Below are 444,650 nucleotides of genomic sequence, written 5' to 3'. Positions count from 1 at the left end.
GGCGCATGGCACGCGCCAAAAGCCATTGACGGCGGGCGCGCAGCATCAGCTTACGCCGAAAAATCCTGAACGGGCGCGGCACGGGGGCCTCTTTTACCTTTTACACCCCGTCACATAGCCGCCACATCCGGGCTGCACAATATTTCACGCAGCGTCGCATAGAAATACGCAAAATGCCCTTGCCAGGCCGGCACCGGCAAGGCCGGCCGCCGCAGCGGCGGGGCGGCCGCCAGCCGCGCGATCTCGGCCGCCCAGTCGGCCGGGGCGTCGGGTGACAGCCAGGTCGCGTAATCGCCCAGCATCTCGCGCGCCGCCGGCAGGGGCGTGGCCAGGACCGGGACGCCGCGCCGGGCCGCCTCGGTCAGCGGCAGGCCGAAGCCCTCGGCCCGGCTGGGCATCAGCAACCCGTGGCTGCGGCCCAGCAGCGCCGCCACCGCGCCATCGTCCAGGCCGGAAAGTTCGCGCACCGGCCCGCCCGGCGGCAGGCGGTCGAGCCGGGCAAAGACCTCGCGGTTCTCCCAGCCGCGGCGGCCGATGACGAAGAGCTGCGGCGGTTCCGGCCCGCGCTCCAGCATCTGCCAGGCATCCAGCAGCAGGGCGTGGTTCTTGCGCGGCTCGATGGTGCCCAGGGTGACGAAGAAGGGGCGCGCCAGGTCCAGGCCGGCCGGCAGCCCGGAGGGATCGGGCGCGGCCAGCCGCGTGCCGATGGGCGCGGCGACGACCGGCGCATGGCCCGGCAGCCCCAGCCGCCCGCGCCAGCGCAGCACATCGGCGCGGGTGGCGACCGAGACGGTCAGGATCAGCTCTGACTGCCCCAGCGCGGCGGTGAAGCGGTCGCGGAACCTGTCGGCCTGGCCGGCGCGGGTGAATTCAGGATGGTCGAGCGGGATGGTGTCATGGATCAGCACCGCCCGCGGCAGGGGACGCAGGTTCGCCAAAAGCCCCGGTTGCAGGTTGGCATGGCCGACGTTGACGTAGACGCCCTGCCCCAGGCGCGCCTGCGCCGCGCGGCCCAGGCCCCGCCCCTCGCGGCCGGCCCGCGCCAAGGCCATCCGCCGCAGCGCCGCCTCGGCCCGCGCGGCCAGGGTGCGGCGGCCGCGCAGCCGGTCCAGCAGGTCCGGCGGCGGCAGCTCGTCCAGCGCGCCGCCCAGCCAGCGCAGGATCGCCGCCCCGGCCTGGGGCGGCAACAGCAGCTGCCCGCGCCGCACCCGGCACAGCAGCAGATGCGGCCGGTCCTGCAGATGGGCCAGCCATTCCGCCTCGACCCGGTCGATGCCCGTCGCCGGGCCGCCGCCAAGCCGCGAGATCAGCCGCGAGACATCCAGCAGGACCGCCGGATCAGGCCTCATATCCGCCGTTCTGGTGCCAGCGCCAGGCATCGCCGATCATCTGCGGCAGGGTCGAGCGCGCCGGGTTCCAGCCCAGCACCGAGACCGCCTTCTCGCTGCCCGAAACCAGCTTGACCGCATCGCCGCCACGGCGCGGCCCCTCGGTCAGCGGCACCGGGCGGTTGGTGACATGCCGGGAATGGTCGATCACCTCGCGCACGGAAAAGCCGTTGCCGGTGCCTAGGCAAAACACCTCCTGCCCGCCATCGGCCACCTTGCCGTCCAGCAGGTATTGCAGCCCCAGCACATGCGCATCGACCAGGTCCATGACATGCACATAGTCGCGGATGCAGGTGCCGTCCGGCGTCGGGTAATCGGTGCCGTGGATGGTCAGCGCCGCGCGCTTGCCGTCGATGGCATCGAGGATCAGCGGGATCAGATGCGTCTCGGGCTGGTGGAACTCGCCCACCTCGGAATCCGGGTCGGCACCGGCCACGTTGAAATAGCGGAAGATCACCGAACGCAGCCCGTCCGAGGCGCCGAAATCCTTCAGCATGTCCTCGATGGCGCGCTTGGAGGCGCCATAGGCGTTCAGCGGCGTCTGGGGGGTCGCCTCGTCCAGCACCACGCCGTCATGGTCGCCATAGGTGGCGCAGGTCGAGCTGAAAACGAAGTTCCGCACCCCCGCCGCCAGCGTCGCCTCGATCAGGTTCAGCGAGGCGCTGACATTGCCGCGCCAATACTTGCCCGGCTCGCGCATCGCCTCGCCCACCTGGCTCAGCGCGGCGAAATGCATCACCGCGACGGGCTTGTGGCGGGCAAAGACCTCGTCCAGCCGGGCCCGGTCCATGAGGTCGCCCTGCTCGAAGGGGCCGAATTTCACCGCCTGTCGCCAGCCGGTGCAGAGATTGTCATAAGTCACGGGCTCGAAGCCCGCCGCGCGCAATGCCTTGCAGGCGTGCGAGCCGATATAACCCGCGCCGCCGGTCACCAGAACCTTGTTCGTCATGCTGCTTATTCCGCCGCCTTGCGCATTGCCAGGACGTCGGAAAGATAGTCCGCAAATTCACCCTTGAGATCGTCGCGCGCCAGGCCGAAGGCCACGGTCGCTTGCAGGAAGCCGGCCTTGGAGCCGCAGTCGAACCGCTGGCCGCGGAAGCGCAGGCCGAACACGTCGCGGCCCTCGGCGATCTCGTCGGCGATGGCGTCGGTCAGCTGGATCTCTCCGCCAGAGCCCTGCTTGAGCTTGTTGAGATTGTTGAGCACCGAGGGCGCCAGGATGTAGCGGCCGATCACCGCAAGGTTCGAGGGCGGATTGTCCTTGGGCTTTTCCACCATGCCCCGGGCGCGGACGATGGCGCCCATGTCCTCGGCCACGTCCAGCACGCCATAGGCCTTGGTTCTTTCGGGCGCCACTTCCATGGTGGCGACCATGCTGCCGCCGGTTTCCTGATAGGCCTCGATCATCTGCTGAAGGCAGGGCGGCTCGCCCATGATCACGTCGTCGGTCAGGATGACCGCAAAGGGCTCGTCGCCGACCAGGCGGCGGGCACACCAGACCGCATGGCCGAGGCCAAGCGCCTTGTGCTGCCGGACATAGGCGATGGCGCCCGATTCCATGTTGGTGGAACGCAGGATGTCCAGCAATTCGGTCTTGCCGGATTTCTTCAGGCTCGATTCGAGCTCGTGCGCGTGATCGAAGTAATCCTCCAGCGCGCCCTTGCCGCGCGAGGTGACGAAGATGAACTCCTCGATCCCCGCCGCCCGCGCCTCGTCGATGGCGTATTGGATCAGCGGTCGATCCACCAAGGTCATGATCTCCTTGGGAATGCTCTTGGTGGCGGGAAGAAAGCGGGTGCCCAGTCCAGCCACGGGAAAGATGGCCTTGGTGACTTTGCGAGTCATGAATTCGGTCTCCTGATTTCTGCACCGACGCAGGGTATTTATCCCTTTTTGCGGGCGCCTGCGCAACAAGCGCCTGGCGGGCACAGTCGTTCCTTTAAAATATCAAAGCGATTCAATTTTTGCGTTTTGCGGCGACTTTCCGCTGATCTCGCTCCGCCGTCTAGGCAAATTTCCTCGCTCGCGCAAAATGCGCGCATTCTTGCTCAGAAATATGACGGGCGGGTCTTCGGGCTGCGAGGCGCCCCAAAGGCCGCCCCATTGCTCCCACCAGCCGCCGGCGGCAAGGGTCAGTCGATGCGGCAGGAAGCTGGGGGTCAGCAGCAGCAATCCGGTCGGCCGCCCCTGGGCCACGGCCCGCGCCGCGCGGGCGCGCAGGCTGCGCGCCTGCCAATGCCAGCCGGCAAGGAAAAGCGGCTCGCCGGCCGGCGCCCGGCGCGGCAGCGGCCGAAACGGCGGCGGCGGCGGCCGGTTCCAGACCGGCAGGGCGGGCATCTGCCCCCGGCCCAGGGCCAGGCCGCGGTCCAGCGTCGCCAGGATCGGCGCGATGGCGAAAGGGTCGAGCCGGCCGGCCACCATGTACCGCAGGAGGCGCCGGCGCTGGCCTTCGCGCAGCCAGCCCGCATCGCCGCCGTGCCGCGCGGCAAAGATCGCGGCGGAACGGCCGATGGCGGTCAGATCCCGCGGCACCCCGGCCTCGCCCCGGCCGGCGCCGGGGGCGGCGCCATGGATCACCTGCGCCGCCGGGACCACCGCCGTCAGCCCCTGCGGAAACCGCGCCGCCATGCGCAGGTTCACGTCGCTTTCGTCCAGGTAATAGGCGAAGGCCGGGTCGAAGCCGCCGATCTCAAGCAGCGCGGCGCGGCGAAAGCCGGAATTGGTGCCGATGGTGCTGACCGGGCAGCCGTTCTCGGGCGCAAGCAGCGCGGTTTCGGCGACATGCAGCGGCAGGGTTTCGCCCGAAGGCGTGATCCGCTCGGCCCGGACCTGCCAGCGCAGCCCGTCGGGCCCGCGGGTAAAGCCGGTGGCGGCAATGACGCGCGGATCGGCAAAGGGCGCGGCCAGCGCCCCGGCCCAGCCCGGCTCGGCCAGCGCGTCGTCGTCGATGAACAGCACCACCTCGCCCGCCGCCAGCGCCAGCCCCTCGTTGCGCGCCGCCGAGATATTGGCCTGGTCGAAGGCCAGCCGTTTCGCCGGCAGCTCCGGGCAGATGCCGACGGCGGCGGGGTCGGCCACCAGCACCAGCTCGAAATCGGCATGGACCTGGCCCGCCAGCGAGGCAAGGCAGCGGGCTAGCGCCTGCGGCCGGTGGCGCGAGACGACGATGATGCTGATCGAAGGCAGCCCGCCTTCGGGCATCAGGCGATGCCCATGCGGCTCATCATCGCTTCCAGCTTGGGCACGTCCGAGGGGTTGTTCAGCTCCCAGAACTCGCGGCCCTTCGCCTCGACCTCGACGCAAAGGATGCGGCGGCCGCGCTCCAGGAAGCGCAGCTGCTCCAGCCCCTCCAGCGCCTCCAGCCGGCCCTCGTCCCAGTTCGGGTATTCGGCCAGCGCCGCCGGGCGATAGGCATAGACGCCGACATGGTGAAAGACCGGCGTCGGCTCGCTGGGGCCGAAATCCGCCGCGGCATAGGGGATCACTTCCTTGGAGAAATACAGCGCCCGCCGGTCGTGGCCGAAGACGGCGGTGGTGCCGCCGACGCGCCCCGCCACCCGGTCGGCGATCAGGTCCGAGCGCATGGCGCCGGAACAGCGCAAGACCGGCGTGGCCACGTCCGCGCCCGGATCGGCGCGCAGCCCGGCGACCAGTTCCTCGACGAACCAGGCGGGGGTCAGCGGCGCGTCGCCTTGCAGGTTCACCACGATCTCGGGCGCAAGGCCCAGATTGGCCACCGCCTCGGCGCAACGCTCGGTGCCGTTGCGGGCGCCGGTCGAGGTCATGGCGACCTCGGCCCCGAATCCCTCGGCATGGGCACGGATGCGCTCGTCATCGGTGGCGACGATCACCCGGTCGATGCCCCGGACGGCCCGCGCCGCCTCCCAGCTGCGGCGGATCAGCGACAGCCCCTCGCCGGTCGCGCCGCGCAGCTCGACCAGCGGCTTGCCGGGATAGCGCGTCGACGCATGGCGGGCGGGAATCACGATGACGACGGCCATGGGCTCAGTCCTTGACCAGCAGCACGCCGGGGGCGAAGGCGATGAAGAACGGGTTCTCGAAACCGGGCTTGCCGTATTGCAGCGGCGTGTGATCGTCAAAGCGCACCACCTCGCCGCCCGCGCCGCGCAGCACCGCGTCGCCCGCGGCGGTGTCCCATTCCATCGTCCGGCCCAGGCGCGGGTAAAGATCGGCCTCGCCCGTCGCCACCAGGCAGAATTTCAGCGAGCTGCCCGCCGAGGTCATGTCGCGCACCCCGTAGCGGGCGATATAGTCGTCCGTCGCCGCGTCGCGATGCGATTTCGAGGCGACGACCATCAGCGCCCGGTTGTCGGGCATCGAATTGACGCCGATGGGCACGACCTCGCCCGGTTCCTCGCCGAAGGGGCCCTTTTCCTCGACCGAGCCGCCCTGCGCGGTGGTATAGAACAGCCGCTCCCTGGCCGGGGCATAGACCACGCCCAGCCGCGGCACGCCGTTTTCAACATAGGCGATGTTGACGGTGAAATCGCCGCGGCGCTGCACGAATTCCTTGGTGCCGTCCAGCGGATCGACGATCAGGAAGGTCGACAGGCTCTGCCCATGGGTCGCGGCCTGCTCCTCGGTCACCAGCGGGATATCGGGGAAGGCCGCGCGCAGCCCGGCCGAGATCAGCGCATCGGCGGCCTCGTCGGCCTCGGTCACGGGCGAGGCATCGGATTTGGCCCGCACCTCGAAATCCTCGGCGCCATAGATCTGCATGATCTCGTCGCCCGCCCGCAGGGCAAGACGTCGCATTTCGGCAATCATTCGATCACATTGCATGGTTTTTCCTTTCCGACCCGAGGCCTCGGGGATGCGGCGCCGATTGAATACGGCTGTCGGCCTCCTTATGATGCGGCGGATCGCGCAGGGCAAGCACCCCGCGAGAGCCGCAACCGAAACCGCAACCAGAGCCACCCGCCCATGTTCACCCAGCACCGCAGCCGCAACATGGTCGAGGCTGCGTTCACCACGCTGTCGCTGATCTATCACGTGACGGTCAACAACCTGCGCAAGGGCCAGCGCAACGCCGTGGTCGGGCTGATCATGACGGTCGTGCAGGCCGTCAGCATGATCCTGGGCTTCTATCTGCTTTTTGCCATCATGGGCGTGCGCCACGCGCCGATCCGCGGCGACTACATCGTCTATATCATGTCCGGGATCTTCATGTTCATGGCCCATTCCCAGACCATCGGCGCGGTGGTCCTGGCCGGCAACCCCAGCAACCAGATGATGAAGCACGGGCCGATGAACACCGCGGTGATGATCTCGGCCGCGGCACTCGCCTCGCTCTACAAGCAGACCTTCTCGGCCGTGGTGGTGCTGAGCAGCTATCATTACCTGATCCAGCCGATCCAGATCGACAAGCCGCTGGCCTGCTATGCCATGCTGGTTCTGGCCTGGTTCTCGGGCTGCTGCATCGGGCTGATCTTCCTGGCCTTGCGACCCTGGTGGCCGCAGGCGGCGCAGGTGCTGACGCAGTTCTACCAGCGCATCAACATGGTGTTTTCCGGCAAGATGTTCGTGGCGAACGTCATGCCCAGCGCCGTGCTGCAGATGTTTTCCTGGAACCCGCTGTTCCACCTGATCGACCAGACCCGCGGCTTTGCCTTCATCAACTACTCGCCGCGCAACTCGTCGCTGGACTACCCGCTCTATGCCACGCTGACGCTGCTGATGATCGGGCTGATGGCCGAATATACCACCCGCAAGGCGGTCTCGATCAGCTGGGCGGCCGGCCGGTGAAGACGGCCCCCGCACCCTGCCCCGCCCGGCACCCTGCCGGCCTGTCCCCGCTGTCGCGGGGGTGCCCCGGACACCGGTTCGGGCAGCATGTTTTCTGCCCTCCGGTCTGCTTGCAGCCCGACAGACCCCTTCCTATATAGGCCCATGAAGTTCGAAGGGTTCCCGAACCAGGCGCCCTTCGGTCAAACCAGGGATCGGGCTTCGGGGGCCGCTTGTGGACCCAAGGCCCAGACTATCGCCGCAAGAAAGGTTATTGCATGTCCAAAGTCATCGGCATCGACCTCGGAACCACCAACAGCTGCGTCGCCATCATGGATGGCAGCCAGCCCAAGGTCATCGAGAATTCGGAAGGCGCGCGCACCACGCCCTCGATCGTCGCCTTCACTGACAGCGAACGTCTGGTCGGCCAGCCGGCGAAGCGTCAGGCGGTTACCAATCCGTCGAATACGATCTTTGCCGTGAAGCGCCTGATCGGCCGCCGCACCACCGACGCGGAAGTCGAAAAGGACAAGAAGCTCGTCCCCTATGCCATCGTCGACGGCGGCAATGGCGACGCCTGGGTCGAGGTGCGCGGCGACAAGTATTCGCCCAGCCAGATCTCTGCCTTCATCCTGCAAAAGATGAAGGAAACCGCCGAATCCTATCTGGGCGAGCCGGTGACGCAGGCCGTCATCACGGTGCCCGCCTATTTCAACGACGCCCAGCGTCAGGCCACCAAGGACGCCGGCAAGATCGCCGGGCTTGAAGTGCTGCGCATCATCAACGAGCCGACCGCGGCCGCGCTGGCTTACGGCCTCGACAAGAAGGACAGCAAGACCATCGCGGTCTATGACCTCGGCGGCGGCACCTTCGACATCACCATCCTGGAAATCGACGACGGCCTGTTCGAGGTGAAATCCACCAACGGGGACACGTTCCTGGGCGGTGAAGACTTCGACATGCGCATCGTCAACTACCTGGCCGACGAGTTCAAGAAAGAGCATGGCGTCGACCTGACCAAGGACAAGATGGCGCTCCAGCGCCTGAAAGAGGCGGCCGAGAAGGCCAAGATCGAGCTGTCGAGCTCCAGCCAGACCGAGATCAACCAGCCGTTCATTTCGATGGACAAGGATTCGGGCACGCCGCTGCACATGGTGATGAAGCTGACCCGCGCCAAGCTGGAAAGCCTGGTCGCCGACCTGATCAAGCGCACCATGAAGCCGGTCCAGGACGCGCTGAAGGATGCCGGCATGTCCAAGGGCGACATCGACGAGATCGTGCTGGTCGGCGGCATGACCCGGATGCCCAAGGTGGTCGAAGAAGTGACCGCCTTCTTCGGCAAGGAACCGCACAAGGGCGTGAACCCGGACGAGGTCGTGGCGCTGGGCGCCGCGATCCAGGCCGGCGTGCTGCAGGGCGACGTCAAGGACGTGGTGCTGCTGGACGTGACGCCGCTGTCGCTGGGCATCGAGACGCTGGGCGGCGTGTTCACCCGGCTGATCGACCGCAACACCACGATCCCGACCAAGAAGTCGCAGATCTTCTCGACCGCCGAGGACAACCAGAACGCCGTGACCATCCGGGTCTTCCAGGGCGAGCGCGAGATGGCCGCGGACAACAAGCTGCTGGGCCAGTTCAACCTGGAAAACATCCCGCCGGCGCCGCGCGGCATGCCGCAGATCGAGGTGACCTTCGACATCGACGCCAACGGCATCGTCTCGGTTTCGGCCAAGGACAAGGGCACCGGCAAGGAGCAGAAGATCACCATCCAGGCCTCGGGCGGGCTGTCGGATGACGAGATCGAGCGGATGGTCAAGGATGCCGAGGCCAATGCCGAGGCCGACAAGCAGCGCAAGGAGCTGGTCGAGGCCAAGAACCAGGCCGAAAGCCTGATCCACACCACCAGAAAGTCGCTGGAAGAGCATGGCGACAAGGTGGACGGCTCGACCGTCGAGGCGATCGAGCTGGCCGTGGGCGCGCTGGAAGAGGCCGTCAAGTCCGAGGATGCCGGCAAGATCAAGGGCGGCATCCAGAACCTGATGGATGCCTCGATGAAGCTGGGCGAGGCCATCTACAAGGCCAGCCAGGCCGAGGCGGGCGCCGGCGAGACCGAGCGCGACGCCGGCCCGCGCGACGTGGATGACGAGATCGTCGATGCCGACTTCGAGGATCTCGGCGAAGACAAGCGCAAGTAAGCGCGATGTGAGCCACCCGGCCGGCCCGATGCAGACCCGCACGGGCCGGTCATTGCTTGAAAGACCCCGGACGCGATGAACATGGCGAAACGTGACTATTACGAGGTGCTGGGCGTTCCTCGGGGCGCCTCGGCCGACGAGATCAAGAAGGCCTACCGCGCCAAGGCAAAGCAGTTGCATCCCGACCGCAACAAGGATTGCAAGGTGTCCGAAGCCGCGTTCAAGGAAGTGAACGAGGCTTACGATTGTCTGAAGGACGACCAGAAAAAGGCCGCCTACGACCGCTTCGGCCATGCCGCCTTCGAGAATGGCGGCGGCGGTTTCGGCCGTGGCAACGGCCATGGCGATTTCGGCTCGGCCTTTGCCGATGTGTTCGAGGATCTGTTCGGCGACATGATGGGCCGCCGCGCCGGGGGCGGCGGACGCTCGCGCGCCAGCCGCGGCCAGGATCTGCGCTATAACCTGCGCGTCTCGCTCGAGGAAGCCTATAACGGCGCGCAAAAGACCATCACCGTGCCCGGCTCGGTCGCCTGCGGCGCCTGCAACGGCACCGGCGCCGAGGGCGCGGTCGAGCCCGCCACCTGCCCTACCTGCTCGGGCATGGGCAAGGTCCGGGCGACGCAGGGTTTCTTCACCGTCGAGCGCACCTGTCCGACCTGCAACGGCCAGGGCCAGATCGTCAAGAATCCCTGCCAGGAATGCCGCGGCGCCGGCCGCGTCCAGAAAGAGCGCACGCTTTCGGTGAACATCCCCGCCGGGGTCGAGACCGGCACCCGCATCCGCCTGGCCGGCGAGGGGGATGCCGGCATGCGCGGCGGTCCGGCAGGCGATCTCTATATCTTCATCGAGGTCAAGGAACACCCGATCTTCATGCGCGATGGCCGGATGCTGGCCTGCCAGGTTCCGGTCAGCATGGCCACCGCCGCCCTGGGCGGCGAGATCGAGGTGCCGACCATCGACGGCGGCCGCTCGCGCGTCAAGGTGCCGCCGGGCACGCAATCAGGCAAGCAGCTGCGGCTGCGCGGCAAGGGTATGCCGCCCCTGCGCCACGGGCCGGGGCTGAACGGCGAAGCCGGCGACATGCTGATCGAACTGGCGGTCGAAACCCCGGTGAACCTGACCGCGCGCCAGAAGGAGCTTTTGCGCGAGTTCGAGGCGATCAATGCCGACAACAACCCGCAGACCCATGGATTTTTCCAGAAGATCAAAGGCTTCTGGGACGAGATGAAAGGGTGATCAGGCGTTAACCGCCCGTTCATCCTTCCGTGCCAGTCTGGCGGCATGGAACCGAATCGCGCCTTTCACGAAGCTCCGCTTCCGCTTTTCGCCCCCGAGCCAGGAACCGCGGGGGACGAAGCGCCGCCCGCCGGGACTGCCATCCCGGCGCGCGGCAACCGCCTGCCCAGCTATATTGCCGATCACCGCGCCCGGCTGCGCGACCGCTTCATGCAGGGCGGCGCGGCCGCGATGCCCGATTACGAGTTGCTGGAACTGGTGCTGTTCCGCGCCATTCCGCGCCAGGACGTGAAGCCGCTGGCGCGCCGGCTGCTGGACCATTTCGGCGATTTCAACCGCGTGCTTTCGGCCCCGCCAGCCCGGCTGGCCGAGGTTGCGGGCGCAGGCCCCGCCGTGGTGCAGGAGTTGAAGATCGTCGAGGCCGCGGCGCAGCGGCTGGCGCGCTCGCGCGTGCTGCACCGCCCGGTGCTGACCAGCTGGGACGCGCTGTTGGACTATTGCCACACCGCCATGGCGCATCGCGAGATCGAACAGTTCCGCGTGCTTTACCTCGACCGCAAGAACGTGCTGATCGCCGATGAGGAACAGGCCCGCGGCACCGTCGATCACGTCCCGGTCTATCCGCGCGAGATCATGCGCCGGGCGCTGGAGCTGACCGCCAGCGCGCTGATCCTGGTCCACAACCACCCCTCGGGCGATCCAACGCCGTCGCAGGCCGACATCTCCATGACGGCGCGCATCACCGCCGCGGCCGAGGTGATGGGAATCGCCGTCCACGATCACCTGATCATCGGCCGCTCGCGCGAACTCAGCTTTCGCAGCGAAGGACTGCTTTAGCGCAGATACCCCCAAACCCGTCGCTTCCCGCGCAACCAAAATCCCACACCTGCGGCGATTTGCGGCGCTGGCGCGCACCGGGGCCGCTGGACTGACGCGGATTTGATCGCTAGAACCGCCCGGCGAGGGCTGTGCGATAAACACGACCCGTTCCGTCGTATCGCCCCGATTCCGGGGCATAAATGGAGATCAGAACCGTGTCCCACGCAGACGAACACGCAGGCGACCACGGCGCCACCCGGAGGGACTTCCTCTACTACGCGACCGCCGGTGCCGGCGCCGTCGCGGCCGGAGCCGCAGCCTGGACCCTTGTCAACCAGATGAACCCCTCGGCCGACGTCCAGGCGCTCGCCTCGATCCAGGTCGATGTCAGCGGCGTCGAGACCGGCACCCAGCTGACGGTGAAATGGCTCGGCAAGCCCGTGTTCATCCGCCGCCGCACCGAGGAAGAGATCGAGGGGGGCCGCGCCGTCCAGCTGAACCAGCTGATCGACCAGAGCGCCCAGAACCCCAACAAGCCCGACGCGCCCGCCACCGACGAAAACCGCACGATGGACGAGGCCGGAGAATGGCTGGTGATGATCGGCGTCTGCACCCACCTGGGCTGCGTGCCGATCGGCGACGGCGCCGGCGATTTCGGCGGCTGGTTCTGCCCCTGCCACGGCTCGCATTACGATCAGGCGGGCCGCATCCGCCGCGGACCGGCACCGGAGAACCTGCATATCCCGGTCGCCGAATTCCTTGACGAAACCACCATCAAACTGGGCTGAGGAGGCGCACATGGCCGGTATTCCCCACGACCATTACGAGCCCAAGACGGGTTTCGAGCGCTGGCTGCATCGCCGCCTGCCCATCGTCAGCCTGGTCTATGACACGCTGATGATCCCCACCCCCAAGAACCTCAACTGGTGGTGGATCTGGGGCATCGTGCTGGCCTTCTGCCTGGTGCTGCAGATCGCCACCGGCATCGTGCTGGTGATGCATTACACCCCGCATGTCGACCTGGCCTTCGCCTCGGTCGAGCATATCATGCGCGACGTGAACGGCGGCTACATGCTGCGCTACCTGCATGCGAACGGCGCCTCGCTGTTCTTCCTCGCCGTCTATATCCACATCTTCCGCGGCCTCTATTACGGCTCCTACAAGGCGCCGCGCGAAGTGACCTGGATCGTCGGCATGCTGATCTATCTGATGATGATGGGCACCGCCTTCATGGGCTACGTGCTGCCCTGGGGCCAGATGTCCTTCTGGGGCGCCACGGTGATCACCGGCCTGTTCGGCGCGATCCCCGGCATCGGCGAGGCGATCCAGACCTGGCTGCTGGGCGGCCCGGCGGTGGACAACCCGACGCTCAACCGCTTCTTCTCGCTGCATTACCTGCTGCCCTTCGTCATCGCGGCGCTGGTGATCGTCCATATCTGGGCCTTCCACACCACCGGCAACAACAACCCGACCGGCGTCGAGGTCCGCCGCACCTCGAAGGAAGAGGCGAAAAAGGACACCCTGCCCTTCTGGCCCTATTTCGTGATCAAGGATCTGTTCGCGCTGGGCGTGGTGCTGGTGGTGTTCTTCGCCATCGTCGGCTTCATGCCCAACTACCTGGGCCACCCCGACAACTATATCGAGGCGAACCCGCTGGTGACGCCGGCGCATATCGTGCCCGAATGGTATTTCCTGCCCTTCTACGCCATCCTGCGCGCCTTCACCGCCGATGTCTGGCTGGTGATGCTGGTCAACTGGCTGTCCTTCGGCATCATCGACGCCAAGTTCTTCGGCGTGATCGCGATGTTCGGCGCCATCCTGGTCATGGCGCTGGTGCCCTGGCTTGACACCTCGCGGGTGCGCTCGGGCCAGTATCGTCCGCTGTTCAAGTGGTGGTTCTGGCTGCTGGCGGTCGATTTCGTGGTCCTGACCTGGGTGGGCGCCATGCCGGCCGAGGGGATCTACCCCTATATCGCGCTGGCCGGGGCGGCCTATTGGTTCGCCTATTTCCTCATCATCCTGCCGCTGCTGGGCATTATCGAGAAGCCCGATCCCATGCCGCAGACGATCGAGGACGATTTCAATGCCCATTACGGGCCCGAAACCCATCCTGCCGAGTAAGGAGAGGCAACAATGACCCTGAGAAACGCATCGCTCACGGCTGTTGCGGCCCTGACGGTTGCCCTGGCAGGCGGCGCCGTGGCGCAGGACGCCAGCACCGCGCCCGGTACGACGGCCCCCGCGGGCTCGAGCTACCAGACCAACGACACGGCCGCCCCGGCGGCCGAAACGGCGCCGGCGGCTGACACCGCCGCGCCCGAGGCCGGAGCCGCAGGAGGAGCCCCCGCGGAAGAATCCGCCGCCGAGGAACCGGCGGCATCGGAGGCTCCAGCCGCCACCGAAGAGCCGGAAGCGGCCATCGAGGCCGAGCCTGCTGCCGAGGAACCGGCCGCAACCGCCGAGGAGGCCCCCGCCGCGGCGGCCGAGGAGCCGGTTGCTGAAGAGCCTGCCGAGGCGGCCGAGGAGGCCCCTGCAGAGGAACCGACTGCCGAAGAACCCGCTGCCGAGGAAACTCCGGCGGAAGAGGCAGAGCCTGCCGCCGAAGAGCCCGCCGCCGAGGAACCGGAAGCGGACGCCGAGGAAGCCGCCGAAGAGGCGGCTGTCGAGGAGGAAGCTGCCGAGGCAGCCCCGGCCGAACACGCCGAGGAGGCCGCCGACAGCCATGCCGTCGCGCATATCGAGGACATCTCGTTCAGCTTCGAGGGCCCCTTCGGCACCTTCGACCAGCACCAGCTGCAGCGCGGTTTGCAGGTCTATACCGAGGTCTGCTCGGCCTGCCACGGCCTGCGCTACGTGCCGCTGCGGACGCTGGCCGACGAAGGCGGCCCGCAGCTGCCCGAGGACCAGGTCCGCGCCTATGCCGCGAATTTCGACATCACCGATGCCGAAACCGGCGAGGATCGGCCGCGTGTTCCCACCGACCACTTCCCGACCGTGACCGGCGACGGCATGGGCCCGGACCTGTCGCTGATGGCCAAGGCGCGCGCCGGCTTCCACGGCCCCTATGGCACCGGCCTTGCGCAGCTGTTCAAGGGCATCGGCGGCCCGGAATACATCCACGCCGTGCTGACCGGCTATGACGGCGAGGAAAAGGAAGAGGCGGGGACGGTGCTTTACCACAACGCCGCCTTTGCGGGGAACTGGATCCAGATGGCGCCGCCGCTCAGCGACGACCAGGTCACCTATGAGGACGGGACCCCGGCGACGGTCGACCAGATGGCGCGCGACGTGGCCGCCTTCCTGATGTGGACCGCCGAGCCGAAGATGATGGACCGCAAGCAGGTCGGCTTCGTCTCGGTACTCTTCCTGATCGTGCTGTCGGCGCTGCTCTACCTGACCAACAAGAAGCTGTGGCAACCGATCAAGCATCCGCGCAAGCCGGAATGATCGCCCGCCCCTGATCCTGGAACGCGCCCCCTCGGGGCGCGTTTTTTCATGGCCGGTCGCGCTTCCCGCCCCGGCCGATATGGACAAGCCGGCCGCGCCTCGTTCAGATGGCCTGGCAGGGCACTGGCAAGGGACGGGACATGGCGATCTATAATCTCGGCTCGATCAATATCGATCATGTCTATTGCCTGCCCGCCCTGCCCCGTCCGGGCGAGACGCGGCACGCGCTATCCTATGCGCAGGGGCTGGGCGGCAAGGGCGCGAACCAGTCGGTCGCCGCCGCCCGCGCCGGGGCCGATGTCATCCACCTGGGCGCCATGGGCACGGGCGACGACTGGGTGCCGCGGCGACTTGCCGCGGCAGGGGTCGGGATCTCGGCCATCACCCGGCTGCCCGGCATTGCCACCGGCCATGCCATCATCATGGTCGATGCGGCGGGCGAGAACTCGATCGTGGTGCATGGCGGCGCCAACATGGCGCTGCCGGCCAACCTGGCCAGCCCGGCCGGCCTGGGGCGCGGCGACATCCTGCTGATGCAGAACGAAACCAACCTGCAAGCCGAAGCCGCCCTGCACGCCCGCCGGGCCGGGGCGCGGGTGATCTATTCCGCCGCCCCCTTCAGCATCGCCGCGCTGCGCGAGGTGCTGCCGCATGTCTCGATCCTGGCGGTGAACCAGATCGAGGCCCGCGACACGTTCGCCGCCTTTGGCGAAGACCTGCCGGTCGAGGGCATGCTGATCACCCGCGGCGCCGAGGGGGCCGAGTTCCGCGACCTCGGCAGCGGGCAGGTCTGGCGCCAGCCGGCCTTTGCGGTGCAGGCGGTGGATACGACCGGCGCCGGGGATTGCTTTACCGGCTGGTTCGCCGCCGGGCTGGCGCGGGGCGAGGACATGCCGACCGCATTGCGCCACGCCGCCGCCGCCGCCGCGCTGCAAGTCACCCGCCAGGGCGCCGGCGACGCCATGCCTGACCGCGCAGAAGTCCTGGCCTTTCTGAAAGCCCGCGGCTGAGAGCTTGCCCGCAGCCCCGCATCTGCCTATCTGGAGCCCATGAGAATACCGTTCCTGAACCGCCCGGCCACCGTCGCCGTCCTGCGCCTGCAAGGCGCCATCGGGGTTGCCGGCCGCGGCGGCCCCGGCCTGTCCGATGCCGCCCTGGCGCCGCTGCTGGAGCGCGCCTTCAAGCGCCGCAAGCCCGCCGCCGTGGCCTTGGCGCTGAACTCGCCCGGCGGCTCGCCGGTGCAGTCCAGCCTGATCGGCGCCCGCATCCGCCGCCTTGCCGAGGAGCGCGAGATCCCGGTCCATGCCTTCGTCGAGGACGTGGCGGCCTCGGGCGGCTATTGGCTGGCGACGGCGGCGGACTACATCTGGGCCGACGACAGCTCGGTGCTCGGCTCGATCGGGGTGATCTCCTCGGGCTTCGGTTTTGCCGAGTTGATCCAGCGCCACGGCATCGAGCGCCGCGTGCATACCGCCGGCCGTTCCAAGTCGATGCTGGATCCCTTCCGCCCCGAAACGCCCGAGGATGTCGCGCGGCTGAACCGCCTGCTGGGCCCGATCCACGACGCCTTCAAGCAGCAGGTGCGCGCCCGCCGCGGCAGCCGCCTGCCCGAGGACAGCGACCTGTTCACCGGCGAGATCTGGACCGGCCGCGAGGCGGTGGAACTGGGCCTTGCCGACGGCATCGCCCATCTGGTGCCCAAGATGCGCGAGCTTTACGGCAAGGAGGTGCGCTTCCTGACCTATGGCCAGCGCGTGCCGCTGCTGCGCCGCTTCGGCCTTTCCGCCGATGACCTGATCGACGGGATCGAGGAGCGCGCCGCCTTCGCGCGCTTCGGGGCGGGACGCGGATGATCAAGACCGTCATCCTGTGCCTGCTCATCATCATCGCGCTGGCCTTGGCCGCCGGTCCGGCGGTGCGCCGCGTGATCGCGCGGCTGCTGGGGATCGGGCGGAAATGACCGCGCTGGTGACCGGAGGCGCCCGCCGGCTGGGGCGGGCCATCACCCTGTACCTGGCCCGGCGCGGGCTGGACGTGGCGATCCATTACCAAAGTTCGGCCGCCGAGGCCGAGGCCACCGCCGCCGAGGCCCGCGCCCTGGGCGTGCGCGCCGAGATCTTCGCGGCGGACCTGCTGGACCTGGACCAGAGCGAGGCGCTGGTGGACCGCACCCAGGCCGCGCTGGGACCGCTGGCGCTGCTGGTGAACAATGCCTCGATCTTCGAATATGACAACATCGCCACGGCGACGCGCGACAGCTGGGACCGGCACATCGGATCGAACCTGCGCGCGCCTTTCGTGCTGACCCAGGCCTTTGCCCGGCAGGCCCCCAGGGCGGATCGCAGCGGGACCGAGCCGGTGGCGCGCGCGCTGGTGGTCAACATGATCGACCAGCGCGTGCTGAAGCCGACGCCCGAATTCATGACCTATTCGCTGGCCAAGGCCGGGCTGTGGTGGCTGACCCGGACCTCGGCCCAGGCGCTGGCGCCCGAGATCCGCGTCAACGCCATCGGCCCCGGCCCGACCATGCAGGGCACCCGCCAATCCGACAGCCATTTCGCCAACCAGCGCGCCGCGACCATCCTGCAACGCGGCGCCGGGCCCGAGGATGTCTGCGCCGCGCTGGGTTACCTGATGGATGCGCCATCGGTCACCGGACAGCTGATCTGCGTGGACGGCGGCCAGCACCTTGCCTGGCGCACCCCCGACGTCCTGGGCGTCGAGTAAGGCGGAAAATCGCTCGTCTGCGGCAAGTTGTCCACTTTGCGGAAGGCATTCACGCAATCTTCACGATTCTGGTAAGAATTTCAGTCGATTGCACAGGAGAGAAAAAATAGTGATATTAATCATTGGCTTACAATACTGCCTAGAATTTGTGCAAAGTGACGAAACCCCAAGAAACGCTAATTGAACATGTGATACTCCCAAGCTGACTCACAGAGTTATCCACAGATTCCGTGGACAGGATTCAGCTTGAACTTTCCTGCCCGAACTTGCAGCCGAGGCTGAGAATCATTTCGTTAGCAGCATGACCGATTCCACCCCAGAAACGCGCCCTGCCAAGACCGGCCATGCGCTGATCCAGGACTATCTGCGCACGCTCGACGGCTCGCCGGGGGTCTATCGCATGCTGGATGCGCAAGGGGCGGTGCTTTACGTCGGCAAGGCCCGGAACCTGCGGGCCAGGGTCGCGAACTATGCGCGCGGCACCGGGCATTCGGCGCGGATCGCGCGGATGATCCGCGAGACCTGCTCGATGATGTTCCTGACCACGCGCACCGAGACCGAGGCGCTGCTCTTGGAGCAGAACCTGATCAAGCAGCTCAAGCCGCGCTACAACGTGCTCTTGCGCGACGACAAGAGCTTTCCCAACATCCTGGTCGCCAAGTCGCACCCCTTCGCGCAGATCAAGAAGCACCGCGGCGCCAAGGCGGAAAAGGGCGACTATTACGGCCCCTTCGCCAGCGCCGGGGCGGTGAACCGGACGCTGAACCAGCTGCAGCGGGTGTTTTTGCTGCGGTCCTGCACCGACGCCACCTTCTCCAGCCGGACCCGGCCCTGCCTGCTTTACCAGATCAAGCGCTGCAGCGCGCCCTGCGTCGGGCGGATCGGGCTGGAGGAATACAATGCCCTGGTCGCCGATGCCGAACTGTTTTTGCAGGGCAAGACCACCCGCATCCAGGCCGACCTGGCGCGCGAGATGGCCGAGGCCGCGGAAGCGATGGAATACGAACGCGCCGCCGCGCTGCGCGACCGCATCAAGGCGCTGACCGCCGTGCAATCGGTGCAGGCCATCAACCCGCGCGGCGTGCCCGAGGCCGACGTGATCGCGCTGCACATGGAGGGCGGGCAAGCCTGCGTGCAGGTCTTCTTCATCCGCGGCAACCAGAGCTGGGGCAACCGCGACTTCTATCCGCGGCTGAACGGGGTGGAATCGGCCGACGAGGTGATGCAGGCTTTCCTTGCACAATTCTACGACGGCAAGGTGCCGCCGCGGCTGATCCTCTTGTCGCATGGCATCGAAGACCCGGACCTGATGACCGATGCGCTGTCGGAAAAGGCCGGGCGCAAGGTCACGCTGGGCGTGCCCCGGCGCGGCGAAAAGGCCGAGCTGGTGGAAAACGCCCTGCGCAATGCCCGCGAAAGCCTGGCGCGGCGCATGTCGGAAAGCGCCGCGCAGCAGCGGCTGCTGGAGGGGCTGGCCGAGGCCCTGGACCTGCCCGCGGTGCCGCAGCGGATCGAGGTCTATGACAACAGCCATATCCAGGGCACCAATGCCGTCGGCGGCATGGTCGTCGCCGGCCCCGAGGGCTGGATCAAGAGCCAGTATCGCAAGTTCAACATCAAGGGCACCGAGATCACCCCGGGCGACGATTTCGGCATGATGAAGGAGGTGCTGACCCGCCGCTTCTCGCGCCTGCTGAAAGAGGATCCGGATCGCCAGACCGACACCTGGCCGGACCTGTTGCTGATCGACGGCGGCGCCGGGCAGGTCTCGGCCGTGCATGAGATCATGGCCGAGATGGGGGTCGAGGACATCCCCATGGTCGGCGTCGCCAAGGGCGAGGACCGCGACCACGGCAAGGAAGAATTCCACCGCTACGGCCAGCGGCCCTTCGCCCTGCGGATGAACGACCCGGTGCTGTATTTCGTCCAGCGCCTGCGGGACGAGGCGCATCGCTGGGCCATCGGCACGCATCGCGCCAAGCGGGCCAAGGCCACGATGGCCAATCCGCTGGACGAGATCCCCGGCATCGGCGCCGCCCGCAAGCGCGCGCTGCTCCAGCATTTCGGCAGCGCCAAGGCGGTCAGCCGCGCCGGTCTGGCCGACCTGGTCGCGGTCGAGGGCATCAGCGAATCCATGGCGCAGAAGATCGTCGACCATTTCCACAAGGGCTGACCGGAGGAAGCCATGGAGGACAGCATCCGCGCCTTCTTCGCCCGCTACGAGCGGCTGTTCGCGCAGGCGCTGGCCGGCGAGGCGGATATGGAGGAGCTTGCCGCTCTTTACGCGCCGGAGTTCATCGCCGCATCTCCGGCGGGGGTGAAGGCGGGCCGGAACGACGACCAGCTAAGGCAGGCGATGGCGCAGGGTTATGCGCATTACCGCACCATCGGCACCAAGGCGATGACGATCCGCGCGATCCGGCTTTCGCCGATGGACGCGCTGCATTGCCTGGCCCATGTCGGCTGGCGGGCCGTCTATGACCGGGGCAAGGCGCCCGATGTGACCATCGACTTCGAGGTGCATTACCTGGTGCAGATCCTCGACGGGACGCCCAGGGTCTTTGGCTGGGTGACGGGCGACGAAGAGGCGCTGCTGAAGCAGCGCGGCATCCTCTGATCAGCGGCAGCGCGCCGGGTTCACCCCCACCGCGTTGAGGCCCCAATCGGTCATCTGCGCGACAAGCTGCTGGCCGGCCGCGTCGAAGGCCGGGATCAGGTCGGCGGTCTTCGTCGTCGCCGCCTGGGCCGTGGCGGTGAAATGCCCGCGCGAGACGACGCGGGCGTCCATCTCGCGCACCATCTGCGCATCGACCGTCAGCTTGATGATGGCGCCCTGTCCCGCGACCTCGGCGTTGAAATCGTTGATCTCGGAGATCAGCGCATAGTCGCCCGCCGCGCCCAGCGGCGCGCGGCCGACATGGGTGAAGGCGTCATAGACGGCAAAGCCCCGCACCAGCAGGGTTTGCAGCGTCACCGGCACCGTGTCGCCCCAGCGCGCATCGGGCAGGTATTGCGTCTGCAACTGGTTCGGCCGGATCATGATGCGGTCGGTGTCCAGCGTGCCGCGCGCCTTGGGCGGCTCGATCACCAGCTCGGCCAGCCGGCCGCGGCCGCAGCTTTGCGGCACGTCCGAAGGCGGGCGCAGTTCGAACACGTCGCGGTCGGGCTCGCCCTCCAGCGCGCGCAAGGCGGCGCAGCCCGGCAGGGTCAGGGTCAGGACAAGCAAGGCGGCGGCAAGACGCATGGCGGACCTCTCAGCGGCGGAATTCGGGCGCGCGCGGCCCCGAGAAGATTTGCGAGGGGTTGCGCCGCAACGCCGAGACCAGCTCGTTCACATTGCCCACCAGCCCGCGCAGATCGCTGGCCATGCGGGTGAATTGCGGCAGCCCCTCGCGAGTGAAAGCCTGCACCGGGACGCGGGCGCTGTCCAGCATCCCGCGCAGGCTGGCAAAGGCGGTCTCGGCGCTGTCGGCGGCATTGCGCAGCCGCTCGGTGATCTCGGGCAGGTCGGCGACCACGCGGTCGATGGCCTCGTTCGCCTTGCCCAGCGTCACGCGTAGATCGGCCACCACCGGCTCGACATTGCTGTTGATGACCCGGTCGGCGCCGTCGAAGGCGCGCTCGGCCGAGGCCAGCGTGCGGCTGCCGACCTCCAGCGCCGCGTCCAGGCTGTCGAGGCTTTGCTCGGCGCGCCCGGCCAGCCGGGCCAGGTCGGATTGCAGCATAGCGGCGGTCTGGTCCAGCCGCTGCGTCAGCGCCTTCAGGTCGTCCGCGACATAGGCGCGCATCTCGTCCAGCGTGGCGGTGCCCGAATCCAGCGCCGTGTCGGCATTGCCCAGCGTCGTCTCGGCCGCGGCGCCGAGCCCGTCCAGCCGCTCGCCGAAGCCCGAAATGTCGGATGCGGCCGAGGCGATGGATTCGGTGGCCGTGGTTACATCGGCCAGCGCCTTGTCCAGGTTGGCGCTGGAGCGTTCGACATTGTCCAGAATGCTGCGCACCCGGTCCTGGTTCTCGTCGCCCAGAAGCTGCGTCAGCTGCTCGGCCACGGTGTTCAGCCGCGAGATCATCTCGGGGCCCTGGTCCGACAGGGTTTGCAGCGCCGAGCGGTTGGCGGTGATCACCGGGATCGAATCGGGGTCCACGTCGCGCAGCAGCGGCGAATCGGGCTGGCCCGAGGTGATCGCCACGCTGGCGACGCCGGTGACGCCCTGGATCTCGATGGCGGCGCGGGAATCGATGCGCACCGGCGTGTCCTCGGCCACCTCGACCCGGACCCGGACCGCGCCGTTCACGCTTTGCGACAGCTGCATGTCCACCACCTTGCCGACGGAAAGCCCGGCGAAAAGCACCTCCGAGGATATACCCAGGCCCGAGACTTCCGGGAAATAGATGTCGTAATAGGCGAATTGCCGGTCCAGCTGCAGCTTGGCGAACCACATCAGGAACAGCAGCATCCCCAGGAAGCCGGCGATGGTGAAGGCTCCGATCAGGACGTAATTGGCCTTGGTCTCCATCGCTTCACTCCTTTGCGCGGCCGGTGGCCATGGCGGCGCGGGCACGGGGCCCGTGGAAATATTCATGCACCCAAGGGTGATCGACCCGAAGCATCTCGGCCATGGTGCCGCTGACCAGCACCTTGTTTTCCGCCAGCACCGCGATGCGGTCGCAACAGGCATGCAGCGTATCCAGGTCATGCGTGACCAGGAACACCGACAGGTCCAGCGCATCGCGCAGCTCGACGATCAACCGGTCGAAGGCATCGGCGCCGATCGGGTCCAGCCCCGCCGTGGGTTCGTCCAGGAACAGGATCTCGGGGTCCAGCGCCAGCGCGCGCGCCAGCCCCGCGCGTTTCCTCATGCCGCCCGACAGGTCCGAAGGGTATTTGTCATTGGCGCTCCACGGCAGCCCGGCCATCGAGACCTTGAGTTCGGCCAGCCCCTGCCGTGCCTCGGGCGACAGGTCCGGCACGGCGCGCAGCGGCACCTCGACATTCTCGCGCACGGTCAGCGAGGAAAACAGCGCGCCGCCCTGGAACATCACGCCCCAGCGCCGCTCTAGCGCCTCGCGCGCGGGGCCGCTCAGCGCCGCCACGTCCTCGCCAAAGACCCGCACCGTGCCGGCGGTCGGCCGGTTCAGCCCGACGATGGTGCGCAAGAGCACCGATTTCCCGGTGCCCGAGCCGCCGACCACGCCCAGGATCTCGCCCCGCCGCAGGTCGAGGTCCAGCCCGTCATGCACGACATGGCGGCCGAACTGGGTGCGCAGGCCCCGGACCTCGATGATATTGCCGCTCACAGCCCCACCTCGGAGAAGAAGATCGAGAACAGCGCGTCGGCGACGATCACGGCGAAGATGGCGTTGACCACGGCGCGCGAGGTCTCGGCCCCCAGCGATTCCGCGTCCTTGCCGACCTTCATCCCGGCATGGCAGCCGATGACGCCGATGATCAGCGCAAAGACCGGCGCCTTGGACAGGCCGACGATGACATGGTCGACGCTGGTATCCGCCAGCAGACGATAGCGGAACATCGAGGGCGAGATGCCCAGCTCGATCCAGGACATCAGCGCGCCGCCGACCAGCCCGGCGATATTGGCGATCAGTCCCAGGATGGGCAGGGTGATGATCAGCGCCAGCACGCGCGGCAGGATCAGCACCATGTCGGGGTCCAGCCCCAGCGTGCGCATGGCGTCGATTTCCTCGTTCATCTTCATCGAGCCGATCGAGGCGGTCAGCGCCGAGGCGGTGCGGCCGGCGACGATGATCGCGGTCAGCAGGATGCCCAGCTCGCGCAGGATGGAAATGGCGATCAGGTCGATGACAAAGACCTCGGCCCCGAACTGGCGCAGCTGGACGGCACCCTGGAAGGCCAGCACGATGCCGATCAGAAAGGACATCAGCGCCACGATGGGCACGGCGCGCAAGCCCGTCTCCTGGCAGTGATAGACCAGCGAGGTCAGGCGGAAATCGCCCGGATGCCGGATGCCGCGCGCCAGGGCGGCCAGGAAGCGGCCCAGGTATTCGGCGATCTCGCGCAGGAACAGCAGCGCCGCGGCCATGCGCCGCCCGGTCTGTTCCAGCACCCGCCGCCAGCCGGCCAGGCCGGCGGTTTCGGCATCGGGCCGGGGCAGCGCCTGGCGCACGGTGTCCAGCAGCCGGGCCTGCGCCCCGCTCAGCCCGTCCAGCTGCGCGCCCTGGCGTTCGCGCCCGACCAGGTACCAGGCGGCGGCGGTGTCGATGCGCGTCAGCCCCGACAGATCCAGCCGGTCTGCCGCGCCGGCCTCGGGCGGCAGTTGGCCCAGCGTCCAGACCGTGAACTCGCCCGCCAGCCGCAATGCGCCGCCTGAAACCGCGGCGCTGAACTTGGGATCTGCGGAAAGGCTGGCCATGGCGGTCCCGTTCGCAAAGGGTAAGTGGGATTCATCCAGCGATTGCGCGGGTTTGTCAAATCCGCCGGGCGGTTCCGGCCCAGGGCTGTGGCCGATCCGCCCCGGCCCAGGCGGTGCGCCCGGCCCAGGGCGAAAATTCAACCAAGGCCTTCCAATTGCATGGATTGACCGAAATACCCGCACTGGTTCAGTTGGCGCATCCCGTTTTCTCCGCATGGGCGGCAGAGCCGTGCCGGCGGGCCGGGATGAAACGCGCTGCGGCCCCTCTGGTCCAAGGGACGTGGCCGGCCCAGTAAATCGCTTGCGGCCTGGCCCGCGACCCCTGCGGCCAAGGCCAAGCCGGAAAGGCGCCTCGGGATCCGGCTGAACGGGTGCCATTTTGACCATGATCGGGGGCGCGACCGCCCCTAGCCTTGCGCCAGGGCGCGCATCATCCTGACCGGCTCGGTCCGGGCCAGGCGCAGCACATGCGCCATATAGGGCTGTTGCAGATCCTCGGTCCGCAGCGCGGCGTAAAGCCGGCGCAGCGTGCCCTGGCGGCCCAGGGGCAGCAGCGCCAGTTCGGGATTGCCGGCCTGGGCGCGCAGCACCCAATCGGGCATCACCGCCACGCCGCGTCCCGATGCGATCAGCATCAGCGCAATGGCGGGCTGCTCGACCTGGCGGACATGGGCCGGCTCGACCCCGGCCGGGTCCAGGAATTGCGAGAAAACGTCCAGCCGCGCCCGCTCCATCGGATAGGTGATCAGCGTCTCGCCCGCCAGGTCGGCCGGCTCGGCATAGCCCTTGGCGGCAAGCGGATGGCCGGCGGCCACGACCATGGTCGGCGCATAGTCGAAGAGCGGCTGGAAGGTGATGCCGGAAATCTCCTCGGGGTCGGAGGAGATCACCATGTCCACCTGCCCCCGCTGCAAGGCCGGCAGCGCCTTCAGCGCCAGGCTGGAGCGGATGTCCAGGTCGACCTCGGGCCAGGCGCGGCGGAACTGGTCCAGCACCGGCAAGAGCCAGTCGAAGCAGTGATGGCATTCCATGGCCACATGCAGCCGCCCGGCGCGGCCCAGTTCGACGGCGCGGAACTCGGCCTCGGCCGCGTCGATCAGCGGCAAGACCTGCTCGGCCGTGCGCAAAAGCCGCATTCCCGCTGCCGACAGTCGCAAGGGCTTGGTCTTGCGCAGGAAAAGCTCGACCCCGGCCTGTTCCTCCAGCGCCTTGATCTGATGCGACAGTGCCGATTGCGTCAGGTTCAGCACCTCGGCCGCACGGGCCAGGCCGCCCTGTTCATGGATGGCGCGCAGGCTGCGCAAATGGCGAAGTTCAAGGTGCATCTTGACTGGAACTCATGACGATCTTGAGGATTATGAATTTGTCTCACGTCGCGACGCGTGTCACAAGGCCTGCGACAAAAGGATGGCATCATGACGACACCCGCGATCAGCTTCGAGTTCTTTCCGCCCCGGAACCTGGACCAGTCCTTCCGGCTGTGGGAGACGGCGCGGGCGCTGGCGCCCTTGGGGCCGGATTTCGTCTCGGTCACCTATGGCGCGGGCGGCACCACCCGGCAGCTGACGCATGAGGCGGTGACGGCGCTGGCCAGCCATTACGGGCTGAACGTCGCCGCGCACCTGACCTGCGTCGATGCCACGCGCGAGGAGACGCTGCAAATCGTCCAGGATTACGCCGCCGCCGGCGTGCATGAGATCGTGGCGCTGCGCGGCGATGCGCCGCAGGGACAGGACCGCTTCACCCCGCATCCCGAGGGTTTCGCCAATTCGGTCGAACTGATCGAGGCCATCGCGGCGCGCGGCGACATGACCATCCGCTGCGGCGCCTATCCCGAGCCGCATCCCGAAAGCCCCGACACCGCCGCCGACGTGGCCTGGCTCAAGCGCAAGGTCGATGCCGGCGCGACTTCGGCGATGACGCAGTTCTTCTTTGACGCCGAGACCTATTTCCGCTTTCGCGACGCCTGCCAGGCGGCGGGGATCGCGGCACCGATCATTCCCGGCATCCTGCCGATCCAAAGCTGGGCCGGCACCCGCCGCTTTGCCGAACGCTGCGGCACCTCGGTCCCGCAATGGGCCGAGGACGCCTTCGCCGCCGCCGGCAAGGAGGGCGAGGCGCAGCTGGCGCTGGAGACCTGCGTCAAGCTGTGCGAGCGGCTGGTCGAAGGCGGCGTGGACAGGCTGCATTTCTACACGCTGAACAAGCCCGATCTGGTGCTGAAGGTCTGCGCCGCGCTGGGGATCGAGCCCAAGGGCGAATTTTCGCGCGTGGCCTGAACCGGGACGGACGCATGGGGCGCCGCCGCGCGGCATCAGCCGTCCGGCCCCTGCCCCGCCGGCGTGGCGATTTCCGGCTGCGGCGCCGTCGCCGGCCGGGCCGCCGCATCCTTTGCCTTGGGCCTGGCCCGGACCAGCCGGCGATGCGGGCGCGGCGGCGCGGCCTCGGCCAGCGCCCCGGCCAGCAGCGCCGGGCCGGTATAGGGCCGCGGCACGGAAGGGTGCAGCATCTCGGACGGATCGGCCCCGGCAAGGCGCGGCGCGCGCGCCAGGAAGGCCTTGCCCCAGTTGCGCCACGACCCGACCGAGGGCGCGGTGGCGTCGCAGGCGAAATGCGCACGCCAGCCATCCGGCAGCGGCAGGCCAAAGGCCTCGGCCCGCGACATCATCCAGACCAGCGGGATATTGGCCAGCGGCCGGGCATATTCCAGCCCCGAAAGCTGGCCACCCACATCCGGGTGGCAGCCGCGAAACCACATCTGCTCGATCCGGCCGGGGGCCGAGGCGCTGTCCCAGATCAGCGGCTGGAAGGCCGCCCGCGTCTCGTCCAGCGCCAGCGCCTGCACGCCGCGCTCGACATGCGCGCCCAGATGCGCGTCGTGAAAGCGAAAGCGCGGCTCGGTCAGCATCCACAAAAGCGGCAACCGGATCCCCAGCGCCATCACCGTGTCAAAGACCCCGATCATGCGGATCGGCACGACCGGGTGGCACAGCGCGGGATCCAGCCGGCCGACCATGCGGTCGCGGCCCTGCCGGTAAAGCTGCCAGGCCTGCTGGACGTTGCGGCGCGTGGCATGGGCATGGGTCAGCAACCCCACCCGCCCGATCATGCCGGCAAGCGAGCGCGCGGCAAAGGCGCCACGGGAATAGCCAAAGAAGAACAAGGGATTGCCCGGCCGCCATTCGCGGGCAAGCCAGGCATAGGCACCGCAGATATGCCGCTCCAGCGCCGAGCCCATGGCCAGTTCCGGCAAGGTGCGCCAGGCCTCCCATTGCTGGCCGGGGGCGTAATGCACCGCAAGCGGCACCGGCAGCGCCCCGCATTCGCCCGACAGCAGGGCGTGGATGCGGGCGATGGACGACCTTCGCCCCTCGGTCAGCGAGGCGAAGGTGCCATCCATCAGGACAACCTGGCATATCGGCGGGCGGGATGATTCCATGGTCCGACGCTAGCATGGAAACGCGAAGCGTCGATTAATCCCTATTCAAGCGCGTTCACGGTCAGGTGTGCCATCAACCCGAAGCCGTTGAAGCGGGTGTTGGTGACGGTCGAATAGGCGCCGGCACCGTGGAAGACGACATAGTCGCCCTCCTGGATATTGGCCGGCAGGGACAGCTCGCCCGGCAGCCGGTCCACCGAATCGCAGGTCGGGCCGAAGATGATGCGCGGCATCGGCTCTTCCTCGCGCGCCGTGCCCTCGGGCGTCAGCACCTGCAGCCGGTCGAGATTGCCGACGATGGGCAGTTCGAACAGCCCGCCATAGACGCCGTCGTTCAGGAACACGTTCTGGCCGTCGCGCACCGCCTTGACGCGGGTGATCAGCGAAAAGGCGTCGGCGCAAAGCCCGCGGCCGGGCTCGCAGACCAGCTGCGGCGCATCGGTGCCGAAGGCCTCGTCGGTCACGCGGCGGATCAGGCCGAAGATCGCGGCCAGGTCCGGCTCGACCCCGGTCACGCGATGCGAGGGGAAGCCGCCGCCCACGTTCAGCCGCCGCGCCCTGACGCCGGCCATGGCGCAGATCTCGGCCGCGGTGGTGATATAGCTTTCCCAGGCATGCGGATCGACGCATTGCGTGCCCGGATGGAAGGTCAGCGAGGGGATATAGCCGCGCTCCGCCACCGCGCGCAGCAGCTCGGCCGCCAGTTCCGGCGTGGCGCCGAACTTCGAGCCGAAATCATAGGCCGCGCCCAGCACCGGCAGCTTGAAGCGCGGCGAGATCTCGCAATGCTCGGCCGGCACGCGGGCGAAAAGCTTGTCCAGCTCCGAGCGGCTGTCCACCGACCAGGCCTTGATCCCCGCCTCGACGGCATGGGCGATCTCGGCCTGCGAGCGCACGGGGTTGTGGTAATGGCGCGCCGCATCCGGGGCCAGCCGGCCGATCAGGTCGATCTCATAGGGCGAGGCCACGTCGAAGCCCTTGATCCCGGCCGCCGAAAGCGTGCGGATCACCGCCTCGTCCGGGTTCGACTTGACCGCATAGGTGACGAGGCCGGGAAAGCCCTGCAGGAACCGCTGGGCGGTGGCGCTCAGGACCGAGGGGGCAAAGACCATCACCGGATTTTCCGGCGCCAGCCTGCGGATGATCTCGGCGGGATTGTTCCAGACGGTCTTGGGGCCGCGGCCCTCGGTCAGTCCCATCGGCATGTCCTTCCTGTGCGCGTGTGGGGGTGCAAACAAGTCTGCGCCCTATGGGTTCCGATTGCTGCAATGAAAAGGGTGGAAATGGGCCGCGACTTCGTTAATATGCCAAAAGCTTCGGCAAATCGACAGGTGGGCGGGTGGACGAACTTGATCGCGGGATTCTGGCCCATCTGGCGCAGGACGCACGCATGTCCGTGGCGGTTCTGGCGCGGCGGCTCAAGGTGGCGCGGTCCACCGTGCAGGCGCGGCTGGAGCGGCTGGAAACCTCGGGCGCCATCGCGGGTTACACGCTGCGGCTGGGCGATTCCGCGCGCGAGCATCGCATCCGCGCCACCTGCCTGCTGACCATCGAGCCGCGCGCCCAGGCGGCGATCCTGGCCCGGCTGCGCAGCCTGCCCGAGGTCGAGCGCATCCATACCACCAGCGGCCGCGTCGATCTTTTGCTGCAACTGGCCGCCATATCGACCAGCCAGCTTGACGATGTGCTGGATCAGATCGGCGGTTTGACCGGCGTCCGCTCCAGCGAGAGCCTGATTCACCTGTCCACCAAGCTGGATCGCGCCGCCTGATCGTGTCCCCTGCGCAACAATGTGACAATCGTGTCGCCGTATTTGCGCTGATCGATGCGTTCCAGCCCGGCGACCGGTCCGGGCGGGGCCGATTCCTCCCAGACCACCATGCCGCCCGGCGCGATCCAGCCGCCGGCCAGCGCCGATTCCAGCGCCCGCTCGCCCAGGCCCTTGCCATAGGGCGGGTCCAGGAAGACCAGCCCATAGGGCGCGCCGCGATTCTCGCCCAGCCTTGTCGCGTCGCGGCGCCAGACATCGGTCACGCCCATGGCGCGGGCCTTGTCGATATTGGCGCGCAACAGCGCCCGCGCCGCCACGCCGTCATCGACGAAGGCCACGCGGGCGGCACCGCGCGACAATGCTTCCAGCCCCAGCGCGCCGGTGCCGGCGAACAGGTCCAAGACCCGCGCACCGGGGATCGGATTGCCATGCGTGCCGTTGATCAGCAGGTTGAAGACCGACTCGCGCACCCGGTCGGTGGTCGGGCGCAGATGCGCCGCCGGATCGCCGGCCCCGATCTCGGCCAGTTTCAGCCCGCGCAGGGTGCCGCCGACGATTCTCATGCCATCAGCGCCTTCAGCTCGGTGGCCTCGGCCACCGCCTCGGGCTCGGGCGAGCGGCCGGCCTCGATCAGCCGCTTGCCGATCATATAGGCGCGGGCATCGTTCAGCGCGTCCACGGCGATCAGCCGGCCGCCCCTGAAATACCAGACCGAGCCGCCATTCGCCGCCGGCCGCGTCACCACCCGGTCGTAACCCAGGTTCAGCCCGGCGATCTGCAGTTTCGCATCGAACTGGTCCGACCAGAACCAGGGCTTGGGCACATAGGGGGCATCGGCGCCCAGCATGTTCGCCGCCACCGCCTCGGCCATGTCGATGGCATTGCCGACGCTTTCCAGCCGCAGCCGCCCCCCCGCTGCCGGAAAGCTGGCGCAATCGCCCGCCGCCCAGATCGACGGGTCCGAGCTGCGGCCAAGCGCATCCACGGCGATGCCGTTGTCGATGGCCAGCCCCGCCGCCTCGGCCAGCGCGGTTTCGGGCGCGATGCCGATGCCGCAGATCACCAGATCGGCCGGCAGGCGGCGGCCGTCGGCCAGTTCCACCCCATCGGCAGCCGTGTCGCCGGTGATACGGGCAATGCCGGTGCCCTCGACGATCTCGACGCCATGGGCGCGGTGCAGGGCGCGGATCATGTCCGCGGTCTCGGGCGCGGCGACACGGCCCAGGATGCGCGGCGCCGCCTCGACCAGCGCGACCTCCAGCCCCAGCTTGCGGGCCACCGCTGCGGCCTCCAGCCCGATATAGCCGCCGCCGATCACCACCAGACGGCGCCCGGCCACCAGCGCCGGCCTGAGGCCCGCGATGTCGGCCAGGTTGCGCACCACATGCACGCCGGGCAGGTCGCCGCCCATCGCGGCCGGCAGGCGGCGCGGACTCGCGCCCAAAGTCAGGGCAAGCTGGTCATAGGGATATTCGCCGCGCTCCGTCGCCACCACGCGGCGGGCGCGGTCGATCCGGACCGCACGCTCGCCCAGGTGCAGGGCGATGCCCTGTTCGTCCCACCAGTCCGGGGCGCGCAGCGTCAGCCGGTCCAGCCCCATCTCGCCCAGCAGATAGGCCTTGGACAAGGGCGGGCGCTGATAGGGGGCAGCCGGCTCGTCGCCGATGAGGGCGATGCCGCCCCCATGCCCCAGCGCGCGCAGTTTCGCCGCCAGAGAGGCCGCCGCCTGCCCCGCGCCAAGGATCACGATGTTCATTCTTCGCCCTCGCTGGTTTGCCCGCGGCGCAGAGCCTATAGTTGCGCCCGGAACGATGCAATTGACGGAGGAACCGCGCATGTCCATCGCAAAAGGCGACAAGCTGCCCGAAGGCAAGCTGCTGAAACTGGGCGCCAATGGCCCCGAGGAAGTGGCCGCCGCCGACCTGGCCCAGGGCCTCGTGGCGATCTTTGCCGTGCCGGGCGCCTATACGCCGACCTGCACCAACGCCCATATGCCCAGCTTCGTGAAAAGCGCCGGCAATTTCCGCGACAAGGGCGTCTCGCGCCTGGTCTGCATCACGGTGAACGACCCCTTCGTGGCCGGCAAATGGGCCGCGGATACCGGCGCGACCGATGCCGGAATCGAGGTGCTGGCCGATGCCGACGGCAGCTTCACCAAGGCGCTGGGGATGAACATCCAGGGTGCAGGCTGGATCAACGGCCGCTCGAAACGCTATGCCATGCTGGTCAACGACGGCACGATCGAAGAGCTTCAGGTCGAAGAAGCGCCCAGCGCCTGCTCGGTTTCCTCGGGCGAATCACTGCTGGAACTGGTCTGAGGCGCCAGGCGGAACAGCGCCGTGAACTGCTGCGCGGCGCTGCGGTCGCCGCGCAGCCCGATCAGCCCGGCCGAGGCCAGCGCCACCGGCCCCGGCCCATAGACCGCCGCCGCCAGCGCATTGCCCGAACCCTCCAGCACGAAATCCGCCGCCGGCACCCGCGCCGCCCGGACCAGCGGCAACCCGTCCGCCGAAAGCGCGACCTCGAACCCCTCCTTGCCCGAGACGAAGCCGGCGCGCAGCGGTGATCCGGCAGCAGCCGCGCTGTCCACCGTGGCCGAGATCGAGATCATCAGCGCGGAAATGCTGATGAATTTGCGCGGATCGTGCCCCGGCATCACCAGCGCCCAGCGGCACAGCTCGCGCAGCAGCGGATGCAGCGCCCGGCCGGCCTCGGTCAGCGCATAGACCCCCAGCACATCGTCATGCGCCACCACCCCCGCCTGCACCAGCTGGTTCAGGCGCTGGGTCAGCACGCTGGCCGTGACGCCGGGCAGCCCGGCGCGGATCATCTGGAACCGCTTGGGTGCGAACATCAGTTCGCGCACCACCAGCAGCGCCCAGCGGTCGCCGATGAAATTCAACGCATGGGCGCCAAGGCACCCTTCCTCGTAGCGCAGTCGCGAGATCTTGCCAGTGTTAGTCATGTTTCAATATTAACAGTTGCTTTTTAATACTGCAACTGCCAACCTGCGACTCATTGGCGCATCTTGCGCCCGATGAGGAGGAAGAGAGATGACCTACTACTCCGGTTTCCTGCTGCCGGTTCCGACGGCGAACAAGCAGAAATACATCGACATGGCCCAGGGGGCCTGGTCCATGTTCAAGCGCTATGGCGCGCTGCGCATGGTAGAGGCCTGGGGCGTGGACGTGCCCCGCGGCAAGGTCAACGATTTCTACATGTCCACCCAGGCCAAGGACGACGAGACCGTGGTGTTTTCCTGGATCGAATGGCCGGACAAGGCGACCGCGGATGCGGGCTTTGAAAAGATGATGGCCGACCCCGAGATGCAGGGGCCGCCCGAGATGCCCTTCGACGGCATGCGGATGATGTGGGGCGGCTTCGAGCCCATCGTGGACGAGAAAGCCTGAGGGGGCAGCCATGTATCACGGCAAACCCTGCTGGTTCGAGCTCTCCGCCGCCAGGGGCGGGCTCGACGCGGCCGAAAGCTTCTATGGCAAGGTCTTCGGCTGGACCATCGCGGACTCGGGGATGGAAGGCTTTACCTATCGCCTGGCCAGCCATGGCGGCGACATGGTCGCCGGGCTGATGGAAATGCCCGAGGATTGCGCCGAGGTGCCGCCCTTTTGGATGGTCTATTTCGACGTGGACGATGCCGATGCCACCGCGGCCAAGATCAAGGCCCTGGGCGGCTCGGTGTTCCGCGAGCCGGCCGACATTCCCGGTACCGGTCGCTATGCCGTCGTCACCGACCCGCAGGGCGCCACCTTCGGCATCCTGCAACCGGCGCCGATGGACCCGCAGCCTCCGGTCGAATCCGGGGCCTGGAACCAGGGCAAGGAAAGCCACGGCAACTGGATCGAGCTGATGTCCACCGATCCCGGCGCGGGCTTGGACTTCTATGCCGAGCTGTTCGGCTGGACCAAGTCCACCGCCATGGACATGGGCGAGATGGGCACCTACCAGCTGTTTTCCTGGCAGGGCACCGATATCGGCGGCATGATGGGGCTGGGCAATGCGCCGGTGCCGTGCTGGCTGCCCTATTTCGGCGTGAACGGCGTCGATGCCGCCATCGCCCGCATCCGCGAGGGGGGCGGCGAGGTGCTGCACGGGCCGATGGAGGTGCCGGGTCCGGCCTTCATCGCGGTGGCGCGCGACCCGCAGGGCGCGCATTTCGCCGTGGTCGGGCCCAAGGACGAAATGTCATGATCCGCGCATCCCTGATCGCGCTCGCCCTCTGGGCCGCACCCGCTGCGGCCCAGGAGGTGACGCCGGAGAGCATCCCCCGCGGCCAGCAGGACTATCACGCCGCAGCCGCCGGGGCCTATCGCCTGGACCCGACGCATTCGGCGGTGCAGGCCCGCGTGCCGCATATGGGCTTTTCGGTCAGCGTCTTCCGCTTCGGCACCGTCTCGGGCCAGCTCGACTGGAACCCGGACGACCCGGCGCAAAGCCGGCTGGAAGCCGAGGTCGAGATCGCCTCGGTCATGACCCCGGTCCAGGGCTTTGCCGAGATCCTGACCGGCCCGGACTATCTGGACAGCGCGACGAACCCCACCGCACGCTTCATCGCCGACAGCTTCAGCGCGGAGAGCCCGACCAAGGGCAAGGTCTCGGGCCAGCTGACGCTGCTGGGCAAGACCCAGCCCGCGACATTCGAGGTGACGCTGATCGGCGCGGGCAAGGGCTATACCGGCGACGAATCCGGCAACCCGATCATCCGCGACCTGATCGGGCTGCATGCCCGGACCGATATCGACCCGCAGGCCCATGGCATGAACGAATTCTTCACCGATCCGATCACCATCGAAATCGACGCCGAGTTCGCCCGGCAGGAGTAAGCCATGACATTCGTGATCACCACCTATGACTGGGTGTCGCCCTTTGCCGTCGGCTATGTCCGCGACCTGCGCATCCGCTGGGCCTGCGAGGAAGCCGGCCTGCCCTATCAGATCGAGACCACCAGCGTACGCGAAAAGACCCCGCAGCATTTCGCCCGCCAGCCCTTCGGGCAGGTGCCGATCCTGCGCGACGGCGAACTGTCGCTGTTCGAGAGCGGCGCGATCCTGCTTTACCTGGGCGAACGCTCCGAGGCGCTGATGCCGCGCGAGGCCGCCGCGCGGGCCGAAACGCAGCAATGGCTGGTCGCCGCGCTCAACAGCCTTGAACCGGCGGTGATGGCCATGGCGCTGGCGCGGATCTTCGACCAGGATGCAAGGGCCGAGGAACTGGCCCTGCCCCGCCTGCACGAGCGTCTGGGGCAGCTGGTCCCGGTACTGGAAGGGCGGGACTTCATCGCCGCCGGCCGCTTCACCGTCGCCGACCTCCTGCTGGCCGATGTGCTGCGCGTGGTGGACAGCGTGGGCGAACTGGCGGCCCATCCGGTGCTTTCCGCCTACATGAACCGCATCACCGCCCGCCCGGCCTTCCAGCGCGCCCATGCCGCGCAGGTCGCGCATTTCGCGCAGGCCGCGTGATGCTGACGCTCTATGGCCACCCGCTGTCCTCCTATACGCAGAAGGTGCTGATCGCACTTTACGAACTGGGGACGGATTTCGAGTTTCGCCATATCGACCTGGGCGACGAGGGCGACCGGGCGCTGATGCGGTCGGTCGAGCCGATGGGCCGGATGCCGGCGCTGCGCGAGGGCGATCTGGTGCTGTCGCAAAGCTCGCTGATGATCGAATGGCTGGACCGGCACCATCCCGGACCGCAGCGCCTGCTGGACCCCGACCCCGACGCCTCGCTGCCGGCGCGGCAATGGGACCGCTTCCTGGATTTCCAGGTCATGCAGATGATGCAGCAGATCGTCGATGCCCGCATCTTCATGGCCGAGGGGGCCGAGGAACGGGTCGCGCCCTTCGCCCGCGGCAAGCTGGACCTGGCCTATGCCGCGCTCGACCGCCATCTGGACGGGCGCGACTGGATCGCGGGCGGCTTCGGCCTGGCCGATTGCGCCGCCATGCCGGCGCTGTTCTATGCCGGCGCCATCCATCCCTTCGCGGATCATCCGCGCCTGACCGGGTATTTCGAGCGGCTGGTGGCGCGGCCCTCGGTCCAGCGGGTGATCGAGGGCGCGCGGCCCTTCTATGGCTGGTTCCCGTTCAAGGACGGGATCGCGGCGCGGTTTCTCTAGCGCCTCTTGGCCTTTCGCCGTGGTTTCGCTATCCCCTTTTCGATTCGAGGGGTAAGCGACATGGCCATGGACAAGAATTTCGACGCCGGAACCGCCGAGGCGCGGATCGCGCGGGAATGGGCGGCAAGCAATGCCTTCGCCGCGGGCGCCAATGCGAAGCCGGGGGCGGAAAGCTTCTCGGTGGTGATCCCGCCCCCGAACGTGACCGGCAGCCTGCATATCGGCCACGCGCTGAACAACACGCTGCAGGACATCCTGGTGCGGTGGCACCGGATGCGCGGCTTTGACACGCTCTGGCAGCCGGGCCAGGACCATGCCGGCATCGCCACGCAGATGGTGGTCGAGCGCCGCATGGCCGAGCGGCAGGAGCCGAACCGCCGCGACATCGGGCGCGAGACCTTCCTGCAGAAGGTCTGGGCCTGGAAGCAGGAATCCGGCCATACCATCATCGAGCAGCTGAAACGCCTGGGCGCTTCCTGCGACTGGTCCAGGAATGCCTTCACCATGTCCGGCGCCCCCGGCGCCCCCGCGGGCGAAGAGGGCAATTTCCACGATGCCGTCATCAAGGTCTTCGTGGACATGTATGAGAAGGGCCTGATCTATCGCGGCAAGCGGCTGGTCAACTGGGATCCGCATTTCGAGACCGCGATTTCCGACCTCGAGGTCGAGAACCGCGAGGTTCCCGGCCATATGTGGCATTTCAAATATCCGCTGGCCGGCGGCGAGACCTATGAATACGTGGAACGCGACGCCGACGGCAACGTCACCCTGCGCGAGATGCGGGACTATATCAGCATCGCCACCACCCGGCCCGAAACCATGCTGGGCGACGGCGCGGTCGCGGTGCATCCGGACGACGCCCGCTATGCCCCCATCGTCGGCAAGCTTTGCGAGATCCCGGTCGGACCCAAGGAACACCGCCGCCTGATCCCCATCATCACCGATGAATATCCCGACCCGGATTTCGGCTCGGGCGCGGTCAAGATCACCGGCGCGCATGACTTCAACGACTATGCCGTGGCCATGCGCAACGGCATCCCGCTTTACGTGCTGATGGACGGCAAGGGGCGGATGCGCGCCGACGGGCTGAGCTACGAGGAAAGCGCCGAGATCGCTACCCGCGCCGCCAAGGGCGAGGACGTGGGCGACGTCTCGAACGTGAACCTGGTGCCCGAGGAATTGCGCGGCCTCGACCGCTACGAGGCGCGGGCCCGCGTGATCGAGGCGATCACCGAGGAAGGGCTGGCCGTCACCTATCTGCACAAGTCCATCGACAAGGAGACCGGCGCCGAGCATCTGGAGCGCCGGCCGCTGGTCGATGCCAAGCCGATCATGCAGCCCTTCGGCGACCGCTCGGGCGTGGTCATCGAGCCGATGCTGACCGACCAGTGGTTCGTGGACACCGCCAAGATCGTCGGCCCGGCGCTGGAGGCGGTGCGCTCGGGCCAGACCCGCATCCTGCCCGAGCAGCATGAAAAGGTCTATTTCCACTGGCTGGAGAATATCGAGCCCTGGACCATCAGCCGCCAGCTGTGGTGGGGCCACCAGATCCCGGTCTGGTACGGGCTCGACCTGCGGCTGGAAGGCCAGGTCGAGGACGACCATGACGGCGTGCTGGACGAGGTCGAGATCTTCGCCCTGCTGGAAGAAGGCCTGGTGCATCGCGACGAGATCCACCACGCCGCCCCGAGCTTTGCCGAGGTGGTCGAGAAGTTCCGCGATGCCATCGCCGAACTGCCGGTGCCGCTGGAAATGGCCCGCGTCATCGAGGTCGCCGATCGCGAGGCCGCCATCGACGCCTTTGCCCAGGGGCTGGCCGATTACAACCTGACCCAGGATCCGACCAAGCTGGTCTATCCGGTCTGGCGCGACGCGGATGTTCTGGACACCTGGTTTTCCTCGGGGCTCTGGCCCATCGGCACGCTGGGCTGGCCCGAGGATACGGCCGAGCTGCGCCAGTATTTCCCGACATCGGTGCTGGTGACGGGCTTCGACATCATCTTCTTCTGGGTGGCCCGGATGATGATGATGCAGCTGGCCGTGGTCGGGCAGGTGCCGTTCCGCACTGTCTATGTGCATGGGCTGGTGCGCGACGAAAAGGGCGCCAAGATGTCGAAGTCGAAAGGCAACGTCATCGACCCGCTGACCCTGATCGACGAATATGGCGCCGACGCGCTGCGCTTTACCCTGACCAGCATGGCCGCCATGGGCCGCGACCCCAAGCTGGGGCCGAAGCATGTCGAGGCGAACCGCAATTTCGTCACCAAGATCTGGAACGCCACCCGCTTTGCCGAGATGAACGGCGTGCGCGGCGGCGGGGCGCGGCCCCAGCCGCAACATGTGGTGAACCGCTGGATCATCGGCGAGGTCGCCCGCATCCGGCAGGCCACCGACGAGGCGCTGGAATCGTTCCGCTTCAACGACGCCGCGACCGGGCTTTACGCCTTCGTCTGGGGCAAGGTCTGCGACTGGTATGTCGAGTTCTCCAAGCCGCTGTTCGACGGCGCGTATCGCGAGGAGACCCAGGCCACCATGGGCTGGGTGCTGGACCAGTGCTACACGATGCTGCACCCGATCATGCCCTTCGTCACCGAGGAGCTTTGGGCGCTGACCGGGGATCGCCAGCGGATGCTGGTGCATGGCGACTGGCCGGAATACGGGCCCGAGCTGATCGACGCCGAGGCCGACCGGCAGATGAACTGGGTGATCCAGCTCATCGAGGCCATCCGCTCGGCCCGCGCCCAGATCGGCGTGCCGGCCGGCGCCCGTCCCGACCTGATCGTAACCGAGGCCGACGATGCGGCGCGGGCGGCGCTGGCCGCCAACGCGCCGCTGATCGAGCGGCTGGCACGGGTGAATGCGCCTGTCGAGGGCACCATGGGGCCGGGCATGATCTCGGTCGCGGCGCTGGGGGCGAGCTTCGCGCTGCCGGTGGGCGAGATGATCGACGTCGGTGCCGAGACGGCGCGGCTGGAAAAGGCGGCGGCCAAGGCCGAGAAGGATGCCTCGGGCCTGCGCGGGCGGCTGGGCAACCCGCGCTTTGTCGAGAATGCCGAGCCCGAGGTGATCGAGGAGACGCGCGAGAAGCTTGCCGCGCTGGAGGACGATCTGGCCCGCATCCGCGCGGCCCTGGCGCAGCTGGCGGCGATGTGACCCCCGGCTTTTGCGCCGTGCCGGTGGCGCGGTCGCAAGGGTATTTGGGGAACGAAGAAGATCAGGGCCGCTTGGACAGGGCGGCCTTGATGCTTTCGGCAATCATCGCCGGGACTTGCGGGGCAAGGCCCACCGGGGGCAGGACGAGGCCCTGGAAGCCGGCCTGGGAAAGCGCCGCGGGCAGGTCGTCGGTGACGTGCTCGGCCTGGGTGGCAAAGAGCGGCAGGCAGATCGCGCGTTCGGGCAGGTCGCGCGCGGCATCGGCGATGAAGGGGGCTTCCTCGATGAAGCCGCAGGTCGCGGCGGCGGCATACGGGGCGAGGCCGGCGGCGATCCGGCGCGCCGCCTCGGAGGGCGCGCGCGAGCGGCCGGAGCCGTGGGCGGCGACCAGCAGCCGGGTTCCAGCAAGGGGCCAGCCCTGCGTCTCGGCCGCCTGGGCGATCAGGGCGAGGCAAAGCGCAGGCAGGCCGGGGTCGCTGCCGAAGGGCGGCAGGATGCGAGCCTTGGGCGCGCCGGCCAGTGCCAGGCGGCGGGGCAATTCGCTGCGAGTGAACCAGCCCGTCGCCATGAACAGCGGATAGATCAGCGTTTCGTCATCGGCCCGATCCAGCGCGCCGGGCATGGCCAGCGTCGCGCCCCGGACGCAGGCCTGCGGCACCAGCGGCGCGACACGGGCGGCCAGCGCCTCGATGGCCCGTTGCTGCGGAGCGGGGTCGCCGGGCTGGCCATGGGCGACGATGAGGACGTTACGCACGGAAGGCGGCGGCAAAGGGCTCGGGGATGGCGAATGCCTCCAGCGCCCGGGCACGGGCCATGGCCGACATCTTGCGCGCGGTCTTTTCCACGATGCGCTGCAGCTCGTCCGGGTCGCGGCCTTCGGCGAAGGGCCCCATATACCAGCGGATGAAGGTGAAGCAGGCGACGTCTTCCAGCGCCTGCACCTCGCCGTCGCGCTTGATGCCCTGCTTGGTCAGCATCTTCTCGGCGGCAGCGATGTCCTCGTCGCCATAGCCGGCCTCGCGCATGATGCCGGCGATGCGGGCGGCGTGGCGGCGGCCCTGTTCGGTGCGCCAGGCCAGGTAGCCGGCGCGGTCCATCGGATAGGCGTCGCGCGGCAGTTTCCACCGTTCGACATGCTGGCCGCGGCAGGCAACGCGCAGGGGCTCGGAGGCGTCCGGGTAAAGCGCCTGCTGCTCGGCCGTCATGCGCTGGCCATAGAGCAGCGCCTCGGGCCGGCCCTCGGGGTCGAGATGCGGGTCGGCGGCATTGGCCTTGTCGATGGCGTCGAAAGCTTTCTGAAGGCGGGTCATGCGGTCCTCTTTTTGCGCCATCATGCCGCAGCGGCGCGCGGCGTCAACGCGGATTGCCGTCGCGCGGGCGCGAAGCTAGGCTTTCGGCATGGAATGGGGCGAATTCACCTTGGCGCTGGCGGCCTTCCTGGGCTCGCATGTCATCCCTGCGCGGCTGCGCGGGCCGCTGGTCGCAAGCCTGGGCAAGCGCGGCTATATCGCCGGCTACAGCCTGCTGTCTCTGGCGCTGCTTTACTGGCTGATCCTGGCGGCGGGCCGGGCGCCCTTTGTCGAGATCTGGCCGCAGGAACCCTGGATGCGCTGGCTGGTCAACCTGGCCATGCCGGTCGCCGTGGCCATGGCGCTCGTGGGGGGCATGGCGGGGCTGATGGGCGGATTTGTCCTGTGGGGCGCGGCGCATCTGCTGGCCAATGGCGACCTGGCGCATGTCGTACTGTTCGGGCTCTTGCTGGCCTATGCGCTGTTCGGCCTGGCGATCAGCCTGCGGCAGGGCGTGGCGCTGCGCCTGACCTGGCCGCGCCTGGCCCTGGCGGCGCTGGCCTGGGCGGCGCTGCTGTATCTGCACCTGCCGGTGATCGGCGTCAGCCCCCTGCCCTGAGCTTGGGCCGGAAGCCGGGAGGAATGCGGTCGCGGCGCTCCAGCATCAGGTCGGCCAGCATCGCGGCGACGGCCGGCGCCATGGCCAGGCCGATCTTGAAGCCGCCATTGGCGACGTAATGGCCCGGTCGCCCCGGCCAGGGCCCGACCAGGGGCGCGCGCGACCCGGCGCGGGGCCGGATGCCGGCCCAGCGGTCGATCACCGGGGCATCCGCCAGCGCCGGGCACAGCGCGCGCGCCTTGTCGATCACCGCCTCGAGCTGTTCGTCCGTCCGCCGGTCCAGCACGTCGCGTTCGGTGGTCGAGCCGATCGCCACCGTTCCATCGGCATGGGGAATGACATGGATCCCGTCGGCAAAGACCTGCGGCTGGTCGCGCAGGTCCAGCGCCAGCAGCGCCGACTGCCCCTTGACGCCATTGCCGCCAAAGGGTGCCAGCCCCGCCGCCCCGGTGGCCCAGATCGCCGGAGCGTCCGGCGGCGCGGCCTGGCCCTCGACGATCTCGCCGCCCTGGGCACGGATCGCGGCGGCCAGCGCCGCCCCGGCACGGCGCGGGCTGATCCGTGCCGTCAGCCGGTCCACCAGCCACAGCCCCGAGGGCGAGACCGGGACCAGCGCCCCCTGCGGCCGGTCGGTCAGCTCCATCCCCGCCCATTCCGGCCAATAGGCGCGGGCGGCCTTGATCCGCTCGGCCATGCGCGCCTCGGCACCCTGGGCCACGGGCTGAATGCGGCCGGTGCGGGCATAGCCGGGATCGACGCCGCCCGCCGTTCCGACTTCGGCCCACCAATCCGCCGCCTCGATCAGCGCATCCAGCTGCACCTGCTTCTTGTCGTTCCAGTTCTCGGGCGCATGCGGGGCCAGCGCACCGACATGGCCGCCCGAGGCGCCGGCGCCGATCCGCGCCGCCTCGAACAAGCGCACCTTGCGGCCGCGCCGCACCAGTTCCCATGCGCAGGCCAGGCCGAAAATGCCGCCGCCCGCCACCGTGATTTCCCTTGCCATCCGGTCCCTTTCGCCGCATCTGCCCTGCAAGAAGGAGTTAGCGCGAATGCAGCCATCCGACCAGAGCAGCGCCGACCTGGACTGGCGCGAGGGCGCGGTCCCCGTCTCGCGCCGTTTCGACGATCCCTATTTCAGCCTGAACGGCGGGCTGGACGAGACGCGCCACGTCTTCCTGGCCGGCAACGACCTGCCCCAGCGGCTGCGCCCCGGCTTCCATGTCGCGGAACTGGGCTTCGGCACCGGGCTGAACCTGCTGGCGCTGGCGCAACTCGCCACGGTGCCGATCCGCTTTACCAGTTTCGAGGCCTTCCCGATGAGCGTGGGCGAACTGGTCCGCGCCCATGCCGCCTTTCCCGAACTGGCGCCGCTGGCGCGCCAGTTGCGCGACCATTGGCCGCAGCCGCGCTTTACCCTGGGCACCGTCGCGGTCGAGATCATCAAGGCCGATGCCCGCGAGGCGCTGCCCGGCTGGGACGGCCGCGCCGATGCCTGGTTCCTCGACGGCTTCTCGCCGGCCAAGAACCCCGAGCTTTGGGGCGAGGCGCTGATGGCCGAGGTGGCGGCCCATACCGCGCCGGGCGGCACATTCGCGACCTATACCGCGGCCGGCCATGTGCGCCGGGCGCTGGCGGCGGCGGGCTTTGCGGTCAGCCGCACCCCCGGATTCGCCGGCAAGCGCCACATGAGCCGCGGCCGGCTCTAGCGCCGCACCCGCGGGATGCGCGAGGGGGCATAGGTCGGGGCATGCGGCGGCCGGCCATGGGTGCGGCGCCAGAAGCCCGGCCCGCCCCGGCGCAGGAAGACCGGCACCGCCAGCACGATCCCGGCCAGGAAACCGGCGGCATGGGCGACATAGGCCACGCCGTCATCGACCACGGTGGCGCTCGACAAAAGCTGGATGCCGAACCAGGCCAGCAGCAACACCCAGGCCGGCATGGTAAAGCGGCGGATGATGACGATGATGATCGCGATCACGTCGACGCGGGCGCGCGGGAACATCAGCAGGTATCCCCCCATCACCCCGGCGATGGCCCCCGAGGCGCCGACCATGGGAATGTCGCCCATCGGATCGGCGGCGATCTGCCCCGCCGCCGCCGCCAGCCCGCAGGCAAGATAGAAGGCCAGAAAGCCGAAACGGCCCATCTGGTCCTCCAGATTGTCGCCAAACACCCACAGGAACAGCATGTTGCCGGCGATATGCATGATCCCGGCATGCAGGAACATATGCGTCACCAGCCCCCACAGCCACTCGCCTTGCGCGATGGCGGCGGGATAAAGCGCCAACCGGTACCACAGCCCGACCTGCCCGCCCGCCCAGGGCATGGTGATCAGGAACATCGCCACGTTGAGAAGGATCAGCGCATGGGTGACATAGGGCGTGCGCGCCGAGGGGTTATGGTCGCGGATCGGGAACATGCCCGCAGCCTGAAGCATCGCGGTGGTGCACGCAAGCGGCCCTGTTCGGATGGCCGGACCGCGTATAGCATCGGCTGCGAATCGCATCGAGGAGGGGCCGATGACCAGCCTGACCGACCGCAGGAACGCCGCCATCTCGCGCGGGGTGGGCATGACCACGCAAATCTATGCCGAGCGCGCCGAGAATGCCGAGATCTGGGACAAGGACGGCAACCGCTATATCGACTTCGCCGCCGGCATCGCCGTGGTCAATACCGGCCACCGCCACCCGCGGGTCGTCGAGGCGGTCAAGGCCCAGCTCGACCGCTTCACCCATACCTGCCACCAGGTCGTGCCCTATGAGAATTACGTCGCCCTGGCCGAGCGGCTGAACCGGCTCGTCCCCGGCGACGGCCCGAAAAAGACCGCCTTCTACACCACCGGCGCCGAGGCGGTCGAGAATGCGGTCAAGATCGCCCGCCACCATACCGGCCGCGCCGGGGTGGTGGCCTTCGCCGGCGGCTTCCACGGCCGCACCTTCCTGGGCATGTCGCTGACCGGCAAGGTCCAGCCCTACAAGGCCGGGTTCGGGCCGATGATGAACGACATCTGGCACCTGCCCTTCCCCAACCCGCTGCACGGCGTCACGGCCGAGGAGGCGCTGGCGGCGCTGGACCGGCTGTTCAAGGCCGATATCGACCCCTCGCGCGTCGCCGCGATCATCGTCGAGCCGGTGCAGGGCGAGGGCGGCTTCTACGAGGCGCCGGCGGGCTTCATCCAGCGCCTGCGGCAGATCTGCGACCAGTATTCGATCCTGCTGATCGCCGACGAGGTGCAGACCGGCTTCGCCCGCACCGGCAAGCTGTTCGCGATGGAACACCACGGCACCGCCGCCGACATCACCACCATGGCCAAGGGGCTGGGCGGCGGGCTGCCGATCAGCGCCGTCACCGGCCGCGCCGATGTCATGGACAGCCCCGCGCCGGGAGGCCTGGGCGGCACCTATGCCGGCAACCCGCTGGCCGTCGCCGCCGCCCATGCGGTGCTGGACGTGATCGAGGACGAGGGGCTCTGCGACCGCGCCACCCGGCTTGGCCAGCGGCTGAAGCAGCGCCTGGCCGGCATCGCCGAAACCGTGCCGGAAATCGTCGACATCCGCGGCCCCGGCTTCATGAACGCCGTCGAGTTCAACATCGCCAGCACCGACAGGCCCAGCCCGGATTTCGCCAACCGCGTCCGCGAAGAGGCGCTCGCCCGCAAGCTGATCCTGCTGACCTGCGGCGTGCATGGCAACGTGATCCGCTTCCTCGCACCGCTGACCATCCCCGACGCGGTCTTCGACGAGGCGCTGGACATTCTCGAGGACTCGATCCGCGCCGCCCGCGGCTGATCGCGCGCTTTCACCGTTTCGCAAATACCCCTGCGGCAGCGCCCCTGGGGAGCGTCGCTTGGGTGCTTGGAAAACGGAAACAGCCGCAAAACCGGGCCGGGCAGCGGCGCACGCCTTGTTTCCGTTTCTTAGATACCCGCGCGCGGGCGCGGCTGGGCGCTCAGCCCAAGGCCTTGGAGCCCATGGCCAGGAACTTCTGTCGCCGGTCCTTGACCAGTTCGGCGGGCTTCCTGCCGGCCAGTTCGCCCAGCATGACGGCGATCGCCTCGCCCACCGCCGCAATGGTCTCGGCCGGGGCACGCTGCGCGCCGCCCACCGGCTCGGCGATGATCCGGTCGATCACCTCCAGCTTCTTCAGATCCTGCGCCGTCAGCTTCAGCGCATGCGCCGCCTCGCGCATCTTCTCGGCATCCTTCCACAGGATCGAGGCGCAGCCCTCGGGCGAGATCACCGAATAGATCGAATGCTCCAGCATGGCGATGCGGTTCGCCGTGGCAAAGGCCACCGCCCCGCCCGAGCCGCCCTCGCCGATGATGACCGAGACCAGCGGCACGCCGATCTGCAGGCATTTCTCGGTCGCTCGGGCGATGGCCTCGCTTTGCCCGCGTTCCTCGGCACCCTTGCCGGGATAGGCGCCGGGCGTGTCGACCAGGGTGATCACCGGCAGGCGGAAGCGGTCGGCCATGTCCATCAGCCGGATCGCCTTGCGATAGCCCTCGGGCCGGGCCATGCCGAAATTGTGAAAGATGCGCGACTTGGTGTCATTGCCCTTTTCATGGCCGATGACCACGCAGGGCTGGTCCTTGAACCGCGCGAGCCCGCCCATGACCGCGTGATCCTCGCCAAAGGCGCGGTCGCCGGCCAAGGGCGTGTATTCGGTGAAAAGCGCGTCGATGTAATCGCGGCAATGCGGCCGCTCCGGGTGACGGGCGACCTGCGTCTTGCGCCAGGGATCGAGCTGCTTGTAGAGGTCGCGCAGCATCTCCTCGGCCTTGCGGTCCAGCGCCGCCGCCTCCTTCTCCAGATCGACGCCTTCGCCCTTTCGGGCCAGTGCCCGCAGTTCCTCGGCCTTGCCCTCAAGATCGGCAAGGGGCTTTTCGAACTCCAGGTAAGTCATGCAGGGCTCCGCGCTGTCATCCGGTCGTCTGGTCCGCGCCCTATATGATCGCCGCGGGACGGGATTGCAACGTCAGCCTTGCCACCGCGACAGCGCGTCCTCGTCCTCGGCACGGGCCTCGACCCAGGCGCCGGGGCCGTCGGGGCCGATCTCGCGCTTCCAGAAGGGGGCGCGGGATTTCAGCCAGTCCATCAGGTATTCCGCCGCCTGGAAGGCCGCAACGCGGTGGCGGGCGGCGGTGGCGACCATCATGATCGGCTCGCCCGCCGCCAGCCGGCCATGGCGGTGCAGGATGCGCCAGTCGTCCAGCGCAAAGCGCCGCGCCGCCTCCTCGCCATAGGCTTGCAGCGCCTTCTCGGTCATGCCGGGGTAATGCTCGATCTCCAGCGCCACCAGCCGGCCGCCCTCGTCGCGCACCAGGCCGGTGAAGGTGACGACCGCGCCGGACCCCGCGCCGAAACCCGCCAGTTCGGCGCCCAGGTCGAAAGGCGCGCTCTGGACCCGGGCCGACATCTCAGCCCCCGGTCATCGGCGGGAAGAAGGCAACCTCGCGCGCCCCCGCCAGCGGCGCGTCCAGGTCGGCCAGTTCCTGGTCGACGGCCACGCGCACCGCCGACAGGTCGGCCAGCGCCGCCGCGTGCCATTCGTCCATGGCGGCAAGCTCGGCAACCAGCTCGCGCACGGTCGCGGCCCCGGTCTCGATCCGCTCGCGCGGCTGGCCGATGCGTTCGCGCAGCCAGGCGAAATACAGCACGTCAAGCGCCATGGTCATCCCTCAGGAAGGGCCGGGCCTTGGCGAAATAGTCCCAGCCGGTGATCGCGGTCAGCACCGCGGCGATCCAGATCAGCGCCAGCCCGGCCTGCGTTGCCAGGTCCGACCAGCTGTCGGACCAGGGCAGGCTGGTCTCGCCCACCAGCGGCGGGTGGCCGGTTTCATAATAGTTCAGCCCGGTGCCCAGGAAAAGCACGGCGATGGCCACCATCTGCGCCGTGGTCTTCCACTTGGCAAGCTTCGTGACCTTCAGCAACCGGGCCTTGTCGCCCAGGAATTCGCGCAGGCCCGAAACGAAGACCTCGCGGAACAGGATCACCGTCGCGGGCAGGATCAGCCAGGGGTTCATGCCGGAATAGCCGGTGATCACCACCACGGCGATGATGACCATGGCCTTGTCGGCGATCGGGTCCATGGCGGCGCCGAAGCGGCTTTCCTGGCCCCAGGCGCGGGCCAGGTAGCCGTCGAACCAATCGGTCACGGCCGCGATCAGGAACAGCGCCAGCGCCGCGAAATCGGCGAATGGCCGGCTGAGGAAAAAGAACATCAGCGGAACCAGCGGCGCGGCCGCAAGTCGCAGAACGGTCAGGATATTGGGCAAGGTCCAGCGCATGGGGGCAATCTAGGCTTTCGGCGCGGCGGGGGGAAGAGGCCCCGAGGCCATCGGCCGCATCCCCGCGTCACGCCGGATGCCCCTGCCCCCCTGCGCCATGGTCATGGGCGCAGAGCGCATGGTTGCCCAGGACCTCGATCACCCGGCAATCGGCGATGGTGCCGCAGGCGCAATGCGCCAGCATGCGCTGCAATTCGTCGCGCAGCGCGCCCAGCCGGGCGATCCTGGCCTCGACCGCCGCCAGCTGGCGCCGGGCGATCTGGTCGGCGGCGGTGCAGGGCTGGCCGGGATGGTCCGACAGGCTCAGCAGTTCGCGGATCGCCTCCAGCGGAAAGCCCAGGTCGCGGGCATGGCGGATGAAGGCCAGCCGCTCTTGCGCCTTGGGCGTGTAAAGCCGCTGGTTGCCCGCCGTGCGCTCGGGCGGGGGCAAAAGGCCGATCTGCTCGTAATAGCGGATCGTGGGCACCTTGACGCCGGTGGCCTTGGCCAGCTTGCCGATGGCGATCATGAAAAAACCCCCTTGAAGCTATAGTCGCTAGAGGAATTAGGGTTCCGAATCATCGAAAGGCAACACCCCGCGCAGCGGCGCGGGCAGAAGAAGGATGATGGGTATGGAACAGGCACAGCGGCGCGAATGGACGGTGACGGGCATGGATTGCGCCTCGTGCAGCGCCAAGGTCATGCGCGCGGTCGAGCGGCTGCCCGGCGTCAGCGAGGTCAGCGTCGCCCTGATGGCCGAGCGGCTGGCGCTGACCCTGACGCCCGGTACCACAGCCGAAGCCGAGATCGAGGGGGTGGTGCGCAAGCTGGGCTACAACATCGCGCCCAAGGGGCCAGGGGCGCCCGGCCCGGCGCTGCCGGATGCGCCCGCCGCGGCATCGCACCCCGGCGTCCCCGTCCGCCCGGATCGCGGCGAAAGCTGGCACCGGACCGGCAAGGGCCGGCTGGTGATCCTGACCGGCCTGCTGCTGGCGGTCGCCTGGGGCCTTGAACTGCTGGCCCCGGCGGCGGCCGGCCAATGGGCTTTCCTGGCCGCCTGCCTGATCGGCGTTGCCCCGGTGACGCGCCGCGCCCTTGCCGCGTTGCGCATGGGCCAGCCCTTCACCATCGAGGCGCTGATGACCATTGCGGCCCTTGGCGCGCTGGTGATCGGCGCGGCACAGGAAGCCGCGCTGGTGGTGTTCCTGTTCGCCCTGGGCGAGCTGCTGGAGGGCGTCGCCGCCGGCAAGGCGCGCGACGGCATCCGGGCGCTGGCCGACCTGGTGCCGCGAACCGCGCTGCTGGAAATCGACGGCGGCGGCACCCGCGAAATTCCCGCCGACCGGCTGGCGATCGGCCAGGTCGTTCTGGTCCGGCCTGGCGACCGCATCCCCGCCGATGGCGAGATCGTCGCCGGCATCAGCGGCCTGGACGAAAGCCCCGTGACCGGCGAAAGCCTGCCCCGCAGCCGCGGGCCGGGCGAGCCGGTCCTTGCCGGCTCGATCAATACCGAGGCGGCGCTGCGCATCCGCGTCACCCGCGCGCCCTCGGACAACACCATCGCCCGCATCATCCGCCTGGTCGAGCAGGCCGAGGAATCCCGCGCCCCGACCGAGCGGTTCATCGACCGCTTCAGCCGCTGGTACATGCCCGCCGTGGTGGCGGCCGCCGCGCTGGCCATGCTGGTCCCGCCGCTGGGCTTCGGCGCCGATTGGGACACCTGGATCTATCGCGGGCTGGCGCTGCTGCTGATCGGCTGCCCCTGCGCGCTGGTGATCTCGGTCCCGGCCTCGATCGCCTCGGCGCTGTCCTCGGGCGCGCGGCGCGGCCTGCTGATGAAGGGCGGCGCGGTGATCGAGGCGGCGGCCCATGTCCGGCACCTGGCCTTTGACAAGACCGGCACGCTGACCCTGGGCCGGCCGGCGGTGGTGCGCATCCTGCCCGCCCCCGGCGTGACCGAGGCCGCGCTGCTGGCCGCCGCCGCCGGGGTCGAAGCCGGCTCCAGCCACCCGCTGGCCCAGGCCATCCTGCGCCGGGCGGCCGAGGCGGGGATCGCGCCGCTGCCTGCCCATGCCGCCCGCGCCCTGCCCGGCCAGGGGGTCGAGGCCATGCTGGGCCAGACCCGCGCCTGGGTCGCCGCGCCCCGGCATGCCGCGGCGATGGGCGGGCTGCGTGACGCGTCCGAAGCCGAAGGGATGGAGGCCCAGGGCATGACCGTGGTGGCCGTCTTCGACCAGCACCGGCCGCTGGGCCTGATCGCCCTGCGCGACGAGCCGCGCCCCGATGCCGCCGAGGCGCTGCGGCAGCTGAAGGCCATGGGGATCGAGGCGACCATGCTGACCGGCGACAATCCCCGCACCGCCCAGGCCATCGCCGGCGCGCTGGGGCTCGGCTTCCGGGCCGGGATGCTGCCCGCCGACAAGCTGGAAGCGATCCGCGACATGGCCGCGCAGGGGGGCGTGATGATGATCGGCGACGGCATCAACGACGCCCCGGCCCTGAAGCAGGCCAGCGTCGGCGTCGCCATGGGCTCGGGCACCGACGTGGCGCTGGAGACGGCGGATGCTGCGATCCTGCGCGACCGGGTGACGGATGTGCCGGCGCTGATCCGTCTGGCGCGGACCACGATGGCCAATATCCGCCAGAACATCGCCATCGCGCTGGGGCTGAAGGCGGTGTTTCTGGTCACATCGGTCCTGGGCATCACCGGGCTGTGGATCGCGATCCTGGCCGATACCGGCGCGACGGTGCTGGTGACGCTGAACGCGCTGCGCCTGCTGGGCCACGATCCCGGCAAGGCGGGCTGAGGCCGACGCGCCGGAGGGGCGGGCCGCTTGGCGATCCGCCCGAGGGCCAAGCGCCGTGCCGCCAGCCCGGATATCCGGGCCGCAGCGGAGTTCGATTGCTAGGGCGGTTGCACAAAGGGGGGCGCCCGTTCTCCCCGGACTGTCAAGCCGGACGATTGCCGTATCTTCGTTCGACGCGTCATGGGTGCCCGAAGCCGGACCGGCAATGCGATGGCCCGCTTGGCGCCGCCAAAGGCGGCGGGCCGCGCGCCGGGCGGCCTAGCCGATCCGGCGCTGAACTGATGCCCACCGCTTCGGCTTCCCGAACGGGCAAGAAGGCTTCTAGACGCGCCACGAATCTGACATCTCGATCCGGTGCGCGTCCGGGCTACACGGGTCGCTGAACACCCAGCGAAATCCAGCGGCATCTTTTTTCCGGCTGTCGAGGCCAGCCTGGGGTGACGCGCGGCGGCATCCGCCCAAGCGGCTGATATTTCATCGAAATGTGCGAGAGAATTGGTGGAGCCGAGGGGAATCGAACCCCTGGCCTCATCATTGCGAACGATGCGCTCTACCAACTGAGCTACGGCCCCATCGGCGTGCTATCTCGCCCAAGCGCCGGGGCTTGTCAAGGCCGCTTTCGCGGCTTTTCGCAAGCCCCCGCAAAGACCCCCGCCCGAACAGGGCGGGGCAGGTGCATCACTCGGCCGCCTCGGCATAATCCGCAACCGGCGGGCAGGTGCATACCAGGTTGCGATCGCCATAGGCATTGTCCACCCGCCCGACCGGAGGCCAGTATTTGTCCACCCGGAAGGCGCCCGGCGGGAAGCAGCCCTGCTCGCGCGAATAGGCGCGGTCCCAGTCGGCGACCAGATCCTCGACCGTATGCGGCGCGTGGCGCAGCGGGCTAGCCTCGGCGCCGATCCGGCCCTCGGCGATCTCGGTGATCTCGTCGCGGATGGCCAGGAAGGCGGTGATCAGACGGTCGATCTCGGCCTTGGTCTCCGATTCGGTCGGCTCGACCATCAGCGTGCCGGCGACCGGCCAGCTCATCGTCGGCGCGTGGAAACCGTTGTCGATCAGCCGCTTGGCGATGTCGTCCACGGTCACGCCATGCTCTTGGAAAGGCCGCATGTCCAGGATGCATTCATGCGCCACCCGGCCGCGATTGCCCATGAACAGCACCGGATAGGCGCCGGCCAGACGGCTGGCAACATAGTTCGCGTTCAGGATCGCGACCCGCGTCGCCTGGGTCAGCCCCGCGCCGCCCATCATCAGGATATAGGCCCAGGAGATCAGCAGGATCGAGGCCGAGCCCCAGGGCGCCGCCGAGACCGCGCCCGACCCCGTCCGCGGGTCGGCGGGCAGGAAGGGCGCCAGATGCGCCTTGACCCCGATCGGCCCCATGCCGGGACCGCCGCCGCCATGCGGGATGGCAAAGGTCTTGTGCAGGTTCAGGTGGCTGACATCGCCGCCGATCTCTCCGGGCTTCACCAGGCCGACCAGCGCATTCATGTTGGCGCCGTCGATATAGACTTGGCCGCCATGCTCATGGGTGATGCGGCAGACCTCGCGCAGGGTGTCCTCGAAGACGCCATGGGTCGAGGGATAGGTGATCATCACCGCCGCCAGCCGGTTGCCGGCCTTCGCGGCCTTGTCGGCGAAATCCTCCAGGTCGATATCGCCGTTCGGGGCCGATTTCACCACCACGACCTTCATCCCCGCCATCTGCGCGCTGGCCGGGTTGGTGCCATGCGCGGAAACCGGGATCAGGCAGATATCGCGATCCTCGCCGCGCGCCTTGTGATAGGCGGCGATGGTCAGCAGGCCGGCATATTCCCCCTGCGCGCCGCTGTTCGGCTGCAGCGAGAACGCGTCATAGCCGGTGATCTGGCACAGCTTCTCGGTCAGGTCGGCAAAGACCTCGTGATAGCCGGCGGCCTGGTCCTCGGGCGCAAAGGGATGCAGCGCGCCGAACTCGGGCCAGGTGATCGGCATCATCTCGGCCGCCGCGTTCAGCTTCATGGTGCAGCTGCCCAGCGGGATCATCGCCCGGTCCAGCGCCAGGTCGCGGTCCGACAGGCGGCGCATATAGCGCATCATCTCGGATTCCGCCCGGTTCATGTGAAAGACCGGGTGGGTCAGGTAGTCGCTTTCGCGGATCAGCGCCTCGGGGATCGCCGGCGCCTGGGCCGGCGCGGCCGGATCGCTGATGCCGAAAGCGTCCAGCACCCGCGCGATCACGCCCGCATCCGTGGTCTCGTCGACCGAGATCCCGACCCGGTCGCGCCCGACCTGGCGCAGGTTGATGCCGCGATGCCGGGCGGCGGCCAGGATCCCCGCCTGCCCCACGCCCACCCGCACGGTGATGGTGTCGAAGAATGCCTCGGGCTGGACCTCGGCCCCGGCGGCGCGCAGGGCATCGGCCAGCGTCACCGCGTTCAGATGCACCCGCTGGGCAATGGCGCGCAGGCCCACCGGGCCGTGGAACACGGCGTAGAAGCTGGCCATCACCGCCAGCAGCGCCTGGGCGGTGCAGACATTCGAGGTCGCCTTCTCGCGCCGGATATGCTGCTCGCGGGTCTGCAGCGACAGGCGATAGGCACGGTTGCCCTTGGCATCGATGGACACGCCGACGATGCGGCCGGGCATGGCGCGCTTCATCTCGTCGCGGCAGGCCATGAAGCCGGCATGCGGCCCGCCATACCCCATCGGCACGCCGAACCGCTGGGCCGAGCCCACGGCGATGTCCGCTCCCATCGCCCCCGGCTCCTTCAGCACGCAAAGCGCCAAAAGGTCGGTGGCCATGATCGCCACCGCGCCCGCCGCATGCAGCGCGGCGATCTCGGCGGTATAGTCCCGGACCTCGCCGAAGGTGCCCGGATACTGGAAGATGGCGCCGAAGACCTGCGAGGGGTCGCAGCTGCTACCGCGGATGATCTCGATGCCCAGGGGCGCGGCGCGGGTCTCGATCACGGCAACGGTCTGCGGATGCAGGTTCTCGCTGACGAAGAAGGCGCGGGCCTTGGACTTCGCCGCACGCTGCGCCATGGCCATGGCCTCGGCAGCGGCGGTCGCCTCGTCCAGCAGGCTGGCATTGGCCACCGGCAGCCCGGTCAGGTCCGCGACCATGGTCTGGAAGTTCAGCAGCGCCTCCAGCCGGCCCTGGGCGATCTCGGGCTGGTAGGGGGTATAGGCGGTATACCAGGCCGGGTTCTCCAGGATATTGCGCTGGATCGCCGGCGGGGTCACGGTGCCGTAATAGCCCTGCCCGATCAGGCTGGTCATCACCTTGTTCTTCGCCGCCACCTCGCGCATGCGCTGAAGCAGCGCCGCCTCGGACAGCGCCGGCCAGTCCAGGGCCTCGGCCTGCCGGATGCTCGCCGGCACGGTCTGGCCGATCAGCTCCTCCAGCGTCTCGGCGCCCACGACCTTCAGCATCGCCGCCATCTCGGCCGGAGAAGGCCCGATGTGACGGCGATTGGCGAAATCGTCGGGATTATAGTCGGTCGGGGTCCATTTACCCATCACTGGCCTCGATGCGTCAGAATGTTCACAAGCATTGCCTTCGGGATCGTACGGGCCGGGAACGCCCCGCCTTTCTCCGTTTTCCAAATACCCTCGGGGGGTCCGGGGGGCGAAGCGCCCCCGGCTTCCGCCGGGCCGCAAGGCCCGGCAGCTTCAGCCGATCAGCGCCTGGTAGCCCGCCTCGTCCAGGAAGCCGGACAGGTCGACCGAGGCCGGCTTGATGCGAAAGAACCAGGCCGCCATCGGATCCTCGTTCACCGCGCCGGGCGCATCGGGCAGCGCCTCGTTGACGGCGGTGATGACGCCGGCGACCGGGGCCACGATGTCCGAGGCCGCCTTGACCGATTCGATCACCACGATCTCCTCGCCCGCCTCGACCTCGCGGCCGACCTCGGGCAATTCGACGAAGACGACGTCGCCCAGCTGCTCGCTGGCATGCGCCGTGATGCCGACGACGATCTCGTCGCCGTCCTGTTTCAGCCATTCGTGGTCTTCGGTATATTTCAGCATGCCTGGCCTCTCAGCGCTTGTAGCTCGGTTTGTGGAAAGGAAGCGGAGTAATCGTCACCGGAATGCGCTTGCCGCGCAACTCGGCCCAAAGGGTCGCGCCGGGGACAAGCCCGGCGGGCAGGATCGCCATGGCGATCGGCCCGCCGACCGAGGGGCCGAAACCGCCCGAGCAGACCGTGCCGACCGCCGCGCCGCCCTCGGCCACGTCGAAGATCTCGACCCCCTCGCGGATGGGCGCACGACCCTCGGGGCGCAGGCCCATGCGGCCGCGGGCGGGGCCTTCGGCCAGTTCCTTCAGGATCGCCTCGGCGCCCGGGAAACCGCCCGCGCGCGCGCCGCCCGCACGGCGGACCTTGGGGATCGACCAGCCCAGCCCGGCCTCGCCCGGCAGGGTCGAGGCATCCATGTCATGGCCGTAAAGCGGCATCCCGGCCTCCAGCCGCAGGCTGTCGCGGGCGCCCAGCCCGATGGGCGCCACCTCGGGCTCGGCCAGCAGCGCCTCGGCGAAGGCGACCGTGCGATCTCCGGGCACGGAAATCTCGAACCCGTCCTCGCCGGTATAGCCCGAACGGCTGACCCAGAGCGTGGCGCCATGCCAGTCGAACTCGGCCACGTCCATGAAGCGCATCGCCGCCACGCCGGGCACCAGCCGCGCCAGCACCGCCTCGGCCTCGGGCCCCTGCAGCGCCAGCAGCCCGCGATCCGTCACCGGCTCGACCGAGATGCCGGCGGCTTCCAGCCGGCGCAGATGGGCGATGTCCTGCTCGGCGCAAGCGGCGTTCACCACCAGCAGCAGGTGGTCGCCCTTGTTGGCGATCATCAGGTCGTCGAGGATGCCGCCCGCGTCATTGGTGAACAGGCCGTAACGCTGCCGGCCCTCGGCCAGCCCGGTGATATCGGCGGGCACCAGCCTCTCCAGCGCCTCGGCCACGCCGGGGCCGCGCAGGATCACCTGGCCCATGTGGCTGACGTCGAACAGGCCGGCATGGGCGCGGGTATGCAGGTGCTCGTTCAGCACGCCCATCGGATATTGCACCGGCATTTCCCAGCCGGCAAAGGGCACCATCTTCGCGCCGCGCGAAAGGTGCAGGTCGTATAGCATCGTGCGCCGAAGCTCGGCCATGGGCATCCCCTGTCTTGCGGACGGACCGATCCCGCCCGGTTAGATGCCCCCTCTGTCCCTACCCCGAAACGGGGGCGCCTGAGATCGTTATCCCTTCGGCGGGCGGCATCTGCCGCCTCTCTCCAGAGCGTACATTGGAAAACGGTCCCTTTGCCTGAGAGATTCCCGGGGCGGTTGCTCCTTCGGCCCTGGCATTTCGCCAATGTCTCCCGATTTCCGACCTTCGTCGTATCCGGGCGGCAGGATTCTGGCAAGAGCCTTCTGTCGCCCGGTTTTTCAGACCGTGACGTTCAGCGCGCCCCCGTCCAGCAGGATGTTCTGCCCGACCATGAACCGCGCCTGCTGGCTGCACAGGAAGGCGCAGGCGGCGCCGAAATCCTCGGGCCGGCCATAGCTGCGGGTCGGAATTGTCGCCTCGCGCCGGCGCCGGGCCTCGTCCAGGTCGATGCCCTCGGCCCTGGCCACGCCCGAATCGAGGCTCACGGCGCGGTCGGTGGCATGGATGCCCGGCAGCAGGTTGTTCACCACCACGCCATGCGGCGCCACCTGCCGCGACATGCCGGCAACAAAGCCGGTCAGCCCGGCGCGGGCGGTGTTCGACAGGCCCAGCACCGCGATGGGCGAGCGCACCGATTGCGAGGTGATATTGACCACCCGGCCCCAGCCGCGCTCCATCATGCCGGGCACCAGCGCCTGCATCAGCGCGATGGCGGTCAGCATGTTGGCGTCGATGGCCTTGATGAAATCATCGCGCGACCAGTCGGTCCAGCTGCCGGGCGGCGGGCCGCCGGCATTGTTGACCAGGATGTCGGCCTGCCCGCCCAGGGCCTCCAGCACGGCGGCGCGGCCCGCCTCGGTGGTGATGTCGGCGGCGACCGGCGTGACCGAAACGCCGTGCCGCGCCGCGATCTCCTGCGCGGCGGCCTCCAGCGTCTCGGCGCCGCGGGCGTTGACGACCAGATCGACCCCGGCCTCGGCCAGGGCCTCGGCGCAGGCCCGGCCCAGCCCCTTCGACGCGGCGCAGACAAGGCCCCGCTTGCCCCTGATCCCCAGATCCATGGCTTCCCTCCTGTTCAGCTTGCCGCCAAGGAAGCGCGGGGCGCGCGGATTGTCCAGTTCAGAAGCAGAGGATCTCGGCCTCGGCCTCGGCGCGGCGGAAATTGGCGACGATGTCGTTGACGGCGATGCCCTGGCGAAAGATGCCGGCGCGCTCGCCCGGCGTCTGGCGCATGGCCAGCACCGTCTCGGCCTTGACGTAGTCTTCATAGGGCAGGATCTCGGCGATCTGGTCGATGGCGCAGCTGCACCGCTCCAGCATCTCGCGGGTCTGGCCGTTCGTCGCCATGCAGACGAAGACATAATCGGCCCGCGCATTGGTCGGATAGTCGTTTATCGCCTGCGCCCCGGCCATGCCGGCCGAAAGCGTCAGGGCTGCCGTCAGGGTTGCCCGCATCATTTCAACACCATCTCGCTGTGATAGGCCGGCCGTCCGCCGGCCAGCGGGCCGGTCCCGGCCTGCATGCGCCGGATCGGCCGCTTCGGATCGCCCAGGGTAAAGCGCAGCTCCAGCGTGTCGAAGCCGGCCATGCGCCCGCGGTTCTCGTCCTGTGCGAAAGGCGCGAAGACGGCGACGGTCGCCCCGCCCTCGCGCCGGACCTCGCCGCCGCGGAACAGCGCGTCCTTCAGCCGGTTGCGGATATAGAACGGGCTGCCGCCGGTCAGCGCCGCCATGTCCCGCGCGGTGGTTTCCAGAAAGAAGATCAGCGCCGGATCGCCGCCCGAGACCGGGAAGGGGCCGATCCTGCGGGTGATGCGCGCCGTCTGCTCGGTCAGTTCCAGCGCCGGCTGGCCGTCCGCGGCGTCGGGGACGGCGGCCAGTGTCACGGTGCCCGCGCCCGCGGGCGCAAAGCCCTCGGCCTCGGGCCCGGTCTGGCGCAGCGTCCAGACCAGCGGTCCCTGCGACAGATCCCAGGGGCCGCGCTCGGCAAAGACCAGGTCGCCCGCCTCGCTCGCCGCAAGCGGGCCGGCCAGCAATCCGATCAGCGCCAGGGCTTGCAAGACTTTCATCCCGGTCCTTTCCTCCCTGTCTGCGACCCTGCCCCCGTCCGGGCCGCGGCGAAAGCCCGCCGCCGGCTGCCTGCTGCTTTGGTCTTAGGCCAGCATCCGCTGCAGCATGGCTTGCAGATCCTCGGGGCGCACGGGCTTTTCCAGCACCGGCACGCCCATCTTCTGGCAGGCGCTGCCCAGTTCCGGCCCCCGTCGGGCCGAGACCACGATGGCCGGCACCGCCTGCCCCGCCGCCTTGCGCAGGGCGGCGATGGCCTGCAGGCCGGTATCGCCGTTGTCGAGGTTATAATCGGCGATCACCACGTCCGGCGGCTCGTCGCCCATCTGCGCCAGCGCCTCGGCAATGCCGCCCGAGACGCGGGCCACCATGCCCAGCCGGTCCTGCAGCACCAGTTGCAGGGCGCGGCGCATGGCGTCGTCATTCTCGACCACCAGCGCCACCCGGCCGCGCAGATGCGGGCCCTGGCCGGCGCCCTCGGGCCGCGCGGCCTCGCATCCCGGCGCCACCAGCGGCAGGCTGACGCGAAACACGGTGCCGCGCCCCGGCTCGCTGTCCATGGCGATGGGATGGCCCAGCTTGGCGCAGGCGCGGCGCACGATGGACAGGCCCAGCCCCATGCCCGGCACCCCGCCGTCGCGCCCGATGCGCTGGAATTCGTCGAAGATGCGGGCGCGGTCGGCGGCGGCGATGCCGATGCCGGTGTCGTAGATCTCCAGCCAGGCGCGCTCGCCGCGCTTGCGCACGCCGACCAGCACGCCGCCGCGGTCGGTATACTTGATCGCGTTCGAAACCAGGTTCTGCGCGATGCGCCGCAGAAAGGTCGGATCGCTTTCCACCACCACCGTTGTCGGCGCAAAGCTGAGCCGCAGTTCCTTGGCCTCGGCCATCGGCGCATATTCGACGGCAAGGCGGCGAAACAGATCGCCCAGATCGACCGGCTTGCGCTGGAACTCGATACGCTGGCTGTCCAGCCGCGAGATGTCCAGCACCGCGTGCATCAGCTCCTCGACCGATTCGAAGGCGCCGGTCAGGCGGCCGGTCAGTTCGCGCTGGAACTCGTCCAGCTGCGTGTCCTTCAGCGCCGAGAGAAACAGCTTGGCGGCGGACAGCGGCTGCAACAGGTCATGGCTTGCCGCGCGCAGGAAACGGGTCTTGGAGCGGTTGGCCTCCTCGGCCGAGGCGCGGGCGACGGCCAGTTCGCGGTTGCGCTCCGACAGGTCGGCCAGCGCCTGTTCCAGCTCGCGGGTGCGGACCTGCACCTCCTGCTCCAGCGCCACGGCGGCCTGGAACATGGACCAGGCCGAGCCGCGGCTTTCCTCCAGCCGGTCGATGCGCTCGACCAGCACATCGGCGATGCGCGTCAGCTTTTCGACCCGCCGGGCGGGAGGATCGTCGTCGCGCAGGAACATGGCTCAGCCCGGTTCGGGCGGCATCAGCGCCATGCCGACAAAGGTCTGGTTCACATGCATGCCGCTGTGCTGCTCGCCATAGGTGTTGAAGCCGGCGACGCGATAGCGCGCCAGCAGTTCCGACATCTGCCCGTCCATGCCGGCGCGTTCCAGCGCCAGCCGCCGCAGCACGCAGTCGAAGCCCAGCACCATCAGCGGCGGCCGCGGCAGCGCGTCCAGCGCCTCGGCAAAGCCGCGCGTCATGTCCATCGCCCGGCCCAGCGTCAGGATGTTGCCTGCCTCGATCCCGGAAAGAAGCTGCAAGCCGCCCTCGGGGGTGATGGCGCGGATGGCGCGGACGTGATGGCGCCGCCCGGTGCGCAGCAGCAGGGGATGGCGGGCGAATTCCGTGGGCGTCAGCGCCTCGACCGGGATGCCGGCCAGCCGGGCATATTCCTGGGCCGCCGGCTCGCCGTTCAGCTCCGTGATGACGCGGTTGTGGCGGTCGGCGGCCGTCACCACGGCGCGGCGGTCGGTCGGGCTGAAATGCGAGAACGAGACCTCGGCCGCCGCCAGATCGGTCTCGACCAGCAAAAACAGCGCCGCGCCGGGATGCGCGGTACCGTCGACCATCTGGCAGGTCGGCTCGAAGCGCATGCCCTCGGCGCTGGAGCCGCCGACGATGGGCAGGCCGGGGATCGCCGCATCCAGCGTCGCGGTCAGCACGTCCTCCTGCCGGGCCAGCGCATCGGCCAGCAGCACGCCGAAGCTGGAGCGCCGCAGGTCGGGGCGGAAATCGGCGTGAAAGCGGCGCAGCGTCGCCATCCATTCCGACACCGGCACCAGCGCCTGGTCGCGCAGCACGCAGACCCCGACCCGGAAGCTGGCCGAGGGAAAGCCCAGCGCCGTCACCGTCCGCGCGCAATAGCCGGCGGGGCCGATCTCGCCGACCGAGGAGCAGCCGACGACCCGGCAGCCCTCGCCCAGCAGCTCGCGCAGCGCGGCGCCCAGGGCGGGCAGCCCCTCGGCCGGCATGCCGAACAGCAGGACCAGCGCCGGGCGCAGGGGCGCCATGGCCGCGGCGATGCGCCGGGCGGTATCCGCGCCGGTGGCAGGCACCGAGACGGCGATGGGCGCGGGCGGCGGCACGGCCGGCTGCGCCCCGGACCGTGCGCCCGGCCAGGGTTCGGGCGAGGCCGCGCTCATGCCGGTTCGAACAGCCTGACGCTGTTGGCCAGCAGCACCGCCTGGGTGCGGCGCCGGGCGTTGATCTTGGACATGATCGCGGTGATATGGGTCTTGACCGTCGCCTCGGCGATGGACAGCTCGTAGCTGATTTCCTTGTTCGCCTTGCCCTGGCAGATCAGCCGCAGGATCTTCATCTGCTGCGGCGTCAGCGTGGCGAAGCGGCGGGCCAGTTCGGCGCGGGCCGCGTCCTCCTCGCCGGCATGGTCGGGCTGGTAGCTGTCGGGCGTCACCCGCTCGCCCTCCCACATGCGGCGCAGGCTGTCCACCAGCGCCTCGCGGCCCAGCGACTTGCTGATATAGCCCTGCGCCCCGGCCGCCATCGCGGCCGAGATCATGGCGTTTTCCAGGTCGGCCGAGATCATGGTGATCGGCACGTCCGGGATCTGGCGGCGCAGCGTCACCAGCCCCTCGGCACCCCTGGCATCGGGCAGGTTCAGGTCCAGGATCACCGCGTCGGGCGCGCCCTGGTTGCGGATCTGTTCCAGCGCGGCGGCAAGGCTGCGGGCAGTGCGCACGTTCCTGAGCCCGAAGCTGATCTTCAGCGTCAGGGCCAGCGCGTCGCACATCAGCGGATGGTCGTCCACGATCAGGATCTCGCGGACACGCTCTGCGGAAAGCCTTGGCGATGCGGCGCGGTCCTGCGACTGCATTTCGGCTGAGGCCATCGTTCTCCTCCCCAAGAAACGATAGTGGGTCGGGGCCTTGGCCGCCGACCTTTACGCATCCATCTTAAGACCGCCACCCGCTGGCGCAAGCCCGTTGGACGGCAAGGCCGGTTTCGGGCTACGACTTCGGTTGTATTGGCCGAAGCAGGGGCCCATGGCAATTTGACCGGGGCCAAGGGGGAAATCACCATGCCGTTCAGCCGCAGAATCGCCTTGCTGGCGGGGGCCGCCGCCTTGGCCGGGCTGGCGCGGCCCGCCTTCGCCCAGGACCAGGCCCCCGCGATCCGCGTCGGCACGCTGGAAAACGGCACCGTCGCCTGGGAGATCGAGACGATCCGCAGGGGCGGGCTCGACATCGCGAACGGCTTTCGGCTGGTGCCGATGATCCTGGCCGGCAATCCCGCCACCCAGGTCGCCATGCAGGGGGCCGAGGTCGATACCATCGTCTCGGACTGGTTGTGGGTGGCCCAGCAGCGGGCGCGCGGCACCGGCTTTCGCTTCCTGCCCTATTCGACCGCCGTGGGGGGCGTGATGGTGCCGGCGGACAGTCCCGTGCAGACCCTGGCCGACCTGCATGGCAAGAAGATCGGCATCGCCGGCGGTCCGGTGGACAAGAGCTGGCTGATCCTGCGTGCCTGGTCGCGCGAAAAGCTGGGCGCGGACCTGGCCGAGGTGACGCAGCAGGTCTTCGGCGCGCCGCCGATGATCCTGAACGCGGCCGAGACCGGCGAGGTCGATGCCGCGATCAACTTCTGGCATTTCCAGGCCAGGATGCAGGCGCAAGGCATGCGCGAGATCATGTCGGTCGAGACGGCGGCGGGCGACCTGGGGCTGGACCCCTCGACGCCGCTTCTGGGCTATGTGCTGCGCGACGACTGGATCGCGGCCAACCCGGCGCTGGCAGCGGGGCTGGCGCGCGCCTCCCGCGCCGCCAAGGATCTGCTGGCCCGGGACGATGCCGCCTGGGACGCGCTGCGCCCAATCATGGAAGCCGCCGACGATGCCGAGTTCGAGGCGCTGAAGGCCGGCTGGCGCGCCGGCATCCCCGCGCCCGGCCCAGTCGATGCCGCGAACGCGCAGAAGATGTTCGCCACCATGGCCGAGCTTGGCGGCGAGGAACTGACCGGCGGGCTTGCCACCCTGCCCGAAGGCCTGTTCTGGTGGCCGGAGTAGCCCTGCCTTGGCCGGACCGCCCAGATCTCCTGCGCTGCGCCCCGGTCTCGTGCCGGGGGTGCTGTCGATCCTGGCCATGCTGCTGGTCTGGACCCTGGCCTCGCAGCTGACCGACCGGCCGCAGACCCTGCCGGCGCCCTGGGACGTGGCGGCGCGCATCGGCCGGCTGGCCGCGACCGGGGAGCTGTGGTTCAACGCCGGCATGACCCTGTTCCGCGTGGTCGCCAGCTTTGCGCTGGCCATGGCGGCGGGCATGGCGCTGGGGCTGTGGATGGGCCGCAGCCGCGGGGCCGACCAATGGCTCAACCCCGGCCTCATCATCCTGCTGAACGTGCCGGCGCTGGTCGTCATCGTGCTGTGCTATATCTGGATCGGGCTGAACGAGACCGCCGCCATCCTGGCCGTGGCGCTGAACAAGATCCCGGTGGTCACGGTGATGATCCGCGAGGGCACCCGCGCGCTGCGCCCCGACCTCGACGACATGGCCCGCGCCTTTCGCATGCGGCCCTGGGCGCGGCTGCGCCATGTGGTGCTGCCGCAGTTGGCGCCGCATGTCGCCGCCTCGGCGCGGGCCGGGATCTCGCTGATCTGGAAAATCGTGCTGGTGGTCGAGTTCCTGGGCCGCTCGAACGGCGTCGGCTTCAAGATCCACCTGCTGTTCTCCAGCTTCGACGTGACCGGGGTGCTGGCCTGGGCGCTGGCCTTCGTCGCCGTCATGCTGGCCATCGACCTCCTCCTGCTGCGGCCATGGGAGAGCCGCGCCAACCGCTGGAGGCAGGATGCGGCTTGATCTGGACGCCAAGTCCTTCGGCCCGCGGCAGGTGCTGGGCCGGCTGGCGCTGTCGGTGGCGCGGGGCGAGCGGCTGGCGATCCTCGGCCCCTCGGGCATCGGCAAATCGACACTGCTGCGCATCCTGGCCGGGCTGGACACGGATTATCGCGGCCGGCTGGAAGGCGCCGACCATCTGGCCGTGGTGTTCCAGGAGCCGGTGCTGCTGCCCTGGCGCGACGCGGTGGCGAATATCACCATCCCGACCGGCTGCGGCGCGGCCACGGCGCGGGACTGGCTGGCGCAGGTCGGGCTGGCCGGGCATGAGACGAAATTCCCGCGCCAGCTTTCGCTGGGCCAGCAGCGGCGGCTGGCGCTGGCCCGCGCCTTCGCCGCCGGGCCGGACATCCTGCTGATGGACGAGCCCTTCGCCTCGCTGGATGCCGATACGGCGGCGCGGATGCTGGCCTTGACCGATGCGCTGCTGACCCGCAGCGGCGCCGGGCTGGTGCTGGTCACGCATGACCCGGCCGAGGCCCTGGCGCTGAAGGCCCGCGCCCTGCACCTGGGCGGCGATCCGGCGCGGCTTCAGAAGGACTGATCCCAGGCCCGGCCCTCGGTATCCTCGGCATGGACCGTCACCGGCCCCTGACCTGGCGCATGGGCAAAGCGGAACACCGGGTCTTCGGAGATCGAGATCCCGGCCTCCATGGTGAACAGCGGCGCCTCGCCCTGCTTCACCTCCAGCGTCTGGATGAACTCGGCCGGGATGGTCAGCAGCGTCACCTGGTCGCGTTGCAGGCCCGAGAAATTCGGGTGCCGGATCATCAGCGTGCCGATCCGGCGCCCGTCCCCTTCGGACTGGCGGAAACGCATCTCGCCCATGGTGGCGCGCACCTCGTCCATGCTCTTGCCCGCCGGCGCCGCGCAGCCGCCCGAAGCCTTGACGAAGCGCCCGGCCATGACCTTGCGCCCATCCTCCAGCGTGGCGATGGCGCGCAGGTCGGAATAATTGTCCACCCGCACCCGCACCTCGAAATCCAGCGGCATCAGCGCCGCGCCAAAGGTGAACTCGGCCGCGACCGGGGCGGGATTGCCGTCCACCACCAGCGCCAGCGACCGGATCGCCGGCGCGCCGGGCGGCTGGGTGATGCGCACCGGCACCAGCGCCGGATTGTCGGCCCGCGGCGGCGCGTCGAGGTCGAAGATCGCCGGATCGACCGGCGGCTCCTCATCGGTACCGATCACGGCAAGCCGCATGTCCTCCCACAGGGCAGAGGGCTGCAGGGGATTGGCGACCTCGCCCGCGAGCGCCCCCGGCGCCAGCATCATCGCGGCAAGCAGGCAAGCCAGCCTCATCCCCGTTTCTCCCTTGTCATGCGGCGATAGACCAGCACGGTCGAATCGCTCGCCGCCTCGGCCTCGGCCGCGGCGCGCAGCCGGGCATGCAGGGCCGAGCGCGAACAGACCGGATCGGTGGCCCGCGCATCGCCCGCCAGCGCCATGGCCTGGCAGCGGCAGCCGCCGAAATCGATCTCACGCCGCTCGCAAGAGGCGCAGGGCTCGGGCATCCAGCCGGTGCCGCGAAAGGCGTTGAAGGCGGCGCCGTCGTGCCAGATCCGCGCCAGGGGCACCTCGCGCACGTTCTCGAACACCAGGGTTTTGATGGTCTGGGCGGCGTGGCAGGGCAGCACGGTGCCGTCCGGCGCCACGTTCAGCCCGGTCGAGCCCCAGCCGCCCATGCAGCTTTTCGGGAATGCCGCCAGATGGTCGGCGGGCACATAGTCGATGACCATGCGGCCCTGCAGGCGCCGGCGCGCCTCGTCCACCACCTCGCGCGCGCGGTTCGCCTGCGCCTGCGTAGGCATCAGCGGCCGGCGGTTCAGGTCGGCCCAGCCGTGGAACTGCACGGTCGCGACCTCGATGCGCCGGCAGCCGAACCGCTCGGCAAGGTCGATCATCTCGGGCAGGCGGTCGAGGTTCTGGCGATGCACCACCGCGTTCAGCGTCAGCGGAAAGCCGATGGCGCGGACCCATTCCGCAACCTGCATCTTGCGGGCGAAGCTGCCGCCATAGCCGCTGATCCAGTCGGCCATCTCGGCATCGATGCCTTGCAGGGACAGCTGGATGTGATCGACCGCGCCGTCCAGTTCGCGCAGCCGCGCCTCGGTCAGCCCGATGCCCGAGGTGATCAGGTTGACGTAAAGCCCGGCATCGCGGGCCGCGGCGGCGATCTCGGCCAGGTCGCGGCGCGAGGCGGGCTCGCCGCCCGACAGATGCACCTGCAACACGCCCAGATCGGCGGCCTGGCGGAACACCCCGGCCCATTCCGCCGCCTTCAGCTCGGCGCTGGCGCGGGTCAGCTCGACCGGGTTCGAGCAATAGGGACAGGCCAGCGGGCAGCGATGCGTCAGTTCCGCCAGCATGGCCATGGGCAGGCCGACGCGGACCGGGTTGCCGTCGATATCGCGGGGGGCGGGATCGTCTCTCATGCCGGCCCTCCCGCTTCGCCGTCCAGAAACACCATGCGCCGGTCCGCCAGGTCGCGCAGGAAGTCCTGCACATCGCCCTCGATCTGCTCGGGCGGCGCGTCGTAGCGGGCGCAGAGCGTCGCGATCACCTCGGCCAGGCTGCGCTTGCCGTCCAGCTCGGACAGGATGGCATGGCCCACCGGATCGAGCTGGATCACCCGCTCGGGCGCCAGCAGCACGCGGATGCCGCGCACGCGGTCGTCATGCAGCCGCACGCCCCGCGGCAGATAGGGCACCGCGGCCCCGCTGATGCGATCCGCGGTCATGAGGCCCCCGCGGCCTCGGGGGCCGGCTCGGGGATCGCCGCGTCCAGCAGCCCCTCGCCCGGACGCCAGGCGCCGGGGGGGATGTTGCCCTGGACATAGCCGTGCCACAGCGCGTCGAGCTGCGCCCAAAGCACGTCGGTCTTGAAGACCAGCGCCGCCGCCGCCGCATCCTGCTTTTCCAGCGTATCGGCATGGTCCAGCACGTAGTTCAGCCCGAACTCGACATCCTTCGGTGCCTCGGTCAGCCGGTTGCGGAAATAAGCGAGGCTGGCGTCGTCGGCGAAATCGTAATGCTTCAGCAACCCCTCGATGCGCTCGGCATGGATCTTGGGCGCGAACATCTCGGTCAGGCTGGCGGCCACGGCATCGAGCAGCGGCATCTCGCGCACGAAGCGGACATAGGCATCGACGGCAAAGCGCGTCGCCGGCATCACCCCCACGCCGCTGGCGACATAATCGGGGTCGAGGCCGACGGCGCGGGCCAGCGCCAGCCAGCGCCGGATGCCGCCGCCCTGATCGATGCCGCCGTCGTGATCCTCGATGCGGTGGCGCCAGATGCGGCGCAGCTGCGGATCCTCGACCCGCGACAGGAAGGCCGCGTCCTTCATCGGGATGCGCGACTGGTACTGCCAGCGGTTGACGACCCAGGCCCGCACCTCGTCGGGCGTGCATTCCCCGCCATGCAGGCGTTTGTGGAACGGGTGGCGGTCGTGGTAACGCTCGGCGCCGATGCGCTTCAGGCGCTCGTGGAACTCGGCGCGGGTCTGGGCGCGGTGGTCGGCAAGTTTCATGGCGCGATCTCCATTCCGTCATGGCCGACCTGCCAGCCCGCCGCCTGCGCCTGCGCACGCTCGGGGCTGGCCGGATCGACCAGCGGGTTCGAATTGTTCAAATGCACATAGATGCGGGCACCCAGCTCCAGCTCGCGCAGCGCCTCCAGGCTGCCGCCGGGACCGGAGACCGGCACATGGCCCATGCGCCGCCCGGTCTTGGCGCCCAAACCCGCACGCAGCATCTCGTCATCCGTCCACAGCGTGCCGTCGAACAGCAGCGCATCCGCCCCGGCGATCCGCCCGCGCAGCCAGTCCGGGACCGAGGCACAGCCGGGGATATAGAAGACCCGCCGGCAATTGGCGGCCAGCTCAACCCCCACGGTCTGCTCGCCCATCAGCTCGGTCTCGACCCGCTCGCCCTCCATGTAGAGCGGCACCTTGCCCGGCACGGCGAACAGCGTGGCGGTCAGGCCCGGCGCCAGCTCGAAGCCCTGCTCCAGCGCCACCTCGTGCCGGGCGACCAGCCGCGGATCCAGCGCCGCCAGCATCGGGTTGGCGGCCAGCACGGCATGGATCGCGGGCGTGGCGAACAGGTGAAACCCCTGCCCTTCGCGCAGGGTCAACAGGCCCGCGACATGGTCGATATCGCCATTCGTCACCAGCACCGAGCGGATCGGAGAACCGCGCAGCCCAGCCGGCCGCAGCGCCGGCGTCGCGGCAAGCTGCTGGCGCAGGTCGGGCGAGGCGTTGACCAGCGCCCAATCCCGACCATTCGCGGAAACGGCAATCCCGCTTTGGCTCATGGCGGGAATGCGTCCGTCGCGCGCGGCTTCGCAATTGCGGCAGCCACAGTTCCACTGCGGAACGCCACCGCCGGCGCCGCTGCCGAGAATCACGATGCGCATGGGAAAGGCTCCGGCAGGCCCGGCCCCCGTCAGCCGGGGACCGGGCCGGGGAATATCGCCGGCGGGCTAGAACAGGACCGGCTCGTCCTCGGCCGGGGCATACATGTTGATTTCCATGCCGCAGGCAATTTCCTTCGGCGCGGGTTTGGTCCAGGCCATGAGTCCTCCTTCTCAAGACAACCGCGGGATGCGGCTTCTGTCGATGCTAAGCCGACCGGGCCGCCAGTCAACACGCCAAAGGTCGTAGATGGCACGGGTCGCGGGCTTGTGTTAGCCTTGCGCCGCGAAAGGAAAGCGGATGTTCCATCTGGTCCTTGCCGCCTGCCTGGCGGCCCAGCCCGCCACCTGCCAGCCCCGCCTGCTGCCTGCCGGCGACGCGCCCACGCGCGAGGATTGCGAGGCGCGCGCCGCCCCCATCGCCCGCGACTGGCTGGCGCGGCATCCCGAACTGACCGGCGGCAGGCCGCGCTGCGTCGAGACCGCCGAACTGCCGGCCCTGAGCGTGCAGGAGGTGGCGGCGGGCATCCATGTGCACCAGGGCGCCATGGCGCAGATCTCAAGGCAGAATCGCGGGCGGATCGCCAACCTGTCCTTTGTCATCGGCGCCGAGACGGTGGCGGTGATCGACGCCGGCGGCAGCCGCGCCGAGGGCGAGGCGCTTTACGCCGCGATCCGGCAAGCGACCGACAAGCCGGTCAGCCACCTGGTCCTGACCCATATGCACCCCGACCACATCCTGGGCGCCGAGGTGTTCTCCGAGGCCGGCGCCAGCATCGTCGCCGATGCCCGCCTGCCCGAGGCAGTGGCGCGGCGCGCGGAAAGCTGGATGGTCTCGACCCCGCGCCAGATCGGCGATGCCGCCTTTGCCGGCACCAGGATCGTCGGCATCGACCAGGCCGTCGCGGCGCCGCAGGTGCTGTCGCTGGGCGACCGGCAGCTGCGGCTGACGCCGGTGCCGGCCGCCCATACCGGCACCGACATGACCGTGCTGGACGAGAAAACCGCCACGCTGTTCACCGGCGATCTGGTGTTTATTGGCCTGACGCCCTCGCTCGACGGCTCGCTGGCGGGCTGGCTCGACTGGATCGCCGCGCCGCCCGACCCCGAGCCGGCGCTGATCGTGCCCGGCCATGGCCCGGTCGCGGAAAGCTGGGACGAGGCGGTGGCACCCGTGCGGCAATATCTGACCGCGCTGCGCGACGCCACGCGCAAGGCGATCGGCGCCGGCCTGCCGCTGTCGCAGGCGATCCCGGCCATCGTCGCGGCGATGCAGCCCGTCTCGGAAGGCTGGGCCGATTTCCGCGACACCACGGCGCGCAACGCCGCCGCGGCCTATGCCGAGCTGGAATGGGAATAGATTGCCTCGCCCGCGCGCCGGTGCCACAACTATGCCGAGCGCGGAAGGAGGAAGGTCATGGCACGTCCCATCTGGCACGGTTTCATCGCGGCAGCCCTGAGCGGGCTTCTCGTCACCGGCGCGGCTCTGGCACAGGATGCGCCGCTGCCCGAGCGGCGGCTGTCTTTGCAAGCCGATACCGACCTGCCGGGCGGCGACCTGGGGCCGATCTTCGACACCACCTTGCAAGCCTGCGTGCAGGCGTGCCTTGGCAATGACGACTGCCGCGCGCTGACCTATAACCAGCGGTCCCGCGCCTGTTTCCCCAAGGGCGAGGGCGCAGGGGCCGCGGCGCCCTTTGCCGGCGCGCTGTCGGGCCATGTCGTCGCCTCGACGGCCGAAGAGCGGCTGCGCGCCGAATCCCGCGCCGGTGCCGCGCCCTTCCTCGCCGCGCAGGATCTGGCCGCCGCGCAATCGCTGGCCCGCAGCTTTCCCGCCCTGCACCCGCCCTTGGGCGCGGATTACCCGCAGGGCAGTGCACAGGATGCCGAGAACACGGGCGAGCTGGTGCTGGCCGCCCGCATCCTCGCCGCCGAGGCCGCACGCTTCGACCGGGCCGAGGACTGGACCAATCTGGCCCGGCTGACGCTCTATACCAGCGACCAGAACGACCGCGAGGCGTCGAACGCCATCGCTTCGATGGCGATCAACGGCTATCTGCGCGGGGCCGAGGACGCGGTGGCCGCCCGCGCGCTGTCCTGGCTTGCCATGGCATGGGAGCGACTGGACCGCGGCCGCGACGCGCTGGCAGCCTTGCGGCTGGCGGCGCGGCTGTCGCCCGGCGACAATGCCATCGCCCAGGCGCTGGAGGAATCGCAGGCCCGCAACGGCTTGCGCGTCACCGACACCCAGGTCGAATCCGAAGGCAGGATGCCGCGCTTCTGCGCAGTGATGTCGCGCGAACTGTCCTCGGGCACCGATTACGCGCAATTCCTGCGCCTGCCCGGCCGCGACCTGACCGTCGAGGCCGATGGCCAGCGGCTTTGCGTCGCCGGCCTGACCCATGGCCAGGAGGTGGAACTGACCCTGCGCGCCGGCCTGCCCGCCGCCGACGGCGAGGTGCTGGCCCGCGACGTGACGGTCAAGGGCTATGTCCGCGACCGCGCCCCCTCGGTGCGCTTCCCCGGCCGCGCCTATGTGCTGCCCGCCTCGGGCGACCAGCGGCTGTCCATGGTCACGGTCAATGCCGATACGATCAACCTGCGGCTCTTGCGGATTTCCGACCGCAACCTGATCCGCGCCATGGCCGAGGACATGTTCGCCACGCCGCTGGACAGCTGGCGGGCCGATTATTTCAGCGACCGCATGGCGCGCGAGGTCTGGAGGGGCACGGCGCAGGTCGCCAAGCCGATGGGACAGGACAGCCTGAACCAGGAGCTGACCACCAGCCTTGCCATCCCCGCCGAGGCCGGCCCGCTGGAGCCCGGCATCTATATCGCCGAGGCCGGGATCGAGAACGAGAACGTCCAGGACACCGGGCTGGCGACGCAATGGTTCGTGATCTCGGATTTCGGGATCTCCACCTTCTCGGGCGCCGACGGGCTGACCGTGGCGGTGCGCAGCCTGGCCGACACCTCGGCCAAGGCGGGGGCCGAGGTGGCGCTGGTCAGCCGCTCGAACGAGGTTCTGGCCAAGGCCGCGACCGATGCCGAGGGCATCGCGCATTTCGCGCCGGGCCTCGCCATGGGCAAGGACGGCGCCGCCCCGGCGCTGGTCACGGTAACCGAATGGCAGGGCGAGGGCGCCGAGCGCAGCCCCCGCGACATGGCCTTCCTGTCCCTGTCGGACCCGGAATTCGACCTCTCCGACCGCGGCGTCGAGGGCCAGCCGCCCAGCCCCCCCATCGACCTGTTCGTGACCACCGATCGCGGCGCCTATCGCGTCGGCGAGACGGTGAACGCCACCGTGCTGGCCCGCAATGCCGAGGCCCGGGCGCTGGAGAACCTGCCGCTGACCGCGGTGATCCTGCGTCCCGACGGGGTCGAGGCGATGCGCCTGCCCGCGCAGGATGCCGGCGCCGGCGGCAGCGTGGTCGCCTGGCAGATCCCCGGCAACGCCCCGCGCGGCACCTGGCGGATGGAACTGCGCACCGAGGCGGACGGCCCGGCGCTGGCCACCGCGCGCCTGCTGGTCGAGGATTTCCTGCCCGAGCGCATCGACTTCACCCCGCGCCTGCCCGAAGGCCCGGCCCGCGCCGGCGGCACGCTGGAGCTGTCGCTTTCGGCGCATTGGCTGTTCGGCGCGCCGGCCGCGAACCTGCCGGTCGAGGGGCAGCTGCGCCTGTCCCCGACCCGCAGCCTGACCGGCTTCGACGGCTATGTCTTCGGCCGGCACGATGACGACAGCGCGCCGGTGACGGACAGCCTGCCGCCGGGCACCACCGATGCGCAGGGCCATTACCAGACGCAGATCGACCTGCCGCCGGCTGGCCGGCTCGGCCCCCGCCCGGTTCGGGCCGAGCTGGTGCTGGACATCCGCGAAGGCGCCGGCCGCCCGGTCGAGCGCAGCGAATCCCGCGTGGTCATGCCCGAAGCGCCGGTCGTCGGCATCCGTGCGCTGTTCGAGGGCGACACCGTGTCCGAAAACGCCGAGGCGCGCTTTGCGCTGGTCGCGGTCGGCCCGGACCTGAAGCCCGCCGCAGAACCCGTGCGCTGGGTGCTGAACCGCATCGACACCGATTACCAATGGTATTCGCTGGGCGGGCAATGGAACTGGGAGGCGATCACCACCCGCACCCGCATCACCGAGGGCGTGGCCGAGCCGGGCCAGGCCCCGGCCGAGATCGCCGCCCCGGTCGAATGGGGCCAGTATGAGCTGGTGGCCGAGCCGGCCTCGGGTCAGGGCGGGCAAAGCTCGGTGCGGTTCTATGCCGGCTGGGGTGCGGTCGCCAATTCGGGGACCGAGACGCCCGACCGCTTGCAGGTGGTGCTGGACAAGCCCGCCTATCGCAGCGGCGATGTCGCCCGCGTCCGGGTCGAGGCGGCCAGCGACGGGCTGGGCCTCGTCTCGGTGCTGTCGAACCGTCTGGTGTCCATGCAGACCGTGGCTCTGAAGGCGGGCGAGAACCAGATCGACCTGCCGGTGACCGACGACTGGGGCGCCGGGGTCTATGTCACCGTCAGCGCCATCCGCCCGCTGGGCGAGGCGCGGCCCGGCGACCGCCAGCCGGTGCGGGCGCTGGGCCTGGCCCATGCCGCCGTCGATCCCGGCGACCGCAGGCTTGCCGCCAGCATCACAGCCCCGGCCGAGACGCGGCCGCGCGGCACCATCCCCGTCACGCTGAAGGTCGAGGGCGCGGCGGGCGAGACGGTGCATGCCACCGTCGCCGCCGTCGACCAGGGCATCCTGAACCTGACCCGCTTCCAGCCGCCGAACCCCTCGCAGCATTACTTCGGCCAGCGCCGGCTGGGCGTCGGCTTGCGCGACCTTTACGGCCGGCTGATCCTGCCGACCGGAGCGCCGGACGGCGCGCTGCGCGAGGGCGGCGACGCCAGCCTTGCCGGCAATGCCGAGGCGCCGCCGCCGACCGAAAAGCTGATGAGCTGGTTCTCGGGTCCGCTGACCGTGGGCGCAGACGGCACGGCCACCGTCGAGGTGCCGGTGGGCGATTTCAACGGCGAGGTGCGGGTGATGGCCGTGACCTGGTCGGAAAAGGGCGTGGGCCAGGCCGATGCCTCGGTGCTGGTGCGCGATCCGGTGGTGATGACCGTGACCGCGCCCGCCTTCCTCGCACCGGGCGACCGGGCGCAGGTCGGGCTGCGGCTGACCCATGCCTCGGGCCCGGCGGGCGAGATGCGGCTCTCGGTCCAGCAGGTCGGCGGCGCGGCGGCGCTGACCACCAGCCTGCCCACGGACAGCGTGACCCTGGCCGAGAAGGCCGAGGCGCAGGTGCAGATGCCCGTCACCGCCGGCGATGCCGAGGGACTGGCCAATCTGCGTCTGACCCTGACCACGCCGGACGGCGCGGCGCTGACCAAGGACATCGCCATCCCGGTGGCGCTGAACGAGGCCGACATCCAGCGCCAGGACCGGCTGGTGGTCGAGCCGGGGCAAAGCCTGACCGTGCCCGCCAGCCTGACGCAGGGCCTGCTGCCCGGCGCCGAGGTGACGGCGGCGCTTGGCCCCTATGCCCGGCTGGACGTGGCCGGCGCGCTGATGCGGCTGGCGCGCTATCCCTATGGCTGCACCGAACAGCTGGCCTCGGGCGCGATGCCGCTGATCTACCTGCCCGGCCTGGCCGCCGCCGAAGGGGTCGATGGCGGCGATGCGGCCAAGCAGGTGGACAAGGCGATCACCCGGATCCTGACCCGGCAGGGCTCGAACGGCGGATTCGGCCTCTGGTCGGCGGATTCGGGCGACCTGTGGCTGGAGGCCTATGTCACCGACTTCCTGTCGCGGGCACGGGCGGCAGGCCATCAGGTGCCCGAGACCGGCTTCCGCATGGCCATCGACAACCTGCGCAACCGCGCCAATTACGCCACCGAACCCGCCGCCGCCTCGGCCGAGGAGAACGCGGCGCTGGCCTATGCGCTGGCGGTGCTGGCGCGGGAACGGGCGGCGACGGTGGGCGATCTGCGCTATTACGCCGATACCGCCGCAGGCTCCTTCTCGACCCCGATGGCCGCGGCCCATCTGGGGGCTGCGCTGGCCTCTTATGGCGACCAGCAGCGGGCGGATCGCCTGTTCACGCAAGCGCGGAACCTGCTGAACCTGGGCGCGCCCGAGCCCTATGCCTTCCGCGCCGATTACGGCACCCGGCTGCGCGACGCCACGGCGCTGCTGGCGCTGGCGGCCGAGGCAAGGACGCAGGCGGTCGACGCCACCGACCTGACCAGCCAGATCGCCGAGCGCATCGCCCGGGCCGAGGAGGACGGGCGCAGCCTGTCCACCCAGGAATCGGTCTGGACCGTGCTGGCGGCGCAGTCGCTGTTCGGCGCGGCCCCGCCCGCAACGCTGAACGGCGTGGCGCTGACCCAGCCGGTCGCAAGCCTGCCGGCGGATGCGAGCATCGCCAATACCGGCGAAAGCGCGCTGGAAGTGACGCTGACCGCGACCGGCAAGCCCGCGGGCCCGGTCGCGGCCGGCGGCAAGGGCTATGGCATCGCCCGGCGCTATTACAGCATGCAGGGCGAGGCGCTGGACGCGGCGCAACTGCAGCAGGGCACGCGCATGGTGGTGGTGCTGGAGGTCGCGCCGCAATCCGAGGGCGGCGGACGGCTGGTCATCGCCGATCCGCTGCCGGCCGGGTGGGAGATCGACAACCCGAACCTCTTGCGCGCCGGCGACGTCTCGGCGCTGGACTGGCTGGAGGGCGAGACCGCGGCCGAGATGACCGAGTTCCGCGCCGACCGTTTCGCCGCGGCGCTGACCTGGACCTCGGGTGAACGCTTCCGGCTGGCCTATATCGTCCGCGCGGTGACGCCGGGCGAATTCCGCCACCCTGCCGCCAGCGTCGAGGACATGTATCGCCCCGAATTCCGCGCCTGGTCGGACAGCGGCGCCGTCACCGTCACGCCCTGAAAACCGCAAGCACCCCGGCCGCGAAACGGCCGGGCTGTTTCGCCGCGGGCGCTTCACGAAAGCATTGCTTGCCCGATCGCGTCCCGCCGCGCAATAATCCCGCCACCGCGTAAGGAAGGGGAGGACGCCTTGCCCGAGACCCGCCCGGCACCGCACAGCACAACCCGCCACGAGGATCGCGTGGTCCAGGCCTCGCAATCGCCCGGCGCCGTCACCCGGCTGGCGGCAAGCTGGCGCCGCTCGATGCTCAAGCACGGGCTGGACCCGGCCCGGCCGCCCGAGCCGCGCCGCCTGACCGAGCGCGAGCTGTCCGAGCGCGTCGAGCGCATGGACCGTTTCATCGCCGTCGCCCGGCCGCAGCTGGACCAGCTGTTCCAGTTGGTCTGCCCGACCGGCTGCAACCTGCTGCTGACCGATGCCCAGGGCATCGTGCTGGAACACCGCGTCAGCCAGGGCGATGCCGCCACTTTTCGCGGCTGGGGGCTGTGGCGCGGCATGGACTGGTCCGAGGCGGTGCAGGGCACCAATGGCATCGGCACCTGCCTGGCCGAGGGACGGCAGGTCACCATCCACCGCGACGAGCATTTCTATGCCCGCAACACCGGGCTGTCCTGCATGGACGCGCCGATCTGGGGCCCGGACGGGCGGCTGATCGCGGCGCTGGACATCAGTTCCGCCCGCGCCGACCATACCGAGCGGCTGAACGCGCTGATCGCGGCGCAGGTGGCGCATAGCGCCCGCGCCATCGAGGCGGCCTTCTTCCGCGTCTCCTTCCCCGGCGCGCGCATCGTCACGCCGCAGGCCGAAGGGGCCGAGGACGGCACGCTGCTGATCGCGGTGGATAAGGACGATCTGGCCATCGGCGCCAATCGCGCCGCCCGCCGCGCCTTCGGCCTTGAGAAAGAGGGGCAATTGCGCCCGCGCCCGGCCTCGGACCTGCTGGGCCGGCAGGACGAGGCGACCGGGTTCGAGCGCGCCGAACGCGCCGCCGTGATTCGCGCGCTGGCCAGGGCCGAGGGCAATGTCTCGGCCGCCGCCCGCGCGCTGGGGGTGGGACGCGCCACGCTCTACCGCCGCATGGCGCGGCTGGGCATCGACGAAAACCCCGGCAAACTGTCTCGCCCCTGAAACACATCGGCCCCGCGGCGCGAAGCCCCGCGTTGACCCCAGGGGGTCTCAGGGCACAGGCTCTTGTGCAACCGGCTGGAGGAGCCGGGCTGACAGGAGGAAGATCATGCCGAACGACCAGACGCATCCTTTCCGGGGCGTGAACGCGCTGCCCTTCGAGGAACGCTACGACAACTTCATCGGCGGCGAATGGGTGGCGCCCATCTCGGGCAAGTATTTCACCAACACCACCCCGATCACCGGCGCCGAGATCGGCCAGATCGCGCGTTCCGAGGCGGGCGACATCGAACTGGCGCTGGACGCCGCCCATGCCGCCAAGGACAAATGGGGCGCCACCAGCCCGGCCGAGCGCGCCAACATCATGTTGAAGATCGCCGACCGGATGGAGCAGAACCTGGAACTGCTCGCCACCGCCGAGACCTGGGACAACGGCAAGCCGATCCGCGAGACCATGGCCGCCGACCTGCCGCTGGCCATCGACCATTTCCGCTATTTCGCCGGCGTGCTGCGCGCGCAGGAAGGCTCGATCAGCCAGATCGACGACGACACCGTCGCCTATCACTTCCACGAGCCGCTGGGCGTGGTGGGGCAGATCATCCCATGGAACTTCCCGCTGCTGATGGCCTGCTGGAAGCTGGCCCCGGCGATTGCCGCCGGCAATTGTGTGGTGCTGAAACCGGCCGAGCAGACCCCGGCCGGCATCATGGTCTGGGCCAACCTGATCGGCGACCTGCTGCCGCCGGGCGTGCTGAACATCGTCAACGGCTTCGGGCTCGAGGCCGGCAAGCCGCTGGCGTCCAGCAACCGGATCGCCAAGATCGCCTTTACCGGCGAGACGACGACCGGCCGCCTCATCATGCAATACGCATCCGAGAACCTGATCCCGGTGACGCTGGAGCTGGGCGGCAAGTCCCCGAACATCTTCTTTGCCGACGTGGCGCGCGAGGACGACGATTTCTTCGACAAGGCGCTGGAGGGCTTTACCATGTTCGCGCTGAACCAGGGCGAGGTCTGCACCTGCCCATCGCGCGTGCTGATCCAGGAATCGATCTATGACAAGTTCATGGAGCGCGCCGTCCAGCGCGTGCAGGCGATCAAGCAGGGCGACCCGCGCGAAAGCGACACCATGATCGGCGCGCAGGCGTCGAGCGAGCAGAAGGAAAAGATCCTCAGCTATCTCGACATCGGCAAGAAGGAGGGCGCCGAGGTGCTGACCGGCGGCAAGGCGGCCGATCTGGGCGGCGAGCTGTCGGGCGGCTATTACATCGAGCCGACGATCTTCCGCGGCAACAACAAGATGCGGATCTTCCAGGAGGAAATCTTCGGCCCGGTGGTCTCGGTCACCACCTTCAAGGATCAGGCCGAGGCGCTGGAGATCGCCAACGACACGCTTTACGGGCTTGGCGCCGGCGTGTGGTCGCGCGATGCCAATACCTGCTACCGCATGGGCCGCGGCATCAAGGCCGGCCGGGTCTGGACCAATTGCTATCACGCCTATCCGGCCCATGCGGCCTTCGGCGGCTACAAGCAGTCCGGCATCGGGCGCGAGACGCACAAGATGATGCTGGACCACTATCAGCAGACCAAGAACATGCTGGTCAGCTATTCCCCGAAGAAGCTGGGCTTCTTCTAGGGGAACGGCCGGGCGCGCGTCACCCCGCGCCCGGCACCCTTCCTCCCTCCCCCTTTTCTCCCCCAAGAGCAACTGCAAGGAGTTCCCTCTCATGGCCAAGACCATGAAAGCCGCCGTCGTGCGCGCATTCGGCAAGCCGCTGACCATAGACGAGGTGCCGGTCCCCGAGCCCGGACCCGGCATGATCCAGGTGAAAATCCAGGCATCCGGCGTCTGCCACACCGACCTGCACGCCGCCGAGGGCGACTGGCCGGTCAAGCCGAACCCGCCCTTCATTCCGGGCCACGAGGGCGTGGGCTTCGTCTCGGCCGTGGGCGCCGGGGTGACGCACGTCAAGGAGGGCGACCGGGTCGGCGTGCCCTGGCTTTACACCGCCTGCGGCCATTGCCGGCATTGCCTGGGCGGCTGGGAGACGCTGTGCGAAAGCCAGCTCAACACCGGCTATTCGGTGAACGGCGGCTTTGCCGAATATGTGGTGGCCGATCCGAACTATGTCGGCCACCTGCCGAAGAACGTCGATTTTGTGGACATCGCCCCGGTGCTCTGCGCGGGCGTCACGGTCTACAAGGGGCTGAAGGTCACCGACACCAAGCCCGGCGACTGGGTGGTGATCTCGGGCATCGGCGGGCTGGGCCATATGGCGGTGCAATATGCCAAGGCCATGGGGATGAATGTCGCGGCCGTGGACATCGACGACGACAAGCTCGCGCTGGCGCGCAAGCTGGGCGCGACGGTGACGGTCAATGCCGCGACCGACCCCGACCCGGCCGCCGCGATCAAGCGCCAGACCGACGGCGGCGCGCAGGGCGTGCTGGTCACGGCCGTCGGCCGCAAGGCCTTCGAGCAGGCCATCGGCATGGTCGCCCGCGGTGGCACGGTGGCGCTGAACGGGCTGCCTCCGGGCGATTTCCCGCTGGACATCTTCGGCATGGTGCTGCACGGCATCACCGTGCGCGGCTCGATCGTCGGCACCCGGCTGGACCTGCAGGAATCGCTGGATTTCGCCGGCGAGGGCAAGGTCAGGGCGACCGTGCATCGCGCGAAGCTCGAGGACATCAACGACATCTTCGGCCAGATGCACAAGGGCCAGATCGAGGGCCGCATGGTGCTGGACATGGCGGGCTGAGCATGAAGCCCGTCGCCAATCCCGAGAGGCCTGGCCAGGTCGAGGCCACCCCGGCCGCGCTGGCGCTTCTGACCGAGATCGTCGCCGATCACGGGCCGGTGCTGTTTCACCAGTCCGGGGGGTGCTGCGACGGGTCTTCGCCGATGTGCTATCCGCAGGGCGATTTCCGCATCGGCGAACATGACGTGAAGCTGGGCGAGGTCGGCGGCATGCCCTTCTACATCTCGGCCAGCCAATACGAAACCTGGAAGCACACCCGCCTGATCATCGACGTGGTGCCCGGCCGCGGCGGCATGTTCAGCCTGGACAACGGGCGCGAGCGGCGCTTCCTGGTGCGGTCCGAGATCTGCCGGCTCTGACCGCGGCGCGGGCGCACGGCCTCCCCCAAGCCGTCCGTGCGCCCGCCCTGCCCCCTGCCGCTTGCGGCGATACCGGGACACGCAGGCCCGGCCTATCCGGGGCCTGCGAGCGTTCCCTTCCTCTGCCAAGGCCCGCCGTTTTGCGTTCCGGTCCCTGGGCGCCCGGCTGAATGCAGGCGCGCTCGCGGGTGAAAGGGCATCGTTCCGCCACCGCGCAAGACGACACCTGCAACAGCAAGAGAGACGCAAGCTCTTGAAAAGACTTGGAGGCGGGTACCGCTACGGTAAACCTCTGAAATCAAACGGAAAAGTTGCACTTCTACCCGCGAGTATACCCGCAGTTCAGATGGGTTCTGCGCAATTTGCCCGCCCTGTTGCTCTGCCGCCACGGTTTCACCGGCCCACAAGATAGACCACAACCGATCTTCTGTCACGCGCAGGCGCTGGGCTGGGGGCGATCATGGGTCCCTTTCCATGTGCCACCCCAGCGGGTGCCCTGAACCGCGACTTGTCAGCCTGTGCAGGATTTTCGCAATGCTGGGGCCAATCTTGCTGCCTGAAAATTGAAATCGCGCGATCTTGGCGGGTCGGCGTCCCCGCCCAGCGCACCCCCACCCCAAGAAGGACCCGTAGCCAAGATCGGGCAGGGCCGATGATCGGACAGGGCGCAGTTCAATCGGATCACTGCACGCTGTCACCGCGGTTAGGCGAGGGCGTTTCAGGTGCCTGCATTGCCGCTTCCGGTTCCGCTTCCGCCTGATCAGAAAGCGTCTTGGCGATACCGCGCAGAATGCTCGCGATCTCGGCGTCTGCCGCGTCTTGGCGTTCTGTTTCAGTTTCCCGAGTTTCTTGCATGGCTTCTAGCTGCGCCGCCATCGCATCAAACGAATTTCGCATTTTAACCAAGGCTTCTGTGTTTGCCCGAACGGCGGCGTCCCCATCCGAAAGCCGCGCTTCAAGCTGCAAAGCGATGGTCAGGAAGAACGTCAGGATGCTGATGATGACCTGAATCGTGGCGACCCTGCGGTGAAAGGCAGCCTCTGCTTTGGCGTCAACCGCCGCGCCCTTGTGTTCTTCAAGCAGCGCCTCCTGTGCCGCAAGGCTGCGGGCGAGCATTGCTTCCAGGCTACCCGCAAGATCAAAGTTAAGAGCCGCAACAGAGGTGAGGTCACGCACCCGCGCAAACGCAGACGCTTGATCCGCAAGCGCCGCCGCTACCGACCTGAATTCGTCATGGAAGGTCGGGGTAAGCCCCAACATGTGCACCGCGTTCGCTGCCTCAATCGCGGACCCCATACGGCCGATGCCAAGTGCCTCAATCGCTGAGCCAAAGCGTGGGATGTTCACCGCCTTGGTAAGATCGAAAAGACTGGAAGCCTTTAGCGCCCGCCGCATATCCGCAAACATGTCCATGTGCTGATTGATCAAGCTGGACTGTTCGCGCATGTCCTGAAAAAACCGGGATGCCGCACCCGTAGCGGAGCCAGTGATTGCGTTCAGAAAGCCACCGGGCAGGCCCCCAAGAGCAAGGTTTCGCGCCTGCGCGAATGCATCCTGTTCGATTTTGAATTGGTCTGCGAGTGCAGTTATGCCCGAAAAAGCGGACACATCCGGCAGCGCCAAAGCCCGCATCGCTTTTTGTTGGGCTTTCATCTGTTCAGTGAAAACACTCACCCCGGTCAGGGCGTCTAGCTGATCCTTCAGCATGGTCACGGAACTTGCAGCCCGCGCGGCCTCTGCAAGCGCGCTCACACCACCAAGACCCCGCAAAGCCCCTTGCAAGGCGCGTCCACCCACGGACAGTTGTGCTGTCCTGTCAACGATCCTGCGCACAGGCTCCGACTGATCATCGTTGCCAGCGTTCACTTTGCCAACCTGCGAAATGTCGACGCCCTTGGGCTTTTCATCATCGCCTGACACTGCCTACACCTCGCTCGATCAGTAAGTTCCCCTACTTTATGTAGTATCAGGCATTGCATTTTCCAGATGCAGCGAGTGTCGCGCTTCACTCCGGCGCTTGGTTGCAGCGTTCCGGCCCGCGCCACTCTGCGTAGGGGGTTTATCCTGATCGGTTTGGCGCGTAGCGCGCGGGCATCGGCCAGCTTCACATCCGGGTATGCCCCGAATGACAGCACCTTTTCCTTGCCTTCGAACCTATAGCGCATTCGCCACAGCCTGCCGCCCGATGGCGAGACGAACAAGAGAAGCCCGCCGCCATCCGGTAATTTCCGCGGTTTTCCAGAGGGATCGGGCTTCGCGCCACGACAGGCTGCATCGGTCAAGGGCATCTGAATCGGTCCTGCGGGTGACTGTGGGTATCGGTAGTTCCGAGAATACCCGCATTCGATACCCACACAAGTTGGGTGGCTACAGTCCATCTTCCCGCAGAAGATGGCCTACAGTCTATTTTCTCAATGAAATCAATGACCACTTCTGGCGAAGGTCACGGGAAATCTAGCGAAAAGTGGGGAATGGAGGCGGGTACCGGAATCGAACCGGTCTTCACGGATTTGCAATCCGCTGCGTAACCTCTCCGCCAACCCGCCGGAGCCTTGCGTTTGCTAGGGTTTTCGGTTGATGGGGTCAAGGGGGTTATCACTCCGGCTATCACTTTCTTGTTCTGGTCCTGTTCCGTTCCACGGTCAGGATCGCTTGGCGCAGACCTGTCTCGCCCGGATGATCTGCCGGGCATAGGTCCAGACGCGTCGGCGACGGAGACCTTGCCGGGCACCACCCAGTTTCGATCCACGCCCCCGCGAAGGGGGCGCCTAGGTAGTGCCTTCATTTAAGGATTCCCATACTGTCTGAGTTCTGTTTCAAGATCGAAAACGGAGGCGATCTTGAGCAGGCGGACGCTGACAGACGAGCAATGGGAACGGATCGGGCCTCTGTTGCCCGGCAAGGCTGGTGATCGGGGCCGCAGCGCTGCGGACAATCGGCTGTTCATCGACGCGATCCTGTGGTTGGCACGAGGTGCTTCGCCCTGGCGCGACCTGCCGCCGGAACCGGGGCACTGGAAGAGCGTCTACACCCGGTTCCGCCGCTGGTCCCGCGCCGGGGTCTGGGAGCGTCTTTTCAGGGAGTTGAGCGCCGATCCCGACTTCGAATATGTGCTGGTCGATGCCACCATTTCCAAGGTCCACGCAGATGCGACCTCGCAAAACGGGGGCTTGAGGCTCACGCCACCGGCCGCTCTCGGGGTGGGCTGACGACCAAGATCCATGCTGCGGTGGACGCGCTTGGCCTCCCGGTCCGGTTCGCGATCACGCCGGGCCATTGGGCCGACAGCCCGCAGGCCCGGGGGCTGATCCGCGGCCTTGCGGGCGTCGGCCATGTCATCGCCGACGCCGGATACGACACCGAGGCGTTGCGCCGCTTCATCGCCGGCGACCTGCGCGCCACCGCACAGATCAAGCGCAACCGAAGCCGCGCCGGAAGCCGACCGCTGGATCGGACGCTCTCCGGGGAACGCCACCTTGTGGAGTGCTTCTTCAACCGCCTCAAACGATTCCGCCGGATCGCGCTCCGATGCGAGAAAACCGTCGCCTCCTTAAAGGCATTCGTCGACCTCGCCTGCGCAATGGCAGCGATCGCCTAAATGAAGACACCGCCTAGGCCGGGGCGAAGATGTTCTTGCCATCATCGATGTTTCGATCCACGCCCCCGCGAAGGGGGCGACGATGCGCTTGGGCGACCCGGAAGGTGGATCGCTGGGTTTCGATCCACACCCCCGCGAAGGGGGCGACCGACGCCGCCGCAGACGGCGGCATGATAGGCCGGGTTTCGATCCACGCCCCCGCGAAGGGGGCGACGCTATGGCCAATGGCCGGGCGCTTGCTCATGCGGTTTCGATCCACGCCCCCGCGCACGCAGCTATCCAGCCCCGCCTCGGCCCGCCAGCCCTTTGGGAAGGACAGGTCCACCCCTGCCTCGATCAGGCTGGTCGCGATCAAACGGCAAGGCGCACCGGATTTCAGGCGCGCGCGGATCTCCTCCAGGATCGCCCGCCGATGCACCGGATATTGCCGCGTGGTCAGGTGGACCAGCCCCTCGAGCTCCTCGGCCTTGGCCGCGTTGAACAGTTCCAATGCATGGGCACGGCTGTTGACGATGACCATTCCTTGCGGCGTGTCGCGCAATGCCTCGATGAGGGCGTCGTCGTCCATCTCGCCGCCCTGCACGATGCGGGCGCGGCGCAGCTCGCGGGCGAGCCGCACCGGATCGGGCGCCAGTTCGCGGCCCTCCAGCGGCAAGCCGCCCTGCTTCAGCTGGCGACTGTCGAAGGCGGGTTGCGTGGCCGTGCAAAGCACCACCGAACAACCGTAATGCGCGCAGAGCGTGTCGATCATCCGCAGCGCGGGCATCAGCAGCTTGCGCGGCAGGGCCTGCGCCTCGTCCAGCACGATCACCGAACCGGCGATATTGTGCAGCTTGCGGCAGCGCGAAGGACGCATCGCGAAAAGACTTTCGAAGAACTGCACATTGGTCGTGACGACCAGAGGCGCGGCCCAGTCCTCCATGGCAAGGCGCAGCTTGTCCTTGCGCTCCGGATCGGTCCTTTCGTCGTCGATGGCCGAATGATGCTCCAGCACGGCATCACCAAAAAGACCGCGAAAAATGGCTGCAGTCTGGTCGATGATAGAAGTATACGGAATCGTGAATATGATCCTGCGATGCCCGTGGCGCACCGCGTGGTCCAGCGCAAAACCCAACGAGGCCAGCGTCTTGCCGCCGCCGGTGGGGACGGTCAGCGTAAAAAGCCCCGGCGTCATCGCGGAGCCCTTCCGGACATGCGCCAGGATATCCGCGCGCAGGCGATTGATCGGACCGCTCTGGTCGAACCCCGCCAGATGCGCATCGAAGACGCCTCTCCATTCCGGCAACAGATCGGCCAGGGCCGGCCAGTCGCGATCCGGCCGCGTGCCGTTCAGCCCGGCATAGAAGGACTCGGTATCGCGGAAATCGGCATCGACCAGGCAGGAGAACACCATGCGCGCCGCGACCGACAGATCGAACGGGGCCGAGCCGGGCCGCATCCGCGCAGTCAACTCCTTGGCTATCGGGTTGAAGTCAGGCTTGGCCGCCGCCGAGATTTCTGGAGCGATCAGATCGCGGAAGGCATCGAGCCGGCGTTCCATGCTGCTGTCGGCATTCCGGCGGTCCGGCAGCCCCGCATGATGGCCCAGGATGGCATAGCCGATCACCTCGGCGCAGGGGCGCAGCCCCGCGGGCGCCCGGGCGCAAAGCAGCGCGGCGCCGGCCGTGGAATGATCCACCCGGACATTGTCACCGCAAAGGACGCGATCGAAGGCCGGATCATATTTGCCGAAATCATGGAAGAACCCGGCCATATGGGCCGCAGCCCGCAACCCGAGGGGCGCTGCGCGTTCCGCAGCCAGTGCCGCCGTGTTTTCCAGGTGATGCTCCAACAATTGCCAGTCACTTCGATCCTCGCGATTGCCCGTATGCGCGTAGTGGTTCATCAGTTTCATTCTTCTCCAACCACAGCTACCAACTGAACATAATTCAGGTAATGCGCACTACCTGCACTTGGAGTAGAACCATCTCCAAGCCGCAAGCCAGCGATTTTTCAGGATCCGGGCAATCCGAGGGCGCAAAGCAGAGAATCGCGGTGCCGAAAATCTGGACTCCGCTGCAATTCATGATCCGACCGAGCGCGATCTTGGCCGGGCTCCCAACATCTTGCCGGATCGCCATATCATACGCTGTTGCGGATTCGCCACATTCGCATCGGCGAAGAGCATTTCCGTAGGATATGTCTGCTTGCGTAGAGTGCTGCAGTTGCCATGCGCGCGTGATCGGGCGCATCAGAGGCGCGCTGAGCTTCGAAGCTGTACGTCCTGGCCGATGCCAGGGGTCGCCCGATCCGGATGCTTCTGTCGGCTGGCCAGGCCTCCGACTACAGCGGCGCAAGGGCGCCGCTCTCGCAGATCCCGCCGGCCGGGGCGCTGCTCGCAGGCCGCGGCTACGATGCCGGCTGGTTTCGCAATGCCCTGATCGAAAGCTCCTGGAAAAGTGAGGGCATGACGGCCATCGGTTCGGAGGAGTGCCCGAACGCCGACGACGTCGGCGCGGCGTTTCACTTCTTTGTTGAGACGCTCGATCGGATTTTTAACCGGTATGATGCTCTCGGTGCCAATGCTCGGCCCCAATTCTTGCTCGGGGTATATGCTGAGAGCATCCGAGACAGAGGCACTGGAGGCACGAAGGTGGGCAATGATCGTCGTGACGGTGTTTGTTGTTGTATGCGTTGCCGGCGCAAAGAGGTTCGCCTGATCCGGACTACGGCCAGGCCTCACAACCCATAGATGACGGTCGCGGCGAGGGCGCAGGCCGAGAGAAACAGGATGGGGCAGCGATCGTGGCGGGTTGCGATCCGACGCCAGTCCTTGAGACGGGCAAACATGTTTTCGATCCGGCGGCGCAGGCGATAGAGGCTGGCGTCGCGCGGGCTCGGACCTTTCCGGCCGATGCGGGAGGGGATGCATGGCGCAATGCCTCTTTCGATCATCCGCCTGATAGGGGCCGTCCTGTTCGAGCGAAACGGCAAATGGCAGACCGCCAGCCGCTGCATGATGGCCGAAGCCTTCGTTCGGATCGACAAGGAGGAGATCGGCCCCATTCTCAGCATGATCGTGAAAGCCGCCTGATCATGCCATCAGGCCAGCCGGGAAATTGACGAAGTGACCTGCCTTTGTCAACGTGATTGAAGAGTTCCCCTGAGAACTTGACAATCTACCCTCCACCGACGGAAATGATATCCCGCTGGAACAGAGGGTTGGTTGTCTTTGACATGATCTCTCGCATTTTCCATTATGCGATTTCAAAGCAACCGCTTGGCCGCATATTTCATGTCAGAATGACTCATTCATATTTTTTCGTGACGGCACCTTTTTACAGAATACCAGAAGCAGTACGCCAAACGTGCCGTTTGCGATTGCGAAATAGACTAGGGCGTGTTGACAAAAGGGATTCACCGGGCGCGGTGATCGTGATTCAAGCTGGTATCTGCAATGGAGACCAGCGTGGCACGAAACCTGATGTCGAACGACGAGTGGGCGTTCTTTGAACGCTTCATCCTGGCTGTCCGTTCTCCGAACGGCCGCAAGCCCACGAACCATCGGCTTGTTCTGGATGGGATTTTCTGGATCGCCCGAACGGGGTCGCCCTGGCGCGACCTGCCGGAAGAGTTCGGCAAATGGTCGTCTGTCTATCGGCAGTTCCGGCGCTGGACGTTGGCGGGGCTGTGGGAACAGATCCTGGAGGCGCTGAACGAGAGCCGGATCGTGCCGGATGCGCTGCAGATGATCGACAGCACCGTGGTTCGCGCTCATCATCAGGCAGCGGGCGCAAAAGGGGGACTCCGCGCCAAGGTTTCGGCCGCTCGCGAGGTGGCTTCACGACCAAGATCCATCTGCGGGTCAATGCGGCAGGCCTGCCCATGAGAACCGAGATCACGGCCGGGCAGACATCGGACTACCTCGGCTTCGATCTGGTCATGGCTGACAACCTGCCCGAGCCAAGCGTTCTGCTCGCAGACCGCGGCTACGACTCCGACAACATCCGCAAGACCATGGAGGTGCGCGACGTGGTGCCGGTCATCCCCATGCGCAAAACCCGGAAGCTACGGGTCGCCGTTGACCGCAGGCTCTACCGCCTGCGCAATCTCGTTGAGCGGTGCTTCAACAAGCTCAAGAATGCCCGTCGCGTCGCCACCCGCTACGACAAGACCGCCGAAAGCTTCCTGGGCTTCATCGACATCACGTCGATCCGCCTCTGGCTCCGCCATTTGTCAACATGACCTAAGCGCCGCCTCCAAGCCGGCACGCCGCATGTCGTCCCGGAAACTCCATTATCCTTGCATATCTTTTCGTAGCCGGCATCCTTCAAGGCAGATAGCTGAAGATCGAGATGCTGATCATCCGTCGATGACACATGCACCGCCGACAATCATGAACATCCCTACCTTCCAGAAACTTCCTGGTCGGTTTGTTAGGGAACAAGGGCAGGTTCAATGTGACATTTAGTCCCGAACAGTTCAGTTCGGTTCGTTTGCAGGAGCGGGAGACATCAACTCATCAGGAGGCGGCTGGTCTTTCATGCCATGGCTGCACCGGCTGAATTCGAGAGGGCGCCAATCAATGGGCGCACCGAGACCGGGTTGAATGCTGCCAAGAATATAGGCCGCCGGCTCGGCCGGCCACCTGTTATGCTGAGCGATCAGCAGATCGAATAAGCGCGCGGGGCTCTTGGCGAACAGAAAGGCGATATGGAGGCAGTTGCTGCTAGGGCGAGCTCGAATTGCAGATGGCAAAAAGATCCCCGGCGCAGGTCAACCCCGCAGTGCTGGCCGCGCGAGGCAGCGCCAGGTGCCGGCGCCCGGAGACAGCGGCCGACGGCGCCCCGGCGGAAACCCCTGCCCGGTCGCGCGGGCCGGATCAGCGATAGATATGATCGCGCCGGAAAGGATAGGTGGATTGCGCCCCCGGCAGGTCCGGCGTCGCCAGCGCCGGGTCGGGATGGATCAGCAGGATCTGGTAAAGCGCCACCCAGCCCTGCTCGAAGGCCAGCGCGCAGCCGGCCAGGTACAGCCGATAAGCCTGCAACACCTCGGCCGCACGTTCGGGCGGCATCGAGCGGGCCAGCACCCGCTCGGCCTCGGGCAGCTGCGCCTCGAGCGCGTCGGACCAGGCCCAGAGCGTGCGGGCGTAATGCGGCCGCAGGTTCTCGGTATCGACCATTTCCAGCCCGGCCTGCGACAGGCTGCGGATGGCCTGGCTGACATGGATCAGCTCGCCGCCAGGAAAGATGTATTTCTCGATGAAATCGCCCAGGCCGCCGCCCACCATCGCATCGTCCAGCCCCGAGGCCGCGATGCCGTGGTTCAGTGCCAGCCCGCCCGGCCGCAGCAGCCGGCGCAGCGTGTCGCAATAGGTGCCCATCCGGGCGCGGCCGACATGTTCGAACATGCCCACCGAGGCCAGCTTGTCAAAGGGCCGGTCGGGCACCAGGTCGCGATAATCGCACAGCCGGATGCGCACCCGCTCGCCCAGGCCCTCCTCGGCGATGATCCGGCTGACATGGTCGAACTGGTTCTGCGACAGGGTGATGCCGGTGGCATCGACGCCGTAATGGCGCGCGGCATGCAGCAAGAGCCCGCCCCAGCCGGCGCCGATGTCGACGAACCGCTCGCCCGGTCGCAGGTCCAGCTTGCGGCAGATCAGGTCCAGCTTGGCCTCTTGCGCCTGCGCCAGCGTCATCTGCGGCTCGGCGAAATAGGCGCAGGAATAGACCCGGCGCGGGTCGAGCCAAAGCGCATAGAACTCGTCCGAGACATCGTAATGCGCGCGGATCTGCCTTGCATCGCGGTCGCGGCTGTGACGCAGCAGCGAGTTCACATGATACAAGAGCCGCTGCCAGGGTTTGGGCTGGATCGGCTGGCCGCCGCCGGGCACCAGCGCCGCCACGATCCGCATCAGGTCGCGCATCGAGCCCTCGATCCGGGCGCGGCCGCGGACGATCTCGTCCCCCAGCCGCCCCAGCCGGGCCGAGGCCAGCGGCGCCAGCGCGCCCATGTCCTTGAAGGCGATGGTCACGCGCGCATCGGGCGGGCCCAGTTGCCGCCCCGAGGGCAAGCGGACCGCCAGCGGCACCGAGAGCTGTTGCAGTTTCCGTTCGATCAGAGCTTCCAGAGCCGGCATGATCACCTCACGCTTGGGCTGGCCGCGATTCGGGGGAGGCGTGGTTGCGAGACGCGGCAGCTTGTTCCTGACGACTGTCCCGGATGTGGCAGCCGGGGCAACTCCGGTTGCCATACTAGCGCCGATTCGCCGAAAATGGCCAGAGGCAGGGTGAACGGTCTGCCGCAGGTTGATCCCGCACCCGTGGCTAGATGCGGGAAAAGAGCGGCTGGGATCGGAAAGCGGCAGCCGGAAAAGCCGAAAGCGGCCCGAAGGCCGCTTTTCGCTGTTCCCGAAGGAAGATTTTGGAGCGGGCGATGAGATTCGAACTCACGACCCTAACCTTGGCAAGGTTATGCTCTACCCCTGAGCTACGCCCGCGCTCCGTCCCGATGGCGCTTCGCCTTCGGTGAGGCGTCATTTATGGGAGCGCGCCGGGGGGTGCAAGGGGAAAAATCGCGCCGCCGGGAAAATTTTCGCCGACACGGCCCGGCGAGGAAAATTGCGCCCGGCCGCAGCCTTGGCGGGCTTGACCGCGCCGCCGGCTTGCCGAAACCTGCCGGCCAGACGCCAGCCAGGCAGGGGGTGCCGATGAAACCGTCCGACCAGCTTTCCGACTATGTCCGCCGGGCGCTTGCGCAGGGCGGCGAGCGCGACGAGATCGGCCGGGCGCTGGCCCATGCCGGCTGGTCCGCGCCCGAGATCGACGAGGCGCTGGAGGGCTGGGAAACCGCGCCCGGCCTGCCGCCAGTGCCGCGGCCGCGCCCCTATGCCTCGGCGCAGGAGGCGCTGCTCTACGGCCTGCTGTTCCTGTCCCTGGGCATGATCGGCTGGCATGTCTGCGAGCTGGGCATGGCACTGATCGACCGGCTGATTCCCGATCCGGCCGACAGCCGCTATTACGGGCCGGGCAGCGCGGCGCGCTGGTCCATCGCCTCGCTGATCGCCTTCGTGCCGCTGTTCGTGATGCTGAACCGCAAGGTGTCGCGGATGAGCCTGGGCGACGGCGGGCGGCGGCGGTCGCTGGTGCGCAAATGGTTCGCCTCGCTGACGCTTTTGGTGGTGGCGCTGGTGTTCCTGGCGGACGGGATCTATGTCATCTACACGCTGCTCAACGGCGAGCTGACCGCGCGTTTCGCCGCCAAGGCGGCCCTGGTCGCCGGGGTCGCGGGGCTGGTCTTCGCCTATTACCGGGACGAGCTGAATGACTAAGGGTTGGGCCACCATCGCCATCGCGCTGCTGGCCGCGGCGGCCGTCATCGCCGGGCTGGCCTTGACCGGCGGCCCCGGCCATGCCCGCAAGGAGCGCCGCGACCGCGAGCGCGAAAGCGACCTGGCCAACCTGGGCCGGCTGGTGGTCTGCCTGGCGCGCGAGAACGGCGACCGCCTGCCCGAGACGCTGGAAACCACGCCGCAATGCGACTGGCAGGTGCGGCTGGCCGATCCCTTTACCGGCGCGCCCTATCGCTACGCGGTGACAGGGCCGCGCAGCTACCGGCTATGCGCCGGGTTCGAACTGCCTCAGCCCCCGCGCTCCGGTCCTTGGGATCGCGACGCGGCGGGGTGCAGCACGCGCAGCTTCATCCCGACCGGGCCGCAGCGGCCGGGCGCCGAGGCGACGATCCCCTATCGCGACTAGGCCAAAGCTTTTCCAGATAGATGCGGTGCAGCCCGGCTTCGTGGACGCGGCGGGTCTCGGCATAGCCGAGCCGGGCATAGATCGCCTGATTCTCGACCATGCCACATGGGTATTAAGCCGCAGCCGGAGCAGGCCCGCCGCGCGGGCGCGCATCTCGGCGAAATCCATCAGCCGCCGGCCAAGCCCCAGCCCCTGCGCGGCGGGCGAGATCGCCACGTTCTCGACCAGCAGCGCATCGGCCTGCGGGATGAACACGATCAGGCCCAGCACCGCGCGGTTCCGTTCCAGCAGATAGGTCCGGCCGGCCGCGATGCGCGCGGCATGGTCATCCAGCATCGGCCCCGGCTTGCGGGCGATGCGCGCGACGGAATGGCCATAGGCACTGCTCACCAGTTCCTCGACCACCGCCAGATCGCCGGCCGCGGCAAGGAGCATGTCGTCGCTGTCCATCCTATCCCCTCCTGCCCCTGGGCGCAGTTTGCGCCGGGGCGGTCAGGCCGGCAGGTCCGCCAGCGGCCGCGACAGGTTCTCGGACGCCAGCGCCCCGGCCAGGAAAAGCGGCAGCCCCCGGGCCAGCGCGGCGAAATCCCCGGCCGGGGTCAGGGTCGGGTCGGCCTCGACCAGCAGTTCCAGCCCGCGGGCCTCGCCATCGCCGCGGATGGTGATGTTGAACCCGTCGCCCGGCCCGTTCGACAGCACGTGCCGCGTGGTCTCGCAGCCGGCGAAGCGCGCCTCGTCAAAGGGCAGCACGTTGATCAGCGGCGAGAAGAAGAAGCGGCTGCGCGGCTCCATGCCGTAATCCTCGGCGATCTGCTCGATGCGATAGCGGCCATGCCGGCGCAGCTTGCGCAGCCGCGCGCCCAGCCGGGCCAGCGCCTCGGCCAGCGGTTCGGCCGGGTGCAGCTTCGCGTCCAGCGGCAGGATGTTCACCACCAGCGCCGGGACCGAGACGGCGACGCTGCCCATGCGGCTCATATAGGGCAGCCAGACCGGCATCGCGATGCCACCGCGCTCGTCGCACAGGCGCGAGGCCGAGCCGTCGCGCAGGCGCAGCGCCGCCCAGGCCGCGCAAAGCACGGTCAGCAGGTCCGGCCAGCCCATGCCCACCGCCTGCGCCTGCCGCATCAGCGCCGGGCGCAGGGCCGAGAGGTCATGCGCGGCGCAAAGCGCCTCGGCCGGATAATCCTCGGATCCCTTGCGCAGCACGCGCGGGCGTGGCTCGGCCGCCAGCACCCCGCCCCAATGCCGTCCGTCGGCGGCATGGCGCGGGCTGGCGCGATAGTCGGTCTCTTCGTTCAGATAATCGGCCAGCGGGCGCAGCGGCCGGCCGGGATCCGCGCCCTCGGCCAGGGCGGCGTAAAGCTGGGCGCAGCGCCGCTCGACCAGGCCCATGGCATAGCCGTCCAGCGCGATGTGATGGCCGCGGTTGAACCACAGATAATGCCCCTCGGACAGCCGGATCAGCCATTGCGCCGCAATGGGCTGGCCAAGCAGGTCCAGCGCCGCGTCCACGTCCGCCTGCATCAGCGCAAAGGCGTGATCACGCGCATCGGCGCGGTCCGACAGGTCGATGCGCCGCAGCGCGGGCCGCCGCGCGGGATCGACCCGCTGCACCGGCCGGCCATCGGCGCCCAGGGCAAAGCGCAAGGCCATGATGTCGGTCTCGGCGATGGTGGCCTCGATGGCGCGGGCCAGCGCCTCGGGATCCGCGACCCCGCGCAATTCGATGGCATGGGCGACGGTCGAGACCGCCTCGCCGGGATGGAGCCGGAACTCTTCCCAGAAATCCAGCTGGGCCAGCGTCAGGGGCAGCCAAAGCCCCTCGGCGTGATGATGCGTCATGAAATCCTTGTCCCCGTCGCAGGGTCTGGCGGTCTGAACGAGAGAGGGCTGGCGTGGTTGCATCCGAGATGGATGCGGCTGGCTTGCTTCAAGAGAGAAAGCGGGATAAAAATACTCAACAATTGCCTTCCGTCAAGGCGCCGCAGGCGCCTTCGGCGGCTCATTGCCGTAAAAGCAGGTATCCGCATGATTGAATTCAGCCCTTGGCCGCAAGACCTCGCCCGACGCTATCGCGAGGCCGGTTACTGGATCGACCAGCCGCTGACGCATATCCTGGACGCACAGCTGGCCGCCAACCCCGAGGCCGAGGCGCTGGTCTGCGGTTCGCGCCGCTTCAGCTATGCCGAGCTGGACCGGCTGTCGCGCAACCTGGCAGCGCGCCTGGCACGGCAGGGGCTGGGCCATGGCGATACCGCGCTGGTGCAACTGCCGAACGTGGCCGAGTTCTTCGTCGCCTTCTTCGCGCTTCTGCGGATCGGGGTGGCGCCGGTGAATGCGCTTTTCAGCCATCGCCGGCTGGAGTTGACCGAATATGTCCGCCAGATCGCGCCGCGGGTGGTCATCGCCGCGCGCGACCACGAACTGTTCCGCGACGACGGTTTTGCCCAGGAACTGCGGGCCGGCGGCGTCGCGCATCTGCTGCTTCTGGGCGAGGACGAGCCCGAGCGCAGCCTGACGCATTGGCTGACCCCTGACGGCGACCTGCCCGAGGGCGCGGGGCCGACCCCGGCCGACCAGGTCGCCTTCTTTCAGCTGTCGGGCGGCAGCACCGGCACGCCCAAGCTGATCCCGCGCACCCATAACGATTACGACTACAGCATCCGCGCCAGCGTCCAGATCTGCGGCGTGACCCCGGCCACGCGCTTTCTTTGCGCCCTGCCGGCCGGGCACAACTTCACCATGAGCTCGCCGGGCACGCTGGGGGTGTTCCATGCCGGCGGCACCGTGGTCATGGCCCCCAGCCCCGAGCCGCTGACCTGTTTCGACATCGTCGCGCGCGAGCGCATCACCATGGCGCCGCTGGTGCCGCCCGCCGTGGCGCTGTGGCTGCGCGCGGTCGAGGAGGATCCCGCCCGCCGCGCCATGCTGGACAGCCTGGAGCTGATGCTGGTCGGCGGCGCCAGCTTTGCCGAGGCGATGGCGCGGCGCGTCCCCGAGCTGCTGGGCTGCCGGTTGCAACAGGTCTTCGGCATGGCCGAGGGGCTGGTGAACTATACCCGGCTGGACGATCCCGAGGAGGTGATCTTTACCACCCAGGGCCGCCCGATCAGCCCCGACGACGAGGTCCGCGTCCTGGACGAGGACGGCAACCCGGTCCCCGACGGCACGCCGGGCGCGCTGGCCACCCGCGGCCCCTATACCTTCCGCGGCTATTACCGCAGCCCGGACCACAATGCGAAGGCCTTCGATGCCGAAGGGTTCTATTACTCGGGCGACGTGGTGGTGCGACAGGGCGGCAACCTGCGCGTCGTCGGCCGCATCAAGGACCAGATCAACCGCGGCGGCGAGAAGATCGCCGCCGAGGAGATCGAGAACCTGCTGGTCCGCCATCCCGACATCACCCATGCCGCGCTGGTCGCCGCGCCCGATGCGCATCTGGGCGAGAAAAGCTGCGCCTTCCTGGTGCTGCGCGAGGGGGCGGGCAAGCTTTCCCCGCCGGCGCTGCGCCGGCACCTGCTGGAGCTGGGCGTGGCCGAATACAAGCTGCCCGACCGTTTCCGCTTTCTGCCCGAATTGCCGCTGACCGCGGTGGGCAAGATCGACAAGCGCCGCCTGCGCGACAGCCTCGTGGCCGAAACCGCCTGAAAGGACGAATGATGGATAGTGCCGAAAAGACCGATCTCAGCCCCGAATGGCTGGCCGCCCGCGTAGCCGCGATGATCGAGGACGATTGCGAGATCGAGCCGGGCGAGAACCTCGTCCTTTACGGGCTCGATTCGATCGCGGTGATGACCTTTTCGTCCGAACTGAAGCAGATGGGCATCGAGGCCAGCTTCGAGGAACTGGCCCGCGAGCCGTCGCTGGACAATTGGTGGGCGCTGATTTCGTCGCGGCTGTGAACGACGGGCCGGCCGTGACGGGCCGGCCGTGAAGCGGGTCAGGCGCGCAGCGTCGCGCCGCCATCGACATACAGGTCGGCCATGGTGACATGGCCCGCCTGATCCGACAGCATGAACATCACCGCGCCGGCGATGTCCTCGGGCGTCGCCAGCTTCTTCAGCGGGATGCCGGTGCGATAGGCGTCCAGGCTGCCCTCGATCACCGCGCGCTCGCCGGCGCCGCCGTCCTCAGTCCACATGCCGGTCTGCATCGGCGTCAGGGTCGAGCCCGGCGCGACGATGTTGCAGCGCACGCCCTGCGCCGCCAGTTCCAGCCCCAGGCAGCGGACCAGCATGGTCGCCGCCGCCTTGGACGCGGCATAGGCGCCCATGTTCAGGCGCGGAATCCCCGCCGCGTTCGAGCTGACCGCGACAATGGCGCCGCCGCCGTTGCGCACCATGGCGCGGCCGAAGGCGCGGGTGATGTTGAAGGTGCCCCGGGCATTGACGCCGATCACCCGCTCCCATTCCTCGGGCGCAAGGTCCAGCAGCGGCCCGATGGCCAGCACGCCGGCCGCATGGACGCCTAGCCCCAGCGGGCCATGCGCCGCCTCGACCTCGGCCACCAGCGCCTCGACGGCATCGCCATCGCGCACGTCCAGCGCCCGGTTCTCGGCCCCCGCGACCGGGTTCGCGGCCAGCGCCGACTCGGTATCGCTGGCGACGACCTTCGCGCCGGCGTCCAGCAGCGCGGCGACCACGGCCCGGCCGATGCCGCCGGCCGCGCCGGTGACGATGGCGGTCCGGCCCTGAAATCCGGTCAGGCGCATGACTTCACCTCTTGCGCTTCCAGTGCGGCCAGCGCCTGCCGGGTGGACAGGGCCACGCCGCAGGTGGCGGCGATCCAGCCCATGGCCATGTCCTGCTTCTCGCGCGAAAAATCGGCCTGGGCATCGGCCACGGCAAAGGCCTCGATGTCGCGCTGGAACGCCTCGACGGCGGTGGCGAGACAGCCGATATGGGCATAGACGCCGCAGATCATCAGCTGGTCGCGGCCGCGCGCCCGCATCAGATGTTCCAGGTTGGAACGCTGGAAGGCGCTGTAGCGATGCTTGACCAGCACGATGTCGCCTGCCGCCGGGGCCAGTTCGGGCAGGATCTCCTCATGCTCGGGGACGGCGCTCATGCCCGGCCCCCAGAGATCGGCCTGAAGCCCGCGATCCGGGCGGAACTGGTCGCCCTTCTGCGCGGTATAGAAGACCGGCACGCCCGCCGCCCGCGCCGCATGGATCAGCCGCGCGATATTGCCGACCACCGGCGCCAGCGGCGCGCCCTCGGGATAGGGGCGGCAGAAATAGCGCTGCATGTCATGGACCAGCAGCGCCAGCCGGTCGCGTTCGGGCTGCCAGGGCCCGCGCGCCTTGGGCAGCTCGGCCTCGGTCGGGGGTGCATAGGGGGCAATGCCGGGCAGGGCCATCAGGTATCTCCGTTGCAGGCCACGCCTTGCAGTGCCGCGTCCTGCGGCAGGCCAAGCGCGGCCAGAAGCGCGCCGAACTTGGCGCCGGTCTCGGCAGCCTCGGCCATCGGGTCCGAGCCGGGAACGATCCCCGCCCCGGCGTAAAGCCGAGCCTGCCGGCCGCTGATCTCGGCGCAGCGGATGGCGACATACCAGGCGCCGTCGCCGCTTGCGTCGCACCAGCCGACCGCGCCGGCATAGAAATCCCGCGCCACGGGTTCAAGGGCCTTGATGAAGCCCGCCGCCCGCCCCATCGGCACGCCGCAGACCGCCGGCGTCGGATGCAGCGCCGAGGCCAGCACCACCGAGGGCGTGTCCGCATCCTTCAGCCTGCCCTCGATCCGGGTGCCCAGGTGCCACATGCTGCGGGTCGAGGTGACGCAGGTGCCCTGGGGGCAGCCCAGCTCGCGGCACCAGGGGGCCAGCGTGTCCAGGATCGCTTCGACCACCAGCGCATGTTCGCGGTGGTCCTTGGCCGAGCCGGACAAGGCCGCGGCCGCGGCGTGGTCGGCCACCGGGTCGGCCAGCCGGCGCGCCGAGCCCGCCAGCGGATGCGAGGCGATGGTCCGGCCGCGCTTCTCGACCAGCAGCTCGGGGGTGGCGCCACAAAGCGCGCGGCCCTGCGGATGCTCGGGCCCGGCGGGCAACGCCACGCGAAAGGCGGTCACGCTGCGGTCTGCATGCAGCCGCGCCATCAGCGCCTCGACCGGGATCGGCGCGGCAGATTCGACCAGCAGCGTGCGCGCCAGCACGATCTTTTCCAGCGCATCGCGGCTGCCGGCCTCCTCGGCCATGATGCCGAGCGCGCGGGCGACGGCGCCGGCATAGTCCCGCGCGGCGGGCTCGGCCGTCAGGCGCCAGCCCGGCAGCGGCAGGCCCTGCAGCGCGGCGCCGCCGGGCGCGGACGCCTCGCTGCGCCGGCAATGCCACAGGCAATCCCCCGCCTCGCGGTCGAAGGGCAAGGCGCCGCCGATCACCGCGTCCGGCGCGACCCCGGCCAGGGCCGCAGCCACCCGCGCCTCAAGCGTCGCGGCATTCCCGGCGGCGATCCGCCGCGCGGGACCGCGCCCCTGGATACGCCCCGAAGGGCCGTCGAAACCGAAAAGAACCGGATCAGGCACAGGCGACGCCGTCTTGCGCGGCGCCTCGGACAGGCGGATGTTCATCATGCATCTCGTTTCAAAGGAATTTCGTCCCCGATCCCGGCGGCGGCCCACGGCATTGGAACTGGCGCGGGCCGTGCAGACATGGATGATGCTGCGATCATATCCGGGGCAGAACTCTCCTGCGCAGGGTTTGGCAAACGATGTCTTGGGTGGCGCATCGCCGCGATCCCCAAGGGGCACGGCCAATCGGACGGCGGTCCGGAAATCCCGCCCTTCAGCTTCCCGCCGGCAATCTGTCAAAGCGGACCCGGAAAGGCAAGTAAAAAGATCAGGATTAGCGCGGGCCGGCGAATTGCCGCGACTCCGCCCTCCGCAGAGCCGGAACCGGGCGCCGGGCGGACGGGTTCGGGAAAGGTGACAATGCGGAAGGACCAAGGGGATGAACCGTCAGGACGACCCGGCAGAAGGCCCAGATTTCGACCTCGCGGCTGCACGGGTCTGCGCGATCGTGAACATGGGCTCGGGCCGCGAGGCGGGCGACGACATCGCAGACAAGCTGCGCAGGGCCTTGCAGGGCCGGGTGGCCGAGTTGCAGTTCCGCGGCACCGGACAGGGCGCCGACCTGCCCGCCATGGCCGGCGCGGCGGTGGCCGAGGGCTTCGACCTGATCGTCGCGGCCGGGGGCGACGGCACCCAGGCCGCCGTGGCCGGCGCGATCGCGGGCACGGAGGCGGCGATGGCGGTGATTCCCGGCGGCACCTTCAACTATTTCGCCCGCGACCTCGGCTCGGGCGAGACGGTCGAGGCGGCGCTGGCGATCTTCGATGCGCCCCGCATCCGCCGCGTCCATGTCGGCGAGATGAATGGCATGGTCTTCCTCAACAATGTCAGCTTCGGCGCCTATCCCGAGATCCTGCGCCGCCGCGAAAGCATCTATCGCCGCTGGGGCCGGTCGCGGCTGGCGGCCTATTGGTCGGCGGTGGCGGCGCTGTGGACGCTGCGTCGCCCGCTGCGCCTGACCGTACACGCGGATGGCAAGACGCGGCACTTCACCACCGCCCTGGCCTTCGTGGCGAAAAGCGCCTATCAGCTGGACGCATTCGGGCTGGAGGGGGCCGATTGCGTGCGGCGCGGCCAGCTGGCGCTGCTGGTGGCGCGGGCGAAGCGGCCGGGGCCGCTGGTGCGCTCGGCGTTGCGGCTGGCCCTGGGCAAATCGGCGCGCTATGCCGATTTCGACCTGATCTGCGCCGATGACTTCGAACTCGAGACCGTGCCGCGCCACGAATATGTCGCCCATGACGGCGAAAAGACCTGGATGGATTCGCCCTTTCGCATCCGCGTGCGCCACGACGCGCTGAAGGTGCTGGTCCCGGCCGAAAGCGGCGGGCGGGATGCCGGATGACGCGCATCCTGCATCTCTCGGACCTGCATTTCGGGCTGGAGCGCAAGCCGCTGGTCGAGCCGCTGATCGACCGCATCAACGCCGCCCGCGCCGATCTGGTGGTGGTGACGGGCGACCTGACCCATCGCGGCCGCTCGGCGCAATTCGCGCAGGCCGCGGCCTTCCTGCGCCGGATCGAGGCGCCGCTGCTGGCGGTGCCCGGCAACCACGACATCCCGCTTTACAAGCTGGCGGACCGGATGCTGCGCCCCTGGCGCCGCTGGCGGCGCGCCATCGCCGAGAACCTCGAGCCCGTGGGCCATGTCGGCACCCTGCGGGTGCAAGGCGTCAACAGCGTCGATCCGATGGCCTGGCAACGCGGCATCGTCACGCCCGCGCAGGTGGCGCGGGTGATCGCCGGGCTCGACCCCGCCTGCATCAACATCGTCGCCCTGCACCACCCGATGCAGCAGCGCCCGCAGGTGGACAAGGCGCTGATGCAGGGCGCCGCCCCGGCGCTGGCCGGCTTCCAGGCCGAAGGCGTGCAACTGGTCCTGAGCGGCCACCTGCACCTGTGGTCGATCGGCGCCTTCCTGGGCAAGCGGGGACGGCCGATCCTGCAAGTCCAGGCCGGCACCGCGCTGTGCGACCGGCCCGGCGACCGGCAGAACGAATTCGCCGTGCTGGATTTCGCCGGCCCCGACCTGCTGGTCGAGCGCCATGTCGCGCCCATGACCGAGCCCGGCTTCCGCCCGCCCGAGCATTTGCGATTCACCCGCCGGGACGGGCTCTGGCGCCCGGCCTGATCTTCTTCGTTCCATAAATACCCTGGGGGAGCGCCCCTCGGGCCCCATCGAGGGGCCCGAGGGGCGCGGGGGCAAAGCCCCCGGCCCCGCTCACCCCTTGGGCTCGATGCGGAAGACGGTGCCCCAGGGATCGCACAATTCCTCCACCCCCAGCGCCTGCAACCGATCCGGATCGGCGGCCAGCACCACCTCGGCCAGCCCGGCCGAGCCGGGGCTGCGCCGCCCGGCGCCGCGGCTGTTCCAGACATTGCCCGCCAGGTGGTGATGATAGCCGCCGGTGGCAAAGAAACTCGCGCCGAAGCGATGCGCCATGCGCACCATGCCCAGCCGGTTCATGCAGAAATCCTCGGCCGCGGCCACATCGCCCACCTGAAGATGGACATGGCCCACCACGCTGTCCTCGGGCGCGCCGGTCCAGGCGCCCGCACCCGCCGCCATCAGATCGGGCAGGTCCAGCGCGACGGTATCCATCCGCACCTCGGCGCCGTCATGCCGCCAGGCGCTGCGCGGACGGTCGGCATAGACCTCGATCCCGTTGCCCTCGGGGTCGCGCAGGTAAAGCGCCTCGCTGACCAGGTGGTCCGAGGCCCCGTCGAGCCCGATCCCGCGCCCGGCGACGAAGCGCAGCCAGCGCCCCAGCGCCGCGCGGTCGGGCAGAAGGAAGGCGGTATGGAACAGCCCCGCCTCTTGCGGGCGCGGGCGGGCGGCCCGGTCGCGGCGCAGCTCCAGCAACGGCTTGCCGCCAGCACCCAGCACCGTTTCCTCGCCGCTGCCGGAAATCCGCTCCAGCCCGATGACCGAGCGGTAGAAATCCCCGACCCGGTCCAGGTCGTTGACGATCAGGGCCACCCGGCCGATCTGGATGGGGGCGTCGCTCGTGGCCATCATGCTCTCCTTGATATCCTGTTGCAGCCAAGATAGGCGCGGGGCGCATGGCTGGAAATGGCGCCAATCGGGGAAGACTGACGCCATGGCAGCGACAATATGCGCGGATTGCCTTTGCCCGCGCCCCGGCGCATGATGCGGAGCCTTTTCGTCAGCCGGAACCCGATGAAGCCCCGCGCCCCCAAGACACGCCCCGCCAAGACCCCACCGGCCCCGACCCGGTTGCAGCCCGAACCCGCGCGGCTGGCCGCCGATCCGGCGCGGATGGAGATCTTCCTGGTCGCCACCCCCGGACTGGAAGAGCCGCTGGCAGCGGAGGCCCGCCTGCTCGGCTGGGACGCCCAGGTCCAGCCCGGCGGCGTCACGTTCACCGGCGGCTGGGCGGATGTCTGGCGGGCGAACCTGGAAATCCGCGGCGCGACCCGCGTCCTCGCGCGCATCGGCGCCTTTCGCGCCATGCATCCGGCGCAGCTCGACAAGCGCGCGCGCCGCTTTCCCTGGGCCGACTGGCTGCGCCCGGACGTGCCGATCCGCATCGAGGCCAGCAGCCGCAAGTCCCGCATCTATCACGCCGGCGCCATCACCCAGCGCATCGAGGCCGCGATCCGCGACAGCCTGGGCGCCCCCGTGGCCGAGGACGCGCCGGTCACGCTGAAGATCCGCATCGAGGACGACCTTTGCACCATCAGCCTGGACACATCGGGCGAATCGCTGCACCGGCGCGGCCACAAGCAGGCGGTGGGCAAGGCGCCGATGCGCGAGACCATGGCGGCGATGTTCCTGCGCCAATGCGGCTTCGACGGGGCCGAGCCGGTACTGGACCCGATGTGCGGCTCGGGCACCTTCGTCATCGAGGCGGCCGAGATGGCGGCCGGCCTCGCCCCCGGCCGGATGCGGCCTTTCGCCTTTGAACACCTGCCGGACCATGACGCACAGGCATGGCAGGCGATGCGCGGCGCCCCTGCCCCGCACGCGCCGGCCGAGCCCCGCTACCACGGCAGCGACCGCGACCCCGGCGCGATCCGCATGAGCCGCGAGAACGCCGCCCGCGCCGGGCTGGACCGCTGGACCAGCTTCGAAAACCGCGCCATCGGCGATCTCCTCCGCCCCGAAGGCCCGCCGGGGCTGGTCATGGTCAACCCGCCCTATGGCGCGCGCATCGGCAACAAGGGCCCGCTTTTCGGCCTGCACGCGACGCTGGGCGAGGTGCTGCGCGAACGCTTCCGCGGCTGGCGCGTCGGCCTGGTCACCAGCGAGGCGCCGCTGGCCCGCGCGACCGGCCTGCCGTTTCGCGAACCCGGCCCCTATGTCGCCCATGGCGGGCTGAAGATCCGGCTGTGGCAGACCGGGCCGCTGTAAGGGGAACCCCGGCCGCCGGTGCGCATTGATACGGTTGGTCGCAGGGACAGGCTCCCGGCGGATGATATGCTATCCCGAAACCGCGCAGGAGAATCGCATGGATATTCGTTTCGACAACCAGATCGCCCTTGTCACCGGCGCCGGTTCGGGGCTGGGCGAGGCGATCGCGCTGGAGCTTGCCGCCTCGGGCGCCACGGTGGTGGCTGCCGACCTGCATGAGGAAACCGCCCGCGCCACCGCCGAGCGGATCGTCGCGGCCGGCGGCCGGGCCGAGGCCGTGGCGGGCGACGTCTCTGACCCCGATGCGGTGCGCAAGGCCGTCGAGGTCGCCAAGGGGCTGGGCGGGCTGCACCTGCTGGTGAACAATGCCGGCATCGGCGGCCCCAGCGCGCCGGTCGGGGAATACCCGCTGGACGGCTGGCAAAAGGTGATCGACATCAACCTGAACGCGGTCTTCTACGGCATGCGCTACGGCATCCCGGCCATGCTGGAATCGGGCGGCGGGGCAATCGTGAACATGGCCTCGATCCTCGGCTCGGTCGGGTTCAACGGCGCCGGGGCCTATGTCTCGGCCAAGCATGCCGTGGTGGGCATGACCAAGAACGCGGCGCTGGAATATGCGGCGCAGGGCATCCGGGTGAACGCGGTCGGCCCGGCCTTCATCGACACGCCGCTGCTCGACCAGCTCGACCCCGAGGTCAAGCAGGCGCTGGTCGCCCGCCATCCCATCGGCCGGCTGGGCCGGGCGGAGGAGGTGGCGGGGCTCGTCGCCTTCCTGCTGTCCGACCGTGCCAGCTTCATCACCGGCAGCTATCACCTGGTGGACGGCGGCTATACGGCGCTCTGACGCCTAGTCTTTGCCATGCCGGCTGGCGGGCTTGCGCGCCGGCCAGCGCGGCAGGGCAGGGATCTCCAGCACATCGCCCGGCAAGACGGCCGCGGCAAGCCAGGCCAGGTCGCGCCGCGCCATGGCGATGCAGCCCGCGGTCGGAAAGCCCGGCCGGCGCCATTGGTGCAGGAAAATGGCGGACCCCGCGCCGGGCCGGGCCTGTGGGTAGTTCCAATCCGTCACCAGCACGATATCGTAAAGCGGATCGGCGCGCCGCATCGCCTCGTGGCTGGCGGCGAAGGGCGCGCGGACCGGCTGGTTATAGGCCGGATGGCCCGAGGCGTCGCACCACAAATCGCCCGGCAGGATCGGCCGCGCCCAGGCCGCCGGCCGCGGCACCCGGTCGGGACGATAGAGCAGCCCGACCAGGCGGTGCCGGCCGACGGGCGTCGCCCCGTCGCCTTCGCGCTTGTCGTTGCGGATGCCGCCGCGCCCGACCGCGCAGGGAATGAGCCGCGATCCCGCCCGCAGCCCCATGGGGGTCAAGAGCAACCTCACAGCAGATGGCCCGATTTTGCGGCCTTCACGTCCAGATAACCGGTATTGTGGCGGTTGCGGGGCGTGACCAGCGGCACGCGCTCGGCCACGCGGATGCCGTGGCCCTCCAGCATCGCGACCTTCTTGGGGTTGTTGGTCATCAGCCGCACCGCCTCGAAGCCCATCTTCTTCAGGATGCCGGCGCCGATGCGGAAATCGCGCTCGTCGTCCTCGAAGCCCAGCCGGTGGTTGGCCTCGACCGTGTCGAAGCCCTGGTTCTGCAGCGCATAGGCGCGCATCTTGTTGGCCAGGCCGATGCCGCGTCCCTCCTGGTTCAGATAGAGCAGCACGCCCTCGCCCGCCTGGCCCATGGCGGCCAGCGCGGCATGCAGCTGCGGGCCGCAATCGCATTTCAGGCTGCCCAGCACATCGCCGGTGAAACAGGCCGAATGCAGCCGCGCCAGCACCGGCGCCGCGCGCGAGGGGGCGCCGATCTCGACCGCGTAATGCTCGGCCTCGCCATTGTCGGGGCGAAAGATGTGCAGCTTGGAATTCTCGGCCGCCAGCAGCGGCAGGCGCGCGGCGGCGACGGGGGCCATCGCGGCCTCGGTCGCCATCTGCGCCAGCGCCGGGCCGGGCGAAAGCTGCGTCAGCCCCTCGGCCGGCCCGGCCAGCGGCACCACCAGAACGGCGGGCAGAAGCTGCGCCGATTTCGCCAGGGCGATCCCGGCGCGATGCGGATCGACATCGCCGCCGCGCGGGCTGCGGAAGGGGCCCTTCATCGGCGTCATCAGGTCGCCCGCCGGATCGGCCACCGCGCGCAGCCAGGCCAGGTCCGCATCGCCCGGCACCGCGATCCGCGCCAGGTCGCGGTCATAGACCCGGACCTTCAGCGTCTCGGCCCGCGGCTCGGTGATCGCCAGCACGGCGGGGCCGAGGGCGCGCATCGTCTCCAGCCGGTCGGCCCGCAGCGTCTCGACCGCCGCGACCAACTGGCCGCCGATGACCACGGGCAGGCCGATGCGCAGGTCGGCGCGGGCGCGCGACAGGGTCTCTGTCAGGGTCGGGATCAGGGTCATCGGGCCAGCATGGTTGAAACAATCTGAAACATAGGGCGGATTTCCGACAACTCCATGTGAGAATTGCTGCAAACCGCTGGACGCCTGCCGCGCCGCGCCACAGTTTTCCGCCATAACGCCAAAGGAGGCAAGAATGGCCGGACTGAAAAAGATCCTGCTGGTCGATGACGAGGAAGACCTGCGCGAGGCCCTGGCCGAGCAATTGGTCGCCACCGAGGATTTCGAGGTGTTCGAGGCCGGCTCGGGCCACGAGGCGGTCGAAAGGACCAAGGGCGCCATCTTCGACCTGGTCGTGCTGGACGTGGGCCTGCCCGATACCGACGGGCGCGAGCTGTGCAAGCGGCTGCGCAAGCAGGGGGTGAAATGCCCCATCGTCATGCTGACCGGCCACGATACCGATGCCGATACCATCCTGGGCCTGGATTCCGGGGCGAACGACTATATCACCAAGCCGTTCAAGTTCCCGGTGCTGCTGGCGCGGTTGCGCGCCCAGCTGCGCACCCACGAACAGTCCGAGGACGCGATCTTCCAGCTTGGCCCCTATACGTTCAAGCCGGCGATGAAGATGCTGATCGACCAGAAGGACCGTAAGATCCGCCTGACGGAAAAGGAAACCAACATCCTGAAATTCCTCTACCGCGCCCAGGACGGGGTGGTGCCGCGCGACGTGCTGCTGCACGAGGTCTGGGGCTACAATGCCGGCGTGACCACGCATACGCTGGAGACGCATATCTACCGCCTGCGCCAGAAGATCGAGCCCGACCCCTCGAACGCGCGGCTGCTGGTCACGGAATCGGGCGGCTATCGCCTGGTGGCTTGATAAATGTTCAGCGGCGGAACCCGCGCGCGGCTTGCGGGTTTGGCCTGCGAAGCCCGGTGGTCGGAGGATGCGGCCACATGACGACCCGGCCCCGGCCCAGCCCGGCGGCCGGGTTTCCTTTTTCGCCGCCCGCGGGGGCGCTTCGCCCCCCGCACCCCCCGAGGATATTTCCCCAAGGAAGAAGACCGGGCACGGGGGCCGCGGTTCTCCGGTTCTTTCTTGGAGAAATATCCTCGGGGGTCCGGGGGCAGACAGCCCCCGGACCGGCAGCGATGGACAAGCCGCGCCCGGCCCCCTAGGGTCGCGCACGAAGAAGGAGCCTGCCCCCGTGTTCACCATCGCCACCTGGAACATCAACTCGGTCCGCCTGCGCGAGACGTTGGTCGCCCGCTTCCTGACCGAGGAAGCGCCGGACATCCTTTGCCTGCAAGAGACGAAAAGCCCGGTCGAGAACATCCCGCTGGAGGCATTCCGGGCGCTTGGCTACAAGCATTTCGTCGCGCGTGGGCAAAAGGGCTACAACGGCGTCGCCATCCTGTCGAAACTGCCGCTCGAAGATGCGGGCGACCGCGACTATGCCGGGCTGGGTCATGCCCGCCACGTCGCCGCGCGGCTGGAAAACGGCGTGACCATCCACAATTTCTATGTCCCGGCCGGCGGCGACATTCCCGACCGCGAGCAGAACGTCAAGTTCGGCCAGAAGCTGGATTTCCTGGCCGAGATGCGCGACGTCTTCCATGCCGAGCGGCCGGCACGCTCGATCATGGTGGGCGACCTGAACATCGCCCCGCGCGAGGACGACGTCTGGTCGCACAAGCAATTGCTGAAGATCGTCAGCCACACGCCGATCGAGGTCGAGCACCTGGGCGCCGCCCAGGATGCCGGCAAATGGGTGGACATCACCCGCAAGGACATCCCGCAGGGCCTGCTTTACAGCTGGTGGAGCTATCGGGCGCGGGACTGGGACGCCGCCGACAAGGGCCGGCGGCTGGACCATATCTGGGCCACGCCCGACATTGCCAATGCCGGGCATGACAGCCGCATCCTGCGACCCTTGCGCGGCTGGCAGCAGCCCAGCGACCACGTGCCGGTGCTGGCCAGCTTCGATCTCTGATCCTCCGCTGCGGCGCATGGCCGCAGGGATGCGCGGGGGCCGGCCAATCTTGCATCGGGCCGGTGGCTGCGCCATCTAGGAGGCGACCCTTTCGCATGAGGATACCCGATGCTCGAGCTTGGCTCCGCCCCCAAAGATGCCGCCCCTGCCGATTTCATCAAGGACGTGTCCGAGGCGACCTTCATGGCCGAGGTGGTCGATGCCTCGATGCAGGTGCCGGTCATCGTCGATTTCTGGGCGCCCTGGTGCGGCCCCTGCAAGACGCTGGGCCCGCAACTGGAGGCCGAGGTCGCCCGCCACAAGGGCCGCGTCCGCATGGCCAAGGTCAATGTGGACGAGAACCAGATGATCGCCGGCCAGATGCGCGTGCAGTCGATCCCGACCGTCTATGCCTTCTTCCAGGGCCAGCCGGTCGACGGTTTCCAGGGCGCGATCCCGCAAAGCCAGATCAAGCAGTTCGTCGAGAAGCTGGCCACCATGGGCGGCGATGACGGCGGGCTGGCCGCGGCGCTGGATGCCGCCGAGGCGATGATTGCCGAGGGCGCGGCCGAGGATGCGGCCGAGACCTTCGCGGCCATCCTGGGCGAGGAGCCCGAGAACCCCGCCGCCTGGGGCGGGCTGATCCGCGCCCATCTGGCCGCGGGCCATGCCGACCGGGCCGAGGAGGCGCTGGCGCAGGTGCCCGCCGCCATCGCCAATGCCGCGCCCATCGAGGCGGCCCGCGCGCAATTGCAGCTGGCGCGGCAGGCCGCCAGCGCCGGTCCCCTGGACGAGCTGCGCCAGAAGGTCGAGGCCGATCCCGCCGACCAGCAGGCGCGCTTCGACTATGCCGCCGCGCTGCATGCAGCGGGCGAGGTCGAGGAGGCGATCGAGCAGCTTCTGGAGGCCTTCCGCCGCGACCGCGACTGGAACGAGGGCGCAGCCAAGGCGCAGCTTCTGACCATCTTCGATGCCATGAAGCCCACCGATCCGCTGGCACAGAAGGGACGCCGCCGCCTGTCCTCGCTGATCTTCGCCTGACATGTCGCGCGGCATCGACCTGCCCGAGACCCTCCCGCTGTTCCCGCTGCCGGGCGCGGTGCTGATGCCCCGCACCCGCCTGCCCCTGCAGATCTTCGAGCCGCGCTATCTGCAGATGGTCGAGGACGTGCTGAAGACCCCCTCGCGGCTGATCGGCATGATCCAGCCGGCCGAAGGCGGGCTCGATTCGCTGGCCTCGGTCGGCTGCGCGGGCCGGATCGTGGCCTTTTCCGAGCTGGACGACGGGCGGCTGATGATCTCGCTCCGGGCGCGTTCGCGCTTCCGGCTGAACGAGGTGCGGCCCGGCTTCACGCCCTATCTGCGCGGCCAGGTGGACTGGTCGGGCTATGAGGGCGACCTGGCCGCCCAGCCCGAGGAAGACCCGCGCTTCGACCGCAAGGGCTTCATGGCGCGGTTGGGCCGCTACATGGAGCAGCGCGGCCTGTCCACCGACTGGGATGCGGCCGAGGCATCGGAGGCGGAGACGCTGGTCAATTCGCTGTCGATGCTGCTGCCCTTTGCCCCCGAGGAAAAGCAGGCCCTGCTGGAGGCGCCGGCGCTTGCCGACCGCCGCGAACTGCTGGAGGGGCTGCTGGAATACGCCCTGCACGGCGGCGACAACGAGGAGACGATCCAGTGACCGAAGACACCGCCGAACGCGGCTACGACCGCCACATGCTCGAGGCGCTGGTCTGCCCGGTGACGCATGCGACGCTGCGTTACGACGCGCAGGCGCAGGAGCTGGTCTCGGAAGCGGCCGGGCTGGCCTTTCCGATCCGGGGCGGCATTCCGATCATGCTGCTGAACGAGGCGCGCCAGATCCGCGCCTGAGGAAAAGCCCGCGCAGCCGGCGGGCTGCATGGCCCCTGGGCCCCGCAACCGTGGGCCGGGCCTCCGCCCCCCTCCCGCGCGCCCGGCGAAGGCCGCGTGGCCTTGCGGGACCAAGGCCCGGCGGGAAACCGGGGGAACCGACCCCGCGCACCCTTGCCCATCCGCGGCGTCGGTCGCCGCCCGGCCAAGGCCCGGCCGGAAGCCTGCGCAGCCGGCCTCTTGCCCATCGGCACGGCCGGCCCTGGCCGCATCGCGCGGGACCGGCCTTGCCCTTGCCGCGAATCGGACGCATGGCTAGCGGGACGAAAGGAATCGCGCATGAGCGAATGGACCAAGGGTTTCTGGGCGATGATCGCGGTCTGCGTGACCTGGGGCCTGTCGCCGATCTATTATCGCGCGCTGGCCGGCGTGCCGACCGTCGAGGTGCTGGCGCATCGCACCATCTGGTCGCTGGCGCTGTTCCTGGTCATCCTGGGCGTCCAGGGCCGGCTGAGCCAGCTGCGCGCCGCCCTGGGCGGGCGGCAGCTGGGGCGGATCGCCTTCGCGGCGCTGACCGTCTCGACCAACTGGGGCATGTTCATCTGGGCGGTGCAGGCCGGCCATGTGGTGCAAAGCTCGCTGGGCTATTACATCTTTCCCCTGGCCGCTGTGGTGATGGGCGTGCTGGTCTTCGGCGAAAGCCTGACCCGCCTGCAGGCGCTGGCCGTCCTGCTGGCGGCGCTGGCGGTGGCGCTGCTGACCTGGGGCCTGGGCGTCGCCCCCTGGATCAGCCTGGGACTGGCCCTGACCTTCGTCCTTTACGGCGCGGTCAAGAAGGCGCTGCCGCTGGGCCCGGTGCTTTCTGTCGCGGCCGAGGTGGCGCTGCTGGCGCCGCTGGCGCTTGGCTGGCTCATTGCCCAGGCGCTTGGAGTGATGCCGGCGTCGCTGGCCCAGCCGCTGGGCTTCGGCGCGAATCTGCCCGACACGCTGCTGCTGATCGCCTCGGGCGCGGTGACGGCGGTGCCGCTGATCCTGTTCAGCTATGCGGCGCGGCGGGTCGGCATGGCCACGCTGGGATTGATGTTCTACCTGAACCCGACGCTGCAATTCCTCTGCGCCGTGCTGCTGTTCGGCGAATCCTTCACCGGCTGGCACATGATCGCCTTTGCGATGATCTGGGCGGCGCTGGCGATCTATTCCGTCTCGGCCCTGCGCCAGTCCCGCCACGCCCCGCCATTGGCAAACGGGTGAAACCGCGTATAGAACAGCGCGAAAGAACATCCGGGGGCGACATGGCCAATCAGAACGACAGCTTCATCGACGAGGTCACCGAGGATCTGCGCCGCGACCGGCTGTTCGGCCTGTTCCGCCGCTACGGTTGGATCGCGCTCCTGGTGATCCTGGGCATCGTCAGCGGCGCCGCCTGGCGGGAATATGCCAGCAGCCAGGCGGAAAGCCGGGCCCGGGCCTGGGGCGATGCCGTCCTGGCCGCCCGCCAGGGCCAGGATCCCATCACCGCGCTTTCCGCCGTCGATCCCGCCGGCTCGGCCGGCCGCAAGCTGCTGGCCGAGATGCTGGCCGCCGGCGCCGAGGCCGAGGCCGGCCTGCCGCAAAAGGCCGCCGAGCGGCTGAAGGCCGCCGCGGCGGGCCTGCGCAACGACGCCGTGCTGCGCGACCTGGCGCTGCTCAAGGCGGTGATGGTGGCGGGCGCGGCCATGGATGCGGCAGAACGCGACCAGTTGCTGGCCGATCTCTCCAAGCCCGGCGCGCCCTTCGAACTGCTGGCGCTGGAGCAGAAGGCGGTGGCGCTGATCGGCGCCGGCCGCACCGAGGACGCGGTGATGCTGATCGGCCAGATCCAGCAAAAGGACGGGCTGTCCGAACCCTTGCGCCGCCGCCTGTCCGAGATGATGATCACCCTGGGGGTCGAGCCCGACCACAGCGAAGGGCCCCTGCCCCAGGCCATGCCGGCGCCCGCCGCGAACTGATGGCCGGTCCCGCCGGCAAACCGAACCAACGCGCCCGCGGCCGACCCCAGATGTCACCCCCGGCCCGGATAGAGGAGAAAGCGATGACGAGGCTGTCCCTGATCGCCGCTCTGGCTGGCCTGACCGCCCTTTCGGCCTGCGCCGAGCGCGACACCATCCTACCCGGCGAACGCCTGGACCCGCGCGCCGTGCTGTCCCCCGACAGCCCCGTGGCCGAGGGCGCGCAGGCGCCGACCACCGCCGCGCTGTCTCTGCCGGCGGTGCGCGCCAATGCCGACTGGCCGCAGCGCGCCGGCAACGCCGCCCATGCGCCGGGCAATGCGGCGCTTGGCGCCGGCACGCAGCGGATCTGGGCCGCACCCATCGGCGCGGCCTCGGACAAGCGCCACCGCATCACCGCCGACCCGGTGGTCGCGGGCGGGCTGGTCTTTGCCCTGGACAGCCAGTCCACCGTCACCGCCACCACCACCGGCGGCGGCCGGGTCTGGAGCGTGGACCTGCGCCCGGCCGGCGAAAGCGGCCGCAGCGTCTCGGGCGGCGGGCTGGCCTTCGAGGGCAACCGCGTCTTCGCCTCGACCGGCTATGGCGAGCTGGTGGCGCTGGATGCCCGCACCGGCGGCGTCGCCTGGCGGCAGAAGGTCGGCTCGACCATCGGCGGCGCGCCCACGGTCGCGAATGGCGTGGTCTATGTGGTGGACCGCGAACAGACCGGCTGGGCGGTGCGCGCCAATGACGGCAAGGTGCTGTGGCGCAGCTTCGGCAACAAGGACATGGCCGGGGTGATGGGCGCCCCCTCGCCCGCGGTCTCGGGCGGCACGGTGGTCTTTCCGTCGAACACCGGCGCGCTGGCGGGCGTCGATGCCGGCGACGGCAGCCAGCTTTGGGTCGCCAATGTCGGCGGCACCCGGCTGGGCCGCGCGGTCAGCTATTTCCGCGACATGACCGGCGACCCGGTCATCCTGGGCAATACGCTTTATGCCGGCACCAGCGCCGGCGGCGTCGGCGCCTATGACATGACCACCGGCACGATGAAATGGCACGCGCGCGAGGGCGCGGCCAGCCCGGTGCTGGCCGCCGGCAACTCGGTCTTTCTGGTCAACGACCAGGCGCAGCTGATCCGGCTGGACGCGGCCAATGGCGGCCGGGTCTGGGCGCAGAAACTGCCCTATTTCACCGAACAGGTCATCCGCAAGCAGGACCGGGTCTGGAACCATTACGGCCCGGTGCTGGCGGGATCCAAGCTTTACCTCGCCTCGTCGGACGGCTATCTGCGCGTCTTCGATCCCGCCTCGGGCGCGCTGATCGGCACCGCCCAGATCCCCGGCGGCGCCGCGGCAGGCCCGGCCGTCGCGGGCCAGACCCTTTACGTCGTCACCCATGACGGCCAGTTGATCGCATACAGATGAGCTTTACCCTCGCCATTGTCGGGCGCCCCAATGTCGGCAAGTCCACGCTGTTCAACCGCCTTGTCGGCAAGCGCCTGGCCCTGGTCGATGACCAGCCCGGCGTGACCCGCGACCTGCGCGAGGGCGCGGGGCGGCTGGGCGACCTGCGCTTCATCGTCGTCGATTCGGCCGGGCTGGAGATTGCCGAGGACGACAGCCTGCAAGGCCGCATGCGCCGCCTGACCGAGCGCGCGGTGGACGAGGCCGATGTCTGCCTGTTCGTGATCGACGCCCGCGTGGGCGTGACGGCGGCCGACGAATATTTCGCCGACATCCTGCGCAAGCGGGCGAAACACGTGATCCTGGCCGCCAACAAGGCCGAGGGCCGCGCCGGCGAGGCGGGCGCGATGGAAGCCTATGCGCTTGGCCTGGGCGAGCCCCTGCGCATCTCGGCCGAGCATGGCGAGGGCATGGACGACCTCTATCGGGCGCTGGTGCCGCTGGCCGAAGAGTTCGAGGCGCAGAACGTCCAGCAGGCGCCCGAAACCGATGTCGCCGTCGAGGATGGCGAGGAGGACGAAGACTGGCGCCCCTCGGCCGCCCGGCCCTTGCAGGTCGCGGTGATCGGCCGGCCCAATGCCGGGAAATCGACGCTCATCAACAAGATCCTGGGCGAGGACCGGCTGCTGACCGGACCCGAGGCCGGCATCACCCGCGATTCGATCAGCGTCAGCACGAATTTCATGGGCACGCCGGTGCGCATCTTCGACACCGCGGGCATGCGCAAGAAGGCGCGCGTCACCGACAAGGTGGAAAAGCTTTCCGTCGCCGACGGGCTGCGCGCCGTGCGCTTTGCCGAGGTGGTGGTGGTGCTTCTGGACGTGGGCATCCCCTTCGAGCAGCAAGACCTGCGCATCGCCGATTTCGCCGAGACCGAGGGCCGCGCCGTGGTCGTCGCGGCGAACAAATGGGATCTGGAAGAGGACAAGCCCGAGAAGCTCAAGGAATTGCGCGAGGCCTTCGAGCGGCTCCTGCCGCAGCTGAAGGGCGCGCCGCTGGTCACGGTCTCGGCCCGCACCGGCAAGGGGCTGGACCGGCTGCACAACGCCATCCTCAAGGCGCATGAGGTCTGGAACCGCCGCATCCCCACCGCCCGGCTGAACCAATGGCTTTCCGCCATGACCGAGGCGCATCCGCCGCCCGCGCCCGGCGGCCGCCGCATCCGCCTGCGCTATATCACCCAGGTCAAGACCCGGCCGCCGGCCTTCGTGGTCATGGCGACCCATACCGACAAGCTGCCCGACAGCTATGCGCGCTATCTCGTCAACGGGCTGCGGGCCGATTTCGACATGCCCGGCACGCCGATCCGGCTGACCTTCCGCGACCAGGGCACCAAGAACCCCTATAAGGACAAGGCCGGCAAGATCAGCCAGTCCGGCGCGCTCTCCAAGCACAGGCAGCGGCAAAGGCCCAAGGGCAGCTAGGCGGGCGGGACCGGGAACCGCCTAGGTCATCACCCGCACCAGCGCCACGGCGATGATGGCGATGGCAATGACGGTCATGGTGGCGATGGCCGCGGCGCTGGCGACGGTGGCCGCGGCGATGCCGATCAGCCCCCAGATCAGCGCCACGCTGAAGCCGATCCGCCGCCCCAGCCGCAGCTGCACGCTGACGGCGGCGACCGAGCCGATCAGCAGCGCGACCACCGCCGCCACCTCCTGCGGCACGCCCAGCCGGTCGCGCAGCAGCCCGGTGAAGACGGCAAAGCTGACCAGCAGCCCCCAGCCCGCCACGAAGCCCAGCGCCGAGCTGCGCTGCACCAGGCTGCCGAGCCGGACCCCGCGCAGCGCCGCCGCCAGGAAGCCCGCCAGCATGGCCGCCGACAGCAGGAAGGCGACGACGGGATGGCCGCGCAGCAGCCAGGGCCAGACCGCACCGGCCAGCAGCCCGACGATCAGCGGCGCATGTTCGGCCAGGCTGTCGTCATGGCGGTGCAGCCGCAGCAGGTGGCCGGCGGTCGGCGGGCCCAGGCTTTGCGGCGGCAGCGCGCGCCCCTCCTCGGGCGCCGCCGCCTGCGCCAGGCGCATCCGCCGCAGCTCGAACCAGCGCCGCCCGGCGTGATAGGCCAGCGCCAGCCAGGCCATGCCCAGCAACCCGGCCATCCCCGGCCCCCGAGGCCGCAGGAACAGCGCCGACAGATCGACCGAGGGCGCGGGAAGATCGCCCAGGCCCTGCCAGGGCGACAGGCCGTAGCCCTCAACCGCCAGGGGCGGTGTCGGCGGGCCGGGCTGGACCGCATGCAGCAGCGTGCTGGCAATGAAGACCAGCACCGCCAGGATCAGCAACAGGGCACCCGCGCGAGACATGGGCAGGAAACGCCGCCCGCTCGCAGCGGGTTTCGCGCGATCCGGCTTTTGTCAGCTCACGCCAGCACGCCGTCGGCGCCCAGCCGCGTCTTGCCGCCCAGATAGGGATGCAGCGCCTCGGGCAGGACGACCGAGCCATCGGCCTGCTGGCCGTTCTCCAGCACCGCGATCAGCGTGCGCCCCACCGCCAGGCCCGAGCCGTTCAGCGTATGGACGAACTCGGGCTTTCCGCCGCCGGCCGGGCGATAGCGCGCATTCATCCGCCGGGCCTGGAAATCGCCGCAATAGCTGACCGAGGAGATCTCGCGATACCGGCCCTGCCCGGGCAGCCAGACTTCGAGGTCATGGGTGATGCGGGCGCCGAAGCCCATGTCGCCGCCGCACAGAACGATGGTGCGATAGGGCAGGCCCAGCCGTTCCAGCACCGTCTCGGCGCAGCGGGTCATGCGGGCATGTTCCGCGACCCCCGATTCCGCATCGGTGATCGAGACCATCTCGACCTTCTCGAACTGGTGCTGGCGCAGCATCCCCGCGGTGTCGCGCCCGGCGCTGCCGGCTTCCGAACGGAAGCACTGGCTATGCGCCACCAGGCGCCGCGGCAGGCTGGCGTGATCGACCAGATCGCCGTTCACGGTATTGGTCAGCGTGACCTCGGATGTCGGGATCAGCCACCAGCCCTCGCGGGTCTGATAGCTGTCCTCGCCGAATTTCGGCAATTGCCCGGTGCCCTCCATCATCTCCGAAAGCACGAGGACCGGCGCCCAGGTCTCCTCCAGCCCATGCTCGCCGACATGCAGGTCCAGCATGAACTGCGCCAGCGCGCGGTGGATGCGGGCGACGCCGCCCTTCAGCACCACGAATCGCGAGCCAGAGAGCTTCGCGGCGGTCTCGAAATCCATGCCGGGCCGGACGCCCTCGACCTCGAAATGCTCGCGCGGGGCGAAGTCGAAGGCGCGCGGCTCGCCCCAGCGCCGGATCTCGACATTGTCGCCCTCGTCCTCGCCCGGCGGCACGCTGTCCAGGGGCAGGTTCGGAACGGTCAGCAGCAACTCGCGCAGCTTGGCGTCCAGCGCCGCGGCCTCGGCCTGCAGCCGGGCGGTCTCGTCCTTCTTGGCGGTGACCAGGGCGCGCAGGCGCTGGAACTCGGCCTCGTCGCCGCGGCCCTTGGCGGCGCCGGCCTCCTTGCTGGCCTTGTTCTGCTCGGCCTGCGCGGCCTCGGCGGCCGCGATGCGGGCACGGCGGTCGGCATCCAGCGACAGGATCTCGGACGAAACCGGGGCCATGTTGCGCAAGCCAAGTGCTGCGTCGAAAGCGGCGGGGTTTTCGCGGATGGCGCGGATGTCGTGCATGGCCCATTCCTCTGGCAGGTTACGCGAAACCGGATAACCCAAAGCGGCTGAAGGCGAAAGCCTCAGCCCGCCCTCTCAGCCCGCCTGGGCCAGCATGTCGCGCAAGACCTCGAAAAACCGCTCCCGCCCCGGATAGCCCTCGACGCGCACCTGTTCGACGCCGCCTTGCAGCAGGATGAAGGTGGGCGTCAGCCAGGGCCGCCGCGCCAGCACCAGCCCGTCGGGCCAGGGCCCGTCCCGATCGACCAGCAGCAGCGGCGCCGCCCGCCCCTCGGGATGCCGCCCATAGACCGGGGCGATCTCGCGATCCCATTGCGCGCAATAGACGCAGCCCCGGCGCCGCACCATCAGCAACTGCAACCCGGCGGCCGCCGCCACCGGCCCCGCCGCCATCGCCGCCATCCCGGCCAGAATCGCCCGCCGTGTCAGCATTGCCCGCTCCGTTTCCCGCGCCAGACTTACCCCCCGCGCGCTTCCGCCACAACGGCCCGGCGTTTACATGTCTTCCTTGTGGAAATATCCACGGGGGTGCGGGGGCAGTCGGCCCCCGCGTCGCAAGGATGCAGCCGGGATGGGCATGGACGAACTGACCGAACCCCTGACACAGGGCAATCGCCGCGCGCTGTCCCGCGCGATCACGCTGATCGAAAGCACCCGCCCCGACCACCGCGCCCGCGCCGTCGCGCTGCTGGCCGAACTCCCCGAGCGGCAGGCGCTGCGCATCGGCCTGTCGGGCACGCCGGGGGTCGGCAAGTCCACCTTCATCGAGGCCTTCGGCAAGATGCTGACCGCGCAGGGCCTCAAGGTCGCGGTGCTGGCCGTCGATCCCAGCTCGGCGCGCTCGGGCGGCTCGATCCTGGGCGACAAGACCCGGATGGAGACGCTGTCGCGCGACCCGAACGCCTTCATCCGCCCCTCGCCCTCGCGCGCCGAGCTGGGCGGCGTCGCCCGCCGCACCCGCGAGACCGTGCGGCTCTGCGAGGCGGCGGGCTTCGACGTGGTGCTGATCGAGACGGTGGGCGTCGGGCAATCCGAGACCCTGGTGGCCGAGATGTCGGACCTGTTCATCCTGCTGCTCGCCCCGGCCGGCGGCGACGAGCTGCAGGGCGTCAAGCGCGGCATCATGGAAATCGCCGACATCATCCTGGTCAACAAGGCCGATGGCGATCTGCGCGAGACCGCCATGCGCACGGTGGCCGATTATGCCGGCGCGCTGCGGCTCTTGCGCAAGCGCCCCTACGACCCCGAGGGCTTTCCCAAGGCGCTGCCGGTTTCCGCCTATACCGGCGAGGGGCTGGACAAGGCCTGGACCAGCATGACCTGGCTCGCCGACTGGCGGCGCGAACACGGGCATTTCGACGCCCGCCGGGCCGAGCAGGCGCGGCACTGGTTCCTGTCGGAACTGCGCGCCGGGCTGCTGGCGCGGCTCGACCGGCCCGAGGTGCGCACCCGGCTGCGCGAGATGGGCGACGCGGTGGCGCGGGGCGAAAGCGACCCCGATTCGGCGGCGGCGCAGATGCTGGACTGGCTGGGCGCCGCCGAATGCGACACGCTGATCGCCGGGCGACAGGCGCATGAGCGCCGGGCCTGACCCGCAGGCCGATCCCGGCGCCCTGCTGGCCGCACTCCTGGGCCCGCCGCCTGGGCCGGCCGAGCTGCTGGCCGCATGGTTCGACACGCCCTTGGGCCGCATGATCGCGGTCGCCGACCAGAAGCGACTGCACCTGCTGGAATTCCTCGAACGCCCGGCGCTGCCGACCGAGTTGCGCCGCCTGGCCGCGCGGGGCCGCATCGGTCCCGGCCGCACTGCCGTCACCGACCGGACCGAGGCGCGGATCGCCGGCTATTTCGCCGGCGAGCGGGCGGCTTTCGACCTGCCGCTGGCCCTGCACGGCACCGATTTCCAGCAGCAGGTCTGGCGGGAATTGCAGCGCCTGCCCGCGGGCACGACCATCAGCTATGCCGAGCTGGCGCGGCGCATCGGCCGGCCCCAAGCGGTGCGTGCGGCGGCGCGGGCCAATGGCGCGAACCAGATCGCGGTGGTGATTCCCTGCCATCGGGTGATCGGTTCGGATGGCGCGCTGACCGGCTATGGCGGCGGGCTGTGGCGCAAGCAGGCGCTGATCGCGCATGAATCCACGCATTTCGCGGGATGAAGCGCCGCACCGGCAGGGAACGGCCCGGCGAAAACGCTTGACGCGCCCCCCGTCTCGCTTTATTCCGCGCAAACGGATTTCCGGGCGCTGCCACGCGGCGCCCTTTCATATTGCGGGCAGCCGCCCGTGCAGGATCGAATCGAAGGAACAAGATCATGTCGCGCGTTTGCGAACTGACCGGCAAGGGCCCGATGAGCGGCAACAACGTCTCCCACGCCAACAACAAGACCCGCCGCCGGTTTCTGCCCAACCTGAACGAAGTGTCGCTGCTGTCGGAAAAGCTGGGCCGCAGCTACCAGCTGCGCATCTCGGCCGCGGCGCTGCGCTCGGTCGATCACCGCGGCGGCCTGGACGCCTTCCTGGCGAAGGCCAAGGACGCGGAACTGTCCGACCGCGCGCTGAAGATCAAGCGCGAGCTGGCGAAAGCCTGATCCTTCCGACCGTGGCGCCGATTCGGGGCCGGTCCCATGCGATGCGCCCTGCCGGCAACGGCGGGGCCTTTGCATATCCTTGCGGCCAGCACCCGAATGCGCCGGAGCCGCCCCCCGCGGGTCGGCGGCACCGTTCCGCATGATCCCCAGGGCCAGCGGGCATATCCTTGCCAGCCCCCTCCCGCCCGGCATTGACGGCGGCCGGGGCAGAAAACGGCAAGCGGGCTTTTCCAGACGAGGCTGCGATGGCTGATCCGGTTCGGGAACAGAAGGTCGGCTCCCTGACCGTCTTTTCCAATCACCCCGTCCTCGATCAGTTCGCCCGGGACATGCTGGCCGGCATCCGGGCAGAGAACCTGCCCGCCGCCCGGATCAACCTCTATGTCGGCATCCATCGCAAATTCGGCCCCGCCCTGTTCCGCAGGGGGCTGCGGCTCGGGCTCCAGACCGAACATTACTTCGACGAAAACGGCCGCACGATGTGGAGAAAGCCCCGCCCCCGGCGGTTGCTGAAACAGCTGCTGTTCTATCACCTCATCCTGGATCTCAGCCCCGCCAACGCCCCCTATTACCGATGGCTTCCCCGCTTCCTGCGGCGCCGGGTGCTGTTCGGCCCGCATGTCTTTCCCTGCCGGCCGGTGCCGTATCGCGCCGGGCAGCGCCCGCCGGTGTTCTTCGGCGCCATCAACGACCGCAGGGCAAAGATCCTGGCCGGGCTGCCCAAGGATCATTGCGACCTGCTGTCCGAGACCTATGGCACGGACCTGCACAAGGCCATCTGCGACAGCCGGGGCGTCGTCAACATCCATTTCGCCGATGGTATCTATACCGAATATCCGCGCCTGCTTTCCTCGTATCTCGCCGGCAAGCCCGTCCTGTCCGAGAAGCTCGGCGCCGAGTTGGTGGAGGGGCGGGATTACGGAACGCTGGGCCAGGACCACACCGATCACCAGTTGCGCACGATCTTTTCGTCCTTTTGCAGCGGATTTGCCGCCCGCCACCGGCTGACGGATTTCCTGCGCCGGATCGCCGGGCCGTAGCCCCTCCCCCACGCGCCGCCCAGGCGGATCAGGCCGTGAAAGCCGGTGAATTCGGACCGCGGCCATGCTATCATCGTTCCAGCCGGGGCGGAGGGCTGGGCATGATCGGCGAGGATGTTCGCGGCGGCGTGGCAATCGGCATGCTGCTGGGCCTGGATGAGGGGCGGCCGCTGGTGGTCTTTCCCGGCAATCCCTCGGCCCAGGCGGTTCCGGCGCGCAGCCTGGTGCGCTTCGATCCGGGCGACATCGGCGCCGAGCTTGCCATCCTGTTCGAGGATGGCGACCCGACCCGGCCGCTGGTGATCGGCCGCATCGTCGGGGACCGGCCGCCCGGCCCGGTTGCCGCCGTCGATGGCGAGCCGTTGCGCATCACCGCCCGGCAGCGGATCGAGTTGCGCTGCGGCAAGGCCTCGATCGTGATGGAGGCGGACGGCCATATCACCATCCGCGGCACCTATCTGGTCAGCCATGCCTCGGCAGCGAACCGCATCCGCGGCGGCTCGATCAACCTGAACTGATGTATCCCCCCGCCCCTGCCCTGCCCGAGATCCTGCGCCAGCACGCCGAGCAGGCGGCCTTTCTGTGGACGCTCTACGACCGGGCGATGCTTTTCCCCGAGGAAAACCCCGAGATGGACGCGCTGCGCATCGCCCGCCTGCTGGAACGGCTCGAGGCGCATCTGGACGGGCTGCGCCTGGCCGGCGCCGAGGGGCGGCACATCGCCGAGGCGCGCTTTGCCGAATATCCCGAGCCGGGCGAGCTGTTCGTGCTGCGCATGCTGCAACCCGGCGCCGAGGGGCTGCGGGTGGCCGGGCTGGACCTGGACCGGGTCCGGGCCTATCTGGCCGGGCGGCTGGGTCAGCCTTCGGGCGGAGTCCCGAGGAAGGACATGTCATAGCCCTCGGCCCGATAGCCGTCACGATAGGTGATCTCGATACCGCGCCAATGCGTGCCGTCGAACTGGAAGACGAATTCCCCGGCATCGAGGGTCAGCCAGCGCGGCGTCGCGTTCAGCCGGCAGACATAGCCCAGTTCGGCGACCGGAACGAAGGCATCCCCGGCCAGCCGGTGCAGCCCGAAATCCGAATCGCTGAAATAGATCTGGTCCCGGAAGCAGGCGATCGACAGGATGTCGCTTTCGATGCCGGTGGCGATCAGGCGCAGTTCGCTGTCCCGAAGCTCGGCAGCAAAGCCCCCCTCTCCGCCGACGAATATCCTGTCGCCAACCTGCCTGACGCAGCGGAGCTCGTCGCCGATGCCCAGTTCCACCGCCTGCCATTCCCGGCCTTGCGCGCGCAGGAACGTGCCCTTGCCCCCGACGGCATGAAGCGTCTCGGCCGATGTGCCGTGCATGGCATAGATCGTGCTGTCGGTGCCGGTGGCATCGCGCGACCATGCCCCGCCGGCATCCATGCGAAAGATCTCGCCCCGGTTGCCAAAGACGAATGCCGGGCCGTTCTCGAGTACGAACGCATCGCGCAGGAACGAGGATTCGATCCGCGCCACCCGCCAGCCCGAGGCATCGCGGCTGCGGACATAGCCCCCGATCTCGACAAGAACCTCGCGCAGATGCGGAATGGCGTGGTAGCCCATGAAAAACTGGTCCGCCACATGTTCAACGCGCAGCTCGAAGCTGGTCATCGAGATGTCGAGCATGACCAGCTGGCCGATCTCGTAGTTCGGGTCCGAAAGCCGGCAAGCGACGCGGATGTCGTCGGTCGCAATCTCATAGGCGTTGAGGGAGCCGATGGAGATCAGTTCCGGCGGAAGCTCGGTGGCCGAGCTATATTCGTGCTGTCTGGTCATACGCGTAACCACATTTGCTGGGGATCTGGGCTGACTTCCCAGGCGATCGGATCCTTGACGGCCTTTTTCGCCGAATTGCCTGGGTCTTTTTCCTTCACGGCGCGGTCCAGGTATTCCATGAAGGCCGCGCGCAGGCATTCCATGATGTTTTTCTTTTCCTTGTCCGTCTTGCCCTTGGCGCGGGGGTCGTTGTCCACGACCGCCTGGGTGCAATCGTCGATGGATTCGCTGAGGCTGGGCGTCTGCGTGCGCTTTCGGATCGCGTCGTTGCATTGAAGCGTCTTGGCATGGTGGGGCGAGCCTTCCTTGCTGCCCGTGCCGGACTTGAACTTGCCGCCGGGGCCTTTCTGATAGGCCTGCATGCAGATGCAGGGGGCATCCTCCATGTTGTAGTTCTCGAAATGGGTTGCGGTGGTCTTGCCCCGGCTCCATTGCAGGTATTCGTTCTGCACGAAATGTTCGGATTCGTGGCCCTCGGGGCAATCCTTGTCGCCGTGGCGATGCAGCTTGAAATCCGCCAGCACGGTCTCGCAGTCGAGCCGGTTGGGCGAAAACTTGCAGATCTCGGCCCAGGGCGGCGTCTGCCCGCCCGGCGAGGCGTGGTTATGCGTGGCAAGGTCGGAAAAGCGGATCACCGGCTCGCCGTCGAATTTCACGTCGTTCGACCATGAGGTGAAATATTTCTTGCCGGTGTTCTTCGAGGTGATGATGCCCTTTTTCGCCGCGCAGCCCGCCTCGGTCCCCGAGGTGCGGCTGACGTCGGACTTGTTCTTGATGTTCACCGTCTTGCCGCAGATGAACACCGTCCCGGTGCCGTTCTCCGTGTCCGAAGCCATGCCGAAGCTGGGATAGGGCACTGGCACGCCCGGCGGCGTCGCCGGGTTCTCGGGCGGGGTGAAGCAGGTGTCGGGAAAGGCGGCGATGGTCTGGGCGTTGACCGCCTTGCCGCTGATCTCCAGCCCGTTGGCGAAAACCCCGCTCATCGCATCGCCGCCGTGGCAAGGCGGTCCTCGGCCGAGACGCGCCGGGCCGGGCCCCGCGCCTCGTGCAATACCGCCGCCCCACAGGCGCCGTCGTCGCCCGAGGCCTCGACCAGCACCGGCGAGCCCGGCGCATAGCCCCGGCGCACGGCCGCCAGCGCCATGCCCAGCATGGCCGGCACCACCGCCGCGCCGATATTGCCCAGGCTCTCGGCCGGGCTCCACAGATCCTGAAAGGCGGTGCGGCCGCGTTCCAGCCGCAGGGTCATCAGCGCGGCCTGGCGAAAGAAATGCTGCTCGCCCGGCAGGTCCGAGATGCGGTATTCGACATGGGCCAGGTCGGTCTCGGCCTCGGCCAGGGCGGCGCGATAGGCCGCGGCCATGCCGTCGCCGCGCAGGGGCAGGTCCGACCCGTCCTCGCCCCGGCCGTTGCCCAGGAAGGCCGCCTCGCGCGCCAGGCCCAGCCCGGTCAGCCGCAGGGCGCCGCCCGGCCCCAGCAGCACCGCCGCCGCCGCCTCGCCGGGGATGAAGCCGTCGGCATTGCCGTCCTGCAGCAGCCGCTCCAGCCCCGCGTAATGCGCCAGCGCCGGCCCGGTCAGGTAGCTGTCAAGCCCCAGCAGCAGCACCCGCCCCGCCTGCCCCGCCGCGATCATGCGCCGCGCCCGATCGAGCCCGACGAAGCCCGAAGGGCGGCCATGCGCCACCACATGCGCCCGCCGCTCGGGCAGGTCGAGGATCCGCGACAGCATGCGCAGCAGCACCGAGGGGTCTTGCACCGGGCGGCCGGGGCGGCCCTCCTCGGCCAGGCACAGGATCAGCGCGGCCTCGGCGGCTGCGGGCTCCTGGCGCAGGATGTCGGCGACGGCACCGGCGGCCAGATGCGCCATGCGCCGCTGGCCGATCCAGTTGCGCGGCAAAGGCACCGGCGCGCCGATGCGCCAGCCGCCGGGTGCGGTAAAGCGCGTCTCGGCGAACCCGTCCAGCCGCGCCCGCATCGCCGCCGCCGACGAGGCCCAGTCGAGCCCCACCGCCGTCACCATGCCCGCCGCCAGCACGCCGATCATGGGCCATCCTCCCCGCCCCCGCCCTCACCCAGCACGGCGGGCAGACGGATATAGCCGCGCCCCTCGCGCTCGGCGCGCAGCATGGCGGCGGTCGGCTCGCCGATCCAGGCGCGCGAGAACTCGGCGATGGTGCGGCGGATCGGCACCTGCACGCGCCAGCACAGCATCAAGACCCGCGCCTCGGCGTCGATGGCCAGCGTGTCGGGCAGCGCCACGGTGTCGAGGCAGCAGTCGCGCCCGCGCCAGACCCGGAACGGCAGCCGCGTGTCGGGCAGGCGGAACGCCTCGCGCCCGCGCGGGGTCAGATGCACCAGCACCACCGGGGTAAAGGGCGCGGGCGGCGCGATCTGCTGGTCGGGCGGCGCCATCTGGTAGTAACGCTCGTCGAAGTCCCGCGGCAGGAAGGGCGCGGTTTCCGCCGCCCAGCGCTCGTCATAGGTGCCGCCATAGGGCAGGCGCAGCGGCCAGCCGCGGCCGTAGGGCCCCAGCGCCATCGGCTGCCAGTCACCATAGGGCGAGGTGATCTCCTGCCCCGGCGCCTCGGTATTGGGCAGCGCCAGGCCGGCCGGGCTGCCGCCCGAGGCGGTGGCCCAGCCCAGCCCGACCGGATTGGCGGCATGGACCGGCACCTCGGGGCCGGGCGGGCGGCTGCGGTCCGGGCCGCCGAAGGCGGTGTCATAGGAAAACGGCATCCGCGTGAAGGGATAGGGCCGGGTCGCGGCAATGGCCGGCCCCAGCGTGCGCCATTCGCGCTGGCCGACGACGTCGAACTGCTTGGACCAGTTGCCCACCGCCAGCCCCACGCGCAGCCGCTCGACCGGGCGGCCGCCGGGGGCATGGGCGGCGCCGTTCAGCACCACGTCGCAAAGGGGCTTGCGAAAGGCGAAATCGCTTTCCCAAAGCGGCGCCGAGAACCCCGGCGCGCCGGTATATTCGTCGGCCATGACCAGCGGGCGCTGGTCCTTCAGCGGCAGGGGCGGGTCGGTTTCACGCTCGGGAAAGGCGAAGCTGCCCTTGACCACCAGCAGCATGTAGGCCTGCCCGGCCACATCCATGCCGGTCCCCATCTGATGGGAAAAGCCGGTCTGGTCCAGGATCTGCACGGCGCACCTCAGTCAAGGGCATAGGCAAAGCCGTCCGGCCCGCCGGTCACCGTCACCCTGCCGATGCCGCGCCCTTCCAGCCTGGCGTCCAGCACCCGGCGGCTGAGTTCGGGCAGGATCGCGCCGGTCAGGATGGCGTCGATCATGCGGCCGCCCGATTCGACCTCGGTGCAGCGGGCGCAGATCTGCTCCATGACGCCCTGGCCGATCACCAGCTCGGCCCCATGCGCGGCGGCCAGCCTGCGGCCGATGCCGGCCAGCTTCTGCCCGGCGATGGTCTCGATCATCGCATCCGAAAGCGGCAGGTAGGGGATCGTCACCAGCCGCCCCAGCAGCGCCGGCGGGAATACCTTCAGCAGCGGCGGGCGCAGCGCGGCGGACAGGCTGTCGATCTCGACCCGGCTGCGGCCGGCATCGGTCAGCGCCATGATCTCGTCGGTGCCGACATTCGAGGTCATGAGGATCAGCGTGTTACGAAAGTCGATCCGCCGCCCTTCGCTGTCATCCATCATCCCCTTGTCGAAGACCTGGAAAAAGATCTCGTGCACGTCGGAATGGGCCTTTTCCACCTCGTCGAGCAGGATCACCGAATAGGGCCGGCGCCGCACCGCCTCGGTCAGCACGCCGCCCTTGCCATAGCCGACATAGCCCGGCGGCGCGCCCTTGAGGGTCGAGACGGTATGCGCCTCCTGGAACTCGCTCATGTTGATGGAGATCAGGTTCTGCTCGCCGCCGTAAAGCGCATCGGCAAGCGCCAGCGCCGTCTCGGTCTTGCCGACGCCCGAGGGGCCGCAGAGCATGAAGACGCCCATCGGCTTTTCCGGCGCGCCAAGCCCGGCCATGCCGGTCTGGATGCGGCTGGCGATGGCGGCCATGGCATGGTCCTGGCCGACCACGCGCTGCGCCAGCAGGCCGGCAAGGCCCAGGGCGCGCTCGGTCTGGCTGGCCAGCATCCGGCCCAGCGGGATGCCGGTCCAGTCCTGGACCACCGCCCCCACCGCCAGCCGGTCCACCGAGGGCAGGATCAAGGGCCGCTCGCCCTGCCGCTCGGCCAGTTCGGCCATCTTGGCGCGCAACAGCGCCAGCCGCGCGGCGGGGTCGGGATCGGGGTTCGGGGCTTCGGCACCCGCATCAGCGGCCGGCGCGGCCCCGACGGATGCATCGGGCGCGGCCTCGGCCGCAGCCCCCTCGGCAGCGGCCTGCGCGGCGGCGCTCTCCGCTTCAGCCTCTGCCGCGTCCGCCCCGGTCTCGTCCAGCGCCATGCCCTCGCCGCGCAGCTCGGCCCGCAGGGCCAGGATGTCCGAGACCAGCGCCTTTTCCGCCTCCCAGCGTTCCAGCGCGGCGGCCCGCTCGGCCTCGGCCGCGGCGCGGGCGGCATCGTTGGCGGCCTGGCGTTCAGTGGTGTCGATGCCGATCGCGGCCTCGCGGGCGATGATGCCCGCCTCGATCTCCAGCGCCTGCAAGCGGCGCTCCAGATCCTCAAGCTCGGCGGGCGTCGCGTGCTGGCTGACGGCGACGCGGGCGCAGGCGGTGTCGAGCAGGCTGATCGCCTTGTCCGGCAATTGCCGCGCCGGGATATAGCGATGCGACAGCGAAACGGCGGCGCCGATCGCCTCGTCCAGGATCTCGACCCGGTGGTGCTTTTCCAGCACGCCCGCCACGCCGCGCAGCATCTCGACAGCGGCGGCTTCCGAAGGCTCCTCGACCTTCACCACCTGGAAGCGCCGGGTCAGCGCCGGATCCTTTTCGATATGCTGCTTGTATTCGGCCCAGGTGGTGGCGGCGACGGTGCGCAGCTCGCCCCGCGCCAGAGCCGGTTTCAGCAGGTTGGCGGCATCGCCCGTGCCCGCCGCACCGCCGGCGCCGATCAGCGTATGCGCCTCGTCGATGAACAGGATCACCGATTTCGCCGAGGCCTGCACCTCGTCAATCACCGATTTCAGCCGCTTCTCGAACTCGCCCTTGACGCTGGCGCCGGCCTGCATCAGCCCGATGTCCAGCAGCCACAGATCGACCGCGGCCAGCTGCGGCGGCACGTCGCCGCGCGCCAGCCGCAGGGCAAAGCCCTCGACCACGGCGGTCTTGCCCACCCCGGCCTCGCCGGTCAGGATCGGGTTGTTCTGCCGCCGCCGCATCAGGATGTCGATGATCTGGCGGATTTCCGGGTCGCGGCCGACCACCGGGTCGATCTTGCCGGCCCGCGCCCGCTCGGTCAGGTTGGTGGCGTATTTCGCCAGCGCCCCCTCGGGCGGTTTCGGCACATTGGCCGGCGCCATCTCGGGCGGCTCCGCCGCCTCGGCTTCGGCCGAACCGGCCAGGATGCCGGGCAGGTCCGGCGCCATGCGGTCGGGGTCGATGCGGCCGAACTCGGGGCTGATGCGCAGCAGCAAGCCTTCCAGCACCGGGGTCTTGAGGCAGGCGATCAGGATGTCGCCCGAGCGCACGCGGTCGGTGCCGCCCTCCAGCGCGGCCAGGGTCCAGCCCTCCTGGATGGCGTGGAAGATGTGGTCGGAGAACTCCTCGACCGCGCTGGCCCCGCGCGGCAGGGCGTCCAGCGCGCGGGCCAGGTCGCCCTCCAGCCGGGCGCCATCGGCCCCGGCCGCCTGGGCGATCAGCGCCAGGTCCGAATCCGGCATCCCGGCCAGCGCGGCGATGAAATGCACCAGTTCGACGTAAGGGTTGCCGCGCGCCTTGGCATTGCGCGCCCCTTCGGAAAACGCCCGCAGGCACAGCGGGTCCAGCCGGGCGACCAGTTCCTTGCGCTTGACGGTTTCCCTGGATCCTCGGGCGGGGGCGCGGGGCGTCACGGTCGTCATCCTGGCCATCCTTGCAAAGCTGGCAAAAGAACCGGAGCGATAAAACGGGCTTGCCACGGGCAGGCTCGGGGGAAATGATCCTTGGGAAAGTGTATTTCAAAACCGCGACTTTCGGAAATCTTTTCGCAAGGAGCCGGCCATGGCCAGCCTGCCGCAAAAGGGAACGTCGCCATGATCCCGGCCCTGCCGGGGGACATCTTCCACGAGGGCCAGGTGCTCAACAACACCTGGACCGTCGAGGGCGTGCTGGGCCGCGGCGGCACCGGCGAGGTCTATCGCGCCAAAAGCCTCGTCACCGGCCGGGTGGTGGCGATCAAGGCGCTTTCGGCCGGCTTTTCCGGCGACGAGGGCTATCTGGAGCTGATGCGCCGCGAAGAGGCGATGCGCGACATCCTGCATGATGCCGTGGTGCGCTACAGCGACTGCTCGCGCACACCCGAGGGCCATGTCTTCCTGGTCATGGACTTCATCGACGGGCCGGCGCTCTCCGAGGCGATGGCCGAGCGGCGGCTGGGGATGCGCGACTTGCTGATCGTTGCGCATCGCGTGGCCGAGGGGCTGGTCGCCGCCCATGCCCGCGGCGTGGTGCATCGCGACCTGTCGCCCGACAACGTCATCCTGCGCGACGGCCGGGTCGAAGGCGCGACGGTGATCGACTTCGGCATCGCCAAGGACACCGCCGCCGGCGCGCATACCGTGGTCGGCAACCAGTTCGCCGGCAAATACGAATATGCCGCGCCCGAACAGTTCGACGGCAAGGCCGAGCCGGCCAGCGACCTTTACGCGCTCGGCGCGCTGCTGCTGGCGGCGGCGCGGGGCGAAGTGCCCTTTGCCGGCGCGACGCCCGGCGAGATGATCCGCCGCAAATCCGAGCCGCTGGACGTGACCGGCCTGCCCGAGCCCTTGGCGGGGCTGATCCTGTGGCTTTCGGCACCGCGGATCGCCGAGCGCGCACCCTCGGCCGCAGCGGTGGTGGCGCGGCTGGATGCGCTGCTGAAGGGGGCCGAGGCCGCGCCGGCCCGCAAGGGCGCCGCACCGCGGCCGCAACCGGCGCGAAAGGCGGGTGGCGGCGGGCGGATCTGGCTGATCCTGCTGCTTCTGGCCGTGATGCTGTCCGGCGGGTTCTTTGCCGCAAGGCCGCTGCTTTTCCCCGCCCTGCCGCTGGTCCAGCCCTGGCGGCTGGAGGCGGCGGGGGGCGAGGCGCCGCACCTGTCCGGCCCGGCGCCGGATGCGGCCAGCGCCGCGCGCATCGCCGCCGCTTTTGCCGAGGCCGCCGGGGCCAGCCCACCGCAGGACGCCCTGGCCCCGGCGCGCGGCATGCCGGCGCCGGGCTGGGCCGAGGCGGTCGAGCGGCTTTTCCCGGCGCTGCAAGGGTTGCAGGGCTGGACGGTGCTGGTCACCGACATGCGCGCCGAGATCGCCGGCAGCGCCGCCACCCCGGCCGAGCGCGACGCCATCGCCGCCCGGCTGGCCGAATGGGCGCAGGCCTCGGGGATGGATTTGGTGCCGCGGCTTGCCACCGCCCCCACCCTGCTGATGCCGGCCGATCTGGACGCGCTGCTGGCCCGCGCCGCCAGTTGCGGCCCCTTGACCAGCGACCTGTCCCCGGGCGGCGCCCCGCCCGGTGCCGGCGTGGCGATCCGCGGCGCCCTGCCCGATGCGGCCGCCGCGGCGGCGTTGGCCGAAACGCTGCGCCCGGCCCTGGGCGAGCGCGCCCTGCGGCTGGAGATCGAGACGCTCAGCCCCTCGCTCTGCCGGATCCGCGCCGCGGCGGCGGACCTGCCCGAGGGCGGCATCGGCATTCGCCTGGCCGAGGCAGGCCGGCCCGAACCCTCGCTGACCGGGATATACCGCCCCGGCGACAACCCGGTCGCGGACGTGCTGGTCCCCGCCGAACTGGCGGCGACGCCCGGCGCCGAGCTTTGGGTCGCGGTCGAGGAGACCGGCAAGGTCTTCAACATCCTGCCCAACATGACCGATCAGGAAACCCGGCTGGACCGCATCGGCCAGCCCGAAGGCGCGCTGCGCCGCGTGCGCGTGCTCTGGCCCGCCGAGGAGGCCGCCCTGGGCCAGGGACGCATCGCCTTTCGCGTCAACGACCGCGATTTCGGCAAGGCCGGGATCTTTGCCTTCGTGACCCGCGGCCCGCTTTTCGACGAGCGCCGGCCGGGCGACGAATCCGCCGCCGCCTTTGCCGAGGCGTTGGCAGCGCGGCGCGCGGCCGATCCCCAGCTCATCCTGGCCGCCACCCAGCGCGTCCTGGACCTGCAGCCCTGACGGCGGATGGGCCCGGCGCGCGTCCCGCAAGGGGCATATCGGCCGATCCGCAGGATTTCATTGCGCAAAGCCGCAGTCCATGAGATGATTTTCCCATTTCGAGAAGAACATAATGCGGCCTTTGAGAAGGTTACTCCTATGTTTCTCGCTCCGCTCGCCGTGCCGGATTCCGCCGGGCTGGATCTTCGCAACGACATGAGGTTCCTGGCGCTCGAAAGGGCGCTGGACGGGGCCTCTCGGGCGGCGCGGGCCGAACAGCTGGCCAAGGGCAATACCGGCGACGTGGCGCTGGACTGGGCGCATCTGCTGGACGAGGCCGAGGCCCTGGCCCAGACCGGCCGCGACCTGCGCCTGCTGGTTGTCGTGGCGCGGATCATGACCAACATGCGCGGCCCCGAGGGGCTGGCCGAGGGGCTGGACCTGCTGGCCGAGACGCTGGAAACCTGGTGGGACCACCTGCATCCCGCCCTGCGCGAGGGCCAGCTGGTACGCGAGGCGGCGCTGCGCCGCATCAACGCGCTTTACCAGATCGAGAATGCCGATGCCGGCATCCTGGGCGATCTGGAGTTCAACACCGTCCTGGCCCCGCGTGGCCTGCCGGTGGTCTCGGGCGGGGATCTGGCGGCGGGGGCGGTCTCGGCCTCGATGCTGGCGGCCGAGGGGCCGACCGGGCTTTCCGCCGCCGAACAGGCCGAGCGCGAGGCCCGCCATGACGCCAGGGCGATGCGGGTGCTGACCGCCTGCCGCGCCCTGCGCGACACCGAGCCCGAAACGGTGGCGCGGCTCGAGGCGGGGCTTGCGGCCGCGCTGGCGGCGCTCGACCGGCTGGAGGCGGCCCTGGCCGCGCGCATCGGGGACGACCCGCCGACCCGCTTCCCGGCGCTGCGCCGGGTACTGGAGCGGATGGCGGCGACCCTGGCCAGCCCGCCGGCGCAATTCACCCGCACGGCCGCCCCGGCCACGGCGCAAGCAGCCGATGCGCCGGCCGCAGCGCCCGGCCCGATGCCCGGCCCCATGCCCGCCGCCGCGGCCGCTGCACCGGCATCGGCGGGCCTGCCGTCCCGGCTGGCCTCGCGCGCCCAGGTCGAGGCCTGCCTCGACCTCATCATCGATTTCTACGACCGCAACGAACCCGCCTCGCCCTTGCCGCATCTGGCGCGGCGGATGAAGAAGATGGTGCCGATGAACTTCCTGCAATTGATGGAGGAACTGGCGCCGGGAGGGATGAAGGAATTCCGCAATGTCGCCGGAGTGACCGAGGACAAGGGACGCTGACGGCAGGGCGCAATCGGGGACGGCGCCGGATGGCGCCGCGACAGGGAGTAACCCGCGATGAGCGAGAGCAAGGCCAAGGTAATCGAACGCAATCGCGCCCCAAGGGTGCAGATCGCCTATGACGTCGAGCATTACGGCAGCCCGACCACCATCGAACTGCCCTTCGTCATGGGGGTGATGGCGGATCTGGCGGGCAAGTCCACCTCGCGCGAGGCGCAGAAGCCGCCCGCCGAACGGTCCTTCGTCGAGGTGGATGCCGGCCGCTTCCCCGCCTTCATGGAGGCGCTGTCGCCCCGCGTCACCGCCCGCATCCCGAACCGCCTGCCCGGCAAGGAAGGCGAGGAGGGCGGCGAGGAGGAGATATTCGTGGACCTGACCTTTCGCAACATGGGCGATTTCGCCCCCGACCGCATCGCCGAGCAAATCCCGGAACTGGCCGAGCTGATGAAGATGCGCCGCAAGCTCGAGGAACTGCTGAGCTATATGGACGGCAAGGCCAGCGCCGAAAAGCGCATCGCCCAGCTTCTGAACGACGAGCCGCTGCTGGCCCGCATCGCCGAGCAGGCGGTGAGCCCGGCCAGCGACGGGACGGAGGGCTGAACCATGGCCGAACAGGAACTCAAGGGCACCGAAGCCGCCCCCGAAGCCGAGGCCGTCGACCTGGACGAGTTCGGCGCGCTTCTGGAAAAGGACTTCCGCGTCAAGGAACAGGACGACAGCGCCAAGCTGCGCGAACTGGTCGCCAACCTGGCGCTTGCCGCCCGCGAAAAGGCCGGCAGCGCCACGATTTCCGGCAATGCCGTGCGCTCGATCAAGTCGCTGATCGCCGGCATCGACGAGTTGCTGACCGTGCAGATGAACGAGGTGCTGCACGCCCCCGAGATCCGCCGCATGGAAGGCAGCTGGCGCGGGCTGCATTACCTGGTCAACAACACCGAAACCGACACCATGCTCAAGATCCGGGTGCTGAACATCACCAAGGACGAGCTTGCCGACCAGCTGGAGGATTTCGAGGGGCAGATGTGGGACCAGTCGCCCATGTTCCGCAAGCTCTATACCGAGGAATATTCCAGCTTCGGCGGCGCCCCCTTCGGCAGCATCATCGGGGATTACGAATTCAGCCACCATCCGCGCGACGTGGGGCTGCTGCGCAACCTGTCGGGGATCTGCGCCTCGGCGCATGCGCCCTTCATCGCGGCGGCCTCGCCCCGGCTGTTCCGCATGGAAAGCTGGCAGGAACTGCCCAATCCGCAGGATCTGAAGATGGTCACATCCTCGCCCGATTACGCGGCCTGGCAAAGCCTGCGCGAAAGCGAGGATGCGCGCTATATCGGCCTGACCCTGCCGCGGGTGCTGGCGCGGCTGCCCTATGGGCCGGACACCATCCCGGTCAAGGGCTTCGACTTCCGCGAGGAGATCGACGGCAAGCATGACCATTACGTCTGGATGAACGCCGCCTTCCCCATGGGGGTGAACATCAACCGCAGCCACAAGCTTTACGGCTGGGGCAGCCAGATCCGCGGCGTGGAATCCGGGGGCGCCGTCACCAACCTGCCGGTGCATACCTTCCCCAGCGACGACGGCTCGGTGGTGATGAAATGCCCCACCGAGATCGCCATCGACGACCGGCGCGAACATGAACTGGCCAAGCTGGGGCTGATGCCGATCCTGCATCGCAAGAACACCGATATCGCGGCTTTCCTGGGCGCGCAGACCCTGCAGGATTGCGAGGCCCGCGCCGGGCGGCTGGTCGACCCCGATGCCCAGGCCAACGAGCGGCTGTCGGCGAACCTGCCCTATCTGCTGCCGGTCTGCCGCTTCGCGCATTACCTCAAGGCCATCGCCCGCGACAAGATCGGCACCTTCAAGGAACGCGCCGACATGGAGGTCTGGCTGTCCGAATGGATCAACCGCTACGTGCTGGCCAATACCGCCATGGCCGACGACAAGGCCAAGGCCAAGCGGCCGCTGGCCAAGGCCGAGGTGCAGGTGGACAGCGTCGAGGGCCGGCCCGGCTATTACGCCGCCCGCTTCTACCTGCGCCCGCATTACCAGCTGGAAGGCATCAACGCCTCGCTGCGGCTGGTTTCGGAACTGCCCTCGGTCAAGGGGCCGTGACGCGCTTTTGCCCAGGGGCCGCGGCGGCCCCTGCGGCGCCGGGCCGGCGGGTGCATGACGCGCGCGGCCCCTGACGCGGCCCCGAGGGGCCCCGCCATGTCTGAAACCCGGCTTGCCGAACAGGCCGAACAGGGAGATGTGAGATGGCTTTCACCGGATACCTCAAGATCGACGGCATCGACGGCGAATCGCGCCGGGCCGATCACGAAGGCGAAATCGACATCTGGGGCGCCGACCTGAAGGCCGAGCAGAAAAGCTCGGCCGCGACCGGGTCGGGCCGCGTGCGCGGTCGCGCCACCATCAGCGACCTGACGCTTTACAAATGGTATGACGCCGCCTCGCCCTACCTGGCGCTGGCCTGCATGCAAGGCAAGGCCTTCGAGGCGATGACCTTCACCGTCCGCAAGGATTCGGGCGAGGCGCATCTGGATTACCTGACCATCACCATGACCAACTGCCTGATCTCGTCCTATTCGATGAGCCAGAACCAGCCGGCCCCGGAAATCGACACCATCGCCGAGCAGATCGGCATCTCGTTCGAAAAGGTCGCGATCAAATACGTCGTGCAGGCCGACGACCATTCGAAGGGCGACGAGCACGAGGTCGAGTACGACCTGATGGCGGCCAAGTGACCGCCGGGATGCGCACAGGATCGCCATGGCCAGCCCCGCCCCCGACCGCCCCCCGACCGCCGTGCCCCTCCAGGCGCGGCGCGAGGCGGTGCAGCCGAGCCTGTGGGACCGGCTGATCGACGACCTGCCCGCGCTGTCGGCCGAGATCGCAAGGCGCAAGGCGGCGCTGACCGCGCGCCACGGCGCCGCAGGGCTTCGGGCGCTGCTGACCGGCCAGGGTCGGGAGGGGCTCGACCCCGAGCAGGCGCGCGACCTGGCGGCCTTGGCGCAATTGCAGGCCCGCCACGCCGCCTTGCAGGAGCGCGGCATCCGGGTCACGCCCGATGTCCTGCGCGAGGCGGTGCGCCGCGACATCGAGGATCTGTTCGGCATCGAGCGGCTGGAGGTGCGCTATCTGCTGACGCCGGCCGAGCGCCGCGCCGCGCCCCCCGGCATCGCCGGCGGCGCCGAGGATCCGGCCGAGATGCTGGCCGATTTCCCCCATGTCCGCGCCTCGGTGCTGAATTACGGCGTGCCGGCCTTTGCCGGGCGGCGCGCGGGAGATTTCGACCACGAGGCGCTGGCCCGCGAATTACGCGAGGTGCTGGCGGTGTTCGAGCCGCGCCTGCGCCGCGACACCATCCGCGTCAGGGTCGAGCCCGGCACCCGCATCGGCCTGCGCGTGCGCATCGAGGGGCTGTTGCTGATGGCCCCGGCGCCCGAGCGGCTGCGGCTGCTGACCACCATCGACCTGGACACGGGCATCGCCGCGACGGTGCTGGAGGAGGGCTGATGGACCGCGCCTTCCTTGCCGCCTACGAGGCCGAGCTGGACCATATCCGGGTGCTGGCCGGCGAATTCGCCGCCCTGCATCCCAACGTGGCGCGCAACCTGTCGCTGGACGCCGTGCCCTGCCCCGACCCCTATGTCGAGCGGCTGCTGGAGGGCGTGGCCTTCCTGGCCGCCCGCACGCGGATGAAGGTCGAGGCCGAGGGCCAGCGTTTCACCGCCGGGGTGCTGGACGCGCTCTGGCCCGACCTGGCCGCGCCGGGGCCGGCCATGGGCATCGGCGTGCTGCAACCCGGCCCGCAGGTGCAGGCCATGGCGGGCGGGCATCCGGTGCCGCGCGGCAGCCGCTTCGTCGCCGCCGCGCGCGAAGGCCTGGCCACCCGCGCCACCTATGCCACCGCGCAGGCGGTGACGCTCTGGCCGTTGGCGCTGGCGGCGGCGGATTACCTGCCCGACCGCGGCGCGCTGGCCGCCGCCGGCCTTGCCGTGCCGGGGGCCGAGGCGGGCATCCGCATCGGCCTGAACGCGACGGGTCCGGCCGCGCTGTCGGCGCTGGCGCTGGACCGGCTCGACCTGTGCTTTGCCGGCAGCGCGCGGGCGGGTCCGTTGTTCGACGCGATCTTCGGCAACGGGCTGGGGGCGCTGGCCCGGCCCGCCCGGCCGGGCGCGCAGGCGCTTCCCCTCGACTGGCCCGAACTGGTCGGCACCGGCGACGACGAGGGGCTGACCCCGCGCCTGCGCCGCAGCTTCGAGGGCTTCAGGCTGCTGCGCGACTATTTCCTGATGCCGGAACGCTTTCACTACCTGCGGCTGGACGGGCTCGCCCCCGCCGCCCGGCAATGCGGCGAGGGGGTGGCGCTGGAGCTTGCCCTGCCGCTTGCCCGCCCCGAGCCGCTGCTGGAGGGGCTGGGCCGCGACGATTTCCGGCTGTTCGCCGTGCCGCTGGTCAACCTGTTCGAGAAAGAGTGCAACTTCGTCGAACTCGACCCGCGGGCGACGGCGCATCCGGTCCATCCCGACCGCGCCCGCACCCGCGATTTCGAGGTCTATCGCCTGATCCGCGTCGCCGATGCCGACCGCGAGGGCGCGGACGGGCTGCTCTGCCCCGCCCATGCCCCCGAGGCGCCGCGCCACGCCGGCCCGGTCTGGTGGGCCGAGCGCCGCCCCCGCCGCCCGGCCACCGACGAAATCCGGCGCGGCCAGATGCGCAGCTCCTATGCCGGGCATGACCTGTGGATCTCGGTCTCGCGCGCCGCGGACTGGATGCCGCGCCGGCTGGACATCCGCGCGCTTTGCACCAATCGCGACCTGCCGATCCTGGACGACACGCCGCGGCTGACGCCCGAGGGCGGCGAGCCGGTGATGCGGGTTGACTTGGTCGGCCCGATGCGCCGGCCGCAACCGGCGCTGGCGGGCGCACCGCCGCAGGCGGGTCAGGGCGGTGCGGCGGGGCTGGACGAGCTGACCTGGCGGCTGGTGGCGCAGCTTGCCTCGGGCCATCTGTCGCTGGCCGAGGCCGGGCGCGACGGCGCGCCGCTTTGCGCGCTGCTGGCGCTTTACGCCGATCGCGGCGATCCGCAGCTTGCCCGCCACGCCCGCGCCGTCGCCGCCGTCGCCAGCCGCCCGGTGATCGCGCGGCTGGACCTGCCCGGCCCGCTGGCCTTCGGCCGCGGCACCGAGATCACGCTGGAAATCGACGAGGCGCCGCTGGCCGGGGCCAGCCGGCTGCTTCTGCCAGCGCTGCTCGACCGGCTGTTCGCCCGGCACGCCTCGGTCAACAGCTTCGTGCGCACCCGCACCCGCCTTGTGCAGAAACAGGAGGAGATGTCATGGCCGATGCGGCCCGGCCTGCGCCCCCGGATCTGACCGGGGAACCGCCCCCGCCCCCCGGCATCGAGGCCTTCGCCCTGATGCGGCGGCTGGAAGCGCCCGGCCGCCGCTTCGGCCATGCCGGCGGCCCGGACCAGGAGCCGGCGCGGCTGGGGCAAGAGATCCGGCTGGGCCCCGCCGCCTGCGAGGTCGCGCGCTTCAGCCCCGCCGAAGGCGACAGTCCCGCCCGCATCGCGCTGGAGATCACCGGGCTTTTCGGCCCCGAAGGCCCGATGCCGCTGCATCTCAGCCGCCGCATGCTGGAACGCATGTCCGAACGCTGGTTCGCCGGCTCCGCCCAGCCCGAGCCGGGGGCGGATCGCGCCTTCCTGGAGTTCTGCAACCTGCTCCAACACCGGATGATGGCGCTTTACTACCGCGCCTTTGCCGAGGCGCAGCCCGCCCTCGCCGCCGATCACGGGTGCGAGGGCAGGCTTGCGGCGATGATCGCGGCGCTGGCCGGGCTCGGCCTGCCTGGCAGCGCCGAGACGCTGGACGATCCCGCGCCCGCCCTGCGCCATGCCACCGGGCTGGCCGGCCAGGTTCGCAGCCCCGAGGTGCTGGCGGCGCTGCTGTCGGACCTGCTGGACGCGCCGGTGCGGGTGGCCGAGTTCGTGCCCTATTGGCAGGACATCCCCGCCGCCCTGGCCAGCCGCCTTGGCCGCGCCCATGCCGGGCTTGGCCGGGGTGCGATGCTGGGTCCGCGGGTCTATCAGCCGCAGGCGCGGGCCGAGATCACCGTCGGCCCGCTGCCGCTTGCGCAATACCGCCGGCTGGCCGAGGAAGGCGCGGAACGGGCGGCGCTGCGCCGCCTGCTGCGCTTTGCCATGGGCGAGGAGATCGGCTTCGACCTGCGGCTGGTGCTGGCCGCGCCCGAGGTACCGCCGCCCGCGCTGGGGCGGGGACCGGCGCTTGGCCGGACCGGCTGGCTGGGCAACGGGGCCGCGCGGGACCGCGACGACCTGCGCCTGCCCTTGGACGAAAGGCAGGCCGCCTGATGACCCTGCGCCTCACCGTCCTCACCAGCCCCGTTCCCCAGCCCCAAACCGAATTGCGGCTGGAGGGCGGCCGGGCGGTGCTGGGGCGCGAGCCGGGCTGCGACTGGCAGATCGACGATCCCGAGATGTTCGTCTCGCGCCGCCATTGCATCGTCGAGGCCACGGCCGAGGGCTGGACCGTCACCGATACCAGCTCGGGCGGGCTGTTCATCGACGCGGCGGCCGAGCCGCTGGGACCGGGCCGCAGCACCGCGCTGCGCGACGGGATGCGGTTGCGACTGGGCGACGTGACGCTGGGCGTGGCCGTCGAGGCCGGGGCGCAGGCCGCCGCGGCGGCGCCCACCGATCCGGGCATCGGCGTCGACCCGTTCTTCGCCCCCCGCGAGCCACCGCCGCCGCCGCCGCGGCCCTCGGAACTGCCCGAGCCCTTCGAGCGCACCACCGGCCGTTTCGCGCCGCCGCTGCCGCCCGCACCGCCGCCGGGCTTCGACGATCCCTTCACGCTGGACCCGCTGCCCGCCGCACCGCCTGCCGCGCCGGCCCCGCAAGGCGACGGCTGGAACTGGGGGCCATCCGGCGCGACACCGCCCCAGCCCGACCCCGCGCCCGTCGCGGCAACCCCTTCCCCCGCCCTGGCCCCGCAACCGCAGCCGCCATCCGACGCGGCCGCCGCCTTTCTGCGCGGCGCCGGGCTGGATCCGTCGGGCACCGAGGACGTGGACCTCGAGGCGCTTGGCCGGCGCTACCGCATGCTGGCCGAGGGGCTGGTCGCATTGCTGCGCGCGCGGGCCGAGGAAAAGGGCTCGCTGCGCGTCGCCCGCACCACGCTGGGCGCGGCCCAGGTCAACCCGCTGAAATTCCTGGCCATGCCCGACGAGCAGGTGGCTGCGCTGGTCGCGCCGCGCGGGGCGGGCTATCTGGAGCCCGACGCGGCCATCGCCGAGGCGTTCCGCGATCTCGCCGACCACCGGATGCGCAGCTGGCACGGCTTGCAGGCGGCGCTGCGCCGGATGATCGACCGCTTCTCGCCCGAGGCGATCGAGGCGCAGCTGGCCGATGCCGGGACGCTGCGGGCGCTGCTGGCCGGCGGGCGCTCGGCGCTGCTCTGGGACGCCTATGCCGCCCGCTGGGCCGAGATCGCCCGCGCCGCCGAAGACCGTTTCCTGGGCGAGGTCGGCGCCGAATTCCGCGATGCCTACGAAACCCCCGAGAGGAGCGAGCCATGACCACGATCTTCCCTATCCTCACGCGCCGGGCCACGCTGGCCGGGCTTGGAACGCTGGCGCTGACCGCGGCCTGCGGCGGGCCGGCCGGTCCCGGCTCGGTCAATCTGGCCATGTCGGCCTCGGCCGGGGTCAATCCCGGCCCCGACGGCAGCGACCGGCCGCTGACGCTGCATATCCTGCAATTGCGCGGCACCGCCGGCTTCGACGCCGCCGACACGCTGGCGCTGCAAGACCCCGCCGCCGCCCTGGGGGCCGACCTGGTCAAGGCGGAAACGGTCACGCTGGCCCCCGGCGGCAGCGCCGAAAAGGCGCTGGTGCTCGACCCGGCGACGACGGCGGTGGCGGTGGTCGCCGGCTATCGCGACCCGGCCGGCAAGACCACCCGCGCCAAGGCCGCCGTCTCGCCCACCGGGACCGCCAGCTTCACCGTCACCGCCGGTCCGGGCGGCGTCACCATGACCCCAGCCTGAAGGGAAAGCGCATGACCGAAGGCAGCCGCGTCGTCTGGTCCGAGGGCCTGTTCCTGCGCCCGCAGCATTTCCAGCAGCAGGACCGCCATGCCGCGGCACAGCTGCGCGCGCTGCTGCGGGCGCGGCCGCGGCAGGCCTGGGGCTTTGTCGCGCTGCGGCTGGACCCCGCGGCGCTGGAGGCCGGGCAGGTCGCCGTGGCCGAGGCCGAGGGGCTGTTCCCCGACGGCACCGGCTTTCGCATCCCGGCCGACAGCCCGCCGCCGCCGCCGGTCGCGGTCAGCCGTGCGACACCCGCCGGCGCGGTCCTTTTGGGCGTGGCGCCGCGCCAGCCCGGCACGGCGGCGGTCGATCCCGCCCATGCCGAGCCGGGCGGCGCGCGCTGGCGCGGCGAATGGGCCAGCCTGCGCGACGAGATCCGCGGCGGCGCCGAACCCGCCGAGGTCGAGATCGCCCGGCTCTCGACCCGGCTGTTCCTGCCCGGCGAGGCCACGCAGGGCGCCGTCACCCTGCCGCTGGCGGGCATCGAGGGGCTGGCCGCCGACGGCCGGGTCGCGCTGGCCGAGGGCTGGCTGCCCCCCGCCCTGACCCTGGCCGCCGTGCCCTGGTATGGCGGGCTGCTCAAGGAACTGGTCACCGGGCTCGACCGCATCATCGAGGCGCAGGGCGGCATGGTGCTGGGCGGCGCCGGCCGCTCGGTCGAGAACCTGCTGATCCTGGAACTGGCCAATGCCGCGCGGCCAAGGCTGCAACACCTGCTGGCGCAGAACCTTGCGCATCCGTCCGAGCTTTTCGCAGACCTGGCCGAGCTGGCGGGACGGATGGCGACCTATGGCTCCTCGACCCGGCGGCTGTCGCCCCTGCCGGATTACGACCATGCCGACCCGCAGCCGGGTTTCGCCGCGCTGGCCGATGCGCTGCGCTCGCTGATCCTGTCCCTGCGCCATGTCGAGCCGAAATCCCGCGCCCTGCCGGTCGCCCGCCACGCGCAGAACGTCTGGAAGGTGCGCATCGACAACCCCGAGATCCTGCAAAACAGCCGCATCGTGCTGCGCATCGGCTCCGACATGTCGGACGAGGGGCTGATGCAGCTTTTCACCCGCCAGGTCACGGTGGGCGCGGCCGAGGAGTTCGAGGCGCTGTGGACCTCGCGCCTGCCGGGCATTCCCCTGCGGCCGCTGCATTCGCAGCCGCGCGAGATCCCCTATGACGGCGACCGGCTGTGCCTGGAGCTGGACCGCAAGTCCGAGCATTGGGCGCGGCTGCAAGCCTCGCCGGGCTTCGTGCTGGGCGTGTCGGGCAAGCTGGACCGCGAGCCCGAAATCGACTGCTACGCGGTCAGCAGATAGGGGCGGGGAATGGGCGACCAGAACGATCCATTCGGCCTTGGCGACCCCGGTCGCACCCGGATCCGACCGCTGGGCGCGGGCCGGCCGCAATCCCTGCCCGATCCGCCCGGCCCCGGTCCCGCGCCGCCACGCCCCACTTGGCAGGCCGCCCCCGATCCCGCCGCGCCCGAGGCCGCGCCCCATGCCCGGCGCGGGCGGGCGCATGCCAACCCGCTGGTCGCCGCCCATGCCACGCTGCTGGAACTGGCGCCCGAGCTTGAGCGCGCCAATCCCCCCGCCCGCCCCGAGGCGCTGCGCGCGCGGCTGCAATCGGTGCTGGTCGAGGGGCGCGACGCCTCGGTCGCCGCCGGCGTGCCGCTGAGCCGGGCCGACCAGGGCGCCTGGTTCGTCGCCGCCCTGCTGGACGACCTGGCGCTGAACACGCCCTGGGGCGGGCAAAGCGACTGGCCCCGGCAGCCCTTGGTCACGCAGATGACCGGCGAGGTCGATGCCGGCACCCGCTTCTTCGACCGGCTGGACGCGCTGATGCGCAACCCGGCCGGCGAGCGCGACCTGCTGGAACTGGCCTGGCTGTGCCTCTGCCTGGGCTTTCGCGGCAAGTATCGCGTGCAGGGCGGCGCCGGCGAAGGCGCGCTGGTGGCGCTGCGCGCGCAGATTGCCCGGCTGTTGCGCGACCCGGAACGCGAGGCCATGCCGCTGGCCCCGCACGGCGCCGGGGTGATCGCGCCCGACACGCCGCGCCGTTTCGCCGTGCCGCTGTGGACGCTGTGGCTGGGCGCGCTGGGGCTGGTCCTGGCGATCCACACGGGCCTCTCCATGCACCTTTCGGGCAAGGCGGAAAGCCTGTTCACCCAGGCCGCCGGCCTGCCGCCGGCCGAACGCGCCGCGATCTTCAGGCCCGTGCGCCAGACCGTCGAGCCGGCCCCGGAACTGCCGGCCACCGTGATCGACCCGCTGCTGCCCGCCTTCCAGGCCGCCCTGCCCGCCGCCCTGCGCCCGGCCATGAAGGGGCGCGAAACCTCGGGCCTCGTGGTGCTGGTGGTGCAGGCCAGCAATCCCGAGGTGTTCCGCTCGGCCAAGGCCAGCCTGAACCCCGCCTATCAGCCGCTGGTCGAGGCGATCGGCAAGACCGTCGTGGCCAACGCGCATCGCATCGGCGCGGTCGCGGTCAGCGGCCATACCGACAACGTGCCGGTGCAGCGCAGCAATCCCTTTGCCTCGAACCAGGGCCTGTCCGAGGCGCGGGCCGAGACCGTGGCGCAGGCGCTGGCGGCGGCCGGCGTGCCCGCCGAGCTCATCAGCGCCGAGGGCCGCGCCGACAGCCAGCCGGTGGCCGACAACGCCACCCGCGACGGCCGCGCCCAGAACCGCCGGATCGAGATCCGCATCGAGAAGAGGCAATAGATGCGCGTGCTCAAGGCCATGTTCCGGTTCCTCCTGTCCCGCGGCTTCTGGACCTTCGTCGGGCTGGCGCTGCTGGCGGCGGCGATCTGGTTCTATGGCCCGCTGGTCTCGGTCGGCGAGGCCGCGCCCCTGGAAAGCGCCGAGATCCGCGCGATCTGCCTGGGCGCCATCCTGGTGTTGTGGCTGCTGATCCTGCTGCTGGGCCAGATCCGCGCCGCGCGGCGCAACCGCATGTTCGTCACCGAACTGGCCGCGCCGCCGCCCCTGCCCGACGCGCCCGATGCCGCGGCCGAGATCGGCGGCAAGTTCCAGGAGATCCTGGCGACGCTGGCGCGCTCGCGACTGGGCAAGCGGCGCTTTCTGCGCGAGATGCCCTGGTATGTCATCATCGGCCCGCCAGGCACCGGCAAGACCACGGCGCTGCGCCAGTCGGGGCTGAATTTTCCCATCGCGCTGAACGACGACCTGAAGGGCGTCGGCGGCACCCGCAATTGCGACTGGTTCTTTACCGAAACCGCCGTGCTGGTCGACACCGCCGGCCGCTATACCGACCAGTCCAGCGAGCCCGAGCGCGACGCGGCGGAATGGGCCGGCTTTCTCGACCTGCTCAAGAAGCATCGCGGCCGGCGGGCGCTGAACGGGGTGATCGTGGCCTTGTCGCTGGACGAATTGCTGGGCCCCGAGGACGCGCTGCGCCGCCACGCGCGCGAGATCCGCAAGCGCCTGACCGAGATCGCCGAGCGGCTGGAGATGCAGTTGCCGGTCTATCTGATGCTCACCAAGGCCGACCGGCTGCCGGGCTTCGAGGCGTTCTTCGGCGCGCTGACCTCGGCCCAGCGGGCGCAGGTCTGGGGCGCGACCCTGCCGGTCGATGCCCTGCCCGAGCCCGAGGCGATCACCCGCGAGTTCCGCAGCCTCGCCGCCGTGCTGGAGGGCCGGCTGGACGCACGGCTGGCCGAGGATGCCGACCTGCCGCAGCGCGCCGCGATCTTCCGCTTTCCGGCCGAATTCGAGCGGCTGGAACCGCCGCTGCGGCTGCTGATCGACACCGCCTTCGGCGAAAGCCGCTATGAGCAGACCCCCTGGCTGCGCGGCTTCTACCTGACCTCGGCCACGCAGGAGGGCTCGCCGCTGGACCGAATGCTGGCCGGGATGGCGGCGGGCTTTGGCCTGGCGCCCGCGGCGGCGCCGCATCGGATGATGGGCGAGCGGCGGTCCTTCTTCCTGCACGACCTGCTGGCCGGGGTGATCTTCGGCGAGGCAGGCTTGGGCCTGTTCGACCCGCGCGCCGAGGAGCGCCGGACATGGCTCTGGCGCGGCTCGGCGGCGGCGGCGGCGCTGCTGGTGCTGCTGGCGGGCCTGGGGTTCCTGTTCAACACCATGCGCCAGTCCGGCGCGGTCGCGGATCAACAGCGCCTGCTGGCTGACCTGTCGGGGCGGCTGGCCAACGCCGCCTCGCGCCAGGCGCCGACCGAGCCCCTGGACCTGCCCGTCGCGCTGGATGCCATGACCGAGATCGAGGCGGCGCGGACGCCGGTGCCCGGCGGACCCTTGGCGCTGATCGGCCCCTCGGCCGCGGCCGAGATCGAGGGCGCGGCCCGGCTGGCCCGCGAACGCGGGCTGCGCAACCTGCTGGAGCCGCGCATGGTCGCCTTTCTGGAAGCGACGATGTGGCGGCAGATCCGCGACCCGGATTTCCTGCTGGGCGCGCTGAAGGCCTATCAGATGCTGACCGGGCTTGGCCCCTATGACCGGGCCTGGCTCGCGGAATGGTGGCAGGAGGTGCTGCCCGCCTTTGCCGCCGAGACCCCCTTCCCGACCGAGGCGGCGCGCGCCTGGCAACTTGCCGCGCTGGACCGGCTGGGCGGCGACGAAAGCCGCATCCAGGCCGATCCGCAACTGGTCGAGGCCGCCTTGCAGGCGATCTGCACCGTGCCCTTGTCGCTGCGCAGCTATCGCGCGCTGATGTCCGAGCCCGAGATCGCCACCCTGCCCGACTGGATCCCGGCGGAAAAGGCCGGGCCTTTGGCGGGGCAGGTTCTGACGCGGCTGTCGGGCCAGACCCTGCGCCAGGGCATTCCCGGCGCCTTCACCTGGCAGGGCTTTCACGGCACGGTGCTGCCGATGCTGCCCAGCATGGCCGAGGCGGCGCTGAACGACCGCAAGGTCTTTGCCGGCGGCTGTGCGGAAAGCGCCGATGCCTCGGCCGCCTCGTTGCAGGCCGACATGATGAAGCTTTACCAGGACGATTTCATCAACGCCTGGGAAGGCTTCCTGCGCGACGTGCGGCTGGCGCCGATCCCCGACCTGGCCACCGCCACCGCGAACCTGAAAGACCTTGCCAGTCCCGACAGCACGCTCAAGCGGCTGCTGAACGCCGTCGTCGCCGAAACCGACCTGGCGCGCCCGCCCGAACAGGGCGACAGCCCCGAGATCAATCCCGGCGTGCTGAAGAAGGTGGCCGGCAAGCTGGGCCTTGGCGCCGCGGCGCGGATCGGCACCAAGGTCGCCGCCGCCGCCCGCCGTCCGGGCGAGCCCGAGCCGCCACCGCCCGGCGCCGAGATCGCCCGGCATTTCGCGCCCCTCAAGGCCATCGTCGCCGAGGTGGACGGCAAGCCGCCGCTGATCCTGGATGCCGAGACCGCGCTGGGGGCGCTGTCCAAGGAGCTTTTGACCGTGCAGGCCAGCCCCGATCCGCAGGCGGCGCTGCTGTCGCGCGGCGGGCTGCCGCAGCTGACGGGCGACCTGCGCAATGTCGCGGCCACCCTGCCCGACCCGGTCAACGCCTGGCTGGGCGCCATCGCCGGCGACACGATCAGCGTCACGCGCGAGGCGATCCTCGCGCAGCTCAACGCGCGCTGGCGGGCGGATGTGCTGCCCTTCTGCCGCGCGGCGACGGGCGGGCGCTATCCCTTCGTCGCGGATTCGGCCATCGACGTGACGGTCAGCGACTTCCAGCAGCTTTTCGGCCCCGGCGGCCGCTTCGACGCCTTCTCCAACGAGACGCTGACGCCCTATGTCGACACCAGCGCCCGGCCCTGGCGCTGGCGGGCCGACCTGGGGCTGGACGCGCGAACGCTGGCGCCGTTCGAACAGGCCCGCGCCATCCGCGACGCGCTGTTTCCGGGTGGCGCCGGGCCGGTCATGGCATTCACGCTGGAGCCGAAGGATCTGACCCCGAATGCCGCGCGGGTGACACTGAACGTCGACGGGCAGAGCCTGGTCTATTTCAATGCCGCCTCCCGGCCGATGCCGATGACCTGGCCGGGCAAGGACGGCACCAACCTGATCTCGCTGAGCTTCACCCCTGTCGATGGCACGGGCGAGGCGATCAGCACCGAGACCGGCGCCTGGGCCTGGCTGCGGCTGGTGCGCAAGGCCGGGCTGTCGCCCACCGCGCTGCCCGAGGTCTTTGGCCTGCGGCTGGGCATCGGCCCCTATGCCGCCCGGTTCGAGCTGCGCGCGGCCTCGGTCGAGAATCCCTTCGACCTGAGCATGTTCGGCGCCTTCCGATGCCCGGAAGCGTTCTGAGCGCGCAGGCGGGCTTCTGGGGCAAGCTGCCGGCGCGCGGCGATTTCGTCGGCCGCGGGTTGCCCGAGCCGTTCCGCCGCCGCTGGGACCGCTGGGCCGCGGCGCATCTGGCCAGGCGCGAGGACTGGCCGGAGGGCGGGCTGCGGCTGCGCATCGCCTCGGGCGGGCGGGCGGCGGCGGGGCTGGTGCTGCCTTCGGCCGATGCGGTGGGGCGGCGCTTTCCGCTGGCGCTGTTCCTGCTGGCCGACAGCCTGCCCGGACCCGAGGCGCTGGAGCCCTGGTGCGAGGCCGCGCTGCAAGCCGCCGCCGAGCCCGATCCCGATGCGCTGTGGCAGGCGCTGGCGGCCCTGCCCGCGCCGGCGGGCAAGGCCGAGGCACCGCCGCTGCTGCTGTGGCAACGCGGGCATCCGGCGCTGGCCGCCGATCCCGAGGCGCCGGGGCCTGCGCTGGCAGCGCTCTTCAGTTCAGGTTGACCTTGGAGCCCTTGATCGAGGTCTCGCCCGAGGCCTTCACGTCGATCTTGCCCGAGCCCTTGATCGTGATGTCCTTGCCCTCGATGGTGATGGTGCCGTCCTTCTTCATCACGATGGCGGCCGAGCCGCAGGTCAGCGCGATCGAATCCGCCGCCACGATGGCCAGCGCCGCGCCCACGTCCAGCCCCATCTTGCCGGCGACCTTGTGCAATTCATCCGCACCGACCGTGGTGGCCCGCTTGCCGGCAACGTCCAGCGTCGAATCGCCGCCGACCTTCTCGGCCCGGTTGCCGCCCGCCTTGTGGCTGCGGTTGCCGCCGACCTCGACGGTCTCGTTCCCCGCCACGTTGGTCGAGCGGTTGCCGCCTACCTTCCAGCCGTCGTCCGAGGAGATCGCGTGGTTCTGCCCGGCCAGCACCGTCACGCCGCGCGCACCGACAATGGTATTGGTCTGCGCCGCCCCGACATTGCGCGTCTCGGTCGCGGCCACGCTGTCCACCCGCGCCGCCTTGACGGTGATGGTCTGGATGCCGCCGACGGTCTGGCTATGCGCGCCGTCGATGGTCTCGGTGGAGCTGGCGGCGACATGGATCGTCTCGGTCGCGCCCACGTCCAGGCTGCGATGGCCGCCGACCTTTTCCGTATCGTCCACCCCGATCGAGACCTGGCGGTTCGCGCCGATGGTGGTGAACTTGTCGTTGCCAACGCTTTCGCGGCGGTCGTTGCCGATGGACTGGGTGGCGTCGTTGCCGACATCCTCGACCCAGTCATGGCCGATGCGGCGGGTCTCGTCGTTCTTGATCAGCTCGTTATGGTCCTTCTGCGCCTGGAAATACACCTCCTCGGCGCCGGCCTTGTCCTCGAAGCGCAACTCGTTCCAGCCGCCGCCGCCGGGCGAGCTGTTGGATTTCCAGCCCGATTGCGTGGCATTGCCGGGCAGGCCATAGGGCGGCACCTGCTCGGCATTGTAGACCCGGCCGGTGATGATCGGCCGGTCGGCATCGCCGTCCAGGAAATCGACGATCACCTCCTGCCCGATGCGGGGGATCTGGATGAAGCCCCAGCCCGCCCCGGCCCAGGCCTGGCTGACGCGCACGAAGCAGCTGGAATGCGCGTCGCGCCGGCCCTTGCGGTCCCAGAAGAACTGCACCTTCACCCGCGCATGTTCGTCGGTATAGATCTCGGCCCCCGCGGGGCCCACCACCACGGCGGTCTGCGGCCCGCGCATCGGCCGGCGCGGCGTGCGGCGCTCGGGGCGGAAGGGGATGCGCGCCGGGGCGCAGACCAGCCGGACGTGATAGCCCAAGGGGTCGCGCCCCTCCTGCCCGGCGCGCTGGCCGGCGCGGACCTGGTCGTCCCACATGCGATAGCGGGCGGACAGCACCAGATGGCGGTCGTTTTCCGCCTCGCGCGGGAAACCCGCCAGCGTGAAGCTGCGCCCCGGCCCCAGCGGCCGGGCGGTGCCCTCGGCCGCGACGCGCTCGAAGGCGGCCTGCGCCTCTTCCAGCCGGATGCCGGCCAGCCGCTCGCCGCGCCCCAGGTCCAGGTGCCGGCCGGGATAAAGGTAAGCCTCGCGCCGGTCGCCGGCATGGCCCTCGGGCCGGCTTGCCGTCGCCATCAGGTCCGAGGAGGGTTTCAGGAAATCGTAATCGGTCTGCGCGAAAGCCCCGATGCGCATCGCGGCGCGCGGCACCCAGCCGGTCAGGTAATCGCCCTCGCGCGGGGCGCTGGGGCTGTCGGGCTCATAGGCGATCTCCTCGGCGCCCGGCGCGGGCTTCATCGCCGCATTGGCATCGGCCAGCACGGTGACATGGCCATCCTCGCCATGCTCGAAGAAATAGAAGATTCCCTCCTCCTCCATCAGCCGCTGGAGGAAGTCGAGGTCGCTTTCCTCGAACTGGACGCAATAGTCGCGGGGCGGGTAGCTGCCCTCCAGCCGCTTGTCCAGCACCACGTCGGGATAGGCGCGCAGCACCTCCTCGATGATGTCGGGCACCGAGAGGTTCTGGAAGATGCGGTTGTCGGTCGCCAGGCTTGCGAACCACAGCGCCGGGCGCAGAAGCAGCCGGTAGAAGGCGAAATCGTCGCGGATCTCGGCCAGGCCAAACTCGGCGACATGGCCGTCGAAATGCCGCGGCTCGCTGTCCTCGGGCCCCTTGACGGCGATGGTGGCGCGGGTGCCCAGCACGTCGGCCGCCTTCACGTCCAGCGTCTTGGCCGACAGGCGCAGCTCGAAGGCGAAGGGGGCCGAGACCTGTTCCTCGCCCTCCATGCGCTCGAAGGTGACGGGCTCGCCGATGGCGGGGATGGCGACGGTGATCTCGCGGGCGGATGACATGCTGACCTCCTGCCTCCGGGGCCGATGCGCCGGCCGGATACCGGTTTCAGTATGACGCAAGCCGGGCGGATTGGCGAATGATTACAGCACTTGCGGGCAGGCCAGCCCCGCCAGCAGGCGCCGGGCCGACAGCGGGTTCAGCGGCCGGTCGAACCCCATCTCCAGGAACAGCCGCGCGCCTTCGGTGCGCAGGTCGATCAGGAAGCGCCGGCCGCCGTCGCGTTCGCGCAGCCGCAGGGGCGCCAGCAGGCGCATCAGCCCCCAGGGGCCGGGCTGCTGCAATCGCGCCGCGCCCTCGGGCGTGGCAAAGCTGACCTCGATCCCGGCGGCGGGGTCGGCGCCCGGCCAGTCCAGCGCCACCGCGTCCCCCGCCGCGCCCACCGGCCCGCCATGGCCGCCGATCAGCAGCGTGGCCCGGCCGCGTTCGGCCAGGGCGGCGGCCGAGATGCGCAGCCCCGGCGCCAGCGCCGCCCCCGCCGTCAGCGCGCGTTGCAGAAAGGCGGCGCTGTCGGGGCTGAGCCCGGCAAAGCGCGCCTCGGGCTTCCAGCGCCAGGGATCGGTCTCGCGGTCCAGCAAGGTGGCGGCGCGGGCGCCGAGGAAACGGTCCATCGCACCGCCCGGCCCGATCAGGGCGGCGACCGCGGCCGGATCGGCATCGGGGCCCTGGGCAAAGGGAAAGCGCCCGGCCAGGGCGGGGGCGCAAAGCGGCAGCACCTCGGCCTGCCAGGCGCGGGTCAGCGGGTTGGTCAGGTCGCTGGCCTCGGCCGCGCCGCTTTCGGCCAGCGTGTCCTCGACCAGCCGGCCGATCAGCGGCGGCGCGTCGCGCAGCGCCCGGACCGTGCGCGCCCGCGCCTGCACGCCAAGCAGCCGGCGCTGCGCATCCGCCGCATCCGCGTCCATGGCCCCCAGCGCCACGTTCAGTTCGGCAAACAGCGCCGCGATCTGGGCGATGCGGCCGCTTTCGACATATTGGATCTCGGGGCCGAAGCGGACGGCGACGGCCAGTTGCAGCGCGTGCGGGCGGCTGCGGTCGGTGCCGCCGGCCTGGCGCCAGACCTCGGCGATCAGCGCCGCCAGGGGCGAATCCGGCCGCGACAGCGCCCCCGAGACCAGCACCGCCCGCCGCCGGTCGTCGAAGGAACGCAGCCGCAGGTCGCCCAGCCAATCCTGCCAATGCTGCAAGGTCGCCCCCTGCAGCAGCGCCATCACCCGGTCCGGGCTGTCGTTCCGCTGGGCCGGGGCTTGCGCAAGCAGCGCCGCGCCGGCCTGCCTGGCGGCCTCGACCGCCAGGCCGGCGCCGCGCGTCCGCGCCATGTCCCAGCCGGCGGCGGTGTAAAGCCCCGGCAGCGGCCGATCCAGCGGCAGGCCCGAGCGGCGCTCGGCGATGTCCGCCAGCACCGGCAGCGCCTGCGAGGGGCGCCAGGGCGGCAGCGCCGCCGCCTCGGCCGAGCGGCGCAGTTCCAGAAAGGCGCGCTCGGGCTCGGGCGCCTCGGCGGCCAGGACGCGGGCCTGCGCCAGCAATTCGGCATCGGGCGGCGCGACCGGGGTGCCGGGACGGCGCGGCAGGGCCAGCAGATGCGGGGCAAGGCCGGTCAGGGCGGGATCGGCACCGGCGCGATCCTCGGCCCAGCCGGCCAGCCAGGCGGGCTGCCATGCCGCCGCGCCCGACAGCACCGACCAGGCGCGCAGCGTGTCATAGGCGGCCGCGGGCTCGCCCTCGCCGGCCAGGGCGGCGTCGATGGCGCGGGCCAGGGCAGGCGGCAAGTGGCGGGCACGCGCCTCGGCCAGCGCCGCCGCCGCGCGGCGGGCCGCATCGCGCCCGGTCAGCCAGCCCAAGGGCCGCACCCGCACCCGCGCCATGCCCGCCGCCACCTGCGCCTCGGCCCGCTGCAACCGGTCGAGCCGCGCGCCCAGATCGGCAAAGGGCGCAGCGCGGTCCAGCCCCGCCGCCACCGCCTCGGCCTGGAACAGCCGGTCGAGCGCCCGGCTTTGCCCGGTCTCGACCCACAGCGCCCAGGCCATGGCGGCCAGCAGCCAGGCCGCCGCCAGCACCGCCAGCATGGCGCCCCAGCCCGCCGGCCGGCTGCGGTCCAGCGCCTGCCGCCGCGCCTCGGTCCGGGCCAGGCAATCGTCCACCAGGGCGCGCACCGGGTCCAGTTCCGCCCCGCCGCGGCGCAGCGCCTCGGCCAGGCTGGCGCCGTCCAGGACGCCAAGGCCGCGCGCCGCGCCCTGCCAGCCCGGCAGCGCCGGATTGGCCGCGCCCGAATCCTGCACGAGCAGCGCCAGCGCCGCCCGCGCCGCCGCCACGGCCTGCGGCGACAGGCCCGCCCGCAGCGCCTCGGTCTCGAAACGGTCCAGCAGCACCCGCGCATGGCCGGCCAGCGCCGCCATGTCCTCGGCCACCCAGGGCAGGCGGTCGGCATAGGCCAGCACCGGCCGGGCCAGCCGTTCGGCGGCGGCGGTCAGAGCTTCCCCTCGGCCTGCCATTTGCGCAGCGTCTCCTCGCCGATCTCGAAATGCATCGAATCCTCGCGGCTGTTATAGGCGGCGCCCCAGAACCAGCCCTCCTCGTTGAAATATTCGGCCAGGATCAGCAGCCCGAACTGCGTCGCGCCATCGGCAAAGGGGTCGAGCTGCCCTTCCAGCGTCAGGTCGATGGCCGTGCCCCAGGAATGGTTCGAGATCGACCGGGTCGAGCCGCGGATCAGCCGCGCGCACAGCCCGCCGGCCGTGCCCAGCTTGGCATGGATGTCGGGATCGCTCTGCTCCAGCCGCTCCAGCACCCGCGCCAGGCTGTCGAGCGCGGGCTTGAGCATGGTCACGGTGATCGGCCCGACCTTGCGCGTCTCGAGCAGCGCCCGCAGCCGGGGATTGGTCACCGGCTGGCAATCGGTGTTGTAGCTGTCGCGCGGCTGCCCCAGGATCGCCAGCATGGTCGCGTTGCGCGGCTGGGTGATGCCCTTGTTGAAGCGCGACTTGGCCAGCCGCATCTGCTCGGTCAGCGCCTCGGTCGGCGGCGGGCTTTCGAAATCCTCGCCGCCCAGGTCCGCCGGAGGGGCAAGCTGAAGCTGCGGCGCGACCGGGGCACGGTTCGCCACCAGGCTCAGGTCGTCGCGCAGCTGCGCCAGGTCCGCGCGCAACCCCTGGCGTTCGACCCGCGCCTCGGCCAGCGCCTCGCGCAGCAGGGCGAGTTCCGCCTCTTGCCGGGACAGGCGCAGCTCGGTCGCCTGGTCGGCGCTGTCGAGAAACCAGGTCGTGACCGCAAAGGCGATGGCGCCGATCACCACGCCGATCGCCACGATGATCGGCGCGGCCAGGCTGCCCGCCGGCCGCGGCGCGCGGGACAGGCTGCGCCCCGGCATCGCGCTGCGCGCGGGCGGGGCAGTCGGCGGGGCGGGGCGGCGGCCCATCTCAGCCCGGCCCGATGTCGACAACGATGACCGAGACATTGTCCGGCGCCCCCGCGGCCAGCACCTGCTGGAGCAGCCGGGCACAGGCGGCATCGGCTGGCGTGCCGGCGGCCAGCGCCGTGCCGGGCCGGGTCTCGCGCAGCGCCTCGGCCAGCGCGGCATCGGCCAGCACATGCGTCAGCCCGTCCGAGCACAGCAGCAGCCGATCCCCCGCCACCAGGTCCAGCGCCGCCAGTTCCGGCGCCGCCCCCGCCCCGACGGCGCGGGTGACGATATTGGCCTGGGGGTGGTCGCGCGCCGCCTCGGGCGCCAGCCGGCCGGCATCGACCAGTTCCTGCACCAGCGAATGATCGCGGGTCAGCCGCGCCAGCCGGTCCTCGCGCAGCAGATAGGCGCGCGCATCGCCGGCCCAGGCCAGCGTCAGCCGCCCGCGCCGGATCACCGCGGCGACGGCGGTGGCGCCGATCACCGCGCCCTCGCTGCGGCCCCGCGCCGCGATCAGCGCATCGGCCGCGGCAAAGCGCGCGGCCAGCGCCGCGGCGGGATCCTCGCCGTCGGCCAGGGTCTCCAGCGCGTCGATCACCCGGTCCGCGGCATAGCCGCCCAGCCGGTGCCCGCCCATGCCGTCGGCCACCGCCCAGACCCGGCCCGAGGGATCGACCAGGATCGCGTCCTCGTTCTGGTCGCGCACCGTGCCGCGATGGGTCAGCCCGGCGCCCCGGACCGACAGGCCGCGCCGGGTGGTGGGACCGTTCACCGGGTGATCCTTTGCGGGCAAGGCATCCTCATCCCGAACAATCGCGCAAGAATTGAAAACATCCTTAGTTTAGCGTAAAATATTCTTTCAGGGATGCAGTTTTTTAAGGTGATTCCCGTGCTGCGGACTGGTCTAGCCATATTGTCCGGTATTTGCCTTCTGGCCGGTTCCGCCCAGGGGCAGGACCTGACCGAGGAGCAGATCCTGCAACGCTTCGAGGCCCAGCGCGAAATGTATCGCGCCACCGTCCAGGGCCAGAAGACGCGCGGTCTGGACATGATTGCCGTCACCCCCAGCGGCGAGCCGGCCCAGGCGGACGCCGCGGCAGGCGAGGGCACCGTGGTCTTCGGCGAGTTCGCGCCCGAGCTTCAGGTCAATATCGCCATCCGCTTCGCCTTCGATTCGGCCAGCATCGCGCCCGACCAGCGCCCGGCCCTGGACAAGATGTGCTCGGCCATGCGGCAATCGGACGTGGCGCTGTTCCGCATCGTCGGCCATACCGACGCCAAGGGCTCGGACAGCTATAACGAAACCCTTTCCAAGCTGCGCGCGGAGGAAGTGCGCCGCTGGCTGGTCCAAGATTGCGGCATCGCCGCCTCGCGGTTGGAGGCGCTTGGCATGGGCAAGCGCTTCCTGGCCAATCCCGCCGATCCGGCCGCGGCCGAAAACCGCCGGGTCGAGTTCCAGGCACTGAGTTGACGCGACGGACCGCCGCGGCAGCGGCGGCATGCCGATGAACACGGGACTTTCGACGGGGCTTTCGACGGGCTGACGAAACAAGGGCGCCATCCAGGTCGCCGCATCGTTCGGGGGAGGCAGGAAAGTGACATTTGCAAGACGCGGCATCCGCCCGCCACGCCCGACCGCTCGTCCGACTGCGCTGATTGCGGCGCTTGCCGTGCTGGCGCTGCCGGCGGGGCCGGCGCGGACCCAGCCCCGGCCTCCAACCGCCAGCCAGATCACCCAGGACAGCTATCAGCCACCGATGCAGCGGCTGTCCGGTTCGGTGGTGTTCAGCGGCTCGCCGGGCCTGGCCGCGCCCGAGGGCGCGGACCGGCTGTCGATCCAGCTGGCCGATGTCCGGGTCGAGGGCGCCCTGCCGGGCAGCGAGGCCCGGATCGCCGCGCTGCGCCAGCGCGTGGTCGGCAAGCGGATCGCGGTCTCCGAGATCTTCGCCGCCGCCTCGGACCTTGAGGCAGGCTATGTGCGCGACGGCTATGTGCTGGCGCGCGTGGTGATCCCGGCGCAGACGCTGGAGGATGGCGGCGCGCTGCGCCTGACCGTGGTCAGCGGCTTTGTCGAGAAGATCGACACCAGCGCCGCGCCCCCCGGCCTGCGCGCCCGGCTGGACGCCATGACCGCGCCGCTGGTCGACCGCCCCACGCTGCGGCTGCCCGACATCGAGCGGCGACTGCTGCTGGCCGGCGACATGTTCGGCGTCGCACTGGGATCGGCGCTGTCCACCGGCGCCCGGCCCGGCGGCACGGTCATCATCCTGAATCCGCAATTCCGCTCGGTCACGGGCTTCGTCGGGCTGGACAACAGCTTCTCGCGCGAGCTGGGGCGGTGGAACCTCAGCGCCGGGGTCGAGCTGAACAACCAGCTCGGCCGGGGCGAGGTGTTCTACCTGCGCGCCTCGGGCCATCCCAAGCTGGGCGATGACGGATATTTCGGCGATCGGCCGCAATTGCGCACCCTGGCCGGCGGCGCGGTGTTTCCGCTGGGCAATGACGGGCTGACCTTCGGACTCGAGGCGGCCAGTTCCAAGGCGGGACCGGACACGGGCGGCGTGGCCACGGCCTCGGATTTCGACCGGCTGTCCTTCAGGCTGTTTTATCCGGTGGTGCGTTCGGTCAAGCGCAACATCTCGGTCACGGCGGCGCTGGATCTGCAACGCGACCGGCAGGATCTGGAAACCGGCGCGGGCGCCATCGGGCTTTACAAGGACCGCACCCGCGTCCTGCGCCTGACCGGCGAGGGCAACTGGCAGCTTTCCGACCAAAGCGCGCTGCGCATGGCCGCCGTGCTGTCGGTGGGGCTGGACGCCCTGGGCGCGCGCAGCGCCGCCGAGGCGATGCCGGCCATGCCGCTGTCGCGCGGCGGCGCGGATGCGGATTTCCGCAAGCTGGAGCTGTCCTTCCGCTATGACCGCGACTTCCGCCAGGACTGGAGCCTGGCGCTGTCAGGGCAGGCGCAGACCGGCTTCGGCGACCCGCTGCTGTCCAGCGAGCAATTCGGCATCGCCTCGACCGAGGGGCTGTCGGCCTTTGACCTGGGCAGCCTGTCGGGCGATTCCGGCTGGTTCCTGCGCGGCGAGGTGGCGCGGCATTTCCCGGCGCAGGGCTTCGGGCACCCGCTGGTGGTCAGCCCCTATGTTTTCGCCGCGGTGGGCGCGGTCCACCTGGAAAACCCCACGGCCATCGAGGCTGCGCGCATCGAGGCCAGTTCGTTCGGCATCGGCGTCGATCTGCGGCTGATCCGCGATCCCAGCTATTCCTCGGCGCTTATCAGGTTGGAATACGGCAAAGGGAACAGGGACGATGGCCAGGAAGATCCCTCGCGTTTCACGATCGTCAGCTCGTACCGGTTCTAATCCCGGCCGCCGGCTCTGGGCGGCGCTGCTGATGTGCAGCGCATTGGTGCCCGGGCCGCTGGCGGCCCAGACCCTGCCCAGCGGGCCGAACGTGGTCGGCGGCAGCGCCAGCGTCAGCACGCCGAACCCCGGCGCCATGCGCGTGGACCAGCTGAGCGACCGCGCCATCATCGACTGGACCAGCTTCAGCATCGGCGCCGGCGGTTCCGTCCGGGTGCATCAGCCGGGGCGTGACGCGGCGCTGCTGAACCGCGTGACCGGCGACAGCCCGACCCGCATCGACGGCTTTCTGGGCGCGAACGGCCAGGTCTTCGTCGTCAACCGCAACGGCATCCTGGTCGGGCGCGAGGGGCGCATCGCCACGGCGGGCTTCGTCGGCTCGACGCTGGACATCTCGAACGAGGATTTCACCGCCGGCCGGCTGCGCTTTTCCGGCGACCGGCCCGGCCGCGTGGAAAATCGCGGGCGCATCGACATCATCCCCGGCGGCTATGCCGCGCTCTTGGGCGGGCGGGTCGCCAACAGCGGCACGATCCGCGTGCCGCTGGGCACGGTCGGGCTGGGCGCCGGGCGGCGGGCGGTGCTGAACCTTTCGGGCGACAATTTCCTGTCCGTGGCCCTGCCGCCCGCCGAGGATGGCGAGGCCATGGCGCTGGTCGAGCAGCACGGCCGGATCTCGGCCGATGGCGGCGTGATCGAGATCGAGGCGGCGACGGCCCGCCATGCCGCGCGCCACGCGATCAACCTGTCCGGCGTGACCGAGGCGCGCACCGTCTCGGGGCGCTCGGGCCGGGTGGTGCTGGGCGGCGGCGACGGCGGCCGGGTGCGCGTGGCGGGCCGGGTCGATGCCAGCGGCGGCCGGCGCGCCGCGGCACCCATCACCGCCGAACGGCCCGCGGCGCGGCCCGAGCGCGGCGGCAGCATCACCGTCACCGGCGCCGAGATCGCGCTGGAGGGCGCGGTGCTGGATGCCAGCGGCACCGGCGGCGGCGGGCTGATCCGGGTCGGCGGCGATTATCGCGGCACCGGCGACCTGCCGCGGGCGCGGCGCACCACGCTGGACGCCGGGACGCGACTGCTGGCCGACGGGATCGGCCATGCCGACGGCGGGCGGATCATCGTCTGGTCCGACGACCACACCCGCTTTGCCGGCGGCGTGTCGGTGCGCGGCGGCGCCGAGGGCGGCGACGGCGGCTTTGCCGAGATCTCCAGCCGCGGCGAACTGGCGATCCGCAGTTCCGGCGTGCGGGTCTCGGCCCCCAGGGGGCGGCCGGGCACCGCGCTGTTCGACCCGCAGAACCTGCGCATCGTCGACGAAGAAACATATGACCCCGACGACCCCACGCATGTGCTGGTGACGGACATCTACGGCATGTTGCTGGATGCGGGACATTACATCCTCTCGACCGAGGGCGAGGGCGACGATGCCGGCGACCTGGTGGTCGATACGCCGATGACCCTGACCTTCGCCGCCGGCGCGGCCAGCCACCTGGACCTGCGCGCCGACAACGACCTGCTGGTCAATGCCGCGATGAGCTGGAGCGGGCCGGGCCAGCTGTCGCTGACCGCCGGCGCCGGCCTCACGACCCTTGGCGGGCTGAGCTGGAGCGGCGCCACGGCGCTGAACCTGACCGCGGGCGAAAGCATCGCGCTGGCCGCGCCGGTACAGGGGCCGGCCGGTATGCTGAACCTGCAGGCGCCGCTGGTCACGGCCGGCGCCGGCGTCTCGGTGGACAGCTTCCGCCTGAACGGCGCCTCGCAATGGCGGCAGGTCGCCGCCACGCTGCCGGGCTTTGCGGCGCGCGATTTCGCGCTTTCCGACACCGCGGGCTTCTTGCGCGCCACGGGCGGCGCCGGCACCGCCGCCAGCCGCTATGTCATCACCGATGTCTATGGGCTTCAGGGCATCGGCTCGGCCGGCTTTGCCGGCGCGCATTACGCCCTGGGGGCCGACATCGGCGCGGCGGGCACGGCCGGCTGGAACCTGGGTGCGGGCTTCCGGCCCATCGGCAGCCGCGGCACGCCCTTCTCGGGCAGCCTGGACGGCGCCACGGCGGCGGGCGGGCGCCACGCGATCAGCGGGCTTGCGCAGGTGGTCAGCTCGGGTCCGGGCGGGCTGTTCGGCACCATCGCCGGCGCCACGATCCGGAACCTGCGCCTGCTGGACATCGACCTGGACGCGCAGCAAGGCTTCGCCGCCGTCGCCGGCGGGCTGGTCGGCGAGACGCAGGCGGGCGAGGCACCCAACGTGATCGAGAACGTGCTGGTCACCGGCCGGATCGCGGCCGAGATGGGCGAGGATTCGGTCAGCAGCGCCAGCTTTGGCGGCCTGGCCGGGCTGTTCGGCGACGGCCGCATCACGGATGCGGAATCCCGCGTCGCCCTGGCGCTTTCGGGCCAGGCGGACGGCTGGGGCGACGTGGTCATGGCCGGCGGCCTTGTCGGGCAATCGCTGGGCGGGATGACCGTCACCGGCAGCCGCTATGCCGGCAGCATCGAATCCGGCTTCGACGGGTCCGAGGACAACAGCGAAGGCTTCGCCCCCGCCTCGCGGCTGGGCGGGCTGGTCGGGCTGACCCAGGAGGGCGACAGCATCGCGGATTCCACCGCCGCCGCCGAGATCACCCAGACCGGCAGCGGCAACTGGATCATCGGCGGGCTGGTGGGCGAGAATGCCGCGGACCTGTCCGGGGTCTCGGCAACCGGCACCCTCACCCTGACGCAGGAAGGGGCAGAGACCATCCGGCTGCTTTCCCTGGGCGGACTGGCGGGCACCAGCAGCGGCGCGGTCTCGGATGCCTGGAGCGACGTTGCCATGGATCTCGACACCGCGGGCTATGTCCGGGCCGGCGGGCTGGTCGGGGTGAACCAGGGCACCATCGGCGCCGCCTATGCCCTGGGCGGGCTGGGCCTTGCCCTGTCCGGCCTGCCCGAGGGCGACAGCATCGCCGAGATCGGCGGCCTGGCCGGCGTGAACGAGGGCGAGATCGCCGATGCCTTTGCCGACAATGCAATCAACATCTCGGGCAATGCGCTGGCGGCGGCGGGCGGGCTGGTCGGCTGGAACCTGGGCACGATCACCCGCGCCCGCGCCTCGGGCAGCCTGCTGGTCGCGCTGGACGGCACCGAGGCGCTGGACGGCCCCCGCTCGGCCCTGGGCGGGCTGGCGGGCTGGAACGACGGCAGCATCGCCGATGCCTATGCGCTGGCGCCCGTGACCTATTCCGGCAACCTGCCGGCGACCATCGGCGGGCTGGTCGGCTCGAACGCCGGCAGCGTCGCGCGAAGCCATGCGGCAGGCCGGATCAGTTCCACCGCCGCGCCGGGCCTGCTGCGCCTCGGCGGGCTGGTCGGGGCCAATGACGAAGGCGAGGGCACCGGCAGCACCACCGCCTCGTTCTGGGACCGCGAGGCCAGCGGGCAGCAGCAATCCGCCGGCGGCACCGGCCTGACCACGGCCCAGTTGCAGGACACGGCGGGCTTCATGGCCCGCGCGGCGGGCTGGAGCTTCACGACCACCTGGGCGCCGGGCGGTGACGGCGCCTATCCGCAGCTTTACAGCATCGACCCGGTGCTTTGGGCCGAACCCGCGCCGCTGTCCGCGACCTATGGCGACGCACTGCCCACGCCCGGCGGCACGGTGCATGGGCTGGGCCGCTACCTGTTCGGCGACCAGCCCGCGGTCGCAGGGATCTTCAGCCTGCCGGCGGGGGTGCGCAATGCCGGAACCTATCCCGTCCAGACGGCGGGCAGCGTCACCTCGGCCGACGGGACCGGCTATCGCATCGTCGCCTCGGCGGCGAGCCTGACCATCAACCGCGCGCTGCTGACCGTCTCGGCCAACGACCTGAGCAAGACCTATGGCGAGGAGCGGCGGCTATCGGTCGGGGACGCCACCGCGACGGGCCTGCGCTACGACGACCGGCTGGCCGCGCTGGACCTGGCCAGCGAGGGCGAGGCGGCCGGGGCCTGGGTCGCCGGCTCACCCTATGTCATCACCGCAGGCGGCGCCCGGATCGACGGCGCGGATGGCGATGCGACCGGCAATTACATCATCACCTATGCCGAGGGCGCGCTGGAGGTCTTTCGGCGCGCCATCACCATCGGCGCGCGCGACGCCGCGGCCCGCTTCGGCACTGCGCCGGTGCTGGACTGGGCGCTGATCGCGGGCAGCCTGGCCCAGGGCGACGCGATCACCGACGTCCTGCTGGCCAGCGACGCCACCGTGACCAGCCTGCCGGGCGCTTACGGCATCACCGCCTCGGACGCGCGGATGCTGGCGGGGGCCGAGGCGAACTATGCCATCACCTATGCCCCCGGCACCTTGCAGATCGTCAGCCCCGGCACGGCCAGGGGGCTGCCGGTCCCGCAGAACACCCTGCCGGGGACGGAACTGCCGAACCCGACGGACGGTCCGGTGCCCTTCCCGATCGCGGCGGCCGGTGCGGCCTCGGTGCTGCCGGACGGGTTGCCGCCGCTCACCTCCGGCCCGCAGGACGACGGGCTGACCCGGTTGGCCGCGCTGTCGGACGAGGTGTCGCAGATGATCGACGCCTGCAGCCAGCACGAGGGCCAGGCCGAGGACATGCTGGCCTGCCTGTCGCGGGCGCTGGACCGCTATTCCAGCGCGCTGGACGAGCTTTCGGCGGAACTGCCGCCCTCGATGCAGACGGTCTCGGCCATCCTGCGCCAGGCCAGCGCGGAAATCGGCGCGGCGCGCAGCCGGGCGATGGACCGCCTCGCCACGGCCGGCAGCGAGGCCGAGCGCCGCGCCATCCGCCGCGACGCCCTGCGCGAGGCCAGCCAGGCCATCGCCGGCGCCCGCGCCGAGATCGTCAAGCAGATCGAGTTGCTGCGGGTCGAAGACCCCGAACTGGCCCGCGCCCATGCCCGGCAGGAGGGGCTGATCCTTGCCACGGTCGAGAAAGCCGATGCCGTCCTGGTGCGCGCGGTCGGGCTTTAGGCCCGCCTCCATCCTGGCGGCCGTTCTGGCGGCGCTGATCGCGGCGCTGCTCATGGCCGCGCAGGCCGCGGCGGCGCCCAAGGTGGCGCTGGTCATCGGCAATGCCGCCTATGCCGGCGTGCCGGCGCTGGACAACCCCGCCAACGATGCCGAGGACATGACCGCGGCGCTGCGCGACCTGGGCTTCCAGGTGATCCTGGGCGTGGACAGCGACCAGGCGCAGATGCGGGCGCTGGTCGGCCAGTTCGGCGCGGCGGCGCAGACCGCCGAGGTGGCGCTGTTCTATTACGCCGGCCATGCCTTTCAGGTCGCGGACCGGAACTATCTGCTGCCGCGGGATTTCCGGCTGGATCGGCTGGACCAGGCGACCGAGCGCACCGTGGCGCTGGACGAGGTGCTGGGGGCGATGGCCAAGGCGCCGGGGGTCAAGATCGTCCTGCTGGACGCCTGCGGCGACAATCCGCTGCGGCTTCCCGGCGCCGGCAGCGGCCTGGCCCGCATAGGCAGCCCCGCCGATTTCCTGATCGCCTATGCCACCCAGCCCGGCGCGGTGGCCTTTGACGGCGCCGGCCGCAACGGCACCTTCACCGAGGCGCTGCTGAGCCATATCCACACCCCCGCCCAGGACATCGGCGAGATGATGATCGCGGTGCGCAAGGACGTGATGGCGCGCACCGGCGGGCAGCAGATCCCCTGGGACGCCTCGGCGCTGACCCGGCGGTTCCGCTTTGCCGACGGCCCGCCCACCGCCTCGCCCGAGACGCTGTTCTACCAGGTCTCGGTCCGCGCCGCCGATCCGGCGCTGCTGCGGCTTTACCTGCAACGCTATCCCAACGGCAGCCATGTCGGCGAGGTGCTGGCGCTGCTGGCGCAGGATCCGGGCCGGGCGGGCCAGGCGCGGCGCAGCATGGGCCCCGAGGCCGAGGGCACGGCGGGCGAGCAGCTTTGGGATCTGGCGCGGCGCAGCCGGCTGAGGCCGCTGCTGGAAAGCTATGCCCGCAGCTATCCCGACGGGCCACATATCGGCGAGGCCCGGCGCATGCTGGCCGAACTCTCCGCCCAGGCCGATCCCGGCCCGGCCCGGCGCTGCGAATTGCTGGCGACCCATCCGCGCGACGGGACCGAGACCACGCCCGGCGTCTCCTACGAGCTGCTGGCGCAGAACGCCGTCGCGGCGATGCGGGCCTGCGACGAGGCCAGCCGCCTTCACCCCCGGCAGGCGAAATATGTCGCGCTGCTGGCGCGGGCGACGGCGGCCGCCGGCCTGCGCGCCGAGGCGGTGGCGCTTTACGAAGCCGCGGCCGGGCGCGGCGACCTGCGCGCCATGGTCAGCCTGGCGCTGCTGAAGGAAACCGGCGACGGCGTGGCCCCCGATCCGGCCGGCGCGCTGGCGCTTTACGAAAGGGCGGCCGCGGCCGGCAGCGCCGATGCGGCGATCAACCTGGCGGTGACGCTTCTGGACGGGGGAAGCGCCCAGGACCAGCAACGCGGCATCGCGCTGATGCAGCAGGCCTCGCAGGCCGGATCACCGATCGCCACCTTCAACCTGGGCGTGCTGGCGCAAGAGGGCCGCTTCGGCGATCCCGGCGACGCCCGGACGCTGTTCGAGCGCGCCGCACGCGAGGGCGAGCCGCGCGGCCACCGTGCCGCGGCCGTGCTGCTGGACGAGGGGCGCGGCATTCCCCGCGACCCCTCGCGCGCGGCGGTGCAACTGCTGCTGGGCGTCGCCTCGGACGATGGCAGCCTGCTGCGCGAGCTGGCCGAGCAGGGCGGGAACTGGAACCCAGAGACGCTGGGCGCGCTGCAGCGCCGCCTGGCGCGGGCCGGGCTCTACCAGGGTCCGGCGGATGGCGCGCCCGGCCCGGCCCTGAGCCAGGCGCTGGAATCGTGGCGCAACGGCGGCTTCACCGCCGCGGCGCTGTCGGGCTGAGCGGCGCGGAAAGATCGCCCCTCCGGTCGATGCGCCCGGATATCGGCACGAGGCCCCCGCCGCCATTGCGACGGATCGGGCGGTCCGGGTTTGCGGGCCGGATTTTCGGGGTCTTTCCATGGGGCAGACTCTAGTCGCAACTGGAGGAAAAAGCCCGGGGCAGGTCAAGCCGCCTTTACCTAAAATACCGATATCATGCGCTTCGCAGCCCCGTTGCTGCGAGCGGGTCGCTCGCGATACAAGCAGAGCGCTGATCTGCCGGCATGGCAGGAAGTCATATGTGGTGCTGTGGCCAACCGACGAGCGAGTCGGAAAGGGCGCCCTGTGACACAAAAGGCAAATCTTCCTGAAACGCCACAAGTCTTGGCAATAATCACAAAGATTTTCCGCTTGCGCGGAAAATTTCCGAACAATATCAACTACAGGCCGAGTGGATCGACAGTTCGTCCTGCCCTTTTTCTCAGATAGCGTTACCTCACCGCGCCCATGAAAAAGCCGGCGCGTGGCCGGCTTTGTCAGATAATGGGTTTACGCGACGTCGGCGCGTCTAAAGATCATTGTGCTCTGCAATCCCAAGGGGAGTGGGAGTGCACCCTTGGAGATTTGATAGTTGAACTCATCGTCAGGGGATCGACCCGACCGTTCGATCAGTTCAGTCAGGGAAATATGCACCGCCTGAAACTCCTCAAAGGATTTTTTGCAGCTGTATTTCCCACCTCGGATACCTGCGCTCTTGCGTGTCGTCGGTGGAGCAAGAAAGCCTGCCTGCCTCAAGCGATAAACTGTGGGTCTGCTGATCTTTAGAATCCGCGCGACGCTCCATGAAGATACAACGGGTTCTTGGGGTTTGCTGTAGATACCGTGCAAGGAGCTTGGATCGACCCGGAATGCTCTAAAGTTGTCGGCGCATTCTCCCTCAAAATACAGCGGGATACGGCACTCAAGGATGAGCTTTGTGAGTACCGCAATCGCTACACCACGCCTGCAAGCTGCTGTTGAGATATCAATAAGATCGTTGTTCGCCCCTGCGGGCTTTGCCAGCCTCCGTAACTGTTCCAGGAATGCTTCCAAATCTTCTGGCCGGTAGATTGTCGACCTTTTCCCATATTCGGATTGCTTTGGGATGAGGCCATGGCGTGCAAGCCGCGCAAGCACCACTGTTTCAACTCCAATCTCTTTCGCAGCTTCTTTTGCACTGATGCGTGTTCCGAGCTCTGCGATGATGTCGGTCAGCATGGCAGTCGGAATATATCGCGTCAGTGTGTAAAATCTGTCGCTGGCGTGCGGTTTTGCCATTCCCAAAGTGACCAGTTTCTGGCCGAGCCTATGGTGAGGGATGCCGAACACCTGCTTTGCCGTCGAGAATGAGTGCAACAGTTGCTCAGGGCAATGCTTGCCGAGGACAGTCGAACCCACCGTAACCGGAAAGTTTTTAAAAATGAAATCCCGGACAATGTCACGCACGACATCAAAATCCTGGTCATCGTCGCGAAAGCGCAGCCAATCGAAGAATACGCCGTAGTGTGAACGGTAACGTTTTTCCCCGACTGGATGCGAATCTTGAATTTCCTTGAGCTTTTGACGCAACGCCTCCGGACCCCCGCGAAGGATGCTCAAGCCAGCGGTGCCGGCCGCTGCCCATTGCGCGTCGGCAAGTTCCGCTCGCTTTACCCTTGGTCCCAAGGTTAGAAGCGCGCCAAGCATCTCGCAAGTCTGCGCTGCAATATGAAACGGCAAGCGGTCCAGCCAGCTTTTTCCGGGTCCGGTCAGGATTCGATCGGTCAAATACCGCTCCAGTTCCGGATCCTGAGACGCAGCCAAATCACCAGCTGTTGGTTGAAACCCGTCGAGCATGGGGACGTGATCAAAACAATCATTGCCGTTCTTTGGCTTGGGAACTGCAACGAGATGGCGCCCGTGCTTCACACAGGTGCGGATCGCCGCGAGTTGCCAGACCCCATGATGGACGATTTCTGTCGTGTTGCGCACCTCGCTGATACACATGGGGCAAATCCGAAGCGTTGTCCGTATGAACCCCGTGAATTTGATGCGTTCGTTTCCGAGTCGAAACCAACCCGGTTCAATCAGGGAAGGTGTTGCCGCTTGCAGCGGGACGGGATCGATATCGCCCAGAACGGCCAGCCTTTGGATTTCGACCGGATCGCCGTTTACAAGCGCGAAGTAGTCGATCCCCACATCCGAGCAGAAGGCGATCAACCGGGGCACGCCGTTCCGCCGAGCTAGGCGAGAGGCGAAGGATGTCGCGGATTCCCCTATCGTGGTGGGCACCGTCAACGGTAGCGGTTCTGTCGCGGTGAACATCAGCGTTGCTCCCGTGAGAAGACCTGCCGCGCATCGATCCGATAAAAATCGGGAATAATGAACGGGTTGAACGAGTCGTCGCAGGCAGTCCGCAGGTGATAGGCGCGGGCAAAATCCTGGGGTGCCAGCCGGCGGGCCCCGTTGAGGAAAGCCTGTTCGATGGCCGCCAGCGTCAGTTCGATGACCAGGCCGAACTGATTGGCTGCCGCGTGGATCAGCCGTTCACCATGTGCAAGTTCCACGATGGCGGGGGCTGGTGGCAGTCCCGCGCGCTTGCAGTAGTTTTCCACGAGATCCAGCACGTCATTGCCATGCGCGACCGGCGACAGGCTGTTGAAATGCACCGTCTGCATCCGCCGGGCTCTGTTGCACAAATCCCGTCAGGGATTCAGATCGTGAATCCAGGGTGGTAGCTGTGATGTATGAGCAGACCCACACCGCCAACCTACAGGACCAGAAACTGGCCAGCCTACAATGAAGCGCTCAAGCGCCGGGGCTCGCTGACGATCTGGTTCGACCCCGAGATGAGCTGGGATGCCGTGCCGACGGGGAGGCGTGGCCGCCAGCAGACCTACAGCGATACTGCCATTCAGAGCTGCCTGACGATGAAGGTGCTATTCGGCATGGCGCTCCGGCAGACGACCGGGTTCGTCGAGAGCCTGCTGCGTCTGGTTGGCCTCGACTGGACGGTGCCTGACTTCAGCACACTGTCCCGCCGCCAGAAGACCTTGGCTGTGAACATCCCGTATCGCGGCTCCAAAGGGCCGCTGCACCTGCTGATCGACAGCACAGGAATCAAGGTCGAGGGCGAAGGCGAGTGGCACGCTCGCAAGCATGGTGGCCCCAAACGGCGGGTCTGGCGCAAGATCCACCTTGGGATCGACGAGGAAACGCTAGAGATCCGGGCTGTCGAGATCACCGGGAGCAACGTCGGCGATGCGCCGATCCTACCTGACCTTCTCGACCAGATCCCGGAGGACCAGGAAATCGGTAGCGTCACGGCAGATGGCGCCTACGACACGCGCAAGTGCCACGATGCGATTGCAGATCGCGGAGCCCATGCCGTCATCCCACCGCGCAGGAACGCGAAGACCTGGAAGACCATCACCGCTGGAGCCGTCGCGCGCAACGAGGCCCTCCGGGCGTCCAGGTATCTCGGCCGCACCCTGTGGCGACGATGGAGTGGATACCACCGCCGGAGCCGCATCGAGACGAAGATGCATTGTGTCAAACTGCTGGGCCAGCGGCTCATGGCAAGGGACTTCGACCGTCAGGTCGCCGAGTTCCAGATCCGCATCGCCGTCCTGAACGGCTACACCGCGCTCGGCATCCCGGTCACGGAAGCTGTAGGATAAGTCTGTCCGGGGAGGGGGTAACCGCGCCCATCACCTGAGTTATGCAACAGAGCCCATCCGCCGCGCCAGTTGTGAGTCATGGTTCAGGATGTCCTCCAGCTCCGGCGTCCCAGAGAGGATGATCCCGACGGGCCAGTCTGGATCGGTCATCAGGGTTTTCAGCATCGAGGCCACGGCATTCAACTCGTGCTTCGTGCCCCGAGATGCCAGATCCTGCGCCTCGTCCAGGTGGACGAACAAAACCTGTCGCTCTTTCAGGTGATGCCGGACCAAATCCCAGATGTACCAGGCTTGCCGTTCTGAGCCGATCTGATAGCCCAAGGCGCGCAGCAAGGTGTAGCCGACGAATTTCAACGTCGCCGGCGATGGCACGCGAAGGCTGATGATCGGCGCATCCCAATGGCGGGTCGTTGACAGCTGCTGGCCAACACCGGCAAGCAGGTGGTGCATCGCCGCGCTTTTCCCGGTGCCCGAGGGGCCGGACAAGGCGAGCCCGTGGGCTTCGCTTGATCGGCCTGCGTCAAGATCGGATAGGCGCTTGGCGACCAGCATGGCAAAGCGCGCCTCAAGCGGCTCGAACCGTTCGTGATGGATGAAATGGTCCCGCAGCGCAGCCACTTTCTCGGCGGCGTTGCGGATGATGTCATTGCTCATCGTCGAATCTCCAGCGGTTGCGGCGTTCACGCGCGGGCGGTTTTTGGTCATGGTGGTCAGTAGGGTTCTCGGATGGCCCACCTGCATGCGGCACGATCTGGATGCCATCAGAGAGAGGGTCGGAAGACGGTCGGGCATGCCCGAGGCGCTCGGCATCGGAGCGCAAGGGGAAGTGCAGTGCGGATTGATTGCGCTCGACGTCTAGGTCGGTCACGTGGAACGGCGTCAGTTCACGCAGCGCAAAAGCACGCCGGTTGATTTCCGAAATCCGCTCGATCGCCCGGCGGACCATGGGCGCATCCAGTTCGGCATCCCGTTGGTGCTTGATGCGGAGTGTCCGGGTAACTTCTTGAAGCTCGTCATAGCTGACACCGTCGAAGCCGCTCTGATTGGCCATGGCGGGATGCCATGTCGCGCCCACCTTGACGGCGATCCAGCCCATATCCCGCAGATCGGCGCGGATTTCGACATTGCGTTCCGGCGCGTGCAGGAACGCCTCGCGCAGCGCCTCGCAGCTATAGGTCAAGCCCGCGAACAAAACGCCATCTCCGCGGAGCTTGCGTTGCAACGGCCTGCCGAAAGCTTTGCGCAAGGCGAGACCATCGGGAAGTGGAGGCGTGCCGTGCTCGGCAACCAGCCGCGACCACGCCTGGTTCGGCGTTTCTCCACCCAGCGATCCGTGGGGTTGATTGTGGTAGATGTCGACGACATAGGTCAGCAGGATCCTGATCAGGTCGTCGTCGCAGAGGCAAGCCAGCTGCTCCGATGGGTAATCGCCGCGCTCAACGGTATCGAAGAAGGTCCGGCCGACCAGAAGGGGCATAAGCTGGTGCCCATAGGTTCGGAAGAAGGTTTCGATATGGCCTCGAAGCCAAGGCAGGCCCGCAGGCGGAAGGTGCGTGGTGATACCGAGTGAAGAGACTGTCCCCTGAAAATCGTCGGACACGAAGGCGCCGCCCTGGTCCGTCGCCAGGGTGCTAATCCCACCATGATGGTGCCAGGTGCTTTCGCATCCTGCCGCCTGTGCGATCGGTGTCTTGTCGACGAAAATGTCGCGCAGCGCCTTGATCGCATCGCTCGAGTTCGGTGTCTCGGCCAGACGCACGGAGAGAATACACCGGGTCGCACAATCAATAGCGACGTATAGCCACCGGCGCCCGGCCTCGAATCGTGCCTGCCTCTCTGCGGGGAGATGGTCCCAAATGCCGGACAACGTCAGCAGTGAGATCACATCGAGGCGGTTTTCGTCCATTTCGACACGTTCCAGCGGCTGCCGGACGTCAGGGCCATTCTCGTAAAGCGTGAATCTGGCATTTGCCGCCGCCGTGCCATATCGCTTGGCATGCACATAGTATGGATCGGCCTGGGCAAGACGGCGCTTGATGGTTTGGCGCGACGGCACAACCAGTTCGGACAAGCCAGCCTCAGCCCGCCGTCGGTTTTCGCGGCAAAAAAGCTCCAGCGTTTCGGCAACGGCCTGCGTTCTGGTTGGGCGTTGCGTATCGGCATAGATTTCGATGACCTGATTCATCAGCGCCTCAGCGCGATGACACCAGCGCGGCTTGCGATTGCCGCAGCGATGGATCTCCGGAATCAGCACTACCGCCGAATATCCGGCCCGTTCATAGCGCCGCACCCATCCGAAACCTGTCCGGCTACAGGGAAGCTGGCGGGTGATGATGTCTGCGCCCGGTCGAACAACCTTGCCGCTGGCAGCGCCCTCACCGACCCGTCGTTGGATTTCGGCGGCAAGCCGCTCGCGTCCTTTCAGATATCCTTCCTGCGTGCGGTTGATGAAGCCAAGCGATTCCAGGTACAGGAACGCATCGCAGAAAGCCTTGCACCAGAGCACGAACCGCCGAACCGACTCGCGCAACTCATTGACGACATCAACCGGCTTGCGACTGCGTATTTCTTGCGTCGAACGGCTCTGTTGCACAAATCCCGTCAGGGATTCAGATCGTGAATCCAGGGTGGTAGCTGTGATGTATGAGCAGACCCACACCGCCAACCTACAGGACCAGAAACTGGCCAGCCTACAATGAAGCGCTCAAGCGCCGGGGCTCGCTGACGATCTGGTTCGACCCCGAGATGAGCTGGGATGCCGTGCCGACGGGGAGGCGTGGCCGCCAGCAGACCTACAGCGATACTGCCATTCAGAGCTGCCTGACGATGAAGGTGCTATTCGGCATGGCGCTCCGGCAGACGACCGGGTTCGTCGAGAGCCTGCTGCGTCTGGTTGGCCTCGACTGGACGGTGCCTGACTTCAGCACACTGTCCCGCCGCCAGAAGACCTTGGCTGTGAACATCCCGTATCGCGGCTCCAAAGGGCCGCTGCACCTGCTGATCGACAGCACAGGAATCAAGGTCGAGGGCGAAGGCGAGTGGCACGCTCGCAAGCATGGTGGCCCCAAACGGCGGGTCTGGCGCAAGATCCACCTTGGGATCGACGAGGAAACGCTAGAGATCCGGGCTGTCGAGATCACCGGGAGCAACGTCGGCGATGCGCCGATCCTACCTGACCTTCTCGACCAGATCCCGGAGGACCAGGAAATCGGTAGCGTCACGGCAGATGGCGCCTACGACACGCGCAAGTGCCACGATGCGATTGCAGATCGCGGAGCCCATGCCGTCATCCCACCGCGCAGGAACGCGAAGACCTGGAAGACCATCACCGCTGGAGCCGTCGCGCGCAACGAGGCCCTCCGGGCGTCCAGGTATCTCGGCCGCACCCTGTGGCGACGATGGAGTGGATACCACCGCCGGAGCCGCATCGAGACGAAGATGCATTGTGTCAAACTGCTGGGCCAGCGGCTCATGGCAAGGGACTTCGACCGTCAGGTCGCCGAGTTCCAGATCCGCATCGCCGTCCTGAACGGCTACACCGCGCTCGGCATCCCGGTCACGGAAGCTGTAGGATAAGTCTGTCCGGGGAGGGGGTAACCGCGCCCATCACCTGAGTTATGCAACAGAGCCCTTCAGAGCAGCCAAAAAGACGACGGGTATTGCCTCTATAAACAAGTCTCAGCTTGGCAACCTGCCGGTTGCCATTCCTTCAATTGAACGGCAGCGAGAGTTTGAGCGCAAGCTAGGTCATGTTGACAAATGGCGGAGCCAGAGGCGGATCGACGTGATGTCGATGAAGCCCAGGAAGCTTTCGGCGGTCTTGTCGTAGCGGGTGGCGACGCGACGGGCATTCTTGAGCTTGTTGAAGCACCGCTCAACGAGATTGCGCAGGCGGTAGAGCCTGCGGTCAACGGCGACCCGTAGCTTCCGGGTTTTGCGCATGGGGATGACCGGCACCACGTCGCGCACCTCCATGGTCTTGCGGATGTTGTCGGAGTCGTAGCCGCGGTCTGCGAGCAGAACGCTTGGCTCGGGCAGGTTGTCAGCCATGACCAGATCGAAGCCGAGGTAGTCCGATGTCTGCCCGGCCGTGATCTCGGTTCTCATGGGCAGGCCTGCCGCATTGACCCGCAGATGGATCTTGGTCGTGAAGCCACCTCGCGAGCGGCCGAAACCTTGGCGCGGAGTCCCCCTTTTGCGCCCGCTGCCTGATGATGAGCGCGAACCACGGTGCTGTCGATCATCTGCAGCGCATCCGGCACGATCCGGCTCTCGTTCAGCGCCTCCAGGATCTGTTCCCACAGCCCCGCCAACGTCCAGCGCCGGAACTGCCGATAGACAGACGACCATTTGCCGAACTCTTCCGGCAGGTCGCGCCAGGGCGACCCCGTTCGGGCGATCCAGAAAATCCCATCCAGAACAAGCCGATGGTTCGTGGGCTTGCGGCCGTTCGGAGAACGGACAGCCAGGATGAAGCGTTCAAAGAACGCCCACTCGTCGTTCGACATCAGGTTTCGTGCCACGCTGGTCTCCATTGCAGATACCAGCTTGAATCACGATCACCGCGCCCGGTGAATCCCTTTTGTCAACACGCCCTAGTCACGTCCGCCTACTGTGGTCGTGCCCCCAAATATCGGCTTAAGCAATCTGGCACGGATATGACGCCGCACTGCCCAAAGTCCCCTCCCCGCTCCTCGGGGCGGAACCGACTGTGATCTCGCTGCGGTTCGCCCGAACGGCCGCTTCTATGACTTGCTGCGGCTGCAACGCCGCGCCGCCTCCAGGCCGCTTACCGCCCTTTATCGCCGGCCTATGGGAACGTGATTCCGCAGGGCAAACCAGCGCCCGCTATGAGCGCTCGGCGAGCTTGCGGCATCGCGGCCCGCCCACTGCCGGAACACCCGTAGTCGCACTCAATCAAGCTTTCTGAGCGCGCACCGCGTCCGCTTGGCACTATCGCGATATATTTCAATGATTTATGGGAGCTTCAGACTCGTCGCGAGGCAGTTTTCATGATCAAAAAGGCAGGACTATCTGCCTCTTATCAAGTCTCACATGGTCGGAGCGAGAGGATTCGAACCTCCGACCCCCTGCTCCCGAAGCAGGTGCGCTACCAGGCTGCGCTACGCTCCGACCGTGAAGGGGCAGGTAGCCCCTGGGACAACGGAATGCAAGGGGGAATCTTGCAGATCCGCCACAGAAAACCGCGTCAGCCCCGCGGCCGCAGCAGGCGCTGCAACAGGCTCCAGCGCGGGGCCGTCACCGCGTCGCTGCCAAAGCGCGCCCGCGTCGCCGGACGCAGGCGCGAGGCACCCAGCCGCTCGCGCAGCAGGATGTAAAGCCCCGAACCCATGATCAGCCCCGCCCCCAGCACCGTCGGCCCGTCCGGGCGCTCTCCGAACAGGAACCAGCCATAGGCCACCGCCCAGAGCATCTGCGAATATTGCATCGGCGCGACATTGGCCGCCTCGCCGGCCTGATAGGCCAGGATCAGCAGAAAGCCCGCCGCAAGGCCCAGGGCCGCGATCACCCCGGTCAGCGCCAGGTCGCCCAGCTCCATCGGGCGATAGGCGAAGCCCAGCGAGGCGCCGGTCAGCAGGAAATTCCCGATCATCGGCCAAAGCAGCAGGATCACCGTGCGCTCGGACCGGCCCAGGCGCCTCACCGCGATGGCCGACAGCGCCGTGGCCGTCGCCCCCATCAGCGCCGCCAGATGCCCCAGACCCAGCGGCGTCACGCCGGGGCGCAGCACGATCAGCACCCCGCAAAGCCCGGCGCAGACCGCCAGCCAGCGGTGCAGCCCGACCCTTTCGCCCAGCAGCGGCACCGACAGCACGGTGACGATCAGCGGCGCGGCAAACAGGATGGAATAGACCTGCGCCAAGGGCAGCACCGAAAAGGCATAGAAACCGCCGACCCCCGAGGCGACGATGCAAAGCGAACGCAGCCCGACCCAGAACGGGTTGCGCGGCCGCAATGTGCCATGCGTCGGGTCGCGCAGCAGCAGCACCGCCAGCGGCGGAAAAGACAGCAGCGCCGAGAAGAACAGGATCTGCAAGGCTGGATAGGTAGCCCCCAGCAGCTTGATGATCACGTCATGGGTCGAATAGAGCCCCATGGACAGAAGCGCGAGCAGCGCGCCCTTGATATTGCCCGCCGTCATGCGCCCCTCCGACGCTCCGCGATGGGGCCGCGCCTGTTTGAAACAGGCGCGGCACGTCGATTACAGCGCCGAAAGCGCCGCGACGATATGGTCGCCCATCTCGGCGGTCGAGACCGGCTTGCCGCCCTCGGCGCCCATCAGGTCGCCGGTGCGCACGCCATCGGCCAGCACCTTCTCGACCGCCTTTTCCAGCAGGTCGGCCTCGGCGCCCAGGCCGAAGGAATAGCGCAGGCACATGGCGAAGCTGAGGATGCAGGCGATCGGGTTGGCCTTGCCCTGCCCGGCGATGTCGGGGGCCGAGCCGTGCACCGGCTCGTAAAGCGCCTTGGGCCGGCCGTTCTCCATCGGTGCACCGAGGCTGGCCGAGGGCAGCATGCCCAGGCTGCCGGTCAGCATCGCCGCCGCATCCGACAGGATGTCGCCGAACAGGTTGTCGGTCACGATCACGTCGAACTGGCGCGGATTGCGCACCAGCTGCATGGCGCCGTTGTCGGCATACATGTGCGACAGCTCGACATCGGGATATTCGTTGTCATGGACCCATTGCACCTCCTCGCGCCAGAGGATGCCGGATTCCATCACATTGGCCTTTTCCATCGAGCAGACGCGGTTGCCGCGCTTGCGCGCCAACTCGAAGGCCGAGCGGGCGACGCGACGGATCTCTCCGCTGGTATAACGCTGGGTGTTCACGCCGACGCGGCCGCCCTCGTTGCCGGGGGTGTTGTCCTCGGAGATGCCGCGCGGCTCGCCGAAATAGACGCCCGAGGTCAGTTCGCGCACGATCAGGATGTCGAGGCCCGCCACCACCTCGCGCTTGAGCGAGCTGAAATCGGCCAGCGCGTCGAAGCATTGCGCCGGGCGCAGGTTGGCGAACAGGTCCATTTCCTTGCGCAGGCGCAGAAGGCCGCGCTCGGGCTTCACCGAGAAATCCAGGTTGTCGTATTTCGGCCCGCCGACGGCACCCAGCAGCACCGCATCGACCGCCTGCGCCTTGGCCATGGTCTCGTCCGCCAGGGGCTTGCCGTATTTGTCATAGGCCGCGCCGCCGACCAGATCCTCGCTGACCTCGAAGGACAGGCCGCGGTTGTTCTGGAACCAGCCGATGACCTTGCGCACCTCGGCCATGACCTCGGGGCCGATGCCGTCGCCGGGCAGGATCAGCAGGGAATAGGTCGTCATCGCAGGTATCCTCTATGCTTCTGGCTGTTGGCAATCGCGTATCCTTGCACCTGTGCTGCGTCAAGTTCACGGCGAATTGGGTTGCGCCGGCGGATCGGATCGGGCGGGATGGGCGCGCGAAACCGAACGTCCAGAACAAGCAAGGGGGCAATCCATGAAGGCACTCGCGGCTTTGGCCAGCGCATTGGTCCTTGGGGCCGGCGCGGCGCTGGCGGACGGGGGCATCACCGTGAGGCTTCCCGATGTCTCGAGCCTGTCCGACACGCAGGCGAAATCGCTGATCGCGGAACTGGCGAACGTGAACGTCATCACCTCGAACTGCCCCGATTACGCGATCACCGACGGGGAATGGACACTGATCACCGGCACGGGCGATCTTCTGGCAGCAAGGCTGGGGCTGGATGCCGCAGCCTACGACCGCACCTATTACGGGCCGGCCTTCAAGCTTCTGGACGATCCGGGCGCCTGCGACCGCATCGGGCCGACGGCAAGGCCGCTGATCCAGCGGCTGGTCGGCATGGGCGGCGGCACGACGCCGCTGACGCAATCGCAATAGGGCCAGCGCATGCCGCCGCAATCGCGGCAGGGTCAAGCGTTGCCGATGCAATCGTGGTAAGGCGCTTGCCCGCGCCCGCGCCGCGCCCTAGCCTGCGGCCATGACCGCCGAACCGACCTATAGGGGATTCGCGCTGGATGCCGAGACGGCGCTGGCGCTTTTGCAGTGGCAGGCCGAGCTGGGCGCGGACGAGCCATGCCTCGACGCGCCGCTCGACCGCTATGCCGTGCCCGACCGCGCCGAGCCCCCCGCTGCCCCGCCGCCCGCCGCCCCGGTCGTGGCGCAGCCGCGCGACGAGGCCGAGGATCTGGTCTCCCGCGCCGAGGCCATGGCCGCCGCCGCGACCAGCCTGGCCGAACTGGCCGGGGCGCAAGAGGCCTTCGACGGCATCGAGTTGAAAAAGGGCGCGCGCAATTTCTGCTTTTGCGACGGCAATCCGGCGGCGCGCGTCATGATCATCGGCGAGGCGCCGGGCGAGGAGGAGGACCGCCAGGGCCGCCCCTTCGTCGGCCGCGCCGGGCAGTTGCTGGACCAGATGTTCGGCGCCATCGGCCTGTCGCGCAAGGCGGTGGATACGGAACGCGCGCTCTATATCACCAACGTTCTGACCTGGCGGCCGCCCGGCAACCGCCGCCCCGAACCGGCCGAGATCGCCATGATGCTGCCCTTCCTGACCCGGCATGTCGAACTGGTCCAGCCGCAATTGGTGGTGCTGATGGGCAACACGCCCTGCATCGCGGCGCTGAACCAGCAGGGCATCCTGAAGCTGCGCGGCAAATGGACCACGGCCTTCGGCCTGCCGGCGCTGCCGATGGCGCATCCCGCCTATCTGCTGCGCACGCCGCTGGCCAAGCGCGAGGCCTGGTCCGACCTCTTGTCGCTGTCGGCGCGGCTCGACGGCTAATCGGCCACTTCGCGGCAACCCTCGAACTCGACCGCGTCGTCGGGACCGATCAGCGTCACCCGCAGCGCCTCCGGGTCCAGCGGAAAGGGCTTGCCCGAGGCGGCGACGAAATCCGCCTGCGCCATCAGCCGCCCGCCCGCCTCGCGGGTTTCCGGGGCCGAGACCCAGATCTCGTCATCGGCCAGTTCCATCGCCACCTCGTCGCCGCGGGCGCTGTCCGCCGCGGGCAGGGTCGCCGTCACCTGCATGCCGTCCTGGATCGGCGCGATGTGGCATTCGGGCTGGTGGTCCGAGGACTCGGGCTGGCGGGCGATGGCCGCCTCGATCAGCGGATCGGGCGCCGGGCCGGCAGGGCCGGCCTGCAGCTCCACCCGCACCGGCACGCAAATGTCCTGGCAGATGCCGAAATCCACCACCGCCCTGGGCTCGACCGGCGCGGCCGGGTTGGCGGGGGCGATCTCGATCGGCAGGACCAGTTCCCCGTGATAGCCCAGCGTGCGTTCGCCGCCCGATTCGATCACCTCGGGCCGCGGCCACAGCATCCGCACCTCGGCCAGGTTCCGCGAGGCTGCCCAGTCGAAGCGCGGCGGCACGCCGGCATCGCCGGGGCTGCGCCAATAGGTCTTCCAGCCCGGCTCCAGCCGCAGGTGCAGCGCGGTCATGCGGTGGCCTTCGGCGGTGGTCCAGCCGGGCAGCAGTTCGGCGGAGGCCAGTCCGGGCGGCAGATCCTGCGCCAGCGCCGGCGCGGCGGTCATGAGTAGCAGGGCAAGGGTCTTCATGCTGCCGTTCTAGTCGCCCCGCCCCCTCGCCGTGAAGTCACATTAGCGGCAATCCCTTGCGAAAACAGCCGGCAAGGCCGATCTTTAGGAAAAGGACGGAGCAGATCATGGACCAGTCGAGCAACCTGACCGGCAAGATGCTGATCGCCATGCCCGGCATGCGCGACCCGCGCTTCGAGCAATCCGTGATCCTGGTCTGCGCCCATTCCGAGGACGGCGCCATGGGGCTGGTGGTCAACCGCCCGCTGCCCGAGATCGGCTTTTCCGACCTGCTGGCGCAGCTTGGCATCCAGGCCGGGGCGAATGCCCTGGACATTCCCGTACGCTTCGGCGGCCCGGTCGAGCCGGGGCGCGGCTTCGTGCTGCATCGCGCGCCCCGCGACATCGACCTGGGCGAGAACCGGATGCGCATTACCGACGATCTCGCCATGTCCACCACCCGCGACATCCTCGAGGATTATGCCCGTGGCCAAGGCCCGCAACCGGCCATGCTGGCGCTGGGCTATGCCGGCTGGGGGCCGGGGCAGCTCGATTCGGAAATTCGCGACAACGGCTGGCTGACCTCGGAGCGCGGCGACGAGATCATCTTCGGCACCGACAATCCCGGCAAATGGCGCGCGGCACTGAAATCGCTGGGCATCGACCCCTTGATGCTGTCGCCCAGCGCGGGCCATGCCTGATCCCTAGCGCGGCGCGGCGGCGCGGCGAAGCCGGTCGTTGATCGCGGCGCCCAGGCCCTGGTCCGGCACCGGCGCGACGGCGATGGGCCGCCCCTCGGCATCGGCGCGGTGCAGCAGGTCGAACAGCCGCGACGCCGCCTCGGTCAGATCGCCCGTTTCGCTCAGCGTCATCTCGCCCGCGACGGGGCCAAAGCCGATCAGCAATTCGCCCGGCCGCGCGGCCTCGGCGTTCAGCCGCAGGCTGGCGCGCGGCGCGTAATGGCTGGTCAGTTGACCGGGCGCGGTCGGCGCCTCGGCATTGCCTTGGGGCCGGGCCAACGGCCGGCCCAGCACCGCTTCGATGGCTTCGGCCGCGACGCCGCCGGGGCGCAGCAGCGCGGGTCGGCCCTCCACCCAGCCGACGATGGTCGATTCCACCCCGACCGGACAGGCACCCGCATCCAGCACCGCCGCGATGCGCCCGCCCAGCCCGCTTTCGGGATCGGCCACATGCGCCGCCGCGGTCGGGCTGATCCGCCCCGAGGGATTGGCCGAGGGCGCCGCCAGCGGCCCGCCGAAGGCGCGCAGCACCGCCTGCGCCGCCGGATGCGCCGGCACGCGGATCGCCACCGTGTCCAGCCCCGCCGTCACCAGCGAGGCGATGCCCGCCCCGGGCCGCAGCGGCAGCACCAGCGTCAGCGCGCCGGGCCAGAAGGCCCTGGCCAGCGCCAGCGCAGCATCGTCGAAGACCGCGATGCGCTCGGCCGCCGCCAGGTCCGGCAGATGCACGATCAGCGGGTTGAAGCTGGGGCGCCCCTTGGCCTGATAGATGCGTGCCACGGCGCGGGGATTGCGGGCATCGCCGGCCAGACCATAGACCGTTTCGGTCGGGATGGCGACCGGCTCGCCCTGCGCCAGCAGATCGGCGGCGGCGCGCAGGCCGGCGGGGTCATGGCCAAGAATCAGCGTCTGCATTCGTTACGTCGGGTTGTGGTTGATGGACGCGGGACCGCAAATATGATCGAAGCCCAAGGCATCAGTTACGCGCCGCAGCCGGATTTGCCAAGGCGCCAGAGGGAGAGAGAGTGCGGATGGCCTATCAAGCCCCGGTCGAGCAGATCGAGTTCATCCTGAACCGGATCGTGTCGTTTCCAGAACTGTCCGGCACCGCACGCTTTGCCGAGGCGACGGCCGAGACCATGACCGCCATCCTGACCGAGGCCGGCAAGCTGGCGACCGAGGTGATCGCCCCGGTGAACCGCGCCGGCGACCTGACCCCCGCGCGGCTGGAGAACGGCAAGCTGCGCTCCTCCCCCGGCTATGCCGAGGCGTTCCGTGCCCTGGCCGAGGGTGGCTGGATCGGCATCGCCGCCAATCCCGACCATGGCGGCATGGGGCTGCCGCAGGCGCTGAACATGGCGGTGAACGAGATGCTCGCCTCGGCCTGCCTGGCGCTGCAGCTAAACCCGCTCTTGACCCAGGGCCAGATCGAGGCGCTGGAGCATCACGGCAGCGACGAACTCAAGGCGCTGTATCTGCCGAAGCTGATCTCGGGCGAATGGTCGGGCACGATGAACCTGACCGAGCCGCAGGCGGGCTCGGACGTGGGCGCGCTGACCACCCGCGCCGAGCGGGCCGAGGACGGCAGCTATCGCATCACCGGGCAGAAGATCTTCATCACCTGGGGCGACAGCGACGTGACCGAAAACGTCTGCCACCTGGTGCTGGCCCGCCTGCCCGACGGGGCCGCGGGCACCCGCGGCATCAGCCTGTTCATGGTGCCGAAGTTCATCCCGGACGAGGCCGGAAATCCCGGCCTCGCCAACGACCTGCGCGTCGTCAGCCTGGAACACAAGCTGGGCATCCACGGCAGCCCGACCTGCGTCATGAGCTTCGAGGGCGCCAAAGGCTGGCTGGTGGGCGAGGAGCACAAGGGCATGGCCGCCATGTTCACCATGATGAACGCGGCGCGGCTGGGCGTCGGCGTGCAGGGCGTGGCCCAGGCCGAGGCGGCCTTGCAACAGGCCGTGGCCTATGCCGCCGAGCGGGTGCAGATGGGCCCGATCATCCGCCACCCCGACGTGCGGCGGATGCTGGCCGAATCGCGGGCCGAGGTCTTTGCCGCCCGCGCCATCTGCCTGGGCTGCGCCGTGGCGCTGGACATGGCGCGGGCCACCGGCCTGGACGAATGGGCCGCGCGCGCCGCCTTCCTGACCCCGATCGCCAAGGCGCATGGCACCGATGTCGGCATCCGCATTGCCGATACTGCCGTGCAGGTGCATGGCGGCATGGGCTATATCGAGGAAACCGGCGCGGCGCAGTATCTGCGCGACGTGCGCATCACCGCGATCTACGAGGGCACCAACGGCATCCAGGCCATGGACCTGGTGGGACGCAAGCTCTCGGACGGCGGCGCCGCGGCCATGGCGCTGCTGGACGAGATCCTGGACGGCGCCAAGGCCGCGCAGGGCACCGAGCCGGACCTGGCCAACCAGCTTTGGCAGGCCGCCGAGACGCTGCGCGAGGCCACGCATGACCTGCTGGAGCGCGACCTGCCGGAGCGTTTCGCCGGCGCCGTGCCTTATCTCTCCGCCTTTGCGCGGGTGCTGGGCGCGCATTACCACCTGCGCGCCGCGACGGGCGGCGGCAGCAAGGCGCTGGCGCGGCTCTACATCGCCCGCATCCTGCCGCAATTCGCCGCCGATCTGGCGGCGGCGCGCGCCGGGCTGGCCGATCTGGAGGCGCTTGACGATGCCGTCCTGCTGGGTCAAATGGCCGGGTGATACGCAGCGAGACCCATAACCCCCCGGCCGAGGGCGAGGCGCATGAGATCGCCCCCGGCGTGTTCTGGTTCCAGCTGCCCCTGCCCTTCAAGCCCGATACGGTCAATGTCTATGCCTTGCGCGAGGCGGATGGCTGGACACTGGTGGACAGCGGGCTCGACACCCGCCGCACCCGCGGCATCTGGCAGGGCATCCTGCAAGGCCCGCTGGCCGGGGCGCCGGTCAGGCGGCTGATCGCCACCCATCACCATATCGACCACATGGGCCTGGCCGGCTGGTTCCAGGCGCAGGGGGCCGAGCTTTGGGCCTCGCGCTCGGCCTGGCTGACGGCGCGGATGGGCATCCTCGACGTGCAGGAACGCCCGACGCCGCAGGCCATCGCCTTCTGGCGCCAGGCCGGGATGCCGGCCGATCTGCTGGAGGAACGCAGCCATGAGCGCCCCTTCAACAGCGCCGATGTCTGCGCCCCGCTGCCGCCCGGCTATCGCCGGCTGTGGGACGGGCAGCAGGTCACATTCGGCGAGCGGCGCTGGATCGTGCGCATGGGCCATGGCCATGCGCCGGAACATGTCACGCTGTGGTCGCTCGACGACGATCTGGTGATCGGCGGCGATCAGTTGCTGGCGACGATCTCGCCCAATCTCGGCGTCTATCCGACCGAGCCCGAGGCCGATACCGTCGGCGACTGGCTGGAAAGCTGCGAGCGGCTGGCCGGGTTCGCGCAGCCCGACCAGCTGGTCCTGCCCGGCCACAAGCTGCCCTATCGCGGCCTGCCGACCCGGCTGCGGCAACTGGCGACGAACCAGCGCGCGGCGCTCGACCGGCTGCTGGACGGGCTGCGGCAGCAGCCGCAAAGCACCGTCGGCTGCTTTCCGCTGCTCTATCGCCGCCAGATCGCCAAGCCGGAATTCGGCCTCGCACTGGCCGAGGCCGTGGGCCACATCAACCACCTGCGCGCGACCGGCCGGGTGTGGCCCGTCGGCAAGACCGAGACCGGCGCGGTGCTTTGGGGGGCGTGACACGGCCGGCGCCTTGCGCTATCCCTGCCCCCGACGCATCGCATCGTTTCACGGACAGGATCATGGCCTCGCATCACGAAATCACCGAACACAAGCACGGCGAAATGGACATCCGGCACCATCAGGCGACCTTTGCCGGCTTCATCAAGGCCGCGACCTGGGTCAGCGTGCTTGCCATCGCCGTGCTGGTATTCATGGCCCTGGCCAACGCCTGATCCTGACCGGGGAAAGATCAAAGATGCAAAGGCGTGCCTTCCTTGCGCTGGCGCTGCCGGCCGTGCTTGCGGCCTGCGGTGCAGACAACCGATGGGCCAGCGACGAGTCGATCCGGCGCGCGCGCTATGTCGCGAACGAACCGCCCTCGATCACGCTCTTCACCGTGATCGGCATCCCGCGCGGCGAGGGCGGGCATTCGGCGCTGATGATCAACGGCAGCCAGCGGGTGATCTACGACCCGGCCGGCAGCTGGGAGCACCCGGCGATCCCGGAACGGCATGACGTGCTTTACGGCATCACGCCGAACTTCAGGAACTTCTACATCGACTATCACGCGCGCTCGACCTATTGGGTGGCCGAGGATACGGTCCAGGTGCCGCTGGCCGTTGCCGATGCCGCGATCCGCTCGGTCGAGCGGCAGGGCGCCTCGAACAAGAGCTTCTGCGCCGTCAACACCGGCAAGGCGCTCAGCCGCGTGCCGGGTTTCGAAGGCGCGCCCACGGGCTTTTCGCCGCTCAAGCTGCGCGATTGGTTCCTGACGCTGCCGGGCGTGACCTCGCGCCGGCACATGGACGGCGATCCGGCCAACAATCACGACGTGCTGCTGCGCCAGAAAAGCGGCGCGATCACCGGCTACGGCCGCGACGGCCAGCTTCACGTCATGAGGTAAAGCGCCGTGTAAAGCGTGGCCATCCCGCCCAGGATGGCCGCCAGCACGTTGCGCGTCGCCACCCCCACCGCCACGGCCACCGTTGCCGCAAGCATCCGCGCGGGATCGGGCTGACCCTGCGTGGCCGCCGGCCAGACCACCAACGGCGCCACGATGGCCGGCAGCACCCCCACCGCCGTATAGCGCAAGAGCCGCTGCGCCCAGAGCGGCATCGGCCGGCTGCCGAAGGCGCCAAGAAAGGACCAGCGCAGCCCATAGGTTCCCAGCGCCACGGTCAGGATGATCAGCCAGATCGTCGCATCGCTATAGCCGGTCACAGGCGGGCTCCGTTTCTGCGTTCCATCAGCACCTCGACCCCGGCGCCGGCCAGCATGGCCAACGGCGCGGCCACGAACAGCCCCAGCCCCGAGGGCAGGAAGGCAAAGGCCAGCGAGGCCACAACCGCCACCAGCGCCGCCGCGACATGGGCCGGGCTGCGCAGCATCGGCGCAATCAGCGCCAGGAAGGTGACGGGCATGGCGAAATCCAGCGCCCAATCCTGCGGGATGGCTTTGCCCAGCCAGACCCCCAGCAGCGTCGCCGCCAGCCAGGGCGGGCAGGTGGCCAGCGCCGCGCCCAGGAAATAGCCGATGCGCTGCCCCATGCTCAGCCGCGGGTGCTTTTCGTAATGCTGGATCGCCAGCGCATAGGTCTGGTCGATCAGCACATAGGAGATCCAGGCCCGGTCGCGCGGCCTGGCCCCGCCCAGCCAGGGCACCAGCGAGGCCGAATACATCGCCATGCGCAAATTGACCGCGATGGCCGAGACGATGACCACCAGCGCCGGCGCCTGGTCGGTCAGCAGCTGGACGGCGGTGAATTGCGACGCGCCGGCCAGCACCAGCACGGTAAAGCCCAGGATCTGCGGCAGGTCCAGCCCCGCATCCGTGGCCACCACGCCGAACAGCATGCCGAAGGGCAGAAGCACCAGGATAAAGGGCAGCGCCTGCAAAAAGCCGTGGCGCAGGCATTGCGCCGGGCTGCGCATCAGCGCGCGGCTCTGTTCGGGGGACGGGCTGGGCTGGGCCGCAAGGCCGGCTTGCGCGGACATGGTGAAAAAGGCTCGCGATGCGGATAAGGCTGGCGGCACAATGGCCAAAACCGCCGCCCGACACAAGAACCGCCATACAAGGACATACAGGGACCGCCATGACCGGACCGCAGACCCCGCCCCGCATCCTGCGTGGCATCCCGCCCGAGCTGCGTGATGCCGCGGCGGCGCTTTACTGGCGGCATTTCGGGGCGCAGATCCTGCCCTGGCCGGCAGGCACGGCGCGGGGCGCGGCGCTGGTCCGCGCCGCCATGCGGCCCGAAGGCGCGCTGCTGGCGCTGTCGCCCTCGGGGCGGCTGCTGGGAATCGCCGGACTGCGCGATGCGGGGGGCGGCTTCCTCGATCCGGGCCAGGACGGTTTCGTCGCGGTCTGGGGGCCGGTGCGGGGCCGGCTGCGCCACCTGGCGACCGGGCTTTACCGGCCTGGCGCCGAGACGGCGGACCTGGTGCTGGACGGCATCGCGGTCTGGCCGCAATGGCGCCAGCAGGGCGTTGCGCGGGCGCTGGTCGAGGCCGCCGCCGCCCATGCCCGCCGGCAGGGCCACCCCGCCCTGCGCGCCGAGGTCCAGGCCGGCAATCGCACGGCGCTGGCGGCATGGCGGGCGATGGGCTTCCGGCCGCAGGATCGCCAAAGGCTGGGTTGGCCCTGGTCGGCGCCGGCCCATGTGCTGCGGCTGCCGCTCTAGCCGCCCGCCCCTTGCGACCCGTCGGCCTCGGCGCCGGCGCGGCCCAGCATGCCGGTCGCCTGCGCCAGCAGGATGAAGGCCCGGCCCGAGCGGGTCTCGGCCAGCGCGGCCAGCAATTGCGGGTCGCTGTCCTGCACCTTGCGGCTCATCAGCCGGTCGAAATGGCGCAGGAAATGATGGGCGACGTCGCGGAATACCTCGTCGCCATGCAGCATCGCCCCGGCGCTGGCCAGGGCGGCCTCGTCGCGAATCACCGCCAGTTCCGCCACGGCCTCGCCGCGCGCACCCTCGGCAAAGCGGCGCCACAGGACCGGATCGGCCTCGGGGACGGCCAGTTCGTCCATATAGACGCCCTGCCCGGCCAGCAGCGTGACCACGTCCTGCGCCGCGCGGATCAGCCGGGCCATGCCCGGATCGGCCAGCGCCAGGCGCAGGCAGCGAATCGCCTCGCGATCCTCGGGGCCATCGGGAAAATTCAGCGCATGGAACAGCTCGGCCGGCGTCAGTTCGGTCGTGGGCGGCGAATCCAGCGCCAGGCTGGCCTGCCGGGCATCCGCCGCAACGCGGGGCGCGGGGGGAACCGCACCGCGCCGTGCGGCCGGCAGAGGCGCGGAGGCGGCCGGACGCGGCTCTGCCATGGTTTCGGCTGTCACGCCCTCGCCCTGCATCCGGGCCAGCATGGCGCGCAGTTCCTCGGCCTCCAGCCGCAAGCTCAGCAGGCTGCGCGCCGACCAGACGGCCAGCCAGACCAGCGCCAAGGGCAGGATCACGCCCACCAGCCAGGTCAGCCAGCCCGCCGCACCCTGCCCCTCGCCCTCCGGGCCGAAAAGCGCAAACAGCCCGACCAGCACCAGCCAGGCCAGGCTGACCGCGGCGCCAACCGCCAGCACGCGGCTGCGGGCCTGTTCCATGGCCAGCCGGCGCAGCGGATCAAGCGATGCCATGCGCGCAGCCCCCTTGTTCAGGCCCCCATCCGTCAGACATAGCGGATCGAGATGATCTCATAGGATTTCCCGCCGCCGGGCGTCACCACCTCGACGCTGTCGCCCTCGTCCTTGCCGATCAGGGCGCGGGCCAGGGGCGAGCGGATGTTCAGAAGCCCGCGCTCCAGATCGGCCTCGGCCTCGCCGACGATCTGATAGGTGCGCTCCTCCTCGCTGTCCTCGTCGAGCAGGGTGACGGTGGCGCCGAACTTGATCGAGCCGTTCAGCCGGCTCGGGTCGATGACCTCGGCCCGCGACAGGATCATCTCCAGTTCCTTGATGCGGCCCTCGACGAAGCTCTGCTTTTCGCGCGCGGCATGGTATTCGGCATTTTCCGACAGGTCGCCATGCTCGCGCGCCTCGGCGATGGCGCGGATCACCGCCGGACGCTGGACCGAGCGCAATTCGCGCAATTCCTCGTCCAGCTGGTCGTAGCCCGCGCGGGTCATCGGTATCTTTTCCATTCCAGTCCTTCCGGTCGCAACCGTGCGACGCCAGTCAACGCGAAACAAGCTGTTGGAACGCCCCCGGCCATCGGCCGGGGGCGTCCGCTGAAAATCCCGGCGGCATCGTGGCGCGATCCGGCCCCTGTTTCAAGTCCCGCCGGATGTGATCCGCAACAGCCCGCCGAGAAAAGGTCGTAAGTCGCTTATCGTGCGTCGCGTTGCGATTGCCCGCAAGAATATTACACGCTAGGTCTTGCGCGCAGATTGTCGAGCTAGGGAAACTTGGGGGGCCGAGCCATGTCCGAAATTGAACGCGAGTCGATGGATTACGACGTGGTGATCGTCGGCGGCGGCCCGAGCGGGCTGTCGGCGGCGATCCGGCTCAAGCAGCTCAACCCCGCGCTTTCCGTGGTGCTGCTGGAGAAGGGCTCGGAGATCGGCGCGCATATCCTCTCGGGCGCGGTGCTCGACACTTCGGGCCTCGACCGGCTGATCCCGGACTGGAAGGACCGGGGTGCCCCGGTCAGCACCGAGGTGAAGGAGGACAACTTCTACATCCTCGGCCCGCATGGCCAGGTCCGGGTGCCGAACTGGCCGATGCCGCCGCTGATGTCGAACCACGGCAAATACATCGTCTCGATGGGCAATGTCTGCCGCTGGCTCGCCGCTGAGGCCGAGGCGCTGGAGGTCGAGATCTTCCCCGGCATGGCCTGCTCGCAACTGGTCTATGAGGGCGAGCGCGTCGTCGGCGTCGTCGCCGGCGAGATGGGCCTCAACGCCGACGGCACCCCCGGCCCGGCCTACGAGCCCGGCATGGAACTGCGCGGCAAATACGTGCTGATCTGCGAAGGCGTGCGCGGCAGCCTCGCCAAGGAACTCATCGCGAAATACGACCTCTCGGCCGGCCACGAGCCGCAGAAATTCGGCCTCGGGATGAAGGAGATCTGGGAGATCGAGCCCTCCAAGGCCAAGCCCGGCACGGTGACGCATACGATGGGCTGGCCCTTGGGCAAGAATGCCGGCGGCGGCAGCTTCATCTATCACCTTGAGGGCAACCAGGTGCTGGTCGGCTTCGTCGTGCACCTGAACTATGCCAACCCGTATCTCTATCCCTACATGGAGTTCCAGCGCTTCAAGCATCACCCGCTGGTCGCGGAGCTGCTCGAAGGCGGCAAGCGCGTCGCCTATGGCGCCCGCGCCATCTCCGAGGGCGGCTGGCAATCGATCCCGAAGCTGACCGTGCCGGGGGCGGCGCTCTTGGGCTGCTCGGCCGGGCTGGTGAACGTGCCGCGCATCAAGGGCAACCACAACGCCATGCTCTCGGGCATCGCCGCGGCCGAGGCAGCAGCCGCCGCCATCGCCGCCGGCCGCGCGGGCGACGAGCTGACCGATTACGAGGCCGACCTGCGTTCCGGCCCCATCGCCCGCGACCTGAAGCCGGTCCGCAACGTCAAGCCGCTCTGGTCGAAGCTCGGGCTCTGGGCCAGCCTGGCGCTGGGCGGCTTCGACATGTGGGTGGCGAACCTGACCGGCTGGAACCCGCTGGGCACCTGGAAGCACGGCAAGACCGATGCCGAGGCCACTGGCAAGGCGGCGGATTTCCAGCCGATCGACTATCCGAAGCCGGACGGCAAGCTGAGCTTCGACCGGCTGACCAATGTGGCGTTCTCCTTCACCAACCACGAGGAAAGCCAGCCCTGCCACCTGAAGCTGAAGGACGCCTCGATCCCGATTTCGGTGAACCTGCCGCTTTATGCCGAGCCGGCGACGCGCTACTGCCCGGCCGGGGTCTATGAGGTGCTGGAGGGCGAGGGCGGCCCGCGCTTCCAGATCAACTTCCAGAACTGCGTGCATTGCAAGACCTGCGACATCAAGGATCCCTCCCAGAACATCAACTGGACAACCCCACAGGGCGGAGACGGGCCGAACTACCCGAATATGTGATCGCCCAGGCGCCGGCCCGGCCCGCCGCAGCGTTGCCCATCGGCGCGGCGGCGGCTAGGGTCGCCTGCGCAAATCGCCGAGACATGGGCCCAAGCCGTGACGACAAGACTGATCCCGCTGGCGCTGATCGCGCTGATCGCCGCGCCGATGCCGCAAGGCGCCGCCATGGCCGCACCCGCGCTTGCCCAGGCCGAAAAGCCCGAGCCCCCGAACGGCGAGCGCCCGGCGCATCGCCCCGCGGATGCGGCGCCCGAGATTCGCGGCCTTTCGGGCCCCTATCTGGCCGCGCGCATGGCCGCGATCCAGAACGACTATCCCGTGGCCGCCCGCTATTACCTCCAGGCGCTGGCCCATGACGACAGCGATCCCTTCCTGCAGGACAGCGCGCTGGTCGCACTGATCTCGGCCGGCGAGATGGAGCGCGCCACCGCCCTTTCCGGCACCATGTCCGGCCAGGGCCGCGCCACGGAACTGGCGCGGCTGGTGCAGCGCGCCGAACTCGCGCGCGCCGGGCGCTGGGACGCGCTGATCGAAGCCATCGACACCGCCCCCTCGCCCCAAGGCGATGCCGGCACGCCTGGCGGCGGCATGCTGATCGACGGCATGATGCGGGCCTGGGCGCTGCTGGGCGCCGGAAAGGCCGGCGAATCGCTGACCGCCTTCAAGAAAATGGCCGAATTGCGCGGCGCGGCGCCGATGGTGAACTATCACCTGGCGCTGGCCAAGGCGCGTGTCGGCGATTTCGAGGGCGCCGAGCTGCTGCTCGCCGATCCCGTCACCGGCGCGCATATCCTGGGCGTCATCGCCCGTGCCCAGGTGCTGTCGCAACTGGAACGCAACCGCGACGCCATCGCCATGATCGAGGCGACGCCCGGCTTTGCCGAGGAACCCTACCTGGTCGCCCTGCGCGACCGCATGGCGCGGGGCGAGACTCTGCCCTTCGATTCCGCACGCGGGCCGGCCGACGGCATGGCGCAGCTGTTTCTGACATTCGGCTCGGTCCTGGCCACCAGCGACGAGCCCGATCCGCTGGCGCTGATCCATGCCCGGCTGGCCGAATACCTCGCCCCCGACCTGGGCGAGGCGCGGCTTCTGGCGGCGCAGCTCTTGCAGGGCTTCGGCCAGTTCGACCTGGCCGAGCGCGAATTCGAGGCCCTGCGCGAACTGGGCGACATGCGCCCGGTCGCCGAATTGTCGCGCATCGACGCCCTGGCCCGCGCCGAGCGGCTGGAGGATGCCGAAAAGGCCGCGCTGTCGCTGACCGCCGCCCATCCCGAACTGGCCCAGGGCTGGATCGCGCTGGGCGACATGCTGCGCCAGCAGGACAAGTTCGCCCCCGCCGTCCCGGCCTATGACAAGGCGCTGGAACTGCTCGACGACAAGAGCCCCGAGGCGCGCTGGTTTCCGCTTTACGCCCGCGGCATCGCGCTGGAGCGCTCGGGCCAGTTCCCCAGGGCCGAGGCGGATTTCCGCGCCGCGCTGAAGATCCGCCCCGATTCGCCGCAGGTGCTGAACTACCTGGGCTACAGCCTGGTGGACCGCAACGAAAAGCTGGACGAGGCGCTGGAACTGATCCAGCGCGCGGTCGAGCTGCGCCCGGACGACGGCTATATCCTCGATTCGCTGGCCTGGGCCTATTTCCGCCTCGGCCGCTACCAGGAGGCGGTGGCGCCGATGGAGCGCGCGGTGGCGGCGATGGCCAGCGATTCGCTGGTCAACGACCACATGGGCGACATCTACTGGATGGTCGGCCGCGAGCGCGAGGCCGAGATCCAATGGCACCGCGCCCTGTCGCTGAAGCCGGAAACCGAGGCCGATGCCCAGCGCATCCGCACCAAGCTGGAACGCGGCCTCGATGCGGTGCTGGACGAGGAAAGGGCCGCCGGCGGCCGCCGCCCCGAGAGCCGCGCCCCGGAACCGGCCAGGGCCGACTGAGCCATGCCCCTGCCCCGGCACGAGGCCGCGCCCGCCAAGCTGAACCTGTGCCTGCATGTGACCGGCCGCCGCCCGGACGGCTATCACCTGCTCGATTCGCTGGTGGTGTTCCTGGACCTGGGCGACCGGGTCACGGTGGCGCCCGGTCCCCTGTCGCTCAGCCTGACCGGCCCCTTCGCGCAGGGTCTCGCGGCCGAGCCGGACAACCTTTGCCTGCGCGCAGCGCGGCTGGCCGGGCGCGAGGCGCGGATCACCCTGGAAAAGAACCTGCCGCTGGCCTCGGGCATCGGCGGCGGCTCGGCCGATGCGGCGGCAGTGCTGCGCGCGCTCGACGCCCGCCCCGAGCGGCCGGAGGTGCTGGGCGCCGACCTGCCCGCCTGCCTCGCCAGCCTGCCGGTACGGATGCAGGGGCTGGGCGAGATCCTGACGCCGCTGCCGCCCCTGCCGGATCTGCATGTGCTGCTGGTCAATCCCGGCCGCGGCCTGGCCACGCCCGCGGTATTCAAGGCCCTGGCGCAGCGCGAGAACCCGCCCCTGCCCGAGCCGCTGCCGGATTTTCCCGACGCCGGCACCCTGATCGCCTTCCTGCACGGCTGCCGCAACGACCTCGAGACGCCGGCCATCGCCCTGATGCCCGAGATCGCCCATTGCCTCGCCGCGATCCGTGCCGAGGGCGCGGCACTTGCCCGCATGTCGGGCTCGGGCGCGACCTGCTTCGGACTTTTCGCCAGCGCCGCCGCGGCCCAGGCCGCCCGCGCCCGCATCGCCGGCGCCAATCCCGGCTGGTGGGTGGCGGCATCTGGACTTGCGCCGGCAAAACTCTAACCTGCCTCAAAATCCACAAGGGGAAAACCATGCTGCGCCTCGGCGTCAACATCGACCACGTCGCCACCATCCGCAACGCCCGCGGCACGCCCTGGCCCGACCCGGTACGCGCGGCAAAACTGGCCGAGGAGGCCGGCGCCGACGGCATCACCGCCCATCTGCGCGAGGATCGCCGCCATATCTCAGACGCGGATATCGACCGGCTGATGGCGGCGCTGAAATCGCCGCTGAACCTGGAAATGGCCGCGACGGCGGAAATGCAGGCCATCGCGCTGCGCCACCGCCCGCATGCCGTCTGCATCGTCCCCGAAAAGCGCGAGGAGCGCACGACCGAGGGCGGGCTCGACGTGGCCGGCAACGAGGCTTTCCTCGCCGATTTCATCGCGCCCCTGCGCGAGGCGGGCTGCCGGATCTCGCTCTTCATCGGCCACGAACAGAAACAGATCGAGGCCGCCGCCCGCATCGGCGCCGCGGTGGTGGAACTGCATACCGGCGCCTATTGCGACCTCGACACCGAAAGACGGCTGTCCGAACGCGACCTGGAACTGGAAGCCCTGCGCAAGGCGGCGGCCCAGGCGCATCTGCTGGGGCTCGAAGTCCATGCCGGCCATGGCCTGACCTTCGACACCGTCGGCCCCATCGCCGCCATCCCGGAACTGCGCGAGTTGAACATCGGCCATTTCCTGATCGCCGAATCGGTCTTTCTCGGCCTTGGCCCGGCGATCCGCGAGATGCGCCGGCGCATGGACGCGGCCCGCGGCTGATTTCACCGTTTTCCAAATACCCATGTCACTACAGGACCAACCAGGCGCATGATTCTCGGCATAGGCTCGGACCTTTGCAACATCGACCGCATCGCCGGGGTGCTGGAGCGCCACGGCGACCGCTTCCGCCGGCGGGTCTTTACCGAACGCGAACTGGCGCTCGCCGCGCGGCGCCGGCAGGAGGCGGCGACGCTGGCCAAGCGTTGGGCGGCCAAGGAGGCCTGCTCCAAGGCGCTGGGGACCGGGCTCGCCATGGGCATCAGCTGGAAGGACATGGCGGTCAGGAACCTGGCGACCGGCCAGCCGGCCATGGAACTGACCGGCTGGGCGGCCGAAAGGCTGGCGGCGATGACGCCGCCCGGCCACCGCGCGCAGGTGCATGTGACGCTGACCGACGATCATCCCTGGGCCCAGGCCTTCGTGGTGATCGAGGCGCTTCCAGATGGCGGCGGAGCCGGCACGGCTTGACTTTGCCGCCCGCCGCGTCCCATGAACGCGCGACTTGCCGATGAAGGGAATGGCATCAATGGCCGAAAGCGAAGCCCGCAAGGATGGCGGCATCTGGGAAACCGTCAAGACCATCTTCTGGGCGCTGGTGATCGCGGGCGTGTTCCGCACCCTGTTCTTCCAGCCGTTCTGGATTCCCTCGGGCAGCATGAAGGACACGCTGCTGATCGGCGATTTCCTGTTCGTGAACAAGATGGCCTATGGCTATTCGCAGGTCTCCTGCCCCTTCGCGCTCTGCCCGATCTCGGGCCGTATCCTCGGCTCGGAACCCGAGCGCGGCGATGTCGTGGTCTTCCGCCACCCGACGCGGGGCGACGATTTCATCAAGCGGGTGATCGGTCTGCCCGGCGACCGCATCCAGATGAGGGATGGCGTGCTGTGGATCAACGGGCAGGAGGTGCCGCAAGAGCCCGCCGGCACCTTCACCGAACCCTATGCCCCGCAGGGCCCGCAGCAAAGCCTGCCGAAATGCCGCAACGAGCCGGTGCCCGAGGGCGGCGCCTGCGAAAAGGACCGCCATACCGAGACGCTGCCGAACGGCGTCACCCATGATGTGCTGAACATCTTCGACAACGGGCCGGGCGACAATACGGCCGAGTTCACCGTGCCCGAGGGGAACTACTTCTTCCTGGGCGACAACCGCGACAATTCCGGCGACTCGCGCTGGCCGGCGGCGGTGGGCGGCGTCGGCATGGTGCCGGCGGAATACCTGATCGGGCGCGCCGACCGGATCATGTTCTCCTCGGCCGGCAAGTCGCTGCTGTATTTCTGGACCTGGCGGCCGGACCGGTTCCTGAAGGCCGTGGACTAAGGGAAGAATTGCCGCGGCGCCCCGCGCCGTGGCAGGATCGCGACATGAAGATTTCCGCAGACCTGCGCGCATTCTCGGAACGGCTGGGGCACGAATTCTCGCGCCCCGACCTGCTGCGCCGCGCCCTGACCCACGGCTCGATCGCCAGCGCCACCCGGCCCGACAACCAGCGGCTGGAATTCCTGGGCGACCGCGTGCTGGGCCTGACCATCGCCGAGGCGCTGTTCGCCGCCGACCACGCCGCGACCGAGGGCCAGCTTGCCCCGCGCTACAACGCGCTCGTCAAGGGCGAGACCTGCGCCGCGGTCGCCCGCGAGATCGGGCTGGGCGAGGTGCTGAAGCTCGGCCGCTCCGAGATGCTGTCGGGCGGACGGCGCAAGGAGGCGCTGCTAGCCGATGCGATGGAGGCGGTGATCGCCGCCGTCTATCTCGACGCCGGCTTCGAGGCGGCGCGCGGGGTCGTCCTGGCCCTTTGGGCCGGGCGGCTGGCCAATGTCCAGACCGACGCCCGCGACGCCAAGACCGCGCTTCAGGAATGGGCACAGGCGCAGGGCATGAGCCCGCCGCGCTATGTCCAGACCGCGCGCAGCGGCCCCGACCATGCGCCGGAATTCCAGATCACCGTCCGGCTGGACGACGGCCGCGAGGCCGCTGCCAGCGGCAGGGGCACCAAGCGCAGCATCGAACAGGCCGCCGCCGCGGCAATGCTGGAACAGATCGAAAGAACGCCATGACCCAGACACGCGCGGGCTTCGTCGCCCTGATCGGCGAGCCGAATGCCGGCAAATCCACCCTGCTGAACCGCATGGTCGGGGCCAAGGTCTCGATCGTGACCCACAAGGTGCAGACCACCCGCGCCCGCATCCGCGGCATCGCCATGCAGGGCGACAGCCAGATCGTGTTCGTCGATACGCCCGGCATCTTTCGCCCGCGCCGGCGGCTGGATCGCAGCATGGTCAAGGCAGCCTGGGGGGGCGCGGCCGATGCCGATGTGATCCTGCTCTTGATCGAGGCGCATCGCGGGCTGACCGACGGCGCGCAGGCGATCATCGACAACCTGCGCCAGCATGCCGGCCAGACCCCGGTGGCGCTGGTCATCAACAAGATCGACCGGGTGAAATCCGAAGCGCTGCTGGCGCTGTCGCAACAGCTGAATGCGGGTTTCGACTTTACCCGCACCTTCATGATCTCGGCCGAAAAAGGCCATGGCTGCGACGACCTGCTGGAATGGCTGGCCGGGCAGGTGCCCGAGGGCCCCTGGCTTTACCCCGAGGACCAGGTGGCCGACCTGCCGATGCGCATGATCGCCGCCGAGATCACCCGCGAAAAGCTGACCCTGCGCCTGCACGAGGAAATTCCCTATCAGCTGACGGTCGAGACCGAGAAATGGGAGGAGCGCAAGGACGGTTCTGCCCGCGTCGACCAGATCGTCTATGTCGCCCGCCCCGGCCACAAGGGCATCGTGCTGGGCAAGGGCGGCGAGACGATCAAGGCCGTCGGCCAGGCGGCACGGGCCGAGCTGGCCGAGTTCATGGGCCGCCCCGTCCACCTGTTCCTGCAGGTGAAGGTGCGCGAGAACTGGCTGGACGAGGCCGAGCGCTACAACGAGATGGGCCTCGACTTCCGCGACGGCGATGCCTGAGCCGCGGCTGGCCGCCGGCATCTGGGTCGCGGCCTATCTGCGCCGGCTGGGTCTGGCCGGCATCCCGGCCTATGTCACCCGGCATGGCGACGACACCGCCGGCAGCGTCATGGTGAAATGCGCCACGCTGGACCGCCGCGCCAGCCTCTGGGTCCGGGAATGGGATTTCGAGACCGACCGGCGGCTCTGGCTGCGGCTGAACGAGGCCGGGGAGCCCGAGATCGACGCCGAGATCGCCCGCAACATCGCCCGCGACCCCGACCTGTGGGTGATCGAGATCGAGAGCCCCGACACCCGCACCCTGCTGGACGAGGACGGGCTGGCTTGAGCCGCCGGCATGAGTACCTGGAAAACGGCGAAAGCCGGGAGAGATCGGCCCGGCATGGGCCTGGCCGCGCCGCCGGCATGGGTATTTGGGGAACGAAGAAGCCGGGGGTTTCCCGCGGGACGGCCGGGCGTGCGGCGTGGCGGGCATGGCGGGGCGCCGGCAGGTGGGAAGCCGCTAAATCTTGTGGCTTTCCCGTGACATTCCCTGCCGCGCACACTATAAGATGCGGGTCCAAGGCAGGATAAGAAGACAATGACCGAACCCGCCCCCCAGACCTCCGATTACGGCGCCGATTCCATCAAGGTTCTCAAGGGCCTGGAAGCGGTGCGCAAGCGTCCCGGCATGTATATCGGCGATACCGACGACGGCTCGGGCCTGCATCACATGGTCTATGAGGTCGTGGACAACGGCATCGACGAGGCGCTGGCCGGTCATGCCGATTTCGTGCGGGTCAAGATCCACGCCGACAGCAGCGTCTCGGTGCGCGACAACGGCCGCGGCATTCCGGTGGACATGCACCCGACCGAGGGCGTCTCGGCGGCCGAGGTCATCATGACCCAGCTGCATGCCGGCGGCAAGTTCGACCAGAACAGCTACAAGGTCTCGGGCGGGTTGCACGGGGTCGGCGTCTCGGTCGTCAATGCGTTGTCGGACTGGCTGGAGCTGCGCATCTGGCGCAACGGCAAAGAACATTACGCCCGCTTCGAGAACGGCGACACCGTCGAGCACCTGCGCGTGGTCGGCGATGCCGAGCCGGGCGAAAAGGGCACCGAGGTGCGCTTCCTGGCCTCGTCGAGGGAGGACCGGGCGGACGGCACCTTCTCGAATCGCGACTTCAGCTACAAGGTACTGGAGAACCGGCTGCGGGAACTGGCCTTCCTGAACTCGGGCGTGCGCATCATCCTGGAGGATGAGCGCCATGCCGAACCGCTGCGGACCGAGCTTTACTACGAAGGCGGCGTGCGGGAATTCGTGAAGTTCATCGACCGCTCGAAGACCCCGGTCATGCCCGAGCCGATCTTCATCACCGGCGAGCGCGGCGGCATCGGCATCGAGGTGGCGATGTGGTGGAACGACAGCTATCACGAGACCGTGCTGCCATTCACCAACAACATCCCGCAGCGCGACGGCGGCACGCATCTGGCCGGCTTCCGCGGCGCGCTGACCCGCGTCATCAACAATTACGCGCAGACCAATGCCCAGGCGCGCAAGGAAAAGGTCGATTTCACCGGCGACGACGCGCGCGAGGGGCTGACCTGCGTGTTGTCGGTCAAGGTGCCGGACCCGAAATTCTCCAGCCAGACCAAGGACAAGCTGGTCTCATCCGAGGTGCGTCCGGCGGTCGAGGGGCTGGTGGGCGAGAAGCTGGCCGAATGGTTCGAGGAAAACCCCGCCGAGGCCAAGTCGATCCTGGGCAAGATCATCGAAGCCGCGCTGGCCCGCGAGGCGGCGCGCAAGGCGCGCGAGCTGACCCGGCGCAAGACGGCGATGGACGTGGCCAGCCTGCCCGGCAAGCTGGCGGATTGCCAGGAAAAGGATCCGGCGCTGTCCGAGTTGTTCATCGTCGAGGGCGACTCGGCCGGCGGCTCGGCCAAGCAGGGCCGCTCGCGCCAGAACCAGGCGGTGCTGCCCCTGCGCGGCAAGATCCTGAACGTGGAACGGGCGCGCTTCGACCGGATGCTCAGCAGCGACCAGATCGGCACGCTGATCACCGCGCTGGGGACCGGAATCGGGCGCGACGAGTTCAACCTGGACAAGCTGCGCTATCACAAGATCGTCATCATGACCGATGCCGACGTGGACGGCGCGCATATTCGCACGCTTCTGCTGACCTTCTTCTTCCGGCAGATGCCGGATCTGATCGAGGCCGGGCATCTCTATATCGCCCAGCCGCCGCTCTACAAGGTCAGCCGCGGCCGCTCCGAGGTCTATCTGAAGGACGAGGCGGCGCTTGAGGATTACCTGATCGAACAGGGCATCGACGGCGCCAGCCTGCGGCTTGGCCATGGCGAGACCCTGACCGGCGCCGACCTGGCCCGCGTGGTCGAGGAGGCGCGCACCGTGCGCCGCATCCTGCGCGCCTATCCGACGCATTACCCGCCCCATATCACCGAGCAGGCCGCCATCGCCGGCGCGCTGGTGCAGGGCCGGGTCGATGCCGATGCGCAGGGCGTGGCCAATGCCGTGGCCCAGCGGCTGGACCTGATCGCCGAGGAATACGAGCGCGGCTGGACCGGCCGCCCGACCCAGGATGCCGGCATCCGCCTGACCCGGCTGCTACGGGGCGTCGAGGAAAGCCGCACCCTGGACGGCCCGATGCTGCGCAGCGCCGAAAGCCGGCGGCTGGGCGCCATGACCGATGCGCTGCACGAGGTCTATGGCCAGACCGCGCAGCTGATCCGCAAGGATCGCGGCATCCCGATCCACGGCCCGATGAGCCTGCTGCAGGCCATCTTCCTGGAGGGCGAAAAGGGCCTGTCGCTGCAACGCTACAAGGGCCTGGGCGAGATGAACCCCGAGCAGCTGTGGGAAACCACGCTGGACCCGGCGGCGCGGACCATGCTGCAGGTGCGTATCGAGGATCTGTCCGAGGCCGACGACATCTTCACCAAGCTGATGGGCGATGTGGTCGAACCGCGCCGCGATTTCATCCAGCAGAACGCCCTGAGCGTGGAGAATCTGGACATATGAGGCTTAACGACATTCCATGATGTCGCAGAATCACCAGATTTGACACGATCTTTGGTTTTATTGTTGCTATCATGTCGCGAGCTGCGCCATAAAGCGGCGGCGCTTTCAGGCGCCGCTTGCGGCCCTCCGACCGCAAGCCTAGTTGTTGAACGATTTTGATGCCGGGGATTTTGGACTTCCCGGGCGTCACGCATAGGAGATTTGGACATGTGCGCTGTTTCTGTAAAAGCTCCCCTCACCGTTGCGGTCGCGGCGTCGCTGACCCTTGGCACAACCTTGGCCGCGAATGCGGGAGGTTTTACACCGCCGATCGTTGACAGCGACGTCACTGCCCCGGTCGTCGAAGCCCCCGCCGGTGAATGGGCGGGCGGCTATGCCGGCCTGACGCTGGGCTATGCTTTCGCAGGCGACGATGCTGTCGGCGTCAACGGCACCACCGTCGACAAGCTGGAGCTGGGCGGCGCCAATGCCGGCGTCCGCCTGGGCTATCGCTGGCAGCGCGACCGCTGGGTCATCGGCCCGGAACTGGGCTTCGAAGCCGGCAACGTGAAGGACAGCTTCTCGACCGCCGGCTATGACGCCGAATCCAAGGTCAAGAACCTGCTCGCCCTGCGGCTGAAGACCGGCTATGTGCTGAACAGCGACGTCCTGCTTTACGGGATCGCCGGCGTGGCCCGCGCCAAGGTCGAGTATTCGATCACCGGCAATGGCGCCGCCATCCGCGACGATTACTCGAAAACCGGCTATGTCGTCGGCCTGGGTGCCGAAAAGAAGCTTACCGACCGCATGTCGCTGACCGGCGAATACGAATATGCAAATTTCGGCACGGAAAACCTATCGGACGGCACTTTCGACACCAATGCCACTCCCGACTATCACAACCTGAAGCTGGGTCTGAACTTCAAGTTCTGACCCGGACGCTTGATCCGGCTCCGCGGACGGGAAAGGGTCGCCCTGGGGCGGCTCTTTTTCGTTTCTCACGACCGCCGGCGGCCCAGCGGCAGCGGGATGGCGCGGGCGCCGCAGGCTATGGCCAGCCCCTGCGGCACCAGCGCCGCCAGCGCCGGATCGTCCTGTAAAAGCCCGCCGGTATAGGCGCCGAAGGCCGGCAGCAACAGGTGATCACCGCCCAGCAGGAAGGCGCGCCGCCGCTCTCCGGCCAGCCGCACGGCGGGGTGGAAATGGCCCGATATGTCCGGCCCCTGCCCCGCCTGGTGCCGCAACGCGACCCGGCCCAGCCGCAGGCTGTCCGCCGCCCGGCCCGGCAGGCCCGCCGGCGCGCCGGGGTCATGGTTGCCGCCGATCCAGACCCAGTCCCGCCCCTGCGCCAGCCGCGACAGGGCGGCCGCGACCAGCGGGTCCAGCGCCTCGGCCGCCGCCAGGTCGTCGAAACCGTCGCCCAGGCTGATCACCGCCCGCGGGTCCAGCGCCGCAACCTCATCCGCCAGCCGCTCCAGCGTCGCCAACCCCTCATAGGGCGGCAACAGCGGGCCGCCGCGCCGGGCCATGCGCTCGGACTTGCCCAGGTGCAGGTCGGCCACGACCAGCACCGCGCCTTCCGGCCACCACAGCGCGCCAGAGGCCCGCGCCTCCAGACGCAGCCCATGGAAATCAAAGGCGTATCCGCTCATGCGATCCCTTCCAGCCCGGCCTCGGCCATCAGCGCCTCGGCCTCGATCTGCGCCAGCCGCTCGCGGCCCTCGCCGCGGATCGGCACCCGGCCGACCTCCAGCAGCAAGGGCGCGGCCATGGGCGAGACGCGGTCCAGCATCCGATGCTCGCGCCGGGGCGAGCGGTCCAGCATCTCCTCGATCCGGCCGAAATCGACAAGGCCCCGCCCCGCCTCCTCGGCGGTGATGCGCAGCATCAGGTGGCCGGGGTCGTATTTGCGCAAGGTGTCGTAAAGGATGTCGCTGGAGAATGTCGCCTGCCGCCCGCTCTTGCGTTGGCCGGGCATGTTGCGCTGGATCAGCCCGGCGACGGTGGCGACATTGCGAAAGCTGCGCTTCATCACCGCATTCCCGCCCAGCCAGTCGCCCAGGCCCGCCCGCAACCGCGCCCGGTCCAAGAGCGGCGCGGGATCGCGCACCGCGTCCAGCGACCAGACCAGCAGCGCGTAATCGGTGGACAGGAAGCCCAAGGGGCCCAGCCCCTCCTCCTCCATCTCGCGGGTCAGCAAGAGGCCCAGCGTCTGCAGGGCATTGCGCCCGGCAAAGCCGTAAAGCGCGAAATACCACAGCCCGGCATGGGGAAAGCTTTCCGACAGCAGCAGCCCCGGCTCCGGCAGGGCCGAGACCGCGGCCTGCAAGCCCAGCCATTCCCGCGTCTGCGCCGGCAAGGCACCGTACCGCGCCGGATCGCCGATCAGCGCCAGCACGCGATGCGAAAGCTGCGTGGACATGGCCAGCTTGACGCCGGAATAGACCGCGATCTTGGGCTGCCGGGTGGGGTCTGGCGTGACCTCGATCACCATCTCGCGCATGGCGTCCATGCGCACCACCCGGCCGCCGATCAAGAAGCTGTCGCCTGGGGTCAGGCTGGCGGCGAAACCCTCCTCGACCTCGCCCAGCGGCACGCCGCCGCGGCCGCGCAGCCGGACCTTCACCATCTCGGCCTCGACGATGGTGCCGACATTCATGCGCAAGAGCTTCGCGGCCCGCGGATCGCGCAGCTGCCACAGCCCGCCCCGCAGCACCAACCGCTGCCAGCGGTCATAGGCACGCAAGGCATAGCCCCCGGTCGCGGCGAAATCCAGGCAGGCGTCGAAATCCGGCCGCGTCAGGCCGCGATAGGGGCCGGCCGTCACCACCTCGGCATAAAGCGTATCGGCGTCGAAGGGCGCAGCGCAGGCGGTAAGCCCGATATGCTGGCACAGCACGTCCAAGGGCCCCGGCCCGCGCGGATCGCCGTCCAGGTCGCGTTCGCGCACCGCCTCCAGCGCCGCGACGCATTCGATCTGCTCGAAGCGGTTCGCCGGCACGATCCGCGCCTTCGAGGGCGCATTGTAGCGATGGTTCGCTCTCCCGATGCGCTGCACCAGCCGCTTGACGTTCTTGGGCGCACCGACCTGGATCACCAGATCGACAGCGCCCCAGTCGATGCCCAGGTCCAGGCTGCCGGTCGCGACCACGGCGCGCAATGCGCCCGCCGCCATCGCCGCCTCGACCCGGGCCCGCTGCTCGCGCGCCAGGCTGCCATGGTGCAAGCCGATGGGCAGGTTCTCGTCATTCGCGGCCCAGAGCGCCTGGAAGAACAGCTCGGCCTGGGCGCGGGTGTTGATGAAGATGATGGTGGTGCGGGCCTCGCGGATCGCCGCCAGCACCTCGGGGATGGCATGATGCCCGCCGCCGCCCGACCAGGGCGCGGGCCGGGCGGTGGGCAGCATGGCGATGTCGGGATCGGGGCCGGGATCGGCCTCGACCACCGTCACCGGCGCGGCCCCGGCCATGAACCCCGCCAAAGCCTGCGGATCCTCGACCGTCGCCGACAGCCCCGTCACCCGCAACCCGGGCGCAAGCTGCCGCAGCCGGGCCAGCCCCAGCATCAGCTGGTCGCCGCGCTTGCTTTCCGCCAAGGCATGCAATTCGTCCAGCACCACCCGGCGCAAGCCGCCGAAGATCGCCGGCGCCTCGGGATAGCTCAGCATCAGCGCCAGGCTCTCGGGCGTGGTCAGCAGGATCTCGGGCGGATCGACGCGCTGGCGGCGGCGCTGGCTCTGCCCGGTATCGCCCGTCCGGTCCTCGACCCGCACCCCCAGCCCCAGCTCCGCCACCGGCCGCGCCAGGTTGCGGCCGATATCGGCGGTCAGCGCCTTCAGCGGCGAGACATAGAGCGTATGCAGACCCTTTCGGCCTTCTCTGTTTTCCAAATACCCATCCGGCCGCGCCGCCTGCGCCAGCTCCACCAGCGAGGGCAGAAACCCCGCCAGCGTCTTGCCGCCGCCGGTCGGCGCGATCAGCAGGCTGTCGCCGGTCGCCGCCAGCAGCGCCAGCTGATGCGGATGCGGCTGCCAGCCCTGGCGGGCGAACCAGTCCTGGAACTCGGGCGGCAGGATCACAGCATCGCCTCGAGCGTTTCCAAGTGGTCCGCCTCGGCCGCCGGCTTGTCCCAGCGGATGCGGCTGATGCGGGGAAAGCGCATCGCCACGCCCGAACGGTGCCGGGTCGAGCGGTTCAGCCCCTCGAAGGCCACCTCGACCACCAGTTTCGGCGCCAGCGCCCGGACGGGCCCGTAACGCTCGACGGTGTTCTGGCGCACGAAACGGTCCAGCTCGCGCAGCTCGGCATCGGTAAAGCCGAAATAGGCCTTGCCGACCGGCACCAGCTCGCCGCCATCCCACAGGCCGAAGGTGAAGTCGGAATGAAAGCCCGAGCGCTTGCCATGACCCCGCTGCGCGTAGATCAGCACCGCATCGACCACCATCGGGTCGCGCTTCCACTTGAACCAGGGTCCGCGCGGCCGGCCGGCGACATAGGCGCTGTCACGGCGCTTGATCATCACCCCCTCGATGACGGCGGCGGGCGGGTCGGCGCGCAGCGCGGCCAGATCCTCCCACGAGGCGAAATCCAGCAGCGGCGAAATGTCGATGCGGGTGCCGAAATCCACCGCCTCCAGCACCGCGCGGCGCATCTCCAGCGGCTCGGCGCGCAGGTCGCGGCCCTCCCACAGCAGCAGGTCGTAAAGCCGCAAGCCCGCCGGATGGCTGGCCAGCAACCCCTTGCCGACGGTCTTGCGGTTCAGCCGCTTCTGCAGCTCGCCGAAGGGCGCGACCGCGCCCTCGCGGCGCACGATCAGCTCGCCATCCGCGCTGCCCTCGAACTCCATCGCCTCGATGACGTCGGGAAAGGCATGCGAGATATCCTCGCCGGTGCGGGAATACAGCCGCCGCATGCCGCCTTCGCTGACCGCCTGCACGCGGATGCCGTCCCATTTCCATTCCGCGAAATACGCGCCGGGGTCCAGCGCGCGCAGCTCGTCCAGATCGGTCGGCGTGGACAGCATCACCGGGCGGAACGGCGCCAGCGCCGCGCTGTCCGGCCGCGCCCCGCCGCCCAGCCAGCCGAACAGGGCCGCATAGGGTGGCGCGAGCCCGTGCCAGATCTCCTCGATCTCGGGGACCGAGGGCGTGCCCATGCCCGCCAGCGCCATCCGCGCCATGCGGGCCGAGACGCCGACGCGCAGGTTGCCGGTGGCGAGCTTCAGGAAGGCCAGCCGCTCGGACGGGCCCAGCCGGTCCAGCATGCCGGCAATGGCGCCGGGCAGCGCCGCCTTGCCGGTGCCCTGCAACAATGCCACCGCCTGGGCCAGCGAGGGGTCGTCCTCGGCGCCCTCGGGCCAGATCAGCGCGATGGTTTCGGCCAGGTCGCCGACGAAATCATAGCTCAGCGCCAGAAGCTGGTCGTCGACCCGCTCGGCCGCCAGCCCGCGCAGAAGCGAGGGCGTAACCCGGCGCAATTCCAGGTCGCCGGTCAGCGCCGCCAGGGCCCAGCCGCGATCGGGGTCCGGGGTGCGTTCCAGATAATGCTGCAAAAGCTGCAGCTTGGCATTGCGCGCCGGCGTGAAGGCCAGCCGCTCCAGCAGGGCGGCAAAGGCTTTCATTCCGCCTCGTCCTCGTAACCCACCAGCCGCAGCGGCCGGGCCGGGATCTGCGCCAATTCGCACCAGCGGATCACGCCGTCCTCGGCGCCATGCGTGACCCAGACCTCGGCGGGCGCCAGTTCCGCCAGCGTGCCTGTCAGCGCGGGCCAGTCCACATGATCGCTGACGACCAGCGGCAGTTCCACCCCGCGCTGGCGGGCGCGGGCGCGCACCGCCATCCAGCCCGAGGCGAAGCCGATCACCGGGTCGCGGAACCGCTGCACCCAGGGGCTGGCGAATGCCGATGGCGGCGCGATCACCAGCTGCGCCGCCACATCCTCGGCGGTGGCCGGCACCAGCGCGCCCAGATCGACACCGCGGGCCGCATAGAAATCGCACAGCACCTTCAACGCGCCATGGATGGCGATGGGCGCGTCATAGCCGGCCTCTCGCATCAGGGCGATGACATGCTGCGCCTTGCCCAGCGCATAGGCGCCGACCAGATGCGGGCGGTCGGGAAACTCGGCCATGCTGGAGAGCAGCTTTTCCACCTGCACCGCCGGGTCGGGAAAGCGGAACACCGGCAGGCCGAAGGTCGCCTCGGTCACGAAGACATCGCAGGGCACCGGCTCGAAGGGCGCGCAGGTCGGGTTCGGCTGGCGCGCGTAATCGCCCGAGACGACGATACGGCAGCCCCCCGCCTCGACGGCGATCTGGCTTGAGCCCAGCACATGCCCGGCCGGGTGGAATCCCACGGTGACGCCGCCGATGCGGGTTTCCCCTTCAGCCACCTGGACCGAGCCCGCGAAGCCGTCGCCCATGCGCAGCCGCATGATCTCCAGCGTTTCGGCCGTGGCCATGACCGCGCCATGGCCGAAGCGGGCATGGTCGGAATGGCCGTGCGTGATCAGCGCGCGCTCGACCGGCTTCAGCGGGTCGATGTGAAAGCCGCCCTCGGGGCAGAAAAGGCCGGCTTCGGTCGGGAACAGGATGGAATCGGCGCGCATGACCCGAAGATGTAGAACATTTCGTGAAAATCAAGCCGGAGACAGCGGCCGGCCCTCAAAGATCGTCTCCATCGAGAAAACGCCGGTGACGCGTTCCAGATCCATGTCTGCGATCAGCTGCTTGTAAAGCGCGTCATAGCCCGCCATGCCGCCCACCACCGCCTTGGCCATGTAGTCCCATTCGCCGCCGATGCGGTGGAACTCGGTGATCTGCGGCAACGACTCGATCCGGGCGCGAAAGCGCCGCGCCCAGGCGTCGTCGTGATGGCGGGTGCGGATCATGATGAACACCGTCAGCCCCAGCCCCAGCGCCGTGGCGTCGATGACCGCGCGGCTGCCTTGCAGCACCCCGGCCTCGGTCAGCCGCTGCAAGCGCCGCCAGCAGGCGTTCTGCGACAGGCCCACCCGCTCGGCCAGCTCGCGCTGGGACAGGCTGGCATCGCGCTGCAGCAGCGCCAGCAGGCGGTTGTCGATTTCATCAATAATGAGAGTTTTATCGTTCATTTGACAACCAAAATCCGGCATATTGGCAGACATTCAGAATGATTCCTCGGCCGTTGCGGGTCAAGATTCGCGCATAAAGACGAGGAATCCGATGCCGCCTTTCGACAGCTACCTTGCCCGGCTGGGCGACGACCCGATGCAGGTAATCCATGACGGCGTGATCGGCCGCGACGCGGTGATCGACGGCCCCTTCGGGCCGCGGCGGATGATCTATGCCGATTACATTGCCTCGGGCCGGGCGCTGCGGCCCATCGAGGACTGGGTGATGGAGAATGTCCTGCCCTGGTATGCCAACAGCCATACCGAGGCCAGCCATTGCGGCGGCATCATGACCCGGATGCGCCGCGCCGCGCGCGAGGTGATCGGATTCTGCACCCATGCCGGCGCCGAACATGCGGTGATCTTTACCGGCTCGGGTGCGACGCAGGCCATCAACCGGCTGGTGTACCTGCTGGGCGCGGGGCCGGGGGCCACGGTGCTGATCGGGCCTTACGAGCATCACTCGAACATCCTGCCCTGGCGCGAAAGCGGCGCCGAGGTCGTGACCATCCCCGAAGCCGCCACCGGCGGGCCGGACCTCGCGGCGCTGCGCGCGGCGCTGGACCGCGCCGAAGGGCCGGTGATCGGCAGCTTCTCGGCCACCTCGAATGTCACCGGCACGCTGACTGACGTGGCCGAGGTCACGCGCATCCTGAAGGCGGCTGGGGCCAAGGTGGTTTGGGACCATGCCGGCGGCGCGCCCTATCTGCCGATCGACATGCGGCTGGGCATGGATGCGGTGGTGATCTCGCCGCACAAGTTCATCGGCGGGCCGGGCGCCTCGGGCGTCCTGATCCTGCGCCGCGACGCGGTGCTGGCGGACCGCCCCACCCTGCCCGGCGGCGGCACGGTGCGCTTCGTCTCGCCCGAGGGCCACGACTATGCCCTGTCGCTGGAGGCGCGCGAGGAAGGCGGCACCCCGAACGTGATCGGCGACATCCGCGCCGCGCTGGTCTTCCTGACCAAGGCCGCCGTGGGAGAGGAACGCATCGACGCGCGCCATGCCGAATGGCTGGCGCTGGGGATGGCGCGGCTGCGGAACCATCCGAGGATCGAGTTGCTGGGCAACCTGGACGCGCCGCGCCTGCCGTTTTTCAGCTTCCGCATCCGCGACGGGCGGGGCGGCTTTGTCCATCAGCAACTGGCGACGCGGATGCTGTCGGACCTTTACGGCGTGCAGGCGCGCGGCGGCTGCGCCTGCGCCGGGCCCTATGTCCATCACCTGCTGGGGCTGGGCCCCGAGGCCTCGGCCCGGCTGCGCGCCGCGATCCTGGCCGGGGACGAGATCGAGAAGCCGGGCTTCGTGCGGCTGAACCTGTGCTGGGCCGCCCCGCGTGCCGAAATCGAGGCGATCCTGGATGCCGTCTGCGAGTTGGCCGAACACGCCGCCGATCACCTGGCGCATTACCGCTGCGACCGGGCGACCGCGATCTTCACCCCGGTTGCAGCCGCGTAGCGCAGGGCCGCAAGACGTATTCCCGCACCAGGGCCACGCGGCGCGGCCGGAAGCTTTCGCCGCCCGGCCGCATGGCCTGGATGCGCGGGATGTGGAAGGTGCGGAAATCCTGCCGCAGCCGGCAATGCGCCAGCAACATCATGTGATTGTCGCTGTAGGACATGCCCAGCGGCCAGATCTCGCGCGTGCTGGCCCGGCCCTGCAGGTCCAGATAGTCGATGACCAGGCTGCGCTCCTCCCACAGGGCCTGGCGCAGCAGCGCCATGTCCACCTGCGGGCTGGGACGCTGCGCCGGCTCGCGAAACAGCCGCATGGTGGTGTGCATGGCATGGCGGCCCTGGCTTTCGGGCAGGGTGGCGATGATGCGGGCCAGCGCATCCTCGCCCGCGCGGGTCAGTTCGGGATCGCCCAAGCTGCGCAGGCCCGAGACGGCGAGCAGCAGCGCCTCGATCTCCAGCCGCGAAAAGCTTTGCGGCGGCAGGGCGGGGTCTTCGGTCAGCGCATAGCCCAGCCCCGCCTCGCCGTCGATCAACGCGCCGCCGGCGCGCAGCGTGGCGATGTCGCGGTAAAGCTGGCGGCGCGAGACGCCGGTCTCCTCGGCCAGCCGCGCGGCCGTCACCGGCGCGGGCAGGCGGCGCAGCGCGTCCATCAGGCGCATCAGCCGGTCGGTGCGGGACATGCTGTCACCTTCTGTCAGGGGGCCTGCGCCATTCTGCCCCCATCAATGCAGGAGGCCAAGATGCTGACCCTATACCACGCCCCGAAAAGCCGCTCCTCGACCATCCTCGTGCTGCTGGCGGAGCTGGGCATCCTCGACAAGGTCGAGATCCGCCAGGTGACGATCCCGCGTCAGGACGGCTCGGGCGGGCGCGACCCGGCGAACCCGCATCCCGAGGGCAAGGTGCCCTATCTGGTCAATGGCGCGGATCACGTGCGCGAACGGGGCGCCATCATGCTGTATCTGACCGATATGTTCCCCGAGGCGGGGCTGGGTCCGCTGCCGGGCGATCCGGGGCGCGGCCAGTATCTGAGCTGGCTCAGCTGGTATCAGGGGGTTCTGGAGCCGGTGGCGATCCTGAACTTCTTCAAGATCGAGCATCCGGCCCTGATGGCGACCTTCCGCGATTACGACACCGCGATCCGGCAGCTGGACGAAGTGCTGGGCCAGCAGCCCTGGCTGCTGGGCGACCGCTTCTCGGCCGCCGACCTGCTGATCGCCAGCCCCTTGCTGTTCTTTGGCACGGACATGCCGCGAACCCCCGCCATCGACGCATGGGCGCAGCGGATTCAGTCCCGCCCCTCGATGGCGCGGGCGGCAGGGATCGACGGCTGAGGCGCCGCCGCGGGCAGCTTGGCCAGCTGCACCATCAGGATGCCCGCCGCCACGATCAGCGCACCGACCACGTCCGAGGTGCCGAACCGCTCGCCCAGAAGCGCGGCGGCAATGGCGACGCCGAAGATCGGCGACAGGAAATGAAAGGTCGCCGCCCGAACCGCGCCGATGCGGTTGACCAGCCGGAACCACAGCCAGGTCGCGCCGATGCCGGGCGCGATCACCGTATAGGCAAAGGCCCAGAGCAGGCCGGCGCTCCATTCCACCGGGCGGCCCCATTCCATCAGCACCGCCGGGACCAGCAGCAGGGCGGCACCGACGGCCATTTGCAGGCCGACCAGCATCATCATGTTGCGGCTGCCCCCGGCCCCGCGCGCCGCCAGCGTGGCGAAGGTCAGCGCCACCATGCCGATCAGGCACAGGATCACCCCCGGCACGTCCAGCCCGTGCTGAAGCCGCACCCCCATGATCAGCGTGACGCCGGCCACGCCCGCGACCAGCCCGGCCACGGCGATGGAGCGCAGCCGTTCGCCGTAAAGCAGCCAGCCCAGGAAGGCGACGACCAGCGGCATCATCGAGGCGATGATGGCCGAGACCGACGCCTCGACATATTGCATGGCAACCCAGCTGAACCCCAGGTAAAGCGCGTTCTGGCACAGGCCGAACAGGATCACCGTGCGCCATTCGGCCCGGCTCAGGCGCCAGCTCTGGCCCATGGCGCGGGCCAGCGGGATCGCCACCATGGCAGAGAGGCCGAACCGGATCACCAGCGCGGTCAGCGGCGGGGCGGCCGTGACGATCATGCGCGTCGAGGTGAAGGCCGAGGCCCAAAGGACCGCAAAGCCGAAACCCATCAGAATGGCCCTGAAATCCATGTCGCCCCCCTGCCCTTGCCCCCATGGGCTAGCAGATGGGCCGGCGGGCGCAAGGGCCACGATCCAGGCAAGGCCCGGAAATGACAGAAGCCGCGCAGGTCATGCGCGGCCCCTTATGCGGCAAAAAGCCGGGATCAGGCGTTCACGCTGTCCTTCAGCGCCTTGGCGATGGTGACCTTGACCACCTTGTCGGCGGGCTTGGTCATCATTTCCTGGGTCTGCGGATTGCGGACCTGACGCTCGGGGCGGGTGCGGCAGGCAACCTTGCCGATGCCCGGCAGGGTGACGGCACCACCTTCGGCGACCGTGCGCGACACGACGGCCGAAAGCGCGTCCAGGGCCGCCGCGGCGGTCTTCTTGTCGCTGCCCATTTCATCGGCCAGCGTGGCGACGAGCTGGGTCTTGGTCATCGGTTTCGAAGCGGCCTGGGCCATATTCTGTCTCCTCGTTGTTCCCCGTTCGGGAAATTTTCGGACGCCACCTTGGCGGCACGCTTGCCGCTACACAAGCTTTTTAAGCGCAGATCAAGCTTTTTCGGCGACTTTCCCCAGCAAACGCTGCGAAATTCGCCACCCAGGGACCATTCTAGAGAAAGGCGGTCTCGTTGAACGAGCGCAACTTGCGCGAGTGGATGCGTTCCAGGGGCGTCTCGCGCAGCTTTTCCATGGCCCGGATGCCGATCAGCAAGTGGTTCGCGACCTGGGTGCGATAGAAATCCGTGGCCATGCCGGGCAGCTTCAACTCGCCATGCAGCGGCTTGTCCGAGACGCACAAGAGCGTGCCATAGGGCACGCGGAAGCGGAACCCGTTCGCGGCGATGGTGGCGCTTTCCATATCCAGCGCGATGGCGCGCGATTGCGACAGCCGCTGCACCGGACCGGACTGGTCGCGCAGTTCCCAGTTGCGGTTGTCGATGGTGGCCACCGTGCCGGTGCGCATGATGCGCTTGAGCTCATAGCCTTCCAGCTGCGTGACCTCGGCCACCGCCTCTTGCAGGGCGACCTGCACCTCGGCCAGGGCCGGGATCGGCACCCAGACCGGCAGGTCGTCGTCAAGCACGTGATCCTCGCGCAGATAGGCATGGGCCAGCACGAAATCACCCAGGGACTGGCTGTTGCGAAGGCCCGCGCAATGGCCGACCATCAGCCAGGCATGCGGGCGCAGCACGGCGATATGGTCGGTCGCGGTCTTGGCGTTCGAGGGGCCAACACCGATATTGACCAGCGTGATGCCGTCGCCATCCGGGCGCTTGAGGTGATAGGCCGGCATCTGCGGCATCTTGGCGCCGGTGGCGATGATGTCCTCGGGCCGTTCCAGAACCTGGTTGCCGGGCGCGACGAACTCGGTATAGCCCGAATGCGGATCGGCCAGCGCGCGGCGGGCGAAAAGCTCGAACTCGTCCACGTAGAACTGGTAGTTCGTGAACATCACGAAATTCTGGAAATGCTCGGGCAGGGTCGCGGTGTAATGCGCCAGCCGCGCCAGCGAGTAATCGACGCGCTGCGCGGTAAAGGGTGACAGCGGGTGGCTGCCGTCCGGGTTCGGCCCGGCGGTGCCGTTGACGATGTCGTCGTCCATCGTGTTCAGGTCCGGCACGTCGAAGACGTCGCGCAGCGAATAGTCCAGCACGCCTTCCTGCGGCACGTTCAGGTCGCTTTGCGTCGCCACGGCGAAATGCACCGGCATCGGCGTGCCGCTGTCGCCGATCGCCACCGGCACGCCGTGGTTCTTCATCAAGAGCCCGATCTGCTCGGTCAGGTAGCCGCGGAACAGGTCCGGCCGGGTGATCGAGGTCGAATAGGTGCCCGGCAGCGCGACATGGCCGAAGGACAGGCGCGAATCCGTCTTGGAATGGATCGGCACGGTCATGCGCAATTCGGGGTAGAAGGCGCGATAGCGCGCCGCCGGCCGGCCGCCCTTCAGCGTGGCCAGGAAATGGTCCAGCAGGAAATGCGAGGCACGCTCGTAAAGCGCGATCAGCCGGGCCACGGCGGCGGCCGGGTCGTCGAAATAGACGCGCTCGGCGGGCTCGGGCGTCTCGATGGGAAGTCTCCGGCTGTCGGTCATCATGCGCGCTCTCCAGTTTCGGCGGAGAGTGCCAGCGCGGCGGCGGGCTGGCAAGCCGGCACCGGACGCCTTATCTGGGATGGGCAAAGGAGTGATGCGCATGGAATTTTCCATTCTCGATCTGGCCGGGGTGGCCGAGGGTTCGGACGCGCGCCAGGCCATCGCCAATTCCGTGGCATTGGCGCAGGCCGCCGAGGGCTGGGGCTACAGCCGCTTCTGGCTGGCGGAACATCACAACATGCCGGGCATCGCCAGCGCCGCCACCTCGGTGCTGATCGGCCATGTGGCGGATCATACCAGGACGATCCGCATCGGCGCCGGCGGCGTCATGCTGCCCAACCACGCGCCGCTGGCCATCGCCGAGCAGTTCGGCACCCTGGCGACGATCCACGGGCCGCGCATCGACCTGGGCCTGGGCCGCGCGCCGGGCGGCGACGGGGCGGTGATGCATGCGCTGCGCCGGTCCCTGCAGGGCAACCAGGATTTCCCGAACGACGTGGTCGAGCTCATGCACTATCTCGGCCCGCCGCGTCCCGGCGCCCCGGTCGCGGCCCATCCGGGCCAGGGCACGAATGTCCCGGTCTGGATCCTCGGCTCGTCGCTTTACGGCGCCAGCCTCGCCTCGGCGCTTGGCCTGCCCTATGCCTTCGCCAGCCATTTCGCCCCCGGCGACCTCGAGGAGGCGCTGCGGCTTTACCGCGAGCGGTTCCAGCCCACCGAGTTCGGCCAGGCGCCACGCTTCATGCTGGCGGTGAACGTCATCGTCGCCGACAGCGATGCCGAGGCGCAGCACCTGCGCAGCAGCCAGCAGATCAGCTTCGCCCGGCTGCGGCTGGGCATGCCGGGCCTGCTGCCGCCGCCGGTCGACGACGTGCTGGAAGCGATCCCGGTGCGCATCCTGCCCACGGTCAACGCCGCGCTGGCCATCAGCGCCGTCGGCAGCCCCGAAACTGTCGCGGCCGAGCTGGACCGGCTGATCGCCCGCCACCAGCCCGACGAGTTGATCCTGGTCGGCAATATCTACGACCAGGCCGCGCGGCACCGCTCCTTCGCCATGGCGGCCGAGATCCTGCGGGGGCGTGCATGACGAGGATGCTGGTTTTCGGCCACGGCTATTCCGCCGGCTTCCTGACCCCCCTGCTGCTGGCCGAGGGCTGGCAGGTCACCGGCACCACCCGCAGCGACACCGATCGCGTGGCGCAGGCCGGGGCCCAGCCGCTGCGCTGGCCGGGGCAAGAGGATGCCGTGCGCAAGACCATCGCCCAGGCCGACGCGATCCTGGTCTCGGTCGGGCCGGACCGGGGCGCGGACCCGGTGCTGGCAGCCTTCGGCGCCGAGATCGCCGCCGGCCGCCCACGCTGGCTGGGCTATCTCTCGACCACCGGCGTCTATGGCGACCGCGACGGCGGCTGGGTGGACGAGGACACGCCCTGCACCCCCTCGACCCGGCGCGGGCGCGAGCGGGTCGCGGCCGAGCAGGACTGGCAGCAGCTCGCCGCCGAACACGGCCTGCCGCTGCACATCTTCCGCCTGGCCGGCATCTATGGGCCGGGGCGCGGCCCCTTTGCCAAGGTGCGCGAGGGCACGGCGCGGCGCATCGTCAAGCCCGGCCAGGTCTTCTCGCGCATCCATGCCGAGGACATCGCCCAGGTGTTGCTGGCCTCGATCCGCGCGCCGCGGCCGGGCGCGATCTACAATGTCTGCGACGACGACCCGGCCCCGCCCGAGGCAGTGATCGGCCACGCCGCCAAACTGCTGGGCCTGCCCCTGCCGCCCGCCGAGGATTACGCGAACGCCGAGATGACGCCCATGGCGCGCAGCTTCTATGCCGAGAACAAGCGCGTCTCGAACGACCGCATCAAGCGCGAGTTGGGCGTGACCTTGCGCTATCCCGACTATTGCGCCGGGTTGGCCGCGCTGGCCCGCGCCGAGGGAACCGAGGCTTAGGGCGCAATCGAGCAGCAGCCCGTCAGCATGCGCGACGGCTGCTCCTGCCCGTCCAGAATCACCGCGACGGCCAAGGCATAGCCGCGGTCCGACATGCCGTCCGAGCATTGTTCGGGCCGCAGGAAGGCCGTAAGCCGGCCCTTGCCGTCGCCGGCGATGATGCCGCGCGTGGGTTCGCCCTCGATGCCGCGATCCATGACCTTGCGCAGCGAAAGCTGGCGCTCGGGCGCATCGGGTTCGCTGAAGACCAACCCCTTCTGCACCGTCTTGACCGACCAGAAGGGCTCGGTTCCGCTGCAATGCAGCGCCAGCGGCAGTTCGGCGGGCTTCCAGACCGTCGCCTGCGGCTTGAGAAAGCGCAACGCCACCCAGCCCGTCGTCTCGCCCACGTTTACGAGGCCCCACTTGCCCGAGGCGTCGCGGTCCAGCAGCTCGACCCCCTTGGCGGTCGAGGCGAGCCGGCCGATGATCTTGGCCTGCCCGTGCGGTGCCTCGCGCACGTTCAGCTTGTCCCAGGTCTCGACGACGGTGACGTCGAACAGGTGCGGCAGATAATCCTGCGCCTGCACCGCAAGAGGCGCGGCAAGGGCGAGGCCGGTCAGAAGGATACGCAGCATTGTCACCTCTCAGGCACGTTTCGCCAGCGCCACGCCCAGGACGTCCAGCACCTTGGCCTCGATGTCGGGGGCGGACATGCGGGCGCAGCGATACATGGCCTCGGGGCTGGCATGGTCGATGAATGTATCGGGCAACACCATCTGGCGGAAACGCAGCCCGCCGTCGAAGACGCCCTCGTCCGACAGAAGCTGCGCGACCAGGCTGCCGAAGCCGCCGACCGCGCCCTCCTCGATGGTGATCAGCGCCTCATGCGTGCGGGCCAGGCGCAGGATCAGGTTGCGGTCCAGCGGCTTGGCAAAGCGGGCATCGACCACCGTGGGCGTGATCCCGCGCGCCAGCAGCGCCTCGCGCGCCCGCATGACCTCGGCCAGCCGGGTGCCGAAGGACAGGATGGCGACGCGCTTGCCCTCGGCCACGACCCGGCCCTTGCCGATTTCCAGCACCTCGCCGCGTTCGGGCATCTCGACGCCGGTGCCCTCGCCGCGCGGATAGCGGAAGGCGATGGGGCCTTCGTCATGAGCCGCCGCGGTGGCGACCATATGGACCAGTTCCGCCTCATCCGCGGCGGCCATGACCACCATGCCGGGCAGGTTCGCGAGGAAGGCGATGTCATAGGCGCCGGCATGGGTGGCGCCATCGGCACCGACCAGACCGGCGCGGTCGATGGCAAAGCGCACCGGCAGGCGCTGGATCGCCACGTCATGCACCACCTGGTCGTAGCCGCGCTGCAGGAAGGTCGAATAAAGCGCGCAGAACGGCTTCATCCCCCCCGCCGCCAGCCCCGCCGAGAAGGTCACGGCATGCTGCTCGGCAATGCCCACGTCGAAGCAGCGGCGCGGAAAACGCTCGGCGAACAGATTCAGCCCGGTGCCGTCCGGCATGGCGGCGGTGACGGCGACAATGCGGGCGTCGCGGCTGGCCTGATCGACCAGCGCACGGGCAAAGACCGAGGTATAGCTGGGTGCGTTCGATTTCGCCTTGGCCTGCGCGCCGGTGTGAACGTCGAATTTCGCCGTGGCATGGCCCTTGTCGGCGGCGCGCTCGGCCGGGCCGTAGCCCTTGCCCTTGCGGGTCACGACATGCAGCAGCACCGGCCCCGTCGCCCGCGCCTTGACCGTGCGCAGAAGCGGCAGAAGCTGGTCGAGGTCGTGGCCATCGACCGGGCCGATATAGGAAAACCCCAGTTCCTCGAACAGCGTGCCGCCGACGGTCATGCCCTTGAGCATCTCCTTGGCCCGCCGCGCCCCCTCTTGCAGGCTGGGCGGCAGGAAGCCGACCGCGCCCTTGGCGACGGCCTTGAGATCCTGGAACGGCCCCTCGGCGTAAAGCCGGGTCAGATAGCGCGACAGCGCCCCGGTGGGCGGCGCGATGGACATCTCGTTGTCGTTCAAGACCACGAACAGCCGCTTGCCCAGGTCGCCGGCATTGTTCAGCGCCTCGAAGGCCATGCCCGCGCTCATCGCGCCGTCGCCGATCACCGCGACGGCATCGCCCGGATCGCCGCCCAGTTCGCGCGCCATGGCAAAGCCCAGCGCCGCGCTGATCGAGGTCGAGCTGTGCCCGGCGCCGAACGGGTCATAGGCACTTTCCGAACGCTTGGTGAAACCGGAAAGCCCGCCCTCCATCCGCAGGGTGCGGATGCGGTCGCGGCGCCCGGTCAGGATCTTGTGCGGATAGCATTGATGGCCCACGTCCCAGATGATCTTGTCGCGCGGTGCGTCAAAGACCGCGTGCAGCGCCACGGTCAGTTCGACCACGCCCAGCCCGGCGCCCAGATGGCCGCCGGTGACGGAAACGGCGCTGACCGTCTCGGCCCGCAGCTCGTCGGCAAGCTGCCGCAGCTCGCGATCGGTCAGATCCTTGAGGTCGGACGGCAGGTGAACCCGGTCCAGGATCGGCGTCGCGGGGCGGTGGGAAGTTTCATCGGTCATGGCTTGCCCCTCTCCGGGCGGGCTGTCAGGCGTCGCGTTCGATAACGAAACGCGCGAGCTGCCGCAAGTTTCCTGCGCCCTCGCCATAGGCATCAAGGGCGGCTTCGGCATCTCGGACCAGCGCGCGCGCCTTGTCCCGCGCGCCCTCCAGCCCCAGCAGCGAGACGAAGGTCGCCTTGTTGGCGGCGCCGTCCTTGCCGGTGCGCTTGCCCGTCTCGGCCTCGGTGCCGGTCACGTCGAGAATGTCGTCCTGGATCTGGAAGGCCAGGCCCAGGTTGCGGGCATATTCCGCCAGCGGGCCGGGATCCTCGCCCGCCATGACCGCGCCGGCGGTGGCGGCGAACTGGATCAGCGCCCCGGTCTTGGCCTGCTGCAGCCGGGTGATGGCGGCAAGGTCCAAGGGCTCGGCGGCGGTCTCGGCGGCGATGTCCAGCGCCTGGCCCCAGACCATGCCGCGCCCGCCCGCCGCATCGGACAGGCCGCACACCAACGCCAGCCGCGCCTCGGGCGGGCCGACCAGCGGCTCGGTCAAAAGGCCAAAAGCCAGGCTTTGCAGCGCGTCGCCGGCCAGGATGGCGGTGGCCTCGGACCATTGCACATGCACGGTGGGCAGGCCGCGGCGCAGGTCGTCGTCGTCCATCGAGGGCAGATCGTCATGGACCAGGCTATAGGCATGCAGCGCCTCGACCGCCGCCGCGACCGGCAGCGATGCTGCGTCGGGCAAGCCGAACAGCCGCGCCGATTCCATGACCAGGAAGGCGCGGATGCGCTTGCCGCCGGTGCAGGCATAGCGCATGGCATCGGTCAGCTCGCCCTCGGGCAGGCCGGCCATGACCTCGTCCAGCGCGGCCTGGACCTGCGCCTTCACCTCGGCAAGGCGGTCCCGCATCACAGCCCCTCGGCCGGAACGGTCCCGTCGGGCTGGCCGTTGGCCGCCAAAGTGATCTTTTCCACCCGCTCCTCGGCCTCGCGCAGGCGCTTGTCGCAATGCGCCCGCAGGGCCGCACCGCGCTCGTAGAGCTTGATCGATTCCTCCAGCGTGGCCTCGCCATGCTCCAGACGGCCGACCGTCGCCTCCAGCTCTTTCATCGCCTCCTCGAAGGACATGTTCTCGATCTCGGTCCCGGTCACGCGGCAGTCTCCCTCAGCACATCGACATGGGCGCGCGCCGAGCGGCCCAGAGCGGCCAGATCATAACCGCCTTCCAGCGCCGATACCACCGGGGCCGAACACCCCGCCGCCGTGTCGCAGATCATCCGGGTGATGGCGGTGAAATCCGCCTCGCGCCACATCAGCGCGGCAAGGGGGTCGTCGGCATGGGCGTCGAACCCGGCCGAGACCAGCACCAGCTGCGGCCGCCAGGCCGCGACCCGGTCGCAGATCGCCCGCCAGGCCGCGCGCGCCTCGTCCCCGCCGCTGCCCGGCGCCAGCGGCATGTTGACGATCTGGCCATGCGCACCCCGCTCCGAGGCCGCGCCGGTGCCGGGATAAAGCGGCACCTGGTGGGTCGAGGCGAAGAACGCCCGCTTCTCGTCCCACAGCACGTCCTGGGTGCCGTTGCCGTGATGCACGTCGAAATCCAGCACCGCCACCCGGTCCAGCCCGTGATGGTCCAGCGCCCGCAGGGCGGCGATGGCGACCGAGGACAGGATGCAGAACCCCATGGCCTTCATGCGCTCGGCATGATGGCCCGGCGGGCGCATGGCGACGAAGGCATTGGGCGCCTCGCCCGCCAGCACCGCATCCACGGCGGCGCAGGCCCCGCCGGCGGCATGGCGCGCCGCCTCCAGGCTGCCCGGCGCCAGATAAGTGTCCGAATCGAGCATGCTCCAGCCCTCGGCCGGCAGCTTCCGCCGCAAAAGCGCCAGGTACCCGGCCGGATGGGCGCGCAGGATGTCCCTCTCCGCCGCCTCGGGCGCCTCGCGCCGCTCCAGGTCCATCCCCTCCAGCGCGGCCAACACGGCATCCAGCCGGGCCACCTGCTCGGGATGGCTGGGCGGCGTCACATGCGAAAAGCCCGAGGGATGCGTATAAAGCAAGGTCATCGGCCCAAGGATTATGGACAGCCGCCCCGCCCGGCAAGGAAATGTTCCGCAGCTTGCCGAAAATCCCGCCCCCGAACAGGGCAAATGCCCGCCAGGCCCGCACCCGCAATGGCGGCACCCCGCCCCGGCTTCTTTCTTGGTCAAATATCCTCGGGGGGAGTCCGGCGGCCGCAGGCCGGTGGACGGGGGGCAGACAGCCCCCCGCGGCCACGCTGAAACGGCCGCCCTCAGGCCCTCAGCCGCTGCCCGTCATGGCCGGCGATGCGCAGCTCCACCAGCGTGCCCTCGGGCATGTCGCGGTCGAAGGCGACCTCGGTGAAATGCTCCGTCCGGCCCAGCCGCGGCCCCTCGGTCAGCACCATGCGCAGCGCGCCGAGCTCGGCCTCAAGATGCCGGGCCAGCGCCGCATCGCCCGCCGCCCGCAGCCGCGCCGCGCGCTCCCTGATCGCCGGGCCGGGCACGCGCGGCATCCGCGCCGCCGGCGTGCCCTTCCGCGCCGAATAGGGAAACACATGCAGGAAGGTCAGCCCGCAATCCTCGACCAGCTTCAGGCTGTTTTCAAACATCGCCTCGGTCTCGGTCGGGAAGCCGGCGATGATGTCGGCGCCGAAGACGATGCCGGGCCGCAGCTTGCGCGCCGCCTCGCAGAAACGGATGGCGTCGTCGCGCAGGTGGCGGCGCTTCATCCGCTTCAGGATCATGTCGTCGCCGGCCTGCAGCGACAGGTGCAGATGCGGCATCAGCCGCGGCTCGGTGGCGATGGCCAGCATCAGGTTTTCGTCCGCCTCGATCGAATCGATCGAGCTGATGCGCAGCCGCGGCAGATCCGGCACCAGCCGCAGGATACGCATGACCAGATCGCCCAGCCGCGGCTGCCCCGGCAGATCGGCGCCCCACGAGGTCAGGTCCACCCCGGTCAGCACCACCTCGTTGAAGCCGCGATCCCGCAGCCGCTTGATCTGGTCCACCACCACCCCCGCCGGCACCGAGCGCGAATTGCCCCTGCCGTAAGGAATGATGCAGAAGGTGCAGCGATGATCGCAGCCGTTCTGCACCTGCACATAGGCCCGATGCCGGCCGAAGCCGTCGATCAGGTGGCCCGCCGTCTCGCGCACCGACATGATGTCGTCGACCTGCACCCGCTCGGTCTCGCCGATCAGGTCGGGGGCCTGCATCGCGGCCCAGGTTGCCGGCTGCATCTTTTCGTGGTTGCCGATGACGCGGCTGACCTCGGCCATGGCGGCGAAGGTCTCGGGCTCGGTCTGGGCGGCGCAGCCGGTGACGATGACCGGGGCGCCGGGGTTCTCGCGCGCCAGCCGGCGGATCTCCTGCCGGGCCTTGCGCACCGCCTCGGCCGTCACCGCACAGGTGTTCACGATCACCGCGCCCTGCAGCCCGGCGGCCTCGGCCATCTCGCGCATGGCCTCGGTCTCATAGGCGTTCAGCCGGCAGCCGAGGGTGGCGAAAACCGGGGGCTTCAGATCCTTCATCCGCGCCAGACCCCGTCGAAGACATGCGCCGTCGGCCCGGTCATCCAGACCCCGTCCTCACGCCAGTCGATCTCCAGCTGCCCGCCCGGCACGTTGACCTTGACCCGCCGCCCGGTCAGCCCGCGCCGCGCCGCCGCCACCACCGCCGCGCATGAGCACGACCCCGAGGCCAGGGTGATGCCGGTGCCGCGTTCCCAGATGCGCAGCACGATCTCGTCCGGCGAGACGACCTGCACCAGCTCGACATTGGTCCGCTGCGGATAAAGCGGATGATGCTCATGCGCGGGCCCGAAGCGTTCCAGGTCCACCGCCGCCACATCGGGCACGAAGAAGGTCATGTGCGGATTGCCCATCCCCGTCGCCACCGGATCGCCTGGAATCGGCAGGTGCAGCGTATCGACATCCTCGGCCAGCGGGATCCCGGCCCAGCCCAGCACCGGCGCGCCCATGTTGACCCGCGTCAGCCGGTCCCCGGCATCCTCGGCCGCAAGCACCGCATGGTCGGTGGCGAGCCGCAGGGCCGAGGCGCCCGATTCGTCCATCAGGAAGCGCGCGACGCAGCGCGTGGCATTGCCGCAGGCGGCCGAGACCGAGCCGTCGGCGTTGAAGAACACCAGCCGCGCATCGGCATTCTCGCCGGGCAGGATGACGGCCATCTGGTCGAAACCGACACCGCGATGGCGGTCCGCGATCGCGGCCACGGTCGCGGCATCGGGCAGCGCGCCGGAGCGGCGGCTGTCGATCACCACGAAGTCGTTGCCGAGCCCGTGCATCTTCATGAAGGGCAGAGGGACGCTCTGGCCGGGGTTTTGCTGGTGTTCCATGGCGGTGACATACTCCTGCCGGAAAGATTCTGCCAGAGGCGGTGATTTTTCCGCTTGACCCTGTCAGCCGCCGACCGTAGTTAGCCCCCCGTGCGATGGGCCCGTAGCTCAGTTGGTAGAGCAACTGACTTTTAATCAGTGGGTCACAGGTTCGAATCCTGTCGGGCTCACCACTGAACTTCCTGTGTCAGGTGACATGCGAGTTGTCCATTTGTGACAGCTTTTTGTCCATTTTTGACAGATCTTCTGTCCATCGCAGCGGAATCTTATAGTTCGGTGCGGCAGTCGGCTGCGGCAAACGTGGCAGAGCCTTCGCAGCACCAGTCTGAGGTAGCCGTTCAACCGAGGTGCAGCAAGCTATCTCGCCCCGACGTCACAAAGGGCAACGAGTCGACACTCGCTGCGGATCACCCGCAGAGGGTTGACGTTTTCAGGAAAAAGAAGGATTCAGAAAGCAGTACTGGGTCTTTCTGAGATCCGTGACGGGGTTCGGCGGTGCAAACGTCTAGCCCCGTTTTCTTTTCCGAGGGCTCTGTTGCACAAATCCCGTCAGGGATTCAGATCGTGAATCCAGGGTGGTAGCTGTGATGTATGAGCAGACCCACACCGCCAACCTACAGGACCAGAAACTGGCCAGCCTACAATGAAGCGCTCAAGCGCCGGGGCTCGCTGACGATCTGGTTCGACCCCGAGATGAGCTGGGATGCCGTGCCGACGGGGAGGCGTGGCCGCCAGCAGACCTACAGCGATACTGCCATTCAGAGCTGCCTGACGATGAAGGTGCTATTCGGCATGGCGCTCCGGCAGACGACCGGGTTCGTCGAGAGCCTGCTGCGTCTGGTTGGCCTCGACTGGACGGTGCCTGACTTCAGCACACTGTCCCGCCGCCAGAAGACCTTGGCTGTGAACATCCCGTATCGCGGCTCCAAAGGGCCGCTGCACCTGCTGATCGACAGCACAGGAATCAAGGTCGAGGGCGAAGGCGAGTGGCACGCTCGCAAGCATGGTGGCCCCAAACGGCGGGTCTGGCGCAAGATCCACCTTGGGATCGACGAGGAAACGCTAGAGATCCGGGCTGTCGAGATCACCGGGAGCAACGTCGGCGATGCGCCGATCCTACCTGACCTTCTCGACCAGATCCCGGAGGACCAGGAAATCGGTAGCGTCACGGCAGATGGCGCCTACGACACGCGCAAGTGCCACGATGCGATTGCAGATCGCGGAGCCCATGCCGTCATCCCACCGCGCAGGAACGCGAAGACCTGGAAGACCATCACCGCTGGAGCCGTCGCGCGCAACGAGGCCCTCCGGGCGTCCAGGTATCTCGGCCGCACCCTGTGGCGACGATGGAGTGGATACCACCGCCGGAGCCGCATCGAGACGAAGATGCATTGTGTCAAACTGCTGGGCCAGCGGCTCATGGCAAGGGACTTCGACCGTCAGGTCGCCGAGTTCCAGATCCGCATCGCCGTCCTGAACGGCTACACCGCGCTCGGCATCCCGGTCACGGAAGCTGTAGGATAAGTCTGTCCGGGGAGGGGGTAACCGCGCCCATCACCTGAGTTATGCAACAGAGCCTTTTCCGAGCGGCGATGGCCACCTCGAAAGTTCCGTTGTTTTAATGGGAAGTCAGGTCACGCTCGGTCCTCCCCATTCGAATAGACGCCGGGCCAGAGCTCATCGACAGTCGAATCGAGTTCAGATGCCACATATTCGGCGACACGGCGTGAGCGGCGCTTGCCGGTCAGCACGATGGACACAATCGGTCCAGTAATGTGCAGATCATTTTGCCATTCAGCTTCTGAAGGGCCACACCAAAATGGACAGTACAGTTCGATACCTCGGCGTCGACTTTGACAATGCGTTGACACTGTCAGAGGGGATAGACCTGTAGTCCGGAAGCTGGCCGGTTGGAAATCTGTCGACTGGCCCATGGTCGCCACCCCAGTGCCGCAGTGCGGCTTTCCGGAAGCTACCGTTCGACTCATCACGAGGCACTATCGTACCGGTTTCCATCCGAGACCCGTTGGCCGGCTCCAGCACCACGCTCATTGCGGCGAAGAAGTTGGGCTGGCAGGCAATCGGCATCGAAAGCGATGCCGGTCGAGGAGGAAAGTAAGCGGCGGCTACGCCCCACACACTTTTAGCTTGCTGGCTTGAAGTTCCAAGGCAGCAGATCGTCGATTCTTGCCTGCGGGTGACCGGCGGCCACGGCCTGCAAGGTTGCCTTCAGATAGGCAAAGGGCTCGACGCCGTTGATCTTCGCGGTGGCGATCAGGGATGCGATGCATGCCCAGGATCTTCCGCCCTCGTCATGACCGGCGAAGAGTGCATTCTTGCGGGTCAGAGCGATCGGTCGAATTAGGTTCTCGACGCTGTTGGAGTCGATCTCGACACGGCCGTCGCGCAGGAAGGTCTGCAACCCGTCCCAGTGGCGGTGGATATAGGCCAGCTTCTCGCCGAGGCGCGACTTCATCGATATGCGCCGACACTGCGGCTGCAGCCACTCGCCGAAGGCGGCGACCAGCGGCGCACTGCGCGCTTGGCGGGCCGACAGGCGTTGGCCGGGGCCCATGCCGCGGATCTCGGCCTCGATCCGGTAAAGCTCGGCGATCCGGCGCAGCCCCTCGGCTGCGATCTGGGAGCCGTCGCGATCAACGATTTCCTTCAGCTTGCGCCGGGCATGCGCCCAGCAATGGGCGACGGTGATCGGCGCGCCGCCTGTCCGGGATGGGCGCGTCAGGCGGTTGTAGCCGGTATAGCCATCCAGCTGCAGGATGCCGTCAAAGCCCTGCAGAATGCGCTCTGCATTCTCGCCCCCACGGTCCGGCGCATAGGTGAAGACCACACCAGGCGGATCTCCCCCGCCCCATGAGCGGTCATCGCGCGCCAGGGCCCAGAGATAGCCCGTCTTCGTCCGCCCCCGGCCGGGGTCGAGCACAGGGGCCGGTGTCTCGTCCATGAACAGCTTGGTCGACGTCTTCAGGTGCTCGGCCAGTCGATCGACCACCGGACCGAGGTGGAAGGCGGCGCTGCCGACCCAATCGGCCAGCGTGCTGCGATGCAGCTCGACCCCGGCCCGGGCGAGGATCTGGCTCTGGCGATACAATGGCAGATGGTCCGCGTATTTGCTGACCAGGACATATGCGAGGGCGCCCTCGGTGGGCAGGCCGCCCTCGATCAGGTGTGCGGGCGCCGGTGCCTGAGACACCCCCTCGCCACATCGGCGGCACGCATATTTGGGCCGGACGGTGACGATGACCCGCAGCTGTGCCGGCACGATGTCCAGCCGCTCGGTCCGGTCTTCGCCGATGTGGTGCATCTCACCGCAGCCAGCCGGTCGGCGCGCTTCGAGCGGAACACGAAGATCGTGCCGGTGAAGGGGTCTTCCGCCAGCATCGACTGCGCCAGCGCCGCTAACCCGTCATGCCCCTTGCGGTTATGTGGTGCACCACATAATCGTAACTATGCGGCGATCATGATTATGCGGAGTCGCGGACGCTGACGGGCGCATTTCCGGGCCTCACGACATCTGTCGACTCCACATAACAATACGCTATCGCGCAGCGAGCATCGCGATCAATTTGTCCGGCGGGCGGAATTTGCCTGGCTTGATGCCGAGCGGCGCCAAAGCGTCGATCATCTCGAGTTTTTCGGCCGGGTCAGCGCGCAAGTAGATCTCGGTGCTCTGGAGAGTGGCATGACCGAGCCACAGCGCTACCTTGCGGATATCCCGGGTGGCCTGAAGCATGTGCATCGCGCAGCTATGACGCAGAACATGAGGCGATATTGGCTTGGCGGCAAGCGAGGGCACGACCTTCGCCGCAACCGCGGCGTGCTTTGTCAGGATATATTCGAAGCCGGCGCGCGTCATCGCCCGGCCGGCCTTGTTGAGGAAGAGCGCGGTGTCGCCATCCTTGGGTCTGACCGCGACCCAGGCCCGGATCGCGGCGGCGGTCTCCTGCCAGAGCGGCAGCACGCGCTCCCGCCGTCCCTTCCCGATAATATGGATGCTGGCCGGCGACCGTCCGTCGAACTGGTCGAGGGCGAGACCAACAAGTTCGGAAACGCGCAGCCCGCCGGCGAAGGCGAGATGCAGCATGGCCCGATCGCGAATGCCCGATGGTGTCCGCCGGTCCGGTGCGTCGAGCAGCGCTTGAACTTCGGCGCGCGAAAGGGAAGCGACCAGCGCCTCGTCGACCTTCTTCATGGGAATGGCGTGCACCCGAAGGGCCTGATCGAGAACCGCGGGGACGCGGTGCTCGAGATAGCGGAAGAAGGACTTCACGGCCGCCAGCCTTGCGTTGCGCGAACGGGCCTTGTTGCCGCGCGCCTCCTCGACATGTTCGAGGAAGGCAAGGATCATCGGCACGTCGAGATCCTCGATCTGCAGCAGGCAAGGCCTCTTGCGCAATCGTCGCGCGGCGAACGTCACCAGCAGCTGGAAGCTATAGGCATAGGCATCGCAGGTATGCACGCTGGCGCGTCGTTCGCGGGGAAGGTGTTCGCGAAGGAACGCGGTGAGATGCGGGGCGAGTTGGGTCATGCCGGCACTTCCCGATGCAAGGCCTCGCCGGCTGCCGCCATGTGCGCCATCAGCTCGGGCGTCGCCTCAAGATACCAGTAAGTATCGGTCACATGGGCGTGCCCCAGATAGGTGCTCAGGGCGGTGATATGCCGTGCTACCGCCTGGGCATCGTGCGCACAGCGTTCGAGAGCGAACGGCGAATGTGTGGCGAAGATCGTGGAGACGTGGTCCTTGCGATCCTGGAGCGCCGCGCAAGCCGATCGATCGAATGATTTGCAGGAAGACAGTTATCACTGTCGGATAGGCGGGCGGCGTTCCCTGATGCGAAATGAAGAGTGCATCGCTCTGGCTCGAGGCCTTCAGGCGAGTGGCGAAGTATCCGTCCAATGCGCGCCGGGTCGTTGAATGGAGCGGCAGCAACCGGCTCTTTTTGAACTTGGTCTGGGCAATGATCAGCCCATCGTCGATCACGTCCGGCAGCCGAATGGCAAGCGCCTCCGAAACGCGCATGCCGGTCGCCGCGATCAGCCCGAACATCGTGGCGTAGGTGATCGGTCGGATCGAACCGTCGGGACCAAGGCGATGCGCGGCATCGATCAACCGTCGGATATCCCTGGGATCGTAGATATAGGGTGTGCGGCGGCGGTGACTGGCGCGGCCGAAGAGGTCAGCCGAGGGCACCTCGTGGCGCGGATCTTCGGCATGCAGCGCGATCGCGAAGCGGCGCACTGTCAGCAGACGGTTGCGTCGTTGCTCGGGCGATGGTGCCTGCAGTGCCCACTCGCGCACGGTCGCCGTCGTGACGACACGCTCCCCGCGATGCTCGGCGAAGGCGACAAAGTTGCGCAGGAGGATGCCCGGGGTCCGGAACTTGAATCCCAGTGCACGGTGCAGCGCTGCATGATCGGTGAGGAGCTGACTCAGCATGCCAGCTCTCCCGGCCAGGGCTGGGCAATCTGCTCCAGCATCGCAATGTCGACCTTGGCGTAATGCGCGGTCATATCGAGCGAACGGTGACGCAGCACCGTGCCGACAGCCTCGAGCGTGGCGCCCGAGCGCAGCATCGAGGTCGCCGCGGAGTGGCGCAGCAGGCTGGCTCCGGTCGACGGAGCATCGGAAATGCCCGCCCGCTTCAGCGCCAGTGCTACGATCGTGGAGACGTGGCTGGACTGCGAGAATGATCGGTAGGGTGCGACCATCATGAGAAAGACCGCCTCCTGATCCACGCGCGGCCGTTCCAGCTCGATGTAGGCGAGGATCGCATCGCCGACGTCCTGCGGGAGCGGCAACCGAACCTGCCGGCGCGCTTTGCCACTCAAGCGCAGCATGCCAGACGTCCAATCGAGATCGCTGAGTCTGAGTCCAGCGACATCCCCGGCCCGCAGCCCCAGGCGTGCGAGCAGGAGCAGGATCGCACGGTCCCGTAGGCGCCCCCTGGTAAGTTGATCGCAGGATGCAACGACGCGTTCGAGATCGGCGGCAGCAAGATACCGCGGCAAAGACGAAAGGCGCCATTGCACGACCGGCGGGATGGCGTGATCGAGGTTGGGGCGACAGAGGCCGGCACCCGCGAGGAAACGGAGATAGCTGCGCAAGGTGCTCGTTATGGTCCGCAGGTCCGCCGGTCCGGTTCGCTCGCGCCACTCGCGGACAACATTGCGGACGAGGGCGGCATCATAGTCGTGGGTCGCCGTGCCGAGTTCCGGCAACAACTTATGCAGGTGGCGAAGATGGCGGGCGATCGTCCGTTCCGACAGTCCCCGGTGGATGCGCAACCAGTTCCGATAATCGTCAAGCAGGGGATATGACGAGGCGACCTTCACGGATGGTCGCGCGACACCTTTCCTTTGCAGGAAAACAACGAACCGCCCGGCGCGGCGCGAATACTTTGGTGAAACACGCAGCCATCGCCGCCCACCAGGACATCGACACCGATGTTCGGCAAAGCGACGAACGACATCGTCACCAATATCATCGATCGCGATACCTGCGCTACCAAGCCAAGCCGCAAAATGACGCGCCGAGGCCGTGTAGCCTTCAATCGTCAGCGGCGTATATCTCTGAGCGGCAAGGTCGGCCGCGAACTGATCGATCCACGACGACAACGGTCCCGGATCGAGGAACCAGTGATTACGATTATTGGCATCCATCTTTGCTCTCCTCACGATATTGAACCATCGCGAGGGAGCATAGTTATGCGGAGCGAAAGCCTGCTCTCGGGCTACTTAGGTATCTGTAAAAAAGCCCTAATCTTGAGAACGGCGGTGAGAAATTAGGCCACGGAAGCGGCGGCATGGAGCTGCTGCGGGCGGCGTAAAAGTCGTCCACCTTTTCCCTTTCTGCGACAGCAGGGAGGGCGGGAGGATTTTCAGCGTGGAACTATATCTCAGGGTTCGCCAGGCCTGCGCGGCGGGCATGAGCCAGCGTCAGGCGGCGAAGGCCTTCAACATCTCCCGTGATACGGTTGCGAAGATGATGACGTTCTCGGTGCCACCGGGCTACCGGCGGACGGCCGAGGTCAGGCGGCCGAAGCTTGATCCCTTTATCCCGATCATTGAGGGCTGGCTTGAGGCGGATCGCTCCATGCCGCGGAAGCAGCGGCACACCGCGAAGCGGGTGTTCGACCGGCTGCGTGACGAATGCGGGTTCACCGGCGGCTACACGATCATCAAGGACTACATTCGGGAGCGGGAACGGCGGGGCCAGGAAGTGTTCGTGCCGCTGGCGCATCCCCCGGGCCATGCGCAGGCTGACTTCGGCGAGGCGATGGTCAGGATCGGCGGTGTCGAGCAGAAGGCCCACTTCTTTGTTCTGGATCTGCCGCACAGCGACGCCTGTTACGTCCGCGCCTATCCGGCGGCTGTGGCCGAGGCCTGGGTGGACGGCCATATCCACGCCTTTGCCTTCTTTGGGGCGGTCCCCCAGTCGATTGTCTATGACAACGACCGGTGCCTGGTGGCGAAGATCCTGCCCGATGGCACCCGCAAGCGGGCCGCCCTGTTCAGCGGGTTTCTATCCCATTACCTGATCCGGGATCGCTATGGCCGCCCCGGCAAAGGCAACGACAAGGGGAATGTCGAGGGCCTGGTGGGCTATTGCCGCCGCAACTTCATGGTGCCGCTCCCCGAGTTCGCGACCTGGGAGGCGTTCAACCTCTGGCTGGAGGAGCAATGCCGCAAGCGCCAGCAGGATGTCCTGCGCGGTGAGGGCGAAACGATCGGCGAGCGGCTGCAGCGCGATCTGGCAGAGATGCGATCCTTGCCTGCTTCACCCTTTGACGCCTGCGATCAGGACACCGGTCGCGTCTCGTCGCAATCGCTCGTGCGCTACAAGACCAATGACTACTCGGTGCCGGTCGCCTTTGCCCATCAGGATGTCTGGATCCGGGCTTATGTCCATGACGTGGTGATTGGCTGTCGGGGCGAAGTCATTGCCCGCCATCCCCGGTGCTGGGATCGCGATGAACTCATCTTCAACCCGATCCACTACCTGCCGCTGCTGGAGCAGAAGCTCAACGCATTTGATCAGGCCGCGCCGTTGCAAGGTTGGGAGCTTCCCGAGGAGTTCGCAACGTTGCGCCGGCTGATGGAAGCTCGCATGAACCGGCATGGCCGACGCGAATACGTCCAGGTCCTGCGGTTGCTCGAGACCTTCGATCTGGCTGACCTGCATGCCGCGGTAAAGCAGGCGCTTCAGATGGGCGCGATCGGCTTTGACGCCGTAAAGCACCTGCTGCTTTGCCGTGTTGAACACCGTCCGCCCCGGCTGGACCTGGACTGCTATCCCTATCTGCCGCGGACGACAGTCGATAAGACCAGGCCCGGGTCCTATATGCGGCTGCTGTCGAGCGATGCAGAGGACGCGGCATGAACGACGCCCCGGAAATCCTGCTCACCCATCACCTCAAGGCCCTGAAGCTGCCAACATTCCTGCGCGAACATCAGAAGCTGGCCCGGCAATGCGCGGCCGAAGGCATGGACCATGTCCGCTACCTTGCCCGCCTCGTCGAACTGGAGCTGATTGACCGGGAGCGGCGGATGGTCGAGCGCCGCATCAAGGCCGCCAAATTCCCCGCGGTCAAAAGCCTCGACAGCTTCGACTTCAGCGCCATTCCGAAGCTCAACAAGATGCAGGTGCTGGAACTGGCCCGCTGCGAATGGATCGACCGTCGCGAGAACGTCATTGCCCTCGGCCCAAGTGGCACGGGCAAGACGCATATCGCCCTTGGCCTCGGACTGGCGGCTTGTCAGAAGGGGCTCTCCGTGGGCTTCACCACCGCCGCGAGCCTGGTCAGTGAGATGATGGAGGCCCGCGACGAGCGCCGTCTGCTTCGCTTTCAGAAGCAAATGGCCGGTTACAAGTTGCTGATCATCGACGAACTGGGCTTTGTGCCGCTGTCCAAGACCGGCGCCGAATTGTTGTTCGAGCTGATCTCGCAACGTTACGAGCGCGGCGCGACCTTGATTACCAGCAATCTGCCCTTCGATGAATGGACCGAGACCTTCGGCTCCGAGCGCCTCACCGGCGCACTGCTCGACAGGCTGACCCATCACGTCAGCATCCTCGAGATGAACGGCGAGAGTTATCGTCTCGCCAACAGCACTGCCCGAAAGCAGCAACAAAAGTCCTGAAATCAGATGGTGCTGTTTTGGCCCAAGGGGCCAATGCGCCATGGCACGCGCCAGCTATCTGGTAAGCGCGCGCGCCATGGCGCCGGTCACCGCCGCGTGGCCGGATTTTACTCCGCCGCGTGGCCGGATATTGCACCGCCGTTGACACCTAATCTATCGATCGGCAACGCCAACTCCGCATAATCATGGTCGCCGCATAGTTCCTGAAGTCCACCGGCTTGGTCGCCACCAGGATCCGCATGCCCTGAGACGGCATCAGCATCCGGCGGCTCCAAGAGCACGAACGATCTCGGCCAGCCGAACCGCAGGCGTGTCCGCGGCCAGCTCGAGCCTCACCTCGCCGATTACGATCCGGATCTGCTCTTCAGCCGGCCGCCTGTCGCAGGAAGGGGGTGCTGGCGCCGGATCGCAAACCACCAGCGGTGCAAAAACCGGCGCGTCAGGTGCTATAGCTGGCAGCACCAGCTTGCCCTGCTTGGCCAACCGCCGCCACGCAGACAGCTGGTTCGGCTGAGGGGCAGCATGGATCGCGCTGGCAGGCGGTCCTGTCGATTTCCGCGAAGATCGGTTGCGCGCCCCAGACCCTGAACGAGTGGGTCAAGAAGGCCGAGGTCGACAGCGGCAAGCGCGCGGGCATTCCGACCGATATGGCCGAGAAGATGAAGGCGCTGGAGCGGGAGAACCGCGAGTTGCGTCAGGCGAATGAGATCCTTCGTAAGGCGAGCGCGTATTTTGCGATGGCGGAGCTCGACCGCCGGTCGAAGTGATGGTCGGGTTCATCGACGATCAGCGTGGTGAACATGGGGTCGATAGCCGGGCCCCTCGTTGATACGCATCTCGCTCACGCCAGCGCCAACCGGCTTCACGTCTCAGGGGTTTCCGAACCGCAGCCGCTGGATGCGGCTGGCAATCTTCTGCTTGGCCCGTGTATCGCGAAGGGCAAGCAGCCATTCCCGGAAGGTGTCTGTCTGGCGGATCTCGATCATGATTGTATGTAGCTTACAGGCTACACGAAATTAAGGGCAGCAGGATGGTGCCTTGGCTGCCGCTTTCGAGGGGGCCAGCGCCAATGCATGGTAGCGGGGATGGATCGCGGCAGTGTCACCCATGGAGCAAGCGGTCAGCGGCCTCGCGAAGAACGCGCGCCACCTCGGGGTGCGAGACGGCCGCCTTGTCCTGGTAGGATCGGGCAGTCTCATGCTCGCGCCCCGGCCGCAGCAACGGCGAACTCAGGAGCAAGTCCATCACGAACGCCCGGAGCGCCTCACCACGTTTGTCGTTGCTTTCCATCGTTTCATCCCTCTCCGAACTCTGCCCGATCCTGCCCCACGGCTGGTGTGATGTGCAGGCAGCGGAAGGGCGAGACATTTTCAACGGATCTGGGGGATTTCGAAGCTTCGGTGTCGGGGAATACCTTGCTTTCAGTGTTCGCCTTCCCGCCGCTGACGCCCGTCGCGTTGGCGGTCATCACCGCGGGCGTGGTCTGAACGCTCCACTGACAGGGGTTGCTGCGGCCTGGTTGATCCCGCCTTGGGTTATGGCGTTGCGCCCCCAGCGCGTCTAATCGCGCCGGAGACGGGATGCTTCAGCAGAGCTTCTCAGCGGCCCGTGATCCGGTCTATGGACAGCGCCCCGGCACCGGTGGTCACGAGCAACAGGAAAACGAAGCAGAACAGGATGGCTGCATCGCCGCCGTTGGCCACGGGGAATACGCTCTTCGGGGCATGCGCCATCCAATAGGCGAAGGCCATGTGCCCGGACAGGACGAATGCCACCGGCCGGGTGAACAGGCCGAGGATGATCAGTGCGCCGCCGATAACCTCCAGCAGCCCGGAGACGAGCGACAGCATGCCGAGGGTCTCGGGGCCGGGGATGGGGATGCCGAACAGCTTCTGGGTTCCATGCTCGAAATAGAGCAGTCCGGCGACGATGCGCAGGGCCCCGATTGCATAGGGCTGTAGCGCCGAAAGCTTGTCAGTCATTACCGTCCCTCATCTTTGGGTTGATGCTGCGGACAGTGGATGGCCGCCTTCGTCAGAATGCAAGCAGGATGAAAGGCGGAGCGCAAAGCAATCGCATTGATCTTCGAGGGGCGCTGCGAGGCAAAGCCGCACGGTTTCAAGCCGTATCGGGCTCATCAGCCCTCATGGCCACCCCAGGCCCCGCCGCGACCTGCCCGCTTTCGAGGAACTGCACGCCCTGGGCCTCAAGGGCCTTGCGGATGGCTTCCTCGTTCTCCCGGCTTAGAGCTTTTGTGCGACCACTCTCGAAGGAGCGCAGCGTGTCATGTGATACGGCAGCCGCAGCCGCAAGGTCAGCAGCCTTCCAATCAATGAGCATGCGGGCGGCCTTGCAGACCTTCCTGTCAAGAACGGGCATAAACACTCCTTGTGTATATTAATACACGCATGTGTTGACATGCCGTGTGTCATGCTGTACATACCATGTGTAGCGGGGCGGTAAATAGATCCGCCGTCCAGAGTGCTCTCGCGCATTCGCGACAACGGTCAGCCTCAGCATCGGCACGGGGCAATGCTCTTGATCCATGCCGGATCGACGCCCCTGCGACATTCGCGACACCTGCGACAAACACGCCCTTTGTCGCGAATGTCGCGGGTGTCGCAATGTCGCAGCTTCCGTTTCCCGGCAGCCTCACACGGAAAAATCGCAACCGAATAGCAGCACGTTGCGATTCCTGGCCGTCGCAAAGACCCAGCCAGAGAGCCCTTTCTGACGACCCGAGGGCCGAGAACTGCGGAATAGCGAAAATCGCAGGAGGGCGCATGTCGGTCGCTACCGCTTTTTTTGTCACCCTACCAGTGTCCAAGATGAGCGTTCTGGATGGCGACCTTGGCTTGGTTATGGTCGCGCCCCATCTCTAATCCATCCCAGGGCGTGGCCTATCCGCATCACTCACGGCCGCAATCGGTAGCAGCCAACCGCAAATATAAAGGCGGGCGTGATGGCGGTTGTATCGCTTGAATGGAAATTTTTCTTATAAATATCAATGGAGTGTGGCGGAGGGGATGGGACCGGGATTCAACGTTCTCCACTGGCGAAGTCGTTGCTACAGTGGATGCAAATTTTTGATTCGAAGAGACAAACGGTATCATCAGTAGTGTTGGCGCAACTTATGAATTTGGCCGTGTCCCGGGTGGCGTTGCAGCAGTTCGCGCAACGCTTACGGCGTGTTCGGAAGCCAAGCAAAAGATCGCACGATCTCAAGCCTCATGTCTCTGTTACTGAAGGGACGAGGTAGCGTGATGCCGATGGACTTCGCTGCTTCGATCGGAGACGAGATCGACGGTCGGCCTCTGCATCTGTACCGGCTTTCGGAACGCCGCTTCGACGAACTCGAGATCGGTCTCCGCAGCGGCCTTGGACGATCGAGGGACGGTGAAACGGCCGCGGCCTTCGTCCTATGGGCAGCAGAGCACTATCGACGGAATTTCGCCGGCGGATCCTTCTCCTGGGCTTTCCTCACGGATGAGCTCGGCCTCAGTCTCGACCAAGCTACACTGCGTGACCTAACAGCCAGAGGACTGCGGAAGCTGCGTCGCCCGCCGCCCCGCAGCAGCGATGCGGGCGTGCAGTACCTGCGTACGCTCGCCGCCGAGGGCGGGCTTCCTGTGAGGCTTCTGGCGAACGAAGGCGGCTATCGTGCGGCGCTCGTCGGCCTCGTCGCCGATCTGGAGCGCTTCGGCGCAGGCTGTCCAGAGGAGCAGGCGCTGGCCTTCGCCCGGAGACGCGCGGAACGTCTGCCGATGGGCTATCGCACCGAGGAGTTCCACGGTCTTTTCGTGCAGTTCGCTCGCGAGCTTGTCGACTTGCGCGGCCGGGCACCGCGCGATTTGGCCGCCGCCGACGTCGAGAGCTGGCTCGACCGCGCGGAGCCGGCCTGGCGCGAGCGCCTTACGCTACGCTTCGACGGGGATGCCGCCCGTGCGCTCTTCGCCGAAGCGATGACCGTGCGGGCCGGCGGCGAGGTCGATGAGCCGTTGGGCCGCCAGCTGGTGCGTGATGAGGATGGCGCCTGGCGGGCCTTCGTCGACGTCGCCCCAGCGACCCGCCTGCCCGCGCGTCTGATGGACGGTATCGATGCGGCCTATCGGCGCGTGCGCCTCGCCCCGACCGGCGCGCTGGCAGCGGCCTGCCCGGACCTGATGCTAGCCCTCGACCGTGAGGAGGGCGGCTGGAGCGCGACCAGGATCAGCGGACGCCGGACGGCCCGCTTCCCCTTCCCCCTGTCGGCGCCGATTGAGCTGGTGGCGATGGCTGACGGCCGGCTGCTGCAACCTGTCTCCTTGCCCGGCGGAGGGGCGGTCGACCCAGCCGAGGGCCTGACACTCTGGACGTTGGCCGAAAGCGGTGACGACGGCGCGGCGCGGCGGCTGGCCTGGGCCGGCAGCGCATCTCTGCGGACCCACGACCCGTTCGTCTGGGCGCTCGTGGGGGCGAATGCGCGGGTGACTTGCAGCGAGGGTCTGGTCGCCCAGCCGGGCGGCGAGAGCGCGGAGGGCCGGCTTCTGCGGCTTGAGGGCAAAGGGCGGATCGGTGTGCGCGACTGGTCACTCGCGGTCCAGACGGGCGCGGACCGCACCGAGCGAGACGAAATCGCCGCTTTCGGTGCACAGGACAGCACGGTGCGCGACGGGCGGGGGGTGCCAGTGTTCCGAGGTCTACCCGACATCGCCCTGCGCCGGGCGGGGCACGGGTTCGTCTCCCTTCCGACTCGGCGCCGTCTCTACCGTTCCGGCGGGCGCGGCGCTTGGCGACGATCAGCACCGGAGGAGAGCTTCCTCGGCACGCTCGACGTCGCCGCGGAAGAAGACGGGAACGTGGGCGCACGGCTCCGGCTACGAATCCTGCCGCCGGCAGCGCGCTTCTCGATGGATGCCGGGGGCGAGGCGCTGAGCGTCTCCGGCTTGCCTGCCGGCTGGGCCCTGCGGGTGGAAGACGCCACGCCGGCGGTGATCAATGAGGCTGGGTCTGCCCAGGTTCCGCTGCCCGCGGGCGGGGTCCGCAAGGCGCGGCTCCGCCTGCGCGCCGCTGCGCCAGATGGGGCGGAGACGCTGGACTGGCAACTCGCGCTCCCGGCCACGCGGGCCTATCTGGCAGGGCCAGACGGGTCGATCCTTGAGACACAGCGCGAGATCACGCTGCACGATCTGCGCGACTGGCGGGTGCTGCCAGCTCACGTCGGCCAGACCGACCTTAGCCTGCGGCTGGTCGCGCCCGGTCTTGGTGGCATAACGTCGCCGCTGGCCGTCCGCGTCCACGGCGAGGCGCCCCTGTCGAGCATTCGAGACCTTGTGGACGACTTGCTCTCCCATGGCGGGCCGGACGCGGAGGTTCGGCTTCGAGCGCTCGCCGACGGGCACGAGTCGCCCCGACTCCTAGTGCGGCGGTTCCTTGGCGAGACCCATTTGACCGAGGATGGGGTGATCTTGCGAACGCATGGCGCACCGGGTGATGAACGGACGTTGCCCGACCTGGTGGCGATCAACATCGACGCGCCTGGGCCGGCGGTCGCGGCTCCCAACGCGCCGCCGGCGGCGATGGGAAACGTGCTCGGGCCAGGGCGCTGGTTCTTCCTTCCCTCTCTACACAGACAGCCGCTTCGCCCGCCCCGCCCGCTCGTGGTCGAGCCGGATGCCGGACAAGAGGCGACGACCGATCAAGATGATCGTCTGCATGCCGCCGGCACCGGACGCACCCGTGCAGCGCGAGTCGAAGCCTATGCGGCGATATTCCGCGACGGGGTCGATGTACAGCACATCATGGCGCTTGAGCGGGCCATAGACGCCCTGACGACTCATGGTGCGAGCCCTTCCGCGCTGGACCAGGTGCTGGCGCTTGAACGAGTGTCGGCCGTGGCCGTGCGTCTGCTCGTGAGGGCCGACGTATCGGACCTGTCGGACCGACTGGAGCTTGAGCGTCACGGCGCACGCCGCTGGGCTTTTGTTGCGCCGCGGGACTGGGGCGCGGCCGTGGCGTCGGAGCTGGCAAGCCTGACCACCAGCCTCGCTGCGATCCCCGCGCTGGCGGAGCGGGCCGAGACGCTCGCGCGCGAGCAGATGGCGCGACGCGTGCGGGAGATCCTGACGCTCCGCCCCGATCTGGACGGGCATCTCGCGCTCGGCCTCATGGAGGCGAGGCTCGCGGCGCACCCCGATCTCATGCACTGGCTCGGGCGTATGCCGTCAGCGTTCGGGGATCCTGAAGGGACCCTTTTGCGGCTTGCAGACGCGGCCGCGCGGCGCCACGGCGAGAGCGACCTCTCCTTTCCCGACCTGCGCGCGGCGGCGCAGCCTGCGGCCTTCGTCCGTTTTGCCGATCATGTGAATGGCCTGATCGAGGCGCCGCTATTCGTGTCCGAGGTCGCCTTCGGCCTGCGAGCAGCGCCGCAGGGCCGCACCGGGGTGCAGCTGTTGCGCTGCATCCACCTAGACCCGAGCCATTTTGACTTGGCGCTCCCGGCCGCGATGGCCTGGCAGGCAATGCGCCTTTCGCGGAAATAAGGGAAGACGGCAGAATGAAGGACGGCATCGACACCAACCGCTCGGGCTACGCCGAGGTCCTGGATCGGGTCGCGGAGCGCGCCGCGTCGGCGGTGGTGGCCAAAGGACGTGTCCGCTCGGTCGCCCTGCGCGCCGCGCTTTCCGCGCGCCTGCGGGCCGAGCCAGGACAGGCGGACGCGTTCCTCGCCGACCCGGTGTTCGAGGCCGCGCGGGTCTGGAAACGCGCTGACCGCACGCTGAACGATCTGGCAGGTAAACTTTTGGAAGAGGATCTGGTGGCCGCACTAGACGGGGCGCCGAACCGCCGATGGCCACGGCACGGCGCTGAGCACGCGCCCTATCTCCACCAGATGCGCGCCTGGACCGCCGCGGCCGAGGAGCGGAGCTTTCTCGTCACCAGCGGCACCGGCTCGGGCAAGACCGAGTGCTTCATGGTGCCGATGCTAAACGACCTCCTGCGGCAGTCGCCAGCCGGGCGGCGGCGGGGCGTGCAGGCCATCGTCCTCTACCCGCTGAACGCTCTGATCGACAGCCAGCGCGAGCGGCTCGGCGAGTGGATTGCGCCCCTGTCGGGTAGGATCACCTACGCGCTCTACAACAGACATCTCAAAGAGACGCTGCCACCCCATGAATGGCCCGGCGGCGGGATGGTGCCGGACCGCAAGCGGCTGCGGGTGGATCCACCCTCGATTCTCGTCACTAACACCACGATGCTCGAATACATGCTGATGCGGGCTCAGGACGGACCGATCCTCGAGCGTTCGCAGGGCACGCTGCGCTGGATCGTGCTGGACGAGGCGCACAGCTACGTCGGCGCGCAGGCCGCAGAGATGGCGCTGCTGCTGCGCCGGGTGCGGGAGGCGTTCGGGGTCGCCCCGGAAGACGTTCGTCTCGCTGCGACCTCCGCCACCATCGGCGAAGGACAGGAAACGGCGGCGGCGCTGCGCCGCTTCGTGGCGGACCTGGGCGGCGTGCCGGAGGATCGCGTTGAGATCATCGCCGGCGAGGAGCGGGAGCCCGATCTGCCGCCCGAAGGCGCCCAAGCGGCGCTCGACCGAGAGGCGCTGGCGGTCCCGGACGAGAGCCTCTGGCAGATGCTCGCGCCCGATCCGCGGATCCGTGCCGCCCGCGCCCGGATGCGCGACGGGGGGCTGACGCTCGGCGCAGCGACGGGGATCCTCGGGCTCGGGGATCCGGGCGATCGAGGGGCCCGGCATCAGGCGTTCGCGGTTCTGGAGGCTGCGGCACGGGCGTGTGCTCCCGGATCCGATCTCCGCCTCGCGCCGTGGCGGCTCCACGTATTCCACCGGGCGCAGGCCGGACTCTGGGCCTGCATCGACCCAGCATGCCCGGATCGCCACCCGGCGCTTTCCACCGAAGGCTCGGACTGGCCGTACGGCCAGGTGCATCTTGAGGAACGAGAGCGCTGTACCTGCAGCGCGCCGGTCTTCGAGGTCGGCGCCTGCGACGAGTGCGGAACACCCTGGCTCCTCGCTGAACGCTTCGCGCAAGGGGCCCACGAGTACCTGACGCAGGCCCGCAGGGATGACGACGAGGACGAGTACGTGCTCGATGTCGAGCCCGACCCAAGCCCCGAAGAGGGCGCTGCGGCGACGCCGTCACGCGAGGTTCTGCTCGGCCCCGCGCAGGATAGCGGGGACGACATCGCAGTTCGGCTCACGGATGGCGCGTTGCTGAACCGGCCTGAGCCAAGTGACCTTGTTGCGACGCTTCGGATCGTCGAAGAGCGTGCCGATCGGGCCTGTTGCGCGCGCGCCCACGAGCCACGCACCGGCGTTCGGCCGCAGACCTTCGGCGCACCGTTCCTGATGGGTAACGCGATGCCCGTGCTCCTTGAGGCCGTGCCGCGCGTCGAGGGCGCGGGGGCGGCGCCCTTCGGCGGACGGAGGCTCTTGTCCTTTACCGACAGCCGGCAGGGCACCGCGCGGTTTTCGGCCAAGCTCCAGCAAGAGGCCGAGCGCAACTTGACCCGCGCCGTGATCACCCATGCCGTGCAAGAGGCCGGCGGGGGCGATCCGGCTAGAGCGGCCGCGCTGCAGGCCGAGATCGAAGGGCTGGAACAAGCGGTCGTTGCCGTGCCGTCGCTGCGCGGCCTTCTCGAAGAGAAACGGGAGGCGCTCGCTGCGCTGACCGACGGTGCCGGCCGTATCTCCTGGACCGATCTGCGCGGTACCCTCGCCGCCAACCCCGAACTGTCGGACTTCGCCGCCGAGGTCTGGCGCGGCCGCCCGCTCGGGGGTGCGCATCTGGCCGACACGCCCGCCGACCTCGCCGAACTGTTCCTGTTCCGCGAACTCTTCCGCCGGCCTCGGCTCCAAAACAACGTCGAGACCATGGGCCTCGCCCGGCTCGTCTTCCCGGCGCTCGAGGAGCATGCGCGCCTCAAGGTGCCGGCGCCGCTCGCCGAGGCCGGGCACGATACGAAGGTCTGGGCGGACGTCCTCCATGCTGCGGTGGACATCGTGTTCCGCGCCACCCTCGCCATCGACCTGCCACAGGATCCGGTGGACATGCGCCACTGGATTTCGCCCCGCAGCGCGCTTTCGGCAGTCATGGAGCCTGGTACGCCGCCTGACGCCGAGAGCCCGGTACGCAGCCCGTCCCGCTTTCCCACTGCCGCCGCGACGCGTGGCAGTCTAGTGCGGCTGCTCTACCGCCTGACAGGCGGTGCCCCCGACAACGCGCTAGACGCGGGGCGTGTCGACACCGTCCTCGCGGCGATCTGGACGGCCTTTAGCAGCGCGCGCCTGCTGAGGGCGGTCGGCCCCTATGCATGGCGGCTAGACCTTCGACGAGCGGAGGTCGCGCGGCTCGACCGCGCCTGGCAATGCCCGCAGACTTGGCGGCTTCTGCCCTTTGCGCCTGCCGGCGTTTCGCTCAACGCAATCGAGGCCGAGGCCCTGGCTACTCCCGTCGACATGCCGCGCCTGCCAGGGGCAGCGCCTACGGGGCTGACGGCCGAGGCGCGGGCGGAGGTCCGGCGCTGGCTCGAAGAGGACGGGAGGGTGGCTTCGCTCCGCAAGCGGGGCCACTGGACCGACATACACGACCGGATTGCTGAGTTCGCGCCCTTCCTGCGGGCGCAGGAGCATTCCGCTCAGATCGACCGGGCCAGCCTTCAGACGTATGAAGAAGCGTTCAGGAAAGGACGGATCAACATCCTCAACTGCTCCACCACCATGGAGATGGGCGTCGACATTCCCGACGTGGGCCTCGTGGTGAACACGAACGTGCCGCCGGCGCCTGCCAACTACCGCCAGCGGGTCGGCCGAGCCGGGCGCCGGGGCGAGCCATGGGCCCTGGCATTCACCTTCTGCAAAGACCTCCCGCTCGACCGCATGGTGTTTCGCGAACCCGCGCGCCTATTGAAGGGCGCGGTACGCGCGCCGGCGGTGCGGCTCGACGGGCCTGTCCTAATTCAGCGCCATGTCAACGCGCTCCTTCTCGGGATGTACCTGCGCGGCGAAGGCGGCATCAGGGTGACTACGGGCATCGGTACCTTCTTCGGCGCGACGCCCGATACGGTCTCGCCGTGGCTCCCCGACAGCCCGGCCGAAGGGTTCCTCGTCGCGCTGCAGGGAGAGTGGGCCGACAGCCTAGCCGTGGCTGAGGCCCTTCAGAACCTCGTTCGTGGAACCGTGCTCGAAGGCAACGCCGCAGTGACCGAGCGCGCGGCGGACGCGTTCGACCGGATGCGCGAGCGCTGGATGGCGGAGTATGGGCAGCTCCTGACTGCGCAAGATGCCCATCCGGAGCGTGACCCCGCTCATGGCTTCTACATGCGGCGCGCAAAGCGGATGCGGGAAGAATTCATGATCTCCGAACTCGCACGCCGTGGCTTCACCCCGGCCTATGGCTTTCCCGTCGATGTGGTCGCCTTCGACCATGTCGGGCGGACGGGCGGCGAAAGCGGTCCCTCGCGCCCGCTCGACATGGCGATCCGGGATTACTCGCCCGGGGCCGAGGTGGTCATCGACGGGCTCGTGCACCGCTCCGACGGCATCCTGCCGACTTGGGGCAACAGGAGCGAGCCAGGATCGGTCGAGGACCTGCGCACGCTATGGCGCTGTCCGTCCTGCAACGCCTTCGGACTGTCGCGCCTGCCCGTCGACACCTGCCCCGACTGTGGCAGCGGGACACGGCGGGGGGAGCTGCTGCGGCCGTCCGGCTTTCTCGGCACCAGCAAGCCACATGCAGCCTACGAGACCCTCGCCTTCGTGCCGCCCGACCGCGCCCGCGTGTCGGCGGCAGGCGCGCCATGGGTCTCGCTCAGCGATCCCGCCACCGGCGCGCTGCGGACCAGCCGAGAAGGCAAGGTGCTTGTGACCTCCTCGGGGCCCGGGGGCGCGGGCTACGCGATTTGCATAGCCTGTGGCCGGGCCGAGGCTGAGACCGGCGAAGACAGTGAAACGCTGCCGGCGGGTATGCGTAGTCACCGGCCATTGCAGAAACTCCGTGACAACCCGCGCGACGACGGGCTTTGCCCGGGCAACGACACGGGCTCGCGCCGGATCCGGCGCAACGTACGGCTTGGCAACGAAGTTTCCACAGATGTGTTCGAGCTGCGTCTCGAGGCGCTTCAGGCGACCGAGGCGGACCAGGGCCGCGCGCTCGCGATCGGCGCGGCGGTGCGAGAAGCGCTGGCGGAGCGGCTAGGAATCGACGCCGAGCTTATGGGTGTCAGCGTCGCTCCGAGCGTTCGCGCGGATGGAGGGCGGCGGTCGTCGTTCTTCCTTTACGATAAGGCGTCCGGCGGCTCTGGCTTTGCCAACACCGCCGAGACGGATCTTCCCACTCTGCTGACCGCTGCGGCTGAGCGGCTCGACTGTCCCTCGCGCTGCGCTCATGGCTGCCCCGACTGCATCCTGCGCCGCGATTTGCAGTTCGACCTCGGGCCGGTGGACCGACCCGGCGCGCTTAAAGCGCTGCGCAGCGAGGTCCTGCCGCGCCTGTCCCTGCCCGAGGATTTGCAGGTCTTCGGCCCGGCGACGCGGGTGCTCACCGAACCAGTCCCCGACTGGATACGCCGCGCCCTCGCCCAAGGCGGTCTGACCCGCCTCACGCTCTTCCTGCACGGCGACGCGACCGGCTGGGACGCCATGGACTGGACTGGCCCCGAACTGCTCGCGGCGGCGCAGCGGTGCGGCGTCGAGGTTGCGCTGGCGCTGCCTGCAGGGGAAGTGCCAAAGCTAGCCTTCGCGCAGAAGCTCGACCTGGTGCGGGCTGTCGCACGCTCTGGTGGGTCGCTGCGCTCCTGTGCAAACCTGCCCATGGCGGGCGGCCTTCCCATCATCGCCGAGCTCGAGGCCGGCGGACGCCATCAGCAGATCGCAACCCCTGCACCGTCGGCTGCAACAGTCGGACCAACGTGGGGCGACGTCAGCGTCGCGCCAGCCCTCGTTGGCGCGCACGCTCCGGCCGAGATGGGCCCAGCGCTCTCTCTGGCTAAGCTTGCGGCCTTCGGCGAAGGTAACAGCGCCCACGTGGACATCCGGCATCAGTTTGACGGACCGGTCGCCGGTTTCGGCAAGGCCTTCTGGAAAGCGGTGGTGCCCCTTCGCCCGCAGGCCTTCGCGGGCAAGCGTCCGGTAGCTCGTGTCGTGTACAGCGACCGCTACCTGCGCACGCCACTGTCCGTGCGCCTTCTCGCGGGGATCCTGTATGCCATGCCGGGCCGGAACGAGGCAACAGCGGTCGAGGTCGTCTCTGAACAGGGCTCCGGAGCCGACCGGGAGCCGCCGCGGGCCCTGCACCACACCTGGCCGGAGGATACAACGCGCGGCGCCGTCCTGCGCGCGCTGCTGCCCAGCGCCTCGGTGTCGCTCCGACCCAAGGACGCCTGTGCCCACGCCCGGAGCCTGCGGCTTGACTTTGCCGACGGCACGGCGGTCACGATTCATCTCGATCAGGGTTTGGGCGCTTGGCGCACCCCGGGACGCCCGGTGCGCTTCGACGGCGAGGCCGAGCCAGCGCGTCAGGCTGCCGAGTTGATGCGGATCGAGACCGCTGTCGTGATCCAAGGAGAAGGTCAACAGCCCTCGCCGCTCTGGGTAACTTGGTAGGGGTGTGATAGGTAGTGAGCCAGAACGACCACAAGGCACGGATCTTCTTCGATCAGCCGATCCCGAAATCACTGCATCAGGCGATCGGCCGGCAAAGGACGATCGATAGCGAAGGTCGGTCGACCAACCGACCGAAGCCTCGAAAAGCGGCACCGCTCCGTTCTGGGCTCGGCCATGCAGGGTGCAAAGCGAAGGACCGGCGCGAAGACGGAAAGGATGTTCGTCGCAGACACGGGCATCTCGACGACCAAGACCGGAGCCTGCTACACAGTACTTTCACGTCGAATGCACATCGGAAGGCCGCGTTGCAGATTTCACTTCTTGAAAACCATGTCACATTAATCAGTGAGCCGACGTTGCTACGCCATCGCTCTTGGAAATTCGAATTAGCTCACCGGCGGCGTCCATATACGCTGCTCGACCAAGTCTTTGGCCGCTGGAGGGGCGAGGGCTGTTCGCACCACGACTTTACCGCGAACCCGCCTACGCACGCACTTCGCCTGAGAACAGCATCCATTCACATCGTCGAGCGCCAGATCTCTCGCGCTCACATAGCGAAAAAACTCGACTGACGCGGGGCTCAGATGGACGACAACATCCTACCCGATCCTATGGCCAGCCTTAGCGCAGATCTCGCACAGGAGATATTTCCGATTGCGAGGAGCGATCGGCGAAAGAACAAGGATCTTTTTTTCGATATAATCCCGGAGGATCGGCTAAAGAACGACGCTGACTTCTACGACGGCCTCCTCCGCATCATTGCATCAGGAGATCATGCGCGCCTGCGTCGCTATGACGACCGTATGAAGCGGTCCGGGGATATGACCAAGACCTTCGGATTTCGCGCACTACGCTGGCTGGTGACCCGATCCGCGGGGGAACTGACTTCTGATGAGATTCACGACATTCCGGAGGACCATTTCCCCTTCGGAACACCAGAGCGAGAAGTGCACCGAATCTACCTCGGTCTCGTAGGGATAGATTCATCCATGGCGCCGGTCTCGCCTGCGGAGGCGGGAGGGAAAGAAGCTCCTTCGGCTCGCGACTGGATGACTCTCGCTCAAGGTCTTGCCGACGGTGCGCAAAGCTTGGATCGGCCCGACGTCGAAGCGGCCGCGCGCTTGGTAGAGCTGGCCGAGGCGCTGTACGAGGCTTGTCGCACCGCTGCTGCAGCTGACGCTGCGGAGGAGAACATCCGTCTACGAGCAGACGCCTTGCGTGACCGGCTCATTACACTCGATCCGGATCTGGCCGACGCTTGGCCCGAGGATGCTTCCGCCGAGAGCCTCGACCGGATCGAGGAAACACTCGCGGAGGCAGAGATTGCTTATCAAGCTGCTCTAGAGGCCGAAAATGCGTTCGAGGCGGCAGATCGTGAGGTGCGCGCTGCTGCAGAGGCTCGGGCCTACGAGCGTCTCCCAGATTTGTCGTCGCGCGCGAAGGAGCAGGGGATCCAAGCGTATTCGGCTCGCACTGATCGGGATAAGGTATTCGCGGCACTGCTTGCGCTACTATCGCAGGAAGAACCAAAGGACACATCCGCAGGAAACGGCACCGAACCTGATTCCGCCAAGGACGAACCCGAGCCGGGATCAATCGCGGAGGCGGCGTCACCTGAACCGGAGGTCCCGGTGCAGATTGCAAACCACCCGGACGATGCTTCGCCGGACGCCGACAAGCCGGAAACGGCGAAAGAGGCAACGATGCAGCTTGGCGCTGCTCGGCCTGAGAGCAGCGCAGAGGCCGAGAGCAATGCGCAGCCTGAGCCTGAGCCTGAGCTTGAGACAGCCATTCTGAGCAAAACTGATTTCACGCAAGAAGCGTTACCGGAGGCGGCGCACGTTCCGCCGGACTTATCGCCAATTCCGGAAGGGACGGATCCGGAAGAACTGCTCGCACAGTATCTTTCCGCGGGCGAGATCGCCTTCGCTTGGCATCTGGCGCGGCTTGTAAAGACACCAGTATCGGCGCCGATCCTGCGGACGTTGGCGATCCTTCCCGCCATACATCAGCCCGAGGACATGGCGGATCCGAGGCGCAGCAGTGCGCTTGCCGAACTTGCGGCCGCTTTGCCCGAAGCGACCGATCCCGTCGCGGCGGGGAGGCTAGCCCTAGCAGCGCTGTTGCGCCCGGCCCTGTTCGACCCCGATCACGGAGCCCGCGGCATTCTGGAAAACCTCGTTGGCTTGCCGGGGCTCGAAGCACAAGCACCGCTGATCGAGGCGCTCGTCAACCTTGGCTACGATGTGCGGCTGTCGGCTGGACTGCTTGCCGAACTTGCCGGGAATCGACCGCCGTCGGCGGAACCGGCCATGCGCAGGCGCCTCGAGGGGTGGTTGGCTGAAGCACGGCACCGAAAGACGGTGCATCAGCCGACTTACGCGATATTCCACAGAGAGCTTCACCAAGAGGGTGAGATTGGACGTGTCGCCGAGGCTGTGTTGGCCGGGGCCGAGAACGCAGAGGCGCTTGCGCAGGATCTGATCGACAGGCTTGCCCATGATAGGAATGCGCAGGAGGCTTTCGTTTCCGAAGCCGAACGGCGCAGTGGCCGCCCAAGACGGGACCGGATCGAAGGCATGGCGCTCGATTGGTTTTGTCGAGGGATTCAGGAGGCCTGCGATCAATTCGCCGACTGGATTGAAGCGCGGCGCCAGGATGCTCGGCTGACGCAGGATCACAGCCGCGAGCGGCTGCTGCGCGCTCTTGGACCCGTACGAAAGGCCCTGGACATTCGCGTTAGCGGGCCGACCGAAGGCGAAGGGAAACTTGCCGAAGCTTCTGGTCTCGTTCTGGCCGACAAGCTCGACGATTTGCGGAAACTCATCGAAGGTCGGGCGGCACTTTCGGTCACGCCCCGCATTCAAGATCTGCTCGAATCCCCGCTACTGCGACTGCCCGGCGGTTGTCAGGACTGGACCGAGGATGACGGTCCTGCCTTTGATTCCGAGCGTGCGTTGCGCGATCGTCGCCTTGCCGCCGCTCTCGTTAGGCCGGAGTTGATTGCACCGAACGTATCCCTTGCATTCGACGCGAGGCTGAAAGAGACGGCGGTGCTCGCCGCGCAACGCCTCCTAGACCGACTGCATGAGAGCGACCTACCCAAAAATCAATACGATTCTCGACGGCAGCAGCTCGACGAGGTGCTTGAAGCTGCCCGCCGAAAGGCGCGCGAGCGTGTGGCACGTCTTCGGCAATCCTTGACGACGATCGGTTACCTTGATCTCGACGCTGCAACGGCGCTACCCGGTGATCTGTCACGACTCGCCCTCATCGATTCCGCCTTGGTCGCCTCGGACAAGGGTGACGACGTGATGTTGCCGGCACTGAACAGAATTCGACGGCCTGATCTGCCGCCAGACTTTCCAGAACTCGATTCCCTCCTTGCCGAGATGGAAGTGCGCCGGGACCGTCTGCAGGAGCAGATTGCCGAGCGTCAGCGGCTGGAACTGGAACGGCTCATGGCCTTGCCACAGGGGGAATCGGCGCGGGAGCTTCTCGCGGTCTTCGACCGCTTGGATCCAGTTACTGCCGACGACGCGATCGCCGAGATCAAGGCGGGACGAGCGGTCCCGATGCCAGAAGTTGCTGTTCCCGATGTTTTTGCCCGATTCTTTCCCGGCTTTGTCGCTGACATCGCGGCAGAACCTGAAGAGACCAAGCGAGGGCGAATTCAGGCTGCCTTGGAAACGCGAGGATCGGCTGGGCCAATCAACCTGGCAAGCATCGACGAGCGGCGCGCCCGCAGGCTCAAGCAGCTTCTAGAATCTTGGGGTCAGGGAGAGAACGCGCTGCGGCAGAGCCAGCCTGCTCGGCTGCGCGAGGCTTTGGCGAAGCTGTTCGAGTTGATCGGATTCAGTGGAGTGCGCCTTGCCGACGGGCGCGAAGCCCTGCCTGGACGGCTTCGGCTGCTGACGATGAACTGCGATGTGCCGCGCCGGGCAGACGGCTTCCTTCCCCCCGCGTTCGGCAGTGTCGCGGGCGGACGCTATCAACTGCTAGCGGCACGCGCGGATGTGCCCATCGACCAGCTCCTGCGCCAAATCGGAAGCGAAGCCCCCGATGCGCCTTGGATCGTTGTGCTATTCAACAGGCTTGACGTCAAAGATCGTCAACGCCTTGCACGCCAGATGAGGTCCGAGGCGCGTTCAGCTGTCTTTCTCGACGAACCGCTTCTGCTCTTCGCGGGTCTCGAAAGCGACGATACGCTCGCAACTCTTTTCGATTGTGCGATGCCCTTTGCATGGGTTCAGCCGTATACGATCAGCCCCGGCCGGATTCCGCCCGAGATCTTTTTCGGTCGCGAGGCCGAGATCGACCGGATCGTTTCTCGCAACGCAGAGGGTTGCCTGATCTACGGCGGTCGGCAGTTGGGCAAGTCGGTTCTTCTCAACCACATTCGCGGAGAGCGGCATCGGCCGGAGCGCGGCGAACTGGCGCTCTATCTCGACATCAGGTCTATCGGAGGGCCAGGTGTGCCGGCCGAGGGCATCTGGCAATCACTTGCTCATGAGTTGCGCAGGTTCGCGGAATTTCAGGAGATCGAGTCCGACCCCAAGGAACTGGTTGCTGCAGTTGAGACCTGGCTCGACCGCGACCCCGCACGTCGTCTGCTTGCAATGTTCGACGAGGCCGACAACTTCCTGCGCACCGAACATGCCGCCGGGTATCCCCACCTCCTGCCGCTCAAGGGGCTCATGGAGAGGACCGGACGGCGCTTCAAGGCGGTATTCGCGGGCCTGCACAATGTCCGACGGATGGCGCGGGCGCCAAACTCACCGCTGCCGCATCTTGGCGAGCCAATCTGCATTGGGCCTATGAACCAGAGCCCCGCAAACCGTACCGCTCTACGGCAGCTCGCGGTTGAGCCGATGCGCGCGGCCGGTCTTGACTATTCCGAACAGGAACTCGTTTCGGACATGTTGGCGCGAATGAACTACTATCCATCTCTTGTGCAGGTCTTTGGCCGGCAGATCGTTGAAAGCTTCGGCAGGCGGCCGCGCGCAGGCAACGTTGGACCGCGCTGGAAATTGGACCGAGAGAGCCTTTTCGAGGGCGCTGCTGCGGAGAGGATCGCCGATCAGATCCGCGATCGCTTTCAGTTAACGCTGAACCTCGATGTCCGTTACGACTGTATTGCCCGCTCAATCGCGCTGCACCGGCTCGAAGCGGCAGGCGGCGACAACAAGGTTCTGGCACAGGGGCTGACGGCAGCCGAGATTCGCAGGATCACACATTGGCCGAAGGCGCTCGCTCAACCAGCGATGACTGATTTCGAGGAACTCCTTGAGGAGCTGGTAGATCTTGGCATCCTCAGCCGGTTTCCCGACAAACGGTATGGGTTGCGAAATGCCCAAGTGGCGCAGATGTTGGGGCGGCAAGAGGAACTGGAGGACGCTCTCCTTCGGCTCGACGAACGTGAGGACGACCCCGCATACGACGCGGCGCTATTTTTCCGGTTGCTCGCGCCCGAAATACCCGGTGCGCGCGCCCCTCTATCCGACCGTGACCTCGACAGAGTGTTTGATCGGCGCGTTCCCGGTATACGTTTGGTCCGATCTTCTGCTGCGATTGTCGGTGGTGATGTCGCGGGCCGCGTTCTTGCTGCAGCACGTCTCTGGCTGCCCGAAGGCAACCATATCCGAACCAAGAGCGACGACGCGCAGGTCCGGCGCGCGCTTGACAGGGTCAAGACAGGACCTGCGGCTCTTGTGATTGAGGGTGATTGGTCGCCTTCTTCCGCGGCGCAGCTCGCCCGCCAACCGAAGGTCGAGCGGGGAGACGTGCTGCCGATCTGGTGCGTGTCGCATGTCACTTCACCTGCGGATGGGATGATCGTCTTTGATGCTGGTGCGTGGTCCGAGGCGATGCTGCGGCATTGGCTGGCAGACGAGGGCTTCGTTCCAGCTCTGGACGATGCGCCAACGCGAGCTGCGCTCATGGCTGCAACGGGCGGAGCGCCGGCCCGTCTGGAGGCGCTTCGCCATTTCCTGTCGGACCTGGCGGTTCGACCGGTCGCTGGCCGTGCCGAGGATCTTGCAGACTGGGCGGCGAAAACGCCGCTGTCAGCGGAATCTTTGGGTCTTGATCAAGCCGACTTGAATTGCCTGAACACGCTTCACCAACTTGAGGACCTCGATCCGTCGCTCGCGGATTTCTTGGGCGAGTGTCCCGACGCGACTGCGCAAAGGCTGGAACGCCTCGCCACCTTCGGAACACTTCGCCAAGGGCGGACACCCGACGCTGCACCGATCCTCACCCCGCTGGGCAGACTGTTCGCTGAATGACGGCAGATCCGGATCCGTGGAGTCTGCCAGGCCTCGGCAGGTGGCTTAATGACTTAGCGCGGCGGCTCGATCATGGAATCGCCGTGCTTCCTTCGGACCCGAGCCGTCCGCCCGGCGTCGAGGCAGCGCTAAGGGCTCACCTACGGCATCCGCCCGTCGAGTTCCGCGCGGATATTGGCCAGTCCCCCGCCGCCGCCGTGGCTGATGCCTTCGGTACCGCGCCAACGCTCGAGGCGCTGCTCAATCCAGTACTGGACGAGGAACTCGGTATCATATCGCTCTCGGAAATCGGACCAAATGACGTGGCAGTTTGGTCTGTATTCCTGGAGCGTTTTGCGGCTGCCCGTGCTTCGGGGCGCGCCGGCCCAGCGTTGCTGGTGACCGACATACCGGCGGACCTGGCTATTCCGGCCGAGGCAATGCCTCAGAACTGGCAGAAAGGGCTGCGCCGGGGAGACCGAGTGATCTGGGCAGAAGAGCATCTTCCCGCAACGCGCGACGGCTTGGCCGGAGAATTGGCAGTAGTGCTCGCAGTGGAGCTGTGTGCTTGGCGGCTGGACCTCGCGGCGTCGCTGGTACAGGCTGGTCTCGATGACTTGGCCGATCCAGTAGCGTGGCTTTCGCGCCGCGCCGAGGCCCCGATCCTTGGACAAGAGACCCCATGCCCGCTAGCCATTCTCGCCGGTCAGCGAAAGAGCGAAATACAGCAACGCATCTGGAAGGCGCAGTTGACAGCTTTGTTTCCCGAGATCGAGAGTAGACGACTTGAGATTGTGGCAGCGCATCGGAGCCGGCTAAGGCTCGATGATCATCTGCGTGGCCTCGGTGTGGCCTCAATCGAAGAAATTGAGCTGGGTGCGCTTCGTTTTCAGTTACGCGGGGCTCTGACCCGACAAGAGACCGATCGGCTTGATGTGCTTGTGCGGGCACGCAATGCGCTCGCCCACCGCCAACCTGTGCCTCCTGAAGATGCACTAAGACTCCTTCGCAACTGAAATCTGGCGACGCCTCGATCCATTTCGGTTGCGACCTCGGCTAGCAGGCCCAGCTCTTTTTCTACTATTTGGCGTGTCGCATCCGCAATTAATGACGAGACACTAACCGATCAGGTTTCGCGTCGATACCGCAGGCATTAAGTAAGCTCCCGGTGAGGACCGTCTGACGCTGAAGGTGGGATGGATGTAGGAGGCTGAAGCTATGGACACCCATAGCTTCAGTTCCCAAGTCGAGGTTCTCTCGGTGACCGATAGTGGTCGGCGGCGTCGCTGGTCGGCTGCCGAGAAGATCCGTATCGTCGAGGAAAGCCTGTCGCGCCCGCGCAGCGTGGCGCTGACGGCGCGGCGTCACGATATCTCTCGCGCGTTGCTGACGCGCTGGCGGAAGGACTATCGCGAGGGCCTTCTCGGAAATGAGCCTGCCCTGACCTTTGCGCCGGTGATGATTGCTGCCGAACCTGTGCCTGTATCGGTATCACCTGCGGCAGAGCTGGAGATCTCCGATGCCGTCACAGTCGCGATCACACTGGTGAATGGCCGGCACCTCGTGGTTCCTGCGGGAATTGACCCGGTCATTCTGGCGCGGCTGCTTCCGGTGCTGGACAGCGCATGATCGCCTTTCCGGCGGGGGCGCGCGTGTGGATTGCAGGCGGGGTGACGGACATGCGGTGCGGGATGAACAGCCTGGCGCTGAAGGTCCAGCAGGGCCTGGGTCGCGATCCGCACGGTGGCGAGATCTTCTGCTTCCGGGGGCGCAAGGGTGACCTGATCAAGGTGTTGTGGCACGACGGGGTCGGCATGTCGCTGTATCTGAAGCGGCTGGAGGCGGGGAAGTTCATCTGGCCGGTGAGCCAGAATGGCTCAGCCGTTCCGGTTTCGGCGGCGCAGCTCGGCTATCTTCTGGAAGGAATCGACTGGCGCAATCCGCGCTGGACGCAGCGGCCTGCCTCGGCGGGTTGATAGCCAAAATACCCTTGTTTTATTGGACTATTCCGGGGTTTCGTGATAGGTCTTCGGCATGTCGGAGACCACCTCGGAGATCGCTGTTCTGCGCGCCGCACTCGCCGCGGCAGAGGCTCGCGCATCTGCCGCAGAGGACGCCTTGGTCGCCGCCAAGGGGGAGTTGACCCAGGTTCAGGCGATCGTCTCGGCCTCTGAAGACATGATCCGGCACCTCCGACTGCAGATCGCCAAACTCCGCCGCGAGCAATATGGCCATGGTGCCGAACGCCATGCCCGGCTGATCGAGCAACTGGAGATGCAGCTCGAAGACATCGAGACCGACATTGCCGATGACCGGGCCAAAGCCGAGGCGACGGGCCCGAGGGCGATGGTCGCGGCCTTCGAACGCCGCCGCCCAGCCCGCAAGCCGTTCCCCGGGCATTTGCCCCGCGAGCGCGTCGTGGTTAAGGCGCCGACTTCCTGCACTTGCTGCGGGTCCTCGCGCATCGTGAAGATGGGCGAAGACATCACCGAGACGCTGGAGGTGATCCCGCGGCAGTGGAAGGTCGTGCAAACCGTCCGCGAGAAGTTCACCTGCCGCGACTGCGAGAAGATCAGCCAGCCGCCAGCGCCGTTCCACCCGACACCCCGGGGCTGGGCCGGCCCGAACCTGCTGGCCATGGTGCTGTTCGAGAAGTTTGGCCAGCATCAGCCCCTGAACAGGCAGGCCGAGCGCTATGCGAAGGAGGGCGTCGAGATCAGCCTTTCCACCCTGGCCGATCAGGTCGGGGCCTGTGCCGTGGCGCTGCAGCCGATCCACGATCTGATCCGCGTCCATGTCCTTGCGGCAGAACGATTGCATGCCGATGACACAACCGTGCCGCTCATGGCCAAGGGCGGCACGCAGACGGCCCGGCTCTGGACCTATCTACGCGATGATCGGCCCTTCGCAGGCGAGGCGCCGCCAGCGGCCCTCTATTACTTCTCAACCGACCGACGGATGGAGCACCCGACACGGCACCTGGCGGACTGGACCGGCATTCTCCAAGCCGATGCCTATGGTGGCTACAACGGCGTTTACGACGCGGGCCACAAGCCTGCCCCGGTGCGCAGGGCACTGTGCTGGTCCCATGCCCGGCGCAAGTTCTTCGAACTGGCGGATATCAAAGCCACAGCCCGCAAGGGCAAAAAGGTGGCCGTAGAGATCTCGCCCATCGCGCTGGAGGCCGTCAAACGCTTCGACGCCATCTTCGATGCCGAGCGCGAGATCACCGGCCTGACCGCCGAGGCCCGCCATGACGCCCGTCAGCGGCTGGTGCGCCCGATGGTCCAGGATCTGCACAACTGGTTGCGGACCGAACGCGCCCGAATGTCGAAGCACAACCCCGTCGCCAAGGCGATCAACTACATGTTCGAGGAGGACGGCCGCTGGGACGCCTTCACCTGCTTCCTCGATGATGGCCGCATCTGCCTGACGAACAATGCGGCCGAACGTGCCCTCCGCGGCATTGCCCTCGGCCGCAAGGCTTGGCTCTTCGCCGGATCTCCGCGCGGTGGCGACCGCGCCGCCTTCATGTACTCCCTGATCGTCACGGCCAGGATGAATGACGTCGACCCGCAGGCCTGGCTGGCCGATGTCCTTGCCCGGCTGCCGGACATACCCCTGTCGCGCCTGCCGGAACTTCTTCCCTGGAACTGGTCGCAAATACCGCAAAGGAGGGCCGCATGACCCTGATCGCCCGCCTCCGGATCCTTCTGAACGACGTCGATCCTCAGCCGATGCGCCATATCGAGGTGCCGCTGAAGATCAGGCTCGACCGGCTGCATGAGGTGGTCCAGGCGGCGATGGGCTGGACGGACAGCCATCTCTACGAATTCCGGGCCGGTGGCGCCGGCTGGGGCGTGCCCGGTCCGGACGGATTCTACGACGGCCCGATGCCCGCGAAGAAGGCGACGCTGCAGAAGGTGCTCGAGGATACCGGCGTCAGGACGCTCCAGTATGTCTACGACTTCGGCGATGACTGGGACCACAGCATCCGGATCGAGCGGGTCACCGAGGCCAGCCCGGGCGTGACCTATCCAAGGCTTCTGAAGGCCAGCGGGGCCTGCCCGCCCGAGGATGTCGGCGGTGCTCCGGGCTACGAGGAATTCCTCGAAGCCCTCGCAGATCCGGACCACGAGCAGCACGACGACATGGTCGGCTGGTCAGGTGCATCCTTCGATCCCGAAGATGCCAGGATCGACAGGATCGTCGAACGCTTTGACCAACTCGCGAAGAAATGGTCCCCGCGGCCCGGCAAGCCCAAAGCACCCAAGCCCACTCCCTGAGCACGGACACCCGTCCGCGGCCTACGCCGGATGGTTACGGCATTAACGTAAGCTCCCGGTGAGGACCGTCTGACGCTGAAGGTGGGATGGATGTAGGAGGCTGAAGCTATGGACACCCATAGCTTCAGTTCCCAAGTCGAGGTTCTCTCGGTGACCGATAGTGGTCGGCGGCGTCGCTGGTCGGCTGCCGAGAAGATCCGTATCGTCGAGGAAAGCCTGTCGCGCCCGCGCAGCGTGGCGCTGACGGCGCGGCGTCACGATATCTCTCGCGCGTTGCTGACGCGCTGGCGGAAGGACTATCGCGAGGGCCTTCTCGGAAATGAGCCTGCCCTGACCTTTGCGCCGGTGATGATTGCTGCCGAACCTGTGCCTGTATCGGTATCACCTGCGGCAGAGCTGGAGATCTCCGATGCCGTCACAGTCGCGATCACACTGGTGAATGGCCGGCACCTCGTGGTTCCTGCGGGAATTGACCCGGTCATTCTGGCGCGGCTGCTTCCGGTGCTGGACAGCGCATGATCGCCTTTCCGGCGGGGGCGCGCGTGTGGATTGCAGGCGGGGTGACGGACATGCGGTGCGGGATGAACAGCCTGGCGCTGAAGGTCCAGCAGGGCCTGGGTCGCGATCCGCACGGTGGCGAGATCTTCTGCTTCCGGGGGCGCAAGGGTGACCTGATCAAGGTGTTGTGGCACGACGGGGTCGGCATGTCGCTGTATCTGAAGCGGCTGGAGGCGGGGAAGTTCATCTGGCCGGTGAGCCAGAATGGCTCAGCCGTTCCGGTTTCGGCGGCGCAGCTCGGCTATCTTCTGGAAGGAATCGACTGGCGCAATCCGCGCTGGACGCAGCGGCCTGCCTCGGCGGGTTGATAGCCAAAATACCCTTGTTTTATTGGACTATTCCGGGGTTTCGTGATAGGTCTTCGGCATGTCGGAGACCACCTCGGAGATCGCTGTTCTGCGCGCCGCACTCGCCGCGGCAGAGGCTCGCGCATCTGCCGCAGAGGACGCCTTGGTCGCCGCCAAGGGGGAGTTGACCCAGGTTCAGGCGATCGTCTCGGCCTCTGAAGACATGATCCGGCACCTCCGACTGCAGATCGCCAAACTCCGCCGCGAGCAATATGGCCATGGTGCCGAACGCCATGCCCGGCTGATCGAGCAACTGGAGATGCAGCTCGAAGACATCGAGACCGACATTGCCGATGACCGGGCCAAAGCCGAGGCGACGGGCCCGAGGGCGATGGTCGCGGCCTTCGAACGCCGCCGCCCAGCCCGCAAGCCGTTCCCCGGGCATTTGCCCCGCGAGCGCGTCGTGGTTAAGGCGCCGACTTCCTGCACTTGCTGCGGGTCCTCGCGCATCGTGAAGATGGGCGAAGACATCACCGAGACGCTGGAGGTGATCCCGCGGCAGTGGAAGGTCGTGCAAACCGTCCGCGAGAAGTTCACCTGCCGCGACTGCGAGAAGATCAGCCAGCCGCCAGCGCCGTTCCACCCGACACCCCGGGGCTGGGCCGGCCCGAACCTGCTGGCCATGGTGCTGTTCGAGAAGTTTGGCCAGCATCAGCCCCTGAACAGGCAGGCCGAGCGCTATGCGAAGGAGGGCGTCGAGATCAGCCTCTCGACCCTGGCCGATCAGGTCGGGGCCTGTGCCGTGGCGCTGCAGCCGATCCACGATCTGATCCGCGTCCATGTCCTTGCGGCAGAACGATTGCATGCCGATGACACAACCGTGCCGCTCATGGCCAAGGGCGGCACGCAGACGGCCCGGCTCTGGACCTATCTACGCGATGATCGGCCCTTCGCAGGCGAGGCGCCGCCAGCGGCCCTCTATTACTTCTCAACCGACCGACGGATGGAGCACCCGACACGGCACCTGGCGGACTGGACCGGCATTCTCCAAGCCGATGCCTATGGTGGCTACAACGGCGTTTACGACGCGGGCCACAAGCCTGCCCCGGTGCGCAGGGCACTGTGCTGGTCCCATGCCCGGCGCAAGTTCTTCGAACTGGCGGATATCAAAGCCACAGCCCGCAAGGGCAAAAAGGTGGCCGTAGAGATCTCGCCCATCGCGCTGGAGGCCGTCAAACGCTTCGACGCCATCTTCGATGCCGAGCGCGAGATCACCGGCCTGACCGCCGAGGCCCGCCATGACGCCCGTCAGCGGCTGGTGCGCCCGATGGTCCAGGATCTGCACAACTGGTTGCGGACCGAACGCGCCCGAATGTCGAAGCACAACCCCGTCGCCAAGGCGATCAACTACATGTTCGAGGAGGACGGCCGCTGGGACGCCTTCACCTGCTTCCTCGATGATGGCCGCATCTGCCTGACGAACAATGCGGCCGAACGTGCCCTCCGCGGCATTGCCCTCGGCCGCAAGGCTTGGCTCTTCGCCGGATCTCCGCGCGGTGGCGACCGCGCCGCCTTCATGTACTCCCTGATCGTCACGGCCAGGATGAATGACGTCGACCCGCAGGCCTGGCTGGCCGATGTCCTTGCCCGGCTGCCGGACATACCCCTGTCGCGCCTGCCGGAACTTCTTCCCTGGAACTGGTCGCAAATACCGCAAAGGAGGGCCGCATGACCCTGATCGCCCGCCTCCGGATCCTTCTGAACGACGTCGATCCTCAGCCGATGCGCCATATCGAGGTGCCGCTGAAGATCAGGCTCGACCGGCTGCATGAGGTGGTCCAGGCGGCGATGGGCTGGACGGACAGCCATCTCTACGAATTCCGGGCCGGTGGCGCCGGCTGGGGCGTGCCCGGTCCGGACGGATTCTACGACGGCCCGATGCCCGCGAAGAAGGCGACGCTGCAGAAGGTGCTCGAGGATACCGGCGTCAGGACGCTCCAGTATGTCTACGACTTCGGCGATGACTGGGACCACAGCATCCGGATCGAGCGGGTCACCGAGGCCAGCCCGGGCGTGACCTATCCAAGGCTTCTGAAGGCCAGCGGGGCCTGCCCGCCCGAGGATGTCGGCGGTGCTCCGGGCTACGAGGAATTCCTCGAAGCCCTCGCAGATCCGGACCACGAGCAGCACGACGACATGGTCGGCTGGTCAGGTGCATCCTTCGATCCCGAAGATGCCAGGATCGACAGGATCGTCGAACGCTTTGACCAACTCGCGAAGAAATGGTCCCCGCGGCCCGGCAAGCCCAAAGCACCCAAGCCCACTCCCTGAGCACGGACACCCGTCCGCGGCCTACGCCGGATGGTTACGCATTAACTTGCGGGGCGCTCGAATACCTCCCTCAGCCTGTCAATCGGCATCCAAACGGGCCCCCCGATCGGCGCCCAAAAGTGACCCCTTTGGCTCGCGGTTGAGCAGGCCCGTGGCGGCGTAGCTTTCCAGCTGGCGCAGCCGACGCGGGCCTGCGTTTCGAAGGCGGTCAGGCTCGTGTTTTGATGCGCCAGCTGTCGTTGCCGGTTTCGACGATGTCGCAATGGTGGGTGAGACGATCGAGCAGCGCGGTGGTCATCTTCGCGTCTCCGAAGACGGTCGGCCACTCTCCGAATGCGAGGTTGGTGGTGACGATGACGGAAGTCTGCTCGTAGAGCTTGCTGATCAGATGGAACAACAACTGGCCGCCGGACTGCGCGAATGGCAGATATCCGAGTTCATCGAGAATGACGAAGTCGAGCCGCATGAGATGCTCGGCCAGCCGGCCGGCCCGCCCTGCACGGCCCTCGGCCTCCAGCCTGTTCACGAGGTCCACAACGTTGAAGAAGCGGCCGCGAGCGCCGTTGCGGATGACGGCGCGCGCGATCGCCACGGAGATATGGGTCTTGCCGGTCCCGGTGCCGCCGACCAGCACGACATTGCGCTGCTGGCTGAGGAATTCCCCGCTGGCCAGGTCGCGCACCAGCGTCTCGTTGATCGGCGTATCATCGAAGGTGAACTCCTCGATCTCCCGGGCATAGGGCAGCTTGGCGGTGGTGATCTGGTATTTGACCGAGCGCGCCTTCTTCTCGTTGATCTCGGCGGCCAGAAGATCTCCGACGATCTGGCGGGGTTCGTGCTGGCGGCGCACAGCCACCGCCATGAGTTCGTCGTAAGCGGCGCGCATGCCGTAGAGCTTCAGCTCGCCCATCGCTGCCATGATCTCTGCACGATCCATCAGCCGGCCCTCCGCAGCAGGTCATAGCGGGCACAGTCGGCCACCGGTTCATGGGTCAGGCGCAAGGCCGGAGAGGTGAGCAGCAAGGGTGGCGGCTCCGGGTCGCACCTGCGGGACAGGATGTTGAGGATCACATCGGCGGAGTGGACGCCCTGCGAGAGCGCTTCGGCGCAGGCCTTCTGCACGGCGGGAACTCCCTCCGTCAGCACGGCGCCGAGGATCTTCACCATCTGGCGGTCACCGTCCGAGGAGCCCTGCAGCTTGCGACGGATCTGCTCGAGGGCGCCGGGCAGAACCCAGTCCTTGAACGGTGCGCCATTGCGCAGCGCCCCGGGTTTGCGAAGCAGGACAGGCACATAGTGCCAGGGATTGTAGATTGTCCGGTCCCGCCCGAAGTGACGGGGATGGTCCCCGACCAGCCGCCCTTCCTGCCGGATCTCGATCCGTTCCGCATAGGCCCTGATCTCGACCGGCCGCCCGACAGCCGTTGCCGCGACAGAGTATTTGTTGTTGTCGAACCGCACGAGGCAGGTCTTCGATACCGCCGCAGGCAGCGAGTGGAAGCCGTCGAAGCGCCCGGCATAAGGGACGAGGTGCGGGCGTTCTTCCTGAAAGACTTCCCAGATGGTCTTGTCCGTCAACTCCGGATGCTTGCTGCTCCTGGCCGAGGCGATGCACTTGTCCAGCAGCCAGGCATTCAGTTCCTCGTAGCTCTTGACCCTGACCCGGGGTGAGAAGAACCGTTGGCGAACCGTGCCGACCTGGCTCTCCACCTGACCCTTCTCCCAGCCCGAGGCCGGGGTGCAGGCGACGGGCTCGACCAGATAGTGGCTGGCCATCTGCAGGAACCGACGATTGTAGAGGCGCTCCTTGCCGACAAAGATGGTCTCCACCGCCGTCTTCATGTTGTCGTAGATCCCGCGGGTGCAGGTGCCCTTGAAGAAGGCGAAAGCCCGATCATGGGCATCGAACACCATCTCCTGCGTCTCGCGCGGATAGGCCCGCACGAAGAACATCCGGCTGTGGCACAGGCGAACATGGGCCACCTTGATCGTGGTGGTCGCCCCATCGATCAGGACAACCTCGTGGCTCCAGTCGAACTGATAGGCTTCGCCGGGGGCAAAACTCAGCGGCACGAAGGCGGACGAGGCACCGGAGCTTTGAGTGCGCGCCCAGACCGAGGCGTAGCGGCGGACCGCATCATACCCGCCTTCATAGCCAAGGCCGCGCAGTTCCTCGTAGATCTGGATCAGCGTCAGGCGTTCCCGGCGCCCACGAGCCGCGTTGATCGCCAACAGCCGGCTCAGGTCGTCCAGCCAGGCGCCCAGCTTCGGGCGTGGCTGAACCGTCCGGGTGTAGGTGAACTCCGTTATCCCGGTGCGGATCACCTTGCGCACCACCTTTTTCGACAGCTTCAGGTCACGGCAGATCGTCTTGATCCCCTTGCCCTCGGTAAAATGCAGCCGCCTGATTTTTGCGATTGTCTCCACGATCAGCATCCCGCGCTCGGCCTCCGATAATCAGCGGAAGCACAATGGACCCAACCCCTGGCCGGTGGGGTCCCTTTTGGACGCCGATCACCCCAGAAGGGGGGTCCTTATTCCACGCCGGACAACACCCCAAGCTGCGCAAGGGCAGCTATTTCCCCAGCTTCCTGGAGCCGCGCCGCACGGCGGAGAAGGCCTTGGTGGCCGTCATCCAGGAGGCCTACGTCCATGGTGTCTCGACGCGCTCGGTCGACGATCTGGTCAAGGCCATGGGCGCGGGCGGCATGTCGAAGAGCCAGGTCAGTCGCCTCTGCGCCGAGATCGACGAACGAGTGAACGCCTTCCTCTCCCGGCCTCTGGAGGGCGCGTGGCCCTATCTCTGGCTGGACGCCACATACCTCAAGGTCCGGGAAGGCGGGCGCATCATCAGCAAGGCGGTGATAATTGCGGTGGCGGTCAACGAGGACGGCAAGCGCGAGGTTCTGGGTGTCGCCACCGGGCCATCCGAAGCCGAGACCTTCTGGACCGAGTTCCTACGGTCCCTGGCCGACCGGGGCCTGCGCGGCGTGAAGCTGGTGATCGCCGACGACCACAAGGGCCTGCGGGCTGCGGCACGTCGGGTCTTCAACGCCACCCACCAGAGGTGCCGCATTCACTGGATGCGCAACGCCCTGGCTCACGCTCCGGCCAAGCAGCGCACCGCCGTGGCGGCGATGCTGAAGACGATCTTCGCACAGGAGACCCGGGCCGAGGCTGAAGCCCAGTGGGAGATCGTGGCCGACGCGCTCCGCGAAAAGCAGCCCAAGCTCGGGGCCCTGATGGATGCCTCCCGTGACGACGTGCTGGCCTACATGTCCTTCCCACGCGAGCACTGGACCCAGATCGCCAGCACGAACCCGCTGGAGCGGGTGAACCGCGAGGTGAAGCGGCGCGCCGACGTCATCGGCATCTTCCCCAACGACGAGGCCATCATCCGCCTCGTCGGCGCGCTGATGCTCGAGACCAACGACGAATGGGCGGTCGCCAGGCGCTACATGTCGCTTGAAACGCTTGGCCGCGTAACCGAAAATCCAACCGTCAGGCTGCCCGCCGTGGCTACCTGATCAGGCCCTGACCTCTCCGAAGGTCGGCGCTCCTACACCACGGCGTGGGACACTATCGTCCTGAACGCATCTTCGCCATTTCTATATATGCTTGCTATAGCTATGCCCTCAATTTACCCAGCATGATTGAACTCCCACAGCTGAGATTTCAAAAGTAGTCCTCAGTTTGGCACCAGGGTTACCGGAAGATGCGAGCAAAACAAGTGGATACCGATTCGGGGACCGCAGTCACGGAAAGGTCCTTCGCCACGCACTTCGAGCCGCCAAACAGTGTCATCGAGAGCCTGACTGCCTCGTGCTTCAGCCAAAGCGCCTCGGAAACGTCAAAAAACTTCATTGCATCATACACTTGCCCGCGTCAGTGTCGGAGGAGCAGGCGTGCGCGCCTCAGTCTCATCTTGTAGGCAGCACAAATGCAAATCGAACTCACACTGGAACAATCGAAAGCCGTCGAAGCAGTCCGACATTTCCTCGAAGACGATGCCGCCGACGTTTTCATCCTCGCAGGAAGCGCCGGAACCGGCAAGACGACGATGATCGGGAGGCTCGTGGAGATCGTCGCGGATATGAAGCTCTCCTGCGCGCTAGCGGCGCCGACGGGGCGTGCGGCCCGGATCCTGGGGGACAAGGTTGCGCAGGCCACTGGCTGGGAGGTCCAAGCCAAGACCATCCACAGCCTGATTTACGCGCTCGACAGGCTTGAGGTGAATGAGGACGCCGAGGCACCGAACGACCCAGGTCTGCGATGGTTCTTTCCGCTCGCGGAGGACGAGCCGGCACTGTCGGTCCTCATTGTTGACGAGGCGTCCATGGTCGGCGACAGGGAAGTCCGTGGTGACGTGATCCGTTTCGGGTCTGGCCGTCTTCTCAAGGACCTCGTTACCTTCGCGCGGTCCCGGCGCAGAGCGGGCTCCGACGATCGGCTCGTCAAGCTTCTCTTCGTGGGCGACCCAGCTCAGTTGCCTCCGGTCGGAGAGGAAGAATCGCCGGCCCTATCGCCGCAGCGACTCGAAGCCGAGTTTGGGCTGACGGCGTCCACCTTCCAGCTCGGAACGGTGATGCGCCAGCGCGAGGGCAGCGCAATCCTTGAGCGGGCCACCGAGATTCGGAAGGCGATCGCCGCCGAAGTCTTCAACGCTTTCTCGTTGGAGCCGGATGGTGAGGAGATCGTCCGGATCGAGTCCGAGGTCGCATTCGACGTCCTCGAGCGGAGCGTGCGATCGCGCGGCTCGAGCGTGGCTGTTGTCCGGTCCAACGCCGCCGCGCTGGAGTACAATCGTGGTATCCGCGAGCGGCTCTGGGGCGACGCGTCGCGCCCTGTGCAGGTCGGCGATATCCTGCTGGTGAACCGCAACGCCCACTTGGTCTCCCTGCGCAACGGCGATCTCGTCAAGGTGCTGGACGTGACGCCGGCAGCCGAGCGCGCCTCCGTGCCGGTCAAGGGCGGAGGGAGCGTCGAACTCTCCTTCCGGGACGCAACCGTCGCCTACAGGGAGGCCGACGGGACCGTCGTCAGACTACCGTGCAAGATACTCGAGAACCTTCTCGACTCTCCGGGGCGGGAATTGACGCCCCTCGAACAGCGGGCGCTTCTCGTCCACTTCCGCCAGCGGAACCCGCAGCTGAAGCCCAGGTCCAGAGAGTTCGCCAAGAATCTCAGAGCGGACCCGTACTTCAACGCAGTCCAGGTAAAATTCGGCTATGCCATGACATGCCACAAGGCGCAGGGGGGCGAGTGGGACGAAGTGCTGGTGGACTTCGCCGACGTCGGGGGCGCCCGGAACCGCGCCTTCTTCCGCTGGGCGTATACCGCGCTTACCCGCGCCAAACGCCGTCTATACGTCGTCGAGCCGCCTGACTTCGACGTAATCTCAGCGGACATGTGGGGCGAGATCGATGTCGCCGAGGAGGTCACCTGCACTGGCGAGTCGGAGGCCGCCAAGCTAGATCCCGATTGGGATCGGTTCTCTTTCTCAACGGCAACGGCTAGACTGCTGCCTCGGCATCGACAGCTTCGGGAACGCTGGTCAGCCCGCGGCATCGATGTCGCAAGACTGGCGCACCTCGAATACTGTGAGCGCTACACCTTGGTGCGGGACGGGGCAACAGCAGAACTCCAGTACTACTACAACGGCAAGAATCTGCTTCGCCGGTTCGGGCCCACTCCCGGCACGCGTTCGGATGAGAGCCTTCTTGCGGAAGCACTGTCCGCGTTCGACGGGCTGGAAGGTCCTTATGAGCGCGAAGAACCGGACGAGTTCGTGGCCGACTTCCTGAAACGCCTCGACGCGTCGCTCGATGGAGCTGAGATACGCCGTACATCGTTCAAGTTGATGCCTTATCGGCTACGCGTTTCCTTTGCCGACGGTACTCGGCGCGGCGACATCGACTTCACCTATGATGGCTCGAAGACATGGACGGCAGCACAGGAGGTCGGGGGACCAGGCGCAAGCAGTGGACTGTACAACGAGGTTCAGCGGCTAATGAAGCAGCCGAAAGGCTAAGATATGGACTCAAAAGAGATTTTTGCGCTGCGCCGCGCAGGGAAATCCGCAGAGGCGCTGGAGGCAGCCCGCGCCAGCCTCTTGGGGCATGAAAACGACCTCTGGTTTTTACGGGCCTATGCTTGGGCAATCTACGATCAGGCCAAAAAGATCGTAGAGGACCACGAGCAGAAACGACTTTCCGATTCCGCGATGGGCCACCGTATCTCGCCGTATATGCGTGAATTTTCGCAGATAGGCGCTCCCCTCCGTGGCGATACAGCCTTCTCGCAGATGCTACGCCTTGCCGGAAAAGTTTCCCGCCATTGGCCGGATTTTCTCGCTTTTGCGCAATGGGCCGGCATCGACGGTTTCGAGGCCGAGGACCTGGCGCCCTTCGTTACCGAGGACGGCAGGCGGGTCGACAGCCTGCAGCGGCGGTTCGTCCGTGCGATTTCTCGAGAGGCTGCATCCGCGGCGGCTGAGGGCCGCCGGGACTCCGATCCGGTCCGTTGGGCGCTAACGATCCTGGCACAAGCGCTTGCAGAAGATCCGAACGACCAGTGGCTCAATTACTACCAGAGCAAGATCGACCTGAGCGAGGATCGGTTTCGAGACGCAGTGCGTCGTCTCGTACCGATATTGCGACGGCAGTCGAGAGCCGCCTGGCCTTGGGCCCTGCTCGGCGAGATACTCGAAAAGACACAGCCCGCGAAGGCCGTGGTTTGCTACGTCCATGCAACGGAACTGGCGCGGGACGAGCAGGAAGTTGCGCGCGTCCGGATTCGGCTGGCCGAGCTTCTGGCAGCGCAGGAGAGGTTCGACGAAGCGGCGTTTCAGGCACACCTAGCAGCGCGTTATCGCGAAGAGAATGGCTTCAAGACGCCGACGGAACTGTCGCGGCTGCTGCAGAGCGATTGGTACACGCGCGAGTCTCGAACGGATCGGCCGAAGCCTCCGCCGAAGGCCGGCGGCGAAGCAAGAAAACTGCTCGCGGAGCTTGATGCAAGGCCTGTGGTTTACTCCCTCGGCGTCGTCGAGCACATCAACGAGGAGAAGGCCCTCACTTATGTCGTGACTGGCGTGGAAAGTGGATCTCCGATGCCCCACGGGCGTTTCCCGGAAATCGCCGAAGTCGAGCCGGGCACTATCATCGAGATCGGAAGAACCAACCCGGCTGAGAAGCCGACTGACTGGAGACGGGCCGAGGCCGAAGTGATCCCGGGGTTCTGCAAGGACGTAACGGGCCGGATCGAGCGGCACGAGGGAAACAGCTTCGCCTTTCTTCGCAATCCTCAAGGCGACGTCTTCGTTCCGCCCGACTTGGCGAAGAAAGCCGGTGACGGCGAGGCCGCAGAACGAACCGTACGAGCCGTCCTGCGAAAGGCAAAGAACGGAAAGGTGGGCTGGAAGGCGCTCCAATTCTTGGGCTGAAGCCAGGCATCACGAAGTGTATGATTGCGCAAAGGTTTTAGAGCGCGATTAGTCGCTCGCCGGTTCTGATGAGTTTCGTCAGCGCAACTCACTGACGCCGACTGGAACACACTCGCGCCTGCTCTCGCATCACCGCGTAGTCCGCCAGCATCTCTGCGATTGCCGACCCTTCCGGCAGCAGGGTCAGTTCCTCGGCCGCCTGCGCCTGGAACTCCCGGCTGTATTCGACGACCGGCGGGCACACCCCGAGGCCGGTGAGGTCAGAAGCGCCCGTCGCGCAGCCGCTCAGCCAGATCGTCGCGAGAACGAGGGCGACGCGCCGCCGCCTCGAGCATCCGTCGTTGCGCGTCATGGGTTTTCTCCATGGTTTCGAGCTGCTCGGCCAACCGCCCCGTGCGCTCGCCGGAGCGGCGCAGGGAAAGCAGGAACAGAAGGATCGCAAGGGCGGTGACGCTGTAGCGGAGCGCCGTGCGCGCCCATGCCGATCCGGCGAGCGTGGCGAGGAGGCCGCCGATCACCGCCGCCCCCGGCGCCAGTCATCAAGGCGCGCGTAGATCGTGACGGCGATGCCGCCGAGGGCGACCGCGATGAACACCCAGCGCAGGGTGTCGAGATACGGCACAAGCGGCAGGATGGCGCTCTGGGTCTCGGCCAGGACGCTCTGCGCCACCTCGACCCCGGCCGCGCCCAGCGTGGCGACACCGGCCGCGCCACCACCCTTCATTGTGCGGCTGTCGGCCAGCACTTCGCGCGCGGGCGGCGTTTCGGCTGCAAATGCCGTCGCCCGCACCGGGAACCGCTCGCCCCACTGACGCGCCGGGCCGAGGTCGATGTGCATGAACCCCGATCGCGGGTAGAACCCGAAGCCGAGGAACCCGACCTCGCGCGCCGCGGCCTCGAATGCCACCGGGTCGTGGTTCGCCATGGCGATGTCGAAGGCGGCGCCGTCGAGGTGCTTCGATCGGGTCGCGCCGCCCACGGCGCGGTTGTGCTCTGGGCTGCGATAGGCGGAACGCACGATCAGCGGCTTTCCCAGCCGGTCGCGCAGCGCCTGCAGCTTGTCGAGCGCGGGTTCGTTGATGAGCAGCTTGCCGGTGCCGCGGCAGGCGATCTCTGCCGGGCTGAAGTTCGGCCAGCGCCAGGCGCTTCCCGGCACGTCGCGCCAATGGCGGTGGAAGGTCGTGGTCATGGGGTCCTCCGAAAACGAAAACCCGCCTCGAGGGCGGGTCATTGCGGGCTGATGAATGGGGATGGGGCGCGACTAGGGGCTGCCGCCGAAGATCTTCAGCTTGATGGCGATGCCCGCCAGCAGCGCCAGCATGACGCCGGTGGTGATCATGCGGACGGCGGTCTGCATCGCGGTGCGGCGCACCAGCCGGATGCAGTCGACCAGGGAGCGCAGATCGCGGATGTCGAGCGCGGCCTCGTCGCCGTCGAGGCCGACATCGGCGAGCGCGCGTTTCGCGCCTTCCTCGGCCGCCCGCGTCAGGATCGCCTCGAACTCGGCGTCGGGCATGCGCACGAAGCCCTCGGATCGGGGTGGGTTCATCGGATCCTCCTTTCGCCGCTCAGCCGATCTTGCAGCCCCAGAAGGACGTGTGCACGGCGGCGAAATAGCCGTCCGCGACCCGGAAGTACCCCTGCAGCTCGACGGTATCGCCCGCGGTGAGCGGCACCATGGTCTGCAGCCAGATCGCGGTGGCGAGCGAGACGTGGGTGGCGGAGATTTCGCCGAGGGAGCCGCGGATTTCGGTCGTGCCGTTCAGCACGAGCCGCCCGCGCATGCGGGCCGTGGCGCTGGCATTGATCTTGTAGAGCAGCGTCGCGCCGAAGAGGTAGGTGCCGTCGATCGGGGCCACGAAGTGGTTGTTCGCGGCGTCGAAAGCCCCCTGATCGTTGTAGTCGGTGTTGTTGAGGCCGATCTTCGTCCAGGTCCCGACACCGACGTAGTTGTCGTAGTTCGTGTACGCCTTGAAGCGGGGCAGCCGGGGCTGGTCGACGATGCCGTTCGCGTTGTCGACGCTCAGCCCGTCGAAGAAGGTGCTGCCGTCGGCGGAAACCGAGAGGCGGAAGCGGTCGGAGCCGAAGAGCCCCACCAGCGCCTTGGTCACGAAGCCGGTCTGGAGGGTCAGGCCGAGATCGTCGCCCGCGGCCTCCTTGTTCATGGTGTAGAACAGATCGCCGGTCCCGCCCTCGGCCACGGTCTTGGCGGTCCAGAGCGCCGCGTTCAGCTTGGCCGAGAACGGGTTCGACGCATCCGCCGTCGTGCCGAGCCCGAGCAGCTCCATGTTCTGCAGCGTTGCGGGCGTGGCGCCGGTCCAACTCGCGCCATCGTAGACCAGCAGCAAGTCCTCGTCCTCGACCCACGCGCGCCAGCCGGTGCGTGGTGGCAGACGCAGCCAGGCGCCATCGGTCCAGAGCGCCACGTTAAGGTCCCAACCCGCCCAGTCGCCGGTGGCGCCCGAGCCGACGATGTAGCGGTCGCCATCGGCGGGGCTGCCGGGCGGGGCTGCCAGATCGCGGTCGAGGACGGAGAGCTGCACCAGCCCGTCGAGGATCCGCAGCGCCTCGTTGTGGGTGACATGCTTCTGGGCCTGCGCCGCCAGGATGTAGGGCAGCAGGAGATGGGTCGTGGCGTCGGACATGGGATGGCCTCAGAAGGTCAGCGTGACTGATTTCGGCGCGCCCCGCCCGACGAGGGCGGAGAGCTGGGAGATGCGGATGTCGAGCGTGTCGCCGGGGGCGAGCGGCGCGCCCCAGTCGGCGGTCTGCTGGGCGGCGGTGTAGACCGCGCTGGTGGTGGCCGTGCTCAGCACCCGCTTCACGGTCACGCCATCGAGGATCTCGACCTCGTAGGCTTCGAGCTCTTCACCGAGCAGCACCTCCAGCCCGCCCCAGCTGTCGGCCGCGAGCGCGCGGGACCGGCGCGTCCAGCGGATCGTCAGATCGCCGGGCGCACGCGGCTTGCGCCACGGCTGCTCGACATGTGCGACGGAGAACGGCCGCAGCCCTATGCCAGCGGGCGTGAAAGTCTGCGAGACATAGGTCTCGTCGCTGACCGGCCGGCTCGCCGGACCGATGCGCCAGTTCCACGGCAGCCCCAGATCGGCCTCGGCAATCGGCAGCGATGCGAGCGCGGTGTCCAGCACGACGACCCGCGCGCCTGCCGGAGCCGGGTTGCGCATCGCACCCTCGGTGCCCCGCTGGCCGCGCAGGAGCCGGGTCAGACGATATCGACCCGGCGCCAGAAGCTCTGCCGCGCCCGCCTGCACGATCTCCCAGACGCCGGACGCGCTCTTGATGGCGAGCGCATTGGCGCCACCGAACAGCGTCAGGTCGGTGACGCTTTCCAGCGTGCCGATAAGCAAGTCGACCACCAGCGCATTGGCGAGGTCGAAGCGCGAGGTGGGCCCCGGGTAGAAGTCCGACACCAGCACCCCGATCCGGGCGCGACTGCCGAACGTCGTCAGCAACTCGAACCCGTCCGTCGACGGACTGCGGAACACCGCCATCTCGCCGGGCCACGGCACGGCATGCGCGGCGACCAGCGGCCGATGCGCGGGCTGGTCCTCGGTCAGCTGCGGCAGGTCCATCAGCACCGCATCCGGCGCGCCGAACACCACGGCGCGCGTCAGCGACGCGGCGCGGGGATCGCCGACCGGCAGATCGTAAGTCGCGCGGTCCTGGCGGACCGCCTCGATCCCGCGCGCCTCGGCGTCGGCGATGGAGACGAGCCGCAGATCGACCAGCCGCCCGTCATGCTCCAGCCGGATCGCATCGGCCGGATCGAGCGCGAGGCGCGAGGGCGGCAGACGGAACGCCGCCGTCTCGCGTCCTACCCACGCCTCCATCAACGCGCGGCGGCAGCGGCGCTCGGCCTCCTCGGGCGGCACCGCCATCGCGAAGGACTCGGACGCGATGCGCGTCGTGTCTACGGTGATGCGCCGCGCCTCGACGAGGGCCGCGTCGTAATCCTCGTCCGCCCGCGCGACCTGCCATTTCAGGGCCTGCGGCAGTTCCGTCTCCTGGCCGCGCGTCAGCTCCAGCACGTCGCCCTCGCGGGCCGCGACCAGATCGTCGGGCGCGAGGGTGGCGACAGACGCCCGGCCGCGCATGATGAAGCGGATCACGCCCTCGGTCTCCACCGCATCGAAGCCGAAGTGGCGCGACAACGTGGTGATCGAGGCGCGCGGGCTTTCGAGCGCCGTGATGGCGTAGCCCTCGACCGCGCCCCAAAGCCCGGTGACGTCGATCCGAGACTCGGGCAGCCCCGCCCGCAGGCAGAGGTGCCGGACGAGGGCCGCCAGCGACACCGCGCCGAGCCGCCCCGTCAGCCAGTGCCCGAGCCGCCAGTTCGCGCCGTCCGTCCAGACGTCGGTCAGCGCGGGGAAGAACGGATAGGGCCGCGCGTCCCAGGTCCAGGCGGCGCATTCCGGAACATGCACCATCCGGCCGCCGTACACGGACGAGATCGGGTTGTTCGCGGCCTCGCCCCACCAGAGCCAGGTCGCCTCGAGATAGGCGCGCTGGATGGCGTCGTCGCGCCAGCCGCGCGAAAAATGCGGCGTGAAGCTCTCCGAGGACTTCGGGTCGAAGAAGACGTTCGGCTGGTTGGTCCCACGGTCGATGGCCGGACAGCCGAGCTCGGTGAACCAGATCGGCTTGGACTCGGGCGCCCATGCCGTCGGCGTTCCGACCTCCACACCGCCCGGGCGGTCGTAGTGCGGGTTCGACCACCAGGCGCGGAGATCCTTGTAGCGGAACACCCACGGCTTGGCCGCAGCACCGTCGGAGATCGGGGTCCGCACCTGCGCGGTTCGGTCGGCCGCGCTGGCATAGAACCAGTCGAAGCCTTCGCCGCCGGCGATGTTCGCCTGCAGGTAGGCCCGGTCGTAGATCGCGGGCCAGCCCTCGGCCGCGTCCGCATGCTCGAACCCGTCCCGCCAGTCCGACAGCGGCATGTAGTTGTCGATCCCGACGAAATCGATCTCCGGATCGGCCCAGAGCGGGTCGAGATGGAAGAACACGTCGCCCGAGCCGTCGCCCGGCTGGTGCCCGAAGTATTCTGACCAGTCGGCGGCATAGCCGATCTTCGTCCCGGACCCGAGGATCGACCGCACATCCGCGAGCAGATCCCGATACGCCTGCACGGCCGGATAGGTGCTGGCGCCCGAGCGGATCGTCGTCAGCCCCGGCATCTCGGTGCCGATCAGGAAGGCATCGACGCCGCCCGCTGCCGCACAAAGATGGGCGTAGTGCAGCACCATGCGGCGCAGGCCCCAGTCGCCCGGCGCACCTGTCCACGAAACTGTCTGACCCGAAACGCTGAAGCTGGCGGGCGTGGCCGCGCCGAACAGCGCCGCGACCTGGCTTGCGGCCGTGGCGGTCTTGTCCACGGTCCCTGCGAACCCCGCTGCAGGCGAGCAGGTGATCCGCCCCCGCCACGGGAACGCAGGCTGCCCCGTCTCGGCGGCGTTGTCGGAATACGGGTTCGGCAGGCTGTTGCCGGGCGGCACATCCATCAGGATGAACGGATAGAAGGTCACGCGCAGCCCGCGCGCCTTCATCTCCTGGATCGCCTGCACCACCGCGAAGTCGGACGGAGTGCCGCCGTAGACCGGGCGATCCTGATCGTCGCGGCTGACGAGGAAGGCGTTGGCGCGGCTCACGCCATTCACCGACCAGCTGGCGGGCGTGGTCGATTTGGCCGACACTTCGACGCCCGGCCGGACCCTGCAGGAGCCTGCCCGCAGGTCGTCGCCGAACCACGCCACCACGAGGCTGACGCTCTCGACCGCAGGCGCCATGGCCTGCAGCCGGTCCAGCGCCTCCACCATGTCGGTGGAGTCGGCCAGCGCGTTCAGGTTCTCAGGGATCTGCGCGCCGCCATCGGTCTTGCGGATCGCCTGCGTCGCATAGGTGAACTCGCCCGAGGCCGGGATCATGGTGACGGCGCGGGTCAGCCCCTCGGCGGTGTCGGGATCGGCGAGCGGCCGGAACACCTCGAACGAGAGCTGCGGCAGGCGGTTGCCATAGGTGGAGAGCGCCAGATCCTCGAAGACGACATAGGCCGTGCCGCGATAGGCCGGGGTATTCGCCGCGCCCATCCTGGCCGCGATGAACGGGTCCGCCGTCTGCGCCTCGTCGCCCGGATACCAGCGCCAGGTGACGCCGGAGAGGTCCATCGGCTTGCCGTCGGCCCAGATGCGCCCGATGCCGGTGATCGGGCCCTCGCAGAGCGCCACGGCGAAGGAGGCGTAGTACAGATACTCGGTGGTCTTGACCTTGCCGCCCCCGCCGCCCTTGCCGCCGCCCTGCGTGGTGGTCTTGGTCTCCTCTCGGAAATCCGTCGCCCAGATGATGTTGCCGCCCATCCGCATACGCCCATAGAGCCGCGGGATGACCGCCCCCTCGGTGGCCGAGGTGATGCGCAGCGTGTCGAGCCGCGCGCCCTCCATGCGCTGCGTGGGCGCCAGCGACGAGATGATCCAGCTGTCGACGACCGAGCCGATGCTGGAGCCGATGAAGCCACCGATGGTGGCGGCGCTCACGCCGAGGATCGCGCCGCCGATCGAACCGCCAATGGCGGCGCCAGCGGCACCGAGAACGAGGGTGGCCATGTCGGGGTCTCAGCGTTTCGGGAACAGGAAGGCGAAGGCGATCCGCCGCCGCCAGCTTTGGGTGAGCGGCTCCTCGATCACGCCGAGCCGCTCATAGGCATGGAGGAAGCTGTCGGGCGCGGTGAGGATCCCGACATGCTTGGCGATGGCGCGGGGCTTCATCCGGAACAGCACCAGCGTTCCTGGACCGGCTGCCGCGGGCTCCACTTCGATCATCATGGCACCCGCGCCCTCGGCCAGAACCTCGCGCGGGCCGGTCTCGCCCCAGTCGCGGCTGTAGGGCGGGATCGGGAACGGCTCGGGGCCGACGACCTCGCGCCAGACGCCCCGGGCCAGCCCGAGGCAGTCGCAGCCGACGCCGCGCAGGCTGGCCTGGTCGTGATACGGCGTGCCGAGCCAGGAGCGCGCAATGGCGATGACGCGCGCCGGGTCGGCCGCTGCGAGAGGTTGCGTCACAGCACGCCTCCCTCGTGGCCGCCATCCTTGGTGGCGTAGCGCAGTACCGCGTCCTGGCCGGGAATGTGCGGGAAGCCCCGGAAATTGGCGATGTTCGCGAACTTGGCCCCGCAGGTTTCCATGCGCTTGTCGCAGCCCGCGCGGATGGTGAAGGCGTCGCTCTCGGCGATCGTGCGCATCGGCGCTTCGAGCAGGGTCAGCACGGCCACGCCGTCGGTCACGTCGTGGCCCAGCACCTCCGCCTTGCGTCCCGCATTCGCGCCGCTCGTCCAGTCCAGCGTGCCGAAGGTGAACCAGCCGGAGGCGAACCCGCCGAGCCCCGAGCCGGTGAAGGCCCGGTCGCGCAGCATGTCGATCACGGCACCGGTGCCCTTGTAGGTCGGATCCTCCAGATCGACCCCGCAGCGCGCGTCGCCGAGCGCCGCGTCACAGGTCGCCTGAAAGGTCCGCCCGACCGTCTGGCCGAGCACATGCGCAAGCGAGCGGACCTCGGCCACGAAGGCGAGCCGCCCGCGCCGGATCTGACCGATCGCGCCGCGCCGCATCAATACGCGCTGGTCGGTGTCGGCCCAGTTCACGCGCCAGACCTGGACCTCGGCGTTGTCCCAGCGCCCATCGAGGATGTCGGCCTCGGTGATCCGGTCCGAGGTCAGCACGCCTTCGGCATCCTGCGCATCGACCGACAGGTCCGAGCCGGAGCGGACCTCGGACGCCGTCAGCCCGCTCTCGGGTTCGAAGTCCGTCCCGTCAAAACTCAGCGTCCGGTCGTGGTCGGTGAAGCCGAAACTCGTGCCATCCGCGCGCGCGATCCGCCAGCACCAGGCGAGCGTGGTCGTGCCCTCGTCGAGATGGGCCTGCAGGTCGGGATCGAGGGTCTTCATCGGCGCAGTTCCAGCAGCGGAATGGAGGTGATCGAGCCGAGCCGCTCGAGGTCGAGCGTCACGTCGAGCACGTCGGTGTCGAAGCGGACCGGCACGTCGAACTCGAAGCCCGCGGTGATCGCGACGCCAGCGCCTGGCGCGGCGCTGAAGGTGACGACGCCGGTCGCGGTGTCGACCGACCAGCCGGAGAGCTGCTCGACGCCCGCCAGCGCGATGCGCACGGTTCCGGTCACTGGTTTGGCAATGGCGCGCGACCAGGATTGCGCGCCCGAGGCGTAGCGCTTGGCCAGCTGGAAGGCGGTCGTCGCGCCGTCGCCGGTGCCGATGACCTGATCGGTGGACGATAGCGAGCCCGAAGGCAGGCAGGACTTGTGGTCGCCCCAGTCCTTGAAGCGGAAGCCATGCAGGCGGCCATTGCGCGCCTCGAAGAAGGCAACGACCGCCGCCAGATCGTCCGCGCGGCGGATGCCATAGGCGACGTCATAACGGCGGCGCGAGTTGGCCCAGCTGGCGTTGCGCTCCTCGTCGCCCGAGGCGAGCTCGACGATCTGGGTGCGCCGCTCGGGCCCGCCCCGCGCGCCGCGGCTGATGTTGTCGGGAAACCGGACCTCGTGAAACGCCATCACATGCCCCTCCGCCCCAGCGACACGGCGCGGGCGATGTCCGCCGCGACCTGCGTGCGGGACTGCCGGAAGCTCTCGGCGTCACGCGCCATGATCGTGACGTTGACGCCGCCGCCCGAGCCGTAGCTCTGCGCCTCGCGCCGCGACAGCACGCGTTCCCCGCGTTGCAGGATCGCGGGCACCTCGTCGTGGCGGAGGCCCGCCATGCCGCCGCCATGCATCCGGGGCGCGGCGGCGAAGGCCATGGCCGGAACCATTCGCGAGGGCCCGGCCGATCCCACCATCCCGCCCGCATGCAGGACGTTGGCAAAAATACCGCCCGCGCCGGAGAACACGCCGGATAGGGCATTGGCGATCGGCCCCAGGATGAACCGGCGCGCCGCTAGCTGGGCTAGATCGGCCAACAGCGAGGTGACGAGATCGCGGAAGTTCAGTTTGCCGGTCTTCACGAAGTTGCCCACGGCCGTCTCGGCCGACTGGAAGGCGCCGACGAGGCTCTGGCCGATATCGCCGCCGATCTCACGCGCCTTGCTGGCGTAGTCCGACAGCGCGGCGGTGACGGCCTGCCAGCCGGTGACGGCCGCCTCGGTGTCGGGCTCCGCCGCAGCGGCTGCAGCCCCGGCTGCCGCACCGGCACCCGTTGCAGCGCGCCCGGCATCGCCGAGCGCCGTCTCCAGCCGCTCCGCCGCGCCGGTGGCCTGGGTCAGCGCATCCGCGCTCGCCTCGTCGGTGCCCCGAACGGCATCGCGCAAGGCCTGCCAGCTTTCGAGGGGCGCACGTACCCCCTCGGCCAGATCGCGCGCGGCGCCGCGATAGAGGTTGGCGGACTCGAGCGCGCGGTTCGCCGCCTCGGTCAGTCCGAGATCGGGCGCGGTCAGCGGGTTGTCCTCGAAGGCCCGGTCGAAGGCCGCCTGCGCCGCTGTCGTCGCAGCGCTGGCCGCCCCCTCGAAGCGGTTCTCGATCTCGCCAAGGTCGAGGTCCGGCACCAACGAGATGCGCCGCTCCGATCCGAGCGCTTCCAGCCCCTGGTTGATGCCGCCGATGAAACCGTTGATGCGCGAGACCACGCCGTTCAGCATCGCCTCGACGCCGTCGACGAGGCTGTTGGCCGCCTGGAACGCCAGATCGCCGATGGCGGCGGGCAGCAGACCCCAGACCGCCTTGATCGCCTCATAGGCGCCTTCGAACGTGTTAGCCGCCGTGTTGCCGAAAGCCACGACGCTCTCGATGGCGCTCTGCATGCCAGACGCCGCATCGGCCTTCAGGTCGAAGAACATCGCCGTGGCGGCCGCACCCGCCGCAGCGGCGCCCATGCGGATCCGCTCCCAGACCTCGACCGCGAGGTCCTTCAGGAGCGACATCGCCTCGCCGAAGCCGCCCGCCCCGGACACGAGGCGGGTGAACTGGTAGACAAGCTCGCCCGCGCCGACGATCAGCGCGCCAATGCCGGTGCGGATCAGCGCGCCGCGCAGGACGACGAGCGCCGTGGCGAGACCACGGACAGAAAGGGCAGCAGCGGCCATGCCGGCGACCCAGCGGCCCGCGAGGAAGGCCGCGAAGGTCGCGGCGTAGGTGGTCAGGCGGCCGATGTTGTCGAAGAGGCCGCGGATCGCGATGCCGAGCGGCCCGGTGCGGCTGGCGACAGCAGCCATGGCGTTCGCGACCGCTTCCAGCGCCGGGGCTGCGGCGACGGCCAGCTGGTTGGAGAGCCCGCGCCAGATCAGTCCGAGCCGGGAGATCGCATCGTTCGTCCGCTCGATCTGGTCGGCGTCCTGCTCGGAGACCACGACACCGAAAGCAAGCACGTCCTCCGTCGCCTGGCGCAGCGTCGCGGTGTCGATCCGGCTCATGGCGATGGAGCCTTCCTCGCCGAACAGCTGGCCCGCGACGGCCGCGCGTTCGGCGGCCGGCACGAAGCTCTCGATGGCGGCGTTGATGGCGCCGACCCGCTGGTCCAGCGGCAGGGCGATCAGCTCATTGGCCGAGAGCCCCAGCCGGTCGAGCGCATCGGCGGCGGGGCCGGTCCCGGCGGCCGCCTGGCTCAGACGGCGCGTCAGATCCTTGGTCGCCTGCTCGATCCCGGACATCGAGACGCCCGCCAGCTCGCCCGCGCGCTCAAGCGTCTGGATTGAGGCCACCGTGGTGCCAAGGGACTGCGCGAGCTTGGCCTGCACGTCGACCGTCTGCAGCCCGGACCGGATCATCGCCACGCCAGCGGCGGCGGCGGCAGCCACCGCCGCTGCGGCGGCCACACGCACCCGCCGCGAGAAAGCCGCGAGGCGAGCGTTGGCTGCCTCCATCTCGCGGCTCAGCCGTCCGAAGCCGCGCGACCCGGCCTCGCCGACACCTTCCAGCTCGGCGCGCACCTGCCGTCCGCCCACGGCCGCGAGCCGGACGCTGACCCGTTTTTCGGCCATCGGTCAGACTCCTTGCTTTCGCCGTATCGGCGTCTTACGTTTACGCCATCGATCAAATGAAGGTATGACCATGGCCGAGACCGCGACCCTGTCCTCGAAGTTCCAGATCTCGATCCCCAAGGCGATCCGGGCCGCCCAGCACTGGGAGGCCGGGCTGACCTTTGCCTTCATCCCGAAAGGCACGGGCGTCCTGCTGGTGCCGGTGCCCAAGCGGGAGGCGCTGAAGGGGCTCGCGCGCGGCGCGTCCGCCACCGATTATCGCGACCGGACGGACCGGTTCTGATGATCCTCGTCGACACGTCGGCATGGATCGAGTGGCTCATCGGCTCGCCGACCGGCGAGACGCTGTCTGAACATCTGCCCGAACAGGCCGAGTGGCTCGTCCCGACCATGGTCCAGCTCGAGCTGGCGAAATGGCTGACGCGCGAGGTCGGCGAGGACAAGGCCGATCAGGTGATCGCTTTCACGCAGGTCTGCCAGGTCGTTCCGCTCGACACCGAGATCGCGCTGGCGGCGGCGGAAGCGTGCCGGGAGCACAAGCTCGCCACCGCCGACGCCATCATCTTCGCAACCGCCCGCGCGCAGGGCGCGACGCTCCTGACCTGCGACGCACATTTCGAGGGACTGCCCGGCGTCACGCTGATAGAAAAGATCAAGGCCTGACCCCCGGGCCGCCATTCGCGCTCAGCTCCTCGTTCAGCTTCCGGACCATCACCGCCTCGATGACGGGCAGCAGTTCGGCCATGGCGAGCGGCGGCACACCGAGGGCGTCACCAAGCGCGAGCGCCGCCGACATGTCCCAGCCGATCACCGCGCCGGGCAGGACACGCAGCTGGCCGCCGAGGCGGCCGACCAGGTCCCAGACCTGCCAACCCTCCGGCGTTTCCGGACGGTTCAGCCGCGCCGGGCAGTCCGGGCAGGTTTGCGCGCAGGCTTCGCAGTATCGATCGCCCCCGCCAAAGGACCATTCGGCGAGAGCGCGGAGGCGTTTTTTTCCTGTTCCAGCAGAAGGCCCCTGGAGACGTAGGTCAGCTGGAAGGCCTCGAAGATCGGCCAGACGTCGAGCAGTGCGTCGATGGCCTCGGGGCTCGGGTCGATGGGCTTGCCGTCAGCATCGCCGATGCCCTCCCAGGCGAGCACCGCGCGGCGGGCCAGCGCCTTTGCGAACGCAACGGCGCGCTCCTCGTCGGAAGCCTCCTTCGGAATTGCCTCGACGGCGGGATCGCTGCGTGTTGCCACCATCAGGGCGGTGGTGAGCGGGCGGAGCTGCACCCGGACACCGGGCGAGAGGTCATGCCAGCGCGGGGCGTTGGTCAGATCGAGCGTCAGCATCAGTAGGTCTCCACATCGTTCACGAGGGTTGCCGTGCACATCCGGCCGACGACGCTGTCGCGGGCGGCCTGCCAGTCGAAGGTTGCCTGCACGCCCTGCGGCCCGGAAATCTCGATCCGCGGGCGCGGCAGGTAGACGGCGTGCACGGTGAAAATGAAGCTCTCGCTCGAGGGCAGGACGTAGGCGAATTCCATTTCGCAGGCCTCGCCATTGATGGCCTGCGTCACCAGCGTCTGGTCGGCGAAGCGCACCTCGATGCGGCCGGTCAGCGCCGCGATGGATGGGTCCGCGCCGTCGATGCGGCCGTCCGAGCGGATGGTCTCGATCCGGTCTAGGTTGTTGGCGTAGGTGATCTCGGCCGAGACAACGTTGCCGAGCGCAGTGCCATTGCGGCTGATCGCACCGTTGCAATGGCCGAAGCGTTTGAGTTCCAGCGCGGTGGGTGTGCCTGCGCTGGTGGTCGTGCCCACCGTCTCGCCCTGCGCCACCAACCGCGCCGTGGCGGTCAGCAGGCCAGACCGCTGCATCTGCCAGGTAAGCTGGTCGAGCACGCAGCCCGAGTACATCGCGTAGCGCGGCACCTCCGGCATGCCGGTCTCGATAGACATCGAGGGCAGCGTCCAGGACCCCGACTGGAACTCATGGCTGTACGGCGCTTCCGCGCCGGTGGTCGTGGGCGCGCCGAAGGCCGCCTTCAGCCAGAAGCCGAAAGCCTCGGCGTCGAGCGGCACCACGACATCGCCATCGGCGGTTACCGCGTCCTTGATCGGCGCCAGCGGGTCGCGACCGTAGCCGAGAAGTTCCGAGTTCAGCAGCGGCTGCTCCGCCCCCAGCGACGTGCTGGCGAAGGGCATGCGGGTGAAGCCGCTCGCGGGCGGCGTTCCATAGGTCGTCTCGAACGCAAGCGCCATCAGCGCCCGCGCCCCCTGGGCTCGTGCCATGGTGTTCTCCTCGGGTTGTCGGGGTCAGGCCAGTGGATCGGCCGTGGTGTAGTGTAGAATGACCGGGATCACGGCCGCCTTCAGGCTCGCCGCGCCCTCGACCGGGAGATCGACCGGCCTCGGCGCTTCTGCCTCGACCCAGTCGCAGAGCCCGCCCAGCGTGCGGTCCGCGGCGAGCGCCGCGCCGATGCTGGCGGTCAACGTGTCGAAGGCGGCGTCACGGGCGCTGCCCTGCACGACAGCCTCGATCTCGGCGCGGTGCTGGTAGTGGTAGCGCAGCGGCGACAGCGTGACCTCGGGCTCCCCCGGCTCGCCGTCGCGCAGGATCAGCAACCCCCCGGCAGGCACGCGCTCGGGCAGCACCTCGCCGCGCAGGGCGGTGGCAGGTAACGCCGAGAGCCGCGCGTGCAGCGCGGTTAGGATGGTTTCGCGTGGGGTGGGCATTGGAACAGTGTTCTTAATTTCTGCGGCAACGATCCTACCTGTATAGGTTGTTTAGATTTCAGGAGGGTTCGATGAGACTGTTTGGCAAAAAGTCTAGCGGTGGCGGATACGAGAAATCCGGCTCCAAAGGAAAGCCGGGAAGAGGCTACGGCAAAGGGAAGGCGTACTCCAACCCTGACAAGTACAAGCCCCGCACCGAGGCTCAGGCCCGCCGCGAGGAGCGCAAGGTCGACCGCTTCTGGAAGTGAGTCCGAGCTATCGTTAGTGTAGACAACAAGGTGCTCCGACGATTCGGGGCGCCAACACAACAAGATTGCAGAAATGCATGCACGACTGAGGGAGACAGATGCAGGGGCGGATCAAAGCGTTTGTGCACGATAAGGGGTTCGGCTTCATCAAAGTCGACGGGCAGTCAGATGACGTCTTTTTTCACATTTCTAGTGTGAAGGACACATCCGTTCGTTGCGCTATCGACGAACTCGTGGAGTTCGATCCGAGCGAAAGTAAGCGGAAGCCTGGCACACTGGAGGCTTCGAATGTAAGGTTGGCTGCAGGATATGAGCATGCTGCATTTCGGCTGACCGGCCATCCGTCTTCGTACCTGCTCCAGTGGGGCTTCACACAGCTTGACGACCTTGACCCTCGAGGAAACCAGTGCCGCGGTGTCTTGCACGATCTAGCTAAAATTGCGCTCGACGAGGACTGGGCCTACGGGGAAACGCATAACCCGCGAACCCCATTTCCGATACTGCGCAACTACCTGATCAACACCTTCTACAAGCAGTACCGCGACGGCAGAGTTACTGAGGTCGCGCACGGCGGAAAGAGTTGGGCGGCGTTCAACACCGGCTTGGTGGACGACCGATATGATCCGATCTTTGCGCTTTACGAGCAGAATGACCGCCCTCCGCGCCCATGGAAGTTCCATTCGTTCTGTCGACCGAACATCGGGCGAGATGGCCAAGTTTTGGCTCGCAACTTCAACCCCTTGCCAGCCGCTCCAAAGTACTTCGAGAAGGCAGAGGACGTTATTTTTGATCCGGACACTCCGATCCAACCCAGATACGACCACATCGTCTATGACAGCATTGAAAAAGATCGGTATCCGGCTGAATTTTTGAGGAAGCACGTACCGAATGGTCTCGAATGGAAGGATCCCACGAAACTGGAGAAGCCGGAACGAGAAGCGTTTCTGCGCAGCTTCAGGGTGGCTTTAGAAGCTGACGCTCGGACCGATCGAGATATCCGAAATCGCATTGATGATGCCATAGCGCTCGCTGTGAAGCGAGCCCGTTGGAACTTCAAAACTGCAATCCCCCTCTACTACCCGAAGGCGAACGCGATCAGTCTTCTGTTGCCGATCGCACTTGTTGATGACGACAAGGTCGACCTTGCGCTTGTGGTGACGCGGACTGCAGCCGGCGGTTACAGTGGCGAGACGGTCTACAAGCTCAAGTGGGCGTACGACCACGCCCGGCTTGTGTGCAGACCAGACAGCGATTGGCTTACTCCCGGTGCCGGCGATGGAGCCGAGGAAGATGACGAGGCGGCCGAAGAACCAGATGAAGAAGTAGCCGCTGGACACGAACGTGCGGACGACGCAGCCACTTCAGACGAAGCCGACGTCGCATCGCGTCAGGGCGAAGGCCCTTGGGGCAAGCCATCACCCAATCCAGCAACGGCGCAAAAGGAAAGCCTATTCAGCGGTTTATTCGGGCGCCGTTCCTGAGTGTGCGGCGTAACTTCACACCCGAGCCTCCACCCAGTTCGCCACGATCAGCCCCGGCACGCTGTCCAAGGCCCGGTCTGCGTCCCGAGCCAGATCCAGCCGCTTCGGCAGCTTCACCGTAAGCGCCGTCTCCGTCCCATTGGGATTTGGGGTGCGCTTGGGAGCGCGAGTTGGGTGCGTTGGGGGGCGAGTGCCGGTTAGTGAAGCTCACAATGAGCTCAGCCGGGAGTCCCGGATGTGCTCATTGTGAGGTCTTGGTCGCTGCCGCGTAGGCCCATGGCATCAAGGCGTCTATGTCCTTGTCGAGGTGGCCGGTGGCGATGCTTGTGAAGAGATCGCGCAGGTAGGCGTAAGGCTCCACGTCGTTCAGCTTGCAGGTGCCGATCAGGCTGGCGAAGCGGGCCCAGTTGCGGCCACCCTCGTCGTGGCCGGCGAAGAGCGCATTGCGGCGGTTCATGGCCGGGCTGCGGATGGCGTTCTCGACCAGGTTGGAGTCCATGTCGACATGGCCATCGTCGAGGAACAGCCGGAAGCCGTCCTGGCGGCGCAGCATGTAGTGCAGGGCCTTGCCGAGATCCGACTTGCGCGAGGTCCGGTCGGCCTGGGCGGCGAGCCAGGCGAAGAATTTATCGACCAGGGGGCGGGACTGCTCCTGCCGGATGGTGCGGCGCAGGCCGGCATCCTTGCCGCGGATGGCGGCCTCGATCCGATAGAGCGCGGCGATGCGCGCCAGCGCCTCGTCGACAATGGGCGAGCCGGCCTTCGGTCTGGCCGCGATGAGCTTCCTGCGGCCGTGCGACCAGCAGAACGCCAGCGCAAGCGGCTTGCCGCCCTTCCGGTCGGGCTTGGCCAGATGGGTGTAGCCGCCATAGGCGTCGACCTGAATCGTCCCGTCGAACCCGTCGAGGATCTCGTCGGCGTTCTCGCCGGCGCGGCCCGGGCGATAGTGGAACACCACGCCGGGCGGGGCGGGACCGCCCCAACCGCGATCGTCACGTAGCACCGCCCAGAGATATCCGGTCTTCGTCTTGCCGCGCCCTGGGTCCAGGACCGGGGCTGTGGTCTCGTCGACATAGAGGCGGGTGCCGCCGGTCTTCAGAAGCACCGTCATGCGCTCGACCACGGGCGCGATCAGCGCGCCGGTCCGGCCCATCCAGTCGGCCAGCACCGAGCGGTCGATGGGCACCCCGTGCCGGGCCATGACCAGCGACTGCCGGTTCAAGGGCATGTGTTCAGAATGCTTGGCGACCGCGATCTGCGCGAGCAGCGCCTCGGTAGGCCAGCTGCCTTCGAGCAGATGCGCCGGGGCTTTTGCCTGCACCACACCGGCCCGGCCCTTGGGGCAGGCGTATCTGGGTCGCACCGTGACGATCACCTGATACCGCGCGGGGATGCAATCCAGCCGCTTGCTGCGGTCCTCGCCGATCCGGACCATGTCGCCACAGCCACAAGGACAGGCGATGCTGTCGGGCTCGACCACCCGCTCCACATGCGGCAGGCCTTCGGGCAGCGCCCGGGCTTTGCGCGGTTTACGCCGAGCTTTCTTCTCGGGATCGAGCGTGCTGGCGGCGATCTTCTCTTCGACCGCAGCGATGCGCGCCTCGGTCTCGGCGATGGCAGTCTCGAGGTCTTCCAGTGCCAGGTCCAGCTGGGCGGGGTCCAGCTTCTCGGACTTCGGCCCGAACTTCGCGCGGCGATACTGCTGGATCTGGCCTTCCAGCGTCACCACCAGCTCCTTGAGCTCGGCGATGAACGCCTCCTTCTCGGCCACCACCGCTTGCTCGTGCTGGCGTGCCGCGCGTTCGACCGAGGCCTCGAACCGGGCGGCCTCCAGCGCCTCGTGCTGCGCTGCAAAGGCCGCCACCACCTCGGGCGGGAGGTCAGGAAAGCGGCTCAGATCGAGGGGCTGCGACATGGCCCTTTCTATCCGATCCCGGCAGGGAAGCCCAACAAAACAACGCCCGGAACGACGACCTGAGTCACCCCGCCGCAGTCGGCACCGTCACCCGCTGCGCCATCACCCGCCGCCAATCCAGGCCCTCGACCAGCGCCTCGCATTGCGCCCGTGACAGCCGCATCACCCCGTCCTGAACCTTCGGCCAGGCGAACTTGCCCTGCTCCAGGACCTTATACACCAGCACCATGCCGGTGCCGTCCCACACCAGGATCTTCAATCTGTCGCCGCGCTTCGATCGGAAGATCACCATCACCCCGGAATGCGGATCGAGCCGCAGCGTGTTCTGAACGATCAGTGCCAGCGCCTGATGACCGCAACGGAAGTCCACCGGTCGGGTCGCCACCAGGATCGGCAGCCGCTGCCCGGCGACGATCATGCCGACCTGCGCAGCGCACGCACAAGCGCCGCCGCCCGCTCCGCCGACACGTCGCCCGGCACGCGGACAATAATTCCGTCGCCAATCTCGATTCCGACGACCCCTTCGGCACCGCGCGCGGCATCAGGCGAGGCATCCACCTCGTCATCTACCGACACCGGCACGAACGCCGGCACCACGGTCGCGCCTACCGCCTCCATGGCATCCGCCGGCAGCGCCAGAAGCCCCTGTCGCGCCTGGCGCCGCCAGTCCGAGAGCTGATGCGGCGCAAGATCATGCCGCTGCGCGACATCCACAACTCGCACCCCGGGCTGGAAACTCTCCGCCACGATCCGGGCCTTCACCGCCTCAGGCCAGCGCCGATACCCCCGCGTCCGACGAACCACCTCGACACGACCAACGAACCCGTCGCCACCATCCGCCACCATCGCCCCCTTGCAGAAAACCACAAAGAGGCTCGCTCCTACGCAGCTCGCAGGAAACCCACGATATCAATGGGCTGGAGACGGCGCATACGCTTCACCTGCGGCACCAGCAGGAAAATCGGCGCGGTGACCTTGCCGCGTCCGGTCTTCGAGCGCGACACCACGGCCTGGCCTTTGGTGTTCAGCCGTCCTTCGGCCACCAGCAGGCTCGGCCCCGTGCGGCGATAGACAAACCGCAGGCGCAGCCCGCGGCGGCGCTCCCATTCGCCGGGCGTGATCCTGCCGCCCCGCAGGGATTTGCCCGCCGCTGGCAGCGGGATCGCCAGCCAAAACCCGTTCTTGGAGCGGATCAGCGGGCCGGTGTCGTGGGCGCCGACGATGACGGGGGCCTTGGACCAGACGAGCGCCGCGGCGTTCAGGCTCTCGCCGGCCTTCGGGTAGGTCTGGCTGCGGATCGAGTTGGCGAGCTGCCGGCCGAGCCCCGCGCCGGTGATCTGACCGCGCCAGGCGGCCTTGAGCCCGGTCCCGGCCTCGCGCATGGCGGCGGTGACGGCCTTCTCGCCCGCCTTCACCTCTGCGGCCATCGCGACGACGAGGTCCGGGGTAATGTCGAGTTTCAGCTTCATCGAGATCAGGCCGGGCGCAATTCCACGGTCCAGACGAGCCGCTCCCGGTCGCGGACGGGCTCGCCCTGGACGAGGAAGGCGTCGCCGTCGATCTCGATGCGGTCGCCGGGCCGCGGGTTCGCCACCTCGGCGAGGCGTAGATCCAGCCGGGTGGTCTCCGACCAGATGCGCGCGTCGCCGAAGTTCGTGACGTCGTCGGGCCGGCGCAGGATCGCGCGGACCAGCGATGGCGCGCCGCCCTCGGCGGTGTAGACGACGTCACGTGCGAGATGCGCATCGGCGAAGAGCGCGTCGAGGGCGGCGGCGAAGACGGTCATCAGGTTCGCCGCGCCGAGCGCAGCACCTGCGGGCGGGTGCAGATCGGGAGCGGGTTGCTCTCGATCTCGAGCCGCACCCATTCGTCGCGATCCCTGTCAGGGATCGTGCGGGCATAGAGCGGCTGGCCGAGCGTGTTCACCGTTTCGAACGTGTCGGCGGGGGCGTAGTAGATCTCGAAGAGCCCCTCGATGCCCTCGGGGTAGAAGAACGCCTTGTCGGTCGGCACGGTGAAGCCGACGCCGCCGCGATAACGGCGGAAGGTGATTCCCCCGAAGCTGACCTCATCGGCAACGCGACCGCGCAGGTCGGCCGCGGCGGCGGTGTTGAGATAGGTCTCGCGCACCTCCTTGTGGGCCACGAGATCGGCGAAGAAGGCCGAGCCGCATTCCGCGCGGATCTGCACGGCGCCGGCCGAGAGACCGCCCATGGAGTCCTCGACACTCTCGATGAGCGCCTGGCAGCGCTTGCGGAGCGCGCCGGAGGCCGGGCTCGCATTGTCGAGGTCGAAGTCGATCTCGGCCGCCGGCGTGATGCCGAACTCGGTGAAGTAGTTCACAACCGTCGCGTGGTCCTTCGGGTCCTTCACCAGCCCCTGGATGCCGTTCAGAAGGTGGTACTCGAAGGTCGTCTCGGCGTCCTGACGGAGCTTGCGCAGCCTATACGCCACCTCGGTCTGCACCTGTTGGGTCGCGCTCTCCGAGCCGAAGTCACGGACGGACTGGATCTCTGAGGCCCAGAGCACGTCCTGCTTCTTGAACTGCCGGCAGACGAAGGCGCGCATCTCGCGCCGGTCGGGGACCTGCTGCTCGTAGGCCGAGCCGCGCTCGGAGAACGGGATCAGCGACAGGGTCCCGTCGCGGCTCTCGATCACGACGGTGCGGGAGCGTACGCCGCGCGGGCTGAAGAGAGCCGAGCCCGAGAGCAGAGCGGGCTTGTAGGGGATGTTCTCGAGCGCGCGGGTGAGCTCGACGATGGTGAAGGCATCGCCTTCGAAGATGTCCATGGTGGCCATGAGGATGCCTCCTGTCAGGATTGGGTCAGCGGACGAGGATGCCCGCGGCGAGGAGCGCGGTATGGGCGGCCGCGATCTCCCCCTCGCTGTGCGTGCCGGCGAAGACGAGGTCGTGGCGATTGACGATGGCGGGGCCGCGGACGACCGCGACGGCTGGCGCGTCGCCACCGGACGCATCCGCCTTGCCCCAGAGCACGGCGACGGCGGTCTCGGTGCCATCCACGGCGGCCGCGTCGTGTGCGGCGTATTTGCCAGAGGCGGTGATCTTGCCGAGCACGGTGCCGGGCTCGAGCGTGCCCGCGGCGACTGTGATCGTCTCGCGGGTGTAGTCGCGGAAGGCTTCCCAGACGAGGAAGCCCCCGGGGTGTGTGCCTTCGACGAGCGTGGTCATGGTGTCATCCTTTCAGCTTGAAGGTGCGGGCGACGATCTCGCCCCAGGGGCGCGCGGCCGAGGACCGGCCGGGCTGCGGGTGATGGGGCGCGATCTCGGGCTCGGCCTCGGCCTTGGCGGCGAGGAGCGCCGCGCGCACCTCGTCGAGGCTGGCGTTTTGTTCGAGGAAGCGGCCCGCCATCTGCGGCTGACCCGCGAGACGGCAGAGGTCGACGACGGCCCGGGCGTGGCCGATGGCCTCTGCCCGGATCGCGGCGAGATCGGGCGGCGCACCGCTGGGCGCTGGCGTCTCGGCTAGCGGCTGAGGAGCTCCGGAGGCGGCGGCCGGCTCGTCTTCGGCGTCCGCGATCTCTTCGCCGTCGGTGCCGTCGTCGGTATCCTCGACTGCTTCGAACTCACCGCCGTCGCTTTCGTGGTCTGGCTCCGGCGCAGCCTCGACCGCTTCGACCAGCACCGGCGGCGCGTTGCGGAAGCGCCCGATGTCGAAGTTCGCGGCAATCCGGACAGGCTCGATCAACCGGTCGGCAAAGCCTTGGGCCACGGCGTCCGATGCATCGAACCAGGTCTCGGCCGCCATGAGCGTGGAGACTTGCTCGGGCGTCCGGCCGGATTTCGCGGCGTAGCCGGAGACGAGGCTGCCCTTCACCTTGTCGAGCGCCTCGGCCATGGCGCGCATGTCCTCGGCCGTGCCCACCACGAGGCCGGCCGGATCATGGATCATCAGGAAGGCGTTCTCCGGCATGACGATCTCGTCGCCCGCCATGGCGACATAGGAGGCCGCCGAGGCGGCGATGCCGTCGATCCAGACCGTGACCGTGCCTTCGTGCCGCTTGATCGCGTTGTGGATCGCGACCGCGTCGAAGACCGAACCGCCAGGGCTGTTGAGCCGCAGATCGACGGGCGTGCCCTCGGGCAGCGCGCCCAGTTCGCTGAGAAACCCCTTCGCCGAGACCCCGTAGGCGCCGATCTCGTCATAGATCGCCACTTCCGCACCGGTCCCCCGGGCGCGGATCGCATACCAGCTTGCCATGTCGTCACTCCTGTTCGGTGGCCGGATCGGTCGCCGCTGCGCCGTCGTCCGTATCGTTGCCGGCGCCGTTGCCGGGCTCGGCCCGCGTTGCAGGCGTCGCGCGGGCGCCCTGCGTCTCGCCGGGACTCGTGCGGTAGCGCAGGCCGAGACCTGTCGCGCGCGCGGCGTCGGCGGCGTTCTCGCGGTCGACTTCCTCAATGTCGTAACCGGTGGCCTCGACTACCTTGCGCCGCGAGGTGATGCCGGCCTCCATCGCCAGCACCTGCGCCTGGATGTCCTTCAGCGGATCGACCCAGTCCCAGCGCGGCGGGATCCATTGCACCGGCCGCACCGCCGCAGCATCGGCATCGAGCGCGCCCGACAGCACCGCCGTCTCCAGCCAGCGCTGCCAGACCGCGCGGCAGAGCTGGTGCACGATCACGCCATGCTGCAGCTGGCCGATGCGGCGGCGGAACTCGACGAGTTCGGCGCGCAGGGACGAGTAGTTCGCCTGCCGCACATCCCCGGTGACGAGGTGATACGGCAGCCCCAGCGAGGCTGAGACCGCCAGCAGCGTGCGGTACTGGAACGCCTCGTAGCCGCCGCCGACATCGGCCGGCGATGAAAACTTCACGTCTTCGCCGGGCAGCAGCACCTGCATCGTGCCGGGCTCGAGGCTCGCAATGGCGGCGCCGTCGAGATCCGCCTCGGCCTCTCCCATCATGGGCTCTTCGGGCGCGGTCTTGGTGATGAAGCCCGCGAACATCGCCGCGGTCTTCTTCCGGTCGAGCTCTGCGTCGTCGTACTGGTCGAGCAGGAACAGCCGCACCATCGCCGGCGCGATATGCGGCAGTCCCCGGATCTGGCCCGCGTCGATGGGACGGTAGATGTGGAGCACGTCCGCCGCAGGCACGCGCACGGTCTCCGGGATTACCGCCCCCTGGTCGGTCCTGTCACCCGGGTGGCGGCGGCGGAAGTGGTAGGCCACACGCCGCCCGATCCCGTCAAACTCAATCCCGCAGCGGATGCGGTTGCCGTTGGCTGCCGTCTCGGTCTTCTCGAAGGGCAGCATCTCGGACTGGAGAAGCTGCAGCTGCAGCGGCACCAGCAGCCCGTCCTCGGCCCGGCGCGGGCGCAGCCGGACGAAGCACTCGCCCGCCACGAACATCTCGCGCGCGACCATGGCCTGCAGACCGTAGAAGTCGGTCAACGCGTCCGCATCGGCCTCGTCGGTCCAGGCGAGCCAGAGCCGCTGGACCCGGTCGCGCAGATCGGCGTCTCCGATGAGCGATGAGGGCTTGATGCCATCGCCGACAAGGTTTGCCGCGAAGGCTTCGCAGGCGTTGGCGGCATAGCCGTTCGTCACCACCAGCTCTCGGGACCGCGCCAGGAGCCGCGGGCCTCCGGAGGCGACCAGCGCGTTGATGTTCTCGAGCGGCGGGTTCCAGCCCCGCAGCCGGCGTTTCGCCATCGCACCTTCGAGACGGGCGCGCACGGCAGCGGGACCACCAGTTGACCGGCGGCGGAAACGGTCGAAGAGGCCCATCGATCAGAGCCCCTTCACCGTCGTCACGCGGACCTGCCGGACGATCCGACGCCCCTCGGCCGCGGCGATCTCGCGGTCCAGCGCCTCGATGGCCCGGTCGATCTCGGCGACGCTGCGATAGTCCACGGTCTTGCCGTCATAGCTTACCCGCGCCACCCCCGAGGATCGCTGCGCGGTCAGCGCGTCGCGGCGTGCGCGGAGCTCTGCGGCCGTGGCCATGGATCACCTCATGTAGCTCGAGCGCACCGTGCGTCGGCGCGGCATTGGTCGTGTCGGGACGGATGGCGCCGTTGCCGCACCGGCCTCGGGCCCGTCCGGATTCGCCACCCCAAGCTGAGCCTCCAGATCGGCCCAGCGCGCCTCGGGCCAGCGGTCCGCCCCGAGAATCCACGCCGCCGCGCGGGCATAGACCCTTGTGTCCAGCGCCTCGTTGCGCTCGCGGAGCTTCTGCCATTCGAGCCGCGCGAAGCCGCGTTTCGTCCGCACCGTCACCAGCTGCTCGGCGGTCAGCTGCTTCAGCCATTCACCGTCCGCCCAGTCCGACAGATGGATTGTGCCGGGCGGGCATAGCGCACCCGCCGCCTGTTCCTCTCTCGTCGGCCGGTCCTGCCGCAGAAAGCGATAGGTCTCGGCCTTGAAGGTCGAGGTCGCCACGGTCCAGAGCCGGGCGCCGCGGCGGAGCCGTTTGCCCGCGACTGTCGCGTCGACATAGGTCGGCCCGGTCACCGGACTGGTCCGGGTGAAGCCCTCGACGCCCTTCACCGGCGCCACCTGCGCGAACCCCACCTGGCGCGACCAGGCATAGACCGCGCTGGTCTCGTAGCCCGTGTCGATGGCGAGCCGGGCGAGCGTCATCCGCTGACCCGAAGCATGCGTCCAGGTCCGCCCGAGCAACTCCGTCAGCTGCTGCCAGCAGGCCGGATCGCCGGGGCCGCCCTCGAGCACGAGGTGATCGACAAGCCAGCTTTCCAGCCCGCGGCCCCAGCCCCAGACGTCGACCTCGATCCGGTCCTTCTGCACGTCGGCGCCCGCGGTCAGGAACAGACCGCGCTCGGGCACCGTGCCTGGGGACCATGCCTCGCGCCGGTCGGCCAGCCGCTGCCAGTCGGGCGCCTCGCCGGTCTCCATCCAGGTCTCCCCGAGGATGGTGTTCCGGAACGCCCGCATCGCCTCGTCGCTGCCCCGTGCCGTCTCGTGTGCCCGCGCGATCCGCTGCCAGCTGAGCCAGCCCACCGGCGAATAGAGCGCCGAGAGGTGGTAGCCGACCGTCGTCGGATCGGTGGCAGTGGCGGTCGCCCGCCATTCGCCGCGCTCGAGCATCCGCGTCTTGTGGTGCTCGGCGATGGGCCGCTCGCAGCCCTCGCAGAGATATTCGGCCGTCTCCGGACGGCCCTTCTGCCACCGCAGGCGGTCGAACTTCAGCCACTGCATCGCGTCGCAATGTGGGCACGGCACGAAGTACCGCCGCTGATCGGAGGCCTCGAACTCCCGCTCGATCCGGGAGAGCCCGCGGATCGTCGGCGTCGACACCAGGAACACCTTGCGCCGGTGGGCGAAGGTCAGCGAACGGGCTTCCGCCAGCGTGACCGGATCGCCTTCTTCGTCGGCTGAGGCCGGATAGGCGTCGACCTCGTCGAGGAAGATGTAGCGCGCCGGGGTCGAGCGCAGCCCGACCGCCGAGTTCGCGCCGGTCATGATCAGGATGCCGCCCGCGAACTCCTTCGACAGCATCGTGTTGCCCGCGTCGCGGGACCGGGCCGGTTTGACCCGTTCCCGCAGGTCGGGGCTTTCGTCGATCAGCGGGTCGATCCGCTGGCGCGAGTTGCGCTTGGCCAGTTCGACCGTGGGCTGGACCGCCAGCATCGGCCCCGGCGCCTGATGGATCACGAAGCCGATCCAGTTGTTGCCGGCCTCGGTCGCGCCGACCTGCGCGGCCTTCATGAACACGATCCGCTGGGTCGGATCGCCCGGCGACAGCCGGTCCATGATCTCGCGCATGTAGGGCGTGCGCGCAGTCCGGTACTGCCCCGGCTCGGCCGACGCGCGCGAGGCGAGTTTCCGGTGGCGGTCGGCCCAGCTCGAGACGGTGAGATCCGGGTCGGGACGCAGACCTCGCGACCAGGCGCGGATCAGCGCGGCGGCGCCGTCGAAATCGAACGCCTCCAGCCCTTCGCTTGCGCTCAGGGCGTTCGTCCCTTGCGACGGTCCACCGGACCCTCGCATCCGCTTCGCGGACCGGTCCTCACCCAAGCCCGGGTCGGATCTCCGCGAGGCTGTCGAGCTGGGCGCGGACATGGGCCTCCAGAACCTTCTGCATCAGCGCCGCCTCCACCTCGCATCCGTCCCCCAGCGCCGCGGTGAGCTCCGAGGCCATCAGCGCGGCAACCCGCGCCGGCCAGGTCACCCACGCGTCGCGTTCGTCGCGCGCGAGCCGGAACATCAGCGTCTCCGCCCGGGCGCGGTCGACCAGTTCCCCCTTCAGCTTCTGGAGCCGGATGCGCCTTTCCTGCGCCTTCAGCACTTCGTTCGCGGTTTTGGCCTGCAGGAACGTCGTGCCGCCGCCGACGGCCGGGGCGGAAAGCCCCTGTTCCCGAAGCGTGTCGCCGACGGCGGCGGCAGCGGCCTCGGGCACGGGTTTCAGCTTGGGTTCGGGCGGCTTGCGGGTCTTCGACGGGTCCGTCGTCTCGGCCCGCCGGGCGTCGCTGGCGGCCGCGTTGATGCTGCCGTCCGGATAGAGAACCAGCCGCTCGGCGGCCTTTGCCTTCTGGATCGCGCCCCGCGACAGCCCGACATGCGCGGCGTACTGGCGCTCGCTCATGCCCTGCATCGATGGCTCCGATTATCATTCAGAATCATTTGCTTATCGAGTTGATAAGCGCGGCGGAGAGAGCGAACGTCACTCCAACGAAGCGATGCAACTCACCAAGGAGCCACCCCGATGACCCGCCGCGCGACCGACAACACGAAAGCCCTCGACGCCTTCATCGCCGCCAAGACCGAGATCGACGCAATGCTGGAACGGCTCGCCGCCCTCAGTGCGGACCATTTCGAGACCCACCCCGACGAGATCAACTGGGGCCATGTCGGAACCCTGAGCCACTACCGCGCCAAGCTGCGCGAGATCACGGACATGGCCTTCCGCGAAGGCGAACACGCCGAGTGAGACGACCCGCTCCCGGTCCCGCCCGCCGACTGGCGGGCTCGACCTCGTAGAAGGGCCCGCATCCCGCGCGCCCCGATACCGGAGACGACAATGACCCAGCTTTCCGACATCCAAGCCCTGATCTTGAGCGCCGCCGCCCAGCGGCCCGAGCACATCGCCCTGCCGCTGCCCGCGAGCCTGCGGGGTGGCGCGGCCGCCAAGGTGGTCGGCGCGATGCTCGCCAAGGGCTTCCTGCAGGAGGTCGACGCCGACCTGCGCAAGGGCGAGCCCGTCTGGCGCGAGACCGGCGACGGCCACGGCGTCACGCTGGTCGCCACCGGCGCAGGCCTCGCGGCCATCGGCATCGAGCCCGAGGACGCGGACGCGCCTGCGGGCGCCAACGAGGCGCCGATCGAAGAGCCCGCGCCGAACACCCCCAACGAACCGAAGGCCGCGCCCAAGGCGCGCACGCCGCGCGAGGGCACCAAGCAAGCCACGCTGATCGCCATGCTGCGCGCGCCCGGGGGAGCCACCCTCGACGAGATCGTCGCCGCCACGGGATGGTTGTCACACACGGCTAGGGGCGCGATGTCCGGCGCGCTGAAAAAGAAGCTTGGCCTGACCATCACCTCCGAGAAGGTCGACGGAAGGGGGCGCGTCTACGCCATCCGTGACTGACGCTCGGCGCCGAAACGGACAGAAACCGCCGCCACCCGTTGGGCGGCGGTTTCTCATTCTGCGCTCCGCATCCGGATTGCCTCGAACAGTCGTCGCAGCAGGTAACCCCGCGCCAACGACACGCCGACAAAGGCAAGGCCAATGGTCAGATGCTCCGGGAGCCCCGTCTCGATCCCGAACCACGGGAATACGACGATCTGCGTCGCAATGGCCAAAACGTAGCCGACGACAACGTTTGCCGCGGCCTCGACCATCGACATGATCCGGCTCTGCTTCATCGCAGGCTCTCCAGAAACGCCGTCACGAACTCCGCCGCGAGCGGCGGCACGATCGCATTGCCGTAGCCCCGCAGCAGCCCCATGCGGCCGGGTATCCCATCAGCCAGCGGGAATGTTCCTGGCTCAACGGGCCGCCAGCGGTCATCGCGGCAGAGGAGCCAATCCGGATCTCGCCAGACGCCGTGCGGCGTCCCGTCCTTGTGATCTTGCAAGGTCGACGGCATCCATCGCCAACAGGGTTGAGGTGGGTTCAGCGACATTGGCTCACAAAGACTTGAACAGAATCAGGCGAGGACCCACATTCAGAAAATAACTTTACGTCGGAGTTCTCTTATGCCCCTGCCTTTTCTCGCCATTGCCGTTCCTGTTCTCCACTCCTCAGGTGCATGGATCGCTTCGACAGCAGCCTCCGGCTACATAGCCGGGACGCTATCGGGCACATGGATCGGTGCATTCGTTCTCGGCAACAGCACTCTGCTCGGCAGTCTCGGGTTGGTATCGGCGGCAGGCATCTTCGGCGCCACCGGCGGCCTCGCTGCTCTTTCGTCAAGTGCTGCCCTTGGAGTCGGCTCCGCGTTGACTGCCGTCGGACTGGGCGGCGTTGCCAGTACGCTCGGGATTGCTCCGGCTGCAACGTTCCTAGGACTCACCCCTGTCGGATGGGCGATTGCCGGCGCGGCAGCTACGGTCGTCGCCACGCTGGGCTACTATTTCACTCGAAAGACGATGCGTCGCATCAATGAAGAGCGTGAGAAAGGCGGGCTCGAGCCCATCACGCTGACGGAGATCGTCAGAGAAGTTCGCCTTCTCGAAGCGCAGTCCCTGGAAGCGATCCTCGCGCGGCTCGATGCCGAGTTGGGAAATGTTTCCCTTTCCAACGACCACAAAGAACTGACCGTGGATGGTCAGGTATTCTCGCTCCATCGTCTGAAGTATGTCGTGAACGAGGATGGCTCCGAAGAGCTCGTGTTCGTTACCCGAACTGGACGAAAAAAGCGGGTGCTGCTGGTAAAGGCTGCTCCGGGACCTGACGGGTTTCCTGCGTAAGCCACGCCATCCACGTCGTCAGGTCGCAGAGGCCGCCTCCGTATCGGCCTTGTCGCCCAACCGCTCGGCCTTCACCTCAGCGAAGGTCCGGCCGTCGCCGTCGAGGATCGCATCCTTGCCGGTTTCAGCCTGCCAGCGTTCGACGGCGACATCGACATAGGCCGGGCTGATCTCCATCGCGAAGACGCGGCGGCCGTTGGCCTCGCCGGCCATGATCTGCGAGCCGGAGCCCGAGAACGGCTCGTAGCAGAGCCCGCCGCGCGCCACATGCTGGCGCATCGGGATCCCGAAAGCGTCGAGCGGTTTCGGCGTCGGGTGGTCGGGGCGCTCGTCCCTTGGCGAAGGACGGCATCTCCCAGGTCGAGGGCAGCGTCTGTTCGGCGACCTTCGGCGGGCGGTTCGGGCGGCGCCAGCCCATGAAGCAGGGCTCGTGCTTCCAGAGGTAGTGGGAGCGGGTCAGGACGCCCCGGTCCTTCACCCAGATGATCTGCTGATGGACGAAGGCGCCGGCCTTTTCCCAGCAAGCCTCGAGCATCGCCTGGCGCCGCGAGGCATGCCAGCAGTACCAGGCGGCGTCCTCGGTGATGGCTTCGGCGACCGCCGCGGCGATGAAGCCGTCGTAGAGCTCCGCGCCCTGCGAACTGTCGTCCCAGGTCGTGCCGTAGGACGCGGACCAGTCCTTGTTCCGCGTCGGGTGGTTCGATCCGTCGTAGTCCACGAGATACGGCGGATCGGTGGCGAAGAGGATCGCCCGCTCGCCGTTCATCAGGCGGCGGACATCGTCGTGCGAGGTCGAGTCGCCGCAGAGCAGCCGGTGATCGCCGAGGATCCAAAGATCACCCGTCCGCGAGACCGGATTGCGCGGTGGCTCGGGGATGGTCACCGGAGGCACGGAGCCCCCGGCGCCACCTTCTTCTTCACCGCCCCCATCCGGATCGAAGGCCAGCAGCTTGTCCAGCTCGCCATCCGAGAAGCCGACCAGCGACAGGTCGTAGTCGTCCGCGAGCAGGTCCTGAAGTTCGGCAGAGAGCAGCGCCTCGTCCCAGCTGCCCAGTTCCGTCAGCTTGTTGTCCGCGATCCGGTAGGCCCGCCGCTGCGCCTCGGTCAGATGCCCCAGCACGATAACCGGCGCCTCGGTCAGTCCGAGCTGCGTCGCGGCAAGCACCCGGCCGTGGCCCGCGATCAGCTCACCGTCCTCACCCACGAGGCACGGCACCGTCCAGCCGAACTCGGCCATGCTGGCGGCGATCTTGGCGACCTGGTCCGCGCCGTGCGCCTTCGCGTTCTTCGCGTAAGGCTGCAGGCGCGCAAGCGGCCAGGTCTCGATCCGCTCGGGGGCGAAGGCGAGGGTCATGCAGGTTCCTGTCGATGGTCGATCGGCATCCGCCGGGTGGACTCCGGCACGGAGGGGTCCACCGGCTTCCGGCCGGACTCCGGCATCCGCGGGGTATCCACCCTGGGCGGCCGGTCAGATGTTTGAATTCACGAGGGTTTCGTGGCGTCGCTGCTGGACGCTGGACTCCGGTGGCTTCCCAAAAATCCGGCCCTGTCGCTGGCGAAATGCCGAGCCAAGCCCGCCAGCATACGAATGTCGCCAGGAAGGAACCAAGATATCAAAGGCTTGGCAGTTTGGACCCCGACTGGTCCCCTCGCTGGACCACGGAAGCCAGCGGCGCGACCTCTGCCTGCGCGCTCCTCTCCCGAGTATATTCAATCTGTAGCGCCCCGGACGCGATCTGTCTTGGCGTCTGGTGTCTCGCATGAAAGTGTCTCGTACACGCGACAGATCTTGACAGGTTCAGGGCGTCACCTTCGCCACCACGAATTCCATCGACCGCTTCGACGGCACGCGTTTGCCATTCAACCGCCAGACGATGACTGCAATGCCATACTGCCAGCGCCGGTTGGCGGTGGCGCGGCTGATGCCCAGTTCCCAGCAGATCGGCTTCCATGGCTTGCGGTTCGCCCGGAGCCACACAAGGCGCGCGTCGGCCGGGTCCAGCCAACGCAACCACAGCAGCGCGTCGTCGGCTTGGGTGATGTCGCGCGGGCCTGGCTTCGGCCGTCGCATCCGGGCTTCCTGACCGACCTGGTCGGCGAAGCTGTGGAAATACTCGGGCCAGGCGTTGAAATAGCCCTGCGGCTTCACCTCGGGCAGCGACCTAAAAACATCGGCAGCGCTCTCAAGGCGCGCTTCGACAATGGTGGGTGTCCACTCAGCCATGTGCGATCTCCCTTGGCTCGACACGCGGGCCGTAGAGTTTTTCACCCAGCTGGCGGACCAGTTCCTGCTCCGGCCAGGTGAGACGCGGGTCGTCGATGGACACGGCCAATAGCCCATGGTCATGCCAGCCGTCCTGCTTGACGCGATCTGGATCACGGCGGGTGCCACCATAGCCGCGGGGATACCACCTCACGCGACACCCCCGTTCGTTTCGATCGCCCAATGCAGGATGGCGATGGCATCCGCCTCGTTGTCATCGGCGGGGCTGAATCCACGCGCCCGCGCGGCCGCAATCATCGTCTCCTTGTCGGCATTTCCCTTGCCGGTGGCATGGCGCTTGATGGTGCCGACCGGAACGCCCTCATAGGGGATGCCGCGCAGCTCGGCCCATGCGGTCAGCGTGGCCATCAGCCCGCCATAGACATGGGCCGCGTCGGTGCCGACATGGCGGCGGACTTCCTCGAACCAGATCGCGGCGATGGGGCCTGATAGCCGGTTGATCTCGGTCAGCCAGTTGGTGAAGCGGAGGTAGCGCATGCCGCCGCCGTCGAAACGTCCGGGGCGAAAGGATGTCGTGCCCGAGGTGATCAGGCCGTCATGGCCGCGCAAGGCCCAGCCTGTCGTCGTCCCGAGGTCGAGGGCAAGGATGCAGGACCCAGAAATGCACCTTGGTTCGAGGTGCAGGTCCGCAGTCTGGATGGTCGGCGTCATGTTGAAGGCTCACCTGAATTGTGGGCCTTCGGCTTTGGTCATGGGCAGAGAATCATGACGCGCGCACCCATTCAAGAAAAATGCGCCAGACGATGCTTCTGTCCCACCTGGTCTTGGGGTATCCCACTTGCGGATCAAAGTGGGACGCCAGATTTTCCTTTTAAAACAAGGCGTGTCCCACCTGTCCCACTTGTCCCACCTTTTTCCCTATGTCGCATGAGGAAGAACGAGGTCGAGGGGGACACATACGCTCCATATGGGAAAGAGAGAAGTTGGCGACCCAAGTGGGACAGGTGGGACAGGATTGATTTCAAATGGTTTTTTCCGTCCCACATTGGGCTTGAAGTGGGACACGCCGCGAAGTGGGACAGAGGCAAACGAAAAGGGGCACCCGGATGGATGCCCCTTCGATGCCTGACACGGCCATTGCGATGTCAGCCGTGCTGCAACCGGCGGTAACGCCATTCGCGGGTCGGGGCCGCGCCGCTGCGGTATCGCTCCCAATCCCGCGACTTCAGCCAGGCCCCCACACGCATCTGGTCGCCCTTGGTCCATTTCGCGGGCTCGATGCCGAGCGCGCCTTCGAGGATTTCGCCCACCGACACATCGCGGATCGGCTCGGGACGTTCGAACTCTTCATCCTGCCAATCATCCCAGCCCGCGTGACCGCGATTGACGCTGCGGGTGTCGTGGGTCAGCCAGCGGTCGATCCGCGCGTCCCAGGCATCGGCCTGATAGCGCGCCTCCTGCGCGGCGGCGGCTTCGGCAAGCAGCGCCGGATCGTCGATCCACCAAATCGCGCCGTCGCGGAAACGGTGGACGGCTTCGGCCCAGAGTTGATCCCGATCGCGAGCGATTGCTGCGATGTCGATGCCGCCGCAGCGTAACGGCCAGAAGCGGCGGTTGCCGGTTTCGTCGCGCAGATAGGTGTCGGGGTTCACGGTGCCCGCGAAGACACATTGGCGCGGCACCTCGACGGTGTAGCGACCATAGGGCGGGCGGAAACGGTCGGTGGTGCGGGTCAGGAAGGCCTTGATGCGCGAGACCTCGGCCCGGCCGATGGCATCGAGTTCGGCAATTTCCACGATCCAGACGCCCTGCATGTGAATGGCCGCGTCCTTGGACCCAAGCTCGGGCAGTTCGTCGGTGAACCAGTCCTCGCCCGCCATCACCTTGATCGCGGTGGATTTGCGCGCGCCCTGCGGCCCTTCAAGGATCAGCATGTGGTCGGCCTTCACCCCGGGGCGGTAGATCCGGGCGACGGCAGAGATCAGCCAGAGCGCTCCGACGGTGTGATGGAAGGCGGTCGGCGCAGCACCGAGATAGGTGCTGGTCCAGGTCTCGATCCGGGGCGTGCCGTCCCATTTCAGGGTGTCGAGCCAGTCGCGAACCGGATGGATGCGCAGGTCGCGGGCCACCGCACCCACTCCGCGGCTGACGACCATCGGGGCGACGTTCAGCCCGCGCAACTGCAACCATTCGGCGGTGCGCACATCGTCGGCATCGTCCCACGGGCGCGGAAAGCGGATGGCCGGGTCATCCCAGGGCAGCGGCTGGCGCACCACGATGGATTGGGCGAACTCGTCGAAGGCCAGGAGACCGGCAAAGACCGGATCCGAGGACAGGGCGATGATCACATTGGCCTCGTTGCGCTCGGGCGTGCCTGACAGATCCTGACACAGCCGCCCAAACCAGGCGGGACGCGCAATCCTGCCCTGCGGATCGCCCGTCGCATGCACGCGGCGGCGCAGTTCCGTCAATTGCTTGTCGAGGATGGACATGGAGATGCCGGTCGCAGTCTTGATCCGGGCAAGGATCTGGCGTTCGGGCAGCGGATCGAGCCGGGCAAGCGCAAGGCGGCCGAGAAGGCTGGAGAGCGCGGCGAGTTCGGGCGGGTTGGTCAGCGCCTCGGCGGCGGCAATCAGAACGTCCGGATCGCCAGGCGTCGGAGCTGCCGCTGTCGTCATGGCCTCAATACCGACCGGCTCGTCTGCCGAAATATCCCGGCGATAGTCGGCCGCACGCGCCCCGCGCATCAGATCGTCGTTGAAATCATCACCATGCAGCGGGACCACGATCTGGTTCGGAATGTCGGCCCGGTTCAGCCGATCCGACAGGGTCGCAGCGGCCTGACGACCTGCGTCGCCAGCATCGGCGTAGATCGTGACCCGCGCCGTGCCCGCCGGCCACCGAAACCGCGTGATTCCATCGGCAGAGAGTGCCGCCCAGACAGCGGTGCCGAACAGGGCATGCGCTGCCAATGCCGTCTCGATGCCTTCAGCGATGCCAAGGTGGCCGTCCGCAGGCATGGCGAACAGGCGCACGGCCGCATCCGCTACTGATCCCAGCATCTTCTTCCCGGCCGGGCCCTTGGCGCTGCCGTCGTCGAGCAGGAAGGTCCGGTGAATACCCTGCGCGCGGGTGCCATCCGCCAGGCGTGGCAATGCGATCAGACCCGGCCAACCGCGTCGCGTGTCGAAATCCGGCAGGTCGGGGTGGAACAGCAGGTCCGGGCATCCCGGATCAGCAAGGCCGCGGGTGCGGAGGTAGGTTTCGCCGGGGGTGCCAGAGATCGGCTGCGCGCCATCGACCAGCCGGGCAATCTCGCCGGTATGATCGGGCTTCGCGCGTGGCGCGTTTCGGGGCGCGGGATGATCCATCCCGGCAATCCGCGCCGCCTCGTCGAAGAGCGCGCCATCGCAGAGGCCCGTCGCCTGCGCGATGAGGTCGATCGGTCCGGCGCTTTCGCCGGTCGCATAGTCGAAGCCCCAGCCCGCATATGGCCCGTCGAGGTGGATGGTGCACGACCCTTCCTTGCGCGGCGGGCGGCCGGACAGGTCGGCACAGCGCAAGGAACGACGGTCGCGCGCGATCCGCGCCTCCGGAAAGATGCCGGGGAGCCAGTCGCCAGCTGTCGCCGCCAGCCGGTCCTTTACGGCCGCCAGATCGTGGCGTGCTTCCGGCGTGCCGACATCGTTGAGATCGATCATCGCGCCCCCTCAGGCCAGAAGGACGAGCCCGCGCTCAGCGCGGGTGATGGCGGTATAGAGCCAGCGGCGGCGGTCGATCTCGCTGCGTCCCAGCCCGTCATCCCAGACGATCACATTCTCCCACTGCGACCCTTGCGCCTTGTGGGCGGTGATCGCCCAGCCGTAGGTCGCCTCGGTCAGCTTGCGTTTTTCCCGCCAGTCGCGGTCATGGCGCTTGGCATCGAAGGCCACATGATCCTCGAAATGCCCCTTGTAGATGCGCAGCCGCCCGGGGCGGCCGTCGCTGTCGAAGGGGGAGACCCGGCGCCCGTCCTCATCATGCACCACGGCCGAGAAATAGAGGCTGCCCTCGTCGACGATATCCTCGAGGGTCAGGAACATGCCGTTGATAAGCCCGAGCGAATTGTCGTTCTTGAGGCAGATGATCTTTTCCGCCGCGCCAGTGGGCAGATACGTCCCGCCAAGGCCAGCCGCCGCGCGCATCGCATTGTTGATCTGCAACCGTGTCGCATTCAGCCCGCAGATCAACTGCCCGCCACGCAGCGCCTGTTCCGGCGAAATGTCGCCCTTGCGCATCTTGGCGACATGGGTGTCGTAGGTGCCAAAACCGATGGGCTCGCCCATCCGCGCCATGGTGGCGAGACGGATGATCGCGCTCTCAGTCGCCTGACGGTGGATCTCGGTCAGCATCACGTCAGGCGCATCGCGGGTGAAGGCGCCTTCGCCCTTGATGGGCGGCAACTGACCCGGATCGCCCAGAACGAGGATCGGCTTGCCAAAGCTCATCAGATCGCGCGCCATTTCCTCGCCCACCATCGACACCTCGTCGAGGACGATCAGCCTTGCATCCGCCGCATCGCTCTGCGGGTTCAGGGCGAAACGCGGATGCTTCATCGCCGAGAGCGCCTGACGCATGGCCTCGATCGCGGCCTCGGCCGTGGTGCGATCAAAGCCGGTCAGCCGCCGCGCGGCAATCTCGGCCTCTCGGACCTTCTGCGCTGCGGCCTCGATTTCCGCTTCCGTGGCCTCGATCACAGAATAGATCAGGCTGTGGATGGTGCGCGCAGGCGTGCCCTTGCGGGTCAGCACCAGCGCCGCCTTGCCGGTGAAGGTGGCGGTGACCACACCCGGCACGCAGGTGCCGTCCTTCGCGCCACGATGGGGCGACAGGCCAAGCTCATCGAGCGCGAACTTCAGCACCGTGCTCTTGCCCGATCCGGCATAGCCAAAGAGCCGGAACACCTGTTGCTGCTCGGTGCGGTTCTCGAACCAGTCGCGGACCTCGGCGATGGCGGCGGCCTGCGCTGCCGATGGGGTGAATTCCGTCATGCCTGCCGCGCCTCCACCGCAAAGTCCTTCACCACCCCGCCGCGCGCGGGATCGCCCACTTCGCATTGGCGCACGAAGATGCGCCGGCCGTCCGGCAACTGGCGCCAATGCCCTCGACGCAGATGCCAGCGCGGGCTGGCATGACTGCCGCCGAGCGGTTCGGATGCGGCGCGAAGCCGGGCCGGATCGATGGCGACCTGATGCCAGGTCCAGCCGCGCACGCCATCCCGCGCGAAGGGTGTGCGCCTGATCGGAGCGATCTGACGTTCGCGAACACTTGCGGCGGATGCGAGGATCGCGAGCCCACGCCAGACGATGGCGGCCGCCGCCTGACCGCTTTGTTCCGCCAGCCCTGCATCTCTAAGCGCCGGATTGGTGGCGAACTCGGCGATGCCGCCATCGGCGATCCGGACATGCGCATGGATATCGGTCCAACGTCTGGGGCTGCGCCACAGGGCGAGCCAGACCGCCTCGATGCCGTCGTCGCGCTGCCGGGCATAGACAATCTGGCTGCGGATGGTCCGACTGCGATCGGACAACTCGAAAATCGTCTCGGGGTGTGGCAACCGTTGCGGACCGGCCGCCAGGCGGCGGGCCAGCGCATCGACGTCGTCGGAATCGAACTGCGCCTGATCGGCGAAGCGCCAGACCGGCGCGAACTCGAACCCTTCGAGCAGATCCGGCAGCCAGAAGCGCGCGCGATGGGCGCGGACGATGCGCTTGAGATCATAGGCGTCGGGGATCATCGCCTGGGCTCCGCCCGTTCGCGGCTGAAACGCTCCCCGTTCGGCGGGGAAACGCGCCACTGGCGCCTTTCCTTCTCCGCCTCACCGTTTCCGGGACGCCGCTCACCCCAGCACCGCTCCGCCCATGCGCAGGGTGCGTGCCACTTGCCACCGGCCATGCCTCCCCGGCAGACGACGGCCGTGGGTTCGGTCGCCGCCCGGGGCAACCATTCGCCCGCCTCTGATGCCTGCACGACCGTGACCGCGCGATCCGACATCTCCTGCGCCAGGCGGGCATCGAACGGCACCAGTTCCGTGTGCAATTCCATCGTGTCGCGGTTCAGCGCCGTAAAGAGCGCCGGGTTGGGCAGGTGCATGTAGGCCTGATAGAGCGCGATCTGGGCGGCGTAGACGGGTCGCGCGATGCTGACGCCACGCTTGACCACATCCTTCCAGCTCGACGCGCCGAGCGCCTTGTTCTCCCAGAGCACGGGATAATCCATCGCCAAGGGGCCCGAGACAAAGCAGCCGTCGATATGGCCCTTGAACCGGCCCGCCATGGCCGCGAAGCCGAACTGGCGACCATCGGGGCGTTCGGTGCGCAGATCGAACCCGGCAATCCGGAACCAGCCCGCGACAATGTCCTCGGCCCGATGGCCTGCCTCGAAGATCCGCAGGATGCGCGGTTCAAACTCCTGGCCCTCGTCCTTGGGGACAGCGAGATAGTCGAACTGGATCTGGCGCAGGCAGTCGCGCCCTAGCCCCGAGGAACTGACATAGGTGCGGGGGCGCTCGGCGCGATTGCGCGCCGTCAGGGCGGCATCGATCGCGGACGAGACGGCGACGGCGATCGGAGGAAGCGGCGCGTCCTGGCCATAGAGGCAACCAGAGCCATGGTTCAGGTCGATCATTGGTCGCGCTCCCAGAACCCGCCAGCCTGCGCGATGCAGGTCAGCTTGTGATGCTGGGCCTCGGTCAGCCGGGCGCGCGCGCCGAATGTTTCAAGCTTCTGGCGCAGGCTCTCGCAGAACTCGACCTCGAAGTGGGTGATGGCATTTGCCGTCGCGGCGGCGAGAAGGTCGGTCCAGGGGGCGGTCTCAGTGTTCAGATCGATCATGGCGGCCTCCTCAGAACGGAACCGGATCGTCATGGGCCGTGCCGGTGCGCTCCTTGCGCGCGCCTTGCGCCAACATGCTGTCGACATAGCCGGTGACGGCCGCCTCGATCAGCCGGTCGATATCCGCGGCCGTGCGATGGAAGAAAGGCTCCAAGAGCCCGAGGTCGGTCAGCGCTTCGGCAAAGAGCGCCCGCGCGTCGCGGATCGCCTGTGCCTCGCGGGCGGTCTTGTCGATCATGCCATTCATCCTTTGGGCGATTGCGCTGCCCACGTCCTGACAGCGGAGCGAGCAGAAGCGGTGGTATGGGAATCGGTTGTGCTGGAGCCGATGGACGTAGCCGAAGCCGCGGGCCTCCCGCGCGCAGACGGCGCAGAGCGCTACCCGAGCAAGAAATTCGCGATCGGGTCTTCGAGCGGCCATCCCGCCCGCTGGAGCTTCTCGGTCTGCATCACGATCCAGCGCGAGATCGCGTTGCTGGCCATGGCCTCGAGGTCGCCGAGGGTAAGGCTTGCGATGGGTTGGTGCAATCTTCCTCGGGCCTCGAGCCATGTTCCAATCTCCAGCGCGGCGGCGCGCGTCACATGCGCCTGCCATTCGTCGGGGGTCATGGGCCGGTCTGCCGGCCCATGACCATCGGGCTCGGCGGTGGTGGATCGCGCCGACCCACCCGACCGCCGCTTTCGCCGCGCCTCAGCCATTGAGCCACGCGGGCATTGCCGGGGTGCCCGGTGCTGCGGGTGCCGGTGTTTGGGGCGTGGCCGGTGCAGCGGGTCCGGTCTGCGTACCCCAGGTCGGAGCGGCCGTCGCAGTGGGCTGCGCTGCCGCGCCCCATGCCGGTGTCGGCGCCTGCCAGCCCGGCGCCGCGACGCTCGCGGCCTTGCGCGGCGGGGCGTTGACGGGTTCCGGCGGGACGGTTTCACCACGCATGACGGCCGTATGCTGCGGCTCGTCGGGCAGAACGACGTTGGCGATGCGGTTCTGGTCGCGATACTGCGGGTTGGACGCGGGCTCCACCATGATGCGGGCGGCAAAGACGATGCCGTCGAGATGCTTGAGGCCCGGCAGCACCCGCTTTGCCTTGGTCGCCGGGGTTTCGTCGCGGGGATCGAGACCGAGGGCGCTGTCGACCATGGCGCGAAACGTGGATTTCGTGATCTTCCAGCCGATGGACTGGCCTTTCTCGTCGAGCTTTCCACCTGCCACGGTGAAGCTCTGCCAGAACTTGCGGCGGGCATGCGGGCCTTCGACAACCGTGAATTCGCAGTCGAGCATGCGCGCATCGCTGGACTGCGAGGCCTTCAGCAGCCCCGCATCCATCGGGGTTGCGCCATTCACCCCGCCGGGGCGGATGGTCAGGCGGACCTTGGCGAAGGTGCCGTCCGGGATCAGCTCGCCGATGGGGGCCATCTGAGGCTGGGCATCGTTCAGATCGTAGCTCATGGTCATGTCCTTTCAGGGATCAGGAGGCGAAAGCGGATTGATGGGGGGCGCGGCCGTCGATCCGCGCGAGCAGCGCGCCGAGGTCGGGCGGTTCGGTCAGGTCGAGGCGGCCGGACCGGTCCTTGGCGGGAAGGCCCCAGGGGTTGCCCGACTTGCAGACAAGGCGGCGGTCAGTGGCGGTCTCGTCCAGCACCCAGCCGCCTTCGGCATCACGGGCGAACAACTGCATCGACACCACCTGGTCCACGATGCCGGGCAATTCCCGCCCGGCCTTGCTGCCTTCCATCTGCGGCTGCCAGGTGACGGCGCCGAAATCGTCGGTCACCTTTTCCAGCACGCCGACGAAGATCACGGTCTTGCCGCGTGCATGCTGGAGGTGCTTCAGGGCCTGGATGACCTCGCGCCCCAGAAGCCCGTAGGCACCGCGGACATCCGGCTTGCCGGTCCGGTCGGAGAAGGCCTCGGGCTGCTGGCGGGCATAGGCCATCGCCTGCCGGGTCAGATCGGTGATCGAGTCGACAAAGACGATACGGCGCGCAGCGAGGAAGGCCTCGATGCCGCTGTCGCGGTGCTGGGCCTGCAGCCACGCGTGCCGTTCGGTCCCGTACCAGGACTGCGGATGTTGCGCGGGGTCCGGCCCGCCGATCAGCACCGCAAGATCGCGGAAATCGGTGAAGCTGCGCACCGGGATCGACGCGCCGCGCCAGTCCTGCACCGATTTCATCCCGGCCTCGAGGTCGAGGCAGACGGTTTCCTCGGCAGGGAGGGATTTCAGCAGCGTGGTCTTGCCCACGCCGGGCGGGCCGAAGATGGCGAGCGAGGTCTTGTTCTCGGCGGCCGAGAGGCGTTCGTCGGCGGTGATGATGCGGAAGGCCATGGGGTTCTCCGAAGGATTGAAAGGGCGCGGCGGCGGGGTTGACCGGGTGCCGAAGGGGAACCTGCCCAGCGTTGCCGCTCGGGCGTCCCGCCGCCGCGCGTCACCGGTCTCGGGTCTCGAGCCGGAACACGGGTTTGCCGGTGGTCTCGGACCGGGCGGATGCGAAGCCTTCGCGCATGGCGTCGGGCCAGGCCCCGAAGCGGCGTTCGGGCACGCGATAGGCGATCTCGAGATACTGGGTCGGGTCGTCGCCGGCCTCGCGGATCCGGGTTGCCATGGAGGCCAGCCGGTCCTGATCCCACGTGACCTTCTTCGGCAGGTCCGCGATGACCACGACGCCCGTATCCTCGATCCGGACCGTGCCCGAGGTCTTGCCCTGCGCAGACCGCTCGGCCTCGGTCGCGGCGCCATAACGCTGCGCCAGTGCCGCCTCAAAACGGTCCTTCAGGCGCTTGACCCGGACGCTCTCGGCCGCTGCTTCGTCCTGCAGCGCAAGAAGCAGCGCAGCGGGCATGTCGGCGATCTCGCCGATGGACAGCCGGTCGAGATCGTCGAACTTCGGCACGTTATCGAAGCGTGCCTCGGTCGGCGCATCGGTGCTGGGGAACGGCATGGCCATCAGCGCCCTTCCCGTTTCAGGGCCGCATCCACGGCGCGGTCCGTGCCGACAGCCCCGGCTTCACGCGCCAGACGATGAAGCTTTTCCAACGCCGAGCATCGCTGGATGGCCGCAGAGAGTTCGGCATTTGCGGCGACGATCGCAATGGCTATATCGTCGACACTCGCGGTCTCGACGGGCAGCGGTTCGGAAGCATCGCCGGGACGCCAGGCGGCGGGGATCACCTCCGGCAGATCCTCAAGGCTGCGGAAGGCCTTGCGCAGGCGCGCAAGCGGGCCGTTGATCTCGATCATGTCGTGGTCTCCGTTGGGGGATGGGGCCGAATTTCCGGCCAGAAGGAAGTAGAGGGACGGCGGAAGCCGATCCCCGATCCAGGCAAGCGCGGCGCGCATCAGGCGGCCTCCTCTGTCGCGATGAGTTGGGAAAACGGGATCGGCGCATGGCGCGGCTTGGTCCGCGCGATGGCCAGGTACGCAAAGCGATCAGGGCCGACGCGGACCTGCACCAGATGCACCAGCGCGGCCTCGAAGGCGCGGTGAGCGGCACTGGCCAGCGCCCCGAGCCTGCGGCGTTCCGGTTCCGGCAAGGTGGAAATCACCGCCGTGATATCGATCCCGAGAAACCCGCGATGATATTCGAGCCGGTCGCCCGGCATGGCCTGGCCGATCCAGGCGCAGAACTCGATGTCGGTGAGCGGCCGGACCTTTGCGGGCGTGAATTCGGTGAGGGGCATGACGATCATCTCCATGTCGGTCCTCTACTCACGCTGCTTTCGAACCGTCCCACTCGACCGCGATCCCGCGCATGGCGAGGTCGAGCCGCAGGCGCGCGATGTGACGGTAGAGGGCGGAACGGGAGGTGCCGGTGCGTTCGACGATCTCCGCGACAGCGCAGGTGCCAAGTGCCGCGCAGAGCCCGCGGGCCTCCTCGGGCAGGCCACCCAGCACCCGGGCGAGATCGTGGTGGGTCTCGGCGTCGTCCGTGGCAGCGCGGTCCTGCCCATACAAGGCGGCCAGACCATCGGCTTCCGCCAGCAAGCAGCCCAGCGGTTCGGTCCCGCCGGAAACGGGGGCATCGAGCGAAAGCACCATGCCGCCCTGCATCCTGCGCTGGCGATGATGGCGGATGGCGATGCGCGAGGATTGGTTGCGCAAGACGATGTTGGCAAAGGCGCCGATGCTGCCACGGCGCGCATCGAAGCCGGGCAGCCGGCAGATCAGGTCGACCAGCAGATCCTGGCGGAGATCGTCGAGATCGGCGGCGGGCAGCATCAGCTTGCGATGCAGGCGGCGCGCGGCAATGGCTGCCTCGTCGATCAGCGTGGCAAGGTCGTCGGGGGAAATCGGCGGAAACATTCGGGAGCACCTCGGAACATGTTGCTGTTGTTCCGAATGTGCCGCTCAGCCCGCAGCCGCCGGTGTGATTGCCGTGTGTTTGTTATGTGCGGATTGTGTGGGACGGCCTCAGGGTTCGATGACCACTTCGGCGGGGGCAAGGCCGAGCCGATAGCCGCGCGCGCGAACCGTCGCGACCAGCGATTTCGCCTGCGCCTCGGGCATGCCGGAGGAGATAAGCGCGTTGCGCAGGTCGCGGGCGATTTCATTGGCGGGACGGCCGGTCTGCCTCTCGATATCCTGCTTTTTCAGGACTGGATCACGCTTGACGGATTGCTCGATCAGCAGACGAAACAGCGCGAACATCTGAGTCGGCAGGTCGAGCCGACGGCCGTCGAGAGTGACCGATTGCGCCGAAAGCGTCATGATAAGGCGCGGAACTGAAGATGGCGGATCGAGGACGAGGCGTTCCGTGCCAACTGTTCCCGCCTTGAAAACCGCTGCAATTTCGTGGGGCTCGACTCCGACCTCCCGCAGCCTGACGGCGATTGTTGCGGAAAGGTCGTGGACGATTGCCATGATCGGCTTCGGCCCCACGGCCGCCCTGATCGCCATCACCGCGCCCGGCGCAACCAGAGTGTCGGCATCTAATGACAGGACCACGGCATGCCCGGACGGGGTCTCCCCCAATAGCCAGAGGCCGTCCGCAACGCGGGCGACCGCGCCGCCAAGATTCCCGATGGCCGCAATCCGGGCCACGAGCCTGTCGACGTCGACTGAAAAGCGGCGCAGATCGTCTTTCTGAAGGATCACGTCTTCGGCCGGATCGTGCGGGCAGCAAGCGCGGAACGCGTCGTCGAAGTGTTCGAGGGGACGAGCATCAAGCCCGCAGTCGCACTCGGCGCAGACCGACCAGGTATCGACCTTCCGCTCTTCGATCAGCACCTGCGCCCGCAAGAGGCGCTCGATATCGTTTGCGGGAAAACGGCTCAGCGCCCGGCCCGAGATCGCGACCCGGGCGCCGCCCTCACTCAGCCGCGTCCACAACCATGTCAGCATCGCGGTCCTTCTCGAGCCCATTGCGCTGAACCAGCGTGTGGATCGCCTTTTCGAACCGCGTCCGGCGGAAGGCGAGCGTCCCTGGTGGCTTCAGCCGCACCGTAATTTGTGCCGGCCGCTTTGCGCCCGTTTCGAAGGCGACCCGGAAGGTGATCTCGCCCAACCGCCAGCCCCGGCCGAACCGCACCTCGCTGCCCCGGAAATGGGTCAGCGCGCCGCCGGACGGGTCCTTCGATTCCCAGCTGCGCACATGCCGCCAGCGCTGATCCTCTTCATCCCGCTCGAAGAGGTCAGCAGCGGCGGCAACGATCCGGACCTCCTTGATGGTCTCGTCATAGCGATGCTGGAACGCGAAATCGGGCCCGGCATCGCTGATCGGATCGAGCGTATAAAGATCGCGGGCGTCCCGCCCCGAGAAGAACCCTGGCCGCCTCAGGATATGCCGGGCGAAAAGCTCGGCGATCTCGCCTTGCTGCGCCTTGACCACGCCGCCCACGAACAGGCGCCCTTCCACCGGGGAGTAACGAAGCACCGCATATTTGACCGCGCGAAGGGTGATGATCTCTTCCCGATCCCCGGTGACCACCGGCGTTGTGGTCACTTGCGCGCCGTGGCTGATCACCAGGTTGATTTCGCCGTCTTCCTCATAAGGCCCAAGGCGGCAATATTGACCCTGCAGGTCCTGCGAAAACAGATTGATCACCGCTGCCTTGAAAGCCTCGGTCATTTCTTCGGTCAAGTCCGCACCCACGTCTCGCTCTGGGCCGCGAAACTCTGCGGGCGATGTCGGCGCACGAAGGGCGTGGAAGTCGGCTGCTGCCTCGAAAACGCGGTGATGCAGCAGATAGGTGTGCAGCGCGACGTGTTTGGGATCATGGCGAATGGGCGCGGATTCGGCGTCGTCAGGGTCGGGCTCGGGATAGAGAACCACGCCACGACGACGGGCTTCGTTCAGAATAAGCTGCATGCCCTCGCTGGTTCCAAGCTCGGCAACGCGATGCAAATCGGCGACCATCCCGGCGTTCCAGCCGGCAACGGTTCCTTCGAAATGTGCCGCCATTGCTGCCCGAATGGTTGGGGCCTCGCCCTCGAATGACACAGGCAGTTCATCCTCGCCGAAGTGCCGAACGAACAAAACCCGCATCAGGGCCGGATCAATGGTTTTGAGAAACTTCGGATTAACAAATTTCTTGAGATCGGAACCCACGGGAATACCTCGCAAACGGCCGGCCTGTTCTGATTATGTTCTACCCGATGGATCAACCATGAGTCGAGTCCGGGCTTTTGCATAACCGCCATCTTTCCCTGTGGGACGTTTCTCGGAGCGGCTGAGTAGAGGCAGGGCAAGCCAACACGGACTTGCTCGCATGAAACGCCCCAATCCACTGCCGCCCGACCAGATGACCGCCGCAGAACGCCGTGCCGAGTTGTGCGGCCTGCTGGCGCTCGGGCTGGTCCGGTTGCGGCTGCGCGAACGCGGCGAACCTTTTGACGATACTGGAGAAATTCGCCTACACTATCCGGCCGACCGATGCCGTCATGCAACCCAGAACCCAACGGAGACTGCATGACGACTCACGACCCCATCCCCGCGCGCCTGGCGGCGCTGAAGACCACGACGACGCCCGAGCTAAAAAAGCAGTGGCGCGAGTTGTTCGACAGCGAGCCGCCGCCGTTCAACCGGCGCTACCTTGAATCCCGCCTGGCTTACCGCATCCAGGAACTCGCCTATGGCGGGCTGAAGCCCGAGACCATCCGGCGGCTGGAAAGGCTGGGCGAGGAACTGGACGGCGGCGACAAGAAGAAGCGCGGAATGCGCCTCGACCGCGACCACCCGATCACCGGCACGCGGCTGCTGCGCGAATGGCAGGGCGTCGAATACATCGTCACTGTCACCGCTGACGGCTTCGAGTGGCAGGGGCGGCCCTACAAGTCGCTGTCCGCCATCGCGCGGGCCATCACCGGCACGCGCTGGAACGGCTGGGTCTTCTTCGGGCTCAAGAACCACAGGGGACGGACATGACAAAGCCGCCCGAAAAAACCAAGGCAGTCCGCAAGCTGCGCTGCGCGGTCTACACCCGGAAATCCTCCGAGGAGGGGCTGGAGCAGGAATTCAACAGCCTGCATGCCCAGCGCGAAGCCTGCGAAGCCTACATCGCCAGCCAGCGATCCGAGGGCTGGGTGCTCGTCCGCGATCAATATGATGACGGCGGCATCTCTGGCGGGACGCTGGACCGCCCCGGCCTTCAGCTGCTGCTGGAGGACATTGAGGACGGGCTGGTCGATGTCGTCGTGGTCTACAAGATCGACCGTCTCAGCCGCTCGCTGGCCGATTTCGCCAAGCTAGTCGAGGTGTTCGACCGGAACGGCGTCACTTTCGTCTCGGTCACGCAGTCGTTCAACACGACCACCTCCATGGGGCGGCTGACGCTGAACATCCTGCTCAGCTTCGCCCAGTTCGAGCGCGAGGTCACGGCCGAGCGCATCCGCGACAAGGTCGCCGCCAGCCGCAAGAAGGGCATGTGGATGGGCGGGGTGCCGCCCTACGGCTACCGGGTCGAGAACCGGAAGCTGGTGGTCGATGAATCCGCCGCGCATGTGCGCTGGATCTTCTCCCGCTTCCTCGAGATCGGGTCCTGTACGGAACTGGCGCGGGAGATCACGAAACGCGGCATCCGGACGCCGCGCGGCAACCGGATCGACAAGAAGTACCTCTACCGCATGCTCAGCAACCGCGCCTACATCGGCGAGGCGGTGCACAAGGGCGACAGCTACCCCGGCGAGCACGACGCCATCATCGACCGCGAGACGTGGGACCGCGTCCACGCCATCCTGCAGGAGAGCCCGCGCAAGCGTGCCGCGCGCACCCGCGCTGAGACGCCCGCACTGCTGAAGGGGCTGCTGTTCGGCCCGGACGGCGCCGCGTTCTCGCCGACACACACCCGCAAGGGCGGCAGGCTCTACCGCTACTATGTCAGTCAGACGGTGCTGAAGCATGGCGCGGGGGCGTGTCCCATCGGCCGCGTCCCTGCTGGCGACATCGAGGCCGCCGTCTTCGACCAACTGCGTGCCGTCTTCCGCCAGCCCGAGATTATCGCGGGCACGTGGAAGGCAGCGCGTGCCCACGCCAACATCACCGAAACCGACGCCCGAGCAGCCCTGCAGCAGCTCGACCCGCTGTGGGACGAGCTATTCCCTGCCGAGCAGGCGCGCATCGTAGCGCTGTCGGTGGAGCGGGTCGAGATCGGCGTGGGAGGCTTGAACGTCCGGCTGCGCGTGGACGGCCTTTATGGCCTCGCGCGCGAGATGCTGGCCGGCGGCATCGGAGGAGCTGCATGACCCGCCGGGCTCCGATCCCCGAGACGGTGACCCTCCACGTACCGTTCCGCGTCGTGAAGCGCGGCGGGCGCAAGGAAATGCACCTGCCCGATGGTTTCCGGCCAGACCGCAAGGCGGACAACACGCTGGTCAAGGCGCTGGCCCGCGCCTTCCGCTGGAAGCTGATGCTCGAGTCGGGTGAGTTCGCCACCATCGCCGAACTGGCCGAGCGCGAGGGGATCGCGACGTCCTATATGACGCGCATCCTGCGCCTGACGCAGCTTGAGCCTGGCATCATTGAGGCGGTTCTCGACGGACGACAGAACGATGCCATTACACTTGCGGGCCTTATGGACCCGTTCCCGCTCAGCTGGATCGAGCAGAAGCACTTCTTCTCCGGCACCTGAACACCTCGCTGCACAATCTCACGCCACTGCGGCTATTGCTTCATTGGGCCAAATTGGCCAAAAGTGGCGAAGGCGTAGGCGGGGAGACGAATGCAGACCCTAAGCGCGAAAGACGCGAAATACGGCTTTGGACGGTTGATCGATCTGGCTCGTACCGAACCGGTGGCGGTGGCCAAGCACGGGCGGCCTGTCGTCGTCGTGTTGGCCGTCGAGGAATATGAACGGCTGAAGGCGGTAGAGGCAAGCGCAGCCCCCAAGGCCCCCGGCGGCACTCAGAGTGAAGAATGAACGATTCGTTGAACAATGGTTTACAATTGAAATCTGCGATGTGGGACGCCGCGAATACTCTTCGCGGCTCCGCAGTCGATCGTACCGACTGGAAGGGCTACATTCTTCCTTTGCTGTTCTTCAAGCGCATCTCCGACGTCTGGGACGAAGAGACGGCTGAGGCTCGTGAGATCTACGGCGAAGCGGACCCCTCCCTGTTTCCGGAGGTGCACCGTTTCGTGTTGCCCGAAGACTGTCACTGGAACGACATCAGAGAAGTTCCGGCCAACGTCGGCGCGGCCCTGCAGAAGGCCATGCAGGAAATCGAGCGGGCCAATCCGGACACGCTGTTCCGCGTGTTTGGTTCGGCGGACTGGGGCAACAAGGAGAAGTTCTCCGACGAGTTGCTGAAGGATCTGATCGAGGGGTTCTCTGAGATCGGGCTCGGCAACACCACCGTCAGCACTGACGTGCTGGGCGACGCCTACGAATATTTGGTGGGCAAGTTTGCTGACGTCACCCGCCGCAACAAGGCGGGCGAGTTCTACACGCCGCGTAGCGTCGTGCGCATGATGGTCGAAATCCTCGACCCCAAGGAAAGTGAAAGCATCTACGATCCCGCCTGTGGCACGGGCGGCATGCTGCTCGGGGCTATCGAGCATGTCATGCGCAAGGGCGGCGACCCGCGCACCTTCTACGGCAAGATCTACGGCCAAGAGAAGAACCTGACCACGGCCGCGATCGCCCGGATGAACCTCGTCCTGCACGGGATCGAGGACTTCCAGGTGGCCCGTGAGGACACGTTGCGGAACCCGGCCTTCACGGATTCCAGCACCGGCGGCCTTGCCACCTTCGACTGCGTCATCGCGAACCCACCGTTCTCGCTCAAGGAATGGGGCCGTGACCTGTGGGAGGCCGATCCTTGGGGCCGGGCCCAGTACGGCATCCCGCCCGAAAGCTACGGCGACTATGCCTTCGTCCAGCACATGATCGCGTCGATGGCGCCCACCGGGAACAGCCGCATGGCCGTCGTCCTGCCGCAGGGCGCGCTGTTTCGGAAGTCTGCCGAAGGCTCGATCCGGCAGGCCCTGCTGGAAAATGACATGGTCGAGGCGGTGATCGGCCTTGCGCCGAACCTGTTCTACGGCACGCAGCTGGCCGGATGCGTCGTCATCCTGCGCCGCAAGAAGCCCGAGGCCCGCAAGAACAAGGTCCTGATCATCGACGCCTCGAGCCTGTTCTGCAAAGGCCGGGCGCAGAACTTCCTCGATCAGGAGCACAGCAACCAGATCGTCGCCTGGTACCGCGCATTCGAGGATGTCGAGGATCGTGCCAAGGTGGCGACGCTGGACGAGATCAAGAAGGAAGGCTGGACGCTGAACATCTCGCGTTACGTCCTGCCGCCCATCGGCCAGGACATCCCGCCGCTCCCCGAAGCCGTCCAGGCGTTCAAGACCGCGCTGGCCGACGCTCGGGCGGCCGAGGACCACCTGCGCAAGGTGCTGGTCGAAGGAGGGTGGCTACAATGAGCGGGCTAACCCAGCGCGAACTCGAAAGCTATCTCTGGGGTGCCGCCACCTTGCTGCGCGGCCTCATCGATGCCAGCGATTACAAGCAATACATCTTCCCGCTGTTGTTCTTCAAACGCCTGTCCGACGTCTGGGATGGGGATTATCAGGACGCCCTCGATGAAACCGGTGACGAGGGCTATGCCACCGCCACCGCCAACGACCGCTTCGTGATCCCCGAAGGCGCGCATTGGAACGACGTGCGCGCAGCACCGCGCGATGTCGGCCGGGCGCTGCTGTCGGCGTTCCTGGCTATCGAGGCCGCCAACCCCGAACGCCTGCAGGGCGTCTTCGGCAACGCCAACTGGACCGACAAGGCCCAGATGCCCGACAGCACGCTCAAGAACCTGATCGAGCATTTCTCGAAGCACGACCTCACGCTCGCCGCCGTGCCCGAGGATGAGCTTGGCAATGGCTACGAATACCTGATCAAGAAATTCGCCGACGACAGCGGCCACACCGCGCAGGAGTTCTATACCAACCGCACCCTCGTGCATCTGATGGCGCAGATGCTGGAGCCGCAGCCGGGCGAAAGCATCTATGACCCGACCTGCGGCACCGGCGGCATGCTGATCTCGTGCCTGGCCGAGGTGAAGCGGCGCGGGGGCGATATCCGCACTACCGGTCTTTACGGGCAAGAGCTGATCACCATCACCGCAGCCATCGCGCGGATGAACCTGGTCATCCATGGCGTCGACGATTTCCACATCGCCAGCGGCAACACGCTGGCCACGCCCGCCTTCGTGCAGGGCGACCGGCTGCGCACCTTCGACGTGGTCCTCGCCAACCCGCCCTATTCCATCAAGAAATGGAACCGCGGCGCGTGGGAGCAGGATGCCTGGGGGCGCAACTTCCTTGGCACCCCGCCGCAGGGGCGGGCGGATTACGCCTTCTTCCAGCACATCCTGTCGTCGATGCACCCCAAGACCGGGCGCTGCGCGATCCTGTTTCCGCACGGCGTGCTGTTCCGCAATGAAGAGGCCGAGATGCGGCGCAGGCTGGTGGAATCCGACCGGGTCGAATGCGTGCTGGGGCTGGGGCCAGGGCTGTTCTACAACTCGCCGATGGAGGCCTGCGTGGTGATCTGCCGGTCGCAGAAACCCGAGGCGCGCAAGGGGCGCATCCTGTTCATCGACGCGGTGGCTGAGATTGCGCGTGAGCGGGCGCAAAGCTTTCTCCGCCCCGATCATCAGGCACGCATCCTGTCAGCCTATCATGCCTTTGCCGATGATCCCGGCTTTGCCGCGGTGGCGGAGGTGGCCGATGTGCTGGCGGCCTACGGGAACCTGTCGATTGCCCGCTATGTGAAGCGGCCCAAAGCGGCGGTGGCGGGTGGCGGTGCTACGCTGGCGGCGACCTGGGCGTCGTTTGATGAGGACGGGCGAGACTTCTGGTCGGGCATGGACGCGCTGGTGGACATGCTCGATGGCCTGACGCCTGCGGAGGATGCCGATGCTTGAGCGGCTGATTTCAAGGGCGGGGTGGACGCGCGTGGCCTTTGGCGACGTGGTGCGCAAGGTTAACGACAAGGTCGATCCGTGGGACTCCGGGCTGGAACGCTATGTCGCCGGGGAACACATGGACACCGACGATCTGCGCATCCGGCGCTGGGGCCTGATCGGGGATGACTACCTCGGCCCCGCCTTCCACATGCGGTTCAAGCCGGGGCATGTGCTTTACGGGTCGCGTCGGACTTATCTGCGCAAGGTGGCGCTGGCGGATTTCGAGGGGATCACGGCGAACACGACCTTCGTGCTTGAGACGAAAGACCCCACCCGGCTGATGCCCGACCTGCTGCCCTTCCTGATGCAGACCGAGGCGTTCCACAGTTATTCGATCAAGCATTCGAAGGGTTCGGTGAACCCCTACATCAACTTCTCGGACCTAGAAGCCTTCGAGTTCCAGCTGCCGCCGATCCAGGAGCAAGCGCGGATGGTGGACCTTTTGAAGGGAGCAGAGGCGACGACTGAAGCTCTTCGAAGTGTGGTGGCAGCTGCGAAGATTCTGCGCCAGGCCACCATCGATCACTTTTCGCGCATCTCGCACCGACCATTCGTGCCGCTCGGTGAAATCTGCGAAATGCAGAATGGGCGACCGTTCCCCGGTGATGAATACCAGCGCCAAGGGCCCCGACTGCTGCGACCGGGCAACCTTGGCGTCAATGGATACTTCAAATGGGATGATGGCGCGACTGTATGCCTTCCAGCGCGATTTGAGGCCGAAGCGGCGGCCTTTGTTGTGGACGCTGGCGATGTGGTCATCAATCTAACGGCCCAGTCGCTTGAAGAAGGATTCATGGGCCGCGTGTGTCTTGCCCGTGAAGGTGATCGTTCCTTGCTGAATCAGCGCATCGGGCGGTTTCAGGGTTTTTCGGAGGATTTCAGTCCCGAATTCATTTTCCGCGTCCTGCAAAGCTCGCGCTTCCAGAACCATGCGGTTCGTATGTGCGAAGGTAGCAAGATCAAACACTTGTTCTGGCAGCATCTTGCACCATTCTGCGTGCCCAAACTTGAGGCCGAAGAACAGGAAGCGGTGATCTCAACAGGCAGGGCAATCGATGCGCAACTCGACGGAGCGCAGTCACGGCTGGCTTCCGCGATGCTTGACCGCGCGAGGTTGTTCGATTTGACGCAAGACGAAGAGGTCAGCGTATGACCTTCACCGAAGCCAACACCGTCGAAGCCCATCTGCGCGACCTTCTCGCGGGTGCGGCCTCGGCCCGCCCGGCGCAACTCTCCATCGGCTTCGCCCGCACGGGCGGCAGGGTCGCGGGCCTCGGCTGGCATTACGTCGCCCCCGCCGACCTTCCCCGCCAGCCGCAAGAGGTGCTGGTCGAACCCCATCTGCGCGACGCCCTGATCCGCCTGAACCCCGACATCGCCGCAAACCCCGGCCGGGCCGATGACGTGCTCTACCGTCTGCGCGCCATCGTCATGGGCGCGCGGTCGGACGGGTTGGTGAAGGCAAACGAGGAATTTGCCGCGTGGCTGCTGGGCGAACGCTCGATGCCCTTCGGCGCGAATGGCGAACACGTCACCATCCGGCTGATCGACTTTGACGACATCGAGAAGAACAGCTTCGTCGTCACCCAGCAGTTCACCATCCGGGCGGGCAAGACCGAAAAGCGCGCCGATCTGATGCTGCTGGTCAACGGCATTCCGCTGGTCCTGATCGAGGCCAAGACGCCGGTGCGGTCCAGCCAAAGCTGGCTCGACGCCGCGTTGCAGGTGCATGACGACTATGAGCGGAACGTGCCGGAGCTGTTCGTGCCCAACGTCTTTTCCGTGGCGACCGAGGGTAAGGAGTTCCGCTACGGCTCGATCCGGATGCCGGTCGATCTGTGGGGCCCTTGGCGCGACGGCGATGGCAAGCAATCGCTGGGCGAGGTGGAAAAGGCCGCCACCTCGATGCTGCGCCCGGCGATGGTGCTCGACATGCTCGACAGCTTCACTGCCTTTGCCACGCAGAAGGGCAAGCACCGCATCAAGATCATTGCCCGCTATCAGCAGGTGGACGGCGTCAACAAGATCGTCGCGCGGGTCGTGGCGGGCCAGCCGCGCAAGGGGCTGATCTGGCACTTCCAGGGGTCGGGCAAATCGCTGCTGATGCTGTTCGCTGCGCGCAAGCTGCGACTGCACCCGGCGCTGAAGAACCCCACGGTGCTCATCGTGGTGGACCGGATCGACCTGGACAGCCAGATCTCTGGCACCTTCTATGCAGCCGACATGGCCAACATGGTGCGCACGGAAAGTCGCAAGGAACTCGCCGATCTGCTGGGCAAGGACGCGCGGAAGGTGGTGATCACCACGATCCACAAGTTCGCCGAGGCCGACGGCGTGCTGAACGACCGCGATAACATCATCGTGCTGGTGGACGAGGCGCACCGCACGCAGGAAGGCGATCTGGGCCGCAAGATGCGCGAGGCGCTGCCGAACGCGTTCCTGTTCGGCCTGACCGGCACGCCCATCAACCGCGCCGACAAGAACACCTTCTACGCCTTCGGTGCCGACACGGACGAAGGCGGCTACATGAGCCGCTACGGCCTGAACGACTCCATCCGCGACGGGGCGACGAAGGAGCTGCATTTCGAGCCGCGGCTGGTGGACTTGCACATCGACCAGAAGGCCATCGAGGAGGCCTATGCCGAGCTGACGCAGGGTCTGACCGACGAGGACCGGGATCGGCTGGGCAAGGCCGCTGCCAAGATGTCGATCTTGGTCAAGGCGCCCGAACGCATCCGCGCGATTTGCGGCGACATCGCCAAGCACTTCCAGGAGAAGGTCGCCCCGAACGGCTTTGGCGCGCAGGTGGTGACCTTCGACCGCGAAAGCTGTCTGCTCTATAAGCAGGAACTCGACCGCCACTTGCCGCCCGAGGTTTCGGACGTAGTGATCTCGGTCAACAGCGGCGAGCCCGAATATGCGGCCTTTAAGCGCGACCGCGATGCCGAGGAAAAGCTGCTCGACCGGTTCCGCGACCCGAAGGACCCGCTGAAGATCATCATCGTGACGTCAAAGCTGCTGACCGGCTTTGATGCGCCGATCCTGCAGACGATGTATCTCGACAAGCCGCTGCGCGACCACACGCTCTTGCAGGCGATCTGCCGGACGAACCGTCCCTATGGCGAGCAGAAGACGCATGGCCTGATCGTCGACTACCTCGGCATATTCGACGACGTGGCGCAGGCGCTGAAATTCGACGAGGAGGGCGTGCAAAAGGCGGTGTCGAACATCGCCGAGCTGATCAACGCCCTGCCGACCGCCCTGCAGAAGTGCCTCGCCTATTTCGCGGGCGTAGACCGAAGCCTGACTGGCTACGAGGGCCTGATCGCCGCGCAGGAGTGCATCCCGAACAACGACCTGCGGGACGCCTTTGCGGCCGATTTTAGCGTGCTGGCGCGCATATGGGAGGCGCTGTCGCCTGATCCGGTGCTGACGCAGTACGAGACCGACTATCGCTGGCTGGCGCAGGTCTATGAATCCCTGAAGCCCTCCAGCGGCACAGGGCGGCTGCTTTGGCATCGGCTGGGCGCCAAGACCATCGAGCTGATCCACGAGAACGTCCATGTGGACGCGGTCCGCGACGACCTCGATACACTGGTTCTGGATGCTGAACTGCTCGAAGCGGTCCTCGGCAACCCTGACCCGGAAAAGAAGGCCAAGGAAATCTCGGTCAAGCTGGCGGGTCGCCTTCGGAAGCACGCCGGGAACCCGAAGTTCAAGGCGCTGGGCGAGCGCCTGGAGGACCTGAAGAACCGGCATCAGCAGGGTCTCCTGCTGTCGATCGACTTCCTGAAGGAGCTTCTGGCGCTGGCGAAAGACGTGGTGAAGACCGAGCGCGAGACGCCAGAGGAAGAGGACATCAACCGGGGCAAGGCGGCGTTGACCGAACTGTTCGAGGAAGCACGGAACGGCGACACGCCTGTGATGGTCAAGCGGGTCGTGGACGATATCGACGAGATCGTGCGCGCGGTCCGGTTCGACGGCTGGCAAGCCACGCACGCGGGTGAACGCGAGGTCAAGAAAGCGCTTCGCCAGACCCTATTCCGCTACAAGCTGCACCAGGACGCAGAGCTGTTCGAGAAGGCGTACGGGTATATTCGTGAATATTATTGAGGACTTATAGGAGATGGCTACTTCCAAGCATGTTCTCGGTCGACTGACCCGTGTCGATCTCCGGAATATCTGGACGAGCGAGTCCAGTGACTTCACCCCGTGGTTGGCGCGAGAAGAAAACCTGACGGTATTGGGCGAAGCGCTCGGCATTGATCTCGAGTTGGAAGCACAGGAGAAGGCCGTTGGGCCTTTTCGGGCCGACATCCTGTGCAAGGACATCGGAACCGGTGCTTGGGTGCTCGTCGAGAACCAGCTTGAACGCACGGACCACAGTCACCTGGGGCAGCTCCTGACGTATGCCTCGGGGCTGGAAGCCGTGACAATTGTATGGATTGCGGCCAGATTCACAGAAGAGCATCGTTCGACACTCGACTGGCTCAACAAGATCACAGACGAGAGCTTCCGGTTCTTCGGATTGGAGGTTGAGCTGTGGAGGATCGCGGACTCGCCCGCTGCACCCAAGTTCAACATCGTTTCCAAGCCGAACGACTGGTCTCGCTCGGTCGCGCAGGCCGCGAGAGCCATCGACGAAGCTGAACTGTCCGACACGCGGGTGAAACAGCGGGCCTATTGGGGCGCCTTTCATCAGGCGCTTGACCAAGCTGCAGGCGCCGTTTCCGGTGGCCGTAAGCCGCAGCCACAGTCGTGGATGGGCTACTCGATCGGTCGGACCGGCTTCAACCTTGGAGCGGTAATGATCCGCCCCAAGCGACAGATTAGGACGGAACTATACATCGCGGGTGACCAGGCGAAGGCCTTCTTCCACCTACTCCACGAACAGCAGCAAGCCATCGAGCAAGAACTTGGCTATCCCCTCGAGTGGGAGGAGCTTCCCACGCGGCGCGATTGCCGTATCTCGGTCTACATGACGGATGTCGATCCGGAAGACGAGCGAGACTGGCACCGCCAGCACGAGTGGCTAACCTCCAAGATCAACGACTTCCACAGAGTTTTTCTGGCTCGTGTGCGTGATCTGGATGCTGAAGACTGGAAGCAAGATGGCGAGGTCAACGTTTCGGTCGGAACCACTCAGCTTGACGGTTAGATGGGTGTGAATCGCTGGCAGAGTTCGGTTTGTGTTCCTTCTGGGGGCGCAACCCTGAAATCCAAGAGTTGAGCACGCCGTTCGATAAAATAGCTTAAATTCAATTGCTTGTGAAAATTTCACCAAAACCGTGCAGGCAACAGGTCCGGAGAATATCGACCCCGAGAGACCACTTCCGGGCCGCCTGGCGCCGACGCCGGTGCTCAGCCCATCCCGCATAACCCTCGAAAACAACGGAAAAATCCGGCCGGAGCCGGATCGGGAGAACACTTTCGCGAAGGCAAGTGGCGGAGGGGATGGGCCTGATATCCAACCTTCTCCGTCCCAAAAGTAATTGATATTTTTGATGTCGCTATTGGTTTGAGTGGCCACAAGGTACTTTGGCGACCGGTTGGGAGATGATTGCACAGCTAGCGCCTTCCAGTCTCTCCGCTGGAAGCCGCTACAGAAGACCCGAGGGTCCGCCCGCCTCGCCGCCACCACCTATGACGGTCTGCATGTGGTCGTCCTGGCCGGGCACGGACCTTCCACAGGACCGGCAACCCCTACTCCATCACGCATGATACGCTGCCAACCCGGCACACCGAACGAAACTTGGAGGCTGCTTTTTGTTCACGTTCCGGCTAGACTACCTCCGACAAGTCGCGGAACCTCCTTGCTTAAACCACCCGATTGCGGTGATCAGATATGTTTTTCAAATCGCATAGGTCTGTCGGAGTAGAATTCATCTGGCGCATTATTATTTCTGCATTTCTTCTATTTTCATCGTTTTCCAGCGCTCTCGCCGAGTGTGCCGAGTTCGTGAGGCCACCCCTTACGTTCGATCGCCCGAACTGGTCTGACCTCGAGCGCTTCACGGCCGAAGGTTCCCTCAACTCGGCTATCGAGAAGGTGCAGTCGCTAGACGGCGACGGCCAGGGCAAGCTCAACATCGATCAATATTCCATAGTGATCGACGCAGCCGGCCAGTCCGCCGGGCAGCTTTTCGACGAGTTTCGTGCGAACCTCGGCGAGATTATTTTTGGTCCGAGCGGAAATAGAGATTTTTACCCCTTCAGTGATGGGGACGCGAACACTTGGAACTCCAACAGTCCGAAAGGTGCCGTAATGGTCTTTCGGCTAGAAACAATGCTGTCCGGAGAGATTCCCCTTGAGCGGGGCGCTGTCGTCCTTTCTTGCAAGTCCGAGACCGACTTCATCTTTTCGACGGTTAAAGTTGGGAGTTCTGTCTTTCCCAATGGCCCGGGCTGGCATCCAGTCTCTGGCAATCGCGCATTTGGCGTTCGCGACAATGGAGACGGGAGCCTCACAATCTTCGTAAAGGCAGCTGACCGCGTCGCGGACGTCTCACTTTTCCAGTCGGTTGTCGGTAGCAAGACGATCTTCGAAGGAGGCCACCAAGTTTGGCTTAAGATGCTCGACAATATTCAGAAGCGATATTCTGCCCGCAATCCTCGAGACCGTGCCGTTTTTAGCGTGCGGGTCGACTACTGAATTCGGCCAAGAGGATCGGTCCAAGCGGAGAAAGCTGTGAGCCATACTGATCAAAACGACAGAAGGATGGGGCGGGCGCCGCAGACGGCCACACGGGCCGAAGTGACCCAAATTACTCCATGGATTCGGTTCGGGCGGTTTCTCGGGCGGGTACTTGGAATCGTGCTTGTCATCGTGGGTTTTGGCCTTGGTGTTTTAGCGGGGACGAGTGGCGTCTACAGCGACGCCATTAGCGAGATGCGCCGCTTGGTGAATGTAGAGCCGGGCGACGGGGCCCCGGTGGCGCGGGTTATTGATGCCCTCGCACGTCTTGATGCAGCTGTCGGCATTGACCCGGTGCGCACACGACATGGCGTCGCTCAGACCGTGCACGATCTGGGTGACCTTTGCGAGGCAGGTATAGATGACGCTACCGAAGAGATGAAGGCGCGCCTCGCCGGTGGTATTGGAAGTGTGACGCGCGTGGTCGCTCAAAACCAGTTGGAGCAGTCTCAAGCCCTAGACGACCTGCGCCAGCGTGCCGCCGAGATTGAAACCTTAGCGGCATCGACCGAAAACTTCTGCGCGCTGACGCTTCAGAGGATAAATGAATTACTAGGCGTGGTGCCTGCTCCCTCTACGGGCGAGACACCGACGGAAGAAACCCTGCCCATCAGTGAGGAATGAACATGAAAACGAAGAACTCCCTTCTTTCGTACCGGGGGATTGTCACTGGTGTCAGTGCTCTTTCCATTGTGATGACCAGCGTAGCGCCGGCTGCTCTTGCTCAAGAGAGCTCGCAACTTAACCCTCAACAACTCGAAGGTCTCCGCGAGATGGCCGCTCAGGCTCGTGCAAATGCAGAGGCCGCCGAGGCCGCTCGGGCGGCGGCCGCAGAGAGAACGCGCCAACAGCTGTCGACCCTGACGGGGCGGCTCGATGCCGCCGCCGCTCAGAACGAAATACTGATGCAGATGATGGGGCAGATCCTTGCCACTCAGGCCGGTGCTTCGGTCGAAGAGCGCATCGAAGCCGAGATTGCCGCGGCCGAGGAGCAGGCAACCGAATTGGAGCGCGCCACTCAGGATCTCGTCGAAGGCGCGACGACCGAATTGGAAAGGGAGCTCGCTCAGCGGACGCAAGACCTTGAAGACTTGCTGGAAAGCGTGCCGGACAAAGAGGACCTCGCCTCTTGGCAGAAAGAACAGATCGAAGAACTCAATCGTGAAATCGAGGAGAAGAAAAGAGAGGTGGACGAAGCGCTTGACGATTACGTCGAGCGCGAACTACTGCCCGCAATTGAACGCAATTGTCCGCAGACCACGGCGTATCAGCGGCGCTCGGTCGTCACCTCAGCGCGCAGCGGGGAGAATAATGCGGACATCGCAGAGGCGCTGCAGGGCATTGGCTGCAGTGAGGCGCCGGAGTTGGTGCGCAAGCTGGCAAATGCCCGCAGCGCTGAGGAAGCGCAACTTGCATTTCAGTCGTCCATGCAGAGCATGATGATGGCGGCAATGATGAGCGGCAATCCCTACCTTGCGGCGATCGCTGCGGCGCTCATGCTGCTGTCAGCGCTCTTCTCCGACGGCAATGGCGATGGGGATGGCGACGGGGTAGACGATCAGCCAGGGGGCGGTCCGATCCCGGGCGCGCCGGCGCCCGCGCCCCCGGCTCCGCCGGGCGGGACTGCGTCCACAACAGAACAACCCACGACTGAACCGACAGACGAGCCGACAACTGAACCGACGAACGAACCCACGACTGAACCGGCAGACGAAACCACGACCGAAACTGCGGATGAGCCCGTAGGAGATCCGCTCGACTCAAGGAATGACCAGGAGATCAGGGCAGCCGGTGGCAATCCAGACGTGAAGGCCCATCCCGGTGTGGGCTGCGGCTACGAACTATACTCGGGCGACGTCACGCTCACGCTGCTCAATCTGGCGGATGGCGATGCATTCGACATTGATATCACCGCGATCGAAGGTTCATCCCCGATCCGCGATTTCCCGCAGTCCTGGACGGACCCGAACATCCGCCTGATCTCGTGCGACTTCGAAAGCGAGAGCGTAACGGTCCAGATCGAACAGGAGACCGCTTCGCTCTGTCTAATTTTCGAACCATCGCAGGGGGAAGACGGCGGTTATCAGGTCTCGGACACCGGGTTCAGCGCCGGACCCAACCAGCTCTGCGAGGGGGGCTGAAGCGGGACCATGCGACGCCGCACGACAATTCAGCTGTTTTCAACCTCCTCGATAGACTTGCTTGCGTGCGGTCTCGGCGCGGTCCTAGTGCTGTGGCTGCTGGTCTTCGGCAATGAGGGCGGCGCATATGACGGGGACCGTCCGCTTGGGGCCGGAGAGATGCGGATCCGGCAGTTCGGCGTGTCGCACTTGATGGGTTTCCAGATCCCACCGTCCTACGTCCTCGAGCGTATCGACTACCGGAGGGCGAACGGGACGGAAGTATCCGAAACCGTAGTTCCTGCGACCGTAGGGCTATTTGAGGACGCGTGCTCGACCACCGGTCAGGGTGAACGTTTTGTCGCTCATCTGCGCGAAACCGGCGGCACGGGTCGCATCGAAATCGGCTGCAAAGCCTCCGAAGCATTCGCCAAAGAAGTCGCCATTCGCTTCGAAGAGATGACCGGCGGCGTTAAAGTCGAGTTCGTGATCGAGTCCTGCAAGGCCAGTGAGGTGCATTACCTGGAAATGCAGAAACTGGATCGACGCGGCGTGAACGAGGATCGCTATGTATTTCACTGCGCATCCTTTGCAGACCGCGCACTTGCACCCGATCGCACTCCTCAAAAAGAGTGGGAAGAGAACTTTCTCACCCAGATACAAAGTGAGCTCGGGACGATGTGTCCGCGCGATCCTTGGCCGACGCCCTTCCGCTACCGCGTGTATGACTGCAGCAATACCCGCGATATCACCTTCGAGGTCTCTTTCTCCGGTGATGGGCTCGTGCGCTTGGTCGAGCCCGATATGGCGGCAGATCCAGTGCGCAGCGATACCCTTGGAGGATCCCCAATCCGTGAATGGATCGCAGGCTGGGCGGCACAAGGCTCTACTCCAGTCTATTCGGCGGCGTGTCCGTGAGGCGTACCCGACAGACCGTCGAGGTGATCGGAATGCCGTTCCTCGACATGATCTGCTGTGCCTTCGGCGGTGTGGTGGTTCTCTACCTTATAACGCCTCAGGTCGACTCTGACTTTGATCCCTTTGCAATCACCCGAATAGTTGAGATACGGACGGCGAGCGCTGCACCATACGTGATCGGAGCGCGTTTCGATGCGGGAGGTGCAACCGCGGAATGCTTCGACGTCGATTGCCCGCGCCAGCCCGGCGCCGTCCGTGAATGGACGACCGGCCAAGGTCGTTTGACCGCCGTCCTAGCGGATAACGCTCCCGCGCCGGGTGCGATCGAGGTGGCGATCCTTCGCGGTCCGAACTTCTTCACCACGGATTGCATCCTGGTGCGCGCAGAAATCGAGGGGCAACAGCGTCTACTCGCGCTGACGTTCGATGCAGGGTTCCGCCGCCGCATCGATCCATTTGATGATAGCAGTGCTGTTGAGGAGAGTTGCCCGTGACGAGCAAGCTTTTCAAGCTGCTTCGGATCCTGCCGTTAGTGCTCACGGCCATCTGCCTGCAGATGCAAAGCCTAACTGCCCAGCAGATATTCGTCGACGACCTCTGCGAGGTGATCGAGACGACGACCCCACCTGACGCCAAGGTTTGCCTGACGAACCGATCGCCAAATCCTAGCGATCACAGCTATGTAATGATCGCGCGCAGCAACATGGGTGAACATGTTTTTCTTCTGCGCTCCGATCTTGCACCCGGCGGGGGCTGTCGACCCTCTGCCGGAGTCTTCAGTTCGTTTCTTTGCGTCGAGCTCGACTTCGAAACGCCTCCCAACTTTGACGCCGCGTGCACCTTCGAGAGGGTCCCGGGAATCTGCGGGTCGGGAAGCTCCCGTGAGGCATGGTACTACAATGCTGCCAGCAACACTGTGCCTCCAGGCTCCGGTGGTGTGCACGAGGGCCCCACCGAACGGTTCTTCGTCGCAGCGCGTACCCTCGAGAACGGAGATGCCATGGTCGAGGAGCTGGGGGACGTGTTCATCTACCGCGGTTCGCCTTCCCTGGACCGTACACCGTTGCGGGTCAGCGATGGAACAATAGCGACGCCTAGGCTGAACGCCTACACTCAAGCTACCCGAAGCTCCGCCCTGAGCATCACACTGGACCGCATGGACGCTGCCGGAGTTCAGCTGGACGAGCTGCGCGATATCGGCACCGAGGGACGTTTTCTGTCCGAGACCGGGGGCGAGTACCTTTTTCATGGAACAGGTACCGACTGCGATGGCGCGTGTGGGGCCCGACGGGTCCTCACCCAGTCCGAATTCGAAGCGCGGCTAGGCGCACTAAGCGCAAGTGTCGGGATCGAGACGCTGGCAGGCATCGACCTATCGATGCTGCGACGCCAGTTGATCGATCGCCTTCTGATGGGCTCCACACCCATTGCAGAGATCGACGACGCGCTGGACGCATCGCGCATTGTGCAGCCGGTCGCGTTTCTAGTTCTCGATTGGAGATGACCAAGTGCAATACTTATTCTACGTAATTTCTCCCTTCGTATTTCTTGGATCTTCGAGCTTCCGAGGGCACTGGATCGTCGGCATGTTGCGGGCTGTTGTCAGGCTCGCCGTAATCCTTGCGGGAGCCTTCGTCCTAACGTGGCTTCTCGTCTCGGGGTCGGATTTCGCCCCTGCATCAGCCAAGTCTGTCGCGCAACAGACTTGCCTTGTCGTGGCAGACGACCGAACGACTTGTTTAGACGATGACACGGCTCCCGAAAACACTGTCTCGGTGCTAGGGGACGTGCCTCTTGAACCCGTTGGCCTGCATTCCGCATCTGTGGTTGATCGGCTGCGCGAAATTGACGACTCGATTAATCCTCTTCCCGGAAACCTGGTAGTGCAGATACCCGGCGAAGAGGGCTGGATTGACTTAGACCCTAAGGCGACGATCGGGGATTCTCCGGTATATCGGCTCGTGGCGCGCTACAACGACGGTGAAGACGACGAAGTCGTCACGGTGCTGAACGTCGATCTTGCGCTCACAACTTTACGGACTCCATACGACATCCTCGAACCTGACAGCCTCTACAGGCTTTGGACTGAAACCTTCGGCTTCGACTGGCCATTTCGCCAGGTCAGTTTCGACGCGAGTCCCTATGTGCTATCGACGATGGTAATTGGCCGTGCTGACGAGAGCCTTTCGTCCCGAGAGCTTGACCGCGCGAAAGGGATAATGGATGCGCATCTTGACGCTGCGCCCTCAGCCGCAACCGATGGGCTGGTGTGGCCAAGACGTTTGAATGGGCCCATTCAGTACTCTTGCTACGTGCTCTTTTTTGCAGGACTGATCTTCATCGCCCTGCACTGGATATCAAACATCCTGCCAAACCGTCTGCTCAAAGGGACCAAGTCCTTCCGTGTGGAGCACCGCCTCGTCAACCTTGATCCCTCACCGGCCGCTGCGGAGCCACCCACTGCCGGTGATGCATCGCCAGATGACCCGGCTGGTGAGCAAGGAGTCAGCGGGCCAGAGAAAAGCACAAAGCAAAAAAGAGAGGCCTACACAACTATCGCTGCTCCTTGGCATCGCGAAGGTGATCGGGCCGATCTCGATCGCACCATCCTCGAGATGGAAGCGATCCGCGAAAGCGTCACTAGGAAGGCCAACTTTCTTTGGGCGGGAGCGGTTCCTGCTTTGCCGAGGCTCGATGCCTGGATTTCGGGGCTTCTTGCCATGAAGTCGGCTCGCAGCGGCGAGAACGTACCCTCCTTCGTTTCCACAGAGATCGATGCAGCTGCTGACCGTCTCGAGGCACATCATCGTATTTTGAGCTTCATAGTCTGGGCAATCCCGACGCTGGGATTCATCGGGACAGTGATTGGCATTGGCTCGGCCCTTTTAGCGACCGTCGACCTTGGGAGCGGCGAGGCAGTCACTCGCCTGCGCGCTGAGAGCAGCGTCGCAGTTGAGATCGGTGTCGCCTTTGACACGACGCTTGTCGCCTTGGCGCTGAGCTTCGTCCTGATGATGGCTCTCCACCTGCTTCAACACCTCGAAGAGAGCATGCTTGCCGAGGAGAAACACGACACGTTACGCGCTCTTGTGCAGATCGAGAACATACTACCCGATGATCCGATCAAGGAATTGCGTGACGGTCTCGCACAGATGGGTTTGTCGGCTGCGCAGATCGAGCGTTGGACCGACATACTTGATCACAACGCACACAAATTCAGGGAAACGATGGACCTGGTTGAAGATGGCCTGGCGGCGCACAAGGCGCGCGAAAATGGACCCAAGCAGTCTAGCGGCTCAGGCCGTGTACTCGCGATCGCTGGTTTCATTGCTATCGTGATGGTGGCGTTCTGGTGGGGCGAGGACATCCGAGCCTGGGTCTCTCAAATCGTCGAACCGTGACCGACCCTTCTGTGAACCGACGTACGGGGCTCGGTGAGTAATGAGCGAAAGTTGGTGATGCCCTGAGGGGCGGCATATCATGGCGGTGTTCAGAACGCCGTCAATTCTCAACCGAGAAAGGGATATGCCACATGCCAGAGACTACCATTGCCAAGCTGCCCGATCCATCCGGATTCAGCACCGACCCCTTCACCGATATTATCCGTGACGGCGCGCGCAAGTTGATCGAACAGGCAATCCACGCGGAGCTCGCGGCATTGTTGGCCGCATTTTCTGACGTGAAACTTGAGAATGGAACATCCCGGTTGGTGCGCCATGGTCACCTGCCCGAGCGCGAGGTGATGACCGGGATTGGCCCCGTGCCGGTGAAAGTGCCGCGGGTGCGAGATCGCAAACCCGGTGAGGACAGGATCACCTTCACGCCCAGCATCCTGCCGCGGTATCTGCGCAAGGCGAAATCGGTCGAAGAACTGCTGCCGTGGCTTTACCTCAAGGGCGTGTCCACGGGCGACTTCACCGAGGCGCTGGAGGCGCTGCTGGGTCCGAATGCCAAGGGCCTGTCCGCCAAGACGATCACCCGACTGAAGGCCGACTGGTGGAAAGATTACGAAGCCTGGCAAAAACGCGACCTCGGCAACCGGCGCTTTCTCTACATCTGGGCGGATGGTGTCTATTTCAAACCGCGAATGGCTGAAGAAAAGCAATGTGTTCTGGTGGTTGTCGGTGCCGATGAATATGGCCGCAAAGAGCTGTTGGCCATGACAGACGGCTTCCGCGAGAGCACGCAAAGCTGGCGTGAGGTGCTGCTCGACCTCAAACGCCGTGGCCTGAAACAGGACCCTAAATTGGCTGTTGGCGACGGCGCCTTAGGGTTCTGGACCGCGCTGCGCGAGGTATTCGCGACGACGCGGGAACAGCGCTGTTGGGTTCACAAAACAATGAACGTGCTGAACGCGATGCCGAAATCCATCCAAGCCAAGGCAAAGGGCCATTTGCACGATATCTGGCAAGCCGAAACAAAAGCCAAAGCGAACGCCGCCTTCGATTTCTTCGTCGAAACCTACGGTGTGAAATGGGATAAGGCGGTGGCCAAGCTGGTCAAGGACCGGGAGGCGCTGCTGACATTCTACGACTATCCGGCGGAACACTGGAAACACATCCGGACGTCAAATCCGATCGAGAGCACCTTCGCAACAGTCCGGCATCGCACGAAACGCACCAAGGGATGCCTGAGCCGAAAGACTGGTCTGGCCATGGCCTTCAAGCTGATGATGTCAGCGCAAAAGAAATGGCGCAAACTCGACGGCCAAAACCGCCTTCCTGAGATCATCCAAGGGGTTGAGTTCCGCGACGGTCTTCGCCACCTTCAATCCGCCGCCTGATCAGGCGTCACCAACTTTTGCCCATATCTCGGGCTCGGTTGCGATGGGATCTTTATCCGCCGGGGCTTGGACAGGTCCCGTCGCACCGGTCTCAGCCATGATCCTCATGAGATCTCTGGCCGAAAGGAGGAAGTTGCCGCCGAATTTTCTCATGAAGAGCCTTACACCAAGTGCTCCATGACGTCTTCGCAGCCCGCAACAATCAGTTCTTCGGCACAGGAGTCCATCCCGTCCGGAGAACGGGTCGGATCATCAACCTCGCCCCGCGGCACGAAGAGTACGAAACCGGCCCATGCCCGCGTAAGCACCACGAGATAGTCATTCAGCCGAAACCGCTGTTTGTAAGGGTCTCTTGCGATCTGCTATCGAGACGCGCGCATCGTCCTGGTGCGCCAACCCTGATCGATCCAGATCAGGCCGCCGCCCCAGCACAGGCACGCAGGAACCAACTCGGGTTCCTAGTAGGTGTCCGCCAATCAGCGACGTCCCCGCTTCCAGTCGTCGAGCCGAGCGTAGATCGTGATCGCGATGCCACCGAGCGCGACGGCGATGAACACCCAGCGGAGCGTGTCGAGATACGGCACCAGCGGCAGGATCGCGGTCTGGGTCTCGGCCAGAACGCTCTGCGCAACCTCCACCCCGGCAGCGCCCAGCGTCGCCACGCCTGCCGCGCCACCGCCCTTCATCGTGCGGCTGTCGGCCAGCACTTCGCGTGCCGGAGGCGTCTCGGCTGCGAATGCCGTCGCCCGGACCGGGAACCGCTCGCCCCACTGCCGCGCGGGCCCGAGGTCGACATGGATGAAGCCCGAGCGCGGATAGAAACCGAAGCCGAGGAACCCAACCTCGCGCGCCGCCGCCTCGAACGCCACAGGATCGTGGTTTGCCATCGCGATGTCGAAGGCGGCGCCGTCGAGATGCTTGGAACGGGTCGCGCCGCCAACGGCGCGGTTGTGCTCGGGGCTGCGATAGGCGGAGCGGACCATCAGCGGCTTGCCGAGCCGGTCGCGCAGCGCCTGCAGCTTGTCGAGCGCCGGTTCGTTGATCAGCAACTTGCCGGTGCCCCGGCAGGCGATTTCTGCGGGCGAGAAGTTGGGCCAGCGCCAGGTGCCCTTGGGCGCCTCCCGCCAATGGTCGTAGAAGGTCGTCGTCATGGGGTCCTCCAAAACGAAAAACCCGCCTCGAGGGCGGGTCATTGCGGGCTGATGAATGGGGATGGGGCGCGGCTACGGGCCGCCGCCGAAGATCTTGAGCTTGATGGCGATGCCCGCGAGCAGAGCCAGCATCACGCCGGTGGTGATCATGCGGACGGCGGTCTGCATGGCGGTGCGGCGCACCAGCCGGATGCAGTCCACGAGGGAGCGCAGATCGCGGATGTCGAGGGCTGCCTCGTCGCCGTCGAGGCCGACATCGGCGAGCGCGCGTTTCGCCCCCTGCTCGGCGGCACGGGTCAGCATCGCCTCGAGTTCGGCGTTCGACCGGTCAGAACTGTGCGGTGTCATCGGCGCCTCCCCCATTCTGGGCCTCTCACGCCTCAACCAGCATCTCGAAATAGGCGCCATCCTCGCTGGGCCGAGGATCTTCCTTGAGATCGAAGATCACCGCGTCGATGAGGGCCCGCCATTCCGAGGTGATGGCGCGGGTCTCGGCGCTGGCGCGGATCGTCAGGATGGCCGGTGCTTTCGAGACCAGCCGTGCCTGCATGACGGCCTCGGAGCCGCGCAGATAATGAACATGGCACCAGAGGGTGAAGCGATCCTCCCACCCTTGGATCAGCATCCCGTCCGGATCGCGGATGATCACAGCCTGCTGGAAGGTGACCCGGCGCCGCAGGCGTCCGGCAACCATTCTCACAGCCGGATCCTGCGATAGGGGGCGAGCAGCGCATCGACCGCCATGGGCAGCGCCGATGGACTTGCCCCGAGGCTGACCGCCTCGCGATGCTCATACCAATGCGCGATCAGCAGCAGCATGGCCTGACGGATTGCCGCAGGCACATCGGCGGGGGCGCCATAGCCGGCGGTGAAGGTGATGGCCGCGGGGCGGCCAAAGCCCGCGAGGGGTCGCAACAACAGGCGTTGGTCCCGCCGGTCGATCCGGTAATCGAGATCGCCGCCCGCAGCATCGGTGAACACGGCGCTGTCGATCTCGCTGTCGGGAAACGGCAGCAGGATCGGGCCGGTGAGGGCATCGAGGTCCATCTGCCAGGATTGCGTGACTAGGCAACGACCGAGGATGCCGGCCGGCCCGTCGAGCCAGGCGGTGGCAGCATCGATATAATGCTGGATCAGCAGGTCCTCGTCCTCGTGATCGACCCGAAGCTGCGCCTTGGCCTCTTCCAGCGTGATCGGCGTGGCCGCGGGCGCGGTGATGCGGGTCAGCGTAAACATGGGCAGCCCCCTGAGGCAGGGCACGGGCGGTCTTCACCGCCCGCGCAGTTATTGCAGCATCGACCTCAGGCCTGATCGGCCTGCGGGTTGATCCGGCCGTGACCCCTGATCACCAGGCCGGCAATCGGCGTGCCGGTGGCATGGGTGCCTTCAAGCGCCGCCAGCAGCTTCAGGTAGCGTTTGGTTCCGACATAGCCGAAGCGGTAAACGGCGGCGGTGGCGTGGGCCTCGACCAGCGCCTTGACGATGCCGCCTTCGCCCACGGTCGGGACACCCAGCAGGTCGGCTGCGGTCACCGCCTCATAGCTGCTGTCGTCATCGGAATGGGTCAGGATGAACTCGATCCTGTTGGTCGAGGTGAAGGTGATGCCGCCCGCGCCAATGGCGAGAATGATCTCGGCACCGTCATGACCGCGCAGATCAATGGCCACGGGGGTGCTGTCGTCGGTGAGGGTGGCAGCATTGATGGCCGCGGCCACCGAGAGACTGGAATGCAGATCCTTCATCGGATCCTCCTGTGCAGGAATGTGGGTGGGAAGACGCGGGCTGAACCCTGCCGCGCGCGCGCCTTGGTTCAGCCGGGCGATCAGCTGGCCGCGATCTTCAGCAGCTTGATGGCATCAAAATTCTGCACCCCGCCACCGACGCGCTTGGTGGTATAGAAATGCACATAGGGCTTGTTGGTGAAGGGATCGCGCAGCACCCGGATGCCGAAGCGGTCGACGATCAGATAGCCGCGCCGGAAATTCCCGAAGGCAATCGGGAAAGCTCCGGCGGCGATATCGGGCATGTCGTCGTCATCGCTGATCGGATAGCCGAGCAGCGTCGCCGGCTGGCCAGCCTGGACCGGGGGCTGCCAGAGATAGAGTTCCTCGGTCTTCGACTTCAGCTTGCGGATCGCCGCCTGCAGCGAGCGGTTCATCAGGAAGCGCGCATTCTGCCGGTAGCCCTGCTTCAGCCCGTAGACGAGGTCGATCAGCGCATCGACGCCATTATGGCTGGCATCGGTCAATGCGGCCGCGACGCCCGAGGCGGTGTAGCCGATCTTGCCCCAGGCGTAAGAGGCATTGGCGACCGTGTCATAGGCCAGGATGCCGCGGGGCCTGTTCACCCCGTCGCCGGTGATGAAGGCGGCAGCCTCGGCCTCGGCGAAGGCGGTCGAGACCTCTTCGGCCAACCAGGCAGCGATATCGACACGGGCATCGTCGAGCAGGGTCTGGGTCGCGGCCGGGTTGGCGTAGATCTCCATCGCCGGGAAAGCCAGTTCAGCGAGCCTCGGGGTGGCAGTCTCGGGGCGAGCCTGACGCTCGCCGACCCAGCCGGCCGCGGCGCCCCCCTGATTGACCAGCTTCTTGTAGCTGCCGGCCGAGATCGAGATGACACTGGCAATCGCGCGCATGGCCGAGACCGAGCCCAGCACCCGGTCGATAATCTGTTCCATCTGGTCGGGGACGACATAGCCGCCATCGGGATCGCTGTCGGTGCGAAGGGCGGCCTTCACCTCCAACTCCCGCAACCCGGCCTCGACCCCGCGGCGGAAGAACTGGTTGAAGGCGCGGGCGTGCTCGCGGGTCTCGGGGCTGTCCGCCCGATCCGCGCTGCTTGCGCCGCCCAGCTTGGCTGCGGCTAGCATGGTGTTGGTCTCATCCAGCGCAGACTGCAGCTTGGTGATCTCGGTATTGATGCGCTCGAGTTTCTCGGCCTGCACGACATCGGCGAACTTCGCGTTGATGCCGTTGATCTCGGCTTGATGCTCGTCCTTGAAGGCGGCAAAGGCGCGGTTCAGATCGGCGAGGATGGCGTTGGCGTCGCCGGCCTCGGCGCGCACGCGAACGGCCCCGCGAATGCGGGGGGATTTCTGGATGCCCATGATGGTTTCCTTATGAGCGGATGGTGTCGATGAGCTGCCGGATGGCGCTCACGGGGATGCCAGCGTTCTGCGTGGCGGGTTCGGCAGCGTTGCGCGTGCCGGTAATCTGTTTCAGCATCGCGCGCCGCTCGCTGCGGGGGATGCCTTGCTGCGCCAGAGCCGCGTCGATGCGGCGCCGCGCCTGAATGTCGGGGCGGGCCTGCGCCATGGTGGGCGGCTCAGCTTCCACGCGTGGTCGGTTGCCTGTATCGGGCGCAATTCCGTCCGCCATCCCGGCGGCAATCGCCTCCTCGGTGCCCAGAAAGGTCTCGGCATCGAGCAGCGCGGCAATTTCCTCGCTGCTCCTGCCGCTGCGCGCGGCATAAATCTCGGTCAGGGCGGCGTCGAAGGTCTCAAAAAGCGTGGCGGCTTCGGCCATGTCGTGGCGATTGCCGATCACCACGCCCCAGGCATTATGCAGCATCAGAAAGCTGCCGGGTCTCATGTGGATCTCGTCCCCGGCCATGGCGATGATCGAGGCGGCGGATGCCGCAAGACCCAGCACCTCGACGGTAACCGCGGCCGGATGGGCGCGCAGCAGGTTGTAGATGGCAATGCCCTCGAACATGTCACCGCCGGGCGAGTTGATCTGCACGGTGACCGCATTCGGACCGATCCTGCTCAGCGCCGCCGCGATCCGGCGCAGGCTGACCCCACCGCCCATGCCATCCTCGCCGATCACGTCGGAGATGGTGATGGTGCTGTCGCCCTTTGTCGGGGCTGCTGCCGCAGCCGGCATGGCAGCCCATCGGGCCAGCGCGTCCCACGGCGCATCGGCCTGGAACGCCGCCGGACGCGGAAAGACCGGCCCGGCCGGAAGATCACGCAGGCTCATCAGAAGCTCCTTCAGTCGCAGGAATGGCAGACACGTTATCCGCGTCGCCGACCGCTGCCGTCATGTTGGGCGGCGGATAATAGACATCGCCGCCATCGCGCGGGTTCTGATCTTCCAGCGCTCGGATTTCATTGGGGCTGTAGACGCCCCATTGCAGGCCTTTGACATAGGCTTCCCAGCGGGCCTTGATATCGCCTTTGACCAGGGCCGCGCGGTTGAAACGTGCATAAAGCAGATCATCAGCGCCGATCAGGTCACGATCGATCGCCTCCTCCCACATCGTCAGATGATCCTCGAGCGTGTAGGCGACAAACCCGATCGATTGCTGCTCGATGCCGGTGCCCCAGCTGGTGGACTTCTCGGTATCGCCGATCATGTGCGGCGGCACCCCGAAGAACATGGCGATGTCGCTGCGGCTGAACTTGCGGCTCTCGATCCATTGCGCATCCTCGGCGGTCATCGCGATACGGGCGTAATCCATACCTTCCTCGAGAATGAGGTGCTTGCCTTCCTGGTCACCGCCGGCGCGGAACGCCTCGAGCCCGGCCTTGAGATTGGCCACCGCCTCGGGTCCGAGCTTCTGCGGGTGCCTGAGCACGCCCGAGACCCGGGCGCCATTGCGGAAGGTGGTGGCGCCGTGATCCTCCATCGCCAGCGCCAGACCGATGGTCTCGCGGGCATAGGCGATTGGTGAGACACCTCGTACCCCGTCCAGCGTCAGCCCGACCAGATGCAGCACCTCGTCCTGCGCCAGCCGCAGACGCCTTCCATCGGGGCGGGTATAGAGAAAGCTCAGCGCCAGGTCCTCGCCCTGCACCACCTCGACCCGATCCGGATGCAGCGGGATCAGCGCCTGCACGGTGCCGCGCGAGCGCACGATCATGGCATAGGCATTGCCGCGCAAGAGCAGATGCGCCTGCAGCATCCGGCGGAACTGCGATGGCGTCTGCCAGCGATTGGGCCTTCGCCGCAGCAGCTGCCAGATCGGGGCATCCGAGGCATCCTCGCGGGTCCGGGCATCGATCCGGCGCTTGATATGCAAGGGCAGCGTTGCCACCGCGCCGGAAATGATGCGCACGCAGGCATAGACTGCCGCCACCCGCATGGCGCTGTCCGGCGTCACCGCCATGCCGGAGCCGCTGGCTGCGCCGGCCCGGAGCGCCGCATCCAGTTCGGCGGCAGAGGTGATGACCAGCCCGCCGCCGGCTTCATGGATGGCAGCGCGTGGCGACGGGGCGTGCGGAGGTGAGGCCGCAGGCGGGGCGCCTGCAAACCAGCGGGACCAGAAGGACATGGGCATTCTTTCCGTAAGACGGGTAGCCTACAGCACCAGGATGCTGCGGCTGTCATAGACCGAGCGGCCGGCATTGACGTCGCGCAGGAGCGCCCGGCCGAGGGCGTTGCAGATCGCGACAATGCCGTCGATGCGCTCCGAGGAGCGTTCCTTGTCCGGCTTGATATTGCCGGCCGGATCATGGCGCACGGCGACATTCGAGGCATTCCAGCGCAGCACCGGATGGCCGCCATGCCACAAGAGCCGCGACACCGAGAGCCGCTCAAGTTCCGCGGTCGGCGCCGCCATGCTCAGAAACCCCTGACCGAACTGCACCAGGTTGATCCCCTCATCCTGCAGATGCTGGACGATCTCTCCGGCGAAGGTGCGGTCGTAAGAGAGCTCGCGCAGATCGTAGCGCCCCGCGAGTGCGATGATCTCGGCCTCGATAAAGGCGAAATCGGTGGCATTGCCGGGGGTGGCGGAGAGGAGCCCCTGGTTGCGCCAGGTATCGTAGGGCACTCGATCGCGCTTACCCCGGCGCAGAATATCTTCCTCAGGCACCCAGAAGCGGGGCAGCACGATCCATTTCTCGGCCAGATCACCGAGCGCGGGGTCCCCCGTCGGTGGGAACAGCAGCATGAAGGCCGAGAGGTCGTTGACCCGGGCGAGATCGAGCCCGCCATAGCATTCGCGGCCCAGCAGCTTCTGCTCCAGATCATCCAGCCCGGCGCGGATATCTCGCCAATCAGCCCCGTCACCCGGCCCGCCCTCGGCCCAGACGCCCATGTCGAGCCAGCGGGTGACCTGTTCGGTCCATTCATTCAGCCGCAGCCGCCGGATGGCGTTCTGCTGCGCCGGCATCTCGCGGGCCTCGTCGATCTGGCGCTTCAGGTCATCCGGCTTCACCGTCACTCCGAGGCTGGGATTAGCCTTCACCCAGACCGCAGGATCAGTCCAGTCATCGCCTTCATCGATTGTCGCTATGAAGGCAAACCAGCTATCGGCCGTCTCATGCGGCACAGACCCTTCCAGCGCCTTGACCGAGAACTCGTGATGCTGGCGACAGACCGAATGGCGGTCATGGCCGGCGGTGGTGATCTCGACGATCAGCGGCTGGCGCCGGGCACCGGTGGCGGTGTTGAGCTTCTGGATGATCTCCGGCCCCGGATGTTCATGCACCTCGTCCACGGCGGCCAGATGCACGTTGAGCCCGTCCATCTTGCTGGCATCGGCCGAGAGCGGCCGGAACCACGACGCGGTGGGCAGCACCGCGAGGTTGTTCACGGTGCGCGTCACCCGCACTGACAATGCCGGACTCGCCGCCACCATGCGCTCGGCCTCGCCGAACACGATGCGCGCCTGATCGCGGGTGGTCGCCGCGGCATAGACATGCGCGCCGGCCTCACCATCGGCGATCAGCGCGTAGAGCGCGATGCCTGCGAGCAGCGCGGATTTGCCATTCTTGCGCGCCACCTCGACATAGGCGGTGCGGAATCGCCTGAGCCCATCAGCGCGTTTCCAGCCGAAGACGGATCCGACCACGAATTGCTGCCATGGCTGCAGCACAAAGGGCTGGCCGGCCCATTCCCCGGTCGAGTGCCGCAGATGGGTGAAAAACTCGATCGCGTGCAGCGCGGCGGCGCGGTCCCAGGAGAGACTGCGGGTCTTGCCGGTATTCAGGTCCTCCAGATGCCGTGCGCAGGCCAGCTTCACCAGCCGGCCCGCAGTGATCTTGCCGCCCGTGACTGCCTTTGCGTAGGCTGTGACCGGACAGGCCGGCAACTTCCACCCGGTGCCGGTTTTACGCCTTGCTGCCACGGTTCAGATAATCCTCGAATGGATCGCGACTGTCAGTGGGTTCGGCCATGCGTACCCGGCTGCGGCTGGAGGGCGTCATCCCGAACTCACTCTCGATCTGGCCCATCTGCGCGAGGCATTTATTGGCCACCGCCAGGAACGGGTTCTGGATGATATTCCCGCCCACGGTCTTCACCACCGGGCCGCGGCGCTTGACCTCGACCTCCGCCTCGAGCCAGCGGCGCCAGATGACCACGTAGCGCGCGAGCGCCCCCACATCGAGCTCGGTCATCACCCCGTGGCGGGCCAGCAGTCCCGCCATCTCGGTGAACTTCGCGGCCGCCGCCGCCTCGAGGTGATCGGGCGGCGGTGGTGTTGCCACAATCGGCTTCGGCTCATCGGCGTTGATCCGGTGCGGCCGTGCGGTGCCTTTCACCAGCTTCAACTGCGTCGGCAAGGGTTTGCGACCGGGCATGGCAGGTTCTTCCGCATCTTCTCCAATGCAACGGGCACGAAGAATAAGAAACTCGACGTCGCCCCCTCGCAAATCGCACGAGCGGACCCCATATGCAGTCAGCAACACTTGTTTTCGAATCTGTTCCTTTTCCGGCTCAGCTCTCGATCGTCAGCTTTGCCGGGTCGTTGCGTTGTGCGAACGACATACAGACAAGGAGTATCACGATGGCCAATGGCACCGTGAAATGGTTCAATTCCGCCAAGGGTTTCGGCTTCATCCAGCCAGAGAGCGGCTCGAAGGACATCTTCGTCCACATCTCTGCGGTCGAGCGGGCTGGCATCCACCAGCTGAATGACGGTCAGGCCGTTTCATTCGATCTGGAGCGCGACCGTAACGGTCGGGACTCGGCAACGAATCTCGTTCTCGCCTGAGCGAAACATCCATCATGAAGGTTGGGCGACGGCTTGGCGCGCCCTCCTTCACCCAGCACCGGTTGCCTAAGGTTCCCCGGTGCCGAATTTCCTGAAAGAACTGAGTTTGATTGAAATCCACTGGGGCAAACCGTTGTCCTTTGTCGTCTCTCCTTCGGGCGAGATACAGAACTTCTCCACAGCCGAGCAGGTCCGCTACTGGTTGCGAAAGAAATGGCCCGTCACCGACCTGGCGCGTGATCGTGCGCTTCACCAGGTGGAAGCTGCCATGGACTGCATGGCATCGGTCGCGACTGCGCGCCGCGCCTTCATCGTGGCGGCCAGATCGGCCGGCTTCGTATCGCGGCACCTCGCAAGTCAACCAGAGCACCGCGTTAACGCGTGATACACGACAACGACCACCAGATCGGCGGGACGGTCCTTGCGCGGCGCCGACAATGATACGACCGCGGTGAAGCAACCCCGCTCGCGAAAGGAAAGCCGATGCCCAACTCCGAGGACCGAACCGACGCAGATCTCACATTTCTGATCCTTCAGAACTGCCACGACCTTGGCGTTGGCGACGGCCCTGCACAGGCGATGGTTGAGCGGGTGCTGAAAAACCGCCGAATGGCGCGGGCTGCGGAGACCGCCGCCGAGTGACCGCGCGGTGTTTCATGGTGCACCCCGCATGCGGATCGCCTCGAACACCCTCCGCAAGGCGAAGGAACGGGCAATCGACATGACCGTGAACGCGGCGCAGATCTTCAGGTTCTGCGCCAGCGTGGTGTGCAGGCCGAAGATGGGAAAGATCAGGATCTGCGTGATGGCGGCGAGGCCGTAGCCGACGATCACGTTTGCGACGGACTCGGCCAGCGACATGAGACGGGATTGTTTCATGCCGCCTTGCTCCGGCTGCGCCGCTTGCGGGCGGAGGCCTCACCGTCAGCGTCGCCATCCGCCTCCGCATCCGTGCCTGCGTGTTCACCAAGCCGCTCGGCTTTCACCTCGGCGTAGGTCCGTCCGTCGCCGTCGAGGATCACATCGCGGCCGGTCTCGGCCTGCCACCGTTCGACGGCGACATCGACATAGGCCGGGCTGATCTCCATCGCGAAGACGCGCCGACCGTTGACCTCGCCGGCCATGATCTGCGACCCGGAGCCGCAGAAGGGCTCATAGCAGAGCCCGCCGCGCGCGACGTGCTGGCGCATCGGAATGCCGAAGGCGTCGAGCGGCTTCGGCGTGGGATGGTCGGGGCGCTCGTCCCTGGCGAAACTCGGCATCTCCCAGGTCGAGGGCAGCGTCTGATCGGCCACTTTCGGCGGGCGGTTCGGACGCCGCCAGCCCATGAGGCAGGGTTCGTGCTTCCAGAGGTAATGCGACCGGGTCAGAACGCCCCGGTCCTTCACCCAGATGATCTGCTGATGCACAAACGCCCCGGCCTTTTCCCAGCAGGCTTCCAGCATCGCCTGGCGGCGCGAGGCGTGCCAGCAATACCAGGCGGCGTCCTCGGTGATCGCCTCTGCGATGGCCGCGCCGATGAAGCCGTCGTAGAGTTCTGCGCCTTGGCTCGAGTCATCCCAGGTCGTGCCGTAGGACGCCGACCAGTCCTTGTTGCGGGTTGGGTGGTTCGAGCCATCGTAATCGACCAGATAGGGCGGATCGGTCGCGAACAGCACGGCCCGCTCGCCGTTCATCAGGCGGCGCACATCGGCAGCGCTGGTGCTATCGCCGCAGAGCAGCCTGTGGGTGCCGAGCAACCACAGATCGCCGGTGCGCGAGGCCGGATGACGCGGAGGCTCGGGGATAATGACGGGTGGCGTCGACGTCTCGTCCTCCGCTTCCGCGCCGGCCAGCAGTCGGTCCAGTTCGCCGTCCTCAAAGCCCATGATCCCGAGATCGAAACCAGCCTCCTTCAGATCTGACAGTTCCAGCGCCAGCAACGCCTCGTCCCATCCGGCATTCAACGCGATGCGGTTATCGGCCAGCACCAAGGCCCGGCGCTGCGTCTCCGACAACCCGGTCAGGCTGATGGTCGGCACCGTCTCCATGCCAAGCTGCCGTGCAGCCAGCACCCGGCCATGACCCGCGATCAGCGTGCCATCCTCCGCGATCAGCACCGGGTTCACGAAGCCGAACTCGCGGATCGAGCCGGCGATCTCGGCCACCTGCGCCTCGGAATGGGTACGGGCGTTGCGTGCATAGGGTACAAGGCTGTCGAGGCCGCGATATTCGACGGCAAGCTGGTAATCGGTCACGAGGTGGTTTCCTTCGGATTTTGGACTGCACCCCCCCCCTCGCCATTTTGGCCACGGATGCAGAAAGCTTGGCGCGCGGTCCGGGGCCGGAAGGCTCCAGAGATTTGCCCTCCCCCCGGGTCAGCCGGAGGACTCGCGCCCGGTCCGCCGATTGCCGAAGCCGCCATCCTCGGCGGCGGTCTTGCGGCTGTGACAGGGCGCACAGAGCGGCTGCCAGCCGTCCTGGTCCCAGAACCGGGTGGTGTCGCCGCAATGCGGAGTAATGTGATCGACGGTGTTGGCGGCGCTCACGCGACCCTGCCGCTGGCATTCCGCACAAAGCGGGTGGCAGGCGAGGAACATGCGCCGGGCACGCTGCCACCGGGCGGATTTGTAGAGCGCCCGGATGGCGGGGTCGCGTTGGCGATCAGTGTCGCGGTCACGCTCCGGCTTGTCGCGTCGTCCAGCCGGGCGATGGATGGGCGGGCGCACAGGCATGGGATGCCCTCGCAAGTCAGATGAAACGGGATGGAGATGATCGGTGGCGCTCATGGGCGCTCTTCTCCCGATCATGCCCTGCTTGTAGCATGGATCTGTTGCAGGTGTCGAACACAAAAGTGTTGCAACACATTGGAGTCGCTTACGCATTAAGCCGCGCCGCGATCTTGGTGAGCGCCAGTTGCCAGCGACGCCACGCCGTGGTCCGGTCGCAGCCCATCTCCCCGGAGATGACCTTCCATGGCACCCGGGCCGCCCGCGACCAGATCAGCTTGCGTTCGGCCTCGTTGATCCACAGCGCCCAGTCGAAGGTCCGTTCCAGCGCCGAGATCGCCTGCGCCGAGGGCACCACCCGCATCGGCTCCGGCTCCATCGCCGCGATCTCGCGGGCGCTGCGCAGGATCTGCGGCCAGTGGCTGCCGTGACCGCGCGGGGCAGCGGAGGGGAGCCTGCGCAGGGTCCGGAACGCCTCCTCGAAGTGATCGGCAACATCGTCGGCTGTCCAGTTGCGCTCAACCATCGCCGTGCCCTCCCTCACTAGCGCAGGGGCCGTAGAGCTTGCGTCCCAGTTGCGCGATCATCTCGCGCTCCGGCCAGGTCAGCCGCGGGTCGTCCACGCTGACCACAAGCAGACCCATCTCCTGCCAGCCATCACGCTTGACCTCATCGGGGCTGCGCCGCGTGCCGCCGTAGCCGGGGGGCGTGTAACGCATCGTCGTCAGTTTCATTCGGGCCATCGTCATCTCCTGTCGTTCTGGCCGCAGTGGTCGGGTGAGGCAGAGACGAAAGAGAACGGCGGACCGCGGGCACGGACGTCACGGATGGGGGGCTCGGCCCCGAGGCCGGCCCTCCCATACGTAGTATGGGGGGTCCCGTTGTTCGTCCTCAAAAGCAAGTAAGTCTCTGTAGTAAAACGGGAAAATAGGACGAATAGAGGTCGAACAAGAGGACGAACATGTTCGTCCTCGTCCTGTAGTAAGTCATTGATTTTGTTTGATTTAGGACGAACAACGGAGGAGGACGAACATGTTTGTCCTGAGGTCGAACAAGAAATCCGGGAGGACGAACAAACGTGTTGGAGGACGATTTCACGCATGGTCGTCCTCCGGATCGGGCCAGTTGCAGGGGTCCTCCAGCTCCATGCAGAGGCCGTTGGCGGGCGACTTGTAGTGGCTGGGAACGACCGGTCTGCCGGTCGACAGCACCTCGCCGGTCTCCGGATCGACCTGCGCCTCGCTGCCGAACACCATGCCGTGGACGCAGAGATATCCGAACCTCGAGCGAACGACCTCGTGGCCGAATTCGGTGCCATCGCGCAGGAAGCGGATATAGCCCTTGGTGCTCAGCACATTGATCCGGTCACGAATCGTCGACTGGCTGCCAAGGCCGAACTGGTTCTCGAATGCCTCGCGGAACTGCGTCGAGGTATAGAGCCGCCCCTCGGCGGCCTCGGCGAGCAGGATCGAGAGGATGACGTCGCGCTTGCGATCGCGCTCGGCGTCGTGCTTTGCGCCGATTTCCTGGCCGACGACGCGTTCGAAGAGCCGGCTGACCTCAACCCATGTGCCCCCGATCTTGTCGACCAGCTTCGGCTCGAGCGCCGGTCCGTTGCGCAGTTCGATCTCGAGGCGACGGGCGGTGCTGTCCTCGTCCGGGCGGTGCAGGATCAGGCCCGTGGTGTAGTAACCCCGGAGCGCGCTGGCGCCGGAAAGGGCCAGGAAGGGATCGTCCTTCACCTGCGGCTTCGAGAGCTTCTTCGTGTGGTGGACGAGGATGACCCCGGCATCGGGATTGACCGTCGCCTGCAGCGCCTCGACGCGCTCCCGCAGGAAGAACATCATCGCGCTGTTGTCGTTCTCGCCGCCGCTGTCGGGACCGCCGTCGAAGACATTGCGGATCGGGTCGATGCACAGGACGTCGGGCGGGCTGTCGCGGAAAGCGGAGCGGACCGCCTCAGCCACACGGGCCACGCCACACCCATCGAGCAGCAGCTTCAGCCGCGGCGTTGCGACGAAGCCATCGCGGGCGGAGTCGAGCACCTCGGGCGGCAAACCGATCTGGTGAAGGCGCTCCCGCAGGTAGTGATACTGAAGTTCCGCCTGCAGGTAGAACACCCGCAGCGGCCGCGGCGGCGTAAAGCCGAGGAACGGCACGCCCGCGGCCATGTGCACGAGCCAGGAGATCAGGAAGTCGCTCTTGCCGACCTTGGGCGCTCCGCCAAGGACCAGCAGGCCGCCCGGGGTGAGCACGCGCGGCGCGATGATGTCGTCGGGCAGCGCGCTGCGGTCATCGAGCAGCTGGCCGAGGCTGAAGCAGTCCAGCGGGCCTGTCGGCGCCTCCTGCCGCGGCGGCTGCGCAGGTCCGTTGCGTTCGAGATGTCGCTGCCACAGGCGACGTGTCTCGGCCTTGAGCCGATCCTGGGGCCATGGCGGGCGCAGCATCGCGGCGTTATAGCTGCAGATCGCCTCCCAGGCCTCATCGAGCGTCATGCGCCCCTCATGGGCCTGGCGCAGGTAATGGCCGATCGCGGCACTGGCTCCCTGGAACCGGGTCCAGTCATCCGCCGCGCCTTCGCGAACCGGCGTGGTCAGCACCTGATCCACGGAGGGTTTTGCATCGACATTGAAGTCGAGGGGCGTGCCCGATGACGACGGCTCTGCCAAGGCCGGCATGGCGATCGCCCGAGATTCGAACTCGGCCAGATCGACCTCGATCGCCTGATGATCGATGATCCGGACCTGCGACCTCAGTCCGTACTTGCCATGAACCGTGCCCGGCACCCGCACCGGCTGGTGGGCCGAGCCGAAGCTGCCGTCACCGCCGATCTTGCGGGCGATCTCGGCGCGCAGGCGGCACAGCCGGGCGATCTCCGCGCCCTCGACCGGTTCCGTCAGCTTCCACCACAGATGCAGCTTGGGCTGTCCGGCCTCCGTGACGCCGCCGCTCTCGACGGTCAGCGTCGCCGGGCCGAGATGGCGCATCAGTTGCGCGCGTTTGGCAGCAATATCGCCCTCGTCGAGATCGACGACCAGTGCCTGCATCTGGACGACATGCTCGGCGCGGGCTTCGCCACGCTGCGCCACCGTGCCGGGGATGACATAGATGGCTCGGCCGATGGGCGCGGCAACCTCGGCACAGCCCGCGATGGTCGCGGCCGCACCCCCATCGGCCGGCAACCAGCGCAGATCACTCGGCGGGGGCGGCGTCACGCCCTTATCGGGCAGGCCGCGCAAGGGGATCAGCCCGTCGCACCAGGAGAAGACGACATCGAGAAACAGCGCGATCTGCGCCGGATCGACCGCCGGCACGCTCATTGTAGCCGCCCTTCGCCGGGCTCCAGATCGGCGGGCTGGATATAGACCGCGAAGAGGTCCTCGCCATCCTCATGCTGGCCGGCTGCTTCGAAGAAGTAATACCGATCCGGCATCACCAGCTCGGTCAGTTCCCAGCGGCGATAATAGCCAGGCAGGCGCTTGAGCAGGTCAGGCGGTGGAATTGGCGGCAGGGTCATCGGTCAGGCTCGCGAACAAGGGCTTCACCTGATCAAAAGCCAGCCCCAAGGGACGATCGGGACATTGAAGAGGGGATTATTTGTGATATCTATTCATGGAAGTGATATCGACAGAGGTTTCCCATGGCCCAGATCGTCATGCGTCAGATCCCTGACGAGGTGCATCGCGCGCTCAAGGCGCAGGCGGCCGCGCATGGCCACGGGGCGACGACGCGATGATCTCGAATCTCGTCTGGGGCGCATGATGGCGGAGGTATTTACCGGTCGGCTGCTTGGCTTCGATGCCGCCGCAGACGAGGCATTTGGCCCGCTCTACGCGATCGCGGCGCGCAACGGGCATGGTGTCAGCTTTGCCGATGGCGCGATTGCTGCCATCGCCGCGGCACAGGGCTATCCGGTCGCCAGCCGCGATACCGCGCCCTTCGCCGCCATGGGCGTGGAGGTGGTGGATCCGTGGCACGGGGCGGCTCAAGGCCGGTAATGGCCTCGCAGGCGCGCAGCGGCGCGTTGATAACGTTTCCGCGCCGCCGATGCCGTCAGGTCCAACGCTTCGGCCATCTCGATCTGGCTGGCGCCATCGAGCGCGACGCCAAGGACCAGATCGGCATCTGACCCGATTACCGCCGACAGATCAGCCCGCAATTCCGCCCGCATCCGGGCCCGTTCCGCCCATGACGGCGGCGCGGCAATCCAGTCGGGTTCTACCTCCGCGCAAGATTGCTGGCGGTCGATCTCGCGTCGATGGGCGCGCAACAGATCGCGTTCGGTGTTCATCAGCACGGTGGCGGCGATATTGGTGACGCGACCGAGATCAAGGGTCCGGATGATTTCCGTGCTGCGGGCCAGGAGGTCGGAGCTGATCTCGTCAGCAGTGCCGACACGACGACGCAGGCAGCGGTTGCGGATCGCATCGAGCCCCGGCCACAGGGAAAGCAGCATGACGTGCAGGGCCAATCCCGCGGGACGATCGCGGCCTTGTGACCTGCGCACGAGGGCGGCGAGAATGGCGTTTCGCCCATCGAAATCGAGATGCCCATGATGCAGGGCGCCGAGCAGCCCGACAATATCGGCGTAAGGCCGAAGCGACGGTTCGGCCGACCGGACGGCACGATAATCGCGTTGAGATTGCAGGGTCGACGACGAACGGGCGAGATCCTCGCGGATCGCGAACCAGGAGAAAGACACGGGACGCCAGCCTTCCGGCCGGGCGTCCAGCGCCTCTCTCGGGCCTCAGGGCGTCGTGCGCCTCTGATGATCGGGAAATTCAGGGGAACGGCGCGGCTTAACGCGCCGGTCCCTTCGTCTGGCTCATGGTCCCGCAGCGCCGGCAGGTCGCCGTGGCGGGATAGCTGAACAGATATTCGTGACCGCGCGCGAAGCTCACATGCATCAGGCCGTCGCGGTGGATGCCAAGCAGTGCGCCGCAGCAGCAACGCCAGTCGTTAGATGAGATGCGGGGCGTGCGGTCCTGCGCGCAGCGCACCGCCGCGAGATGAGAGTTGTGGGTCGGCATTTGAAATGCTCCGTCGTTGAAGGAGCAGCTCAAATGAAACAGCGAATCGCAGTTAGTCAGAGCCCCTGAACGCAGTTGGAGCGCAGTTGGCGGTCAGACCGCGATCTCCCATTGTCCGCGCTTCGGAGAGCGCATGAAGCCAGCCTTCAGCTTGTCCCACAATGGCTGGCCAAAAATGCTGCTGAGGGATTGCCCCCCGAACCCTGCGATCATGTCCTCGGTCTTCATGGGCGTCGGATATGCCTGTACCAGTCGATCGATGACCGTGACGCGATTTTCCCCCACAATGTCGATCGTGCCTCGGCCTGGTACGCTCAGCACCCCGGCGCCGGTGCCCGACTTGTGGAACTCGACAGCCGCCCCACCTTGGGCCAACGAACGGTTCCGACGAAATGCTGCCGTCAGGCTTGTCAGATCGACAGCAAATTCGGCTCCCTCCGGCAGAATATGGTCGGCGAGTCTGGCGAGCACATTTGCCGCCAGGCAGACGCCGGCCACGTCGCCCGCCTGCAGGACGAGCCCGATCCCCTGTTTGTCACGCGCGCGAAGCTCGGTGTCGATGGCGGCGCGGACCCGTTCGTCCTCGAGTCGGCGCGCGAGATAGAGCGGCACATCACGCCCGTCGATTTCGAGTGCGCCGAGCGCGATGAGGTCGGGCCGGATGTTCTCCATCGCTGTGATGTCCAGCGCCTTGCCAAGCTGCTCGCGCAGGTGGCTGGCGACCCATCCGTCTCGAATCCGATAGACACGGTAGCGCTCAGGCAGCGCGGCCGACGATGACTGGCCGTCGCTCGAGTGAAGCTCGAGTCCTTCAGGACGCTCCACGACCTTTGCCACATGTTCCCCGAAATCGTCTTCTTCGTCGATCAGGTCGTCACCCTCCCAACCTGAGGGGACCAGGAACCCGAGATCGAGCAGGGTTTTGACGTCTACCCCCCGCTCATGAAGCCAGGCACCGTTTATCCGGTCAGATGCCAGGTTCCACAAAGCCAGCAATGCAGGCAGCACCGCCGTGCTCTCTCTGGGCGTCGGTGCGCGACCATCACGCAATATGCCCCAATGGCGGAGCAAGCGGTGACCGAGGACGCGCTCGAACGGATCATCCAGGCTCAGCAGGCTCGTGGTGTTTCGATCCGTCAGGGTAAAGTCCAGCGTGCGCTCGCCGTCCACGCCCGCCCGCCGGTATTGAACAGCAATTTCCACGAACCGCATCGCGAGGGCATTGCGAAATATCCTCTCAAGGCCCGGCTGATCGCTGATCAGCTGGCCTATGTCTTCATCCAGGGACGTCGAGACCGACAGCCTGTTGGCGAGGTTTCCGATACTGATGTCCGCGCGGATCACGCGAGCTCGCAGGATGCTTGCGTCGTCGAACTCGGGGAGTCCCAGATCGAACCCGTTAAAGAACCGCGCGATGTCGTAGGCCTGAAAATCGACAGGTTGTTGCGAGGGCTCTTGCTCGAGGACCGTTCTGATGAAGCTCTCGGCCGCGTCATGGCGAAGCTTTCGGGTCCCAGCACGGACATGCACGCGTCCGGTACTCGGGGTGTGCACGATCATGATTTCCCCTGGTGGGCGGAAATACATTGTCGTGCGCTGCCCGTCGTCGTGGAGTTCCCGCACACTGGTGGGGGCTTCCGGGTGAACCACAAGGTACATGACCTCGGCGGGCACATCGCCGTCCTGGGGAATAGCGAACCGGTCGACTTCATACCCGTCACCCCGATCGAGCCTATCCCGCAGATCGTCCAGCAAGGTGTCCAGCGCTGATGAGGCGACATCAGCCGCGCCGTCTTCCACAGGCGCGACCATGAACGTCTGGTAGTGGCGGTCATAGCGGCGATAGAGCCGCAGATGCAGGGTGTTCTCGGCCGCCTCGAACAACATCGGCTCCTTGAGATAAGCCCACAAGCTGCGCGCCAGCGCGTCGCGCTGCCCCTCGAACTCGCGCTTCTGCTCTGTCGTCAGTTTGGAGCGAACCAGTCCGTCGAGCGCGAACTGGCCGCGATCTGACGACATGGTGACGATGCGGGCCGCTTCGGTTTCGAGCGGTGACAGCTTCTCTTTGCGCTGCTCGCGCAGCATGGCGGCGGCCGGCACGTTCCCGTCCGTTTCATCCGGATCGAAGTAGTAATCGACCAGCCAGGTCAGTTTGTCGAAAACCCGCATTTGCAGGAACGCGGCGATCATCGACGCCTCAGCATCGCCGAACAGGCGGAACAGGGCGGGGCAGGACTTGGCAGGCGCTCGAACCATGCAGGTCTCCATGATCAGAGTTTGCCAAGGCTAACCCGAGAGGGGAAAAAGGCAAAATAATCTTGTGCCCGCTGTCCCGATCCTCCGGGACGGGTGGCTTTTCCTCAGGAGAAGCAACCGGGCTGATCCTGATGAAACGACCCAATCCCCTGTCCCCCATGCTGATGACCCCGGCCGAGCGCCGCGCCGAACTGTGCAGGCTGCTGGCGCTCGGGCTGGGTCGGCTGCGCACGCGGGAGACAGTAGAAGAATCTGACGACACTGGAGAAAGTTGCCTACACTATCCGTCCGACCAATGCCGTCATGCAACTCCAACGCAACGGAGAAATGCATGAACAAGCCCGATCCCATCCCCGCGCGCCTGGCCGCGCTGAAGACCGCGACCACGCCGGAATTGAAGGCGCAGTGGCGTGACCTGTTCGACAGCGAGCCGCCGCCGTTCAACCGCCGCTATCTCGAAAGCCGCATCGCCTATCGCATCCAGGAACTGGCCTATGGCGGGCTGAAGCCCGAGACAATCCGGCGGCTGGAACGGCTTGGCGAGGAACTGGACGGCGGGGACAAGAGGAAGCGCGGCATCCGCGCCGATCGCGACCGCCCCATCACCGGCACACGGCTGCTGCGAGAATGGCAGGGCGTCGAACAGATCGTCACCGTCACCGCCGATGGCTTCGAATGGCAGGGGCGGCCGTACAAGTCGCTGTCGGCCATCGCGCGGGCCATCACCGGCACGCGTTGGAACGGGTGGACCTTCTTCGGGCTCAAGAACCACAGGGGGCGGACATGACGAAGCCGCCGGAAAAATCGAAGGTCGTCCGCAAGCTGCGCTGCGCGGTCTACACCCGCAAATCCTCCGAGGAAGGGTTGGAGCAGGAGTTCAACTCGCTCCACGCCCAACGCGAGGCCTGCGAAGCCTATATCGCCAGCCAGCGGTCCGAGGGCTGGGTTCTTGTCCGCGATCAATATGACGACGGCGGCATCTCGGGCGGCACGTTGGAGCGCCCCGGCCTGAAGCGGTTGCTGGAGGATATCGAGGACGGGCTGGTCGACGTGGTCGTGGTCTACAAGATCGACCGCCTCAGCCGCTCGCTCGCCGACTTCGCCAAGTTGGTCGAGGTCTTCGACCGGAACGGCGTGACGTTTGTTTCCGTGACCCAGTCCTTCAACACGACCACGTCGATGGGGCGGCTGACGCTGAACATCCTGCTGTCCTTCGCCCAGTTCGAGCGCGAGGTGACGGCCGAGCGCATCCGCGACAAGGTCGCCGCGAGCCGGAAGAAGGGTATGTGGATGGGGGGCGTGCCGCCCTACGGCTACCGGGTGGAAAACCGCAAACTGCTGGTGGACGAGGAAGCCGCCGCGCACGTCCGCTGGATCTTTGCCCACTTCCTCGAGATCGGGTCGGGCACGGAGCTGGCGAGAGAGATCACGAAACGCGGCATCCGAACGCCGCGCGGCAACCGGATCGACAAGAAATACATCTACCGGATGCTGAGCAACCGCGCCTACATCGGCGAGGCGGTGCACAAGGGCGACAGCTACCCCGGCGAGCACGACGCCATCATCGACCGCGAGACGTGGGACCGTGTCCACACCATCCTGCAGGAGAGCCCGCGCAAGCGCGCGGCCCGCACACGCGCTGATACGCCCGCGCTGCTGAAGGGACTGCTGTTCGGGCCCGATGGCGCCGCCTTCTCGCCGACGCACACCCGGAAAGGCGACAAGCTCTACCGCTACTATGTCAGCCAGACCGTGCTGAAGCACGGTGCTGGATCCTGCCCGGTGGGTCGTGTCCCCGCAGGTGAGATCGAGGCTGCCGTCATCGACCAGTTGCGCGCCGTGTTCCGCCAGCCGGAGATCGTTGCGGGGACGTGGAAGGCGGCGCGCGCCCATGCTGACGACATCACCGAGGCCGATGCCCGCGCGGCCCTGCAGCAGCTCGATCCGCTGTGGGACGAACTGTTCCCCGCCGAGCAAGCCCGCATCGTAGCGCTGCTGGTTGAACGGGTCGACATCAGTACGGGCGGCCTGAATGTCCGGCTCCGCGTCGACGGGCTCGGCAGCCTCGCTCGCGAGATGCAGACAGGCGGTATCGAGGCCGCAGCATGACTCGCCGGGCACCGATCCCCGAAACCGTGACGCTGCATGTCCCGTTCCGCGTCGTGAAGCGCGGCGGGCGGAAGGAAATGCACTTGCCGGAAGGCGCCACGCACTCGCGGCGGACCGACAACACGCTGGTCAAGGCGCTGGCGCGCGCGTTCCGGTGGAAGCGGATGATCGACACAGGCCGCTATGCGACCATCACCGACCTCGCCGCGCATGAGGGCATCTCGCCCTCCTACCTCACCCGCATCCTTCGCCTCACGCTGCTCGCCCCCGACATCGTGGATACAATTCTGGAAGGTCGGCAAGGGCCGGACGTGACCTTGGTCCGGCTGATGGACGGGTTCCCGGAGGAGTGGGAGAGCCAGAGGAAGTCTTTCTGACATTCTCGACACTCCCCGTCCAATCCTCGTCTTGATCCTGAAATCATCTCATGATTGCTTGGGCTTGATCCAGTTCTCTGGAGATTGCTCGCGTTTCAGTCGGGAGGGCGTTGTGCCGGGGCCTCAAGTTGATGGATTGGTTGAACGTATCCGCCAAGCGCTGCCACGGCATGGCAATCTCGAAAGCGCGGTTGCTGCCGTTCGCACCGAACTCGACCTCCTCTCCCCCGGGCTTGCAGCTAATCTGTCCGGCGAGATCGACGAAGCCGCCGCCATCGTTACCCGCGAGTTCGAACAGATCGAGATACTCCACAGCCACTCGGTGATCAGAAAACGGCCGGAATGGTACTTCGGCCCGAGACCGTCGGACCTGCACTGGCCTGCCGTGAAGTCCTTCCTTCTTAACGAGAAGAAGTGGCACGAGGACGACGTGCACGGCATCGATGACGCATCGAACGAGGTAGTATCACTTCTCGAGAACCCGCGGGATCCGGCGAGGAGCCAGTTCTCCTGTCGCGGACTGGTCGTCGGCCACGTCCAGTCGGGCAAGACGGCGAACATGACGGCCGTCATCGCCAAGGCGCTCGATGCAGGCTACGATACCGTAATCGTCCTCGCCGGTCTGACGAACAAGCTACGCCATCAGACCCAGCTCAGGTTGTATTCCGACCTGGTGCGGCGCAATCCCCTGAACTGGCAGGTGCTCACGTCGAACCAGGTGGACAGGGATTTCCGGGCTCCGCCTCAGGGCGGTTTCCTCTCCCATTCCGACAAGGCGCAGCTGGCCGTCATCAAGAAGAACGTCTCGCCCCTTGGAGAACTGCGTAAGGCCATCAGGGAGACATTGCCGGCTGTGTTGCAGCAGCTCCGGGTCCTGGTCATCGACGACGAATGCGACCAGGCAAGCGTGAACTCGGCGCGGGGCGAGCTCGACATGACGGCCATCAACCAGCGCATCCGCGAACTTCTCGGACTGCTCCCGGCTGTTACCTATGTCGGCTACACTGCCACTCCCTTCGCGAATGTGCTGATCAACCCCTACCGTGTCGACGGCCAGGAGCTCGACGATCTCTATCCACGGGACTTCATCACGGCACTGCCGAAACCAGATCGGTACTTCGGCACCGAGCGTCTGTTCGGGAAGACGCCGGTCGACCCGGAGGACGTGCGGCCCGACGAGGAAGGGCTCGACATGATCCGCGACGTGCCGGATGAGGATGAGGCGGGGCTGCAGCCGCGCAGCAGGAAGGAGCGTGACGCCTTTCAGCCTGCCATGACGCCGAGTCTCGAGGCCGCCATCCTCTACTTCCTCGCGTGCTGCGCCGCGCGGCGCGCCCGCGGACATGGGGACCAGCACATGACGATGCTGGTGCACACATCGGCCTACGTTCGTGCGCACGAGGTGGTTGCGGCGCTGATCGAGGGCTGGGTCGACGTGCACCGCAAGGATCTTGTCGATTCGGCATCCGACATCGGATCCCTGCTCGGTCGGGTCTGGGACGAGGAGCAGGGACGACTGCCGGACGACGTGACTGATGCGAAGCCGGTCACACTGGAAGATGTCTTCCGGTATCTGCCGGAAGTGCTCCAAAGCATCGAGTTCCCGGTCGAGAACGGCGCAAGCGACGACAGGATCGATTATTCCGGCCGGCCGAAGACGTACATCGTGGTCGGCGGCTCCATCCTCGCTCGGGGCCTGACCCTCGAAGGCCTGATGGTCAGTTATTTCCTGCGAACGGCAAACCAGTACGACACGCTACTCCAGATGGGACGCTGGTTCGGCTACCGGCCCGGCTACGAGGATCTTCCGCGGATCTGGATGCCGAGCGATCTCAAGCTGCGATTCAGGGCGCTTGCCTCCGTCGAACAGGAAATCAGGGAGGACATCGAGCAGTATCGGCTCCGCGACCTCACGCCGATGGACCTGGCGGTCCGGATCAGGGCAATTCCCGGCATGGCGATCACCGCGGCAAACAAGATGCGCGCCGCGAGGCGCTGTGCTGTCAGCTACTGGGGAACCCATCGCCAGACGTTCCGTTTCGCTCACACTGACGCTGGACTGCTCGAAAGGAACTGGGCAGCAGGCAACGAACTGGTCAGCCGTATCGAGGCGCTTGGCCTGCGCGATCGGGACGCAGGGGAGCGCAAGCTCTGGCGCAACGTGCCGAGGTCGTCGGTCCGCAGGTTCCTCGAGGCCTATTCCGTCGAGTCCTCCCAGGCGGACCTGCTGCCGGCCATGCTGGTCCCGTTCATCGACGGGCCGGATCCACGCCTTTCGTCATGGAACGTCGGTATCGTCGAGTCCGGCCGCGGTCGCGATTCCGATGCTGCTCTCGGTACGATCGGCTCCGTCAGGACGGTCAACCGCGCGAGGCTGAATGATACGAACGGGATCGCGGACATCAAGGCACTCATGTCGAGACGCGATGTGGTTTTCGACTGCGGCAACACTGTCGGAGGCAACGGAAGCTGGGAGGAACTGAAGGCGGCGAGGTTGGACGCGGTGGGACAGGTTCCGCTTCTCCTGCTCTATCCAATCGCGCGGGACTCGCGCCCCGAGCGCGAGAGCAAGGCGAGAGTGCCGCTCGATGCCGTGCATGACGTGCTCGGAATCGGGATCGTCTTCCCCGGATCGGTCACGGAGGGCGGGAACTTCGTCTCGGTGGAGCTGCAGCCGCTGTCGGCCGAGGAAGTCGCCGCGATCGAGGAAGAGGAGGCCGCGCAGACGGAGGCAGCAGGTGTCTAGACCCGAGCAGGAGAGCCCGGTGCAGGGACGCTGGAACGTCCTTCGGGCAGGGCATATCGACGGAGATAGTCTCGGTATCCCCTCGCGGCCTCTTGGCGCAACGACGAAGGCGGGGCCGATCCGGCTGGCCATCGGTTCCGGCGGGGAAGCGCGGCTGCTGGTGCCGCTTGTGACGGGCGAGAAGATCGGTGCTCTCGAGACGGGCAGTGCCTTGAAGATCGGCTTGACGACTCTCACGCATGGGCAACGCGCGATCCGGTTTCTCGATATCATCTGCATGTCGCCGGATCTCGAAGCCGTATTCGGTGAGGTCGTGGATGACATCGTCCGCCGTCTGGCCGACCGGAAGGACGGGGTCGCGGCAGTGGCAGGTGCGCTCGATGACTTCCGCGAACTTCTCGTCCCACCAGCAGGGAGAGAGATGGATCGATCGCGGGTTGTCGGCCTCGTGGCCGAGCTGGTCGTGTTGAACCGGCTTCTTGACATTTCGCCGTCGGCCTGGCGCTGCTGGCGCGGGCCGGCCGGAGACCGGCACGACTTCCGGGCCAGAGACGTCTCGATGGAGGTCAAGGCATCGCTCGGCGCAGGGGCCCGCGAGGTCACTATCAACGGCATCGATCAGTTGCAACCGCCCGCGGGCGGATCGCTGCACCTTGCGCATCTGGTCCTCGAGGCGGTCGAGGGCGGCCTTCTGACCGTGGCTTCACTCGGAGACAGGGCCTTGCTGCGCGCCGACGACCCCGCGGGACTGCGGGCGCTGCTCGCGGCAGTCGGATGCACGGACGTGCATGACGCCGCATGGAACCGTTTCGCATTCAGGGCGGAGGCAGAACGCCTCTATCGTGTCGGCCCGGGTCTTCCCCGGATCGTGCCTTCGAGCTTTGTCGGAGGAATGATCCCTGCAGGTATCGTCGATGCGACCTACAGGATCGATCTCGGGCATGCCTCCGAGGCAGAATGCCCGCCGGCGGAAATCGCCTCACTTCTTCAGGAATTGTCCGGATGACCTTGAGCCCGCTCGAGCTCCATTCCGAGCCTTACGGTTCGACCGGAAACATCGGCGAGAACTTCCGCCGTCTGCTCGGGGCACCAACGCTCGATCCGTTGCAGACGGTCATCCGGGAAGCGGTCCAGAACATTGCCGACGCCGCGCGACCAGGCGTCGGGTCCGAGATCCTGATCAGGCTGCGGACTCTCTCGGACACCCAGCACGACATCCTTCGGAGCGTCATCCTTGCCGAGGTTCCGGAGGAGCCGGGTTCGTCCGCCACGATCTCGGGCTTCCTCGAGGCCGAAAGTGCGGTCGTTCTCGAGATCTGCGACTTCGGCACCGTGGGCCTTGGCGGCCCGACACGGTCAGACCGGATCCCGGTCGGAACCGAACAAACCAACTTCATCGACTTCCTTCGCAACATCGGCACAGCTCGGGACACCGAACAGGGGGGCGGCACGTACGGCTTCGGCAAGGTCGCCCTGTATCGCGCCAGCGCGTGCAGCACGATCATCGTCGATACGCTGCCCGACGGAGCCGGTACGGAGGGGCGGCGCCTGATGGCATGCCATGTCGGCCGTTCGTTCGAGAGGCCGGAGAACGGGATGAGGAGGCGCTTCACGGGCCGTCACTGGTGGGGTGTGAAGGATCCGGAGGACGGGATCGCCGATCCGGCAACGGGCGCTGCCGCCTCGGCGCTTGCCAGTCATCTCGGTCTGCCGGACCGCGACCCGGGAAGGTCCGGGACATCGATCATGATCCTCGGTTTCCAGCCCGACGAGGGCAATCTGACGGTGACCGGAAACAGGATCATCGAGACACTGCTCTGGAGCTTCTGGCCGCGGATGATGCGCAGCGCTCCCGCGAAGCACCGGTTCGCCTGCAAGGTGATGGTCGAGGATCAGGAACTGCCCGTTCCCGCGCCGGAGGACCTCGCCCCGTTCGATCTGCTGTGCAAGGCGATGAGCGCGGCGCGGGCCCGCAAGGGGAACGATGTTCGGCGGATCGAGTCCCAGAGACCACAGAAGTTCCTCGGGACGCTCGCGATCGAGAAGGGCCTGCGGTCGCCGAGGCGTCACCTGACTGCAGATGAGGACGTCAGGCTTGTCCCCGGGCAGATGCACCACATTGCGCTGATGCGCCCCGTCGAGCTCGTCGTGAAGTATCTCGAGGGCAATCCGCTCCCCGACGCGCGGCTGGAATGGGCAGGCGTGTTCATCGCCAGCGACGAGGACGAGGTAGAGCAGGCCTTCGCGGACTCCGAACCGCCTGCCCATGACGACTGGGTTCCCGACAACCTGCCGAGAGGCAACGAGAAGCGCTACGTCAACATCGCGCTGAGGCGCCTGAGGGAAATCGCCGCCGAGATGGGCATGGAGCCGATCTCCCCCAGGCCGGGGGAAGGATCCGGCCCGCCGCTCGCCCGCCTTGCCGGGCGTCTCGGGGCGGTGCTCGAAAACGTCGGGGGCGACGGTGCCGGTCGGCGGCGAGGTTCCGGAGGTTCCGGCGGTGGGCGTCCATCGAGGGCACGAGCAAGTCGTCCCGTCTTCCAGCGCCTCGAGGCGGGCGATGCCGGGCGGATTGCAGTGTTCCTGACTGAGGTAACGCAGGACACGCGGCGAAGCGGCGTGAAGCTGGTCGCATCGGCTTCTGTCGCCGTGGAGGGCGCTACGCTCGGATCGGCCGACGACACCGTCGGCAGGCCCGACGTCCTGTCCGTCAGGTGGCTGGACGGAGAGGCGGAAACCGCCGGCAACACGCTCGACCTCGGTGGCCGGGAGGGACGGTTCGAGATCCGTGTCCTTGTGCCGGAAGACTGCGCGGTTACGGCGGATGCGGATGTCATCCTGGAGGCCGGCGCATGAACCGCCGGGTCGCTTTTCCGTTCCTCACGCTTTCCGAGGCGGCCGTGGAGGCGTCGGCATGGGAGATTTCGCTGGACGGCCGCGAATGGTCAGCTGCGGGCGAATTCCTTCCGCACTGGGACAGCGCGAGCGATATCTGCATCCGCCGGACATTGCGCCTGAATCTCGAACTGGCGGCATCCGATCTCGGCATCCCCGTCGATCAGCTCGCCCTGGCCGGCTCGGTGAGGATCGGGACGGGTCAAGGCAGGCTGCCCCGCCTGATCCTCTCCCGCACGCGCCGGGAGTTCCACCCCGGGGACACGTCGTGGGAGTTCGAGCAGACCATCGAGGGCCGACGGCTCTCGATGATCCTGGATCTGCAGACCGAAATCCTTCTTGGGAAGGCCCCGGCAGGATTCTCAGTGCTCTCGCCCATCCATCCCGGCGACCGGATCTGGTCCGACATTGCACGGGTCAGGCTCGAGGGAGAAGAGCCGCGCTTCCCCATCGAGACGGTGGACCTCGCGCAGATGCTCGGTGGCGGAATTGCGGGTGCTGCGCCGTGGCACCTGCACTGGTCGCCTGGGGACTGGACGCGAGATTTCCACGGAGCGGTTCGCCTTTACCTTAACGCGAAGTCCAGCGAGACCCTTCAGCGGATCGAGGACGAGGACCCGGCCACGATCCAGTTCCTGCTTGGCGATGTCATGAGTCAGATCTGCGAGCGTTTTCTTGCTGACCCCGAAGCCGAAACGATGATGGATGCGGCAGAGCCGGGGTCACTCGGTGCCCAGGCCGCAACGTGGCTGCGCAAGGCATGGCCCGGCAAGGACGCTTCCTTCATCCGTTCCGTGCTCGAAAGCCGTCCGGGCATCTTTCGCTCAACGATGCTTGCGCTCGCAGAGCCGGGAGTTCCGGAATGACGTTTCTGCTTCCAAGACTGCCCGGTCCGGCCTGCGACGTCATCGTTCGCAGGTTCCTCGAGCATGGACCGTCGGCTTGGGCCGGCTTTCGCTCCGATGACCTTCCCGATCAGGTGCGCTTTGCCGCGACGGGCGGCGCACCCGTCCCTGCAGCGTCCCTCGCAACGGTGCGGCAGGATCTCGTCGCAATTGCCCGGAAACATGGGTTTGGACAGCAAGGTGCCCGGCAGTCCCATGCCGGCTTCGATGCCGAGACCGCCGCCTGGCTTGCTCGATCCGACCTCTTCACTACCGGCGAGGCGCTTCGGGATGATGTCTGGGCGTTTGTTGCCGCTGTCATTGCCCCGGACATTACCTACTGGCGCTTCGGCAGCTCGACAGAGCGCTACGCCGGAGGTGTGCGCAATACCTTCCAAAGGCTCTGGATGCGTGGCCGTGCACTCGACCGGGGCTCGGGGCATCCCGAGCGTTGGGGATTGCTGGAGGCGCTAACCGAGGATGCCCTCGTGCAGATTACCGAGCGACCGAGCATCGGGGGCGATCATGTTCTTGCCCTCGCCGTCGCAGAGGCATGGCACCGCGCTGCACGCCATCATGGCAAGGGGGGCATGGAGGACATCATGCGTCGCGCGATCCTCCGCATCCGGGTCCGCAACGAGATCAGATCCCTTGCGGACCTGCCGCCGGGCGATCGCGCCCGCTTCCTCGACGGGGTTTTCGGCGTGCCCGATCAGTCCGCCCCTACTCGAGGCGGAACGTCGGGGGGCCTAGACGGCCCCGACGCCGCACCTAGCGGGCGATCCGAAGACGACAAACAGGTTGAGGCACTTGAGGCCGAGCTCTCGATGTCGGGGTCGAGCATGGCGGATGCTGCCCGGAAAGTGAGGCAGGAAGCCGGGAAGCGCGGTTGGCTTTCACCGAAGTCGCAATCCGCGTTCGAAACCCTTCAGGAAGGCCACGCTCCTCTTGACCGGGGCGAACGTAACGCACTCGACTATCTCCTCGGCAAACTCTCGGACGCGGGCGTCTTGGCCGACGAAATCTCGCGGCTGCGAGCTGCCATGTCAGAGGCTTCGGTCGCCGGCGACTCGCAAGACGGCGCCCCGGAAAGGCCGCGCAAGAGAAGCTGGGCGATCTGGCGGGCGAGGTAGGGCGGAACGGCGTTCCCGACCTGCACGTACTGCTGCGTCCGGTTGCCTAGGAACAGGTAGTCATCCGGGAAGGTCTGCAGGCGCGCCGCCTCGCGCACAGTGAGGCTGCGGCACTGCATTGGATCGGGGTGGATGAAGTAGTGGCCGTCCTTCGAGATGTGGCTCGTGACCGTGGTAGATGGCCCCCCCGCGACCTGGACCCGGAAGCGGTCGTTGAAAACGCCGCTGTACCAGTTGCGATGGTCGGGGCTGAGCGACAGCGGGAAATCGGAAGCCTTTGGGCTGTAACCGCGCACCGCGCCGAAGACGGCAGCGAACAGATAGCGGCCGAGGTCCGAGGGCATGTGCCCGCGTGTCTCGTGCTGGGCGAAACCGCGCAACGCAGGGCGCTCCAGCCAGGCGAGGAGTTCGTCGTTTGATGTGCCGTAGCCCTCGGGGCGCCGCGCTGACAGGCGGGGCGCCAGCAATCCATTCTTCAGGCCCGTCGCAACGGCGGAGAAGAGGTCGCGCAGCGGCCCGTCTCCCTTGCCCCGGTGGATGCCCGCAAGCAGCAGGGCAGCCTCAACGACCTCTCGCCGCCAGCTCGCCGGGTCGTCGCGACCGCGGCTCAGGCCGCTTCGCAGCGCCGGCATTATGCCGATGGCGTCATCGACAGTCCGTGTCACCCCTGAAATCGGTACACTCGTCCCGGTGGCCCTGTCCGCCAGGTCGGAGCGGATACCGACGATGATCACCCGGTGACGCCGCTGCGGCACCCCCCATTCCTCGGCGCGGACGATGAAATCCGAAGGCTGCGCGGCCTCCCGCAGACTGGCCCTGCCGTCCGACACCCGGATCGCCCTCATCTCGTAGTGATGTCCCTGACCGGTGCCGAGCGAGGCGAGGTCCTCCATCAGCATCTCGAAGACAAGGCGGCTTTCGACCGTCGAGGACAGCATGCCCTTGACGTTCTCCATGACGAAGGCAGCGGGGCGCAGGCGGTCGAGTACCCGGATGTATTCGCGGAAGAGGTAATGCCGCTCGTCCTTCTCGGGGACGTATCCGACCTTCCCCTTCGCCCGCGCGCGCCCGACAAGCGAATAGGCCTGGCAGGGCGGGCCGCCGATCAGGATGGTGTCGTCGAACTCCCGGCGCAGCGCACCGATGGCATGATCGATGGCGGCGGCAGCCGGTTCCGTCCCGAGTTTGAGGCATTGCGCCTCCGCCGTCGCATGCTGCCACGCCACCGCATCCACCTCGCTCCAGTCGGGCTCCGGGATCAGTCCGGCGTGGAAGTCGATGAAGGCCTGTGGCAACGCCCCGAGACGCGCCTGATGCGCCCGCAGGAAGGCGCGCAAGGTCAGCGTGCGATGCGCCGAGGCCTCCTTCTCGACCGAGATGCCGATCCGGAACGGCGCGTGGCCGCCGACATCGAGGGACGCAAAGCCCTCGCCCAGCCCGCCTGGGCCGGCAAAAAGATCGACGATGCCGAAAGTGGCTGGCAAATCAGGGGCCTCTCGAATTCGGGTTGCAGGCTGTATACTAGATCCGGACGCAGAGGCCAGGAGGCAAATGGCGGATATCGTCGACAGGCAGACCCGCTCGCGGATGATGTCCGGGATCCGGGGCAAGGACACGAAGCCGGAAATGGTGCTGAGGCGCGCGTTGCACGCGCGCGGCTTTCGGTATCGGCTGCATGGAAACGGTGTCCCTGGTCGGCCGGATCTGGTCCTCGCGAAGCACCGGGCCGTCATCTTCGTGCATGGCTGCTTCTGGCACCGTCACGAAGGCTGCCGTTACACGACCACGCCCGCGACCCGCCCCGAGTTCTGGGCAGAGAAGTTCGCCGCGAATGTCAGGCGCGATCGTGCGGCATGCGAGGCGCTGGTGGCAGATGGGTGGCGCGTGGCGATAGTATGGGAGTGCGCGCTGCGCAAGCCGAACCAAGTCACGGCGACCTGCTCTGCGCTTGTCTCATGGCTTGCAACTGGCGCGCCCAATATCGAGATCGACGAAGGCGACCTTCGCCACACGGAATGACTGGAGTAGTGCTGCAAGCAACCCTGGCTGATCTTCTGAACGCATCTCTTCATTGGCGAAGGTTCGATCTCCGTTCCATCTCGGCAGGCTGCCCCTGTCGTCGAAGTCAACAGCTTTGCATCGACCGAAACCATACGATTTCAACAGGTTGCGTGAACTGAACCTTTGCGCGTCCAGTCAACAGGTCCGGAGAATATCGGCCAGGAGAGACCGATTTCGGCCATCTCGCGCCGGGCAAAGTGAACAGCCCACCCGCATAACCCTCGAAAACAACGAAAAAATCCGGCCGCAGCCGTATGGGGAGAACGCTTTCGCAGAGGCAAGTGGCGGAGACGAAGGGATTCGAACCCTCGAGACGGTTTCCCGCCTGCACCCTTAGCAGGGGTGTGCCTTCGACCACTCGGCCACGTCTCCGCCGCCTCGTATATGGATCAGGAGCCGCGGAAACAAGGGGTATTTCGCAGCCGCGACAAGATGGCGGAACTGGGCAACTTCCCCTGGTTTTCACGGCATCTGCCGCCCGCGAAACCCTGCCGGCCCCGCAAGACCAGAAGGCCGGGAGGCCGGGAATCCTTCCGGTCAGGCGTTGAACAGGAAATGCAGCACGTCGCCGTCCTGCACCACGTAGGACTTGCCCTCGACGCGGAACTTGCCGGCCTCGCGCGCGCCGGCCTCGCCTTTGTACGCCACGTAATCGTCATAGGCGATGGTCTCGGCGCGGATGAAGCCGCGCTCGAAATCGCCATGGATCACGCCCGCCGCCGCCGGGGCCAGCGTGCCCTTGTGGATGGTCCAGGCGCGGGCCTCCTTGGGACCGACGGTGAAATAGGTCTCCAGGCCCAGAAGCTTGTAGCCCTCGCGGATCAGCCGGTCGAGGCCGGCCTCGTGCAGGCCCATCTCCTCGAGGAACATCGTCGCTTCCTCGGCGGGAAGCTGGCTGATCTCCTCCTCGATCCTGGCCGAGATCACCACATGGCCGGCACCCTGCTCGGCCGCCATCTGCGCCACGCGCTCGGACTGGCTGTTGCCGGTGGCGGCCTTGTCTTCCTCGACATTGCAGACGAACAGCACCGGCTTGGCGGTCAGCAGCTGCAGCATGTCCCAGGCCTTGCGGTCCTCGTCCGCGACTTCGACGGTGCGGGCGGGGCGGCCGGATTCCAGCGCGGCCTGCGCGGCCTTGAGCAGCTTTTCCTGCGCCACCGCCTCCTTGTCGCCGCCCTTCAGCTTGCGCTGGATATTGGCCAGCCGGCGCTCGATGGATTCCAGGTCGGCGATCATCAGCTCGGTCTCGATGGTCTCGGCATCGGCGATGGGATCGACGCGGCCCTCGACATGGGTGACATCGCCATCCTCGAAACAGCGCAGGACATGGGCGATGGCGTCCACTTCGCGGATATTGGCCAGGAACTGGTTGCCCAAGCCTTCGCCCTTGCTCGCGCCCTTCACCAGCCCGGCAATGTCGACGAAGGTGATGCGGGTCGGGATGATCTGCTTGCTGCCCGCGATCCCGGCCAGCTTGTCCAGCCGCGGATCGGGCACCGCGACCTCGCCCACATTCGGCTCGATGGTGCAGAAGGGAAAGTTCGCAGCCTGCGCGGCGGCGGTTTTCGTCAGCGCGTTGAACAGCGTCGATTTGCCCACGTTCGGCAGGCCGACGATCCCCATGCGAAAGCCCATGATGCACCCCTTTTCCCGGATTTCCGCGCTTATTATGGGGCGATGACGCGCAAGTCCAGTGGCGGGCCGTTGATCTTGCCCCTCAAGCCGGGCTAGGGCTGGGCGGACCATGAGGGAACGGGGCGCATGAGCAGAATCGACGACACTTTCGCGCGGCTGGCCAAGACGGACGGCAAGGCCTTCGTCGCCTATATGATGGGCTGCGACCCGGATTTCGACACCTCGCTGCAGATCATGCGCGGCCTGCCCGGCGCCGGCGTGGACATCATCGAGCTGGGCATGCCCTTCACCGACCCGATGGCCGACGGCGCCACGATCCAGGCGGCGGGCCAGCGCGCGCTGGCGGCCGGTGGCAGCGTGACCCGCGTGCTGGACATGGTGCGCGCCTTTCGCGCCGATGACGACGCCACGCCGATCGTGCTGATGGGCTATTACAACCCGATCTATGCCCGCGCGGGCGGTGTCGACCGCTTCCTGTCCGAGGCCGCCGCGGCCGGCGTGGACGGGCTGATCGTCGTGGACCTGCCGCCCGAGGAGGATGCCGAGCTGTGCCTGCCGGCGCGCGAGGCCGGCCTGAACTTCATCCGCCTGGCGACGCCGACCACCGATGACCGCCGCCTGCCCGCCGTGGTGCAGAACACCTCGGGCTTCGTCTATTACGTCAGCGTCACCGGCATCACCGGCGGTCCTGCGGCGAACGCGGCCGAGGTCGCGCCCGAGGTGGCCCGCATCCGCGCCAGCGCGAAACTGCCGGTCGTCGTCGGCTTCGGCATCTCGACCCCCGAGGCTGCGCAGGCGGTGGCGGGCGTGGCCGATGGCTGCGTCGTGGGTTCGGCCATCGTCAAGCTGATCGGCGAGGGCCGGCCGGTGCCTGAGATCCTGGCCTTCGTCGCCGACCTGGCGCGGGGCGCGCACAGCGCCTGAACCGATCCTCCGCCCGGCGCGTTCGATGATGCAGAACGCCGCGTTCCCGCCTTTGCCGGTGGGGGAAACGCGGCGCGGCGCTATCTTGGACGCATCGCAAGACGGAGGATTTCATGCCCACCCTGTTCTACCATGCCGGCGCCTGCTCGCTCGCGCCCCATATCGTGCTGGAATGGACCCGCGCGCCCTATCAGGCGGTGGCGGTCGAATTCGGCTCGGCCGAACTGCTGGCGGTGAACCCGGCCGGCGCCGTGCCGGTGCTGCGCGAGGATGACGGCTGGACCCTGACCCAGGCGGGCGCGATCCTGCACCACCTGGCGCGCAAGCATCCCGAGGCCGACCTGGCCGGCGGCGACGGCCTGCGGGCGCAGGCGGAACTCGACCGCTGGTCGAGCTTCTTCACCGGCGACCTGCATCCGGCCTTCTTCCCGCTGTTCACGCCGCAACGCTATACCACCCGCCGCGATGAGGCCGACCGCGAGGCGGTGCAGGAGGCCGCGCGCAAGCTGGTCCGCAAGCGGCTGGCGCTGCTGGACGCGCATCTGGATGGCCGCGACTGGATCCTGGGCCGCCGCTCGGTGATCGACGCCTATGCCTTTCCGATGCTGCGTTGGGCGGCGAAGCTGCTGCCCGAGGGAACCGATGGCTGGGCCAATGTGCAGGCCCTGCATGACCGCATCGCGGCCGATCCGGCCGTGCAGACCGTCCTTGCCCGCGAAGAGGGCGCATAAAGGGGAAAAAATCATGCCCACCGGCATCCATCACGTCACCGGCATTACCCGCCGGGTGCAGGCCAATGTCGATTTCTACGCCGGCTTCCTGGGCCTGCGCCTGGTCAAGCGCACCGGCGGCTTCGAGGATGCCGAGCAATTGCACCTGTTCTATGGCGACGCGCTCGGCTCGCCCGGCTCGCTCGTCACCTTCCTGGTCTGGGAGGACGGGGCGCCGGGCCGGGTCGGCCATGGCCAGGTGGCGGAAATCGCGCTGGCCGTGCCGCCCGCCAGCATCGGCGACTGGCTGACCCGCGCCATGACCGCGCGCGTGCCGGTCGAGGGGCCGCTGCGCGAGCGGGGCGAGACGGTGCTGCGGCTGAAGGATCCCGACGGCGTGATCGTCAAGCTGGTGGGGGCGGACCTGCCCGCCACGGCCCCCTTGCCCGATCCGATCGCGCCGACGCGGCTGCGCGGCGTCACCATCCTGACCGAACAGCCCGCAGCGACGCGGGATTTCCTGACCCGCTTCGGCTATCGCCCCGGCTCGACCGAGGGCGCGGCGCAGCGCATGGAATCGGACACGGATGTCGTCGACATCCGCGATGCGACCGGCTTCTTTCCGGGCATTCCCGGTACCGGCATCCTGGATCACGTCGCCTTCCGGGCGCCGGACGCCGATGCCGTGCGCCGGATGCGGCTGGCGCTGAAGGATACCGACGCGACCAGCGTGCATGACCGGAAATATTTCCTGTCGCTCTATGTGCGCGAGCCGGCGGGAACGCTGCTGGAATATGCCACCGACGCCCCCGGGTTCACCGTGGACGAGGCGGCCGAGCACCTGGGCGAGACGCTGTTCGTCCCGCCCCATGACGCGGCCCGCGCCGAGGACCTGCGCGTGATCCTGCCGCAATTCGCCCTGCCGGGCGAGGAAAGGAGCCCGATGCGCGAGTTGCATTTCATCCACCGCTTCCACCGGCCGGAAAACCCGGACGGCAGCACCATCGTCCTGCTGCACGGCACCGGCGGCAACGAATCCGACCTGATGCCGCTGGCGCATCGGATCGCGCCGAACGCCACGCTGCTGGGCGTCCGCGGCCGCTCGACCGAGGAAGGCATCAATCGCTGGTTCCGCCGCTATGACGCGGTGACCTATGACCAAGAGGACATCCGCGCCGAGGTCGAGGCCTTTGCCGGCTTCATCGCCGAGGCGGCGCGGGCCTACGGCCTGGACCCCGCGGCGCTGACCTATCTGGGCTATTCCAACGGCGCGAACCTGCTGGGCGCGGTCATGCAGCTGCATCCCGGCCTGATCGGCCGGGCGGTTCTGCTGCGCGCCGTGCAGGTGCTGGAGGAGCCGCCGGCGCTGGAGACGCAGGCCCTGGCCGGCAGCCGGGTGCTGATGCTGACCGGCGCCCGCGATCCCTTTGCCCGCATGGCCCCGGCGCTGGAGCGCGCCCTGCAGGACGGCGGCACGGCGCTGGAGGCGCGCACGCTCGATGCCGGGCACGAGCTTCGGCCCGAGGATGCGTCGCTGACCGCTGGGTGGCTGGGTCACGGCTGAGGGCCGGACCGGCAGCGCGGCGCCCCTCCGCGCTGCCGCATGGGTATTTGTAGAACAGAGAAGATGGACAGGCGGGTCGCGAGGCCCGCCTGTCCTTTCGTGATTCCGGGCGATGTGTTTCCGATTCCCGAACGCCGTTTCCGATTCCGGTTGGCTTGCCCGAAAGCCTGGCAAAGGCCAGTTTGAGGCCGACGCATTCAACCGGAAGGGCCGCGCCCGGCCCGCCAAATCATGACGAAGGATCAGATCATGACCCAGAAACCGCATATCGCCATCATCATCGGCGCGACCCGCGCCGCGCGCTTTGCCGACAAACCCGCAGCCTGGCTGCTGGAAAACGCGCAAAAGCGCGAGGACATGAGCTTCGAGCTGGTGGACCTGCGCGACTACGACCTGCCGCTGTTCGACGAGGTCGCCTCGAACCTCTGGGTGCCGTCGCAGGATCCGCGGGCGGTGAAATGGCAGCAGAAGCTGGCCGGGTTCGACGGATTTATCTTCCTGACCTCGGAATACAACCATTCGGTCAGCGGCGCGCTGAAGAACGCGCTGGACCAGGCCTACAAGGAATGGAACCACAAGCCGGCGGCGGCCATGGGCTATGGCGGCGTCGGCGCCGCCCGCGCCATCGAGCACCTGCGCGGCATCGCTGTCGAACTGCAGATGGTGCCGCTGCGCAATGCCGTGCATCTGGGCGGCGGCGATTTCTTCAAGGTCTCGCCGCTGGGCGCCAATGGCGAGATGGCCGAGGTCGAGGCGAACCTGCTGCCGGCGCTGAACGCCATGCTGGACGAATTGCTCTGGTGGGCCGAGGCGACCATGGCGCAGCGCGCCAGGACCGCCTGAAGCAATCAGCTCAGCCGGCAGGACGGGGCGGTCATTTCGACCGCCCCTTTTTCTTGCTGGCCGTGTTCAGCGCCACGGCGGCGCGGATCAGCGCCTTCAGCGCCCCGGCATCGATCCGCTCGCCCTCGCGCAGGTCGATGGCGCGGCGGGTATTGCCATCCAGGCTGGCGTTGAACAGGCCCGCGGGATCTTCCAGCGCCGCGCCCTTGGCGAAGGTCATCTTCACCACCTGCTTGTAGGTCTCGCCGGTGCAGATGATGCCGTCATGCGACCAGACCGGCACGCCGCGCCATTTCCATTCCTCGACCACCTCGGGATCGGCCTCGTGGATCAGGGCGCGCAGCCGCGCCAGGGTCTCGCCGCGCCAATCGCCCAGTTCCTTGATCCGCGCATCGATCAGCTGCGAGGCGGGCTGTTCCGTTGCCGGCTGGCTCATGCCGTGTCGCTCCCTTCCGTCCTGCCGCGGTCAGGAGCATGGGGCGAAATCGCCGATGCGGCAACAGGCCCGCCGGCTGCGGGCGGATTCCCGCGCGCATGAAAAAGGCCGCCGGATCGTTCCGGCGGCCTTTCCTTTCGGTTCGGCAGGGCTCAGTCCAGCGGCTTCAGCCGCGCCTCGATCTGCGCGCGCTGCCCTTCCAGGAAGGGCGGCAGCGACAGCGTCTCGCCTAGGCTCTCCAGCGGCTCGTCCACGGCGAAGCCGGGATCGTCGCTGGCGATCTCGAACAGGTTGCCGCCCGGCTCGCGGAAATAGAGCGAGCGGAAATAGTAGCGTTCGACCTCGCCCGAATTGGGCACCCGCATCCCGCTCAGCCGCCTGGCCCATTCGTGAATGGCCGGCTTGTCGGGCACGCGGAAGGCGACGTGATGCACCCCGCCCGCGCCCTGGCGCGCCGTGGGCAGGTCGGGCTGGACCGCGACATGCAGCTCGGCCGCGGGGCCGCCCTGGCCCATCTCGTAGACATGGACCGTGCCGTGCCCGTCGGGGCTGGCATAGTCGCGGACCTTGCGCAGGCCCATCACCTGGGTCAGCACCAACTCGGTCGGGGCCAGGTCCGGCACCGAGATGGTGATCGGCCCCAGCCCGTGGATCTGGTGCTGCACCGGCACCGGGCTTTTCGCCCAGGGCGCGGGCTCGGCATCGGGCGCGTCCGCGGTCAGGCGGAAACGCTGGCCCTCGGGATCCTCGAAATCGAGGCTGGCGCGGGTGTCGATCTCGGCGATCCGCCCCACGGTCAGGCCGCGGTCCCGAAGCCGCCCGGCCCAGTAGTCGAGGCTGTCGCCCGCGACCCGCAGCCCGGTGCGGCTGATCGAATGGGTGCCGCGCCGCTCGGGCGCCGCCGGCCAGTCGAAGAAGGTCAGGTCGGTCCCGGGCCGGGCCAGCCCGTCGGCATAGAACAGGTGATAGGCGCTGGTGTCGTCCTGGTTGACGGTCTTCTTGACCAGCCGCAGCCCCAACGTGTCGGTATAGAACCGCTTGTTGCCGGGCGCATCGGCGGTGATTGCCGTCAGGTGGTGAATTCCGGTCAGCTCCATGATGGGCCTCCTTTCTCTTGGCATCAATATCGGGCATCGCGGCCGTTTCCGCCACCGGAGCGGCCGCGAACCTTGCGTTCGCCGATTGCGAACGGCGCGGGACCGGGTAAGCTTGGGCCATGCGTTACGACCTGAACGATCTGGAAACCTTCCTGACGGTGATGGAGCTGGGCACCGTCACCGCCGCCGCCGCGCGGCTGAACCTGTCGAAATCCGTGGTCAGCAAGCGCATCACCGACCTGGAGGCGACGCTGGGCGCGGCGCTGTTTCGCCGCAATGCCGGCCGCATCACCCCCACCGAGGCGGCGCTGCGCCTGGCCGAGCGGCTGCGTCCCGCGCTGGCCGAACTGGTCGCGGCCGCCGAAAGCACCGCCTGGGACATGGACGGGCTGGCACCCCTGCGCGGCAGCCTGGCCATCGCCGCGCCGATGAGCTTTGGTGTGATGCATCTGGGGCCGATCATCGCCCGCTTCGCCGCCCAAAACCCCGAGCTGGAGATCCGCGTCGATTACGACGACCGCAGCCGCGACCTGGCGCGCGAGGGCTTCGACATCGGCATCCGCATCGGCAAGATGCGCGACAAGGCGCTGATGCAGCGCAAGCTGTGCGAGGATGCCAGCATCGCCTGCGCCAGCCCCGCCTATCTGGACCGCAGGGGCCGCCCGCAGACCCTGGCCGACCTGCGCGAGCATGAGGTGATCGGCTACAGCCACCTGCCGATGAGCCAGCTGTGGCAGTTCCAGGATCGCGACCGCTTCGTTTCGCCCTTCGTCCAGGGGCGGCTGTCGATGAACAACGGCGAGGCGATCCGCGACATGGCCATCGCGGGGCTGGGGCTGGCCATCCTGCCCGGATTCATCGTCGCGCCGGCGCTGGCCGAGGGGCGGCTGGAGCGGGTGCTGACCGGCTTCGGCACCAGGCCGCTGCCCATCGTCGCGGTCTGGCCGCCGGTCCTGCCCATGCCGGCCAAGCTGCGCCGCTTCATTGACCATCTGGCCGCGGAACTGCACAGCCCGGCATGGCAGGCAGGCTGGGCATCCGCCCGTCCCGACCCCATATCCCGGGAACCCGCAGCCCCAAAGGTCGCCCCGTGATGAGACATGGCGTGAAGAAGATCGGTTTTCTGTCCTTCGGCCATTGGTCGGACGAGCCCGCCTCGCAGGCCCGCAGCGCCCAGGACACGCTGCTGCAATCCATCGAGCTGGCCGTCGCGGCCGAGGAACTGGGCGCGGACGGCGCCTATTTCCGCGTCCATCACTATGCCCGCCAGCTGGCCTCGCCCTTCCCGCTGCTGGCGGCGGTGGGGGCGCGCACCAGCCGCATCGAGATCGGCACCGCCGTCATCGACATGCGCTATGAAAACCCGCTCTACATGGCCGAGGATGCCGGGGCCGCGGACCTGATCGCGCAGGGGCGGCTGCAACTGGGCATCTCGCGCGGCTCGCCCGAGCAGGTGATCGAGGGCTGGCGCTATTTCGGCTATTCCCCGGCCGAGGGCGAAAGCGATGCCGACATGGCGCGGCGCCATGCCGAGGTGTTCCTGAACGTGATCGAGGGGCATGGCTTCGCCCGGCCGAACCCGCGACCGATGTTCCCGAACCCGCCCGGCCTGCTGCGGATCGAGCCGCATTCGCCCGGCCTGCGCCAGCGGATCTGGTGGGGCGCGGCCTCGAACGACACCGCCCGCTGGGCGGCGCGGCTGGGCATGCATCTGCAAAGCTCGACGCTCAAGACGGACGAGAACGGAAAGCCCTTCCACGTCCAGCAGGCCGAGCAGATCCGCGCCTATCGCGGGGCATGGGCGGCGGCTGGGCATGGGCGCGAGCCGCGCGTCTCGGTCAGCCGCTCGATCTTTCCGCTGATGGATGACCGCGACCGGATGTATTTCGGCCATGGCGGCAAGGAGGCCGACCAGATCGGCTTCACCGAGAAGACCCGCTCGATCTTCGGCCGCGGCTATACCGCCGAGCCGGACCGGCTGGTCGAGGAACTGCGCGAGGACGAGGCCATCGCCGAGGCCGACACGCTGCTCTTGACCGTGCCGAACCAGCTGGGCGTCGATTACAACGCCCATGTGATCGAGGCGGTGCTGAAACACGTTGCCCCCGCGCTTGGCTGGCGCTGAGCGGGGGGGCTTTGTGATCGCGGGGACGGGGTATAGGCTGGCCCCAAGGAAACCAGCGCGAACGGGGACCGGATGGCGACAGAGGTGACGGCCGCTGCCGGGGCGGCGGCACATGGCGGCGGGGTGCCGCTGCTCAGCGTGGTCGTGCTGCTGGCGGCGGCGGTTCTGGCGGTGCCGCTGTTTCGCCGGCTGGGGCTGGGCTCGGTGCTGGGCTATCTGGCGGCGGGACTGGCGATCGGACCCTTCGGGCTGGGCTTTTTCCACGACCCGCAGGCGATCATCCATGTGGCCGAGCTGGGCGTGGTGCTGTTCCTGTTCGTCATCGGGCTGGAAATGCAGCCCTCGCGGCTTTGGACCATGCGGGGCGAGATCTTCGTGCTGGGCCTTGCCCAGGTGCTGCTGGCCATCGCAGCGCTGACCTGCGTCGGGCTGGCGCTTGGCTTTCCGGTCGCCGCCAGCTTCGTCTCGGGCACCGGATTCGTGCTGACCTCGACCGCCATCGTCATGCAGATGCTGGCCGAGCGGGGCGAGATGGCGCTGCCCAAGGGCCGGCGCATCATCGCCATCCTGCTGTTCGAGGACCTGGCCATCGTGCCGCTGCTGGCGCTGGTCGCCTTTCTCGCGCCGGGGGGCGAAGAGGTGACCCTGCCCGCCCGGCTGATCGGCATCGCCGTCGGGCTGGGCTGCATCGCCGCGCTGGTGGCGGCCGGGCGCTATCTGCTGAACCCGATGTTCGGCCTGCTTGCCCGGTTCGGCGGACGCGAGGTGATGGCCGCCGCCGCGCTGCTGGTGGTACTGGGCGCGGCGCTGCTGATGCAATGGGGCGGGCTGTCCATGGCGATGGGCGCCTTCCTGGCCGGGGTGCTCTTGTCGGAATCCAGCTTCCGCCACCAGTTGGAGGCGGATGTCGAACCCTTTCGCGGCCTGCTGCTGGGCCTGTTCTTCCTGGGCGTCGGCATAGCGCTGGACCTGCGGGTCATCGCCGCCAACTGGGCGCTGATCGCGATCTGCGTGCCGGCCTATATGCTGCTGAAAATGCTGGTGATCTATACCGTCGGCCGGGTGCTGCGCGCCAGCCGCGCCGAGGCGCTGGAGCGCGCGGTGCTGATGGCGCAGGGCGGCGAGTTCGCCTTTGTGCTGTATTCCAGCGCCATGCAGTTCGGCATCATCAGCGGCCAGGACAATGCCGTGCTGACCGCCATCGTCATCGTCTCGATGGTGCTGACGCCGCTGATGATCATCCTGCACGACCGGCTGGCGCCGAAACCCGCGCCCTCGCTCGACGGGGTCGAGGCGGCCGAGGGGCTGGAGGCGCGGGTGCTGATGATCGGCTTCGGCCGCATGGGCCAGATCGTCAGCCAGCCGCTGATCGCGCGCGGCCATTCCATCTCGATCATCGAAAGCGACCCGCAGACCATCCGCGATGCCGACGAGTTCGGCTTCAAGGTCTGGTATGGCGACGGCGCGCGGCTGGACATCCTGCACGCCGCCGGGGCCAGCAATGCCAGCCTGATCGTCGCCGTGCCCGGCGACAGGCAGGCCGTGACCCGCATCGTCGCACTGGCCAAGCACGAATTCCCGCTGGTCCCGGTCATAGCCCGCGCCTTCGATCGCGAACATGCGCGGGAACTGGTCGAGGCCGGCGCCGACTTCCAGCTGCGCGAGACGCTGGAAAGCGCCTTCGCCATGGGCCGCGAGGCGCTGTTGCAGCTGGGCGACGACCCCGACGCGGTCGAGGCGGTCATGGCCGAGATCCGCGGCCGCGACATGGAACGGTTTCAGATGGAATGCGTCGGCGGCATCTTCGCCGGCCGCGACCTGCTGCTCGGCAATCGCCGGGACTAGGCGCGGGCGATCTCGATCAGCCAGACATCCGGGGCGGGACCGGCGGGCAGCGCGGCCTCCGGCCCCTCGCAAAGCAGCACGTCAAGCTGGTCCAGCGCAACGGTGCCGCCTGCGAAATCCAGCACCACGGGCGCGGTGGCCAGCAGCAGCCGCCAATCGGGCGCCCCCTCGGCCACCTGGGTCAGCCGCGACAGCCGGTGGGTGAAGGCGCCGCGCCGGGTCATCACGTTCAGGTCGGTGATCGGCCCCGCCAGCAGCCGCGCCGAGGTCGGCAGATCGGCCGGGAAGGCCAGCGGCTCGCTCTCCGGCGTCAGCCGCCGCATGGACTGCCCCTGCACCTGAAGCGCGATCCCCGCGCCGGTCAGCACCGCCAGCGTGCGGTCGATCTGCGGAAAGATCGAGAAATCGCCGTCCTCGGTCACGCCCGCCATGCTGACGCGCCAGCCGAAATCGGCAAGGCCCGCGCCCGCGGGATGGACGGCAATCTCGACCGTCTCGCCGCGGCCGTTCTTCCACGGCATGCGGCGATGGTCGGCGGCTTTCAGGATGCGATGGCTCATGCAGCTCTCCTCTTGGTTCCCTCGCCTCAGCCGCCGCGCCGGCCCAGCACCTTGCCCACCACCGGCCCCAGCACGATCACGATGACCATGCGCAGCAGATGATGGCTGACGACATAGGCGATATCCGCCCCGGCGATCAGCGCGATCACCACCATCTCGGCCTGCCCGCCCGGCAGGAAGGCCAGGAAGGCGTCCAGTGCCGGCGCCAGCCCCAGATGCACGATCCCCTCGATGAAGACCAGGCTGACCGCCGCCAGCAGCAGCGCATAGACGATACCGGCCGTCACATGCAGGCGCAATTCGCGCAGGGTGATGCCGGCATATTTCACCCCGACAGCGATGCCGATGAAGAATTGCGCGGCCTGGATCATCTCGGCCGGCGGGCGCTGGGTGATCAGCCCCGACAGCGACAGCGCCGCGGTCAGCACCATCGGCCCCAGGATCGAGGCGCCGAAGACGCCCAACCGCTCGGCCCCCTTCCAGCCCAGCAGCCCGGCGGCGACCATCAGCGCGATCTCGGCCGCATCCGTGGCACGCATCGGCGTGCCGGGCGGCTGCGACAGGTCCACGCCCCACCAGGCGGTCATGATCAGCGGCGCAACGGTGACGATCACCAGAACCCGCGTCGCATGGATCAGCGACAGGGCACGGACATCGCCGCCCGCCTCCTCGCCAAAGACCAGCATGTCCTGCAAGCCGCCTGGCATGGCGCCATACCAGGCCGTCGCATGGTCGAAGCCGAAGGCGCGGCGAAACAGCGGATAGCCGACCAGCGCGATCACGCCGATGAAGCCGGGCACGAACAGCAGCGATGCCGCCACCTCGGGCAGTTCCGCCAGCACGCCGGGCGTGATCGAGGCGCCCACCGCCACCCCCAGGATGGTGCGCATGAAGATACCGAACTGCCCGGCCCCGGCCAGCGGCGCGCCGGCCAGCGCCGCGACCAGGCAGGCCAGCATCGGTCCCAGCAGCATGGGCAGCGGCAGGTGCAGCAGCAGGAAGGCCGCGCCGCCCAGGGCGGCCAGCGCGAAGGTCAGGATGCGGCGGTTCAGCAGGTTCATCGTCATTCCCGGCGGGCGCCCGTCACCCGGGCGCCATGGGCCGAATTGGCACAGCCGGCCGGGAAATGTCAAAGCGACTCGGCCGATTCGCGCCAAGGCCGCGCCATGGCCCGGACCCGCCCTGCCGAAGGCCACCGCCGGCCGGGCCGAGAGCGTCCCAGCTCAACCCTTCCGGGGCCTTGCAACCTGCCCGCTCCTGCGACAATTAGGCGCATTGGAAGCCCGTTTTTCGGGCGGGCGCGAAAGGCAAGCTCAGATGACCAGACCCGCCGGGGCCGTGCTGCACCAGATCACGCAGGCGCTTGGCCCGGCGATCGCGCCCGGCTCGCCGCGCGAGGCGTTGCGGGCCGGCCTGGGGGCGCTGGTGGGGCTGGGCATCTCGGGGCTGTTCCTGCTGTCGCCCGCGACCGACCTGCGGCTGGGGCTGTCCATGATCGCGCCCTTCGGGGCGACCTCGGTGCTGGTTTTTGCGGTGCCCAACAGCCCGCTGGCCCAGCCCTGGTCGGCGGTGGTCGGCAATTCCGTCGCCGCCGCCATCGGCGTGCTGGCCTGCATGGCGACGCCGCATTCGGCGCTTTGCGTCGCGCTGGCAGTGGGCGTCACCATCGCCGCGATGATCCTCTTGCGCGCCGTGCATCCGCCGGCCGGCGCGGTCGCCATGACCGCCGCGCTGAACCCCGAGGCGATCGGCGCGCTTGGCTTTCACTTCGTGCTGACGCCGGTGCTGGTCGGCACGCTGGCGCTGGTGGGGCTGGGGATGATCTATGCCCGGCTGACCGGCCGGCGCTATCCGTTTCGCCAGTTCGAGGAACCGGGGCCGCATGGCACCGCCGACCACCCGGCGATGGAGCGGCTGGGCCTGTCCAAGGAAGAACTGACCGAAATCCTGCAACGCTATCGCCAGTCGCTGAACCTGGGGGTCGAAGACCTGGCGCGCCTGATCGGCGCCGCCGAATTGCAGGCCGCCGCCCATCGCACCGGACCGCTGACCGCGGCGGACGTGATGTCGCGCGACCTCGTCACCGTGGCCCCGCATACGCGGCTGGTGCGGGTCGCCGACATCTTCCGCAAGCACGGCTTCACCTCGCTGCCAGTGGTCGAGGCCGGCGACCAGTTCCGTGGCGTGATCTTCCAGCTGCACCTGATCCGCCGCGCCCGCGAGGACGCCTTTCGCCACAACCGCCGCTTCCTGGCCGCCCTGTCGGACCTGATGAACCCCAGGCGCGGCGCAGCCCCCCGCGCGCGCGAGATCATGCAGACCGACCCGCCGCATGTCGCGCCCGACGCGCCCATCGGGGCGCTGCTGCCGATGCTGGCCTCGGGCGAATGCGAGGCGGTGCCGGTGCTGGACGGGCCGCGCATCGTCGGCATCGTCACCCAGACCGACCTGATCTCGGCGCTGGCGCGACAAAGCCTGCGGCAGCCGCCGCCGAGGCCCTGAACATGCCGATAACGACAGGCCGCGCCGCATTGCCGAACGCGCCGCGGCGGGGATAGGCTGCCCCTGCCGGAACAAGCACGAGGGCAGACATGACCCGTCCCACGCTGGGCGCCGTGGCCATCGGCCGCAACGAGGGCGACAGGCTGAAGGCCTGCCTGCGCTCGCTGGTGCCGCTTTGCGCGCGGGTGGTCTATGTGGACAGCGGCTCGCGCGACGACAGCGTCGCCTTTGCCCGCAGCCTGGGCGTCGCCGTGGTCGAGCTGGACAGCTCGGTTCCCTTCACCGCCGCCCGCGCCCGCAATGCGGGATTCGAGGCACTGCAGGCGGAGGGCGCGCTGGATCTGGTGCAATTCGTCGATGGCGACTGCCGGGTCGAGCCGGGCTGGCTGGAGGCCGGCGCCGCCGCCATGCAGGCCGATCCCGGACTGGGCCTCGTCACCGGCTGGCGGTCCGAGATCCACCCCACGGCCACGGTCTATAACCAGATGTGCGAGGTGGACTGGCACCGCCCCGCCGGCCCCATCGTGGCCTGCGGCGGCGACATGATGGTGCGTACCGCGGCCTTTCGCCAGGTCGGCGGCTTCGACCCCGCGGTGATCGCGGCCGAGGATGACGAATTCTGCCTGCGCCTCGGCAAGGCCGGCTGGAGGCTGCAGCGCCTGCCGGTGCAGATGACCTGGCACGATGCCGCCATGACGCGATTCGGCCAATGGTGGCAGCGCACCATCCGCAACGGCCACGGCTTCGCGCAGGTGGGCCGCATGCACCCGCCGCATTTCCGGCGCGAGCAGATGCGGGTCTGGGTCTATGGGCTGGCGTTGCCGCTGCTTTTCCTGCTGGGGCTGGTCCTCAGCCCCTGGCTGTCTCTGGCGGCGCTGGGACTTTACGCGCTGTCTTTCTGGAAGACCCTTACGGGGCTGCGCGGCCAGCCGATGGCCGGCCGGCAGGCGGCGCTGCTGACTCTGGCCAAGATCCCCAACCTTTTCGGGATGCTGACATATTTCCGTCGCCGCCAGCGGGGCGACGCCATGCATATCATCGAATATAAATAGGAGCTTGCCATGACCTCGGACCTGCGCGTCGGTATCGTCGGGGCCGGCTACATCGCCTCGTGGCACGCCGATGCGATCAAGGCCGCGCCGGGCGCGCGGCTGGTCGCGATCTGCGACCCCGCCATCGATGCGGCAGAGGCGCTGGCCTCCGGCCATGGCGTCGCCGCCTTTGCCGACCTGGACCAGATGATCGCCGCCGGGGTCTGCGACGTGGTGCATATCCTGACGCCGCCGAACCTGCATCGCGACCTGGCGGTGAAATGCCTGGGCGCCGGCCTGCATGTGCTGGTCGAGAAGCCGGTGGCGCTGTCCGTCGCCGAGATCAACGAGATGGAGGCGGCCGCCACGGCCGCCGGCCGCCAGCTGGGCGCCTGCCACAACTTCCTGGGCCTGCCGGGTTACGAACGGCTGAAACGGGCGGTGCAGGCGGGCGACCTGGGGCTGGTCTCCAGCGCGCAGGTCAACTGGGCGCTGCCCTTGGTGCCGCTGCGCTCGGGGCCCTACGGGCTGTGGATGCTGCGCGAGACGCAGAACCTGCTCTTGGAGCTTGGCCCGCACCCCTTCTCCTTCGCGGTGGACCTGTTCGGCCCGCTGGAGGTCGAGCATGTCAGCCTGGGCCAATGGATCACCCTGCCCGGCGGCGAGCGGCGGCCGCAAAGCTGGCGCATCTTGGCCCGCGCCGGCAAGGTGGACCTGACCATCGCCCTGTCGCTGGTCGAGACCTTCGACGACCGTTCGGTCAGCTTGCGCGGCTCCTCCGGCATGGCGCGGCTGGATTATGCGGCGGATGCGCTGGTGGTCACGCGCGACAACACCGCCGATCTGGTGCTGAACCCGCTGATCAAAGAACTGTCCCGCGCCGGGGCGCATCTGCGCGAGGGGCTGCGCAACGCCTTCCGCCAGGCCGCCTCGCTGAACCAGAAAAGCCCCTATGGGCTGAGCTTCCGCGCCACCATCGCCGCCTTCTACGACGGCATCCGCGCCGGGCAGCCCGACCCGCGCTTTGCGCCCGCCTCGGCCCGCGCGGTGATGCAGGGGATCGAGGATGCGCTGGCCCGCCTGCCCGCCCTGCCCGCGGTTCCGGCCCGGCCCCACGGCACGCCGCGGCCGCGCGTCATGGTGATCGGCGGCACCGGCTTCATCGGCCGCAACCTGACCCGGCGGCTGGTCGAGCGCGGCCACGACGTGCGGGTGCTGTCGCGCGGACACAACGGTCCCTTTCCCGACATCGCCGACCATGTCGAAACGCTGGGCGTGTCGCTGCGCGACGAGGACAGGCTGGCGGCCGCGATGCAGGGCATGGATTGCGTCTTCAACCTGGCAAAATCCACCGACAAGAACTGGCAGGCGGCGCTGGAAAACGACGTGGCCACGACCGAGCGCATCGGCCGCGCCGCGATCCGCGCCGGCATCGGGCGGCTGGTCCATACCGGCACCATCGCCTCATACGACATGTCCGACCCGGCCCGCACCATCACCGAGGCCACCGATTTCGGCGAGATGGAAACCCGCAACATCTATGCGCGGTCCAAGGCCGAGGGCGAGCGGCGGCTGATCGCCATGCAGGCGCAGGGATTGCGGCTGGTGATCGCCCGGCCCGGCATCGTGCTGGGCGACGGCGGGCCCCTGCAGCATTGGGGCATCGGCCGCTGGCACGGCGCCGGGGCGGTGCGGCTGTGGGGCAATGGCCGCAACATCCTGCCCTTTGTGCTGGCCGACGACGTCTCGGACGGGCTGATCGCGATGATGGAACGCGACGAGGCCATCGGCGAAAGCTTCAACCTGATCGGCGAGCCGATGTTTTCCGGCCGCGACTATTTCGACGCCATCCATCGCCGCACCGGGGCGCGGCTGAAGGTCAGCGGCTCGAACCTGACCGCGCTCTGGGCGGTCGATGCGGTCAAGCAGGGGCTGAAGCGCCACGTGCTGCGCCGCAAGGGGGCGTCCCCGGCCTCGCTGGCCGACTGGAAGTCGCGCGGGCATCTGTCGCGTTTCGATAATACAAAACCCAAGCGCCTGCTGGGCTGGGCGCCGGAATCAGACCGCGACGCCTTCTGGCGCCGCGCCATCGACGAGGCGCATCTGTTCTGGTGATCAGAGCAGCCCGTCCAGCAGCAGGAAGCCCGGCAGCCAGCCGGTGAATATCCCGGCCAGCAGCGTGACCCAGGCGGTCTGCCGCTGGATCGGGCGGCCAAGCGCCAGCAGCAGGAAATACAGGAACCACAGCACGCCCCAGACGGCCCAGTTCGCCGCCAGCCAAAGCTCGGTCGCGGACCCCGCCGCCGCCAGCGCGCGCAGGCAGACCGGCACGGTCGTCACCGCGACGAACAGGCTGAACCAGCCCAGGCCGCGCCCATCCGCCCCGCTGAGCCGGTTATAGGCGACCCACAGATAGGTGGTGCAGAACAACAGGCTCAGCGCGCCGTTGCGGATGCTGGCGGCGCTGGCCCCGGCGCCGAAGGCGTCGTGCAGCACTGCCGCGCCCGAAACCAGCGCGGCGACGATGTTGATGACGACGATCTCGCGATCGGCGATCCGGCCCATCAGCCAGAGCCCGTTCAGAAACAGCACGGCGCCGACATAGAACAGCACGAACCCGGTAAGCATCGGACCTCCTCAGCACGACTGACCGCGGATCGGGCAATTGCCCGGAATACGATCAGCCCATGCCTGCCAAGAAGGCAAATCCCGCGCCGGATCAATCGAAATATTTTCAACGATCCGTAAAAACAGCGTTCGGTTTTCCTGCGGTCACAGCCCGGTCAGCGGGTTGGTGCTGACCACCTCCCAGACCACCTCCTGCATGCGCCGCGCCAGTTCGGGCGAGGGCGCATCGGCGGGACTGCCATCGGCGCGCATCAGTTCATGCGGCAGGCCGACCGGGCTTTGGCCGTAAAGCACCGCGTAATGGGTCAGCGCCACCAGGTAGACGCCCAGGTCGTTCGGGTGGATGGGGTCCAGCGTGCCGTCCGGGCTGCGGCCGAACAGATCCTCGCGCGATGCCAGCTCGGCGATGCCGCCCCTGGCCTCGGCCTCGGCCACCAGCCGGGCCATGACCTGCCCCACGGGGATCAGCCAGACCGGCTTGCCGGCGGCACGCGCGGCGGGCCAGAGCAGGCCGGGCTTCCACATCGTCTCCAGGTCGTCGGGCAGGCGCGACAGCCAGTCCGGCTGGTCATCCAGCGCGTGCCAGCTTTCGTAAAGAAAGACCTGCCCGGCCGGATTGCCCGCCGCCGCCTCGGCCGCCCATTTCCCGGCATAGAGGCGGCTTTCCTTGTATTGGATCGCATCCTGCAGCCGCACCATCTCGGTCATGACGAAGGCGTCGTATTCGCCGCTCGCCAGCGCCTGATGCGCGTCGCGATAGCGGGGGGTGGCGTTTTCCTGGTCGAAGCCGGCGATTGCCTCGCGGCCCTGGTGATGCTCGCGCAACGCTGTGCCCCAGCCCAGTTGCAGCGCATAATCGTGCCCCTGCCCGGCCAGCTGCGCCAGCATCGCCGGCATGTCGCGCCCGACCAGGCTGTGGCCCAGGTGATAGACCCGCAGCGGTCCCTGCGGCAGCGCCCGGCCGGCCTGGTAAAGCGCCTGCACGTCGGCGCCGTCATCCTGCGCGGCCCCGGCCCTTTGCGCATGGCGCCAATAGAACAGCGCCGCCACGGCGGCGACGACCAGCAGGGCAAGCAGGGCAAGAAGGTAACGCATGACTGTCCTCGTTCCGAACCACGGGATCAGGGATAGCAAAAAGGCCGCCGCCCCGAAAGGCAGCGGCCATTCCTGTCGCTTCGGAGGGCTTACGCCTCGACCGCGTGGTTCTTGCGGTTCCAGCGGATCGAGGACCAGAACGAGATGCCGATCAGCGTCGCGCCGCCCAGGCCGGTGATGACCTCGGGGATATGCACCAAGGGCTGCACGAACATGATCACCGACAGCGCGATGATGGCATAGAAGGCGCCATGTTCGAGGAAGCGGTATTCGGCCAGCGTGCCGCGCTCGACCAGCATGATGGTCATCGAGCGCACATACATGGCGCCGATACCCAGGCCGATGGCGATGACGAACAGGTTATGGGTCAGCGCAAAGGCCCCGATCACGCCGTCGAAGCTGAAGGAGGCGTCCAGCACTTCCAGGTAAAGGAAGGCGCCGATGCCGCCCTTGGCGCCGGCCTGCATCGCCTCTTGCGAGCTGTCGAGCAGGCCGCCCAGCACCTCGACCAGCAGGAAGGTCAGAAGGCCCCAGATCGCGGAATGGAAGAACACCTGCGAATCGGCCCCTTCCAGGAAGCGCGAGAAGATCAGCACCGTGACCAGCACCACCGCGACCTCGATGCCGCGGACGGTGGCGTAACGCTGCATGCGATGTTCCAGCCAGCGCACCCAATGCACGTCCTTTTCATGGTCGAAGAAGAAGCTCAGGCCGACCATCATCAGGAAGGTGCCGCCGAAGGCCGCGATGGGCAGATGCGCCTCGTGCATGATGCGCGAATATTCGTCGGGCTGGCTTGCGGCCAGGACCATGGCCTGCCAGGGACCGATATTGGCGGCGATGACCACGATCAGTAGCGGAAAGACGATCCGCATGCCGAAGACGGCGATCAGGATGCCCCAGGTCAGGAAGCGGCGCTGCCACTTCGGGGTCATCTCTTTCAGCTTGTTGGCGTTGACGATGGCGTTGTCGAAGGAAAGCGAGATTTCCAGCACCGCCAGCACGGCGCAGATGAAAAAGATCGTCAGCGTGCCGCCGACGGTTCCGGTCGTCTGCCATCCCAGCACCGCGCCCAGGGCGAGGCCGAGCACGGTGACGATGAAGGACCATTTGAAATAGTGCAGGGTGGGACGATGGGTTCCATTCGTCGAGCCCCCCAAGGGCGGGTTGTTTCCTTGCTGCATGTTAAGAACAAGTCCAGGCGGCTGGTCAAAGATGGATGCCGACATCACGAACGTGCCGCCACGTCCGCCAGAGGGGCCCGGCCATCAAACTGCGTTCACGAAGGCGCGAACGCGCAAAAGATGGCGAATCCGGGTCACGATTGCAAGGGTTCCGTGCCAAGCCCGGCATTTTCTTGCACGGACCGGGCCGGGGCCGCCGCCGGCAGGGTGATGCGCGCCAGAAGCCCGCGCCCGCCGGCCCCCGCGTCCAGCACCAGCCGGCCGCCGAACAGGCCGGCGATCTCCAGCGCCACCGGCAGGCCCAGGCCCATGCCGGGCCCCGCGGTCTCGCCCCGCGCGAATCGGCTGACGGCGGCGGCGCGCGCCTCGGCCGGGATGCCGGGGCCGCTGTCCTCTACCTCCAGCACCGCCTCGCCGCCCGCGCGCCAGACGCGCACCGTCACCACCGCCGCACGGCCGGCATGCAAAAGCGCGTTCGAGATCAGGTTGCTCAGCGCCTCGCCCAGCAGCAAGGGCTCGGCGCGGACCGTCACCGGCCCCTCGCCCTCGAAGCCCAGGTCGATGCCGGCCTCGGCGGCGGCGGGGATATGCTCGGCGGTCAGGTCGCGGGCCAGCGCCGCCAGGTCCAGCGGCGCGGCCAGCGCGGCGCCCTCGGCGGTATCGACCCGCGCCAGCAGCAGCAGTTGCGCCAGGATGCGCTCGGCATGGGCCACGGCGGCATCGCCCTTGGCCGCGGCGGCCTGCGCCTCGGGCAGCGTTGCCGCCCGCGCCGCCAGCGCCAGCTGGGTGCGCACCACGGTCAGCGGCGTGCGCAGCTGGTGCCCGGCATTGCCGGTAAAGTTGCGCATCCCGTCCAGCGCCGCACCCAGCCGCCGCATGAAGCCGTTCACAGTGCCGACCAGCCCGCGCACCTCGGAGGGCACCGGCGTCCCGATCGGGCTCAGGTCGTCGGGGCTGCGCGCGGCGATCTCCTCGCCCAGCCGGTAAAGCGGGCGCAAGGACAGCGTCACCGCGACCCAGACGATCAGCGCCGCGCCCGCGATCATCAGCGCCAGCCGCAGGGCCGAGCGCATCAGGATCGCCCGCGTCAGCTCGCGCCGGGCATTGGTGGTCTCGGCCACGGTGACGACGAAGGGCACCTCGTCGATGCCGGTCGAGGCGGCGCGGGCCAGGCTCGCCACCCGCACCGGCTCGCCCCGGAACACGCCGTCGGCATAGGCCGGCCCGCCCCCCGGCCGCGCCGGCGCCATCGGCAGGTCGCCATAGCCGGTGACGATATGGCCGGGCGGGCCGTCCACGCGATAGAAGACCCGGTCCTGCGCGGCGGAGCTCAGCATCTCCAGCGCGCCATAGGGGATCTCGATGGCGATGCGCCCGTCCTCGTCCAGCGAGGCGCGCTCGGCTATCACCAGCGCCGAGCCGGCCAGCACCCGGTCGGCCAGCGCATTGGCCATGCGCACCGCCTCGCGCCAGGTGTCGATCAGCGCGGCGGTGCCCAGCGCCAGAGTTCCCATGAGCAGCCAGCCCAGCAGCCGGCGGCGCAGGGAAAACGGCCGCCGGATCACGGCACCGCCCGGTCGAGAAAATAGCCGATCCCCCGCGCCGTCCTGACCGTCAGCCCGGCCGGCGCCAGCCGCTTGCGCAGCCGGCTGACATATTGCTCGATCGCGTTGGCGGACAGGTCGTCCTCCAGCGAGGTCAGCGACTGCACGATCGATTCGCGCGCCACCACCTTGCCGGCGCGCATGATCAGCAGCTCCAGCAACCCGCGTTCGCGCGCCGGCAGGTCCAGCGGCTGCCCCGCCAGCAGGAAGCTGCGCGCGGTCTGGTCCAGCACCAGATCGCCGAAGCTGACGGTGGAGTTGCGCAGCCCCGCCTGCCGGCGCAGAAGCGAGCGGATGCGCGCCTCGAACTCGCCGATGTCGAAGGGCTTCACCATGTAGTCGTCGGCACCCAGGTCCAGGCCGCGCACCCGTTCCTCGGGGGCGCCGCGCGCGGTCAGGATCATCACCGCCGCCGGATTGCGCCGCGCCCGCATCGCCCGCAGCACCTCCAGCCCGTCCATCTGCGGCAGGTTCAGGTCGAGGATCACCAGGTCGAAGCTTTCCGCCGCCGCCAGCGCCTCGGCCGAGGCGCCGTCATGGACCACGTCCACCGCATAGCCCGACTGCCGCAGCAATGCGGTCAGCCCCTCGGCCAGAGACAGGTTGTCCTCGACAAGCAGGATGCGCATGTTTCCCCCTTCCGCCCGCAGCCTAGCGGGGCGGCGCGGGCTTGTGAACGGGCTGCCGCTTTGGCAAAGTCGCCGATCATGCGCCCGCTTGCCCGCCTTTTGCCAGCCATCGCCGCCGCAGTCGCGCTGTGGCCCGGCGCGGCATCGGCGCAGCTGACGCTGTTTCCCGCCCCGCAGGGCGACGGGCGCGAGCTGTCGGTCTATTCCTCGCTCGACGACGATCTGGCCGCGCCGCTGGTCGCCGCCTTCCAGCGCATCCATCCCGGCGTCGCCGTGCGTTACGAGAACCTGCTGACGACCGAGCTGCACGACCGCATCGTCGCCGAGACGCAGGCGGGCGGCGCCACGGCGGATTTCGCCTTTTCCTCGGCCATGGACCTGCAGGTCAAGCTGGCCAATGACGGCTTCGCCCGGCCGGTCCAGACGCCGCACACGCCCGGCTGGCCGGACTGGGCGAACTGGCGCGATACCGCCTATGCGCTGACCTTCGAGCCCGCAGTCTTTGCCTATCACAAGCCCAGCTTCGCCGATCACCCGCCGCCCGCCACCCGCGCCGACCTGATGCAGTGGATGGCCGAGCACCCGGACGAGGCGCAGGGCCGGATCGGCACCTATGATGTGGCACGCTCGGGCGTGGGCTACCTGTTCCTGGCCCGCGACCAGGAGCTTTATCCGGGCATCTGGTCGGTGGTGCAGGCCATGGGCCGGGCGGGCGTGCGGCAATTCCCGACCTCGGCCGAATTGCTGGAACAGATCGCCGACGGGCGGCTGGCGGTCGGCTACAACCTGCTCGGCTCCTATGCCTCGGACTGGGCGCGCCGGCATCCCGACCTGGGGGTGATCCTGCCGCGCGACTTCACCGTGGTCGTCTCGCGCGTGGCGCTGGTGCCGGCGGCAGCGCGCCAGCCGGGGCTGGGGGCGGATTTCCTGGCCTTCCTGATGTCGCCCGAGGGGCAGGGCCTGCTGTCGCGCACCCTGCGGCTGTCGGCCGTCAGCCTGGAGGTGGCGGGCCAGCCCGGCCCGGCGGGCGGCATGCAGGATCTGGCCGGGCTGCGGCTGAAGCCGGTGCCGGTCAGCCCCGGCCTTCTGGCCTATCTGGACCAGGCGACGCGGGCCAGGCTGCTGGCGCGCTGGAACAAGGCGCTGGCCGGGGAATAATTTTCACCGCGATGTCAGGTCCATGACAGCTTTCTGTGCTGGAAAGGCACAGGGCCCGCCTGCGCGCGGGCCTGCGGAGGACGCCCGCATTCCGGGAGAGATGCGGGCCAGAGCCAGAAAAACGGATAACGGGACCGGCGCAGATGCGCCCGGTTCGATGCGGAGGAAGACCATGAAGCAATTCGTTCTCGCCAGCCTGTTCGCGGCGGCCACGGCCCTGCCGGCCATGGCCGATTACACCATCATCGCCCCGGCCAACCCCGGCGGCGGCTGGGACCAGACCGCCCGCACCATGCAGACCGTGCTGCAAGAGGAAGGCATCTCGAAATCGGTGCAGGTGCAGAACGTGCCCGGCGCCGGCGGCACCATCGGCCTGGCGCAATTCGCCAGCCAGAACAAGGGCAACCCGGACGCGCTGATCGTCGGCGGCTATGTCATGGTCGGCGCCATCCTGACCAACAATTCGCCCGTCTCGCTCAAGGACGTGACCCCCATCGCGCGGCTGACCGGCGAATACGAGGCGATCGTGGTTCCCGCCGCATCGCCCATCCAGGACATCAACGGGCTGATCGAGGCGCTGAAGGCCGATCCCGGCGCGGTCAGCTGGGCCGGCGGCTCGGCCGGCGGCACCGACCATATCGCCGTGGGCCTCATCGCCAAGGCGGCGGGCGTCGATCCGACCAGGATCAACTACATCGCCTATTCCGGCGGCGGCGAGGCGCTGGCGGCGATCCTGGGCAACCAGGTGACGGCCGGCATCTCCTCGCTGGGCGAGTTCGAGGCCCAGATCCAGGCCGGCACGCTGCGGCTGCTGGCCGTCACCTCGCCCGAGCGGCTGGAGGGCGTCGATGCGCCCACCCTGCAAGAGGCCGGGCTGGACGTGACGCTGGAAAACTGGCGCATGGTCGCCGCCGCGCCGGGCCTGTCGGACGAGCAGAAGGCCAAGGTCACCGCCGATATCGAGAAGATGGCCAAGTCGGAAAACTGGCAAAAGCAGCTTTCCGACAAGGGCTGGATGGATACCTATCTGGCCGGTCCCGAATTCGAGGCCCAGCTTGAACAGGATGTCGCCGCGACCGAGGCGATCCTCAAGGACATCGGTCTGGTGAAATGAGCGGCAATCGCCATGAACCGCCGCGCCGCCGGGATACGGCGGCGCTGGTCATCGCCGCCGGGCTGGTGGTGGTTGGGGCCGTGATGCTGTGGGACAGCGCGCGGCTGGCCGATCTGGGCGGCTATTCCGGCATCGGCCCGGCCAGTGTTCCGCGCGTCGTGGGCTTCGCACTGATCGGCCTGGCCGCCTGGACCGCCATCGAGGCCCTGCGCGGCGATTTCCCGCAGCGCCCGCCCCAGAATGCCCTGCCGATCCTGTGGATCATCGCGGGCCTGGCTTTGCAGCTGATGCTGCTGCATGCGGCGGGCTTTTCCATCGCCACGGGCATTCTCTTCGCCTTTACCGCGCGGGCCTTCGGCAAGCGCAACCTGGCGATGACCATTCCCATCGGCATCGTCTTCGCCTTCGTGGTCTGGGCGATCTTCTCGCAACTTCTGATGCTGCATTTGCCCGCCGGGCCGCTTGAGCATCTGGTCTTTCCGCGGGGCTGAGCCATGAGCGCATTCGAATTCCTGATGCAGGGGCTCGGCACCGCCGCCGACCCGATGATGCTGCTTTACGCGCTGATCGGCGTGACGCTGGGCACCGCCGTCGGCGTGCTGCCCGGCATCGGCCCGGCGCTGACCGTGGCGCTGCTGCTGCCTGTCACCTACCGGCTGGACCCGGCCGGCTCGCTCATCATGTTCGCCGGCATCTATTACGGTGGCATGTATGGCGGCTCGACCACCTCGATCCTGCTGAACACGCCGGGCGAAAGCGCCTCGATCATCACCGCGCTGGAAGGCAACAAGATGGCCCGCAAGGGCCGCGGCGGACCGGCGCTGGCCACCGCCGCCATCGGATCCTTCATCGCCGGGCTGATCGCGACGCTGCTGCTGGCCTTCCTGGCGCCCAGCATCGTCAAGCTGGCGCTGGTCTTCGGTCCGCGCGAATATTTCGCGCTGATGGTGCTGGCCTTCGTCACCGTCTCGGCCGCCTTCGGCGATTCGGCCTTGCGCGGGCTGACCTCGCTGTTCCTGGGTCTGGCGCTGGCCTGCGTCGGTATCGACCAGCTGACCGGCCAGGCGCGGCTGTCCTTCGGCATGCCCGAACTGCTGGACGGGATCGAGGTGACGACCATGGCCGTCGCCATGTTCGCCCTGGGCGAGGCGCTGTATATCGCCGGCCAGCGCGTGCAGGTCGATGACGAGGTGACGGCCGTCAAGGGCTCGGTCTGGATGAGCCGCCGCGACTGGGCGCGCTCGTGGAAGCCCTGGCTGCGCGGCACCGCCATCGGCTTTCCCATCGGCGCCATGCCGGCGGGCGGGGCCGAGATCGGCACCTTCCTGTCCTATGCCACCGAAAAGAAGCTGACCAAGCATCCCGAGGAATTCGGCAATGGCGCCATCGAGGGCGTCGCCGGCCCCGAGGCCGCGAACAACGCCAGCGCGGCCGGCACGCTGGTGCCGCTGCTGACGCTGGGCCTGCCCACCTCGGCCACGGCGGCGATCATGCTGGCGGGCTTCCAGCAGTTCGGGCTGCAGCCCGGCCCGCTGCTGTTTGCCACCAACCCGACGCTGGTCTGGGGGCTGATCGCCAGCCTGCTGATCGCAAACGCCATGCTGCTGGTGTTGAACCTGCCGCTGATCGGGCTGTGGGTGAAGCTGCTGACGGTGCCGAAGCCCTGGCTTTACGCCGGCATCCTGCTGTTCGCGACGCTGGGCACCATCGGCGCCAACCCCTCGGCCTTCGAGCTGGGGATGCTCTTGGCCTTCGGCGTGCTGGGCTATGTGATGCGGCTGTTCGGCTATCCGATCGCGCCCATCGTCGTCGGCCTGATCCTGGGCCCGATGGCCGAGCAGCAGCTGCGCCGGGCGCTGTCGATCAGCCAGGGCGACTGGACGACGCTGGTGCAATCGCCCATCGCCGCGGTGCTGCTGGGCATCGCAGCCCTGGCGCTGATCGTGCCGCTGATCCTGCGCGCCCGCGGCAAGGGCGAAATGCTGAGCCAGTTGGCCGGCGAAGAGGACTGACCCCCGCCCGGCCCGACAAGGGCCGGGCCCGCCATGTGCTGGCGTCATGGCCGCCTTGCCGTTTTGCCGCGTTGCAGAAAGGCCGGGCGAGGCCCATCTGTCTGTCATCGAAATACTCGATGAAACCTAGAAGACAGGCAGAAAAATGCACCGCGCTTATCATTCGCTCACCTCGGCCCTTTCGACCCTGCGGGCCGCCATCGCCGTCGCCTCGGCGGCCGAAGCGCATCGCCGCCCCGCCGCAGCCGACCTGCGCCGCCTGGGCATCGACGAAAAGAAATTCGCCGCGATCCATCTTTGATCCGGGCTTGGCGGGCCGCGCCTGCCCCTGCGTCGAAGCGCCCCGATGCGTTTCGGCGCTTTTGTCGGGATCCCGCCAGGTTTTTGTCTATATAGTCTGCTTCGTAGATACGCGAATCAGTGCGCACAGGCATGCAAAGCAATGACAGGCGGCGACCGGCCCAAAGAATTCCCGCATATTCGACGGACCTGCGCAACAGCGACGGCCGCAGTATGGGTGTCCTGATCGTCTCGGTGATGGTGGCGACGCTTTCCGTCCTGGCGGGATGCCTGTTCGGAATTTGCGGCCCGGTCAGCAGCCCGGCGCTCTATGCCGGATCGGGCGTGGCGGCGGTCTTCGTCCTGGCCCTGCTGCGCTGCAAATCCGATGCGGGCTGAGCGCCGGCCCGGACATCCGGCTGCCCCGCGCGCCAAGCTTTCAAGGGCGCGCGTGGCAGGCCGGCTCTACCACAGATGACGGCGCAACGCCTCGCCGTCCTGCGAGGGGGTGGCCGCGTCGCTGCGGGTATCCGTCACGCCGATGTCGCGCAGCAGATGCTCGGGCAGATCGGCCAGCGCCCGGCGCGTCGCCGGATGATCCAGCGCCGCCATCCGGTCCAGGCAAGGCGATAGGCTGGGCTTATCGCGCCGCAGCAGGGCGAACAGCCGCGGCAGGACCGGCAGGAAAGGGCGTTCACGGTCGCATGCAGGATGGTCGGACATTTTCAGCCCTCCTTTCGGTGTCATGGTTGATCCATGACGCGATCATGCTAGTCTGGCGCCGGTTTGACCAACAAAGCCTCGGCAAGCACCCATAAGGCAGCCTTATGTCCATCCCGCCCCTCGCCGCGCTGCGCGCCTTCGAGGCGGTGGCGCGGCACCTGAGCTTCACCCGCGCCGCCGAGGAACTGGGCATGACCCAGGCCGCCGTCAGCTACCAGATCCGCCTGCTCGAAGAACGGCTGGCGACGCCGCTGTTCCTGCGCAAGCCGCGCGGCATCGTGCTGACCGAGACCGGGGCGCTGTTCGCCCGCCCCACCATCGACGCCTTTGACATGCTGCGCGAGGCCTATGCCGACCCTTCGGCGGATTCGGTCTCGACCCTGTCGATCTCGACCGTGCCGACCTTTGCCGGGGCCTGGCTGTCGCCGCGGCTGGGCAAGTTCCAGATGAACAACCCGAACCTGGCCGTGCGGCTGGAGACTGCCGACAACCTGGTCGATTTCGGGCGCGAGGACATCACCGTGGCGATCCGCGCCGGCGACGGCAACTGGCCGGGGCTCGAGACGCATTTCCTGATGCCCATCGAATACACGCCCATGCTGTCGCCCGAACTGGCGAAAAGGCACGATCTGCACGAGCCGGCCGACCTGCTGAAACTGCCGCTGCTGGACCGGGTGGACCCGAACTGGGCGGTCTGGATGCGCGAAGCGGGGGTGGATTTCTGGGAAACCCCGCCCCAGCCGGGCCTGACGCTTTCGACCGACCTGCACGAGGCGCGGGCGGCGCTGGAGGGTTACGGGGTCGCGCTGCTGACGCCGCGCTTCTTCCGTTTCGAACTGGCGACCGGAGGGCTGATCCAGCCTTTCCCGCTGGTGGCGCAGAACGGCCGCAGCTATTGGCTGGTCTATCCCAAGGGCCGCCGCAACCGGCCCAGCATCCGCAGGTTCCGCGCCTTCCTGCTGGACGAGATCGCCCGCGATCCCGGCTAGGCCGGCTGCCCGCGCGGCATGTCGGGCAGCGGAAAGATCCGGTCATAGGCGATGTTGAAGACGAAGTTGTAGACCAGATAGAAGGCCACGATGAACAGGTCCAAAAGCAGCGTCTGCCACAGCGTCATGCCCAGATACCAGGCCATCGGCGGCAACAGCATGACCAGCAGCCCGCCCTCGAACAGCACCGTATGCAGCAGCCGGTGATGCAGCGCCTTGCGGGTATGGCCATGAAGCCGCCGCATCGCATGGTCGAAGCCCAGGTTGAAGACAAAGGTCCAGACCGTCGCCAGCGTCGCCGCCCCCACCCCCACCACACCCATGTCCAGCATCGGCTTGTCGTAAAGCCAGGCCGTCGCCGGGGTGATGATCGCCAGGCCGATGGTCTCGAACATCAGCGCATGCCGCACCCGGTCGGGGAAACTGCGCATCGTCATGATCCGATTCTTTCCGTTGTTGCGTGTTGCGCCGTTTCTATCTTGATTCTCCGCAGAGCCAAGTTAGCTTCCATCTGAAAACGAGATGGATCGATGACCGTATCGCTGGACCAGCTGGAAGCCTTTGTCGCCGCCGCGCAGCACGGCTCGTTCTCGGCGGCCGGGCGGGCGCTGCGCAAGGCGCAGTCGGCGATCAGCACCCAGGTCTCGAACCTGGAGGACGACCTGGGCGTCGCGCTGTTCAGCCGCGAGGGGCGCAACCCGGTGCTGACCCCGGCGGGCGAGCGGCTGCTGGCCGAGGCCCGGGTAGTGCTGGACCGCCGCGAGCACCTGATCGGCGTCGCCGCCAGCCTGACCGCGCATGTCGAGCACCGGCTGGTCGTCGCCATCGACGAGCTTTACCCCGAACAGCCCCTGGGCACGCTTTTCGCCGATTTCGCCGCGCATTTCCCGCATGTCGAGCTGGAACTGCTGTTCCCGATGATGGAGGATGTCAGCCGGCTGGTGCTGGACGGCAAGGCCGATATCGGTGTGATGTGGCGCCAGGAAATCCTGCCGACCGAGATTGCCTTTCACACCCTGGGCTGGGTGCCCCTGAAGCTCGTTTGCGGCAAGGATCATCCGCTGGCGCATACGCTCGTCGATTGGGAAGAACTCAAGCGCCACCGCCAGTTGATGGTGGCGGTGCGCAGCGAGGGGCCGGAAAAGCAGCGCCTGCGCACGGCGGCCGAGGTCTGGTGGGTCGAAAGCCACTGGGTCATCCTGCAAATGGTCCGGCAGGGCATCGGCTGGGCGCTGGTCCCGGACCATATCATCGAGAGTTCTCCGGTCCGCGACGACCTGGTGACGCCACCGCTGCAATTCGACGGCGCCGACTGGCCGGTGGCGCTGGAACTGGTCTGGCACAAGCAGCGCCCCAGCGGCCCAGCCGCGCGCTGGCTGCGCGCGCGCTTTGCCGCCATGCGGATCAACGGCCTGCCGGGCCCCGCCGCGACTAGAGCGAATTTGACGAACACCGGGTCGCTTTGAGGATTCACGCGATGAACAATGTCTGATTCACTGCTCCTGTGATTTGCCAGGAGGAGATGATGACGAGGAGCCTAAGACGAGGAGCCTGAGCGGAGACCTTCGCGGTCGGGTAATTGCCGCGATCGAAGATGGGGTTTCGACGCGGGAGGCGGCACGACGCTTCCGCATCGGCATCTCGACGGCCGGGGCCTGGTATCGCCGCTATCGCGAGACCGGCGAGATGGAAGCGCGCAAGCAGGGACAGCCGTCGCGCTCGAAGCTTGATACGCACGCGGCCTTCATTCCGGGCCTCATCGAGAAGACACCGGACATCACTCTTGCTGAGATCGGCGAGCGCCTTGCTGGCGAGCGCGGCGTGCGGGTGGCGCCCTCGACGGTCTGGCTGTTTCTTGACCGGCGCGGCATCACGTTCAAAAAAAGACGGCCAAAAAAAGACGGCGCATGCCTCAGAGCAGCAGCGTCCCGATGTCTTGCGCCGCCGCATAGCCTGGTTCGACGGCCAGCTCGATCTCGATCCCGAGAGGCTCATCTTCATCGATGAGACCGCGGCATCCACGAAGATGGCGCGGCTGCGAGGACGAGCGCCATGTGGCGAGCGATGCCGGGCGCCCATTCCACACGGACATTGGAAGACCACCACCTTTACCGCGGGCCTGCGGCTATCTGGCATGGCGGCACCGATGCTGCTCGATGGGCCAATGAACGGACCAGCCTTCCTCGCCTATGCCGAGCAGGTGCTCGCACCAGAGCTGCGCCCCGGTGACGTCGTGGTCATGGATAATCTGCCCGCCCACAAGATCAGCGGCGTGCGCGACGCCATCGAAAAAGTTGGAGCACGGCTCCTGTTCCGCCCGCCATACTCGCCGGACTTTAACCCCATCGAGATGGCTTTCTCCAAGCTCAAGGCACTGCTCAGAAAGGTCGCTGCCAGAACCGTTGACGATCTCTGGTCAGCCGTCGCCGACTGTCTATCCGCCTTCACCCCCGAGGAATGCCGGAACTACTTCGAGCCCGCCGGATATGACCCGGACTAAGTCGAATCCGCGCTAGCCGGGCAAGACGGTGATGGTGCTGCTGCACGACATCGCCTTCACCTCCTGCCGGTCCGACCGCATCGTCGCGATGCGGCAGGGCCGCAGCTTCGCCGCCGAAGCCCCGACCCGGATCCTCGCCTCCGAACTGCTGGGAGAGCTTTACGAGACGCGGATCGCCATGCGCGAGATCGACGGCCTGCGGATCGCGCTTCTCTACGGCAGATCTCAAACATGCCACCGCATGTTCAGGCCGGAGCCGCTGGCCGGCGATGGAAAGCCGGGGTCGCAAACCTCGGCCAGCCTTTCCCGGAACAGAGCTGGCCGATGGCCGGACCTTTTTCCCGCCCGATCATCGCCCCCACCCGGGAGACCGCGGAAACCATGGTGCTGCTGGACCCGATCACCCTGCGGGCACTCGCCGCCGACCGCAACGCCGGCCGATATGTCGCCGCGGCCGAGCTCGAGCGGGTAACGGGCGGCGGGCAAGGCAGGTGGTGTCCCCGCCAGGCCCGCGCGGGGGCGGGTCGCGCCGATCGCCTCAATCCCGGCCTCCCGCATGCAGCCCGGCCGCAAAGGCCGCCTCCAGCCGCTTGCGATGGGCCCGCGGCACGGTGACGGTGGACCCGTTCCAAAGCGTCAGCAGCAGCCTGCTGTCGGGCAGAGGCGCATGGTCGACGATGGCGTCGTAGCTGAGCCAATAGGACCGATGCACCCGCATCCCCGCATCCTCGGGCAGTTGCGAGACCGCGTCCGACAGGCGATAGCGCACCAGCACCTCCTGCTCCTTGGTAATGATACGGATGTAATGCTCCTCGGCCCGGATCAGCCGCAAGGCGGATACCGGCCAGCTGTAGCTGCCGAACCGCACCGTGCGCGGCGGGGGCGGCACCGGCGGCGGGGGTGGCTGCCGCAGCATGGGCACCGGCAGTTGATGCGCCGCGGGCCCCTGCTGCGATGTGGATGGCATCGGGGCCGACAGTTGCGGCGCTGCCTGGAGCGCCGCTTGGGGCGCCGCCTGCGGCGGGGGCAACCACGGCCGCGCCTCGGCCGGATTGGGCGCGGCCGGTTCGGCAGGCGCTTCCGAACGGATTCGGTCCCAATGGGTCCAGCCGCTCTGGGCGAAGGCCCTGGTGCGGGGCAGCACGAAGATCGAGAACAGGATTTCCAGGTTCAGGATCACGAAGTAGATCAGGACGAATTCTTCCGTAAGCGGCTTGAAATTGGACCAGGCCGGCCCGACCATGACCGGATTGTAGACCCGCGAAAAGCCCAGCGTGGCCAGCAACGCGATCAACGTGATCAGCGGCACCGGAACGACCAGCCGCGGCCAGCGACGACAGGCCTTTTCCATCAGCAGCAGCACCGCGACCAAGACCACGTAAAAGAACAATACCATGGCCCCGAATACGATCACGAATTCCCACCACGGCGGCTGCGGTTCGATGGGAACCGGGTAAAGATAGGCAACCAAGACGCCGGAAATCGCATAAAAAATCAGGAAATGACGGTCCGTCACTACACTCCAGCTCTGTGCCGATGTCACCGAAAGCCTACGTCCCGTCAACAGGACGACATTGATTCGAGAATCGGCCAGGCGGCTGCTTCGCATGTCCCGCGCCGATGGAGCCGAATTCGACATGTCCGTCTTTACCCGATCCGTCTTTTCGTTGATCATGGACGGGCTATTTAACCACTTTACGCCAGCACTCAACCCAGGGGCAGGGTCGGCCGGGGCCTGGAGCTGGTTTTTTGGCAGCCCTGCCAAGGGATTCGCCCCGGAACCACTGTCGGAAACCTCGTCTGATGGTAGGGAATGGGGCATCTTTCACCACCATATGCTATTTCACGCTACGCCAGATGTATCAGGGAAGTGTTAATTTCCCGTTAATGTCATTCCATGACAATCGAGCTGCAATCGACGACATTTTATTCATTTGTCATGTCGCTCCACGGCATCGCGCTGGGAAGCGCGCCCCCCCTCGGTTAGCAAGCTTCTACCCTAGGCTGGACGCAATCCGAATGCGACCAGCCTTCAGTGTGCAAAATGGTTGGAGCCCGCCGTGTCGGAAGTTGGTGTGTTTTTTAAAGTTTACGGGCAGCCCGCCCTCGTTTTCCCCGGTGTTCGCATCGTGAAGGCCCGGATCCATAGCGGAGATAAGAAATGACGAATCGGATCAACAACGTCTTCTATATCGGAAACCGGCCCATCCTGGACACGGTGCAGGGCAACGGCATCATGGAAGGCGCCGCCGAATTGCTTGGCCGCTATGATCATGGCACTGGCTTTCAATACTACAATCTTCAGACCCAGCACGATCCATTGAACGTAGATGCGGTGCTGTGGACCAATGACTATCTCGCCGGCATATATCCTGGTGGACTCTATAACGAAGGTTTCGCGAACACGCCCAGCGGTGGTTTCAGCGAGCTGGATTCGCAGCAGCTTTTCTGGGCCGATGTCACCTATGTCGATATCGACGGGTTGACCAAGACCATGACCAACGTCGCCATGAACGTCTATCAGACCGAGAATGGCGACACCTTCATGGCACCCACCGCCGAGATCATCGGCGGACCGGATCGGGCGGTGGTGGGCGACCCCGGCGAGACCATCCCCAGCATCCTGAGCGGCAAGAACATCCTTTCGGTCGAACTGACCTCGATGCGCAACGACCTGATTGGCCAGGACAACGCGATCTACGACTGGGAATCCGTCCATGACACGGTGAAGGTGTTCTACCTTGGCAACAAGGACATCCTGGATACCATCCAAGGCAATGGCACGTTGGAGGGCGCCGCATCCTTGCTGGGCGGCTACAAGGCCGTCAACGGTGTGCCGGGCAACGGGCAGTTCACGTTCCACGAATTGTGGGTGGCACAAGACCCGCTCGCGCTGGACGATCTGATGGCGACCAACGATTACGGCGCAAGCGCCCTGGTCCCGGACGGCACCTATGACGACGGTTTTGGCAATGCGCCCTCCGGCGGGCAGGGTGCCAGCAGTTTCAGCGAAATCGACGGCCAGCAGCTTTTCTGGGGCAACGTCTATTATATCGACGGCGCCGGAAACGAGCAGGTTCTGACAAACATCGCGCTCAGCGTCTATCAGCTGGAAAATGGCGACGTGTTTGCCGCACCCTCCGGCGACATCGTTGGCGGGGACGGCACGTTCGGCGATCCGGGAGAGCTGCTGCCCAGCAAGCTGGCCGGGCTCAAGATCTCGCGCATCGAACTGACGTCGCTGCGCAACGACGCGATCGGCAAGGACAGCCTGCTTTTAGACTGGGAATCGCTGGACAGCACCACCACCCTGCATCCGGTCGAGGCAGCCACCGGCGATCCGCTCCGCAACACCAGCGACCAGAACGACCAGATCACCGGCCAGGTCGGCAGCACCGCCGTGACCGGCGGCCACGGGCTGGCGTTCTACATCGGCAACCGGCCCATCCTGGACACGGTCCAGGGCAACGGCGTGATGGAAGGGTCGTCGGCTCTGCTCGGCTATTATGGCCATGGGACCGGTTTCACCTATCAAGGTGTCCAACCCGTCCATGAGGTCATCGACCACCTGGTCGCGTCGAACGACTGGGGCGCCAGCGCCTCCGCGCCCGATGGATTGCTGAACGAAGGTTTCCTTGGCGCTGACGGCACCTTCAGCGAACTCGACTCGCAGCAGTTGTTCTTTGGCAATGTCTATTACCGCGACATCGACGGAATCGAGAAGGTTCTGAAGAATGTCGCCTTCAACGCCTACCAACTTGAAAACGGCGACACCTACGTCGCGCCGACCGCCGAAATCGTGGGCGGTGAGGGCAATCTGGTCGCCGGCGACGGCGGCATCATCCTGGCCAGCATCCTGAGCGGCAAGGACATTCTGGGTTTCGAACTGACCTCGGTCCGCCCCGACGCCATTGGCCAGGACAACCTCGTTTACGACTGGGAGGCGACCCATGATGTCGTGAATACCTTCTACCTTGGCAACAAGGAAATCCTCGACACCCATCAGGGCGACGGGACGATGGAAGAGGCAGCCCGGTTGCTGGGAAGCTATACCGGCACGGCGGGGATGCCGGGCGACAACCAGTTCACGATCCATCAGCTCTGGGTCCGCCACGATCCTCTGGCGAATGACGGGCTTTTGGCTACGAACGACTACGGCGCCACCGCGACCAACCCCGACGGACTCTATGACGAGGGCTTCGCCAATACCCCCTCTGGCGGCCAGAACGGATCGAGCTTCAGCGAACTCGACTCGCAGCAGCTGTTCTGGGGCAACGTCTATTACATCGACGGCAATGGCCAGGAAAAGGTTCTGAACGATATCGCGCTGAACGTGTATCAGCTTGAAAACGGTGATGTCTTCGCGGTCCCGACCCACGAAATCGTTGGCGGAGACGGCACGTTCAGCGATCCGGGAGAGCTGCTGCCCAGCAAGCTGGCCGGGCTCAAGATCTCGCGCATCGAACTGACGTCGCTGCGCAATGACTTGATCGGCAAGGACAGCCTGCTTTACGACTGGGAATCGCTGGATGCCGGCACCACGCTTCAGGAAGGGCGCGACGGCATCGTGGATGGCACCCCAGGCGACGACAACATGGGGCCCGGCTATACCGACCACCAGGGCGATCAAATCGACGGCACCGACGGGCTGGACGACATCATCAAGGCGGGTGCGGGCAACGATACCGTCAACGGCGGCCTGGGCAACGACCACATCGAAGGCGGCGAGGGCAACGACAGCCTGGACGGCAGAGATGGCAACGACTCGCTCTATGGCGGCGCCGGCAATGACTCGCTCTATGGCGGCAGCGGCGACGACTTGCTCGATGGCGGCGATGGCGACGACTACCTGACCGGCGCCACTGGCAACGACACGCTGATCGGCGGTGCGGGCGACGACACGCTGGAGGGCGGTACGGGCGACGATTCTCTGGACGGTGGCCTGGGCAACGACACCTTGCGGGGCTCCGACGGCAACGACACGCTGATCGGCGGCGATGGCAACGACAGCCTGCACGGCGGGGCCGACAACGATATCCTGGACGGCGGCACCGGCAACGACACGCTGATCGGCGGCAAGGGCTCGGATACGCTGACCGGTGGTGCGGGCGCCGACCGCTTCGTCGTCGATGACGGCGGCGACCTGATCACCGATTTCGACGCCGTTACCGGCATCGGGGACGGTCAGGCCGACAACAACGACTTCGTCGACCTTGCCGCCTTCTACAACGATACCACGCTGGCAGCCTGGAATGCCGCCAATCCGGGGCAGACCTACAAGAACGCCCTGCACTGGCTGCGCGCGGATCAGGACGACGGCGTGCTGGATGCGGTCGGCGGGCTGCGCATCCTGGACGGTGCCGGCAATCCCGTCCAGGCCAGCCAGCTGACCACGGAAAACACCGGCGTCGTCTGCTTCCTGCGCGGCACCCTGATCAAGACCGAGGATGGCGAGATTCCCGTCGAGAAGCTGGAACCCGGCATGAAAGTCATGACGCTGGACCACGGCTACAAGGAGCTTTCCTGGATCGGCAAACGCGTGCTTTCGGCCGAGGAACTGGCCGAACAGCCCAAGCTGCGCCCGATCCGCATCCGCGCCGAGGCCCTGGGCGAGAACCTGCCCGAGCGCGACCTGATCGTCTCGCCCCAGCACCGGGTGCTGCTGCGCTCGGTCGTGGCGCGGCGGATGGTCGGCGAGGCCGAGGTCCTACTGGCCGCGCGGCACCTGCTGGGTCTGGACGGCGTCGAGGTGGTCGAGGACATGCAGGAAGTGGAATACTGGCACTTCATGTTCGACCGGCACGAGGTGGTCTTCTCGAACGGTGCGCCCACGGAAAGCCTGTTCACCGGCCCCGAGGCGATGAAGGCGCTGGGGCCGGAGGCGCGGGAAGAGATCTTCACGCTCTTCCCGGAACTGGCCCGGCCCGAACGCGAGGCGCCGATCGCGGCCCGGCTGCTGCTGCGCGGCCGGCAGGGGCGGCACCTGGTGCAACGCTTGGTCACCAATGGCAAGCAACCGTTCACTTGGGGCAAGGTGGGCTGATGCTGACCGGGGCGGGCCTGCGGCCATGCCCCGGACCATGGCGACCAGGCGGTCGGAGGGGACGGAAACAGCCGTCGCGCCGACCGCAAGGCCCTGGCGGTGGCCGAGCAGCGCCGACAGGGCCCCAATCCCCGCAGCGGCAGGACCATCTTGCCGTTTGGCGCAAGAACAAGAAGGCCGGCAGCCCCGCCCCGCGCGGGGCGGTGCTGGATCGGATGCTTTGACACGTCACGGTGCGAACCGGTTGCGGCGCCTCGCTCGCATCGCCTCGGGGCGGCGAGCGACGCGGCGTGGCGGACCGCGGCCGGAAGGGAACAGATCCGCAAAGGCGATACGGAACCGGAGGCAACCATGCTTGCAGAACACATCCCCGTTCAGGTCCGCCGCAGCGGGACCATGGTGCCCGTGCAATCCCTGCGCGTCGGAGATATGCTTTTCGATCCGCTTTCCGGCGATCATGTCGAGATCCTTGACATTTTCTGCAACTGCTCGCCGGACATGCCGGGCCTGCTGTTCGGCATCGCGCAGGGTCGCCTGGGGTCGGGCCGCTCCTCGCACGGGGTTGCGGTCTCGCTGCACTGGCAGGTTCCGGTTCCGGGAATGCCGGACGGGGACGAGAACCCGGCCTGCCTCGACAGGCCGACCGCCGCGCGGCTTGACATCCGGCTGCCAGAGGATGCCACGCTGTTCGCCATCTTTCCCGAACGCGACTGCTTCATGATGTCCTGCGGTTTCTGTTTGCGCGTGTTGGCGCCCTATCCATCCCCTTTGCACTGAAGGAACCGCGCCATGGAAAAGTGCTTGCAGGATCCTCTCTGCCGATACGAAATCATTCACGAGGGCGGCTTTCCGACCGGGATCGTCATCCTTGCGATTCTGACGGCCCTGGCGGCCGCAGGGCTGGTCTGGCTGGTGGGCGGGGGGCTGCTGTGGATCATCGCCACCTATTGCCTGACCGGATCGGTGGCGCTGCTGGCGCTGGCCTGGTATCACGCCAGCCATTCCCCCGGCGATCACGCCTGCCCATGCGGCAGCCTTGAGGCCGAAGGCCCGCCCTGCCGCACCCTCGCCAGGGGTCGATCCCGCTAACGCACCGCCAAGCAGGGTCAATGCCCGGCGCTGCGCACGGCTTCGGGGGCATCGGCCCATGGCCCGCCGCCGGGCGCAGAGCCTTGCCCCCGCCCTGTCTTCCCCCTGCCCCATCACGGGATGCGCGATCCTCGCAGGGCCCCGGCCCGGTCAGCCCTTGTCCCCGGCCGCTGCACGCAGCTTCGGCCCCCGGAAAGCCGCAGGGCCGAGCCGAGACCCGGCCCGAAGGTCGCGCCGATATCCCGCACCAGCTTTTCCCGAGCGGCCAGGGCCGTATTGATGCTGCTGGCGCCCCTGCCCGTCGCGGCGGCGGCGGACAAGGCATTTCGCGCCGCCTTTCACCCAAACGGGTGAAGACAGGCCCCCTGCCCGGCCCTGTAATCGGCACTGGGCCTTGCGCCCGTGGTTCCAGATTTTCATGGAGGGTTTCATGCAGATGGCCAAAATCTTCAGCGGCGTCCTGGTCACGTCAATCACCCTTGCGCTGGCGGGCTGCGGCGGCGGCAGCGGGTCCGGAAGCGCCGGCGCACCCGGCGGGGGCAGCGGTGGCGGTGGCGGGGGTGGGGGTGGTGGCGGCACAGCCGACGGCCAGACCTTCCTTGACCATGACGGGCCCATGATGGAGATGGTGGAACGCACCGAAAGCCTTGCACAGACTGGCACCGGCGCCATGCCGACGACCGGCAGCGCGACCTATGACGGCTATGCCTTCGTGGAAATGAACATGACCGGCGGCTCGGTCGATGTCGGCGATCCCGGATACGAGGCCGCGATCGGCAAGATCGCCCTCAATGCGAATTTCGCCAACAGCAGCATTTCCGGGCAAATCCACGAGGTCGGCGTCGAGGACGGGCCCACCCTGACCGGTAGCCTGCCGATCACCGGCGGCAGCATCAGCGGCAGCGGCATGTCGGGCCGGGCGGCGGGCACCCTTGGCGGTGGCGACCGAGGCGACATCGGCCTTGACCTTGTCCTGGATGGGACGTTCCGGGGCAGCAATGCCGAGGTCGTCCGGGGAAACATCACCGGCACGGTCGAATATGACGGCGCCACCGGCACGGTCTTTGGCGACAGCGGCTTCGTCGCTGAACGCTGACCCGCCGAATGCCGCGCGCATCGCGAAAGGCTGGCTGGCGAACCTGGGCCTTGGCAGCCTGCCTGTTGCCCTGCCTGGCGTTGCCGGCCTGGGCGCAGCAGCCCGACCGGACCGAGGCAGCCCTGCTGTCCGGTTCCCCCCGGCTGGCGGCCTTTGCGCTGATGCGCGACCGTCCCGCCGGGCAGGCGCCGCTGCTGGCACGGTTGCTGCATCAGGAAGGGATGCTGCGCGACGGGCGCCCGGCACCGGCCCTGCTGTCGCGACATCTCACGGCCCGGCCGTTGCTGCGATGGGATGACAATATCAACGGCGGCATTCCCGGCGAAACCCTGACCGTCGGCGGGATCGACCTGACGGTCAGCCCGGAAAGCCGCGCCCGCGGCGGACTGGTCCTGGGCCTTGCCGCCTCTGGCAACGCCCGGTACCGGCTGGCTCCGGGCCGCGTGCTGCGGCTGGCCGGTCAGGCGACGGCGGTCTATTCGCCGCGGCATGACCTTTCGCGCCAGGATCTGGGGCTGGGGGCCTGCGTGGCGCAGCACCTGGGCGAATGGCGCTTTGTCGATCTGTGCGGCGGCTACGCCTTTGGCCGGACGGATCTGTCCAACAGCCACCTGGCCTGGACCGGCCTGCGCGGCAGCGGGCTTTTCGAGATGGCGGGCGGTCTGCACGAGCTGTCCCTGGGCCTGCGGCAGACCTGGCGCAAGGATTATCGCCAGGCCTTTGCGGATCTGTCGCTCGATAGCGCCCTTTCCGGGATCGGCGCGGTCGGGCTTCGGCTTTCCGCCGGCGAAAGGGTCGACGGCCATAACGCCATCCGCTACCGGGCGGGGCTGTCGCTGACCCGCCCGATCAGGAAGCGGCCCGTGACCTTCGGCATCGGCTGGCAGCGGGAAGAGGGCTCCACCCTTTTCGGAACGCCGCGGCGGGACGATATTCGCACGCTGGGCATCGAGTTCGGGCTGACGCCGAAACTCACCCTGCTGCTTGCGGGCCAGCATCGAAGCTCAACGGTTCCGATGTATGACGAAAACCGGATCATGCTGGATATGCGCTGGCGCTGATCGGCCGCCAAAGCACCACGGCCCAGCGCCTCACGAACCGCTGAAAAGCCTTCGGCGCCAATAGCCCAGGAAAATGCGGGCCCGTCGCAGCGCCGATTCCCGGCGCTGCATGTAATATCGTGCATTTTCGTAAAGGTAATCGTCCTGGTATCCCTTCAGGAACGAAGAAATCCCATGTCCTTTCCGAAAGGAATCGCGGATGCGCAGCAATCGCAATCCCCATTCCTGACAATGAAAGACACGAATGTCGTCACGATTGACAAGGCGCAATCCCCATAGATCGTTTTCCGCCACATAATCCTCGGCGGCGCCTTCGACCAGGAACCTTCCGTATTTCGATTCGGACTCCTTGGTTCCGGCCTGAAGCATCTTCCATATTTCAGGCCGGATGATCAGAAAACAGTTGCTGATGCTTTGCGTCAACATGAACCCCGGCCTGGTCGTGGGCCGGTCTGCGCGATAAGGTAATGTGCTGCCGGTGATGAAGCAGGCCCCCGTCTCTTTCATCAAGGCAAGGGCGGCATCCTGCCAGGCCTTCTGCCCGGCGCGATATGGGATGGTATCCAGGCGCACCACGCATCCAAGATCGGCCGTGACCGCATCGAACTGCTCTGCCAGAAGCTGCTGTTCCGCCTCGGTGGTTTCTTGTGGCGTCGTCATGCCCATGTCATGCAGGCGAATGCCATGCGCCTCGCATAACTGCCGAACGCGGGCCGCAATGCCGGGATCCCCACCAAAATGCACAACCAGCTCGGCGATCGGATGGTCAAAAAAGGCGATCCAATCCTCGAGAATCACGCAATGATGCTCTTCAAGGACAAAGGTCAACAGCGCGATTGACGGGATATACGGCGCCTTGTCGGACATCAGCATGCAGCATTTCCAGTTTGCGAAAGCAAATTACGCTTGCCAATCCCAAAGATACCGACACGGCATGCGGGTGAAAAGGGGGTGATGACAATCCGCGCCGGCCGCCTGTCCGATGACCATGCATTCCAGCGCCAGGGTGCGGTTCGCCAGCGCGCAAGCGGGTCTGCGATCCCTGTCGGCGGTATCACTGTACCAAGCCGGGCCGGGAAAACCGGCCGCCTTCACCGGTGCTCCATTGACTCGCGTTGCTTTCTTCAACATGTTTTCTGGAAATCAGCTTCCCGGGTGCCATGGTACGTCGCTATCTCTTCCTTTGTCCCGACACCCAAACGGCATCGGGGGGGATCGCCGTCATCTATGATACAGTGGCTGCGCTGTGCCGGGCGGGCTATGACGCCGCCATTCTGCACAACAGCCCGGCCGCCGGCTATCTTGATCATCCGGACAAGCCGCCGCGCTATTATACCTACGACTATTATATCGCCCGGCAAAGACTGGGGCTCGACGGAAAACGGGCCCGGCTCATGTCGCCGTTCATGCTTCTGGGCCAAAGGTTTCGCGGCGGGCCTCTGGAGCCATTGCGGCCCGGCGCAGACGATATTCTGGTCATACCGGAATTCATGATCACGGCCGCGATGACGGCTTTCCCAGGTTCCCGTCTGGGCGTATTCGTACAAAACCCCTTCGCCTTCCAGGAGGCCCATGCAGAAGCCATGGAGAAAGGGCTCGACATCCGCGAGCGCGCGGAGTGGTTCCTGGGCGTGTCGAAAATCTGCCTTGATCAGTTCGATCTTCTGAATATCGAAACCGGCTATCATCTTCCGGTCTCCATGAAGCCCGAGGATTTCCCCTTTCGCGAGGAAAAAGAGCGGTTGATCACCTATATGCCGCGCAAACGGTCGGCAGAGGCACGGCAGATCGTTGACGTGCTGGAGCGTCGAGGTCGATTAAAGGGATACCGGATCGAAGAAATCGACAACATGCCGCGCCTGGACGTGTCGGATTACTTGCAGCGCAGCCAGTTTTTCATCTCGCTGCTGCGCATGGAATCAATCGGCTTTCCTGCCGCCGAGGCAATGGCGGCGGGCTGCATCGTCGTGGGCTACACGGGGCTTGGCGGGCGGGAGTATTTTACCCCCGAAACCGGCATTCCCGTGACCGAGGATGATACCCTGGGCCTAGTGCATGCTCTGGAAGCCACGGTGGCTGAATATGCCACTGCGCCGGCACGCCTTGATGCCATTCGCCGCCATGCAAGCGAGGTGGTCAATGCCAGTTACAACAGCGCCACCTTCGAAGCGGCGCTGCTGAGGATTTGGCGCGACCTTGATGCGCGGTGAGGAACATGCCTTGCGGGGAAGACGTTATCCGGAGCAAGGCCAGGCGGGGATTCCCCGGTGCCGCGGTGTTCTTGCGTCGGCGTTTTCCTGTGGCATGCCTGCCGCAATCACCGCACCGATGGTCCTGACGCAGAGGACATGAGGCTTCGCCACCGCAGCCGGCCTCTGGACGAAAGGGCGAAGGCGTGTTCCATCTGGGCTTCGAGATGCTCGCCACCTTGGCCGGGAACGACGGGTTGCGCCGCTGGCGCGCCCGGTCGACAGGCCGGGCGGCCGCATGCGGGAGGACGGAATGAAGATTGATCTGAACTCTGACCTTGGCGAAGGCTTCGGGCCCTGGACGATGGGGGACGATGCCGCGATGCTCGATGTCGTCACCTCGGCCAATATCGCCTGCGGCGGCCATGCCGGCGACCCCGAAACGATGTTCGCCACCCTGCGGCAGGCGGCGGAACGCGGCGTCGTCATCGGCGCGCATCCGGGCTATGCCGACCGCGAGGGGTTCGGGCGCCGGGTGATCCCCATGCCACCCGCCCGGATCGGGCGGATGGTCGCGGCGCAGGTCGGCGCCTTGCAGGGCATCGCCGCGCTGGCGGGGGCGCGGGTGCGCTATGTCAAGCCGCATGGGGCGCTTGGCAATCTTGCCGCGGATGATCGCACCGTCGCGGATGCCATCGTCGCCGCGGTATCGGCCTTGCCGGGAAATCTGGCGGTGCTGGCGATCTCGGGGACCGATCTGGAGCTGGCGGCGCGCGCGGCAGGAGCCGAGGTATTCTCCGAGATCTTTGCCGACCGCGCCTATCTGCCCAACGGCAGGCTGGTTCCCCGGTCACAGCCCGGCGCGGTGCTGCATGATGTCGAAGAGGTCGCGGACCGCCTGATCCGCTTTCTGGAGACCGGGCTGATGCCGGCGATCCAAGGCGCGCCGATCCCGCTGGCCGCGCAATCGGTCTGCGTTCACGGCGATACCGCGGGCGCGGTTTCCATGGCGCAAGCCATCCGGGCGCGGCTGGACGCGGCGGGAATCGCCGTCGCACCCTTCCTGCAGGTCGAAGGCCGGGCGTGACATGGGCGCTGCCGCCAGCCCTGGCCGCTGCTTTCCGGTTTTCAGCCCCGTGGCCGAGCATGGCATCCTGGTGGAGTTCGGCGACAGGATCGACCCTGGCATCCACGCCCGGGTGCTTCAACTGGACCGGGCCCTGGCTGCGGCGCCCTTTGACGGTTTTCTCGAGGCGGTTCCGGCCTATGCCGGGATTCTGATCCGGTTCGACCCCCTGGTCTGCGATCACGCCATGGCCGAAAGCAAGGCCCGGCAATTATGCCAGCAGGCCGCGCCGGCCGGGGAAAGGCCAGGCTTGCGCGAGGTTCTGGTCTGCTATGACGACGGTCTTTCTCCCGATCTCGCGGCGGTGGCCCAGGCCGCCGGCCTGTCGCAAGAGGCCGTGATCGCCGCACATCTGGCCGGGCAATACGAGGTCTTCATGTACGGCTTTGCGCCGGGATATGCTTATCTCGCCGGCGTGCCGGAGGCGATCCGCATGCCCCGCAAGCCCACCGCGCTGCGGGGCGTCGCGGCGGGCAGCGTCCTGATCGCGGGCCCGCAATGCCTCGTTTCGACCATCACCATGCCGACCGGCTGGTGGAATATCGGCCGATCCCCCACCCGCATCCTGACCGACGACCCCGAGCGGCCGTTCCTGTTCGACATCGGCGACCGGGTGCGGTTTCGCCGGATCGGCCGTGCCGAATACGATGCAGAGGTCGGGAAATGAGCGGGACGGTTCTTTCGGTCGGTTTCGCCGGGCCGCATGTGTCGGTGCAGGACGGCGGACGGCCGGGGCTGATGCGCTATGGCGTGCCGGGCTCGGGCGCGATGGATCGCCGCTCGTTCGCCGCGGCGAATATCGCGCTTGGCAACCCGGCCGGCGCCCCCGGCATCGAGATCTCGCTGGGCGGGCTGGCGCTGGAATGCCTTTCGGGCACGGTCAGCTTCGCGGTCGCGGGCGGTGGTTTCATCGTCGAGCATGCCGGCACCAGGCGCAGCTCATGGACCGTCGCGACCTTGCGGGCCGGGGAAAGGCTGACCGTTCGTCCGGGGCCATGGGGAAGCTGGTGCTATCTGGCCTTTGCCGGGCTGCTCCGATCGCCGCGCTGGCTCGGCAGCGCGTCCACCCATGCGATTTCGGGCTTCGGCGGCGGTCGCCTGGCGACCGGCGCGCGCCTGGTGATCGCCGATGCCGCGCGGCGGGAAGAGCGCGAGGGCAGCATCCCATGCCCGGTCGCCGCCCGGCCCCGCAGAGAGCTGCGCGTCACCATGGGGCCGCAGCAGCGTTTCTTCAGTGCAGAAGCGATCTCGGCCTTCCTTTCCGGCACCTGGCGCATGACCGATGCATGGGACCGCATGGGGGTCCGGCTGGCGGGGCCTTCCATTGCCCCCCATGCCGCCTTGGACATGCCATCCGAACCCATCGTCAGGGGATCGGTCCAGATTGCGGGCGACGGCGTGGCCACGGTTCTGCTGGCCGATCACCAGACCACGGGCGGCTATCCAAAGATCGCGACAGTGCTGGATTGCGACCTCGATTCCTTTGTCCAGCTGCGGCCGCGGGATGCGGTGGCATTCCGCCCCGTCAGCCCCGAGCAGGCGATCAGCCTGTCGCGCACGGCGGCAATAGGCGCAGCCACCTATTTCCGCGCCCTCTCGAACACCAGGCAGAAGCCTCGCGCAGCGGCCCGAGGCGGATAACCCGGATCCGCGCGCCATCCCAAGCCGCCCGCCGGACGGCACGAGGCGCCTGCCGGCCGTCATGCTGCGGCGCAGAATGCATGGCTGCTTTGCCGGGATCGCGACTACTGCCCGCGCTGTGCCCGGACTATATCCGCCTTGTCCGAAACATGCCCGCTGGATGGGCAAGATGAAAAAGGTGCCAAGATGTCCGCTGTCGAACTGAGCCATAACCATGCCGCCGGTAGCCTAGGTCAAGTCTTTGCACGCCTGACCGCGCGGATCGCCGCCTGGAACGATGCCCGCATCACCCGCCGCGAGTTGAGCCGGCTGACGGATCGCGAACTGACCGATATCGGCCTGACCCGCGGCGATATCGAGCATGTCGCCCGCGGCCTCTGAGACTCCCCATCGATGAACGGACCCCGCGGCGATGCCTCGGGGTTTTTTCATGCGCGAGGCCGAAATCCGGGGCGCGGGCGCCATGTCCGCGACGGGCGAACAGCAGCGGCCCAAGATGTCGCCCAGCCGGCCCCGGCTGGCCCGGATTCGCACCGCGGCCCGCACCGTTCCGGGCCAATTCCCGATAGGGGGAACGGTTCAATGCGGCCTCATTCGGCGGTCCAGCCTCCGTCCAGCATCATCGCGCTGCCGGTCATCAGGGCAGAGGCGTCGGACGCCAGATAGAGCGCGGCACCCGTGATGTCGCCCACCTGACCCAGGCGGCCCAGCTTGATCATGCGCAGGCAATGGTCGCGAAAGGCCGGGTTCTCGAAATAGGGTCGCGTCAGCGGCGTTTCGATGAAGGTCGGGCAGATCGTGTTCACGCGGATGCCGAAGGGCGCAAGCTCGATGGCGCTGGCCTTTGTCAGCCCCTCGATTCCCCATTTCGTCGCGCAATAGACGGAACGGTCCGCCGCGCCGATATGCCCCATCTGCGACGACAGGTTGATGATCGACCCGCCCCGCCCCAGATCGCGCATCCGCCGCGCCACGCTTTGCAGCGCAAAGAAGGCCGCGCGCAGGTTGAGGCCCGCGATGGCATCGAAATCCTCTTCCGTGACCTCGACCAGCGGGCGCGGGCGGTTGGTGCCCGCGTTGTTGACAAAGATGTCCAGCCGCTCCAGCCCCTCGGCCAAGGCACGGAAAGCGCCCACGTCGGTCACGTCGCAGGGGATGGCGCGGGCCTTGAGGCCCTGCGCCACCAGCGCCTCGGCCGCATCGGAAATCTCGGCCGCGCTGCGGGCGCAGAGGATGACCTCGGCGCCGGCCTGCGCATAGACCTCGGCGATGGCGCGGCCGATGCCTCGGCCCGCGCCCGTGACCAGCGCGACACGGCCGTTCAGCGAGAAATCGGGCATCGGGTTCATCGGGCAGCCTTTCCGTAGCGGATGGCGTCGCCGGCATGGCGGCGGACGCGGATTTGGGCCTGTTCGGCATGACCGGCAAGGCCCTCGATCATGCGCCGGCGCAAGCAAGGGCGCGCTGGCGTCGACAGGGCGTGATCGGCCCCGATGGCCCTGTCGCCGCCTGCGACATGGGAGTGCGGGCCAAGGAACGGCGCGCCGTAAGTGAGCCCGTGCGCCGGATACAGGCCGTCGCGGTCGGTCATCCGCACATGCCGGTTGGCGATGCCTTTGGCGGCCCACAACATCCCGTCACGGATTGCCCTGCCATGGTCCCGCCACCAGGCGGCCGCCTCGACCCTGTCGCGGAGGCGGCAGGTGTCCCCAGTGCGGGCGGCGGCGGCGCGACCGGGTTCCAGATCGGTGATTGCCATGATTTCCCCTAGAAATTGACCTGATCGCCGCCCTTCAGCGCCAGAAGCTCGCGCGCTTCGGCGGGCGTTGCGACCTCAAGGCCCAGCCCCTCGACGATCTGCCGCGCGGCGCGGACCTGCTGGGCGTTGGTTTCCGCCAGGCGGCCCTTGCCCGCCCAGAGATTGTCCTCCAACCCGACGCGGATATGCCCGCCCATCGAGGCCGACATGGCGGCGATGTTGAGCTGGTTGCGCCCGGCGCCGAGCACCGACCAGCGGTAATCCTCGCCAAACAGCCGGTCGGCGGTGCGCTTCATGTGCAGCACGTCGTCGGGATGCGCGCCGATGCCGCCCATCAGCCCGAACACGGTCTGGATGAACAGCGGCCCGCTGACCAGCCCGCGATCGTGGAAATGCTTGAGGTTGTAGAGATGCGAGGTGTCGTAGCACTCGAACTCGAAGCGGGTGCCGTTCGCGCCAAGCGTGGTCATCACATGTTCCACATCGCCGAAGGTGTTGCGGAAAATGATGTCCTTGTTGCCCAGGTAATCCCGCTCCCACTGGTGCTTCAGCTGGGATTGATAGCGGCCGAGCATGGGAAACAGGCCGAAATTCATCGTACCCATGTTCAGCGAGGCGAGTTCGGGGCGATAATGCTGCGCGGGCTGGATACGCTCGGCGATGCTCATGGTCGGCGCGCCGCCGGTGGTGATGTTCAGCACGGCATCGGTTGCCTGCCTGATGACGCCAAGAATGGGGTTGAAGGCCTCGACGCTCTGGTCGGGGCGGCCGTCGCCCTCGGCTCGGGCGTGCAGATGGACGACCGCCGCGCCCGCCTCGGCCGCGCCGATGGCCGCCTCCGCGATCTCGGAGGCCGAGACCGGCAGATAGGGCGACATGGACGGGGTGTGGATTGCCCCGGTCACGGCGCAGGTGATGATGACTTTGCCTTGAAGGCTCATGGCTTGCTCCTGAGGGTCTTATCGTTGGGGCTGGTCGGCCAGATGGCGGGCCAGGGCGGCTAGGCGGCCGTCGCGCCAGTCCTGGCGGGCGCGGATGGCCTGCGGGGTCGCGGCGTCCGGGAAGGCCGCGCCAAGGATTGCGGCGGCCTCGGGCGTGAAGGCCTCGGCGCGGGCGGCGGTTTTCGCCAGGTCGGCCATCATCTGCCCGTAGCGGCTCAGATAGTCCCCCGCTCCGCCGGGCGCGTTGAGATTGATCGTCTCCATCGGGCCCATGAAGGCCCAGCGGCGGCCAAGCCCGTGGCGGATCGTGTCGTCCAGGCCCTGCGCATCGACATAGCCCTGTTCGATCAGGCGCAGGCTTTCGGCCAGCACCACCGCTTGCAGGCGGTTCAGGATGAAGCCGTCGATCTCGCGCTTCAGCACCACGGGCACCTGGCCGGCACGGGCATAGATGGCGCGGGCGCGGGCGGTGACAGCCGGGTCGGTGAAGGGGGCGGGGGCGATCTCGACCACCGGGACCAGATGCGGCGGGTTGACCGGATGGCCGACGAGGCAGCGCGACGCCCCCGGCAGGCCCTCGGCGAAGGCCGAGGCCATGAGGGCCGAGGAACTGGAGGCGAGGATCACCTCGGGGGCCGCCAGCCCGTCCAGCCGTGCGAAAAGCTCGCGCTTGACGGCCAGAACCTCGGGGCCGCTTTCCTGTACCAGTTCGGCCCCCTCCAGCGCCTCGGCCAGGTCCGGCACGGCGCGGATGCGCGCGGCGGTGGCAGCGGGATCCGCGCCCGCCTGCCCGAAGGGCGCGGTCTGCGCGACCATGGCGGCGATATCGCCGTCCAGCCGCGCCAGCACCTGCGGGTCGTGGTCCCAGACCCGGACCTCGAACCCGGCGCGGGCAAAGACGAAAGCCCAGGCGCGGCCGATCAGGCCCGCGCCGACGATGGCGATATGAGACATGCGCCCCCCCTACATCCACAGCATTTCGCGCCGCAGCTCGATATCCTCGGCGATGCGGCGGGATTCGATTTCATGCAGCACGCGACCGCGCTCCAGCACGATGGTGCGGTCCGACAGCGCCAGCGCCAGGTCGAGGTTATGGTCCACGATCACGATCGACAGCCGGTCGCGCAGCTTGTCGAAGGTACGGAACAGCTGCTCGACCACCGCCGGGGCCAACCCCTCGAAGGGCTCGTCCAGCAGCAGGACGCGGATGTCGCCCGACAGCGCGCGGGCCACCGCGGCCATCTGCTGCTCGCCGCCCGACATGCTGTCGGCGGGCGTATCCAGGCGCTCGCGCAGGCGCGGGAAATATTCCAGGATTTCCTCCAGCGACCAATGCGTGCCCTCGCCCGTCTGGCGGCGGATGCGGCCCAGTTCCAGGTTCTCGCGCACGGTCATTCCGGCGAAAAGCCCCCGGCCCTGCGGCACATAGCCGATGCCGAGCCGCGCGATCCGGGCGCTGGACAGGCCCGCAAGCTCGTGCTCCATCAGCCCCACCGAGCCCGAGGACGGCGCCACGATCCCCGTAACCGCCTTCAGCACCGAGGATTTCCCCGCGCCGTTGCGGCCCAGCAGCGCCAGGATCTCGCCCTTGTGCAGATCGAAGCTGACATCCTGCAGGATATGGCTCTTGCCGTAATGCAGGTTCACCTTGTCGAGCCTGAGGATCCGTTCCGCCGAGAATTGCCCCTGCCGCGCCGAGGCGGCGACCGCGCTGGTGCCCGAGCCGATATAGATGTCGCGCACCTCGCGCGAGTTGCGGGCATCGTCCACCGTGCCATCGACCAGCACCTTGCCGTCGGCCATGACGGTGACGTGGTCGGCAAGCTCGAACACGCGGTCGATGTCATGCTCGACCAGCAGCACCGGCAAGCTTTTCGAGACGTCCTTGATCAGCAGGCCCACCCGCTCGCGCTCGGCCACCGAAAGACCGGCAAGGGGTTCGTCCGCCAGCAGGATGCGCGGCTCGGTCGCCAGCGCCAGGCCCAGGTCCAGCAGCCGCTGCCCGCCATAGGACAGCGAACCGGCGCGGGCATTCTCCATTCCGGCCAGACCGACCCAGTTGATCATCTCCTCGACCTTTTCATGGACCTGCGCAACGCTGGCGGTCGAGCGCAGCATGGAGTTGCGGCTGGGATCTCGGGCCTGAACGGCCAGGCGGATATTCTCGCGCACGGTCAGCTCGGGGAAGAGGTTGGTGATCTGGAAGGATCGTCCCAGCCCGAGGTTCGATATGCGGTCCGCCGACTGTCCCGAAATGTCCTGCCCCAGCAACGAGACCCGGCCCGCACTGGTCGGAACGATCCCCGACATCAGGTTGAACGCCGTGGTCTTGCCGGCACCGTTGGGACCAAGCAGGGCGTGAAGCGTGCGGTCCCTGACCCGCAGCGAGACATCGTCGACCGCCTTGATCGCGCGAAAATTCTTGGAGATTCCTTCCGCCACCAGCACGTCGCCGCCGCCGCCATCGCGCCCGGCGATGGCACGGGGCAAGGGATAGTCGCCGGTCCTTCGGTCGGCCATGGCCGCCCCGATCTCGGGCTCGGGAAAGAAGCGGCGGCGGAACTGCGCGCCGATGCCGATCATGCCCTGCCGCGCGAAGATCACGAAGCCCAGGAAGATCAGGCCGAACCAGAGCAGCCAGTTCTCGGTATACATCGACAGGTATTCGCGGAAGAGGATATAGAACAGCGCGCCGAGCGCCGGCCCCAGATAGCCGCGCATTCCGCCGATCACGACCATGGCCAGCAGCTCGCCCGAGAAGATGATCGACATCGGCTCGGCCGAGGTCATGCGGTTCTTGTAAAGCAGAAGCGCCCCGGCCAACCCGGTGATCACGGCCGAGAGGACGAAGGCTTTCAGCTTGTAGCGGCGCACATCGTAGCCAAGCGCCTGCGCGCGGCCATCGTTTTCGCGGATCGCCTCCAGGACCGAGCCGAAGGGCGATTGCAGCACCCGCTGAAGCAGCACGATCACCGCAAAACCCAGCAGGGCCACGAAGACGTAGAAATTGAGGTTGTTGTCCAGCAGCGCCGGGCGCTCGATCCCGCCGAGGCCGTTCTCGCCCCCGGTCACGTCGGTCCAGCGAAAGGCCAGTTGAAAGCCCATCGCCGAAAGCGCCAGCGTCATCAGCGAGAAATAGACCCCGCGCCGCCGCAGCACCAGAAAGCCGACAAGCGCCGCGACCAGCGCCGTCGCGGCCACCGCGACGATCAGCGCAACCGCCATGCTGGCATTGCCCAGCGACCGCGCGGTCAGACCCGCGACATAGGCCGCCGTCCCGAACCAGATGCCATGTCCGAAGGACACCAGGCCGGTATAGCCCACCAGCACGTTGAGCCCCATTGCGGCCAGCGCGAAGATCACCACCTCGACCGCGGAATTGGCACCCAGCCCGATCCGGCTCAGCAGGACCGGCAGCACCACCAGCGCCAGCGCCACGATCAGCAGGTTCTTCACCGCCAGGAATTTTTGGGAAGTCATCTGAAACCTATTCAAAGCGGGTGATGCGTTCGCCCAGCAGCCCGCGCGGCCGCAGGAACAGCACGACGAACATCAGCAGGTAGATGGCCAGCATCGAATATTGCGTATAGCCGATGCCGATCATCAGCCCCTTGACCAGCCCGACCAGCAGCGCGGCCACGACCACGCCCCAGAACGAGCCCAGCCCCCCGATCACCACGACGACGAAGGCGGCCGTCCCGACCTCGACCCCCATCATCGGGTGGACGGGCTGCAGGGGCGCCATCAGCACGCCCGCGAGCGCCGCGATGGCAATGGCGATGGCCACCACCGCCGACAGATAGGGCCGCAGCGAAATCCCCAGCGTGCCGAGGATGTCGGGGTTCTGGATGCCCGCCCGCACGATGCGCCCGAAGGCGGTCCTGTTCAGCAGCACCCAGACCGCCGCCACCGTCGCGATGGCGATGCCGATCAGGAAGAAGCGATAGCGCGAATAGACGAAATCGCCCATGAAGACCTGCCCGCGCAGTTCATTGGGCATGGAATAGGCGCGTGGCGAGGCGCCGAAATACCAGCGCAGGCTCTGTTCGATGATCATCGAAAGCGCAAAGGTCAGCAGCAGCGAATAAAGCGGATCCTCGCGGTAGAAACGGGCGAACAGCGTGCGCTCGACCACCATCGCGACGCCCGCCGCGATCAGCGGGCCGACGATCAGCGCGCCGAAGAAACCGATATGCGGCGTCAGCACCAGCGCCAGATAGGCGCCAAGCGTGAAGAACGCTCCATGCGCAAGGTTGACGATCCCCCCAAGCGAAAAGATCAGCGACAGCCCCAGCGCGATCAGCATGTAATAGAAGCCGTCAAGCAACCCGTTCAGAAGCTGCGAAAGAAAGACCAATGTCATGAAGCATCCCCGTTATCATGCGAGATGATCGGGCGCGTCGCCCGGACGCGCCCTGCCCTTGCGGGTTTTTCCGGGATCAGAAGGTGCAGTCGCCGCCGACCGCGCCCTTGATCAGCTCATCCAGCGGCACCTCCGCGCCGGGCAGCGCGCCCGAGGTGGTGAAGATGTCCCATTCGTTCTGCGCCTCGGACGGATCGAGGGCGGTGACGGCATAGACCTCTTGCAAAAGCTGGTGCGTCGCGGTGTCGAAGCGGCCCTTGCGATCCTTGAGGATGTCGAACTCGGTCGCCGGGTCTTCCAGAAACTCGATCAGCGCCGCAGTGTCGGTGCCGCCGGTCTTCGCGATCGCCTCGGCAGCGATGCGCACGGCGATATAGTCGGAATAGGCCTGGTTTTCCGCGGGCTTGCCATATTTCGCCTGGAAGGCCTGCGCAAAGGCCTGCGAGGCATCGGTCTGCACCTGGTGGGTCCAGATGCAGGGCCAAGTGCCCTTGAAATCCTGCGGCCCGGTCGCCCATGCGATGCTGCTGTTATAGTCGAAGCCGCCCAGCGGGATGTCCAGGCCGAACTCGCCATATTGTTTCATGAAGCTGGCCCCCGAAGTGCCGGCCAGGTTCACGACGATCAGGTCGGGCTGGACATTGCGGATGTTCAGCAGATGCGACGAGAAATCGGTCGCATCGGTCGGGATCAGCTCGTCGCCGACCGCCTGCCCGCCGTTCCGTTCAAGAAAGCCAAGCGCACCGTGGCGCAGGTCGTGCCCGAAAGCGTAGTCGGAGCTGAGGATGAACCATTTCTTGTCCTTCACCATGTCGTTCTGAAGGAAATACTGGCCCTCGGCGTTCACATACATGACGTTCTGCGCCTCGGTATGGAACATGGTGCGCTTGCAGTCGCTGCCGCGCAGCGTGTCCGAATTGGCGCCGGTGTTGATGAACAGCTTGTTCGCCCGCGCCGTCACCTGCGCGATGGACAGCGCCGAGGCCGAAGAGATCTCGCCGATGATCATCGCCAGATCGCCGCGCTCGACCATGCGCTCGGCCTTGGTGGTGGCGGTCTGGGGGTTGACGGAATCCTCCTTCACCACGGTCAGCGGACGGCCGTTGATGCCGCCCTTGGCGTTGATCTCCTCGACCGCAAGATCCACGGCCATCACCGCATATTCGCCCATCGGGCCCAGGAAACCCGTGCGCGGGGTCAGATGGCCCAGGACCACCGGGTCGCTTTGCGCGCGCAAAAGCCCCGGCGCGGCCAGCGTCACAAGCCCCGCCGCCGTTCCGGTCTTGAGCAGCTGTCGCCGGCCAATCGTTCTGATCATGTCTTCTCCTCCCATGAAACCGCGGGGTGATTGCCTGCACAGGCTTGACTTTTCGCCCCATCAGTGTGATCACAGATCATACTGGAATCGAAAGCGGCCCTTTGTCAATGACCGAACTAAGCAGCCCGCCCCGCCCATTGAAAACCGTGTCCCTGACCGGGCAAGTCTATGATGCCATTGCGGAAATGCTGCTGGATGGCACGCTGAAGCCCAGCAGCCGCACCTCGATCCGCGAATTGGGCGAACATCTGGGCGTTTCGACCATGCCGGTTCGCGAGGCGATCGGACGGCTGATCGCACAGGGCGCGCTGGCGATTCAGCGCAACAAGGCAGTGATCGTGCCGGCCATGGCGCCCGAGGATCTGCGCGACCTGGTCCGCACGCGCGTGCTGCTGGAATGCGAGGCCGCGCGGCTGGCAACCGACCGCATCCCCGAATCCGCCATTCACCGCATCCGCGAATTGCACGAACAGTTCAGCCGTGAACTCAGCGCCAACAACCGGGCCGAGGCGCTGACCCTGAACCGCCGCCTGCATTTCACGCTTTATGACGAGGCGCGCTCGCCCAGCCTGCGGCAGTTGATTGCGATCTCATGGCTGCGGGCCGGGCCGATGATCTCGCTGGATCTGGGGCCACATAACGCGATCGAACGCGCCAGCCATTCCGTCGATGCCCACGGCCAGCTGGTCGAGGCGCTGCAAGCGCGCGACCGCGAGGCGGCGGCGGCGGCGATCCGCCTGGACATCACCACGGCGGCCGAGATCATCCTGGAACATCTGGCACATGCGGGGGAAAGCCAACCATGACGCATCAACTCGAAGGCCAGCGCGCCATCGTCACCGCCGGGGCATCCGGCATCGGGCGCGCCATCGTCGATGCGATGACCGAGGCCGGCATGACGGTGGCGACCTGCGACATCGACGCGGCGGCGCTGGCATCGCTGCCCGCAGGGGTTTTCGCCCGGCAGATCGATGTCGCCGACGAAGCGGCGCTCACGGGATTTGTCCGCGACGCCATCGCCCATCTGGGCGGGCTGGACTGCCTGGTCAACAATGCCGGGATCGCCGGGCCGACCGCCCGGATCGAAGACATCGACCCTGCCGATTGGCGGCGGACGCTGGACATCGTGCTGACCAGCCAGTTCCTGAGCGCCGCCGCCGCGGTGGGCGCGCTTCGGGTAAGCGGAAATCCCTCGATCATCAACCTGTCCTCGGTCGCGGGCCGCGTCGGATTCGCGCTGCGCACCCCTTATGCCGCCGCGAAATGGGGCGTCATCGGACTGACGAAATCGCTGGCCATCGAACTGGGCGAGAGCGGCATCCGGGTCAACGCCATTCTGCCCGGGCTCGTCGCCGGCGACCGACAGCGCCGGGTGCTGGAAGCCAAGGCACAGCAGCGCAATATCAGCTTTGCCGAGGTCGAGGCGGAAGCCTTCCGCTATACCTCGATCAAGGAATACGTGCCCGCCGAGGCCATCGCCGCGCAGGCAATCTATCTTGCCTCGCCGCTCGGACGCCATATTTCGGGACAGGCGATCTCGATCTGCGGCGATACGCGGATGCTGGCCTGAAAAAGCCCGGCCGGCGCCCGCTGCCCCAGACGCTGCATGACAAGGGGCCGGAGCCGGAAACAGCCGCCAGACGTGACGGGTTCTAGGACCGGCCGGGGGATCGCAAGATGTCCAGCCATCCCAGCGTGGCCTCGGTCGGTCCGCCGGGACGGTATTCGGCGCCGACCGGCCGCGTCCAGCCCAGCTCGTCCAGAACCGCGCAAATGTGGCGATGGTCCAGCTCGCCCGAGTCAGGCGGACCGCGATCCGGGACCGCGGCGATCTGCACATGGCCCAGGATGTCGCGATGCGCCCGCAGCCGGCGCGTGATGTCGCCCTCCATGATCTGCTGGTGATAGCAGTCGAACATCAGCCGCAGGTTGTCATGCCCGGCCGCCTCGATGATCCGTGCCGCCTGGTCCGAGCCGGTCAGGAAGTAGCCCGGCGCATCGTAGCGGTTCAGCGGCTCGATCAGGATAGTGATGCCAAGCGGCCGCGCCAGCCGGCAGGCATGGTCCAGGTTGGCGCGGAAGACGCGCTCGGCGGCCGGCCCCTCGGCCTGGCCCGCCATGACATGCACCGCACCGCAGCCGATGGCAGCGGCATAGTCGATGCTGCGCCCGATCTCGGCCCGCGCCTCGGCCTCGCGCCCCGGCAGCGCGGCAAGCCCGTTTTCGCCCGGCCGGCCGCGCCGGGTATTCAGGCCCAGCATCGGCAACCCGGTCTCGGCCAGCGCAGCAGCCAGATCGGCGGCAGGCAGGTCATGGGGCCAATGGCATTCGACCGCATCGAAACCGGCACGATAGGCGGCGCGGATCGCCTGCGGCAGCGGCAGATCGGTCCAGAGAAAGCCCAGATTGGCAGAAAACCGCGTCATGCATCCCCCCAGGCGATATGGTGCGGCTGCAGCAATCCATCGACCCGGGCCGGTGTCAACAGCCTGGGCATGGCGGCATGGTCCCGCGCGGCAGCCGCGCCGTCACCTCGAGGATCGCGCCGGGCGAAAGGCCGGCACGGCTTCCTCGGGACCGGATGGCGACCGCACGACCCGCGGCGCGCATCAACCCTGCGGCCGATCGTTCATGCGCGAATCGGCGGCATCCGACGCGGAGCGCAAGCTGCCCGCCGGCCTGAAGTCAGCGGCCAAGGGCATAGAATTCGTCGTTGGGACGCATGCTTGTCACATTGGCCAAACGGTTGGACATGCCGAAAAAGGCTGAAATGGCCGCGATGTCCCAGGCATCCTCCTCGGTGAAACCATGTGCCTTCAATGCCTGCAGATCGCTTTCCCCCACATCATGGGCCTGTTGCGACACCCTGACCGCAAAGTCGAGCATCGCCTTCTGGCGCGGGGTGATATCGGCCTTGCGATAGTTGACGGCGACCTGATCGGCGATCAGCGCGTTCTTGGCGCGGATGCGCAGGATGGCCCCGTGAGCGACGACGCAATACTGGCATTGGTTGAGACTGCTGGTCGCCACGACGATCATCTCGCGCTCGGCCTTGCTGAGATTGCCGGGCTTGTCCATCAGCGCGTCATGATAGGCGAAGAAGGCCCGGAATTCGTCGGGACGATGTGCCAGTGCCAAGAAGACGTTCGGAATGAAGCCGGACTTTTCCTGCACCGCCAGAATGCGATCGCGGATATCCTCGGGCATTTCCTCGATTGTCGGGACCGGAAACCGGCTGATGGCGGGTTGACCGTTGCTCATGTGCTTTCCTTTCTTGGAATGTCAGGGATTGGCGATCGGCACGACGACGCGGCCGCGCACGGCACCGGCGATCAGTTGTTCGGAAACCCCGATCACCTCCTCGATTGCGACATGCTGCGTCATGCCATCCAGAAGCGCCGGATCGAGATCCTCAGCCAGCCGCCGCCAAGCCTCGCGCCGCTCGTCCAGGGGGCACATGACGCTGTCGATCCCCGCAAGGGTGACACCGCGCAGAATGAAGGGGGCGACCGTGGCCGGGAACGCCATGCCCCCGGCAAGGCCGCAGGCCGCGACGACGCCCCGGTATTTCATGGAGGCGCAGACATTGGCCAGTACATGCCCGCCCACCACGTCGATCGCACCCGCCCATTGCTCCCTGGCAAGCGGCTTGCCCTGCTGGTTGAAATCGGACCGGGGCAGGATGCGCTTGGCGCCCAGCCTGGCCAGATACTCGCTCTCCTCGACGCGCCCGGTCACGGCGGCCACCTCGTAGCCCAGCTTGGCCAGCACCGCGACCGCCACGCTGCCCACGCCCCCCACGGCGCCGGTCACCAGCACCTCGCCGCTTTCGGGCCTGACGCCATGGCGCTCCAGCGCCATCACGCATAGCATCGCGGTATATCCCGCGGTGCCGATGCTCATTGCCCGGGAAAAGCTGAACGCGGGCTCCAGGGGGATCAGCCAATCGCCCCTCACGCGGGCAAGCTCGGACAACCCGCCCCAATGCACCTCGCCCAGGCCCCAGCCATTCAAGACCACCTTGTCTCCGGGCCGGAAAAAGGGGTCGGTCGATTGTTCGACGACACCGGCGAAATCGATCCCCGGCACCATGGGAAACCTTCTGACCACCGGCCCCTTGCCGGTAATCGCCAGCGCATCCTTGTAGTTCAGGGTCGAGCAGGCGATGCGAACCGTGACGTCGCCCTCGGGCAACCGGCTTTCGTCCAGTTCGGACAGCGAGACCCGCTGCCCGTTCTCATCCTTCTCGATCAGTATCGCTTTGAACATGTCGGCTGTCCCTTGGAGGTTTCGGATCCGGACCGCAGCATGGCCAGAAAGCCCTCTGCGAAATCGTCAAGCGGGGCCGGGCTTCGCTCAAGCTTCGCCCGCAGGACCGCGCCTTCCCAGCCGATCCAGAAGAACCTGGCAAGCCGGTCGCAATCCGCATCGCTTGCGATCTGGCCTGCCGCCTGCGCCGCCCGAAGACAGGTCGCGGTCCGTCCTTCCCAATCCCGGAACACCGCGGCCAGGCGCTCGCGGAAGGCGGCCGGCAGCACGCCCATTTCCTGCCCGAGATTGCCGATCAGGCAGCCCCGCCGGTAATCGAAACGCGCCATCCCCGCCTTTGCATCCGCAAAGAAGTCGCGCAACCGTTCCAGCGGCGGGCGATTTTCTGCGCCCAGCCAATGATCGAGCTTGCGGGCGAAAAAATCCGCATAGGCATCGACCAGCGCCAGGCCGAAGGCATCCTTGCTGTCGAAGTAATGGTAGAATGATCCCTTGGGCACCCCGGCCGAGGAAAGGATCTCATCGATGCTGACGGTGCTGAACCCCTTTTCCGTCAGGACCGCCAGGCCGGCCCGCACAAGCAGCATGCGCGGTGCATCCGGCCGGCTCTGGTCTTTTCGGGGACGGCCTCGCCTGCGCGGCAGACCTGCGTTCCTTGTTTCTTCCATATGCTTTTTTAGACCGGAGTCCTCCTCAAATCCAAAATAATTAGACCAGTCGTCTTGAAAAATTCCCGGCAGGACCGCGCCCTTCTGGTCATGCTTGCGGGGCATGGAATGAAATCGTTTATATTCCGATCCTTGCGTATTACCCTGCCCCGGGAATGCCCACGGCCGCGCGGCTTTCCCCGTCATGCTCGCCCAGATGCGGCGGCGGCAGCCGATAGCTGACGGCGGTGCGCGGGAGCTTCAGGGCTTGCCGGATCATCGGCACCCGGACCCCTTCCGGCCCGGTCATCTCGATGCGCATCTCGCGGGTTGCGCCAGGATCACATGGCCATCCGCGACCGCATAGACCTGGCTGGCGCGATGTTCGGATGCGCATTGCCGCATCTTGGCGGCATCCTGCCCGAAATCAGGCCGTTCATGCCCGCGTTGCTCCACCAGGCGACCCGGCTGTCCACCAGGGCCAGTTCGACATGCTGTCCCTCGCCGCTCCGGGCGCGATGGCGCGGCGCCGACAGGATGCCCACAGCCGCATGTGTCGGTGATTTCGCGCCCGACCATCGTCTGGACGATCTGGTCGCGCGTCACGTCCCGCGCCGGCGATGCCAGGACGGACCTCATCGGGGCCACGTGATCCGCGGCGGCATTTCCGGCGTGCTGCGCGCGATCCGTGAAAGTTCGGCCGAACGGCGAAAGGAAGATCCGCATCGTCTGCTGCGATGTCGGCTCCGAGGCGCGCAAGGGCCTGAACGCAGGCCCGATCGCCGCGGTCCCGTATCATCCGCGCGGGCAGATCTCGCAGGAGCAGATCAGCACCATGCTCGAGGCGCTGGGGCAGAAACGTCGATCCCCGATGATCCTGCGCATCGTGCCGTTCCAGATCATCACCCCCGAAAACATCTGGCCCGAAAACATCTGGGGCCAGGGCTTCGGCGGCGGGGCTGTCCCGGTCAGGCGGCTTTGCCCATGCCGGATTGGCCGCCTGCGGCCAAGACCGCCTTGGCCGCCCGGTTCACGCCTTTCCGCCCCATGGCCCGTGATGGCTGTCCTGGCCGTCCAGACGGTCGAAGCCATGCGCGCCGAAGAAGTCGCGCTGCGCCTGGATCATGTTCGCGGTGCCGCGGCCGGTGCGCATCATGTCGAACCAGCCCAGCCCCGAGGCCAGCGCCGGCAGCGCGTGGCCGGCCATGATCCCCTGCGCCACCACCTGCCGCAGCGCCGGCATCGCGGTCTCGAGCTTCTCGGCGAAGAAGGGCGCCAGCGCCAGGTTGCGCGACGGATCCTCGGCCAGCGCCGTGGCCATGTCGTTCAGCATGGCCGAGCGGATGATGCAGCCCGCCCGCCAGACCCGCGCGATCCCCGGCAGGTCAAGCTGCCAGCCGAAGGCGCGGCCGGCGGCCTCGATCATCGCGAAACCCTGCGCATAGCACAGGATCTTGCCAGCGATCAGCGCCGCCTCCAGCTCGGGCAGCGCCAGGTCCAGCGCCTGCGGGGCGGCGCCGAAGCGCGCCTCGCCCGCCTTGCGCTCGCCGAGGCGGGCCGAGACGTTGCGCGCCATCACCGCCGCCTCGATCACCGGGATCGGCGCGGCGAGGTGCTGCGCCTCGATCGCGGTCCAGCGCCCGGTGCCCTTCTGCCCGGCGGCGTCCAGGATCACGTCCAGCATCGGCGCGCCGGTCAGCGGATCGGCGGCCCCGGCGACGGCAGCCGAGATCTCGACCAGGTAGGATTTCAGCGCCCCCCCGTTCCAGCCGGCGAAGGTCTCGCCGATGGCGGCGGCCGGCAGGCCCAGCCCGTCGCGCATCAGCCCGTAGACCTCGGCGATCATCTGCATGTCGGCATATTCGATGCCGTTGTGGACGGTCTTGACGAAATGGCCGGCGCCGGCCTCGCCCATCCAGGTGGCGCAGGGGGTGCCGTCCTCGGCCCGGGCGGCGATGGCCTGCATGACCGGGGCGACGCGGTCCCAGTCGGCGCGGGCGCCGCCGCCCATGATGGCGGGGCCGTGGCGCGCGCCCTCTTCGCCGCCCGAGACGCCCATGCCCAGGAAGCGCATCGGCAGGCCGGCGCTCGCGCGGCGGTTGGTGTCGTGGAAATTGGCGTTGCCGGCGTCGATCACCAGATCCTCGGGGCCGAGCAGCGGCGCCAGCGCGGCGATCTGGTCGTCGACGGCCTGACCGGCGGGGACCATCAGGATGATGGCGCGAGGAGGCGCGATGGCGGCGACCAGATCGGCCAGGCTTTCGGTCGGGACCACGCGGTCCGCCAGCGCCCCGGCCTCGGCATGGAAGCGGCGGGTCACTTCGGCGGTGCGGTTCCAGACCGCGATGGGAAAGCCCTTCTCGGCGATGTTCAGCGCCAGCGCCGCACCCATCGTCCCCAGGCCGATCAGGCCGATCCTAGTGTCAGTGTTCATTATTCTTCTTTGCTCTGGACAGCGCATCCCCGAGGGACGCCGATTGATGATCGAAATGCAGCTGCGCGTTAGGCCGTGGCATGGCGCCTCTGATAGCGCCAACGGAACGGGCAGTCAAAGCTGACCTGCATGGCGCCCCGACAAGAAGGCCAGGGCGCCACGCCCAAACGGGATCAGCCCAACAGCAGGTCGGGCAGGAAGGTGACGATCCCCGGAAACAGCGCCAGCATGATCGCAAAGCCGATCATGATCAGCAGGAAGGGGAAGGTGACCCTGGCGATATAGGCCGTGCTTCGGGCGGTGATGTTCTGGATGACGGCGAAGTTGAAGGCCACCGGCGGCGTGATCTGCGCCATCTCGACCACCAGGACCATGAAGATGCCGAACCAGATCTTGTCGAACCCCGCGGCCTCGACCAGCGGCAGCACCACCGGCAGGGTGGTCGCGATCATCGAAAAGCCTTCAAGCGCGGTCCCCAGCACCAGATACAGCACGATCAGCGCCACGATCAGCAACATCGGCGACAGGTTCCAGTCGGTCACGACATTTGCAACCGCGGCAGGAATGCCAAGGGTCGAGGTGATATTGCCCAGCACCGATGCGCCAAGGATGATGATGCCCATGACCGAGCAGGTCTGCACCGTCCCCAGGATGATGTCGCGCAGCGCCCGCAGGTTCAGCGCGCCCTGCGACAGCGACACGAGGAACGCCCCGACCACGCCCAGCGCCGCGGCCTCGGAAGGGGTCGCCAGCCCGCCATACATCGAGCCCAGCACGCAGAGGATCAGGAACATCACCGGGCCCAGATCCCGCAGGGCGGCAAGGCGCTGGCGGAAGGGCATGTGACGCAAGGCGCGTTCGTTCTCGGGCACCAGGTCGGGCTTGGCGCTGGCGCGGATCATGATGTAGGCGGCAAAGACCAGGGCAAGCAGGACGCCCGGAATGAAGCCGGCGGTGAAAAGCCGCAGGATCGATTCATTGGCTAGCACGCCATACATGATCATCACCGTCGAGGGCGGGATCAGGAATCCCAGCGTGCCGGCACCTGCAAGGCTGCCGATGGCCAGGTCGGGCGAATAGCCCCGCGCCAGCAGTTCCTTCAGGGTCATGCGGCCGACGACCTGCGTCGTCGCGGCCGAGGAGCCCGAGATCGCCGCAAAGATCGAGCAGCCGACGACATTGACATGCAGCAGCCGGCCCGGAAGCAGGCCCGCCCAGGGCGCCAGGCCGCTGAACAGGGTCTCCGACAGGCGCGTGCGGAACAGGAACTCGCCCATCAGGATGAAAAGCGGCAACGCGACCAGGTCGGGCGTGGTCAGGATGTTGAACAGGTATTGCGGAAACAGCCTGTCGACGGGCAGGCCGGTGAACATCATTGCCAGGCCGATGGCCGTGGCCAGCAAGGCGATTCCGATCCAGGCCCCGATGGCCAATGTGCCGAAAAGAAGCCCGAACAGGCTTGCGACGATAGCGCCCATGTTTCTCCCCGATATTCCTGGTTTCGCGCGCAGGGGCGCGGTGGCTTACTCGATGGCGCTCGCGGCACCGAGGCTGGGTTTGTCGACAGTGTTGCCGCTGATGGCGGTGACGAGTCGGGCAACCATCTGCAAGGCCAGCACGGCCGCGCCGACGGTCAGCACCAGCTGCGGAATCCACAGGGGCGTGAAACTGTCCTGGGAAACCTCGCCATAGCTCCAGGTGCGATGCGTGAACTGCGCAAGCCAGACCGCCAGGGGAAGCGTGACAACAGAGCCGAGGATGGCAGCGAATATCTCGAACATCCGGGCGTAGCGACCCTTGCCCATCGACAGCAGCAGCTCTACCCGCAGTTGCAGGCCCGCGCGCAGCGTCATGCCCGAGCCGAGCAGGAAGGCCGCGCCCATCAGATAGGCGCTGTATTCCCAGCCGATCCCTGTGCCCGTGGGAAAGGACGGGACATAACGGCTGATCAACGCCATCGCGGTGTCGATCAGCACGAGCAGGGTCAGGCCCAGGACACAGAGACCGGCAAGCCAGGCCGCGACCAGCGAGGCAAAGTCCGCCGCCCTTTGCAGGGCAGCGACAGCACCGCGTTCAGCGACGGCCTCGGAGGCGACATGCTGCTCTCCGGCCATCTCAGTTGCCGCCTTTCGACGCGAGATAGGCATCGGCGATCGGCTTGGCGGCGGGAACGCGGTTGAAGAACTCTGCCTGAACCTGCTTGGCTTTCTCGGCGATCTGGGCCTTCAGCTCGTCCGAAAGCTCGACCAGCCGCATGCCGTGGCCGGTCATGATCTCGATGCTGTTCTTGTCGCTCTCAAGCGAGCTTTCCCAGAATTGCGGCTCAAGCTCGGCCGCGACCTTCTCGATGGCGGCCTGCTGTTCCGGCGTGAGCCTGCTCCAGGACTCGAGATTGATCGTCACCGCGTTCGACCCCCAGGTATGGTTGGTCGGATAGATATGGCTGAGAAATTCCCAGAACTTGCCGTCCACGCCCGAGCTGGCCGAGGTCGCAACGCCGCTGACCCGGCCCGAGGCCAGCGCCGGCAAGAGTTCGCCCCAGGGCATGGCGATGCCGTCCATGCCAAGGCTGCTAACGATATCGACGGTGTTCTTGTCGGCGCCGCGCACCGTGATGCCGCGGAAGTCGCCGATATCGTCGATCTGGGTCTTCAGATAGACATACTGGGCCGGCGACGGCACCATATAGAGGATCTTCTGGTTGTATTGCTCGGCCAGCTTCTCGAACTCGGGACGCAGGAAGGCGTGGTATTCCTTCAGCTCCTCCATCGACTCGACAAGGAAGGGCACGCCCTCGGCGCCGAACAGCGGGTTCATCCCGACCTGCTGGCTGATGTTGATATCGGCCATGTCGGCAAGCCCGTCGCGAACCGCACCCAGCTGGTCGGGCCCCTTGAAGCCCAACGACCCCGAGGAGGCGACATTGATGACAACCTCGCCATCGGTGGCCTCCTTGACGGCCTCCGCGAATCTCTTGGCGTTTTCCGTCATGAAATTGCCGTCCGGCAGCACTTCGGACAAGCTGAGCCGGGTCTGCGCCACAGAGGCGCTTGCAAGGGCAAGCGCAGCCGCAGCCCCCAACGCGATCGGCTTGAGGAACATCAATCTCTCCCTATCCTGGCGCTTACCGCAAGCGAGCCGGACCAACGGCATATCGCTGCGGAGCGACCGTTTTGCAGTTTTGTGACCGTTGCACCTGCCACCCTAGCGACCGGGCCGTCGCCGCGAAAAGAACAGTTCGGTCTGACATGATCGCGAATGCTTATACATCGGTGCGCAGCAGGCGCCGACCCAATAGAATGGCCGCCGCGGCCGGAAGAATCGCGCCTCAGGGAAATGCTATCATGGACATACGCAGGCTTTACGCCTTCATGAAGATCGTGGACATCGGCAGCATCACCCGCGCCTCGGCGATCCTGCACATCGCCCAGCCGGCACTGAGCCAGCAGATCGCCGCGCTGGAAACCCATTTCGGCAAGCCGCTTCTGCTGCGCTCGAAGCGCGGCGTCATCCCGACCGAGGCGGGCAAGGTTCTGTATCGCCATTGCCAGATGATCATCCGGCAGATGAACCAGGCCGAGCAGGACATTGCCACCTCCTCCGAGGAGATTACCGGCGCGGTCAGCGTCGTGTTCGCGCCGCTGGGCCTGGGTTCGCTGGTGGCGACGCAGCTGATGCGGACCATCCGCGAAAAGCACCCGGGCATCCTGCTTTATGCCAATGAGGCAGTCGGCGGCGGCGTGATCAGCGAACAGATCATGACCGGCAAGACGGACATCGCGCTGATCTTCGATCCCGGCAAGATCCCCAGCCTCAGCTTCGAGCCGATCTCGACGGAAGAACTGCATTTCATCGGAACGCAGATCGCCGAACCGGAGGATGGCGAGATCTCGTTCGCCGAGGCCGTGTCCCAGCCGCTGATCCTGCCAAGCCCGATCCACACCGTCCGCCAGGTGATCGAGACCACCCTGTCGCGCGTCGGGACCAGCGCCCAGGTCGTCGCCGAGACCGAGTCGATTTCCTACCTGTCGAACGCGCTGGCCGAGGGGCTGGGCTGCACCATCCTGCCCGCATCGGCGGCGCAGGCCGTGCAGCGCCGCGTCGCGGGTGCCCGAAGTTACCGCATCCGCCGCCCCAACATGAAGGTCGCGATGGCGATCTGCGTCTCGGCGCAGCTGCCGCTTTCGGAAGCAGCCGCCGTGGTGCGCGATCATCTGGTGCGGCTGGCGACCGAGGCGGCGCGGTCCCCGGCGGCCTCCGGTTCAGGCCAAGGCTGAGGCCTCGGCTCAGGCGAAGAGGATCTGCGCCTTGATCGCCGCCGAACGGTCCGAGGCCAGCCGGAACGCCGTTTCGGCCTCGTCCAGGGCGATCTCGTGGGTAATCAGCGGCTTGACGTCGATCCGGCCCGCCAGCATGGCCTGAACCCCGGTCGCGAATTCCGGGTGGAACCGGAAGGAACCGCGCAGGTCCAGCTCCTTGGCGGTGATCGCCGTCATCGGCAGCGGCATGTCGCCGCCCAGCCCAAGCTGGACGACCACGCCGCGCGGCCGGATGGCCGCGATGGCCGGCGCGATGGCCGCGGCAACACCCGTGCATTCGAACAGCACGTCGAAACTGCCCTTGCCGGCGGCAAAGGGCGACAGGCCGTCGGGCGCCGCGCCCATGTTGACGACCGCGTCCGCACCGCATTTCCGCGCCATCGCCAGCGTGAAATCCGACAGGTCCGTGGCGACGATCTCGCCCGCGCCCGCCAGCCGCGCCGACAGGATCGACAACAGGCCGATGGGCCCGCAGCCGGTGACCAGCACGCGCTTGCCCAGCAGCTCGCCCGCCCGGCGCGCGGCGTGCAGCGTGACCGCCAGCGGTTCGGCCATCGCCGCCTCGCCCGGCGTCAGGCCGTTGGCCAGCACGCATTGCGCGGCATCCGCCACCAGTTCCTGCCGGAACGCGCCCTGGATATGCGGGAACGGCATGGCCGAGCCGTAAAAGCGCATGTTCTCGCAATGGTTGGGCAGCCCCTCGCGGCAATAGCCGCAATCGCCGCAGGGGCGCGAGGGCGAGACGGCGACCAGATCGCCCGGGACCAGCCCGGCCACGTCCGGCGCGCATTCGACCACATGGCCGGAGACCTCATGGCCCAGGATCATCGGCTCGCGCAGCCGCACCGCCCCGAAGCCGCCATGGTTGTAGTAATGCAGGTCCGATCCGCAGACCCCGCCGGCCGCAAGGCGGATGCGCACCTGTCCCGGGCCAAGCGCCTCGGGCTCGCGTTCCTCGATGCGCAGATCCTTGGCGGCGTGGATGACAATCGCTTTCATGACGGCCTCAGACAACCGGGGTAAGCAGGGGCTGGCCGGCGAAATGCGCCGCCAGGTTGTTGCGGACCAGTTCGCCCATCGCCTTGCGCGTCTCGACGGTGCCCGAGGCCTGATGCGGCTGCAAGAGCACGTTCGGCAGCTCCAGGAAGCGCGGGTCGATCTGGGGTTCGTTATCGAAAACATCCAGCGCCGCCGCGCCCAGCCGGCCGTCTTGCAACGCGGCGATCAGCGCCGCCTCGTCTATGTTGGACGCACGCGAGACATTGACCAGCACGCCCTCGGGACCAAGGGCCTCGATCACTTCGCGATTGACGATGTGCCGGGTCTGGCCCGAGGCCGCCAGGGCGACGAACAGGAACTCCGAATGCCGCGCCAGCGCGACCGGATCGGCGATGAAGGTCAGATCGGCGGCATAGTCCTTGGCCGCGACGTCGGAATAGGCGATATCCATGCCAAAGCCGCGCAAACGCTGCGCGATCTCGAAGCCGATCCGGCCCAGCCCCAGGATACCGGCCTTCTTGCCCCAGATGCGGCGCTGCAGCGGATAATTGCCCTTGGCCGCCCACTGGCCGCCCCGCACCCAGGCTTCGGCGCCGACGATGCCGCGCGCGACGGCCAGCATCATCGCGACACCCAGATCGGCCACGTCCCCGGTCAGCACGTCGGGCGTGTTCGTCACCCGGATCCCCCGCTCGCGGCAGGCTTCCAGATCGACCGCGTCGAAGCCCACGCCATAGACCGAGATCAGTTCGAGATTCGGGCAGGCCTCGATGATCTTGCGACTGGCGCCCAGTTCGCCGCGGGTGGCGATGGCCCGCACCTCGGCGCCGCATTCGGCCAGGAAGGCCTCCTTGTCCGCGGCCTCGAAATAACGGCGCAGATCGTATTGCGCGCTCAGCGGGACTTCGTCCCATTCGGGATAGGCCCCCATCTGCAGGACCACCGGCTTGCTCATCGTGTTCTCCATTATGGTGCGGGATTTTCCGGTCGCCCTTTCAGCGGGCCCTTGACTCGGATAGTTATCGATAACAAAACACGAGTCGAACGGATTTGTCGAGACCCAAACGGAGGAACGGGATGGCCGGGACGACTGGATTTGTTGAAAGCCTGTTCGGGCTGGCGGGCCGCCGCGCGCTGGTGACGGGGTCGTCGCAGGGCATCGGCCATGCGCTGGCACGGGGGCTGGCGAAAAGCGGCGCCGCAGTGGTGCTGAACGGCCGGGATCCGAAACGGCTGGAGGAGGCGCGCGCCGCCTTGCAGGCGGAACTGCCCGAGGCCGAGATCCGGGCCCTGCCCTTCGACGTGACCCGCCATGACGAGGTCCGCGCCGCCATCGACGATTTCGAAGCCTCGGTCGGCCCCATCGACATCCTGGTCAACAATGCCGGCATGCAGCATCGCACGGCGCTGGAAGATTTCCCGGCCGACCGGTTCGAGGCCCTGCTGCAGACCAATATCGCCTCGGTCTTCCATGTCGGGCAGGCGGTGGCGCGGCACATGATCCGGCGCGGCCGCGGCAAGATCGTCAACATCTGCTCGGTCCAGACCGCATTGGCGCGGCCGGGCATCGCCCCCTATACCGCCACCAAGGGCGCCGTCGGCAACCTGACCAAGGGCATGGCCACGGACTGGGCCCGCCACGGGCTGCAATGCAACGCCATCGCGCCGGGATATTTCGACACGCCGCTGAACGCCGCGCTGGTCGCGGACCCCGATTTCTCGGCCTGGCTGGAAAAGCGCACCCCTGCCGGGCGCTGGGGCCTGGTCGAGGAACTGGTGGGGGCCTGCGTCTTCCTGTCCTCGGACGCATCGAGCTTCGTGAACGGGCACACGCTCTATGTGGACGGGGCGATCAGTGTCTCGCTATAGACTTGCGTCATCCCGCCATGCCGGGCGGGCGGCGGACGGCCTGCCGCGGCATCCTGTCCCATGCCGCCGGGGTGTTGTGGCCGCATCCCGCAGCGTCTAGCCTGCCTTTCGGCAGGGGCATGTGGCGGCATGAGCAGGGACGGATTTCACAGCGGAACCGTGAAGATGGCGGATATCGCCAAGGCGGTCGGCGTTTCCGCGATGACCGTCTCGCGCGCGTTTCGCGGCGACGAGGGCGTCAACCCGCAGACACGCGCCCGGATTCTGGCCAAGGCCGAGGAACTGGGCTATGTCTTCGACGCGACCGCCGCCAGCCTCCGGCAGAACCGCTCCGGCTTCGTGGCGGTCACCGTCCCCTCGATCAATAACGCGAATTTCGCGGAAACCGTGCGGCAGCTCTCACGCGGGCTGTCGCGGAACGGCTTGCAGATCCTGCTGGCCAATACCGAATACGACCCCGAGGAAGAGGAAAGGCTGATCGGCCAGCTGCTGCGCCGCAAGCCCGAGGCGCTCGTCCTGACGGTGGGCGACTACACGCGCAGGACGCGGCAGATGCTGCGGGCGACGCGGATTCCGGTAATCGAGATCTGGGATCTGCCCGCCGAGCCGATCCGGCATGTCGTGGGCTTTTCCAACACCGCCTGCATCGGCCGGCTGGTGGATCACCTGGTCGCCTCGGGCTATCGCGACATCGCCTTCATCGGTGGTGAATCGCCCCGCGATCCGCGCGGCGGCCAGCGCCGCCGCGGCTTTGTCGAGGCGATGCGCCGCCACGGGCTGGACGACACGCGGCTGGTTCCCGCCGGCACCGCCCCGGTCGGCATGGCCGAAGGGGCGCAGGCGCTCGGGGCCTTGCTGGACAGCCAGCCGGAGACCCGGGCAGTGGTCTGCGTCTCGGATCTGGTGGCTTTCGGGGTGATCTCGGAATGCCAGAGGCGGGGCATCGGCATCCCCGGCGATCTGGCGGTGGCCGGCTTCGGCAATTACGAGATCGGCAGGATCAGCGTACCCCGCCTGACCACGATCGATGTCCATGCCGGCGCCATCGGCAGCAAGACGGCAGACCTGATCGTCGCCCTGCTGCGGCAGGATTCCGACGCGGCGCCGGCCCGGATCGAGATCCAGACCGACCTGATCGTGCGGGAATCATCGGCCTGATCCCGCACCGCGGCAGGGCGCGGGGCGCATCCTCAGCAAGATCTCGTCAAAGATCGGTGGTCAGGCCCTTGGCCTTCAGCACCGCCTCGAGATTGCAGACGTCGATCACCGTCCGGCCCGATTTGTAGGCCTCGATATAGCCGGCCTCGTCCGCTTCGCGGGCAGCGGATTTGCGCGCCACCTCGGCGGCATCCTCGCGGCGCACCACCACCAGGCCGTCGGCATCGCCGCGGATCACGTCGCCCGGCCGCACCACCTGCCCGCCGATGACGATGTCGCCGTTGATCTGGCCCAGGGTTTCCTTGACCGTGCCCTTGATGCAGACGCTCAGCGAGAACACCGGCAGGCCCAGCCGGATCAGTTCCTGCGTGTCGCGCACCCCGGTATCGGTGACCACGCCGGCGATGCCCTTGGCCAGGCAGGCATTGGCCAGCACGTCGCCGAAGCACCCCGCCTCCTCGTATTCCCCGGCCGAGACGATGACGACATCGCCGGGCTGGGCGTAATGGATCGCCAGTTGCAGCATGATGTTGTCGCGCGGCGCGCTTTGCACGGTGAAGGCGGGGCCGCAGACCGACATGGCGCGGTCCACGGGCTTCAGGCGCGCGCTCAGCGCGCCAAGCCGGCCCTGCGCCTCGTGAATCGTGGCGCTGCCGAATTTCGACAGGGCGGCCACATCCGCCGGGGCGGCACGTTCGATCCTGGTGATGATATGGGGCACGTCGTGCTTCTCCTTGCTGGAATGCCGCGGCCGGGGCCGGCGGTGATCGGCCGGAAGCATAGGAAGGACGCGGGGCGCAGGCATAAGAGCGTCTGCATCTGATGTGATCGGGTTTCGCGATGCCCCCGGACGGGTCATGCGAAACCGCTCTGACATCATTGCGAAGCGGCGGTGCTACCAATCGCAAGAGAACGCAACTTCGCACAGGGACGACGCCCTTCGCATGCCGATCACCATCGACTCCATCATCTCGGGGATGGAATGGGCCGCCGAAAACCATCTGGCCGAGTTCGCCTTTTCGGCCGAGGGGCACCGGATCACCATCCGCCGCGGCGCGGGCGGCGCCCCTCTGCCCGCGCAACCCGCCATCGAGGCGGCGCAGGCCGCCCCGGCGGCGCCCGAGGCAGATGCCGTCACCGCCCCGCTGGCGGGCCTGTGCCACCTGCGCCCCGAATCCGGCGGGACGGCCTTTGTCGAGGTCGGCGCCCGCGTCGAGGCCGGCCAGACGATCTGCATCATCGAGGCGATGAAGATGATGACCGCCATCCCCGCGCCCCAAGCAGGCACCGTCGAGGCCATCATGGTCGGAGACGGCGCGATGGTCGAGGCGGGCGCGCCGCTGATGAGGATCCGCTGATGGCCGCGATCGACATGGACTGCCTGCTGGTGGCCAACCGGGGCGAGATCGCCCTGCGCATCATCCGCGCCTGCCGCCGGCTTGGCCTGCGCGTCGTCTGCGCGCATTCCGAGGCGGATCGCGACGCCGCCTGGCTGCACCTGGCCGATCAGGCGATCTGCATCGGGCCCGCACCCGCCGCCAAGAGCTATCTGAACATCCCCGCGCTTCTGGCCGCGGCCGAGGCCAGCGGCGCGGGCCTGATCCATCCCGGCTATGGTTTCCTCTCCGAACGCCCGGAATTCGCCGAGGCCGTCGAGGCCGCGGGCCGGCGGCTGGTCGGACCCAGCGCCTCGGTCATGCGGATGATGGGCGACAAGGTCGAGGCCAAGCGCGCCATGATCGCCGCCGGCGTGCCCTGCGTGCCCGGCCCCGACAGCGTGTTGCCCGACGATCCCGACGAGATTGGCCGGATCGCCGCCGGGATCGGCTATCCCGTCATCCTGAAGGCGGCCGGCGGCGGCGGCGGGCGCGGCATGCGCGTCGTGCGGACCGAATCCGAGCTGGCCGATGCCTTCATGGTCACCCGGCAAGAGGCCGGCCGCTTCTTCGGCAATGCCGACATCTATATCGAGAAACTCCTCGAAAGGCCGCGCCATGTGGAGATCCAGGTGCTTGCCGATGCACATGGACATGCGCTGTGGCTGGGCGACCGCGACTGCTCGATGCAGCGCCGCCACCAGAAGCTGATCGAAGAGGCGCCGGCGCCGGGCATCGACCGGGCGCTGATCGCGGAAATCGGCGAACGCTGCGCCGCCTCTTGCCGCAGGATCGGCTATGTCGGCGCCGGCACCTTCGAATTTCTCTATGAGGACGGGCGGTTCTATTTCATCGAGATGAACACCCGCATCCAGGTCGAGCACCCGGTGACGGAAATGGTCACCGGTCTGGACATCCTGGCCATGCAGATCGACGTGGCGCGCGGCAAGCCGCTGCCGATCACCCAGGACCAGGTGCGCAGCCTGGGCCATGCCATCGAATGCCGGATCAATGCCGAGGATCCGCAGAGCTTCGCCCCCAGCCCCGGCCGGATCACGGCGATGCACGTGCCGGGCGGGCCGGGCATCCGCATGGATACCCATGTCGGCGCCGGTTCGGAGATCCCGGCGAGCTACGATTCGATGATCGGCAAGATCATCGCCCATGGCGCCGACCGCGACGAGGCGCTGGCCCGCGCCCGGACCGCGCTGGCCGAGGCGCGGGTGGAAGGCGTCTCGACCAATATCCCCCTGCACCGGCAGATGCTGGCAGAGCCCGGCTTCTCGGCCGGGGGGGTCAGCATCCACCATCTCGAACACTGGCTCGAAACCCGGAAATCCCGCCATGCCTGACGCGAAGCTTTCCATGATCGGCAGCCGGGCGGTGCTGTTCCAGCCCTCCTGCCCCTTCGACCTCGCCAACCAGCAGCGTATCTGGGCCGTCGCCGACGAGGCCGCCACCTGGAAGGGCGTGCGCGAGGCCGTGCCCGGCATGACCAATGTCACCCTGCTTCTGGACCATGTCCCGACCGAACTCGACCGGATCGAGAAGGACCTGACCGCGCTGTGGGAAAGCGGCATCCGCAAGCAGGTCGAGGGCCGGCTTCTGGCCATCGACATGGCCTATGACGGCCCGCATCTGGCCGAGGTGGCCGAGATGACCGGCCTGCCGGTGGACAAGGTGGTGCGCCTGCATGCCGCGCCGGAATACACGGTCTATGCCGTCGGCAGCCATGCCGGCTATTGCTACCTGGGCGGTCTGGATCCCCGGCTGGAAACGCCGCGCCGCAAGGTGCCGCTGCCCCGGCTGCCGGGCGGGTCGCTGTCGCTGGCGGGGCTGCAGACCGGGGTCTCGGCCTCGGCGGGCCCCAGCGGCTGGAACACCATCGGCAGCACCGGCCTGTCCTTCTTCGACCCCGAACGCAGCCCCGCCGCGCTGCTGCGGCCCGGCGACTGGATCCGCTTCAACCCCGTCGAGGTCAAGGCATGATCGAGGTTCTTTTCATTCCGCCGGGCGCGACGGTGCAGGACCTGGGACGCGACGGCTACTGGTCGCAGGGCCTTGGCCGCGCCGGGGTCATGGACGCCCTGTCGCATGGCATCGCCAACATGATGCTGGGCAATGACGAGGATGCCGCGACGCTGGAAATCCCGCTGACCCCGGCCCGGTTCCGGTTCCGGCAGGCCGGCGCATTCGCGCTGGCGGGCGCGGCCTGCGGCGCGACGCTGGCCGGCCGGCCCTTGCCCCGGGTCTGGGCGGGCATGGCGGACGAGGGCGAGGTGCTGGAGCTTGGCCCGATGACATCGGGCGCCCGCACCTATCTGGCCCTGCCCGGCGGGATCGACGTGCCGGCGGTGCTGGGCTCGCGCAGCACGCAGCTGCGCGAGGGTTTCGGCGGGCTGGAAGGCCGCGTCCTTGCCGCCGGCGACCTGCTGCGCGCCGCTGCGGATACCGCGCCGCTGCCGCTTGCGGGGTTCAGCCTGACCATGCCCGCGCTGCGTGCCCCCGGGGTCGCAGAGATCGAATTGCGCGCCCTGCCCTCGGCCGAGCACGGGAATTTCGCCCCGGCCTCGCGCGAGGCGTTCTGGACCACGCCCTATGCGGTCAGCCAGCAAAGCAACCGCCAGGGCTACCGGCTGGAGGGCGAGCCGCTGGCCTATGCCGCGTCGGGCGAGTTGCGCTCGCACGGGATCGCGCCGGGGATCGTGCAGGTGCCGGGTGGCGGGCAGCCGATCATCCAGCTGGCCGATTCCGCGACCATGGGCGGCTATCCCAAGATCGCGGCGGTCATCGAACCCGACCTGTGGCGCATCGCGCAGGCGCGGCCCGGCGACCGCCTGCGTTTTCGCCGGGTGACGCTGGCCGAGGCGGCCGAGGCCGCAAGGGTGCAGCAGCAAAGCCTGGCCGGAATCCGCGCCGAGCTGGAAGCATTCCGCGTCCGGCAGGGGGGATGGCAGTGATGTTCGACAAGCAAGACCTTACCCGGCTTCTGGACGCGATGCGCGCGCATGGCGTCGGCGCGCTGGAGATCGAGGGCGGGGACATGTTCCTGCACCTGGTCCTGCCGGCCGGACCCGCACCGTCCGCCATAGCCCCGGCGCAGCCCGCGACGGCGACCGCAGCCGCGCGCAGCCCCGATATCGGCCGCTTCCTGCCGCGCGGCAGCGACGACGGCCTGCCCGCCCTTGCGCCCGGCGACGCCGTCCGCACCGGCGAGCTTCTGGGCTATGTCGCGCAAGGCGCCGTCCGCGCCCCCGTCATCGCCCCGGCGGATGGCACCATCGCGTCGCAGATCCCGGAACCCGGCACCCTGTTCGGCCACGGCGACACCGTCCTGACATTGGAGACCAAGCCATGATCATCGACATCAACTCGGACATGGGAGAGGGCTTCGGCCCCTATCGCATCGCCGATGACGAGGCGCTGATGGCGCAGATCAGCTCGGCCAACGTGGCCTGCGGCTACCATGCCGGCGATCCGGTCATCATGGACCGCACGATCCGGCTGGCCAGGGAGCATGGCGTCGATCTGGGCGCGCATGTCAGCTTTCCCGACCGCATGGGCTTCGGGCGGCGGCGGATGGACATGGACCTGCCGGAACTGGAATGCCATGTGCTTTACCAGCTGGGCGCGCTGGCCGGGCTGGCGGGCCGCGCCGGGCATCGCATCACCCACATGAATCCGCATGGCGCGCTTGGCAATCTCGCCAGCTCCGATCCCGCAATCGCGGCGGCAGTGGCGCGCGCGGCCATGGCCTTCGACCCCGAGATCGCCTTCCTGGTCCTGCCGGGCAGCGCCCTGGAAAAGGCCGCGCTGGAGATGGGCGGCAACGTGGTCCGCCTGTTCCTGGCCGACCGCGGCTATCTGGCCAGCGGCCAGCTTGCCCCCCGCAGCCAGCCGGGGGCGGTCATCCATGATGCCGAGCTGGTCGTGGCCCGCGTCATGCGGGTCATCCGCGACCGGCAGGTCGACACGGTGGAGGGCCAGGTCATCCCGATGCCGGTGCAGTCCGTCCTGGTCCATTCCGACACGGCGGGCGCGGTCGAACTGACGCGGCGGCTGCGCGAAGGCATCACGGCGGGCGGCGCGACCATCGCGCCGCTGACCCGCCACATCTGACCCCCCGGCCCATTCACGAGAAGAAAGACAGAACCATGGCATTTTCGGATTACAAGACGGCATTGGTGACGGGCGCCTCGGGCGGAATGGGCTGGGCCATCGCCGAGCGGCTGCGCGCCAAGGGGCTGACCGTCCACGCCTTGGCCCGCAACGCCGACAAGCTGCAGGAACTGGCGGACCGATGCGGCGTCATCCCGCATGCGGTGGACGTTTCCGACACCGAGGCCGTGACCGCGCTGGTGAAGGATCTGGAAATCGACGTGCTGGTGAACAATGCCGGCGTGTCGCGGCCCGGCAGCATCCTTACCTCCAGCGCCTTCGACATCGACGAGCAGATCGACGTCAACCTGCGCGCCGCCCTGCACCTGGCCCGGTTGCTGCTGCCGGGCATGATGGCGCGCGACCGCGGCCATATCGTCAACATCACCTCGATGGCCGGGCATTACGAGTTCGGCGGCCATATCGCCTATCACGCCACCAAGGCGGCGATGCATACCGTCTCGCGCCAGTTGCGGGTCGATGCCTTCGGCCGCCGCGTCCGGGTGACCGAGATCAGCCCCGGCCGGGTCGAGACCGACATCTTCGCCAAGGTCGAGAAGATCGACCCCGCCGAGGCGAAACGCAAATATTACGAAGGCTTCGAGATGCCGCAGGTCTCGGACATCGCCGATGCCGTGGAATATGCGGTCGGGACGCCGCAATATGTCAACATCAACCTGATCGAGCTGCTGCCGACGCTGCAGGTCCCCGGCGGCCTGCGCACCGCAAAGCGCGTGGGCGACGACGTGATCCTGACCGGCAACAAGTAACGCGCCGCCCCGCCGGCATCCGAACAATCCGCACCGATGGAGATTGCCTTGAGCAACATCAAACTGGCCTCGCGCGTCACCAGCATCCGCGTCTCGCCCAGCACCGCCGCCGCGCAGAAGGTCCGCGACCTGCAGGCCGAGGGACGCAGGATCCTCAACCTCACCGTGGGCGAGCCCGATTTCGACACGCCCGACCACATCAAGGCCGCCGCCATCCGGGCGATGGAAGGGGGCGAGACGAAATACACCCCGGTCAACGGCACGGTCGCGCTGCGCAAGGCCATCCAGCGCGACTTCGCGACGCGGCTGGGCATCGACTGCGAATTGAACGAGATCTGCGTCGGCGGCGGCGCCAAGCAGGTGCTGTTCGTGGCGCTGATGGCCACCGTCGAGCCCGGGGACGAGGTCATCGTCCCGGCGCCCTATTGGGTGTCCTATCCCGACATGGTCATCGCCAATGGCGGCACCCCGGTCGTCGTTCCCTGCGGCGAGGAGGTCGGCTTCAAGCTGACCCCCGAGGTGCTGGAGGCCGCGATCACCGCCAACACCCGCTGGGTGATCCTGAACTCGCCCTCGAACCCCACCGGCGCCGCCTATGGCGCCGACGAGCTGCGGGCGCTGGGACAGGTGCTGCTGCGCCATCCGCATGTGATGGTGCTTTGCGACGAGATCTACGACCGAATCTGGTTCGCCGATTTCGAGCCCTGCAGCATCCTGACCGTCCTGCCCGAGCTGAAGCCGCAGGCCCTGGTCGTCAACGGCGTCTCCAAGTCCTACGCGATGACCGGCTGGCGGATCGGCTATGGCGTCGGGCCGCTGGCGCTGATCGATGCGATCAACAAGCTGCAATCGCAGATGTCGTCCTGCCCCTCCTCGATCAGCCAGGCAGCCGCCGCTGCGGCCCTGACCTCGGACCAGCATTCGGTCGACGAGGCCGTGGCGGTCTATCGCCAGCGGCGCGACCGCGCCCATGCGCTGATCAATGCCATCCCCGGCCTTGCCTGCCGCCTGCCGGACGGCGCCTTCTACCTCTATCCCAGCTGCGCCGGCCTGATCGGCAAGAAGACGCCGGACGGCAGGACGATCGAGAGCGACCTGGACTTCAGCCTGTATCTTCTGGAGGCGGCAGGCGTCGCCTCGGTCCATGGCGGGGCATACGGGCTCGAACCCTATTTCCGCATCTCGACCGCGACCTCGATGGAGGTCATCGAACAGGCCTGCGCCGCCATCGCCCAGGCCTGCGCGGCCTTGGACTGAGGACAGGGATCACCGGCCGGCATTCCGGCGGCGATTGCTCGCTGAAGCGGTCGAGGAACGCGTCCCCGGCCCGCGCGGTTGCACGGGCCGATCCGACCACCTTCCCCGGTGCTTGGGGCGATTGCCGCATCGCCGATACGGCTGCGCGGCTTGCCGGCAGCGGCATTCCGGATGGCGATGCCGCGGCTTCGGCTTGAAGGGATCACAGTTGCGGCATGGTTTCGAGCCCCGGGCGAGCAGCAGGCGCAGCCGCCCACCCGCTTGCGGCCTGCAGATCGATACCGCTTGTGCAGCCCGCGATTCTTGCGGGCTGCGCGGCGTCGTGATGTCCTGGGCTTTTTCCGATCAGCCGGGCGCGTAGCCGAAACTCGCCGGCGGTTCGGCCGCGGTCTCGACCCAGACGCTTTTCGTCTGGGTATAGGCCAGCAGCGCCTCCTGCCCCGAAGAGCGGCCGTAACCCGAGCGGCCGAAGCCGCCGAAGGGCGAGCAGACATTGATCGTCTTGTAGCCGTTCACCCAGAAGGTGCCGGCGCGGACCGCCGCCGCCATGCGATGCGCCCGGCCGACATCGGCGGTCCAGACCGCCCCGGCAAGGCCATAGGGATTGTCATTGGCCAGCGCGACGGCCTCCTCTTCGCTGTCGAAGGTCAGGACCGATACGACGGGGCCGAAGATTTCCTCGCGTGCGACGCTCATCTGCGGGGTTACGTCATCCAGGATCGTCGGCGCGAAGTAGAAACCGCCGGTCGCCTCGAACGACGCCGGCCGGCCGCCGCCGGCAGCAATGCGCGCCCCCTCGGTCACGCCGGCGCCGACCATCTCGGAGATCTTTTGCCACTGCCGCCGGTTGTTGATCGGGCCGACATGGGTCGCCTCGTCGAAGGGATGGCCCAGCGCGATGCGCCCGGCCGCCTCGGCATAGGCGGCGACGAAACGCTCCTTGATGCTGCGATGCACCAGCAGGCGCGAGCCGGCAACGCAGCTCTGCCCCGCCCCGGCGAAGATCGCCGCCTGCGCGCCGATGATCGCGCGCGGCAGGTCGGCGTCGGGAAAGACGATATTGGCCGACTTGCCGCCAAGCTCCAGCACGCAGGGCACGGTGTTCCTTGCCGCCGCCGCGGCGATGGCCGCGCCCGCCTGCGCCGAGCCGACAAAGACCACCAGCCCCGTCCGGGGATGGGTGACGCCGGCCTGCCCGGCCGTCGGCCCGGCCCCGGCGATGACATTGACCAGCCCGCGCGGCGCGCCGCCCAACTCGCACATCCGGCCCAGGATCAGCGTGGACAGCGGCGTCAGTTCCGAGGGCTTGATCACCACGCCGTTGCCGGCGCAGATGGCGGGCGCGATCTGCCAGCCGCCGGTGAACAGCGGCGCGTTCCAGGGGGTGATCTGCATGACCACGCCGATCGGCTCGTGGCGGGTATAGTTCAGATGGCTCGACGGCACCGGGATCACGTCGCCGTAAAGCTTGTCGCACCAGCCGGCGTAATATTCGAACATCTCGGCCACGCGCAGCGCCTCGCCGCGGATGTCGCGGATCGGGCGTCCGGCCGAACGGCTTTCGATCTCGGCGATCAGGGGGGCATGGGCGCGGATCTGGCCGGCGATGGCCCACATGATCCGGCCACGCGCGGCGGCGGGCATCGCCATCCATTCGCGCTGCGCGCGCGCCGCCGCGTCCATGGCGGCGTCGATCTCGGCCGCGCCGGCATCGGCATAGCGGGCGAAGACCTGGCCCGAGGCCGGGTCGGTCAGCTCCAACTGCGCCCCCGAGCCGGGCAGGATCTCGCCGCCGATCAGGCTGCCGATGTCGGCGCCCGGAAAGATCTCGCGATAGAGCGTCAGGATCCGGTCGGCCTGTTCGGCGGCGTCGATTGTCGTCACGTTCATGTCGTTACCTCATTTCGCCCGGAAATCGCCCATGCGGGTAAAGTCGTCGTCGCCGGCATAGGGCGCATCGGCCCAAAGCTGCGCGGCCTTCTCGGTCAGCGGCAGCCGGGCGTCGCATTCCTCGGCCAGCTGCCGCGCCAGCCGCACGTCCTTTTGCATCAGCGCCATGGTAAAGCCGCTGTTGAAGGCGCCGTTCATCACCCAGGCCGGGAAATGCACCTCGCTGAGCATGGTCCGCCCGGAAGCGACGTTCAGCACCTCCAGCACCGATTGCGCGGGAATGCCCGCCGCCTCGGCCAGGCGCAGCCCCTCGGCCGTGGTCAGCATATGGGCGGCGCAAAGCAGGTTGTTGACCAGCTTGGCCACATTGCCCGCACCGCTGTCGCCGACATGGATCGCCCTGGCCGACAGCGCCTCGATGACGGGCCGGGCATCGGCCAGGTCTGCGGCGGAGCCGCCGATCATCATGGTCAGCGCGCCCTTGGCCGCGCCGGCCGGCCCGCCCGAGACGGGCGCGTCCAGGAAACCGTGCCCCATCGCCGCCAGCCGGGCCGCCAGCGCCCGCGTCACCGCGGGTTCCGAGGTCGAGGTGTCGATGACGACGACCCGAGAACGTCCCTCGAGAACCCCCGAGACCTGATCGATGACGCCCGCGACATCGCGCGCCGTCGGCAGCGAGAAGACCACGCGATCGGCGGCAAAGACCTGGGCCAGATCGCCCGCCGGCTCGACGCCTTCGGCGCGCGCCTGCGCCAGCCGTTCAGGTGACAGGTCGAATCCCAGGGTGCGGAAGCCGGCCCTGACGGCAGAGGCTGCCATGCCAAGGCCCATCGCGCCCAGGCCCACGATGCCGACGGTGGATGTTTCTGTCATGTGATCCTCTTCTGTTGATGCATGACAGTTTCCGCAACCGGGGCATCGGCGCTAGCGGTCGGATCACGAACGAGGTGTTGCCCCCAGCGGAACATCGGCAAAGCTGGCCATGCTGCGTTCCAGATGTCCGGCCAGTTGCGCCACGGATGCGGGCAGCCGCCGCCGCGCCCGCACCATCAGATGCGCCGTCGCCCCCAGAAGCGCCAGGTCGGCCAGTTCGCGCACCACCGCCGCGCCCTCGGCCAGGTCCATGGCGACCGAGGCGCGGGGCAGGAAGGCCAGCCCCAGCCCTGTGGTCACGAAGCGGCGCAGCGCGTCGATCGAGGTGGTCATCAGCTGCGGCGCCAGCGCCAGCCCGCTGTCCGAGGCGACCCGTGCCAGCAGGTCGGTGGTGCCATGCCCCCTGGGCAGCAGCGCCAGGGGATAGTCCAGGCAATCGGCCAGCCGGACCTGCGGCAGGCCGGCCAGGGCATGGCCGGGCGGCATCACCACGCAAAGCGGATGGCCGGCCGAAACGATGCTGCGCACCGATCCCGTCACCGGCGGGTTGTAGGCGATGCCGATGTCGCTTTCGCCATTGGCCAGCGCCGCGACGACCGCATCCGTCGAGCCGATCAGCAATTCGTAGCGCACATGCGGGCTGTGCGACATGAATCCGGCCAGGCCATTCCGGATGAAATCCGCCAGGAACCCCTCGCCGCAATGGATGCGGATGTTGCGCTGCTGGATGCCGCGCAGATCGGCAAGCTGTTCCTGAAGGAAGCCCGCCTCCTCGACGACGTGGCGGGCATGTTCCAGCACCAGGTTGCCGGCATCGGTCAGGCGCACGCCTTTCGAGCTGCGCTCGAACAGGGTCACGCCCAGCTGCGCCTCGATATCGGCGATCTGGCGCGACACCACCGAGGGCGCCAGCCCAAGCTGGTCGCTGGCGGCGCGGATCGAGCCATGGCGATGCACGGCCAGATAGATGCGGATGTCGCGGCGGTCGAGGGTCATCATCGCCTCACGATGAGGACCGTCCGCCTCGCGAGTCAAGGCGCGCGAAGCTCGGCCGCCGCCAGGTCCAGCCAGAAGCCGACGGCCAGCGGGATCAGCGCATCGTTGAAATCGAAGCGCGGCGAATGCAGGCCGGGATTGTCGCCGGCCTCGCGGCCCGCGCCCATCCAGAAATAGCAGCCGGGCAGCTCGTTCAGCATGAAGGCGAAATCCTCGGCCGCCATGCTGGGCGGGGCGTCGACGACCGAAAGCCCGCCCGCCGCCGCGACCTTGCGCACCAGGGCGGCGTTCTCGGGCGTGTTCAGGGTCGAGGGATAGCGCCGTTCATAGACGATCTCGGCCGTGCAGCCGAACCCTTCGGCGACCGATGCGGCCAGCTTGCGCAGCCGCGCCTCGATCAGGTCGCCGACCGCCGGATCGAACCAGCGGGTCGTGCCGCGGATGACGGCGGTTTCCGGCAGGACGTTCCAGGCATCGCCGCCATGGATCTGCGTCACCGACACGACCGCGCTGTCCAGCGGGCTGACATTGCGCGCCGCGATGGATTGCAGTGCCGACACCAGCTGCGAGGCGGCGAGCAGCGTATCCGCCCCCTCGTGCGGCATGGCGCCATGCGCCCCCTTGCCGGCAAGCCGGATCTCGAAGGTGCCGAAGGCCGCCATCATCTCGCGGTCGCGCGCAACCAGCGTGCCGAGCGGCAGGCCGGGCCAGTTGTGCAGCGCATAGACCGCATCGACCGGGCAGTCGCGGAACAGCCCGTCCTCGACCATGGCCCGCCCGCCGCCCTCGTTCTCCTCGGCGGGCTGGAAGATGAAGCGGAGCGTGCCCTCGAAAGGCGTATCGGCCAGTAGGCGGGCGGCGGCCAGCGCCACCGCCGTATGGCCGTCATGGCCGCAGGCATGCGCCCGGCCGGGATTGCCCGAGGCCCATTCGGCGCCGCTGGTCTCGGTGATCGGCAGGGCGTCGATATCGGCGCGAATGCCGATGGCGCGGTTGCCATTGCCTTTGGTCAGGCTGCCGACCACCCCGGTCCGGCCGATGCCGCGCCGGACCTCATAGCCGAAACCGGCAAGCTGCCCGGCGATGAAGCCGGCGGTCTCGTGTTCCTGGAACCCCAGTTCGGGATTGCGGTGCAACTGCCTGCGCCAATCGATCGCATCGGCCACCACCTGTGCCGGCAGGTCGCGCATCAGAAGAACCTCAGCGCCAGGTCGGCGATCACCACCGAGCCCAGATAGGTGCCCAGCATGACGCAGATGGCGACGATGACGATCTTCCAGCCCGAGCGCCTGGCGATGTCGAACTCCTTGGCCGACAGCGCAAGACCGCCATAGGCCAGGGCCGGCGTGGCCAGCGACAGGAAGTTGATCTTGTCGGCCTGTTGCACCACCCAGCCCGAACCGGGAACGCCGGGGATCGTGGCGACGATGGCGATCAGCGACACCCAGGCGACGGCCGGCAGGTAAAACGGCACGAACCGGGCCAGCATCAGCCCGACGACCGAGCAGAGATACAGGAAGCCCATCCCCGGCAGGGCTTCGAGCGCGCCGATGCCGGTCGAGACATAGTTCGAGATCGTGCCGATGACGCAGGCGATCAGCAGCAGGATCGCGGTTTCGCCGATGCGAATCCGGCGCTCGTCCAGTTCCTCATTGCCCAGGGGCAGGTTGTCAGCGGTCTTGCTCATGATCTCATCCCTGGTTGTAAAGCTCGGGCCGGGCCTTGCGGAACAGCCATTCGGTCAGCGGCAGGGCGACGAACATGCCGACATAAAGCCCGGTGGCATAGGTCAGCACGTTCGAGGCACCCGCCAGGCCAAGGATCAGATCCTTCTGCTCGGGAACGACATTGACGAGGGCGCCCGTGCAGGCCGCCAGCATGGATCCCGACCCGACGCCGCAGGACATGGCCAGGGCGCGGACGTCGAAAAGGCCAAGCGCATGGATCAAGGGCGGCATGATGGCGAAGACGAAGGTGCCGATGAGCGTGCCGGTGGCATAGACGCCCATGACGCCCGCGCCTTCGGGACTGTCGAGGCCGTATTTCTCGGCGATCAGGGCCAGGTTCGGCTCTCGGTCGATGGAATAGACCGCGCCAATGGTCTCGCGTCCCATCCGCAGCAGGAAGACGGCGACGGGAAAGGCGATGGCGATGGTGCCGAGGTTGCCGATCTCTTGCAGGATCAGGGCGGGGCCGGCGTCGATGATGGCCTGGATCTGGGGGCCGACCGTCGTGCCGAACTTGGCGACGAAGGGGGTGATCGCGATGGTGATCATGCCGCCGGCGAATTTCTGCACGCCGGGCGTCAGCAACCGCCTCGTCGCGCGGGTGATGTTCGGATTCAGCACGATGCCCATGGCAAAGGCATAAAGCATCGGCAGCAGGATGATGGCAGCGATGCCGATGGGCAGCCTCAGGACGCCGATCGCCTCGGCGATGCAGACGATGATAAGCACCAGGCCGTGCAACGCCCAGGTTCCAGGGCTGAAGGCAGGGGTTTCCCGCATGGGATTTCCTCTCTGTTGTGGCGGTTTTTGTCGGACTATGAAATCTTCGTGAAGGATCGACCAGCCCGCGAACTGGAACATCGCGTTGCCCGGACAGCAACGACATGCAGCGGGCCGCGGCGTTCCGAGCAGATCGAGCGGTCGGAAGCGCCGCCCGTTTCAGCACGCCCCCGCAGGGCGAATGCCGCGGCTGCGACGGCCTTCAACCGGTGCGCCCGGTCGCCGGGAGCGTGGCGAGGCGCCGGCTTCCCGGACCCTGCCGCCTGGCCCGCCCTGGCCCGCTGCCCCAAAGGCATCAGGCCGTGATCGCCGGCGAAATTCGCCGCCGGGACCGGCGGGGCGAGGCCGTTGCCGGCGCGGCCCGCCCGCGGGCGCGGCGGCGCGTAAAGGAAACGCCCGCTCTGGTTATTGACATCCCCGGCCCCGCTTCGCATGCTGCGCATCTCACCAGGGGTGTCCCGACAAGGGGCTGAGATACTGCTGGGCCGCGAGGCAGCGCAGGGACCCTATGAACCTGATCCAGTTCATGCTGGCGTAGGGACGGTGCGGATGCCTTGCCGGTCGTTGCGACCAATGGGGCATCCTTTTCCTTCCCGTCAGTGCTGGGTCTCCAATGCTGCGACGCGAGGAGCCTCGACATGACATCCAAAGAAACCCTGACGGTCACGACCGGACCGCTGCCCGCCTCGACCAAGGTGTTCAAGCCCGGCGTGCTTCATCCCGACATTCGCGTGCCCATGCGCGAGATCGCCTTGCATCCAAGTGCCGCGGAACCGCCGGTGACGGTCTATGATTCCTCGGGGCCCTATACCGATCCCGCCGCCGAGATCGCCATCGAACGGGGCCTGCCGCGCCTGCGGGACGGTTGGATCGCGGCGCGTGGCGATGTCGAGGCCTATCAGGGCCGGCATGTGAAGCCCGAGGATAACGGCTTCGTCGCCGGCGACCGGCTGACGCCGGAATTTCCCGTCCGGCACCGGCCCTTGCGGGCGCGGGACGGGAGCGCCGTCACCCAGCTGGCCTATGCCCGCGCGGGCATCGTCACGCCGGAAATGGAGTTCGTCGCCATCCGCGAAAACCTGGGCCGCAAGGCCGCGAAAGAGGCGCTGGCCCGCGACGGGCAGGATTTCGGCGCCGCGATCCCCGATTTCGTCACGCCCGAGTTCGTGCGCGACGAGGTGGCGCGCGGGCGGGCGGTCATCCCGGCCAATATCAACCACCCCGAGGCCGAGCCGATGATCATCGGCCGCAATTTCCTGGTCAAGATCAACGCCAATATCGGCAATTCCGCCGTCACCTCGTCCATGGCCGAGGAGGTGGACAAGATGGTCTGGGCGACGCGCTGGGGCGCGGACACGGTGATGGACCTGTCCACGGGCCGCAACATCCACAACATCCGCGAATGGATCATCCGCAATTCGCCCGTGCCCATCGGCACCGTGCCGATCTATCAGGCGCTGGAAAAGGTCGGCGGCGTGGCCGAAGACCTGACATGGGAAGTCTTTCGCGACACGCTGATCGAGCAGGCCGAACAGGGCGTCGATTATTTCACCATCCATGCCGGGGTGCGGCTGCGCCACATCCCGCTGACGGTGGACCGCGTCACCGGGATCGTGTCGCGCGGCGGCTCGATCATGGCGAAATGGTGCCTGCATCATCACCGCGAAAGCTTCCTCTACGAGCATTTCGAGGAGATCTGCGACATCATGCGCGCCTATGACGTCAGCTTCAGCCTTGGCGACGGGCTGCGGCCCGGCTCCATCGCCGATGCCAACGATGCGGCGCAATTCGCCGAACTGGAAACCCTGGGCGAGCTGACGAAGATCGCCTGGGCCAGAGATTGCCAGGTGATCATCGAGGGCCCAGGCCATGTGCCCATGCACAAGATCAAGGAGAACATGGACAAGCAGCTGGAGATCTGCGGCGAGGCGCCGTTCTACACCCTCGGGCCGCTGACCACCGACATCGCGCCGGGTTACGACCACATCACCAGCGGCATCGGCGCGGCGATGATCGGCTGGTTCGGCACGGCGATGCTGTGCTATGTCACGCCCAAGGAACATCTGGGCCTGCCCGACCGCGATGACGTGAAGACCGGCGTCATCACCTACAAGATCGCCGCCCATGCCGCCGACCTGGCCAAGGGCCATCCGGCGGCGAAGATCCGCGACGACGCCCTGTCGCGCGCCCGGTTCGAGTTCCGCTGGGAAGACCAGTTCCACCTCTCGCTCGACCCCGAGACGGCGCGGGCCTTCCACGACGAGACCATGCCGAAGGAGGCGCACAAGCTCGCGCATTTCTGCTCGATGTGCGGGCCGAAATTCTGCTCGATGCGGATTTCCCACGACATCCGCGCCGAGGCGCAAAAGGAGGGCATGGCCGCCATGGCACAGAAATACCGCGAGGGGGGCGACCTCTACATGCCCGTGCGCGAGGGGGTCTGACCTGCCCTTGGGCAGGATGATGGAGGGGGAGGGCCGCCGGCGGCGGCCCCCGTCGAGGAAACTGGTCGCTTGGACCGCTTCCCGAGCCCGTGGCACCGCACCCCGTCGGGCGGCAGAGATCGCCCGGCGGAAACGCCGCGCCCGGGATCGGATCAGCGGCTATTCCGCTGCAAGCGCCGCCAGGACGGCATCCGCGCTTTTGCTGTTCACGGCAAGACGCACGTCGTAGAGGATCGCCAGCCGCAGCAGCGACTTCACGTCAACGTCATGGGGCAGGGCCGACAGCGGATCGATGAAGAAGATCAGGTTCTTCAGCCGCCCTTCGGAGATCATCGCCCCAAGCTGCGCGTCGCCGCCCAGCGGTCCGCTGAGCAGTCGGCCCACTTCGAGCCCGGTCGCGGCATGGATCCGCGCCCCGGTGGTACCGGTAGCGATCAGCGACAGGGGACGAAGCCGGTCGATCCGGTTCTCGACCCAGGCGATCAGGTCGTCCTTCTTGCCGTCATGCGCGACCAAGGCCAGATCGGCGCGATTATCCATGCAGGCTCTCCACAAACATCTCTGTTAGCGCAATCATATCGACCTGCCGGCCGCAAGTCGAGTTGGCGATGCGGCGGCGCAGATTTTCTCCCGAAACAGCCGACGGGCCCGCAGCATGGGGCGGCAGGCCCGGAACCCCGGCCCGGCACCGGGGTCGAGGATCTGCCTGTTTCATGGGCCGTTCCCGGAAAAACCGGCTGAAAATCCGTCAGACCATGCCGGCCGACGCGACGGCGCGGCATGAGGATTGGTGGCGCGCGGCCGATGCCCTCTAGTGCCCCTGAACCACTGGAAGGATAGAGGGAAGGGATACAGGGATGAACAGGATCATCGGCGCAGCCGCCGCTCTGGCCATTTCGACCGGGCTTGCGGGCATCGCGCAGGCGCAGGAAGGCGAGCCGATCAAGATCGGCGTGCTGCATTCGCTTTCGGGCACGATGGCGATTTCGGAAACCACGCTGAAGGACACCGTCCTGATGATGGTCGAGCGCCAGAACGCCAGGGGCGGGCTGCTGGGCCGCCCGCTGGAGGCCGTGGTGGTCGATCCGGCCTCGGACTGGCCGCTGTTCGCCGAAAAGGCGCGCGAACTGCTGACCGTCAGCGATGTGGACGTGATCTTCGGCGCCTGGACCTCGGTTTCCCGCAAATCCGTGCTGCCGGTGCTGGAGGAACTCAACGGGCTGATGTTCTATCCCGTGCAATACGAGGGCGAGGAAAGCTCGAAGAACGTCATCTATACCGGCGCCGCCCCGAACCAGCAGGCGATCCCGGCGGTCGATTACATGATGGAGGAACTGGGCGTCGAGAAATGGGCGCTCCTGGGCACCGATTACGTCTATCCGCGTACCACGAACAACATCCTTGACGCCTATCTGAAGGACAAGGGCGTCGCCGCGGCAGACATCTTCGTCAACTATACCCCTTTCGGGCATTCGGACTGGTCCAAGATCGTCGCGGACGTGGTGGCGCTTGGTGCGGACGGCAAGAAGGTCGGCGTCGTCTCGACCATCAACGGCGATGCCAATGTCGGCTTCTACAAGGAGCTGGCGGCGGCAGGCGTCTCGGCCGAGGACATTCCGGTCATCGCCTTCTCGGTCGGCGAGGAAGAGCTTTCCGGCCTGGATACCGCGAACCTGGTCGGGCATCTGGCCGCCTGGAACTATTTCCAATCCGCCGACACGCCGGAAAACGCCGCCTTCATCGAGGAATGGCACAAGTTCATCGGCGACGACAAGCGCGTGACCAACGACCCGATGGAGGCGACGATGATCGGCTTCAGCGCCTGGGTCGCGGCGGTCGAAAAGGCCGGCACCACCGATGTCGATCCGGTGCTTGACGCCATCGTCGGCATCGAGGTGCCGAACCTGACCGGCGGCACCGCGACGGTCCTGCCCAACCACCACCTGACCAAGCCGGTGCTGATCGGCGAGATCCGCGCCGACGGCCAGTTCGACATCGTCAGCCAGACCGATCCGGTGCCCGGCGACGCCTGGACCGACTACCTGCCCGAATCCGCCGTGCTGGATGCCGACTGGCCGGGCAAGCAATGCGGCATGTTCAACACGCAGACCAACAGCTGCGTGCAGGTCCAGTCGAACTACTGACCGGCCTTTGGGGGCGGTGCTGCCGCCCTCTTGCGCCTCCAGACGGGAATGCCCATGACCTGCCGCCTGATCGCCCTGCTGCTGAGCCTGTTCCTGGCCTTGCCCGCCGCCGCCAATCCGGCGCTGGAAACGGTCGTCGCCGACAACCTGGACCAGATCCAGCACCCCTCGCGCCGCACGGTCGAGCCGGTGGTGGCCCGGATCGCCGCCACCGGACCCGAGGGGCTGGCGCTGCTATCGGCCTGGGTGGACCGCGCGCTTGGCCTGGCCGACGGGCGGCTGGTGATCGTCACGGGCGACGGAGCCACGGACGCGGTGACGGGGCAGGCCGTCACGGGCGCGAAGCCGAAGATGCTGCGCCCCAATGCCGGGGTGCGCGGCGTGATCGAATCGGCGCTGGTCGCGGGCGAGATTGCCAGCCCCGACCCGGCCCGCCGCGCCGCCGCGCTGGCCAGCATCGCCCGCGACGGCACCGCCGCGCATCTGGCCGCCCTGCGCGCCGCCGCACCCGAGCCGGACCCCGCGCTGGCCGCCCGCCGCGCCCGGATCGAAAAGCTGCTGACCATCCGCTTCGACGCCGACCCCGCCGCGCGGGTGGCAGCCATCCAGGACATGGCGGGCGACGTGAGCCTTGATTTCCGCGCCGCGCTGAACCCTTTGCTGGCGACCTGGCGCGTGGCCGCGGCCGAGGAGCCGCAGGGCGCCAATATCGCCCGCGAATTGCGCCTGGGCTCCGACGATTTCCCGCGCGAGGCCGCCGTCGCCCTGCTGACCGCGCAGGGGCTGATCCAGCCGCGCCTGACCGCCGCCGACCAGCGCAATGCGCTGGCCGCGCATATCGTCGATGGCAAGGTGGGCGGCATTGCCGTCGCCGAGCTGTCCGACCCGAAGGCCCGCGACCGCGCCTATGAGGCGCTGGAGAGGGCGGGAACCGTCCCGCCCGCCGCCACCGAGGCCGAGACCGAGGCGGCGCTGGCAGGCACCCGCTTCTTCGATGTCTATGCCGAACCGGATGCGGCCGTGACCGACGCCGCCCGCGCCGCGCAAAGGGGCGCGGAATGGCGGCTGGCGGCGATGAAGGGAATCGATCTGGGGCTGGATGCGCTGTCTCTTGCCTCGATCTGTTTCCTGGCCGCCATCGGGCTGGCGATCACCTTCGGGGTGATGCGGGTCATCAACATGGCGCATGGCGAATTCATCATGATGGGCGCCTATACCGGCTATGTCGCGCAGACCGTGATCGCGGATCGCACCCTGTCGCTGGTGGCGGCGCTGCCGCTGGCCTTCGCTGTGACCTTTGCCGCCGGGGTGATGCTTTACCGGCTGGTGATCCGGCACCTGGCGCATCGCCCGCTGGAGACGCTGCTGGCGACCTTCGGCGTGTCGATCGCGCTGCAACAGCTTGCCAAGAACGTCTTCGGCACGCAGGCCCGGCCGCTGACCGCGCCCGCATGGCTGGAAGGCGCGATCACGCTGAACGACGTGGTCTCGATCTCGACCATCCGGGTGGCGATCTTCGGGCTGGCACTGCTGTTCCTGGGCCTGTTCCTTATCATCATGAAGCGCACGCGGCTGGGGCTGGAAGTCCGCGCGGTGACGCAAAACCCCGGCATGGCGGCCAGCATGGGGATCAACCCCGACCGCATCGCCATGCTGACCTTTGGCCTCGGCTCGGGAATCGCCGGGATCGCGGGCGTGGCCATCGGCCTGTTTGCCCAGGTCACGTCCGAGCTGGGCCAGCAATATATCGTGCAAAGCTTCATGACGGTGGTGGTGGGCGGCGTCGGCAACATCTGGGGCACGCTGGCGGGCGCCGGGCTGATCGGGGTGCTGTCGAAGGTGATCGAATCCTTCAACCCCTCGAACACGCTGGCGGCGCAGACCTTCATGATCCTGTTCATCGTGATCTTCATCCAGTTCCGGCCGCGCGGCATCATCCCGCAGCGCGGCCGTGCGGCAGAGGCGTGACATGACCCGGCAACCCTTCATCCTGCGCAACCCCTCGGTGCTGGCCGTCCTGGCGCTGCTGGCCGCCTTTACCCTTGCCGTGACGCTGATGAGCGCGGCCTATGGGTCGGGCGTCATCCCCACCTCGACCGTCAAGGTGCTGGGCAAGACGCTGTGCCTGGCGCTGGCCGCCCTGGCGATGGACCTGGTCTGGGGCTACCTGGGCATCCTCAGCCTGGGGCAGATGGCCTTCTTCGCCCTGGGCGGCTACATGATCGGGCAATGGCTGATGTATGCCCGCACCGAGGCCATCGTCGCCGCATCGCTTTCCGGCAACCCGATCCCGCCCACCGCGCAGGAATTGCGCGAGGCGGTGGCCAACCAGATCTTCGGCGTCGTCGGCTCGGCGGACCTGCCGCTGGTCTGGACCCTGGCCCATTCGCTGACGGCGCAGCTGGTCCTGGTGGTCGCGGTGCCGGGGCTGCTGGCGCTGGTCTTCGGTTGGCTGGCGTTCCGGTCGCGGGTCAACGGCGTCTACCTGTCGATCCTGACGCAGGCGATGACGCTGGCGCTGGCCCTGTGGCTGTTCCAGAACGACAGCGGCTTTCGCGGCAACAACGGGCTGTCGGGATTGCAGAACATCCCCGGCCTCGATGGCGTGTCGCAGGCGCGGCTCTCGGTCTGGTTCCTCTGGGCCTCGGCCGCCGCGCTGGCGTTGTTCTACCTCCTGGCCGCATGGGTGGTCGGCGGCAAGTTCGGCAGCATCATCCGCGCCATCCGCGACGACGAGACCCGCGTGCGCTTCCTGGGCTATCCGGTCGAGGGCTTCAAGCTGGCAGTCTTTACCCTGGCTGCGATGATCACCGCCATCGCCGGCGCGCTCTATTACCCGCAGGCCGGCATCATCAACCCGGCGGAGCTGATGCCCATCGCCTCGATCTACCTGGCGGTCTGGGTGGCGATCGGCGGGCGCGGCCGGCTTTACGGCGCCATGATCGGCGCCATCGTGGTCTCGCTGCTGTCCAGCTGGTTCACCGGCGGCCGCGCGCCCGACCTGAACCTGCCGGGCTATACGGTCAAATGGGTGGACTGGTGGCAGGTGGCGCTTGGCCTTTCCTTCGTGCTGGTGACGCTTTTCGCCCCCAAGGGCATCGCGGGGATCGTCGACCGGCTGGCTGGCATCCTGCCGCCGCGCCGCCACGGCCGCGCCCTTGGCCCCGATCAGGGCGCATTGCAGGAACAGGAGGCCAAGGCATGACCGCGCTTCTTGAAGTGGACGGGATCTCGGTCAGCTTCGACGGGTTCCGGGCGATCAACAACCTGTCTTTCAGCATCGGCGCAGCGGAACTGCGCGCGGTGATCGGCCCCAACGGCGCGGGCAAGACCACCTTCATGGACATCGTGACCGGCAAGACCCGGCCCGATTCCGGCGATGTGAAATTCGGCGAAAGCTCGCGCTCGCTGCTGCGGATGAACGAGGCGCAGATTGCGCGGGCCGGCATCGGCCGCAAGTTCCAGCGGCCCACCGTCTTCGAGGACCAAAGCGTCGCCGCCAACCTGACCATGGCGCTGAAGGCGCACCGCGGCCCCTTTGCGGTGCTGTTCTGGAAGCCCTCGGCCGCGTCGCGCGCGCAGGTGGCGGAACTGGCGGCCGAGGTCGGGCTGGCCGAGCACATCCACCGCAAGGCGGGCGAATTGAGCCACGGCCAGAAGCAATGGCTGGAGATCGGCATGCTGCTGGCCTCGGCCCCGCGCCTGCTGCTGGTGGACGAGCCGGCGGCCGGCATGACCCTGGCCGAGCGCGAGCAGACCACGACGCTCTTGGTGCGGCTGGCCAAGACCCGCGCCGTGGTGGTGGTCGAGCACGACATGGACTTCGTGCGCCGGCTGGATTGCAAGGTGACGGTGCTGCACCAGGGCTCGGTGCTGGCCGAGGGCAGCCTGGACCATGTGACCCGCAATCCCGACGTGATCGAAGTCTATCTGGGGCGCTGAGACATGCTGGAAGCCAGAAACCTGACCCTTCACTATGGCGGCAGCCAGATCCTTCACGGCATCGACATCGACGCCCGGCCCGGTCGCGTGACCTGCGTGATGGGCAATAACGGCGTGGGCAAGACCTCACTGCTGAGCCTGCTGGCCGGACGGCACCCCCGCTCGGGCGGCACGATCCGCCTTGACGGGCGCGAACTGGGCCGAGTGACGGCGCAGCAGATGGCGCGGCTGGGCGTGGGCTATGTCCCGCAGGGCCGGGCGATCTTTCCGATGCTGACCGTGCGCGAGAACATGGAGACAGGTTTCGCCTGCCTGCCCCGCAACCAGCGCCGCATCCCGGACGAGATCGTCGACAGCTTTCCCGTGCTGGCCGAGATGGCGCATCGGCGCGGCGGCGACCTGTCGGGCGGCCAGCAGCAACAGCTGGCTATCGCCCGCGCGCTGATCACCCGGCCGCGCGTCCTGCTGCTGGACGAGCC

413 protein-coding genes, 6 tRNA genes, 10 pseudogenes, 2 riboswitches and 1 other annotated feature (2 of these 432 running past the window's edge) are annotated in these 444,650 nt (G+C 67.6%); of the genes and pseudogenes, 211 read left to right on the top strand and 218 right to left on the bottom strand.

Translation table 11 applies throughout. The annotated features are described in order from the left end of the window. From ACNKFW_RS03500 to cysQ, 7 genes are all read right to left on the bottom strand, one after another. Positions 1–46 carry the beginning of a glycosyltransferase family 2 protein gene (locus tag ACNKFW_RS03500; protein ID WP_418024730.1) on the bottom strand. Its footprint begins 944 nt before the window's first position, so only the first 46 of its 990 coding nucleotides appear in the window; the start codon lies at positions 44–46; its stop codon lies beyond the left edge, outside the window. Positions 47–110: 64 nt separating this feature from the next. Further along, entirely contained in the window at positions 111–1,349 is a 1,239-nt protein-coding gene (locus ACNKFW_RS03495; protein ID WP_147427638.1) for a glycosyltransferase family 4 protein, read from the bottom strand. Beyond that, complete coding sequence (galE, locus tag ACNKFW_RS03490) at positions 1,339–2,337, bottom strand: UDP-glucose 4-epimerase GalE (RefSeq protein ID WP_028710087.1); 999 nt, start codon at positions 2,335–2,337, stop codon at positions 1,339–1,341. The genes ACNKFW_RS03495 and galE overlap by 11 nt, the downstream gene beginning before the upstream one ends. Positions 2,338–2,342: 5 nt before the next feature. After that, positions 2,343–3,233, bottom strand: a complete 891-nt coding sequence (locus tag ACNKFW_RS03485) for a UTP--glucose-1-phosphate uridylyltransferase (RefSeq protein WP_024843584.1) — start codon at positions 3,231–3,233, stop codon at positions 2,343–2,345. A gap of 102 nt (positions 3,234–3,335) precedes the next feature. Then, complete coding sequence (locus ACNKFW_RS03480) at positions 3,336–4,589, bottom strand: glycosyltransferase family 2 protein (protein WP_147427637.1); 1,254 nt, start codon at positions 4,587–4,589, stop codon at positions 3,336–3,338. After that, positions 4,589–5,389 carry a 3-deoxy-manno-octulosonate cytidylyltransferase gene (locus tag ACNKFW_RS03475; protein WP_147427636.1) on the bottom strand — a complete coding sequence of 267 codons (801 nt, stop codon included), beginning with the start codon at positions 5,387–5,389 and terminating at the stop codon, positions 4,589–4,591. Before ACNKFW_RS03475 ends, ACNKFW_RS03480 begins: the two co-directional genes overlap by 1 nt. Before the next feature lie 4 nt (positions 5,390–5,393). Further along, a complete protein-coding gene (gene cysQ, locus ACNKFW_RS03470; protein ID WP_024843581.1) occupies positions 5,394–6,191 on the bottom strand; it encodes a 3'(2'),5'-bisphosphate nucleotidase CysQ in 798 nt (265 codons plus the stop codon). A 141-nt stretch (positions 6,192–6,332) separates the two neighbouring features. Between cysQ and ACNKFW_RS03465 the strand changes: the two genes are divergently transcribed. From ACNKFW_RS03465 to ACNKFW_RS03410, 12 genes and pseudogenes are all read left to right on the top strand, one after another. Then, on the top strand, positions 6,333–7,154 hold the full coding sequence (locus ACNKFW_RS03465; protein WP_024843580.1) for an ABC transporter permease: 822 nt from the start codon (positions 6,333–6,335) through the stop codon (positions 7,152–7,154). 257 nt (positions 7,155–7,411) lie between these two features. Further along, on the top strand, positions 7,412–9,328 hold the full coding sequence (gene dnaK / locus ACNKFW_RS03460; RefSeq protein ID WP_024843579.1) for a molecular chaperone DnaK: 1,917 nt from the start codon (positions 7,412–7,414) through the stop codon (positions 9,326–9,328). Positions 9,329–9,409: 81 nt separating this feature from the next. Beyond that, positions 9,410–10,564, top strand: a complete 1,155-nt coding sequence (dnaJ, locus tag ACNKFW_RS03455) for a molecular chaperone DnaJ (RefSeq protein ID WP_024843578.1) — start codon at positions 9,410–9,412, stop codon at positions 10,562–10,564. 45 nt (positions 10,565–10,609) lie between these two features. Beyond that, positions 10,610–11,401: a RadC family protein gene (gene radC / locus ACNKFW_RS03450; RefSeq protein ID WP_024843577.1), complete on the top strand. Its 792-nt coding sequence runs from the start codon at positions 10,610–10,612 to the stop codon at positions 11,399–11,401. Between the two features lie 197 nt (positions 11,402–11,598). Further along, on the top strand, positions 11,599–12,171 hold the full coding sequence (petA, locus tag ACNKFW_RS03445; RefSeq protein ID WP_024843576.1) for a ubiquinol-cytochrome c reductase iron-sulfur subunit: 573 nt from the start codon (positions 11,599–11,601) through the stop codon (positions 12,169–12,171). A gap of 10 nt (positions 12,172–12,181) precedes the next feature. After that, positions 12,182–13,504, top strand: a complete 1,323-nt coding sequence (gene petB / locus ACNKFW_RS03440; RefSeq protein ID WP_024843575.1) for a cytochrome b — start codon at positions 12,182–12,184, stop codon at positions 13,502–13,504. 612 nt (positions 13,505–14,116) lie between these two features. Continuing rightward, a pseudogene (locus tag ACNKFW_RS03435) lies at positions 14,117–14,830 on the top strand (cytochrome c1); the annotation flags it as partial. A gap of 140 nt (positions 14,831–14,970) precedes the next feature. Beyond that, positions 14,971–15,840, top strand: coding sequence for a ribokinase (locus ACNKFW_RS03430; protein ID WP_024843573.1), 870 nt, complete (start codon positions 14,971–14,973; stop codon positions 15,838–15,840). A 39-nt stretch (positions 15,841–15,879) separates the two neighbouring features. Further along, a complete protein-coding gene (locus tag ACNKFW_RS03425) occupies positions 15,880–16,683 on the top strand; it encodes a S49 family peptidase (protein ID WP_024843572.1) in 804 nt (267 codons plus the stop codon). Positions 16,684–16,786: 103 nt separating this feature from the next. Further along, on the top strand, positions 16,787–17,557 hold the full coding sequence (locus tag ACNKFW_RS03420) for an SDR family oxidoreductase (protein WP_147427635.1): 771 nt from the start codon (positions 16,787–16,789) through the stop codon (positions 17,555–17,557). Between the two features lie 301 nt (positions 17,558–17,858). Further along, the gene (gene uvrC, locus ACNKFW_RS03415) at positions 17,859–19,730 is read left to right on the top strand and encodes an excinuclease ABC subunit UvrC (RefSeq protein WP_024843570.1); all 1,872 of its coding nucleotides are present in this window, start codon (positions 17,859–17,861) and stop codon (positions 19,728–19,730) included. Between the two features lie 12 nt (positions 19,731–19,742). Then, positions 19,743–20,174, top strand: a complete 432-nt coding sequence (locus ACNKFW_RS03410) for a DUF4440 domain-containing protein (protein ID WP_024843569.1) — start codon at positions 19,743–19,745, stop codon at positions 20,172–20,174. Here the strand turns inward: ACNKFW_RS03410 and ACNKFW_RS03405 are convergent, their stop codons facing one another. From ACNKFW_RS03405 to ACNKFW_RS03385, 5 genes are all read right to left on the bottom strand, one after another. After that, entirely contained in the window at positions 20,175–20,801 is a 627-nt protein-coding gene (locus ACNKFW_RS03405; RefSeq protein ID WP_147427634.1) for an ABC-type transport auxiliary lipoprotein family protein, read from the bottom strand. Positions 20,802–20,811: 10 nt separating this feature from the next. Continuing rightward, the gene (locus ACNKFW_RS03400; protein WP_418024729.1) at positions 20,812–22,071 is read right to left on the bottom strand and encodes an MlaD family protein; all 1,260 of its coding nucleotides are present in this window, start codon (positions 22,069–22,071) and stop codon (positions 20,812–20,814) included. Positions 22,072–22,075: 4 nt separating this feature from the next. Further along, complete coding sequence (locus ACNKFW_RS03395; RefSeq protein ID WP_024843566.1) at positions 22,076–22,852, bottom strand: ABC transporter ATP-binding protein; 777 nt, start codon at positions 22,850–22,852, stop codon at positions 22,076–22,078. Then, positions 22,849–23,943: an MlaE family ABC transporter permease gene (locus ACNKFW_RS03390; RefSeq protein WP_024843565.1), complete on the bottom strand. Its 1,095-nt coding sequence runs from the start codon at positions 23,941–23,943 to the stop codon at positions 22,849–22,851. Before ACNKFW_RS03390 ends, ACNKFW_RS03395 begins: the two co-directional genes overlap by 4 nt. Before the next feature lie 407 nt (positions 23,944–24,350). Beyond that, entirely contained in the window at positions 24,351–25,268 is a 918-nt protein-coding gene (locus tag ACNKFW_RS03385) for a LysR family transcriptional regulator (protein ID WP_024843564.1), read from the bottom strand. Positions 25,269–25,358: 90 nt separating this feature from the next. On the opposite strand from ACNKFW_RS03385, the gene metF reads away from it, so the two are divergent. Next, on the top strand, positions 25,359–26,222 hold the full coding sequence (metF, locus tag ACNKFW_RS03380; RefSeq protein WP_024843563.1) for a methylenetetrahydrofolate reductase [NAD(P)H]: 864 nt from the start codon (positions 25,359–25,361) through the stop codon (positions 26,220–26,222). Between the two features lie 35 nt (positions 26,223–26,257). On the opposite strand, the gene ACNKFW_RS03375 is transcribed toward metF, so the two are convergent. Both ACNKFW_RS03375 and ACNKFW_RS03370 read right to left on the bottom strand, forming a co-directional pair. Then, entirely contained in the window at positions 26,258–27,343 is a 1,086-nt protein-coding gene (locus tag ACNKFW_RS03375) for a DUF2235 domain-containing protein (protein ID WP_024843562.1), read from the bottom strand. Positions 27,344–27,423: 80 nt separating this feature from the next. Beyond that, complete coding sequence (locus ACNKFW_RS03370; protein ID WP_147427632.1) at positions 27,424–28,581, bottom strand: type III PLP-dependent enzyme; 1,158 nt, start codon at positions 28,579–28,581, stop codon at positions 27,424–27,426. Positions 28,582–28,721: 140 nt separating this feature from the next. Between ACNKFW_RS03370 and ACNKFW_RS03365 the strand changes: the two genes are divergently transcribed. After that, positions 28,722–29,153 (top strand): Lrp/AsnC family transcriptional regulator, encoded by a 432-nt coding sequence (locus ACNKFW_RS03365; protein WP_024843560.1) that lies wholly within the window; start codon positions 28,722–28,724, stop codon positions 29,151–29,153. On the opposite strand, the gene rsmD is transcribed toward ACNKFW_RS03365, so the two are convergent. Both rsmD and ACNKFW_RS03355 read right to left on the bottom strand, forming a co-directional pair. Beyond that, positions 29,120–29,716, bottom strand: coding sequence for a 16S rRNA (guanine(966)-N(2))-methyltransferase RsmD (gene rsmD / locus ACNKFW_RS03360; RefSeq protein WP_024843559.1), 597 nt, complete (start codon positions 29,714–29,716; stop codon positions 29,120–29,122). The genes ACNKFW_RS03365 and rsmD overlap by 34 nt on opposite strands. Next, complete coding sequence (locus tag ACNKFW_RS03355; RefSeq protein ID WP_024843558.1) at positions 29,713–30,909, bottom strand: NAD(P)/FAD-dependent oxidoreductase; 1,197 nt, start codon at positions 30,907–30,909, stop codon at positions 29,713–29,715. Before ACNKFW_RS03355 ends, rsmD begins: the two co-directional genes overlap by 4 nt. 79 nt (positions 30,910–30,988) lie before the next feature. Between ACNKFW_RS03355 and ACNKFW_RS03350 the strand changes: the two genes are divergently transcribed. Then, positions 30,989–31,471: a peroxiredoxin gene (locus ACNKFW_RS03350; protein ID WP_024843557.1), complete on the top strand. Its 483-nt coding sequence runs from the start codon at positions 30,989–30,991 to the stop codon at positions 31,469–31,471. Here ACNKFW_RS03350 and ACNKFW_RS03345 read toward each other — a convergent pair. Next, positions 31,405–32,118: a winged helix-turn-helix transcriptional regulator gene (locus ACNKFW_RS03345; protein WP_024843556.1), complete on the bottom strand. Its 714-nt coding sequence runs from the start codon at positions 32,116–32,118 to the stop codon at positions 31,405–31,407. The genes ACNKFW_RS03350 and ACNKFW_RS03345 overlap by 67 nt on opposite strands. A gap of 88 nt (positions 32,119–32,206) precedes the next feature. Here ACNKFW_RS03345 and ACNKFW_RS03340 point away from each other — a divergent pair, with 88 nt between their 5' ends. Genes ACNKFW_RS03340 through ACNKFW_RS03315 form a run of 6 tightly spaced genes read left to right on the top strand, consistent with a single transcriptional unit; the run spans position 32,207 to position 38,442 of the window. Next, positions 32,207–32,563 carry a DUF1428 domain-containing protein gene (locus tag ACNKFW_RS03340; RefSeq protein WP_024843555.1) on the top strand — a complete coding sequence of 119 codons (357 nt, stop codon included), beginning with the start codon at positions 32,207–32,209 and terminating at the stop codon, positions 32,561–32,563. A gap of 10 nt (positions 32,564–32,573) precedes the next feature. Further along, entirely contained in the window at positions 32,574–33,362 is a 789-nt protein-coding gene (locus ACNKFW_RS03335) for a VOC family protein (RefSeq protein ID WP_147427630.1), read from the top strand. Next, complete coding sequence (locus ACNKFW_RS03330) at positions 33,359–33,994, top strand: YceI family protein (RefSeq protein WP_147427629.1); 636 nt, start codon at positions 33,359–33,361, stop codon at positions 33,992–33,994. Before ACNKFW_RS03335 ends, ACNKFW_RS03330 begins: the two co-directional genes overlap by 4 nt. A gap of 3 nt (positions 33,995–33,997) precedes the next feature. Continuing rightward, positions 33,998–34,630 carry a glutathione S-transferase family protein gene (locus tag ACNKFW_RS03325; RefSeq protein WP_147427628.1) on the top strand — a complete coding sequence of 211 codons (633 nt, stop codon included), beginning with the start codon at positions 33,998–34,000 and terminating at the stop codon, positions 34,628–34,630. Continuing rightward, positions 34,630–35,289, top strand: coding sequence for a glutathione S-transferase family protein (locus tag ACNKFW_RS03320; RefSeq protein ID WP_208852068.1), 660 nt, complete (start codon positions 34,630–34,632; stop codon positions 35,287–35,289). The genes ACNKFW_RS03325 and ACNKFW_RS03320 overlap by 1 nt, the downstream gene beginning before the upstream one ends. A 60-nt stretch (positions 35,290–35,349) precedes the next feature. Further along, complete coding sequence (locus ACNKFW_RS03315) at positions 35,350–38,442, top strand: valine--tRNA ligase (protein WP_147427626.1); 3,093 nt, start codon at positions 35,350–35,352, stop codon at positions 38,440–38,442. A 61-nt stretch (positions 38,443–38,503) separates the two neighbouring features. Here ACNKFW_RS03315 and ACNKFW_RS03310 read toward each other — a convergent pair whose 3' ends face one another. Next, positions 38,504–39,196 (bottom strand): sirohydrochlorin chelatase, encoded by a 693-nt coding sequence (locus ACNKFW_RS03310; protein WP_024843549.1) that lies wholly within the window; start codon positions 39,194–39,196, stop codon positions 38,504–38,506. Then, complete coding sequence (locus tag ACNKFW_RS03305) at positions 39,189–39,752, bottom strand: DUF4202 domain-containing protein (protein ID WP_024843548.1); 564 nt, start codon at positions 39,750–39,752, stop codon at positions 39,189–39,191. The genes ACNKFW_RS03310 and ACNKFW_RS03305 overlap by 8 nt, the downstream gene beginning before the upstream one ends. An 88-nt stretch (positions 39,753–39,840) precedes the next feature. Here ACNKFW_RS03305 and ACNKFW_RS03300 point away from each other — a divergent pair, with 88 nt between their 5' ends. After that, positions 39,841–40,350, top strand: coding sequence for an NnrU family protein (locus ACNKFW_RS03300; RefSeq protein WP_147427625.1), 510 nt, complete (start codon positions 39,841–39,843; stop codon positions 40,348–40,350). On the opposite strand, the gene ACNKFW_RS03295 is transcribed toward ACNKFW_RS03300, so the two are convergent. Beyond that, positions 40,334–41,353: an NAD(P)/FAD-dependent oxidoreductase gene (locus ACNKFW_RS03295; protein ID WP_024843546.1), complete on the bottom strand. Its 1,020-nt coding sequence runs from the start codon at positions 41,351–41,353 to the stop codon at positions 40,334–40,336. The two genes, ACNKFW_RS03300 and ACNKFW_RS03295, sit on opposite strands and share 17 nt — an antisense overlap. A gap of 46 nt (positions 41,354–41,399) precedes the next feature. On the opposite strand from ACNKFW_RS03295, the gene mnmD reads away from it, so the two are divergent. Next, positions 41,400–42,056 carry a tRNA (5-methylaminomethyl-2-thiouridine)(34)-methyltransferase MnmD gene (gene mnmD / locus ACNKFW_RS03290; protein WP_024843545.1) on the top strand — a complete coding sequence of 219 codons (657 nt, stop codon included), beginning with the start codon at positions 41,400–41,402 and terminating at the stop codon, positions 42,054–42,056. Here the strand turns inward: mnmD and ACNKFW_RS03285 are convergent. Continuing rightward, complete coding sequence (locus ACNKFW_RS03285) at positions 42,053–42,769, bottom strand: rhomboid family intramembrane serine protease (protein ID WP_024843544.1); 717 nt, start codon at positions 42,767–42,769, stop codon at positions 42,053–42,055. The two genes, mnmD and ACNKFW_RS03285, sit on opposite strands and share 4 nt — an antisense overlap. Before the next feature lie 100 nt (positions 42,770–42,869). Between ACNKFW_RS03285 and ACNKFW_RS03280 the strand changes: the two genes are divergently transcribed. Next, positions 42,870–44,138, top strand: a complete 1,269-nt coding sequence (locus ACNKFW_RS03280; protein ID WP_147427624.1) for a 4-aminobutyrate--2-oxoglutarate transaminase — start codon at positions 42,870–42,872, stop codon at positions 44,136–44,138. Positions 44,139–44,298: 160 nt separating this feature from the next. On the opposite strand, the gene ACNKFW_RS03275 is transcribed toward ACNKFW_RS03280, so the two are convergent. The 5 genes from ACNKFW_RS03275 to ACNKFW_RS03255 form a co-directional block, all read right to left on the bottom strand. Beyond that, complete coding sequence (locus tag ACNKFW_RS03275; protein WP_024843542.1) at positions 44,299–45,255, bottom strand: acetyl-CoA carboxylase carboxyltransferase subunit alpha; 957 nt, start codon at positions 45,253–45,255, stop codon at positions 44,299–44,301. A 72-nt stretch (positions 45,256–45,327) separates the two neighbouring features. Next, positions 45,328–45,768, bottom strand: a complete 441-nt coding sequence (locus ACNKFW_RS03270) for a molybdenum cofactor biosynthesis protein MoaE (protein WP_024843541.1) — start codon at positions 45,766–45,768, stop codon at positions 45,328–45,330. A gap of 1 nt (position 45,769) precedes the next feature. Continuing rightward, positions 45,770–46,021 carry a molybdopterin converting factor subunit 1 gene (gene moaD / locus ACNKFW_RS03265; RefSeq protein WP_024843540.1) on the bottom strand — a complete coding sequence of 84 codons (252 nt, stop codon included), beginning with the start codon at positions 46,019–46,021 and terminating at the stop codon, positions 45,770–45,772. Beyond that, positions 46,011–46,640 (bottom strand): CDP-diacylglycerol--glycerol-3-phosphate 3-phosphatidyltransferase, encoded by a 630-nt coding sequence (gene pgsA, locus ACNKFW_RS03260; protein WP_147427623.1) that lies wholly within the window; start codon positions 46,638–46,640, stop codon positions 46,011–46,013. The genes moaD and pgsA overlap by 11 nt, the downstream gene beginning before the upstream one ends. A gap of 67 nt (positions 46,641–46,707) precedes the next feature. Then, entirely contained in the window at positions 46,708–47,148 is a 441-nt protein-coding gene (locus ACNKFW_RS03255; protein ID WP_024843538.1) for a MerR family transcriptional regulator, read from the bottom strand. 97 nt (positions 47,149–47,245) lie between these two features. Between ACNKFW_RS03255 and ACNKFW_RS03250 the strand changes: the two genes are divergently transcribed. Next, entirely contained in the window at positions 47,246–49,426 is a 2,181-nt protein-coding gene (locus tag ACNKFW_RS03250; protein ID WP_028710085.1) for a heavy metal translocating P-type ATPase, read from the top strand. 496 nt (positions 49,427–49,922) lie between these two features. Here the strand turns inward: ACNKFW_RS03250 and ACNKFW_RS03245 are convergent. From ACNKFW_RS03245 to ACNKFW_RS03200, 10 genes are all read right to left on the bottom strand, one after another. After that, positions 49,923–49,998: transfer RNA gene (locus tag ACNKFW_RS03245), tRNA-Ala, on the bottom strand. A gap of 106 nt (positions 49,999–50,104) precedes the next feature. Continuing rightward, entirely contained in the window at positions 50,105–52,933 is a 2,829-nt protein-coding gene (gcvP, locus tag ACNKFW_RS03240) for an aminomethyl-transferring glycine dehydrogenase (protein ID WP_147427610.1), read from the bottom strand. A 153-nt stretch (positions 52,934–53,086) separates the two neighbouring features. Continuing rightward, complete coding sequence (gcvH, locus tag ACNKFW_RS03235) at positions 53,087–53,443, bottom strand: glycine cleavage system protein GcvH (protein WP_081750479.1); 357 nt, start codon at positions 53,441–53,443, stop codon at positions 53,087–53,089. Positions 53,444–53,453: 10 nt separating this feature from the next. Further along, positions 53,454–54,566 carry a glycine cleavage system aminomethyltransferase GcvT gene (gene gcvT, locus ACNKFW_RS03230; RefSeq protein ID WP_147427609.1) on the bottom strand — a complete coding sequence of 371 codons (1,113 nt, stop codon included), beginning with the start codon at positions 54,564–54,566 and terminating at the stop codon, positions 53,454–53,456. A 132-nt stretch (positions 54,567–54,698) separates the two neighbouring features. After that, positions 54,699–54,788: riboswitch (glycine riboswitch) on the bottom strand. Between the two features lie 54 nt (positions 54,789–54,842). Continuing rightward, positions 54,843–55,625, bottom strand: coding sequence for an SDR family oxidoreductase (locus ACNKFW_RS03225; protein ID WP_024843533.1), 783 nt, complete (start codon positions 55,623–55,625; stop codon positions 54,843–54,845). A 58-nt stretch (positions 55,626–55,683) separates the two neighbouring features. After that, on the bottom strand, positions 55,684–56,022 hold the full coding sequence (locus ACNKFW_RS03220) for a hypothetical protein (protein ID WP_024843532.1): 339 nt from the start codon (positions 56,020–56,022) through the stop codon (positions 55,684–55,686). Beyond that, entirely contained in the window at positions 56,019–56,633 is a 615-nt protein-coding gene (locus ACNKFW_RS03215; RefSeq protein WP_147427608.1) for a hypothetical protein, read from the bottom strand. The genes ACNKFW_RS03220 and ACNKFW_RS03215 overlap by 4 nt, the downstream gene beginning before the upstream one ends. Positions 56,634–56,717: 84 nt before the next feature. Further along, positions 56,718–58,043, bottom strand: a complete 1,326-nt coding sequence (locus ACNKFW_RS03210; RefSeq protein WP_024843530.1) for a hybrid sensor histidine kinase/response regulator — start codon at positions 58,041–58,043, stop codon at positions 56,718–56,720. A gap of 3 nt (positions 58,044–58,046) precedes the next feature. Continuing rightward, the gene (locus ACNKFW_RS03205; RefSeq protein ID WP_147427607.1) at positions 58,047–59,228 is read right to left on the bottom strand and encodes an FIST N-terminal domain-containing protein; all 1,182 of its coding nucleotides are present in this window, start codon (positions 59,226–59,228) and stop codon (positions 58,047–58,049) included. After that, positions 59,225–59,935, bottom strand: a complete 711-nt coding sequence (locus tag ACNKFW_RS03200; protein WP_024843528.1) for a response regulator transcription factor — start codon at positions 59,933–59,935, stop codon at positions 59,225–59,227. The genes ACNKFW_RS03205 and ACNKFW_RS03200 overlap by 4 nt, the downstream gene beginning before the upstream one ends. A gap of 189 nt (positions 59,936–60,124) precedes the next feature. Between ACNKFW_RS03200 and ACNKFW_RS03195 the strand changes: the two genes are divergently transcribed. The 3 genes from ACNKFW_RS03195 (at position 60,125) to ACNKFW_RS03185 (ending at position 62,478) form a co-directional block, all read left to right on the top strand. Continuing rightward, entirely contained in the window at positions 60,125–61,108 is a 984-nt protein-coding gene (locus ACNKFW_RS03195; RefSeq protein ID WP_147427606.1) for an ABC transporter substrate-binding protein, read from the top strand. A gap of 76 nt (positions 61,109–61,184) precedes the next feature. Next, positions 61,185–61,898, top strand: coding sequence for an ABC transporter permease (locus ACNKFW_RS03190; RefSeq protein WP_374327897.1), 714 nt, complete (start codon positions 61,185–61,187; stop codon positions 61,896–61,898). Further along, complete coding sequence (locus ACNKFW_RS03185) at positions 61,888–62,478, top strand: ATP-binding cassette domain-containing protein (RefSeq protein WP_147427604.1); 591 nt, start codon at positions 61,888–61,890, stop codon at positions 62,476–62,478. The genes ACNKFW_RS03190 and ACNKFW_RS03185 overlap by 11 nt, the downstream gene beginning before the upstream one ends. Here ACNKFW_RS03185 and ACNKFW_RS03180 read toward each other — a convergent pair. The 6 genes from ACNKFW_RS03180 to pqqA form a co-directional block, all read right to left on the bottom strand. Next, a complete protein-coding gene (locus ACNKFW_RS03180) occupies positions 62,466–63,236 on the bottom strand; it encodes a quinoprotein dehydrogenase-associated SoxYZ-like carrier (RefSeq protein WP_024843524.1) in 771 nt (256 codons plus the stop codon). The two genes, ACNKFW_RS03185 and ACNKFW_RS03180, sit on opposite strands and share 13 nt — an antisense overlap. After that, a complete protein-coding gene (gene pqqE, locus ACNKFW_RS03175; protein WP_024843523.1) occupies positions 63,233–64,369 on the bottom strand; it encodes a pyrroloquinoline quinone biosynthesis protein PqqE in 1,137 nt (378 codons plus the stop codon). Before pqqE ends, ACNKFW_RS03180 begins: the two co-directional genes overlap by 4 nt. Continuing rightward, positions 64,366–64,674, bottom strand: coding sequence for a pyrroloquinoline quinone biosynthesis peptide chaperone PqqD (pqqD, locus tag ACNKFW_RS03170; protein ID WP_024843522.1), 309 nt, complete (start codon positions 64,672–64,674; stop codon positions 64,366–64,368). Before pqqD ends, pqqE begins: the two co-directional genes overlap by 4 nt. After that, positions 64,671–65,465, bottom strand: coding sequence for a pyrroloquinoline-quinone synthase PqqC (gene pqqC, locus ACNKFW_RS03165; protein WP_147427603.1), 795 nt, complete (start codon positions 65,463–65,465; stop codon positions 64,671–64,673). Before pqqC ends, pqqD begins: the two co-directional genes overlap by 4 nt. Beyond that, complete coding sequence (gene pqqB / locus ACNKFW_RS03160; RefSeq protein ID WP_024843520.1) at positions 65,462–66,352, bottom strand: pyrroloquinoline quinone biosynthesis protein PqqB; 891 nt, start codon at positions 66,350–66,352, stop codon at positions 65,462–65,464. Before pqqB ends, pqqC begins: the two co-directional genes overlap by 4 nt. 66 nt (positions 66,353–66,418) lie before the next feature. Further along, positions 66,419–66,511: a pyrroloquinoline quinone precursor peptide PqqA gene (gene pqqA / locus ACNKFW_RS03155; RefSeq protein WP_024843519.1), complete on the bottom strand. Its 93-nt coding sequence runs from the start codon at positions 66,509–66,511 to the stop codon at positions 66,419–66,421. 139 nt (positions 66,512–66,650) lie between these two features. Between pqqA and ACNKFW_RS03150 the strand changes: the two genes are divergently transcribed. The 6 genes from ACNKFW_RS03150 (at position 66,651) to ACNKFW_RS03125 (ending at position 77,514) form a co-directional block, all read left to right on the top strand. Further along, on the top strand, positions 66,651–67,709 hold the full coding sequence (locus ACNKFW_RS03150) for a quinoprotein relay system zinc metallohydrolase 2 (protein ID WP_024843518.1): 1,059 nt from the start codon (positions 66,651–66,653) through the stop codon (positions 67,707–67,709). 57 nt (positions 67,710–67,766) lie between these two features. Continuing rightward, positions 67,767–73,268: an alpha-2-macroglobulin family protein gene (locus ACNKFW_RS03145; RefSeq protein ID WP_147427602.1), complete on the top strand. Its 5,502-nt coding sequence runs from the start codon at positions 67,767–67,769 to the stop codon at positions 73,266–73,268. 129 nt (positions 73,269–73,397) lie between these two features. Then, a complete protein-coding gene (locus ACNKFW_RS03140; RefSeq protein ID WP_024843516.1) occupies positions 73,398–74,396 on the top strand; it encodes a helix-turn-helix domain-containing protein in 999 nt (332 codons plus the stop codon). Between the two features lie 106 nt (positions 74,397–74,502). Next, positions 74,503–76,029, top strand: a complete 1,527-nt coding sequence (adh, locus tag ACNKFW_RS03135; protein ID WP_024843515.1) for an aldehyde dehydrogenase — start codon at positions 74,503–74,505, stop codon at positions 76,027–76,029. Positions 76,030–76,120: 91 nt separating this feature from the next. Continuing rightward, the gene (adhP, locus tag ACNKFW_RS03130; protein ID WP_418024728.1) at positions 76,121–77,155 is read left to right on the top strand and encodes an alcohol dehydrogenase AdhP; all 1,035 of its coding nucleotides are present in this window, start codon (positions 76,121–76,123) and stop codon (positions 77,153–77,155) included. 2 nt (positions 77,156–77,157) lie between these two features. Continuing rightward, positions 77,158–77,514 carry a DUF779 domain-containing protein gene (locus ACNKFW_RS03125; RefSeq protein WP_024843513.1) on the top strand — a complete coding sequence of 119 codons (357 nt, stop codon included), beginning with the start codon at positions 77,158–77,160 and terminating at the stop codon, positions 77,512–77,514. 681 nt (positions 77,515–78,195) lie between these two features. Here ACNKFW_RS03125 and ACNKFW_RS03120 read toward each other — a convergent pair. From ACNKFW_RS03120 to ACNKFW_RS03110, 3 genes are all read right to left on the bottom strand, one after another. Beyond that, a complete protein-coding gene (locus ACNKFW_RS03120; RefSeq protein ID WP_143091338.1) occupies positions 78,196–79,434 on the bottom strand; it encodes a hypothetical protein in 1,239 nt (412 codons plus the stop codon). Further along, positions 79,377–79,802, bottom strand: coding sequence for an Arm DNA-binding domain-containing protein (locus ACNKFW_RS03115; RefSeq protein WP_074991558.1), 426 nt, complete (start codon positions 79,800–79,802; stop codon positions 79,377–79,379). Before ACNKFW_RS03115 ends, ACNKFW_RS03120 begins: the two co-directional genes overlap by 58 nt. Before the next feature lie 184 nt (positions 79,803–79,986). Beyond that, positions 79,987–80,060 (bottom strand) — tRNA-Cys (locus ACNKFW_RS03110). Between the two features lie 294 nt (positions 80,061–80,354). Between ACNKFW_RS03110 and ACNKFW_RS03105 the strand changes: the two genes are divergently transcribed. Further along, positions 80,355–81,112, top strand: a protein-coding gene (locus tag ACNKFW_RS03105; RefSeq protein WP_147427600.1) for an IS5 family transposase whose coding sequence is annotated in 2 segments (ribosomal slippage) — positions 80,355–80,670 and positions 80,670–81,112 — 759 coding nt in all. Because the reading frame shifts where the segments join, the coding sequence is not laid out codon by codon here. Between the two features lie 13 nt (positions 81,113–81,125). Here ACNKFW_RS03105 and ACNKFW_RS03100 read toward each other — a convergent pair. Continuing rightward, a complete protein-coding gene (locus tag ACNKFW_RS03100; protein WP_338068517.1) occupies positions 81,126–82,997 on the bottom strand; it encodes a CRISPR-associated endonuclease Cas3'' in 1,872 nt (623 codons plus the stop codon). 833 nt (positions 82,998–83,830) lie between these two features. Further along, positions 83,831–84,040, bottom strand: a pseudogene (locus tag ACNKFW_RS03095) (IS5/IS1182 family transposase); the annotation flags it as partial. Between ACNKFW_RS03095 and ACNKFW_RS03090 the strand changes: the two are divergent. Both ACNKFW_RS03090 and ACNKFW_RS03085 read left to right on the top strand, forming a co-directional pair. After that, a pseudogene (locus tag ACNKFW_RS03090) lies at positions 84,039–84,185 on the top strand (IS256 family transposase); the annotation flags it as partial. The pseudogenes ACNKFW_RS03095 and ACNKFW_RS03090 sit on opposite strands and share 2 nt — an antisense overlap. Positions 84,186–84,548: 363 nt before the next feature. Then, positions 84,549–85,336 (top strand): IS5-like element ISPme2 family transposase gene (locus ACNKFW_RS03085; protein WP_088238952.1). Its coding sequence is split into 2 segments (ribosomal slippage): positions 84,549–84,885 and positions 84,885–85,336, totalling 789 coding nucleotides; the frame shifts between segments, so codons are not numbered across the junction. 637 nt (positions 85,337–85,973) lie between these two features. Here ACNKFW_RS03085 and ACNKFW_RS03080 read toward each other — a convergent pair. Together ACNKFW_RS03080 and ACNKFW_RS03075 are read right to left on the bottom strand one after the other, a co-directional pair. Continuing rightward, complete coding sequence (locus ACNKFW_RS03080; RefSeq protein WP_147427597.1) at positions 85,974–87,236, bottom strand: class I SAM-dependent methyltransferase; 1,263 nt, start codon at positions 87,234–87,236, stop codon at positions 85,974–85,976. Positions 87,237–87,521: 285 nt separating this feature from the next. Next, positions 87,522–87,596, bottom strand: a tRNA-Gly gene (locus ACNKFW_RS03075). 210 nt (positions 87,597–87,806) lie between these two features. On the opposite strand from ACNKFW_RS03075, the gene ACNKFW_RS03070 reads away from it, so the two are divergent. Continuing rightward, positions 87,807–88,427, top strand: coding sequence for a DUF5671 domain-containing protein (locus ACNKFW_RS03070; protein WP_024844229.1), 621 nt, complete (start codon positions 87,807–87,809; stop codon positions 88,425–88,427). After that, positions 88,420–88,854 (top strand): hypothetical protein, encoded by a 435-nt coding sequence (locus ACNKFW_RS03065; protein ID WP_024844230.1) that lies wholly within the window; start codon positions 88,420–88,422, stop codon positions 88,852–88,854. Before ACNKFW_RS03070 ends, ACNKFW_RS03065 begins: the two co-directional genes overlap by 8 nt. A 165-nt stretch (positions 88,855–89,019) precedes the next feature. On the opposite strand, the pseudogene ACNKFW_RS03060 reads toward ACNKFW_RS03065, so the two are convergent. Beyond that, positions 89,020–89,190: pseudogene (locus ACNKFW_RS03060) on the bottom strand (GNAT family N-acetyltransferase); the annotation flags it as partial. A gap of 156 nt (positions 89,191–89,346) precedes the next feature. Then, the gene (locus ACNKFW_RS03055) at positions 89,347–90,696 is read right to left on the bottom strand and encodes a condensation domain-containing protein (RefSeq protein WP_147427596.1); all 1,350 of its coding nucleotides are present in this window, start codon (positions 90,694–90,696) and stop codon (positions 89,347–89,349) included. Between the two features lie 186 nt (positions 90,697–90,882). On the opposite strand from ACNKFW_RS03055, the gene ACNKFW_RS03050 reads away from it, so the two are divergent. Both ACNKFW_RS03050 and ACNKFW_RS03045 read left to right on the top strand, forming a co-directional pair. Next, complete coding sequence (locus ACNKFW_RS03050; protein ID WP_147427595.1) at positions 90,883–92,502, top strand: (2,3-dihydroxybenzoyl)adenylate synthase; 1,620 nt, start codon at positions 90,883–90,885, stop codon at positions 92,500–92,502. 8 nt (positions 92,503–92,510) lie between these two features. Continuing rightward, positions 92,511–92,756 carry a phosphopantetheine-binding protein gene (locus ACNKFW_RS03045; protein WP_024844233.1) on the top strand — a complete coding sequence of 82 codons (246 nt, stop codon included), beginning with the start codon at positions 92,511–92,513 and terminating at the stop codon, positions 92,754–92,756. A gap of 38 nt (positions 92,757–92,794) precedes the next feature. Here ACNKFW_RS03045 and ACNKFW_RS03040 read toward each other — a convergent pair whose 3' ends face one another. The 3 genes from ACNKFW_RS03040 to ACNKFW_RS03030 are packed head-to-tail and all read right to left on the bottom strand — an operon-like array spanning position 92,795 to position 95,420. Continuing rightward, a complete protein-coding gene (locus ACNKFW_RS03040) occupies positions 92,795–93,565 on the bottom strand; it encodes a 2,3-dihydro-2,3-dihydroxybenzoate dehydrogenase (RefSeq protein WP_024844234.1) in 771 nt (256 codons plus the stop codon). Continuing rightward, positions 93,556–94,212, bottom strand: a complete 657-nt coding sequence (locus ACNKFW_RS03035; RefSeq protein ID WP_147427594.1) for an isochorismatase family protein — start codon at positions 94,210–94,212, stop codon at positions 93,556–93,558. Before ACNKFW_RS03035 ends, ACNKFW_RS03040 begins: the two co-directional genes overlap by 10 nt. Further along, positions 94,212–95,420, bottom strand: a complete 1,209-nt coding sequence (locus ACNKFW_RS03030) for an isochorismate synthase (RefSeq protein WP_231493214.1) — start codon at positions 95,418–95,420, stop codon at positions 94,212–94,214. The genes ACNKFW_RS03035 and ACNKFW_RS03030 overlap by 1 nt, the downstream gene beginning before the upstream one ends. Before the next feature lie 376 nt (positions 95,421–95,796). On the opposite strand from ACNKFW_RS03030, the gene ACNKFW_RS03025 reads away from it, so the two are divergent. After that, the gene (locus ACNKFW_RS03025; RefSeq protein ID WP_147427593.1) at positions 95,797–96,759 is read left to right on the top strand and encodes a diacylglycerol/lipid kinase family protein; all 963 of its coding nucleotides are present in this window, start codon (positions 95,797–95,799) and stop codon (positions 96,757–96,759) included. Beyond that, a complete protein-coding gene (locus tag ACNKFW_RS03020; protein WP_028710305.1) occupies positions 96,756–97,544 on the top strand; it encodes a metallophosphoesterase family protein in 789 nt (262 codons plus the stop codon). Before ACNKFW_RS03025 ends, ACNKFW_RS03020 begins: the two co-directional genes overlap by 4 nt. A gap of 90 nt (positions 97,545–97,634) precedes the next feature. Here the strand turns inward: ACNKFW_RS03020 and ACNKFW_RS03015 are convergent, their stop codons facing one another. Further along, positions 97,635–98,432 carry a VOC family protein gene (locus tag ACNKFW_RS03015; protein WP_418024727.1) on the bottom strand — a complete coding sequence of 266 codons (798 nt, stop codon included), beginning with the start codon at positions 98,430–98,432 and terminating at the stop codon, positions 97,635–97,637. A gap of 162 nt (positions 98,433–98,594) precedes the next feature. Between ACNKFW_RS03015 and ACNKFW_RS03010 the strand changes: the two genes are divergently transcribed. Continuing rightward, a complete protein-coding gene (locus ACNKFW_RS03010; protein WP_244314554.1) occupies positions 98,595–99,788 on the top strand; it encodes a THUMP domain-containing class I SAM-dependent RNA methyltransferase in 1,194 nt (397 codons plus the stop codon). A 97-nt stretch (positions 99,789–99,885) separates the two neighbouring features. Next, positions 99,886–100,635 (top strand): SDR family NAD(P)-dependent oxidoreductase, encoded by a 750-nt coding sequence (locus ACNKFW_RS03005; protein WP_028710306.1) that lies wholly within the window; start codon positions 99,886–99,888, stop codon positions 100,633–100,635. Between the two features lie 3 nt (positions 100,636–100,638). On the opposite strand, the gene ACNKFW_RS03000 is transcribed toward ACNKFW_RS03005, so the two are convergent. Together ACNKFW_RS03000 and ribA are read right to left on the bottom strand one after the other, a co-directional pair. Beyond that, entirely contained in the window at positions 100,639–101,154 is a 516-nt protein-coding gene (locus ACNKFW_RS03000) for a L,D-transpeptidase family protein (RefSeq protein WP_177209326.1), read from the bottom strand. A gap of 17 nt (positions 101,155–101,171) precedes the next feature. After that, entirely contained in the window at positions 101,172–102,233 is a 1,062-nt protein-coding gene (gene ribA / locus ACNKFW_RS02995; protein ID WP_024844243.1) for a GTP cyclohydrolase II, read from the bottom strand. A 133-nt stretch (positions 102,234–102,366) separates the two neighbouring features. Between ribA and ACNKFW_RS02990 the strand changes: the two genes are divergently transcribed. The 9 genes from ACNKFW_RS02990 to der all read left to right on the top strand — a co-directional run bounded on the left by ACNKFW_RS02990 (position 102,367) and on the right by der (position 110,854). Next, positions 102,367–103,053 (top strand): response regulator transcription factor, encoded by a 687-nt coding sequence (locus ACNKFW_RS02990; RefSeq protein ID WP_024844244.1) that lies wholly within the window; start codon positions 102,367–102,369, stop codon positions 103,051–103,053. Between the two features lie 328 nt (positions 103,054–103,381). Continuing rightward, a complete protein-coding gene (locus ACNKFW_RS02985) occupies positions 103,382–104,167 on the top strand; it encodes an exodeoxyribonuclease III (RefSeq protein WP_024844245.1) in 786 nt (261 codons plus the stop codon). Between the two features lie 108 nt (positions 104,168–104,275). After that, entirely contained in the window at positions 104,276–105,187 is a 912-nt protein-coding gene (trxA, locus tag ACNKFW_RS02980) for a thioredoxin (RefSeq protein ID WP_024844246.1), read from the top strand. Between the two features lies 1 nt (position 105,188). After that, positions 105,189–105,827 (top strand): LON peptidase substrate-binding domain-containing protein, encoded by a 639-nt coding sequence (locus ACNKFW_RS02975; protein WP_024844247.1) that lies wholly within the window; start codon positions 105,189–105,191, stop codon positions 105,825–105,827. A gap of 35 nt (positions 105,828–105,862) precedes the next feature. Then, entirely contained in the window at positions 105,863–106,018 is a 156-nt protein-coding gene (locus ACNKFW_RS02970; protein ID WP_114669431.1) for a Trm112 family protein, read from the top strand. A 318-nt stretch (positions 106,019–106,336) separates the two neighbouring features. Beyond that, positions 106,337–107,248, top strand: a complete 912-nt coding sequence (gene rarD / locus ACNKFW_RS02965) for an EamA family transporter RarD (protein ID WP_024844249.1) — start codon at positions 106,337–106,339, stop codon at positions 107,246–107,248. A 41-nt stretch (positions 107,249–107,289) separates the two neighbouring features. Beyond that, positions 107,290–107,985, top strand: a complete 696-nt coding sequence (locus tag ACNKFW_RS02960) for a hypothetical protein (protein ID WP_147427592.1) — start codon at positions 107,290–107,292, stop codon at positions 107,983–107,985. Positions 107,986–108,068: 83 nt separating this feature from the next. Beyond that, complete coding sequence (locus ACNKFW_RS02955) at positions 108,069–109,391, top strand: PQQ-binding-like beta-propeller repeat protein (protein WP_147427591.1); 1,323 nt, start codon at positions 108,069–108,071, stop codon at positions 109,389–109,391. Continuing rightward, on the top strand, positions 109,388–110,854 hold the full coding sequence (gene der / locus ACNKFW_RS02950; protein WP_147427590.1) for a ribosome biogenesis GTPase Der: 1,467 nt from the start codon (positions 109,388–109,390) through the stop codon (positions 110,852–110,854). The genes ACNKFW_RS02955 and der overlap by 4 nt, the downstream gene beginning before the upstream one ends. Before the next feature lie 21 nt (positions 110,855–110,875). Here der and ACNKFW_RS02945 read toward each other — a convergent pair whose 3' ends face one another. From ACNKFW_RS02945 to ACNKFW_RS02935, 3 genes are all read right to left on the bottom strand, one after another. Continuing rightward, positions 110,876–111,736: a hypothetical protein gene (locus ACNKFW_RS02945; RefSeq protein ID WP_147427589.1), complete on the bottom strand. Its 861-nt coding sequence runs from the start codon at positions 111,734–111,736 to the stop codon at positions 110,876–110,878. Between the two features lie 56 nt (positions 111,737–111,792). Then, positions 111,793–113,085, bottom strand: coding sequence for a serine--tRNA ligase (serS, locus tag ACNKFW_RS02940; protein ID WP_147427588.1), 1,293 nt, complete (start codon positions 113,083–113,085; stop codon positions 111,793–111,795). Between the two features lie 75 nt (positions 113,086–113,160). Next, on the bottom strand, positions 113,161–113,517 hold the full coding sequence (locus ACNKFW_RS02935) for a SoxS protein (protein ID WP_147427587.1): 357 nt from the start codon (positions 113,515–113,517) through the stop codon (positions 113,161–113,163). A gap of 145 nt (positions 113,518–113,662) precedes the next feature. On the opposite strand from ACNKFW_RS02935, the gene meaB reads away from it, so the two are divergent. The 6 genes from meaB (at position 113,663) to ACNKFW_RS02905 (ending at position 117,610) form a co-directional block, all read left to right on the top strand. Beyond that, the gene (gene meaB, locus ACNKFW_RS02930) at positions 113,663–114,676 is read left to right on the top strand and encodes a methylmalonyl Co-A mutase-associated GTPase MeaB (RefSeq protein ID WP_114669430.1); all 1,014 of its coding nucleotides are present in this window, start codon (positions 113,663–113,665) and stop codon (positions 114,674–114,676) included. Then, on the top strand, positions 114,660–115,241 hold the full coding sequence (locus tag ACNKFW_RS02925; RefSeq protein ID WP_147427586.1) for a methylated-DNA--[protein]-cysteine S-methyltransferase: 582 nt from the start codon (positions 114,660–114,662) through the stop codon (positions 115,239–115,241). Before meaB ends, ACNKFW_RS02925 begins: the two co-directional genes overlap by 17 nt. 155 nt (positions 115,242–115,396) lie before the next feature. Continuing rightward, positions 115,397–115,672 carry a 50S ribosomal protein L28 gene (gene rpmB / locus ACNKFW_RS02920; protein ID WP_011748713.1) on the top strand — a complete coding sequence of 92 codons (276 nt, stop codon included), beginning with the start codon at positions 115,397–115,399 and terminating at the stop codon, positions 115,670–115,672. Positions 115,673–115,917: 245 nt separating this feature from the next. Beyond that, positions 115,918–116,712, top strand: coding sequence for a hypothetical protein (locus tag ACNKFW_RS02915; RefSeq protein ID WP_147427585.1), 795 nt, complete (start codon positions 115,918–115,920; stop codon positions 116,710–116,712). A 101-nt stretch (positions 116,713–116,813) separates the two neighbouring features. Then, positions 116,814–117,230 (top strand): DUF6484 domain-containing protein, encoded by a 417-nt coding sequence (locus tag ACNKFW_RS02910; RefSeq protein ID WP_147427584.1) that lies wholly within the window; start codon positions 116,814–116,816, stop codon positions 117,228–117,230. Beyond that, positions 117,230–117,610: a hypothetical protein gene (locus ACNKFW_RS02905; protein WP_024844258.1), complete on the top strand. Its 381-nt coding sequence runs from the start codon at positions 117,230–117,232 to the stop codon at positions 117,608–117,610. The genes ACNKFW_RS02910 and ACNKFW_RS02905 overlap by 1 nt, the downstream gene beginning before the upstream one ends. Here ACNKFW_RS02905 and ACNKFW_RS02900 read toward each other — a convergent pair. From ACNKFW_RS02900 to tssH, 5 genes are read right to left on the bottom strand one after another with little or no spacing between them, the layout of a single operon-like run. Next, positions 117,571–118,518: a hypothetical protein gene (locus ACNKFW_RS02900; protein ID WP_024844259.1), complete on the bottom strand. Its 948-nt coding sequence runs from the start codon at positions 118,516–118,518 to the stop codon at positions 117,571–117,573. The genes ACNKFW_RS02905 and ACNKFW_RS02900 overlap by 40 nt on opposite strands. Next, positions 118,515–119,501 carry a DUF4150 domain-containing protein gene (locus ACNKFW_RS02895; protein ID WP_147427583.1) on the bottom strand — a complete coding sequence of 329 codons (987 nt, stop codon included), beginning with the start codon at positions 119,499–119,501 and terminating at the stop codon, positions 118,515–118,517. Before ACNKFW_RS02895 ends, ACNKFW_RS02900 begins: the two co-directional genes overlap by 4 nt. Continuing rightward, positions 119,498–120,562: a 3-oxoacyl-ACP synthase gene (locus ACNKFW_RS02890; protein ID WP_147427582.1), complete on the bottom strand. Its 1,065-nt coding sequence runs from the start codon at positions 120,560–120,562 to the stop codon at positions 119,498–119,500. Before ACNKFW_RS02890 ends, ACNKFW_RS02895 begins: the two co-directional genes overlap by 4 nt. After that, positions 120,559–121,665 carry a DUF2169 family type VI secretion system accessory protein gene (locus ACNKFW_RS02885; protein WP_147427581.1) on the bottom strand — a complete coding sequence of 369 codons (1,107 nt, stop codon included), beginning with the start codon at positions 121,663–121,665 and terminating at the stop codon, positions 120,559–120,561. Before ACNKFW_RS02885 ends, ACNKFW_RS02890 begins: the two co-directional genes overlap by 4 nt. Positions 121,666–121,673: 8 nt before the next feature. Beyond that, positions 121,674–124,481 (bottom strand): type VI secretion system ATPase TssH, encoded by a 2,808-nt coding sequence (gene tssH / locus ACNKFW_RS02880; RefSeq protein ID WP_024844263.1) that lies wholly within the window; start codon positions 124,479–124,481, stop codon positions 121,674–121,676. 171 nt (positions 124,482–124,652) lie between these two features. On the opposite strand from tssH, the gene ACNKFW_RS02875 reads away from it, so the two are divergent. The 14 genes from ACNKFW_RS02875 to tagF all read left to right on the top strand — a co-directional run bounded on the left by ACNKFW_RS02875 (position 124,653) and on the right by tagF (position 142,868). Then, a complete protein-coding gene (locus ACNKFW_RS02875; protein WP_418024726.1) occupies positions 124,653–126,758 on the top strand; it encodes a serine/threonine-protein kinase in 2,106 nt (701 codons plus the stop codon). Positions 126,759–126,896: 138 nt separating this feature from the next. Further along, complete coding sequence (locus ACNKFW_RS02870; RefSeq protein ID WP_147427579.1) at positions 126,897–128,033, top strand: ImpA family type VI secretion system protein; 1,137 nt, start codon at positions 126,897–126,899, stop codon at positions 128,031–128,033. Positions 128,034–128,090: 57 nt separating this feature from the next. After that, complete coding sequence (gene tssB / locus ACNKFW_RS02865; protein WP_147427578.1) at positions 128,091–128,633, top strand: type VI secretion system contractile sheath small subunit; 543 nt, start codon at positions 128,091–128,093, stop codon at positions 128,631–128,633. A 3-nt stretch (positions 128,634–128,636) separates the two neighbouring features. Next, on the top strand, positions 128,637–130,151 hold the full coding sequence (tssC, locus tag ACNKFW_RS02860) for a type VI secretion system contractile sheath large subunit (protein WP_024844267.1): 1,515 nt from the start codon (positions 128,637–128,639) through the stop codon (positions 130,149–130,151). A 143-nt stretch (positions 130,152–130,294) separates the two neighbouring features. Continuing rightward, positions 130,295–130,783: an Hcp family type VI secretion system effector gene (locus ACNKFW_RS02855; RefSeq protein ID WP_024844268.1), complete on the top strand. Its 489-nt coding sequence runs from the start codon at positions 130,295–130,297 to the stop codon at positions 130,781–130,783. A gap of 25 nt (positions 130,784–130,808) precedes the next feature. Then, positions 130,809–131,555 (top strand): type VI secretion system baseplate subunit TssE, encoded by a 747-nt coding sequence (locus ACNKFW_RS02850; RefSeq protein WP_147427577.1) that lies wholly within the window; start codon positions 130,809–130,811, stop codon positions 131,553–131,555. Beyond that, positions 131,555–133,417 (top strand): type VI secretion system baseplate subunit TssF, encoded by a 1,863-nt coding sequence (gene tssF / locus ACNKFW_RS02845; RefSeq protein WP_147427576.1) that lies wholly within the window; start codon positions 131,555–131,557, stop codon positions 133,415–133,417. The genes ACNKFW_RS02850 and tssF overlap by 1 nt, the downstream gene beginning before the upstream one ends. Beyond that, entirely contained in the window at positions 133,381–134,418 is a 1,038-nt protein-coding gene (gene tssG, locus ACNKFW_RS02840) for a type VI secretion system baseplate subunit TssG (RefSeq protein WP_147427575.1), read from the top strand. Before tssF ends, tssG begins: the two co-directional genes overlap by 37 nt. Continuing rightward, a complete protein-coding gene (gene tagH, locus ACNKFW_RS02835; protein ID WP_147427574.1) occupies positions 134,418–135,644 on the top strand; it encodes a type VI secretion system-associated FHA domain protein TagH in 1,227 nt (408 codons plus the stop codon). The genes tssG and tagH overlap by 1 nt, the downstream gene beginning before the upstream one ends. Then, a complete protein-coding gene (tssJ, locus tag ACNKFW_RS02830; protein ID WP_147427573.1) occupies positions 135,641–136,114 on the top strand; it encodes a type VI secretion system lipoprotein TssJ in 474 nt (157 codons plus the stop codon). Before tagH ends, tssJ begins: the two co-directional genes overlap by 4 nt. Positions 136,115–136,125: 11 nt before the next feature. Further along, positions 136,126–137,460 (top strand): type VI secretion system baseplate subunit TssK, encoded by a 1,335-nt coding sequence (gene tssK, locus ACNKFW_RS02825; RefSeq protein ID WP_024844274.1) that lies wholly within the window; start codon positions 136,126–136,128, stop codon positions 137,458–137,460. A gap of 9 nt (positions 137,461–137,469) precedes the next feature. Continuing rightward, on the top strand, positions 137,470–138,864 hold the full coding sequence (gene icmH / locus ACNKFW_RS02820) for a type IVB secretion system protein IcmH/DotU (protein WP_147427572.1): 1,395 nt from the start codon (positions 137,470–137,472) through the stop codon (positions 138,862–138,864). Further along, entirely contained in the window at positions 138,865–142,395 is a 3,531-nt protein-coding gene (tssM, locus tag ACNKFW_RS02815) for a type VI secretion system membrane subunit TssM (RefSeq protein ID WP_147427571.1), read from the top strand. It begins immediately after the preceding gene. Then, positions 142,377–142,868: a type VI secretion system-associated protein TagF gene (gene tagF / locus ACNKFW_RS02810; RefSeq protein ID WP_024844277.1), complete on the top strand. Its 492-nt coding sequence runs from the start codon at positions 142,377–142,379 to the stop codon at positions 142,866–142,868. The genes tssM and tagF overlap by 19 nt, the downstream gene beginning before the upstream one ends. Here the strand turns inward: tagF and ACNKFW_RS02805 are convergent. From ACNKFW_RS02805 to ACNKFW_RS02790, 4 genes are all read right to left on the bottom strand, one after another. After that, positions 142,855–145,206, bottom strand: a complete 2,352-nt coding sequence (locus ACNKFW_RS02805) for a type VI secretion system Vgr family protein (RefSeq protein ID WP_147427570.1) — start codon at positions 145,204–145,206, stop codon at positions 142,855–142,857. The genes tagF and ACNKFW_RS02805 overlap by 14 nt on opposite strands. A gap of 81 nt (positions 145,207–145,287) precedes the next feature. Further along, positions 145,288–147,693 carry an ImcF-related family protein gene (locus tag ACNKFW_RS02800; RefSeq protein ID WP_147427569.1) on the bottom strand — a complete coding sequence of 802 codons (2,406 nt, stop codon included), beginning with the start codon at positions 147,691–147,693 and terminating at the stop codon, positions 145,288–145,290. Then, on the bottom strand, positions 147,669–148,568 hold the full coding sequence (locus ACNKFW_RS02795; RefSeq protein WP_167521788.1) for a M15 family metallopeptidase: 900 nt from the start codon (positions 148,566–148,568) through the stop codon (positions 147,669–147,671). Before ACNKFW_RS02795 ends, ACNKFW_RS02800 begins: the two co-directional genes overlap by 25 nt. 49 nt (positions 148,569–148,617) lie before the next feature. After that, complete coding sequence (locus ACNKFW_RS02790) at positions 148,618–149,373, bottom strand: PP2C family protein-serine/threonine phosphatase (protein ID WP_028710312.1); 756 nt, start codon at positions 149,371–149,373, stop codon at positions 148,618–148,620. Positions 149,374–149,490: 117 nt separating this feature from the next. Here ACNKFW_RS02790 and ACNKFW_RS02785 point away from each other — a divergent pair, with 117 nt between their 5' ends. The 4 genes from ACNKFW_RS02785 to ACNKFW_RS02770 all read left to right on the top strand — a co-directional run bounded on the left by ACNKFW_RS02785 (position 149,491) and on the right by ACNKFW_RS02770 (position 158,859). Continuing rightward, positions 149,491–150,072, top strand: a complete 582-nt coding sequence (locus ACNKFW_RS02785) for an OmpA family protein (protein ID WP_036747420.1) — start codon at positions 149,491–149,493, stop codon at positions 150,070–150,072. Positions 150,073–150,196: 124 nt separating this feature from the next. Next, positions 150,197–151,966, top strand: coding sequence for a ShlB/FhaC/HecB family hemolysin secretion/activation protein (locus tag ACNKFW_RS02780; protein WP_147427567.1), 1,770 nt, complete (start codon positions 150,197–150,199; stop codon positions 151,964–151,966). Positions 151,967–151,997: 31 nt separating this feature from the next. Next, a complete protein-coding gene (locus ACNKFW_RS02775; RefSeq protein WP_418024725.1) occupies positions 151,998–156,929 on the top strand; it encodes an MBG domain-containing protein in 4,932 nt (1,643 codons plus the stop codon). Then, a complete protein-coding gene (locus ACNKFW_RS02770; protein WP_147427565.1) occupies positions 156,898–158,859 on the top strand; it encodes a caspase family protein in 1,962 nt (653 codons plus the stop codon). Before ACNKFW_RS02775 ends, ACNKFW_RS02770 begins: the two co-directional genes overlap by 32 nt. Positions 158,860–159,387: 528 nt before the next feature. Here ACNKFW_RS02770 and ACNKFW_RS02765 read toward each other — a convergent pair. Together ACNKFW_RS02765 and ACNKFW_RS02760 are read right to left on the bottom strand one after the other, a co-directional pair. Beyond that, entirely contained in the window at positions 159,388–161,181 is a 1,794-nt protein-coding gene (locus tag ACNKFW_RS02765) for a TniQ family protein (protein WP_418024724.1), read from the bottom strand. Further along, entirely contained in the window at positions 161,181–161,534 is a 354-nt protein-coding gene (locus ACNKFW_RS02760; RefSeq protein WP_418024723.1) for a hypothetical protein, read from the bottom strand. The genes ACNKFW_RS02765 and ACNKFW_RS02760 overlap by 1 nt, the downstream gene beginning before the upstream one ends. A 69-nt stretch (positions 161,535–161,603) precedes the next feature. Here ACNKFW_RS02760 and ACNKFW_RS02755 point away from each other — a divergent pair, with 69 nt between their 5' ends. Beyond that, positions 161,604–162,536: an IS5 family transposase gene (locus ACNKFW_RS02755; RefSeq protein ID WP_179921185.1), complete on the top strand. Its 933-nt coding sequence runs from the start codon at positions 161,604–161,606 to the stop codon at positions 162,534–162,536. A gap of 39 nt (positions 162,537–162,575) precedes the next feature. Here the strand turns inward: ACNKFW_RS02755 and ACNKFW_RS02750 are convergent, their stop codons facing one another. Then, positions 162,576–163,190: a TniB family NTP-binding protein gene (locus ACNKFW_RS02750; RefSeq protein WP_418024722.1), complete on the bottom strand. Its 615-nt coding sequence runs from the start codon at positions 163,188–163,190 to the stop codon at positions 162,576–162,578. Next, positions 163,180–165,129 carry a Mu transposase C-terminal domain-containing protein gene (locus tag ACNKFW_RS02745; RefSeq protein ID WP_418024721.1) on the bottom strand — a complete coding sequence of 650 codons (1,950 nt, stop codon included), beginning with the start codon at positions 165,127–165,129 and terminating at the stop codon, positions 163,180–163,182. The genes ACNKFW_RS02750 and ACNKFW_RS02745 overlap by 11 nt, the downstream gene beginning before the upstream one ends. A 50-nt stretch (positions 165,130–165,179) precedes the next feature. On the opposite strand from ACNKFW_RS02745, the gene ACNKFW_RS02740 reads away from it, so the two are divergent. Next, on the top strand, positions 165,180–166,112 hold the full coding sequence (locus tag ACNKFW_RS02740; RefSeq protein WP_179921185.1) for an IS5 family transposase: 933 nt from the start codon (positions 165,180–165,182) through the stop codon (positions 166,110–166,112). A gap of 171 nt (positions 166,113–166,283) precedes the next feature. On the opposite strand, the pseudogene ACNKFW_RS02735 reads toward ACNKFW_RS02740, so the two are convergent. From ACNKFW_RS02735 to leuB, 4 genes and pseudogenes are all read right to left on the bottom strand, one after another. Then, positions 166,284–167,044 (bottom strand): annotated as a pseudogene (locus ACNKFW_RS02735) (IS5 family transposase). Positions 167,045–167,592: 548 nt separating this feature from the next. Next, a tRNA-Pro gene (locus tag ACNKFW_RS02730) sits at positions 167,593–167,669 on the bottom strand. 76 nt (positions 167,670–167,745) lie between these two features. Then, complete coding sequence (locus tag ACNKFW_RS02725) at positions 167,746–168,699, bottom strand: DMT family transporter (protein ID WP_147427562.1); 954 nt, start codon at positions 168,697–168,699, stop codon at positions 167,746–167,748. Positions 168,700–168,759: 60 nt separating this feature from the next. Beyond that, positions 168,760–169,878: a 3-isopropylmalate dehydrogenase gene (gene leuB, locus ACNKFW_RS02720; RefSeq protein WP_024845781.1), complete on the bottom strand. Its 1,119-nt coding sequence runs from the start codon at positions 169,876–169,878 to the stop codon at positions 168,760–168,762. A gap of 154 nt (positions 169,879–170,032) precedes the next feature. Here leuB and ACNKFW_RS02715 point away from each other — a divergent pair, with 154 nt between their 5' ends. Together ACNKFW_RS02715 and ACNKFW_RS02710 are read left to right on the top strand one after the other, a co-directional pair. Then, complete coding sequence (locus ACNKFW_RS02715) at positions 170,033–170,434, top strand: hypothetical protein (protein ID WP_024845780.1); 402 nt, start codon at positions 170,033–170,035, stop codon at positions 170,432–170,434. A 100-nt stretch (positions 170,435–170,534) separates the two neighbouring features. Further along, positions 170,535–171,338 (top strand): uracil-DNA glycosylase, encoded by an 804-nt coding sequence (locus tag ACNKFW_RS02710; RefSeq protein ID WP_418024720.1) that lies wholly within the window; start codon positions 170,535–170,537, stop codon positions 171,336–171,338. On the opposite strand, the gene ACNKFW_RS02705 is transcribed toward ACNKFW_RS02710, so the two are convergent. Then, positions 171,335–172,117 (bottom strand): protein-disulfide reductase DsbD domain-containing protein, encoded by a 783-nt coding sequence (locus tag ACNKFW_RS02705; RefSeq protein ID WP_024845778.1) that lies wholly within the window; start codon positions 172,115–172,117, stop codon positions 171,335–171,337. The two genes, ACNKFW_RS02710 and ACNKFW_RS02705, sit on opposite strands and share 4 nt — an antisense overlap. Before the next feature lie 107 nt (positions 172,118–172,224). On the opposite strand from ACNKFW_RS02705, the gene ACNKFW_RS02700 reads away from it, so the two are divergent. After that, positions 172,225–172,797, top strand: coding sequence for a YqgE/AlgH family protein (locus ACNKFW_RS02700; protein ID WP_024845777.1), 573 nt, complete (start codon positions 172,225–172,227; stop codon positions 172,795–172,797). 3 nt (positions 172,798–172,800) lie between these two features. Here the strand turns inward: ACNKFW_RS02700 and ACNKFW_RS02695 are convergent, their stop codons facing one another. Continuing rightward, positions 172,801–173,751: an L-threonylcarbamoyladenylate synthase gene (locus tag ACNKFW_RS02695; protein WP_147427560.1), complete on the bottom strand. Its 951-nt coding sequence runs from the start codon at positions 173,749–173,751 to the stop codon at positions 172,801–172,803. A 116-nt stretch (positions 173,752–173,867) separates the two neighbouring features. On the opposite strand from ACNKFW_RS02695, the gene ACNKFW_RS02690 reads away from it, so the two are divergent. The 4 genes from ACNKFW_RS02690 (at position 173,868) to ACNKFW_RS02675 (ending at position 177,464) form a co-directional block, all read left to right on the top strand. Beyond that, entirely contained in the window at positions 173,868–175,559 is a 1,692-nt protein-coding gene (locus ACNKFW_RS02690; RefSeq protein WP_024845775.1) for an acyl-CoA dehydrogenase, read from the top strand. Beyond that, positions 175,556–176,578, top strand: coding sequence for an MBL fold metallo-hydrolase (locus ACNKFW_RS02685; protein WP_147427559.1), 1,023 nt, complete (start codon positions 175,556–175,558; stop codon positions 176,576–176,578). The genes ACNKFW_RS02690 and ACNKFW_RS02685 overlap by 4 nt, the downstream gene beginning before the upstream one ends. Before the next feature lie 62 nt (positions 176,579–176,640). Then, complete coding sequence (locus tag ACNKFW_RS02680; protein WP_024845773.1) at positions 176,641–176,793, top strand: aa3-type cytochrome c oxidase subunit IV; 153 nt, start codon at positions 176,641–176,643, stop codon at positions 176,791–176,793. A 23-nt stretch (positions 176,794–176,816) separates the two neighbouring features. After that, the gene (locus tag ACNKFW_RS02675; protein ID WP_024845772.1) at positions 176,817–177,464 is read left to right on the top strand and encodes a hypothetical protein; all 648 of its coding nucleotides are present in this window, start codon (positions 176,817–176,819) and stop codon (positions 177,462–177,464) included. Here ACNKFW_RS02675 and ACNKFW_RS02670 read toward each other — a convergent pair. Both ACNKFW_RS02670 and ACNKFW_RS02665 read right to left on the bottom strand, forming a co-directional pair. Continuing rightward, the gene (locus tag ACNKFW_RS02670; RefSeq protein ID WP_024845771.1) at positions 177,449–177,781 is read right to left on the bottom strand and encodes an AzlD domain-containing protein; all 333 of its coding nucleotides are present in this window, start codon (positions 177,779–177,781) and stop codon (positions 177,449–177,451) included. The two genes, ACNKFW_RS02675 and ACNKFW_RS02670, sit on opposite strands and share 16 nt — an antisense overlap. Continuing rightward, positions 177,778–178,554, bottom strand: a complete 777-nt coding sequence (locus ACNKFW_RS02665) for an AzlC family ABC transporter permease (RefSeq protein ID WP_024845770.1) — start codon at positions 178,552–178,554, stop codon at positions 177,778–177,780. Before ACNKFW_RS02665 ends, ACNKFW_RS02670 begins: the two co-directional genes overlap by 4 nt. Before the next feature lie 98 nt (positions 178,555–178,652). Here ACNKFW_RS02665 and ACNKFW_RS02660 point away from each other — a divergent pair, with 98 nt between their 5' ends. Next, on the top strand, positions 178,653–179,240 hold the full coding sequence (locus ACNKFW_RS02660) for a GNAT family N-acetyltransferase (RefSeq protein WP_147427558.1): 588 nt from the start codon (positions 178,653–178,655) through the stop codon (positions 179,238–179,240). On the opposite strand, the gene ACNKFW_RS02655 is transcribed toward ACNKFW_RS02660, so the two are convergent. Continuing rightward, positions 179,237–180,184, bottom strand: coding sequence for a hypothetical protein (locus tag ACNKFW_RS02655; protein WP_147427557.1), 948 nt, complete (start codon positions 180,182–180,184; stop codon positions 179,237–179,239). The genes ACNKFW_RS02660 and ACNKFW_RS02655 overlap by 4 nt on opposite strands. A gap of 32 nt (positions 180,185–180,216) precedes the next feature. Then, entirely contained in the window at positions 180,217–180,687 is a 471-nt protein-coding gene (greA, locus tag ACNKFW_RS02650) for a transcription elongation factor GreA (RefSeq protein ID WP_024845767.1), read from the bottom strand. Positions 180,688–180,966: 279 nt separating this feature from the next. Here greA and ACNKFW_RS02645 point away from each other — a divergent pair, with 279 nt between their 5' ends. The 11 genes from ACNKFW_RS02645 (at position 180,967) to ACNKFW_RS02595 (ending at position 193,028) form a co-directional block, all read left to right on the top strand. Then, the gene (locus tag ACNKFW_RS02645) at positions 180,967–182,613 is read left to right on the top strand and encodes an electron transfer flavoprotein-ubiquinone oxidoreductase (protein ID WP_147428688.1); all 1,647 of its coding nucleotides are present in this window, start codon (positions 180,967–180,969) and stop codon (positions 182,611–182,613) included. 96 nt (positions 182,614–182,709) lie between these two features. Next, a complete protein-coding gene (locus ACNKFW_RS02640; protein WP_147427555.1) occupies positions 182,710–184,548 on the top strand; it encodes a tetratricopeptide repeat protein in 1,839 nt (612 codons plus the stop codon). Between the two features lie 3 nt (positions 184,549–184,551). Beyond that, positions 184,552–185,373, top strand: coding sequence for a 4-(cytidine 5'-diphospho)-2-C-methyl-D-erythritol kinase (locus ACNKFW_RS02635; protein WP_147427554.1), 822 nt, complete (start codon positions 184,552–184,554; stop codon positions 185,371–185,373). 29 nt (positions 185,374–185,402) lie between these two features. Further along, positions 185,403–186,137 (top strand): pyridoxine 5'-phosphate synthase, encoded by a 735-nt coding sequence (locus ACNKFW_RS02630; protein WP_024845388.1) that lies wholly within the window; start codon positions 185,403–185,405, stop codon positions 186,135–186,137. A 48-nt stretch (positions 186,138–186,185) separates the two neighbouring features. Continuing rightward, positions 186,186–186,605 (top strand): holo-ACP synthase, encoded by a 420-nt coding sequence (acpS, locus tag ACNKFW_RS02625; protein WP_024845387.1) that lies wholly within the window; start codon positions 186,186–186,188, stop codon positions 186,603–186,605. Between the two features lie 58 nt (positions 186,606–186,663). Continuing rightward, entirely contained in the window at positions 186,664–187,455 is a 792-nt protein-coding gene (lepB, locus tag ACNKFW_RS02620) for a signal peptidase I (RefSeq protein WP_407672818.1), read from the top strand. Between the two features lie 44 nt (positions 187,456–187,499). Continuing rightward, positions 187,500–188,189 carry a ribonuclease III gene (rnc, locus tag ACNKFW_RS02615; protein WP_147427552.1) on the top strand — a complete coding sequence of 230 codons (690 nt, stop codon included), beginning with the start codon at positions 187,500–187,502 and terminating at the stop codon, positions 188,187–188,189. Next, positions 188,186–189,097 (top strand): GTPase Era, encoded by a 912-nt coding sequence (gene era, locus ACNKFW_RS02610; RefSeq protein ID WP_147427551.1) that lies wholly within the window; start codon positions 188,186–188,188, stop codon positions 189,095–189,097. The genes rnc and era overlap by 4 nt, the downstream gene beginning before the upstream one ends. Continuing rightward, positions 189,090–189,425 (top strand): DUF1491 family protein, encoded by a 336-nt coding sequence (locus ACNKFW_RS02605; RefSeq protein ID WP_024845383.1) that lies wholly within the window; start codon positions 189,090–189,092, stop codon positions 189,423–189,425. Before era ends, ACNKFW_RS02605 begins: the two co-directional genes overlap by 8 nt. A gap of 252 nt (positions 189,426–189,677) precedes the next feature. Next, a complete protein-coding gene (gene gyrB / locus ACNKFW_RS02600) occupies positions 189,678–192,116 on the top strand; it encodes a DNA topoisomerase (ATP-hydrolyzing) subunit B (RefSeq protein WP_147427550.1) in 2,439 nt (812 codons plus the stop codon). 276 nt (positions 192,117–192,392) lie between these two features. Then, on the top strand, positions 192,393–193,028 hold the full coding sequence (locus ACNKFW_RS02595; RefSeq protein WP_244314556.1) for an outer membrane protein: 636 nt from the start codon (positions 192,393–192,395) through the stop codon (positions 193,026–193,028). A 65-nt stretch (positions 193,029–193,093) separates the two neighbouring features. Here ACNKFW_RS02595 and pdeM read toward each other — a convergent pair whose 3' ends face one another. The 5 genes from pdeM to ACNKFW_RS02570 are packed head-to-tail and all read right to left on the bottom strand — an operon-like array spanning position 193,094 to position 199,204. Continuing rightward, on the bottom strand, positions 193,094–193,747 hold the full coding sequence (pdeM, locus tag ACNKFW_RS02590; RefSeq protein ID WP_024845380.1) for a ligase-associated DNA damage response endonuclease PdeM: 654 nt from the start codon (positions 193,745–193,747) through the stop codon (positions 193,094–193,096). Continuing rightward, a complete protein-coding gene (locus ACNKFW_RS02585) occupies positions 193,744–196,173 on the bottom strand; it encodes a ligase-associated DNA damage response DEXH box helicase (protein ID WP_418024719.1) in 2,430 nt (809 codons plus the stop codon). Before ACNKFW_RS02585 ends, pdeM begins: the two co-directional genes overlap by 4 nt. Continuing rightward, on the bottom strand, positions 196,170–197,714 hold the full coding sequence (locus ACNKFW_RS02580; protein WP_147427547.1) for a cisplatin damage response ATP-dependent DNA ligase: 1,545 nt from the start codon (positions 197,712–197,714) through the stop codon (positions 196,170–196,172). Before ACNKFW_RS02580 ends, ACNKFW_RS02585 begins: the two co-directional genes overlap by 4 nt. Beyond that, positions 197,711–198,700, bottom strand: a complete 990-nt coding sequence (locus ACNKFW_RS02575; protein WP_147427546.1) for a ligase-associated DNA damage response exonuclease — start codon at positions 198,698–198,700, stop codon at positions 197,711–197,713. Before ACNKFW_RS02575 ends, ACNKFW_RS02580 begins: the two co-directional genes overlap by 4 nt. 30 nt (positions 198,701–198,730) lie before the next feature. After that, complete coding sequence (locus tag ACNKFW_RS02570) at positions 198,731–199,204, bottom strand: Lrp/AsnC family transcriptional regulator (RefSeq protein ID WP_147427545.1); 474 nt, start codon at positions 199,202–199,204, stop codon at positions 198,731–198,733. A gap of 91 nt (positions 199,205–199,295) precedes the next feature. Here ACNKFW_RS02570 and ACNKFW_RS02565 point away from each other — a divergent pair, with 91 nt between their 5' ends. Beyond that, positions 199,296–200,699: an aminotransferase class V-fold PLP-dependent enzyme gene (locus ACNKFW_RS02565; RefSeq protein WP_244314557.1), complete on the top strand. Its 1,404-nt coding sequence runs from the start codon at positions 199,296–199,298 to the stop codon at positions 200,697–200,699. Here ACNKFW_RS02565 and ACNKFW_RS02560 read toward each other — a convergent pair. Beyond that, positions 200,677–201,378: a helix-turn-helix transcriptional regulator gene (locus ACNKFW_RS02560; protein WP_147427544.1), complete on the bottom strand. Its 702-nt coding sequence runs from the start codon at positions 201,376–201,378 to the stop codon at positions 200,677–200,679. The two genes, ACNKFW_RS02565 and ACNKFW_RS02560, sit on opposite strands and share 23 nt — an antisense overlap. A gap of 60 nt (positions 201,379–201,438) precedes the next feature. On the opposite strand from ACNKFW_RS02560, the gene ACNKFW_RS02555 reads away from it, so the two are divergent. Continuing rightward, positions 201,439–202,032, top strand: coding sequence for a glutathione S-transferase family protein (locus ACNKFW_RS02555; RefSeq protein WP_024845373.1), 594 nt, complete (start codon positions 201,439–201,441; stop codon positions 202,030–202,032). On the opposite strand, the gene ACNKFW_RS02550 is transcribed toward ACNKFW_RS02555, so the two are convergent. The 3 genes from ACNKFW_RS02550 to ACNKFW_RS02540 form a co-directional block, all read right to left on the bottom strand. Further along, positions 201,987–202,907 (bottom strand): DMT family transporter, encoded by a 921-nt coding sequence (locus tag ACNKFW_RS02550; protein WP_024845372.1) that lies wholly within the window; start codon positions 202,905–202,907, stop codon positions 201,987–201,989. The genes ACNKFW_RS02555 and ACNKFW_RS02550 overlap by 46 nt on opposite strands. A gap of 134 nt (positions 202,908–203,041) precedes the next feature. After that, positions 203,042–203,341 (bottom strand): HU family DNA-binding protein, encoded by a 300-nt coding sequence (locus ACNKFW_RS02545; RefSeq protein WP_024845371.1) that lies wholly within the window; start codon positions 203,339–203,341, stop codon positions 203,042–203,044. 151 nt (positions 203,342–203,492) lie between these two features. Continuing rightward, positions 203,493–204,977, bottom strand: a complete 1,485-nt coding sequence (locus ACNKFW_RS02540) for an AMP nucleosidase (RefSeq protein ID WP_024845370.1) — start codon at positions 204,975–204,977, stop codon at positions 203,493–203,495. A gap of 97 nt (positions 204,978–205,074) precedes the next feature. Here ACNKFW_RS02540 and ACNKFW_RS02535 point away from each other — a divergent pair, with 97 nt between their 5' ends. Then, positions 205,075–206,061, top strand: coding sequence for an LLM class flavin-dependent oxidoreductase (locus ACNKFW_RS02535; RefSeq protein ID WP_024845369.1), 987 nt, complete (start codon positions 205,075–205,077; stop codon positions 206,059–206,061). Then, a complete protein-coding gene (locus ACNKFW_RS02530; RefSeq protein WP_147427543.1) occupies positions 206,058–206,921 on the top strand; it encodes an SDR family oxidoreductase in 864 nt (287 codons plus the stop codon). The genes ACNKFW_RS02535 and ACNKFW_RS02530 overlap by 4 nt, the downstream gene beginning before the upstream one ends. Here ACNKFW_RS02530 and ACNKFW_RS02525 read toward each other — a convergent pair. The 7 genes from ACNKFW_RS02525 to dapF all read right to left on the bottom strand — a co-directional run bounded on the left by ACNKFW_RS02525 (position 206,918) and on the right by dapF (position 213,829). Continuing rightward, positions 206,918–207,538, bottom strand: a complete 621-nt coding sequence (locus ACNKFW_RS02525; RefSeq protein ID WP_024845367.1) for a COG3650 family protein — start codon at positions 207,536–207,538, stop codon at positions 206,918–206,920. The genes ACNKFW_RS02530 and ACNKFW_RS02525 overlap by 4 nt on opposite strands. 9 nt (positions 207,539–207,547) lie before the next feature. Further along, a complete protein-coding gene (gene dxs / locus ACNKFW_RS02520; protein ID WP_147427542.1) occupies positions 207,548–209,470 on the bottom strand; it encodes a 1-deoxy-D-xylulose-5-phosphate synthase in 1,923 nt (640 codons plus the stop codon). A gap of 25 nt (positions 209,471–209,495) precedes the next feature. Then, a complete protein-coding gene (locus ACNKFW_RS02515) occupies positions 209,496–210,359 on the bottom strand; it encodes a polyprenyl synthetase family protein (protein WP_024845365.1) in 864 nt (287 codons plus the stop codon). Next, a complete protein-coding gene (locus tag ACNKFW_RS02510; protein WP_036748065.1) occupies positions 210,359–210,577 on the bottom strand; it encodes an exodeoxyribonuclease VII small subunit in 219 nt (72 codons plus the stop codon). Before ACNKFW_RS02510 ends, ACNKFW_RS02515 begins: the two co-directional genes overlap by 1 nt. Before the next feature lie 20 nt (positions 210,578–210,597). Beyond that, positions 210,598–211,515, bottom strand: coding sequence for a histone deacetylase family protein (locus tag ACNKFW_RS02505; RefSeq protein WP_147427541.1), 918 nt, complete (start codon positions 211,513–211,515; stop codon positions 210,598–210,600). 227 nt (positions 211,516–211,742) lie between these two features. Then, entirely contained in the window at positions 211,743–212,996 is a 1,254-nt protein-coding gene (mtaB, locus tag ACNKFW_RS02500) for a tRNA (N(6)-L-threonylcarbamoyladenosine(37)-C(2))-methylthiotransferase MtaB (RefSeq protein WP_147428263.1), read from the bottom strand. A 5-nt stretch (positions 212,997–213,001) separates the two neighbouring features. Then, positions 213,002–213,829 (bottom strand): diaminopimelate epimerase, encoded by an 828-nt coding sequence (gene dapF / locus ACNKFW_RS02495; protein ID WP_024845361.1) that lies wholly within the window; start codon positions 213,827–213,829, stop codon positions 213,002–213,004. Positions 213,830–213,926: 97 nt separating this feature from the next. Between dapF and ACNKFW_RS02490 the strand changes: the two genes are divergently transcribed. The 3 genes and pseudogenes from ACNKFW_RS02490 to ACNKFW_RS02480 form a co-directional block, all read left to right on the top strand. Continuing rightward, positions 213,927–214,002: transfer RNA gene (locus ACNKFW_RS02490), tRNA-Lys, on the top strand. 418 nt (positions 214,003–214,420) lie between these two features. Beyond that, positions 214,421–215,353: an IS5 family transposase gene (locus ACNKFW_RS02485; RefSeq protein WP_179921185.1), complete on the top strand. Its 933-nt coding sequence runs from the start codon at positions 214,421–214,423 to the stop codon at positions 215,351–215,353. Between the two features lie 265 nt (positions 215,354–215,618). Continuing rightward, a pseudogene (locus tag ACNKFW_RS02480) lies at positions 215,619–215,723 on the top strand (integrase); the annotation flags it as partial. Positions 215,724–215,972: 249 nt separating this feature from the next. Here ACNKFW_RS02480 and tnpC (ACNKFW_RS02475) read toward each other — a convergent pair. The 4 genes and pseudogenes from tnpC (ACNKFW_RS02475) to ACNKFW_RS02460 form a co-directional block, all read right to left on the bottom strand. Continuing rightward, positions 215,973–217,157, bottom strand: a pseudogene (gene tnpC / locus ACNKFW_RS02475) (IS66 family transposase); the annotation flags it as partial. A 228-nt stretch (positions 217,158–217,385) separates the two neighbouring features. After that, entirely contained in the window at positions 217,386–218,375 is a 990-nt protein-coding gene (locus ACNKFW_RS02470) for a tyrosine-type recombinase/integrase (protein ID WP_024846203.1), read from the bottom strand. A 66-nt stretch (positions 218,376–218,441) separates the two neighbouring features. Beyond that, positions 218,442–219,284, bottom strand: a complete 843-nt coding sequence (locus ACNKFW_RS02465; protein WP_208852044.1) for a tyrosine-type recombinase/integrase — start codon at positions 219,282–219,284, stop codon at positions 218,442–218,444. Next, the gene (locus tag ACNKFW_RS02460) at positions 219,278–220,507 is read right to left on the bottom strand and encodes a tyrosine-type recombinase/integrase (RefSeq protein WP_028710450.1); all 1,230 of its coding nucleotides are present in this window, start codon (positions 220,505–220,507) and stop codon (positions 219,278–219,280) included. Before ACNKFW_RS02460 ends, ACNKFW_RS02465 begins: the two co-directional genes overlap by 7 nt. Positions 220,508–220,730: 223 nt before the next feature. Here ACNKFW_RS02460 and istA (ACNKFW_RS02455) point away from each other — a divergent pair, with 223 nt between their 5' ends. From istA (ACNKFW_RS02455) to ACNKFW_RS02445, 3 genes and pseudogenes are all read left to right on the top strand, one after another. Then, positions 220,731–222,227 carry an IS21 family transposase gene (gene istA / locus ACNKFW_RS02455; RefSeq protein WP_418024718.1) on the top strand — a complete coding sequence of 499 codons (1,497 nt, stop codon included), beginning with the start codon at positions 220,731–220,733 and terminating at the stop codon, positions 222,225–222,227. Next, a complete protein-coding gene (gene istB / locus ACNKFW_RS02450; RefSeq protein WP_114669629.1) occupies positions 222,224–222,988 on the top strand; it encodes an IS21-like element ISPve1 family helper ATPase IstB in 765 nt (254 codons plus the stop codon). Before istA (ACNKFW_RS02455) ends, istB (ACNKFW_RS02450) begins: the two co-directional genes overlap by 4 nt. Positions 222,989–223,500: 512 nt before the next feature. Further along, a pseudogene (locus ACNKFW_RS02445) lies at positions 223,501–223,799 on the top strand (transposase); the annotation flags it as partial. Continuing rightward, positions 223,713–223,811: a sequence feature (AL1L pseudoknot), on the top strand. (Overlaps the previous pseudogene by 87 nt.) 278 nt (positions 223,812–224,089) lie before the next feature. Here ACNKFW_RS02445 and ACNKFW_RS02440 read toward each other — a convergent pair. From ACNKFW_RS02440 to ACNKFW_RS02430, 3 genes are all read right to left on the bottom strand, one after another. Beyond that, complete coding sequence (locus ACNKFW_RS02440) at positions 224,090–224,278, bottom strand: hypothetical protein (RefSeq protein ID WP_024845426.1); 189 nt, start codon at positions 224,276–224,278, stop codon at positions 224,090–224,092. Positions 224,279–224,586: 308 nt separating this feature from the next. Further along, complete coding sequence (locus tag ACNKFW_RS02435; RefSeq protein ID WP_024845427.1) at positions 224,587–224,970, bottom strand: DoxX family protein; 384 nt, start codon at positions 224,968–224,970, stop codon at positions 224,587–224,589. Between the two features lie 136 nt (positions 224,971–225,106). Beyond that, a complete protein-coding gene (locus ACNKFW_RS02430; protein WP_024845428.1) occupies positions 225,107–225,367 on the bottom strand; it encodes a hypothetical protein in 261 nt (86 codons plus the stop codon). Positions 225,368–226,251: 884 nt separating this feature from the next. Between ACNKFW_RS02430 and ACNKFW_RS02425 the strand changes: the two genes are divergently transcribed. The 13 genes from ACNKFW_RS02425 (at position 226,252) to ACNKFW_RS02365 (ending at position 249,320) form a co-directional block, all read left to right on the top strand. Further along, positions 226,252–229,509: an STY4851/ECs_5259 family protein gene (locus ACNKFW_RS02425; RefSeq protein ID WP_026155138.1), complete on the top strand. Its 3,258-nt coding sequence runs from the start codon at positions 226,252–226,254 to the stop codon at positions 229,507–229,509. A gap of 14 nt (positions 229,510–229,523) precedes the next feature. Then, a complete protein-coding gene (locus tag ACNKFW_RS02420; protein WP_017998338.1) occupies positions 229,524–235,592 on the top strand; it encodes a DEAD/DEAH box helicase in 6,069 nt (2,022 codons plus the stop codon). Positions 235,593–235,606: 14 nt separating this feature from the next. Continuing rightward, complete coding sequence (locus tag ACNKFW_RS02415) at positions 235,607–236,164, top strand: hypothetical protein (RefSeq protein WP_157403915.1); 558 nt, start codon at positions 235,607–235,609, stop codon at positions 236,162–236,164. A 12-nt stretch (positions 236,165–236,176) separates the two neighbouring features. Further along, positions 236,177–241,879, top strand: a complete 5,703-nt coding sequence (locus tag ACNKFW_RS02410) for a hypothetical protein (protein WP_017998339.1) — start codon at positions 236,177–236,179, stop codon at positions 241,877–241,879. Then, on the top strand, positions 241,876–242,874 hold the full coding sequence (locus tag ACNKFW_RS02405; protein WP_157403916.1) for a hypothetical protein: 999 nt from the start codon (positions 241,876–241,878) through the stop codon (positions 242,872–242,874). Before ACNKFW_RS02410 ends, ACNKFW_RS02405 begins: the two co-directional genes overlap by 4 nt. A 202-nt stretch (positions 242,875–243,076) precedes the next feature. Then, on the top strand, positions 243,077–243,487 hold the full coding sequence (gene tnpA / locus ACNKFW_RS02400; RefSeq protein ID WP_120441954.1) for an IS66-like element accessory protein TnpA: 411 nt from the start codon (positions 243,077–243,079) through the stop codon (positions 243,485–243,487). Further along, positions 243,484–243,834: an IS66 family insertion sequence element accessory protein TnpB gene (gene tnpB, locus ACNKFW_RS02395; protein WP_112312267.1), complete on the top strand. Its 351-nt coding sequence runs from the start codon at positions 243,484–243,486 to the stop codon at positions 243,832–243,834. Before tnpA (ACNKFW_RS02400) ends, tnpB (ACNKFW_RS02395) begins: the two co-directional genes overlap by 4 nt. Before the next feature lie 58 nt (positions 243,835–243,892). Beyond that, positions 243,893–245,545: an IS66 family transposase gene (tnpC, locus tag ACNKFW_RS02390; protein WP_418024717.1), complete on the top strand. Its 1,653-nt coding sequence runs from the start codon at positions 243,893–243,895 to the stop codon at positions 245,543–245,545. Further along, positions 245,542–246,144, top strand: coding sequence for a plasmid pRiA4b ORF-3 family protein (locus ACNKFW_RS02385; RefSeq protein WP_418024716.1), 603 nt, complete (start codon positions 245,542–245,544; stop codon positions 246,142–246,144). The genes tnpC (ACNKFW_RS02390) and ACNKFW_RS02385 overlap by 4 nt, the downstream gene beginning before the upstream one ends. A gap of 108 nt (positions 246,145–246,252) precedes the next feature. Next, complete coding sequence (tnpA, locus tag ACNKFW_RS02380) at positions 246,253–246,663, top strand: IS66-like element accessory protein TnpA (protein WP_120441954.1); 411 nt, start codon at positions 246,253–246,255, stop codon at positions 246,661–246,663. Next, positions 246,660–247,010, top strand: a complete 351-nt coding sequence (tnpB, locus tag ACNKFW_RS02375; protein ID WP_112312267.1) for an IS66 family insertion sequence element accessory protein TnpB — start codon at positions 246,660–246,662, stop codon at positions 247,008–247,010. The genes tnpA (ACNKFW_RS02380) and tnpB (ACNKFW_RS02375) overlap by 4 nt, the downstream gene beginning before the upstream one ends. A gap of 58 nt (positions 247,011–247,068) precedes the next feature. Then, complete coding sequence (tnpC, locus tag ACNKFW_RS02370) at positions 247,069–248,721, top strand: IS66 family transposase (RefSeq protein WP_418024717.1); 1,653 nt, start codon at positions 247,069–247,071, stop codon at positions 248,719–248,721. After that, positions 248,718–249,320, top strand: coding sequence for a plasmid pRiA4b ORF-3 family protein (locus tag ACNKFW_RS02365; RefSeq protein WP_418024716.1), 603 nt, complete (start codon positions 248,718–248,720; stop codon positions 249,318–249,320). The genes tnpC (ACNKFW_RS02370) and ACNKFW_RS02365 overlap by 4 nt, the downstream gene beginning before the upstream one ends. Before the next feature lie 208 nt (positions 249,321–249,528). Here the strand turns inward: ACNKFW_RS02365 and istB (ACNKFW_RS02360) are convergent, their stop codons facing one another. After that, a complete protein-coding gene (gene istB, locus ACNKFW_RS02360; RefSeq protein ID WP_062562743.1) occupies positions 249,529–250,257 on the bottom strand; it encodes an IS21-like element helper ATPase IstB in 729 nt (242 codons plus the stop codon). Further along, positions 250,257–251,756 carry an IS21 family transposase gene (istA, locus tag ACNKFW_RS02355; RefSeq protein WP_418024715.1) on the bottom strand — a complete coding sequence of 500 codons (1,500 nt, stop codon included), beginning with the start codon at positions 251,754–251,756 and terminating at the stop codon, positions 250,257–250,259. Before istA (ACNKFW_RS02355) ends, istB (ACNKFW_RS02360) begins: the two co-directional genes overlap by 1 nt. A gap of 119 nt (positions 251,757–251,875) precedes the next feature. On the opposite strand from istA (ACNKFW_RS02355), the pseudogene ACNKFW_RS02350 reads away from it, so the two are divergent. From ACNKFW_RS02350 to ACNKFW_RS02340, 3 genes and pseudogenes are all read left to right on the top strand, one after another. Continuing rightward, positions 251,876–252,847, top strand: a pseudogene (locus ACNKFW_RS02350) (IS256 family transposase); the annotation flags it as partial. A 413-nt stretch (positions 252,848–253,260) separates the two neighbouring features. Beyond that, positions 253,261–255,351: an ATP-dependent DNA helicase gene (locus ACNKFW_RS02345; RefSeq protein WP_418024714.1), complete on the top strand. Its 2,091-nt coding sequence runs from the start codon at positions 253,261–253,263 to the stop codon at positions 255,349–255,351. Between the two features lie 3 nt (positions 255,352–255,354). Continuing rightward, the gene (locus ACNKFW_RS02340) at positions 255,355–256,764 is read left to right on the top strand and encodes a tetratricopeptide repeat protein (RefSeq protein ID WP_418024713.1); all 1,410 of its coding nucleotides are present in this window, start codon (positions 255,355–255,357) and stop codon (positions 256,762–256,764) included. Positions 256,765–256,852: 88 nt separating this feature from the next. Here the strand turns inward: ACNKFW_RS02340 and ACNKFW_RS02335 are convergent, their stop codons facing one another. From ACNKFW_RS02335 to ACNKFW_RS02290, 10 genes are all read right to left on the bottom strand, one after another. Beyond that, positions 256,853–257,116: a hypothetical protein gene (locus ACNKFW_RS02335; RefSeq protein ID WP_418024712.1), complete on the bottom strand. Its 264-nt coding sequence runs from the start codon at positions 257,114–257,116 to the stop codon at positions 256,853–256,855. Then, the gene (locus tag ACNKFW_RS02330; RefSeq protein WP_418024711.1) at positions 257,025–257,282 is read right to left on the bottom strand and encodes a hypothetical protein; all 258 of its coding nucleotides are present in this window, start codon (positions 257,280–257,282) and stop codon (positions 257,025–257,027) included. Before ACNKFW_RS02330 ends, ACNKFW_RS02335 begins: the two co-directional genes overlap by 92 nt. Then, the gene (locus tag ACNKFW_RS02325) at positions 257,279–257,953 is read right to left on the bottom strand and encodes a YcbK family protein (RefSeq protein WP_418024710.1); all 675 of its coding nucleotides are present in this window, start codon (positions 257,951–257,953) and stop codon (positions 257,279–257,281) included. The genes ACNKFW_RS02330 and ACNKFW_RS02325 overlap by 4 nt, the downstream gene beginning before the upstream one ends. 72 nt (positions 257,954–258,025) lie before the next feature. Further along, positions 258,026–258,313, bottom strand: a complete 288-nt coding sequence (locus ACNKFW_RS02320) for a DUF6127 family protein (RefSeq protein WP_036708271.1) — start codon at positions 258,311–258,313, stop codon at positions 258,026–258,028. A 19-nt stretch (positions 258,314–258,332) separates the two neighbouring features. Then, positions 258,333–259,409: a DUF2793 domain-containing protein gene (locus ACNKFW_RS02315; RefSeq protein ID WP_418024709.1), complete on the bottom strand. Its 1,077-nt coding sequence runs from the start codon at positions 259,407–259,409 to the stop codon at positions 258,333–258,335. Between the two features lie 9 nt (positions 259,410–259,418). After that, complete coding sequence (locus ACNKFW_RS02310) at positions 259,419–263,384, bottom strand: baseplate multidomain protein megatron (protein WP_418024708.1); 3,966 nt, start codon at positions 263,382–263,384, stop codon at positions 259,419–259,421. Positions 263,385–263,393: 9 nt separating this feature from the next. Further along, positions 263,394–263,840, bottom strand: a complete 447-nt coding sequence (locus ACNKFW_RS02305; protein ID WP_418024707.1) for an NlpC/P60 family protein — start codon at positions 263,838–263,840, stop codon at positions 263,394–263,396. Next, positions 263,837–264,721: a DUF2163 domain-containing protein gene (locus tag ACNKFW_RS02300; RefSeq protein ID WP_418024706.1), complete on the bottom strand. Its 885-nt coding sequence runs from the start codon at positions 264,719–264,721 to the stop codon at positions 263,837–263,839. Before ACNKFW_RS02300 ends, ACNKFW_RS02305 begins: the two co-directional genes overlap by 4 nt. Next, the gene (locus ACNKFW_RS02295) at positions 264,718–265,344 is read right to left on the bottom strand and encodes a TIGR02217 family protein (protein ID WP_418024705.1); all 627 of its coding nucleotides are present in this window, start codon (positions 265,342–265,344) and stop codon (positions 264,718–264,720) included. The genes ACNKFW_RS02300 and ACNKFW_RS02295 overlap by 4 nt, the downstream gene beginning before the upstream one ends. Beyond that, a complete protein-coding gene (locus ACNKFW_RS02290) occupies positions 265,344–267,761 on the bottom strand; it encodes a phage tail tape measure C-terminal domain-containing protein (RefSeq protein ID WP_418024704.1) in 2,418 nt (805 codons plus the stop codon). The genes ACNKFW_RS02295 and ACNKFW_RS02290 overlap by 1 nt, the downstream gene beginning before the upstream one ends. 70 nt (positions 267,762–267,831) lie before the next feature. Between ACNKFW_RS02290 and ACNKFW_RS02285 the strand changes: the two genes are divergently transcribed. Next, the gene (locus ACNKFW_RS02285; RefSeq protein WP_036179405.1) at positions 267,832–268,044 is read left to right on the top strand and encodes an AbrB/MazE/SpoVT family DNA-binding domain-containing protein; all 213 of its coding nucleotides are present in this window, start codon (positions 267,832–267,834) and stop codon (positions 268,042–268,044) included. Next, complete coding sequence (locus tag ACNKFW_RS02280; RefSeq protein ID WP_418024703.1) at positions 268,044–268,424, top strand: type II toxin-antitoxin system VapC family toxin; 381 nt, start codon at positions 268,044–268,046, stop codon at positions 268,422–268,424. The genes ACNKFW_RS02285 and ACNKFW_RS02280 overlap by 1 nt, the downstream gene beginning before the upstream one ends. Here the strand turns inward: ACNKFW_RS02280 and ACNKFW_RS02275 are convergent. The 4 genes from ACNKFW_RS02275 to ACNKFW_RS02260 form a co-directional block, all read right to left on the bottom strand. Further along, positions 268,414–268,557, bottom strand: a complete 144-nt coding sequence (locus tag ACNKFW_RS02275; RefSeq protein ID WP_208983713.1) for a DUF7697 family protein — start codon at positions 268,555–268,557, stop codon at positions 268,414–268,416. The genes ACNKFW_RS02280 and ACNKFW_RS02275 overlap by 11 nt on opposite strands. A 98-nt stretch (positions 268,558–268,655) precedes the next feature. Beyond that, complete coding sequence (locus ACNKFW_RS02270) at positions 268,656–269,093, bottom strand: hypothetical protein (RefSeq protein WP_418024702.1); 438 nt, start codon at positions 269,091–269,093, stop codon at positions 268,656–268,658. After that, the gene (locus ACNKFW_RS02265) at positions 269,093–270,034 is read right to left on the bottom strand and encodes a phage tail tube protein (RefSeq protein WP_418024701.1); all 942 of its coding nucleotides are present in this window, start codon (positions 270,032–270,034) and stop codon (positions 269,093–269,095) included. Before ACNKFW_RS02265 ends, ACNKFW_RS02270 begins: the two co-directional genes overlap by 1 nt. Before the next feature lie 24 nt (positions 270,035–270,058). Then, positions 270,059–270,478, bottom strand: a complete 420-nt coding sequence (locus ACNKFW_RS02260) for an acyl-CoA transferase (protein WP_418024700.1) — start codon at positions 270,476–270,478, stop codon at positions 270,059–270,061. Positions 270,479–270,549: 71 nt separating this feature from the next. Here ACNKFW_RS02260 and ACNKFW_RS02255 point away from each other — a divergent pair, with 71 nt between their 5' ends. Together ACNKFW_RS02255 and ACNKFW_RS02250 are read left to right on the top strand one after the other, a co-directional pair. Further along, positions 270,550–270,726 (top strand): hypothetical protein, encoded by a 177-nt coding sequence (locus ACNKFW_RS02255; RefSeq protein ID WP_418024699.1) that lies wholly within the window; start codon positions 270,550–270,552, stop codon positions 270,724–270,726. A gap of 98 nt (positions 270,727–270,824) precedes the next feature. Next, entirely contained in the window at positions 270,825–272,207 is a 1,383-nt protein-coding gene (locus ACNKFW_RS02250; protein ID WP_418024698.1) for a DUF3825 domain-containing protein, read from the top strand. A 241-nt stretch (positions 272,208–272,448) separates the two neighbouring features. On the opposite strand, the gene ACNKFW_RS02245 is transcribed toward ACNKFW_RS02250, so the two are convergent. The 12 genes from ACNKFW_RS02245 to ACNKFW_RS02190 all read right to left on the bottom strand — a co-directional run bounded on the left by ACNKFW_RS02245 (position 272,449) and on the right by ACNKFW_RS02190 (position 282,694). Further along, positions 272,449–274,122, bottom strand: a complete 1,674-nt coding sequence (locus ACNKFW_RS02245; RefSeq protein WP_024844429.1) for an IS66-like element ISPpa7 family transposase — start codon at positions 274,120–274,122, stop codon at positions 272,449–272,451. Positions 274,123–274,186: 64 nt separating this feature from the next. After that, positions 274,187–274,540 (bottom strand): IS66 family insertion sequence element accessory protein TnpB, encoded by a 354-nt coding sequence (gene tnpB, locus ACNKFW_RS02240; protein ID WP_028710877.1) that lies wholly within the window; start codon positions 274,538–274,540, stop codon positions 274,187–274,189. Continuing rightward, positions 274,537–274,968, bottom strand: a complete 432-nt coding sequence (tnpA, locus tag ACNKFW_RS02235; protein WP_143091340.1) for an IS66-like element accessory protein TnpA — start codon at positions 274,966–274,968, stop codon at positions 274,537–274,539. Before tnpA (ACNKFW_RS02235) ends, tnpB (ACNKFW_RS02240) begins: the two co-directional genes overlap by 4 nt. 35 nt (positions 274,969–275,003) lie before the next feature. Continuing rightward, entirely contained in the window at positions 275,004–275,591 is a 588-nt protein-coding gene (locus ACNKFW_RS02230) for a DUF6441 family protein (RefSeq protein WP_418024697.1), read from the bottom strand. Positions 275,592–275,596: 5 nt separating this feature from the next. Further along, the gene (locus ACNKFW_RS02225; RefSeq protein ID WP_255330508.1) at positions 275,597–275,908 is read right to left on the bottom strand and encodes a head-tail joining protein; all 312 of its coding nucleotides are present in this window, start codon (positions 275,906–275,908) and stop codon (positions 275,597–275,599) included. Then, complete coding sequence (locus ACNKFW_RS02220; RefSeq protein ID WP_418024696.1) at positions 275,908–276,921, bottom strand: major capsid protein; 1,014 nt, start codon at positions 276,919–276,921, stop codon at positions 275,908–275,910. Before ACNKFW_RS02220 ends, ACNKFW_RS02225 begins: the two co-directional genes overlap by 1 nt. A 25-nt stretch (positions 276,922–276,946) precedes the next feature. Then, positions 276,947–277,312, bottom strand: a complete 366-nt coding sequence (locus tag ACNKFW_RS02215; protein ID WP_418024695.1) for a head decoration protein — start codon at positions 277,310–277,312, stop codon at positions 276,947–276,949. Between the two features lie 4 nt (positions 277,313–277,316). Then, on the bottom strand, positions 277,317–278,342 hold the full coding sequence (locus ACNKFW_RS02210) for a head maturation protease, ClpP-related (RefSeq protein ID WP_418024694.1): 1,026 nt from the start codon (positions 278,340–278,342) through the stop codon (positions 277,317–277,319). Positions 278,343–278,346: 4 nt separating this feature from the next. Then, the gene (locus ACNKFW_RS02205; protein ID WP_418024693.1) at positions 278,347–279,867 is read right to left on the bottom strand and encodes a phage portal protein; all 1,521 of its coding nucleotides are present in this window, start codon (positions 279,865–279,867) and stop codon (positions 278,347–278,349) included. Positions 279,868–279,870: 3 nt separating this feature from the next. Then, entirely contained in the window at positions 279,871–280,086 is a 216-nt protein-coding gene (locus ACNKFW_RS02200) for a phage head-tail joining protein (protein ID WP_418024692.1), read from the bottom strand. A 3-nt stretch (positions 280,087–280,089) separates the two neighbouring features. Further along, positions 280,090–282,090, bottom strand: coding sequence for a phage terminase large subunit family protein (locus tag ACNKFW_RS02195; protein ID WP_418024816.1), 2,001 nt, complete (start codon positions 282,088–282,090; stop codon positions 280,090–280,092). A 19-nt stretch (positions 282,091–282,109) separates the two neighbouring features. Next, positions 282,110–282,694 (bottom strand): hypothetical protein, encoded by a 585-nt coding sequence (locus ACNKFW_RS02190; protein ID WP_418024691.1) that lies wholly within the window; start codon positions 282,692–282,694, stop codon positions 282,110–282,112. Between the two features lie 111 nt (positions 282,695–282,805). Here ACNKFW_RS02190 and ACNKFW_RS02185 point away from each other — a divergent pair, with 111 nt between their 5' ends. Together ACNKFW_RS02185 and ACNKFW_RS02180 are read left to right on the top strand one after the other, a co-directional pair. Next, positions 282,806–283,030: a hypothetical protein gene (locus ACNKFW_RS02185; RefSeq protein ID WP_418024690.1), complete on the top strand. Its 225-nt coding sequence runs from the start codon at positions 282,806–282,808 to the stop codon at positions 283,028–283,030. Between the two features lie 90 nt (positions 283,031–283,120). After that, positions 283,121–283,687: a DUF3489 domain-containing protein gene (locus ACNKFW_RS02180; RefSeq protein ID WP_418024689.1), complete on the top strand. Its 567-nt coding sequence runs from the start codon at positions 283,121–283,123 to the stop codon at positions 283,685–283,687. Between the two features lie 53 nt (positions 283,688–283,740). Here the strand turns inward: ACNKFW_RS02180 and ACNKFW_RS02175 are convergent, their stop codons facing one another. Together ACNKFW_RS02175 and ACNKFW_RS02170 are read right to left on the bottom strand one after the other, a co-directional pair. After that, a complete protein-coding gene (locus tag ACNKFW_RS02175; protein WP_418024688.1) occupies positions 283,741–283,947 on the bottom strand; it encodes a hypothetical protein in 207 nt (68 codons plus the stop codon). 14 nt (positions 283,948–283,961) lie between these two features. After that, entirely contained in the window at positions 283,962–284,189 is a 228-nt protein-coding gene (locus ACNKFW_RS02170; RefSeq protein ID WP_418024687.1) for a hypothetical protein, read from the bottom strand. 109 nt (positions 284,190–284,298) lie between these two features. Between ACNKFW_RS02170 and ACNKFW_RS02165 the strand changes: the two genes are divergently transcribed. Beyond that, positions 284,299–285,012: a hypothetical protein gene (locus ACNKFW_RS02165; RefSeq protein ID WP_417722864.1), complete on the top strand. Its 714-nt coding sequence runs from the start codon at positions 284,299–284,301 to the stop codon at positions 285,010–285,012. A gap of 18 nt (positions 285,013–285,030) precedes the next feature. Here ACNKFW_RS02165 and ACNKFW_RS02160 read toward each other — a convergent pair. The 19 genes and pseudogenes from ACNKFW_RS02160 to ACNKFW_RS02070 all read right to left on the bottom strand — a co-directional run bounded on the left by ACNKFW_RS02160 (position 285,031) and on the right by ACNKFW_RS02070 (position 300,645). Next, positions 285,031–286,366, bottom strand: a pseudogene (locus ACNKFW_RS02160) (site-specific DNA-methyltransferase). A gap of 444 nt (positions 286,367–286,810) precedes the next feature. Then, the gene (locus ACNKFW_RS02155; protein WP_418024686.1) at positions 286,811–287,236 is read right to left on the bottom strand and encodes a DUF6362 family protein; all 426 of its coding nucleotides are present in this window, start codon (positions 287,234–287,236) and stop codon (positions 286,811–286,813) included. Continuing rightward, the gene (locus tag ACNKFW_RS02150; RefSeq protein ID WP_089389369.1) at positions 287,229–287,429 is read right to left on the bottom strand and encodes a hypothetical protein; all 201 of its coding nucleotides are present in this window, start codon (positions 287,427–287,429) and stop codon (positions 287,229–287,231) included. The genes ACNKFW_RS02155 and ACNKFW_RS02150 overlap by 8 nt, the downstream gene beginning before the upstream one ends. Continuing rightward, positions 287,426–287,947 (bottom strand): crossover junction endodeoxyribonuclease RuvC, encoded by a 522-nt coding sequence (locus ACNKFW_RS02145; protein WP_119001055.1) that lies wholly within the window; start codon positions 287,945–287,947, stop codon positions 287,426–287,428. Before ACNKFW_RS02145 ends, ACNKFW_RS02150 begins: the two co-directional genes overlap by 4 nt. A gap of 434 nt (positions 287,948–288,381) precedes the next feature. Then, entirely contained in the window at positions 288,382–290,937 is a 2,556-nt protein-coding gene (locus ACNKFW_RS02140) for a VapE domain-containing protein (RefSeq protein ID WP_418024685.1), read from the bottom strand. 9 nt (positions 290,938–290,946) lie between these two features. After that, entirely contained in the window at positions 290,947–292,266 is a 1,320-nt protein-coding gene (locus ACNKFW_RS02135; protein ID WP_418024684.1) for an ATP-dependent DNA helicase, read from the bottom strand. Next, positions 292,263–293,012 carry a hypothetical protein gene (locus ACNKFW_RS02130; protein ID WP_418024683.1) on the bottom strand — a complete coding sequence of 250 codons (750 nt, stop codon included), beginning with the start codon at positions 293,010–293,012 and terminating at the stop codon, positions 292,263–292,265. The genes ACNKFW_RS02135 and ACNKFW_RS02130 overlap by 4 nt, the downstream gene beginning before the upstream one ends. Next, positions 293,009–293,902 carry a hypothetical protein gene (locus ACNKFW_RS02125; RefSeq protein WP_418024682.1) on the bottom strand — a complete coding sequence of 298 codons (894 nt, stop codon included), beginning with the start codon at positions 293,900–293,902 and terminating at the stop codon, positions 293,009–293,011. Before ACNKFW_RS02125 ends, ACNKFW_RS02130 begins: the two co-directional genes overlap by 4 nt. Beyond that, complete coding sequence (locus ACNKFW_RS02120; protein WP_119001050.1) at positions 293,899–294,108, bottom strand: hypothetical protein; 210 nt, start codon at positions 294,106–294,108, stop codon at positions 293,899–293,901. The genes ACNKFW_RS02125 and ACNKFW_RS02120 overlap by 4 nt, the downstream gene beginning before the upstream one ends. 10 nt (positions 294,109–294,118) lie before the next feature. Beyond that, positions 294,119–294,346, bottom strand: a complete 228-nt coding sequence (locus tag ACNKFW_RS02115) for a DUF6511 domain-containing protein (protein ID WP_418024681.1) — start codon at positions 294,344–294,346, stop codon at positions 294,119–294,121. Positions 294,347–294,486: 140 nt separating this feature from the next. Further along, on the bottom strand, positions 294,487–294,717 hold the full coding sequence (locus ACNKFW_RS02110; RefSeq protein ID WP_418024680.1) for a hypothetical protein: 231 nt from the start codon (positions 294,715–294,717) through the stop codon (positions 294,487–294,489). 82 nt (positions 294,718–294,799) lie between these two features. Next, positions 294,800–295,549 carry a hypothetical protein gene (locus ACNKFW_RS02105; protein ID WP_418024679.1) on the bottom strand — a complete coding sequence of 250 codons (750 nt, stop codon included), beginning with the start codon at positions 295,547–295,549 and terminating at the stop codon, positions 294,800–294,802. Positions 295,550–295,568: 19 nt separating this feature from the next. Beyond that, positions 295,569–296,426 (bottom strand): ATP-binding protein, encoded by an 858-nt coding sequence (locus tag ACNKFW_RS02100; RefSeq protein ID WP_418024678.1) that lies wholly within the window; start codon positions 296,424–296,426, stop codon positions 295,569–295,571. Positions 296,427–296,526: 100 nt separating this feature from the next. Then, the gene (locus tag ACNKFW_RS02095; RefSeq protein WP_418024677.1) at positions 296,527–297,045 is read right to left on the bottom strand and encodes a hypothetical protein; all 519 of its coding nucleotides are present in this window, start codon (positions 297,043–297,045) and stop codon (positions 296,527–296,529) included. Further along, positions 297,045–297,338, bottom strand: coding sequence for a hypothetical protein (locus tag ACNKFW_RS02090; RefSeq protein WP_418024676.1), 294 nt, complete (start codon positions 297,336–297,338; stop codon positions 297,045–297,047). Before ACNKFW_RS02090 ends, ACNKFW_RS02095 begins: the two co-directional genes overlap by 1 nt. Positions 297,339–297,436: 98 nt before the next feature. Then, positions 297,437–297,793, bottom strand: coding sequence for a hypothetical protein (locus tag ACNKFW_RS02085; protein WP_418024675.1), 357 nt, complete (start codon positions 297,791–297,793; stop codon positions 297,437–297,439). 13 nt (positions 297,794–297,806) lie between these two features. Beyond that, entirely contained in the window at positions 297,807–298,400 is a 594-nt protein-coding gene (locus tag ACNKFW_RS02080) for a hypothetical protein (protein ID WP_418024674.1), read from the bottom strand. 108 nt (positions 298,401–298,508) lie between these two features. Then, positions 298,509–299,438 (bottom strand): hypothetical protein, encoded by a 930-nt coding sequence (locus tag ACNKFW_RS02075; protein WP_418024673.1) that lies wholly within the window; start codon positions 299,436–299,438, stop codon positions 298,509–298,511. Continuing rightward, on the bottom strand, positions 299,407–300,645 hold the full coding sequence (locus ACNKFW_RS02070) for a hypothetical protein (protein ID WP_418024672.1): 1,239 nt from the start codon (positions 300,643–300,645) through the stop codon (positions 299,407–299,409). Before ACNKFW_RS02070 ends, ACNKFW_RS02075 begins: the two co-directional genes overlap by 32 nt. A 160-nt stretch (positions 300,646–300,805) precedes the next feature. Here ACNKFW_RS02070 and ACNKFW_RS02065 point away from each other — a divergent pair, with 160 nt between their 5' ends. From ACNKFW_RS02065 to ACNKFW_RS01980, 18 genes are all read left to right on the top strand, one after another. Further along, complete coding sequence (locus ACNKFW_RS02065) at positions 300,806–301,009, top strand: hypothetical protein (RefSeq protein WP_418024671.1); 204 nt, start codon at positions 300,806–300,808, stop codon at positions 301,007–301,009. Further along, positions 301,006–301,461, top strand: coding sequence for a DUF2924 domain-containing protein (locus ACNKFW_RS02060; protein ID WP_418024670.1), 456 nt, complete (start codon positions 301,006–301,008; stop codon positions 301,459–301,461). Before ACNKFW_RS02065 ends, ACNKFW_RS02060 begins: the two co-directional genes overlap by 4 nt. Beyond that, complete coding sequence (locus ACNKFW_RS02055) at positions 301,458–302,777, top strand: recombinase family protein (RefSeq protein ID WP_418024669.1); 1,320 nt, start codon at positions 301,458–301,460, stop codon at positions 302,775–302,777. The genes ACNKFW_RS02060 and ACNKFW_RS02055 overlap by 4 nt, the downstream gene beginning before the upstream one ends. Further along, positions 302,774–303,163 carry a hypothetical protein gene (locus tag ACNKFW_RS02050; RefSeq protein ID WP_418024668.1) on the top strand — a complete coding sequence of 130 codons (390 nt, stop codon included), beginning with the start codon at positions 302,774–302,776 and terminating at the stop codon, positions 303,161–303,163. The genes ACNKFW_RS02055 and ACNKFW_RS02050 overlap by 4 nt, the downstream gene beginning before the upstream one ends. 90 nt (positions 303,164–303,253) lie before the next feature. Next, positions 303,254–303,451 (top strand): type II toxin-antitoxin system Phd/YefM family antitoxin, encoded by a 198-nt coding sequence (locus ACNKFW_RS02045; protein WP_230377246.1) that lies wholly within the window; start codon positions 303,254–303,256, stop codon positions 303,449–303,451. After that, complete coding sequence (locus ACNKFW_RS02040) at positions 303,448–304,959, top strand: N-6 DNA methylase (RefSeq protein ID WP_418024667.1); 1,512 nt, start codon at positions 303,448–303,450, stop codon at positions 304,957–304,959. Before ACNKFW_RS02045 ends, ACNKFW_RS02040 begins: the two co-directional genes overlap by 4 nt. Then, on the top strand, positions 304,956–306,458 hold the full coding sequence (locus ACNKFW_RS02035) for a type I restriction-modification system subunit M (protein ID WP_418024666.1): 1,503 nt from the start codon (positions 304,956–304,958) through the stop codon (positions 306,456–306,458). The genes ACNKFW_RS02040 and ACNKFW_RS02035 overlap by 4 nt, the downstream gene beginning before the upstream one ends. Then, on the top strand, positions 306,451–307,653 hold the full coding sequence (locus ACNKFW_RS02030) for a restriction endonuclease subunit S (RefSeq protein WP_418024665.1): 1,203 nt from the start codon (positions 306,451–306,453) through the stop codon (positions 307,651–307,653). Before ACNKFW_RS02035 ends, ACNKFW_RS02030 begins: the two co-directional genes overlap by 8 nt. Further along, the gene (locus ACNKFW_RS02025; protein ID WP_418024664.1) at positions 307,650–310,613 is read left to right on the top strand and encodes a type I restriction endonuclease subunit R; all 2,964 of its coding nucleotides are present in this window, start codon (positions 307,650–307,652) and stop codon (positions 310,611–310,613) included. The genes ACNKFW_RS02030 and ACNKFW_RS02025 overlap by 4 nt, the downstream gene beginning before the upstream one ends. Positions 310,614–310,626: 13 nt before the next feature. Beyond that, positions 310,627–311,658, top strand: coding sequence for a DUF4268 domain-containing protein (locus tag ACNKFW_RS02020; RefSeq protein ID WP_036744552.1), 1,032 nt, complete (start codon positions 310,627–310,629; stop codon positions 311,656–311,658). 687 nt (positions 311,659–312,345) lie between these two features. Next, the gene (locus ACNKFW_RS02015) at positions 312,346–313,152 is read left to right on the top strand and encodes a hypothetical protein (protein ID WP_418024663.1); all 807 of its coding nucleotides are present in this window, start codon (positions 312,346–312,348) and stop codon (positions 313,150–313,152) included. A gap of 36 nt (positions 313,153–313,188) precedes the next feature. Beyond that, positions 313,189–313,818, top strand: coding sequence for a hypothetical protein (locus ACNKFW_RS02010; protein WP_418024662.1), 630 nt, complete (start codon positions 313,189–313,191; stop codon positions 313,816–313,818). 2 nt (positions 313,819–313,820) lie between these two features. Then, a complete protein-coding gene (locus ACNKFW_RS02005; RefSeq protein WP_418024660.1) occupies positions 313,821–315,335 on the top strand; it encodes a hypothetical protein in 1,515 nt (504 codons plus the stop codon). 9 nt (positions 315,336–315,344) lie between these two features. Then, on the top strand, positions 315,345–316,232 hold the full coding sequence (locus tag ACNKFW_RS02000; RefSeq protein WP_418024658.1) for a hypothetical protein: 888 nt from the start codon (positions 315,345–315,347) through the stop codon (positions 316,230–316,232). Between the two features lie 32 nt (positions 316,233–316,264). Continuing rightward, positions 316,265–316,726: a hypothetical protein gene (locus ACNKFW_RS01995; protein WP_418024656.1), complete on the top strand. Its 462-nt coding sequence runs from the start codon at positions 316,265–316,267 to the stop codon at positions 316,724–316,726. Further along, on the top strand, positions 316,723–317,736 hold the full coding sequence (locus tag ACNKFW_RS01990; RefSeq protein WP_418024655.1) for a hypothetical protein: 1,014 nt from the start codon (positions 316,723–316,725) through the stop codon (positions 317,734–317,736). The genes ACNKFW_RS01995 and ACNKFW_RS01990 overlap by 4 nt, the downstream gene beginning before the upstream one ends. A 283-nt stretch (positions 317,737–318,019) precedes the next feature. Then, positions 318,020–319,633 (top strand): MotA/TolQ/ExbB proton channel family protein, encoded by a 1,614-nt coding sequence (locus tag ACNKFW_RS01985; RefSeq protein WP_418024653.1) that lies wholly within the window; start codon positions 318,020–318,022, stop codon positions 319,631–319,633. A gap of 131 nt (positions 319,634–319,764) precedes the next feature. Next, positions 319,765–321,015 (top strand): IS256 family transposase, encoded by a 1,251-nt coding sequence (locus ACNKFW_RS01980; RefSeq protein ID WP_418024651.1) that lies wholly within the window; start codon positions 319,765–319,767, stop codon positions 321,013–321,015. A 476-nt stretch (positions 321,016–321,491) separates the two neighbouring features. Here ACNKFW_RS01980 and ACNKFW_RS01975 read toward each other — a convergent pair whose 3' ends face one another. The 10 genes from ACNKFW_RS01975 to ACNKFW_RS01930 form a co-directional block, all read right to left on the bottom strand. Further along, a complete protein-coding gene (locus ACNKFW_RS01975) occupies positions 321,492–322,166 on the bottom strand; it encodes a YcbK family protein (RefSeq protein ID WP_418024649.1) in 675 nt (224 codons plus the stop codon). Between the two features lie 72 nt (positions 322,167–322,238). Beyond that, positions 322,239–322,514 (bottom strand): DUF6127 family protein, encoded by a 276-nt coding sequence (locus ACNKFW_RS01970; protein ID WP_230377220.1) that lies wholly within the window; start codon positions 322,512–322,514, stop codon positions 322,239–322,241. A gap of 25 nt (positions 322,515–322,539) precedes the next feature. Further along, positions 322,540–322,860, bottom strand: coding sequence for a phage head closure protein (locus ACNKFW_RS01965; RefSeq protein WP_230378524.1), 321 nt, complete (start codon positions 322,858–322,860; stop codon positions 322,540–322,542). Between the two features lie 2 nt (positions 322,861–322,862). Beyond that, the gene (locus tag ACNKFW_RS01960; protein ID WP_418024647.1) at positions 322,863–323,402 is read right to left on the bottom strand and encodes a head-tail connector protein; all 540 of its coding nucleotides are present in this window, start codon (positions 323,400–323,402) and stop codon (positions 322,863–322,865) included. A gap of 65 nt (positions 323,403–323,467) precedes the next feature. After that, entirely contained in the window at positions 323,468–323,908 is a 441-nt protein-coding gene (locus ACNKFW_RS01955; protein ID WP_418024646.1) for a hypothetical protein, read from the bottom strand. A gap of 80 nt (positions 323,909–323,988) precedes the next feature. After that, positions 323,989–325,272 carry a phage major capsid protein gene (locus ACNKFW_RS01950; RefSeq protein ID WP_418024644.1) on the bottom strand — a complete coding sequence of 428 codons (1,284 nt, stop codon included), beginning with the start codon at positions 325,270–325,272 and terminating at the stop codon, positions 323,989–323,991. A gap of 10 nt (positions 325,273–325,282) precedes the next feature. Continuing rightward, entirely contained in the window at positions 325,283–326,146 is an 864-nt protein-coding gene (locus ACNKFW_RS01945; RefSeq protein ID WP_418024642.1) for a head maturation protease, ClpP-related, read from the bottom strand. After that, positions 326,133–327,440, bottom strand: a complete 1,308-nt coding sequence (locus tag ACNKFW_RS01940; protein WP_418024640.1) for a phage portal protein — start codon at positions 327,438–327,440, stop codon at positions 326,133–326,135. The genes ACNKFW_RS01945 and ACNKFW_RS01940 overlap by 14 nt, the downstream gene beginning before the upstream one ends. 27 nt (positions 327,441–327,467) lie before the next feature. After that, on the bottom strand, positions 327,468–329,135 hold the full coding sequence (locus ACNKFW_RS01935) for a terminase large subunit (protein ID WP_418024638.1): 1,668 nt from the start codon (positions 329,133–329,135) through the stop codon (positions 327,468–327,470). 88 nt (positions 329,136–329,223) lie between these two features. Then, on the bottom strand, positions 329,224–329,694 hold the full coding sequence (locus tag ACNKFW_RS01930) for a phage terminase small subunit P27 family (RefSeq protein WP_418024636.1): 471 nt from the start codon (positions 329,692–329,694) through the stop codon (positions 329,224–329,226). 206 nt (positions 329,695–329,900) lie between these two features. On the opposite strand from ACNKFW_RS01930, the gene ACNKFW_RS01925 reads away from it, so the two are divergent. The 3 genes from ACNKFW_RS01925 to ACNKFW_RS01915 all read left to right on the top strand — a co-directional run bounded on the left by ACNKFW_RS01925 (position 329,901) and on the right by ACNKFW_RS01915 (position 330,749). Next, on the top strand, positions 329,901–330,107 hold the full coding sequence (locus ACNKFW_RS01925) for a cold-shock protein (RefSeq protein WP_011748352.1): 207 nt from the start codon (positions 329,901–329,903) through the stop codon (positions 330,105–330,107). 79 nt (positions 330,108–330,186) lie between these two features. After that, positions 330,187–330,492, top strand: a complete 306-nt coding sequence (locus tag ACNKFW_RS01920; RefSeq protein WP_418024634.1) for a DUF982 domain-containing protein — start codon at positions 330,187–330,189, stop codon at positions 330,490–330,492. A gap of 98 nt (positions 330,493–330,590) precedes the next feature. Next, positions 330,591–330,749 (top strand): hypothetical protein, encoded by a 159-nt coding sequence (locus ACNKFW_RS01915; RefSeq protein WP_418024632.1) that lies wholly within the window; start codon positions 330,591–330,593, stop codon positions 330,747–330,749. 12 nt (positions 330,750–330,761) lie between these two features. On the opposite strand, the gene ACNKFW_RS01910 is transcribed toward ACNKFW_RS01915, so the two are convergent. The 7 genes from ACNKFW_RS01910 to ACNKFW_RS01880 all read right to left on the bottom strand — a co-directional run bounded on the left by ACNKFW_RS01910 (position 330,762) and on the right by ACNKFW_RS01880 (position 336,332). Further along, on the bottom strand, positions 330,762–330,986 hold the full coding sequence (locus ACNKFW_RS01910; protein ID WP_418024630.1) for a hypothetical protein: 225 nt from the start codon (positions 330,984–330,986) through the stop codon (positions 330,762–330,764). After that, complete coding sequence (locus tag ACNKFW_RS01905; protein ID WP_418024628.1) at positions 330,983–332,344, bottom strand: site-specific DNA-methyltransferase; 1,362 nt, start codon at positions 332,342–332,344, stop codon at positions 330,983–330,985. Before ACNKFW_RS01905 ends, ACNKFW_RS01910 begins: the two co-directional genes overlap by 4 nt. A gap of 120 nt (positions 332,345–332,464) precedes the next feature. Continuing rightward, on the bottom strand, positions 332,465–332,875 hold the full coding sequence (locus ACNKFW_RS01900; RefSeq protein ID WP_418024626.1) for an HNH endonuclease: 411 nt from the start codon (positions 332,873–332,875) through the stop codon (positions 332,465–332,467). 88 nt (positions 332,876–332,963) lie between these two features. After that, complete coding sequence (locus tag ACNKFW_RS01895) at positions 332,964–333,341, bottom strand: DUF6362 family protein (protein WP_104492451.1); 378 nt, start codon at positions 333,339–333,341, stop codon at positions 332,964–332,966. Beyond that, positions 333,334–333,549, bottom strand: a complete 216-nt coding sequence (locus ACNKFW_RS01890; protein ID WP_418024624.1) for a hypothetical protein — start codon at positions 333,547–333,549, stop codon at positions 333,334–333,336. The genes ACNKFW_RS01895 and ACNKFW_RS01890 overlap by 8 nt, the downstream gene beginning before the upstream one ends. Before the next feature lie 360 nt (positions 333,550–333,909). Further along, the gene (locus ACNKFW_RS01885; RefSeq protein WP_418024622.1) at positions 333,910–336,135 is read right to left on the bottom strand and encodes an AAA family ATPase; all 2,226 of its coding nucleotides are present in this window, start codon (positions 336,133–336,135) and stop codon (positions 333,910–333,912) included. After that, positions 336,132–336,332: a hypothetical protein gene (locus ACNKFW_RS01880; RefSeq protein WP_018000084.1), complete on the bottom strand. Its 201-nt coding sequence runs from the start codon at positions 336,330–336,332 to the stop codon at positions 336,132–336,134. Before ACNKFW_RS01880 ends, ACNKFW_RS01885 begins: the two co-directional genes overlap by 4 nt. A 123-nt stretch (positions 336,333–336,455) precedes the next feature. Between ACNKFW_RS01880 and ACNKFW_RS01875 the strand changes: the two genes are divergently transcribed. Together ACNKFW_RS01875 and ACNKFW_RS01870 are read left to right on the top strand one after the other, a co-directional pair. Next, complete coding sequence (locus tag ACNKFW_RS01875) at positions 336,456–336,551, top strand: FitA-like ribbon-helix-helix domain-containing protein (RefSeq protein ID WP_418024619.1); 96 nt, start codon at positions 336,456–336,458, stop codon at positions 336,549–336,551. Further along, entirely contained in the window at positions 336,526–336,813 is a 288-nt protein-coding gene (locus ACNKFW_RS01870) for a hypothetical protein (protein WP_418024617.1), read from the top strand. Before ACNKFW_RS01875 ends, ACNKFW_RS01870 begins: the two co-directional genes overlap by 26 nt. Here the strand turns inward: ACNKFW_RS01870 and ACNKFW_RS01865 are convergent. From ACNKFW_RS01865 to ACNKFW_RS01855, 3 genes are all read right to left on the bottom strand, one after another. After that, on the bottom strand, positions 336,801–337,517 hold the full coding sequence (locus ACNKFW_RS01865; RefSeq protein WP_418024615.1) for an RNA polymerase sigma factor: 717 nt from the start codon (positions 337,515–337,517) through the stop codon (positions 336,801–336,803). The two genes, ACNKFW_RS01870 and ACNKFW_RS01865, sit on opposite strands and share 13 nt — an antisense overlap. A gap of 97 nt (positions 337,518–337,614) precedes the next feature. Then, positions 337,615–337,845 (bottom strand): hypothetical protein, encoded by a 231-nt coding sequence (locus ACNKFW_RS01860; RefSeq protein WP_018000087.1) that lies wholly within the window; start codon positions 337,843–337,845, stop codon positions 337,615–337,617. 93 nt (positions 337,846–337,938) lie between these two features. Then, entirely contained in the window at positions 337,939–340,101 is a 2,163-nt protein-coding gene (locus ACNKFW_RS01855) for a hypothetical protein (protein ID WP_418024613.1), read from the bottom strand. Between the two features lie 331 nt (positions 340,102–340,432). Here ACNKFW_RS01855 and ACNKFW_RS01850 point away from each other — a divergent pair, with 331 nt between their 5' ends. From ACNKFW_RS01850 to ACNKFW_RS01820, 7 genes are all read left to right on the top strand, one after another. Beyond that, on the top strand, positions 340,433–340,888 hold the full coding sequence (locus tag ACNKFW_RS01850; protein ID WP_018000090.1) for a DUF2924 domain-containing protein: 456 nt from the start codon (positions 340,433–340,435) through the stop codon (positions 340,886–340,888). Next, positions 340,885–342,210, top strand: coding sequence for a recombinase family protein (locus ACNKFW_RS01845; RefSeq protein WP_018000091.1), 1,326 nt, complete (start codon positions 340,885–340,887; stop codon positions 342,208–342,210). Before ACNKFW_RS01850 ends, ACNKFW_RS01845 begins: the two co-directional genes overlap by 4 nt. Further along, positions 342,207–342,587: a hypothetical protein gene (locus tag ACNKFW_RS01840; RefSeq protein WP_018000092.1), complete on the top strand. Its 381-nt coding sequence runs from the start codon at positions 342,207–342,209 to the stop codon at positions 342,585–342,587. Before ACNKFW_RS01845 ends, ACNKFW_RS01840 begins: the two co-directional genes overlap by 4 nt. 136 nt (positions 342,588–342,723) lie before the next feature. Further along, entirely contained in the window at positions 342,724–345,333 is a 2,610-nt protein-coding gene (locus ACNKFW_RS01835) for a Z1 domain-containing protein (protein ID WP_018000093.1), read from the top strand. Then, entirely contained in the window at positions 345,326–346,339 is a 1,014-nt protein-coding gene (locus ACNKFW_RS01830; protein ID WP_018000094.1) for a PD-(D/E)XK motif protein, read from the top strand. Before ACNKFW_RS01835 ends, ACNKFW_RS01830 begins: the two co-directional genes overlap by 8 nt. Continuing rightward, a complete protein-coding gene (locus ACNKFW_RS01825; protein WP_018000095.1) occupies positions 346,336–348,189 on the top strand; it encodes a hypothetical protein in 1,854 nt (617 codons plus the stop codon). Before ACNKFW_RS01830 ends, ACNKFW_RS01825 begins: the two co-directional genes overlap by 4 nt. After that, positions 348,186–349,094 carry a hypothetical protein gene (locus tag ACNKFW_RS01820; RefSeq protein WP_018000096.1) on the top strand — a complete coding sequence of 303 codons (909 nt, stop codon included), beginning with the start codon at positions 348,186–348,188 and terminating at the stop codon, positions 349,092–349,094. The genes ACNKFW_RS01825 and ACNKFW_RS01820 overlap by 4 nt, the downstream gene beginning before the upstream one ends. A gap of 994 nt (positions 349,095–350,088) precedes the next feature. On the opposite strand, the gene ACNKFW_RS01815 is transcribed toward ACNKFW_RS01820, so the two are convergent. After that, a complete protein-coding gene (locus ACNKFW_RS01815; RefSeq protein WP_018000098.1) occupies positions 350,089–351,729 on the bottom strand; it encodes a DNA cytosine methyltransferase in 1,641 nt (546 codons plus the stop codon). A 67-nt stretch (positions 351,730–351,796) separates the two neighbouring features. Between ACNKFW_RS01815 and ACNKFW_RS01810 the strand changes: the two genes are divergently transcribed. Further along, positions 351,797–352,264, top strand: a complete 468-nt coding sequence (locus tag ACNKFW_RS01810; protein WP_018000099.1) for a very short patch repair endonuclease — start codon at positions 351,797–351,799, stop codon at positions 352,262–352,264. A 324-nt stretch (positions 352,265–352,588) separates the two neighbouring features. On the opposite strand, the gene ACNKFW_RS01805 is transcribed toward ACNKFW_RS01810, so the two are convergent. Then, positions 352,589–352,678: transfer RNA gene (locus tag ACNKFW_RS01805), tRNA-Ser, on the bottom strand. 165 nt (positions 352,679–352,843) lie between these two features. Beyond that, positions 352,844–353,941: a redox-regulated ATPase YchF gene (gene ychF / locus ACNKFW_RS01800; RefSeq protein WP_024845429.1), complete on the bottom strand. Its 1,098-nt coding sequence runs from the start codon at positions 353,939–353,941 to the stop codon at positions 352,844–352,846. 126 nt (positions 353,942–354,067) lie between these two features. On the opposite strand from ychF, the gene trpA reads away from it, so the two are divergent. From trpA to ACNKFW_RS01780, 4 genes are all read left to right on the top strand, one after another. Next, positions 354,068–354,865 carry a tryptophan synthase subunit alpha gene (gene trpA / locus ACNKFW_RS01795; protein WP_147427505.1) on the top strand — a complete coding sequence of 266 codons (798 nt, stop codon included), beginning with the start codon at positions 354,068–354,070 and terminating at the stop codon, positions 354,863–354,865. 113 nt (positions 354,866–354,978) lie between these two features. Further along, positions 354,979–355,596: a glutathione S-transferase family protein gene (locus ACNKFW_RS01790; RefSeq protein WP_024845431.1), complete on the top strand. Its 618-nt coding sequence runs from the start codon at positions 354,979–354,981 to the stop codon at positions 355,594–355,596. A 13-nt stretch (positions 355,597–355,609) separates the two neighbouring features. Beyond that, positions 355,610–357,139 carry a VOC family protein gene (locus ACNKFW_RS01785; protein WP_147427504.1) on the top strand — a complete coding sequence of 510 codons (1,530 nt, stop codon included), beginning with the start codon at positions 355,610–355,612 and terminating at the stop codon, positions 357,137–357,139. 249 nt (positions 357,140–357,388) lie between these two features. Beyond that, positions 357,389–357,982 (top strand): NADPH-dependent FMN reductase, encoded by a 594-nt coding sequence (locus ACNKFW_RS01780; protein WP_024845433.1) that lies wholly within the window; start codon positions 357,389–357,391, stop codon positions 357,980–357,982. Positions 357,983–358,013: 31 nt separating this feature from the next. On the opposite strand, the gene ACNKFW_RS01775 is transcribed toward ACNKFW_RS01780, so the two are convergent. Continuing rightward, the gene (locus ACNKFW_RS01775) at positions 358,014–358,418 is read right to left on the bottom strand and encodes a DUF1801 domain-containing protein (RefSeq protein WP_024845434.1); all 405 of its coding nucleotides are present in this window, start codon (positions 358,416–358,418) and stop codon (positions 358,014–358,016) included. Positions 358,419–358,570: 152 nt separating this feature from the next. Further along, positions 358,571–359,515 carry a ring-cleaving dioxygenase gene (locus ACNKFW_RS01770; RefSeq protein ID WP_024845435.1) on the bottom strand — a complete coding sequence of 315 codons (945 nt, stop codon included), beginning with the start codon at positions 359,513–359,515 and terminating at the stop codon, positions 358,571–358,573. A 119-nt stretch (positions 359,516–359,634) separates the two neighbouring features. Here ACNKFW_RS01770 and ACNKFW_RS01765 point away from each other — a divergent pair, with 119 nt between their 5' ends. The 3 genes from ACNKFW_RS01765 to ACNKFW_RS01755 all read left to right on the top strand — a co-directional run bounded on the left by ACNKFW_RS01765 (position 359,635) and on the right by ACNKFW_RS01755 (position 363,485). After that, positions 359,635–360,609, top strand: coding sequence for a LysR family transcriptional regulator (locus ACNKFW_RS01765; RefSeq protein WP_024845436.1), 975 nt, complete (start codon positions 359,635–359,637; stop codon positions 360,607–360,609). Positions 360,610–360,620: 11 nt separating this feature from the next. Further along, on the top strand, positions 360,621–361,640 hold the full coding sequence (locus ACNKFW_RS01760) for an LLM class flavin-dependent oxidoreductase (RefSeq protein WP_418024814.1): 1,020 nt from the start codon (positions 360,621–360,623) through the stop codon (positions 361,638–361,640). Positions 361,641–361,712: 72 nt separating this feature from the next. Further along, positions 361,713–363,485 (top strand): monovalent cation:proton antiporter-2 (CPA2) family protein, encoded by a 1,773-nt coding sequence (locus tag ACNKFW_RS01755; protein WP_418024601.1) that lies wholly within the window; start codon positions 361,713–361,715, stop codon positions 363,483–363,485. Here the strand turns inward: ACNKFW_RS01755 and ACNKFW_RS01750 are convergent. Together ACNKFW_RS01750 and ACNKFW_RS01745 are read right to left on the bottom strand one after the other, a co-directional pair. Further along, positions 363,482–364,045: a HutD family protein gene (locus ACNKFW_RS01750; RefSeq protein ID WP_418024599.1), complete on the bottom strand. Its 564-nt coding sequence runs from the start codon at positions 364,043–364,045 to the stop codon at positions 363,482–363,484. The genes ACNKFW_RS01755 and ACNKFW_RS01750 overlap by 4 nt on opposite strands. Positions 364,046–364,071: 26 nt before the next feature. Continuing rightward, the gene (locus ACNKFW_RS01745; RefSeq protein WP_081750568.1) at positions 364,072–365,106 is read right to left on the bottom strand and encodes an AbrB family transcriptional regulator; all 1,035 of its coding nucleotides are present in this window, start codon (positions 365,104–365,106) and stop codon (positions 364,072–364,074) included. Positions 365,107–365,362: 256 nt separating this feature from the next. On the opposite strand from ACNKFW_RS01745, the gene ACNKFW_RS01740 reads away from it, so the two are divergent. From ACNKFW_RS01740 to ACNKFW_RS01730, 3 genes are all read left to right on the top strand, one after another. Then, positions 365,363–366,547, top strand: a complete 1,185-nt coding sequence (locus ACNKFW_RS01740; protein ID WP_024845441.1) for an HPP family protein — start codon at positions 365,363–365,365, stop codon at positions 366,545–366,547. 89 nt (positions 366,548–366,636) lie between these two features. Beyond that, a complete protein-coding gene (locus ACNKFW_RS01735) occupies positions 366,637–367,599 on the top strand; it encodes a glycosyltransferase (protein WP_024845442.1) in 963 nt (320 codons plus the stop codon). Between the two features lie 9 nt (positions 367,600–367,608). Continuing rightward, positions 367,609–369,693, top strand: coding sequence for an NAD-dependent epimerase/dehydratase family protein (locus ACNKFW_RS01730; protein ID WP_418024597.1), 2,085 nt, complete (start codon positions 367,609–367,611; stop codon positions 369,691–369,693). On the opposite strand, the gene ACNKFW_RS01725 is transcribed toward ACNKFW_RS01730, so the two are convergent. The 5 genes from ACNKFW_RS01725 to ACNKFW_RS01705 form a co-directional block, all read right to left on the bottom strand. After that, entirely contained in the window at positions 369,694–370,206 is a 513-nt protein-coding gene (locus ACNKFW_RS01725) for an AmiS/UreI family transporter (protein ID WP_418024595.1), read from the bottom strand. It lies immediately after the preceding gene. Between the two features lie 144 nt (positions 370,207–370,350). Further along, the gene (locus ACNKFW_RS01720) at positions 370,351–371,301 is read right to left on the bottom strand and encodes a hypothetical protein (RefSeq protein ID WP_418024593.1); all 951 of its coding nucleotides are present in this window, start codon (positions 371,299–371,301) and stop codon (positions 370,351–370,353) included. A gap of 89 nt (positions 371,302–371,390) precedes the next feature. Beyond that, on the bottom strand, positions 371,391–372,485 hold the full coding sequence (locus ACNKFW_RS01715) for a DUF475 domain-containing protein (RefSeq protein ID WP_051419759.1): 1,095 nt from the start codon (positions 372,483–372,485) through the stop codon (positions 371,391–371,393). 134 nt (positions 372,486–372,619) lie between these two features. After that, positions 372,620–374,050, bottom strand: coding sequence for a sensor histidine kinase (locus ACNKFW_RS01710; RefSeq protein WP_028710672.1), 1,431 nt, complete (start codon positions 374,048–374,050; stop codon positions 372,620–372,622). After that, positions 374,047–374,718 (bottom strand): response regulator transcription factor, encoded by a 672-nt coding sequence (locus ACNKFW_RS01705; protein ID WP_024845448.1) that lies wholly within the window; start codon positions 374,716–374,718, stop codon positions 374,047–374,049. The genes ACNKFW_RS01710 and ACNKFW_RS01705 overlap by 4 nt, the downstream gene beginning before the upstream one ends. A gap of 78 nt (positions 374,719–374,796) precedes the next feature. Between ACNKFW_RS01705 and ACNKFW_RS01700 the strand changes: the two genes are divergently transcribed. The 6 genes from ACNKFW_RS01700 (at position 374,797) to ACNKFW_RS01675 (ending at position 379,680) form a co-directional block, all read left to right on the top strand. After that, positions 374,797–375,876 carry an ABC transporter substrate-binding protein gene (locus ACNKFW_RS01700; RefSeq protein ID WP_051481135.1) on the top strand — a complete coding sequence of 360 codons (1,080 nt, stop codon included), beginning with the start codon at positions 374,797–374,799 and terminating at the stop codon, positions 375,874–375,876. A 172-nt stretch (positions 375,877–376,048) separates the two neighbouring features. Then, entirely contained in the window at positions 376,049–376,990 is a 942-nt protein-coding gene (locus ACNKFW_RS01695) for a Bug family tripartite tricarboxylate transporter substrate binding protein (RefSeq protein ID WP_024845450.1), read from the top strand. After that, positions 376,987–377,481 (top strand): tripartite tricarboxylate transporter TctB family protein, encoded by a 495-nt coding sequence (locus ACNKFW_RS01690; RefSeq protein WP_024845451.1) that lies wholly within the window; start codon positions 376,987–376,989, stop codon positions 377,479–377,481. The genes ACNKFW_RS01695 and ACNKFW_RS01690 overlap by 4 nt, the downstream gene beginning before the upstream one ends. Positions 377,482–377,484: 3 nt before the next feature. Next, the gene (locus tag ACNKFW_RS01685; protein ID WP_024845452.1) at positions 377,485–379,002 is read left to right on the top strand and encodes a tripartite tricarboxylate transporter permease; all 1,518 of its coding nucleotides are present in this window, start codon (positions 377,485–377,487) and stop codon (positions 379,000–379,002) included. 145 nt (positions 379,003–379,147) lie between these two features. Beyond that, the gene (locus ACNKFW_RS01680; RefSeq protein WP_167521799.1) at positions 379,148–379,303 is read left to right on the top strand and encodes a hypothetical protein; all 156 of its coding nucleotides are present in this window, start codon (positions 379,148–379,150) and stop codon (positions 379,301–379,303) included. 212 nt (positions 379,304–379,515) lie between these two features. After that, on the top strand, positions 379,516–379,680 hold the full coding sequence (locus ACNKFW_RS01675; RefSeq protein WP_418024589.1) for a hypothetical protein: 165 nt from the start codon (positions 379,516–379,518) through the stop codon (positions 379,678–379,680). Between the two features lie 66 nt (positions 379,681–379,746). Here the strand turns inward: ACNKFW_RS01675 and ACNKFW_RS01670 are convergent, their stop codons facing one another. Further along, complete coding sequence (locus tag ACNKFW_RS01670) at positions 379,747–380,004, bottom strand: DUF1127 domain-containing protein (protein ID WP_024845453.1); 258 nt, start codon at positions 380,002–380,004, stop codon at positions 379,747–379,749. A 104-nt stretch (positions 380,005–380,108) separates the two neighbouring features. On the opposite strand from ACNKFW_RS01670, the gene ACNKFW_RS01665 reads away from it, so the two are divergent. Next, positions 380,109–380,993: a LysR substrate-binding domain-containing protein gene (locus tag ACNKFW_RS01665; RefSeq protein ID WP_024845454.1), complete on the top strand. Its 885-nt coding sequence runs from the start codon at positions 380,109–380,111 to the stop codon at positions 380,991–380,993. Here the strand turns inward: ACNKFW_RS01665 and ACNKFW_RS01660 are convergent. Beyond that, positions 380,990–381,430, bottom strand: a complete 441-nt coding sequence (locus tag ACNKFW_RS01660; protein ID WP_024845455.1) for a PACE efflux transporter — start codon at positions 381,428–381,430, stop codon at positions 380,990–380,992. The two genes, ACNKFW_RS01665 and ACNKFW_RS01660, sit on opposite strands and share 4 nt — an antisense overlap. Positions 381,431–381,523: 93 nt before the next feature. Here ACNKFW_RS01660 and ACNKFW_RS01655 point away from each other — a divergent pair, with 93 nt between their 5' ends. Beyond that, positions 381,524–382,459, top strand: a complete 936-nt coding sequence (locus tag ACNKFW_RS01655) for a LysR family transcriptional regulator (RefSeq protein WP_418024587.1) — start codon at positions 381,524–381,526, stop codon at positions 382,457–382,459. Positions 382,460–382,502: 43 nt separating this feature from the next. Then, positions 382,503–383,493, top strand: a protein-coding gene (locus ACNKFW_RS01650; protein ID WP_418024134.1) for an IS630 family transposase whose coding sequence is annotated in 2 segments (ribosomal slippage) — positions 382,503–382,868 and positions 382,870–383,493 — 990 coding nt in all. Because the reading frame shifts where the segments join, the coding sequence is not laid out codon by codon here. A gap of 538 nt (positions 383,494–384,031) precedes the next feature. Here the strand turns inward: ACNKFW_RS01650 and ACNKFW_RS01645 are convergent. After that, positions 384,032–385,168 carry a LytTR family DNA-binding domain-containing protein gene (locus tag ACNKFW_RS01645; RefSeq protein ID WP_418024585.1) on the bottom strand — a complete coding sequence of 379 codons (1,137 nt, stop codon included), beginning with the start codon at positions 385,166–385,168 and terminating at the stop codon, positions 384,032–384,034. A 486-nt stretch (positions 385,169–385,654) separates the two neighbouring features. On the opposite strand from ACNKFW_RS01645, the gene ACNKFW_RS01640 reads away from it, so the two are divergent. From ACNKFW_RS01640 to ACNKFW_RS01620, 5 genes are all read left to right on the top strand, one after another. After that, positions 385,655–389,536 carry a Hint domain-containing protein gene (locus ACNKFW_RS01640; RefSeq protein WP_418024583.1) on the top strand — a complete coding sequence of 1,294 codons (3,882 nt, stop codon included), beginning with the start codon at positions 385,655–385,657 and terminating at the stop codon, positions 389,534–389,536. A 99-nt stretch (positions 389,537–389,635) separates the two neighbouring features. Then, positions 389,636–390,313 carry a hypothetical protein gene (locus tag ACNKFW_RS01635; RefSeq protein WP_418024581.1) on the top strand — a complete coding sequence of 226 codons (678 nt, stop codon included), beginning with the start codon at positions 389,636–389,638 and terminating at the stop codon, positions 390,311–390,313. A 24-nt stretch (positions 390,314–390,337) separates the two neighbouring features. Further along, positions 390,338–390,625: a hypothetical protein gene (locus ACNKFW_RS01630; RefSeq protein WP_374327388.1), complete on the top strand. Its 288-nt coding sequence runs from the start codon at positions 390,338–390,340 to the stop codon at positions 390,623–390,625. A 430-nt stretch (positions 390,626–391,055) separates the two neighbouring features. Then, complete coding sequence (locus ACNKFW_RS01625) at positions 391,056–391,721, top strand: transferrin-binding protein-like solute binding protein (RefSeq protein ID WP_418024579.1); 666 nt, start codon at positions 391,056–391,058, stop codon at positions 391,719–391,721. Positions 391,722–391,771: 50 nt separating this feature from the next. Then, the gene (locus tag ACNKFW_RS01620; RefSeq protein WP_143091246.1) at positions 391,772–392,782 is read left to right on the top strand and encodes a hypothetical protein; all 1,011 of its coding nucleotides are present in this window, start codon (positions 391,772–391,774) and stop codon (positions 392,780–392,782) included. A 30-nt stretch (positions 392,783–392,812) separates the two neighbouring features. Here ACNKFW_RS01620 and ACNKFW_RS01615 read toward each other — a convergent pair whose 3' ends face one another. After that, on the bottom strand, positions 392,813–393,655 hold the full coding sequence (locus ACNKFW_RS01615) for a hypothetical protein (protein WP_418024577.1): 843 nt from the start codon (positions 393,653–393,655) through the stop codon (positions 392,813–392,815). 287 nt (positions 393,656–393,942) lie between these two features. Between ACNKFW_RS01615 and ACNKFW_RS01610 the strand changes: the two genes are divergently transcribed. From ACNKFW_RS01610 to ACNKFW_RS01590, 5 genes are all read left to right on the top strand, one after another. Continuing rightward, the gene (locus tag ACNKFW_RS01610) at positions 393,943–394,992 is read left to right on the top strand and encodes a glycosyltransferase (RefSeq protein ID WP_418024575.1); all 1,050 of its coding nucleotides are present in this window, start codon (positions 393,943–393,945) and stop codon (positions 394,990–394,992) included. A 292-nt stretch (positions 394,993–395,284) separates the two neighbouring features. Then, positions 395,285–396,058 carry a LamB/YcsF family protein gene (locus tag ACNKFW_RS01605; protein WP_418024573.1) on the top strand — a complete coding sequence of 258 codons (774 nt, stop codon included), beginning with the start codon at positions 395,285–395,287 and terminating at the stop codon, positions 396,056–396,058. Between the two features lies 1 nt (position 396,059). Continuing rightward, a complete protein-coding gene (locus ACNKFW_RS01600) occupies positions 396,060–396,764 on the top strand; it encodes a 5-oxoprolinase subunit B family protein (protein ID WP_051419559.1) in 705 nt (234 codons plus the stop codon). Then, a complete protein-coding gene (locus ACNKFW_RS01595) occupies positions 396,761–397,738 on the top strand; it encodes a biotin-dependent carboxyltransferase family protein (RefSeq protein ID WP_024844148.1) in 978 nt (325 codons plus the stop codon). The genes ACNKFW_RS01600 and ACNKFW_RS01595 overlap by 4 nt, the downstream gene beginning before the upstream one ends. A gap of 186 nt (positions 397,739–397,924) precedes the next feature. Beyond that, positions 397,925–398,119: a DUF1127 domain-containing protein gene (locus ACNKFW_RS01590; protein ID WP_024844149.1), complete on the top strand. Its 195-nt coding sequence runs from the start codon at positions 397,925–397,927 to the stop codon at positions 398,117–398,119. A 209-nt stretch (positions 398,120–398,328) separates the two neighbouring features. Here the strand turns inward: ACNKFW_RS01590 and ACNKFW_RS01585 are convergent, their stop codons facing one another. The 7 genes from ACNKFW_RS01585 to ACNKFW_RS01555 form a co-directional block, all read right to left on the bottom strand. After that, positions 398,329–399,087, bottom strand: a complete 759-nt coding sequence (locus tag ACNKFW_RS01585; RefSeq protein WP_418024571.1) for an SDR family NAD(P)-dependent oxidoreductase — start codon at positions 399,085–399,087, stop codon at positions 398,329–398,331. Continuing rightward, positions 399,084–399,497, bottom strand: coding sequence for a hypothetical protein (locus ACNKFW_RS01580; RefSeq protein WP_418024569.1), 414 nt, complete (start codon positions 399,495–399,497; stop codon positions 399,084–399,086). The genes ACNKFW_RS01585 and ACNKFW_RS01580 overlap by 4 nt, the downstream gene beginning before the upstream one ends. An 8-nt stretch (positions 399,498–399,505) precedes the next feature. Then, entirely contained in the window at positions 399,506–400,438 is a 933-nt protein-coding gene (locus ACNKFW_RS01575) for a 3-keto-5-aminohexanoate cleavage protein (protein WP_418024567.1), read from the bottom strand. Positions 400,439–400,456: 18 nt separating this feature from the next. After that, the gene (locus tag ACNKFW_RS01570; RefSeq protein ID WP_418024565.1) at positions 400,457–401,392 is read right to left on the bottom strand and encodes a 3-hydroxyacyl-CoA dehydrogenase; all 936 of its coding nucleotides are present in this window, start codon (positions 401,390–401,392) and stop codon (positions 400,457–400,459) included. Positions 401,393–401,401: 9 nt separating this feature from the next. After that, positions 401,402–403,918, bottom strand: a complete 2,517-nt coding sequence (locus ACNKFW_RS01565) for a branched-chain amino acid ABC transporter ATP-binding protein/permease (protein ID WP_024844154.1) — start codon at positions 403,916–403,918, stop codon at positions 401,402–401,404. Between the two features lie 7 nt (positions 403,919–403,925). After that, the gene (locus ACNKFW_RS01560) at positions 403,926–404,801 is read right to left on the bottom strand and encodes a branched-chain amino acid ABC transporter permease (protein WP_024844155.1); all 876 of its coding nucleotides are present in this window, start codon (positions 404,799–404,801) and stop codon (positions 403,926–403,928) included. Positions 404,802–404,877: 76 nt separating this feature from the next. Further along, positions 404,878–406,119 carry an ABC transporter substrate-binding protein gene (locus ACNKFW_RS01555; RefSeq protein ID WP_024844156.1) on the bottom strand — a complete coding sequence of 414 codons (1,242 nt, stop codon included), beginning with the start codon at positions 406,117–406,119 and terminating at the stop codon, positions 404,878–404,880. 146 nt (positions 406,120–406,265) lie between these two features. Between ACNKFW_RS01555 and ACNKFW_RS01550 the strand changes: the two genes are divergently transcribed. Together ACNKFW_RS01550 and ACNKFW_RS01545 are read left to right on the top strand one after the other, a co-directional pair. Next, positions 406,266–406,925: a GntR family transcriptional regulator gene (locus ACNKFW_RS01550; protein WP_231486682.1), complete on the top strand. Its 660-nt coding sequence runs from the start codon at positions 406,266–406,268 to the stop codon at positions 406,923–406,925. After that, positions 406,922–407,689: an SDR family oxidoreductase gene (locus tag ACNKFW_RS01545; RefSeq protein WP_024844158.1), complete on the top strand. Its 768-nt coding sequence runs from the start codon at positions 406,922–406,924 to the stop codon at positions 407,687–407,689. Before ACNKFW_RS01550 ends, ACNKFW_RS01545 begins: the two co-directional genes overlap by 4 nt. Before the next feature lie 82 nt (positions 407,690–407,771). On the opposite strand, the gene ACNKFW_RS01540 is transcribed toward ACNKFW_RS01545, so the two are convergent. From ACNKFW_RS01540 to ACNKFW_RS01495, 10 genes are all read right to left on the bottom strand, one after another. Continuing rightward, positions 407,772–408,545: a hydroxypyruvate isomerase family protein gene (locus ACNKFW_RS01540; RefSeq protein ID WP_418024561.1), complete on the bottom strand. Its 774-nt coding sequence runs from the start codon at positions 408,543–408,545 to the stop codon at positions 407,772–407,774. Between the two features lie 259 nt (positions 408,546–408,804). Next, a complete protein-coding gene (locus tag ACNKFW_RS01535; RefSeq protein ID WP_024844160.1) occupies positions 408,805–409,380 on the bottom strand; it encodes a peroxidase-related enzyme in 576 nt (191 codons plus the stop codon). A gap of 21 nt (positions 409,381–409,401) precedes the next feature. Further along, a complete protein-coding gene (locus ACNKFW_RS01530; protein WP_418024559.1) occupies positions 409,402–410,388 on the bottom strand; it encodes an MDR family oxidoreductase in 987 nt (328 codons plus the stop codon). Beyond that, a complete protein-coding gene (locus tag ACNKFW_RS01525) occupies positions 410,370–411,161 on the bottom strand; it encodes a TetR/AcrR family transcriptional regulator (protein WP_418024558.1) in 792 nt (263 codons plus the stop codon). The genes ACNKFW_RS01530 and ACNKFW_RS01525 overlap by 19 nt, the downstream gene beginning before the upstream one ends. A 34-nt stretch (positions 411,162–411,195) precedes the next feature. Further along, positions 411,196–411,357, bottom strand: a complete 162-nt coding sequence (locus tag ACNKFW_RS01520) for a hypothetical protein (protein ID WP_418024556.1) — start codon at positions 411,355–411,357, stop codon at positions 411,196–411,198. 19 nt (positions 411,358–411,376) lie between these two features. After that, positions 411,377–411,580: a CoA transferase gene (locus ACNKFW_RS01515; RefSeq protein WP_418024554.1), complete on the bottom strand. Its 204-nt coding sequence runs from the start codon at positions 411,578–411,580 to the stop codon at positions 411,377–411,379. Positions 411,581–412,065: 485 nt separating this feature from the next. After that, positions 412,066–413,469, bottom strand: a complete 1,404-nt coding sequence (gene gndA / locus ACNKFW_RS01510) for an NADP-dependent phosphogluconate dehydrogenase (protein WP_418024552.1) — start codon at positions 413,467–413,469, stop codon at positions 412,066–412,068. Positions 413,470–413,642: 173 nt separating this feature from the next. Continuing rightward, positions 413,643–414,947, bottom strand: coding sequence for a TRAP transporter large permease (locus ACNKFW_RS01505; protein ID WP_010399591.1), 1,305 nt, complete (start codon positions 414,945–414,947; stop codon positions 413,643–413,645). A 45-nt stretch (positions 414,948–414,992) separates the two neighbouring features. Continuing rightward, positions 414,993–415,583 (bottom strand): TRAP transporter small permease subunit, encoded by a 591-nt coding sequence (locus tag ACNKFW_RS01500; RefSeq protein WP_418024550.1) that lies wholly within the window; start codon positions 415,581–415,583, stop codon positions 414,993–414,995. Position 415,584: 1 nt separating this feature from the next. Next, positions 415,585–416,571 (bottom strand): TRAP transporter substrate-binding protein, encoded by a 987-nt coding sequence (locus ACNKFW_RS01495; RefSeq protein WP_418024548.1) that lies wholly within the window; start codon positions 416,569–416,571, stop codon positions 415,585–415,587. 242 nt (positions 416,572–416,813) lie between these two features. On the opposite strand from ACNKFW_RS01495, the gene ACNKFW_RS01490 reads away from it, so the two are divergent. Next, positions 416,814–417,746 (top strand): LysR substrate-binding domain-containing protein, encoded by a 933-nt coding sequence (locus ACNKFW_RS01490; protein WP_024844168.1) that lies wholly within the window; start codon positions 416,814–416,816, stop codon positions 417,744–417,746. Between the two features lie 9 nt (positions 417,747–417,755). Here ACNKFW_RS01490 and ACNKFW_RS01485 read toward each other — a convergent pair whose 3' ends face one another. Beyond that, positions 417,756–418,787: an L-idonate 5-dehydrogenase gene (locus tag ACNKFW_RS01485; protein ID WP_418024546.1), complete on the bottom strand. Its 1,032-nt coding sequence runs from the start codon at positions 418,785–418,787 to the stop codon at positions 417,756–417,758. A gap of 7 nt (positions 418,788–418,794) precedes the next feature. Next, positions 418,795–419,742 carry a 2-hydroxyacid dehydrogenase gene (locus ACNKFW_RS01480; protein WP_418024544.1) on the bottom strand — a complete coding sequence of 316 codons (948 nt, stop codon included), beginning with the start codon at positions 419,740–419,742 and terminating at the stop codon, positions 418,795–418,797. 122 nt (positions 419,743–419,864) lie between these two features. On the opposite strand from ACNKFW_RS01480, the gene ACNKFW_RS01475 reads away from it, so the two are divergent. After that, a complete protein-coding gene (locus ACNKFW_RS01475; RefSeq protein ID WP_418024542.1) occupies positions 419,865–420,656 on the top strand; it encodes an SDR family oxidoreductase in 792 nt (263 codons plus the stop codon). A 129-nt stretch (positions 420,657–420,785) separates the two neighbouring features. Then, positions 420,786–421,814, top strand: a complete 1,029-nt coding sequence (locus tag ACNKFW_RS01470) for a LacI family DNA-binding transcriptional regulator (RefSeq protein ID WP_418024540.1) — start codon at positions 420,786–420,788, stop codon at positions 421,812–421,814. 46 nt (positions 421,815–421,860) lie between these two features. Here the strand turns inward: ACNKFW_RS01470 and ACNKFW_RS01465 are convergent, their stop codons facing one another. Next, entirely contained in the window at positions 421,861–422,535 is a 675-nt protein-coding gene (locus ACNKFW_RS01465; RefSeq protein WP_024844173.1) for a 4-carboxy-4-hydroxy-2-oxoadipate aldolase/oxaloacetate decarboxylase, read from the bottom strand. Between the two features lie 223 nt (positions 422,536–422,758). On the opposite strand from ACNKFW_RS01465, the gene ACNKFW_RS01460 reads away from it, so the two are divergent. The 8 genes from ACNKFW_RS01460 to ACNKFW_RS01425 are packed head-to-tail and all read left to right on the top strand — an operon-like array spanning position 422,759 to position 429,375. Continuing rightward, on the top strand, positions 422,759–423,172 hold the full coding sequence (locus tag ACNKFW_RS01460; protein ID WP_418024538.1) for an acetyl-CoA carboxylase biotin carboxyl carrier protein: 414 nt from the start codon (positions 422,759–422,761) through the stop codon (positions 423,170–423,172). Beyond that, a complete protein-coding gene (accC, locus tag ACNKFW_RS01455; RefSeq protein ID WP_418024536.1) occupies positions 423,172–424,542 on the top strand; it encodes an acetyl-CoA carboxylase biotin carboxylase subunit in 1,371 nt (456 codons plus the stop codon). The genes ACNKFW_RS01460 and accC overlap by 1 nt, the downstream gene beginning before the upstream one ends. Next, positions 424,535–425,179, top strand: a complete 645-nt coding sequence (gene pxpB, locus ACNKFW_RS01450) for a 5-oxoprolinase subunit PxpB (RefSeq protein ID WP_418024534.1) — start codon at positions 424,535–424,537, stop codon at positions 425,177–425,179. Before accC ends, pxpB begins: the two co-directional genes overlap by 8 nt. Next, positions 425,176–426,150: a biotin-dependent carboxyltransferase family protein gene (locus ACNKFW_RS01445; protein WP_418024532.1), complete on the top strand. Its 975-nt coding sequence runs from the start codon at positions 425,176–425,178 to the stop codon at positions 426,148–426,150. The genes pxpB and ACNKFW_RS01445 overlap by 4 nt, the downstream gene beginning before the upstream one ends. Then, a complete protein-coding gene (locus tag ACNKFW_RS01440) occupies positions 426,150–426,548 on the top strand; it encodes a hypothetical protein (RefSeq protein ID WP_418024530.1) in 399 nt (132 codons plus the stop codon). The genes ACNKFW_RS01445 and ACNKFW_RS01440 overlap by 1 nt, the downstream gene beginning before the upstream one ends. After that, positions 426,545–427,309 (top strand): LamB/YcsF family protein, encoded by a 765-nt coding sequence (locus ACNKFW_RS01435; protein WP_024844179.1) that lies wholly within the window; start codon positions 426,545–426,547, stop codon positions 427,307–427,309. The genes ACNKFW_RS01440 and ACNKFW_RS01435 overlap by 4 nt, the downstream gene beginning before the upstream one ends. A 35-nt stretch (positions 427,310–427,344) precedes the next feature. Beyond that, positions 427,345–428,118, top strand: coding sequence for an SDR family oxidoreductase (locus tag ACNKFW_RS01430; protein ID WP_024844180.1), 774 nt, complete (start codon positions 427,345–427,347; stop codon positions 428,116–428,118). Positions 428,119–428,166: 48 nt separating this feature from the next. After that, positions 428,167–429,375 carry an aspartate transaminase gene (locus ACNKFW_RS01425; protein WP_418024528.1) on the top strand — a complete coding sequence of 403 codons (1,209 nt, stop codon included), beginning with the start codon at positions 428,167–428,169 and terminating at the stop codon, positions 429,373–429,375. A gap of 345 nt (positions 429,376–429,720) precedes the next feature. On the opposite strand, the gene ACNKFW_RS01420 is transcribed toward ACNKFW_RS01425, so the two are convergent. The 6 genes from ACNKFW_RS01420 to ACNKFW_RS01395 all read right to left on the bottom strand — a co-directional run bounded on the left by ACNKFW_RS01420 (position 429,721) and on the right by ACNKFW_RS01395 (position 435,641). Next, positions 429,721–431,265, bottom strand: coding sequence for an aldehyde dehydrogenase family protein (locus ACNKFW_RS01420; RefSeq protein WP_036747381.1), 1,545 nt, complete (start codon positions 431,263–431,265; stop codon positions 429,721–429,723). Between the two features lie 9 nt (positions 431,266–431,274). After that, complete coding sequence (locus ACNKFW_RS01415) at positions 431,275–432,138, bottom strand: NAD(P)-dependent oxidoreductase (protein ID WP_418024526.1); 864 nt, start codon at positions 432,136–432,138, stop codon at positions 431,275–431,277. A 63-nt stretch (positions 432,139–432,201) separates the two neighbouring features. Continuing rightward, the gene (locus ACNKFW_RS01410) at positions 432,202–433,137 is read right to left on the bottom strand and encodes a LysR family transcriptional regulator (RefSeq protein WP_024844184.1); all 936 of its coding nucleotides are present in this window, start codon (positions 433,135–433,137) and stop codon (positions 432,202–432,204) included. 32 nt (positions 433,138–433,169) lie between these two features. Next, positions 433,170–434,324, bottom strand: coding sequence for a M20 aminoacylase family protein (locus tag ACNKFW_RS01405; protein WP_418024524.1), 1,155 nt, complete (start codon positions 434,322–434,324; stop codon positions 433,170–433,172). Then, positions 434,324–434,821: a hypothetical protein gene (locus ACNKFW_RS01400; RefSeq protein WP_024844186.1), complete on the bottom strand. Its 498-nt coding sequence runs from the start codon at positions 434,819–434,821 to the stop codon at positions 434,324–434,326. The genes ACNKFW_RS01405 and ACNKFW_RS01400 overlap by 1 nt, the downstream gene beginning before the upstream one ends. A 4-nt stretch (positions 434,822–434,825) precedes the next feature. Beyond that, positions 434,826–435,641: a DUF3100 domain-containing protein gene (locus ACNKFW_RS01395; protein ID WP_024844187.1), complete on the bottom strand. Its 816-nt coding sequence runs from the start codon at positions 435,639–435,641 to the stop codon at positions 434,826–434,828. A gap of 439 nt (positions 435,642–436,080) precedes the next feature. After that, positions 436,081–436,200, top strand: a riboswitch (TPP riboswitch). Between the two features lie 79 nt (positions 436,201–436,279). Between ACNKFW_RS01395 and thiC the strand changes: the two genes are divergently transcribed. Continuing rightward, complete coding sequence (gene thiC, locus ACNKFW_RS01390) at positions 436,280–438,085, top strand: phosphomethylpyrimidine synthase ThiC (RefSeq protein WP_024844188.1); 1,806 nt, start codon at positions 436,280–436,282, stop codon at positions 438,083–438,085. A 159-nt stretch (positions 438,086–438,244) separates the two neighbouring features. Here thiC and ACNKFW_RS01385 read toward each other — a convergent pair whose 3' ends face one another. Then, positions 438,245–438,625, bottom strand: a complete 381-nt coding sequence (locus ACNKFW_RS01385) for a methylglyoxal synthase (RefSeq protein ID WP_024844189.1) — start codon at positions 438,623–438,625, stop codon at positions 438,245–438,247. A gap of 317 nt (positions 438,626–438,942) precedes the next feature. Here ACNKFW_RS01385 and urtA point away from each other — a divergent pair, with 317 nt between their 5' ends. The 5 genes in view from urtA to urtE are tightly spaced (at most 48 nt apart) and all read left to right on the top strand, a layout consistent with a single transcriptional unit that may run on beyond the window. Continuing rightward, complete coding sequence (gene urtA, locus ACNKFW_RS01380) at positions 438,943–440,229, top strand: urea ABC transporter substrate-binding protein (protein ID WP_024844190.1); 1,287 nt, start codon at positions 438,943–438,945, stop codon at positions 440,227–440,229. Between the two features lie 48 nt (positions 440,230–440,277). After that, positions 440,278–442,197 (top strand): urea ABC transporter permease subunit UrtB, encoded by a 1,920-nt coding sequence (urtB, locus tag ACNKFW_RS01375; protein WP_081762183.1) that lies wholly within the window; start codon positions 440,278–440,280, stop codon positions 442,195–442,197. 1 nt (position 442,198) lies between these two features. Continuing rightward, entirely contained in the window at positions 442,199–443,434 is a 1,236-nt protein-coding gene (gene urtC / locus ACNKFW_RS01370) for an urea ABC transporter permease subunit UrtC (RefSeq protein WP_418024521.1), read from the top strand. Continuing rightward, positions 443,431–444,171 (top strand): urea ABC transporter ATP-binding protein UrtD, encoded by a 741-nt coding sequence (gene urtD, locus ACNKFW_RS01365; protein WP_024844193.1) that lies wholly within the window; start codon positions 443,431–443,433, stop codon positions 444,169–444,171. The genes urtC and urtD overlap by 4 nt, the downstream gene beginning before the upstream one ends. Before the next feature lie 3 nt (positions 444,172–444,174). Continuing rightward, positions 444,175–444,650: the 5' portion of an urea ABC transporter ATP-binding subunit UrtE gene (gene urtE, locus ACNKFW_RS01360; protein ID WP_147427494.1), read on the top strand. The gene runs 229 nt beyond the window's last position; 476 of the gene's 705 nt are visible here — the first part of the coding sequence; its start codon is at positions 444,175–444,177; its stop codon lies beyond the right edge, outside the window.

Origin of the sequence: Paracoccus sp. TD-10 (assembly GCF_048270675.1) — a bacterium.
In the GTDB taxonomy this organism is placed as follows: domain Bacteria; phylum Pseudomonadota; class Alphaproteobacteria; order Rhodobacterales; family Rhodobacteraceae; genus Paracoccus; species Paracoccus pantotrophus.
Note: the sequence above shows the minus strand (reverse complement) of the source record. Positions and strands in the feature narration are given on the sequence as shown.

Excerpts from the sequence above, each read along its gene's own strand:
- ACNKFW_RS03495 (WP_147427638.1), bottom strand. The coding sequence starts at position 1,349 with ATGAGGCCTGATCCGGCGGTCCTGCTGGATGTCTCGCGGCTGATCTCG.
- galE (WP_028710087.1), bottom strand. The coding sequence starts at position 2,337 with ATGACGAACAAGGTTCTGGTGACCGGCGGCGCGGGTTATATCGGCTCG.
- ACNKFW_RS03485 (WP_024843584.1), bottom strand. The coding sequence starts at position 3,233 with ATGACTCGCAAAGTCACCAAGGCCATCTTTCCCGTGGCTGGACTGGGC.
- ACNKFW_RS03480 (WP_147427637.1), bottom strand. The coding sequence starts at position 4,589 with ATGCCCGAAGGCGGGCTGCCTTCGATCAGCATCATCGTCGTCTCGCGC.
- ACNKFW_RS03475 (WP_147427636.1), bottom strand. The coding sequence starts at position 5,389 with ATGGCCGTCGTCATCGTGATTCCCGCCCGCCATGCGTCGACGCGCTAT.
- cysQ (WP_024843581.1), bottom strand. The coding sequence starts at position 6,191 with ATGCAATGTGATCGAATGATTGCCGAAATGCGACGTCTTGCCCTGCGG.
- ACNKFW_RS03465 (WP_024843580.1), top strand. The coding sequence starts at position 6,333 with ATGTTCACCCAGCACCGCAGCCGCAACATGGTCGAGGCTGCGTTCACC.
- dnaK (WP_024843579.1), top strand. The coding sequence starts at position 7,412 with ATGTCCAAAGTCATCGGCATCGACCTCGGAACCACCAACAGCTGCGTC.
- dnaJ (WP_024843578.1), top strand. The coding sequence starts at position 9,410 with ATGGCGAAACGTGACTATTACGAGGTGCTGGGCGTTCCTCGGGGCGCC.
- radC (WP_024843577.1), top strand. The coding sequence starts at position 10,610 with ATGGAACCGAATCGCGCCTTTCACGAAGCTCCGCTTCCGCTTTTCGCC.
- petB (WP_024843575.1), top strand. The coding sequence starts at position 12,182 with ATGGCCGGTATTCCCCACGACCATTACGAGCCCAAGACGGGTTTCGAG.
- ACNKFW_RS03430 (WP_024843573.1), top strand. The coding sequence starts at position 14,971 with ATGGCGATCTATAATCTCGGCTCGATCAATATCGATCATGTCTATTGC.
- ACNKFW_RS03425 (WP_024843572.1), top strand. The coding sequence starts at position 15,880 with ATGAGAATACCGTTCCTGAACCGCCCGGCCACCGTCGCCGTCCTGCGC.
- ACNKFW_RS03420 (WP_147427635.1), top strand. The coding sequence starts at position 16,787 with ATGACCGCGCTGGTGACCGGAGGCGCCCGCCGGCTGGGGCGGGCCATC.
- uvrC (WP_024843570.1), top strand. The coding sequence starts at position 17,859 with ATGACCGATTCCACCCCAGAAACGCGCCCTGCCAAGACCGGCCATGCG.
- ACNKFW_RS03410 (WP_024843569.1), top strand. The coding sequence starts at position 19,743 with ATGGAGGACAGCATCCGCGCCTTCTTCGCCCGCTACGAGCGGCTGTTC.
- ACNKFW_RS03405 (WP_147427634.1), bottom strand. The coding sequence starts at position 20,801 with ATGCGTCTTGCCGCCGCCTTGCTTGTCCTGACCCTGACCCTGCCGGGC.
- ACNKFW_RS03400 (WP_418024729.1), bottom strand. The coding sequence starts at position 22,071 with ATGGAGACCAAGGCCAATTACGTCCTGATCGGAGCCTTCACCATCGCC.
- ACNKFW_RS03390 (WP_024843565.1), bottom strand. The coding sequence starts at position 23,943 with ATGGCCAGCCTTTCCGCAGATCCCAAGTTCAGCGCCGCGGTTTCAGGC.
- ACNKFW_RS03385 (WP_024843564.1), bottom strand. The coding sequence starts at position 25,268 with ATGCACCTTGAACTTCGCCATTTGCGCAGCCTGCGCGCCATCCATGAA.
- metF (WP_024843563.1), top strand. The coding sequence starts at position 25,359 with ATGACGACACCCGCGATCAGCTTCGAGTTCTTTCCGCCCCGGAACCTG.
- ACNKFW_RS03375 (WP_024843562.1), bottom strand. The coding sequence starts at position 27,343 with ATGGATGGCACCTTCGCCTCGCTGACCGAGGGGCGAAGGTCGTCCATC.
- ACNKFW_RS03370 (WP_147427632.1), bottom strand. The coding sequence starts at position 28,581 with ATGGGACTGACCGAGGGCCGCGGCCCCAAGACCGTCTGGAACAATCCC.
- rsmD (WP_024843559.1), bottom strand. The coding sequence starts at position 29,716 with ATGAGAATCGTCGGCGGCACCCTGCGCGGGCTGAAACTGGCCGAGATC.
- ACNKFW_RS03355 (WP_024843558.1), bottom strand. The coding sequence starts at position 30,909 with ATGAACATCGTGATCCTTGGCGCGGGGCAGGCGGCGGCCTCTCTGGCG.
- ACNKFW_RS03350 (WP_024843557.1), top strand. The coding sequence starts at position 30,989 with ATGTCCATCGCAAAAGGCGACAAGCTGCCCGAAGGCAAGCTGCTGAAA.
- ACNKFW_RS03345 (WP_024843556.1), bottom strand. The coding sequence starts at position 32,118 with ATGACTAACACTGGCAAGATCTCGCGACTGCGCTACGAGGAAGGGTGC.
- ACNKFW_RS03340 (WP_024843555.1), top strand. The coding sequence starts at position 32,207 with ATGACCTACTACTCCGGTTTCCTGCTGCCGGTTCCGACGGCGAACAAG.
- ACNKFW_RS03335 (WP_147427630.1), top strand. The coding sequence starts at position 32,574 with ATGTATCACGGCAAACCCTGCTGGTTCGAGCTCTCCGCCGCCAGGGGC.
- ACNKFW_RS03330 (WP_147427629.1), top strand. The coding sequence starts at position 33,359 with ATGATCCGCGCATCCCTGATCGCGCTCGCCCTCTGGGCCGCACCCGCT.
- ACNKFW_RS03325 (WP_147427628.1), top strand. The coding sequence starts at position 33,998 with ATGACATTCGTGATCACCACCTATGACTGGGTGTCGCCCTTTGCCGTC.
- ACNKFW_RS03320 (WP_208852068.1), top strand. The coding sequence starts at position 34,630 with ATGCTGACGCTCTATGGCCACCCGCTGTCCTCCTATACGCAGAAGGTG.
- ACNKFW_RS03315 (WP_147427626.1), top strand. The coding sequence starts at position 35,350 with ATGGCCATGGACAAGAATTTCGACGCCGGAACCGCCGAGGCGCGGATC.
- ACNKFW_RS03305 (WP_024843548.1), bottom strand. The coding sequence starts at position 39,752 with ATGACCCGCCTTCAGAAAGCTTTCGACGCCATCGACAAGGCCAATGCC.
- ACNKFW_RS03300 (WP_147427625.1), top strand. The coding sequence starts at position 39,841 with ATGGAATGGGGCGAATTCACCTTGGCGCTGGCGGCCTTCCTGGGCTCG.
- ACNKFW_RS03295 (WP_024843546.1), bottom strand. The coding sequence starts at position 41,353 with ATGGCAAGGGAAATCACGGTGGCGGGCGGCGGCATTTTCGGCCTGGCC.
- mnmD (WP_024843545.1), top strand. The coding sequence starts at position 41,400 with ATGCAGCCATCCGACCAGAGCAGCGCCGACCTGGACTGGCGCGAGGGC.
- ACNKFW_RS03285 (WP_024843544.1), bottom strand. The coding sequence starts at position 42,769 with ATGTTCCCGATCCGCGACCATAACCCCTCGGCGCGCACGCCCTATGTC.
- ACNKFW_RS03280 (WP_147427624.1), top strand. The coding sequence starts at position 42,870 with ATGACCAGCCTGACCGACCGCAGGAACGCCGCCATCTCGCGCGGGGTG.
- ACNKFW_RS03275 (WP_024843542.1), bottom strand. The coding sequence starts at position 45,255 with ATGACTTACCTGGAGTTCGAAAAGCCCCTTGCCGATCTTGAGGGCAAG.
- ACNKFW_RS03270 (WP_024843541.1), bottom strand. The coding sequence starts at position 45,768 with ATGTCGGCCCGGGTCCAGAGCGCGCCTTTCGACCTGGGCGCCGAACTG.
- moaD (WP_024843540.1), bottom strand. The coding sequence starts at position 46,021 with ATGGCGCTTGACGTGCTGTATTTCGCCTGGCTGCGCGAACGCATCGGC.
- pgsA (WP_147427623.1), bottom strand. The coding sequence starts at position 46,640 with ATGCGCTGGACCTTGCCCAATATCCTGACCGTTCTGCGACTTGCGGCC.
- ACNKFW_RS03255 (WP_024843538.1), bottom strand. The coding sequence starts at position 47,148 with ATGATCGCCATCGGCAAGCTGGCCAAGGCCACCGGCGTCAAGGTGCCC.
- ACNKFW_RS03250 (WP_028710085.1), top strand. The coding sequence starts at position 47,246 with ATGGGTATGGAACAGGCACAGCGGCGCGAATGGACGGTGACGGGCATG.
- gcvP (WP_147427610.1), bottom strand. The coding sequence starts at position 52,933 with ATGGGTAAATGGACCCCGACCGACTATAATCCCGACGATTTCGCCAAT.
- gcvH (WP_081750479.1), bottom strand. The coding sequence starts at position 53,443 with ATGCTGAAATATACCGAAGACCACGAATGGCTGAAACAGGACGGCGAC.
- gcvT (WP_147427609.1), bottom strand. The coding sequence starts at position 54,566 with ATGGCCGAGCTTCGGCGCACGATGCTATACGACCTGCACCTTTCGCGC.
- ACNKFW_RS03225 (WP_024843533.1), bottom strand. The coding sequence starts at position 55,625 with ATGGATCTGGGGATCAGGGGCAAGCGGGGCCTTGTCTGCGCCGCGTCG.
- ACNKFW_RS03220 (WP_024843532.1), bottom strand. The coding sequence starts at position 56,022 with ATGATGCGGGCAACCCTGACGGCAGCCCTGACGCTTTCGGCCGGCATG.
- ACNKFW_RS03215 (WP_147427608.1), bottom strand. The coding sequence starts at position 56,633 with ATGAAAGTCTTGCAAGCCCTGGCGCTGATCGGATTGCTGGCCGGCCCG.
- ACNKFW_RS03210 (WP_024843530.1), bottom strand. The coding sequence starts at position 58,043 with ATGTTCCTGCGCGACGACGATCCTCCCGCCCGGCGGGTCGAAAAGCTG.
- ACNKFW_RS03205 (WP_147427607.1), bottom strand. The coding sequence starts at position 59,228 with ATGAGCGCGGCCTCGCCCGAACCCTGGCCGGGCGCACGGTCCGGGGCG.
- ACNKFW_RS03200 (WP_024843528.1), bottom strand. The coding sequence starts at position 59,935 with ATGGCCTCAGCCGAAATGCAGTCGCAGGACCGCGCCGCATCGCCAAGG.
- ACNKFW_RS03195 (WP_147427606.1), top strand. The coding sequence starts at position 60,125 with ATGCCGTTCAGCCGCAGAATCGCCTTGCTGGCGGGGGCCGCCGCCTTG.
- ACNKFW_RS03190 (WP_374327897.1), top strand. The coding sequence starts at position 61,185 with ATGCTGCTGGTCTGGACCCTGGCCTCGCAGCTGACCGACCGGCCGCAG.
- ACNKFW_RS03185 (WP_147427604.1), top strand. The coding sequence starts at position 61,888 with ATGCGGCTTGATCTGGACGCCAAGTCCTTCGGCCCGCGGCAGGTGCTG.
- ACNKFW_RS03180 (WP_024843524.1), bottom strand. The coding sequence starts at position 63,236 with ATGAGGCTGGCTTGCCTGCTTGCCGCGATGATGCTGGCGCCGGGGGCG.
- pqqE (WP_024843523.1), bottom strand. The coding sequence starts at position 64,369 with ATGAGAGACGATCCCGCCCCCCGCGATATCGACGGCAACCCGGTCCGC.
- pqqD (WP_024843522.1), bottom strand. The coding sequence starts at position 64,674 with ATGACCGCGGATCGCATCAGCGGGGCCGCGGTGCCCTATCTGCCGCGG.
- pqqC (WP_147427603.1), bottom strand. The coding sequence starts at position 65,465 with ATGAAACTTGCCGACCACCGCGCCCAGACCCGCGCCGAGTTCCACGAG.
- pqqB (WP_024843520.1), bottom strand. The coding sequence starts at position 66,352 with ATGCGCATCGTGATTCTCGGCAGCGGCGCCGGCGGTGGCGTTCCGCAG.
- pqqA (WP_024843519.1), bottom strand. The coding sequence starts at position 66,511 with ATGGCCTGGACCAAACCCGCGCCGAAGGAAATTGCCTGCGGCATGGAA.
- ACNKFW_RS03150 (WP_024843518.1), top strand. The coding sequence starts at position 66,651 with ATGTTCCATCTGGTCCTTGCCGCCTGCCTGGCGGCCCAGCCCGCCACC.
- ACNKFW_RS03145 (WP_147427602.1), top strand. The coding sequence starts at position 67,767 with ATGGCACGTCCCATCTGGCACGGTTTCATCGCGGCAGCCCTGAGCGGG.
- adh (WP_024843515.1), top strand. The coding sequence starts at position 74,503 with ATGCCGAACGACCAGACGCATCCTTTCCGGGGCGTGAACGCGCTGCCC.
- adhP (WP_418024728.1), top strand. The coding sequence starts at position 76,121 with ATGGCCAAGACCATGAAAGCCGCCGTCGTGCGCGCATTCGGCAAGCCG.
- ACNKFW_RS03125 (WP_024843513.1), top strand. The coding sequence starts at position 77,158 with ATGAAGCCCGTCGCCAATCCCGAGAGGCCTGGCCAGGTCGAGGCCACC.
- ACNKFW_RS03115 (WP_074991558.1), bottom strand. The coding sequence starts at position 79,802 with ATGCCCTTGACCGATGCAGCCTGTCGTGGCGCGAAGCCCGATCCCTCT.
- ACNKFW_RS03100 (WP_338068517.1), bottom strand. The coding sequence starts at position 82,997 with ATGAACCACTACGCGCATACGGGCAATCGCGAGGATCGAAGTGACTGG.
- ACNKFW_RS03080 (WP_147427597.1), bottom strand. The coding sequence starts at position 87,236 with ATGCCGGCTCTGGAAGCTCTGATCGAACGGAAACTGCAACAGCTCTCG.
- ACNKFW_RS03070 (WP_024844229.1), top strand. The coding sequence starts at position 87,807 with ATGAAACCGTCCGACCAGCTTTCCGACTATGTCCGCCGGGCGCTTGCG.
- ACNKFW_RS03065 (WP_024844230.1), top strand. The coding sequence starts at position 88,420 with ATGACTAAGGGTTGGGCCACCATCGCCATCGCGCTGCTGGCCGCGGCG.
- ACNKFW_RS03055 (WP_147427596.1), bottom strand. The coding sequence starts at position 90,696 with ATGACGCATCATCACGCCGAGGGGCTTTGGCTGCCCCTGACGCTGGCC.
- ACNKFW_RS03050 (WP_147427595.1), top strand. The coding sequence starts at position 90,883 with ATGATTGAATTCAGCCCTTGGCCGCAAGACCTCGCCCGACGCTATCGC.
- ACNKFW_RS03045 (WP_024844233.1), top strand. The coding sequence starts at position 92,511 with ATGATGGATAGTGCCGAAAAGACCGATCTCAGCCCCGAATGGCTGGCC.
- ACNKFW_RS03040 (WP_024844234.1), bottom strand. The coding sequence starts at position 93,565 with ATGCGCCTGACCGGATTTCAGGGCCGGACCGCCATCGTCACCGGCGCG.
- ACNKFW_RS03035 (WP_147427594.1), bottom strand. The coding sequence starts at position 94,212 with ATGGCCCTGCCCGGCATTGCCCCCTATGCACCCCCGACCGAGGCCGAG.
- ACNKFW_RS03030 (WP_231493214.1), bottom strand. The coding sequence starts at position 95,420 with ATGATGAACATCCGCCTGTCCGAGGCGCCGCGCAAGACGGCGTCGCCT.
- ACNKFW_RS03025 (WP_147427593.1), top strand. The coding sequence starts at position 95,797 with ATGAACCGTCAGGACGACCCGGCAGAAGGCCCAGATTTCGACCTCGCG.
- ACNKFW_RS03020 (WP_028710305.1), top strand. The coding sequence starts at position 96,756 with ATGACGCGCATCCTGCATCTCTCGGACCTGCATTTCGGGCTGGAGCGC.
- ACNKFW_RS03015 (WP_418024727.1), bottom strand. The coding sequence starts at position 98,432 with ATGATGGCCACGAGCGACGCCCCCATCCAGATCGGCCGGGTGGCCCTG.
- ACNKFW_RS03010 (WP_244314554.1), top strand. The coding sequence starts at position 98,595 with ATGAAGCCCCGCGCCCCCAAGACACGCCCCGCCAAGACCCCACCGGCC.
- ACNKFW_RS03005 (WP_028710306.1), top strand. The coding sequence starts at position 99,886 with ATGGATATTCGTTTCGACAACCAGATCGCCCTTGTCACCGGCGCCGGT.
- ACNKFW_RS03000 (WP_177209326.1), bottom strand. The coding sequence starts at position 101,154 with ATGGGGCTGCGGGCGGGATCGCGGCTCATTCCCTGCGCGGTCGGGCGC.
- ribA (WP_024844243.1), bottom strand. The coding sequence starts at position 102,233 with ATGACCCTGATCCCGACCCTGACAGAGACCCTGTCGCGCGCCCGCGCC.
- ACNKFW_RS02990 (WP_024844244.1), top strand. The coding sequence starts at position 102,367 with ATGGCCGGACTGAAAAAGATCCTGCTGGTCGATGACGAGGAAGACCTG.
- trxA (WP_024844246.1), top strand. The coding sequence starts at position 104,276 with ATGCTCGAGCTTGGCTCCGCCCCCAAAGATGCCGCCCCTGCCGATTTC.
- ACNKFW_RS02975 (WP_024844247.1), top strand. The coding sequence starts at position 105,189 with ATGTCGCGCGGCATCGACCTGCCCGAGACCCTCCCGCTGTTCCCGCTG.
- ACNKFW_RS02970 (WP_114669431.1), top strand. The coding sequence starts at position 105,863 with ATGCTCGAGGCGCTGGTCTGCCCGGTGACGCATGCGACGCTGCGTTAC.
- rarD (WP_024844249.1), top strand. The coding sequence starts at position 106,337 with ATGAGCGAATGGACCAAGGGTTTCTGGGCGATGATCGCGGTCTGCGTG.
- ACNKFW_RS02960 (WP_147427592.1), top strand. The coding sequence starts at position 107,290 with ATGGCCAATCAGAACGACAGCTTCATCGACGAGGTCACCGAGGATCTG.
- ACNKFW_RS02955 (WP_147427591.1), top strand. The coding sequence starts at position 108,069 with ATGACGAGGCTGTCCCTGATCGCCGCTCTGGCTGGCCTGACCGCCCTT.
- der (WP_147427590.1), top strand. The coding sequence starts at position 109,388 with ATGAGCTTTACCCTCGCCATTGTCGGGCGCCCCAATGTCGGCAAGTCC.
- ACNKFW_RS02945 (WP_147427589.1), bottom strand. The coding sequence starts at position 111,736 with ATGTCTCGCGCGGGTGCCCTGTTGCTGATCCTGGCGGTGCTGGTCTTC.
- serS (WP_147427588.1), bottom strand. The coding sequence starts at position 113,085 with ATGCACGACATCCGCGCCATCCGCGAAAACCCCGCCGCTTTCGACGCA.
- ACNKFW_RS02935 (WP_147427587.1), bottom strand. The coding sequence starts at position 113,517 with ATGCTGACACGGCGGGCGATTCTGGCCGGGATGGCGGCGATGGCGGCG.
- meaB (WP_114669430.1), top strand. The coding sequence starts at position 113,663 with ATGGACGAACTGACCGAACCCCTGACACAGGGCAATCGCCGCGCGCTG.
- ACNKFW_RS02925 (WP_147427586.1), top strand. The coding sequence starts at position 114,660 with ATGAGCGCCGGGCCTGACCCGCAGGCCGATCCCGGCGCCCTGCTGGCC.
- rpmB (WP_011748713.1), top strand. The coding sequence starts at position 115,397 with ATGTCGCGCGTTTGCGAACTGACCGGCAAGGGCCCGATGAGCGGCAAC.
- ACNKFW_RS02915 (WP_147427585.1), top strand. The coding sequence starts at position 115,918 with ATGGCTGATCCGGTTCGGGAACAGAAGGTCGGCTCCCTGACCGTCTTT.
- ACNKFW_RS02910 (WP_147427584.1), top strand. The coding sequence starts at position 116,814 with ATGATCGGCGAGGATGTTCGCGGCGGCGTGGCAATCGGCATGCTGCTG.
- ACNKFW_RS02905 (WP_024844258.1), top strand. The coding sequence starts at position 117,230 with ATGTATCCCCCCGCCCCTGCCCTGCCCGAGATCCTGCGCCAGCACGCC.
- ACNKFW_RS02900 (WP_024844259.1), bottom strand. The coding sequence starts at position 118,518 with ATGACCAGACAGCACGAATATAGCTCGGCCACCGAGCTTCCGCCGGAA.
- ACNKFW_RS02895 (WP_147427583.1), bottom strand. The coding sequence starts at position 119,501 with ATGAGCGGGGTTTTCGCCAACGGGCTGGAGATCAGCGGCAAGGCGGTC.
- ACNKFW_RS02890 (WP_147427582.1), bottom strand. The coding sequence starts at position 120,562 with ATGATCGGCGTGCTGGCGGCGGGCATGGTGACGGCGGTGGGGCTCGAC.
- tssH (WP_024844263.1), bottom strand. The coding sequence starts at position 124,481 with ATGACGACCGTGACGCCCCGCGCCCCCGCCCGAGGATCCAGGGAAACC.
- ACNKFW_RS02875 (WP_418024726.1), top strand. The coding sequence starts at position 124,653 with ATGATCCCGGCCCTGCCGGGGGACATCTTCCACGAGGGCCAGGTGCTC.
- ACNKFW_RS02870 (WP_147427579.1), top strand. The coding sequence starts at position 126,897 with ATGTTTCTCGCTCCGCTCGCCGTGCCGGATTCCGCCGGGCTGGATCTT.
- tssB (WP_147427578.1), top strand. The coding sequence starts at position 128,091 with ATGAGCGAGAGCAAGGCCAAGGTAATCGAACGCAATCGCGCCCCAAGG.
- tssC (WP_024844267.1), top strand. The coding sequence starts at position 128,637 with ATGGCCGAACAGGAACTCAAGGGCACCGAAGCCGCCCCCGAAGCCGAG.
- ACNKFW_RS02855 (WP_024844268.1), top strand. The coding sequence starts at position 130,295 with ATGGCTTTCACCGGATACCTCAAGATCGACGGCATCGACGGCGAATCG.
- ACNKFW_RS02850 (WP_147427577.1), top strand. The coding sequence starts at position 130,809 with ATGGCCAGCCCCGCCCCCGACCGCCCCCCGACCGCCGTGCCCCTCCAG.
- tssF (WP_147427576.1), top strand. The coding sequence starts at position 131,555 with ATGGACCGCGCCTTCCTTGCCGCCTACGAGGCCGAGCTGGACCATATC.
- tssG (WP_147427575.1), top strand. The coding sequence starts at position 133,381 with ATGGCCGATGCGGCCCGGCCTGCGCCCCCGGATCTGACCGGGGAACCG.
- tagH (WP_147427574.1), top strand. The coding sequence starts at position 134,418 with ATGACCCTGCGCCTCACCGTCCTCACCAGCCCCGTTCCCCAGCCCCAA.
- tssJ (WP_147427573.1), top strand. The coding sequence starts at position 135,641 with ATGACCACGATCTTCCCTATCCTCACGCGCCGGGCCACGCTGGCCGGG.
- tssK (WP_024844274.1), top strand. The coding sequence starts at position 136,126 with ATGACCGAAGGCAGCCGCGTCGTCTGGTCCGAGGGCCTGTTCCTGCGC.
- icmH (WP_147427572.1), top strand. The coding sequence starts at position 137,470 with ATGGGCGACCAGAACGATCCATTCGGCCTTGGCGACCCCGGTCGCACC.
- tssM (WP_147427571.1), top strand. The coding sequence starts at position 138,865 with ATGCGCGTGCTCAAGGCCATGTTCCGGTTCCTCCTGTCCCGCGGCTTC.
- tagF (WP_024844277.1), top strand. The coding sequence starts at position 142,377 with ATGCCCGGAAGCGTTCTGAGCGCGCAGGCGGGCTTCTGGGGCAAGCTG.
- ACNKFW_RS02805 (WP_147427570.1), bottom strand. The coding sequence starts at position 145,206 with ATGTCATCCGCCCGCGAGATCACCGTCGCCATCCCCGCCATCGGCGAG.
- ACNKFW_RS02800 (WP_147427569.1), bottom strand. The coding sequence starts at position 147,693 with ATGGCAGGCCGAGGGGAAGCTCTGACCGCCGCCGCCGAACGGCTGGCC.
- ACNKFW_RS02795 (WP_167521788.1), bottom strand. The coding sequence starts at position 148,568 with ATGCCGGGGCGCAGCCTGTCCCGCGCGCCGCGGCCGGCGGGCAGCCTG.
- ACNKFW_RS02775 (WP_418024725.1), top strand. The coding sequence starts at position 151,998 with ATGTGCAGCGCATTGGTGCCCGGGCCGCTGGCGGCCCAGACCCTGCCC.
- ACNKFW_RS02770 (WP_147427565.1), top strand. The coding sequence starts at position 156,898 with ATGCCGTCCTGGTGCGCGCGGTCGGGCTTTAGGCCCGCCTCCATCCTG.
- ACNKFW_RS02765 (WP_418024724.1), bottom strand. The coding sequence starts at position 161,181 with ATGTTCACCGCGACAGAACCGCTACCGTTGACGGTGCCCACCACGATA.
- ACNKFW_RS02760 (WP_418024723.1), bottom strand. The coding sequence starts at position 161,534 with ATGCAGACGGTGCATTTCAACAGCCTGTCGCCGGTCGCGCATGGCAAT.
- ACNKFW_RS02755 (WP_179921185.1), top strand. The coding sequence starts at position 161,604 with ATGAGCAGACCCACACCGCCAACCTACAGGACCAGAAACTGGCCAGCC.
- ACNKFW_RS02750 (WP_418024722.1), bottom strand. The coding sequence starts at position 163,190 with ATGAGCAATGACATCATCCGCAACGCCGCCGAGAAAGTGGCTGCGCTG.
- ACNKFW_RS02740 (WP_179921185.1), top strand. The coding sequence starts at position 165,180 with ATGAGCAGACCCACACCGCCAACCTACAGGACCAGAAACTGGCCAGCC.
- ACNKFW_RS02725 (WP_147427562.1), bottom strand. The coding sequence starts at position 168,699 with ATGACGGCGGGCAATATCAAGGGCGCGCTGCTCGCGCTTCTGTCCATG.
- leuB (WP_024845781.1), bottom strand. The coding sequence starts at position 169,878 with ATGACGACCTATTCCCTGCTGATCCTGCCCGGCGACGGCATCGGCCCC.
- ACNKFW_RS02715 (WP_024845780.1), top strand. The coding sequence starts at position 170,033 with ATGAAGGCACTCGCGGCTTTGGCCAGCGCATTGGTCCTTGGGGCCGGC.
- ACNKFW_RS02710 (WP_418024720.1), top strand. The coding sequence starts at position 170,535 with ATGACCGCCGAACCGACCTATAGGGGATTCGCGCTGGATGCCGAGACG.
- ACNKFW_RS02705 (WP_024845778.1), bottom strand. The coding sequence starts at position 172,117 with ATGAAGACCCTTGCCCTGCTACTCATGACCGCCGCGCCGGCGCTGGCG.
- ACNKFW_RS02700 (WP_024845777.1), top strand. The coding sequence starts at position 172,225 with ATGGACCAGTCGAGCAACCTGACCGGCAAGATGCTGATCGCCATGCCC.
- ACNKFW_RS02695 (WP_147427560.1), bottom strand. The coding sequence starts at position 173,751 with ATGCAGACGCTGATTCTTGGCCATGACCCCGCCGGCCTGCGCGCCGCC.
- ACNKFW_RS02690 (WP_024845775.1), top strand. The coding sequence starts at position 173,868 with ATGGCCTATCAAGCCCCGGTCGAGCAGATCGAGTTCATCCTGAACCGG.
- ACNKFW_RS02680 (WP_024845773.1), top strand. The coding sequence starts at position 176,641 with ATGGCCTCGCATCACGAAATCACCGAACACAAGCACGGCGAAATGGAC.
- ACNKFW_RS02675 (WP_024845772.1), top strand. The coding sequence starts at position 176,817 with ATGCAAAGGCGTGCCTTCCTTGCGCTGGCGCTGCCGGCCGTGCTTGCG.
- ACNKFW_RS02665 (WP_024845770.1), bottom strand. The coding sequence starts at position 178,554 with ATGTCCGCGCAAGCCGGCCTTGCGGCCCAGCCCAGCCCGTCCCCCGAA.
- ACNKFW_RS02660 (WP_147427558.1), top strand. The coding sequence starts at position 178,653 with ATGACCGGACCGCAGACCCCGCCCCGCATCCTGCGTGGCATCCCGCCC.
- ACNKFW_RS02655 (WP_147427557.1), bottom strand. The coding sequence starts at position 180,184 with ATGGCATCGCTTGATCCGCTGCGCCGGCTGGCCATGGAACAGGCCCGC.
- greA (WP_024845767.1), bottom strand. The coding sequence starts at position 180,687 with ATGGAAAAGATACCGATGACCCGCGCGGGCTACGACCAGCTGGACGAG.
- ACNKFW_RS02645 (WP_147428688.1), top strand. The coding sequence starts at position 180,967 with ATGTCCGAAATTGAACGCGAGTCGATGGATTACGACGTGGTGATCGTC.
- ACNKFW_RS02635 (WP_147427554.1), top strand. The coding sequence starts at position 184,552 with ATGCCCCTGCCCCGGCACGAGGCCGCGCCCGCCAAGCTGAACCTGTGC.
- ACNKFW_RS02630 (WP_024845388.1), top strand. The coding sequence starts at position 185,403 with ATGCTGCGCCTCGGCGTCAACATCGACCACGTCGCCACCATCCGCAAC.
- acpS (WP_024845387.1), top strand. The coding sequence starts at position 186,186 with ATGATTCTCGGCATAGGCTCGGACCTTTGCAACATCGACCGCATCGCC.
- lepB (WP_407672818.1), top strand. The coding sequence starts at position 186,664 with ATGGCCGAAAGCGAAGCCCGCAAGGATGGCGGCATCTGGGAAACCGTC.
- rnc (WP_147427552.1), top strand. The coding sequence starts at position 187,500 with ATGAAGATTTCCGCAGACCTGCGCGCATTCTCGGAACGGCTGGGGCAC.
- era (WP_147427551.1), top strand. The coding sequence starts at position 188,186 with ATGACCCAGACACGCGCGGGCTTCGTCGCCCTGATCGGCGAGCCGAAT.
- ACNKFW_RS02605 (WP_024845383.1), top strand. The coding sequence starts at position 189,090 with ATGCCTGAGCCGCGGCTGGCCGCCGGCATCTGGGTCGCGGCCTATCTG.
- gyrB (WP_147427550.1), top strand. The coding sequence starts at position 189,678 with ATGACCGAACCCGCCCCCCAGACCTCCGATTACGGCGCCGATTCCATC.
- pdeM (WP_024845380.1), bottom strand. The coding sequence starts at position 193,747 with ATGAGCGGATACGCCTTTGATTTCCATGGGCTGCGTCTGGAGGCGCGG.
- ACNKFW_RS02580 (WP_147427547.1), bottom strand. The coding sequence starts at position 197,714 with ATGAAAGCCTTTGCCGCCCTGCTGGAGCGGCTGGCCTTCACGCCGGCG.
- ACNKFW_RS02575 (WP_147427546.1), bottom strand. The coding sequence starts at position 198,700 with ATGCGCGCCGATTCCATCCTGTTCCCGACCGAAGCCGGCCTTTTCTGC.
- ACNKFW_RS02570 (WP_147427545.1), bottom strand. The coding sequence starts at position 199,204 with ATGAACGATAAAACTCTCATTATTGATGAAATCGACAACCGCCTGCTG.
- ACNKFW_RS02565 (WP_244314557.1), top strand. The coding sequence starts at position 199,296 with ATGCCGCCTTTCGACAGCTACCTTGCCCGGCTGGGCGACGACCCGATG.
- ACNKFW_RS02560 (WP_147427544.1), bottom strand. The coding sequence starts at position 201,378 with ATGTCCCGCACCGACCGGCTGATGCGCCTGATGGACGCGCTGCGCCGC.
- ACNKFW_RS02555 (WP_024845373.1), top strand. The coding sequence starts at position 201,439 with ATGCTGACCCTATACCACGCCCCGAAAAGCCGCTCCTCGACCATCCTC.
- ACNKFW_RS02550 (WP_024845372.1), bottom strand. The coding sequence starts at position 202,907 with ATGGATTTCAGGGCCATTCTGATGGGTTTCGGCTTTGCGGTCCTTTGG.
- ACNKFW_RS02545 (WP_024845371.1), bottom strand. The coding sequence starts at position 203,341 with ATGGCCCAGGCCGCTTCGAAACCGATGACCAAGACCCAGCTCGTCGCC.
- ACNKFW_RS02540 (WP_024845370.1), bottom strand. The coding sequence starts at position 204,977 with ATGATGACCGACAGCCGGAGACTTCCCATCGAGACGCCCGAGCCCGCC.
- ACNKFW_RS02535 (WP_024845369.1), top strand. The coding sequence starts at position 205,075 with ATGGAATTTTCCATTCTCGATCTGGCCGGGGTGGCCGAGGGTTCGGAC.
- ACNKFW_RS02530 (WP_147427543.1), top strand. The coding sequence starts at position 206,058 with ATGACGAGGATGCTGGTTTTCGGCCACGGCTATTCCGCCGGCTTCCTG.
- ACNKFW_RS02525 (WP_024845367.1), bottom strand. The coding sequence starts at position 207,538 with ATGCTGCGTATCCTTCTGACCGGCCTCGCCCTTGCCGCGCCTCTTGCG.
- dxs (WP_147427542.1), bottom strand. The coding sequence starts at position 209,470 with ATGACCGATGAAACTTCCCACCGCCCCGCGACGCCGATCCTGGACCGG.
- ACNKFW_RS02515 (WP_024845365.1), bottom strand. The coding sequence starts at position 210,359 with ATGCGGGACCGCCTTGCCGAGGTGAAGGCGCAGGTCCAGGCCGCGCTG.
- ACNKFW_RS02510 (WP_036748065.1), bottom strand. The coding sequence starts at position 210,577 with ATGTCCTTCGAGGAGGCGATGAAAGAGCTGGAGGCGACGGTCGGCCGT.
- ACNKFW_RS02505 (WP_147427541.1), bottom strand. The coding sequence starts at position 211,515 with ATGACCTTGCTTTATACGCATCCCTCGGGCTTTTCGCATGTGACGCCG.
- dapF (WP_024845361.1), bottom strand. The coding sequence starts at position 213,829 with ATGGAACACCAGCAAAACCCCGGCCAGAGCGTCCCTCTGCCCTTCATG.
- ACNKFW_RS02485 (WP_179921185.1), top strand. The coding sequence starts at position 214,421 with ATGAGCAGACCCACACCGCCAACCTACAGGACCAGAAACTGGCCAGCC.
- ACNKFW_RS02470 (WP_024846203.1), bottom strand. The coding sequence starts at position 218,375 with ATGACCCAACTCGCCCCGCATCTCACCGCGTTCCTTCGCGAACACCTT.
- ACNKFW_RS02465 (WP_208852044.1), bottom strand. The coding sequence starts at position 219,284 with ATGCTGAGTCAGCTCCTCACCGATCATGCAGCGCTGCACCGTGCACTG.
- ACNKFW_RS02460 (WP_028710450.1), bottom strand. The coding sequence starts at position 220,507 with ATGGATGCCAATAATCGTAATCACTGGTTCCTCGATCCGGGACCGTTG.
- istB (WP_114669629.1), top strand. The coding sequence starts at position 222,224 with ATGAACGACGCCCCGGAAATCCTGCTCACCCATCACCTCAAGGCCCTG.
- ACNKFW_RS02440 (WP_024845426.1), bottom strand. The coding sequence starts at position 224,278 with ATGGAAAGCAACGACAAACGTGGTGAGGCGCTCCGGGCGTTCGTGATG.
- ACNKFW_RS02435 (WP_024845427.1), bottom strand. The coding sequence starts at position 224,970 with ATGACTGACAAGCTTTCGGCGCTACAGCCCTATGCAATCGGGGCCCTG.
- ACNKFW_RS02430 (WP_024845428.1), bottom strand. The coding sequence starts at position 225,367 with ATGCCCGTTCTTGACAGGAAGGTCTGCAAGGCCGCCCGCATGCTCATT.
- ACNKFW_RS02425 (WP_026155138.1), top strand. The coding sequence starts at position 226,252 with ATGCCGATGGACTTCGCTGCTTCGATCGGAGACGAGATCGACGGTCGG.
- ACNKFW_RS02420 (WP_017998338.1), top strand. The coding sequence starts at position 229,524 with ATGAAGGACGGCATCGACACCAACCGCTCGGGCTACGCCGAGGTCCTG.
- ACNKFW_RS02410 (WP_017998339.1), top strand. The coding sequence starts at position 236,177 with ATGGACGACAACATCCTACCCGATCCTATGGCCAGCCTTAGCGCAGAT.
- ACNKFW_RS02405 (WP_157403916.1), top strand. The coding sequence starts at position 241,876 with ATGACGGCAGATCCGGATCCGTGGAGTCTGCCAGGCCTCGGCAGGTGG.
- tnpA (WP_120441954.1), top strand. The coding sequence starts at position 243,077 with ATGGACACCCATAGCTTCAGTTCCCAAGTCGAGGTTCTCTCGGTGACC.
- tnpB (WP_112312267.1), top strand. The coding sequence starts at position 243,484 with ATGATCGCCTTTCCGGCGGGGGCGCGCGTGTGGATTGCAGGCGGGGTG.
- tnpC (WP_418024717.1), top strand. The coding sequence starts at position 243,893 with ATGTCGGAGACCACCTCGGAGATCGCTGTTCTGCGCGCCGCACTCGCC.
- ACNKFW_RS02385 (WP_418024716.1), top strand. The coding sequence starts at position 245,542 with ATGACCCTGATCGCCCGCCTCCGGATCCTTCTGAACGACGTCGATCCT.
- tnpA (WP_120441954.1), top strand. The coding sequence starts at position 246,253 with ATGGACACCCATAGCTTCAGTTCCCAAGTCGAGGTTCTCTCGGTGACC.
- tnpB (WP_112312267.1), top strand. The coding sequence starts at position 246,660 with ATGATCGCCTTTCCGGCGGGGGCGCGCGTGTGGATTGCAGGCGGGGTG.
- tnpC (WP_418024717.1), top strand. The coding sequence starts at position 247,069 with ATGTCGGAGACCACCTCGGAGATCGCTGTTCTGCGCGCCGCACTCGCC.
- ACNKFW_RS02365 (WP_418024716.1), top strand. The coding sequence starts at position 248,718 with ATGACCCTGATCGCCCGCCTCCGGATCCTTCTGAACGACGTCGATCCT.
- istB (WP_062562743.1), bottom strand. The coding sequence starts at position 250,257 with ATGGATCGTGCAGAGATCATGGCAGCGATGGGCGAGCTGAAGCTCTAC.
- istA (WP_418024715.1), bottom strand. The coding sequence starts at position 251,756 with ATGCTGATCGTGGAGACAATCGCAAAAATCAGGCGGCTGCATTTTACC.
- ACNKFW_RS02345 (WP_418024714.1), top strand. The coding sequence starts at position 253,261 with ATGCAAATCGAACTCACACTGGAACAATCGAAAGCCGTCGAAGCAGTC.
- ACNKFW_RS02340 (WP_418024713.1), top strand. The coding sequence starts at position 255,355 with ATGGACTCAAAAGAGATTTTTGCGCTGCGCCGCGCAGGGAAATCCGCA.
- ACNKFW_RS02335 (WP_418024712.1), bottom strand. The coding sequence starts at position 257,116 with ATGACGCGCAACGACGGATGCTCGAGGCGGCGGCGCGTCGCCCTCGTT.
- ACNKFW_RS02325 (WP_418024710.1), bottom strand. The coding sequence starts at position 257,953 with ATGACCACGACCTTCCACCGCCATTGGCGCGACGTGCCGGGAAGCGCC.
- ACNKFW_RS02320 (WP_036708271.1), bottom strand. The coding sequence starts at position 258,313 with ATGAACCCACCCCGATCCGAGGGCTTCGTGCGCATGCCCGACGCCGAG.
- ACNKFW_RS02315 (WP_418024709.1), bottom strand. The coding sequence starts at position 259,409 with ATGTCCGACGCCACGACCCATCTCCTGCTGCCCTACATCCTGGCGGCG.
- ACNKFW_RS02310 (WP_418024708.1), bottom strand. The coding sequence starts at position 263,384 with ATGGCCACCCTCGTTCTCGGTGCCGCTGGCGCCGCCATTGGCGGTTCG.
- ACNKFW_RS02300 (WP_418024706.1), bottom strand. The coding sequence starts at position 264,721 with ATGAAGACCCTCGATCCCGACCTGCAGGCCCATCTCGACGAGGGCACG.
- ACNKFW_RS02295 (WP_418024705.1), bottom strand. The coding sequence starts at position 265,344 with ATGGCGTTTCACGAGGTCCGGTTTCCCGACAACATCAGCCGCGGCGCG.
- ACNKFW_RS02290 (WP_418024704.1), bottom strand. The coding sequence starts at position 267,761 with ATGGCCGAAAAACGGGTCAGCGTCCGGCTCGCGGCCGTGGGCGGACGG.
- ACNKFW_RS02285 (WP_036179405.1), top strand. The coding sequence starts at position 267,832 with ATGGCCGAGACCGCGACCCTGTCCTCGAAGTTCCAGATCTCGATCCCC.
- ACNKFW_RS02280 (WP_418024703.1), top strand. The coding sequence starts at position 268,044 with ATGATCCTCGTCGACACGTCGGCATGGATCGAGTGGCTCATCGGCTCG.
- ACNKFW_RS02275 (WP_208983713.1), bottom strand. The coding sequence starts at position 268,557 with ATGTCGGCGGCGCTCGCGCTTGGTGACGCCCTCGGTGTGCCGCCGCTC.
- ACNKFW_RS02270 (WP_418024702.1), bottom strand. The coding sequence starts at position 269,093 with ATGCTGACGCTCGATCTGACCAACGCCCCGCGCTGGCATGACCTCTCG.
- ACNKFW_RS02265 (WP_418024701.1), bottom strand. The coding sequence starts at position 270,034 with ATGGCACGAGCCCAGGGGGCGCGGGCGCTGATGGCGCTTGCGTTCGAG.
- ACNKFW_RS02260 (WP_418024700.1), bottom strand. The coding sequence starts at position 270,478 with ATGCCCACCCCACGCGAAACCATCCTAACCGCGCTGCACGCGCGGCTC.
- ACNKFW_RS02255 (WP_418024699.1), top strand. The coding sequence starts at position 270,550 with ATGAGACTGTTTGGCAAAAAGTCTAGCGGTGGCGGATACGAGAAATCC.
- ACNKFW_RS02250 (WP_418024698.1), top strand. The coding sequence starts at position 270,825 with ATGCAGGGGCGGATCAAAGCGTTTGTGCACGATAAGGGGTTCGGCTTC.
- ACNKFW_RS02245 (WP_024844429.1), bottom strand. The coding sequence starts at position 274,122 with ATGTCGCAGCCCCTCGATCTGAGCCGCTTTCCTGACCTCCCGCCCGAG.
- tnpB (WP_028710877.1), bottom strand. The coding sequence starts at position 274,540 with ATGATCGTCGCCGGGCAGCGGCTGCCGATCCTGGTGGCGACCCGACCG.
- tnpA (WP_143091340.1), bottom strand. The coding sequence starts at position 274,968 with ATGGTGGCGGATGGTGGCGACGGGTTCGTTGGTCGTGTCGAGGTGGTT.
- ACNKFW_RS02230 (WP_418024697.1), bottom strand. The coding sequence starts at position 275,591 with ATGAAGCTGAAACTCGACATTACCCCGGACCTCGTCGTCGCGATGGCC.
- ACNKFW_RS02225 (WP_255330508.1), bottom strand. The coding sequence starts at position 275,908 with ATGACCGTCTTCGCCGCCGCCCTCGACGCGCTCTTCGCCGATGCGCAT.
- ACNKFW_RS02220 (WP_418024696.1), bottom strand. The coding sequence starts at position 276,921 with ATGGCCACCATGGACATCTTCGAAGGCGATGCCTTCACCATCGTCGAG.
- ACNKFW_RS02215 (WP_418024695.1), bottom strand. The coding sequence starts at position 277,312 with ATGACCACGCTCGTCGAAGGCACACACCCCGGGGGCTTCCTCGTCTGG.
- ACNKFW_RS02210 (WP_418024694.1), bottom strand. The coding sequence starts at position 278,342 with ATGGCAAGCTGGTATGCGATCCGCGCCCGGGGGACCGGTGCGGAAGTG.
- ACNKFW_RS02205 (WP_418024693.1), bottom strand. The coding sequence starts at position 279,867 with ATGGGCCTCTTCGACCGTTTCCGCCGCCGGTCAACTGGTGGTCCCGCT.
- ACNKFW_RS02200 (WP_418024692.1), bottom strand. The coding sequence starts at position 280,086 with ATGGCCACGGCCGCAGAGCTCCGCGCACGCCGCGACGCGCTGACCGCG.
- ACNKFW_RS02195 (WP_418024816.1), bottom strand. The coding sequence starts at position 282,090 with ATGCGAGGGTCCGGTGGACCGTCGCAAGGGACGAACGCCCTGAGCGCA.
- ACNKFW_RS02190 (WP_418024691.1), bottom strand. The coding sequence starts at position 282,694 with ATGCAGGGCATGAGCGAGCGCCAGTACGCCGCGCATGTCGGGCTGTCG.
- ACNKFW_RS02185 (WP_418024690.1), top strand. The coding sequence starts at position 282,806 with ATGACCCGCCGCGCGACCGACAACACGAAAGCCCTCGACGCCTTCATC.
- ACNKFW_RS02180 (WP_418024689.1), top strand. The coding sequence starts at position 283,121 with ATGACCCAGCTTTCCGACATCCAAGCCCTGATCTTGAGCGCCGCCGCC.
- ACNKFW_RS02175 (WP_418024688.1), bottom strand. The coding sequence starts at position 283,947 with ATGTCGATGGTCGAGGCCGCGGCAAACGTTGTCGTCGGCTACGTTTTG.
- ACNKFW_RS02170 (WP_418024687.1), bottom strand. The coding sequence starts at position 284,189 with ATGCCGTCGACCTTGCAAGATCACAAGGACGGGACGCCGCACGGCGTC.
- ACNKFW_RS02165 (WP_417722864.1), top strand. The coding sequence starts at position 284,299 with ATGCCCCTGCCTTTTCTCGCCATTGCCGTTCCTGTTCTCCACTCCTCA.
- ACNKFW_RS02155 (WP_418024686.1), bottom strand. The coding sequence starts at position 287,236 with ATGGCTGAGTGGACACCCACCATTGTCGAAGCGCGCCTTGAGAGCGCT.
- ACNKFW_RS02145 (WP_119001055.1), bottom strand. The coding sequence starts at position 287,947 with ATGACGCCGACCATCCAGACTGCGGACCTGCACCTCGAACCAAGGTGC.
- ACNKFW_RS02140 (WP_418024685.1), bottom strand. The coding sequence starts at position 290,937 with ATGATCGATCTCAACGATGTCGGCACGCCGGAAGCACGCCACGATCTG.
- ACNKFW_RS02135 (WP_418024684.1), bottom strand. The coding sequence starts at position 292,266 with ATGACGGAATTCACCCCATCGGCAGCGCAGGCCGCCGCCATCGCCGAG.
- ACNKFW_RS02130 (WP_418024683.1), bottom strand. The coding sequence starts at position 293,012 with ATGATCCCCGACGCCTATGATCTCAAGCGCATCGTCCGCGCCCATCGC.
- ACNKFW_RS02125 (WP_418024682.1), bottom strand. The coding sequence starts at position 293,902 with ATGATCGACCTGAACCATGGCTCTGGTTGCCTCTATGGCCAGGACGCG.
- ACNKFW_RS02120 (WP_119001050.1), bottom strand. The coding sequence starts at position 294,108 with ATGATCGATCTGAACACTGAGACCGCCCCCTGGACCGACCTTCTCGCC.
- ACNKFW_RS02115 (WP_418024681.1), bottom strand. The coding sequence starts at position 294,346 with ATGATCGACAAGACCGCCCGCGAGGCACAGGCGATCCGCGACGCGCGG.
- ACNKFW_RS02110 (WP_418024680.1), bottom strand. The coding sequence starts at position 294,717 with ATGACCCCCGACGAATGGCAGGCGCATGTGACGCGCGCCGCCGCGCTG.
- ACNKFW_RS02105 (WP_418024679.1), bottom strand. The coding sequence starts at position 295,549 with ATGAGCTACGATCTGAACGATGCCCAGCCTCAGATGGCCCCCATCGGC.
- ACNKFW_RS02100 (WP_418024678.1), bottom strand. The coding sequence starts at position 296,426 with ATGGCCTTCCGCATCATCACCGCCGACGAACGCCTCTCGGCCGCCGAG.
- ACNKFW_RS02095 (WP_418024677.1), bottom strand. The coding sequence starts at position 297,045 with ATGGCCATGCCGTTCCCCAGCACCGATGCGCCGACCGAGGCACGCTTC.
- ACNKFW_RS02090 (WP_418024676.1), bottom strand. The coding sequence starts at position 297,338 with ATGATCGAGATCAACGGCCCGCTTGCGCGCCTGCGCAAGGCCTTCCGC.
- ACNKFW_RS02085 (WP_418024675.1), bottom strand. The coding sequence starts at position 297,793 with ATGGAGATGATCGTCATGCCCCTCACCGAATTCACGCCCGCAAAGGTC.
- ACNKFW_RS02080 (WP_418024674.1), bottom strand. The coding sequence starts at position 298,400 with ATGTTTCCGCCGATTTCCCCCGACGACCTTGCCACGCTGATCGACGAG.
- ACNKFW_RS02075 (WP_418024673.1), bottom strand. The coding sequence starts at position 299,438 with ATGCTGACATGGTTGTGGACGCGGCTGAGTGAGGGCGGCGCCCGGGTC.
- ACNKFW_RS02065 (WP_418024671.1), top strand. The coding sequence starts at position 300,806 with ATGAAACGCCCCAATCCACTGCCGCCCGACCAGATGACCGCCGCAGAA.
- ACNKFW_RS02060 (WP_418024670.1), top strand. The coding sequence starts at position 301,006 with ATGACGACTCACGACCCCATCCCCGCGCGCCTGGCGGCGCTGAAGACC.
- ACNKFW_RS02055 (WP_418024669.1), top strand. The coding sequence starts at position 301,458 with ATGACAAAGCCGCCCGAAAAAACCAAGGCAGTCCGCAAGCTGCGCTGC.
- ACNKFW_RS02050 (WP_418024668.1), top strand. The coding sequence starts at position 302,774 with ATGACCCGCCGGGCTCCGATCCCCGAGACGGTGACCCTCCACGTACCG.
- ACNKFW_RS02045 (WP_230377246.1), top strand. The coding sequence starts at position 303,254 with ATGCAGACCCTAAGCGCGAAAGACGCGAAATACGGCTTTGGACGGTTG.
- ACNKFW_RS02040 (WP_418024667.1), top strand. The coding sequence starts at position 303,448 with ATGAACGATTCGTTGAACAATGGTTTACAATTGAAATCTGCGATGTGG.
- ACNKFW_RS02035 (WP_418024666.1), top strand. The coding sequence starts at position 304,956 with ATGAGCGGGCTAACCCAGCGCGAACTCGAAAGCTATCTCTGGGGTGCC.
- ACNKFW_RS02030 (WP_418024665.1), top strand. The coding sequence starts at position 306,451 with ATGCTTGAGCGGCTGATTTCAAGGGCGGGGTGGACGCGCGTGGCCTTT.
- ACNKFW_RS02025 (WP_418024664.1), top strand. The coding sequence starts at position 307,650 with ATGACCTTCACCGAAGCCAACACCGTCGAAGCCCATCTGCGCGACCTT.
- ACNKFW_RS02020 (WP_036744552.1), top strand. The coding sequence starts at position 310,627 with ATGGCTACTTCCAAGCATGTTCTCGGTCGACTGACCCGTGTCGATCTC.
- ACNKFW_RS02015 (WP_418024663.1), top strand. The coding sequence starts at position 312,346 with ATGTTTTTCAAATCGCATAGGTCTGTCGGAGTAGAATTCATCTGGCGC.
- ACNKFW_RS02005 (WP_418024660.1), top strand. The coding sequence starts at position 313,821 with ATGAAAACGAAGAACTCCCTTCTTTCGTACCGGGGGATTGTCACTGGT.
- ACNKFW_RS02000 (WP_418024658.1), top strand. The coding sequence starts at position 315,345 with ATGCGACGCCGCACGACAATTCAGCTGTTTTCAACCTCCTCGATAGAC.
- ACNKFW_RS01995 (WP_418024656.1), top strand. The coding sequence starts at position 316,265 with ATGCCGTTCCTCGACATGATCTGCTGTGCCTTCGGCGGTGTGGTGGTT.
- ACNKFW_RS01980 (WP_418024651.1), top strand. The coding sequence starts at position 319,765 with ATGCCAGAGACTACCATTGCCAAGCTGCCCGATCCATCCGGATTCAGC.
- ACNKFW_RS01975 (WP_418024649.1), bottom strand. The coding sequence starts at position 322,166 with ATGACGACGACCTTCTACGACCATTGGCGGGAGGCGCCCAAGGGCACC.
- ACNKFW_RS01970 (WP_230377220.1), bottom strand. The coding sequence starts at position 322,514 with ATGACACCGCACAGTTCTGACCGGTCGAACGCCGAACTCGAGGCGATG.
- ACNKFW_RS01965 (WP_230378524.1), bottom strand. The coding sequence starts at position 322,860 with ATGGTTGCCGGACGCCTGCGGCGCCGGGTCACCTTCCAGCAGGCTGTG.
- ACNKFW_RS01960 (WP_418024647.1), bottom strand. The coding sequence starts at position 323,402 with ATGTTTACGCTGACCCGCATCACCGCGCCCGCGGCCACGCCGATCACG.
- ACNKFW_RS01955 (WP_418024646.1), bottom strand. The coding sequence starts at position 323,908 with ATGAAGGATCTGCATTCCAGTCTCTCGGTGGCCGCGGCCATCAATGCT.
- ACNKFW_RS01950 (WP_418024644.1), bottom strand. The coding sequence starts at position 325,272 with ATGGGCATCCAGAAATCCCCCCGCATTCGCGGGGCCGTTCGCGTGCGC.
- ACNKFW_RS01945 (WP_418024642.1), bottom strand. The coding sequence starts at position 326,146 with ATGAGCCTGCGTGATCTTCCGGCCGGGCCGGTCTTTCCGCGTCCGGCG.
- ACNKFW_RS01940 (WP_418024640.1), bottom strand. The coding sequence starts at position 327,440 with ATGTCCTTCTGGTCCCGCTGGTTTGCAGGCGCCCCGCCTGCGGCCTCA.
- ACNKFW_RS01930 (WP_418024636.1), bottom strand. The coding sequence starts at position 329,694 with ATGCCCGGTCGCAAACCCTTGCCGACGCAGTTGAAGCTGGTGAAAGGC.
- ACNKFW_RS01925 (WP_011748352.1), top strand. The coding sequence starts at position 329,901 with ATGGCCAATGGCACCGTGAAATGGTTCAATTCCGCCAAGGGTTTCGGC.
- ACNKFW_RS01915 (WP_418024632.1), top strand. The coding sequence starts at position 330,591 with ATGCCCAACTCCGAGGACCGAACCGACGCAGATCTCACATTTCTGATC.
- ACNKFW_RS01910 (WP_418024630.1), bottom strand. The coding sequence starts at position 330,986 with ATGAAACAATCCCGTCTCATGTCGCTGGCCGAGTCCGTCGCAAACGTG.
- ACNKFW_RS01900 (WP_418024626.1), bottom strand. The coding sequence starts at position 332,875 with ATGAGCGCCACCGATCATCTCCATCCCGTTTCATCTGACTTGCGAGGG.
- ACNKFW_RS01895 (WP_104492451.1), bottom strand. The coding sequence starts at position 333,341 with ATGGTTGAGCGCAACTGGACAGCCGACGATGTTGCCGATCACTTCGAG.
- ACNKFW_RS01890 (WP_418024624.1), bottom strand. The coding sequence starts at position 333,549 with ATGAAACTGACGACGATGCGTTACACGCCCCCCGGCTACGGCGGCACG.
- ACNKFW_RS01885 (WP_418024622.1), bottom strand. The coding sequence starts at position 336,135 with ATGAGCGTGCCGGCGGTCGATCCGGCGCAGATCGCGCTGTTTCTCGAT.
- ACNKFW_RS01880 (WP_018000084.1), bottom strand. The coding sequence starts at position 336,332 with ATGACCCTGCCGCCAATTCCACCGCCTGACCTGCTCAAGCGCCTGCCT.
- ACNKFW_RS01875 (WP_418024619.1), top strand. The coding sequence starts at position 336,456 with ATGGCCCAGATCGTCATGCGTCAGATCCCTGACGAGGTGCATCGCGCG.
- ACNKFW_RS01870 (WP_418024617.1), top strand. The coding sequence starts at position 336,526 with ATGGCCACGGGGCGACGACGCGATGATCTCGAATCTCGTCTGGGGCGC.
- ACNKFW_RS01860 (WP_018000087.1), bottom strand. The coding sequence starts at position 337,845 with ATGCCGACCCACAACTCTCATCTCGCGGCGGTGCGCTGCGCGCAGGAC.
- ACNKFW_RS01855 (WP_418024613.1), bottom strand. The coding sequence starts at position 340,101 with ATGGTTCGAGCGCCTGCCAAGTCCTGCCCCGCCCTGTTCCGCCTGTTC.
- ACNKFW_RS01850 (WP_018000090.1), top strand. The coding sequence starts at position 340,433 with ATGAACAAGCCCGATCCCATCCCCGCGCGCCTGGCCGCGCTGAAGACC.
- ACNKFW_RS01845 (WP_018000091.1), top strand. The coding sequence starts at position 340,885 with ATGACGAAGCCGCCGGAAAAATCGAAGGTCGTCCGCAAGCTGCGCTGC.
- ACNKFW_RS01840 (WP_018000092.1), top strand. The coding sequence starts at position 342,207 with ATGACTCGCCGGGCACCGATCCCCGAAACCGTGACGCTGCATGTCCCG.
- ACNKFW_RS01825 (WP_018000095.1), top strand. The coding sequence starts at position 346,336 with ATGACCTTGAGCCCGCTCGAGCTCCATTCCGAGCCTTACGGTTCGACC.
- ACNKFW_RS01820 (WP_018000096.1), top strand. The coding sequence starts at position 348,186 with ATGAACCGCCGGGTCGCTTTTCCGTTCCTCACGCTTTCCGAGGCGGCC.
- ACNKFW_RS01810 (WP_018000099.1), top strand. The coding sequence starts at position 351,797 with ATGGCGGATATCGTCGACAGGCAGACCCGCTCGCGGATGATGTCCGGG.
- ychF (WP_024845429.1), bottom strand. The coding sequence starts at position 353,941 with ATGGGCTTTCGCATGGGGATCGTCGGCCTGCCGAACGTGGGCAAATCG.
- trpA (WP_147427505.1), top strand. The coding sequence starts at position 354,068 with ATGAGCAGAATCGACGACACTTTCGCGCGGCTGGCCAAGACGGACGGC.
- ACNKFW_RS01790 (WP_024845431.1), top strand. The coding sequence starts at position 354,979 with ATGCCCACCCTGTTCTACCATGCCGGCGCCTGCTCGCTCGCGCCCCAT.
- ACNKFW_RS01785 (WP_147427504.1), top strand. The coding sequence starts at position 355,610 with ATGCCCACCGGCATCCATCACGTCACCGGCATTACCCGCCGGGTGCAG.
- ACNKFW_RS01780 (WP_024845433.1), top strand. The coding sequence starts at position 357,389 with ATGACCCAGAAACCGCATATCGCCATCATCATCGGCGCGACCCGCGCC.
- ACNKFW_RS01775 (WP_024845434.1), bottom strand. The coding sequence starts at position 358,418 with ATGAGCCAGCCGGCAACGGAACAGCCCGCCTCGCAGCTGATCGATGCG.
- ACNKFW_RS01770 (WP_024845435.1), bottom strand. The coding sequence starts at position 359,515 with ATGGAGCTGACCGGAATTCACCACCTGACGGCAATCACCGCCGATGCG.
- ACNKFW_RS01765 (WP_024845436.1), top strand. The coding sequence starts at position 359,635 with ATGCGTTACGACCTGAACGATCTGGAAACCTTCCTGACGGTGATGGAG.
- ACNKFW_RS01755 (WP_418024601.1), top strand. The coding sequence starts at position 361,713 with ATGGCGACAGAGGTGACGGCCGCTGCCGGGGCGGCGGCACATGGCGGC.
- ACNKFW_RS01750 (WP_418024599.1), bottom strand. The coding sequence starts at position 364,045 with ATGAGCCATCGCATCCTGAAAGCCGCCGACCATCGCCGCATGCCGTGG.
- ACNKFW_RS01745 (WP_081750568.1), bottom strand. The coding sequence starts at position 365,106 with ATGAACCTGCTGAACCGCCGCATCCTGACCTTCGCGCTGGCCGCCCTG.
- ACNKFW_RS01740 (WP_024845441.1), top strand. The coding sequence starts at position 365,363 with ATGACCAGACCCGCCGGGGCCGTGCTGCACCAGATCACGCAGGCGCTT.
- ACNKFW_RS01735 (WP_024845442.1), top strand. The coding sequence starts at position 366,637 with ATGACCCGTCCCACGCTGGGCGCCGTGGCCATCGGCCGCAACGAGGGC.
- ACNKFW_RS01730 (WP_418024597.1), top strand. The coding sequence starts at position 367,609 with ATGACCTCGGACCTGCGCGTCGGTATCGTCGGGGCCGGCTACATCGCC.
- ACNKFW_RS01725 (WP_418024595.1), bottom strand. The coding sequence starts at position 370,206 with ATGCTTACCGGGTTCGTGCTGTTCTATGTCGGCGCCGTGCTGTTTCTG.
- ACNKFW_RS01720 (WP_418024593.1), bottom strand. The coding sequence starts at position 371,301 with ATGCGTTACCTTCTTGCCCTGCTTGCCCTGCTGGTCGTCGCCGCCGTG.
- ACNKFW_RS01715 (WP_051419759.1), bottom strand. The coding sequence starts at position 372,485 with ATGCAGCAAGGAAACAACCCGCCCTTGGGGGGCTCGACGAATGGAACC.
- ACNKFW_RS01705 (WP_024845448.1), bottom strand. The coding sequence starts at position 374,718 with ATGCGCATCCTGCTTGTCGAGGACAACCTGTCTCTGGCCGAGGGGCTG.
- ACNKFW_RS01700 (WP_051481135.1), top strand. The coding sequence starts at position 374,797 with ATGCGCCCGCTTGCCCGCCTTTTGCCAGCCATCGCCGCCGCAGTCGCG.
- ACNKFW_RS01695 (WP_024845450.1), top strand. The coding sequence starts at position 376,049 with ATGAAGCAATTCGTTCTCGCCAGCCTGTTCGCGGCGGCCACGGCCCTG.
- ACNKFW_RS01690 (WP_024845451.1), top strand. The coding sequence starts at position 376,987 with ATGAGCGGCAATCGCCATGAACCGCCGCGCCGCCGGGATACGGCGGCG.
- ACNKFW_RS01685 (WP_024845452.1), top strand. The coding sequence starts at position 377,485 with ATGAGCGCATTCGAATTCCTGATGCAGGGGCTCGGCACCGCCGCCGAC.
- ACNKFW_RS01680 (WP_167521799.1), top strand. The coding sequence starts at position 379,148 with ATGCACCGCGCTTATCATTCGCTCACCTCGGCCCTTTCGACCCTGCGG.
- ACNKFW_RS01675 (WP_418024589.1), top strand. The coding sequence starts at position 379,516 with ATGGGTGTCCTGATCGTCTCGGTGATGGTGGCGACGCTTTCCGTCCTG.
- ACNKFW_RS01670 (WP_024845453.1), bottom strand. The coding sequence starts at position 380,004 with ATGTCCGACCATCCTGCATGCGACCGTGAACGCCCTTTCCTGCCGGTC.
- ACNKFW_RS01665 (WP_024845454.1), top strand. The coding sequence starts at position 380,109 with ATGTCCATCCCGCCCCTCGCCGCGCTGCGCGCCTTCGAGGCGGTGGCG.
- ACNKFW_RS01660 (WP_024845455.1), bottom strand. The coding sequence starts at position 381,430 with ATGACGATGCGCAGTTTCCCCGACCGGGTGCGGCATGCGCTGATGTTC.
- ACNKFW_RS01655 (WP_418024587.1), top strand. The coding sequence starts at position 381,524 with ATGACCGTATCGCTGGACCAGCTGGAAGCCTTTGTCGCCGCCGCGCAG.
- ACNKFW_RS01645 (WP_418024585.1), bottom strand. The coding sequence starts at position 385,168 with ATGATCAACGAAAAGACGGATCGGGTAAAGACGGACATGTCGAATTCG.
- ACNKFW_RS01640 (WP_418024583.1), top strand. The coding sequence starts at position 385,655 with ATGACGAATCGGATCAACAACGTCTTCTATATCGGAAACCGGCCCATC.
- ACNKFW_RS01625 (WP_418024579.1), top strand. The coding sequence starts at position 391,056 with ATGCAGATGGCCAAAATCTTCAGCGGCGTCCTGGTCACGTCAATCACC.
- ACNKFW_RS01615 (WP_418024577.1), bottom strand. The coding sequence starts at position 393,655 with ATGCTGATGTCCGACAAGGCGCCGTATATCCCGTCAATCGCGCTGTTG.
- ACNKFW_RS01610 (WP_418024575.1), top strand. The coding sequence starts at position 393,943 with ATGGTACGTCGCTATCTCTTCCTTTGTCCCGACACCCAAACGGCATCG.
- ACNKFW_RS01605 (WP_418024573.1), top strand. The coding sequence starts at position 395,285 with ATGAAGATTGATCTGAACTCTGACCTTGGCGAAGGCTTCGGGCCCTGG.
- ACNKFW_RS01600 (WP_051419559.1), top strand. The coding sequence starts at position 396,060 with ATGGGCGCTGCCGCCAGCCCTGGCCGCTGCTTTCCGGTTTTCAGCCCC.
- ACNKFW_RS01595 (WP_024844148.1), top strand. The coding sequence starts at position 396,761 with ATGAGCGGGACGGTTCTTTCGGTCGGTTTCGCCGGGCCGCATGTGTCG.
- ACNKFW_RS01590 (WP_024844149.1), top strand. The coding sequence starts at position 397,925 with ATGTCCGCTGTCGAACTGAGCCATAACCATGCCGCCGGTAGCCTAGGT.
- ACNKFW_RS01585 (WP_418024571.1), bottom strand. The coding sequence starts at position 399,087 with ATGAACCCGATGCCCGATTTCTCGCTGAACGGCCGTGTCGCGCTGGTC.
- ACNKFW_RS01580 (WP_418024569.1), bottom strand. The coding sequence starts at position 399,497 with ATGGCAATCACCGATCTGGAACCCGGTCGCGCCGCCGCCGCCCGCACT.
- ACNKFW_RS01575 (WP_418024567.1), bottom strand. The coding sequence starts at position 400,438 with ATGAGCCTTCAAGGCAAAGTCATCATCACCTGCGCCGTGACCGGGGCA.
- ACNKFW_RS01570 (WP_418024565.1), bottom strand. The coding sequence starts at position 401,392 with ATGTCTCATATCGCCATCGTCGGCGCGGGCCTGATCGGCCGCGCCTGG.
- ACNKFW_RS01565 (WP_024844154.1), bottom strand. The coding sequence starts at position 403,918 with ATGACTTCCCAAAAATTCCTGGCGGTGAAGAACCTGCTGATCGTGGCG.
- ACNKFW_RS01560 (WP_024844155.1), bottom strand. The coding sequence starts at position 404,801 with ATGACATTGGTCTTTCTTTCGCAGCTTCTGAACGGGTTGCTTGACGGC.
- ACNKFW_RS01555 (WP_024844156.1), bottom strand. The coding sequence starts at position 406,119 with ATGATCAGAACGATTGGCCGGCGACAGCTGCTCAAGACCGGAACGGCG.
- ACNKFW_RS01545 (WP_024844158.1), top strand. The coding sequence starts at position 406,922 with ATGACGCATCAACTCGAAGGCCAGCGCGCCATCGTCACCGCCGGGGCA.
- ACNKFW_RS01540 (WP_418024561.1), bottom strand. The coding sequence starts at position 408,545 with ATGACGCGGTTTTCTGCCAATCTGGGCTTTCTCTGGACCGATCTGCCG.
- ACNKFW_RS01535 (WP_024844160.1), bottom strand. The coding sequence starts at position 409,380 with ATGAGCAACGGTCAACCCGCCATCAGCCGGTTTCCGGTCCCGACAATC.
- ACNKFW_RS01530 (WP_418024559.1), bottom strand. The coding sequence starts at position 410,388 with ATGTTCAAAGCGATACTGATCGAGAAGGATGAGAACGGGCAGCGGGTC.
- ACNKFW_RS01525 (WP_418024558.1), bottom strand. The coding sequence starts at position 411,161 with ATGCCCCGCAAGCATGACCAGAAGGGCGCGGTCCTGCCGGGAATTTTT.
- ACNKFW_RS01520 (WP_418024556.1), bottom strand. The coding sequence starts at position 411,357 with ATGCGCATCGAGATGACCGGGCCGGAAGGGGTCCGGGTGCCGATGATC.
- gndA (WP_418024552.1), bottom strand. The coding sequence starts at position 413,469 with ATGAACACTGACACTAGGATCGGCCTGATCGGCCTGGGGACGATGGGT.
- ACNKFW_RS01505 (WP_010399591.1), bottom strand. The coding sequence starts at position 414,947 with ATGGGCGCTATCGTCGCAAGCCTGTTCGGGCTTCTTTTCGGCACATTG.
- ACNKFW_RS01500 (WP_418024550.1), bottom strand. The coding sequence starts at position 415,583 with ATGGCCGGAGAGCAGCATGTCGCCTCCGAGGCCGTCGCTGAACGCGGT.
- ACNKFW_RS01495 (WP_418024548.1), bottom strand. The coding sequence starts at position 416,571 with ATGTTCCTCAAGCCGATCGCGTTGGGGGCTGCGGCTGCGCTTGCCCTT.
- ACNKFW_RS01490 (WP_024844168.1), top strand. The coding sequence starts at position 416,814 with ATGGACATACGCAGGCTTTACGCCTTCATGAAGATCGTGGACATCGGC.
- ACNKFW_RS01485 (WP_418024546.1), bottom strand. The coding sequence starts at position 418,787 with ATGAAAGCGATTGTCATCCACGCCGCCAAGGATCTGCGCATCGAGGAA.
- ACNKFW_RS01480 (WP_418024544.1), bottom strand. The coding sequence starts at position 419,742 with ATGAGCAAGCCGGTGGTCCTGCAGATGGGGGCCTATCCCGAATGGGAC.
- ACNKFW_RS01475 (WP_418024542.1), top strand. The coding sequence starts at position 419,865 with ATGGCCGGGACGACTGGATTTGTTGAAAGCCTGTTCGGGCTGGCGGGC.
- ACNKFW_RS01470 (WP_418024540.1), top strand. The coding sequence starts at position 420,786 with ATGAGCAGGGACGGATTTCACAGCGGAACCGTGAAGATGGCGGATATC.
- ACNKFW_RS01460 (WP_418024538.1), top strand. The coding sequence starts at position 422,759 with ATGCCGATCACCATCGACTCCATCATCTCGGGGATGGAATGGGCCGCC.
- accC (WP_418024536.1), top strand. The coding sequence starts at position 423,172 with ATGGCCGCGATCGACATGGACTGCCTGCTGGTGGCCAACCGGGGCGAG.
- pxpB (WP_418024534.1), top strand. The coding sequence starts at position 424,535 with ATGCCTGACGCGAAGCTTTCCATGATCGGCAGCCGGGCGGTGCTGTTC.
- ACNKFW_RS01445 (WP_418024532.1), top strand. The coding sequence starts at position 425,176 with ATGATCGAGGTTCTTTTCATTCCGCCGGGCGCGACGGTGCAGGACCTG.
- ACNKFW_RS01440 (WP_418024530.1), top strand. The coding sequence starts at position 426,150 with ATGTTCGACAAGCAAGACCTTACCCGGCTTCTGGACGCGATGCGCGCG.
- ACNKFW_RS01435 (WP_024844179.1), top strand. The coding sequence starts at position 426,545 with ATGATCATCGACATCAACTCGGACATGGGAGAGGGCTTCGGCCCCTAT.
- ACNKFW_RS01430 (WP_024844180.1), top strand. The coding sequence starts at position 427,345 with ATGGCATTTTCGGATTACAAGACGGCATTGGTGACGGGCGCCTCGGGC.
- ACNKFW_RS01420 (WP_036747381.1), bottom strand. The coding sequence starts at position 431,265 with ATGAACGTGACGACAATCGACGCCGCCGAACAGGCCGACCGGATCCTG.
- ACNKFW_RS01415 (WP_418024526.1), bottom strand. The coding sequence starts at position 432,138 with ATGACAGAAACATCCACCGTCGGCATCGTGGGCCTGGGCGCGATGGGC.
- ACNKFW_RS01410 (WP_024844184.1), bottom strand. The coding sequence starts at position 433,137 with ATGATGACCCTCGACCGCCGCGACATCCGCATCTATCTGGCCGTGCAT.
- ACNKFW_RS01405 (WP_418024524.1), bottom strand. The coding sequence starts at position 434,324 with ATGCGCGACCTGCCGGCACAGGTGGTGGCCGATGCGATCGATTGGCGC.
- ACNKFW_RS01400 (WP_024844186.1), bottom strand. The coding sequence starts at position 434,821 with ATGAGCAAGACCGCTGACAACCTGCCCCTGGGCAATGAGGAACTGGAC.
- ACNKFW_RS01395 (WP_024844187.1), bottom strand. The coding sequence starts at position 435,641 with ATGCGGGAAACCCCTGCCTTCAGCCCTGGAACCTGGGCGTTGCACGGC.
- thiC (WP_024844188.1), top strand. The coding sequence starts at position 436,280 with ATGACATCCAAAGAAACCCTGACGGTCACGACCGGACCGCTGCCCGCC.
- ACNKFW_RS01385 (WP_024844189.1), bottom strand. The coding sequence starts at position 438,625 with ATGGATAATCGCGCCGATCTGGCCTTGGTCGCGCATGACGGCAAGAAG.
- urtA (WP_024844190.1), top strand. The coding sequence starts at position 438,943 with ATGAACAGGATCATCGGCGCAGCCGCCGCTCTGGCCATTTCGACCGGG.
- urtB (WP_081762183.1), top strand. The coding sequence starts at position 440,278 with ATGCCCATGACCTGCCGCCTGATCGCCCTGCTGCTGAGCCTGTTCCTG.
- urtC (WP_418024521.1), top strand. The coding sequence starts at position 442,199 with ATGACCCGGCAACCCTTCATCCTGCGCAACCCCTCGGTGCTGGCCGTC.
- urtD (WP_024844193.1), top strand. The coding sequence starts at position 443,431 with ATGACCGCGCTTCTTGAAGTGGACGGGATCTCGGTCAGCTTCGACGGG.